General features: G+C 71.1%; 412 protein-coding genes, 6 tRNA genes and 1 other RNA gene. 174 read left to right on the forward strand and 245 right to left on the reverse strand.

Annotation, left to right across the window (positions count from 1 at the left end; translation table 11 throughout):
• The 6 genes from RWH43_RS09595 to RWH43_RS09620 form a co-directional block, all read right to left on the reverse strand.
• On the reverse strand, positions 1–2,617 hold a 2,617-nt coding region (locus tag RWH43_RS09595; RefSeq protein WP_316001346.1), incomplete at its 3' end, for a DNA polymerase III subunit gamma and tau.
• A gap of 209 nt (positions 2,618–2,826) precedes the next feature.
• Positions 2,827–5,364: a glycoside hydrolase family 65 protein gene (locus RWH43_RS09600; RefSeq protein ID WP_316001347.1), complete on the reverse strand. Its 2,538-nt coding sequence runs from the start codon at positions 5,362–5,364 to the stop codon at positions 2,827–2,829.
• Between the two features lie 73 nt (positions 5,365–5,437).
• Complete coding sequence (locus RWH43_RS09605; protein ID WP_316001348.1) at positions 5,438–6,172, reverse strand: HAD family hydrolase; 735 nt, start codon at positions 6,170–6,172, stop codon at positions 5,438–5,440.
• A 68-nt stretch (positions 6,173–6,240) separates the two neighbouring features.
• Positions 6,241–7,491, reverse strand: coding sequence for an acetate/propionate family kinase (locus RWH43_RS09610; protein ID WP_144832954.1), 1,251 nt, complete (start codon positions 7,489–7,491; stop codon positions 6,241–6,243).
• Entirely contained in the window at positions 7,488–9,632 is a 2,145-nt protein-coding gene (pta, locus tag RWH43_RS09615) for a phosphate acetyltransferase (RefSeq protein ID WP_316001349.1), read from the reverse strand. The genes RWH43_RS09610 and pta overlap by 4 nt, the downstream gene beginning before the upstream one ends.
• Positions 9,633–9,690: 58 nt before the next feature.
• Complete coding sequence (locus RWH43_RS09620) at positions 9,691–10,458, reverse strand: DeoR/GlpR family DNA-binding transcription regulator (RefSeq protein WP_316001350.1); 768 nt, start codon at positions 10,456–10,458, stop codon at positions 9,691–9,693.
• A 41-nt stretch (positions 10,459–10,499) separates the two neighbouring features.
• On the opposite strand from RWH43_RS09620, the gene RWH43_RS09625 reads away from it, so the two are divergent.
• Positions 10,500–11,168 carry an NUDIX domain-containing protein gene (locus RWH43_RS09625; protein WP_144832948.1) on the forward strand — a complete coding sequence of 223 codons (669 nt, stop codon included), beginning with the start codon at positions 10,500–10,502 and terminating at the stop codon, positions 11,166–11,168.
• A gap of 38 nt (positions 11,169–11,206) precedes the next feature.
• On the opposite strand, the gene ffs is transcribed toward RWH43_RS09625, so the two are convergent.
• Positions 11,207–11,303, reverse strand: an RNA gene (gene ffs, locus RWH43_RS09630) — signal recognition particle sRNA small type.
• A 108-nt stretch (positions 11,304–11,411) separates the two neighbouring features.
• Positions 11,412–12,341: an ROK family protein gene (locus tag RWH43_RS09635; protein WP_316001351.1), complete on the reverse strand. Its 930-nt coding sequence runs from the start codon at positions 12,339–12,341 to the stop codon at positions 11,412–11,414.
• Positions 12,342–12,498: 157 nt separating this feature from the next.
• On the opposite strand from RWH43_RS09635, the gene RWH43_RS09640 reads away from it, so the two are divergent.
• Genes RWH43_RS09640 through RWH43_RS09650 form a run of 3 tightly spaced genes read left to right on the forward strand, consistent with a single transcriptional unit; the run spans position 12,499 to position 17,085 of the window.
• Positions 12,499–13,542: an AAA family ATPase gene (locus RWH43_RS09640; protein WP_316001352.1), complete on the forward strand. Its 1,044-nt coding sequence runs from the start codon at positions 12,499–12,501 to the stop codon at positions 13,540–13,542.
• A gap of 8 nt (positions 13,543–13,550) precedes the next feature.
• Complete coding sequence (locus tag RWH43_RS09645; RefSeq protein ID WP_316001353.1) at positions 13,551–14,801, forward strand: DUF58 domain-containing protein; 1,251 nt, start codon at positions 13,551–13,553, stop codon at positions 14,799–14,801.
• Positions 14,791–17,085: a transglutaminase TgpA family protein gene (locus RWH43_RS09650; RefSeq protein WP_230705145.1), complete on the forward strand. Its 2,295-nt coding sequence runs from the start codon at positions 14,791–14,793 to the stop codon at positions 17,083–17,085. Before RWH43_RS09645 ends, RWH43_RS09650 begins: the two co-directional genes overlap by 11 nt.
• Before the next feature lie 42 nt (positions 17,086–17,127).
• On the opposite strand, the gene RWH43_RS09655 is transcribed toward RWH43_RS09650, so the two are convergent.
• The 4 genes from RWH43_RS09655 to RWH43_RS09670 form a co-directional block, all read right to left on the reverse strand.
• A tRNA-Ser gene (locus tag RWH43_RS09655) sits at positions 17,128–17,219 on the reverse strand.
• A gap of 66 nt (positions 17,220–17,285) precedes the next feature.
• Positions 17,286–18,212, reverse strand: a complete 927-nt coding sequence (locus RWH43_RS09660) for an acetamidase/formamidase family protein (RefSeq protein ID WP_154097408.1) — start codon at positions 18,210–18,212, stop codon at positions 17,286–17,288.
• Entirely contained in the window at positions 18,209–19,633 is a 1,425-nt protein-coding gene (locus RWH43_RS09665; protein WP_144832938.1) for an APC family permease, read from the reverse strand. Before RWH43_RS09665 ends, RWH43_RS09660 begins: the two co-directional genes overlap by 4 nt.
• A 34-nt stretch (positions 19,634–19,667) precedes the next feature.
• The gene (locus tag RWH43_RS09670) at positions 19,668–20,570 is read right to left on the reverse strand and encodes a proline iminopeptidase-family hydrolase (RefSeq protein ID WP_316001354.1); all 903 of its coding nucleotides are present in this window, start codon (positions 20,568–20,570) and stop codon (positions 19,668–19,670) included.
• Positions 20,571–20,648: 78 nt separating this feature from the next.
• On the opposite strand from RWH43_RS09670, the gene RWH43_RS09675 reads away from it, so the two are divergent.
• Positions 20,649–21,392, forward strand: coding sequence for a FadR/GntR family transcriptional regulator (locus RWH43_RS09675; RefSeq protein ID WP_316001355.1), 744 nt, complete (start codon positions 20,649–20,651; stop codon positions 21,390–21,392).
• 113 nt (positions 21,393–21,505) lie between these two features.
• Here RWH43_RS09675 and RWH43_RS09680 read toward each other — a convergent pair whose 3' ends face one another.
• Positions 21,506–22,084: a GNAT family N-acetyltransferase gene (locus RWH43_RS09680; RefSeq protein ID WP_316001356.1), complete on the reverse strand. Its 579-nt coding sequence runs from the start codon at positions 22,082–22,084 to the stop codon at positions 21,506–21,508.
• A complete protein-coding gene (locus RWH43_RS09685; RefSeq protein ID WP_316001357.1) occupies positions 22,081–22,452 on the reverse strand; it encodes a MerR family transcriptional regulator in 372 nt (123 codons plus the stop codon). Before RWH43_RS09685 ends, RWH43_RS09680 begins: the two co-directional genes overlap by 4 nt.
• Positions 22,453–22,571: 119 nt before the next feature.
• Between RWH43_RS09685 and RWH43_RS09690 the strand changes: the two genes are divergently transcribed.
• A complete protein-coding gene (locus RWH43_RS09690) occupies positions 22,572–24,065 on the forward strand; it encodes a SulP family inorganic anion transporter (RefSeq protein ID WP_230705141.1) in 1,494 nt (497 codons plus the stop codon).
• A 24-nt stretch (positions 24,066–24,089) separates the two neighbouring features.
• Here RWH43_RS09690 and RWH43_RS09695 read toward each other — a convergent pair whose 3' ends face one another.
• Entirely contained in the window at positions 24,090–25,025 is a 936-nt protein-coding gene (locus RWH43_RS09695) for an AraC family transcriptional regulator (protein ID WP_316001358.1), read from the reverse strand.
• Positions 25,026–25,328: 303 nt separating this feature from the next.
• Here RWH43_RS09695 and RWH43_RS09700 point away from each other — a divergent pair, with 303 nt between their 5' ends.
• Positions 25,329–25,670 carry a hypothetical protein gene (locus RWH43_RS09700; protein WP_144832927.1) on the forward strand — a complete coding sequence of 114 codons (342 nt, stop codon included), beginning with the start codon at positions 25,329–25,331 and terminating at the stop codon, positions 25,668–25,670.
• A gap of 54 nt (positions 25,671–25,724) precedes the next feature.
• Here RWH43_RS09700 and RWH43_RS09705 read toward each other — a convergent pair whose 3' ends face one another.
• Complete coding sequence (locus RWH43_RS09705; protein WP_144832925.1) at positions 25,725–26,177, reverse strand: MarR family transcriptional regulator; 453 nt, start codon at positions 26,175–26,177, stop codon at positions 25,725–25,727.
• A gap of 273 nt (positions 26,178–26,450) precedes the next feature.
• On the opposite strand from RWH43_RS09705, the gene RWH43_RS09710 reads away from it, so the two are divergent.
• The 5 genes from RWH43_RS09710 (at position 26,451) to RWH43_RS09730 (ending at position 31,029) form a co-directional block, all read left to right on the forward strand.
• The gene (locus tag RWH43_RS09710; protein ID WP_316001359.1) at positions 26,451–26,651 is read left to right on the forward strand and encodes a hypothetical protein; all 201 of its coding nucleotides are present in this window, start codon (positions 26,451–26,453) and stop codon (positions 26,649–26,651) included.
• Between the two features lie 198 nt (positions 26,652–26,849).
• Positions 26,850–28,046 (forward strand): glycosyltransferase, encoded by a 1,197-nt coding sequence (locus RWH43_RS09715; RefSeq protein ID WP_316001360.1) that lies wholly within the window; start codon positions 26,850–26,852, stop codon positions 28,044–28,046.
• Positions 28,047–28,125: 79 nt separating this feature from the next.
• A complete protein-coding gene (locus tag RWH43_RS09720) occupies positions 28,126–29,220 on the forward strand; it encodes a type III polyketide synthase (RefSeq protein WP_316001361.1) in 1,095 nt (364 codons plus the stop codon).
• Positions 29,221–29,258: 38 nt separating this feature from the next.
• The gene (locus RWH43_RS09725; RefSeq protein ID WP_251508976.1) at positions 29,259–29,924 is read left to right on the forward strand and encodes a methyltransferase domain-containing protein; all 666 of its coding nucleotides are present in this window, start codon (positions 29,259–29,261) and stop codon (positions 29,922–29,924) included.
• The gene (locus RWH43_RS09730; RefSeq protein WP_316001362.1) at positions 29,911–31,029 is read left to right on the forward strand and encodes an FAD-dependent oxidoreductase; all 1,119 of its coding nucleotides are present in this window, start codon (positions 29,911–29,913) and stop codon (positions 31,027–31,029) included. The genes RWH43_RS09725 and RWH43_RS09730 overlap by 14 nt, the downstream gene beginning before the upstream one ends.
• A gap of 10 nt (positions 31,030–31,039) precedes the next feature.
• Here the strand turns inward: RWH43_RS09730 and RWH43_RS09735 are convergent, their stop codons facing one another.
• A complete protein-coding gene (locus RWH43_RS09735) occupies positions 31,040–31,873 on the reverse strand; it encodes a UbiA family prenyltransferase (RefSeq protein ID WP_251508792.1) in 834 nt (277 codons plus the stop codon).
• A gap of 246 nt (positions 31,874–32,119) precedes the next feature.
• Between RWH43_RS09735 and RWH43_RS09740 the strand changes: the two genes are divergently transcribed.
• Complete coding sequence (locus RWH43_RS09740) at positions 32,120–33,010, forward strand: SDR family NAD(P)-dependent oxidoreductase (protein ID WP_316001363.1); 891 nt, start codon at positions 32,120–32,122, stop codon at positions 33,008–33,010.
• Positions 33,011–33,213: 203 nt separating this feature from the next.
• Complete coding sequence (locus tag RWH43_RS09745; RefSeq protein ID WP_144785786.1) at positions 33,214–33,669, forward strand: Hsp20/alpha crystallin family protein; 456 nt, start codon at positions 33,214–33,216, stop codon at positions 33,667–33,669.
• Positions 33,670–33,737: 68 nt separating this feature from the next.
• On the opposite strand, the gene RWH43_RS09750 is transcribed toward RWH43_RS09745, so the two are convergent.
• The gene (locus RWH43_RS09750) at positions 33,738–34,079 is read right to left on the reverse strand and encodes a sugar ABC transporter ATPase (RefSeq protein WP_154097400.1); all 342 of its coding nucleotides are present in this window, start codon (positions 34,077–34,079) and stop codon (positions 33,738–33,740) included.
• Positions 34,080–34,269: 190 nt separating this feature from the next.
• Here RWH43_RS09750 and RWH43_RS09755 point away from each other — a divergent pair, with 190 nt between their 5' ends.
• A complete protein-coding gene (locus tag RWH43_RS09755; protein WP_316001364.1) occupies positions 34,270–35,490 on the forward strand; it encodes an NAD(P)/FAD-dependent oxidoreductase in 1,221 nt (406 codons plus the stop codon).
• 114 nt (positions 35,491–35,604) lie between these two features.
• Complete coding sequence (locus RWH43_RS09760; RefSeq protein WP_144832908.1) at positions 35,605–36,057, forward strand: SRPBCC family protein; 453 nt, start codon at positions 35,605–35,607, stop codon at positions 36,055–36,057.
• A 65-nt stretch (positions 36,058–36,122) separates the two neighbouring features.
• Here RWH43_RS09760 and RWH43_RS09765 read toward each other — a convergent pair whose 3' ends face one another.
• Positions 36,123–37,115 carry an aldo/keto reductase gene (locus tag RWH43_RS09765; RefSeq protein WP_144832906.1) on the reverse strand — a complete coding sequence of 331 codons (993 nt, stop codon included), beginning with the start codon at positions 37,113–37,115 and terminating at the stop codon, positions 36,123–36,125.
• A gap of 151 nt (positions 37,116–37,266) precedes the next feature.
• Between RWH43_RS09765 and RWH43_RS09770 the strand changes: the two genes are divergently transcribed.
• Positions 37,267–37,734, forward strand: a complete 468-nt coding sequence (locus tag RWH43_RS09770) for a hypothetical protein (protein WP_154097398.1) — start codon at positions 37,267–37,269, stop codon at positions 37,732–37,734.
• A gap of 205 nt (positions 37,735–37,939) precedes the next feature.
• Here RWH43_RS09770 and RWH43_RS09775 read toward each other — a convergent pair whose 3' ends face one another.
• Both RWH43_RS09775 and RWH43_RS09780 read right to left on the reverse strand, forming a co-directional pair.
• Positions 37,940–39,268 carry a Cpe/LpqF family protein gene (locus RWH43_RS09775; RefSeq protein ID WP_316001365.1) on the reverse strand — a complete coding sequence of 443 codons (1,329 nt, stop codon included), beginning with the start codon at positions 39,266–39,268 and terminating at the stop codon, positions 37,940–37,942.
• A 96-nt stretch (positions 39,269–39,364) separates the two neighbouring features.
• Positions 39,365–39,766, reverse strand: coding sequence for a hypothetical protein (locus RWH43_RS09780; protein WP_316001366.1), 402 nt, complete (start codon positions 39,764–39,766; stop codon positions 39,365–39,367).
• A 151-nt stretch (positions 39,767–39,917) separates the two neighbouring features.
• Between RWH43_RS09780 and RWH43_RS09785 the strand changes: the two genes are divergently transcribed.
• Positions 39,918–40,937 (forward strand): epimerase, encoded by a 1,020-nt coding sequence (locus tag RWH43_RS09785; RefSeq protein ID WP_316001566.1) that lies wholly within the window; start codon positions 39,918–39,920, stop codon positions 40,935–40,937.
• Between the two features lie 61 nt (positions 40,938–40,998).
• Here the strand turns inward: RWH43_RS09785 and RWH43_RS09790 are convergent, their stop codons facing one another.
• Positions 40,999–41,157 carry a hypothetical protein gene (locus tag RWH43_RS09790; RefSeq protein WP_186325499.1) on the reverse strand — a complete coding sequence of 53 codons (159 nt, stop codon included), beginning with the start codon at positions 41,155–41,157 and terminating at the stop codon, positions 40,999–41,001.
• 142 nt (positions 41,158–41,299) lie between these two features.
• On the opposite strand from RWH43_RS09790, the gene RWH43_RS09795 reads away from it, so the two are divergent.
• Entirely contained in the window at positions 41,300–41,596 is a 297-nt protein-coding gene (locus tag RWH43_RS09795; protein ID WP_144832899.1) for a hypothetical protein, read from the forward strand.
• Between the two features lie 4 nt (positions 41,597–41,600).
• Here the strand turns inward: RWH43_RS09795 and RWH43_RS09800 are convergent, their stop codons facing one another.
• A complete protein-coding gene (locus RWH43_RS09800) occupies positions 41,601–42,530 on the reverse strand; it encodes a helix-turn-helix transcriptional regulator (RefSeq protein WP_316001367.1) in 930 nt (309 codons plus the stop codon).
• A gap of 88 nt (positions 42,531–42,618) precedes the next feature.
• Here RWH43_RS09800 and RWH43_RS09805 point away from each other — a divergent pair, with 88 nt between their 5' ends.
• On the forward strand, positions 42,619–43,083 hold the full coding sequence (locus tag RWH43_RS09805) for a GNAT family N-acetyltransferase (protein ID WP_144832895.1): 465 nt from the start codon (positions 42,619–42,621) through the stop codon (positions 43,081–43,083).
• Between the two features lie 622 nt (positions 43,084–43,705).
• Here RWH43_RS09805 and RWH43_RS09810 read toward each other — a convergent pair.
• The gene (locus RWH43_RS09810) at positions 43,706–44,599 is read right to left on the reverse strand and encodes an SDR family oxidoreductase (RefSeq protein ID WP_144785800.1); all 894 of its coding nucleotides are present in this window, start codon (positions 44,597–44,599) and stop codon (positions 43,706–43,708) included.
• 53 nt (positions 44,600–44,652) lie between these two features.
• Positions 44,653–46,461 (reverse strand): glycoside hydrolase family 15 protein, encoded by a 1,809-nt coding sequence (locus RWH43_RS09815; RefSeq protein ID WP_316001368.1) that lies wholly within the window; start codon positions 46,459–46,461, stop codon positions 44,653–44,655.
• A 169-nt stretch (positions 46,462–46,630) separates the two neighbouring features.
• On the opposite strand from RWH43_RS09815, the gene RWH43_RS09820 reads away from it, so the two are divergent.
• A complete protein-coding gene (locus RWH43_RS09820; RefSeq protein ID WP_144832893.1) occupies positions 46,631–47,191 on the forward strand; it encodes a Dps family protein in 561 nt (186 codons plus the stop codon).
• 81 nt (positions 47,192–47,272) lie between these two features.
• Here the strand turns inward: RWH43_RS09820 and RWH43_RS09825 are convergent, their stop codons facing one another.
• Positions 47,273–47,683 (reverse strand): response regulator, encoded by a 411-nt coding sequence (locus tag RWH43_RS09825; protein ID WP_316001369.1) that lies wholly within the window; start codon positions 47,681–47,683, stop codon positions 47,273–47,275.
• 211 nt (positions 47,684–47,894) lie between these two features.
• Here RWH43_RS09825 and RWH43_RS09830 point away from each other — a divergent pair, with 211 nt between their 5' ends.
• Entirely contained in the window at positions 47,895–48,809 is a 915-nt protein-coding gene (locus RWH43_RS09830) for a hypothetical protein (protein WP_316001370.1), read from the forward strand.
• On the opposite strand, the gene RWH43_RS09835 is transcribed toward RWH43_RS09830, so the two are convergent.
• Together RWH43_RS09835 and RWH43_RS09840 are read right to left on the reverse strand one after the other, a co-directional pair.
• Positions 48,806–51,337: a DEAD/DEAH box helicase gene (locus tag RWH43_RS09835; protein WP_316001371.1), complete on the reverse strand. Its 2,532-nt coding sequence runs from the start codon at positions 51,335–51,337 to the stop codon at positions 48,806–48,808. The genes RWH43_RS09830 and RWH43_RS09835 overlap by 4 nt on opposite strands.
• A 251-nt stretch (positions 51,338–51,588) precedes the next feature.
• Positions 51,589–52,443, reverse strand: a complete 855-nt coding sequence (locus RWH43_RS09840; protein ID WP_316001372.1) for a hypothetical protein — start codon at positions 52,441–52,443, stop codon at positions 51,589–51,591.
• A gap of 89 nt (positions 52,444–52,532) precedes the next feature.
• Between RWH43_RS09840 and RWH43_RS09845 the strand changes: the two genes are divergently transcribed.
• Both RWH43_RS09845 and RWH43_RS09850 read left to right on the forward strand, forming a co-directional pair.
• Positions 52,533–53,567, forward strand: coding sequence for an LLM class flavin-dependent oxidoreductase (locus RWH43_RS09845; RefSeq protein WP_154097391.1), 1,035 nt, complete (start codon positions 52,533–52,535; stop codon positions 53,565–53,567).
• A 71-nt stretch (positions 53,568–53,638) separates the two neighbouring features.
• The gene (locus RWH43_RS09850) at positions 53,639–54,109 is read left to right on the forward strand and encodes a GNAT family N-acetyltransferase (RefSeq protein ID WP_316001373.1); all 471 of its coding nucleotides are present in this window, start codon (positions 53,639–53,641) and stop codon (positions 54,107–54,109) included.
• A gap of 35 nt (positions 54,110–54,144) precedes the next feature.
• Here the strand turns inward: RWH43_RS09850 and RWH43_RS09855 are convergent, their stop codons facing one another.
• The gene (locus tag RWH43_RS09855) at positions 54,145–54,429 is read right to left on the reverse strand and encodes a hypothetical protein (RefSeq protein WP_154097389.1); all 285 of its coding nucleotides are present in this window, start codon (positions 54,427–54,429) and stop codon (positions 54,145–54,147) included.
• Between the two features lie 189 nt (positions 54,430–54,618).
• Between RWH43_RS09855 and RWH43_RS09860 the strand changes: the two genes are divergently transcribed.
• Positions 54,619–55,311 carry a DUF4440 domain-containing protein gene (locus tag RWH43_RS09860; RefSeq protein WP_316001374.1) on the forward strand — a complete coding sequence of 231 codons (693 nt, stop codon included), beginning with the start codon at positions 54,619–54,621 and terminating at the stop codon, positions 55,309–55,311.
• 2 nt (positions 55,312–55,313) lie between these two features.
• Here the strand turns inward: RWH43_RS09860 and yiaA are convergent, their stop codons facing one another.
• Positions 55,314–55,781, reverse strand: coding sequence for an inner membrane protein YiaA (gene yiaA / locus RWH43_RS09865; protein WP_154097388.1), 468 nt, complete (start codon positions 55,779–55,781; stop codon positions 55,314–55,316).
• Positions 55,782–55,919: 138 nt separating this feature from the next.
• A complete protein-coding gene (locus tag RWH43_RS09870) occupies positions 55,920–56,213 on the reverse strand; it encodes a hypothetical protein (RefSeq protein ID WP_316001375.1) in 294 nt (97 codons plus the stop codon).
• Between the two features lie 87 nt (positions 56,214–56,300).
• On the opposite strand from RWH43_RS09870, the gene RWH43_RS09875 reads away from it, so the two are divergent.
• Both RWH43_RS09875 and RWH43_RS09880 read left to right on the forward strand, forming a co-directional pair.
• Complete coding sequence (locus RWH43_RS09875; protein WP_316001376.1) at positions 56,301–57,593, forward strand: HNH endonuclease signature motif containing protein; 1,293 nt, start codon at positions 56,301–56,303, stop codon at positions 57,591–57,593.
• A gap of 156 nt (positions 57,594–57,749) precedes the next feature.
• On the forward strand, positions 57,750–58,736 hold the full coding sequence (locus RWH43_RS09880) for an NAD-dependent epimerase/dehydratase family protein (RefSeq protein WP_316001377.1): 987 nt from the start codon (positions 57,750–57,752) through the stop codon (positions 58,734–58,736).
• A gap of 13 nt (positions 58,737–58,749) precedes the next feature.
• Here RWH43_RS09880 and RWH43_RS09885 read toward each other — a convergent pair whose 3' ends face one another.
• A complete protein-coding gene (locus tag RWH43_RS09885; protein WP_144832829.1) occupies positions 58,750–59,316 on the reverse strand; it encodes a ribonuclease H family protein in 567 nt (188 codons plus the stop codon).
• 213 nt (positions 59,317–59,529) lie between these two features.
• Between RWH43_RS09885 and RWH43_RS09890 the strand changes: the two genes are divergently transcribed.
• The gene (locus RWH43_RS09890; protein ID WP_316001378.1) at positions 59,530–60,066 is read left to right on the forward strand and encodes a hypothetical protein; all 537 of its coding nucleotides are present in this window, start codon (positions 59,530–59,532) and stop codon (positions 60,064–60,066) included.
• Positions 60,067–60,096: 30 nt separating this feature from the next.
• Here the strand turns inward: RWH43_RS09890 and gnd are convergent, their stop codons facing one another.
• From gnd to RWH43_RS09910, 4 genes are all read right to left on the reverse strand, one after another.
• Positions 60,097–61,158 carry a phosphogluconate dehydrogenase (NAD(+)-dependent, decarboxylating) gene (gnd, locus tag RWH43_RS09895; RefSeq protein ID WP_316001379.1) on the reverse strand — a complete coding sequence of 354 codons (1,062 nt, stop codon included), beginning with the start codon at positions 61,156–61,158 and terminating at the stop codon, positions 60,097–60,099.
• Between the two features lie 85 nt (positions 61,159–61,243).
• Positions 61,244–61,744, reverse strand: coding sequence for a bifunctional nuclease family protein (locus RWH43_RS09900; protein ID WP_144832823.1), 501 nt, complete (start codon positions 61,742–61,744; stop codon positions 61,244–61,246).
• A 34-nt stretch (positions 61,745–61,778) separates the two neighbouring features.
• Positions 61,779–62,399 (reverse strand): response regulator, encoded by a 621-nt coding sequence (locus RWH43_RS09905; RefSeq protein ID WP_144832821.1) that lies wholly within the window; start codon positions 62,397–62,399, stop codon positions 61,779–61,781.
• The gene (locus RWH43_RS09910; protein ID WP_316001380.1) at positions 62,396–63,559 is read right to left on the reverse strand and encodes a sensor histidine kinase; all 1,164 of its coding nucleotides are present in this window, start codon (positions 63,557–63,559) and stop codon (positions 62,396–62,398) included. The genes RWH43_RS09905 and RWH43_RS09910 overlap by 4 nt, the downstream gene beginning before the upstream one ends.
• A 146-nt stretch (positions 63,560–63,705) precedes the next feature.
• On the opposite strand from RWH43_RS09910, the gene RWH43_RS09915 reads away from it, so the two are divergent.
• Both RWH43_RS09915 and RWH43_RS09920 read left to right on the forward strand, forming a co-directional pair.
• Positions 63,706–64,767: an FtsX-like permease family protein gene (locus tag RWH43_RS09915; protein ID WP_316001381.1), complete on the forward strand. Its 1,062-nt coding sequence runs from the start codon at positions 63,706–63,708 to the stop codon at positions 64,765–64,767.
• Complete coding sequence (locus RWH43_RS09920; RefSeq protein ID WP_144832817.1) at positions 64,764–65,459, forward strand: ABC transporter ATP-binding protein; 696 nt, start codon at positions 64,764–64,766, stop codon at positions 65,457–65,459. Before RWH43_RS09915 ends, RWH43_RS09920 begins: the two co-directional genes overlap by 4 nt.
• On the opposite strand, the gene RWH43_RS09925 is transcribed toward RWH43_RS09920, so the two are convergent.
• Positions 65,440–65,802 (reverse strand): hypothetical protein, encoded by a 363-nt coding sequence (locus RWH43_RS09925; RefSeq protein ID WP_316001382.1) that lies wholly within the window; start codon positions 65,800–65,802, stop codon positions 65,440–65,442. The two genes, RWH43_RS09920 and RWH43_RS09925, sit on opposite strands and share 20 nt — an antisense overlap.
• Positions 65,803–66,032: 230 nt before the next feature.
• Between RWH43_RS09925 and RWH43_RS09930 the strand changes: the two genes are divergently transcribed.
• Together RWH43_RS09930 and RWH43_RS09935 are read left to right on the forward strand one after the other, a co-directional pair.
• On the forward strand, positions 66,033–66,314 hold the full coding sequence (locus RWH43_RS09930) for a metal-sensitive transcriptional regulator (protein WP_316001383.1): 282 nt from the start codon (positions 66,033–66,035) through the stop codon (positions 66,312–66,314).
• A 10-nt stretch (positions 66,315–66,324) separates the two neighbouring features.
• Positions 66,325–66,654, forward strand: a complete 330-nt coding sequence (locus RWH43_RS09935) for a heavy-metal-associated domain-containing protein (RefSeq protein ID WP_144832813.1) — start codon at positions 66,325–66,327, stop codon at positions 66,652–66,654.
• 21 nt (positions 66,655–66,675) lie between these two features.
• Here RWH43_RS09935 and RWH43_RS09940 read toward each other — a convergent pair whose 3' ends face one another.
• Both RWH43_RS09940 and RWH43_RS09945 read right to left on the reverse strand, forming a co-directional pair.
• Positions 66,676–67,014 carry a hypothetical protein gene (locus RWH43_RS09940; protein ID WP_144832812.1) on the reverse strand — a complete coding sequence of 113 codons (339 nt, stop codon included), beginning with the start codon at positions 67,012–67,014 and terminating at the stop codon, positions 66,676–66,678.
• 98 nt (positions 67,015–67,112) lie between these two features.
• On the reverse strand, positions 67,113–67,658 hold the full coding sequence (locus RWH43_RS09945; protein WP_316001384.1) for a PadR family transcriptional regulator: 546 nt from the start codon (positions 67,656–67,658) through the stop codon (positions 67,113–67,115).
• A 156-nt stretch (positions 67,659–67,814) separates the two neighbouring features.
• On the opposite strand from RWH43_RS09945, the gene RWH43_RS09950 reads away from it, so the two are divergent.
• The 4 genes from RWH43_RS09950 to cydC are packed head-to-tail and all read left to right on the forward strand — an operon-like array spanning position 67,815 to position 73,826.
• Positions 67,815–69,254, forward strand: a complete 1,440-nt coding sequence (locus tag RWH43_RS09950; protein ID WP_154097377.1) for a cytochrome ubiquinol oxidase subunit I — start codon at positions 67,815–67,817, stop codon at positions 69,252–69,254.
• Positions 69,255–69,263: 9 nt separating this feature from the next.
• Positions 69,264–70,295, forward strand: coding sequence for a cytochrome d ubiquinol oxidase subunit II (gene cydB / locus RWH43_RS09955; protein ID WP_316001385.1), 1,032 nt, complete (start codon positions 69,264–69,266; stop codon positions 70,293–70,295).
• A gap of 10 nt (positions 70,296–70,305) precedes the next feature.
• Positions 70,306–72,144 (forward strand): thiol reductant ABC exporter subunit CydD, encoded by a 1,839-nt coding sequence (cydD, locus tag RWH43_RS09960; RefSeq protein WP_316001386.1) that lies wholly within the window; start codon positions 70,306–70,308, stop codon positions 72,142–72,144.
• The gene (gene cydC, locus RWH43_RS09965) at positions 72,141–73,826 is read left to right on the forward strand and encodes a thiol reductant ABC exporter subunit CydC (protein WP_316001387.1); all 1,686 of its coding nucleotides are present in this window, start codon (positions 72,141–72,143) and stop codon (positions 73,824–73,826) included. Before cydD ends, cydC begins: the two co-directional genes overlap by 4 nt.
• Position 73,827: 1 nt before the next feature.
• On the opposite strand, the gene RWH43_RS09970 is transcribed toward cydC, so the two are convergent.
• From RWH43_RS09970 to RWH43_RS09985, 4 genes are all read right to left on the reverse strand, one after another.
• Positions 73,828–74,856, reverse strand: a complete 1,029-nt coding sequence (locus tag RWH43_RS09970; RefSeq protein ID WP_316001388.1) for a sulfate/molybdate ABC transporter ATP-binding protein — start codon at positions 74,854–74,856, stop codon at positions 73,828–73,830.
• The gene (gene modB, locus RWH43_RS09975; RefSeq protein WP_144832801.1) at positions 74,853–75,632 is read right to left on the reverse strand and encodes a molybdate ABC transporter permease subunit; all 780 of its coding nucleotides are present in this window, start codon (positions 75,630–75,632) and stop codon (positions 74,853–74,855) included. The genes RWH43_RS09970 and modB overlap by 4 nt, the downstream gene beginning before the upstream one ends.
• Positions 75,629–76,402 carry a molybdate ABC transporter substrate-binding protein gene (gene modA / locus RWH43_RS09980; RefSeq protein WP_316001389.1) on the reverse strand — a complete coding sequence of 258 codons (774 nt, stop codon included), beginning with the start codon at positions 76,400–76,402 and terminating at the stop codon, positions 75,629–75,631. Before modA ends, modB begins: the two co-directional genes overlap by 4 nt.
• Positions 76,403–76,647: 245 nt before the next feature.
• Entirely contained in the window at positions 76,648–77,043 is a 396-nt protein-coding gene (locus tag RWH43_RS09985) for a TOBE domain-containing protein (protein WP_316001390.1), read from the reverse strand.
• Positions 77,044–77,152: 109 nt separating this feature from the next.
• Between RWH43_RS09985 and moaA the strand changes: the two genes are divergently transcribed.
• From moaA to RWH43_RS10015, 6 genes are all read left to right on the forward strand, one after another.
• The gene (moaA, locus tag RWH43_RS09990; protein WP_316001391.1) at positions 77,153–78,373 is read left to right on the forward strand and encodes a GTP 3',8-cyclase MoaA; all 1,221 of its coding nucleotides are present in this window, start codon (positions 77,153–77,155) and stop codon (positions 78,371–78,373) included.
• On the forward strand, positions 78,370–79,152 hold the full coding sequence (locus RWH43_RS09995) for a HesA/MoeB/ThiF family protein (RefSeq protein WP_316001392.1): 783 nt from the start codon (positions 78,370–78,372) through the stop codon (positions 79,150–79,152). The genes moaA and RWH43_RS09995 overlap by 4 nt, the downstream gene beginning before the upstream one ends.
• Before the next feature lie 14 nt (positions 79,153–79,166).
• Positions 79,167–80,390 (forward strand): molybdopterin molybdotransferase MoeA, encoded by a 1,224-nt coding sequence (locus RWH43_RS10000; RefSeq protein WP_316001393.1) that lies wholly within the window; start codon positions 79,167–79,169, stop codon positions 80,388–80,390.
• Positions 80,387–80,866 (forward strand): cyclic pyranopterin monophosphate synthase MoaC, encoded by a 480-nt coding sequence (gene moaC / locus RWH43_RS10005; protein WP_316001394.1) that lies wholly within the window; start codon positions 80,387–80,389, stop codon positions 80,864–80,866. Before RWH43_RS10000 ends, moaC begins: the two co-directional genes overlap by 4 nt.
• Positions 80,863–81,099, forward strand: a complete 237-nt coding sequence (locus RWH43_RS10010) for a MoaD/ThiS family protein (RefSeq protein WP_144832796.1) — start codon at positions 80,863–80,865, stop codon at positions 81,097–81,099. The genes moaC and RWH43_RS10010 overlap by 4 nt, the downstream gene beginning before the upstream one ends.
• A gap of 83 nt (positions 81,100–81,182) precedes the next feature.
• Positions 81,183–82,181, forward strand: coding sequence for an endonuclease/exonuclease/phosphatase family protein (locus RWH43_RS10015; protein ID WP_316001395.1), 999 nt, complete (start codon positions 81,183–81,185; stop codon positions 82,179–82,181).
• A gap of 16 nt (positions 82,182–82,197) precedes the next feature.
• Here the strand turns inward: RWH43_RS10015 and RWH43_RS10020 are convergent, their stop codons facing one another.
• From RWH43_RS10020 to RWH43_RS10030, 3 genes are read right to left on the reverse strand one after another with little or no spacing between them, the layout of a single operon-like run.
• The gene (locus RWH43_RS10020) at positions 82,198–82,626 is read right to left on the reverse strand and encodes a molybdenum cofactor biosynthesis protein MoaE (RefSeq protein WP_316001396.1); all 429 of its coding nucleotides are present in this window, start codon (positions 82,624–82,626) and stop codon (positions 82,198–82,200) included.
• Positions 82,623–83,105 (reverse strand): MogA/MoaB family molybdenum cofactor biosynthesis protein, encoded by a 483-nt coding sequence (locus RWH43_RS10025; protein WP_144832791.1) that lies wholly within the window; start codon positions 83,103–83,105, stop codon positions 82,623–82,625. Before RWH43_RS10025 ends, RWH43_RS10020 begins: the two co-directional genes overlap by 4 nt.
• 57 nt (positions 83,106–83,162) lie before the next feature.
• Positions 83,163–84,776 (reverse strand): SDR family oxidoreductase, encoded by a 1,614-nt coding sequence (locus tag RWH43_RS10030; protein ID WP_144832789.1) that lies wholly within the window; start codon positions 84,774–84,776, stop codon positions 83,163–83,165.
• Between the two features lie 141 nt (positions 84,777–84,917).
• Here RWH43_RS10030 and RWH43_RS10035 point away from each other — a divergent pair, with 141 nt between their 5' ends.
• The gene (locus RWH43_RS10035) at positions 84,918–86,387 is read left to right on the forward strand and encodes an MFS transporter (RefSeq protein WP_154097368.1); all 1,470 of its coding nucleotides are present in this window, start codon (positions 84,918–84,920) and stop codon (positions 86,385–86,387) included.
• 63 nt (positions 86,388–86,450) lie between these two features.
• Here the strand turns inward: RWH43_RS10035 and RWH43_RS10040 are convergent, their stop codons facing one another.
• The 3 genes from RWH43_RS10040 to RWH43_RS10050 form a co-directional block, all read right to left on the reverse strand.
• The gene (locus RWH43_RS10040; RefSeq protein ID WP_316001397.1) at positions 86,451–88,415 is read right to left on the reverse strand and encodes a helicase HerA-like domain-containing protein; all 1,965 of its coding nucleotides are present in this window, start codon (positions 88,413–88,415) and stop codon (positions 86,451–86,453) included.
• A gap of 10 nt (positions 88,416–88,425) precedes the next feature.
• Positions 88,426–89,124: a phosphatase PAP2 family protein gene (locus RWH43_RS10045; protein ID WP_144832784.1), complete on the reverse strand. Its 699-nt coding sequence runs from the start codon at positions 89,122–89,124 to the stop codon at positions 88,426–88,428.
• Positions 89,125–89,227: 103 nt separating this feature from the next.
• Positions 89,228–90,565 (reverse strand): multidrug effflux MFS transporter, encoded by a 1,338-nt coding sequence (locus RWH43_RS10050; RefSeq protein WP_186325494.1) that lies wholly within the window; start codon positions 90,563–90,565, stop codon positions 89,228–89,230.
• A gap of 229 nt (positions 90,566–90,794) precedes the next feature.
• Here RWH43_RS10050 and RWH43_RS10055 point away from each other — a divergent pair, with 229 nt between their 5' ends.
• Positions 90,795–91,502 (forward strand): thioredoxin-like domain-containing protein, encoded by a 708-nt coding sequence (locus tag RWH43_RS10055; RefSeq protein WP_144832782.1) that lies wholly within the window; start codon positions 90,795–90,797, stop codon positions 91,500–91,502.
• A complete protein-coding gene (locus tag RWH43_RS10060; protein ID WP_154097365.1) occupies positions 91,502–92,173 on the forward strand; it encodes a DUF305 domain-containing protein in 672 nt (223 codons plus the stop codon). Before RWH43_RS10055 ends, RWH43_RS10060 begins: the two co-directional genes overlap by 1 nt.
• Before the next feature lie 300 nt (positions 92,174–92,473).
• On the opposite strand, the gene RWH43_RS10065 is transcribed toward RWH43_RS10060, so the two are convergent.
• The 3 genes from RWH43_RS10065 to RWH43_RS10075 form a co-directional block, all read right to left on the reverse strand.
• Positions 92,474–93,451: a carbohydrate ABC transporter permease gene (locus RWH43_RS10065; RefSeq protein WP_144832779.1), complete on the reverse strand. Its 978-nt coding sequence runs from the start codon at positions 93,449–93,451 to the stop codon at positions 92,474–92,476.
• Entirely contained in the window at positions 93,448–94,800 is a 1,353-nt protein-coding gene (locus RWH43_RS10070) for a carbohydrate ABC transporter permease (RefSeq protein WP_373459193.1), read from the reverse strand. The genes RWH43_RS10065 and RWH43_RS10070 overlap by 4 nt, the downstream gene beginning before the upstream one ends.
• A gap of 124 nt (positions 94,801–94,924) precedes the next feature.
• Positions 94,925–96,259, reverse strand: coding sequence for an ABC transporter substrate-binding protein (locus tag RWH43_RS10075; protein WP_144832777.1), 1,335 nt, complete (start codon positions 96,257–96,259; stop codon positions 94,925–94,927).
• 237 nt (positions 96,260–96,496) lie between these two features.
• Here RWH43_RS10075 and RWH43_RS10080 point away from each other — a divergent pair, with 237 nt between their 5' ends.
• The gene (locus RWH43_RS10080) at positions 96,497–97,507 is read left to right on the forward strand and encodes a LacI family DNA-binding transcriptional regulator (RefSeq protein WP_144832775.1); all 1,011 of its coding nucleotides are present in this window, start codon (positions 96,497–96,499) and stop codon (positions 97,505–97,507) included.
• Between the two features lie 80 nt (positions 97,508–97,587).
• Here the strand turns inward: RWH43_RS10080 and RWH43_RS10085 are convergent, their stop codons facing one another.
• From RWH43_RS10085 to RWH43_RS10100, 4 genes are all read right to left on the reverse strand, one after another.
• On the reverse strand, positions 97,588–102,213 hold the full coding sequence (locus RWH43_RS10085; RefSeq protein WP_316001398.1) for an ExeM/NucH family extracellular endonuclease: 4,626 nt from the start codon (positions 102,211–102,213) through the stop codon (positions 97,588–97,590).
• A gap of 216 nt (positions 102,214–102,429) precedes the next feature.
• Complete coding sequence (rplL, locus tag RWH43_RS10090; RefSeq protein WP_058232706.1) at positions 102,430–102,816, reverse strand: 50S ribosomal protein L7/L12; 387 nt, start codon at positions 102,814–102,816, stop codon at positions 102,430–102,432.
• 39 nt (positions 102,817–102,855) lie between these two features.
• Positions 102,856–103,371: a 50S ribosomal protein L10 gene (rplJ, locus tag RWH43_RS10095; protein ID WP_094735742.1), complete on the reverse strand. Its 516-nt coding sequence runs from the start codon at positions 103,369–103,371 to the stop codon at positions 102,856–102,858.
• 251 nt (positions 103,372–103,622) lie between these two features.
• On the reverse strand, positions 103,623–104,024 hold the full coding sequence (locus RWH43_RS10100; RefSeq protein WP_144832771.1) for an SIP domain-containing protein: 402 nt from the start codon (positions 104,022–104,024) through the stop codon (positions 103,623–103,625).
• A gap of 102 nt (positions 104,025–104,126) precedes the next feature.
• On the opposite strand from RWH43_RS10100, the gene RWH43_RS10105 reads away from it, so the two are divergent.
• The 4 genes from RWH43_RS10105 (at position 104,127) to RWH43_RS10120 (ending at position 108,266) form a co-directional block, all read left to right on the forward strand.
• Positions 104,127–104,807, forward strand: a complete 681-nt coding sequence (locus RWH43_RS10105; RefSeq protein ID WP_144832769.1) for a YqaJ viral recombinase family protein — start codon at positions 104,127–104,129, stop codon at positions 104,805–104,807.
• A gap of 100 nt (positions 104,808–104,907) precedes the next feature.
• Positions 104,908–106,602, forward strand: coding sequence for an MDR family MFS transporter (locus RWH43_RS10110; protein ID WP_230705094.1), 1,695 nt, complete (start codon positions 104,908–104,910; stop codon positions 106,600–106,602).
• Positions 106,595–107,068, forward strand: coding sequence for a MarR family winged helix-turn-helix transcriptional regulator (locus RWH43_RS10115; RefSeq protein WP_144832766.1), 474 nt, complete (start codon positions 106,595–106,597; stop codon positions 107,066–107,068). Before RWH43_RS10110 ends, RWH43_RS10115 begins: the two co-directional genes overlap by 8 nt.
• A gap of 178 nt (positions 107,069–107,246) precedes the next feature.
• Entirely contained in the window at positions 107,247–108,266 is a 1,020-nt protein-coding gene (locus RWH43_RS10120; protein ID WP_154097362.1) for an NADP-dependent oxidoreductase, read from the forward strand.
• A 25-nt stretch (positions 108,267–108,291) separates the two neighbouring features.
• On the opposite strand, the gene RWH43_RS10125 is transcribed toward RWH43_RS10120, so the two are convergent.
• A complete protein-coding gene (locus RWH43_RS10125; RefSeq protein WP_144832762.1) occupies positions 108,292–109,179 on the reverse strand; it encodes a LysR family transcriptional regulator ArgP in 888 nt (295 codons plus the stop codon).
• A 28-nt stretch (positions 109,180–109,207) separates the two neighbouring features.
• On the opposite strand from RWH43_RS10125, the gene lysE reads away from it, so the two are divergent.
• Both lysE and RWH43_RS10135 read left to right on the forward strand, forming a co-directional pair.
• The gene (gene lysE, locus RWH43_RS10130) at positions 109,208–109,921 is read left to right on the forward strand and encodes an L-lysine exporter (RefSeq protein ID WP_144832760.1); all 714 of its coding nucleotides are present in this window, start codon (positions 109,208–109,210) and stop codon (positions 109,919–109,921) included.
• A 57-nt stretch (positions 109,922–109,978) separates the two neighbouring features.
• Positions 109,979–110,254, forward strand: coding sequence for an acylphosphatase (locus RWH43_RS10135; RefSeq protein WP_144832758.1), 276 nt, complete (start codon positions 109,979–109,981; stop codon positions 110,252–110,254).
• Here the strand turns inward: RWH43_RS10135 and RWH43_RS10140 are convergent.
• From RWH43_RS10140 to gabT, 14 genes are all read right to left on the reverse strand, one after another.
• Positions 110,251–111,294 carry an NAD(P)H-dependent flavin oxidoreductase gene (locus RWH43_RS10140; protein WP_316001399.1) on the reverse strand — a complete coding sequence of 348 codons (1,044 nt, stop codon included), beginning with the start codon at positions 111,292–111,294 and terminating at the stop codon, positions 110,251–110,253. The genes RWH43_RS10135 and RWH43_RS10140 overlap by 4 nt on opposite strands.
• Before the next feature lie 2 nt (positions 111,295–111,296).
• Complete coding sequence (locus RWH43_RS10145) at positions 111,297–112,073, reverse strand: amino acid ABC transporter ATP-binding protein (protein ID WP_154097361.1); 777 nt, start codon at positions 112,071–112,073, stop codon at positions 111,297–111,299.
• Positions 112,060–112,725 (reverse strand): amino acid ABC transporter permease, encoded by a 666-nt coding sequence (locus RWH43_RS10150; RefSeq protein WP_316001400.1) that lies wholly within the window; start codon positions 112,723–112,725, stop codon positions 112,060–112,062. The genes RWH43_RS10145 and RWH43_RS10150 overlap by 14 nt, the downstream gene beginning before the upstream one ends.
• A gap of 112 nt (positions 112,726–112,837) precedes the next feature.
• Positions 112,838–113,641 (reverse strand): amino acid ABC transporter substrate-binding protein, encoded by an 804-nt coding sequence (locus tag RWH43_RS10155; RefSeq protein WP_144833120.1) that lies wholly within the window; start codon positions 113,639–113,641, stop codon positions 112,838–112,840.
• A 201-nt stretch (positions 113,642–113,842) separates the two neighbouring features.
• On the reverse strand, positions 113,843–114,535 hold the full coding sequence (gene rplA, locus RWH43_RS10160) for a 50S ribosomal protein L1 (protein WP_144832750.1): 693 nt from the start codon (positions 114,533–114,535) through the stop codon (positions 113,843–113,845).
• An 11-nt stretch (positions 114,536–114,546) separates the two neighbouring features.
• Positions 114,547–114,978, reverse strand: coding sequence for a 50S ribosomal protein L11 (gene rplK / locus RWH43_RS10165; protein WP_013585556.1), 432 nt, complete (start codon positions 114,976–114,978; stop codon positions 114,547–114,549).
• Positions 114,979–115,207: 229 nt separating this feature from the next.
• Complete coding sequence (gene nusG, locus RWH43_RS10170) at positions 115,208–116,332, reverse strand: transcription termination/antitermination protein NusG (protein WP_144832748.1); 1,125 nt, start codon at positions 116,330–116,332, stop codon at positions 115,208–115,210.
• A 59-nt stretch (positions 116,333–116,391) separates the two neighbouring features.
• Entirely contained in the window at positions 116,392–116,667 is a 276-nt protein-coding gene (gene secE / locus RWH43_RS10175) for a preprotein translocase subunit SecE (protein WP_144832746.1), read from the reverse strand.
• Positions 116,668–116,709: 42 nt separating this feature from the next.
• A tRNA-Trp gene (locus RWH43_RS10180) sits at positions 116,710–116,782 on the reverse strand.
• Positions 116,783–117,023: 241 nt separating this feature from the next.
• Entirely contained in the window at positions 117,024–118,385 is a 1,362-nt protein-coding gene (locus RWH43_RS10185) for an NAD-dependent succinate-semialdehyde dehydrogenase (RefSeq protein WP_316001401.1), read from the reverse strand.
• Between the two features lie 22 nt (positions 118,386–118,407).
• On the reverse strand, positions 118,408–119,967 hold the full coding sequence (locus tag RWH43_RS10190; RefSeq protein WP_230705091.1) for an APC family permease: 1,560 nt from the start codon (positions 119,965–119,967) through the stop codon (positions 118,408–118,410).
• Positions 119,964–120,836: a universal stress protein gene (locus tag RWH43_RS10195; protein ID WP_316001402.1), complete on the reverse strand. Its 873-nt coding sequence runs from the start codon at positions 120,834–120,836 to the stop codon at positions 119,964–119,966. The genes RWH43_RS10190 and RWH43_RS10195 overlap by 4 nt, the downstream gene beginning before the upstream one ends.
• On the reverse strand, positions 120,833–122,293 hold the full coding sequence (locus tag RWH43_RS10200) for a flavin monoamine oxidase family protein (RefSeq protein ID WP_316001403.1): 1,461 nt from the start codon (positions 122,291–122,293) through the stop codon (positions 120,833–120,835). The genes RWH43_RS10195 and RWH43_RS10200 overlap by 4 nt, the downstream gene beginning before the upstream one ends.
• A gap of 91 nt (positions 122,294–122,384) precedes the next feature.
• A complete protein-coding gene (gene gabT, locus RWH43_RS10205) occupies positions 122,385–123,734 on the reverse strand; it encodes a 4-aminobutyrate--2-oxoglutarate transaminase (protein WP_316001404.1) in 1,350 nt (449 codons plus the stop codon).
• A 92-nt stretch (positions 123,735–123,826) separates the two neighbouring features.
• Between gabT and RWH43_RS10210 the strand changes: the two genes are divergently transcribed.
• Positions 123,827–125,362 carry a PucR family transcriptional regulator gene (locus RWH43_RS10210; RefSeq protein ID WP_316001405.1) on the forward strand — a complete coding sequence of 512 codons (1,536 nt, stop codon included), beginning with the start codon at positions 123,827–123,829 and terminating at the stop codon, positions 125,360–125,362.
• A 198-nt stretch (positions 125,363–125,560) separates the two neighbouring features.
• Here RWH43_RS10210 and RWH43_RS10215 read toward each other — a convergent pair whose 3' ends face one another.
• From RWH43_RS10215 to RWH43_RS10235, 5 genes are read right to left on the reverse strand one after another with little or no spacing between them, the layout of a single operon-like run.
• The gene (locus RWH43_RS10215; protein WP_316001406.1) at positions 125,561–126,688 is read right to left on the reverse strand and encodes a LacI family DNA-binding transcriptional regulator; all 1,128 of its coding nucleotides are present in this window, start codon (positions 126,686–126,688) and stop codon (positions 125,561–125,563) included.
• 8 nt (positions 126,689–126,696) lie between these two features.
• Positions 126,697–128,574: a glycoside hydrolase family 3 protein gene (locus RWH43_RS10220; RefSeq protein WP_316001407.1), complete on the reverse strand. Its 1,878-nt coding sequence runs from the start codon at positions 128,572–128,574 to the stop codon at positions 126,697–126,699.
• 49 nt (positions 128,575–128,623) lie between these two features.
• Complete coding sequence (locus tag RWH43_RS10225) at positions 128,624–129,523, reverse strand: carbohydrate ABC transporter permease (RefSeq protein WP_186325492.1); 900 nt, start codon at positions 129,521–129,523, stop codon at positions 128,624–128,626.
• A 14-nt stretch (positions 129,524–129,537) separates the two neighbouring features.
• Positions 129,538–130,485, reverse strand: a complete 948-nt coding sequence (locus RWH43_RS10230; RefSeq protein ID WP_230705087.1) for a carbohydrate ABC transporter permease — start codon at positions 130,483–130,485, stop codon at positions 129,538–129,540.
• Between the two features lie 4 nt (positions 130,486–130,489).
• Positions 130,490–131,752, reverse strand: coding sequence for an extracellular solute-binding protein (locus RWH43_RS10235; RefSeq protein ID WP_144832728.1), 1,263 nt, complete (start codon positions 131,750–131,752; stop codon positions 130,490–130,492).
• A gap of 625 nt (positions 131,753–132,377) precedes the next feature.
• Between RWH43_RS10235 and RWH43_RS10240 the strand changes: the two genes are divergently transcribed.
• Positions 132,378–133,199, forward strand: a complete 822-nt coding sequence (locus RWH43_RS10240; RefSeq protein WP_316001408.1) for a DUF559 domain-containing protein — start codon at positions 132,378–132,380, stop codon at positions 133,197–133,199.
• Positions 133,200–133,474: 275 nt separating this feature from the next.
• Here the strand turns inward: RWH43_RS10240 and RWH43_RS10245 are convergent, their stop codons facing one another.
• From RWH43_RS10245 to RWH43_RS10255, 3 genes are all read right to left on the reverse strand, one after another.
• The gene (locus tag RWH43_RS10245) at positions 133,475–134,080 is read right to left on the reverse strand and encodes a TetR/AcrR family transcriptional regulator (protein ID WP_154097353.1); all 606 of its coding nucleotides are present in this window, start codon (positions 134,078–134,080) and stop codon (positions 133,475–133,477) included.
• 70 nt (positions 134,081–134,150) lie between these two features.
• Positions 134,151–135,803: a glucoamylase family protein gene (locus RWH43_RS10250; RefSeq protein ID WP_316001409.1), complete on the reverse strand. Its 1,653-nt coding sequence runs from the start codon at positions 135,801–135,803 to the stop codon at positions 134,151–134,153.
• Positions 135,804–136,055: 252 nt separating this feature from the next.
• Positions 136,056–137,534, reverse strand: coding sequence for a helix-turn-helix domain-containing protein (locus RWH43_RS10255; protein ID WP_316001410.1), 1,479 nt, complete (start codon positions 137,532–137,534; stop codon positions 136,056–136,058).
• 129 nt (positions 137,535–137,663) lie between these two features.
• On the opposite strand from RWH43_RS10255, the gene aceA reads away from it, so the two are divergent.
• Both aceA and aceB read left to right on the forward strand, forming a co-directional pair.
• The gene (gene aceA / locus RWH43_RS10260) at positions 137,664–138,980 is read left to right on the forward strand and encodes an isocitrate lyase (RefSeq protein WP_316001411.1); all 1,317 of its coding nucleotides are present in this window, start codon (positions 137,664–137,666) and stop codon (positions 138,978–138,980) included.
• 357 nt (positions 138,981–139,337) lie between these two features.
• The gene (gene aceB / locus RWH43_RS10265) at positions 139,338–140,951 is read left to right on the forward strand and encodes a malate synthase A (protein WP_316001567.1); all 1,614 of its coding nucleotides are present in this window, start codon (positions 139,338–139,340) and stop codon (positions 140,949–140,951) included.
• Positions 140,952–141,007: 56 nt separating this feature from the next.
• Here the strand turns inward: aceB and RWH43_RS10270 are convergent, their stop codons facing one another.
• From RWH43_RS10270 to RWH43_RS10305, 8 genes are read right to left on the reverse strand one after another with little or no spacing between them, the layout of a single operon-like run.
• The gene (locus RWH43_RS10270; protein ID WP_316001412.1) at positions 141,008–142,357 is read right to left on the reverse strand and encodes an AMP-binding protein; all 1,350 of its coding nucleotides are present in this window, start codon (positions 142,355–142,357) and stop codon (positions 141,008–141,010) included.
• On the reverse strand, positions 142,350–142,958 hold the full coding sequence (locus RWH43_RS10275; protein ID WP_316001413.1) for a phosphohydrolase: 609 nt from the start codon (positions 142,956–142,958) through the stop codon (positions 142,350–142,352). The genes RWH43_RS10270 and RWH43_RS10275 overlap by 8 nt, the downstream gene beginning before the upstream one ends.
• Positions 142,951–144,768 carry a VWA domain-containing protein gene (locus RWH43_RS10280; RefSeq protein WP_316001414.1) on the reverse strand — a complete coding sequence of 606 codons (1,818 nt, stop codon included), beginning with the start codon at positions 144,766–144,768 and terminating at the stop codon, positions 142,951–142,953. The genes RWH43_RS10275 and RWH43_RS10280 overlap by 8 nt, the downstream gene beginning before the upstream one ends.
• Positions 144,765–145,406, reverse strand: a complete 642-nt coding sequence (locus RWH43_RS10285; protein WP_316001415.1) for a potassium transporter Kef — start codon at positions 145,404–145,406, stop codon at positions 144,765–144,767. Before RWH43_RS10285 ends, RWH43_RS10280 begins: the two co-directional genes overlap by 4 nt.
• A complete protein-coding gene (locus tag RWH43_RS10290; protein WP_316001416.1) occupies positions 145,403–146,974 on the reverse strand; it encodes an AAA family ATPase in 1,572 nt (523 codons plus the stop codon). Before RWH43_RS10290 ends, RWH43_RS10285 begins: the two co-directional genes overlap by 4 nt.
• A gap of 9 nt (positions 146,975–146,983) precedes the next feature.
• Entirely contained in the window at positions 146,984–148,054 is a 1,071-nt protein-coding gene (locus RWH43_RS10295; RefSeq protein ID WP_316001417.1) for an AAA family ATPase, read from the reverse strand.
• Positions 148,047–148,652 (reverse strand): nicotinamide riboside transporter PnuC, encoded by a 606-nt coding sequence (pnuC, locus tag RWH43_RS10300; RefSeq protein WP_316001418.1) that lies wholly within the window; start codon positions 148,650–148,652, stop codon positions 148,047–148,049. The genes RWH43_RS10295 and pnuC overlap by 8 nt, the downstream gene beginning before the upstream one ends.
• A gap of 25 nt (positions 148,653–148,677) precedes the next feature.
• Entirely contained in the window at positions 148,678–149,973 is a 1,296-nt protein-coding gene (locus RWH43_RS10305) for a chloride channel protein (RefSeq protein WP_316001419.1), read from the reverse strand.
• A gap of 79 nt (positions 149,974–150,052) precedes the next feature.
• Here RWH43_RS10305 and RWH43_RS10310 point away from each other — a divergent pair, with 79 nt between their 5' ends.
• On the forward strand, positions 150,053–151,252 hold the full coding sequence (locus RWH43_RS10310) for a pyridoxal phosphate-dependent aminotransferase (RefSeq protein WP_316001420.1): 1,200 nt from the start codon (positions 150,053–150,055) through the stop codon (positions 151,250–151,252).
• Between the two features lie 397 nt (positions 151,253–151,649).
• Here RWH43_RS10310 and RWH43_RS10315 read toward each other — a convergent pair whose 3' ends face one another.
• Genes RWH43_RS10315 through RWH43_RS10330 form a run of 4 tightly spaced genes read right to left on the reverse strand, consistent with a single transcriptional unit; the run spans position 151,650 to position 154,474 of the window.
• On the reverse strand, positions 151,650–152,786 hold the full coding sequence (locus tag RWH43_RS10315) for a UDP-N-acetylmuramate dehydrogenase (RefSeq protein WP_316001421.1): 1,137 nt from the start codon (positions 152,784–152,786) through the stop codon (positions 151,650–151,652).
• On the reverse strand, positions 152,786–153,190 hold the full coding sequence (locus tag RWH43_RS10320; RefSeq protein ID WP_144832701.1) for a MaoC/PaaZ C-terminal domain-containing protein: 405 nt from the start codon (positions 153,188–153,190) through the stop codon (positions 152,786–152,788). The genes RWH43_RS10315 and RWH43_RS10320 overlap by 1 nt, the downstream gene beginning before the upstream one ends.
• The gene (locus tag RWH43_RS10325) at positions 153,187–153,636 is read right to left on the reverse strand and encodes an FAS1-like dehydratase domain-containing protein (protein ID WP_144786051.1); all 450 of its coding nucleotides are present in this window, start codon (positions 153,634–153,636) and stop codon (positions 153,187–153,189) included. The genes RWH43_RS10320 and RWH43_RS10325 overlap by 4 nt, the downstream gene beginning before the upstream one ends.
• A 40-nt stretch (positions 153,637–153,676) precedes the next feature.
• Positions 153,677–154,474, reverse strand: coding sequence for a sulfite exporter TauE/SafE family protein (locus RWH43_RS10330; RefSeq protein WP_316001422.1), 798 nt, complete (start codon positions 154,472–154,474; stop codon positions 153,677–153,679).
• Positions 154,475–154,781: 307 nt separating this feature from the next.
• Between RWH43_RS10330 and RWH43_RS10335 the strand changes: the two genes are divergently transcribed.
• Positions 154,782–155,417: an NADPH-dependent F420 reductase gene (locus RWH43_RS10335; RefSeq protein WP_316001423.1), complete on the forward strand. Its 636-nt coding sequence runs from the start codon at positions 154,782–154,784 to the stop codon at positions 155,415–155,417.
• An 81-nt stretch (positions 155,418–155,498) separates the two neighbouring features.
• On the opposite strand, the gene RWH43_RS10340 is transcribed toward RWH43_RS10335, so the two are convergent.
• The 6 genes from RWH43_RS10340 to RWH43_RS10365 all read right to left on the reverse strand — a co-directional run bounded on the left by RWH43_RS10340 (position 155,499) and on the right by RWH43_RS10365 (position 160,143).
• The gene (locus RWH43_RS10340; protein WP_316001424.1) at positions 155,499–156,659 is read right to left on the reverse strand and encodes a cystathionine gamma-synthase; all 1,161 of its coding nucleotides are present in this window, start codon (positions 156,657–156,659) and stop codon (positions 155,499–155,501) included.
• Entirely contained in the window at positions 156,656–157,660 is a 1,005-nt protein-coding gene (locus tag RWH43_RS10345; protein ID WP_316001425.1) for a pyridoxal-phosphate dependent enzyme, read from the reverse strand. The genes RWH43_RS10340 and RWH43_RS10345 overlap by 4 nt, the downstream gene beginning before the upstream one ends.
• A gap of 126 nt (positions 157,661–157,786) precedes the next feature.
• Positions 157,787–158,635: an SDR family oxidoreductase gene (locus tag RWH43_RS10350; protein ID WP_316001426.1), complete on the reverse strand. Its 849-nt coding sequence runs from the start codon at positions 158,633–158,635 to the stop codon at positions 157,787–157,789.
• Between the two features lie 70 nt (positions 158,636–158,705).
• The gene (locus RWH43_RS10355; protein ID WP_316001427.1) at positions 158,706–159,026 is read right to left on the reverse strand and encodes a hypothetical protein; all 321 of its coding nucleotides are present in this window, start codon (positions 159,024–159,026) and stop codon (positions 158,706–158,708) included.
• On the reverse strand, positions 159,026–159,595 hold the full coding sequence (locus tag RWH43_RS10360; RefSeq protein WP_144832685.1) for an Asp23/Gls24 family envelope stress response protein: 570 nt from the start codon (positions 159,593–159,595) through the stop codon (positions 159,026–159,028). Before RWH43_RS10360 ends, RWH43_RS10355 begins: the two co-directional genes overlap by 1 nt.
• Before the next feature lie 5 nt (positions 159,596–159,600).
• On the reverse strand, positions 159,601–160,143 hold the full coding sequence (locus RWH43_RS10365; protein WP_316001428.1) for an RNA polymerase sigma factor: 543 nt from the start codon (positions 160,141–160,143) through the stop codon (positions 159,601–159,603).
• Positions 160,144–160,335: 192 nt separating this feature from the next.
• Here RWH43_RS10365 and RWH43_RS10370 point away from each other — a divergent pair, with 192 nt between their 5' ends.
• The 4 genes from RWH43_RS10370 (at position 160,336) to RWH43_RS10385 (ending at position 163,581) form a co-directional block, all read left to right on the forward strand.
• The gene (locus RWH43_RS10370; protein ID WP_144832679.1) at positions 160,336–161,178 is read left to right on the forward strand and encodes an NAD-dependent epimerase/dehydratase family protein; all 843 of its coding nucleotides are present in this window, start codon (positions 160,336–160,338) and stop codon (positions 161,176–161,178) included.
• A complete protein-coding gene (locus tag RWH43_RS10375) occupies positions 161,175–161,438 on the forward strand; it encodes a hypothetical protein (protein WP_144832676.1) in 264 nt (87 codons plus the stop codon). The genes RWH43_RS10370 and RWH43_RS10375 overlap by 4 nt, the downstream gene beginning before the upstream one ends.
• A 100-nt stretch (positions 161,439–161,538) precedes the next feature.
• Positions 161,539–162,948, forward strand: coding sequence for a dihydrolipoyl dehydrogenase family protein (locus RWH43_RS10380; protein WP_316001429.1), 1,410 nt, complete (start codon positions 161,539–161,541; stop codon positions 162,946–162,948).
• An 18-nt stretch (positions 162,949–162,966) separates the two neighbouring features.
• Complete coding sequence (locus RWH43_RS10385; protein ID WP_373459227.1) at positions 162,967–163,581, forward strand: TetR/AcrR family transcriptional regulator; 615 nt, start codon at positions 162,967–162,969, stop codon at positions 163,579–163,581.
• An 86-nt stretch (positions 163,582–163,667) separates the two neighbouring features.
• On the opposite strand, the gene RWH43_RS10390 is transcribed toward RWH43_RS10385, so the two are convergent.
• Positions 163,668–164,993, reverse strand: coding sequence for an MFS transporter (locus RWH43_RS10390; RefSeq protein ID WP_144832667.1), 1,326 nt, complete (start codon positions 164,991–164,993; stop codon positions 163,668–163,670).
• Between the two features lie 144 nt (positions 164,994–165,137).
• Here RWH43_RS10390 and RWH43_RS10395 point away from each other — a divergent pair, with 144 nt between their 5' ends.
• The 4 genes from RWH43_RS10395 to RWH43_RS10410 all read left to right on the forward strand — a co-directional run bounded on the left by RWH43_RS10395 (position 165,138) and on the right by RWH43_RS10410 (position 167,724).
• Positions 165,138–165,539 (forward strand): PaaI family thioesterase, encoded by a 402-nt coding sequence (locus RWH43_RS10395; RefSeq protein WP_316001430.1) that lies wholly within the window; start codon positions 165,138–165,140, stop codon positions 165,537–165,539.
• A gap of 307 nt (positions 165,540–165,846) precedes the next feature.
• Complete coding sequence (locus RWH43_RS10400) at positions 165,847–166,362, forward strand: RNA polymerase sigma factor (protein ID WP_316001431.1); 516 nt, start codon at positions 165,847–165,849, stop codon at positions 166,360–166,362.
• Entirely contained in the window at positions 166,349–167,344 is a 996-nt protein-coding gene (locus tag RWH43_RS10405; RefSeq protein ID WP_144832657.1) for a hypothetical protein, read from the forward strand. Before RWH43_RS10400 ends, RWH43_RS10405 begins: the two co-directional genes overlap by 14 nt.
• Positions 167,341–167,724, forward strand: a complete 384-nt coding sequence (locus RWH43_RS10410) for a hypothetical protein (RefSeq protein WP_144832654.1) — start codon at positions 167,341–167,343, stop codon at positions 167,722–167,724. The genes RWH43_RS10405 and RWH43_RS10410 overlap by 4 nt, the downstream gene beginning before the upstream one ends.
• 7 nt (positions 167,725–167,731) lie before the next feature.
• Here RWH43_RS10410 and RWH43_RS10415 read toward each other — a convergent pair whose 3' ends face one another.
• Positions 167,732–168,646: an aldo/keto reductase gene (locus tag RWH43_RS10415; RefSeq protein WP_316001432.1), complete on the reverse strand. Its 915-nt coding sequence runs from the start codon at positions 168,644–168,646 to the stop codon at positions 167,732–167,734.
• Positions 168,647–168,700: 54 nt separating this feature from the next.
• Between RWH43_RS10415 and RWH43_RS10420 the strand changes: the two genes are divergently transcribed.
• Positions 168,701–168,901, forward strand: a complete 201-nt coding sequence (locus RWH43_RS10420) for a TFIIB-type zinc ribbon-containing protein (protein WP_230705065.1) — start codon at positions 168,701–168,703, stop codon at positions 168,899–168,901.
• Between the two features lie 19 nt (positions 168,902–168,920).
• On the opposite strand, the gene RWH43_RS10425 is transcribed toward RWH43_RS10420, so the two are convergent.
• The 5 genes from RWH43_RS10425 to RWH43_RS10445 all read right to left on the reverse strand — a co-directional run bounded on the left by RWH43_RS10425 (position 168,921) and on the right by RWH43_RS10445 (position 173,931).
• A complete protein-coding gene (locus RWH43_RS10425; RefSeq protein ID WP_316001433.1) occupies positions 168,921–170,054 on the reverse strand; it encodes an adenosine deaminase family protein in 1,134 nt (377 codons plus the stop codon).
• Positions 170,055–170,167: 113 nt separating this feature from the next.
• Positions 170,168–171,244, reverse strand: a complete 1,077-nt coding sequence (locus RWH43_RS10430; protein ID WP_154097331.1) for an ABC transporter substrate-binding protein — start codon at positions 171,242–171,244, stop codon at positions 170,168–170,170.
• 85 nt (positions 171,245–171,329) lie between these two features.
• Positions 171,330–172,319 (reverse strand): ABC transporter ATP-binding protein, encoded by a 990-nt coding sequence (locus tag RWH43_RS10435; RefSeq protein ID WP_316001434.1) that lies wholly within the window; start codon positions 172,317–172,319, stop codon positions 171,330–171,332.
• Entirely contained in the window at positions 172,316–173,113 is a 798-nt protein-coding gene (locus tag RWH43_RS10440; RefSeq protein ID WP_144832639.1) for an ABC transporter permease, read from the reverse strand. Before RWH43_RS10440 ends, RWH43_RS10435 begins: the two co-directional genes overlap by 4 nt.
• Positions 173,110–173,931 (reverse strand): ABC transporter permease, encoded by an 822-nt coding sequence (locus RWH43_RS10445; RefSeq protein ID WP_144832636.1) that lies wholly within the window; start codon positions 173,929–173,931, stop codon positions 173,110–173,112. The genes RWH43_RS10440 and RWH43_RS10445 overlap by 4 nt, the downstream gene beginning before the upstream one ends.
• 199 nt (positions 173,932–174,130) lie before the next feature.
• On the opposite strand from RWH43_RS10445, the gene RWH43_RS10450 reads away from it, so the two are divergent.
• Positions 174,131–175,096: a LacI family DNA-binding transcriptional regulator gene (locus RWH43_RS10450; protein ID WP_144832632.1), complete on the forward strand. Its 966-nt coding sequence runs from the start codon at positions 174,131–174,133 to the stop codon at positions 175,094–175,096.
• 28 nt (positions 175,097–175,124) lie between these two features.
• On the opposite strand, the gene RWH43_RS10455 is transcribed toward RWH43_RS10450, so the two are convergent.
• The 6 genes from RWH43_RS10455 to RWH43_RS10480 all read right to left on the reverse strand — a co-directional run bounded on the left by RWH43_RS10455 (position 175,125) and on the right by RWH43_RS10480 (position 186,076).
• The gene (locus tag RWH43_RS10455) at positions 175,125–175,634 is read right to left on the reverse strand and encodes a hypothetical protein (protein ID WP_316001435.1); all 510 of its coding nucleotides are present in this window, start codon (positions 175,632–175,634) and stop codon (positions 175,125–175,127) included.
• An 82-nt stretch (positions 175,635–175,716) separates the two neighbouring features.
• Positions 175,717–179,169, reverse strand: coding sequence for an LPXTG cell wall anchor domain-containing protein (locus RWH43_RS10460; protein WP_316001436.1), 3,453 nt, complete (start codon positions 179,167–179,169; stop codon positions 175,717–175,719).
• A gap of 251 nt (positions 179,170–179,420) precedes the next feature.
• Complete coding sequence (locus RWH43_RS10465; protein ID WP_316001437.1) at positions 179,421–180,890, reverse strand: MFS transporter; 1,470 nt, start codon at positions 180,888–180,890, stop codon at positions 179,421–179,423.
• Between the two features lie 13 nt (positions 180,891–180,903).
• Positions 180,904–182,037: an adenosylhomocysteinase gene (locus tag RWH43_RS10470; RefSeq protein ID WP_316001438.1), complete on the reverse strand. Its 1,134-nt coding sequence runs from the start codon at positions 182,035–182,037 to the stop codon at positions 180,904–180,906.
• Between the two features lie 173 nt (positions 182,038–182,210).
• Positions 182,211–183,119, reverse strand: a complete 909-nt coding sequence (locus tag RWH43_RS10475; protein WP_316001439.1) for an aldose 1-epimerase family protein — start codon at positions 183,117–183,119, stop codon at positions 182,211–182,213.
• On the reverse strand, positions 183,116–186,076 hold the full coding sequence (locus tag RWH43_RS10480; RefSeq protein ID WP_316001440.1) for a DUF5107 domain-containing protein: 2,961 nt from the start codon (positions 186,074–186,076) through the stop codon (positions 183,116–183,118). The genes RWH43_RS10475 and RWH43_RS10480 overlap by 4 nt, the downstream gene beginning before the upstream one ends.
• Before the next feature lie 35 nt (positions 186,077–186,111).
• Between RWH43_RS10480 and RWH43_RS10485 the strand changes: the two genes are divergently transcribed.
• Positions 186,112–187,020 (forward strand): AraC family transcriptional regulator, encoded by a 909-nt coding sequence (locus RWH43_RS10485; RefSeq protein WP_230705053.1) that lies wholly within the window; start codon positions 186,112–186,114, stop codon positions 187,018–187,020.
• Positions 187,021–187,044: 24 nt separating this feature from the next.
• Here the strand turns inward: RWH43_RS10485 and RWH43_RS10490 are convergent, their stop codons facing one another.
• The 3 genes from RWH43_RS10490 to RWH43_RS10500 all read right to left on the reverse strand — a co-directional run bounded on the left by RWH43_RS10490 (position 187,045) and on the right by RWH43_RS10500 (position 190,716).
• Positions 187,045–188,076: an ABC transporter permease gene (locus RWH43_RS10490; RefSeq protein ID WP_316001441.1), complete on the reverse strand. Its 1,032-nt coding sequence runs from the start codon at positions 188,074–188,076 to the stop codon at positions 187,045–187,047.
• 26 nt (positions 188,077–188,102) lie between these two features.
• Positions 188,103–189,599, reverse strand: coding sequence for a sugar ABC transporter ATP-binding protein (locus tag RWH43_RS10495; protein WP_316001442.1), 1,497 nt, complete (start codon positions 189,597–189,599; stop codon positions 188,103–188,105).
• A 73-nt stretch (positions 189,600–189,672) separates the two neighbouring features.
• A complete protein-coding gene (locus tag RWH43_RS10500) occupies positions 189,673–190,716 on the reverse strand; it encodes a substrate-binding domain-containing protein (protein WP_222846089.1) in 1,044 nt (347 codons plus the stop codon).
• A gap of 263 nt (positions 190,717–190,979) precedes the next feature.
• Here RWH43_RS10500 and RWH43_RS10505 point away from each other — a divergent pair, with 263 nt between their 5' ends.
• Positions 190,980–192,362: a pyridoxal phosphate-dependent decarboxylase family protein gene (locus RWH43_RS10505; RefSeq protein ID WP_316001443.1), complete on the forward strand. Its 1,383-nt coding sequence runs from the start codon at positions 190,980–190,982 to the stop codon at positions 192,360–192,362.
• 235 nt (positions 192,363–192,597) lie between these two features.
• On the opposite strand, the gene RWH43_RS10510 is transcribed toward RWH43_RS10505, so the two are convergent.
• The 4 genes from RWH43_RS10510 to RWH43_RS10525 form a co-directional block, all read right to left on the reverse strand.
• A tRNA-Met gene (locus tag RWH43_RS10510) sits at positions 192,598–192,671 on the reverse strand.
• A gap of 34 nt (positions 192,672–192,705) precedes the next feature.
• A tRNA-Thr gene (locus RWH43_RS10515) sits at positions 192,706–192,777 on the reverse strand.
• Positions 192,778–192,844: 67 nt separating this feature from the next.
• Positions 192,845–194,218, reverse strand: coding sequence for a M23 family metallopeptidase (locus tag RWH43_RS10520; RefSeq protein WP_144832603.1), 1,374 nt, complete (start codon positions 194,216–194,218; stop codon positions 192,845–192,847).
• Positions 194,219–194,471: 253 nt separating this feature from the next.
• Positions 194,472–195,269: an inositol monophosphatase family protein gene (locus RWH43_RS10525; protein WP_144832600.1), complete on the reverse strand. Its 798-nt coding sequence runs from the start codon at positions 195,267–195,269 to the stop codon at positions 194,472–194,474.
• Positions 195,270–195,330: 61 nt separating this feature from the next.
• Between RWH43_RS10525 and RWH43_RS10530 the strand changes: the two genes are divergently transcribed.
• Positions 195,331–196,920: a phytoene desaturase family protein gene (locus RWH43_RS10530; RefSeq protein ID WP_316001444.1), complete on the forward strand. Its 1,590-nt coding sequence runs from the start codon at positions 195,331–195,333 to the stop codon at positions 196,918–196,920.
• On the opposite strand, the gene pdxR is transcribed toward RWH43_RS10530, so the two are convergent.
• Positions 196,917–198,326, reverse strand: coding sequence for a MocR-like pyridoxine biosynthesis transcription factor PdxR (gene pdxR / locus RWH43_RS10535; protein WP_316001445.1), 1,410 nt, complete (start codon positions 198,324–198,326; stop codon positions 196,917–196,919). The two genes, RWH43_RS10530 and pdxR, sit on opposite strands and share 4 nt — an antisense overlap.
• Positions 198,327–198,407: 81 nt before the next feature.
• Between pdxR and RWH43_RS10540 the strand changes: the two genes are divergently transcribed.
• Positions 198,408–199,082: a pyridoxamine 5'-phosphate oxidase family protein gene (locus RWH43_RS10540; protein ID WP_154097318.1), complete on the forward strand. Its 675-nt coding sequence runs from the start codon at positions 198,408–198,410 to the stop codon at positions 199,080–199,082.
• A 322-nt stretch (positions 199,083–199,404) separates the two neighbouring features.
• Here the strand turns inward: RWH43_RS10540 and RWH43_RS10545 are convergent, their stop codons facing one another.
• Entirely contained in the window at positions 199,405–202,860 is a 3,456-nt protein-coding gene (locus RWH43_RS10545; protein WP_316001446.1) for a bifunctional proline dehydrogenase/L-glutamate gamma-semialdehyde dehydrogenase, read from the reverse strand.
• Between the two features lie 99 nt (positions 202,861–202,959).
• On the opposite strand from RWH43_RS10545, the gene RWH43_RS10550 reads away from it, so the two are divergent.
• Entirely contained in the window at positions 202,960–203,847 is an 888-nt protein-coding gene (locus tag RWH43_RS10550; RefSeq protein ID WP_144832586.1) for a LysR family transcriptional regulator, read from the forward strand.
• A gap of 8 nt (positions 203,848–203,855) precedes the next feature.
• Here the strand turns inward: RWH43_RS10550 and aztD are convergent, their stop codons facing one another.
• The 4 genes from aztD to aztB are packed head-to-tail and all read right to left on the reverse strand — an operon-like array spanning position 203,856 to position 208,070.
• Positions 203,856–205,058, reverse strand: a complete 1,203-nt coding sequence (gene aztD / locus RWH43_RS10555) for a zinc metallochaperone AztD (protein WP_316001447.1) — start codon at positions 205,056–205,058, stop codon at positions 203,856–203,858.
• Positions 205,059–205,091: 33 nt separating this feature from the next.
• Positions 205,092–205,991, reverse strand: a complete 900-nt coding sequence (gene aztC / locus RWH43_RS10560) for a zinc ABC transporter substrate-binding protein AztC (RefSeq protein ID WP_316001448.1) — start codon at positions 205,989–205,991, stop codon at positions 205,092–205,094.
• A gap of 1 nt (position 205,992) precedes the next feature.
• Positions 205,993–207,201, reverse strand: a complete 1,209-nt coding sequence (locus RWH43_RS10565; protein ID WP_316001449.1) for an ABC transporter — start codon at positions 207,199–207,201, stop codon at positions 205,993–205,995.
• Positions 207,202–207,215: 14 nt separating this feature from the next.
• Positions 207,216–208,070: a zinc ABC transporter permease AztB gene (gene aztB / locus RWH43_RS10570; protein ID WP_316001450.1), complete on the reverse strand. Its 855-nt coding sequence runs from the start codon at positions 208,068–208,070 to the stop codon at positions 207,216–207,218.
• Between the two features lie 56 nt (positions 208,071–208,126).
• Here aztB and aztA point away from each other — a divergent pair, with 56 nt between their 5' ends.
• Positions 208,127–208,777 (forward strand): zinc ABC transporter ATP-binding protein AztA, encoded by a 651-nt coding sequence (gene aztA / locus RWH43_RS10575; RefSeq protein ID WP_316001451.1) that lies wholly within the window; start codon positions 208,127–208,129, stop codon positions 208,775–208,777.
• Here aztA and RWH43_RS10580 read toward each other — a convergent pair.
• Positions 208,749–209,177 carry a MarR family winged helix-turn-helix transcriptional regulator gene (locus RWH43_RS10580; RefSeq protein ID WP_144832567.1) on the reverse strand — a complete coding sequence of 143 codons (429 nt, stop codon included), beginning with the start codon at positions 209,175–209,177 and terminating at the stop codon, positions 208,749–208,751. The genes aztA and RWH43_RS10580 overlap by 29 nt on opposite strands.
• A 143-nt stretch (positions 209,178–209,320) precedes the next feature.
• On the opposite strand from RWH43_RS10580, the gene RWH43_RS10585 reads away from it, so the two are divergent.
• Positions 209,321–209,689, forward strand: coding sequence for a DUF7882 family protein (locus RWH43_RS10585; RefSeq protein WP_144832563.1), 369 nt, complete (start codon positions 209,321–209,323; stop codon positions 209,687–209,689).
• 91 nt (positions 209,690–209,780) lie between these two features.
• Positions 209,781–210,128, forward strand: coding sequence for a hypothetical protein (locus RWH43_RS10590; RefSeq protein WP_144832560.1), 348 nt, complete (start codon positions 209,781–209,783; stop codon positions 210,126–210,128).
• Between the two features lie 6 nt (positions 210,129–210,134).
• Here RWH43_RS10590 and RWH43_RS10595 read toward each other — a convergent pair whose 3' ends face one another.
• Positions 210,135–211,121: a helix-turn-helix transcriptional regulator gene (locus tag RWH43_RS10595; protein WP_316001452.1), complete on the reverse strand. Its 987-nt coding sequence runs from the start codon at positions 211,119–211,121 to the stop codon at positions 210,135–210,137.
• Between the two features lie 97 nt (positions 211,122–211,218).
• On the opposite strand from RWH43_RS10595, the gene RWH43_RS10600 reads away from it, so the two are divergent.
• Complete coding sequence (locus RWH43_RS10600) at positions 211,219–211,671, forward strand: VOC family protein (RefSeq protein ID WP_316001453.1); 453 nt, start codon at positions 211,219–211,221, stop codon at positions 211,669–211,671.
• A 64-nt stretch (positions 211,672–211,735) separates the two neighbouring features.
• On the opposite strand, the gene RWH43_RS10605 is transcribed toward RWH43_RS10600, so the two are convergent.
• The 3 genes from RWH43_RS10605 to RWH43_RS10615 all read right to left on the reverse strand — a co-directional run bounded on the left by RWH43_RS10605 (position 211,736) and on the right by RWH43_RS10615 (position 213,290).
• Positions 211,736–211,820: transfer RNA gene (locus RWH43_RS10605), tRNA-Tyr, on the reverse strand.
• Positions 211,821–211,911: 91 nt separating this feature from the next.
• Entirely contained in the window at positions 211,912–212,793 is an 882-nt protein-coding gene (locus tag RWH43_RS10610) for a PfkB family carbohydrate kinase (protein ID WP_316001454.1), read from the reverse strand.
• Positions 212,790–213,290, reverse strand: coding sequence for an FBP domain-containing protein (locus RWH43_RS10615; RefSeq protein WP_154097308.1), 501 nt, complete (start codon positions 213,288–213,290; stop codon positions 212,790–212,792). Before RWH43_RS10615 ends, RWH43_RS10610 begins: the two co-directional genes overlap by 4 nt.
• 95 nt (positions 213,291–213,385) lie before the next feature.
• On the opposite strand from RWH43_RS10615, the gene RWH43_RS10620 reads away from it, so the two are divergent.
• Positions 213,386–213,874, forward strand: a complete 489-nt coding sequence (locus RWH43_RS10620) for a YajQ family cyclic di-GMP-binding protein (protein ID WP_144832507.1) — start codon at positions 213,386–213,388, stop codon at positions 213,872–213,874.
• Here RWH43_RS10620 and RWH43_RS10625 read toward each other — a convergent pair.
• The gene (locus tag RWH43_RS10625; RefSeq protein ID WP_316001455.1) at positions 213,865–214,998 is read right to left on the reverse strand and encodes a tyrosine-type recombinase/integrase; all 1,134 of its coding nucleotides are present in this window, start codon (positions 214,996–214,998) and stop codon (positions 213,865–213,867) included. The genes RWH43_RS10620 and RWH43_RS10625 overlap by 10 nt on opposite strands.
• Complete coding sequence (locus RWH43_RS10630) at positions 214,973–215,509, reverse strand: hypothetical protein (protein ID WP_316001456.1); 537 nt, start codon at positions 215,507–215,509, stop codon at positions 214,973–214,975. Before RWH43_RS10630 ends, RWH43_RS10625 begins: the two co-directional genes overlap by 26 nt.
• Positions 215,510–215,631: 122 nt before the next feature.
• Here RWH43_RS10630 and RWH43_RS10635 point away from each other — a divergent pair, with 122 nt between their 5' ends.
• From RWH43_RS10635 to RWH43_RS10700, 14 genes are all read left to right on the forward strand, one after another.
• Entirely contained in the window at positions 215,632–215,808 is a 177-nt protein-coding gene (locus RWH43_RS10635; protein WP_316001457.1) for a helix-turn-helix transcriptional regulator, read from the forward strand.
• 83 nt (positions 215,809–215,891) lie between these two features.
• Positions 215,892–216,728 (forward strand): hypothetical protein, encoded by an 837-nt coding sequence (locus RWH43_RS10640; protein ID WP_316001458.1) that lies wholly within the window; start codon positions 215,892–215,894, stop codon positions 216,726–216,728.
• Between the two features lie 91 nt (positions 216,729–216,819).
• Positions 216,820–217,665, forward strand: a complete 846-nt coding sequence (locus tag RWH43_RS10645; RefSeq protein ID WP_316001459.1) for a hypothetical protein — start codon at positions 216,820–216,822, stop codon at positions 217,663–217,665.
• Positions 217,662–218,126 (forward strand): hypothetical protein, encoded by a 465-nt coding sequence (locus RWH43_RS10650; protein WP_316001460.1) that lies wholly within the window; start codon positions 217,662–217,664, stop codon positions 218,124–218,126. The genes RWH43_RS10645 and RWH43_RS10650 overlap by 4 nt, the downstream gene beginning before the upstream one ends.
• A gap of 15 nt (positions 218,127–218,141) precedes the next feature.
• Entirely contained in the window at positions 218,142–218,354 is a 213-nt protein-coding gene (locus RWH43_RS10655) for a hypothetical protein (RefSeq protein ID WP_316001461.1), read from the forward strand.
• A 463-nt stretch (positions 218,355–218,817) separates the two neighbouring features.
• Positions 218,818–219,669: a DUF7341 domain-containing protein gene (locus RWH43_RS10660; RefSeq protein ID WP_316001462.1), complete on the forward strand. Its 852-nt coding sequence runs from the start codon at positions 218,818–218,820 to the stop codon at positions 219,667–219,669.
• Positions 219,666–220,073: a helix-turn-helix domain-containing protein gene (locus tag RWH43_RS10665; RefSeq protein ID WP_316001463.1), complete on the forward strand. Its 408-nt coding sequence runs from the start codon at positions 219,666–219,668 to the stop codon at positions 220,071–220,073. The genes RWH43_RS10660 and RWH43_RS10665 overlap by 4 nt, the downstream gene beginning before the upstream one ends.
• Before the next feature lie 15 nt (positions 220,074–220,088).
• Entirely contained in the window at positions 220,089–221,105 is a 1,017-nt protein-coding gene (locus RWH43_RS10670) for a major capsid protein (protein ID WP_316001464.1), read from the forward strand.
• A gap of 21 nt (positions 221,106–221,126) precedes the next feature.
• Positions 221,127–222,017: a hypothetical protein gene (locus RWH43_RS10675; protein ID WP_316001465.1), complete on the forward strand. Its 891-nt coding sequence runs from the start codon at positions 221,127–221,129 to the stop codon at positions 222,015–222,017.
• Positions 222,014–222,286 (forward strand): hypothetical protein, encoded by a 273-nt coding sequence (locus RWH43_RS10680; RefSeq protein ID WP_316001466.1) that lies wholly within the window; start codon positions 222,014–222,016, stop codon positions 222,284–222,286. Before RWH43_RS10675 ends, RWH43_RS10680 begins: the two co-directional genes overlap by 4 nt.
• Before the next feature lie 261 nt (positions 222,287–222,547).
• Positions 222,548–222,712, forward strand: coding sequence for a hypothetical protein (locus tag RWH43_RS10685; protein WP_316001467.1), 165 nt, complete (start codon positions 222,548–222,550; stop codon positions 222,710–222,712).
• Complete coding sequence (locus RWH43_RS10690; protein WP_316001468.1) at positions 222,712–222,879, forward strand: hypothetical protein; 168 nt, start codon at positions 222,712–222,714, stop codon at positions 222,877–222,879. Before RWH43_RS10685 ends, RWH43_RS10690 begins: the two co-directional genes overlap by 1 nt.
• A gap of 100 nt (positions 222,880–222,979) precedes the next feature.
• Entirely contained in the window at positions 222,980–223,741 is a 762-nt protein-coding gene (locus RWH43_RS10695) for a RelA/SpoT domain-containing protein (RefSeq protein ID WP_316001469.1), read from the forward strand.
• Positions 223,741–223,986: a hypothetical protein gene (locus RWH43_RS10700; RefSeq protein ID WP_316001470.1), complete on the forward strand. Its 246-nt coding sequence runs from the start codon at positions 223,741–223,743 to the stop codon at positions 223,984–223,986. The genes RWH43_RS10695 and RWH43_RS10700 overlap by 1 nt, the downstream gene beginning before the upstream one ends.
• A gap of 72 nt (positions 223,987–224,058) precedes the next feature.
• Here RWH43_RS10700 and RWH43_RS10705 read toward each other — a convergent pair whose 3' ends face one another.
• Entirely contained in the window at positions 224,059–224,790 is a 732-nt protein-coding gene (locus RWH43_RS10705; protein ID WP_316001471.1) for a hypothetical protein, read from the reverse strand.
• An 85-nt stretch (positions 224,791–224,875) separates the two neighbouring features.
• On the opposite strand from RWH43_RS10705, the gene RWH43_RS10710 reads away from it, so the two are divergent.
• Both RWH43_RS10710 and RWH43_RS10715 read left to right on the forward strand, forming a co-directional pair.
• Complete coding sequence (locus RWH43_RS10710) at positions 224,876–225,355, forward strand: hypothetical protein (RefSeq protein WP_316001472.1); 480 nt, start codon at positions 224,876–224,878, stop codon at positions 225,353–225,355.
• 106 nt (positions 225,356–225,461) lie between these two features.
• Positions 225,462–225,692, forward strand: a complete 231-nt coding sequence (locus RWH43_RS10715; protein ID WP_316001473.1) for a helix-turn-helix domain-containing protein — start codon at positions 225,462–225,464, stop codon at positions 225,690–225,692.
• Positions 225,693–226,171: 479 nt separating this feature from the next.
• Here RWH43_RS10715 and RWH43_RS10720 read toward each other — a convergent pair whose 3' ends face one another.
• The 3 genes from RWH43_RS10720 to RWH43_RS10730 all read right to left on the reverse strand — a co-directional run bounded on the left by RWH43_RS10720 (position 226,172) and on the right by RWH43_RS10730 (position 227,198).
• On the reverse strand, positions 226,172–226,378 hold the full coding sequence (locus tag RWH43_RS10720; protein ID WP_316001474.1) for a hypothetical protein: 207 nt from the start codon (positions 226,376–226,378) through the stop codon (positions 226,172–226,174).
• A gap of 312 nt (positions 226,379–226,690) precedes the next feature.
• Positions 226,691–226,900: a hypothetical protein gene (locus tag RWH43_RS10725; protein WP_230705040.1), complete on the reverse strand. Its 210-nt coding sequence runs from the start codon at positions 226,898–226,900 to the stop codon at positions 226,691–226,693.
• Between the two features lie 103 nt (positions 226,901–227,003).
• The gene (locus RWH43_RS10730) at positions 227,004–227,198 is read right to left on the reverse strand and encodes a hypothetical protein (RefSeq protein WP_316001475.1); all 195 of its coding nucleotides are present in this window, start codon (positions 227,196–227,198) and stop codon (positions 227,004–227,006) included.
• Between the two features lie 96 nt (positions 227,199–227,294).
• Between RWH43_RS10730 and RWH43_RS10735 the strand changes: the two genes are divergently transcribed.
• Complete coding sequence (locus RWH43_RS10735) at positions 227,295–227,426, forward strand: hypothetical protein (RefSeq protein ID WP_262346270.1); 132 nt, start codon at positions 227,295–227,297, stop codon at positions 227,424–227,426.
• A gap of 448 nt (positions 227,427–227,874) precedes the next feature.
• Here the strand turns inward: RWH43_RS10735 and RWH43_RS10740 are convergent, their stop codons facing one another.
• Positions 227,875–228,099, reverse strand: coding sequence for a hypothetical protein (locus RWH43_RS10740; protein WP_316001476.1), 225 nt, complete (start codon positions 228,097–228,099; stop codon positions 227,875–227,877).
• Positions 228,100–228,341: 242 nt separating this feature from the next.
• Positions 228,342–228,932, reverse strand: coding sequence for a 2'-5' RNA ligase family protein (locus tag RWH43_RS10745; RefSeq protein ID WP_316001477.1), 591 nt, complete (start codon positions 228,930–228,932; stop codon positions 228,342–228,344).
• A 532-nt stretch (positions 228,933–229,464) separates the two neighbouring features.
• Here RWH43_RS10745 and RWH43_RS10750 point away from each other — a divergent pair.
• The 3 genes from RWH43_RS10750 (at position 229,465) to RWH43_RS10760 (ending at position 231,450) form a co-directional block, all read left to right on the forward strand.
• Complete coding sequence (locus RWH43_RS10750) at positions 229,465–230,586, forward strand: YihY/virulence factor BrkB family protein (protein WP_316001478.1); 1,122 nt, start codon at positions 229,465–229,467, stop codon at positions 230,584–230,586.
• 70 nt (positions 230,587–230,656) lie between these two features.
• Positions 230,657–231,298: a dihydrofolate reductase family protein gene (locus tag RWH43_RS10755; RefSeq protein WP_230705036.1), complete on the forward strand. Its 642-nt coding sequence runs from the start codon at positions 230,657–230,659 to the stop codon at positions 231,296–231,298.
• 14 nt (positions 231,299–231,312) lie between these two features.
• Positions 231,313–231,450, forward strand: coding sequence for a hypothetical protein (locus RWH43_RS10760; protein ID WP_187358461.1), 138 nt, complete (start codon positions 231,313–231,315; stop codon positions 231,448–231,450).
• A gap of 14 nt (positions 231,451–231,464) precedes the next feature.
• On the opposite strand, the gene RWH43_RS10765 is transcribed toward RWH43_RS10760, so the two are convergent.
• From RWH43_RS10765 to RWH43_RS10795, 7 genes are all read right to left on the reverse strand, one after another.
• On the reverse strand, positions 231,465–231,605 hold the full coding sequence (locus tag RWH43_RS10765) for a hypothetical protein (protein ID WP_176786349.1): 141 nt from the start codon (positions 231,603–231,605) through the stop codon (positions 231,465–231,467).
• Positions 231,606–231,652: 47 nt separating this feature from the next.
• Positions 231,653–233,356 (reverse strand): AMP-binding protein, encoded by a 1,704-nt coding sequence (locus RWH43_RS10770; protein WP_154097301.1) that lies wholly within the window; start codon positions 233,354–233,356, stop codon positions 231,653–231,655.
• Positions 233,357–233,376: 20 nt separating this feature from the next.
• Positions 233,377–234,339 (reverse strand): alpha/beta hydrolase, encoded by a 963-nt coding sequence (locus tag RWH43_RS10775; protein ID WP_144832499.1) that lies wholly within the window; start codon positions 234,337–234,339, stop codon positions 233,377–233,379.
• 199 nt (positions 234,340–234,538) lie between these two features.
• Positions 234,539–235,912, reverse strand: a complete 1,374-nt coding sequence (locus RWH43_RS10780) for an FAD-dependent oxidoreductase (protein WP_230705034.1) — start codon at positions 235,910–235,912, stop codon at positions 234,539–234,541.
• A gap of 39 nt (positions 235,913–235,951) precedes the next feature.
• The gene (locus tag RWH43_RS10785) at positions 235,952–237,013 is read right to left on the reverse strand and encodes a polyprenyl synthetase family protein (RefSeq protein ID WP_396652415.1); all 1,062 of its coding nucleotides are present in this window, start codon (positions 237,011–237,013) and stop codon (positions 235,952–235,954) included.
• Positions 237,014–237,077: 64 nt separating this feature from the next.
• Entirely contained in the window at positions 237,078–237,740 is a 663-nt protein-coding gene (locus RWH43_RS10790) for a class I SAM-dependent methyltransferase (protein ID WP_230705186.1), read from the reverse strand.
• 66 nt (positions 237,741–237,806) lie between these two features.
• Positions 237,807–238,370: a DUF402 domain-containing protein gene (locus RWH43_RS10795; RefSeq protein WP_144832490.1), complete on the reverse strand. Its 564-nt coding sequence runs from the start codon at positions 238,368–238,370 to the stop codon at positions 237,807–237,809.
• Positions 238,371–238,643: 273 nt separating this feature from the next.
• Here RWH43_RS10795 and RWH43_RS10800 point away from each other — a divergent pair, with 273 nt between their 5' ends.
• On the forward strand, positions 238,644–239,858 hold the full coding sequence (locus RWH43_RS10800; RefSeq protein WP_144833107.1) for an isochorismate synthase: 1,215 nt from the start codon (positions 238,644–238,646) through the stop codon (positions 239,856–239,858).
• A 1-nt stretch (position 239,859) separates the two neighbouring features.
• Here RWH43_RS10800 and RWH43_RS10805 read toward each other — a convergent pair whose 3' ends face one another.
• Genes RWH43_RS10805 through RWH43_RS10815 form a run of 3 tightly spaced genes read right to left on the reverse strand, consistent with a single transcriptional unit; the run spans position 239,860 to position 243,015 of the window.
• Positions 239,860–240,717, reverse strand: a complete 858-nt coding sequence (locus RWH43_RS10805) for a PPK2 family polyphosphate kinase (protein ID WP_316001479.1) — start codon at positions 240,715–240,717, stop codon at positions 239,860–239,862.
• 54 nt (positions 240,718–240,771) lie between these two features.
• Entirely contained in the window at positions 240,772–242,565 is a 1,794-nt protein-coding gene (gene menD, locus RWH43_RS10810; RefSeq protein WP_316001480.1) for a 2-succinyl-5-enolpyruvyl-6-hydroxy-3-cyclohexene-1-carboxylic-acid synthase, read from the reverse strand.
• A 3-nt stretch (positions 242,566–242,568) separates the two neighbouring features.
• Positions 242,569–243,015, reverse strand: coding sequence for a PLDc N-terminal domain-containing protein (locus RWH43_RS10815; RefSeq protein ID WP_144832481.1), 447 nt, complete (start codon positions 243,013–243,015; stop codon positions 242,569–242,571).
• Positions 243,016–243,122: 107 nt separating this feature from the next.
• On the opposite strand from RWH43_RS10815, the gene RWH43_RS10820 reads away from it, so the two are divergent.
• Together RWH43_RS10820 and RWH43_RS10825 are read left to right on the forward strand one after the other, a co-directional pair.
• On the forward strand, positions 243,123–243,440 hold the full coding sequence (locus RWH43_RS10820; RefSeq protein ID WP_144832479.1) for a DUF4229 domain-containing protein: 318 nt from the start codon (positions 243,123–243,125) through the stop codon (positions 243,438–243,440).
• Between the two features lie 272 nt (positions 243,441–243,712).
• Positions 243,713–245,221 (forward strand): RCC1 domain-containing protein, encoded by a 1,509-nt coding sequence (locus tag RWH43_RS10825; RefSeq protein WP_316001481.1) that lies wholly within the window; start codon positions 243,713–243,715, stop codon positions 245,219–245,221.
• 59 nt (positions 245,222–245,280) lie between these two features.
• On the opposite strand, the gene RWH43_RS10830 is transcribed toward RWH43_RS10825, so the two are convergent.
• From RWH43_RS10830 to RWH43_RS10840, 3 genes are read right to left on the reverse strand one after another with little or no spacing between them, the layout of a single operon-like run.
• The gene (locus RWH43_RS10830; protein ID WP_144832476.1) at positions 245,281–246,255 is read right to left on the reverse strand and encodes a 1,4-dihydroxy-2-naphthoate polyprenyltransferase; all 975 of its coding nucleotides are present in this window, start codon (positions 246,253–246,255) and stop codon (positions 245,281–245,283) included.
• 11 nt (positions 246,256–246,266) lie between these two features.
• Complete coding sequence (locus RWH43_RS10835; RefSeq protein ID WP_316001482.1) at positions 246,267–247,427, reverse strand: AMP-binding protein; 1,161 nt, start codon at positions 247,425–247,427, stop codon at positions 246,267–246,269.
• Positions 247,428–247,443: 16 nt separating this feature from the next.
• Positions 247,444–248,346, reverse strand: a complete 903-nt coding sequence (locus RWH43_RS10840; RefSeq protein ID WP_316001483.1) for a 1,4-dihydroxy-2-naphthoyl-CoA synthase — start codon at positions 248,344–248,346, stop codon at positions 247,444–247,446.
• Positions 248,347–248,534: 188 nt separating this feature from the next.
• Between RWH43_RS10840 and RWH43_RS10845 the strand changes: the two genes are divergently transcribed.
• Both RWH43_RS10845 and RWH43_RS10850 read left to right on the forward strand, forming a co-directional pair.
• Entirely contained in the window at positions 248,535–249,656 is a 1,122-nt protein-coding gene (locus RWH43_RS10845; RefSeq protein ID WP_144832467.1) for a Fic family protein, read from the forward strand.
• Between the two features lie 73 nt (positions 249,657–249,729).
• Positions 249,730–249,909 (forward strand): hypothetical protein, encoded by a 180-nt coding sequence (locus tag RWH43_RS10850; protein ID WP_144832464.1) that lies wholly within the window; start codon positions 249,730–249,732, stop codon positions 249,907–249,909.
• A gap of 40 nt (positions 249,910–249,949) precedes the next feature.
• Here RWH43_RS10850 and RWH43_RS10855 read toward each other — a convergent pair whose 3' ends face one another.
• A complete protein-coding gene (locus tag RWH43_RS10855) occupies positions 249,950–250,747 on the reverse strand; it encodes an LLM class F420-dependent oxidoreductase (RefSeq protein WP_230705030.1) in 798 nt (265 codons plus the stop codon).
• 93 nt (positions 250,748–250,840) lie between these two features.
• Between RWH43_RS10855 and RWH43_RS10860 the strand changes: the two genes are divergently transcribed.
• A complete protein-coding gene (locus RWH43_RS10860) occupies positions 250,841–251,020 on the forward strand; it encodes a hypothetical protein (RefSeq protein ID WP_230705029.1) in 180 nt (59 codons plus the stop codon).
• A 16-nt stretch (positions 251,021–251,036) separates the two neighbouring features.
• The gene (locus RWH43_RS10865) at positions 251,037–252,038 is read left to right on the forward strand and encodes an o-succinylbenzoate synthase (RefSeq protein ID WP_316001484.1); all 1,002 of its coding nucleotides are present in this window, start codon (positions 251,037–251,039) and stop codon (positions 252,036–252,038) included.
• Here RWH43_RS10865 and RWH43_RS10870 read toward each other — a convergent pair.
• Complete coding sequence (locus tag RWH43_RS10870; protein WP_144832451.1) at positions 252,025–252,651, reverse strand: TetR/AcrR family transcriptional regulator; 627 nt, start codon at positions 252,649–252,651, stop codon at positions 252,025–252,027. The two genes, RWH43_RS10865 and RWH43_RS10870, sit on opposite strands and share 14 nt — an antisense overlap.
• Before the next feature lie 118 nt (positions 252,652–252,769).
• Between RWH43_RS10870 and RWH43_RS10875 the strand changes: the two genes are divergently transcribed.
• Both RWH43_RS10875 and RWH43_RS10880 read left to right on the forward strand, forming a co-directional pair.
• Positions 252,770–255,658, forward strand: a complete 2,889-nt coding sequence (locus RWH43_RS10875; protein WP_316001485.1) for an MMPL family transporter — start codon at positions 252,770–252,772, stop codon at positions 255,656–255,658.
• A complete protein-coding gene (locus RWH43_RS10880; protein ID WP_316001486.1) occupies positions 255,655–257,739 on the forward strand; it encodes a YhgE/Pip family protein in 2,085 nt (694 codons plus the stop codon). The genes RWH43_RS10875 and RWH43_RS10880 overlap by 4 nt, the downstream gene beginning before the upstream one ends.
• A 513-nt stretch (positions 257,740–258,252) precedes the next feature.
• On the opposite strand, the gene ccsB is transcribed toward RWH43_RS10880, so the two are convergent.
• From ccsB to RWH43_RS10915, 7 genes are all read right to left on the reverse strand, one after another.
• Complete coding sequence (ccsB, locus tag RWH43_RS10885; RefSeq protein WP_316001487.1) at positions 258,253–259,263, reverse strand: c-type cytochrome biogenesis protein CcsB; 1,011 nt, start codon at positions 259,261–259,263, stop codon at positions 258,253–258,255.
• Positions 259,264–259,267: 4 nt separating this feature from the next.
• Positions 259,268–260,938, reverse strand: coding sequence for a cytochrome c biogenesis protein ResB (gene resB, locus RWH43_RS10890; RefSeq protein WP_316001488.1), 1,671 nt, complete (start codon positions 260,936–260,938; stop codon positions 259,268–259,270).
• A gap of 13 nt (positions 260,939–260,951) precedes the next feature.
• Complete coding sequence (locus RWH43_RS10895; protein WP_144832436.1) at positions 260,952–261,701, reverse strand: cytochrome c biogenesis CcdA family protein; 750 nt, start codon at positions 261,699–261,701, stop codon at positions 260,952–260,954.
• A complete protein-coding gene (locus tag RWH43_RS10900) occupies positions 261,698–262,303 on the reverse strand; it encodes a TlpA family protein disulfide reductase (RefSeq protein WP_154097293.1) in 606 nt (201 codons plus the stop codon). Before RWH43_RS10900 ends, RWH43_RS10895 begins: the two co-directional genes overlap by 4 nt.
• Positions 262,303–262,947: a histidine phosphatase family protein gene (locus RWH43_RS10905; RefSeq protein ID WP_154097292.1), complete on the reverse strand. Its 645-nt coding sequence runs from the start codon at positions 262,945–262,947 to the stop codon at positions 262,303–262,305. The genes RWH43_RS10900 and RWH43_RS10905 overlap by 1 nt, the downstream gene beginning before the upstream one ends.
• Before the next feature lie 76 nt (positions 262,948–263,023).
• Complete coding sequence (locus RWH43_RS10910; protein ID WP_144833105.1) at positions 263,024–263,704, reverse strand: DedA family protein; 681 nt, start codon at positions 263,702–263,704, stop codon at positions 263,024–263,026.
• 108 nt (positions 263,705–263,812) lie between these two features.
• Entirely contained in the window at positions 263,813–264,202 is a 390-nt protein-coding gene (locus RWH43_RS10915) for a DUF6264 family protein (protein ID WP_144832427.1), read from the reverse strand.
• A gap of 68 nt (positions 264,203–264,270) precedes the next feature.
• Here RWH43_RS10915 and RWH43_RS10920 point away from each other — a divergent pair, with 68 nt between their 5' ends.
• The 3 genes from RWH43_RS10920 to RWH43_RS10930 are packed head-to-tail and all read left to right on the forward strand — an operon-like array spanning position 264,271 to position 267,580.
• Entirely contained in the window at positions 264,271–265,035 is a 765-nt protein-coding gene (locus RWH43_RS10920; RefSeq protein ID WP_316001489.1) for a VOC family protein, read from the forward strand.
• On the forward strand, positions 265,032–266,288 hold the full coding sequence (locus RWH43_RS10925; RefSeq protein ID WP_316001490.1) for an adenosylhomocysteinase: 1,257 nt from the start codon (positions 265,032–265,034) through the stop codon (positions 266,286–266,288). Before RWH43_RS10920 ends, RWH43_RS10925 begins: the two co-directional genes overlap by 4 nt.
• Positions 266,285–267,580 (forward strand): amidohydrolase family protein, encoded by a 1,296-nt coding sequence (locus tag RWH43_RS10930; protein WP_316001491.1) that lies wholly within the window; start codon positions 266,285–266,287, stop codon positions 267,578–267,580. Before RWH43_RS10925 ends, RWH43_RS10930 begins: the two co-directional genes overlap by 4 nt.
• 81 nt (positions 267,581–267,661) lie before the next feature.
• Here the strand turns inward: RWH43_RS10930 and RWH43_RS10935 are convergent, their stop codons facing one another.
• Complete coding sequence (locus RWH43_RS10935; RefSeq protein WP_316001492.1) at positions 267,662–268,651, reverse strand: nucleoside hydrolase; 990 nt, start codon at positions 268,649–268,651, stop codon at positions 267,662–267,664.
• A gap of 179 nt (positions 268,652–268,830) precedes the next feature.
• Between RWH43_RS10935 and RWH43_RS10940 the strand changes: the two genes are divergently transcribed.
• From RWH43_RS10940 to RWH43_RS10960, 5 genes are all read left to right on the forward strand, one after another.
• A complete protein-coding gene (locus RWH43_RS10940; RefSeq protein ID WP_230705025.1) occupies positions 268,831–270,069 on the forward strand; it encodes a sugar ABC transporter substrate-binding protein in 1,239 nt (412 codons plus the stop codon).
• Complete coding sequence (locus RWH43_RS10945) at positions 270,066–271,010, forward strand: carbohydrate ABC transporter permease (protein WP_316001493.1); 945 nt, start codon at positions 270,066–270,068, stop codon at positions 271,008–271,010. The genes RWH43_RS10940 and RWH43_RS10945 overlap by 4 nt, the downstream gene beginning before the upstream one ends.
• Positions 271,007–271,885: a carbohydrate ABC transporter permease gene (locus tag RWH43_RS10950; RefSeq protein WP_144832409.1), complete on the forward strand. Its 879-nt coding sequence runs from the start codon at positions 271,007–271,009 to the stop codon at positions 271,883–271,885. The genes RWH43_RS10945 and RWH43_RS10950 overlap by 4 nt, the downstream gene beginning before the upstream one ends.
• Positions 271,886–271,938: 53 nt before the next feature.
• A complete protein-coding gene (aspS, locus tag RWH43_RS10955) occupies positions 271,939–273,279 on the forward strand; it encodes an aspartate--tRNA(Asn) ligase (RefSeq protein WP_316001494.1) in 1,341 nt (446 codons plus the stop codon).
• 73 nt (positions 273,280–273,352) lie between these two features.
• Complete coding sequence (locus RWH43_RS10960) at positions 273,353–274,444, forward strand: ABC transporter ATP-binding protein (protein ID WP_316001495.1); 1,092 nt, start codon at positions 273,353–273,355, stop codon at positions 274,442–274,444.
• Here RWH43_RS10960 and RWH43_RS10965 read toward each other — a convergent pair.
• The 6 genes from RWH43_RS10965 to RWH43_RS10990 all read right to left on the reverse strand — a co-directional run bounded on the left by RWH43_RS10965 (position 274,432) and on the right by RWH43_RS10990 (position 276,344).
• On the reverse strand, positions 274,432–274,734 hold the full coding sequence (locus RWH43_RS10965) for a Dabb family protein (RefSeq protein WP_144832400.1): 303 nt from the start codon (positions 274,732–274,734) through the stop codon (positions 274,432–274,434). The two genes, RWH43_RS10960 and RWH43_RS10965, sit on opposite strands and share 13 nt — an antisense overlap.
• Positions 274,731–275,009 carry a glutaredoxin family protein gene (locus RWH43_RS10970; RefSeq protein ID WP_316001496.1) on the reverse strand — a complete coding sequence of 93 codons (279 nt, stop codon included), beginning with the start codon at positions 275,007–275,009 and terminating at the stop codon, positions 274,731–274,733. Before RWH43_RS10970 ends, RWH43_RS10965 begins: the two co-directional genes overlap by 4 nt.
• Before the next feature lie 48 nt (positions 275,010–275,057).
• Positions 275,058–275,351: a rhodanese-like domain-containing protein gene (locus RWH43_RS10975; RefSeq protein ID WP_144832394.1), complete on the reverse strand. Its 294-nt coding sequence runs from the start codon at positions 275,349–275,351 to the stop codon at positions 275,058–275,060.
• A gap of 84 nt (positions 275,352–275,435) precedes the next feature.
• Positions 275,436–275,534: a 30S ribosomal protein bS22 gene (locus tag RWH43_RS10980; RefSeq protein WP_003792170.1), complete on the reverse strand. Its 99-nt coding sequence runs from the start codon at positions 275,532–275,534 to the stop codon at positions 275,436–275,438.
• An 83-nt stretch (positions 275,535–275,617) separates the two neighbouring features.
• Positions 275,618–275,809 (reverse strand): helix-turn-helix domain-containing protein, encoded by a 192-nt coding sequence (locus tag RWH43_RS10985; protein ID WP_144832390.1) that lies wholly within the window; start codon positions 275,807–275,809, stop codon positions 275,618–275,620.
• Between the two features lie 139 nt (positions 275,810–275,948).
• Positions 275,949–276,344 carry an ArsR/SmtB family transcription factor gene (locus tag RWH43_RS10990; RefSeq protein WP_144832387.1) on the reverse strand — a complete coding sequence of 132 codons (396 nt, stop codon included), beginning with the start codon at positions 276,342–276,344 and terminating at the stop codon, positions 275,949–275,951.
• A gap of 107 nt (positions 276,345–276,451) precedes the next feature.
• Between RWH43_RS10990 and RWH43_RS10995 the strand changes: the two genes are divergently transcribed.
• The gene (locus RWH43_RS10995; protein WP_230705185.1) at positions 276,452–277,855 is read left to right on the forward strand and encodes a TrkH family potassium uptake protein; all 1,404 of its coding nucleotides are present in this window, start codon (positions 276,452–276,454) and stop codon (positions 277,853–277,855) included.
• Positions 277,848–278,519: a potassium channel family protein gene (locus RWH43_RS11000; RefSeq protein WP_056224009.1), complete on the forward strand. Its 672-nt coding sequence runs from the start codon at positions 277,848–277,850 to the stop codon at positions 278,517–278,519. Before RWH43_RS10995 ends, RWH43_RS11000 begins: the two co-directional genes overlap by 8 nt.
• A 30-nt stretch (positions 278,520–278,549) precedes the next feature.
• On the opposite strand, the gene RWH43_RS11005 is transcribed toward RWH43_RS11000, so the two are convergent.
• A complete protein-coding gene (locus tag RWH43_RS11005) occupies positions 278,550–278,837 on the reverse strand; it encodes a DUF1905 domain-containing protein (RefSeq protein WP_144832381.1) in 288 nt (95 codons plus the stop codon).
• Positions 278,838–278,839: 2 nt separating this feature from the next.
• Positions 278,840–279,685 carry a pyrroline-5-carboxylate reductase gene (gene proC, locus RWH43_RS11010; RefSeq protein ID WP_144832378.1) on the reverse strand — a complete coding sequence of 282 codons (846 nt, stop codon included), beginning with the start codon at positions 279,683–279,685 and terminating at the stop codon, positions 278,840–278,842.
• Between the two features lie 120 nt (positions 279,686–279,805).
• Here proC and RWH43_RS11015 point away from each other — a divergent pair, with 120 nt between their 5' ends.
• Both RWH43_RS11015 and RWH43_RS11020 read left to right on the forward strand, forming a co-directional pair.
• Positions 279,806–280,918, forward strand: a complete 1,113-nt coding sequence (locus RWH43_RS11015; RefSeq protein ID WP_230705022.1) for an alpha/beta fold hydrolase — start codon at positions 279,806–279,808, stop codon at positions 280,916–280,918.
• Positions 280,919–280,960: 42 nt separating this feature from the next.
• On the forward strand, positions 280,961–281,890 hold the full coding sequence (locus RWH43_RS11020) for an LLM class F420-dependent oxidoreductase (RefSeq protein WP_154097286.1): 930 nt from the start codon (positions 280,961–280,963) through the stop codon (positions 281,888–281,890).
• On the opposite strand, the gene tadA is transcribed toward RWH43_RS11020, so the two are convergent.
• On the reverse strand, positions 281,879–282,340 hold the full coding sequence (gene tadA / locus RWH43_RS11025) for a tRNA adenosine(34) deaminase TadA (RefSeq protein WP_230705184.1): 462 nt from the start codon (positions 282,338–282,340) through the stop codon (positions 281,879–281,881). The two genes, RWH43_RS11020 and tadA, sit on opposite strands and share 12 nt — an antisense overlap.
• An 86-nt stretch (positions 282,341–282,426) precedes the next feature.
• Here tadA and upp point away from each other — a divergent pair, with 86 nt between their 5' ends.
• Positions 282,427–283,059, forward strand: coding sequence for a uracil phosphoribosyltransferase (gene upp, locus RWH43_RS11030; protein WP_076677423.1), 633 nt, complete (start codon positions 282,427–282,429; stop codon positions 283,057–283,059).
• A gap of 51 nt (positions 283,060–283,110) precedes the next feature.
• Here upp and RWH43_RS11035 read toward each other — a convergent pair whose 3' ends face one another.
• Positions 283,111–286,686: a TM0106 family RecB-like putative nuclease gene (locus RWH43_RS11035; protein WP_144832369.1), complete on the reverse strand. Its 3,576-nt coding sequence runs from the start codon at positions 286,684–286,686 to the stop codon at positions 283,111–283,113.
• Positions 286,687–286,795: 109 nt separating this feature from the next.
• Here RWH43_RS11035 and RWH43_RS11040 point away from each other — a divergent pair, with 109 nt between their 5' ends.
• Positions 286,796–288,856, forward strand: coding sequence for an NAD(+) synthase (locus RWH43_RS11040; protein WP_144832366.1), 2,061 nt, complete (start codon positions 286,796–286,798; stop codon positions 288,854–288,856).
• Positions 288,857–288,898: 42 nt separating this feature from the next.
• Here the strand turns inward: RWH43_RS11040 and RWH43_RS11045 are convergent, their stop codons facing one another.
• Entirely contained in the window at positions 288,899–289,396 is a 498-nt protein-coding gene (locus tag RWH43_RS11045) for a DUF427 domain-containing protein (protein WP_144832363.1), read from the reverse strand.
• Between the two features lie 99 nt (positions 289,397–289,495).
• On the opposite strand from RWH43_RS11045, the gene RWH43_RS11050 reads away from it, so the two are divergent.
• From RWH43_RS11050 to RWH43_RS11065, 4 genes are all read left to right on the forward strand, one after another.
• Positions 289,496–289,696 (forward strand): hypothetical protein, encoded by a 201-nt coding sequence (locus RWH43_RS11050; RefSeq protein ID WP_144832360.1) that lies wholly within the window; start codon positions 289,496–289,498, stop codon positions 289,694–289,696.
• Entirely contained in the window at positions 289,693–289,833 is a 141-nt protein-coding gene (locus RWH43_RS11055; RefSeq protein WP_316001497.1) for a hypothetical protein, read from the forward strand. Before RWH43_RS11050 ends, RWH43_RS11055 begins: the two co-directional genes overlap by 4 nt.
• A gap of 95 nt (positions 289,834–289,928) precedes the next feature.
• Positions 289,929–290,873 (forward strand): aldo/keto reductase, encoded by a 945-nt coding sequence (locus tag RWH43_RS11060; RefSeq protein ID WP_154097283.1) that lies wholly within the window; start codon positions 289,929–289,931, stop codon positions 290,871–290,873.
• Positions 290,874–290,963: 90 nt separating this feature from the next.
• A complete protein-coding gene (locus RWH43_RS11065) occupies positions 290,964–291,521 on the forward strand; it encodes a phosphorylase family protein (protein ID WP_154097282.1) in 558 nt (185 codons plus the stop codon).
• Here the strand turns inward: RWH43_RS11065 and RWH43_RS11070 are convergent.
• From RWH43_RS11070 to RWH43_RS11100, 7 genes are all read right to left on the reverse strand, one after another.
• Positions 291,518–293,032, reverse strand: coding sequence for an MFS transporter (locus tag RWH43_RS11070; RefSeq protein ID WP_230705019.1), 1,515 nt, complete (start codon positions 293,030–293,032; stop codon positions 291,518–291,520). The genes RWH43_RS11065 and RWH43_RS11070 overlap by 4 nt on opposite strands.
• Positions 293,033–293,135: 103 nt before the next feature.
• Positions 293,136–293,318: a hypothetical protein gene (locus RWH43_RS11075; protein WP_144832350.1), complete on the reverse strand. Its 183-nt coding sequence runs from the start codon at positions 293,316–293,318 to the stop codon at positions 293,136–293,138.
• Between the two features lie 34 nt (positions 293,319–293,352).
• On the reverse strand, positions 293,353–296,385 hold the full coding sequence (locus tag RWH43_RS11080; protein ID WP_316001498.1) for an AAA family ATPase: 3,033 nt from the start codon (positions 296,383–296,385) through the stop codon (positions 293,353–293,355).
• Positions 296,382–297,536 carry an exonuclease SbcCD subunit D gene (locus RWH43_RS11085; protein ID WP_316001499.1) on the reverse strand — a complete coding sequence of 385 codons (1,155 nt, stop codon included), beginning with the start codon at positions 297,534–297,536 and terminating at the stop codon, positions 296,382–296,384. Before RWH43_RS11085 ends, RWH43_RS11080 begins: the two co-directional genes overlap by 4 nt.
• A gap of 102 nt (positions 297,537–297,638) precedes the next feature.
• On the reverse strand, positions 297,639–297,956 hold the full coding sequence (locus tag RWH43_RS11090; RefSeq protein ID WP_144832342.1) for a hypothetical protein: 318 nt from the start codon (positions 297,954–297,956) through the stop codon (positions 297,639–297,641).
• Between the two features lies 1 nt (position 297,957).
• Positions 297,958–298,167 carry a hypothetical protein gene (locus RWH43_RS11095; RefSeq protein WP_154097279.1) on the reverse strand — a complete coding sequence of 70 codons (210 nt, stop codon included), beginning with the start codon at positions 298,165–298,167 and terminating at the stop codon, positions 297,958–297,960.
• Between the two features lie 96 nt (positions 298,168–298,263).
• The gene (locus RWH43_RS11100; protein ID WP_144832336.1) at positions 298,264–298,563 is read right to left on the reverse strand and encodes a GNAT family N-acetyltransferase; all 300 of its coding nucleotides are present in this window, start codon (positions 298,561–298,563) and stop codon (positions 298,264–298,266) included.
• A 438-nt stretch (positions 298,564–299,001) separates the two neighbouring features.
• Here RWH43_RS11100 and RWH43_RS11105 point away from each other — a divergent pair, with 438 nt between their 5' ends.
• From RWH43_RS11105 to RWH43_RS11115, 3 genes are all read left to right on the forward strand, one after another.
• Complete coding sequence (locus RWH43_RS11105; protein ID WP_144832334.1) at positions 299,002–299,739, forward strand: winged helix-turn-helix domain-containing protein; 738 nt, start codon at positions 299,002–299,004, stop codon at positions 299,737–299,739.
• A gap of 74 nt (positions 299,740–299,813) precedes the next feature.
• On the forward strand, positions 299,814–300,803 hold the full coding sequence (locus RWH43_RS11110; RefSeq protein WP_144832331.1) for a DNA-3-methyladenine glycosylase family protein: 990 nt from the start codon (positions 299,814–299,816) through the stop codon (positions 300,801–300,803).
• 42 nt (positions 300,804–300,845) lie between these two features.
• Positions 300,846–301,067: a hypothetical protein gene (locus tag RWH43_RS11115; RefSeq protein WP_230705013.1), complete on the forward strand. Its 222-nt coding sequence runs from the start codon at positions 300,846–300,848 to the stop codon at positions 301,065–301,067.
• Between the two features lie 11 nt (positions 301,068–301,078).
• On the opposite strand, the gene RWH43_RS11120 is transcribed toward RWH43_RS11115, so the two are convergent.
• The 4 genes from RWH43_RS11120 to RWH43_RS11135 form a co-directional block, all read right to left on the reverse strand.
• The gene (locus RWH43_RS11120) at positions 301,079–301,837 is read right to left on the reverse strand and encodes an iron ABC transporter ATP-binding protein (protein ID WP_316001500.1); all 759 of its coding nucleotides are present in this window, start codon (positions 301,835–301,837) and stop codon (positions 301,079–301,081) included.
• Positions 301,834–302,841, reverse strand: a complete 1,008-nt coding sequence (locus tag RWH43_RS11125) for an iron chelate uptake ABC transporter family permease subunit (RefSeq protein ID WP_307213738.1) — start codon at positions 302,839–302,841, stop codon at positions 301,834–301,836. Before RWH43_RS11125 ends, RWH43_RS11120 begins: the two co-directional genes overlap by 4 nt.
• Positions 302,834–303,799 carry an ABC transporter permease gene (locus RWH43_RS11130; RefSeq protein ID WP_144832320.1) on the reverse strand — a complete coding sequence of 322 codons (966 nt, stop codon included), beginning with the start codon at positions 303,797–303,799 and terminating at the stop codon, positions 302,834–302,836. The genes RWH43_RS11125 and RWH43_RS11130 overlap by 8 nt, the downstream gene beginning before the upstream one ends.
• A 69-nt stretch (positions 303,800–303,868) precedes the next feature.
• Positions 303,869–304,837 (reverse strand): siderophore ABC transporter substrate-binding protein, encoded by a 969-nt coding sequence (locus RWH43_RS11135; RefSeq protein WP_316001501.1) that lies wholly within the window; start codon positions 304,835–304,837, stop codon positions 303,869–303,871.
• Positions 304,838–304,919: 82 nt separating this feature from the next.
• On the opposite strand from RWH43_RS11135, the gene RWH43_RS11140 reads away from it, so the two are divergent.
• Entirely contained in the window at positions 304,920–305,705 is a 786-nt protein-coding gene (locus tag RWH43_RS11140; protein ID WP_154097273.1) for a siderophore-interacting protein, read from the forward strand.
• A 16-nt stretch (positions 305,706–305,721) separates the two neighbouring features.
• Here RWH43_RS11140 and RWH43_RS11145 read toward each other — a convergent pair whose 3' ends face one another.
• A complete protein-coding gene (locus RWH43_RS11145) occupies positions 305,722–307,482 on the reverse strand; it encodes a S16 family serine protease (RefSeq protein ID WP_316001502.1) in 1,761 nt (586 codons plus the stop codon).
• Entirely contained in the window at positions 307,479–308,444 is a 966-nt protein-coding gene (locus RWH43_RS11150) for a GNAT family N-acetyltransferase (RefSeq protein WP_316001503.1), read from the reverse strand. Before RWH43_RS11150 ends, RWH43_RS11145 begins: the two co-directional genes overlap by 4 nt.
• Before the next feature lie 94 nt (positions 308,445–308,538).
• Here RWH43_RS11150 and RWH43_RS11155 point away from each other — a divergent pair, with 94 nt between their 5' ends.
• A complete protein-coding gene (locus tag RWH43_RS11155; protein ID WP_144832308.1) occupies positions 308,539–308,829 on the forward strand; it encodes a DUF4287 domain-containing protein in 291 nt (96 codons plus the stop codon).
• Here RWH43_RS11155 and RWH43_RS11160 read toward each other — a convergent pair.
• On the reverse strand, positions 308,826–309,437 hold the full coding sequence (locus RWH43_RS11160; protein ID WP_316001504.1) for a MerR family transcriptional regulator: 612 nt from the start codon (positions 309,435–309,437) through the stop codon (positions 308,826–308,828). The genes RWH43_RS11155 and RWH43_RS11160 overlap by 4 nt on opposite strands.
• 70 nt (positions 309,438–309,507) lie before the next feature.
• Between RWH43_RS11160 and RWH43_RS11165 the strand changes: the two genes are divergently transcribed.
• Positions 309,508–310,008 (forward strand): DUF4188 domain-containing protein, encoded by a 501-nt coding sequence (locus tag RWH43_RS11165; protein ID WP_144832303.1) that lies wholly within the window; start codon positions 309,508–309,510, stop codon positions 310,006–310,008.
• A 4-nt stretch (positions 310,009–310,012) separates the two neighbouring features.
• A complete protein-coding gene (locus RWH43_RS11170) occupies positions 310,013–310,873 on the forward strand; it encodes a sulfurtransferase (protein ID WP_316001505.1) in 861 nt (286 codons plus the stop codon).
• Positions 310,874–311,117: 244 nt separating this feature from the next.
• Here the strand turns inward: RWH43_RS11170 and RWH43_RS11175 are convergent, their stop codons facing one another.
• Together RWH43_RS11175 and RWH43_RS11180 are read right to left on the reverse strand one after the other, a co-directional pair.
• Positions 311,118–312,443 carry a flavin monoamine oxidase family protein gene (locus tag RWH43_RS11175; protein ID WP_316001506.1) on the reverse strand — a complete coding sequence of 442 codons (1,326 nt, stop codon included), beginning with the start codon at positions 312,441–312,443 and terminating at the stop codon, positions 311,118–311,120.
• 108 nt (positions 312,444–312,551) lie between these two features.
• Positions 312,552–314,006, reverse strand: a complete 1,455-nt coding sequence (locus RWH43_RS11180) for an amino acid permease (protein ID WP_316001507.1) — start codon at positions 314,004–314,006, stop codon at positions 312,552–312,554.
• A 114-nt stretch (positions 314,007–314,120) separates the two neighbouring features.
• Here RWH43_RS11180 and RWH43_RS11185 point away from each other — a divergent pair, with 114 nt between their 5' ends.
• The gene (locus tag RWH43_RS11185; RefSeq protein ID WP_316001508.1) at positions 314,121–314,912 is read left to right on the forward strand and encodes an IclR family transcriptional regulator; all 792 of its coding nucleotides are present in this window, start codon (positions 314,121–314,123) and stop codon (positions 314,910–314,912) included.
• Here the strand turns inward: RWH43_RS11185 and RWH43_RS11190 are convergent.
• Together RWH43_RS11190 and RWH43_RS11195 are read right to left on the reverse strand one after the other, a co-directional pair.
• Positions 314,909–315,667 carry an IclR family transcriptional regulator domain-containing protein gene (locus RWH43_RS11190; RefSeq protein ID WP_316001509.1) on the reverse strand — a complete coding sequence of 253 codons (759 nt, stop codon included), beginning with the start codon at positions 315,665–315,667 and terminating at the stop codon, positions 314,909–314,911. The two genes, RWH43_RS11185 and RWH43_RS11190, sit on opposite strands and share 4 nt — an antisense overlap.
• Positions 315,667–317,136: an amino acid permease gene (locus RWH43_RS11195; protein ID WP_437127388.1), complete on the reverse strand. Its 1,470-nt coding sequence runs from the start codon at positions 317,134–317,136 to the stop codon at positions 315,667–315,669. The genes RWH43_RS11190 and RWH43_RS11195 overlap by 1 nt, the downstream gene beginning before the upstream one ends.
• 265 nt (positions 317,137–317,401) lie before the next feature.
• Here RWH43_RS11195 and RWH43_RS11200 point away from each other — a divergent pair, with 265 nt between their 5' ends.
• Together RWH43_RS11200 and RWH43_RS11205 are read left to right on the forward strand one after the other, a co-directional pair.
• The gene (locus RWH43_RS11200) at positions 317,402–318,457 is read left to right on the forward strand and encodes a homoserine dehydrogenase (protein WP_316001510.1); all 1,056 of its coding nucleotides are present in this window, start codon (positions 317,402–317,404) and stop codon (positions 318,455–318,457) included.
• Positions 318,454–319,845: an aldehyde dehydrogenase family protein gene (locus RWH43_RS11205; RefSeq protein WP_316001511.1), complete on the forward strand. Its 1,392-nt coding sequence runs from the start codon at positions 318,454–318,456 to the stop codon at positions 319,843–319,845. The genes RWH43_RS11200 and RWH43_RS11205 overlap by 4 nt, the downstream gene beginning before the upstream one ends.
• Positions 319,846–319,932: 87 nt before the next feature.
• Here RWH43_RS11205 and RWH43_RS11210 read toward each other — a convergent pair whose 3' ends face one another.
• Positions 319,933–320,376, reverse strand: coding sequence for an Lrp/AsnC family transcriptional regulator (locus RWH43_RS11210; protein WP_144832275.1), 444 nt, complete (start codon positions 320,374–320,376; stop codon positions 319,933–319,935).
• Positions 320,377–320,483: 107 nt separating this feature from the next.
• Here RWH43_RS11210 and RWH43_RS11215 point away from each other — a divergent pair, with 107 nt between their 5' ends.
• The gene (locus RWH43_RS11215) at positions 320,484–321,698 is read left to right on the forward strand and encodes a trans-sulfuration enzyme family protein (protein WP_316001512.1); all 1,215 of its coding nucleotides are present in this window, start codon (positions 320,484–320,486) and stop codon (positions 321,696–321,698) included.
• Positions 321,699–321,704: 6 nt separating this feature from the next.
• Here the strand turns inward: RWH43_RS11215 and RWH43_RS11220 are convergent, their stop codons facing one another.
• Both RWH43_RS11220 and RWH43_RS11225 read right to left on the reverse strand, forming a co-directional pair.
• Entirely contained in the window at positions 321,705–322,526 is an 822-nt protein-coding gene (locus tag RWH43_RS11220) for a Cof-type HAD-IIB family hydrolase (protein ID WP_316001513.1), read from the reverse strand.
• Between the two features lie 52 nt (positions 322,527–322,578).
• Positions 322,579–323,964, reverse strand: a complete 1,386-nt coding sequence (locus tag RWH43_RS11225; protein WP_144832269.1) for an HNH endonuclease signature motif containing protein — start codon at positions 323,962–323,964, stop codon at positions 322,579–322,581.
• A gap of 280 nt (positions 323,965–324,244) precedes the next feature.
• On the opposite strand from RWH43_RS11225, the gene RWH43_RS11230 reads away from it, so the two are divergent.
• Positions 324,245–324,862: a histidine phosphatase family protein gene (locus tag RWH43_RS11230; protein ID WP_144832266.1), complete on the forward strand. Its 618-nt coding sequence runs from the start codon at positions 324,245–324,247 to the stop codon at positions 324,860–324,862.
• A 6-nt stretch (positions 324,863–324,868) separates the two neighbouring features.
• Here RWH43_RS11230 and RWH43_RS11235 read toward each other — a convergent pair whose 3' ends face one another.
• The 4 genes from RWH43_RS11235 to RWH43_RS11250 are packed head-to-tail and all read right to left on the reverse strand — an operon-like array spanning position 324,869 to position 331,960.
• The gene (locus tag RWH43_RS11235) at positions 324,869–325,549 is read right to left on the reverse strand and encodes an ABC transporter ATP-binding protein (protein ID WP_144832263.1); all 681 of its coding nucleotides are present in this window, start codon (positions 325,547–325,549) and stop codon (positions 324,869–324,871) included.
• The gene (locus tag RWH43_RS11240; RefSeq protein ID WP_144832261.1) at positions 325,546–326,484 is read right to left on the reverse strand and encodes an ABC transporter ATP-binding protein; all 939 of its coding nucleotides are present in this window, start codon (positions 326,482–326,484) and stop codon (positions 325,546–325,548) included. The genes RWH43_RS11235 and RWH43_RS11240 overlap by 4 nt, the downstream gene beginning before the upstream one ends.
• Positions 326,481–329,039 (reverse strand): thioesterase domain-containing protein, encoded by a 2,559-nt coding sequence (locus RWH43_RS11245; RefSeq protein WP_316001514.1) that lies wholly within the window; start codon positions 329,037–329,039, stop codon positions 326,481–326,483. The genes RWH43_RS11240 and RWH43_RS11245 overlap by 4 nt, the downstream gene beginning before the upstream one ends.
• Positions 329,036–331,960, reverse strand: a complete 2,925-nt coding sequence (locus RWH43_RS11250; RefSeq protein WP_316001515.1) for a hypothetical protein — start codon at positions 331,958–331,960, stop codon at positions 329,036–329,038. Before RWH43_RS11250 ends, RWH43_RS11245 begins: the two co-directional genes overlap by 4 nt.
• Before the next feature lie 375 nt (positions 331,961–332,335).
• Here RWH43_RS11250 and RWH43_RS11255 point away from each other — a divergent pair, with 375 nt between their 5' ends.
• Positions 332,336–332,767 (forward strand): MarR family winged helix-turn-helix transcriptional regulator, encoded by a 432-nt coding sequence (locus RWH43_RS11255; RefSeq protein WP_144832253.1) that lies wholly within the window; start codon positions 332,336–332,338, stop codon positions 332,765–332,767.
• 14 nt (positions 332,768–332,781) lie between these two features.
• Here RWH43_RS11255 and RWH43_RS11260 read toward each other — a convergent pair whose 3' ends face one another.
• Positions 332,782–334,278: an L-serine ammonia-lyase, iron-sulfur-dependent, subunit alpha gene (locus RWH43_RS11260; protein ID WP_316001516.1), complete on the reverse strand. Its 1,497-nt coding sequence runs from the start codon at positions 334,276–334,278 to the stop codon at positions 332,782–332,784.
• 169 nt (positions 334,279–334,447) lie between these two features.
• Between RWH43_RS11260 and RWH43_RS11265 the strand changes: the two genes are divergently transcribed.
• Positions 334,448–334,520: transfer RNA gene (locus tag RWH43_RS11265), tRNA-Arg, on the forward strand.
• Positions 334,521–334,631: 111 nt separating this feature from the next.
• On the opposite strand, the gene RWH43_RS11270 is transcribed toward RWH43_RS11265, so the two are convergent.
• From RWH43_RS11270 to RWH43_RS11280, 3 genes are all read right to left on the reverse strand, one after another.
• Positions 334,632–334,838, reverse strand: coding sequence for a hypothetical protein (locus RWH43_RS11270; protein WP_154097259.1), 207 nt, complete (start codon positions 334,836–334,838; stop codon positions 334,632–334,634).
• 128 nt (positions 334,839–334,966) lie between these two features.
• On the reverse strand, positions 334,967–335,608 hold the full coding sequence (locus RWH43_RS11275) for an asparagine synthase (protein ID WP_230704997.1): 642 nt from the start codon (positions 335,606–335,608) through the stop codon (positions 334,967–334,969).
• A 43-nt stretch (positions 335,609–335,651) separates the two neighbouring features.
• Positions 335,652–336,080, reverse strand: a complete 429-nt coding sequence (locus RWH43_RS11280; RefSeq protein ID WP_144832244.1) for a YdeI/OmpD-associated family protein — start codon at positions 336,078–336,080, stop codon at positions 335,652–335,654.
• Between the two features lie 250 nt (positions 336,081–336,330).
• Between RWH43_RS11280 and RWH43_RS11285 the strand changes: the two genes are divergently transcribed.
• The 4 genes from RWH43_RS11285 to RWH43_RS11300 are packed head-to-tail and all read left to right on the forward strand — an operon-like array spanning position 336,331 to position 338,810.
• Positions 336,331–336,741, forward strand: coding sequence for a DUF4383 domain-containing protein (locus RWH43_RS11285; RefSeq protein ID WP_154097258.1), 411 nt, complete (start codon positions 336,331–336,333; stop codon positions 336,739–336,741).
• A gap of 2 nt (positions 336,742–336,743) precedes the next feature.
• Positions 336,744–337,274, forward strand: coding sequence for a hypothetical protein (locus RWH43_RS11290; RefSeq protein WP_144832239.1), 531 nt, complete (start codon positions 336,744–336,746; stop codon positions 337,272–337,274).
• 52 nt (positions 337,275–337,326) lie between these two features.
• Positions 337,327–338,259, forward strand: a complete 933-nt coding sequence (locus RWH43_RS11295; RefSeq protein ID WP_144832236.1) for an oxygenase MpaB family protein — start codon at positions 337,327–337,329, stop codon at positions 338,257–338,259.
• Positions 338,256–338,810, forward strand: coding sequence for a DnaJ family domain-containing protein (locus RWH43_RS11300; protein ID WP_144832232.1), 555 nt, complete (start codon positions 338,256–338,258; stop codon positions 338,808–338,810). Before RWH43_RS11295 ends, RWH43_RS11300 begins: the two co-directional genes overlap by 4 nt.
• 242 nt (positions 338,811–339,052) lie before the next feature.
• Here RWH43_RS11300 and RWH43_RS11305 read toward each other — a convergent pair whose 3' ends face one another.
• Genes RWH43_RS11305 through RWH43_RS11315 form a run of 3 tightly spaced genes read right to left on the reverse strand, consistent with a single transcriptional unit; the run spans position 339,053 to position 341,349 of the window.
• Positions 339,053–339,352, reverse strand: coding sequence for a hypothetical protein (locus RWH43_RS11305; protein ID WP_316001517.1), 300 nt, complete (start codon positions 339,350–339,352; stop codon positions 339,053–339,055).
• A 15-nt stretch (positions 339,353–339,367) separates the two neighbouring features.
• Positions 339,368–339,883: an aldolase/citrate lyase family protein gene (locus RWH43_RS11310; protein ID WP_316001518.1), complete on the reverse strand. Its 516-nt coding sequence runs from the start codon at positions 339,881–339,883 to the stop codon at positions 339,368–339,370.
• Positions 339,880–341,349, reverse strand: a complete 1,470-nt coding sequence (locus tag RWH43_RS11315) for a cation:dicarboxylate symporter family transporter (protein WP_316001519.1) — start codon at positions 341,347–341,349, stop codon at positions 339,880–339,882. The genes RWH43_RS11310 and RWH43_RS11315 overlap by 4 nt, the downstream gene beginning before the upstream one ends.
• 137 nt (positions 341,350–341,486) lie before the next feature.
• Here RWH43_RS11315 and RWH43_RS11320 point away from each other — a divergent pair, with 137 nt between their 5' ends.
• Positions 341,487–343,091 carry a sensor histidine kinase gene (locus RWH43_RS11320; protein ID WP_316001520.1) on the forward strand — a complete coding sequence of 535 codons (1,605 nt, stop codon included), beginning with the start codon at positions 341,487–341,489 and terminating at the stop codon, positions 343,089–343,091.
• Positions 343,088–343,771 carry a response regulator gene (locus RWH43_RS11325; RefSeq protein ID WP_316001521.1) on the forward strand — a complete coding sequence of 228 codons (684 nt, stop codon included), beginning with the start codon at positions 343,088–343,090 and terminating at the stop codon, positions 343,769–343,771. Before RWH43_RS11320 ends, RWH43_RS11325 begins: the two co-directional genes overlap by 4 nt.
• A 352-nt stretch (positions 343,772–344,123) precedes the next feature.
• On the opposite strand, the gene ald is transcribed toward RWH43_RS11325, so the two are convergent.
• The gene (ald, locus tag RWH43_RS11330; RefSeq protein ID WP_316001522.1) at positions 344,124–345,209 is read right to left on the reverse strand and encodes an alanine dehydrogenase; all 1,086 of its coding nucleotides are present in this window, start codon (positions 345,207–345,209) and stop codon (positions 344,124–344,126) included.
• Positions 345,210–345,364: 155 nt separating this feature from the next.
• On the opposite strand from ald, the gene RWH43_RS11335 reads away from it, so the two are divergent.
• Positions 345,365–345,838, forward strand: a complete 474-nt coding sequence (locus RWH43_RS11335) for an Lrp/AsnC family transcriptional regulator (protein WP_144785944.1) — start codon at positions 345,365–345,367, stop codon at positions 345,836–345,838.
• Positions 345,839–345,929: 91 nt separating this feature from the next.
• Here RWH43_RS11335 and mmuM read toward each other — a convergent pair whose 3' ends face one another.
• The 3 genes from mmuM to RWH43_RS11350 form a co-directional block, all read right to left on the reverse strand.
• Complete coding sequence (gene mmuM / locus RWH43_RS11340) at positions 345,930–346,784, reverse strand: homocysteine S-methyltransferase (protein WP_316001523.1); 855 nt, start codon at positions 346,782–346,784, stop codon at positions 345,930–345,932.
• Positions 346,781–347,287: a MarR family winged helix-turn-helix transcriptional regulator gene (locus RWH43_RS11345; protein WP_144832214.1), complete on the reverse strand. Its 507-nt coding sequence runs from the start codon at positions 347,285–347,287 to the stop codon at positions 346,781–346,783. The genes mmuM and RWH43_RS11345 overlap by 4 nt, the downstream gene beginning before the upstream one ends.
• A 175-nt stretch (positions 347,288–347,462) precedes the next feature.
• The gene (locus tag RWH43_RS11350; protein WP_316001524.1) at positions 347,463–348,464 is read right to left on the reverse strand and encodes a LacI family DNA-binding transcriptional regulator; all 1,002 of its coding nucleotides are present in this window, start codon (positions 348,462–348,464) and stop codon (positions 347,463–347,465) included.
• A 177-nt stretch (positions 348,465–348,641) separates the two neighbouring features.
• On the opposite strand from RWH43_RS11350, the gene RWH43_RS11355 reads away from it, so the two are divergent.
• Genes RWH43_RS11355 through RWH43_RS11370 form a run of 4 tightly spaced genes read left to right on the forward strand, consistent with a single transcriptional unit; the run spans position 348,642 to position 354,195 of the window.
• Positions 348,642–349,928: an extracellular solute-binding protein gene (locus tag RWH43_RS11355; protein WP_316001525.1), complete on the forward strand. Its 1,287-nt coding sequence runs from the start codon at positions 348,642–348,644 to the stop codon at positions 349,926–349,928.
• Positions 349,929–349,939: 11 nt separating this feature from the next.
• A complete protein-coding gene (locus RWH43_RS11360) occupies positions 349,940–350,953 on the forward strand; it encodes a carbohydrate ABC transporter permease (RefSeq protein WP_144832205.1) in 1,014 nt (337 codons plus the stop codon).
• Positions 350,950–351,834, forward strand: coding sequence for a carbohydrate ABC transporter permease (locus RWH43_RS11365; protein ID WP_316001526.1), 885 nt, complete (start codon positions 350,950–350,952; stop codon positions 351,832–351,834). Before RWH43_RS11360 ends, RWH43_RS11365 begins: the two co-directional genes overlap by 4 nt.
• Positions 351,835–351,840: 6 nt before the next feature.
• Positions 351,841–354,195, forward strand: coding sequence for a beta-xylosidase/alpha-l-arabinosidase (locus tag RWH43_RS11370; protein WP_316001527.1), 2,355 nt, complete (start codon positions 351,841–351,843; stop codon positions 354,193–354,195).
• A gap of 86 nt (positions 354,196–354,281) precedes the next feature.
• On the opposite strand, the gene RWH43_RS11375 is transcribed toward RWH43_RS11370, so the two are convergent.
• Complete coding sequence (locus RWH43_RS11375; RefSeq protein WP_056224106.1) at positions 354,282–355,064, reverse strand: alpha/beta fold hydrolase; 783 nt, start codon at positions 355,062–355,064, stop codon at positions 354,282–354,284.
• Between the two features lie 308 nt (positions 355,065–355,372).
• Positions 355,373–355,792, reverse strand: coding sequence for an amidohydrolase family protein (locus RWH43_RS11380; RefSeq protein WP_316001528.1), 420 nt, complete (start codon positions 355,790–355,792; stop codon positions 355,373–355,375).
• Between the two features lie 61 nt (positions 355,793–355,853).
• Between RWH43_RS11380 and RWH43_RS11385 the strand changes: the two genes are divergently transcribed.
• Together RWH43_RS11385 and RWH43_RS11390 are read left to right on the forward strand one after the other, a co-directional pair.
• Complete coding sequence (locus tag RWH43_RS11385) at positions 355,854–357,431, forward strand: deoxyguanosinetriphosphate triphosphohydrolase family protein (protein ID WP_316001529.1); 1,578 nt, start codon at positions 355,854–355,856, stop codon at positions 357,429–357,431.
• Positions 357,428–357,973 carry a hypothetical protein gene (locus RWH43_RS11390; protein WP_144832193.1) on the forward strand — a complete coding sequence of 182 codons (546 nt, stop codon included), beginning with the start codon at positions 357,428–357,430 and terminating at the stop codon, positions 357,971–357,973. Before RWH43_RS11385 ends, RWH43_RS11390 begins: the two co-directional genes overlap by 4 nt.
• Positions 357,974–358,033: 60 nt before the next feature.
• Here the strand turns inward: RWH43_RS11390 and RWH43_RS11395 are convergent, their stop codons facing one another.
• The 9 genes from RWH43_RS11395 to RWH43_RS11435 form a co-directional block, all read right to left on the reverse strand.
• Positions 358,034–359,101, reverse strand: a complete 1,068-nt coding sequence (locus RWH43_RS11395; RefSeq protein ID WP_316001530.1) for an SDR family oxidoreductase — start codon at positions 359,099–359,101, stop codon at positions 358,034–358,036.
• Between the two features lie 410 nt (positions 359,102–359,511).
• Positions 359,512–361,023 (reverse strand): L-arabinose isomerase, encoded by a 1,512-nt coding sequence (gene araA / locus RWH43_RS11400; RefSeq protein ID WP_251508536.1) that lies wholly within the window; start codon positions 361,021–361,023, stop codon positions 359,512–359,514.
• Positions 361,024–361,043: 20 nt separating this feature from the next.
• The gene (locus RWH43_RS11405) at positions 361,044–362,627 is read right to left on the reverse strand and encodes a xylulokinase (RefSeq protein ID WP_316001531.1); all 1,584 of its coding nucleotides are present in this window, start codon (positions 362,625–362,627) and stop codon (positions 361,044–361,046) included.
• Positions 362,624–363,340 carry an L-ribulose-5-phosphate 4-epimerase gene (locus RWH43_RS11410; protein WP_144785930.1) on the reverse strand — a complete coding sequence of 239 codons (717 nt, stop codon included), beginning with the start codon at positions 363,338–363,340 and terminating at the stop codon, positions 362,624–362,626. Before RWH43_RS11410 ends, RWH43_RS11405 begins: the two co-directional genes overlap by 4 nt.
• A 233-nt stretch (positions 363,341–363,573) precedes the next feature.
• Positions 363,574–364,542, reverse strand: coding sequence for a LacI family DNA-binding transcriptional regulator (locus tag RWH43_RS11415; protein WP_316001532.1), 969 nt, complete (start codon positions 364,540–364,542; stop codon positions 363,574–363,576).
• A gap of 135 nt (positions 364,543–364,677) precedes the next feature.
• Positions 364,678–365,244, reverse strand: coding sequence for an SIS domain-containing protein (locus tag RWH43_RS11420; protein ID WP_230704984.1), 567 nt, complete (start codon positions 365,242–365,244; stop codon positions 364,678–364,680).
• Positions 365,245–365,271: 27 nt separating this feature from the next.
• Positions 365,272–366,294: an ABC transporter permease gene (locus tag RWH43_RS11425; protein ID WP_230704983.1), complete on the reverse strand. Its 1,023-nt coding sequence runs from the start codon at positions 366,292–366,294 to the stop codon at positions 365,272–365,274.
• Positions 366,291–367,796: a sugar ABC transporter ATP-binding protein gene (locus tag RWH43_RS11430; RefSeq protein WP_316001533.1), complete on the reverse strand. Its 1,506-nt coding sequence runs from the start codon at positions 367,794–367,796 to the stop codon at positions 366,291–366,293. Before RWH43_RS11430 ends, RWH43_RS11425 begins: the two co-directional genes overlap by 4 nt.
• 32 nt (positions 367,797–367,828) lie before the next feature.
• Positions 367,829–368,899 (reverse strand): sugar ABC transporter substrate-binding protein, encoded by a 1,071-nt coding sequence (locus RWH43_RS11435; protein WP_230704981.1) that lies wholly within the window; start codon positions 368,897–368,899, stop codon positions 367,829–367,831.
• Positions 368,900–369,135: 236 nt separating this feature from the next.
• Here RWH43_RS11435 and RWH43_RS11440 point away from each other — a divergent pair, with 236 nt between their 5' ends.
• Positions 369,136–369,882, forward strand: a complete 747-nt coding sequence (locus tag RWH43_RS11440; protein WP_230704980.1) for a GntR family transcriptional regulator — start codon at positions 369,136–369,138, stop codon at positions 369,880–369,882.
• Between the two features lie 6 nt (positions 369,883–369,888).
• Here the strand turns inward: RWH43_RS11440 and RWH43_RS11445 are convergent, their stop codons facing one another.
• The 6 genes from RWH43_RS11445 to xylA form a co-directional block, all read right to left on the reverse strand.
• Positions 369,889–371,232 carry an FGGY family carbohydrate kinase gene (locus RWH43_RS11445; protein ID WP_316001534.1) on the reverse strand — a complete coding sequence of 448 codons (1,344 nt, stop codon included), beginning with the start codon at positions 371,230–371,232 and terminating at the stop codon, positions 369,889–369,891.
• 59 nt (positions 371,233–371,291) lie between these two features.
• Positions 371,292–372,743, reverse strand: a complete 1,452-nt coding sequence (locus RWH43_RS11450) for an FGGY family carbohydrate kinase (RefSeq protein WP_230704978.1) — start codon at positions 372,741–372,743, stop codon at positions 371,292–371,294.
• Positions 372,744–372,777: 34 nt separating this feature from the next.
• Entirely contained in the window at positions 372,778–374,214 is a 1,437-nt protein-coding gene (locus RWH43_RS11455) for an FGGY-family carbohydrate kinase (RefSeq protein ID WP_316001535.1), read from the reverse strand.
• Positions 374,215–374,219: 5 nt separating this feature from the next.
• A complete protein-coding gene (locus tag RWH43_RS11460) occupies positions 374,220–375,056 on the reverse strand; it encodes a class II fructose-bisphosphate aldolase (RefSeq protein ID WP_316001536.1) in 837 nt (278 codons plus the stop codon).
• 397 nt (positions 375,057–375,453) lie between these two features.
• Positions 375,454–376,845 carry a xylulokinase gene (xylB, locus tag RWH43_RS11465; RefSeq protein ID WP_316001537.1) on the reverse strand — a complete coding sequence of 464 codons (1,392 nt, stop codon included), beginning with the start codon at positions 376,843–376,845 and terminating at the stop codon, positions 375,454–375,456.
• Positions 376,846–377,102: 257 nt separating this feature from the next.
• On the reverse strand, positions 377,103–378,290 hold the full coding sequence (xylA, locus tag RWH43_RS11470) for a xylose isomerase (protein ID WP_316001538.1): 1,188 nt from the start codon (positions 378,288–378,290) through the stop codon (positions 377,103–377,105).
• A gap of 149 nt (positions 378,291–378,439) precedes the next feature.
• Here xylA and RWH43_RS11475 point away from each other — a divergent pair, with 149 nt between their 5' ends.
• Both RWH43_RS11475 and RWH43_RS11480 read left to right on the forward strand, forming a co-directional pair.
• Positions 378,440–378,643 carry a type II toxin-antitoxin system VapB family antitoxin gene (locus tag RWH43_RS11475; protein WP_316001539.1) on the forward strand — a complete coding sequence of 68 codons (204 nt, stop codon included), beginning with the start codon at positions 378,440–378,442 and terminating at the stop codon, positions 378,641–378,643.
• Entirely contained in the window at positions 378,640–379,053 is a 414-nt protein-coding gene (locus RWH43_RS11480; RefSeq protein WP_316001540.1) for a PIN domain-containing protein, read from the forward strand. Before RWH43_RS11475 ends, RWH43_RS11480 begins: the two co-directional genes overlap by 4 nt.
• Before the next feature lie 12 nt (positions 379,054–379,065).
• On the opposite strand, the gene RWH43_RS11485 is transcribed toward RWH43_RS11480, so the two are convergent.
• Together RWH43_RS11485 and RWH43_RS11490 are read right to left on the reverse strand one after the other, a co-directional pair.
• Positions 379,066–379,962, reverse strand: coding sequence for an esterase/lipase family protein (locus RWH43_RS11485; protein WP_316001541.1), 897 nt, complete (start codon positions 379,960–379,962; stop codon positions 379,066–379,068).
• A 94-nt stretch (positions 379,963–380,056) separates the two neighbouring features.
• Positions 380,057–380,542, reverse strand: coding sequence for a glutathione peroxidase (locus RWH43_RS11490; protein ID WP_316001542.1), 486 nt, complete (start codon positions 380,540–380,542; stop codon positions 380,057–380,059).
• 69 nt (positions 380,543–380,611) lie between these two features.
• Here RWH43_RS11490 and RWH43_RS11495 point away from each other — a divergent pair, with 69 nt between their 5' ends.
• Both RWH43_RS11495 and RWH43_RS11500 read left to right on the forward strand, forming a co-directional pair.
• Positions 380,612–381,772, forward strand: a complete 1,161-nt coding sequence (locus tag RWH43_RS11495; RefSeq protein WP_144832163.1) for an ROK family transcriptional regulator — start codon at positions 380,612–380,614, stop codon at positions 381,770–381,772.
• A gap of 88 nt (positions 381,773–381,860) precedes the next feature.
• A complete protein-coding gene (locus tag RWH43_RS11500) occupies positions 381,861–383,108 on the forward strand; it encodes a D-arabinono-1,4-lactone oxidase (protein WP_154097234.1) in 1,248 nt (415 codons plus the stop codon).
• Positions 383,109–383,422: 314 nt separating this feature from the next.
• Here RWH43_RS11500 and RWH43_RS11505 read toward each other — a convergent pair whose 3' ends face one another.
• The gene (locus RWH43_RS11505) at positions 383,423–384,151 is read right to left on the reverse strand and encodes an SDR family oxidoreductase (RefSeq protein ID WP_144785922.1); all 729 of its coding nucleotides are present in this window, start codon (positions 384,149–384,151) and stop codon (positions 383,423–383,425) included.
• Between the two features lie 237 nt (positions 384,152–384,388).
• Here RWH43_RS11505 and RWH43_RS11510 point away from each other — a divergent pair, with 237 nt between their 5' ends.
• The 5 genes from RWH43_RS11510 to RWH43_RS11530 all read left to right on the forward strand — a co-directional run bounded on the left by RWH43_RS11510 (position 384,389) and on the right by RWH43_RS11530 (position 389,854).
• Positions 384,389–385,087, forward strand: a complete 699-nt coding sequence (locus tag RWH43_RS11510) for a nucleoside/nucleotide kinase family protein (RefSeq protein ID WP_316001543.1) — start codon at positions 384,389–384,391, stop codon at positions 385,085–385,087.
• Complete coding sequence (locus RWH43_RS11515) at positions 385,084–385,860, forward strand: ATP-binding cassette domain-containing protein (protein ID WP_144785920.1); 777 nt, start codon at positions 385,084–385,086, stop codon at positions 385,858–385,860. Before RWH43_RS11510 ends, RWH43_RS11515 begins: the two co-directional genes overlap by 4 nt.
• The gene (locus RWH43_RS11520; RefSeq protein WP_144832152.1) at positions 385,857–386,942 is read left to right on the forward strand and encodes an ABC transporter permease; all 1,086 of its coding nucleotides are present in this window, start codon (positions 385,857–385,859) and stop codon (positions 386,940–386,942) included. The genes RWH43_RS11515 and RWH43_RS11520 overlap by 4 nt, the downstream gene beginning before the upstream one ends.
• Positions 386,943–387,017: 75 nt before the next feature.
• Positions 387,018–388,007, forward strand: a complete 990-nt coding sequence (locus RWH43_RS11525; protein ID WP_144832150.1) for an ABC transporter substrate-binding protein — start codon at positions 387,018–387,020, stop codon at positions 388,005–388,007.
• 383 nt (positions 388,008–388,390) lie between these two features.
• A complete protein-coding gene (locus RWH43_RS11530; protein WP_316001544.1) occupies positions 388,391–389,854 on the forward strand; it encodes a mannitol dehydrogenase family protein in 1,464 nt (487 codons plus the stop codon).
• Positions 389,855–390,058: 204 nt separating this feature from the next.
• Here RWH43_RS11530 and RWH43_RS11535 read toward each other — a convergent pair whose 3' ends face one another.
• From RWH43_RS11535 to RWH43_RS11565, 7 genes are all read right to left on the reverse strand, one after another.
• Positions 390,059–391,186 (reverse strand): alpha/beta hydrolase, encoded by a 1,128-nt coding sequence (locus tag RWH43_RS11535; RefSeq protein WP_154097230.1) that lies wholly within the window; start codon positions 391,184–391,186, stop codon positions 390,059–390,061.
• Entirely contained in the window at positions 391,183–392,109 is a 927-nt protein-coding gene (locus RWH43_RS11540) for a hypothetical protein (RefSeq protein WP_316001545.1), read from the reverse strand. Before RWH43_RS11540 ends, RWH43_RS11535 begins: the two co-directional genes overlap by 4 nt.
• On the reverse strand, positions 392,103–392,564 hold the full coding sequence (locus tag RWH43_RS11545) for a hypothetical protein (protein WP_316001546.1): 462 nt from the start codon (positions 392,562–392,564) through the stop codon (positions 392,103–392,105). The genes RWH43_RS11540 and RWH43_RS11545 overlap by 7 nt, the downstream gene beginning before the upstream one ends.
• Before the next feature lie 22 nt (positions 392,565–392,586).
• Positions 392,587–393,231 (reverse strand): helix-turn-helix domain-containing protein, encoded by a 645-nt coding sequence (locus RWH43_RS11550; protein ID WP_154097227.1) that lies wholly within the window; start codon positions 393,229–393,231, stop codon positions 392,587–392,589.
• A gap of 234 nt (positions 393,232–393,465) precedes the next feature.
• Complete coding sequence (locus RWH43_RS11555; RefSeq protein ID WP_144833095.1) at positions 393,466–394,437, reverse strand: LacI family DNA-binding transcriptional regulator; 972 nt, start codon at positions 394,435–394,437, stop codon at positions 393,466–393,468.
• A gap of 189 nt (positions 394,438–394,626) precedes the next feature.
• Positions 394,627–395,514, reverse strand: coding sequence for a hypothetical protein (locus tag RWH43_RS11560; protein WP_316001547.1), 888 nt, complete (start codon positions 395,512–395,514; stop codon positions 394,627–394,629).
• A 61-nt stretch (positions 395,515–395,575) separates the two neighbouring features.
• The gene (locus RWH43_RS11565) at positions 395,576–396,970 is read right to left on the reverse strand and encodes an FGGY-family carbohydrate kinase (RefSeq protein WP_154097226.1); all 1,395 of its coding nucleotides are present in this window, start codon (positions 396,968–396,970) and stop codon (positions 395,576–395,578) included.
• A gap of 56 nt (positions 396,971–397,026) precedes the next feature.
• Here RWH43_RS11565 and RWH43_RS11570 point away from each other — a divergent pair, with 56 nt between their 5' ends.
• Together RWH43_RS11570 and katG are read left to right on the forward strand one after the other, a co-directional pair.
• The gene (locus RWH43_RS11570) at positions 397,027–398,268 is read left to right on the forward strand and encodes an HAD-IA family hydrolase (protein WP_316001548.1); all 1,242 of its coding nucleotides are present in this window, start codon (positions 397,027–397,029) and stop codon (positions 398,266–398,268) included.
• A 243-nt stretch (positions 398,269–398,511) separates the two neighbouring features.
• Complete coding sequence (gene katG, locus RWH43_RS11575; RefSeq protein WP_316001549.1) at positions 398,512–400,824, forward strand: catalase/peroxidase HPI; 2,313 nt, start codon at positions 398,512–398,514, stop codon at positions 400,822–400,824.
• An 81-nt stretch (positions 400,825–400,905) separates the two neighbouring features.
• On the opposite strand, the gene RWH43_RS11580 is transcribed toward katG, so the two are convergent.
• From RWH43_RS11580 to RWH43_RS11625, 10 genes are all read right to left on the reverse strand, one after another.
• Positions 400,906–403,704, reverse strand: coding sequence for an FAD-binding and (Fe-S)-binding domain-containing protein (locus RWH43_RS11580; protein ID WP_316001550.1), 2,799 nt, complete (start codon positions 403,702–403,704; stop codon positions 400,906–400,908).
• Positions 403,701–404,699, reverse strand: a complete 999-nt coding sequence (locus tag RWH43_RS11585) for a PfkB family carbohydrate kinase (protein WP_316001551.1) — start codon at positions 404,697–404,699, stop codon at positions 403,701–403,703. The genes RWH43_RS11580 and RWH43_RS11585 overlap by 4 nt, the downstream gene beginning before the upstream one ends.
• Positions 404,696–405,523: a class II fructose-bisphosphate aldolase gene (locus RWH43_RS11590; RefSeq protein ID WP_230704965.1), complete on the reverse strand. Its 828-nt coding sequence runs from the start codon at positions 405,521–405,523 to the stop codon at positions 404,696–404,698. The genes RWH43_RS11585 and RWH43_RS11590 overlap by 4 nt, the downstream gene beginning before the upstream one ends.
• 323 nt (positions 405,524–405,846) lie before the next feature.
• Positions 405,847–406,836, reverse strand: a complete 990-nt coding sequence (locus RWH43_RS11595) for an ABC transporter substrate-binding protein (RefSeq protein WP_144832111.1) — start codon at positions 406,834–406,836, stop codon at positions 405,847–405,849.
• 43 nt (positions 406,837–406,879) lie between these two features.
• Entirely contained in the window at positions 406,880–407,962 is a 1,083-nt protein-coding gene (locus RWH43_RS11600) for an ABC transporter permease (RefSeq protein ID WP_144832108.1), read from the reverse strand.
• Positions 407,959–408,738 carry an ATP-binding cassette domain-containing protein gene (locus RWH43_RS11605; RefSeq protein WP_154097221.1) on the reverse strand — a complete coding sequence of 260 codons (780 nt, stop codon included), beginning with the start codon at positions 408,736–408,738 and terminating at the stop codon, positions 407,959–407,961. The genes RWH43_RS11600 and RWH43_RS11605 overlap by 4 nt, the downstream gene beginning before the upstream one ends.
• 2 nt (positions 408,739–408,740) lie before the next feature.
• Complete coding sequence (locus RWH43_RS11610; protein WP_316001552.1) at positions 408,741–410,192, reverse strand: FGGY-family carbohydrate kinase; 1,452 nt, start codon at positions 410,190–410,192, stop codon at positions 408,741–408,743.
• Positions 410,189–411,226, reverse strand: coding sequence for a class I mannose-6-phosphate isomerase (locus tag RWH43_RS11615; RefSeq protein WP_316001553.1), 1,038 nt, complete (start codon positions 411,224–411,226; stop codon positions 410,189–410,191). The genes RWH43_RS11610 and RWH43_RS11615 overlap by 4 nt, the downstream gene beginning before the upstream one ends.
• The gene (locus RWH43_RS11620; RefSeq protein ID WP_316001554.1) at positions 411,223–412,299 is read right to left on the reverse strand and encodes a LacI family DNA-binding transcriptional regulator; all 1,077 of its coding nucleotides are present in this window, start codon (positions 412,297–412,299) and stop codon (positions 411,223–411,225) included. The genes RWH43_RS11615 and RWH43_RS11620 overlap by 4 nt, the downstream gene beginning before the upstream one ends.
• 86 nt (positions 412,300–412,385) lie before the next feature.
• Positions 412,386–413,417: an aldose 1-epimerase family protein gene (locus tag RWH43_RS11625; RefSeq protein WP_316001555.1), complete on the reverse strand. Its 1,032-nt coding sequence runs from the start codon at positions 413,415–413,417 to the stop codon at positions 412,386–412,388.
• A gap of 95 nt (positions 413,418–413,512) precedes the next feature.
• Between RWH43_RS11625 and RWH43_RS11630 the strand changes: the two genes are divergently transcribed.
• From RWH43_RS11630 to RWH43_RS11645, 4 genes are all read left to right on the forward strand, one after another.
• Positions 413,513–414,367: a class I fructose-bisphosphate aldolase gene (locus tag RWH43_RS11630; protein WP_154097216.1), complete on the forward strand. Its 855-nt coding sequence runs from the start codon at positions 413,513–413,515 to the stop codon at positions 414,365–414,367.
• On the forward strand, positions 414,364–415,518 hold the full coding sequence (locus tag RWH43_RS11635; RefSeq protein WP_144832089.1) for a Gfo/Idh/MocA family protein: 1,155 nt from the start codon (positions 414,364–414,366) through the stop codon (positions 415,516–415,518). Before RWH43_RS11630 ends, RWH43_RS11635 begins: the two co-directional genes overlap by 4 nt.
• Before the next feature lie 113 nt (positions 415,519–415,631).
• A complete protein-coding gene (locus tag RWH43_RS11640; protein WP_154097215.1) occupies positions 415,632–416,627 on the forward strand; it encodes a LacI family DNA-binding transcriptional regulator in 996 nt (331 codons plus the stop codon).
• 136 nt (positions 416,628–416,763) lie between these two features.
• Positions 416,764–417,921, forward strand: a complete 1,158-nt coding sequence (locus RWH43_RS11645) for a nucleotidyltransferase family protein (RefSeq protein ID WP_316001556.1) — start codon at positions 416,764–416,766, stop codon at positions 417,919–417,921.
• Between the two features lie 18 nt (positions 417,922–417,939).
• Here RWH43_RS11645 and RWH43_RS11650 read toward each other — a convergent pair whose 3' ends face one another.
• Positions 417,940–419,280: an O-antigen ligase family protein gene (locus tag RWH43_RS11650; RefSeq protein WP_187358454.1), complete on the reverse strand. Its 1,341-nt coding sequence runs from the start codon at positions 419,278–419,280 to the stop codon at positions 417,940–417,942.
• Positions 419,281–419,311: 31 nt separating this feature from the next.
• On the opposite strand from RWH43_RS11650, the gene RWH43_RS11655 reads away from it, so the two are divergent.
• The 6 genes from RWH43_RS11655 (at position 419,312) to RWH43_RS11680 (ending at position 426,446) form a co-directional block, all read left to right on the forward strand.
• Positions 419,312–420,754 carry a lipopolysaccharide biosynthesis protein gene (locus tag RWH43_RS11655; RefSeq protein ID WP_316001557.1) on the forward strand — a complete coding sequence of 481 codons (1,443 nt, stop codon included), beginning with the start codon at positions 419,312–419,314 and terminating at the stop codon, positions 420,752–420,754.
• A gap of 43 nt (positions 420,755–420,797) precedes the next feature.
• Complete coding sequence (locus RWH43_RS11660) at positions 420,798–421,886, forward strand: glycosyltransferase family 4 protein (RefSeq protein ID WP_144832073.1); 1,089 nt, start codon at positions 420,798–420,800, stop codon at positions 421,884–421,886.
• A 61-nt stretch (positions 421,887–421,947) separates the two neighbouring features.
• A complete protein-coding gene (locus RWH43_RS11665) occupies positions 421,948–422,850 on the forward strand; it encodes an SDR family oxidoreductase (protein ID WP_144832070.1) in 903 nt (300 codons plus the stop codon).
• Between the two features lie 185 nt (positions 422,851–423,035).
• Positions 423,036–424,430, forward strand: coding sequence for an alpha/beta fold hydrolase (locus RWH43_RS11670; protein ID WP_144832067.1), 1,395 nt, complete (start codon positions 423,036–423,038; stop codon positions 424,428–424,430).
• Positions 424,427–425,980 carry a GMC family oxidoreductase gene (locus tag RWH43_RS11675; RefSeq protein ID WP_316001558.1) on the forward strand — a complete coding sequence of 518 codons (1,554 nt, stop codon included), beginning with the start codon at positions 424,427–424,429 and terminating at the stop codon, positions 425,978–425,980. The genes RWH43_RS11670 and RWH43_RS11675 overlap by 4 nt, the downstream gene beginning before the upstream one ends.
• 121 nt (positions 425,981–426,101) lie before the next feature.
• Complete coding sequence (locus tag RWH43_RS11680) at positions 426,102–426,446, forward strand: LysR family transcriptional regulator (protein ID WP_154097209.1); 345 nt, start codon at positions 426,102–426,104, stop codon at positions 426,444–426,446.
• Positions 426,447–426,503: 57 nt separating this feature from the next.
• Here the strand turns inward: RWH43_RS11680 and RWH43_RS11685 are convergent, their stop codons facing one another.
• The gene (locus RWH43_RS11685) at positions 426,504–428,150 is read right to left on the reverse strand and encodes an ABC-F family ATP-binding cassette domain-containing protein (RefSeq protein ID WP_316001559.1); all 1,647 of its coding nucleotides are present in this window, start codon (positions 428,148–428,150) and stop codon (positions 426,504–426,506) included.
• Positions 428,151–428,378 lie beyond the last annotated feature (228 nt).

Here is a 428,378-nt window from a genome sequence, read left to right on the forward strand (position 1 = left end):
GTCGCGTCGCCTGCGGGCCGGCGGGCGCCGGGCCGGCCGGTCCGCGCGGAGCGCCGCCCTGGCCGCCGGGGCCACCGCCCGACCCACCGGGGCCACCGGGCTGGTCGCCCTCGAGGCGGGCGAGGTACTTCACTCGGACCCCGAGCACGGCCTGGATCGCCTGCCGCAGGTCTTCGCTCGGGCCGCCCTCGGGCGTGCGGGTCTTGAACGCCGACAGATCGTTCGTCGTGCGGAACGCGAGGGTGAGCACGTCGTCGTCGTACGCGACGACAGTCGAGGTCGACACGATCAGCCATGAGGCACGGCTCGCCACCTCGAGCTGACCCAGCACCTCGGGCCACGCGTCTCGTACGTGCGCCAGGTCGATCGGGCCGACCGGGGTCGCCGGCGGCGTCGGGGCGGACGGCTCGAGCGGGAAGGCCTCGTCGGATGCGGGAGCTTCGCCGGGCGCGGGAGCCGCGTCGGCGGGCTCCGCCGCAGCGGCACTCTCGGCTGCCGCGTCGTTCTGGGCTGCCGCGTCGGGCGCGGGGGTCGCGTCGGGCGCGGGGGTCGCGTCGGGCGCGGGGGTCGCGTCGGGCGCGGGGGTCGCCGTCGGCTCAGCCGCCGCAGCGGGCTCGACGCGTTCCGAGGGCTCGGCTGTGCCGGTCGCCTCAGCGGGCGGGGCCGTGGACGCCGACTCGGGCTCCGACGCCGGCGCGGCTTTCGTCGTGGACTCGGGCTTCGCGACCGGTTCGGGCTTCGCGTCCGGCTCGGCCTCCGCGACGGAATCTGTTGCTGAAGTGCCTCCCGACGTCGAGACGGATGCCGCCGAGGGCGCTCTGTCGAAGGGGTGCGCCTCGTCGTCGTCGGGCATGGCGAGAGCCGGTTCGACGGCCGTCGCGGGCGAGGCCGCGCGGGTCGGTGCGGGTTCGTCGAACACGGAAGCGTCGCCGTCGTCGAACGGCGGCGGAGCGTCGTCGTCGGTGAAGGGCGGCGGGGCGTCATCGTCGGAGGGGGCGCTGCCGGCCGTCGCGGGGGCGGCGACGCGGTTCGTCGCGGGCGCGGGCGCGGGCCTCTCGGCATCCGCCGGCGTCGGCTCGGGGCGACCGGGAGCCGCGATCCGCGGGGCGGCGACGCCCGGAGACGCCACCGCGGGGGCTGCCCCGCCCGGCGACGCGATGCGGGGGGCGGCGACCCCAGGAGAGGCGATGCCGGGGGAAGCGACGGCCGGCGAGGCCACGGTCGGTGAGGCCACCGCCGGTGAAGCGATCTTCGGGGAGGCCACGGCCGGCGACGAGGCGCCGCCCGATGAGGTACCGGGCGACGCGATGCGCGGGGCCGCCGCGGGAGCGGACGACACCGCCGGCTGGGTCGACGGGGCGGCGATGTCGGCCGCGGGTGACGCGGGACGCCCCGTCGCGGGGGCGACCTGCGCGGGGGCTGCGACATGACCGCGCCCGGCTTCGATGTCGTGCGCCGTGGCGGGCGATCCGCCCTGAGCGACACCCGCGTGCGTGAGCACGCGCGCCACCAGCAACTCGAGCTGAAGACGGGGCGAGGTGGCGCCGGTCATCTCGTCGAGCGCGGCCACCACGAGGTCGGCCGTGCGGGACAGACGAGTGGTTCCGAAGGCGGTGGCCTGCCGCGACATGCGCTCGAGCTCGTCGTCGGGGACACCGCGCAGGACCGCGGAGGCGCCCGCACCCGTGGCCGCCACGATGATCAGGTCGCGCAGGCGCTCGAGCAGGTCGTCGACGAATCGGCGGGGATCTTGGCCGGTCTGCACGACACGGTCGACGGCGGCGAAGGCTCCTCCGCCGTCGTTCGCGGCGAAGGCGTCGACGACCTCGTCGAGCAGCTCGGAGTGCGTGTAGCCCAACAGCGAGACCGCGCGCTCGTAGCGCACGAGCACGTGGCCCGCGGGTTCGGTCGCCGAGCCTGTCGACGGGTCGCTGCCGGCGATGAGCTGGTCGAGCAGCGAGAGGGTGTCGCGGGGCGACCCGCCACCGGCGCGAACGACGAGGGGCAGCACGCCGGCTTCGACGCTCACGCCCTCGGTCTCGCAGAGCTCTTGGACGTACTCGAGCATCGCGGCGGGCGGAACCAGCCGGAACGGGTAGTGGTGCGTGCGCGAGCGGATGGTGCCGAGCACCTTCTCGGGCTCGGTGGTGGCGAAGATGAACTTCACGTGGGCCGGAGGCTCTTCGACCAGCTTGAGCAGGGCGTTGAAGCCCTGCTGCGTCACCATGTGCGCCTCATCGAGGATGAAGATCTTGAAGCGGTCGCGCGCGGGGGCGAAGATCGCGCGCTCGCGCAGGTCGCGGGCGTCGTCGACACCGTTGTGGCTCGCCGCGTCGATCTCGACCACGTCGAGCGACCCGCCGCCGCCGCGCCCCAGCTCGACGCAGCTGTCGCACGTGCCGCAGGGGGTGTCGGTGGGACCCGCCGCGCAGTTGAGGCAGCGCGCCAGAATGCGGGCCGAGGTGGTCTTTCCGCAGCCGCGCGGACCCGAGAACAAATACGCGTGACCCACGCGGTCGCTGCGCAGGGCGGTCATGAGCGGCTCGGTCACCTGCGACTGCCCGATCATCTCGCCGAACGCCTCGGGGCGGTATCGGCGGTACAGGGCTGTCGTCACTCCACCAGCCTACGGCGTACCTCCGACATCGCCTCCGCGCCCCCGACGATCGACCCTCGGACCGCGGGGAACGGCGGAGATTCCGGCGACGGAGGACGCGATCGCCCCCTGGCGTCCTCCCCTCCCCGATCCTCCTCCCGCGGGCGGAGAAGGCGCCCGCGAACGCCGAACGCGGCGACCCCCGCGGGGTGCCGCCGCGTTCGAGGAGCTCAGAAACCGCCGTCGAGTCCGACCGCGATGGGTGCCTCGTCGTCGCCGACGACCGGGATGGTCGCGGTGACGATCGGCACCGACGCCGACAGCAGCGTGCCGTCCTCGCGCACGGAGCCCTCGAGCTGGCGGATCGAGGGACGACCGGGCCGCACCGGCCCCTGTCCGTGCAGGGCCACGCGCACCGTCTCACCCGGCGCGACGGTGTAGTCCACCCCGCGCACGGCGAAGGTGACGGGGCCGCCCTCTCCCCCGGCGCGAAGGGCCAGCGCCGACGCGGTGAGGGTGATGTCGAGGCGCGTGCCGTGCCAGTGCAGCACGTACGACAGCTCGGGCCAGTCGGCGGGCAGACGCGGGTCGAAGGTCAGCAGACCGAAGTGGTCGCGCATGCCGCCGAAACCGCTGACGAGGGCCGTCCACACCCCACCGGCCGAGGCCACGTGCACGCCGTCAGAGGCGTTGTGATGCAGGTCGCCGAGGTCGACGAACGCGGCCTGACGGAAGTACTCCAAGGCGAGGTCCTGGTAGCCGACCTCCGCCGCGAGGATCGACTGCACGACCGCCGACAGCGTCGAGTCGCCCGTGGTCAGCGGGTCGTAGTACTCGAAGTCGGCGAGCTTCTCGGCATCCGTGAAGTGATTGCCCTGCAGGAACAGCGCGAGCACCACGTCGGCCTGCTTGAGCACCTGGTACCGGTAGATCACCAGTGGGTGGAAGTGCAGCAGCAGCGGACGCTGATCGGGCGGGGTGTTCTCGAGGTCCCAGATCTCGCGCTCGAGGAACACGGCGTCTTGGGGGTGGATGCCGAGGGCCTCGCTGAACGGGATGTGCATGGCCTCGGCGGCCTTGTCCCACCGCTCGGGCTCCGACGGGTCGAGGTTCATGCGATCGGCCATGTGCGCGTACGCGTCGGGATCACGGTCGGCGAGATCGCGGACCGTGCGCGCGGCGAAGCGCAGGTTGAACCGCGCCATGACGTTGGTGAACAGGTTGTCGTTGACGACGGTGGTGTACTCGTCGGGCCCGGTGACGCCGTGGATGTGGAAGGAGTCGCGCTCCCCGTCGTCGGAGCCGTCGCTCGAGCGCCAGAACCCCAGCGTCGCCCACAGGCGGGCCGTGTCGACGGCGATGTCGACGCCCTCACGGGCGAGGAACTCCTCGTCGCCGGTCGCCCGCACGTACTTCGCCAGCGCGTAGGCCACGTCGGCGTTGATGTGGTACTGCGCGGTGCCCGCGGCGTAGTAGGCCGAGGCCTCTTCGCCGTTGATGGTGCGCCACGGGAACAACGCCCCGGCCTCATTCAGCTGGTGCGCGCGTTTGCGGCCCGCGGGAAGCATGAGGTAGCGCATGCGCAGCGCGTTGCGGGCCCACAGCGGCGACGTGTACGCCAGGAACGGCAGCACGTAGACCTCGGTGTCCCAGAAGTAGTGCCCGCTGTAGCCGGAGCCCGTGACGCCCTTGGCCGGCACGCCCTGCCCGTCGGCGCGGGCGGCAGCCTGCGCGAGCTGGAAGAGGCACCAGCGCGTGGCCTGCTGCAGGTCGCCGTGACCGCCGATGCGCACGTCGGAGCGATCCCAGAAGTCGGCGTACCAGGCGATCTGCTTCTCGACGAGCCGGTCGACGCCCGTCTCGACCGCGCGATCGAGCGTGCGGCGGCAGCGGTCGAGCAGCTCACCCGTGGGAACGCCACGCGAGGTGTGGTAGCTCACGAGCTTGGTGATCGTGGTGGGGACGCCGGCACGGGCGTGCACCCGATAGACGTTCTTGGCGATGTCGGGCTCGATGAGCTGGCGCGAGGTGTACTCGTTCTCGGTCTCGACGAGGTGGTCGGCGATGACGGCGAGCGTCATGGCCGACTCGCTGACCTCGTAGCTGAGGGCCGAGCGGTCGCCGTCCTGCCAGTACTCGCGCGGCTGCAGCACGCGGTCGCTGAGCTTCTCGGTCTTGCGCGGGTCGAAACCGGACTGCTTCGATGCCATGGGCGAACCGCCGTAGATGCCCTCGCCGTCCTGACGGTTCAGCAGCTGGCTGCTCACGGTGACGGGGGCGTCGGCATCGAGCACGGTGACGGTCAGGCGCAGCACCGCGAGGTGCTTCTCGTCGAACGACACGAAGCGCTCGTCCTCGATGCGCACGCGCTTGCCCGAGGGCGTGACCCACAGGAGGTTGCGGCGCAGGATCCCCTGACGCATGTCGAGCACGCGCTCGTACTCCCGCACGTCGGCGACGTCGAGCGACAGCGGCTCGTCGTCGACGTAGACGCGCATGACCTTGGCATCCGGAGCGTTGATGATCGTCTGACCGACCTCGGCGAAACCGTAGGCCTGCTCGGCGTGACGGATCGGGAACGTCTCGTGGAACCCGTTGATGAACGTGCCCTGTTCGAGCGCGAACCGCCCCTCGATGGAGTTGCCGCGCAGTCCGAGGTAGCCGTTGCCGACCGCGAAGAGGGTCTCGGTGACCCCCACGTCGTCGAGCGAGAACTCGGTTTCTACGAGACGCCATTCGTCGATGGGGAAACGATCGCGATCGATCATCACGTGCCTTCCAGGGCGAGGGGGCATCCCGCGCGCCCGCGGTGAGTCGGGTGGGTCGCGTGCAGGCGACGGCTCAGTCTACGAAGGCCGCGAGGTCGTCGACGACCACGGTGGCCCCGGCGGAGGCGAGGTCGTCGGCCCCGACGCCGCGATCGACGCCGACCACGACCGCGTATCCGGCCGCGACGGCCGACTTCACGCCGCTCAGTGCGTCTTCGACGGCGACGGATCGGGCCGGGTCGACGCCCAGCATGCGCGCCGCCTCGGCGAACACGTCGGGTGCGGGCTTCGACGACAGGTGGTCGCGCTCGGCGACGACGCCGTTCATGACGACGGGGAAGCGATCGCGGATGCCGGCGGCGTCGAGCACCTCGACGGCGTTCTTCGAGCTCGACACGACAGCGATGGGGACCCCGGCCTTCTGGAGCACGTCGAGAAGGGCCACCGACCCCGGGTACGGCGCGATGCCCTCGCGGCGGAGGATCTCGGAGAAGACCACGTTCTTGCGGTTGCCGACTCCGCACACGGTGTCTTCGGAGGGGTCGTCGGAGGGATCGCCCCACGGCACCTCGACGTCGCGGCTGCGCAGCAGGCTCGCCACGCCGTCGTAGCGCTTCTTGCCGTCGACGTACTCGAAGTAGTCGCGGTCGGTGTAGGCCGGCTCGATCTTCCACGCGGCGAACAGCTCGTCGAACATCGTCTTCCACGCCCGCATGTGCACCTCGGCGGTGGGGGTCAGCACGCCGTCGAGATCGAACAGCACCCCGTCGAAGGTCGTCAGGTCGGGCAGATCGGCGGTGGGGGTCATGGGGAACTCCGGGTCGAAGAAGACGATCGCCCCAGCAGGGCGGGGTCAGCGTAGCGGGACGAGGTGTCTCAGCGGGTGACCGACAGGGTCTGCCGCGCGATCTCGAGCTCTTCGTCGGTGGGCACGACGAGCACCTCGACGCGCGAGGCGTCGGTGGAGATGCGCCGGATGCCGCGTCCGCGCGTCGCATTGCGCTCGGCGTCGATCTCGACCCCGGCGAACCCGAGAGTCGCCATGGCCTCGGCGCGCACGGCGGCGGCGTTCTCGCCCACCCCCGCGGTGAACGAGATGACGTCGACCCCGTCCAACTGCGCGAGGTACGCGCCCGCGTACGCGCGCAGGCGATGGATGTAGACGTCGAAGGCCAGGCGCGCCGCCGGGTCTCCCGCCTCGCGTCGCTGCTGGATGTCGCGCATGTCGGACACTCCCGCGATGCCGAGCAGGCCCGAGCGCTTGTTGAGCAGCGTGTCGAGATCGGCGGTCGACATCTCGGCGCGGCGCGCGAGCTGCAGCAGCACCGCCGGGTCGAGGTCGCCCGAGCGCGTGCCCATGACGAGCCCCTCGAGAGGCGTGAGGCCCATCGAGGTGTCGACCGAACGCCCGCCCTCGATCGCGGCGACCGAGGCGCCGTTGCCGAGGTGGAACACGATCTGCTTCAACTCGGTGAGCGGGCGACCCACGAAGGCGGCGGCTGCCTCGCTGACGAACTTGTGGCTCGTGCCGTGGAACCCGTAGCGGCGGATGCGGTGGGCCTCGGCGACCTCGCGGTCGATCGCGTACGTGTACGCCTCGGGAGCGAGCGACTGGTGGAAGGCCGTGTCGAACACGGCCACGTGCGGAACGTCGGGGAACGCCTTCTTCGCCGCGACGATCCCCGCGAGGTTCGCGGGATTGTGGAGAGGCGCCAGGACCGACAGCTCGTCGATGTTGATCTCGACGAGCGGCGTCACGACCGTGGGCGCGAAGAAGCGCGCACCGCCGTGCACGACACGGTGACCGACCGCGACCGGGGCGCGCTCGTCGAGCGAGGGCCCGTGCGCGGCGAAGGCGTCGAGCATGACGGCGAAGCCCGCGGTGTGGTCGGGGATCTCGCGCTCGATCGTGTAGGTGGCATCCGTCACCGTGGGCGCCGGAGCGTCGGGAGCGGAGAGGGCCGCGGCGGTGATGGTGTGGGTCGCCGTTCCCCCGGTCCCTGAGCCTGTCGAAGGGTCGCCGATGCGTTCGACGAGACCGGATGCCAGCACCCGCTCGTGCGCCATGTCGAGCAACTGGTACTTGAACGACGACGAACCGCTGTTGACGACGAGGACGACGCTCACTGGGTGCCCCCCTGGGCCTGGATCGCGGTGATCGCGATGGTGTTGACGATGTCGTCGACGAGGGCGCCGCGCGAGAGGTCGTTGATGGGCTTGTTCAGACCCTGCAGCACGGGGCCGATCGCGACGGCCCCGGCCGAGCGCTGCACGGCCTTGTAGGTGTTGTTGCCCGTGTTGAGGTCGGGGAAGACGAACACCGTCGCGCGACCGGCGACCTCGGAGTCGGGCATCTTGGCCCGGGCGACGGCCGCGTCGGCCGCGGCGTCGTACTGGATGGGTCCTTCGACGAGCAACTCGGGCGCGCGCTCGCGCACGAGGGCGGTCGCGGTGCGCACCTTCTCGACGTCGGCGCCCGTGCCGGACTCGCCCGTCGAGTACGACAGCATGGCCACGCGCGGCGCGATGCCGAACTGCTCTGCGGTGGCGGCCGACGACACGGCGATGTCGGCGAGCTGCTCGCTCGTGGGGTCGGGGATGACGGCGCAGTCGCCGTAGACGAGCACGCGGTCGGCGAGGGCCATGAGGAAGACGCTCGAGACGACCGAGACGCCGGGGGCGGTCTTGATGATCTCGAACGCGGGGCGGATCGTGTGCGCCGTGGTGTGAGCGGCGCCGGAGACCATTCCGTCGGCGAGGCCGAGGTGCACCATGAGCGTGCCGAAGTACGACACGTCGGTCACGGTGTCGGCGGCCTGCGCGAAGGTGACGCCCTTGTGCGCACGGAGCCGGGCGTACTCGGTCGCGAACTTGTCGACGTGCACGGCGTCGAAGGGGCTGAGCACCTCGGCGTCGCGGATGTCGATGCCGAGCTCGATCGCGCGCCCACGCACCTCGATCGGCTCGCCGAGGATCGTGAGGTCGGCGATGCCTCGCGAGAGCACGGTGGCCGCCGCCCGCAGCACGCGGTCGTCGTTGCCCTCGGGCAGCACGATGCGGCGCTTGTCGCTGCGGGCGCGGTCGACCAGGCCGTACTCGAACATGAGCGGGGTGACCACGCTCGGGCGGGCGACACCCAGCTCGCGCGTGAGGAGTTCGGTGTCGACGTGGCGCTCGAACAGGGCGAGGGCGGTGTCGTAGCGGTGCTGCGAGTCGGCGGCGAGGCGACCGCGCGTGTTCATGATGCGCACCGCGGTGTCGTAGGTGCCGAGGTCGGTCGCGATGATCGGCAGGGGCGAGCCGAGGCCGTCGATGAGGCGCACGATCGCATCGGGCAGCTCGAACCCGCCGTTCAGCACGATGCCGGCGAGAGAGGGGAAGGTGCCGGAGGCGTTGGCCAGCAGGGCGGCGATGAGCACCTCGCTGCGATCGGCGGGGATGACGACGACCGCGGACTCTTTGAGCCGTGGCAGGACGTTGACCATCGACATTCCCGCGACGACCACGTCGAGCACCTCGCGGGTCAGCAGCGCCGGGTCGCCCTTGATGAGCTCACCCTCGACGGAGCGCAGCACGCCGCGCACCGAGGGGGCGATGAGGAAGCGGTCTTCGGGGAGAGCCCAGACGGGCACGCTGCGGCGTTCGGCCGCGGTGCCGACGGGAAGAGCGTCGACGACCTGACGCACGGATGCCGTGATCTCGTCGAGGTGGTCGGGATCGGCGCGGTTGGCGATCACGGCGAACAGCGCCGCCCGCTCGTGCTGCAGTTCGGAGACGGCGAGCGAGGCGATCTGCCCGACCTCGTGCGGGGTGCGCGGGACCGACATGCCCAGCGTCTCGCTGTGGCCCTGCTGCGCACGACCGCCGAGCACGAGCAGCACGGGGGCGCCCAGGTTCGCCGCGATGCGGGCGTTGTAGGCCAGCTCGGCGGGGCTGCCGACGTCGGTGTAGTCGCTGCCGATGATGACGACCGCGTCGCACTGGGCCTCGACGGCCTTGTACCGCTCGACGATGCGGGCCAGAGCGGCGTCGGCGTCGTCGCGCACGTCGTCGTAGGTCACGCCCACGCAGTCGTCGTAGGCGAGGTCGACGCTGTCGTGATCGAGCAGCATCTCGAGCACGTAGTCGCGCTCGGCCGTCGATCGCGCGATGGGACGGAACACCCCCGCGCGCGGCGTGACGCGGCTGAGGGCGTCGAGGACGCCCAGAGCCACCGAGGATTTACCCGAATGACCTTCGGCCGACGTGATGTAGATGCTCTGCGTCACGGAGCCAGCCTATTGCGGGCCTCCGACACCGCTGCGGGGTTGCTTCGGCGTCGAGTGATCAGGAGGGGTCCACCGGCACGAGCCGGGCGCCGACCCTCCGGAGATCCGCGGCGAGCGCCGTGTCGGGGTCGAGGTCGAGGTCGGCGATGATCCCCGCGACCCCGTCGAGCGGCAGGATGCCGAAGCGCGAGGCCGCACCGAGCTTCTCCTCGCTCGCGAGGACGAACGTCTCCGACGCGCGGGCCGCGAGAGCGCGCTTCATGGCCGCCTCCTCGGCATCCCCCGTCGACAGCCCCGTTTCGGGGTGAACCCCCGTCACGCCTAGGAAGAAGAGGTCGGCGCTGACGTTCTGCGCCGCTTCCATCGCCGCGGCCCCGCAGGCCACCGCGGAGTGCTTGAAGAGGCGCCCGCCGAGGATGATGACCTCGGCGTCGTGGTCGAGGAGCGCGGCGGCGATCGTCGGCGAGTGGGTGATGATCGTGCCGCCGAACGAGCGCGGCAGCAGATCGACCATCGCCAGGGTCGTCGTGCCGCCGTCGAGCAGCACGGTGGAGTCGGGCTCGATGAGGGCGACCGCGGCGGCGGCCACGCGCTCTTTACTCCCCCGCGCGACCTCGCGACGAGCGGCGTAGTCGGCGACGGCGGGCGAGGCCGGGAGCGCCCCGCCGTAGACGCGGACGGCGAGGCCCGCGGCATCCAATTCTCGGAGGTCCCGGCGGATGCTGTCTTCGGAGAGACCCAGCTCGACGGCGATGTCCTTCACGACGAGACGGCCGTCGCGCCGGAGCCGGTCGAGCAGGGCGTCTTTCCGGGCGGCAGCGAGCATGGTCCACAGTGTTGCACGTTTCTGCACTATTGTTCCGAGTCATGACCGACCCTCGCCCCGGCACCACCGTCGCCGATCACCGCGGCCGCACCGGCCTGCACCTCACCGGCCGCGACCTCGACCGCAACCCGCGGGTGGAGGTCACCGACGTCGACCTCCTCGCGGCCGGCTGGCACGTGCTGCGGGCGACGACGTTCCGCTACCGCGGCGACGACGGCGAGTGGACGACCCTCACACGCGAGACCTACGACCGCGGCAACGGTGCGACGATCCTGCTGTACGACCCCGACCGGCGGACCGTGCTGCTCACCCGGCAGTTCCGCTACCCCGTCTACGTCAACGACCACCCCGACGGCATGCTCATCGAGACCGCCGCGGGCCTGCTCGACGACGACGACCCGGTCACCGCGATCCGTCGCGAGGCCGAGGAGGAGACGCGGGTGCGCGTCGATGAAATACAGCACGTGTTCGACGTCTACATGAGCCCGGGATCGGTCACCGAGCGCCTGCACTTCTTCGCCGCGGCCTACGACGGCGCCGACCGCGAGGGCGATCGCGGGGGCCTGGCCGAGGAGGACGAGGAGATCGAGATCCTCGAATACGACATCGATCTGGCGATGCAGATGATCCGGGACGGATCGATCCATGATGCCAAGACCATCATGCTGCTGCAGTGGGCGGTGCTCGACGGGCCCTTCGCCCGGCATTAAGGCGCGGTGTCGAGCCACAGAGTCGGGCATCGGGGAAAAGAAAAGACCCTCCGCGCACCCGGTAGAGCCTGGTTACCCTTGCTACGTTTCCGTCCTGGGGGAGTTGGCCGGGATACCGCCACGCGGAGAGCCGTCGACTAGCCTACCCGACTCATCGGCGTCTCCCCGCCGCGATCCAGCCGCGCGCATCCGTCGCCGGGATTCACCGCCGAAACCGGCCCCGCGACGACGGCACGCGGCGCCTCACGCCTGCAGCGCCAGCGCGGCCGCGCCCAGCAGCGGTCCGTCGCCGTCGAGTCCCGACCCCACGATGCGGCAGCGGCGCGCGTAGGCGTGCAGAGAGGCGGCCTGGGCCGCCGCGCGCACCTGATCGATGTAGTCGGGCGCGACCTGCGAGAACCCGCCGGCGATGGCCACGGCCTCGAGGTCGCACAGCGTGGCCGCGGCCGCGATCGCCTGCCCGACGGCGGTGGCCGAGCGGCGCACCGCGCGGACGGCGATGTCGTCACCCGCCGCGTGCGAGGCGGCGAGATCGAGCCCCGTCAGGCCCTCCCACCCCTGGGCGCGTGCCCACGCGACAGTGCCGGGTCCGGCCGCGACGGCTTCAAGGGTCGAGGCGACGACCTCGCCGTCGTCGATGGTGCGCACGAAGATCTGGCCGAGGTGTCCGGCATTGCCGCTGGCGCCCCGCACCGGCTCGCCGGCCAGGACGAAGCCGCCGCCCACGCCCGTCGACACCACGATGGCCATCGCGTCGTGGCAGCCGACCAGGGCTCCGCGCCAGTGCTCGGCGAGGGCGATGCAGGTGCCGTCCAGGGCCAGGTGGATCGGACCGTCGACGAGTCCGTCGAGCACCTCGTCGATCTGCAGGCCCGCGGCCAGGGGAAGGTTCAGCGGCGACACCGACCGCGACGGGAGGTCGACGGGACCGGCACTGCCCACCCCGATCGCTCCCACGCGGGCACCGGGCACCGCGGCGAGCGCGGCGACGGCGGCCTCGCGGACGTAGCGGGCGATCTGCGCACGGTCGGCCTCGCGCCCCGTCGGGCGCCGGGCCACGCTCGCACGCTCGACCTCTCCCTCGACGGACACGAGGGCCGCGTCGACCTTGGTCCCGCCGATGTCGACGGCGAGCACGTGAGTGAACGGGAGGGTGGTCGCGGTGTCGGGCATGGGGCTCCTCGGGCGGATCGACGCCCCCGATCCTAGGGGTGCAGCCGTGCGCCCCCTGTGCACCCGGCTCTTTCCGACCCGCCGCACCATGACGCGGGTTACGATCAGGTCACGGCGGCGAGGATGCGCCGCCGCCCTCCACGACATAAGGGATGCCATGGACGAGACGGTCACGCCCGAGGCGACCACGCGGACACGCCGCACCGACACGAGCCCGCGCCCGGGCGTCGACACCGGCCTGGACGCCGCGTCGTTCGCCCAGCTGACCGGCGACATCGTGGCATCCGTCTCCCGCGTGATCGACGGCAAGCCCGATGCCGTGCGCAGCGCCCTGATCGCGCTGCTCGCCGAGGGACACCTGCTGATCGAAGACGTTCCCGGCGTCGGCAAGACCATGCTCGCGCGGGCCCTGGCCGCCACGGTCGACGCCGACGTGCGGCGCATCCAGTTCACTCCCGACCTCCTTCCCGGTGACATCACGGGCGTGTCGGTGTTCAACCCGGTGCAGCGGCAGTTCGAGTTCACCCCCGGTGCCGTGTTCGCGAACATCGTGATCGCCGACGAGATCAACCGCTCCTCCCCCAAGACGCAGTCGTCGCTGCTGGAGGCGATGGAGGAGCGCCAGGTCACCGTCGACGGTCGGACCCACGTGCTCCCCTCGCCGTTCCTCGTCGTCGCGACGCAGAACCCCCTCGAGATGGAGGGCACCTACGCGCTGCCCGAGGCGCAGCGCGATCGCTTCCTGCTGCGCATCTCGATGGGGTATCCGGATGCCGCGGCCGAGGCGCTCATGCTGCGCCAGCGCGACAGCGTGAACCCGCTCGACGGACTGACCCCCGTGGTGACCGCGCGTCAGGTGACGGCGATGATCGCCTGGGCGCGCGGCGTGCACGTGGCGCCCGCTCTCGAGGAGTACGTCGTCGCCCTCGCTCAGGCGACCCGCAGCCATCCCGACATCCGCCTGGGGGCGAGCCCCCGCGCGACCCTGCAGCTCGTGCGCGCGGCGAAGGTGCGCGCGGCCCTCGACGGTCGCGCCTACGTCATCCCCGACGACATCACGGCGCTGCTGTCGCCGGTGTTCGCCCACCGTCTGATCGCCAACCGGTCGGCGGCCGGCGGTCGCGCCGGGGCCGCCGTGGTCGCCGACGCGCTCGATCGGATCGCCACGAGCGTCCGCGTGCCGCTCGCGCCGCGACCGTGAGGCCGGCCGTGCGGCGCTGGTGGCCGTTCACCGTCCGCGGCACCGGCGCGGTGCTGCTGGCCGTGGCCTCGTTCGTGATCGCCCAGCGCGCCGGCATCCCGGAACTGTTGTACTTCGCCTCGCTGCTGGCGGCGCTTCTCGCGGCCTCCGGCATCGCCCTGCTGCTCACGCGGGGCGCGGGCTCGGTGACGCGCACGATCACCCCGGAGGTGCCCGAGGTCGGCGCCCGCGCGAGCGTGCTCGTGCGCGCGGGTCTGCAGAGCGCGCTGCCGACGGGCCCCGGACGCTGGCGTGACGCGCTGCCGTCGGGTCTCTCGGGTCGGGCGGAGGGCGCTTCTCCCGGCCTCTCATCGACGCTCGCGGGCGCGGGCGGAGCGATCGAGGTGCGTTACGAGGTCGTCGGCACGTCGCGCGGCATCCATTCCCTCGGTCCGTTCGAGGTCACCACGACCGATCCCTTCGGCCTGGTCCGGCGGCGGCTCGCCCTCGGGCGCCCCACCCCCGTGACCGTGGGTCCGGCCGTGGTCGACCTCGCTCCCCTGCCCACCGCGTCGGGCGAGGCCGGCGGGTCGCGCCAGACGACGACGATGCAGTTGGGCCAGGGCGCCGACAACCTCGTCGCCCGGCCCTACGCCCCGGGCGATTCGATGCGGCGCATCCACTGGCGGGCGACGGCCCACCGCGACACCCTCATGGTGCGTCAGGAGGAGCAGGAGTCGTCTCCGGCCGCGACGGTCGTGCTCGACCGCGCGCTGTCGCGCTGGTCGCCGCTCGCCGCGCACGCGCCGGGCGCCGATGCGGCGTTCGAGACGGCAGTCAGCGCGTGCGTGTCGGTCATCGCACGTCTCGTGCACGAGGGCTACACCGTCGACGTCGTCGACAGCGACGGGGCCCTGCTCACGGATCCCGTCGAGGGCGGTGACGACGTCGACGCCCGCCGGACCGCGGCCGGTTTCGCAAGCCTGCGTGCGCGCCCCGACGACCCCTCGCACCGCATCGTGCCCGCCTCGGCCGGCGCGCTGCTGGGCCCGGTCGTGGTGGTCACCGGACGACTGGGGGCCGACGATCGTGCTTCGCTGGGGACCGTGGCGCGACATTCGGCGATGCCGGTGCTGATCGTCGTCGCGGACGAGGGTTTCGACACCGACCTCGACGGCCTGCGCGCCGGCGGATGGCGTGCGTCCCTCGTGCGGTCGGGCGGCGAGGTCGCCGCAGCGTGGGACGACGCCATGGAACAGGGGTACTCCCGTGTCGGCTGACCTCACGGTGCTGCGCACCCCGCGTCGACGTCGCGATGCGACGATGCTCACCCTGGGGCTGTTCGCGGCCATCGTCTCGGCGATGCTGCCGGTGTTCTCGGTCATCGCGCCGGGCCCGTGGGTCGCGGGCGCCGTCGTCGTGACGGCCGGGGTGCTGGGCGCGGGCCTGCTGGTGCGCATCGCCCGCCTGCCCGCGATCCTCGCCAGCGCCATCGAGCTCGGTGTGTGGGTCGTGCTGCTGACGGCGATCTTCGGTCGCACCACGGCGCTCCTCGGGCTCATCCCCACCCCCGCCACCTTCGCGAGCGTCCCGGGTCTGCTCTCGGGGGCGTCGGAGGAGATCCGCCTCGGTGTGGCCCCCGTCGAACCGGCCGTCGGCCTGGCGTTCCTGCTCGTGGGAGCGATCGGCGGACTCGCCCTGGTGCTGGATCACGTCGTGCTCACGGCCCGGATGCCGTTGCTCGCCGGCGTCGGTCTCGTCGCGGTCTCGTTGATCCCGACCATCGCGATCCCCTCCGACGTCGACATCGTCGCCTTCGTGCTGCTGGCGGCCTCTCTGCTGTTCCTCTTGCGCGTCGACACACGCGCTCGGGCGATCGCGGTGTCCGACCGCGACCCGGCCCCGCGTCGCCTGGGCGCCTCGTCGACCGCGCTCGGCGTGGCCGCCGTCGCCGTGATCGTCGCCGTGGTCGCCACCCCGCTGCTGCCCCAGCCGGGCCTGCGTTTCGCGACCGGCGGGACCGGCGGTATCGGGACGACCATCAACCCCAACCTCGAACTCGGCAACGACCTGCGCCAGCCGCGCGAGGTCGACGTGCTGACCGTGCGCACGACCGGGCCGACCGCCCCGTACCTGCGTGCCGTCACGCTCTCGCGCTTCGACGGCGCCGTGTGGGAACCCGACAGCTCCGACACGGTGCCCGTGCCCTCCGACGGGCCCGTGTTCGACCGCGTGGGCGTCGACCAGGACATCGCCCTGGCCGATTGGTCGACCACCGTCACCGTCGATCAGCTCGACAGCCCGTGGCTGCCCGTGCCCTACCCCGCCTCGACCGTCACGGGACTGTCGGGCGACTGGCTGGGCATGCCGCAGAACCGCACCGTCGTCACCCGCGCCGGCTCGACGCGCGACCAGGTGTACGAGGTGCAGGCGAACGTGCCCCGGCCGACCCTCGAGCAGATCCGCGCCCGTCAGGTCGGCAGCCCCGACCTCGACCCGGCGCTCACCTCGCTGCCCCCCGACGTCCCCGCCATCATCGGCGACACGGCTCGACAGGTGACGGCCGGCGCGAGCACGTCGTACGACGCGCTGATCGACCTGCAGACGTGGTTCCGCAGCAGCGCGTTCCGCTACTCCCTCGATGCGCCCGTCGAGGCGGGCTTCGACGGGGCGGGGATGGATGCCGTCGCCGACTTCCTGCAGGTGCGCGCGGGCTACTGCGTGCACTACGCCTCGGCGTTCGCGGTCATGGCGCGCTCGCTGGGCATGCCCTCGCGCATCGTGATCGGGTACCTGCCCGGCACGGCCTCGAGCATCCCGCAGCAGGGGGGCATCGAGTACACGGTCACCTCCAGCCAGCTGCACGCGTGGCCCGAGGTGTACTTCCAGGGCATCGGCTGGGTGCCCTTCGAGCCGACCAACAGCCTCGGCGTGCCCACGAACTTCGCCTCCAGCTCCACGACAGGGGGAGCCGCCCCCACGACCCCCGAAGAAGACGCGGCCGTTCCCTCGACGGCTCCGTCGCCGGCGGCGTCGTCGGCGGATCGCGGAGACACCGGGGCGGTGGAGGCCGGAGGCGCGGGCGTGGCCGCCCGCACCGGCACGGCGTGGATCCCCTCCGTCGTGATCGCACTCGCACTGCTGCTGCTGGCTGCCGCACCGTCGGTCGTGCGCACCGTCGTCCGGCGCCGTCGACTCGCCGCCGCACGGGCGGGAGACCCGGTGGCCGCGTGGACGGCGATGCGCGAAGACGCCGTCGATCTCGGCATCCCCTCCCCCGCGAGCGTGTCGCCGCGCGCCTACGCCACCCAACTCGTCGACGAGCACGGCGTGGACGCCGACGACGTCGATCTGCTCCGCGCAGCGCTCGAAGAGGTCAGCTACGCCGGAACGGAGCCGGATGCCGCGGCGGGACCCGCGCTCGCCGACGCGGTCGAGCGCATCCGCACGCAGTTGGCGTCGGGCGCCTCCCGCACGCGACGCCTCGTGGCACGGATCGCGCCGCGCTCCCTCCTCGTGCGACCGGGGGCCGAGGCCCCGGAGCGCGAGACCACCCCCGTCTGACGAGCGAAGAGCGCCACCCCCTGAGGGGTGACGCTCTTCGTGTGGCGGAAGTGACAGGATTTGAACCTGCGAGGCGAGTTACCCCGCCTACATGGATTCCAGCCATGCTCCTTAGGCCGCTCGGACACACTTCCAAGGGACGATCTTACACGGCGCTCCGGCCCCGCTCGAACCGCCACCGCGTCCGGGCCACCCCCCGGTCAGAGTACGCTCTTGGGCAGGCGGTGCAGCGTCACCGCCCCCACGGCGCGGAACGGATGCAGCGGATCGGGCGCTTCCGACCCCGTCGGTCCGCCCAGCTCGCTGTGCACGAGGGCGCTCATGACCGCGTACGCGTCCATCCGGTCCCAGCCGCGCTCGTCGACGAGGTGGTCGAAGACGTCTTCGTAGCCGCGCCGGACGCTCTCCTGCACGGGGTCGCCCAGGCCGACGAAGATCCACTCCTCGTCGGTCTCGACGCGGGGCGCGCGCAGAGCGGCATCCGGGATCAGATCGATCGAGACCACGGCCACGCCCGCCGCCTCGATCGCGACGAACGACGACTCGCCGCGGGCCATCACGGCGTGGATGTCGCCGATCGACAGCAGCGCCCCCTCGACCTCGACGGGCAGGTACACCGTGGCGCCCGGGGCGACGTCGGTGAGGTCCATGTTGCCGCCGAGCGCGGTCGTGGGCATGACGGTGGAGTTCTGCCCCGTCGCCGGCGCCGTGCCGATGCACCCGATCATCGGACGCGCGGGCACCACGTGCCGCCCGGTGAGGTGGACTCCCTCCGCGTCGATCGGGATGCGCCGGCTGACGACGTGGTCGGGCATGCGGTGCTGCAGCGCTCCGGCGCCGGGGAGGCTCTGCGACCAGCCGTAGTCTCCCAGGCGGATCTCGTGCACGTGCACCGCCAGGGCGTCGCCCGGCTTCGCCCCCTCGACGTACACGGGGCCCGTCACCGGGTTGATCGGCGCCTGGAGGGCAGCGAGATCGCCGTGGTCGTGTAGCTCGGCGTACACCGCGTCGTCGGTCTCGAACGCGATCCTCTCGCCGGTGCCGGGGCGGATGCGCAGCACCGGGGGCACCGAGGCGTCGTACCCCGGGCGACCGTGCTCCTTACCGAGCCGGTGCTCGACGGTCATCGGGACGCCACCTCTCCGCCGCCCTCGCCGGCGGTCGCCGTGGCGTGCTCGGGCAGGGGGCCGGTGGCCCCGCCGCTCTTGCGGGCGAAGATCACGTAGACGATCGCGCCGACGACCAGCCACAGGATGCCGCCGATCTTGGCGGTCATATCGGCGTTGAGCAGCACGTAGCCGATGATCAGGAAGCCGACCAGCGGCACCACGAGGTGGAGCAGGTAGTTCTTCGACTTCTTCTTGCCGAGGTAGTACGCCGCGACCGACACGTGCAGCAGCATGAAGCCGAGCAGGGCGCCGAAGTTCACCAGCGACGAGATGACGGCGATCTGACCGACGAAGAACAGCACCAGCACGAGCGAGATCGCGCTCACCAGCAGGATCGCCGCCATCGGCACCTGGCGCGAGGTGACCTTCGACAGGAAGGCGGGAAGGCGCCGGTCGCGGCTCATCGAATAGAGCAGGCGCGAGGTCGCCGCCTGGGCCGCGACCGCGTTGGCGATGCCGACCGCGATGACGTTGACCGCGAGGAAGGCGGTCGCCCACCCGCTGCCGGCGGCCTTGGCCACGAGCAGGAAGAAGGCGTTGTTGACCTCGTCGTCGCCGAAGGCGATCGTGCCGTTGGCGAGGGCGCTGGCGAACCAGGTCTGCGCGATGAAGAGCACCGCGACCACGAGCAGGGCGATGATCATGGCGCGACCGCCGGACTTCCGGTCACCCGTGGACTCCTCGGCCATCGTGGAGATGCCGTCGAAGCCGAGGAAGCTCAGCACCGCGATCGAGAGGGCGGTGGCGATGAGCGCGGGGTTGACCTTCTCGGCATCCCACAGCGGAGCCATGGTGAACTCCGCGCCGGGGATCGTGCCGGACGACAGGGCGACCATCGCGATCACGACGAAGATCACCACGAAGGCGAGCTGGATCGCGAGCATGACCCGGTTCGCGATCTTGATCGAGCCGATGCCGAGCACGTTGATGACGGTGTTGATGATGACGAACGAGACGGCCCAGATCCACTGCGGGACGTCGGGGAAGATGCCCGCCATCGACGAGGCCGCGAACACGTACAGCAGCGTCGGCACGAGCAGGTAGTCGAGCAGGATCGCCCAGCCCGCGAAGAAGCCCACCGTGGGGTGCAGACCGCGACCGACGTACGAGAAGACGGAGCCGGCGATCGGGAACGCCTTCGACATCTGCGCGTAGGCGAGGGCGGTGAAGATCATCGCGATCACGCCGGTGAGGTAGACCAGCGGCACCATGCCGCTCGCGGCGTTGAACACCACTCCGAAGATCGCCCACGGCGCGATGGGCACCATGAAGACGAGACCGTAGACCACGAGGTCGAAGGTGGACATGGAGCGCTTGAGCTCCTGCTTGTAGCCGAACGACTCCAGCGACTGCTGGGCCTCGGGGGCGGGGTGCGACATCGGGTCTCCTGGTTCGGGTGGGGTGGGGCGGGTGTCAGGGAAGGGGCGCGAGGAAGTCGGCGATGACCGTGCGGAAGGCGTCGGGCATCTCGAGGTGGGTGCAGTGGCTCGCTCCGGCGAACACGTGTGAGCGGGCGCCGGGGATGTGCGCGACGAAGGGCTCCCACGTCTCGGGGGTGGCCTCGTCGAACTCGCCGGCGACCACCAGCGTGGGCACGGCGACCTGGGGCAGGCGGTCGATGATCGTCCAGTCACGACCCGTGCCGACGACGTGGAACTCGTTCGGCCCGTTCATCGTGAAGTAGACCGTGGGGTCGGCGAGCATCTGCTGCTCGCTGTCGACGAAGTCCTGCGGCATCGGCGTGACGCGGCACACGTGGCGCTCGTAGAACACGCGGGTGGCCTCGGCGTACTCGGGGTCGTCGAGGGTGCCGGCGGCCTCGTGCCGGTCGAGGGCGTCGCGGGCGTCTTCGGGGAGTTCGGCGCGCAGTCGCGCCGCTCCCGCGAGCCAGAGGGCCATGGATGCCGGGGAGTTGCAGATCTCCAGGCTTCGCAGCCCCGCGGGCTGACGCACGGCGATCTCGGCGCCGAGCATGCCGCCCCACGACTGACCGAGCACGTGGTACTCGTCGAAGCCGAGCGCTTCGCGCAGGTTGTGGAACTCGTCGACGAACAGCTGCGGCACCCACTGGGAGGCCGGGGCGTCGGGGTGGTGGGAGCTCTTGCCGCACCCGATCTGGTCGTAGTGCACGACGGTGCGACCGGTCAGCTCCGCGAGGGCGTCGAGGTTCGAGACGTAGTTGTGCGCCATCCCGGGGCCCCCGTGGAGCACGAACAGCGGCGCGGCGCCGGTGGGCTCGGTCGGTTCGGTGAGGCGGGCCCAGGTGAAGCCGTCGCGGAAGGGAACGGTGATCTCGCGTTGCGTGGAGCGGTGCATGCAGTCATGGTGGACCCGTTAAAGGTGCGTTGGCAAACCTTTTCTGCGGAATTAACATGGGAGAAACGACGGGAGCCCATGGCCGACACCGACGACGCCTCCCTGGTGGAGCGCGTGACCGATCGATTGATCACCGCCGTGGCGGTGGGCGAGTTCCTCCCGGGCACCCGTCTTCCCGCCGAGCGCGACCTCTCTCCCCTCCTGGGCGTCGGACGCACCACGGTGCGCGCGGCCCTCGACGATCTGTCGACACGCGGCCTGATCGAACGGCGTCGCGGACGGAGCGGGGGCACGTTCGTCGCCGAAGACTGGCCCGCCTCGATCGTGGTCGGCGTCGACCGGTGGTTCGAGGAGCGATGGAGCGACCTCGTCGACGCGTGCACGGCGAGCTCGATGCTGCACTCCTCGCTCGCGCGCCTGGCCGCCGAACGGCGCACCGACGCCGACATCACCGCGATGCGGGGCCGCCTCGACGACTTCCACGCGGCGGAGTCGGGCGACCCGAAGCAGCGCGCCGACAGCCTGCTGCACCTCGCCATCATCGACGCCGCGCACAACACCGCGCTGCGCGACATCCTGCTCGAGCACGAGCGACACCTCTCGCTGTCGGCCCCGGCGCACCCGTGGGGCGACCGCGGAAGCCATCGCCGCATGGAGACGCGCGCCGCCCGCGAGCACGACGCGATCGTCGACGCGATCGTGCAGGCCACCCCCGACGAGGCCGCCGAGCTCGCGCGCCGACACGTGCAGATCGACCTCGAGCTGTTCACCGAGGCGCGGGAGTTCGCCCGTCGTCGCGCCGCCGAGGCCGCCGCCGGCTGAGCCCGCGCCCACACGCGTCCGCCTCACGCCACGATCACCGCGAGACTGCATCTCGCTGACACGTCCGTTGCAGACTGCGGCCGTTTCGTCGGCGAGATGCAGTTTCGGCGCGATCAGGCCTCGCGCAGACGCTCCTCGAGACCGGCGCGCACCGCGGGCCACTCGTCGCGCAGGATCGAGAAGTACAGCGTGTCGGCCACGCTGCCGTCGGGAGCGATGCGGTGCTGTCGCAGGCGCCCCTCGCGGGTGGCCCCGAGACGCTCGATGGCGCGCGCGCTGCGCTCGTTGTGGGCGTCGCACCGGAGCGCCACGCGATTGACCTCCCACGCCTCGAACGCGTGGGTGAGAAGCAGCATCTTCGCGGCGGGGTTGGTGCGACCGCCCTGGAACGCGCGGCCGTACCAGGTCGTCCCGATCTCGACCCGCCCCTGCGCGGGCACGTACTCGTAGAACGTCGTGGCGCCGCGGACCTCACCGGTCTCGGCATCCCGCACCGTGAAGGCGTACAGCCCCGGCGTCGCGCGCTGCTGCTCGACGCGCGCGGCGTAGGCCTCGACCGAGTCCGCCCAGGGCGTGGTCATGCGGCTCCACAGCTCCGGGTCGGTCAGCGGCCACGCCTCGCCCGCGTCGTCGGCTCGAGCGGGAGACAGGCGGATGCCGTGACCCTCGAGGACGATGTCGTGCGCGGTCATCGTGCCTCCAGTTGAGCGATGAATTCGTCGGCCGCGGCGACCTTGCGGCGGAGGTCCTCCCGCCGCTGGTGCGCCTCGTCGCGGATGTCGGCGAGCCGCGCGCGCAGCGCCTCGTCGGAAGGATCGACCTCGAGGCCGTCGACCACCGAGAGCAGCTCCCCCATCTGCTCGAGGGAGTAGCCGAGCGGCTTCATGCGGCGAATGAGGAGCAGGCGCGACTCGTCGTCGGCGGTGTAGAGACGGAAGCCACCCTCGGTGCGGGCCGAGGGACGCAGCAGACCGATCTCGTCGTAGTGACGGAGCGTGCGGATCGACAGCCCCGTCCGCTCGGCGAGCTCGCCGATCTGCATCGGTCGCACCTCGGTCATCGCATCCCCGATCCCGCAACCCTCTCGTTACGGTAGAGTCTAGTTCGTCGCGATCGCGACCCCCCCTATTCTTCCCCGCGCCGACGCGGGTCCCCTCCCCTACCTCCTGGAGACTCTCCATGACCTCTGCCCTCGCGCGCCCGCGCACCGAGCCCACCGTCCTGCAGGCCCTGCGCTCCCCCCGCCTGCTCACCCGCGAGGTGCTCGCCGGCCTCGTCGTCGCCATCGCCCTCATCCCCGAGGCGATCGCGTTCTCCATCATCGCCGGCGTCGACCCGCGCCTGGGCCTGTTCTCGTCGTTCGTCATGGCGGTCGCCATCTCGTTCCTTGGCGGACGCCCCGCGATGATCTCGGCCGCCACCGGGGCGATCGCCCTCGTCATCGCCCCCGTCGCCCGCGAGCACGGTGTCGACTACCTGCTCGCGACGGTAATCCTCGGCGGCCTCCTGCAGGTGATCCTCGGCCTGCTCGGGGTGGCCAAGCTCATGCGCTACATCCCGCGCAGCGTCATGGTCGGCTTCGTCAACGCGCTCGCGATCCTCATCTTCACGGCGCAGGTGCCCCAGCTGATCGGCGTGCCGTGGGCGGTCTATCCGATCGCCGCGGCGGGCCTTGCGATCATGTACCTGCTTCCGCGCCTGACCAAGGTCGTGCCCGCCCCGCTCGTGGCGATCGTGCTGCTGACCGGCGCCGTCGTCGTGTTCGGCATCTCGGTGCCGACCGTCGGCGACCAGGGCGCCCTTCCCGAGAGCCTTCCCGCGCTGCTCGTGCCCAACGTCCCGCTGACGGGCGAGACGCTGGCGATCATCTTCCCGTTCGCGATCGCCATGGCCATCGTCGGACTGCTCGAGTCGCTCATGACCGCGGCCCTGGTCGACGACATCACCGACACCCCCTCGTCGAAGACGCGCGAATCGCTCGGGCAGGGCGCCGCCAACGTGCTGTCGGGCCTGTTCGGCGGAATGGGCGGGTGCGCGATGATCGGCCAGACGATGATCAACGTCAAGGCGTCGGGGGCCCGCACGCGCATCTCGACCTTCCTCGCGGGCGTCTTCCTGCTGGTCCTCGTTCTGGCATTCGGCGATGTCGTCGCGATCATCCCGATGGCGGTGCTCGTGGCCGTCATGATCGTCGTCTCGGTCGCCACCTTCGACTGGCACAGCATCCGCCCCGCGACTCTGCGGCGGATGCCGGTGAGCGAGACCATCGTCATGGTGCTCACCGTCGCCGTGACGGTGTGGACGCACAACCTCGCCATCGGCGTCGGTGTCGGCGTGATCGCCGCCGCCGTGCTCTTCGCCCGCCGCGTCGCGAGCCTCACCCGCGTCACGCGTGAAGTCGGCGCCGACGTCGCCCGCTACACCGTGGAGGGCGAGCTGTTCTTCGCCTCGAGCAACGACCTCACCACGAAGTTCGCGTACCACGACGACCCCTCGCGAGTGGTCATCGACCTGTCGCGCTCGCACGTGTGGGACGCCTCGACGGTCGCCGCCCTCGACGCCGTGCGCACGAAGTACGCGCACGTGGGCACCACGGTCGAGCTGGTGGGCATGAACGACCACGCCTCGCGCTTCCACGACCGCCTCAGCGGAGAGCTCGGCGCGGGCCACTGACCCGGCGCGGGTGACCGCTTCGTGTCAGGAGCGCAACGTCGTGGAGGGCGTCTCTCCGAACTCGCCGCGGTACATCGCCGCGAACCGGCCGAGGTTCGAGAAACCCCAGCGCGCCGCGATCGCGGCCACGGTGTCGACCGACGGATCGGCGCTGCGCAGCTCGGCGCGCGCGGCGTCGAGACGCACCCGGCGCAGGTACTGCATGGGCGTGCGCCCCGTCGCGGCGCGGAAGGCGTACTGCAGCCCGCGGGGCGACAGGCGCGCCGCCTGGGCGATGTCGGCGAGCACCACGGGCTCCGCGGCGTGCGCTTCGACGTACGCCTTGGCGCGGCGCACGGGCGCGGGCAGCGGTCGCGAGGGTCGACCCGCCGCGAGGGCGTCGGTGAAGGTGGTCGGGAAGGCCAGGAGCGACGCCTCGAGCATGAGCGTGCGCGCCTGCTGCTCGATGAGCGGGGTGCGCTCGGGCGAGCGCAGCAGCACGTCGCGCGTGTACTCCCACGTGCGCGACCAGTAGCGCATGCGCTGTTCGCTCACCGGGGCGTAGCCCGTGGCGCGCACGCGCAGGGTTTCGTCACCCGAGAGACGGCGCGCGGCCTCGTCGAAGTCGGTGCGCGAGAACGAGACGGCGGTGCCGGCGATCCTCCCCGTGAAGGCGATCTCGAGAGGACGATCGACCACCATGAACGGCACGGCCGCGTCGATGCGCTCGCGACGATAAGTGGCCGAGACCCGCGGGCCGGCGATACGGCCGACGACGACCTGGTCGAGCGGGTCGGATTCGACCAGCATGGTGGAGCCGATCGTGTAGTCGCAGAACGCGAACCCCGGCTCGGATGCCGCGTGCCAGGTGAGCGCCGGCTGGATCGCCTCGGCTCGCGAGATGCGTGCACCGGGGACGACCGTCTGCCACAGGTGCTCGACGGTCTCGGCGTCTCGCGTCTCGATGTTCGTATGCTCCACGAAGTGTCCTCATTCGTCCGGGATCGACGGCGATAACCGGCGCGATAGCGCAGGTGAATGCGGGAACGCTCCCACGCAGTCGATACGACGAATGCGAATTCGCGGATGCCCCCCATCCGTCTTTCCACCGTATCTTTCCCGCGCGCATTCATGCGCATTTCGACTTGATCAGCCATAAAATGAAGCGCTCAATACAGAATGCGCATTCGCGTGAGTAGTCCTCGGCCAGCGGAGACGGGCCGCGCGCGAGGCCATAATGGGAGGGTGACGCCGCCCGGCGCCCCGCCCGCCGAAGGGACCCGCATGCCGTTCCGCACCATGACGACCCTGCAGACCTGGGTCGACGACTTCCGCGCAATGGGGTACGACCACGCGGAGATCCTGCGGGTGATCCCGCAAGACGGCGACGACGGCTCCGACACGGGTCTGATCGCCGCGCAGCTGCGCAGCGTGTCGACGACGTTCTTCATCTCCCCCGGCCCCGAACAGGGATCCACCGAGTGGGCCGTCACCTTCGAGCCGCGCGAAGACGCCGCACCGCTGCCCGCCGGACGCGTCATGGCGCTGTCTGGCGAACTCGCGACGCTCAGCGCTCTGTGCTCGTTCCTGCAGGCGCGCTCCGAAGCGTTCGTCGCACGCTCCTGACCCGACGCCTCGTCGGCGACGTGATCCGCGGGCGATCCGGACGGTCGCCGATGCTCAGCTGTCGGTGGCCCCGATGAGCTGATCGATAACGCTGGCCGCGATGGCGGCGTGGGCGGGGTCGAGATCGGCGACGGCCTTCTCGATGCCCGCGTCGAACGCGCGCAGGTGACGCCAGGGCTCGGCGTCGAGATCGACGGTCGCGGTGATGTGGTTGACGCGGCGATCCTCGTCGTCGAGGTCGCGGCGCACAGCGCCGCGCTGCACGAGGCGGTCGATGAGGGTCGTGACGCCCGCGGAGGTGATGCCCAGGTGGTCGCGCACGTGCGAGGGACGCGCTCCCGGGTTCTCGGCGACGAACATGAGGGCGCGCGCGTCGAGCTCGTTGAGCGAGAGGACGCGCCGCGCTTCCGCGGCCGCCGTGCGGCGGGCCTCGCCGTAAGCGAGCAGCGCGCGACTCAGGTCCGACCCCGGCGAGGGGGGCGTCGAAGCACCGGTAGACGTCTGCACGAGGCACGATCGTACTCACTGCAACCCAGAGCGCCGCCCGCTTGCGCCCGCGCGCCGTCATCGTGACACTCCGAGCCGACGCACACGCCACCCTTTCGCGAACGCCCCGCGGGTCGGCCCGGCGGCGAAGTACGCGGTTCCCGGCCGGGCATGCTCACCGTGTCACCGCTGTCAAGGGCGCGTCTCGCCGCGCATCGCGGGGTTAGGACTGAGGTCACGACCCCGTCGGGAGACGGGCATCCCCGTCGGGAGACGGGAGCGAGGAGAACGACCATGATCTACGGACAGCAGAGCGGACGGCAGACGGGCTCGGTGTGGAGCATCGCGATGACCGCCGCCATGGGCAACGGCATCGGCCCGCGCTCGATCGATGAGGCCCCCCAGCCGTCGGCGACGGCGCCCGCGACGAAGCGGTGGCCCTGGTCGCGCACGCACGAGGTCGGCGAGGCGAAGAAGGTCGCGCCCCCGGCGTGATCGACCGCCCCTTCACCCGACGCGTCGGTTCCTTCCCCCGGGAGCCGGCGCGTCGGCTCGTTCACGGGGGCGAACCGGGTCGTGTCCCGGCGTTCATGCGATGGTCTCGTGGACGTAACCCACCACTCGGGGTCGAGCCTTCAGCATGGGACGACCGCGTCCGCGGTGCCCCACCCCCGGCCCCGAAGGCGACTGACGATGACTCGACCCATCCGTGTGCTCTCGCTCTACGAGGGCTTCTTCGCCGGCGGGGCGCGCATCCTCCACTCCGACGTGGTCGCCGGCCTGTCGCAGGGCGGGGCGCAGCAGCACCGCGTGCTCTCGCTCACCTCCGCCGCGCGTCGCGACGCCTCGATGCAGTTCGCCCGCGACGACACGCGCTTCCGCCGCCTGCAGCAGGCGGGGGTCGTCATCGACACCTTCGACCGCATCGCGGGCGATCGTCCCCTCGCCCCCGAGGAGTTCACCGCGACCGAGCTCGCCCGGGCCGCCGCCCTGTTCACCGAGGCCGACGTCGTGCTCTCTCTGAAGGAGCAGCCGCTCAGCCTCGTCGTCGCGCTGGAGCGTGCAGGTCTGCTCCCCGGCCGCCCGATCGCCGCGTGCCTGCACCGCTCCGACCCGACGCACTCCGGCCCCGCTCTCGAGTGGTTGACGGATGCCGCGGGCAGCGGCGCCGTGACCGCCACGATCTCGTGCGCCGAATCGACCTCGCTCGCCTACGCGAACGCCGGTGTCGTCGCCCGCGAGGCGCGGGTGATCGACAACGGCATCGACACGCGACGCTTCCGCCCCGGCACGCGCGTGCAGCGCCGGCGCATCCGCGCGGGCCTCGGCATCCCCGACTCCGCCCCCGTCGTGCTGCTCGCCGCGCGGTTCGACGCGATGAAGGACCCCGGGCTCTTCCTCCGCGCGGTCGCCACGCACGCGCGTCGCGCGCCCGGAGCGCACTACGTCATGTGCGGCTCGGGCATGACGGCCGACAACCCCGCGTTCCGCGCCCTGCGGGCTGAGAGCGGAGTGGGCGAGTCGGTGAACCTGCACGCGCTCGGGCTGCGCGAGGACATGCCCGAGCTGTACCGGATCGCCGACATCGTCGCCCTCACGAGTGCCTTCGGCGAGGCCTCGCCCCTCTGTCTCGTCGAGGGGGCGGCATCCGGAGCCGTTCCCGTCACCACCGACGTCGGCGACGCCGCGCGCATGATCGACGGGTTCGGCCTCGTGACCGCCCGCGACGAGTCGTCGATCGTGGCGGCCTGGACCCACGCCCTCGCCCACCGGCCCGCCCTGCGCGCCGCGGCCGTCGCCGCCCGCGGGCGCCTCGACCGACGGCGCATGATCGACGACTACCGTGGAGCCATCGCGGGGTTGCTGTTGCCGGATCTGGTCGCCGCCTGAGGCGCTGGCACGAGAAGCCGCGCACGACAACCGGTCCCCGATCCGCGCCCGGTCGGGTGAAACCGTGTCAAGGTGAGGCATGACCGCCCGCATCGTGTCGATCGGCACGGCCCTGCCCGATACCCGTGTCTCCCAGACGACATTGCGCGACCTGTTCGCCGCGCAACCCGGGTTCGACCGCAAGAGTCAACGCCTCGTGGGCGCGGCGTTCGACGCGGCCGCCATCGACACCCGCCACGTCGTGCTGCCGCAGCTGGCGGGCACCGAGGTCGAGGGGCTCCCGGTGCGCGACGGCGACACCCTGCTCATGCCCCCGACCGGAGCGCGCAATGACGAGTACCGCCGCCGCGCGCCCGACCTCTTCGCCGCGGCCGCAGGTCGAGCGCTGTCGGGGTCGGGGTACGGGGCAAACGAGGTGACCCACGTCGTGACGGTGTCGTGCACCGGCATGTTCGCCCCCGGGCCCGACTACCACCTCGTGCGCGACCTCGGACTCTCGCCCACGGTCGAGCGCTACCACCTCGGCTTCATCGGCTGCGCGGCGGCGATCCCCGCCCTCCGCCTCGCCGCCCGCATCGTCGGCGACGACCCCGCGGCGGTCGTGCTCGTCGCGTGCTGCGAGCTGTGCTCCCTGCACTGGCAGACCTCCTCGCACCCCGACCAGATCGTCGCCGCCTCGGTGTTCGCCGACGGTGCGGGAGCGGCGGTCGTGGCATCCGGGAACTCCTCTCGAGACGGCCTCGACCTCGACGGATTCGCCACCCACGTGACCGACGACGGCGAGAAGGACATGGCCTGGACCGTCGGCGACTCGGGGTTCGAGATGACCCTGACCCCCGAGGTGCCCCGGATCATCGGGCGCGAGATCTCGGCCATCGCCGACGACGTACTGGGCGATCTCTCCGCCGTCGACGCGTGGGCCGTGCACCCGGGCGGGCGCAGCATCCTCGACCGCGTCGAGAACGCCCTGGGTCTGGATGCCGCCGCCCTCGCCCCCTCGCGCGAGGTGCTGCGCCGACACGGCAACATGTCGAGCGCGACGCTGCTGTTCATCCTGCGCGACCTGCTGGCCGATGCGGAGCGCGTCGAAGGCGACAGGGTGGCCGCCCTCGCGTTCGGGCCGGGGCTCACGGTGGAGGCGGCGCGGCTGACCATGCGCCGCACCGGCGCGTGAGCACGCTCGCCCGGCGCGACACCGCGCTGACCGAGTTGATGGACGACCCCGACTGCGACCCCCGGGCCCTCGCCGCGACGTATCGGCGGTTCGACGTGGTGAACCGTCTCGTCTCGGCGTGGGGGCACGTGTACCGCACGCGGGTGCGCCCCGAGCTGCGGGCCCTGGGCCGGCCGGCGCGCGTGCTCGATCTCGGATGCGGGGGCGGCGACGTCGTGGTGCGGCTCGCGGGGCTGGCCGCGCGAGACGGACTCGAGGTGGAGTGGGTCGGAGCCGACCCCGATCCGCGCGCCCTCGAGGCCGCGCGCGAGCGCGAACGATCCGGCGTGCGGTTCGTCGCGCAGGGGTCGGACGACCTGCTGGCCGCGGGCGAGAGGTTCGACCTCGTGATCTCGAACCACGTGCTGCACCATCTCGACGCCGACGGGCTGCGGCGCTTCGCCGACGACTCGCTCGCCCTCTCGCGCGGACGCGTGCTGCACGCCGACATCGCCCGCGGACGCCTCGCCTACGCCCTGTACGCCGCGGGGATCGCCCCTCTGGCCGCCGGCACCTTCCTGCGGGTCGACGGGCTGCGCTCGATCCGTCGGAGCTATCGCGCGCCCGAGCTGGCCGCGGCCCTCGGCTCGCCCTGGCAGGTGGAGACCCCCGCGCCGTTCCGGGTGCTCGCCGCGGCTCGAGGGCGGGCGGATGCCGATGACTGAGGTGCTCGTGGTCGGCGCCGGCCCCGTCGGGCTGGCGTTGGCCGCCGACCTGCGCGCGCGGGGCGTCGACGTGGCCCTCGTCGAACGTCGCACCGAAGTCGGAGCGGGCACGCGGGCGATCGGCATCCACTCCCCCGCCCTCGCCCTGCTCGAGGCCTCGGGGGCCACCCACGGGATCCTCGAGCGAGCGGTGCGGATCGCGCGCGGAGAGGCCCGAGCCGACGGACGGCTGCTCGCCGCGATCCGCTTCGATCGCCTGCGGGCGCGGCACCCGTACGTGGCGGCGCTGCCGCAATCCGACACGATCGAGGTGCTGACCGCCCTCGCCCCGCCCGTGCGGCGCGGGGTGACCGTGGAGTCGCTGCGGCAAGAGGCGGACGGCGTGCGGATCGGCATCGCGGGGGCCGACGACCTGCGCGCCAAGGTCGTGGTCGTGGCATCCGGATGGGCGGGACGCTCGCTCGTCTACCGCGACGGCGCCGTGCGCACCCACCACTACCCCGATCGCTACGTCATGGCCGACGTCACCGCGCCGGGCGGCCCGGTCGCCCGCGTGCACCTCGAGCGCGACGGCGTGGTCGAGTCGTTCCCCCTCCCCGACGGACGCAGGAGGCTCGTCGCGTGGGCCGGGCGGGAAGAGGTTCCGGATGCCGCGGCCTTCCTGCACCAGGCGGTGGCGCGCCGCACGGGGGTCGAGGTCGACACCACCGGGGCGTCGAGCTTCGGCGTGCGCCGCGCGGTGGCTCCCGCACTCCGTCGCGGCCGGGTGATCGTCGTCGGCGACGCCGCGCACGAGGTGAGCCCGATCGGCGGTCAGGGCATGAACCTCGGACTGCTCGACGCCCTGACGCTCGCCCCGCTGCTCGCCCCGTGGGCGCGCGGGGGCGACGGCGAAGGCGTCGACCGCTGGGAGCGCGACCGCCTCGCGTCGGCCCGGCACGCCGCGCGCCTCGCCTTCCTCAACACCCTGCTGGGCCGCGCCTCCGGTCCGCGGGCGCACGCGGCCCGTTCCGCAGCGCTCCGCACCGCCCTGCGCGGACCGGGTGGCGCGCTGTTCACCCGGGCCTACGCGATGCGCCTCGACCGGGCGGCATCCGGAACCTGAGGACCGGCTCCTAGGAGACGACGAGCTGCGCGGCCAGCAGCAGCGCCGCGAGCATCGTCAGCTGGAACACCGCGCGGCCCGGAGGCCGCACCAGCACGAGTACCGCGGTGACGACCGCGACCACCACGACGGCCGTGAAGAACACCGTCCCGACGGCATTCGCCCCGCCCGAAGGCCCGAGCAGCACCGCGAGTGCTCCGACCACGATCCCGGCCGCGGCGATCAGCACCGACGCGCGGGCACCGAGGCGGTGCGGCAGCCCGCGCACGCCGGTGCGGCGGTCGTCGTCGAGGTCGCGCACGACGTTGGTGAGGTGCACGGCGGCGCCCAGCGCGGCTCCCGCGAGCGCCGCCCACGGCGCAGCGAGCTCCGGGTCGGGGCCGGCGAGGGTCGCGAACGAGGGGAAGAGACCGAAGCTCAGCACGAACGGCACGATCGAGACCGGGGTCGACTTCAGCCCGGCGTTGTACGCCCAGGCCGAGGCGAGGGCGATCGCGTGCGCCGCGACGAGGGCAGCCCCCAGCGGCGCGGACAGCAGCACGGCGAGCACGAGGGCTCCGACGGCCACGGCCAGGGCGCGCTCGGGCGTGAGGGCTCCCCCCGCGATCGGCTTGTCGGTGCGCCCGACCGTGGCATCGCGAGCGCCGTCGATCGCGTCGTTCGACAGTCCGACCGAGACCTGCCCCGCGAACACCGCCACGACCAGCAGACCCAGGCGCCACGGCTCGAGCCCCGCGGCGATGCCCAGCGCGAGAGAGAGGACGGTCACGACGAGCGTCGGCCCGGGGTGGGTCGCGCCCCACAGGGCCCGCAGGGGCGACCTCGTGGTCGCGGCATCCGTCACGGGTCCGACGCTACCGCGCTGCGGCGGTCCGGTGGCCCGCGGCGGGGTCGCCGGGCACAACGGCGGGGATCCGGCGCGACGCGCCGCGGATCGGCATCCGGGAACGGCGTGTCCACCGGGCGGCCCGCCGGTGCGCACGGGCGTCGGCCGTCGGTACGTCAACCCCCGCGGCATCCGATCCCCTCCCGCCTACCGTCGCGAGCGCCGGGGCAGCAGCGTTCCGCAGAAGCCTCGAAGGAGACCCCGATGCCCCAGGTCGTCGTCATCACCGGAGGATCCCGCGGGATCGGCCGTGCCACCGCCCTGCGCTTCGCCCGCCAGGGGGCGCGTCTCGTGCTGGTGGCCCGAGACGAGGAGGCGCTCGCGTCCGCCGCCGCGGAATGCCGCGCTCGCGGGGCCGAGGTGCAGACCGCGTCGATCGACCTCGCTCTCGCCGACGGCCCGCAGCGCGCCGCCGACATCGCCCTCCTCCGGTTCGGACGCATCGACGTGTGGGTGGCCTCGGCATCCGTCTTCTCGTACGGGTCGATCGCCGACACCCCCGATGCCGTGCGCGACCGGGTCATCGAGACCAACCTCACCGGCCACATGCGCGCGGCGCGGGCGGTGCTCCCCCACTTCCTCGCCCGCGGCACCGGGACGATCGTCTTCGTCGGCTCGCTGTACGCGCAGGTGGCGGGCCCGTACGTCTCGTCGTACGTCGCCGCGAAGCACGGCCTGCTCGGATTCACGCGGTCGCTGCGGCAGGAGATGCTCGCGCACCGCGGCATCCGGGTGAAGATCGTGCTCCCGGCGAGCATCGACACCCCCATCTACCAGCGCGCCTCCAACTCGACGGGGCGCACGCCCTTCCCTCTGCCGCCGGTGGTGTCGGCCGACCGCGTCGCCCGGGCCGTCGTGCGGGTGACGCGCGGGCCCCGTCACGAGGTCGGCGTGGGAGCGGCGCAGTTCGTGACCCGCCCCCTGCAGTTCTTCGCGCCGCGCGTGTACGACCGTTTCATCCGCACGCTGCAGCACGCGCTGGGACTGCGGCGTCGCCCCGCGCCGACGACCACCGGAGCCGTCCTCGCTCCCCAGCACGATCCCGGTGCCGTGAGCGGGGGCTGGTCGCGGATCCCGCTGCGTCGCCCGCGCTGACCGTGTCGGGAAGGGCCACGAATGCCGACGCGCACGGGGCTCGCGTCAGGGCCGATGGGCTCGGCGAGGTGCGCCAATTTCGCATGCAGGGTCTTGGCACTCTCCTGTGCCGAGTGCTAATCTGATCGCAGTTGAGCCACATGGACTCAACTTCACAGAACATCGGGGATCCGAGTCCCGACCGATCGAAAAGGAGAACGACCATGGCCACCTACGACCCCTTCCGCGACCTCGACCGCCTCGCGTCGACGCTCCTCGACGCTCGCCGCGGCGGTGGTCCGCGACGGATGCCGATGGACCTCTACCGCGACGGCGACCACTACGTGCTCGCGGCGGACCTCCCCGGTGTCGACCCCGGCTCGGTCGACATCGACGTCGACGGCCAGCTGCTCACGATCCGCGCCGAGCGCACCCTCGGCTCGGGCGAGGGCGTCAAGTGGATCACGCGCGAGCGCGAGACGGCGTCGTTCGTCCGCCAGCTCAACCTCGGGCAGGGCATCGACACCGACGGCATCAGCGCGTCGTACCGCAACGGGGTGCTGAGCGTGACGATCCCGGTCAGCGAGAAGGCGAAGCCGCGCCGCATCGCCGTCTCGACCGACGAGCACGACGGTGTCATCGAGGCACACGAGAGCACGCCTCAGCTGATCGAGCAGTAGTCCGCACGCGACGATGCCCCGGCCCCCTCATCGAGGGTCGGGGCATCGTGCGGTGTTCGCGAGACGTCTCAGAGGTCTTCGGGAGCGAGGTCGCCCTGTCCCTCTTCGCCCAGCTCGACAACGCCCGGGTCCATACCCTGCGAGTCGGTGCCGGTGGACTCGGGGTGAATGTCCTCGAGCGGGATGTCGCTGTCGTCGGCGGGAATCTCGGCCGGGTCGGCACCCGTCGCGGTGGCAGGGTTGATGTCGTCGGGGTCGGCGCCCCCGTCGATGGCGGTCGTGGCGTCCCACTCCGCCTGGGCGGGGTCGAGCGTGGGATCGGGCTCGATGGAGGTGTCGCCGTCGCGCAGCGGCTGCACGCCCGCCATAGCCGCGTCGGAGGGGGTGGGGTCGATCGAGGCGTCGCTCATGAGAGGGTCCTTTCGTCGCAGACGCGAAGCCGCGGGTGGCGCGGCTCTCTCATCAAACGGGGCCGCGGTCATCGGCCGGTGCCCCTTGACAGGTCCCTGCGACCGTCGTCGCCGTCGTGAGCGGCACCTGTCAAGGTGCTGGCGGCGTCTACGCCGATGACGCACGGTGGGACGAACGAGAGGATCCCCCATGCCCGACCCCCGTTCCGCCGTGCCCGCCCGCGCGACCCCGCGCATCGTCGTGATCGGCGGCGGCAACGCCGGACTGTCGATCGCCGGGCGCCTGCACCGCGCCCGTCTCGGCGACATCACCGTGATCGAGCCGCGGGAACAGCACGTGTTCGCTCCCCTGCAGTCCCACATCGCCGGCGGCGCCGCCCGCGCCTCGGAGGCCGTCCGCCCCCAGGCCGACGTCATCCCGCCGGGGGTGAGGTGGCTGCGCGACGAGGCGTTCACGGTCGACCCCGACGCCCGACGCGTGCACCTGGTGTCGGGCGGTCGCATCGACTACGACCAACTCGTCGTGTGCGCGGGCCTCCGCATGGCGTGGGAGCAGGTTCCGGGCCTTCCCGAGGCGATGGCGGATGCCACGGGCATCTCGAACTACGACTACGACCTGGCGGCCAAGGCCTCGCCCGCGCTCCGTGACTTCCGCTCCGGCACCGTGGTCTTCACGCAGCCACCCGAGCCCGCGTCGTGCGGAGCCGCGGCGCAGAAGCCGATGTACCTCGCCTGCGACTGGTGGCGCTCGATCGGCGTGCGCGACGGCATCCGCGTCGTCTTCGTGTGCCCCGACCCCGTACCCTTCGGCATCCCCGCCATCGACCGCGAACTTCAGCGCAAACTCGACGAGTACGGCATCGAGGTGCACTACAGCCGGGAGCTTCGAGCGGTGGATGCCGCGGCACGGACGGTGACGATCGGCCACGGCGACGCCGAGGAGACGATCGCCTACGACCTGCTGCACGCCGTCCCTCCGCAGCGGGCGCCCGAGTGGATCGCCGGTAGCGGCCTGGCGGCCCCGGACGACCCGCACGGCTTCGTCGACGTCGACCCCGAGAAGTTCCAGCACACCCGGCATCCGGAGATCTGGGCCCTCGGCGATGCCGCGACCGTCGCCACGCGCCGCTCGGGCGGAGCGATCCGCCGCCAGGCCCAGGCGCTGGTGCAGAACATGACGGCCGTGCTGGCCGGGCGCGCGCCCACGGCGACCTACAACGGGTACAGCGTGGTGCCGTTCACGGTGTCGCGCGGCACCGTCGTGTTCGCGGAGTTCGACCGCCAGGGCCGGCTGCAGCCGAGCGTCCCGTTCTGGCGCTCGCTGTATCGCGAGCGCCGGCTCTCGTGGATCGCCGACCGCCGCGTGCTTCCGTGGGTCTACTGGCACCTGATCCTGCGCGGCCGCGCCTGACGCGTCTCCCCCGCGTATAGGCCACGAGGACCGATCCCTCAACCCCCGGGGTGCGGGCGGGTGGGCGCACGGAGACTGGGGGCAGCCCCGGAAGACACACAGGAAGAGGACACCATGGCCCAGGTCATCGAAACCATCGACGTCGACGTTCCCGTTCGCGTCGCCTACAACCAGTGGACGCAGTTCGAGGAGTTCCCCCACTTCATGAGCTTCGTGGAGTCCATCACGCAGAAGTCCGAGACCCTCACGCACTGGAAGGTCAAGATCGCCGGAGCCGAGCGCGAGTTCGACGCCGAGATCACCGAGCAGCACCCCGACGAGCGCGTCGCGTGGAACAGCGTGGGCGGCGACGAGAACCACGCCGGCGTCGTGACCTTCCACCGCCTGTCCGACACCGAGACGCGTGTCACGGTGCAGATCGACTGGGCCCCCACCGGCGTCCTCGAGAAGCTCGGTGCCGCCTTCGGCGCCGACGACCACTCGGTCAAGAAGGACCTCGACAACTTCAAGAAGTACATCGAATCGCGCGGCACCGAATCGGGCGCCTGGCGCGGCGACGTCAGCTGACGTCACCTTCCGAACGAAAGCCGGGCTCGTCCATACGGACGGGCCCGGCTTTCGTCATGTCGGTCTCACCACTGCGGGTGAATCTCCGCCCGCAGACGCCGGTCGTACACGTCGCGCACGAGGGTGTCGAAGGCCGCGAGGTCGAAGCCGCCGTCGATCAGGTCGGCCGCGGCGGCGTTCGCGGTGGCCTGCTGCACCGAGCGGGCCCCCGGGATCACCGAGGTGATGCCTTCGCGCGACGCGATCCAGGCCAGCGTCGCCGCGGGCAGCGTCACGCCCTCGGGCAGGGCGTTCTTGAGCTCGTCGGCGGCCGCCACTCCCTCGTCGAACGGCACGCCCGAGAAGGTCTCGCCCTTGTCGAACGCCTCGCCGTTGCGGTTGTACGTGCGGTGGTCGTCCTTGTCGAACGTGGTGTCGCGCGTGTACTTGCCCGACAGCAGACCGCTCGCCAGGGGCACGCGCGCGAGTACGGCCACGTTCTTCTCGGCCGCGAGCGGCAGCACCTCGTCGAGCGGCTTGAGGCGGAACGGGTTGAAGATGATCTGCAGGTTGGTCAGGTTCGGCCGCTGGAGGGCCGACAGGGCCTGGTCCATCGTCTCGACCGAGGCGCCGTACGCGGCGATGACGCCATCGCTCACGAGCTGGTCGAGGGCGTCCCAGGTCGCGTCGTCGTCGATGACCGCGGACGGCGGGCAGTGCAGCTGGACGAGGTCGAGGGTGTCGGTGCCGAGCAGGCGCCGCGAGCGGTCGAGCCAGCCGCGGAAGTTCTCGATCGTGTAGTTCTCGGGCACCTGGTCTTCACGGCGGCCCATCTTCGTCGCGACGGTGATGCCCGTGGCATCCGTGCTCCGAAGGAAGGTGCCGATGATCTCTTCGCTGCGGCCGTCGCCGTAGACGTCGGCGGTGTCGAAGAGCGTGACGCCGGCGTCGGCCGAGGCCGCGAGCACCGACAGGGCCTCGTCTTCGCTCACCCCGCCCCAGTCGGGGCCGAGCTGCCAGGTGCCGAGGCCGATCGCCGAGACCTCGCGGCCGGTACGAGAGAGGGGACGCTGCTGCATTGCGGTTCCTTTCGAAGCTGTTCCGAGCCTACCCACGGGCTCCGACATCGTCGGCCGCAGGCTCCGGATGCCGCGACCCGATGACGCGCAACCCCGGTCCACCCCGATGGATCGGCGCCTAGCGTGGCGGCACACCCACGGAAGGAACACCATGGACAACCCCGCCGACCACCTGCCCGGAACCGACGAGGAGAACCTCGTGCCCGAATCCGACGGTCTCGCCGCCGACGTGCCCGCCGGCGCCGCCGGTGCCGACACGGGGGCCGTGGGAGCCGCGCGCATCGACCCCGACGACGAAGCGCGTGTGCAGGGCGTCTCGAGCCAGAACGACCTGCCGGGGGTCGGCACGCGCAACGCCGACGGAGAGCGCGAACACGGCGGCGACGGGGGCTCGACCTCGCGTCACACCGAAGACATCGACAGCGCAAACGCGGACGCCGACCACACGGCCGACGAGTCGGCCGAGAAGACGCCGGCCTCGCCCGCGCCCGCCGATGACGGCCCCGAGCCGCACGTCGACGGCGACGACCCGATCGCGAAGTTCCAGCCGGGGGTCGGTCGCGATTCGGCGGCCTCGAGCCGCATCGCGCAGACGCTGCCCGACCCCGACCGGGCCTGACGAGCGCGGCGGGGGCGGCCGGGAGAGCCGGTCGCCCCGCCGCGCTCGGGGCGGCCCTTCGACAGGCTCAGGGACCTTCCACCGGCTCGGGGACCTTGCGGGTTCGGGGTCGCTTCGACAGGCTCAGGGACCCTCTGCGGGGTCAGGGACCTTCTGTGGGTTCGGGGCCCTTCGACAGGCTCAGGGACCTCAGACAGGATCGCGCTCAGTGCGCGAGGCGCAGGGCGTCTTCGGCGAGGTGGAAGAAGTCCCGCGTCGCGCCGGTGACCACCGCGGCATCCGTCGACGACATCATCAGCACCACGATCGCCTCGCCGTCGTCGTCGCGCACGAACCAGCTGCCGGTCACGACGCCCCGACTCGAACCGCCCTTGAAGGCCACGTAGGGCCAGGTGCCCACGTCGAGGCCCTGCCCGGGGTTCTCGCTCAGGATGCCGAGCACCTCGGCGTCGCCCGTCTGCTGCAGCGTTCGGTGCACCCCGGCGACATCAGCGGCCGAGGCGAACCAGTCGAAGCCGTCCTCCCACGCCGGCGCGACGACCGCCGCACCGTCGACCGCGAGCGGTGCCGCATCGATGCGGTCGAGCAGAGCACGCTTGCCCGCGACATCGGCGGCGGCCCACTCCTCGCGGAGCGCCGGATCCCCCCAGCCGAGGGTGAACAGCTCCTTCGTCGAGACGAACGGCACCAGCACCGCGGGGTCGGCATGTCCGCTGCGCGCGACCGCAGCCTCGACCCTCTCGCGGCCCAGTCGGCCGATCAACAGGTCGGTCGCGGTGTTGTCGCTGATGCGGATCATCGCCGAGGCGGCCTCGCGCACCGTCACCTCGGTGCCGGTCGGTTCGTCCTGCAACTCGCCGGAGGGGAGGCTGCGGTCGGCGTCGCCGAGCACGAGCACCTCGTCCCACGACAGGTCGCCGGATGCCACGGCATCCGCCACCGCGAGCAGCACGTACAGCTTGAACACCGACGCGAGCGGGGCCGATCGCGCGCTGTCGATGTCGAGCATCTCGTGGTCGCCGCGGAGCACCAGCGCGCTGACGTCGCCCGGCAGGGCGCGCAGGCGTTCCTCGACCTGGTCGAGCGAGGTCGAGGGCTCCCAGGGCGTGGCGGCCGGCCCGAAGATCATGCCGGTGATGCGGTCGTCCGCGTCGATCGAGAGGGTCAGGTCGAAGGGATCGCCCAGGCTCCCGGCGACGGTGGCGAGCGCCTGGGTGTCGGTGCCCTGGTAGGCGGTGACGGTGAAGGGAGCCGCGGGCCGGATCTGCCGATTGAGCAGCTCGGCGACCTGCTCCGCCGACACCTGCTTCTGGAAGTCCTCGTGGAGCACGCGGGCCCAGGTTCCGGGCGTCGCGTCCTCCTCGGCTTCGAGCTGGTCGAGAACCCACGTCATCCGCTCCCCCACCGCGGTGGAGGGGATGTCGACGGATGCCGCGCGACTCGCACGCGACTCGGGGGCCGCGCTCGTGCACGCGGCGAGCGCGGCGACGGCGAGGACGGACAGGGCGGCGGCGAAGCGACGGGCGAGAGTCACGGTGGTCCTTCCGGGGGGGGGGTGGGGATGCCTCCACGCTACGGATCTCTCACGCCCCGTCGCCTCCCCCTGTCGAGGGAGATCAGCCGCGCCCGATCACCGCCTCACGAACAGGAAGGCGGTCGCCGCCAGCACCACGAAGACGCCTCCGGCGATGCCGTAGGAGGTCCCGTTGGTCGTGCGCGTGACATCGGCCGAGCGCCCGACCTCGGGCAGAGCGGGCAGCGGGGTCTCGGCCCGAGCGCGCGTGGTTTCGACGATGAGCGCGGGCGCGGCGGAGGGCAGGCGCACGGCGGCGTACCCCCACTCGACGCTGAACTGGTTGAGGTTGACCGTGAACGAGGAGGCGTTGTTGCCGACCTCGAGGGCGGCTGCGAAGGCCGACACCGCCTGGGCGTCGGGCTTGAGCTTCGGGTCGCGATAGGGCGGCTCGACCAGGGCGTCGTACGCGACGGGGGCGGGAAGGGTGATCCAGCTGTCCTGCTCGTGGGCATTCACCGTTTCATCATGCCCATCGCATGGCACCTCTCGGTCGCGATGACGCGCACGGTCACGGCCTCACTAGCATCGACCCGGCGAGAGGATGCGGGAAACCATGATCGAAGCAGACGGTGCCGACGCTGAGACCGCGGCGCATGCGCACCGCGTGATGCCGGGCGAGGCGCCCGACCGGCCCCGCGTCGTGATCGCCGGGGCGGGCGGATTCGTGGGCGGAGCGCTCCGCGCGGCGTTCGCGGACGACGGCTACGAGGTGGTCACGGTCGGTCGGTCGGGGCCGATCGTCTGGGGCGACACCGCGGCCATCGCCCGCGCGGTCGACGGCGCCGCCGTGCTCGTGAACCTCGCCGGAAAGATCGTGTCGTGCCGGTACACCGACGCGAACCGCGACGAGATCCTGCGCTCGCGCGTCGACACGACGAGATCGTTGCACCGCGCCGTGAGCGCCGCCCGGCGACCACCCCGCGTGTGGATGAACGCCTCCACCGCGACGATCTACCGGCACGAGACCGAGAGCGGCAACGACGAGGTCGACGGCATCATCGGCGAGGGGTTCTCGGTGGATGTCGCCACGAGCTGGGAACGCGCGTTCTTCGACGGCGACCTCCCCGGCACCCGGAGGGTCGCCCTGCGCATGGCGATCGTGCTCGGCGACGGCCCCGCCACCCGCATGCTGTTCGCCCTGGCCCGCCTCGGACTCGGCGGGCCGCAGATCGACAGCTGGTGGTTCCCGCATCGCCGCTATCGCGGGATCGGCGCGCACCCCACGGGCCCGACCCTTTCGGGATGGCACCGGACCTCGGGCCGCCAGCGGTTCAGCTGGATCCACATCGACGACGTCGTGGGGTCGGTGCGGTTCCTCCGCGATCGCGAGGATCTCGCCGGTCCTGTCAACCTGTCGGCCCCGGAAGCGAGCGACAACCGCACGCTGATGCGCGAGCTGCGGCGCATCGCGCGTGCGCCGTTCGGTCTGCCCGCCTTCCGCTGGATGCTCGATCCCGCCATGGCCGTGCTGCGCAACGAGCCGGAGCTCGTGCTCAAGAGCCGCTGGGCCGTGCCGCGCGTCCTGCAGGAGGCCGGCTTCGCGTTCCGCCACGACAAGCTCGGACCCGCGCTCGAGGCCGTCGCGGCGCAGCACCCGCCGCGGGCGCGCGATCTCTTCACCGCCTGAACGAACGAACGCCGCCCGCCGCGACGAGTGTCGCGAGGGGCGGCGTGGTAGACGCGGAGCGTCAGGCCTTGCGGCGGATGAAGCGCATGAGGGCGGCGATCACACCGATGATCAGGATGATGATGCCGATCCACAGCAGGAACTTGACCGCCTCGACGAAGACGCCGAGGAACAGCAGCACGAGACCGACGATGACGAGGATGATGGCGAGAGCTGGCATGTCTCCACCCTGCCCGGCGTCCGCGATCCGGCCCACGCCCTTGACACCGTCGACGGCGCACGGCAGAACGCGTGTCAAGAGTCTCGGGCACGCGGCATCCGGGGACTACCGTCGATTCCACCACGACCCCGAGGAGGCGGCTATGGCTGATCACCACGTTCCCGGCCACGACGGCGACCACGCCGACGGACATGCGGGAGCACACGGCACCGGACCCGGCGAGGGCGAGTACACCGACGTGCAGTTGCCCGACGGCACCGCGGATCGCGGCAGCGCCGACCAGCCCGGCGAGTACGTCGACCGCGAGAACGCCGACGGCAGCGCCTCTCGTCCGCGTGCCGACGAGGCGGGCGCCTACACCGACGTGCAGCTGCCCAGCGGCGACCGAGACGACGAAGACGTGAGCGACCCCGGCGAGTACACCGACCGCGATCGCTGAGCGGTCAGCGTTCGAGCGTCGTGCGCGGCGAGACGCCGTAAGCCGCTCGGTACGCGGTGGCGAACACGGCGGGATCGCCGAAGCCCCATCGCGCCGCGACCTGCTCGGTGCTCGTCTCGTCGGCGTGCGCATCGAGCAGGTCGGCGTGCGCGGCGCTGAGGCGGGCGAGTTCGAGGTAGCCCTCGGGCGACTCGACGACCTGCCCGTTGGCGGCGAACGCGCGACGAAGCCCGTCGACCGAGGTGCCCGCGGCGCGAGCGGCGTCGTCGACCGTGACCGGCAGCGAGGCGTGATCGTCGATCCACGCGGCGGCGGCGTTGTAGATCGACGCCTGGGCCGCGGCCGACGCGCGACGCTCGCGCGGATCGCCGACCAACGCGAAGCTCTCGAGCGCCGCGACCGACAACGCGCGGTACACGTGCGCCCGCACGAGCGGTTCCGCGAGGACCGGCAGCTGCGTCAGGGCCCATCGCTGGGTCGCCAGCCAGTAGTCGCGCAGGCGCGGCGAGACGGGGTCGGTCCCGGCGAAGCGCACGGTGAGCTCGTCGTCACCGTAGATGGTGCACGCGGTCTGCGTCAGTCGTTCGGCATCGAACGAGACGACGTCGAGACGGCAGTGGTCGGCGAGGGCGCGCAACTCGTCGCCGGGTTGGATGACACCCGGAGCGACGCTGAACTCCCCGTCCCAGCGACCGATCCGCCAGGCGTACCCGGGCGTCGAGCTGCACACGTAGAAGCGGTCGGATTCGTAGGCCAGATCGACGCGGGAATCCCACTCGAGTCGTCGCAGTGCGAACGCGCCGTCGCCGACGAGACGCTCGGCGTAGACGGCGTCGTCGGCCTGCAGGTCGACGTGACCGTACTGTGCGCGCAGCCACGCATACGTCGCGGCGATGTCGTCCGTGCGGACCGAGGTGTCGTAGAAGTCATTCATGGTGCGAGATACCGTTCACCCGAATGACGCGGCACCGAAGCCCATGATAGTTAACCCGCAGCCTCACACCCCTCAGAAGGACACGACCATGGCCGACGCGCCCACCATCCGTCCGATCACCACTGACGACGCGGGAGAGGTGCTGACCATTCAACGCGCCGCCTTCGCGAGCGAGGCGCTCATCTACGGCGACCCCGACATGCCGCCGCTCACCCAGACGCTCGAAGAGCTGCGGGCGGAGCTCGTCGAGAACCTCGGGTGCGTCGCGGTCGACGCACACCGCATCGTCGGAGCCGTCCGCGCGCGCCGCGACGGGGAGCTGCTGCTGATCGGCCGCCTCGCGATCGCGCCCGACCAGCAGGGCGCGGGGCTCGGTTCGGCGCTGCTGGCGGCCGTCGAGCAGCGCGGCCGCGATGAAGGGGCGACGACCGCGGAACTCTTCACCGGCGGCCTCAGCGAGGCCAACCAGCGCCTGTACGAGCGCGAGGGCTATCACCGCACCGAAGAGACCGCCGACGGCGAGATCTTCTACCGCAAGCCGCTCACCGACTGACCTGCCGTAGCGAGATCCCTGAGCCCGTCGAAGGGACCGGAGGCTTCGACAGGCTCAGCCACCTACGCCCCGCCCCGCACCACCTGCCGGAGCGAGATCCCTGAGCCCGTCGAAGGGACCGGAGGCTTCGACGAGCTCAGCCACCTGCGCCCCGCCCCGCACCATCTGCCGGAGCGAGGTCCCTGAGCCTGTCGAAGGGACCGGAGGCTTCGACAGGCTCAGCCACCTGCGCCCCGCCCCGCACCACCTGCCGGAGCGAGGTCCCTGAGCCTGTCGAAGGGACTGGAGGCTTCGACAGGCTCAGCCACCAGCGCCCCGCTTCGCACCATCTGCCGGAGCGAGGTCCCTGAGCCTGTCGAAGGGACCGGAGGCTTCGACAGGCTCAGCCACCTGCGCCCCGCCCCGCACCACCTGCCGGAGCGAGGTCCCTGAGCCTGTCGAAGGGACCGGAGGCTTCGACAGGCTCAGCCACCTACGCCCCGCTTCGCACCATCTGCCGGAGCGAGGTCCCTGAGCCCGTCGAAGGGACCGGAGGCTTCGACAGGCTCAGCCACCTGCGCGCCGCGAACGACGGAGGGCCGCCGTCCGAACCCCGGACGACGGCCCTCTCTGCGCGCGACGCTTACGGCGTGGGCATGCCGCCGTTGACGTTGAGTGTTTCGCCGATCACGTAGCTCGACTCCGCCGAAGCGAGGTAGACGTACGCCGGGGCGAGCTCGGCCGGCTGGCCCATGCGACCGAGAGGGGTCTCCTCGCCGAACTCGTCGACCTTTTCGTCGGGCTGACCGTCGGTGACCTGGAGCGGGGTCCAGATGGGGCCGGGAGCCACGGCGTTGACGCGGATGCCCTTGGGGGCGAGCTGCTGACCGAGCGCCTTGGTGAAGGTGTTGATGGTCGCCTTGGTCGAGGCGTAGTCCACGAGGATCGGCGCCGGCGAGTAGGCCTGGATCGAGGTCGTGTTGATGATCGTCGAACCGGGCTTCAGGTGCGGCACGGCCTCTTTGCAGATCCAGAACATCGCGTAGACGTTGGTCTTGAACGTGTCGTCGAACTGCTCGTCGGTCAGGGTGGTGACGTCTTCGTTGAAGATCTGCTTGCCGCCGTTGTTGACGACGATGTCGAGGCCGCCGAGGCCCTCGACCGCTTCCTTCACGAGCGTGCGGGCGTACTCGCGCTCGCGCAGGTCGCCGGGGATCTGCACGACCGTGGCACCGGCTTCGCGGAGGATCCCGGCGATGCGGTCGGCATCCTCCTTCTCCTGCGGCAGGTACGACATCGCGACCGAGGCGCCCTCGCGGGCGAAGGCGATCGCGGTGGCGGCACCGATGCCCGAGTCGGCGCCCGTGATCAGGGCCTTGCGGCCCTTGAGGCGCTCGGTGCCGACGTAGGTGTCCTCACCCAACTTGGCCTTGGGCGTCAGCTCGGCGTCGAGGCCGGGCTCCTTCTGGTCCTGCGACTGCGGGTCGATGTCGGCGTACAGCTTCGACGGGTCGGTGAACGTGTACTGCGTGCTCATGGCGAGTCCTTTCAGGGGGGGTGGATGCCGGGACCGGAGGCCCCGGTGGAGGATCAGTGACCGCCGAGGTCGGCGGGGTCGACCACCTCGCGGATGACGAGGGCGGCGTTGATGAGGGCGAGATGGCTGAGTGCCTGCGGGAGGTTGCCCCAGAAGGCGCCGTCGTCTTCGGCGATCATCTCGGAGTACATCCCGACGTCGTTGCCCTGGGCGACGAGGGAATCCATGGCCTCGATCGCCTCGGCGTGCCGGCCGACGCAGGCCAGGGCGGTCGCCCGCCAGAAGGCGCACGCGACGAAGGTGTGCTCCTCCTGGTCCATGCCGGTGTAGCGGTAGACGAGGTGGTTCTCGGTCGTGAGGCGCTCGGTGATGGCATCCACCGTCATCGACATGCGCTCGCCCCGGTCGAAGCCCGTCGGAGCGTGCAGCAGCACCGAGGCGTCGAGGTCTTCGCTGCCGGGGGCGAGCGTGTAGGTCTGCAGGTCTTCCGACCAGCAGTGCTCCCCGACCCAGTGATGGATGCGGTCACGCTCGGCGCGCCAGCGGTCGCCGTTGTCGGGGATGTGGCCGCCGGTGGCGAGCCACTGCGCATCGTCGAGCGCCTTCCAGCAGCCCATCTTCGACGAGGTGTAATGCCGCAGCTCGGGGAGCTCCCACATGCCCGAATCCTCGAGACGCCACAGGTCGCACGTGCGGTCGGCGACGTCGGCGAGCAGACGCCCGGTCTGGATGTCGAGGCGGTTGCCGGCCTCGACGTAGGTGCGACAGAGGGCGATGAGGTCGCCGTAGACGCCGAGCTGCAGCTGCCCCTGCGCGGGGTTGCCGGTGACGACGGGCTGGTTGCCGTTCCATCCCGGCACCTGGTGCTTCTCGAGCCCGATCTCGGCGTCGCCGTCGAGGGTGTACATCACCTGTACTTCGGGGCCGTTCTTGCGGATCGTGCGCAGCAGCCACGAGATCGCGGCGTGCGTCTCTTCGCGCAGGCCGAAACCGACCCAGGCGTGCGCGGTGTAGGCGAGGTCGCGCACCCAGGCGTAGCGGTAGTCCCAGTTCTTCCCCCCACGCGGGTTCTCGGGCAGCGACGTCGTCGCCGCGGCCGCGATCGCACCGGTCGGGCTGAACAGCAGGAGCTTGAGGGCGAGGGCGCTGCGCTGCACGTCGTCGGCCCAGGGACCGTCGTACGAGAACTCGTCCGACCACATCTCCCAGCCGCCGATGGTGCGGTCGATCCCGCGGTCGACGTTCTGTGCGTCGGGGACGCGCAAGGGCTCCCCCTCGGTCGCGGCGATCACCAGCAGGTGACGCGACCCCTTCTCGGTCGTGAAACCGCCGTCGATGCTCTCGTTCCCGGCATCCGGATCGCCGTGAAGACCGTGCTCGTGACCCGTCACTGCGAGCGACACGTGGCCGATGCGCATGATCGAAAAGCCGTCGATGCGCTCTGTCCAGGGGGCGGCGGAGCGCAGCATGGTGCCGGGCTGCACGCACCAAGCGAACTCGACCTCGCCCTTCACGCCGTCGACGCGGCGGGCGAGTTCCGCCCACGGCAGGCGACCGGCGATGCCGGTGACCATCGCGTCGGTGACCGTGGCGACCCCGGTGTCGGTCGTGAACGTCGTCTCGAGCACGTTCGTGCGCGGGATGTAACGACGGGTGACGGTGTACTCCCCGACCGGGGCGAGCTCGATGCAGCCGCCGGACGACTCGTCGACGAGGCGCGCGAACACGGGCCGCGAGTGGATGTTGGGCAGCGGCAACCAGTCGACCGAGCCGTCGAGGCCGATCAGGGCGACCGTGCGGCCATCGCCGATCGCGGCGTAGTCGCGAAGGGGGCGAGAGGGCGAGGGCGGATGCAATGGCACGACTCTCACGCTAGGAACGCGGCGGCGGCACGGAGCCGGGGTTGTCGATCCCCGGGTGAACGGCTAGAGGCGATCGGCGGTACCCCGGCTTCGCAACCCCCGCAACCCCCGCTGCGAGTGCGTGCGTCGCGCCTAGCGTCGATATCGACCGTGAGTGAAAGGAACGCGCATGTCCACTACCACCAAGGACGCCCCCACCAAGAACCGTCGTCGCCCCGCGCGCGGAGGCAGCGGTCCCGAGACTACCGACGAGCAGAACGCCGAGAAGGGCTTCCAGGCGTCGGAGAAGCTGACCGACTCGCTGCAGGCCGTGCTCGTCGACCTGATCGAGCTGTCGATCCAGGGAAAGCAGGCCCACTGGAACGTCGTCGGCAAGAACTTCCGCGACACGCACCTGCAGCTCGATGAGATCATCGACGCCGCGCGTGAGTTCAGCGACGAGGTCGCCGAGCGCATGCGCGCTCTGCACGCCCTGCCCGACGGCCGCAGCGACACCATCGCCGAGACCACCACCCTGCCGGAGTTCCCCCAGGGCGAGGTCGACACGTCGGAGGTCATCGACCTCATCACCCAGCGTCTCGACGCGACGGTCGGCACCGTCCGCGAGGTGCACGACGACGTCGACGACGAAGACCCCACGAGCGCCGACATCCTGCACGGTGTGCTCGAGCGCCTCGAGCAGCTGTCGTGGATGGTCAGCGCCGAGAACCGCGTCGCCCGCAAGTCGTAACACACGCAGAAGACACCGGATGCCGGGGCCTCGGGGCCTCGGCATCCGTCGTTCGTGCGCGGGTTCCCGCGGCTTCGCCGCTCACCCGCGCGCGATGAGGAACGGCGGGTGGGGGCCCTCGAGGCGGGCCACCGTCGTTCGGATCTCGGCGAGGGATTCACTCACGGCGATGAAGCGCGCGCCCACGGCGACGAAGCGCTCGTCCGTGCGCGCTTCGAAGCGCGCGAGGTCGAGCTTGAGGCCGACGAGGGATTCGTCATGGATTGCGGAACGGGCATCGGCCCGGTCCATGCGCTCGTCCATCCGATCGAAGCGCGCGTCCATCCGGTCGAAGCGCGCGTCCATCTGGTCGAAGCGTGCGCCGACTTCGGCGAAGCGCGCGTCGGTGCGGTGTTCGACACGACCGAGCATCCACTTCGTGCCCCCGAGGATGGTCGCCGAACCGGTGACGAGCAATCCGATCGCTGTCGACAGTAGGGGGATCGTCTCCATGGCCCGGTCCTTTCACGATGAGATGCCCCGACTGTAGATCACGGTGCGGGCTGCCCGCGGGCAGCTGTCGTGAGACTGTGCACGAATTCACCCGATCGCCCACTGTGGAGAAGGCCGCCGCCGCGCGTGCCAGGTGGCGGCGACGGCTCGGCGACACGATGCGCCCGCGTCGCTCCGATAGCGTCGGAGCATCGACCGAGACGGGGGCCTCATGGACGACGACACCGACCTGCGCCGACGAACGGGCACTGCGTGGTTCGTGCTGCTGGGGGCGGCGGGCGGCGTGGCGGGTCTGCTGCCCTGGTTGCTGACCGGGCCGTTCCTGCCGCTGCAGAACCTGGGCGAGGGGCAGGATCCCGCGAAGGTCGGGCCCTTCGTGATGCTGCCCTACAGTCAGTACGCGATCACGACGATCATCGTGCTGCTCGTCGTCGGGGGCGTCTTCGCCGGGATCATCGCCCGCGCGCGCCGGTCGCGTCCGGGCCTGGCCCGATCATTCGCCGCGCTGGGCGGGCTCGTGATCGTTCAGGTCGTCGCGATCGTGCAGACGGCGGCGACCACCCGCTCGGTACTGCAGCAACGCGACGAGTCGGTGCTCTACCTGGTGCTGCTGACGGCCGTGGCCGTGCTGGCCGCGCTCACGGCGTGGGTCGCCTGCGTCCTCCTCGCCGCCGCGCCGCGCGCCGGCGCGGGTCTCGGCCTGGTGGTCGGGGCCGCGGCGGGGGGATCGTGGCTCGCGACGTTCCTCTTCCCGTTGTTCTCGTACACCTCTCCGTTCGAGGCCCTGCTGCCGGTGCTGCCGTACGTCTCCCCGGTTCTCGTCGGCCTTGCGATCGTCTGGACGGGTGTCTCGACCATCGGGCGGGTGCTGACGGGCCTCGTGGGACTCGTGCTGGTGTGGCTGGTCCCGGCTCTGACGACGGCGCTGTCCTCGGCCGCGGGGACGCGAGTGCTCGCCCGTGATCTGCCGGGTATGGCCGATTTCGGTGCGCGCGTCTTCGTCTCGGCATCCACCATGCCGGAGATCATCGTGCCGCCACTGGTGACGACCGTGGTGGTCGCCGTGGTCGGTCTGGTGCTCCGCCGCGTCGTCGGTCGGCGCCCCACCGGGGGAACCGCGGGTTAGAGGCGGATCACCTCGGTGACGCGTACGATCGCCGTGCCCTCCTCCTCGGAGGCGGCGAGGTCGACCTCGGCGCGGATGCGCCAGTCGTGGTCGCCGGCGGGGTCGTCGATGATCTGCTCGACGCGCCAGACGCCGTCCGCAGCCGACGACTCGTCGATGACGACGAGGGCCGAGGAGCGCGCCGCTCCCCCGGTGCCGATCTCGTCGTGCTCGTCGAAGTAGGCGTCGAGTGATGCGGGCCAGTCGACGTCGGGGTCGAGTTCGACGAGCTCGTCGTCGCGTTGGAGAGCGGCCAGCTGCACGCGGCGGAACATCTCGTTGCGCACGAGCACGCCGAACGCGCGCCGGTTGGTGAGGATCGACGGCGGAGCGGGCGGAACCACCGGAGCCGTGGGATCGTCGGCCGGGTTGATCAGCTGCTCCCACTCGTCGACGAGACTCGAGTCGACCTGACGCACGACCTCGCCGAGCCACGCGATGAGATCGAGCAGGTCGGGGGTCTGCGCATCGACCGGAACCGTCTGGCGGATCGCGCGGAACGCGTCGCTCAGGTACCGCAGCACGAGACCCTCGCTGCGGGCGAGCTGATACAGCGAGACGTACTCGCCGAACGAGCAGGCGCGTTCGTACATGTCGCGCACGACCGACTTGGGCGACAGCTCGAAGTCGCGGATCCACGGCTGGCTCGAGGCGAACACCTCGTACGCCTGCGCGAGCAGCTCGTCGAGGGGCTTCGGCCAGGTGATCTCCTCGAGCAGCTCCATGCGCTCGTCGTACTCGATGCCCTCGCGCTTCATCGCCGCCACGGCTTCGCCGCGCGCGCGGAACTGCTGCTGCGACAGGATCGGGCGCGGGTCGTCGAGGGTCGACTCGATGACGCTGACGACGTCGAGCGCGTAGTGCCCCGTGCCCACCGACGACGCCGCCGGCACGGCATCCGGACCCCTCCCGAGCTCGACCTCGGGGTCAAGCATCTCGATCGCGGCGAGCGCGAACGGCGAGAGGGGTTGGTTGAGCGCGAAGTTCGGCTGCAGATCGACGGTGAGGTGGATGCCGTCGGCATCTGCCTCGACGACACCGGCCTGCACGAGGGTGCGGAAGATCGCGAGGGCTCGACGCGCGAGTTCGTACTGGCGGGCGCGCGACTCGTGGTTGTCGAAGACGAGCGAGCGGACGTTGCCGAACACGTCGCCCCCGCGGGCGATGACGTTGATGAGCATCGCGGCGCTCAGCTTCATCTGCGGCTGCAGCGGCTCGGGCTCGGCGGCGACGAGGCGGTCGTAGCTCTGCTCGGTCCAGTTGACGAAGCCCTGCGGCGCCTTCTTGCGCACGATCTTCTTCTGTTTCTTGAGGTCGTCGCCGGCCTTGAGGATCTGCGCGGCGTTCTCGATCTCGTGGTCGGGCGCCATGACGACGACGGTTCCGGCGGTGTCGTAGCCCGCGCGGCCCGCGCGACCGGCGATCTGGTGGAACTCGCGCGCCGAGAGCTGGCGCATGCGCGTGCCGTCGTACTTGGTCAGCGCGGTCATGAGCACGGTGCGGATCGGCACGTTGATGCCGACGCCCAGGGTGTCGGTGCCGCAGATCACGCGCAGAAGACCGCGCTGGGCGAGTGTCTCGACCAGGCGGCGGTAGCGCGGCAGCATGCCGGCGTGGTGCACGCCGATGCCCGCGCGCACGTAGCGCGAGAGCGTCTTGCCGAAGCCGGTCGTGAAGCGGAAGCCGCCGATCGCCTCGGCGATCTCGTCGCGCTGCTCGCGACCGATGATGCGGATCGACGACAGCGCCTGGGCGCGCTCCATCGCCGCGGCCTGCGAGAAGTGCACGACGTAGATCGGCGCCTGCTTCGTGTCGAGCAGCTCCTGCACCGTCTCGTGCACGGGCGTGCGCGCGTACTCGAAGTGCAGCGGCACGGGGCGCTCGACGCCTGTCACCCGCGCGGTGGGCCGGCCGGTGCGACGCGAGAGGTCGTCGGCGATCTCGGTGACATCTCCCAGGGTGGCCGACATGAGGATGAACTGCGCGCGGGTCAGCAGCAGCAGCGGCACCTGCCAGGCCCAGCCGCGGTCGGCCTCGCCGTAGTAGTGGAACTCGTCCATCACGACCTGGTCGACGTTCGCGTCGGCCCCTTGCCGCAGGGCGAGATTCGCGAGGATCTCCGCGGTGCAGCAGATGATCGGAGCGTCGGAGTTGACCGACGAATCGCCCGTGACCATGCCGACGTTCTCGGCGCCGAAGATGTCGACGAGGGCGAAGAACTTCTCGCTCACGAGGGCCTTGATCGGCGCGGTGTAATACGTGCGCCCGCCGCGGGAGAGGGCGGCGGCGTGCGCGGCGACCGCCACCAGCGACTTGCCCGTGCCGGTCGGGGTCGACAGGATCACGTTCGCGCCCGAGACGATCTCGATGATCGCCTCGTCCTGCGCGGGGTAAAGCGTGAGCCCTCGCGAGCCCGCCCACTCGACGAAGCCCAGGTACGCGGCATCCGCATCGGCGCCGACGGGAACGTGCTCGAGAAGGGGGGTCACTCCCCCAGCCTCTCATCCGCGCCCTTCGACAGGCTCAGGGACCACCCTTCGACAGGCTCAGGGACCGCCCTTCGACAGGCTCAGGGACCACTGCGCACGAGGTGGCTGAGCCTGTCGAAGCCACCGGAACCACGCGAGGCGACTGAGCTTGCCGAAGCCTCAAGGACCGCCCTTCGACAGGCTCAAGGACCGCCCTTCGACAGGCTCAGGGACCGCCCTTCGACAGGCTCAGGGACCGCCCTTCGACAGGCTCAGGGACCGCCCTGGATGCCGCCTGCCGCGACCGCGGGTCGGTCCTCTCCGTCGCGGTCCGCGAAGACCCCGACGTTCTCTCCGTCGAAGACGAACTGCACGCTCGTGCCGAGGGGGAACCGCTCGACGAAGGCCTCGGGCATGCCGTCGGCGACGACGAACTGCACGGTCGCGGGGAACACTCCCGCGCCGCACCCGCCGTAGACGAAGTTGCCGCGGAAGCCGCGCGAACCACCCTGGTCGACCTCGTCGGTGTCGAGGAGGTACAGGCAGGGGCTGCGGTTCTCGCTCGCGTCGATCTGCACGTACCCGGCGAAGGCGGTCACGCCGAAGTAGTCGCGGTAGCCGCGGGAGTCGAGTCCGCGGTCGCCGAAGATCGAGGGGACCGTGGCCGCGGGATCGGGCACGAGCACGTCGACCTGCGACGCCCCCGTCGCCGTCGACACCGGAACGAGCGCCACCCCCGACGCTGTGGCGGCGCTCGCGAGGGCGGTGACCGCCGCCAGAGAGATCGCCCACGCCCAGAAGCTGCGCTTCGACCGCACGAGCGGGCGGCGCTCGCGGGGCGTCTCGTCGTCGCGACCTGCGTCATCGTCGGACGGCGTCTCGTCGGTGCTCGCGACCTCGAGGGGGCGGGAGGTTCCGGATGCCGCGGCGGCGGCGTCGACGGCAGGCCGGGGCGGCAGCGGGGGCGGGTCGACCGGGGTCGGAGCCGAGGTCGCGCGAGCCCGTCGCTCCTGCTCCTCGAGCTGTGCGAGCCGCTGCTGGGCTGCGGGGTCATCGGCGATGTCGGCGTCGGGTCCGTACGCCCGTGCGCGCAGGAGCTGCAACTCCTGGAGCACGTCATCGTCCATGCTCTGAATGGTTCCACACCTGGACGCCCTCGGGGCCGATCGCGGTATATGCGCGGGAATAGACCGAGGAGTGTGATGTTGTATCCGACATGCGCTCCTTCGGCACACTCTCCTTCGGCCACTACGGGCCCCTCGGCGGTGGGCGTCAACTGACCGCCGGCGACTCGATGCTCCAGGCGATCGATCTCGCCCAGGGCATGGACGACCTCGGGGTCAACGGCGTCTCGTTCCGCGTTCACCACTTCGCCCGCCAGCAGGCCGCCCCCATGCCCCTGCTTGCCGCGATCGCCGCCCGCACCTCGCGCATCGAGGTCGGCACCGGCGTGATCGACATGCGGTACGAGAACCCGCTCATGCTCGCCGAGGAGGCGGCATCCGTCGACCTCATCAGCGGCAATCGACTCGCCCTCGGCGTGAGCCGTGGCTCACCCGAGTCGGTCGTGCGCGGCTACGAGGCGTTCGGCTACACGGGCTCGCAAGACCCGCGCGGCGGCGACATCGCCCGCGAGCACTTCGACCTGTTCCTGCGCGCGATCGACGGCGAGGGTCTCGCCGAGCGCGACCCGCACAGCCCCTTCGGCGGCGGCACCGGCCTGCAGCGCATCGAGCCGCACTCCCCCGGTCTGCGTCAGCGCATCTGGTGGGGTGCCGGCACCACCGCGACCGCCGAGTGGGCGGGACGCCTGGGCGTCAACCTCATGTCGTCGACGCTGCTCACCGAGGCCGACGGCACGCCGTTCGACATCCTGCAGGCGCAGCAGCTCGACGCCTTCCGCGCCGCGTGGCGCGAGGCCGGACACCCGGGTGAGCCCCGCACCTCGGTCAGTCGCAGCATCTTCCCGATCGTCACGGCCGAAGACGAGATGTACTTCGGCGGTTCGGCCGGCAGCGACCAGATCGGCGTGATCGACGGCATGCGCTCGACGTTCGGCAAGACCTACGCCGCACCTCCCGAGGTGCTCGTGGAGCAGCTGCAGAACGACGCCGCCGTCATGAGCGCCGACACGCTCATGCTCACGATCCCTTCGCAGATGGGCGTCGACTTCAACCTGCGCCTGGTGGAGAACTTCGCGAAGCACGTCGCCCCTGCCCTCGGCTGGCAGTCGACTCTCGCCACCGCCTGATTCGCGAGTGCCCGAACGGGCCCCGATGCCGATTCCCCGGCATCCGGGCCCGTTCCGTCTACGGTGGGGCGGTGAGCGTCCTCATCCGCACCGCCCGGTTCCCGCGCGACGGTGAGTCCGTCTCGATGCTCGTCGGCGACTACCTCCGGCGCACCGAGTCCGAGAAGGCCGAGCACGGACTCGTCGACGCGGATGCCGCGATGCCCGCCCGCTACGCGCGCGAGATCGACGATCCGGCCGACGTCTTCACCGACCGTCGCGTGCTCATCGCCGCGGTCGACGATGAGGACTGCGGCGTCGTGGTGATCGCGCGCTCAGCCGAGGGAGGCGAGATCTCCCGCTTCTGGACGACCCCGGCCGCCCGCGGTCGCGGCGTCGGTTCAGCGCTGCTGGCCGCCGCCGTCGACGGTGCGCCGCGACCGGTGCGGCTGTCCGTGTGGAGATGGCGCGAGCCCGCGCTGTCGCTGTACGCGCGCGCCGGGTTCGAGGTCGTGCCCTCGTGGGACGAGCGGCCCGACCTGGTCTGCCTCGAGCTGCGGTGATCCGAGCGGCGCCGATCAACGCGCCGCGGCGGGGATTACCGGTAGCCCGTCAGCCCGTGCGAACGCGCGATGGTCTGCGACACGAGGTACTCACCCCACGCCACGGCATACGCGCCGAGCGAGGCCCACACCCACCCCGAGGGCAGGGCGCCCGCGAGACCGAGCAGAGCCGCCACCGTGAGGGCGACCACGACGACGAGCACCGGCACCGTGGCACGGGCACCGACCGTGGCCCCGTCGCTCCGCCAGATGACGAGCAGCGCCCCGGCCGTGGCGACCAGCAGGATCACCGGCGTGAACCAGGGCCCCAGGGCGCCCATGGTGATCGCGGCGCCGATCCCGGCGATCGCGAGGGAGGCGGTGCGCAGGGCGCGGATCCTCGTCGAGGAGGGCGAAGCGGCGATGGGGGTCTCCTTCGGGTGCGCGCGAGTCGGTGACGCGACTCGGCGGTTCCAGGGTACCGACGCCGCGATACGACTCTGCTGGGCGTTCCTGCCTACGGTGGGCTCGTGGGCATTTCCCTGACGCGCCTCGACGCGGCCGATCCCGACGACCGCTCTCCTTCGCGCGGGCCTGAAGTCACGCTCTCCGGCGAGCTGCGCTGCGCCGACGCGGCCGAGGCGGAACGCGTGCGCGCCCACCTCGACGAGCACGTCGCGCTGACTCGCGCCGAGCCCGGATGCCTGTCGTTCGAGGTCACTCCCACCGCTGACGAGCTGGTGTGGCGGGTGGCGGAGCGCTTCGTCGACGAGGCCTCATTCGACGCCCACCAGCGTCGGGTCGCCGCGAGCACCTGGGGGCGGGAGACCGCCGGGATCGAGCGGTCGTACGTGATCCGCGGGCGGGTTCGGGATGACGAGGCCCTCGTCGCCGCGGCCTGGGCAGCCGAGCAGCACCTGCTGGATCCGTCTGTGCGCTCCGACCCGCAGGAGGCGGGCCGACTGCTCGATCCCTCGTTCATGGAGTTCGGTCAGTCCGGCCGCCGCTGGACGCGCGACGAGATCGTGGCCGCGCTGCAGAACGAGCCGGGCACCGACCCCGCCCCCTCGCTGAGCGAGAGGGAGCACCGAGTGCTCGGACCCGACACGGTGCTGCTGACGTACCTGCTGCGGTTCGAAGATCGCGTCAGCCGCCGGTCGTCCCTCTGGCGGTGCGACCCCGCACCGCGGTGCCTGTTCCACCAGGGGACGCCGGTCGGCTGAGCTCACCCCATCGTCGGGTAGGTCGTGTGCTCCTTCGGCGCGGGCTCGGGGTGCACGGAGCGGAATGCGGCGAGGTCGCGCACGTTCTTCTGCACGGCAACGACGGCGAACAGGCTCATCGCGAATCCGATGCCGTAGAAGCCCTTCTCCGACAGCAGCAGCTCGGCGTTCCACAAGCCGACGGCCATGAGCGTGAGCGCGACGAGCAGCATGCTCCACGCGACGCCGAGGTATGCGCCGGTGACCGGGATCTCTTCCGCACGGTCGCGCACGGCCTTCTGCACCGAGATCGCGGCGAACAGCCCGAGCAGGAAGACCGAGAGGTAGAAGCCCTTCTCGGCCAGCGTCATGTGCGCGTTGTACAGGCCGATGAAATACACCGAGGCGCCGAGCCCGAGTGCCACCCAGGAGGCCCCCACGAAGGCTCCGGTCGGCCGACCGAGCACCTGCGGTGTGTGCGTGTCCGTCATCTTTCCCACCCCTTCGTCGATCCCCGTGCGGGGATATATGCCGTGGCGGAGAAACTAGCGGAGGTCGTATGTCGAAAGTGAGATACGCGGCTCGGATGTGGACGATCTACGGATGCCGAGGCCTGGGGAGAAGCCTCGTCAGGGGTGGCCGACGGGCTTCTGCCTGCCCGCGTCGCGGCCGTGCTCGCGCTCGAAGGCGACGATGGCACCTCTCGCCCTGACCAGCATGACGATGCTTCCGGCCAGCAGGACCGCCCAGAGGACGACAACGATCCACCGCCAGCCGGCGGTGCCATCGGACTCGACGAGGGGCACGATCTGGAACATCAGATTGAGCGCCGATACCGCGATGGCGGCGATCGGGTACGCCAGACCGCGCGAGAGGGTCATGCGTCGCTGGATGAGGGACGGGGCCTGCGGCTGGTCGGGCACGTCTCTTCCGATCGTGCTGATCGGTTCGCGCGGAAGCCCTTGCCGACGTCCCGAGCCGATGTCGGAGGTCGGTGGGAGCATGTTTACATGAACAGCCGCCCCGTCACCGACGACGCGGACGAGCTCGCGCTCGACGAGATCGTCGAGGCGTTGGTGCGGGTCGACGCGTCGATCGCGAAGCTCGAGGCGGAGCGAGCGCGGCTGCTCGGCCGGGCGTTCGCCATCGCTACGGCGCGGACCGCGCACTCGCCCGCGGCCGTGCAGGAGCGCGAGCTCGCGCTGCGGTCGGTGGCGGCCGAGATCGGCGCAGCACTCCGGTGGCACGACCGCACGGCGCAGCGCCGCCTGTCCGAGGCGGCGAGCCTGGTCGACGACTTCCCCGCCACCGTGGAGGCACTGGCCGAGGCGCGCATCACGGCGCGGCACACCGAGGTCGTCCGCGAGAGCGGTGCGTGCCTCGTCGACGAGCCGAGCCGACGGCAGTACGAGCGTCGAGTGCTCGCACGGGCCGAACGCGACACCGTCGCCGGCACTCGCGCGTTCGCCCGCGCCGTGGTCGAGGAGCTGCAGCCCCGCTCGATCGACGAGCGCCACGACGAGGCCGTCCAGCGGCGCCGTGTGTGGGTCGAAGACGACGTCGACGGCATGGCGCAGCTCGGGGTGATCGACAGCGCCGCCAAGATCCGGGCGATGTTCGACCGCCTCACGCGCCAGGCCCGCGCGGTGCGCCAGGTCGCGCACCTCGCGGGCGACGACGGTGGGGTCGACGACACGAGATCGATCGATCAGACCCGCGCCGACCTGCTGTGCGACCTCGTCCTGGGCGGCCGGCCCGTCGTCGATCCGACCCAGGCGCACCTCCCCGGGGGGCTCGGGGCGATCCGTGCCGAGGTCTCGGTCGTCATTCCGGTGCTCACCGCCGTCGGCGCGAGCGAGCGGGCGGCGGTGCTCGACGGATGCACTCCCGTCGACGCCGACACGGCGCGCGAGCTCATGGCCGGGGCACCCGGGTGGGAACGCCTGCTCACCGATCCCGTGACCGGTGTCGCCCTCGCCGTCGACCGCTACCGGCCGACGCCCGCGATGCGTCGCTTCGTGCGCATCCGCGACGTGCACTGTCGATTCCCCGGATGCCGCCAGCCCGCCCGACGCTGCGAGATCGACCACAACCTGGACCACGCGAAGGGCGGCGCGACGCACCTTTGCAACCTCGCCTGCCTGTGCAAGCGCCATCACGTGCTCAAGACCGAGACCGCGTGGACAGCCGAGCAGCAGCCCGACGGGAGCATCGTGTGGACCAGCCCGTTGGGTCGTCGCACCACTGACCCGCCGGAGCGGCGAGTCACCTTCGCGCCCGACCCCGACCCGCCGCCGTTCTGACGTGCGACGGCCCCTCCGGCTGGCCCGTTTCTGCCCGACTCAGCGGCCCCCTCACGCGGCGGCGCATCCGCGCGAACACCCGCTCGCCAGCACCCTCGCCTCCGCCACGCGCGAACACCCTCGCGTCCGCCACGCGACGGTGGTTGGCTGGCCGGCATGCGACGCGTCCTCATCCTCGGCGGAACAGCGTGGCTGGGCCGTGCCATCGCCGCTCATGCCCTCGCGCACGGCGCCGAGGTCACGTGCCTCGCCCGCGGCGACTCCGGCGACCCCGCGCCGGGTGCGCGGCTCGTGCGCGCCGACCGCGACGAGCCCCACGCTTACGCCGACGTGCGGCACGACTGGGACGAGGTCGTCGAGCTCTCGTGGGACGCCGGGTTCGTGGCATCCGCCCTCGATGCCCTGGCCGACCGCGCCGCGCACTGGACGCTCGTGTCGAGCGTCTCGGTGTACGCCCACTCCGACGTCCCCTTCGCCGACGAAAGCGCCGATCTCGTCGAGCCGCGGGATCTGACGGCGTATCCGGATGCCAAGGTGCACGCCGAACGGCTCACCGCGGCGCGACTGCCCGATCGGGCTCTGCTCGCCCGGGCTGGACTGATCGTCGGTCCGGGCGACCCGAGCGACCGCTACGGTTACTGGCCGGCTCGGTTCGCCCGCGGAGGCCGCGTGCTCGTGCCCGCGCCCGCCGGTCGGCACGTGCAGGGCATCGACGTCGACGACCTCGCCGCGTGGATCGAGCTCGCCGGGCGCACGGGGGTGACGGGGCCGATCAACGCGGTCGGCGAAGAGCTGCCGCTCGCCGCGGTGCTCGCCGCCGCTCGCGACGCCGCCGGGGGCGACACCGCCCGGGGGCACGCCGATGCGCCGGTCAGCGAGAGCGTGCCGCTCGACGACGACACCCTCTCGGCGCGCGGGGTGCAGTACTGGGCCGGGCCGCGGTCGCTGCCGTTGTGGCTCCCCGCCGAGGCGCGGGGCTTCTCGCGGCGCAGCGACGCCGCCTTCGTGGCATCCGGGGGTCGTCGACGACCGCTCGCCGAGACGATGCGTCGCACGCTCGACGACGAACGCGCGCGCGGAATCGATCGCCCGAGACGCGCCGGACTGACCCCCGCAGAAGAGGCCGAGGTGCTCGCGGGCTAGCGCTGCGCGCGGGTCAGCGACCGTTGCGATCCGCTGCCGACCGCGGCGGGGCCGAGGCCACCTCGAGTCGGTCGAGGCCGCGCAACGACGTCCAGATCAGTTCTTCGCCCTTCGCGGCGTGCTGCGAGGCCCGCACCGCGCGCTCGTCGGCCCACGAGTTCAGCACGTGGCCGGAGTGTCCGCGCACGTGCTCGAGCACCACGTCGGGGAGCCCCGCGGCCCGACGGGCGTCGCGCGCGGCGATGAGCGCCTCGAGGATGCCCTGGTTGGCGACCGGCTTCTTCGCACTCGTGACCCAGCCGCGGCGGCGGTGGCCGTCCATCCACTTCGAGTACGTGTCGATGGCGTACTTCGAGTCGGCCTGCACGACGAGTTCGCGCACGTCGGGGTGGTCGGTGATCGCATGCAGGAGACCCAGCAGTTCGCCGATGTTGTTCGTGCCCTCGGGGATCGAGCCCGCGGCCCAGTGCCCGTCTTCGCCGACCCACGCCCAGCCCGCCGGCCCCGGATTGCCCTTGCAGGCGCCGTCGGTGGCGACGACGTAGCGGTCGGAGGGCGCGGTCGCGGAGGAACTGCTCATCCCTCTAGTCTCCCCTGCCCGAGGGAGCGCCTTCACCCGTGGGATCCGGCCCGCATGGTGAGCACCCCATCACACGCGTGCGAAACGGCGGGTGAACGCGAGAGGGGCTCGCCGGGACGACGGGCGACGGCGCGCTCTGTGCGCCGCGCGCCCGTGTGAATCTGGCGCGACCCGCTCTCGCGTCTTGCGCACCCCTCGAGAAAGCGTCCCGCCATGTCGACGTCGTCCCCCGCCCCGACCCGCGCCCGCCTCCACCCCGCCGCGGTCGTCGCGCTCGCGACGGGTGGGGTGATCATCCTCGGCGCCATCGCGTTCCTCGTGTGGCTGCTGACGGCAGGACAGACGACGCCCAACGCCGCCGCGACCGACAAGCTCGTGCAATGGGAGCAGGTCTTCGAGACCTACCGCGACGCGAACAGCGGCCTGCCCGACGTCGCCGCCGGCGGTTACTGCCTCGGCACCGGCTTCCCGGTCGGCGCGGGAGGCACCCCCAACTGCCGCGACTACGACGGCAACACCTTCTACACCGAAGAGGCCAGCGCCCCGCTGATGCAGGCGCTGGCGACGACCGGTCCCCTCCCCGAGGGGGTTTCGGCGCCCGTGCGCGGCACGGTCGGGCCCTACGCGATCGTCGACGACGCCGGCATCCACCTGCTCACCGCCGAAGACGGCACGTGCGAGGCCCCCGCCGTCGAGGTGTGGAACGACGGCGGGGGCCTCTTCATCTGTCAGATCCTGCTCGAGCGCTGACGCCGCCCCGACCCGCGCCGGGGCCGCTCGTCAGTCGCGACCGCTCTCGGCCTTCTTCTGGCCGGCTTCGAGCACGTCGCCCGCGGGCAGCTCCTGGTGGCCGCCGAACTGCAGACGCATCGCCGAGAGCACCTGGTTGGCGAAGTGGTCCTCACCGCGCGAGGCGAAACGCTCGAACAGCGACGCCGCCAGCACGGGCACGGGCACGCCGGTGTCGACGGCGGCCTTCACCGTCCATCGGCCCTCACCCGAGTCCGACACGCGACCGGCGAGGCCGTCGAGCGTGGGGTTCTGCGAGAGGGCGGCGGCGGTGAGGTCGAGCAGCCACGACGAGATGACCGACCCGCGGCGCCAGAGCTCCGTGACCCGCGCGGTGTCGATGTCGAACTGGTAGAACTCGGGCTCCTCCAGCGGGGCGACCTCGGCGGAGTGCTCGCCCTGGTGCAGGCCCGCGTCGGCGCTGTTGAGCACGTTCAGTCCCTCGGCGAGCGCGGCCATGATGCCGTACTCGATGCCGTTGTGCACCATCTTCACGAAGTGTCCCGAGCCCGACGGACCGCAGTGCAGGTAGCCGCGCTCCTCGGTCGAGTAGTCGCCGGTGCGGCCGGGTGTGCGCTCGACCTCGCCGGGGCCCGGGGCGATCGTGCGCAGCACCGGCTCGAGGTGGGCGACGGCTTCGTCGTGGCCGCCGACCATGAGGCAGTAGCCGCGCTCGAGACCGAAGACCCCGCCGCTGGTGCCGACGTCGACGTAGTGGAGGCCGCTGTCGTCGAGCTTCTTCGCGCGGCGCACGTCGTCGCGGTAGTTGGAGTTGCCGCCGTCGATGATGATGTCGCCCGGCTCGAGCACCGTGGCCACCTCGTCGACGACTGTGCCGGTGAGGCCGGCGGGGATCATGAGCCAGATCGCGCGCGGCTTCTCGAGCTTCGAGGCCAGGTCGGCGATGCTGGTCGCTCCCGTGGCCCCTTCGGCCACGAGGGCCTGCACGGCGTCCTGGTTCACGTCGAACACGACGCAGTCGTGACCGTCTCTCATGAGCCTGCGGACGATGTTGGCGCCCATTCGTCCGAGTCCGACCATGGCGAGTTGCATTGGTACCCCGTTCGTCGTGGATCACGGCCGCCGCGAGCGGCCCCTCCGCGAGTCTAGGAGCGCCCGAGGGCCCCGGGCATCGGTGCTAGCCCTGGAAATCCTCGGGATCGACGTCGTCGAGGAAGCGACGGAACTCCTCGACCCGGTCCTCGTCGGCCGCGGCCTCGAGCTCGACCGCCTCGTCGGGAACCCCGGCCTCGGCGAAGACCGCCTCGGCCACGAGGATCGCCGCATCGGCGCGGGCGGCAAGGGCGATGGCATCCGAGGGTCGCGCGTCGAAGGTGCGGGGGCCGACCGGGGTGTTCAGCACGACCCGCGCGTGGAACGTGCCCTCGTCGAGGTGCGTCACCTCGACCCGGTCGACCGAGGCCGACAGCTCGCCGAGCATCGCGGTCATCAGGTCGTGCGCGAGCGGCCGCGGCGACCCCGAGCCCTCGATCGCGACCAGGATCGACATCGCCTCCTGCGGACCGATCCACACCGGCAGGACGCGGTCGCCGTGGCTCTCGACGTCGACGGGCTTGAGCAGGATCACGTGCTGCTGGGCGGGATCGAGCGCCACCCCGACCACGCGCACCCGGATCATGGGGCCCATCGTACGGGCACGCGGTGGTCGGTCGTCAGCGCAGGATGCCGAGCGATCGGGCCGCCGACACCGCCGCGGTGCGGGAGGTCACGCCGAGCTTGGAGAAGACGTGCGCGAGGTGCGACTTCACCGTGGCGTCGGTGATGTGCAGGCGCCGCGCGACGTCGGCGTTCGACGCCCCGCGCGACACGAGGCGCAGCACCTCGATCTCGCGGACCGACAGCGTCACCCGCGGTTCGCGCAGGCGCGCGAGCAGGCGCCCCGCGATGGCCGGGGCCAGGGCGCTCTGCCCGGCAGCGGCGGCGCGCACGCCGGCGAGCAGCTCGTGCGGCGGCGCGTCTTTGAGCAGGTATCCGCTGGCGCCCGCCTCGACCGCGCCCAGGATGTCGCCGTCGGTGTCGTAGTTGGTCAGCACCAGCACGTAGGGCGGGGCGGCGAGCGCACGCACGCGGCGGGTGGCGTCGGCTCCCGCGGCCCGGTCGCCGAACTGCAGGTCCATCAACACGAGTTCCGGGGCGAGGTCGGCGGCGAGCGCGACCGCCTCGTCGGGGGTCGAGGCCTCGCCCACCACGGCGATGTCGGGCTCGGCGTCGAGCAGGGCCCGGACCCCGGCGCGCACGACGGGGTGATCGTCGGCGATGACGACGCGGATCACGACGCCCCCACCGGCAGGGTCACGGTGAGAGTCGTGCCAGCGCGAGGGGCACTGTCGACCTGGATGCGCCCGTCGAGCTGGTCGACCCGCTCGCGCATGGCGCGCAGCCCGAAGGAATCGGTGGCGGATGCCGTGGACTCCGCCCGCTCGATATCGAACCCCATGCCGTCGTCGGTCACGGTCAGCCGTACGCCCTCTTGGACGGACGCCAGCAGGATGCCGACGCGGTGGGCCCGCGCGTGCTGTCCGACGTTCGCGAGCGCCCCCTGCGCGATGCGCAGCAGAGCGGTCTGCGCGTCCATCGGCAGCGACACCTCCGCATCGAGGTCGAGGTCGACCTCCACGCCCTCTCGGCTCCCCCACCCGGCGGCGAGGCGTTCGAGCGCCGACGCGAGCCCGCGATCGAGGCTCGGGGGCGCCAGCTCCCGGATGAACCGACGGGTCTCGGCCAGGCCGTCGGCCGCGGTCTGGCGCGCGAGGCGCACGTGGACGATGCCGGGGCCCGTGGCATCCGCCCGCTCCGCCGCGTGCAGCAGCATCTGGATGCTCGACAGCCCCTGCGCGACGGTGTCGTGCAGTTCGCGGGCGAGGCGCGAACGCTCGGCGAGGGTGCCCTGCTCGCGTTCGGCGGCGGCGAGGCGGTCGCGGGTGGCCAACAGCTCGGCCATCAGGGCCTCGCGCTCGGCCGCCCGCTTCTCGAGCGCCGAGTAGCCCAGTCCGATCAGCAGGGCCACCCCGGCGCCCACGATCGGTCCCACGACGCCCCCGACGCTCAGACCGCCGTGCACCGCGAACGCCACGATGGTCAGCGCCGTAATCAGCACCACGGCGATCGGTCCCACCCCTCGCGGCAACAGGTGCAGGTACAGGAAGAACAGCGGGAAGACGAGATAGGCCGCCTCGGGCACCAGCCACACCAGCGCCGCCCACACGAGCGTCAGCGCCACGATCCACACGATGCCCCACGCGCGGCGTCGCGTCCGGGCGACGACGAGGCCCGAGAGATAGACGAGACCGAGGACAACGGCGAGCACCAGCGCCACGAGGGAGCCGTTCGTCACGAGCACTCGCACCACGACCAGCGCGAGCAGCCCGCAGAACAGAACGTGCAGGCCGACGCGCAGGCCCGCGAAGACGGGGGCGAGGGTGCGGTGCGGCATGTCGGTGTCCAGGCTACGGAAGCCGCGCCCCCGACGGATCATCCGAAAGGTGGAGAGCGGGTTCGCCCGTTGCCCCGATGACGCGGACGCGTCCGCTGACCACGCTGGAGGGGTACCGGTGAGATCCGCCGGCGGAAGGAGGCGACGTGTACGTCGCATGGCGCGATCTGCGGTTCGCCCGCGGGCGGTTCGCCCTCATCGGGGCGGTCGTCGCCCTCATCACCCTCTTGGTCGGCTTTCTCTCCGGCCTGACCGGCGGTCTCGCCGCGCAGAACGTCTCGGCGGTGCTCGCTCTGCCCGGCGACCGGCTCGTGCTGCAGCCCACCGCCGACGCCGCGGCCACGTTCGCCGAGTCGGCGATCGACGACTCCACCGTCGCCGCGTGGCGGGCGGCACCGGGCGTTGAGAGCGTCACCGCGGTCGGCATCTCGCAGGCGCGAGCGGAGGGCCCCGGCGGCTCGGCGGGAGTCGCCCTGTTCGGGCTCGACTCCCCCGCGTTCGGCGTGAGCGCGGCGGGCGTCGACGAGGTGGGCCTGTCCTCTGCCGCGGCAACGGCCCTCGGAGCCGGGGTCGGCGACACCGTCACCCTCGCCGGAGCCGCCTTCCGCGTGTCGTCAATCGGCGCCGACCTGTCGTACAGCCACACCCCGGTACTCGCCCTGACTCCCGGGGCGTGGCGCGCCCTCGACGAGCGGCTCGGCGGCACGGGCGCGGCGACCGTGCTGGCCGTCACCGGCACCCCCGCGTGGGATGAGGTCGCCGGCGAGACCGGCACCACGGCATCCGCCCCGTTCTCGAGCCTCACGGCGCTGCCCACGTTCCGCTCCGAGATCGGCTCGCTCGCGCTCATGATCGCGATGCTGTTCGGCGTCTCGGCACTGGTGGTGGGGGCGTTCTTCACCGTGTGGAGCATGCAGCGCGCCGGCGACGTCGCCGTGCTGAAGGCGCTCGGTGCCAGCACCCCGGCCCTCGTGCGCGACGCCCTGGGGCAGGCCCTGGTCGTGCTGGTGCTCGGCGTCGGCGTCGGGATCGGCTTGACCGCCCTGCTCGGAGCGCTGGCCGGGGGCGCGTTGCCGTTCGTGCTGAACCCCCTGACCACCCTCGCGCCCGCCGCCATCATGATCGCGCTCGGCCTCGCCGGCGCGGCCGTGTCGCTGCGCACCGTCACCTCGTCCGACCCTCTCACTGCTCTGGGGAGCACCCGATGATCCTGCTCGACGACGTCACCCTCACCTACCCCGACGGCGACGCCCGCGTCACCGCGGTCGACCGCGTCACCCTCGAGGGGCGGTCCGGGGTGCTCACCGGCATCACCGGCCCGTCGGGCTCGGGCAAATCGAGCCTGCTCGCGCTGGCGGCGACCCTCGTGCGGCCCGACTCCGGCCGCGTGATGATCGCGGGAACGGATGCCACGCGGCTAAGTCGCTCGCAGGCCACGACGCTGCGCCGCGAGAGCATCGGCATCGTGTTCCAGCAGCCGCAGTTGCTCCCCGCCCTCACCGCGCGGGAGCAGCTGCGGGTGATGGCAGAGCTCGGCGGCTCCGGTCGGCGCGAGCGTCGCGCCCTCGTCCGCGGTCGCGTCGACGAGCTGCTGGATGCCGTGGGGCTCGCCGCCGTCGCCGATCGCCGCCCGGCGCAGCTATCGGGCGGGCAACGTCAACGCGTGGCGATCGCCCGTGCCCTCGTGCACGAGCCCTCGGTGCTGCTGGTCGACGAACCCACCAGCGCCCTCGACACCGCACGCGGAGCCGAGATCATGGGCCTGCTTGCGCGGCTGACGCACGAGCGGCAGACGGCCACCCTGCTCGTCACGCACGACCTCGTGCACCGCGAGGTGCTCGACGAGACCGTGGAGGTGGTCGACGGGCGCGCGGCGCTGGTCACCACCCGAACGCGTTGAACCAGTCGCGTCGGTGATCCGCTTCGGCGCGCGACTCGTCGCCTCGCCACGAGTCGTGCGCCGACAGCGTGCCCTCAACGGTCAGTTCGACGAACGCCCAGCAGACGGGGCAGACAGCCCGACCGTCGGGGAAGCCGTCGTCGAGTGTCGGCGCGGGTTCAGCCTCGGTCCCCGCTCCGCTACACGCGGGCGGGTCGGCCTGGAGGTCGTTCCACAGCAGGCGTCCGCCTTTGCGGTGGTGCAGCCCGCGGTGGCCATTCTCACGGGTGCAGATCTCGCCGTTTCTTCGACTGAGGCAGAGTCTCCGGGCGGCGCCCGGGAGTGCCGCCAGCGTTCTCGTCATCCTTCGATTGTCTCCGCTGCGAGCGCAGCGGGGGCATCGCCGGGATGCGAACGGGGCGATGGGGGCCGGTGGGGAAGGGCTCGGTGGTCATCGCAGACCACCACCGGTACGACGAGCGAACATGTCGACCTCCTGATGATTCGACGATCCGTCAGGAGACGCCTCCGGCCGAGGGGGTTGACAGGACGGGAGACGGTGCTAGTCATACCCCTCGGGGGTATGCTGGGACCATGCACGGATACGAGGGCCACAAGGACGACCTGCTCAAGCGCCTCCGCCGCGCCGAGGGCCAGGTGCGCGGCATCGCCCGCATGGTCGACGACGACAAGTACTGCATCGACATCCTCACCCAGGTGTCGGCCGTGACCAAGGCCCTCGAGAACGTCGCCCTCTCACTGCTCGACGACCACCTCTCGCACTGCGTCGCCGAAGCGGCCGCTCAGAGCGGACCCGTCGCCGAAGAGAAGCTCAAAGAAGCCAACCAGGCGATCGCCCGCCTGGTCCGATCGTAAGGAGTCCCCCATGACAGAGCAGCGCATCGAACTCGGCCTCAGCGCCTCCACCCCGACCTCGGGCGGCTGCGGCGACGCGTGCGGCTGCGGCCATGGCGCCGCGGCATCCGCACCCTCTTCCCGCCCCGCGACCGACGAACTCCGCGTCGAGGGCATGACCTGCGACCACTGCGTGCGCGCGGTGACCGAGGAGCTCAGCGCCCTCGACGGCGTCGAGGTCCTCGACGTCGAGCTGCACGTCGGAGGCGCCTCGATCGTGCGCATCGCCTCCACCGGTGCGGCCGACGAGACCGCCCTCGCGGGTGCGATCGACGAGGCGGGCTACACGCTCGCCCGGTGAGACCGGCTCGGCGAACCGCGGTCAGGCGCCGCGGCGCACGAGCACGTCGACGGCCGCGTGGAACGTGAGGTGCTGCGACACCTCCACCGCGCGGTCGTAGCGCGTACCGCCAAGGGCGACGAAGACCGCCCCGACCACTTCGACGTATCCGACGATGTATCCGCCGCGGGCGACCTCGTACAGATCGAGGTCGATGCGCGTCCACGGGATCTCGGTGATCGTCTCGAGCGCGGACGACGCGACCGGCGACGGGGAGATCACGGTCGGGGTCGTCGGTGCGGAGAGAGCGGCGAGCTTCGCGGCGGCGCGAGCGGCGGCTTTCAGAGAACCCGAGCGACTGAGCGGTGCTTCCATGACCATGTGAGAACTCCTTGGGTCGTTCGGGTTCTCTCACAGTGCGCCGCAGACCCCGGGCCCGCGCCGGGGTTGACGGATCCGACGATCAGCGTTACCCGCGATCAGACCGCGGAACGGGCCGGTCGACCGCGCCGCGGACGCTCCTCCGACAACCCGAACGGCTCGGCTCCGACCGTGAGCTGCTCCACCTCGTCGAGCCAGCGCAGGTCGGCCTCGAGCCGCGCCCGCCGCGCCGCGCGCACGATGGCCGCCGGCACGGCATCCGCCCCCTCCTCGTCGACCCGCGCGAGCGCCGCGCGCACGGCCGCACGCTGAGCCGACAGGATGCCGTCGACGTCGGCGCCCGGCAGAGTGACGGCGAGGGCGATCTTCAGCGCCACCTCGTCGCGCCCCTCGGCCAGCGACGCACCGGCGAGCCAGGACCGCGCGTCGTCGCGACCGGCGGCGGTGGGCTGCCAGAGCACGTGGGCCTCGTCGTCGACGCCGATGCTCTCGATCAGCCCGTCGCGCTCGAGGCGCTCGAGCGTCGTGTACACCTGGCCGACGTTCACGCGGACCCCCGTGCGCCGCTCGTACTCGGCCCGCAGCTGCGAGCCGTAGCAGGCGCCGCGATCGAGGATCGCGAGCAGGCTCTGACGCACCGACATGCGGCCTCCGGACGGGTTCGGGAAAAGACTTGCTCGGTAAGCCCCAATCTAGACCGGCGGAGGTGGTTCGACGCCGAATCACCGCCCTTCGGCGCTCCGACGGCGCGGCGTATCATGTGGTCTGACCACATAATACGGTTCGATCGGAGGCTCCTGATGGAGTGGCTCGACCCCCTCGCCCTCGCCCGCTGGCAGTTCGGGTTGACGACGCTGTACCACTTCCTCTTCGTGCCCCTGACGCTGGGGATGTCGCTCATCGTGGCGATCTTCCAGACCGTCTGGTACCGCACGGGAGACGTGCGGTGGCTGCACATCACGCGCTTCTTCGGGAAGATCTTCCTGATCAACTTCGCGATGGGCGTGGTCACCGGCATCGTGCAGGAGTTCCAGTTCGGCATGAACTGGTCGGCCTACTCCCGCTTCGTCGGCGACGTCTTCGGCGCCCCGCTCGCCTTCGAGGGCCTGCTCGCGTTCTTCCTCGAGGCGACCTTCATCGGCCTGTGGATCTTCGGGTGGGACAAACTCCCCCGCCTCGCGCACCTCGCGAGCATCTGGATGGCCGGTATCGGCGCCACCCTCTCGGCGTACTTCATCATCGCCGCGAACGCGTTCATGCAGAACCCGGTGGGTTATCAGATGTCGGCCGACGGCCACCGCGCCGAGCTCGTCGACTTCTGGGCGATGCTCACCAACCCCGTGGCCCTCGCCGCCTTCCCGCACACGATCTTCGCCGGCTGGATGTTCGCGGCCATGGTCGTCGTCGCCGTCTCGGCCTGGCACATGGCGCGCGGACGCAACACCGACATGATGCGCAAGACGCTGCGCTTCGGACTGTGGGGCACGCTCGTGTCGTTCGTGCTCGTCGCGATCGTCGGCGACCAGCTGAGCCTGGTGATGGTCGCGACCCAGCCCATGAAGATGGCGGCGGCCGAAGCGACCTTCAACACCGTCTGCGGGCAGGACGCCTCGTTCTCGATCTTCACGCTCGGCACCCCCGACGGAACCAGCGAGCTGTTCAGCATCCGCGTGCCGTTCCTGCTCAGCATCCTGTCGACGCACTCGCTCGACGGCTGCGTCGAGGGCATCAACGACCTCAACACCCTCTACAGCCAGCAGATGTTCCCGCAGTTCGCCGACCAGGTCGACGGCAACTTCGCCCCCGTGCTGTGGGTCACCTACTGGGCGTTCCGCTGGATGATCGCCCTCGGCGGCATCGCGGCGCTCGTCAGCGTCGTGGGCCTGTGGGTCACCCGCAAGAACGCCAAGCGCCCCGTCGCCGGCTGGATGTGGCGCATCGCGATCTGGGCCGCTCCCCTGCCCATGCTCGCGAGCCTCGTCGGATGGGTGTTCACCGAGATGGGCCGTCAGCCCTGGATCGTGTTCGGCCTCATGCTCACGCAGGACGGCGTCTCGCCGAGCGTGCCGGGCTGGAGCGTGCTGATCTCTCTCGTCGCCTTCACCCTCGTCTACCTCACTCTCGCGATCGTCGAGTTCGGTCTCATCGTCAAGTTCGCGCAGAAGGGCCCCGAGCCCCTGCCGGATCCGGATGCCGTGCACGACGACTCCATCGAGAACACCCCCACCACGGTCTACTAGGAGCAGGAAATGGATCTCGCGCAGCTCTGGTTCTGGATCGTCGCCTTCCTCTTCGTCGGCTACTTCGTGCTCGACGGGTTCGACTTCGGCGTCGGCATGTCGCTCCCCTTCCTCGGCAAGGACGACATCGCCCGTCGGCAGATCATCAACACCATCGGTCCCGTGTGGGACCTCAACGAGACGTGGGTCATCGTGGCCGGAGCCGCGCTGTTCGCGTCGTTCCCCGAGTGGTACGCGACGCTGTTCAGCGGGTTCTACCTGCCGCTGCTGGCGATCCTGCTGGCTCTGATCGCCCGCGGCGTCTCCTTCGAATACCGCCACCAGCGCGATTCGCTCAAATGGAAGCGCTCGTTCGACCGCATGATCGTCATCGGCTCGGCCGTGCCCGCGTTCCTCTGGGGAGTCGCGTTCGCGAACATCGTGCAGGGCGTGCCGCTGGATGCCGACCACGAGTACGCCGGCACCGTGCTGACGCTGCTCAACCCGTACGGCATCCTGGGCGGTCTCACCACCCTGAGCCTGTTCTTCCTGCACGGCGTCTACTTCGTGGCCCTCAAGACCGACGGGCAGGTGCGCGCCGACGCACGGGCGCTCGCGAAGAAGGCGGGCCTGCTGACGATCGCGCTGGCCGCACTCTTCCTCGTCTGGACGATCATCAACGCCGCGAACGCCGAGGCGCCCCTGCTGCTCGGTGTCGTCGCCCTCGCCGGGGTCGCCGCCCTCACCCTCATCGGGTCGTGGGTCGCGAACCTGCGCGATCGGGAGGGAACCGCCTTCACCCTCGGGGCCGTCACGATCGTCGCCGCCGTCGCCGCGCTCTTCTTCGCGCTGTTCCCCAACGTCATGCCCTCGACCCTCGCGGGGGGCGCGAGCCTGACGATCGACAACGCCTCGAGCACCGACTACACGCTCACGATCATGAGCTGGGCGGCACTGATCTTCCTGCCGCTGATCCTGGCCTACCAGGGGTGGACCTACTGGGTGTTCCGCAAGCGCGTGACCCGCGCCCGCATCGAGAAGGCCGCGCTCGTCGCGCACTGAGACCCCCGCCATGAAACCCGTCGACCCCCGCCTGCTGCGGTACGCGACCGCGTCGCGGAGCTTCTTCGCCGTGACCGCGGCGATCGTGCTCGCGCAGGCGGGGGTCATCGTGGGCTTCGCCTGGGCGCTCACGAGCGCGCTCGTCGGGGTGATCGAGGGGCGCACGCTGAGCGAGGTGTGGGGTTTCGTGGGAATGGCGGCCGCACTCGTGGTGCTGCGCGGAGCGCTGATCGCCGCCTCCGAGCGGGTGTCGGCCCGCGGCGCCGCGGCCGCCTCGCTGCAGCTGCGCGACGCCCTCGTCTCGGCCGTGACGCGCCTCGGCCCGCGGTGGCTCGGCGCCCGCAATGCCGCCGGCCTCGCCGTGACCGCGGGGCACGGTCTCGAGGCGCTGGACGCGTACTTCGGCCGCTACCTGCCGCAGCTGGTGGCCACCGCGATCACCATGCCGATCCTCATCGGCACCATGACCCTCGCCGACCCGCTGTCGGGGCTCATCGTCGTGCTGACGATCCCCCTCATCCCGGTGTTCATGGTGCTCATCGGCCTCGCCACCCGCGGCGTGCAGCAGAGGCAGTACCGCACGCTCGGCCGCCTCGCCGCGCGCTTCGCCGACACCGTCGAGGGGCTCGGCACGCTGAAGGCCTTCGGACGCCAGCACCGCGCGGCCGACTCCATCGAGACCATCACGCGCGACTACAAGCGCGAGACGATGACGGTGCTGCGCGTGTCGTTCCTGTCGGGGTTCGCGCTGGAGTTCCTGGCCTCGATCTCGGTCGCGATCGTCGCGGTGACCATCGGCTTCCGCCTGCTCGCCGGCGATCTCTCGCTGCTCGTGGGGCTGTTCGTGCTGCTGCTGGCCCCCGAGGCCTACCTGCCGCTGCGTCAGGTGGGCGTGCAGTTCCACGCAGCCTCCGAGGGAGTCGCCGCGACCGAGGAGATCTTCGACGCCCTCGACGCCGCGCGCTCCGCGCGGGAAGGACAGACACCGGATGCCGCGCCCTCGACGCTCGGATCGACGGTGGCCCTCGACGGCGTGCGGGTGCATCGCGAGGGTCACGCCCTGCCGACGGTCTCGCTCTCGGCGGGTCCGGGCGAGGTGGTGCTGATCGCGGGACCGAGCGGCGTGGGCAAGTCGTCGCTGATCGCCGCTCTGCTCGGCTACGCGGAGCACGACGGCCGGGTGCTCGTCGACGGGGTCGCCGTGCCGCACGCCCGCGCCGTCGTCGCCTGGGCGGGCCAGCGTCCGGGACTCGTGTCGGGCACCGTCGCCGAGAACGTCGCGCTCGGCTCCCCCGCCGATCCCGCCGAGATCGCTGCCGCCCTGGCCGACGCGAGGGCGGCCGACATCGCTCCCGGTACGCCGCTCGGCGCGGGCGGCGCGGGTCTGTCGGGCGGCGAGGCGCAGCGCGTCGCCGTCGCGCGCGCCCTGTACCGCAGCCGGGTCGTCGGAGCAGCGGTGCTCGTGCTCGACGAGCCCTCGAGCGCTCTGGATGCCGACACCGAGGCGCACCTGTGGGCCACGCTGCGCCGCGAAGCCGATGCCGGCCGGGGCGTGCTCCTGGTCTCGCACCGCCGGTCCGCCCGCGCGATCGCGGATCGGGTGATCGAGCTCTCGCCCCCGCGCGACGCAGCCCGACAGGTCCCTGAGCCGCCCCCCGAGGTCCCTGAGCCTGTCGAAGGGACCGGAAACCCGCGCCCCCAGCCGACCACCGCGGTCCCCGAGCCGCCCCCCGAGGTCCCTGAGCCGCCCCCCGAGGTCCCTGAGCCGACCCCCGAGGTCCCTGAGCCTGTCGAAGGGACCGGGACCGTCCACAAACTCACCTCGCTCCATCCGGAGGTGCGCTCATGAACGACCGCGTCCGCGGCATCCTGCGCTCGGCCCTGCCGACCCCGCGCCGCCTCGCACCCGCCCTCCTGTCGGGCTTCGGTTCGGCGGCGAGCGCCGTCGCGCTGATCGCGGCGAGCGCGTGGCTCATCACGCGGGCGGCCGAGCAGCCCCTCGTGATGTACCTCTCGGTCGCCGTCGTCGGGGTGCGCGCGTTCGCGCTGTCGCGCGGGGTGTTCCGCTATCTCGAGCGCCTCACCGGTCACGACGCGGCGCTGCACCAGCTCGCCGGGGTCCGCGCCGACCTCGTGCGCGATCTCGTGGCCCTCGCCCCCGACGGACTCGCCCGCTCGCGCCGCGGCGGTCTGCTTTCGAGCGTGGTCGACGATGTCGAAGAACTGCAGAACCTTCCCCTGCGCGTGGTGCTGCCGCTGGTGACCGCGGGAGTCACGGCCCTCGCCGCCGTCGTCTTCACCGCGTTCGTGTCGTGGCCGGCCGCTCTCGTGCTGCTGCTGTGCCTCGCGCTGGCCTTCGCGGTCGCCGTCGCCGTGGGCTGGGCCGCCGGAGCCCGGGCGGAACGCTCGATCGCCCCCTTGCGCGCCGCCGTCGCCGACGCGGTGCACGACCTGCTCGCGAACCTCGACGTGCTCACGGCCTACGAGGCTCTCGATTCCGCGCGCGAGCGCGTCCGGCACGCCGATGCGGCGCTACGCCGGGCGATCGTGCGGCGCGGCGGCGCGCAGGGCCTCACCGCGGGGGCGGTGTCGGTGCTGGCGGGTGTCGCCTCGCTCCTCGTTCTGATCGTCGCGGCGTCGGGGGTCACCGCCGGCACGCTCTCCGGCCCCGGCCTGGCGGTCGTCGTGCTGCTGCCGATGGCCGTGTTCGACGTGTTCGGCCCGGTGCCCCTCGCCCTCGCGTCGTGGCGGCAGGTGCGCGCCGCGGTCGAACGCCTCGCCGAGGCCGTGCCCGACACCGTTCCCGCGGGCCTGCCGCGCGACGAGTCGACCCCGACCGGCGTGGCCCCGGCGCTCGGCGCGGGCCTCGAGCTGCACGGCATCCGCGCGCACTGGCCCGCAAGGGCCGAGACCGACGGCGACGCCGGCCGGCTCACCAACGTCTCGCTGCGCGTGGCACCCGGCGAGACCGTGCTCGTGACGGGTCCCAGCGGCGCGGGCAAGACGACCCTCGCGCACGTGCTCGCGCGCTTCCTCGATTACGAGGGGTCGTTCCGCCTCGGCGGCGTCGAGGCGCGGGAGCTGTCGGGCGACGACCTGCGACAGACGATCGGCCTGATCGACCAGGCGCCGTACCTGTTCGACGAGTCGGTCCGCCAGAACCTCCTGTTCGCGCGCGACACCGCGACCGACGACGATCTGTGGGATGTGCTCGCCCGGGTCGGTCTGGCCGAGTGGGCTCGCGAGCGCGGCGGTCTCGACGCCCGCGTGGGCGACCGTGGCGGCCTCGTCTCCGGCGGGCAGGCGCAGCGCCTCGCCCTCGCCCGTGCGCTGCTGCGCGACTTCCCGGTGCTCGTGCTCGACGAGCCGACCGCGGGCGTCGACCCCGCGGCATCCGATGCCCTTCTTCTCGATCTGCTCGGTGCGGTCGGGCGCGAACGCGCCGTGGTGCTGGTCTCGCACGTCGAGGTGCCCGAGGGCCTGGTCGACCGCGAGGTGCGGCTCGAGGGCGGGCGGGTCGTCGGCGTCTGAGTCAGGATGCCGGCGCGAATCGCACCCGCGCGGGATCGATGCTCCAGCGCACCACGTCGCCCGGGCGCAGGCCCGCCGCCTCGGCCGGTGAGACCTCGGCCACGACCTCGTCGGTGAGCACGCGCACGCCCGACGGCGTCGGTTCGAGGGCGACCACCGTCGCCGCCCGCCCCTCGCCGAGGCGCACGTCGCTCGCGCGGAAGAGCGCGGCCAGGGCCGTCCCGTCGACGGGCGCAGCATCCGCCGACTCGAGCCGCAGGTCGCCCCGCTGCCAGGCGCCGCCCCGCGCCTCGCCGATGAGCCGCTCGAGACCGGCGATCTTCGCCGCCACCTCCGTCGCCGGTGCCGACAGCACCTCGCGCACCGACCCCTGCTGCGTGATGCGGCCCCGCTCGACGATCACGAGCCGATCCGCCAGGGCCGCCGCGTCGACCGCGTCGTGCGTCACGGCCACCGTCGTCACCCCGGCGAGGCGCTCGCGCAGCATCGCGCGGATCTCCGATGCCGTGACGGCGTCGAGGGCGACCAGGGGCTCGTCGAGCAGCACGACCCGGGGCTCGGCGGCGAGCGCGCGGGCCACCGCGACGCGCTGCTGCTCTCCGCCCGACAGCTCGTCGGGGCGGCGATCCCCGGCGCCGGGGAGCCCCACGCGCGCGATCCACTCGTCGGCGGCGGCACGGGCGACGGATGCCGCGACCCCGGCCGAGCGCGGACCGAAGGCGACGTTCTCGCGTGCGGTGAGATGCGGGAACAGCCGGGCGTCCTGACCGAGCAGCACGATCCCGCGCTGCATCGGAGCCGTCCGCAGGCGCGGCGCACGGTCGAGGACGCGCCCGTCGACCGAGATCTCCCCGTCGTCGAGCGGGGTGAGACCCGCGAGCGCGCCGAGCAGCGTCGACTTGCCTGCTCCGCTGCGCCCCATCACGGCGACGGTCTCGCCGGGGGCGACGTCAAGGGCGATGTCGACGGCGAAGTCGCGTCGGCGCACGACGACGCGAGCGCTGAGCGCGGCGGCATCCGGGATCGTCATCGCCCCACCCCCGGGCGCCATCCGCGCACGAGCAGCAGCACGGCGACCGCCGTGACGAGCAGCAGCAGCGACAGCGCCACTGCGGTGCCCTGCGACACCCCCGCGCCGTTGAACGCGGTGTAGATCGCGAGCGGCATCGTCTGCGTGACGCCCGGGCGGTTGCCGGCGAACAGGGCCGTCGCGCCGAACTCGCCGATCGCGCGGGCGAAGCACAGCACGACCCCCGCCACGATTCCGGGCGCCGCCAACGGCAGGGTGATGCGCCGCAGGATCGTGGCGCGCGACGCCCCGAGAGACGCGGCGGTGCGCTCGAACCCCACCCCGGTGCTGCGCAGGGCGCCCTCGACGGCGAGCACCAGGAAGGGCAGGGCGACGAACACCTGCGCGAGCACGACGGCGGGCGTCGTGAACGGCAATCCCAGCGCGCCGAGGGGGCCGGTACGCCCGAACAGGTACAGCAGCGCCACGCCGCCGACCATGGGCGGCAGCACGAGCGGCACGGTCACGAGGGCCCGCAGCACCGCGGCCGTGCGCGCGGGACTGCGCGCGATCAGCAGAGCCAGAGGGATGCCGACGACCGCGCACACCGCGGTCGCCACCACCCCCGTTCCGAGCGACAGGCCGAGGGCAGACAGCGCGGCGGGCGAGGTGACGTCGCTCCACAGCGTCGCCCACTGCACGCGTGCGACGAGGGCGGTCAGCGGAACGAGCAGGAACAGCAGTCCGATCCCGGCGGGCACGACCAGCCAGCGAGGAACGAAGCCGCCGCCGGTCACGGAGCCCGGAATCCCGCGTCGGAGAGGATCTTCTGCCCGTCGTCCGACAGCACGAAGGCGGTGAAGGCCGCGGCCGCCTCGGGGTTCGGTGCGTCGGTGAGAGTGGCGATCGGGTAGGTGTTGACCACCGTGTCGGCGCCGTCGGGCACGATCGCCTCGACGTCGCCGTTGCCCTTCGCGTCGGTCGCGTACACGAGTCCCGCGTCGGCCTCGCCGGCGGCGACCTTGGTCAGCACGGCGGTGACGTTCTGCTCGCTGCTCGCCGGAGTGACCGCGACCCCGGCGTTCGACAGCAGCGTCTGCGAGGCGGCACCGCACGGCACCTCGGCGGCGCACAGCACCGTCGTGACCCGCGCGAGGTCGGCGAGCGTCGCGACCTTTCCGGGGTTGCCCGCCGGCACGGCGATCACGAGCGTGTTGCCCGCGAACGGCTGCGGGTCGGAAGCCAGGTCGGCGACCTTGGCCATGTTCTTCTCGTCGGCCGAGGCGAACACGTCGGCGGGGGCACCTTCGCCGATCTGCGTCGCGAGCGTGCTCGACCCGTCGTAGACCGCGCTCACCGTGATTCCGGGGTGGGCGGCCTCGAACGCCGTCGCGATCTCGTCGAACGAACGCTGCAGCGAGGCGGCCGCGTACACCTCGACCGTTCCGGTGAGGGAATCGGCGGATGCGGAGGGGGCCGGGTCCGCGGCCGGACTCGCGGACGCGCAGCCCGAGGCGAGAACGGCGACCGCGCCGAGGATGGTCAGAAGGCGGAGGGAGCGACGCATGGGGTCCTTTCGGCGACCCGGCGGCTCGCTTGTCTACGATTATTCCGCATTCGCGGAGTTCGACGGCCATTCCCTCCCGATTATGCCGCGAAACTGCATCCCGCTGACAACTGCGCGTCAGCCTGACGTTGACTTGTCAGCCAGATGCAGTCTCGCGTGCGGCAAGCGGCCGAGCGGGCGCGGCAAGCGGCCGAGCGGGCGCGGCGAGCGGCCGAGCGGGTCAAGAGCGGGCCGAGCTGCGCGCGTCAGCTGCGCGGCTTCTCGACCGTGACGACCGTCGCCTTCACCGACGCGACGGCCAGCGACCCCGGCTCGAGCGCCAGCTCGCACGCCGCCTCGGCCGACATCAGCGACACCACCCGGTGCGGCCCGCACTGCAGGTCGACCTGCGCCATCACGCCGTCGACCTGCACGCGCGTGACGAGCCCGACGAAGCGATTGCGCGCGCTCGAGGCAACCTTGGTGGGGTCATCGGGCTCGGCGGCGAGCGCCACGGCCCGCTCCGCGAGAGCGGCCCCGGGGATCTCCACCGGCGTCGCGCCCGTGGTCGGCAGCAGCCCCAGGTCGATCCAGCGGCGCACGGTGTCGTCGCTGACGCCCAGCAGGCCCGCCGCCTGCGCGATGCGGAAGGTGTTCGTCATGCGACGACCGTACCGCCCGCGGTGGCCGGGACGCCCGGCGAGAGCGGCCCGCCGTGGCGGCATCCCGGCTCACCGCCCGACCCCACCGGGACTGACCTAGGCTCGACCCATGGATGCCGAGCACGCGACCCCGACGCGACGGCCGGTGGCCGTGGCCCTCGGCGCGACCGTGACGTCATCGGGGGCCACCGCGCTCCCCTCGACCGGCGCCGCCTCTCCGGCATCGGGCGCAACCGCCCTCCCGGCGACCGGCGCCCCCTCTCCGGCATGGGGCGCAACCGCCCTCGCCGCGACCGGAGCCCCGCAGGACGGCGGCCTGCTCGACCGCTTCGGCCGCGTCGCGACCGACCTGCGCGTTTCGGTCATCGACAAGTGCAACCTGCGCTGCACCTACTGCATGCCGGCCGACGGGATGCCGTGGCTCCCCCAGACGCAGCTGATGTCGACCGACGAGATCCGCCGCATCGTGCGCGTCGCGGTGCAGTCCCTCGGCGCGGAGGAACTGCGGATCACGGGCGGCGAGCCCCTGGTGCGCAAAGACCTCGAGTTCATCATCGCCGGCATCCGCGAAGACAACCCCGACCTGCCGATCTCGATGACCACGAACGCCGTGGGCCTCGATCGCCGCGCCCAGGCTCTGAAGGACGCGGGCCTCACCCGCCTCAACGTCTCGCTCGACACCCTGCACCCCGAGACCTTCGCCGAGCTCACGCGCCGCCCGCACCTCGACAAGGTGCTCGCGGGGCTCCAGGCCGCGCGCGCCGCCGGCCTCGGCCCCATCAAGATCAACGCGGTGCTCTTGCGCGGCGTCAACGACACCGAGATCGTCTCGCTCGTCGACTGGGCCGTGACGAACGGCTTCGAGATGCGCTTCATCGAAGACATGCCCCTCGACGGAGACCGGTCGTGGATGGCGACGAACGTCATCGCCGCGCGCGACATCCGCGCCGAGATCGAGACGGCGTTCTCGCTCACCCCCGATCCGCGCGGTCGCGGCGCCGCCCCCGCCGAGCGGTGGGAGGTCCGCCGCCCCGGGGAAACGGCCGTCGCCGGACACATCGGCATCATCTCCTCGGTCACCGAACCCTTCTGCGCTGCCTGCACGCGTACCCGCGTCACCGCCGACGGCAAGGTGCGCTCGTGCCTCTTCTCGCACGAAGAGACCGACCTCCTCTCGACCCTTCGTGCGGGCGCCGACGACGCCGGCATCGCGCAGGTCTGGCGGGAGGCCATGTGGGCCAAGCCCCGCGCCCACGGCTCCGACCGCGTGGGACTCGCGCGCCCCGACTTCGTGCAGCCCGAGCGCACGATGAGCGCGATCGGCGGATGAAGCCGCTGGTCGAGCCGGTGGCCTCGCTCGCCCCGGAAGAACTCATCCGCACCGCTCGTCACGCCGTGCTCGCCGCGATCGGCGAGGAGGGCCAGCGCCGCCTCGCGGCAGCGCGCATCGCCGTCGTCGGAGCCGGCGGTCTCGGCTCCCCCGTGCTGCTCGCACTGGCCGCGGCCGGAGTCGGCGAGCTCGTCATCATCGACGACGACACCGTCGAGCGCACCAACCTGCAGCGCCAGCTCGCGCACCGCATCACCGACATCGGCACCGCCAAGACGGCCTCCGCCGCGCGCGCCGTGCGTGACCTGTCGCCCCTCACCGTCGTCCATGAACGAACGGTACGACTGACCTCCGACAATGCCTCCGAGCTCTTCGCGGGCGCGCATCTCGTCATCGACGGCAGCGACACCTTCGACACGCGCGAGGCCGTCGCCGCCGCGACCGAGGGCCTCGGCATCCCCCTCGTCTGGGGCGCCGTGCAGGAGTGGGCCGCGCAGGTGACCGTGTTCTGGTCGGCCCCGCCCGAGGGGCACGCGCCCGTCGTGCTCGACGACCTCTTCCCGACGGGCTCGGCGGGCGAACCACCCACGTGTGCCCAGGTCGGCGTGCTCGGATCGCTGTGCGTGCAGGTCGGCGGGATGTTGGCCACCGAGGCGATCAAGCTCGTCACCGGCGCGGGCGACCCCCTGCTCGGCCGGCTCGTCGTGATCGATGCGCTGCGCGCCCGCCACGACGTGATCCCGCTCTCCCCCGCCGCCCGCCCCGCCGTTTCGTCCTGACCCCGGAGGCCCCGATGACCCCGCTGCTCACCGTCGAGGAGCACCGCGTCCGCGTGCTCGACGCCGTCTCGGTCCTGCCCGTCGAGACCGTGCGCCTCGCCGATGCGGCCGGCCGCACACTGGCCGCCCCCGTGCGCGCCGCTCACGACCTGCCCGGCTTCGACAACTCCTCCATGGATGGTTTCGCGGTCCGCTTCGCCGACGTCGAGGGGGCGGATGCCGCGAACCCGGTGACCCTGCGCGTCGTCGCCGATCTGCCCGCCGGGTCGTCCGACGACCCGTCGTTCGGCGCGGGCGAGGCGGTGCGCATCATGACGGGCGCGCCGGTCCCCGCCGACGCCGACGCGATCGTTCCGTTCGAAGACACCGCGGGAGGCCTCGCCGACTCCCTGGGCACCGTCGAGGTGCGGCGCGCGCCCGCGGCATCCGGAGCCTTCATCCGCCGCCGCGGCGGCGACACCCGCGCGGGCGACATCGTCCTGTCGGCCGGGGAGCGCCTGGGACCGTTCGCGCTGGCCGCGGCCGCCGCGGCGGGGGTGGCCGAGCTCGAGGTACACCGCCGCCCGCGGGTCGCCGTCGTGTCGACCGGCAGCGAGCTCGTCGCCCCCGGCGTGGTGCCGGGGCGCGGCCAGACCCCCGACTCCAACTCGACGCTCCTGACCGGCCTGGTCGCCGACGCCGACGCCGACGTGACGGTCATCTCGTCGCTGCGAGACGACGCGAACGCGATCCACGCCCTGCTCGAGCACGCGGGCGACGTCGACGTGATCGTCTTCAGCGGGGGCGTGAGCGCGGGAGCCTACGAGCCCGTGCGCCAGGCCCTCGAGGGGCGCATCGCCTTCGAGAAGGTCGCGATGCAGCCCGGCAAGCCGCAGGCCTTCGGCGCGCTCGACGACGGTCGGCTCGTCTTCGGCCTGCCCGGCAACCCGGTGAGCGTCGCGGTGTCGTTCGAGGTGTTCGTGCGCCCCGCCCTTCTGGCCCTGCAGGGCCGCACCGTGATCGGTCGGCGGATCGCCCGGCTCACGGCATCCGAGTCCTGGACCACCCCGCCCGGCCGCCGCCAGTACCTCCCCGCGGTGATCGACCTCGTCGTCGGCACCGTGCGCCCCGCCACGGCGGGCGGATCGGGCTCGCACCTCGCCGCCTCTCTCGCGCGCGCCGAGGCGTTCGCGATCGTCCCCGCCGAGGTGTCCACCGTGTCGGTGGGCGACCCGCTCGATGTCATGCTGATTCCATGACCTTCACCCATCTGGACGCCGCGGGCCACGCCCGCATGGTCGACGTCACCCTCAAGCAGCCCACCGTCCGCACCGCCACGGCGCGTGGCTTCGTGCGCTGCGCCCCCGAGGTGGTCGCCGCCCTCCGCGACGGCACGGCCCCCAAGGGCGATGTGCTCGCGGTGGCCCGCATCGCCGGCATCCAGGCCGCGAAGTCCACTCCCGCCCTCCTCCCCCTCGCGCACGTGATCGGGGTGCACCGCGCCTCGGTCGACCTCGCGATCACCGACCAGGGCGTCGAGATCGAAGCCACCGTCGGCACCGCCGACCGCACCGGCGTCGAGATGGAGGCCCTCACGAGCGTCTCGGTCGCCGCCCTCGCGATCGTCGACATGGTGAAGGGCATGGACAAGGGCATGGTCATCGAGAACGTGCGCATCGTGTCGAAGACCGGCGGCAAGTCGGGCGACTGGATGCGTCCCGGAGAAGACGCATGAGCGTCCGCGTGCGCTACTTCGCCGCTGCGGCGGAGGCGGCGGGAACGGATGCCGAGGACCGCGCCGAACCGTCTCTGACGGCCCTGCGCGAGGCCGTCGTCGCCGACCACCCGGCTCTGGGCGAGATCCTGGATCGTTGCGCCGTGCTCGTCGACGGCACCCGTCACGACGACGACGTCCCGCTCGCGGGGGTCACGCACGTCGACGTGCTTCCGCCCTTCGCCGGCGGCTGAGCCCGGGCTCGCGCACTCCCTCACCCGCCCGCCGCCACCCTTCCTCGCAGGGAAGCGGCATCGCACCCTGTTTTACTGGCCGCATGTCGACCGCCCGCCGCACGGCCTTCTTCGTCACGCTCGTCCTCGGCTCGGCCCTCGCCGTGCTCGCGGTCTGGCCGCAGCTCGTCGGCGCGCAACGGCTGCAGGTGTTCGCGCAGCTGATCCCGTTCCGTGGACCTGTCGCGCTGGCCTTCGCCGTGCTCGCAGCCGTCGCCGCGCTCGTCGCCGTGCTCCGACGTCGGTGGGCCGTGTCCGCGGCGCTCGCGATCGTTCTCGCGGCAGCAGCCGTCGGCAACGGCGCGGTGCTGCTGAGTCGCGGCTTCGGCGGCTCGATCGCCGACGGCGAGGTCGTCGTGGCCGCGTGGAACACCTACGGGGGCGGTGCCTCACCCGACGGCATCGCGCGGCTGGTGCGCGAGACGGGCGCCGACGTGGTCGTCCTCCCCGAGACCGATGCCGTGGCGGCGGCGACCGTCGTCGACCTCCTGGCCGGCGACGGCATCGGCATGACCGCAACCACCCGAGAAGCCGACCCGGGCGACGACCCCATTCCGACCTCGCTCCTGCTCTCCACGTCGATGGGGCCGTACGCCCTCGACGCGTCGGCGGGCTCGACGCCGGGAGTGCCGAGCGGCGTGTACCGCCCCGTCGGCGGTGACGGGCCGACGATCGTCGCCGCGCATCCGCTGCCGCCGTTGCCGCTGATCATGACGGAGTGGACGGAGGGGATGGACTGGGTCGCGGCGCAGTGCACGGGCCCCGATGTCATCCTCGCCGGCGACCTCAACTCGACTCTCGACCACCTCGCGGGCCTCGGCGAGGGTGAGGCGACGGTCGGCGGATGCCGGGATGCCGCCGCCGACGCGGGAGCGGCCGCGCTCGGCACGTGGCCCGTGCGCCTGCCGACGGGTCTCGCCGCGCCGATCGACCACGTGCTGGTCGGGTCGGCGTGGGAGGTGCGCTCCTTCGAGGTCCGCACCGGTTTCGACGACGCCGGGAGCGACCACCGCCCGATCGTGGCGACGCTGTCGCGCCGGTGAGCGGCGCGGAGCGAACCTAGCCGCCCAGGCCCTTCCACTCCGTCGTCCCGTCGGCCTCGACCTGTCGTTTCCACACGGGCAGGTCGGTCTTGATCGTCTCGATCACGGTGCGGCACACCTCGAACGCCTCGGCGCGATGACCGGATGCCACGGCGATGACGACGGCGGCCTCCCCCACGCCCAACCGGCCCACGCGGTGGCTGACCGCGACGATCGCGTCGGTGCCGGCGGTCGCGCTCTCGGCGATGCGCTGCAGCGCCTGCTCGGCGTCGGGGTGCGCGCTGTACTCGAGCGCGACGACCTGACCCGTGGCGTCGGGGTCGATGTCGCGCACGCGCCCGACGAAGGCTGTGACGGCGCCCGACGAGGAGTCCTCGACGGCGTCGAGGTGCGCGTCGAGATCGAGAGGCGTCTCGGACAGGCGGGCGATGCGGACGGCGCTCATGCGTGGTCTCCTCCGGAGAGCTGGTCGAGCACGTGAGGGGCGAGCTCGGCGATGACGGCGATCCCGGATGCCACGGCGCGGGTCGACCCGGGCAGGTTGACGATCAGGGCGCCGGGGTCGGCGATCCCCGCGAGGCCCCGCGAGATGACGGCCATCGGGGTGTCCGCGAGGCCCCGCCGACGCAACTCCTCGGCGATGCCGGGGATCTCGCGGTCGAGGACGCGTGCCGTGCCCTCGGGCGTGCGGTCGGTGGGGGCGATGCCCGTGCCGCCGGTCGTGACGATGAGCCCCGGTCCCGCCGCGACGAGTGCGCGCAGCGCCGTCTCGACGCTGTCGGCGCCATCGGGCACGACGACCGCGTCGTCGCAGGCGAACCCCGCCTCGCGCAGCAGTGACACCGCGAGGGGTCCTCCGCGGTCTTCGCGCAGCCCTGCGGCCGAGCGGTCGGAGACGGTGAGGACGCGAGCGTGATGAGGCACGCGGCTCAGCCTACGGGCGCGACACGAGAGCGGGGCAGGCCTGCGGCCAGGCGAAGCTCACGACGAGGGGGCCGCGGTCGTCTCGACCTCGGCGATCTCGGGCGCGATGCGCCCCGCCTTCGCCTTCGGCTCGAGGTCTTCGCGCTGCACGTGTTCGGCGGCGGCGGTGATGCGCCGGGCCATGCCGCTGAAGATCAGGCCGTGGAACGGCAGCACCGACAGCCAGTAGAGCCGCCCGGCGAGCCCGGTCGGGAAGAACAGGGCGCGCTGGTCGAACCGCGCCCCCTCGCCCTCGGGGGTGGCCCGCAGCTCGAGCCAGGCCCCGCCCGGCACCTTCATCTCGGCGCGCAGACGGAGCAGGTGACCGGGCTCGATCGCTTCGACGCGCCAGAAGTCGAGGGCATCGCCCACGGTGACCACCGAGCGGCTGCGCCGGCCGCGGGCGAGGCCCACGCCACCGACGAGGCGGTCCATCCAGCCGCGGATCGCCCACAGCAGCGGCGAGGAGTACCAGCCGTTCTCGCCGCCGATCCCCTCGATCACCGACCACAGCTGCGCCGAGCTCGCCGTCGTCGTCATGGTGCGGATGTCGGTGTACACCAGGCGCCCCGACCACTCCGGGTCGCTGGGCAGCGGGTCGCTCGGGGCACCCGACACCTCGGAATCCTGCCAGCTGGTCTCGATCGCGTCGTCGTTCACGCGTCCCAGCGCGCGGCGCACGGCCTCGCGGTACGGCATGAGCCCGCCCTCGGGGCGCGGCACGAGATCGTCGATCGCGCGGTCCTTGACCACGCAGTCGTTCTGCAGCGACTCGACGAGAGGGCGCGCGATCGCCTTGGGGATCGGGGTGACGAGGTTGACCCAGTGCGAGGCGAGGCGCGGGGTGAGCACCGGCAGCGATGCGATCGCGCGCTGCGGCAGCCCCGCCTCCATGGCGTAACCGTTCATCATCTGGCCGTAGCGCAGCACGTCGGGGCCGCCGATGTCGGCCGCGCGGTTGACGTTGGGGGCGACGCGGGCAGCGCCGAGGAGGTAGTGCAGTACGTCGCGCACGGCGATCGGCTGGATGTGGTTGCGCACCCACTTGGGCGCGGGCATGTAGGGCAGCACGTCGGTGAGGTGGCGCACCATCTCGAACGAGGCCGAGCCCGAGCCGATCACGACGCCCGCCTGCAGCACGAGGGTGGGCACGCCGCTGCGCAGCAGGATCTGCCCCACCTCGACGCGCGAGCGCAGGTGGGCCGAGAGCGTGGCGTCATCGGGGTGGAGCCCCCCGAGATACACGATGCGCGAGACCGATGCCGCCGAGGCCGCGTCGGCGACGGTCTGGGCCGCGACCCGGTCGGTGGCCTCGAAGTCGCGGGCGCTGCCCATGGAGTGGATGAGGTAGTAGAGCACGTCGACGCCGTCGACCGCGGCGCGCACGGCGTCGACGTCGGTCGCGTCGCCCGCGGCGGTCTCGACGTCGTCTCCCCACGGGAAGGCGCCGACACGTCGCGGATCGCGCGCGAGCACCCTGACCCGGTAGCCCGCCGAGAGCAGCCGCGGCACGAGCCGCCCGCCCAGATAGCCCGTGGCCCCGAGGACCAGCGCGAGGGGTGCAGACCCGTCGGATCGCGGCTGCGCGACCAGGGCTGGTTCGCGGCCGGTGGGGGCGGAGAGCTCGCTCATGCCGGTCACGGTACGCCGCCCCTCCGACATCGCCGGGGGCTTGACCTCCGGCGGAGAAGTCTGCGGATCCGTGGACTAGCAAACCGCCGGGCGCAACGCCTGGACTGGAAACGCGAGCGCGATGGGGGTAACGGTAGAAGGATGAACGAGAAATCCCCCTCGGCATCCGGAGCCCCCCGGCTCGAGGTCGACGACGTCATCGTCGTCGACACCAAGCGCGTCCGCACCGCCATCGGCGGCACCGTCGTCGGCAACTTCATGGAGTGGTTCGACTTCGGCATCTACGGCTACCTCGCCGTGACGCTGACCGCGGTCTTCGCCTCCGACGTCCCCGCCCCGTGGGGCCTGCTGGTCACCCTCCTCGGTTTCGCGATCTCGTTCCTGGTCCGCCCGTTCGGCGGGTTCGTGCTCGGCCCCCTCGGCGATCGCATCGGCCGGCAGAAGGTGCTGTTCCTGACGATGGCCATGATGGCCTCGGCGACCGCGCTGATCGGCCTCCTGCCCACCTCCGCCCAGATCGGGCTCTGGGCGATCATCCCGCTCTACCTGCTGAAGATGATCCAGGGCTTCTCCACCGGCGGCGAGTACGCCGGAGCCACGACCTACGTGTCGGAGTTCTCCCCCGACAAGCGCCGCGGCTTCTGGTCGTCATGGCTCGACGTCGGTTCGTACGTCGGCTTCGCCGCGGGCGCCTCGGCCGTCGCGATCACCACCGCGATCACCACGTCGATCTCGGGCGAGAACGCGATGATCGACTACGGCTGGCGCATCCCGTTCCTGCTCGCCATCCCGCTCGGCATCGTGGCGATCTACTTCCGCCTGCGCATCCCCGAGACGCCCGCCTTCGAGCAGGGCGGATCGACCGAGATCGACGCGAGCGACCCGATGGCCCGGCAGGGCCTCGTCGGCATCGTCCGCCACCACTGGAAGGCGCTGCTGATCGGCATCGCTCTCGTGGCAGCGACCAATACCGCCGGCTACGCCCTCACGAGCTACATGCCGACCTACCTCGAGAAGGAGGTCGGCGTCTCGAACATCACGGCGGCGGTGGCGACGGTTCCCGTGCTGCTGGTGATGTCGGCCGCGCTCCCCCTCATCGGGCGGTTGAGCGACCGCATCGGCCGCAAGCCCGTGTATGCGATCGCCGCGGGCTCGGCCCTGGTGCTGCTGGTGCCGGCGTTCCTCATCATGCAGATCGGCGAGCTGTGGGCCGTCATGATCGCGCTGTGCCTCGCGGCCGTGCCGGTGGCGTTCTACGTCGCGATCTCGGCATCCGCTCTTCCGGCGCTCTTCCCCACGGCCTCGCGCTTCGGAGCGATGGCCGTGGCTTACAACATCGCCGTCTCGCTCTTCGGCGGCACGACCCCGTTGTTCAGTCAGGCGCTGATCGACCTCACCGGCAACACCCTGATGCCGGCGTTCTACATCATGTTCTTCGCCGCGCTCGGACTCGTCGCGCTCCTGGCGATGAGCGAGACCGCCAAGCGTCCGCTCCTCGGGTCGCTGCCCACGGTCGAAACGCCGGCCGAGGCCGAGGCCCTCGTCGAGGGGCAGGACGAAGACCCCTTCCTCGACACCTCGACCATGCCGCTGGCGATCCGCCGCTCGTAGCGGTGACGTGAAGGGGGCGGATGCCGAACACCTCGGCATCCGCCCCCTTCCACGTTCTCGGGGTCAGCGCCGTCGGCTGTTGCCGAACAGGCCGCGGATGACGCCGTTCACGATGCTCTTCGTGGCCCCGCGACCCAGCAGGCCGTCGAGCCCCGAGGCGGGTGTGCTCGTGCGGCTGCGCGGAGCGGCCGTCGACTTCAGGATGCGGTCGTACTCCCGCTGGGCCTTCTTCTGCGCCTCGGCGTTGGCTTTGTCGATCGCGGCCTTCTGCTTGGCGTATTCGGCGGCGTCGGCGGCCTCCTTCTTCGCCCGCTCGTCCGCTTCGCGCGCCTCGGTCGCCGCCTGCATGCGCGCACCGAGGATCTCGCGCGCCGACTCGCGGTCGATGGGCGTGCCGTAGGTCGAGAAGAGGGCGGATGCCGTCACGGTCGCGGCCATCGTCTCGGCGGCGATCGGCGACATCGAGGCGCGGGGCGCGAAGATGCGCGTCCACGCGACAGGGGTGGGTGCCCCCCGCTCGCTCATCACCGTGATGATGGCCTCACCCGTGCCGAGCTCCTGCAGCACCCGCTCGAGGTCGTAGCCCGAGTCGGGGTAGGTGCGCACGGAGGCGCGCAGCGCGGTGGCGTCGTCGGGGGTGAAGGCGCGTAGCGCGTGCTGCACCCGCGAGCCGAGCTGGGCGAGCACGTCTCCCGGCACGTCCTTCGGGGTCTGCGTGACGAAGAAGACGCCCACGCCCTTCGAGCGGATGAGCCGCACGGTCTGCGTGATCGCCTCGAGGAACGCCTTCGACGCGTCACGGAACAGCAGGTGCGCCTCGTCGAAGAAGAACACGAGCTTCGGTTTGTCGACATCGCCCACCTCGGGCAGCACCTCGTAGAGCTCCGCCAACAGGTACATGAGGAACGTCGAGTACAGCTCGGGGCGGGCGGCGACGTTCGGCACCTCGAGCAGGCTCACGATGCCCGCGCCCGAGGCGTCGGTGCGCAGGAAGATCGAGACGTCGAGCTCGGGCTCGCCGAAGAAGGTCTCGGCCCCGGCGGCCGAGAACGCGACGAGCTCGCGCAGGATCACGCCCGCGGTCGCCGCCGACAAGCCGCCGATGCCCTTCAGCTCGGCCTTGCCCTCGTCTCCGGTGAGGAAGGTGAGCACCGCCCGCAGGTCGGACAGGTCGACGAGGGCGAGCCCCTTCTGATCGGCGTAGTGGAACACGAGCCCCAGGCTCGACTCCTGCGTCGCGTTGAGTCCGAGCACGCGGCTGAGCAGCAGCGGACCGAAGCCCGACACCGTGGCGCGCACGGGGATGCCCGAACCCACATCGTCACCGAGCGCGAAGAACTCCACGGGGAACGCCCGCGCCGACCAGTTCTGGCCCAGGGCGGCGGTGCGCGCGGAGAGCTTCTCGCTGGGCGTCCCCGCGGCGGCCAGGCCCGACAGGTCACCCTTGATGTCGGCGGCGAACACCGGAACGCCGTTCTCCGAGAGCTGTTCGGCGAGCAGCTGCAGGGTGCGCGTCTTGCCCGTGCCGGTGGCGCCGGCGACGAGGCCGTGGCGGTTCGTCATGGCCAGCGGAATGCGCACGGGCACGGCGGGCACCGGTCCCCCGTTCACGAGCACGCCGAGATCGAGCGCTGCGCCGGTTCCGGCGTACCCGGCGGCGATGCCCGCGACCTGCGCTTCGGTGAGAGGCGCGTCGGGGGCGGGGGTTCCGGATGCCGCGGGGTGTGCGGGAGCGGCGGGGGTTGCGGGAGCGGCGGGGGTTGCGGGAGCGGCGGGGGCTGCGGGGGTCGCGGACTCGACCTCACCGCCGGGCGCCGGCGTCTGTTCGGCGGCCGGGGTCGCGGCATCCGGCGACGGCGTCCCCGACGCGGATCGGGCCCGTGCGGCGGCGGCTTCGGCCGCGGCGAGTTCCGCCCGCGCCCGCGCGAGCCTCACTTCTGCTTCGGCGGCCTCCGCCTCGGCGCGAAGACGCGCCAGCTCGGCATCGGCTGAGGTCGGATCGGAGGGCACGGCACCGGGCTCGCTCATGCGCGTCAGCCTACGACGAGGTCGCGGCCTCGGCATCCGCCTTGCGCGCGCGTCTGATGGCCAGTCGGTCCTCGTCGCGGGCACGCAGGCGGGAGAACGCCGCGGCCAGGATCAGCGCGGCCCCGGCGCCGACCAGGGCGCCGCCCACGGTGTCGGAGAGCCAGTGCGCGTGCAGGTACGTGCGGCTGAACGCCATGAGCACGACCCACGCGACGCCGACGATGCGCACCCAGACCTTCGGGAAGAGCACCGCCGCCACCACGGCGATCGTCGCGGCGTTGGCCGCGTGCCCCGAGGGGAACGAGCCGAAGTCGCTGAGGATGAGGATGTCTTCCGGGCGCGCGCGCCCGAACGTGTGCTTGAGCGCCTGCACGAGCAGCGCACTGCCGACCGAGGCGCTCAAGAAGTACAGCGCCGACCATCGTCGTCGCGAGAAGAACAGCGCGGCCGCGCCCAGCACCGGCACGATCAGCACCGCGGTGAGGTGGCCGCCGACGGTGTCCATGAAGATCGCGAAGACGTACACCGGCTGCGACGGAGCCGAGGCGAAGAGCTGGTTCCACCACGTGTCGATCGCGAAGGGGCTGGGGCCGCGGAAGAACACCCACGCGCCCAGACCGCACGCCAGAGCGACGAGCACGATGCCGACGGTGGCGCGGAAGCGCTGCGGGCGCGTGTCGAGCACGTCCTGAGTCGCTGTGGCATCCATCGCCTCATGATGCCGGGTCGGCGCCACCGAGGGAATGGCCCCCGTCAGCGCGGGGCGTGCAGGGGCCGTTCTGCTACTGTGTGCGCTCCCACGGGTGCGAGGGTCACGGCGCGAGACGCTCGACGGTGCGCGGGCGCACCAGCAGCCACAGCGAGAGCACGCCGATGACCGCGCAGCCCAGCATGACCGAGGCCATGGTCGTGGCGGTGATGCCCGAGCCGACCGACAGCAGTCCGACCAGCGGCGAGATGACGCCGGCGATGCCGAAGTTCGCCGCACCGATGATCGACTGCGCCGTGCCGGCGGCCTTGCCGTGACGATCGAGGGCCAGCACCTGGGCGCAGGGGAAGGTGAACCCGCACGCGGTCATGAAGAAGAACAGCGGGATGATCGTGCCCCAGAGTCCGAGCCCGAGCTGGTCGGTCAGCACGATAGCCCCACCGGCGACCACGAGCACCGCCGTCGAGACGGCCAGCACCCACTGCGGCCCGAAGCGCGCCGCCAGACGCGAGGCGATCTGCACGCCCACGACGACGCCGATCGAGTTGGCCGCGAACAGCACGCCGTACTGCTGGGCGTTGAAGCCGTACGACACCTGGAACAGGAACGACGACGCCGACAGGTACGAGAACAGGCCCGAGAAGGTCATCGCGCCGATGACGAGCACGCCGATGAAGACGCGGTCGCGGAAGACGCTGCCGTAGCGCTGCCACACGGTGGTCGAGCCGGGGCCCCCACGACGGGCGGCCGGAAGCGTCTCGGGGATGAACAGGATGGCCGAGACCAGCATGACCGCACCGTAGACGGCGAGCACCACGAAGATGCCGCGCCACGGCATGACCAGCAGCAGAGCGGAGCCGGCGAGCGGGGCGAGCACCGGGGCGACGCCCGACACCATCGCCATACGCGAGAGCATCACGACGAGGCGCTTGCCGCCGAACAGGTCGCGGATGATCGCCGCGGCGACGACGCCGCCCGCAGCGGCTCCGGCACCCATGAGCACGCGCGCGATCGAGAGGGTCTCGAGCGTCGGGGCGAGAGCGGCGAACACGCTCGCGACGACGTGCAGGGCGGTCACCGACAGCAGCGGCACGCGGCGGCCGACCTTGTCGCTGAGGGGCCCGACGATCAGCTGACCGAGCGCGAAGCCGATCATCGTGCCGGTCAGCGTGAGCTGGATCGCGGCCGCGGTGGTCTGGAAGTCGGCCTCGAGGGTGGGGAACGCCGGCAGGTACAGGTCGATCGTGAAGGGCCCGAGGGCCGTCAGCGCACCGAGAACGATGATGTAGAGCAGGCGGCGCGACGACGGGATCGCGTCTCCCGGGTGCAGCACGATCGGCGCGGTGGCGGGGTTCTTGCCGAGCGCGCGGATGGCGCCGGTGTGCGTCTGCGCGGAGCGGGAGTCGGAGGAGACGACGGGAACGGAAGCAGTATCGAGCACGGGGGTTCGTTTCGCAGCATGGACAGCCCGAACGGGTCGGGCTGAGAAAGTTTGGGGGGAATATCGAACCTCGAATCGATTCGACTTCGTTCATACTAGCGCGCAGACCCCCTGCGCCACCATCCGGGCTCGCGGGTTCCTCCCAGGCCGTCAGCTCATTCACCCGAATAAAATGGACCCGTCGGCGGCTGCCGATGCGTCCCGCCCACCAGAGAGACGAACACAGCGCATGACCTCTTCCTCCGACAAACGTGCCAGCGGAAACCCGGCCAAACAGGCGCAGATCGACCTCACCGTGAAGCAGCAGCGCGAGCAGAAGCGCCAGGAGAAGCTCGCGGAGTACCAGAAGCAGGTCGCGAAGCGGAAGCGCGGGAAGCTCGTGTGGTGGGTCGTCGGTTCGACCGCGGCCCTCGTGGTGATCGGCCTGGTCGTCGCCTCGTTCGCGTTCGCCCCCGCTCCCCCCACCAGCTACCAGGCGGGCAACAGCACCGGCCGCGAGATCGACGGCGTGCAGACGTTCGAGAACCGCTCCGATCACGTGCAGGGCACCGTCACCTACGAGCAGACCCCGCCCGCGGGTGGCCCCCACAACCCGATCTGGCTGAACTGCGGTGTCTACACCGAGCCCCAGCAGAACGAGAACGCGGTGCACTCCATGGAGCACGGCGCCGTCTGGATCACCTACGACCCCGAGCGGGTCGACGCAGCCGGCATCGACGCCCTCAAGGCCGTCATGCCCTCGAGCTACGCCCTGCTCTCGCCCTACCCCGGCATGGACACCCCCGTCGCGGTCAGCGCGTGGAACCACCAGCTGAAGGTCGACGACCCGTCCGACCCGCGCATCTCGGAATTCTTCACGGAGTTCTGGCGCAGCCAGAACGCCCCCGAGCCGAACGCCGCGTGCTCCGGTGGAGTGAACGGCCCGGGCCGGGCCTGATGACCGACGACACCCCGGTCGCGCGCCCCGCCGTCCGGTGGGCCGTCGTCGCACTGGTCGTCGTGGCGATCGTGGCCGTGGCGTTCGCGATCGGACGCTTCACCGCGTTCGGCGCGACCGCCGCGCCCGCGCATCCCTCCGACACGTCGGCGGATGCCGGCTTCGCACGCGACATGCAGGTGCACCACACGCAGGCGGTGCTCATGGCGATGGAGATCTACCGCAAGACCTCCGACGACGAGCTGCGCAGCCTCTCGTACGACATCGCCACCGCCCAGTCGGGCCAGCGCGGCGAGATGTACGGGTGGCTCGTCGAATGGGGGCTCCCCCAGTCGTCGTCGCAGCCGCTCATGACGTGGATGGAGAAGTCGGGCGAGCACAGCCACGGCGACACCGCCACGCTCACCGAGCAGCAGCTGCTCGATGAGATGGGCATGGCGACCGACGCGCAGCTCGACGAGCTCCGCAGCGCCGAAGGTCAGCCCGCCGACTGCCTGTTCCTGCAGCTCATGATCCGCCACCACGAGGGCGCGATCCCCATGGCGCAGGCCGTCATCGAGCTCGGCAGCGATCCCCGCGTCAAAGAGGTCGCCGGCGCGATCGTCACCGGCCAGTCGGCCGAGCTCGACGCGATGCGCGACATCCAGTCGCGCCTGGGCTGCAGCGCCTGACCGCCCGGCGCGACGCGCGCCGCGATCCGGACCGCCCGCGCCCCGCGGCATCCGCCCCACCCCACCCGTGAACGCGATCCGCTCGCGTCGACGGTCTCTCCTCGCGTCTTTGCGGGCGGATGCCGTTCATGCACGCGCCCCCGGCCGATATCCCCCGCCACCCGGGCACCTCGCCACCCGGCGCACCTCGCCAGCCGGCGCACCCCGCCACCCGGCGCACCTCGCCACCCACCGACCGCCGGGAACGACGAAGGGGCGCGACACCCGTGCGGATGCCGCGCCCCTTCGGTCGTGACGGGCTCAGCCCTTCGTCGCTCCGGCCAGCAGGCCGCGCACGAAGAAGCGCTGCAGCAGGAAGAACACGATCAGCGGCACGAGGATCGAGATGAACGTGCCCGCGGACTGCAGGAACCACTGGTCGCCCCAGGTGCCCGACAGCGAGTTGAGCGATTGCGTCAACGGCAGAGACGACGATGGCGCGAAGATCGTCGCCACCAGCAGGTCGTTCCACACCCAGATGAACTCCAGCACCGCGAACGACGCGAGCGCGGGGGCCGCGAGCGGGAGGATCAGGCGGAAGAAGATCTGCCCGTGACCGGCCCCGTCGACGCGCGCGGCCTCGATGACCTCGGCCGGGATCTCGGCGATGAAGTTGTGCAGCAGGAAGATCGCCAGCGGCATCGCGAAGATCACGTGCGCGATCCACACGGTGGCGAAGCTGTGCTCCACCCCGCGCAGGTCGAAGCCCGGGAAGATCGTGACCTCGTTGATCGTCAGCCCGCGCGAGAACAGGCTCAGCAGCGGCACGAGGGCCATCTGCAGCGGCACGATCTGCAGCGCGAAGATGAAGATGAAGAAGAAGTTGCGGCCCTTGAAGTCGATCCAGGCGAAGGCGTACGCGATGAGCGAGGCGACCGCGAGGGCGAAGAGCACGACCGGGATCGTGATCGCCAGCGAGTTCAGGAACGACTGCGCCAGCGTCAGGGCGGTTCCGCCCGAGGTCAGCGCGAGCCGGTAGTTGTCCAGCGTGAACGCCGGGTCGACGAACACGGTCCACCAACCGGTGGACTGCGTGTCGGAACCCGGACGGAACGACGTGATGAACAGGCCGAACGTCGGGATCGTCCAGAAGAAGGCGATCACGATCGCCGCGATCGTCGCGCCCTTCGAGGTGAGGCGCTTGCGCGCCATCGCCTCGTGCTTGCGCGTGTCGCGGGCGACCTGGCGGGCCGAGCGGTTGTCGGTGGTGGGCTCGATCACCACGGTGGAGGTGGTCATCGCACTTCCCTCTGCTTCCGGATCTGGCGCACGTTGAAGATGATCAGCGGCAACACGAAGATGAACAGCACCACGGCCAGCGCAGCGGAGTGCCCGTAGCTCTGGAATCGCTGCTGCTGGTTGACCATCTCGAAGGCGAGGACGGTCGAGTCGTTACGTCCACCGGTCATGACGGCGACGATGTCGTAGATCTTCAGCGCACCGATCGCGATGGTGGTCAGCACGACGATGAGCGACGAGCGGATGCCGGGGACGGTGACGTTGATGAAGCGCTCCCAGGCGCTCGCGCCGTCGAGCTCGGCGGCCTCGTTCTGCTCTGGCGGAACGGCCTTGATGGCCGCGGACAGGATCACCATGGCCAGACCCGTCTGGCTCCAGATGAAGACCACGACCAGCAGAAGGGTGTTCACCAGCGGCGCCGCCGACAGCCACGAGATCGGCTGACCGCCGAAGGCCGTGACGATCGCGTTCAAGACGCCGAGCTGGTCGCCCTGGCGGAAGTCGTAGACGAACTTCCAGATGATTCCGGCGCCGACGAACGAGATCGCGAACGGCATGAAGATGAGGACCTTGAGGTACTTCTCGCCCGCGGCCCGGTCGATGAAGACGGCGTACGCGAGACCGATCGCGGTGGCGATGGTCGGGGCCAGCAGCACCCAGATGAGGGTGTTGATGACCGACCAGAAGCCCTCGGGGTTCGTGAAGGTCCAGATGTAGTTCTCGAAGCCGACGAAGTTGTCGCCCGTCTTGTCGAAGAACGACTGGAAGAACGTGGTGATGGCCGGGTAGACCAGGCCGATCAGCAGGAGGATCGCCGCGGGTGCGGCGAAGAGGATGAGCTGGAACAGGTAGCCGGCGCCCTGGCGTGAGCGGTAGTCGGCGTAGAAGAGGATCGCGCCCAGGATGACAGCGATGCCGAGCACGTAGACGACGGCGTTCTGGTAGGGCCGCAGCAGCATGAAGGCCAGCACCGGGATCGCGAAGCACGCGATGAGGCGGAGCCAGAAGTATCCCTTGCCCGCGCGCGGCGCGTACTCGATGAGCAGCAGCAGGAGGGCGACCACCACGCCGAACACGACGATGACGAGCGGGATCTGCACGAGGGGGCTCAGGCCGCCCAGCCAGATGAAGAAGCTGTTGAGGGAGAAGCCGAGGGTGGTCGGCTTGGTGTCGGCGGGAGCGCGCGTCACCATGAACAGGAAGAGCGCCACCGCGAGGATGAGGCCCACGAGGACCACGATCGTCGTGGTCCGTCTCGTGGCGGCGGTGCCGCGCGATGCACGGGCCTCTCTGCCACGCGGCGGTGGCGACGCCGCCGGCGTCGTCTCCGCGTTCTTGATGTCGGTCATGACGTCCCTCCCGAACACGCCTTCGTGCTCATCGATGAGTGCCCGTTAGCAACAGGGCGGATGAGAAGTATGGACCCGGTGGGCCGCCCGCGTCGCGGACGGCCCACCGGTTGATCTTCCAGGGTCAGTTGTCGTAACCGGCCTGAATGTCGCTCAGCACCTGGTCGGTGGGCGTGCCGTCGATCCAGCTGACCATGCCCTTCCAGAACGAGCCCGAGCCGACGGTGGCCGGCATGAGGTCGGACGCGTCGAAGCGGAGCGTGGTGTTCGGGTCCTGCAGCGTCTTCATCGCCTCGGTGAGGAACTCGCTGGAGGCGAGCGACGGGTCGGCGCCCTTGTTCGCGGAGATGACGCCGCCGAGCTTCACGCGAGCGTTGGCGAAGTCGGGGGTCGACATGAACTCGGCGACCTTCTGGACGGCCTCGTTGTCGGAGAACGTCGCGACGAACTCGCCGCCACCCTCGACGGCCAGCTCGCCCTCCTTGACGCCCGGGAGCAGGAACGCGTAGACGTCGCCGTCGGGGGCGATCGTCGGGGTCGCGCCGGCCGCGGTCTTCACCGTGAGGAAGTTGGCCGAGAGGAACGACGCCTGGTGCGTCATCGGGCAGCTGCCGTCGGCGACCTTCGCGGCCACGTCGGCGAACGCCGTCGAGTTGATGCTCTTGACGTCACCGAAACCGGCGTTGACGTACGACGGGTTGAGCAGGATGTTGCCGACCGCGTCGAAGGCTTCCTTGATCTGGGGGTCGGTGAACTTGACCTCGTTGGCGACCCACTGGTCGTAGACGTCGGGGCCGGACTGGCGCAGGACCATGTCCTCGATCCAGTCGGTGCCCGGCCAGCCCGACGCGGCGTCGGAGGCGAAGCCGGCGCACCACGGGGCGGCGCCGGTCTTCTGCTGGATGGTCTGCGTCAGGGTCATGAGCTCGTCGAACGTCTTGGGAACCTCGACGCCCCACTCCTTGAACTTCGCCGGCGAGTACCAGACGTAGCCCTTGAGGTTGGCGAGCATCGGGGCGGCGTAGAACTCGCCGTCCTGGGTGCCGTAAGACTTCCAGTCCTCGCCCCAGTACTCGTCGACGTTCTTCGACACGGTGTCGGACGCCTTCTGGACGTCTCCGGTGCCGATGAGGGTCTTGAGCAGACCGGGCTGCGGGACGATCGCGATGTCGGGGGCGTCGCCACCGGACACCTTCGTGACGATGTTGCCCTCGAAGCTCTTGTCGCCGGTGTAGACGACCTTGATGCCGGTGTCCTTGGTGAACTGCTCGAAGCTCTGGTTCAGCGCGTCGGCCTCGGTACCGGTGATGCCGCCGGAGATGCGGACGGTCGTGTCGCCTCCCGAGCCGCTGCCGGTGCCGCCGCTGCTGTCACCTTCGGCGCAGCCTGCGAGGGCGATCGCTCCGACCGCCAGCAGCCCGACGGGAGCCAGCAGGCGATACCGCTGTGACATACCCATGTGATCTCTCCTCTTTGAGTTCAGTGGTGCATCGGAACCTGTCAGGAACCGATTCCAGGCAACCGTAGATGCAATCCCGAAGAGTTGCAACCGGTCCCACATCACGAACCGATAACTCCCGAAAACACGCGGGATCTCGGCCTGGATCCGACGCGAAACCGGTTCCAGTTCGGGTCGATCTCGGATACGCTACTTCGACGTCGACACGGACGTCGACCACGGGAAGAAAGATCACGCATGAGCGGAATCGCCGATGTGGCACGCCTCGCCGGGGTGTCGAAATCGACCGCGAGCCGTGCTCTCACGGGCGGCGGCTACGTCTCCGACAGCACGCGCCGACGCGTCGCGGACGCCGCGGAATCCCTCGGCTACGTGCCCTCGACGAGCGCGGTGAGCCTAGCCACCGGGCGCACGCGCACCATCGCCCTGATCGTGCCGAAGGTCAACCGCTGGTACTTCGGATCCATCGTCGAGGGCGTCGAACGCACCCTCATCCCCCTCGGCTACGACGTGACCCTGTACGTCGCGGAGCCCGGGTCGGACGACCGCGAGACGCTGTACTCGACCTATCTCGCGAGAAAGCGCTTCGACGGCATCATCGCCGCGGCCCTCGAGCCCGACGACGCCGATCTCGAGCGTCTCGCCAACATCGGCAAACCCGTCGTCAGCATCGGCAACCCGCTGACGGGCGTCCCCACCCTCGGCCTCGACAACGTCGCGATCACGCGCAACATCACCGAGCACCTGATCGCGCTCGGCCACACCGACATCGCCTTCGTCGGCAGCACCCCCTCGACCGACGCACCCGCGAAAGACGTCGACGAACGCTCGATCGGCTACCGCAACACCATGAACGATCACGGCCTGGCCGTGCGCATCCGCAGCGTGCCGGCGACGCTCACCATCACCGACGCGTACGCGGCGGCGGTGTCGTTCCTCGCCGACACGGCGACGCGTCCCACCGGGGTGGTCGCCGCGTGCGACGAGGTCGCGATCGGCGTCATCATCGCCGCGCGCAGGATGGGCATCTCGGTACCGACCGAATTGAGCGTGGTCGGCATCGACGGTCACGACTACGCCGAGATGTTCTCGCTCACCACCGTTGAGCAGTTCCCCGAGGCCCAGGGCGTCGAGGCCACCCGCCTGCTGCTGTCGATGATCGAGGGCACCAGCCAGCCGCCGTGGCGCACGCCCGCCGAGACCCGTCTCGTGGTGCGCGCCTCCACCGCTCCCCCGCGACCGGCCTGAGCCACCCCGGCCGCGCGACCGGCCGGGAACGACGAAGACCCCGGATGCCGCGGCATCCGGGGTCTTCGTGCGACTCGAGGTCAGTCGGCGTTGCGCGTCGCGCGTCGGCGGACGACGAGGCCGAGACCCAGCAGAGCGAGCGCGGCGAGCACGCCGGCACCCATCCAGGCGGTGTCGGTACCGGTGAGTGGCAGCGCGCCGGGCTGTCCCGGGGTTCCCGGACCGGCGGGCTGCCCCGGCTCGCCGGGTGTGCCGGGCTGTACCGGAGTGCCCGGGTCGACCGCGGCGTCCGTCACCCGCACGGGCACCGTCGCCGTCGTGCCCGTCGCGGTGGTGAGGACCACCTCGAGGGACTCGCGGGCGTCGGCCGGCACGGTCACCGACACCTGAGCCGCGCCGTCGACCACGGGCACCGTGACCGGGGCCGCGGAGCCGACGGTCACCGTGAGCTCCGTGGTGAGGGGGCTGCCCAGCGAGGTCAGGTCGAGCTTCGAGACGCCGAAGCTGATCTGGCCCCCGCGCTGCACCTCGGCCGGAGCCCCCGTCACCTGCACCGCGCGAGCGGCGAAGTCGGGCGTGAGCCCCGGGTTGGCCTGCAGGTAGGCGATCCAGCCATCGCGGTCGATGAGACCCGAGTCGCGCGTGTCGGCACCCTCGGTGAAGACCGAGAAGGCGTCACCGCCCTGCAGCAGGAAGCTGAACGTGCCCACCCGGTACTCGGCCTCGGGAGTGACGGCTGCCCCGTCGATCCAGATGCCCGTGATGCGCTCGCCCGCGGGGAGCGACGCGTCGTAGGTGTAGCGGACGTTCTCGGACACCCCGAGCGCGAGCGTCGCGGCGCGGCCGGCCTCGTCGCCCCACTGCTGCTCGAGCAGGCGGCGCAACTGGTCGCCGGTCAGCGTCGTCGTGCCGAGGTTGTTCACGAACGGCAGGACCGCGTTGGCCTCGGCGAACGTGATCACTCCGTCGTCGCCCCGCAGCAGCTCGGCGCGCAGCCCACCCGGGTTCACCAGGGCGATGTCGGCACCGCCGCGGTCGGGGTCGGCCAGCGTCGTGCGCAGCGCATCGGCGACCAGGCCGCCCAACGCCGAGGCGCTCGAGCGGTCGTCGCGCGTGCCACCGGTGTAGACGCCGTCGACGTAGGCGCCGCCGGTGAACGCGGTGGTGATGTCGGCCGTCACCGAACCGACCGGCTGCGAACCGACGCGGTCGGCCTCGGCCAGGGCGGCGTCGACGATGGCGTCGACCTCGGCGACCCGCGGATAGGTCGCGATCAGCTCGGCGTCCAGCGCCGCGCTGTTCTCGGCGGTCTTCTCGGGGTCGTCCTCGACGGCCTCGGCCGCCAGACGGGGGACGTTGCGGGCGGTGTGACCGACGACCTCGCCGCTCTCGCGGTCGACGTCCAGGACCACCTGGCCGATGTTCGCGCCGTAGCTGCCGGTCTGGAGGATCGGACGCGTGCCCTCACCACCGGGGATCGGTGCCTCCCACACGTACTCCTCGTGGGTGTGACCGGTGAAGATCGCATCCACATCGGCATCCGTCTCCGTCACGATCCGCGCGAAGGCGCCGCCCTCGGCGACGGCCTTCTCGAGGGTCTCGCCCGCCGACGCGCTCGCGCTGGCACCCTCGTGGTACTCGGCGACGATGACGTCGACCTGGTCGCGGATCTCGCCGACCACGCGGTTGACCTCGGCCACCGGTTCGCGGAACTCGACGCCTTCGATGCCGCTCGGGGTGACGAGCGACGCCGTCTCCTCGGTGACGGCGCCGATCACGCCGACGCGCAGACCGTCGACCTCGAGGATCTCGTAGCCGGGGAGCATCGGCTGACCGTCGCGGTAGACGTTCGCGCCGAGGTACTCGAAGTCGGCGAGGTCGGAGACGCGCCCGAGCAGGTCGTCGGCGCCCTTGTCGAACTCGTGGTTTCCGACTCCGGATGCCGCGAGATCGAGCGCGTTCAGCACGTCGATCGTCGGCTTGTCACCGGCGTTCGACGACGCGAACAGCGAGGCGCCGATGTTGTCACCGTTGGAGAGGAACAGCGTCTTGTCGTCGCCGCCCTCCGCGCGCAGCTGCTCGATCGTGCCCGCGAACTTCACGGTGTTGGCGTCGATGCGCCCGTGGAAGTCGTTGATGTTGAGCAGGTTGAGCTCGGTGGTCGACGACAGGTCGACCCCCACGACGACGGGGTCATGGTCGCTGGAGCGGTAGGGCGAGGCGTCGTAGAAGTTCAGCGCGTTGTAGTTGTAGCGGCTGTACTCCAGGGCGAGGGCCTCGACGGCGTTGATGTTCCACACGTCGACGCCGGTCACGAGGTCGCGCGCCGAGGGCGACGCGAGCACGTGGTCGAGCGACCCGGACTGCCCGCTGAACGAGTACGAGTACTTGCCCGTGCCCGCCTCCAGCGGCTCGTAGCCGAACGAGCGCAGCGTCTCGATCGGGTCCTCCTGCGTGTAGGAGTTGAAGTCTCCGAGCAGGAACACCTCGTCGGTGCCGACCTGCGCGGAGCGCTCCTGCGCGAAGGCGCCGAGCGCTTCGGCCTGACGCACGCGGTCGCCGTTGAACGCGCCCTGCACGCCGTTGGCGTTGTCGCCGGTGGCGGCGGGGCGGCTGTCGCCCTTCGACTTGAAGTGGTTGACGATCGCGAGCATCTTCGCGCCCTCGTCGTCGACCGGCGCGAAGGCCTGGGCGAGCGGCTGGCGGGCGTTGGCGAACGCCGGGTCGTCGAGGATGACGCTGTCGCCCACCGTGGTCACGACGGCCTTCTTGTAGATGAAGGCCGTGCGGATGACGTCCTCCGACGCAGGCACGGCGGCGGGCGAGGGCACGAAGGCCCACTCCTCGGCTCCGAGGGCGTCGTTGAGGGCGTCGACCAGCGTCGACAGTGCGTCGTCGCGGTCCTTGCCGAACTGGGCCGAGTTCTCGATCTCCTCGAGCGAGACGACGTCGGCGCCCAGACCGTTGATCGCAGCGACGATCTTCGCCTGCTGACGCTCGAGGTTCTCGGCGTTCGCGGCACCGCGAGGACCGGGCGCGGGGCACGTGTCGGCCGTGACGGGGTTGCCGTCGCGGTCGTCGTAGGTCGAGGTGCACCCGACGCTCTCGGCGGTGGTGGTGAAGTAGTTCAGCACGTTGAAGCTCGAGATCTTCACGCTGCCGCCGACCGGCTCGGGAGCCGAGGTGCGGGTGTTCGCGAAGGTCGCGGGCTGCACCGTCGAGGCGTTGTCGACCGTGAGCTGCTGGGTCGGCTGGAACTTCCACGCGTTGTTGCGGTAATCGAGGATGACCGGCTGCGTGAACGTCACCGGAGCACCCACGCGCACCGGGTCGGTGAGCGAGACGTAGGGCAGCGGAATGCCCTTGTTCGCATCGTTCAGGAAGTTGATCGACGCCCCGTCGTCGAGCACCACGGCCCGAGCGTTGTTGTCGGCGACCGCCGCCACGTACTCGGGGGTCGCGGGACGAGCGACGTCGGTGGGGGTGCGCAGCGGCGTGGTCCCGGCGGCGAGACCGACCTCGGCGTACTGGTTGGTGCTGTACGAGTTGGTGACGGTGAAGTCGCCCTGAGGCGCCAGCAGCATCCCCTCGAAGCGCTCGCGCTCCTCGTCGGTCTGGGGCCAGCCGATCTCGGCCGGCGACACGGCGTCGGCGTCCTCGGTCAGGATGCTGACCGCAGCGGCATCCGCGGTGATCTGGGTCTGGCCGGAGAACTCGCCCGCCGTCCCGGTCACCTCGACGTAGTCGCCCTGCGCGACGAGCGCCGTCGCGGCCGAGCCGTAGACGAAGATCGCGTCGGATGCCGTGTGGGTCGCGGCGTCGACCGCTCCGCCGGTCCCCGGGGTCTGCAGGAAGAAACCGTTGTACCCGCCCGTGGGGTATGCGGCGGTGACGATGCCGCGGGTCGTGACGGTCGTGCCGTCGAGTGGGGTCGTGGCGCCCGTGCCCTGGATCTCGCGGATGGGCGTGACGACGTCGGGAGCCGGAGCCGAGGGCTCTTCGGTCGGCTCGGGGTCAGGCTCGGGTTCGGGGGCGGGGGTTCCGCCGGCGGAACCCTGGGGCGTGACCGTCGTGGCGTTGGTGAAGTCGGCGGAGTTGTCGTCGGTGTCGACGAAACCCGAACGCACGAGCGAGTTGGGCACGGAGTTGCCCCCGTCGACCGTCGCCGCCGCCGTCTCGAAGCCGACCGCCGAGCCGTAGCCGACGAAGTCGACCACGCGGTCGTCGTCGACCGAGCCGGCGGGAAGGGCGAGCGACTCCGCCACATCGGCGAGGAACAGCTGGCCGTTCGTCCCCGAGGGGTTCAGGCCCGTGCTCGTGAGGTCGACGGCGGGCAGGGCCGCGCCAGTGGCGCCGTTGCCGGGGAGGGCGATGAGGTAGTAGCCGCCAGCGGCGATCGAGCCGGTCAGGCTCTGCGTGTTCGCACCGGTCGGGGCGCTCTCGCTGGAGGCCGAGCGGTACTGCAGCGACCACCCGCTCAGGTCTTGCGCGGTGTCGCCGGCGTTGTAGAGCTCGACGAACTTCTGCGAGAACGGAGCGTTCGCGCTCCCGCCCTTCAGGTAGGCCTCGTTAATCACCACCCGGGGGCCGTCGGCCGCGAAGGCGGGGAGCGGGACGAGGGCGGAACCGAGCAGAGCCGCGCCGAGGGCGGCACTCAGGACGGTCGTGAAACGGCGTGCGGGCACGCGCGACACATCGGAAAGCATGGGTCTCCAGATAACGACGAACGTGGGAACGACGTCGCGTGGGGGGATCGACGGGGGTTCTCAACGACCGTAAACGATCCGCATACCCTTTTCCCAGACTCACAGGTTTCGTTTGCGTGAACTCCGTCCGAGGCTCCGACCGGGAACGACGAAGCCCCGGATGCCGTGGCATCCGGGGCTTCGTGTGAATCGCGTTACCGCGACCGTGAAGCGTTATTACTTCAGGGTCACCGTGGCGCCGGCGGCCTCGAGAGCCTCCTTGGCCTTGTCGGCGGTCTCCTTGTTCGCGCCCTCGAGCACGGCCTTGGGAGCACCATCGACGACGGCCTTGGCCTCGCCGAGGCCGAGCGAGGTGAGCTCGCGGACGACCTTGATGACCTGGATCTTCTTGTCACCGGCGGCCTCGAGGACGACGTCGAACGAGTCCTTCTCCTCGACCTCTTCGGCGGGGGCAGCGCCACCGGCGGCGGGGCCGGCAACGGCCACGGGGGCGGCAGCGGTGACGTCGAAGGTCTCCTCGAACGCCTTGACGAACTCGGAGAGCTCGATGAGGGTGAGCTCCTTGAACGCGTCGAGCAGCTCTTCGGTGCTGAGCTTAGCCATGTTGTATCTCCTTGATCGGGTTAATCATCCGGGGCCGGGTCAGGCCGCGGTGTCCTGCTTCTCGCGCAGCGCGTCGACCGTGCGAACGGCCTTCGACGGAAGCGCCTGGAAGACGTATGCCGCCTTGGTCATCGTCGCCTTCATCGCGCCGGCGAGCTTCGCCAGCAGGACTTCACGGCTTTCGAGATCGGCGAGCTTGTTGACCTCATCCGCGGTCAGAGCGGCGCCATCGAAGTAGCCGCCCTTCACCACGAGCTGAGGGTTAGCCTTGGCGAAGGCACGCAGGCTCTTCGCGACGGCGACAGGGTCACCGTGCACGAACGCGATGGCAGACGGGCCCTTGAGCTCGTCGTCCAGTCCCGTGACCCCCGCGTTAGCCGCGGCGATCTTGGTCAGCGTGTTCTTCACCACGGCGTAATCCGCGTCCTGACGGATGTCGTTGCGCAGCTGCTTGAGCTGGGCAACCGTCAGACCGCGGTACTCGGTCAGCAGAACGGCGGTCGAGCTCTCGAAGTTCTTCGTGAGCTCGGCGACCGATGCATCCTTCTGCGCCATGGCCACTCCTTGTGTGAACGAGGCGCTCCGCGATGGCGGGGCGCCGGCCGAAGACACCGGGGTCCGGACAAAAAAGAAGAGCTCCGGCGCAAGGCACGGAGCTCGATTCCCGAAGGAGAGTTCGTACACCTGCGTTGGTCCCCTGCTTTTCAGCAGACGCTTCGATCGGAATGCGAGCACTCCGATAACCGACGGTCTTTGGCTTGCCCCCACTGTACCCGATCCCCCGGGCCTGCGCCAATCCGCCTGCGTCAGGAGACGCGGGGTTCGGGCAGCAGAGCGCGGGTCATGCGCACGATGCGCGACGGAGTGCGCGCACCGAGCCACACGGTGCACATCGGCGCGTCGCCGCACGCCCACTCCGCGCACCACGCGTGGATCGCCTGCGCGAGCCGCTCGCCGCGCGGACGCAGTTCGCCGTCGATCGTGCGGTCGAGCCAGCTGACACGCCCGTCCCCCGCGTCGACGACGCCGACCTCGGCGGCGCCGCACACCTCGACGACGACGGTCAGGTGCACGGCGGGCGAGAGCGCGGCCGCGATCCGACGCATCTCGGCGACGTTCTGCGCGTCTCCCCCGAGCAGCACGGCGCCCTCGATGTCGCACCAGCGCCCGCCGTCGGGGCGCTTCGCGGCGTGATCTTCGGCGGGCATGCAGACAACTTAGGGCACCCTTACCTGCGGCACAAGACCCCGGATGCCGACGCGCCGCGCCTCGCATGCGCTCCACGGGCGAGCGGGGTTAGGGTCGAACGCATGTCCCCCGAGCTCGTCGCATCGCGCAGCGCCGACCTCGACGCCCGGATCGTCGCGGACTCGCGTGATCGCGTCGCCTGGATCCGCGCGCGCAGCCGGGGCATCACCGCGACCGACGTCGCGACGCTGACGAGCCACAACGCCATCGCGCGAGCGGCGGATGCCAAGCTCATGGGCTCGAACTTCTCGGGCAACGCCTTCACGGCGCACGGTCGTCGTCGCGAGCCCGAGATCGCCGCGTGGGTGGCGGCGACCCACGGCATCCGCCCCTCCTCCGCGCTCTACCACGCGGTCGTCGAGAAGCGTCACCTCGCCACCCCCGACGGCGTGGTCGTCGACGGCGAGGGCCGCATCGTGCTCGCCGAGATCAAGACGACCAACAAGGCGTGGCGCTCGATCCCCAAGACCTACATGCGTCAGATCTGGTGGCAGCAGCACGTGCTCGGCGCCGAGCGCACCCTCGTCGCCTGGGAGCAGCACGACGGCTTCGTCCCCCTGCACGACGAACCGCGGTGCCAGTGGATCGACCGCGACGAGCGCGAGATCTCCAAACTGGTGGGTCTCGCCACCTCCCTCATCGACGAGCTCTACCGCCGCACGATGGAGGCGCGTCAGCCGCGTCCCGAGCCGGTCCGCCCCGAGCCCACGGAGAGGTACCGCGCTCTCGCGCTCCTCGATTAATAGTTGACGGAAGTCAAGCAATAGGCGTATCGTTGACATCAGTCAACTAATCGCGCCATCGTCGTCGCGGCATCCGTCCCCCCTTTCGTGGAGCTCCCGCATGACAACCTCTTCCCCCGAGGCGCCCGCACAGCGGCGCGTCCTCCCGGCCCTCATCGGCCTGCTGCTCGGCACGTTCGTGTCGATGCTCGCCTCGACCGTCGTCTCGACGTCGCTGCCGGTCATCGTCCACGACCTGTCGGGCGACCAGAACGCCTACACCTGGGTCATCACCGCGACCCTGCTCACCACCGCGATCTCGACCCCGATCTGGGGCAAGCTCGCCGACCTGTTCAACCGCAAGGTGCTCATCCAGATCGCGATCGCGATCTTCGTGCTCGCCACCGCGGCCGCCGGGTTCTCGCAGAACACCGACATGCTGATCGGCTTCCGCGCGGTGCAGGGCCTCGGTGCCGGCGGTCTCGCCGCCCTCAGCCAGGTGATCATGGCCGACATCATCAGCCCGCGCGAGCGCGGCCGGTACATGGGCCTCTTCGGCGCCGTGATGGCCGTCGCCACCGTCGGCGGCCCCCTGCTCGGCGGTGTCATCACCGACGCCTTCGGATGGCGCTGGAACTTCTTCGTCGCCCTCCCCTTCGCCGTCGCCGCCCTGCTGATCCAGCAGCGCACGCTGCACCTCCCCGCCCGCCCGACGCGCAAGGTCAAGATCGACTACCTCGGCATCGTGCTGCTCTCGGCCGCCGTCTCGCTGCTGCTCGTCTGGGTGACCAACGCCGGCAGCACTTTCGAGTGGGCCAGCACCGAGACCTTCCTGATGGTCGGCGGCGCGGTGCTCGCGGCGATCCTGTTCGTCGTCGTCGAGCTGCGCTCGTCGGAGCCCCTCGTGCCGCTGACGCTGTTCCGCGACGCCACCTTCACCCTCGCCACGATCGCCTCGATCGCGACCGGCCTGGCGATGTTCGGCACCTCGGTGTTCCTCAGCCAGTACATGCAGATGGCCCGTGGCGCCACGCCCACCGAGGCCGGCGTCATGACCATCCCGATGATCGGCGGCCTGCTGGTCTCGTCGATCGTCGTCGGTGCGCTCATCTCGCGCTTCGGTCACTGGAAGCCGTTCCTCATCACCGGCGGCGTGCTGCTGATCGCGGGGACGTTCCTGCTGTCGACGATCCACTACGACACCAACTTCGCGCTCGTGTCGCTGTACATGGCCCTGCTCGGTGCCGGTGTCGGCATGACGATGCAGAACCTCGTGCTCGTCGTGCAGAACACCGCCAACCCCAGCCAGATGGGTGCGGCCAGCTCGGGAGTCACGTTCTTCCGCAGCCTCGGCGGCACGATCGGCGTCTCGGTCATGGGTGCGGCCCTGGCGAGCATGGCGACGAGCCTGTTCACCGACCGCGCGGCCGACCTGCAGGCCGCGATCATGGGCCTGGGCGAGAAGGGCGCCGCCGTCGCCCAGACGCTGCAGTCGGGAGCCATCCCCCAGGTGTCGACCCTGCCCGAGAGCGTGCGCGTGATCGTCGAGGACATCTACGCCCAGTCGATCGCCCACTCGTTCCTCATCGCGGTGCCCGTGGCGATCGTGAGCCTCATCGCGATCGTGTTCCTGCCGAACCGTCCCCTCACCCGCATGACGACGACGGAGCGCGTCGCCGCGAGCGAAGCCGACCTCGCCACGGTCTCGGTCCCCGAGGCGATGGCGACGCTCTCGGCCACGGGAACGATCCCGACTCAGGATGCCGCCTCCCCGCGCCGCGCACGTCGTGACGCCGGGATGGGAGAGGATGTCTGACGTGAAGAGCGAAACGGACGACGAGCGCCGCGAGGCCGTACAGGCCCTGGAATCGTCGTTCTCGGAGCTCATGACCGTGTTCCGCCGCTTCGTCTCCGAAGCGGCGGAACGCGTGAGCCCGGGGATGCTGCCGGCGACGTTCAAGGCCCTCTCGGTCGTCAGCCGCTTCGGACCGCTCACCCTCTCGGCCCTGGCCGAGCGCCTCGCCGCCGACAAGGGATTCCTCAGTCGCGGGATCAGCGAGCTCGAGGATCTCGGACTCGTCACCCGCACGCCCGACCCGAACGATCGTCGTTCGCGCCTGATCGCCGTCACCGAGCTCGGGCACACCCGCTTGGCCGATGCCCGCGCCCCGCACGAGAGCCGCCTCTACGACGCCATCGCCGATTGGACCATCGGCGACATCCGTCACCTCTCGACGCTGCTGCACGCCCTCGCCGTCGGCGAAGTCCCCTCGCGCGACTGACCGGCAGCGGGGGCCGACCGCGGAGGGCATCGGGCGATCCCGGATGCCGTGGATCCCGGCCCTCGACGGGCTTCGCGACACGGTGACCGACGCGTAACACCGGCGAGACAATGGCGCGATTGACTGGGCGGACCGCAGCGAAGTCGCTGCGTAGCGACGTCACGAGAGAGAGCGCCCGATGAGATTCCGATCGACGCGTCCCGAGGCCGCCCTCCAGCCCGCCCCCGCGCTGCCCGAGACGATGCGAGCGGTGGTGTTCGATGCCCCCGGTTCCGCCGAGGTGCTCCGGGTCGCCGACGTCGCGGTCCCCACTCCGGTGCTCAGCGAGGTCCTCGTGCGGGTGATCGCCGCTGGCGTCAACCCGATCGACGCGAAGACCCGCGCGGGACGCGGCATGTCGGCTGCCATCGACGCGTGGCCGGCCGTGCCGGGGTTCGACGTGAGCGGCGTGGTGGTGCGCACCCCCTTCGACGCGCACCCGTTCCCCGTCGGCACCGAGGTGTACGGCATGGCCGCCTTCCCCCGCACCCCCGGGACCTCGGCCGAGTACGCCGTCGTTCCCACGCTTTCGCTCGCCCGCAAGCCCGCCTCGCTCTCGCACGTCGAGGCCGCCGCCGTCCCCCTGGCCGCGCTGACCGCCTGGGGACTCGTCGTCGAGACGGCCCTCGCGCACCAGGGGCAGCGCATCCTCATCCACGCCGGCAGTGGCGGGGTGGGGCACTTCGCCGTGCAGTTCGCCGCCTACTTCGGCGCGCACGTCATCGCGACCGGCTCGACGCGCAACCTCGAATGGCTCCGCGAGCTCGGAGCCGCCGAGGTCGTCGACTACACCGCGACGCGCTTCGAAGACGTCGTCCACGACGTCGACGTGGTCATCGACCTCATCGGCGACGTCTCCGACGACACCGGCACGCGCTCCCTCGAGGTGCTGCGCCCCGGGGGCCTGCTCATCGAGGTGCCGACCGGCGCATGGCCGGGCTTCCGCGAGGCGGCCGCGGCCCGCGGCATCCGTTCGACGGACTACAAGACGATCCCCGACGGCGGCGCCCTGGCGACCATCGCCCGCCTGCTCGATTCGGGTGCGGTGCGGGTCTACGTCGAGCACGTGTTCGACCTCGCCGATGCCGCCGACGCGCACGTCGAACTCGAGCGCGGGCACACGCGCGGCAAGATCGTCCTCTGCGTCAGCGACGACTGACCGGCGGATGCCGCGGAGCCGGGGGTCACCCGGCTGCGAGCATCCGCCGCCCCTCGCCGACGATCTCGTCGGCCACCTCGTCGAGCAAGGGAGAGGTGAGGTTCCACTGCTGCCAGAACAGGGGCACGTCGACCGGATCGGCACCGAGCCGCACCAGGCGACCCTGGGCGAGCCCCTCGGCGGACTGGAATCCGGGGAGAAGCCCCCACCCGAGCCCGAGCCCGACCGCTGCGGCGAAGTCCTGCGAGGCGGGCACGCGGTGCCGCGGAGGATCCGCCGGCGAGACCCCGCGCCGCAGGAGCCACTGCGTCTGCAGGTCGTCTCGTCGGTCGAAGTCGACGATCGGCGCCACCGCGAGCGCGTCGGCGTCGACCCCCCGAGCGAACCACCGCTCGGCGAACCCCACGGTCGCCACCGCTTCGTAGCGCAGCACCCCGAGTGAGCGCACCCGGCACCCGGCCACCGGGGTCTCGCGCGAGGTGACGGCGGCCATGACCGTGCCGCTCTCGAGAAGCCCGGCCGTGAAGTCCTGGTCGTCGCGGTGCAGGTCGAACACCACCGCGCGGCGCGCCGCCACGCGCGCCAGCGGGGGCAGGAACCACGTCGCGAGCGAGTCCGCGTTGACGGCGAGGGCGACGGATGCCACCGAGCCCTCCTCCGCGCCCAGGGCGGCCAGGGCGTCGTGTTCGAGCAGGGCGAGCTGGCGGGCGAGGCGCACCACGGCGTCGCCGGCCTCGGTCGTGCGTACGGGCTTGGACCGCACGAGCACGACGCGTCCGAGTTGGTCCTCAAGCGCGCGCAGCCGCTGGCTCACCGCCGACGGGGTGATGTGCAGGCGTCGGGCGGCGGCGTCAAGGGTGCCCTCGTCGACGACGGCGGCGAGGGTGCGAGCGAGATCGAGCGGGACCGGCATGAAGCGATGCTAATGGTTCATCAGAATAATGAGTTGTTCTTTTCTTCTGGGCGACCGTAGCGTCGTCGTCGTGCTCCCCTCCGTCTTCGCCGGTCTCGGCCTCGGCCTGTCGCTCATCGTCGCCATCGGCGCCCAGAACCTCTTCGTGCTGCGCCAGGGCATCCGGCGCGAGCACCTGCTCGCCGTGGTCGCGGTGTGCGCTCTGTCCGATGCGATCCTCATCGTGCTCGGCGTCTCGGGCGTCGGGCTCGTGCTGCAGGCCGTGCCGTGGCTGCTCATTGTCGTGCGCTGGGCGGGGGCGGCGTTCCTCGTGGGGTACGGCGTGCTGGCCGCGCGGCGCGCCCTACGGCCGAGCGGCGAAACCCTGCGGGTCGACGGGGGCGCGGCATCCGCCCCCTCCCCCCGCGCCGGAGACGCCGGCGGTACCGCCGTGCGCACGCGCCCGGCCCGGACCACGCTGGCCGCCGCCCTCGCGACGTGCCTCGCCCTGACGTGGCTGAACCCGCACGTGTACCTCGACACGGTGTTCCTGTTGGGCTCGGTCGCCTCGACCCACGGCGACGATCGATGGGCCTTCGCTCTGGGCGCCTGTGTGGCGAGCGTGCTGTGGTTCACCTCGCTCGGCTTCGGCGCCCGCTGGCTCGGGCGGTGGCTCGACACCCCGCGCGCGTGGCGCATCCTCGACGCGGTGATCGCCGTGGTGATGTTCGCGATCGCGATCTCGCTCGTCCTGCCGCACTGAGCGGCGATTCGCCGGCCGCGGGGCATCCGCGGCCCACGAGACGACGAGAATGGACCCATGCGCACGGCGACGATCACGGTGAACGGACGCGTGCAGGGTGTGGGGTTCCGCTACGCACTGCACGACGAGGCGCAACGGCTCGGGCTGCGCGGATGGGTGCGCAACCGCCGCGACGGCTCGGTCGAGGCGCAGGTGGCGGGCGATCCCGACGCCGTCGAAGCCCTCATCGCCTGGGCGCACGAGGGTCCGTCGACGGCCCGCGTCGACGACGTCGATGTGATCGAGGGCACCACCGATCCCGGCGACGGGTTCGAGATCCGCGCGACCGCCTAGAGCGGAAGACCCGCCCGCAGCTCGGCGAGAACGTCGGCGGCATCATCCAGACGCGCGAGGCCCGCAGCCTGGCCCAGCCACAGCGACAGCAACTCGGCGTCGCCGCTCGCCGCGGCGGCCTGACGGAACACTCCCGTGAGCCAGTTCTGCGCCGGGAAGGGCGCGATCTCGCCGGACTCCTCGAACGCCCGCACCGCGTCGTTGGGCACTCCGCGCGCGAGCCGACCGCTCATCGCCGTCGTCAGAACGGTGGTGGTGTCGGATGCCGAGGCGATCGCCTCACGATGCGCCCGCGTCGCCGCCGACTGCCTCGTGCGCAGGAACGCGGTGCCGACCTGCACGCCCTCGGCCCCCAGGGCGAAGGCCGCGGCGACACCCCGACGATCGGCGATGCCCCCCGCCGCGATCACCGGCACCCCCACGGCGTCGACGACCTGGGGCACGAGGGCGAACGTGCCGACGAGCGAAGCCGAGGCGTCGCGCAGGAACGAGACCCGGTGACCACCCGCCTCCATTCCGGTCGCCACGATCGCGTCGACACCCGCGGCATCGAGCGCGCGGGCCTCGTCCACCGACGTGGCCGTTCCGATCACGCGGATGCCGAGCTCTCGTGCGGTCGCGAGGGTCGCGGCATCCGGAACGCCGAACACGACGCTCAGCACGTCGGGGCGCGCGTCGAAGACGGCCTCGAGCTGCTCGGCCACGGGCGGGATGAAGGCGCGCGGCGCCTCGGGGCGGGAGATGCCTGCGCGCGCGAAGAGGTCGCCCGCGGCGTCGACGTAGCGCTGCAGGTCGACGTCGTCGGGGGTGACCTCGTCGCCCCGCGGCATCCACAGGTTGACGGCGATCGTCTTGTCGGTCGCCGCGCGCAGAGCAGGGACGGTGTCGCGGATGCGCTCGGCCGCGTAGCCGTAGAGGCCGAACGATCCGAGCCCGCCCGCCTCGCTGACCGCGGCCGTCAGCCCCACCGACGACAGGCCGCCGAACGGGCCGAGTACGATCGGCACCTCGACGCCGAGCACCTCCCGCAGACGCGACATGATCAGTCCATCGGTCGCAGGAGTCGGTCGAGGAAGCGCTTGGTGCGCTCCATCTTGGGCTGACGCAGGATCTCGGACGGAGTGCCGCGCTCGACGATCACTCCCCCGTCGAAGAAGAGCACCTCGTCGGCGACTTCACGGGCGAAACCGAGCTCGTGCGTCACGATGACCATCGTCCAGCCCTCGGCCGCGAGTTCGCGGAGTACCGTCAGCACCTCGCCCACGAGTTCGGGGTCGAGGGCACTGGTGGGCTCGTCGAAGAGCAGCAGCTGCGGCTGCAGCGCGAGGGCGCGCACGATGCCGACGCGCTGCTGCTGTCCGCCGGAAAGCTCGGAGGGATACGCGTCGCGCTTCTCGGCGAGGCCGAAGCGGGTCAGCAGAGTGTCGGCGCGGGCGATGGCCTCGGCCTTCGCGACGCCGTGCGCCTGCGTCGGCCCCTCGATGACGTTCTGCAGCACCGTCAGGTGCGGGAACAGGTTGTGGTGCTGGAAGACCATCGCCGACTTGTCGCGCAGCGCCGTGCGGTCGGCCTTCGACACCTTGCCACCGAACTCGACCACCGGACCCTGATCGAACGCCACGACGCCGGCATCCGGGGTCTCGAGTCCGTTCAGGCAGCGCAGCACCGTCGTCTTGCCCGACCCCGACGGACCGATCAGCACGAGCACGTCACCGCGGCGCACCTCGAGATCGACGCCGTCGAGCACGCGGTTCGTTCCGAAACTCTTCTGCAGCCCGGTCGCTGCGAGCAGCGGGGCGGACGGTTCAGTGGGCGACATGGCGGTCCAGCCTCTTCTCGAGGGCGTTCTGCCCGAACGACAGCACTAGGCAGAACAGCCAGTAGATCAACGCCGCCTCGAGGTAGACGGCCATGAATTCGTACGAGAACGCCGCGATGTTCTGCGCCTGGCGGAAGAGCTCCGTGACGAGGATCAGCGACGCGAGCGAACTGTCCTTCACCAGCGAGATGAAGGTGTTCGACAGCGGCGGCACCGACACCCGGGCCGCCTGCGGGAGGATGATGCGGGTCAGCGTCTTGGTCGGCGACAGGCCGACGGTGTGCGCGGCCTCCCACTGCCCGCGGGGGACGGAGAGGATCGCGGCGCGGATGATCTCGGCCGCGTAGCCGCCGACGTTCAGCGAGAAGGCGATGACCGCCGCCGGGAACGGATCGATCGTGAGCCCCAGCGACGGCAGGCCGAAGAAGATCACGAACAGCTGCACGAGCAACGGCGTCCCGCGGATGACCGAGATGTAGAACCGGGCGATGCCCGACAGCACGAGGTTGCGAGACAGGCGCATGAGCGCCATCAGCAGGGCGAGCACGAGACCGATCGCGAACGAGGCCAGCGACAGCGGAACGGTGCCGGTGAACCCGGCCAGCAGCATTGGCCAGAACGATTCGACCAGGAGCGACCAGACGTCGTTCATGGGCTTCCTTCCTCGCGCGGGCGCGGATCACCCGCGGCGGACGCCGCAGCGGATCATCCGCCGTCCACGCTACGGGTGGGTGGCGGATGATCCGCGGGGCTTTACATCGGGCTTACTGGGTGACGTCTGCGCCGAAGTACTTCTCGCTGATCTGCGCGAGAGTGCCGTCGGTACGAAGCTCGTCGAGGGCGCCGTCCACGGCATCCGCCAGCTTGTCCTGACCCTTCTTGAACGCGAACGCGCTCTCGGAGGTGTCGTCGGTCTGCGCGGCGATCTTCAGGCCCGTGGGGCTGTTCGTCTTCTCGTAGTCGAGGTAGGTGAGCTGGTCGTTGACCGTGGCGTCGACCCGGCCCTGCTTGAGCAGCGCGACGGCCTGCGCCCAGCCCTCGACGGCTTCGACCTGGGCACCGCTCGAGGTCGCGAGCTCGTACCAGTTGCTGGTGAGCGACTGCGCGGTGGTCTTGCCCGACAGGTCGGCGAAGCTCGAGATGCCGTTCTCGTCTTCGGTGGTGACGATCACGCCACGCGACACCGTGTACGGCGAGCTGAAGTCGTACTTCGCCTGACGGTCGGGGTTGATCGAGACCTGGTTGGCGATGACGTCGAAGCGACCCGCATCGAGGCCCGCGAAGATCGCGTCCCACTGGGTCTCCTGGAACTTCACCTGCAGGCCGAGCTTGTCGGCGACGGCCTTGGCGATCTCGACGTCGAAGCCCGTGAGCTCGCCGGCGCCCTCGTGGTACGAGAACGGGCGGTAGGTGCCCTCGGTGGCGACGGTCAGCGTGCCGCCCGAGACCAGACCGAGGTCGGCGCCCGCGGCGGGATCGGTCGTGGAGGAGCCGCCGCTGCAGGCGGTCAGCGCGAGGGCGCTCAGGCCCAGGGTGGCGGCGAGGACGGTCAGACGGCGACGGGGCATAGCTGTTCCAGACATGTGTGATGTGGGGGGGGTGGCGCGGTGCGGCGCCGGACGTGGTCGGTGCGCGAGCGCACCCTCCAGCAGAACACGCCGCGGCAGCGGAGTCTTCCCGGATGACGCTGTATTGCACGATCGTGCACGCGCCGGCAACGCAGAAGCCCCGCCGCGCAAGGCGCGACGGGGCTTCCGAAGTGACGGATGTCACATGATGGAGTTGACGTCCAGCGGGATGCCGGGGCCGAACGTGGTCGACACGGCGCCCTTCTGGATGTAACGGCCCTTCGAGCTCGACGGCTTGAGGCGGACGATCTCCTCGAGAGCGGCGGCGAGGTTCTCGTCGAGCTGCTCAGCGGTGAACGATGCCTTGCCCACGACGAAGTGCACGTTGGCGTGCTTGTCGACGCGGAACTCGATCTTTCCGCCCTTGATCTCCTCGACGGCCTTGGCCGGGTTGGGGGTCACGGTGCCGGTCTTGGGGTTCGGCATGAGGCCGCGGGGTCCGAGGACCTTACCGAGGCGACCGACCTGGCCCATGAGCTCGGGCGTGGCGACGGCCGCGTCGAACGCGGTGTAACCGCCGGCGACCTTCTCGATGAGCTCGGTGCCACCGACCTCGTCGGCGCCGGCGGCGAGAGCCGCCTCGGCCGCGGGGCCGTTGGCGAAGACGATGACGCGCGCGGTCTTACCCGTGCCGTGGGGCAGGATGACCGTGCCGCGAACCATCTGGTCGGCCTTACGGGGGTCGACCGCGAGCTTCAGCGCGACCTCGACGGTCGAGTCGAACTTCTTCGAGCCGGTCTCCTTCGCGAGGGCGACGGCCTCGGTCGGGGTGTAGAACGTGTCGGCCGCGATCTTCTCAGCAGCGGCGCGGAATGCCTTGGACTTGGTAGCCATTGTTATCTCCCTCAGTCCTCGACCGTGATGCCCATGGAACGGGCGGTGCCGGCGATGATCTTCGAGGCGGCCTCGATGTCGTTCGCGTTCAGGTCGGGCTGCTTCGTGGTGGCGATCTCGCGGACCTGGTCCTTGGTGAGCTTGCCCACCTTGACCGTGTGGGGCGTCGACGAGCCCTTGGCGAGACCGGCGGCCTTCTTGATGAGCTCTGCGGCGGGGGGCGTCTTCAGGATGAACGTGAAGCTGCGGTCCTCGTAGACGGTGATCTCGACGGGGATGACGTTGCCGCGCTGGGCCTCGGTCGCCGCGTTGTACGCCTTGCAGAACTCCATGATGTTGACGCCGTGCTGACCGAGCGCCGGACCGATGGGGGGCGCGGGGTTGGCCGCACCCGCCTTGATCTGGAGCTTGATCAGGCCGGTCACCTTCTTCTTGGGTGCCATATCCTTTTCCTCTCTCGAGCGGGGCCGTGGCGGCTCCCTCTCTCCCGCACACCCGGCGGATTCCGGGCAGCGGTCGTCGCGCGCTGACGCACGCAACCTGCCCATCATACGCGACGTGACGCCCGTCGGCATCCCACCCTCCCGACGCAAGGAGAGCGGCGCCCGCCGGGAACGGCGAACGCCCCGCCGGACGAGCCGGGCGGGGCGTTCGCGAAGACGCGGGTGGGCGTCAGACCATCTTGGTGACCTGGTCGAACGACAGCTCGACCGGGGTCTCGCGCTCGAAGAGCGACACCAGCACCGTGAGCTTGCCGCTCTCGGGCTTGATCTCGCTGATCGTGCCGGGAAGACCCGCGAACGAGCCCTCCTTGATCGTGATCGTCTCGCCGGTCTCGAAGTCGACCTCGGCGGGGATGACGCGCTGCGCGGTCGGAGCACCCTTGACGGCGCCGCCCTTCGCGGGAGCGGACTCCTTGACCTCGACGAGGCTCTTCAGCATGTTGAAGGCCTCTTCGAAGCGCAGCGGCGTGGGGTTGTGGGCGTTGCCCACGAAGCCCGTGACACCGGGGGTGTGACGCACGACCGACCAGGTGTCTTCATTGAGGTCCATGCGCACCAGCACGTAGCCGGGGATGCGCACGCGGTTGACCATCTTGCGCTGGCCGTTCTTGATCTCGACGACGTCCTCCATGGGGACCTCGACCTGGTAGATGTCGTCCTCGACCTCGAGCGTCGACTTGCGCTGCTCGATGTTGGCCTTCACCTTGCGCTCGAAACCGGCGTAGGAGTGGATGACGAACCACTTGCCGGGGAGCGACCGCAGCTCGGCGCGGAACGCCTCGTACGGGTCGGCGTCTTCGTCGGTCTCTTCGGCGTCGACATCGGTCGCGGCGTCGGCCGGCGACTCGGACGCCTCGGCCTCGTCGACGACGGATGCCGCGGCGGAGACCTCGTCGACGAAGTCCTCGTCGAGCACGGGCGCGTCGGGCTCGCCGTTGATGTCGGGACCGTCGTAGGGGGTGACCTCGTCGGCGGCCTCGGCGGCCTCTTCGGCCTGTTCCTCGGCGAGGGCGTCGGTGAGCACCTCGGCGGCGGCCTCGGCCTCGCTGGTCTCGTCGATCTCGAGAGCGTCGTTCACGATCGCGTCCGCCTCCGGGTCGGTGATGTCGATGTCGCCGAGGTCGGCGTCGTCGGTGTCGGTCTCGTCGTCGACGACGTGCACGGCGGAGTGCTCGGCCGAGTCGGAGGCGCGCTCCTGCGATTCGAGCACGTTGCCTTCTTGGGCCTCGTCGTCCTCGCTGGACTGCTCGGCTGCCGTCGCCCAGTCGGCGTCGTCGACATATCTTTCAGACACTGTGATCTCTTCCGTTCAGAGGCGGCCGCTCCAGGCGCCGCGCGTCCGTCCAGACGCGGTCAGGCGCCGGCGGTACCGGGGACGCCGAAGACGGCGGTGGTGATCCACACGAACAGCACGTCGAGGCCGTAGACGATCGCCATCATGACGACGACGAACCCGAGGACGACGGCGGTGAACTTCAGGAGCTCCTGCCGCGTCGGCGTGACGACCTTGCGCAGTTCTGCGAAGACCTGACGAATGAAGAGAGCGATCCGCGCGAAGAAGTTCAGCTTCTTCTCGCGGGGCGCGCCGCGGTCTGCGACGATCTCGCCCTTCGCCTCTTCCTGCGTCATCGAACCACCTAGGTCTGTCTGTGTGCCAGCGTGCGCTGTGCGCAGGGCGGACAGGAATCGAACCTGCAACCTGCGGTTTTGGAGACCGCTGCTCTGCCAATTGAGCTACCGCCCTAAGATCCCGACGGGATCCAGGATTCGAAACCGACATGCGTTCCGCCTGGAATCTCTCGGGGAGGGATGCCGCGTGCCCGGGGGCACGGCGAAAGAATGCAGATTTCGACTGCACTCCCCAGTCTATGTCATGAGGTCGGACCTGGCGAACCGAGCCGGCCCCACCGGGCATGTCGCGGAGCGCGCCGCACCCCTCGGTCGGAGCGCATGAGAGCGCGCGGACCGAGGGGTGCGGTGGGGGGTCACGCCGAGCGGATGAGCTTCTTGTTGACGAACTCGTCGGCCGCCAGCAGGCCCATCTCTCGCGAGGTGCCGCTGCGCTTGACGCCGCCGAAGGGCAGCTCCGGCGAGTCGGCGAGCACGAGGTTGACGTAGACCATGCCGGCCTCGATCTTGTCGGCGATGCGCTGGGCCTGCTCGGCATCCGTGGTGAACACGTACGAGCCCAGGCCGTAGCCCGTGTCGTTGGCCAGGGCCACCGCCTCGTCTTCACCCGAGACCCGGTAGACCACGCCCACGGGGCCGAAGAACTCCTCGCCGTAGGCGTCCATGTCCTTGGTCACCCCGGTGAGGACGGTGCCGGGGTAGAACGCCCCGTCGCGCTTTCCGCCGACCTCGACGGTGGCGCCCTGCGCCTGCGCGCGCTGCACCTGCTCGTCGAGCCGCTCGGCCGCGGTCAGCGACGAGAGGGGCCCGAGCACCGTGTCGTCGGCGAACGGGTCGCCCACCTTGGCCTCGCCGAGGGCGGCGGTGAACTTCGACAGGAAGCCCTCGTACAGGTCGTCGGCGACGATGAAGCGCTTGGCCGCGTTGCACGACTGTCCGTTGTTGTCGAGGCGCGCGTCGACGGCCGCCTGCACCGCGGCGTCGAGGTCGTCGGTGGACAGCAGGATGAACGGGTCGGACCCGCCGAGCTCGAGCGCGACCTTCTTGAGGTTGCGGCCGGCGATCTCGGCGACCGCGGCACCCGCGCGCTCCGAGCCGGTGACCGAGACGCCCTGCACGCGACGATCGGCGATGATGGTCGCCGCCTGGTCGTTGGTGGCGCGGATGTTGACGTAGGCACCCTCGGGGAGCCCGGCGTCGCGGTAGATCGCCTCAAGCGCCTCGGCCGACTCGGGGCACTGCGGCGCGTGCTTGAGGAGGATCGTGTTGCCCACCGCCAGGTTCGGCGCCGCGAAACGGGCGACCTGGTAGTACGGGAAGTTCCACGGCATGATGCCCAGCAGCACGCCCAGCGGGGAGCGGCGGATCACGGCGGTGCCCTCGGCCAGGATGTCGAGCGGGGTGTCGCCGGTGATCTTGTCGATGTTGTCGGCGTAGTACTCGGTGATGTCGGCCGCGAAGTCGACCTCGCCCAGGGCGGCCTCGAGGGGCTTGCCCATCTCGCGCACGATGATGGCCGCGAGCTCGTCGCGGCGCTCGCGGTGCAGCTCGGCGACGCGGCGGATGGCCGTGGCGCGCTCGGCCGGGGCGGTCGCCGCCCACACGCGGTAGCCCTCGTGGGCGGAGGCGATGGCCTCTCCGACCCCGGAGTCGCTCAGCGTGTCGTACTCGGCGAGGGTCTCGCCGGTGGCGGGATTGACGACGGCGTAGTCGCTCATGGTGCTCCTTTTCGTTTCGTTGTCAGGTCGTGCGGCGACGGCGGGCGCTGGCGGGCGCCTCGCGTCCCAGGGTCTCACCGCGGAAGAAGCCGGGGCTTTTCACGCGCTGGGCGATCATGAGGACGATCCCCACCACGATGATGACCACCGTGATGACGAAGACCAGGCCCACTCCCCCGATCTCGGAGCCCGAGCCGTAGTCGGGGCTCGCGCTGTCGATCAGCGTGGTGACGAAGAGCACCGCGAGGATCACTCCGCCCACGAGCGGGGCGAGCAGCGTCAGCAGCACGTTGCGCACCGAGTCGAACCACTGCTTGCGGAAGTACCAGACGCACGCGAAGGCCGTGAGGCCGTAGTAGAAGCAGATCATCGCGCCGAGGGCCGTGATGGTGTCGGTGAGCACGTTCTCGCTGAGCACGCGCATGACGGCGTAGAACACGGATGCCACGATGGCCGACACGATGGTGGCGTAGCCGGGCGTGAAGAAGCGCGGGCTGACCTTCGCGAACTTCGCCGGCAGGGCGTCGTAGTGCGCCATCGCGAGCAGCGTGCGGGCGGGTCCGACGAAGGTCGCCTGCAGCGACGACGCGGAGCTGGTGAGCACCGCGAGCGAGACGAGGAAGGCGAGGGGGCCGAGGATCGGTCCCGACAGGTGGAAGAAGACGTTCTCCTGGATGTCTTCGTTGCCCAGTCCCAGTTCGCCCGTGCCGTTGCCGGCGAACATCAGCAGCGCGACGGCGATGAAGAGGTACAGCGCCACGATCAGGAACACCGTGACGGTGGCCGCGCGACCGGGGGTCTTGTCGGGATCCTTCGTCTCCTCGTTCATCGTGAGGATGACGTCCCACCCCCAGAAGATGAAGATCGACAGCGAGAGCCCGGCGGCGAACGCGCTGAACGAGTCGACCTCGAACGGGTTGAACCACGACAGCTGCACGGGGCTCGCGTCGAAGGCGTTGCCGTTCGTCATCTCGACGACCGCCGCCCCGGCGAACACCAGCAGCACGAGGATCTGGAAGCCGACGAGGCCGTACTGCAGACGCTGGGTGGTCTGCAGGTCGCGGTACGACACGATCGTGGCCAGCAGCATGAACAGCAGGCACACCGCGATGTTGATCGGCACGACCCGCGTGAGCTCGGCGATCTCGGCGTTGCCGCTGATCTGCGCGAGCAGAAGGAACAGGAAGTCCACCGCGATGCCGGCGAGGTTCGACAGCACGATCACGGTCGCAGCGATCAGACCCCACCCGGCCATCCAGCCGACCCAGGGCCCGAAGGCGCGGGCCGCCCAGGTGAACGAGGTGCCGGCATCCGGCAGCCGGGAATTCAATTCGCGATAGCCGAGGGCCACCAGCAGCATCGGGATGAACCCGACGAGGATGATCGCGGGCACCTGGAACCCGACGGCCGAGACCGTCGGACCGAGGGCCCCGGTGAGGGTGTAGGCGGGGGCGATGGTCGAGATGCCGATGACGACGGCGCCGACCATGCCGATCGAGCCGACCCGGAGTCCCTTGTTGGAGATGCCGGTGGTGACGGCGCTGTCGGGTGCGGGGCTCGCCTCGTTGCGAGAAGTGGTCATGAGGAGGTCTCCGAGGTGCGGGGCACCACGATCATGGGAACGGGCAGGGCGCGGAGGATCCGCCCTGCGGTGGAGCCGAGGAACAGCCGGCGCGGCTGGGCCAGGCGGCTGGACCCCACGAGGGCGACTTCGCCCGGCATCCAGTCGATGCGCGACACGGCGTCTTCGATATCGGAGCCCGCGCCGACGACGGCCTCGGCCTCGATCTCGGCCGGGAGGGCCGTACGGACCGACTCGAGCACGCTCTCGGCGTGCGCCTGACCGGTCAGCCGGGTCAGCGACGCGTCGACGCGCCCCGGCAGGTCGACCCCCGCGAGCGAGAGGAGTCGCAGCGGAGCGTTCGCCCGACGGGAGACGGATGCCGCGGTGTCGAGCAGCACGTCGGCTCCGGGGCGGGTGCCGATCGCGGCGGTGATGCGCGGGAGCCCCACGGCGGGATTGACGTCGCGCGCACCCTCGGGCGCCAGGGCGACGGGGACGGGAGCGGAATGCACGAGCTCTTCGGCCGTCGTGCCGAGGCGGTGCCGGCCGCGCGGCCCTCCCCCGCCGGTGCCGACGACGATCACGGCCGCCCCGAACTCCTCCGCCGCCGAGACCAGTCCGTCGGAGACGGACGACGCGAAACGCACGTGCCCCCGGATGCCGGGATACGGCGCCAGCGCCTCGCGCAGCCAGCCGCGCGCGGTGTCCTGCACGAGACGCTCGTAACCGGCATCCGTCGGGATCGAGACGTTGTTCTCGGCCGAGGGCAGCACGACCACGACGTGGACGGAGGTGTCGAGCGCGGCACCCAGCCGCGCCCCGAGGGCGAGGGCGTCGGCGCCCGCATCGGTCGCCGTGTAGCCGACGACGACGCGGTCGCCGCTCATCCGCGCGTCCGCTCGAGGATCTCGTCGGCGGCGCGATGACCCTGACGGATCGCTCCGTCGACGTGCTGGTAGCCCGCGCCGGCCATGTCGCTGCAGGCGAGGTGGATCGCGCCGACGGGCTCGCGCAGGTCGGCGCCGTAGCGGTGCAGACCGCCCATGTCGAAGCTCGCGGCGTAGGCGCCGCGCGTCCACTCCTCGGTGCCCCAGTCGCTCTCGTAGTAGACGACGGGGTTCTTCGCCTCGGTGCCGTAGTAGTGCGACAGCGACTCGAGGATGCGCTCGCGGCGCTCCTCGGCGCTGAGACGGAAGACGTCGTCGGCGTTCTGGTCGGACACGAAGCCGACCAGGGTGCCGCGCTCGTCGCCGTGGTTGGTGTTGTCGTAGGCCTCGTGCACGAGCTCGTAGGGGCTGAACGCGGTGCCCGACAGGCCCTTGTCACGCCAGAACGGCGTCTCGTAGACGGCGTGCACCTTGATGACGAAGCCCATCGAGATGTGCTGGTGCATCTGGTGCTGCACGCGCGGTAGCGGGGGCTCGAACGAGATGCGCGAGTAGAGCACGGGCGCGAGCGCCAGCACGGCGAAGCGGGCACGCACCGTGACGCCGTCGGCGATCACCGTGACCCCGTCGGTCGAGGACTTCGCCGCATCGACGCGGGCGGTCAGCGCGCGCAGGTCGGCGACGCGCTGCCCCGTGGCCGCGTCGGCGGGGCTCGCGGGGGTCGCCGATGCGGCACCCCAGACGATGCGGCGCACGGGCTGGTTGAGGATCACGTCGTCGCCGAGGCGCTCGGCGAGCAGCTCGGGAACCTGCTGGAGGCCACCGGCGACGCGCTTGTCGAGGATGAAGTCGGCGTCGACGAGGTTCGAGTACGAGCCGGCGGAGGCCGCCATGAGCAGCGACTGCAACAGCGAGAAGGTGTGCGTGGGCTTGGTGAGCATCGCCGAACCGGTCGCGAAGGCCAGGTTGCGCACGGCCTCGTCGTCGTCGGTCTGCTCGCGCAGCCACGCGTCCCACGAGATCTTGTCCCACTCGGCGGCGTTCGGGTGCTCCCACGGCTTGTCGGGGTCGATCTCGGCGACCATCCCGTCGAGACGGGCGGTGATGTCGTCGATCACCTTCTCGGTCTCGGGCGCGACGGGGAACATCTCGCCTGTGAAACGCTTGGCGTCGCCGTCGGGACCGACGTAGACGCTGTCGCCCTCGCGGTAGCGGCTGTAGGTCTCGAGCCCCAGGTCGGCGACGGTGTCGATGAGCGCCGTCTGGTCGGGCGAGACCCACTGGCCGCCGAGCTCGAGCATCGCGCCGTCGACCACGTCGGTCCACAGGCGCCCGCCGACGCGGTCGCGCGCCTCGAGCACGACGACCGACAGTCCGGCCGTGCGCAGGTCGTTGGCGGCGGTCAGGCCGGCGGCGCCGGCTCCGATGACGACCACGTCTCGGGTGATCTCGTCCATGAAAGCGTCCTTAGGTTTGTCGTTCGAAGTCGGAGAGTGTGGCCCCGACGGCGGCGGGCTCTCGGGTCTTCCGCCGCCGTCGGGACGCCTGTCAGCTGCGCGCGAGGGCCGCGGCGACGACGTCGAGGCCCTCGGTGAGCAGGTCGTCGCCGATCGACAGCGGGGGCAGGAACCGGATGACGTTGCCGTACGTACCGCAGGTGAGCACGATCACGCCTTCGGCGATCGCCGCCTTGGCGACGGCCGAGGTGAGGGCGGCGTCGGGGGCGCCGGTGGCGGGGTCGACGAACTCGGCGGCGATCATCGCGCCGTGGCCGCGGACGTCGCCGATGCGCGGGTCGCTCTGCTGCATCTCGCGGAGGCGGCCGAGCAGCAGCTCGCCGATCTCGCGGGCGCGCCCGACGAACCCTTCGTTCTCGAAGGCGTCGATCGAGGCCAGGGCGGCGGCGCAGGCGATGGGGTTTCCGCCGTAGGTGCCGCCGAGGCCGCCGGTGTGCGTGGCGTCCATGATCTCGGCGCGGCCCGTGACCGCCGCCAGCGGCAGACCGCCGGCGATGCCCTTGGCCGTGGTGACGAGGTCGGGGACGATGCCGAAGTGCTCGCTGGCGAACATTGCGCCGGTGCGGGCGAAGCCCGACTGCACCTCGTCGGCGATGAAGACCACGCCGTTGTCGCGGCACCAGTCGACGATCGCGTTGAGGAAGCCGTCGGCGGGGACGATGAACCCGCCCTCGCCCTGGATGGGCTCGATGATGACCGCGGCGAGGTTCTCGGCGCCGACCTGCTTCTCGATGAGCGAGATGGCCTTGGCCGCGGCATCCGGTCCCGAGAGCCCGTCACGGAACGGGTACGACAGCGGAGCGCGGTAGACCTCGGCGGCGAAGGGGCCGAAGCCGCTCTTGTACGGCATGTTCTTCGCCGTCAGCGCCATCGTGAGGTTGGTGCGGCCGTGGTACGCGTGGTCGAAGGCGACGACCGCCTGACGACCGGTGAACTTGCGGGCGATCTTGACGGCGTTCTCGACCGCCTCGGCGCCCGAGTTGAACAGCGCGCTCTTCTTCGCGTGGTCGCCGGGGGTGAGGCGGTTCAGCGCCTCGGCGACGGACACGTACGAGTCGTAGGGCGAGATCATGAAGCACGTGTGCGTGAAGGCGGCCACCTGCTCCTGCACGGCCTTCACGACCGCGGGGTGGGCGTTGCCGACGCTGGTGACGGCGATGCCCGAGCCGAGGTCGATGAGCGAGTTGCCGTCGGCGTCGACGACGACTCCCCCGCCGGCCGCGACGGCCTGGATGGGCACGGTGTGGCCGACTCCGGATGCCACGGCGGCGGCCTTGCGCTCGAGGAGCTCCTGCGAGCGCGGGCCGGGGATGGCGGTGACGAGGCGGCGCTCCTGCGGAAGGGTCGGACCGCCGACGAGGGGAAGGGTGTCGAGGCTCATGGCGGCGATGCTACGGACGCCGCCACGGAGCCCGCACTCTCCTGCCTGTACAGTCGCAAGCGCCCTCATATACGTCTCGTACAGGAGAATCCATGGCCGACAGCGCCGTCGCCCCGCCGAGCCTGCGCGCCCTGCTCGCCCGCACCGACCTGCACCTGCGCCTGGTCGTCGACGAAGCCGAGCTGCCCGCCGGCAGCATCGACCGGGCCGTGCGGTGGGTGCACTCCAGCGACCTCGCCGATCCGACGCCGTTCCTCAGCGAGGGGCTCGTGCTGCTGACCACGGGCACGCAGTTCGCCGACGCCGCCCCGACCGACTACGACTCCTACGTCGGACGCCTGCTGGCGCGCGGGGTGCGCGGACTGGGCTTCGGCACTGAGGTCGTGCGCGAGGGCATTCCGGCGGGACTGTCGGCGGCGTGCCTGGCCGGCGGGATGCCGCTGTTCGAGGTGCCCTACCGCACCCCCTTCATCGCGGTGGCCCGCGCCGGCGCCGAGGCCATCGCCGCGGAGTCGTACGCGCGGCGCAGCTGGTCGCTGTCGGCCCAGCGCGCCGTCTCGCTCGCGGCCCTCCGCCCCGACGGCCTGTCGGCGACCCTCGCCGAACTGTCGCGGCAGCTGGACTGCTGGGTCGGCCTGTTCGACGCGGCCGGCACGCTCAGCACCGAGCACCCTCCGGCGCGACTCTCCTCCCCCGCCCTCGACGCCGTCGGAGCCGAGGTCACCACGATGCTCCGCCGGGGAACGCGCGCCGCGTCGACCGTGCGCCCGGACGACACCTCGGTGAGCCTGCAGACCCTCGGCCGCGGCGGGCACCTGCGCGGAGTGCTCGCGCTCGCGGCCGACGACCTCGACCACGAGGCGCGCAGCGTCGTGACCGCCGTTGTCGCGATGGCCGCCCTCGCCCTCGAGCAGCAGGACGGCCTCGGCCGGGCCATCGGCACCTTCCGGGCCGGGCTCGTGCAGTCGCTCGCGACCGACGATCCCGCGCTGGCCCGGCGCGCGGGCCGCGACCTGTTCGGCCCGCTGCCGGCCGCGCCGGTCGTGGTGGCGCTGACGCCCGCGGCATCCGCCCGCTCCACCGCCCTCGCCGAGTGGCTCGAGCTGCGCGCACAGGAGCGCCGCGGCGAGGTGTTCTTCGGCCGCGGCGACGACGGCCTCGTCATCGTCGTGCCCGCCGGCGCGCGCGACACGCTGGCCGAGGTCGCCGACCGGTTCGAGATCGTCGTCGGGTGCTCGGCACCCACCGGCTACGACGCCTTCTCGGCCGCCCTGACCCAGGCGCGCACCGCGCGCGACCGGCTGGCCACGCCCGGCGTCGCCGACTTCGCCGACACCGCGCGGGCGGGTCTTCTCGCCGCCCTCGGCTCCGAGGCCGCGCGCACCGTCGCCGCCGGCGCACTGGTTCCGCTGCGGACCTACGACGAGGCGCAGGGCTCGGCGCTGCTCGAGACCCTGGATGCCTGGCTCGCCCACGACTGCTCGCACGAGGCGACCGCTCAGGCCCTCGGCATCCACCGTCACACCGTGCGCGCCCGCGTCGCCCAGGCCGAGCGCGTGCTCGACCGCGACCTGTCGTCGTTCGGCGCGCGCGCCGAGCTGTGGGCGGCACTGCGGCTGGCGGAGTAGGCCGGGCCGCGGGCGCCGTCGTGCGGACGGGACGCCCGACACGCGCTGCCGCGGGCGCCGTCGTGCGGAGGTGACGCCCGACACGCGCTGCCGCGGGCGCCGTCGTGCGGACGGGACGCCCGACACGCCGGATGCCGGTGCCCCTGGCCCGGCGCGTCGCCCGCCGGATCCGCACGACGGCGCAGCCCCCGCGCCCGCTCAGCACCCGCAGCTGCGGCGCACCACGACCCTGGCCTCGAAGACGACGTCGAACGCGCCACCGGACGGAGCGGCACCCGCGGTTCCGGCGAGGATGCGGGCCGCCGCGCGCCCCATCGCCTCCATCGGCTGACGCACGGTGGTCAGGGCCGGAGTCGTCAGGCGCGAGCCGAGGGTGCCGTCGAAGCCGGTGACCACCACGTCGTCGGGCACGCGCAAGCCCTCGGCCTCGAGGGCGTCGAGCAAGGCGAACGCGTGCTGATCCGACGCGCAGACGAAGGCCTGCGGCATCCGCCCCGCCGCGATCAGCGCGCGCACCTGCGGCACGAGGTCGTCGGCGCCCCGGACGGTGGCATCCACGACGCCCGGGCGAGACCGGATGCCGCGATCCTGCAGTTCCGCGAGCATCGCGTCGTGACGCTCGACCACGTCGGCCGCCTCCGGCCGCCCCACGAACGCGAGATCGGTCGCGGCATGCTCGTCGATGAGATGCGACACGAGGGCGCGCATGCCGCCGGCATTGTCGACGCGCACACGGTGATGCGCGTCATCGGCGGGAGCCGTGCTGAACAGCACGATGGGGATCGACGGCGAGTGCCGGGCGAGCGTCGGAGCGGTCTGCGGCGACGGGAAGATGGCGAGCCCGTCGACGCGCCCCACGGTGTCGGCGACCGACACGTCGGTGTCGGACCCGCTGCTGAGCATCACGGGCCGCCCAAGCGCCCAGCACTCGAGCTCGAAGCCGCGCTGCACCTCGTCGACGTACAGGGGGAAGGCTCGAGGGTCGCTCAGCACCTCGTCGTCGGTGTCGTCCCAGCCGATGGGCGACCCGGTGTCGAGCCGCGGCGACTTCAAGCCGCTGAGCGGCCGTGCGAGCGGATCAGGGCGCTCCAGCAACAGGTCGAACGCGTGCAGGCCGAGAATCCCCGTGCGACCGCGCGCGAGGCCGCGGGCGGCCGCACTGGGGGCGTACCCGAGACGTCGCGCGGCATCGAGCACGCGTTCGCGCGTCGCGTCGCTGAGCTTGTCGGGTCGGCGGAACGCGAACGACACCGACGCGATCGAGACGTTCGCCTCTTGCGCGACGTCGTACACGGTCGGTCGACGCGTCGCCTGTCCCTCCGCCATCGGCCGCTTTACCCCCTCTGCCCCGCAGTCACCAGCGCGTCCGTGAGCTCCAGCCCATGGTGCACGGGGAAGACGGGATCGCCGGTGTCCGACGGTACATCCTCGCGGGAGGAACGCACGGCATCCATCGATCGGGGGATCTCGATAGGCAGGCGACCGCGCGGCAGCACGCGCCCGGTCAGCGCATCGAGCACGGCGCGCGCCGAGCTGCCGTAGTCGGCCACGATCGCCGCCGCGTGGCCCACGAACGGGGTGAGGATCGCCGGGCGGTCGAGGTTCACGACGATGACCAGCGGGCAGGATGCCGCGATCTGATTCAGGCGGTAGACCAGGCCGGGCGCGAACTCGAGCGAGCCCTGGTGGAACCACGCCTCGAGGAACAGGTCGTCGCGCGGGTCGAACGGCGCCCCGATGCGCACGATCGCCAGATCGGCCTGCGACGGGTCGGTGACGACCTCGCCCAGTTCCGCCACGTCGTCGGCCCGGAACCCCTCGGCGTACACGGCACCGACCGAGCGCAGCGGAAGAACGGGGCGGCCGTCGCGCTCCTCGTTGACGAGCACCGTCAGCGAGCGCGCCTGCGCCTCCTCGCCGAGGGCGCGGAATTCCGGGTTGCCGACGATGCGCTCGGCGGCATCGACGTCGACGTAGGGGTCGTCGAAGAGGCCGAGCTCGAACTTCACGCGCAGCAGGCGGCGCACCGATTCGTCGATGCGCTGCTCGGACACCCGGCCCGCGCGGACGAGCTCGAGGAGCATCTCGACGCACTCCTCCCCTCCGAACTGGTCGGAGCCGGCATCGAGGATCTTCTCCATACGCTCGACGGCGGTGAGGTGCTCGACACCCCAGGCGCGGGCAGGCAGCACCTGATCGCCCACGTGGTTGTCGTTGACGAGCTCCCAGTCGGTGACGACGACACCGTCGTAGCCGAGCTGCTCGCGCAGCAGGCCCGTCACGATCTGCCGGTTGTAGCCGAAGCCGACCTCCTCGATCGCTTCGCCGTCGACCTCGAGGCCGATCGGCATGCCGTAGTACGGCATCATCGCGGCGGTGCCGCGGCGGATCGCCTCGCGGAACGGCTCGAGGTGGTAGTCGAACATCCCGCCCGGGTACACCTGCTCGCGGCCGTAGGGGAAGTGCGCGTCCTCACCATCCTGCTGCGGCCCTCCGCCGGGGAAGTGCTTGGTCGTGCAGGCGACGCTGTCGGGCCCCAGCTTCTCGCCCTGGAACCCCCGCAGGTACGCCGCGGTGAACTCCGTCACGCGCGCGGCATCCTGCCCCAGGGTCTGCGCCTGCCGCCCCCACCGGGGCTCGGTGGCCAGATCGATCTGCGGGTGCAAGGCTGCCCGGATCCCCACGGCGACGTACTCCCGGCGCGCCACCTCGGCGAACCGGCGCACCGTCTCGACGTCGTCGAGGGCGGCGAGTCCCAGCCCCTCCGGCCACTGCGAGAAGGGACCCGCCGAGAACGCGACACCCGTGTTCTCGACGAAGGCGTGCCGCGGGTCGGTGCTGATGGTGACCGGGATGCCGTGCGGCGTCGACTCGGCCAGCGCCTGCAGGTTGTTGTTCCAGGTCGCCGCCTGACGGGCCGTGCGGATCGCGTGCACGTTGAAGTGGTTCATGTTCTTGTGCACGACCACCGTGGTCGTGGGCGACTTCGAGATCTTGCCCGGCGCCTCGAGCACCTCGCCGTCGTCGCCGACCTCGATGACGGTCTGGAACATCAGACCGACCTTCTCTTCGAGGCTCAGACGCCCCACGAGATCTTCGGTGCGTTCGTCGGCGCTCCGGCGCGGGTCTTCATAGGGGTCCATCACGCCGTTGCCGTTCAGGTCGCGGAAACGCGTCCCGTCGGGGGCGGTGGAGAAGCGGGGGGAGGTCATGGGGTCCTTTCGAGGGCTCGGGTCTCGTGCGGGGCGCGTGGCCGTCGCGTCACTTGAGACCGGTCGAGGCGATGCCCTGGATGAAGTAGCGCTGCAGGAAGACGAACAGCAGGATGATGGGCGCGATCACCAGCACCGACCCCGCCAGCAGCAGGCCGTAGTCCGTCGCGTTCTGGCCCGTCGAATACAACGACAGCGCCACGGGCAAGGTGTACTTCGCCTCGGTCTGGGCCGCCACCAACGGCCAGAGGAAGTTGTTCCACGAAGCGAGGAAGGTCAGGATGCCGAGGGTCGCCAGCGGCGGGCCGCAGAGGGGCATCACGATGCGGGCGAAGATGCGCAGCTCCCCCGCCCCGTCGATGCGCGCGGCCTCGAGCAGCGGGTCGGGGATGCCGAGCATGAACTGCCGCATGAGGAAGACACCCAGCGGCGTCGTCACGAACGGCAGGATCAGCGCCGCGTAGCTGTCGACGAGACCGAGCGACGACACCATCACGAACAGCGGCACGAAGGTGACCACGCCGGGCACCATCAGCGTCACCATCACGACGATGAACAGCGCCTTCTTGCCCGGGAAGTCCATCTTCGCGAGCGCGTAGCCGACCATCGAGCAGAAGACGAGATTGCCCGCCACCGTCAGCACCGCGACGAGGAAGCTGTTGCCGAAGAACTGCCCGAAGTTCAGTTGCCCGAACCAGGCGGCGAAGTTCTCCCAGGTGAACTGCTGGGGCCACCAGGTCGGCGGGCGCTGCAGGATCTCGCGCTGGGTCTTCACCGAGCCCAGCAGCATCCACGCGAACGGCAGCACCCAGACGAGCAGGCCGACCACCAAGACGACGGAGGTGAGCAGACGACCGGGGGTCATCCGGTCGGCCGGACGACGTCGACGACGGGGCGCCTCGGTCGTCTCGACGACGGCGGCCGGAGCCGCGGGAGTGGTGAGGGTCATGACGGCTCCTGACGTCAGTCCTGCGAGCGCAGCAGGCGGAACTGCACGAGGCTGAGCAGCGCGATGGCCAGGAACAGCAGGTAGCTGGCCGCGGAGGCCGTGCCGTACTGCCCGAAGCCGAACTGCTTGAACGTGTAATAGGCCACCGAGAGGGTGGAATTGAGCGGACCGCCCTGCGTCATCACGAAGGCCTCCTCGAAGAACTGGAGGAACCCGACCGAGATGAGCACCGCGCCCAGCAGCAGGGTGGGGCGCAGCAGCGGAAGCGTCACCGAGGTCAGACGCCGCCACGACGAGGCGCCGTCCATGAGGGCGGCCTCCTTGACGTCGGTGGGGATCGCCTGGAGTCCGGCGAGGAAGATCACCATCAGCGTGCCGACGTTTCGCCACACCGCCATCGCGATGAGCGACGGCAAGGCCGTCGAGGTGTCGTTGAGCCAATCGGGCCCCTGGATGCCGATGATCGCCAGAGCTGAATTGAGAAGCCCCTCGGGCTGCAGGATGTAGCGCCAGACGACGGCCACGGCCACGATGCTCGTCACGACGGGGGCGTAGAAGCCCACGCGGAGCACCGAGACGATCCGGCCCTTGCTGGCGTTCAGGGCGAGCGCAAGAGCCAGGGCGAGCGCCATCGTGACCGGGATGCCGACGATCACGAACGTCGCCGTCACCCCGAGGGAGGTGAGGAAGACGGGGTCGGAGAGGACGCCGGCGTACTGCTCGAGCCCGACGAAGTTCACCGCGAAGGGCGAACGGATGTCCCGCGAACGGAAGTCGGTGAACGACATGGCGAAGGACCCGACGATCGGCACCACCATGAACACCGCGAAGACCGCGACGAACGGCAGGGCGAAGCCCCACGCGACCCATCCCTGGCGCCGGCGGCGGTTCGACACCCCGCCGGCGCGGGCGCGACCGGGGGCCGGAGCCCGCCCGGTCGCACCCACGACTGCCTGCGTCATGATCTCAGCCCAGACCCAGCTGGTCGGCGGTGGCCTGGAGTTCCTTCAGACCATCGGCCGGGGACTGCTGACCGAGACGGATCTTCTCGAGCATGGCGTCACCGGCGGCGGCCACCTGCACCCAGGTCGTCGTCGCGGGCACCGACTTGGCCGTCTCGAGCTGCGTGCCGAAGGCGGCGAGGGTCGACGACGACGCCAGCGCATCGTCCTTCCACGCGTCCTGCACGGCGGGCAGGTCTCCGGTCGCGGCGTACCACGACGCCTGCGTTTCGGGCTCGGTCAGCCACTGCACGAGCTTCCACGCAGTGGCCGCATTGTCGGAATCGTCGAAGACCGCGAGGTTCGCGCCGCCGCTGAACGAGGTCGACGACTCCTTCGTGGGCAGGACCGCGGTGGTGAACTTGTCGCTGAAGCCCTCGCCGCCCAGTTCTTCGAGCTGTCCGATCAGGAACGGTCCGTCGATGAGCATCGGGGTCGAGCCCGCCACGAAGTCCGCCTCCTGCGCGCCGGCCGAGCGATCGGCGGCGGGGTTCGCGACGCCGTCGGTGTAGAACGACTGGTAGTACTCGTAGGCCTCGACGGCCTCCGGGGTGTCCAAGGTCCACTCCGACCCGTTCTCGAGCGCGACGCCGTTCGACCACGGCATCCAGAGATTGCCCTGGAAAGAGTCGTTGCCCGCCGGGAGCCGCATGCCGTATTGCGCGCCGCCCTTCGACTGCATGTCGGCGGCCATCTGCTTCAGCTCGTCCCACGTGGTGGGGGCCTGGTTCCAGCCGGCCTGGGCGGCGATGTCGGTGCGGTAGTACAACACGCGGGTGTCGACGTACCAGGGAACACCGGTCGCGCGGTCGTCGATCATGGTCGAGTCGAGCGCACCGGGGAAGATGCCGTCGGTCGACAGGTCGGTCGGAACGGTCTGGAGCGCGTCGCCGAAGTCGGCCATCCACGTCGAGCCGACCATCGCGAGGTCGGGGGTGTTGCCGCCCGCGATCGCCGTCTGGAACTTGCTGTACGCGGCATCCCACGGCACGGGAGTGACGTCGACGGTCACACCGGGGTTGGCTTCTTCGAACTGCTTCACGAACTCGGGCAGGGCCTCGCCCTCAGCACCCATCGCCCACATCGTGAGCGTGCCCTCGGCCTTCGCGTCGCCGATCGTCGAGGCCTCAGCGGCACCGGAACCGGTGTCAGAGGCGCGTCCGCAGCCCGTCAAGGCGATCGCGGCGACCGCGACGACGGCCACGGCGCTCCATCGGGTGATCTTCATCGTGTTCCTCCTCGAACCTGGGCGACCGTCGTCGGTCGCCTCCTGCACGTCGTGGTCAGTTTATGCGCATAACCTGGATAACCGCAAGGCGCGAGTCCCGCGGCTGTGGACGCCCGGCTGTGCGTGCGGAGGTCACTCCGGGCGTGCCGTCGTGCGGATGCGAGCCTCGACGCGCCGCGGGTGCGCGGATCCCTCCGCGCGTGCCGTCCTGCGGATGCGAGCCTCGACGCGCCGTGTGCCCGCCCCTCCCGCCCGGCGTGTCTCTCGCGGCATCCGCAGGACGGCGAGGCGCCGCGGCGCCCGGACAATCCGGCCCGCGTCAGCCGGTAGGCCCGACCGCGGCATCCGTCGGGCCCGACCGCGGCATCGCCCGCCGGCGACTCGCACGTCGCGGGCGCGCCGTCCTGCGGACGAGAACCCCGACACGCCGGATCGCGCGATCCTCGGACGGCGTGTCTCCGCCGCGGTCCGCACGACGGCATCCCCTGACCACATCCCCTGACCACATCGACACCGGACGAGCCGCGTAGGTGCGGCTGATCCACAGGACAAGATCCTCGGAGTTCGTCCACAGACAGCGGCATCCACCCCGCGCGCTCTCGCCGCCTCGCGACACAGTGGCCGCATGTGTTCCGCTGGCAGCCGCATCCGTCGCCGTCTCGACCTCTACCGCGATGGATGGTCGCGCGCCCGAGTGGACCGCGCGGTGGCGTCCGGAACTCTGGTGCGCCTCCGGCGTGGGATCTACGCGGATGCCGACACCTGCACGCCCCGTCGGACCGCGGCGCAGCACGGAGGGGCACTCGCCTGCGTGACAGCGGCGCGGCACCTCGGTCTCTGGGTGCTCACCCCCTCCGGCGACCAGCACGTCGGACTGACCCACGACGGTCACGGACTCGCCCACGCGGCGTGCGCGTGCGTCGAGCACTGGGATCAGGACCGAACCGACCGGTTCGCGACACCCGGCGTCATCCGCATCCTGCGCCAGATCCTGCTGTGCCGCGGTGTCGAGGAGTTCTTCGTCGCCGTCGAATCCGCGTTGCACCTGCGAGCGATTGCGGCAACCGATATCCCCCGGCTCGCCTCAGGCCTGTCGGCTGACGCGCGGCGTGCACTGCAGTTCGCCCGTGACGACGCGGAGAGCGGACTCGAGTCGCTTCTGCGTTGGCGGCTCCGCCATCTGAACCTCGACGTGCGCACACAGGTGTCGGTCTACTCGGTGGGCAGAGTCGATCTCCTCGTCGGAGACGCCCTCATCATCGAGGTGGACGGGGTCGAAAATCACGGCGGAGCCGACCACCGCCACAAGGATCTGCGTCGCGACGCTCGAGCCGCCGCGTGGGGATTCGTCACCCTCCGTTTCGACTACGCCCTCGTGGTTCACGACTGGCCGACCGTCGAGGCCGCCATCCTCGGCCTCCTGACGAGAGGCCTCCACCGGCGCTGAGGCCTCCGCCCCACCCGGGTTTCCCTGTCATTCCTTCCGCCGTCCTGCGGACCACACCCCCGACACGCCGTCCGGCCACCCCACCCACACGGCGTGTCACGTCTCTAATCCGCACGACGGCGAACCACCCCCGACACACCCACACACCACCGTCCTGCGGACCACACCCCCGACACGCCGTCCGGCCACCCCACCCACACGGCGTGTCACGTCTCTAATCCGCACGACGGCGGACCGAATCGGGCGGATGCCGCGAGCGCGGCGACCCGAGGGCGTCAGCCGCGCGGCTCGAGGTAGCCCCGCACGAACTCGGAGAACAGGGCCGACATGTCGACCGATTCGTCGAGGAGCCACTGCTGCTGCAGGCCGTCCATGACCGCGCTCAACAGGCGCGCCGCGCGCTCGGGATCGACGTCGGCGCGCACCTCGCCCGCTGCCTGGCCGGCGCGCAGCAGGTCGGCCGCGGTCTCGGCGCTGCGGCGGTAGCGCTCGGCGAACGCCGCGTGCGAGGGGTGCCCCGGGTCGCTCGCCTCGGCGACCACCAGCGTGTACAGCGAGGTCAGGCCGCGGGTCGTGGCGTTGTGGGCGACGACCTTGCGCATCTGCTCGACGAGCGTGTGCTCGCGGGGGTCTCCCGCCGCTGCTCGCACGCGCTCGTCGCGCTGCCGCAACACCTCGGCGAACAGTTCCTCCTTCGACGAGAAGTGGTGCATCACGCCGGCCGGGGTCAGCCCGACCCGCGTCGCGACCTCGCGCAGCGACCCCGCCGTCACACCCGACCGCCCGAAGACGACGACCGCCTCGTCGACGATCCGCTGCCGGGTCTGCTGACCCTTGGAGTAGCTCCCGCGGCGAGCGCGCGGTGCGGTGGCGTCGGTCATCGGCATCCTCTCCCCCGGGCGCGACGATGCCCGGCACCCCACGGGAACCGGGCATCGAGCGATCGAGACGTCAGCGGCGCGAAGTGCCCCACGACGATCCGAAGACCTGCTGTTCGATGGCGGGCCGGAGGTTCTGCTCCATCCTGTCATCGACCATGTAGTCCTTCAGGCTGTCGCCGGTGAGGGCATTTCCGATCGCGGCCATGATCATCGACTGGTCGAGCGACAGGTAGCGTTCGGCGATCGTTCCACTGCCGACCGCGACGGCGTCGTAGAAGCCACCGGGCCCATAGGCGCCCATCTTCTCGAGGCCGCGCAGGTTCTTCAGCACGCCCTGGCGGTCGTAGGGCAGCGCCAGGAACGACGCGTGCGGGGTGACGACGCCGTCGCCGAACGTCGGATCGGGGTTGGTGCCCTCGCTGCAGCCGGGGCGATCGACGTCGACGTCGGTCTTCTCGGCATCCGAGGTGTATCCGTCGGAGCGCATGCCGGCGATGTCGACGCCGTACTCGGCGTACCCTCCGAACGGGTTGCTCGCCGGCGAGAAGCCCCATGAGCCGTAGCCGGCCTCATCGAGACCGTGACGCTTCTGGATCTCGACCGTGATCGGGTGGTTCACCGCCCACGACGTCGGACCCCATTCGGTCTCGGGAATGAGCAGGTCGGGCATGAGGGCCTCGAACATGCTGCCGCCCCAGCTCGGCACGAACGACATGCCGTCGTACGAGTAGACGCCCTCGTAGACGTCGACGCCGTCGTAGGTGCGCGTCTCGCCGGTGGGCAGTTGCTCCTGCCAGGCCCAGTCGCAGCCCGCGGGCATCGTGCGGTGCGTGCCGTAGAGACCGGATGCCGGGATCGAGCCCTCGGAGATGCCGAGGTAGGTCGCGATGCGGCTCTCGCTGACGGTCGTGTCGTAGTGGTGGCAGGTGTAGAACGCCTGCTCGCCGCTGCCGTTGTACATGAGGGCCTCGACGGCGCAGCCGTCTCCGGGAGGGGCCTCCCAGAAGCCGCCGCGGTTGGTGCCCGCGGGGAGGTTCGCGGCCCCGGCGGAGTCGAAGAAGGCCGAGAAGTCCATCGAGTGGTACAGCGCATCGGCGCGGTCGGCGAGGGTGGGCTCGGCCTCGCGCACGATGCGCAGCGCCGCTGCCAACCATCCGTTGTCGACGGTACTGAGGAACGGGTGGATGACCTCGCCCGAGGTCGGGAAGATCTCGAGCTTCGCGCCGGTGTCGGGCGCGTACCAGTTGTAGTACATGCCACTGCCGTCGTTGCGGTCCATGGTCTCGAGCGTCGACACGGTGGCGGTCAGTCGCTCGCGCGCCTCGTCGGCGTCGATGATCCCGAGGTCGCGCGCGGTGACGGTCGACCAGAGGTAGCCGCCGATGTTGGTCGGCGAGGTGTATCCGGATGCCGTGGCGGCCTCGAGCGCTCCGCCGATGTTGTCGTCGGGCAGGCCGGTGTTCGCGTGGGCCATCGCCGCCATCGACTCCCAGGTGTCCGCGGCGTAGCGCTGAAGGTCGCGGGCTCCGGGACCGGCGTGCGGAGGCGGCCCCGCGTGCGCCGGCGGCCCCGCGTGCGGCGGGGGTCCCGCGTGCGGCGGGGGTCCCGCGTGCGGGGGCGGACCGGGCTGTCCGGGCGGGGCGGCGAAGGCGGGAGATGCCGCGGCGAGACCGCCCACGACGAGTCCGACGATCGCGGTGGATGCCGCGAGGGTGTGCTTCATGACTGGCTCTCCTCATCGAAAGCGCTCCGGGGGGACGGAGCTCACGTGGGAGATACCTTACACGTGTCAGGTTTTCGATCAACCCCCGCCCGCCGTCCCGCGGATGCGGGAGCCGACACGCCGAGTTCGCGGCATCCGGAATCGGCGGGTCACACCCGGCATCCGCACGACGGCGCTGGTCGGCGCCCGCACGACGGCGCCGAGTCCGCACTCCGGCGCCGGACCCGGCCTCCGCACGACGGCCCCGTCCCCTCACCCGCGCGGGGCGTGCGCCTCGAGGAACTCGTACATCTCGGTCGTGTCCACGCCGGGGAACGCCCCGGTCGGCAGGGTCGCCAGCAGGGTGCGGGGCGTGCGCACGTTGGGCCAGGCCTGCCCGCGCCACGCGTTCTCCAACGAGGCCGGAGCACGGCGGCAGCACGTCTCGACGGCGTGCCGCGACACCCCGCGGTTGGGGGTGTCGCGTCCCCGGAACCACTTCGTGTCGTCGAAGCGCACGCCCACGCTCACCGAGTGCGCGCCCTCGCTGGACTGCTCCACGCGGGCGGTGCACCAGTAGGTTCCGTTGCCGGTGTCGGTGTACTGGTAGTACGGGTTGAAGCGGTCGTCCTCGTCGAAGACCACGCGGCTCGTCCAGCGCCGGCAGCACATCTGTCCCTCGATCGACCCGAGGCGGTCGGTGGGGAAGTTCACGTCGTCGTTCTCGTAAGCCTTCGTGATGGTGCCCGACTCGTGCACCTTCAAGAAGTGCACCGGGATGCCGAGGTGCACGGTCGCCAGATTGGTGAAGCGGTGCGCGGCCGTCTCGTACGACACCGAGTAGGCGTCGCGCAGGTCTTCGATGCTGATCGTGCGCCGCTCCTTCGCCTCACGGAGGGCGGGCACGACGTGCGCCTCGGGCATGAGCAGGGCCCCGGTGAGGTAGTTCGTCTCGACGCGCTGGCGCAGGAACTCGTCGTAGCTCGTCGGCTCGCCGTGGCCGAGCATGCGGCTCGACAGTGCCTGCAGCACCGCCGCGCGGGGGTCGCCCTTCGCGACCTTCGTCGACAGGTACAGCCGGCCGTTCTTCACGTCGGCGATGCTCCGGGTCGACGAGGGCAGGTCGGGCACGTAGTGCAGCGTGAAGCCGAGGTGCGCGGCGATGTCGCTCGCCCCGCGCTGGGTGAGGGGACCGCCGGGGTGCTCGATCGCGGAGAGGATCCCGGATGCCGTGCGCTCGAGGTCGGGGAAGTGGTTGTCCTGCGTGCGCATGAGCCGGCGCAGCGCCACGTTGGCCCGCCGCGCCTCTTCGGGTGTCGCGGAGCGCTCCTCACGGAGCCTCTCGATCTCGCCCTGCAGCGCGAGCATCGCCGAGAGCACCTCGTCGGGCATTGACCGGCCGACGCGGAACGGCTCGATGCCGAGCGCCTGGAAGGTCTGCCCGCGCATCGCGCGCTCGACCGAGATCTCGAGCGCGGCGCGCGCGTCGAGGGGCTCGGCGTCGAGGATCTGCTCGAGCTTGCACTCCAGCGCCCGCGCGATCGCCTGCAGCAGCGTGAGCTTGGGCTCGCGTCGACCGTTCTCGATCATCGACATCTGGCTCGGTGCGCGACCGACCGCCGCGGCGAGCTCGTCGAGCGTGAGGCCGCGCGCGGTGCGCAGCTGGCGGATGCGTCGGCCGATGGTGAGGGTGTCCACCTCGTCATCGTCGAACGGGAGGGATGCCGAAGAAGCAGAGACGCCGGTGTCCATACGTCATGTTCTCACCAGATCAGAAGATCGCGCGATCTTCACACGCAAAATGCACTTCGAGGGGGTTGTTCTTCGCCGACAGTGGTCTCCACGGGGCACCGCAGCCCCGGCATCCGAAGGAGAACGCTCATGACGATCCAGGCCACCCCCGCCCAGCAGCCCCTGCGCCCCGGCGACCAGACCGAGACCGCCGACGAGATCCGCGCCGCGTGGGAGAACGATCCCCGCTGGGACGGCATCGAGCGCACGTACTCGGCCGACGACGTCGTGCGCCTCCGCGGCAGCGTCCGCGAAGAGTCGACCCTCGCCCGTCGGGGGGCCGAGAACCTCTGGAACCTCATCCACACCGAGGAGTACGTCCGCGCCCTCGGCGCCTACACCGGCGGCCAGGCCGTGCAGCAGGTGCGCGCGGGGCTGAAGGCCATCTACCTGAGCGGGTGGCAGGTCGCCGCCGACGGCAACCTCGCGGGGCAGACCTACCCCGACCAGAGCCTCTACCCCGCCAACAGCGTGCCCGCGGTGGTGCGTCGCATCAACAACGCGCTGCTGCGGCAGGACCAGATCGAGCGCGCCGAGGGCGAGATCACGCAGGACTGGCTCGCCCCGATCGTCGCCGACGCCGAGGCCGGGTTCGGCGGTCCGCTCAACGCCTACGAACTGGCCCAGTCGCTGATTTTGGCCGGAGCCGCCGGCATCCACTGGGAAGACCAGCTCGCAAGCGAGAAGAAGTGCGGCCACCTCGGCGGCAAGGTGCTCGTGCCGATCCAGCAGCACATCCGCACCCTCAACGCCGCGCGCCTGGCCGCCGACGTCGCGGGGGTGCCGACCGTCATCATCGCCCGCACCGACGCCCTGGCCGCCGACCTGCTCACCAGCGACGTCGACCCGCGCGACGCGGAGTTCCTCACCGGCGAGCGCACGAGCGAAGGCTTCTACCGCGTGCGCCCGGGCCTCGACTCGGTCATCGCCCGCGGCCTCGCCTTCGCGCCCTACGCCGACCTCCTCTGGGTCGAGACGGGCGAGCCCGACATCGAGCTCGCGCGCCGCTTCGCCGAGGCGATCCACGCCCGCTACCCGGGCAAGAAGCTCGCCTACAACTGCTCGCCGAGCTTCAACTGGAAGCGCCACCTCGACGACGAGCAGATCGCCACGTTCCAGGCCGACCTGGCCGCTCTCGGCTACGCCTTCCAGTTCATCACGCTGGCCGGCTTCCACGCCGTGAACCACTCGATGTTCGACCTCGCTCGCGGGTACGCCGAGCGCGCCATGAGCGCGTACGTCGAGCTGCAGGAGGCCGAGTTCGCCGCCGAAGCGAACGGGTACACCGCCACGCGCCACCAGCGCGAAGCGGGCACCGGCTACTTCGACGTCGTCTCGACAGCGCTCAACCCCGACAGCGCCACGCTCGCCCTGGCCGGCTCCACCGAGACCGCGCAGTTCCACTGAGCCCTCGCCCGCTCCCACCCACCCCTCGTCCCACTTTTCGCAAACCATGTCCCACTTTCGGCTGCCTGGGCCACCCCCAGGCCGCCATTTTCGGGACATGGTCCCCGATGCCCGGCCCGGCGCGCACCCCGCGCCGCCGGGCACCCCGCCCACCCCTCGTCCCACTTTTCGCGAACCATGTCCCACTTTCGGCTGCCTGGGCCACCCCCAGGCCGCCATTTTCGGGACATGGTCCGAGAAGCGGACGCGCCACAGAAAGCCACGATCATGACCCTCATCGACACCTCTCCCCCGCCCACCACCGCGACATCGCCGACTTCGACGACCGCCACCGGCACGAACGCCGAAGGGCACCGGATGCCGAGCACCCCGGCATCCGCCCCGCACCTTCGTCTCGAGCGGCCCCTGCACGGGCGCGACGGCGAGATCCTCACGCCCGCGGCCCTCGCCTTCGTCACCGAGCTGCACGACCGCTTCGCCCGGCGTCGGCACGACCGCCTCGCCGCTCGCCTGCGCCGCCGCTTCGAGATCGGCACGGGCGACGACCCGCACTTCCGCGCCGACACCGCGCACATCCGCGACGACCCGTCGTGGCGGGTGGCGGGCGCCGGCCCGGGCCTGGAGGACCGCCGCGTCGAGATCACCGGCCCCACCGACCCGAAGATGACGATCAACGCGCTCAACTCCGGCGCGCGGGTGTGGCTCGCCGACCAGGAAGACGCGACGAGCCCCACCTGGAGCAACGTCATCGGCGGGCAGCTGTCGCTGTTCGACGCCATCCGCGGGCAGCTGTCGTTCACGAGCCCCGAGGGCAAGCGCTACGAGGTCACCGCCGAGCGCACCCCCACGATCGTGATGCGTCCGCGCGGCTGGCACCTGCCCGAGAAGCACGTGAGCTTCATCGATCGCGCGGGGCGCGAGCTGCCGGCATCCGGATCGCTCATCGACTACGGGCTGTACGTCTTCCACAACGCGCACGCCCTGATCGCGGCGGGCCGGGGACCGTACTTCTACCTGCCGAAGATCGAGTCGGCCGAAGAGGCACGGCTCTGGGACGACGTGTTCTCGTTCACCGAGGAGCGCCTGGGCCTGGCCCACGGCACGATCCGCGCGACCGTGCTGATCGAGACGCTGCCCGCGGCGTTCGAGATGGAGGAGATCCTCTTCGCCCTGCGCGACCACTGCGCGGGCCTGAACGCCGGACGGTGGGACTACATCTTCTCGATCATCAAGACCTACCGCGGCCGGGGCGCCCGCTTCGTGCTCCCCGACCGCAGCGAGGTTACGATGACGGTGCCGTTCATGCGGGCCTACACCGAACTGCTCGTGCAGACGTGCCACAAGCGCGGCGCCTACGCGATCGGCGGCATGAGCGCCTTCATCCCCAACCGTCGTCGTCCCGAGGTCACCGAGGCGGCGTTCGAGAAGGTGGCCGCCGACAAGCGGCGCGAGGCCGGCGACGGCTTCGACGGCACGTGGGTGGCCCACCCCGACCTCATCCCGGTGGCGCGCGCCGAGTTCGACGCGGTGCTCGGCGACGAGCCGAACCAGCTCGGGCGCACCCGCGACGAGGTGGCTGTCGACCCCGCCGACCTGCTCGACGTGCGCATCGGCCTGCCGGTGACCACGGCGGGGGTGCGGGGCAACGTCTCGGTGGCGATCCGCTACATCGAGGCGTGGCTGCGGGGCCTGGGCGCTGTCGCGATCGACGACCTGATGGAAGACGCCGCGACCGCGGAGATCTCGCGCTCGCAGATCTGGCAGTGGATCCACCAGGATCACTCCACCGCCGAGGGCATCGCCATCACCCGCGGCTTCGTCGAGGAGCTGATGACCGAGGTGCTCGCCGACGCTCCCCGGTTCGAGGGCGACCGCTTCGACGACGCCGCCGCGGTGTTCCGCGAGGTGGCGCTGCGCGAGGAGTTCCCCGCGTTCCTCACCCTGCCGGCGTACGCGAAGTACCTGGACTGACTCACCGGATGCCGAGGGGCCGGGGCCACGAGCACCGGCCCCTCGGCATCCGGACGTCAGCGCGCGGCGGACCGGAAGCGTCGGGGTTTGCCCTCGCCGAGGTCGCCGAGACGCTCGACGCGCTCGAGCTGGACGGGCTGATCGAGCAGGGCCCGCAGCGCCGCCTCGATCGCCGTTCCGTCGCCTCCGGCGATCCGCACCTCGAGCCCGCCGTCCGCTCTCTGCTCCACCGTCCAGCCGTGCGCGCCGTGGCTCTGCAGCTGCTGCGTGAGATCGACCGACGGCACGCGCGCCCCCGCGGCGCTGATGAAGTCGGTGTGCTCGCGCCCCTCGAGGTCGGCGATGCCGACGCCTCCGCCGGGGAGGTCGACGAGCCGGCCGAAGTCGCCGGTGCGGTACCGCACGAGAGGCAGCAGGGGGTTCTCGCCCGCGGTCACCGTGATCTCGCCCATCGCGCCGTCGACGACCGGCTCGCCCGCGGCGTCGAGCACCTCGACGTGCACGCGCCGGTCGAGCACGCGGAACGGTCCGTCGTCGGTGCGCACCGCGATCGGCCGGGTCTCGTGCAGGCCGTACACGTCGAACACGGGGCACGAGAACGCGGCCTCGAGCTCCGCGCGCAGCGGCGCCGACAGCGCCATCGCCCCCGAGAACAGGGCCAGCGGGCGCACGACGGCCCGCAGCTCGGGGGTCAGCAACTCGGACAGGCTCGTGGGGTTTCCCGAGATCACCTGCGGATCAGCGTCACGCACGAACGTCGAGCGATCGGATGCCGCCCGCCAGGCGCCCCGATCGAGGTTGACCCGCGCCATGGCGCGCTGGGCGAAGCCGCTGACGATCGACACGTACGTGAAGGCCTGGCGCTGCTGCAGCACCCACATGAGCGCGAGCCGCTCGGCATCCGGTTCCCAGTCCACTCCCGCCTCGTGCACCAGGCGGACGAGCAGGTGGAAGCCGCGCGCCACCTCCTCGACGTCGTCGGGAATGACGAGGGCCGCCCCCGTCGACCCCGAGCTCGTGCCGTGCAGCATGCGGTCGAGGTCGGCGTCGAGGGGAACGAACGCCGAGATGTCGGCGACGAGATCGGCACGCCCGATCAGAGGGAAATCCTCGAGGGTCCGAAGCCCTGTCATCCGACGGTAGAACGGCAGCGCGCGGGCGCCGGCGAGGTGCTCGTCGAGCCACCCGTCGAGCGGCAGCGGCGTGCGCGCGCGGTCGACGGCTTCGGCCGAGAGGCGATCCCCCGTGGCGTGCACCCACGCGGGGGCCGCGGGGTGCGTGCGCCAACGCTGCAGCCGCGCGGCGCCGTCGGCGTCGAGGGTCGGCCAGCGCTCGGCATCCGTCAGCACCGCCGCCGACCCCGGTCGGTACTCGCCGAGCGCGAGCGGGTCGTCGGGGTCACTCACTCGAGTACCTCGCGGCGGCCTCCCGAGCCCGCGCCTCGGCCAGGCGGCGGGCGATCTCCTCGCGGTGTCGGTAGGCGGCGTAGGCCTCGGCGAGCGCGGCGTTCCGGCGCAACGAGTCGCGCGCGTCGAGGAGGGCGCGTGCGGTCTCGCGGTCTTCGCCGGTCGGCAGGAAGCCCGCCCACAGCAGGAAGATGCGCGCCGCCTCTTCCCGCCGCTCGGCGTCGGCGAGCCAGTCGCGCGGATCCACCACGGGCGCGAGGCGCAGCGCCAGGGCGTCGATCGCGCGCGTCACATCGCCGCCCGCCAGTGACGGGACGAACGGCTGCACGAGGTCTTCGCTCGCCACCACCCACAGACCGATCGCCGCGCCCGTGCGCACCCGCGCGTCGTCGGCATGATCGACGGATGCCAGGGGGCGGCCCAGCACGTCACCGGCGAGCGCGCGCAGCGAGACGTCGTCGTCGAGGAACGGCCGCGGCACGCTCGACAGGCGCGCGGCGATCTCGTCGACCCCGGGGCCGGGCCGGGCGCTCGCCCACGCCGTGTTCTCGGGCGGCGCGATCGCCGACCACGCGCTCAGCAGATCGTCCGCCTCAGCCACCGAGCGCCTCCGCCAGTTGGGCGCACACCGCGGGTGCGTCCTCCATCCGTTCGATGTAGATCACGTCGTATCCCGCCCGCAGCGCCGGCTCCGCGACCCGGTGCTGTCGATCGAGCACGACGAGGGTCGCCGTGCTGAGCGTCTCGCGCACCCGGGACGCGACATCGGCGCGAGCGGGGTCGCCGTCGCCGAAGAGCGAGGTCAGCCCGTCGTCGGAGAGCACGACGAGGTGACGGCAGTGCGCGGCATCCGGAGTCCCCCGTCCGGCGTACCTCTTGTCGAGCAGGTCGAGGGGGAACGTCGTGCCGCCGGCGAAGAAGTGGGCGAGGTCGGCGATCGTGCGGGCGGGGTCGCGGGAGTACTCCTCGTGGCCGGCGACCTGGCCGGGCCCCGAGAAGCTGGTCACCCGGACCCGCCCCCCTCCGCGCAGCACCGACAGGGCGAGGATCGTGCCCGCGAGCACGGCGGGCGAGCCCGTCTGCGGCTGCGGCATCGAGCCCGAGCTGTCGATGTAGAGGTCGAGATCGATGCTCGACGACACCGGCGGCGGATCATCGACCAGGTACGAGCGCCGCAGCGTCGTCACCCCCGGGACGACGACCCCGCCCGCCTGCAACGTCGCGGGCCAGTCGAGGTCGGCGAGGTCGTCACCGGTCTCCCAGCTCTCGAACGGCCCCGGAAGATCGGCCGAGACCGCGCGCGGCAACCGTTGGGTGAACGGACGCACCCACCGCGTCGCCTCGGCGCGGTACCAGGCCGCGATCACGGCAGCCGGGTCGGCGTCGGCGTACAGCTCGAGAGTTTGCGCGATTCCGAGGGCCTGCCCCGTGGTCGAGCCCTTCGCCACCGACGCGGCCGCGGCCCCTGCGGAGGAGGGGACGGCGCCGCTCAATCGCCGGTCCGACAGCACCCGGCCGAGCTCCGAGGGGGTCGGGGCGGCGGTGTCGGCCGCGCAGGTGCCGCCGGGGAGCGCGCCCGCGCCGTCGGTGCGCGGGTCGATGAGGTACGGCGCCACCACGACGCCGAAGCGCAGGGCCCCGGCCACGGCATCGCCCGCGAAGGTGCGCACGAGCGAGGCGAGCACGTCGGCGTCGAGCGCAGGACGCGTGACCGTCGCCTCGGCCAGTTCGTCGGACACGCGCTCGGCGGCCTTCCGCGCCTGCCGCAGCGCCTTCTCGGCGGCGCGATGCTCCGCGGCGATGCGCGTCCACGGCAGTTCCTGCTTCTGCTTCGGCGGGCGTCGGTCGGGCGCTGGCGGCTCGGGGTCGCAGAGGGTTCCGCCCGGCAGGTTCCACAGCAGCTCGTAGGTGCGCAGGTAGACCCACCACAGCGGGCTCGGCGACGAGCGCGACGCGCGGTACAGCTCCCGCGACAACCGCACGATGCCGGGCTCGCCCGCGCCGTCGCGCCGTCGCTGCAGGATGGCGACGCGCGCGTTGACGAGCAGGTCGGTCCACAGGTTCGACATCAGCGCGAGATCCGCGTCGCGCAGGGCGGGAGCACCCGCGGCCTGCAGGGCCCGGGCCATCTGATGGCGGATCTTCAGCGCGTCCAGGCGCGTGCTGGGGGCGAGCACGTGGTGCCCGAGCTCGTGCGCGAACACGCTCTCCATCTCGTCGGCTCCCCCGAGCCGCGCGACCATGACCGGGTCGACCGTGACCACCGGCGGAAAGGTGAACCACGCGGGAGCGCCCTGCCCCTCGCCCGCGCCGGGAGCCATGCGCGCCTCCTGCAGCCTCACGCCCCACAGTCGCTGCGCCGCCTCCCACGCCGCCAGGTCGCCGCCGACCGGCGCGGTCGTCGTGCTCACGCGGGCCCCGCGACGTGGATCCACGCCAGGTACGAGTCGGCGAAGGTGAGGACGGATGCCGCGCCCGCGGCGCCCGGCTCGGGCTCGTCGTCGAGCGGGCTCAGGTGCGACCCCCACACGTCGGCGTCGATGCGCCACCACCGCTCCCCGGTGCGCACGGCGAACGCGCCGTCGGCGTCGAGCGGTCGACCGTCGGCCGGCGGCGCCGTCCACGCCCCGCCGAGGCCGCGGAAACCCCCGACCGCGCAGACGTAGCCGTTGGCCTCGCGGCGGCCCGGCCACCAGTACCGGTCAGCGCGCTGCCGGTCGACGAAGGCGCCGAGGTCAGCGGCATCCATCCCCAGGGCGGCCGCCGCGGCCACCCCGGCACCCGTCGACCGCACCGAGTCGATGCTGCGCAGGGCGTCGTCGCGCAGGCCGAGCGCCCCGGCCCGCCAGCCCGCGATGCCCGCGAGGGCGACGGGGTCGATGCCCTCGGCGGCCGCGCGTCCCGCGGCGAACGACACCGCGAACCTCTCGGCCGAGCCGCCCGCCGCCGCGACGTTGCGCCCCGCCAGCGCCAGGTCGAGCCCCTCGACCGGCACCGGAGTACCCACCGGCGGGGTGTGATCGGCGAGGTGGCCGGGGCGTCGGATCACGAACGCCCCTCGAGCCAGCGCAGGTAAGCGGTGTAGCGCTGGTGCAGGTACTTGAGCGCCATGAGGTCGTCGAAGTCGCGCCCGTAGAGCTTGCCGGTGCCCGCGACCGTGCGCAGGCGCGCCTCGATCTGGGTGAGGCGGCGACCGGCCTCCACCGTCCCGACGCCGTCGAGGCCCGCCTCGAGCTGCGCGAGCAGGTCGCCGACGGGATCGTCGGTCCCGCGACCGAGGGCGTCGAACTGCCGGCACGACTCGGCGAACAGGTCGGCCAGCCAGCTCATCACGTCGGTGCTCAGCTCGCGCTCGGCGCCCACGTCGAAGCGCGGATGCGTGGGGTTGGGCAGCAGCTTGCCGCGCAGCACGAACGGCAGCATCGCGCCCACGTCGGCGACCGACACGGCGTCGCGGCCGCGGAACCAGGCGACGGCCTTGGCGTACACGATGAGGGTCTGCAGCGCCCGGACCGACAGGCCGTTGAGGGTCTGCGCGCCCAGGTCGGTCATGAGGTCGGCCCCGGAGTTCGCCTCGATCACCTCGGCGACCCGGCCACCCGCCGTGGTCACCGTGTCCTTCGTGCGGTACTCGAACCGGCGCCCACCGCCCTGCACGAATTCGAAGTGGCCGAGGAAGAACTCCAGTCGCCGCCGCACCTCGGCCGGCACGGGCACGGCACGGATCGCCGCGCGCATCGCCGACTGCTCGTCGGGGCCGAACACGAGCTCGGCGGGCACGTGCTCCTCGGGCTTCTCGCCCGCTTCGACGCGCGCGACGAGCTCATCGAGGAAGCGGCTGTTGAAGCCCGCCGCGGGCACAGTGACGTCCATGCGGTCGCGCAGCGCCTGGATGACGGGGAAGGTGCCCCCGCCCGCGTCGTCGTTGGCAGTGAAGAACCAGCTCTCCACGCCCGAGGCCGGGGCCGTGCGACGCATCTGATCGTGGCTCTCGACGTAGCCCTCGGCCACCATCGTCAGCAGGGCCGACTGGGTCTTGGTGGGGATGCGGTTGTACTCGTCGACGATCTTGACCGGACACGACAGCCACTCGCGCCACGCGATGCCGATCTCGGCCAGGCTCGACGCGTTCACCAGATCGCGCGGCAGCGGGATGCCGACGAGGTCGCTGATCGACAGCTGCGGCTGCCCCTGCTGCACACCGCGCCGCACCTCCTCGGGCGTCGAGCCGGCGAGAACTCCCATCAGCACTGCGACCGTGGTCTTGCCGCGACCCGGGCCGCCGATGAGCAGGCACTTGCCACCCACCGCGAAGCTCAGCAGCGGCAGCAGCACGTTCGAGGAGTACGACGGTTCGTTCGGCAGCGTGAGCTCGGCACCGGCATCGCCCAACTCGAACGCGAGCGGGCGCCCCGACGAGAACTCCACGTCGTAGTACGGCGAGATCACCGCGCGGTTGACGATCCAGTAGTACGTCTGCCGCAGCTTCTCGTCGAGCGGCGGCGCGGCCGGGGCGGGCGCCTCGCGGAAGAGGTCGGCCGCGGTGAGCGGGGCGACCCCGTCCGCGGCGTTCGACGTCGTGGGTGACTCGGAGAGCTTGTGCCAGCGGTCGGCCATCGCGCCAGCCTAACGGCCGGCCCGGCGGCGCAGTTCCTCCTGCTCGGCGAGCGGCCGACCCTCCAGCGGAGCGGTGAACGACGTCGCCCGCGCCATCGCGTCGCGGACCGCGGGCAGGGCCTGAGCGAGCCGTTCGGCGACCGACCCGCGCACCTCGAGCCAGGGTACGGGCTGCGCAGCCAGCACCTCGCGGAAGCGCTCCTGCATGTCGGCGCGGATGTGCTCGCCGTCTCGCATGCCGTCCTGCACGAAAGGGATCTCATCGCCGGTCAGCACGTACAGCGCGGGCGGATGGGCGGCGGCCCGGGCGTGCAGGCGATCGGCGACGAACCCGACGTACCGCTCGTGCCAGAGGGCCGTCGCCAGCACGTCGGTGTCGCACACGAGCACCGGGGTGGGAACCCGCCGCAGCGCCTCGTCCTCCCAGGCGATCTGCCGATCGACGACGAGGTCGAACTCGTCGCTGCGCCAGAGCGCGTCGAGCCCGCCCTCGCGCGTCTCGCTCAGCTCGCGTCCGTACTCCGGCACCCACAGCGTGCCGAGCTCGGCGGCGAGCGCCTCGGCCAGGGTGGTCGAGCCGGTCGACTCGGCGCCCAGCACGACGACGCGTGCGGCGAGGTCGGCCCGTGTGACGGGCGACAGTTCCGACCAGTGCGCGGCGAGATCCGCGCGGATCGCCGTGCCCGAGACGGGGTTGATCACGCGACCGGGGTCGACCTGCACCCACTCGGCCCCCAGGCGCCGCGCGAGCTCTGCGCCGTAGTCGTCGGAGGTGAACACCACGTCGGCGGGCTCGTCGAGCAGTCCCGCGATGATCGCGGTGTGCGCGTCCCACGCGGTCTCGGAGGCGAAGTCGACGGGGGTGTCGTCGACGAGATCGACCACGCGCACGCTCGGGTGCCCCTCGCGGATCCAGGCGACCCTGCGCTCGAGCGGGATGTTCTCGACGGATGCCGCGATCACCTCGACCGTGACGCGGTCGCAGGCCCGCGCCGCGGAGCGAATCAGATGAGCGTGCCCGGCGTGGAAGGGGTAGAACTTGCCGACCACCACGCCGTGACGGAACCGCCGCTCAGACACGCGCGTCCGCGGGCACGGCGGCGGGGCTCTCGCGCATGACCCGGGTCCACCCCCGCCACCCGCCGATGCACAGCACGACGAACAGGGCGTAGAGCGCGGCGATGATCCACAGACCGGTCGCGATCGACAGGCCGACGAACGCGACGTCGACCGCGATCCACACGCCCCAGTTCTCGATCCACTTGCGATTGAGCATGTACTGGGCGACGAGGCTGGCCGAGGTGGTCGCGGCATCCGCCACCGCCACCTGGGAGTCGGTGAACGTCGCCAGCACCCACGTCAGCACGGCGGTGCCGACGATCGCCACGGCGATCAACCAGGGCACCGCTCGGCGCGGTGTGCGGGCCACGTATCCACGGTCGTGCTCGACGCCGCGCGTCCACCGGATCCACCCGTGCACGCCCAGCACGAGGTAGACCAGTTGCAGCGCGGCCGAGGCGTAGAGGCCCGCGGGGACGAACACCGCGAGGAAGACGACGTTGTTGGCGATGCCGATCGGATAGGTCCACACGTTGCGCCGCGCGGCGAGCACCACGCACGCGGCACCCGTCGCGAACCCCAGGATCTGCATCCACTCGGCCAAGATCCACTCGATCACCCGTCGAGCCTAGGGGCCGGCGACGCTACGGTCGTGCGGGGTCGATCGGCGCGAACGGGCGCAGGCTCTCGCGCGAGGTGAGCTTGGAGGCCACGAGCGACCCGGCCACGGCGAGGAAGATCGGCAGCAGCAGCGTGAACCCGGTGTTCGTGAACTCGATGATGAGCGCGATCGCCGTGAAGGGGGCGCGCATGTTCGAGGCGAGGAACGCGGATGCCGCGACGATCGCGAGCGCCGTGCCGTCGGCACCGGGCCACACGAACGCCCAGCCGGCCGCAGCGGCCGCACCGAGCGCGGCACCGATCGCGACCGACGGCTGCAGCGTGCCACCGATCGCCCCCGAGCCGAGCGACACGGTCGTCGCGACGTACTTCAGCACGGCGAGCGCGATGAGCAGCAGGGCCGGCTGCGACAGGTCGAAGCCGGCGGTGGCGAGAGCCCGACCGTTGCCGAGGATGAGCGGGAACGCGGCGCCGAGCGCGCCGACCGCGGTGAAGGTCAGGGGCAGGACGACCAGCAGCTTCCACCCCTGGGGACGGAAGCGCGACAGCTTCTTCGTGATCGTCGCGAAGCTCGTGGCACCCCATCCCATGAGGGGTCCGATGAGCACTGCCGCGACGATCAGCGAGGCGTTCACCTCGAGCGATCCCACCGTGTACAGCGAGCCGTCGCCGACGAGAGGGCGTGCGACGAGCGTCGCGACGGCGCTGACGGTCAGGGCGACCACGGCCGCTCCCACGCTGAACTGCGCGAGCAGGATCTCGACGGCGAAGAGCGCACCGGCCAGGGGGACGTTGTAGACCGCGGCGAGACCCGCACCTGCGGCTGACGCGATCAGGATGCGGCGCCACCGGGGGTCGAGGCCGAACCACCGCACGATCTTCGATCCGGCCATGGCCGACAGCTCGCGCGGGGCGACCTCCTTGCCGATCGAGGCGCCCATCGCGACCGACCCCACCTGGAGGACCGTGTCGACGAGGGTCTCCCACCACGGCATCCGGGCCCCGTGGACCCCCTGCTCGACCGTGGCGAGCGTGCGGCCGAAGCGGCGCAGCAGGTACCACCCGACGGCGGCGACCACACCGGCCCCGCCGACGGTGACGATGGGCAGCCACCACACCGACGGGTACGCCAGACCATCGAGGAACGGACCCTCTTCGTGCCCCCACACGAGGTGCTCGAGGCTGTGCACGATCCACACCAGCAGCAGCACCGCGAGGCCCGTGGCGACTCCGGTGATGAGGGTGGCGATACCGAGGCGGAGGAGCGTTGCCAATCCCCCGCGGCGGGAGCGCACGGGAGAGGCGGGAGCGGCGGTCACCCGGCCACGCTAGTGGAGCCGTGTTTCGGAGTCGTCACGGCCCTCGGCTCGGGCGGGCGCGAACAGTAGGCTCGGAACCGTGACTTCCCGCGCCCCGCTCTCCCGCAAGCTGTCCGCCATCGCCGAGTCCGCGACCCTCAAGGTCGACGCCAAGGCCAAGGCCCTCCAGGCCGCCGGCCGACCGGTCATCTCGTACGCGGCCGGCGAGCCCGACTTCGCCACGCCCTCGTTCATCGTGGCTGCCGCAGCGAAGGCGCTGCAAGACCCGAAGAACTACCGCTACACCCCCGCCGCCGGCCTCCCCGTGCTGCGCGAGGCGATCGCCGCCAAGACCCTCCGCGACTCGGGCCTCGAGGTCGCGCCCTCGCAGGTCATCGTGACCAACGGCGGCAAGCAGTCGGTGTACCAGGCGTTCCAGACGGTGGTGAACCCCGGCGACGAGGTGCTGCTGCCCGCCCCGTACTGGACCACCTACCCCGAGGCGATCGCCCTCGCCGACGGCACGCCCGTCGAGGTGTTCGCCGGCGCCGACCAGGACTACAAGGTCACCGTCGCCCAGCTCGAGGCCGCGCGCACCGACAAGACCACGGTGCTGGTGTTCGTCTCGCCCTCGAACCCCACCGGATCGGTCTACACGCCCGAAGAGACCGCCGAGATCGGTCGCTGGGCCCTCGAGCACGGCATCTGGGTCATCACCGACGAGATCTACCAGAACCTCACCTACGAGGGCGTCAAGGCCGTCTCGATCGTCGAGGCCGTGCCCGAGCTCGCCGGTCAGACCATCCTCGTCAACGGCGTGGCCAAGACCTACGCCATGACCGGATGGCGCGTGGGCTGGATGGTGGGACCGGCGGATGCCATGAAGCTCGCCGGCAACCTGCAGTCGCACTTGTCGAGCAACGTCAACAACGTCGCGCAGCTCGCCGCCGCCGCAGCGCTCAACGGACCCCAGGACGAGGCGGAGCAGTTCCGCCTCGCCTTCGACCGCCGTCGTCAGCTGATCGTGTCGGAGCTGTCGAAGATCGACGGTGTCGAGGTGCCCAACCCGCTGGGCGCGTTCTACGTCTACCCCGACGTGCAGGGCCTGCTGAACCGCACCTGGGGCGGCGTCACGCCCACCACCTCGCTCGAGCTCGCCGACCTCATCCTCGAGCAGGCCGAGGTCGCCGTCGTGCCCGGCGAGGCCTTCGGCCCGAGCGGATACCTGCGCCTGTCGTACGCCCTCGGCGACGACCAGCTGCTCGAGGGCATCCAGCGCCTGCAGCGCCTGTTCGCCTGACCTTCCACGTCCGTCGGGGCGGTCGCCGGGATTCCGGTGGCCGCCCCGCGGTCGTTCCCGGCGGTCGCCCGCGACCGTCATGCGGACGCCACGGCCGACACGCCGACCCACGGCATCCTCGACCGGCGTGTCGACGCCCGCATCCGCAGGACGGCACCGCGGCCCGCGCGCGAGCGCCCGCGACCGCCGTGCGGACGACACGGCCGACACGCCGTTCCATGGCACTCACAATCGGCGTGTCGACGCCCGCATCCGCAGGACGGCACCGCGACTCGCGCGCGAGCGCCCGCGACCGTCGTGCGGACGTCACGGCCGACACGCCGACCCACGGCATCCTCGACCGGCGTGTCGACGCCCGCATCCGCAGGACGGCACGCGGATGCCGGAACGGGCGCGTCTACAGCTCGACGTTGACCAGCACCGGCTCGGGCTGCAGCAGCAGGCCGAACTCCGCCTGCACGCGGCTCTGCACGAAGCGGGCGAGCTCGGCGATCTCCGCCGCGGTCGCCTCCCCGCGGTTGGTCAGGGCGAGCGTGTGCTTGGTCGAGAGCCCGGCGCGTGAGCGCGGAAAGCGGAAGCCGCGCGACAGACCGGCGTTCTCGATGAGCCAGGCCGCGCTCACCTTGACCTGCCGCGACACCACGGGGGGCGGGGGCAGGATGCCGTCGAACGCGGCGAGCGGAATGATCGTCACCGGATCGAGCACCGGCGTCAGAGGCCACTTCGGGCACTCGGCCGGGAGGGTGCGGGCGAAGGCCTCCGAGACGATCGCGTTCTGGAAGAACGAGCCCGCGCTCCAGGTGTCGGGGTCTTCGGCGTCGAGCACCATGCCCTTGCGGGCGCGGGTGGCGAGCACGTGCTCGCGGATCCACCGCAGCGACACCGCCTGGCCCGGTTCGAGACCGAGCGCTCCGCGCAGCTGGTCGCCCGCGATAGGTCGCCTCTCGGCACCGACGCGCTCGAGCTCGAGCGTCACCGACACGATCACCCCGGGCCGCTCGGGCTCCGACCCGTAGTGGTGCTTGAGCACCGAGGTGCGGAAGCCGAGTCCGAGATCGGATGCCGAGACGGTCGAGACCTCGCCCGTGGTGGCATCCAGCAGCTCGACCTCGACGAGGGTCTGCACGATTTCCTGGCCGTAGGCTCCGACGTTCTGCACGGGGGCGGCGCCGACGGTGCCGGGGATGCCCGACATCGCCTCGATGCCGGCGAACCCGCGCGCCACCGTTTCAGCGACCAGGGCGTCCCAGTCGTGCCCGGCCTGCACGCGCAGCCGCACCGTGCCCTCGTGCGAGCCCGGCAGTTCTTCGATGCCCGAGGTGCGGATGCGCACGACGGTGCCCTCGAACGGCTCGTCGCCGACGAACAGGTTCGAGCCGCCGCCGAGCACGAACCACGGCTCGCCCTCGGCCCAGACCTCGCGCAGGGTCGCGACGAGTTCGTCGGCCGATCGCGCCTCGATCAGGCGCGCGGGCGCACCACCGGTGCGCAGCGTGGTGAGCTGCGCGAGCGGAACGGATTCGACGTCGGGCATCAACCGAGCCGCACCCGCACCTGCGCCTTGCCGAGGACCGTGGTCTCGGCGAACGTGACGGTCAGGTCGATGCGGGCGGTCTCGTCGTCGACGGCTCCGACCTTCGCGCTGACGTGCAGGTCGGCCCCGGTCTCGGGGTCGACGACCACCGGGCGGGTGAAGCGCACGCCGTACTCGACGATGCGTCCGCTGTCGCCCAGGGCTTCGGCCAGCGTGCCGACGGCGATGCCCATCGTGAGCATTCCGTGTGCGAGGACGCCCGGGAGCCCGACGGCCGCGGCGACGTCGTCGCGGTAGTGGATGGGGTTGAAGTCGCCCGAGGCGCCGGCGTACCGCACGAGCGACTCACGGGTGAGGTGGACGGAGCGTTCGGCGACGACCTCGCCGACGGTGAACGGGCTCATGCGCCGGCCTCCCCTGCGAGCAAGACGCTCGTCGTCGTGACGACGTGGGCGCCGTCGGCATCCACGATCTCGGCCTCGCTCGTGATCATCGCGTTGCCGCCCATGGTGCGGATGCCGGTGACCGAGAGCGTCGCGACGAGCTCGTCGCCTGCGACGATGGGCCGCGTGTAGCGGAACCGCTGCTCGGCGTGCACGAGGCGCGACAGCTCGATTCCGGAGTCGGGGTCGCCGAGCAGCTGCTGCAGCGTGAGGTCTTGCACGACCATCGCGAAGGTCGGCGGGGCCACCACATCGGCGTATCCCAAGGCGCGCGCGGCCTCGGGGTCGGTGTGCTGCGGCGCGTCGGCGAAGACGGCGCGGGCGAACTCGCGCACCTTCTCTCGTCCGACCAGGTAGGGGGCGGTCGGCGCGAAGGCACGACCGACGAGTTCGGGGTTCACGGGCACCCGCTCAGTCTATCGAGCGGGGTCGCGCCGCCGCGGGGAGTCAGTGCTGGTGGCGCCCGCGCACGGCCTTGACCGCCATCTGCGAGGCGATGAAGACGAGGAAGATCGCGAACAGCACGTTGCCCACGAACGGGTCGACGAACTTCGCGATCAGGGCTCCCACCGGGGTGGTGAGGCACGCCGCGACGCCGATGAACAGGGCTGCGCGCACGTCGACGTTGGAGCGGCGCAGGTTGCCGACCGTGCCCGAGATCGCCGTGGGGATCATCATGAGCAGCGACGTGCCCTTGGCGATGAGGTCGCTCGTGCCGAACAGCAGCAGCAGGGCGGGGACGACGATGATGCCGCCGCCGACGCCGAGCAGGCCCGCCAGGGTCCCGGTGATGACACCCAGCAGCGCGAGGCCCGGTCCGGTGATCCAGGTGAGCTCGAGTTCCGCGTCGCGCGAGGGGATCACGAAGAACAGACTCACCATCACCACGACGAGGAAGGCCACGAACGCCCAGCGCAGGGCGGTCTGCGACAGCTTGGGCAGCAGCCACGTGCCGATCTGCGCGCCGACGACGGCGAAGGCGGCCAGGATCAGCGCGGGGAGCCACGCGACGTGCCCGTCGATGGCGTAGGTGATGACACCGACGGATGCCGTGGGGACGATCGCGGCGAGGGAGGTTCCGGCCCCGAGACGCTGATCGAAGCCGAGCAGCAGCACGAGCAGGGGCACGATGACCGTGCCGCCACCCACGCCGAACAATCCGGACATGAGACCGGCGAGGAGGCCGACGCCGATGCAGACGAGATACAGGCGGGCGGAGCGCGTGGGGCGGGTCTCGAAGGTCACGCCGACAAGTCTTCCACCGTCCGAGCGCAGCGCGGACGCGGTGACTCTCCCGGAAAAGAAAGCGGCCCCCGGTGGTCCGAAGCCGCGTCCACCGGGGGCCGTCGCCCTCACAGGTCAAGCAGGACGGTGACCCGAACACCGGACTGCGACCACTCGCGTGAGGGTGCGACAGCAATGACGATATGACCCCCGGCATCCGGGTCACGACCCATTGACTAAAGTATCTAGGACTGCTAGTTATTTAAGTTGCTGAAGGTTTGGTACCGCTCCCGGGAATGCGTCATCGGATGCCGCGGTTCACCCCTGCATGACGACTGTAGGAATCATCGGAGCAGGCAACATCGGTTCGGCCCTGGCGAAGGGCTTCACGGGTCTCGGTTACGACGTGGTGATCGCCAACTCACGGGGCCCCGAGACGCTGAGCGACCTCGTCGCCTCGGTGGGTGAGCGCGCCCGCGCCTCCACGGCGCAGGAGGCCGCGGAGGCCGGAGACATCGTCGTGGTGACGGTGCCGCTGAAGGCGATCGACGCCGTTCCCGTCGCCCCGCTCGTGGGCAAGACGGTGCTCGACACGAACAACTACTACTTCGAGCGCGACGGCCACATCGCCGAGCTCGACGACAAGAAGACCACCACGTCGCAGATGCTTCAGGAGCACCTGCCCGAATCGACCGTGGTGAAGGCCTTCAACCACATCCCGGCCGCCGACATCACGACCGACGGCTCCCCCGCCGGCGCGGAGAACCGTCGGGCCCTGGCGACCTCGAGCGAGTCCGACGAAGCCGTCGCCCTGGTGACGCGCATCTACGACGAGTTCGGCTTCGACACCGTCAACGTCGGACCGCTGAGCGAGAGCTGGCGCGTCGAGCGCGACCAGCCCGCCTACGTGGTGCGCCAGAACCGCGACGAGCTCGAGAAGAACCTGGCCCGCGCCGAGCGCTGACCCGCACCCCTCAGGCAGACGAACGAACCCGGCCCCCGCTTCTGGCGGGAGGCCGGGTTCGTCGTCTGAGGTCGCGGGGCGTCAGAGCGCGGCGAGGGCCTGATCCACGTCGGCGACCAGGTCGTCGACCGACTCGATGCCGACCGACAGACGCACGATCGTCTCGGGCACCGCGAGCTCCGTGCCGCGGACGGAGGCGTGCGTCATGGCATCCGGGTAGTTCACGAGCGACTCCACGCCACCGAGCGACTCGGCGAGGGTGAACAGGCGGGTCGACTCCGCGAAGCGGCGGGCCGCCGCGCCGTCGGCCAGCTCCAGCGACACGATGCCGCCGAACCCGCTCATCTGCCGTGCCGCCAGCTCGTGACCGGGGTGCGAGGGCAGGCCCGGGTAGTACACCTTCGCGACGCGGTCGTGGGCGAGCAGGTGCTCGGCCACCGCCTGCGCGTTGGAGCTGTGCCGCTGCATGCGCACCGCGAGGGTCTTGATGCCGCGCGTGGTCAGGTAGGCGTCGAACGGTCCCGACACCGCGCCCGCGGCGAACTGCAGGAACTGCACCTTCTCGGCGAGGTCGGCGTCGGCGAACGCCAGCGCGCCACCCACGACGTCGCTGTGGCCGCCCAGGTACTTCGTCGCCGAGTGCACCACGACGTCGGCGCCGAGCGACAGCGGCCGCTGCAGAGCCGGCGAGGCGAAGGTGTTGTCCACCACGACGAGGGCGCCCGCGGCGTGGCCGAGGGCGGCGAGGCCGGCGATGTCGGTGATGCGCAGCATCGGGTTGCTCGGCGTCTCGACCCAGACCATGCGCGGCGCGCGCTCCTCGATGGCGGATGCCACGGCGTCCAGGTCGCTCATGTCGACCACGCGCAGCTTGACGCCCCAGGGGCCGAGCACCCGGGCCAGCAGGCGATAGGTGCCGCCGTACACGTCGTTGCCGAGCAGCACCTCGTCGCCGGGCACGAGGGCGGCGCGCAGCAGCGCGTCTTCACCGGCCAGGCCCGACGCGAACGACAGGGCGCGCGCACCACCCTCGAGAGCCGCGATCTGCGTCTCGAGAGCCGTCCGGGTCGGGTTGCCGCTGCGGCCGTACTCGTACCCGCCTCGAAGGCCGCCGATGCCGTCCTGGGCGTAGGTCGTCGAGACGTGGATCGGCGGGATGACCGCGCCGGTGGCCTCATCGGGCTCTTGACCTGCGTGGACGGCGAGGCTGTCGAAACCGCGGGCGGCGTCGTGGGTGCTCATGCGGAGTGCTCCTGGGTGGGGGTGGGAAGAACGGATGCCGCGGCAGACACGTCGTAGCCGCGCGCGGTCATCCAGTCGTCGTCGAAGATCTTGCTGAGGTAGCCGCGGCCGTGATCGGGCAGAACCACGACGACCACGGCATCCGCCGGCAGCTCCCGCGCGACGCGCAGCGCGCCGACGACGGCCATTCCGCTGGAGCCGCCGACGAGCAACCCCTCCTCGCGGGCGAGGCGTCGGGTCATCGCGAACGACTCCGCATCGGAGACGCGCTCGTAGCCGTCGACGAGGGTGGGGTCGAAGGCCGCCGGCCAGAAGTCCTCGCCGACGCCCTCGACGTCGTAGCCGTGGATGTCGTCGCCCGAGTAGATCGAGCCCTCGGGGTCGACCCCGACGATGCGCACCGACGAGCCGGCGACCTCGCGGAGGTATCGGCCGGTGCCGGTGATCGTGCCGCCCGTGCCGACGCCGGCGACGAAATGCGTGAGCCGCCCCTCGGTGTCGCGCCAGATCTCGGGACCGGTGGTCTCGTAGTGGCTGCGCGGGCCGTTCGGATTGGCGTACTGGTTGGGCTTGAAGGCCCCGGGGATCTCGCGCACCAGGCGGTCGGAGACGCTGTAGTACGAGTTCGGGTCGTGGGGCTCGACGTTCGTGGGGGTCACCACGACCTCCGCGCCGTAGGCCCGCAGCACCGCGCGCTTGTCTTCGGCGACCTTGTCGGGCACGACGAAGACGCAGCGGTACCCGCGCTGCTGCGCGATGAGGGCGAGGCCGACGCCGGTGTTGCCGCTAGTGGGCTCGACGATCACGCCGCCCGGCTGCAGCAGGCCGTCGCGCTCCGCGGCATCGACGATGTTCGCGGCGATGCGGTCTTTGGCGGATCCGCCGGGGTTGAAGTACTCGATCTTCGCGAGCACCGTGGCGGCGATGCCGTCGGTGACGCGCGAGAGGCGGACGAGGGGGGTGTTGCCGACGAGGTCGGCGACGCTCTGGGCGTAACGCACGGTGGGGTCCTGTGGGATCGGTGCGCCGGGACGGCGCGGCTGACGGGGTCGTCGAAAGAGAACGCGAAGGCGTTCAGCGACAACAGCGACAGGTCAGCACGCGGTCAGCATACCCGAGCCGGCGGTTCATGACACGGCGCCGAGAAACTCGTCGAAACTCTGCGCCGGTCGCCCCGTCAGCGTCTCGACATCGGACGACACCGCCGCGAGATCTCCGCTGGCGATGGCGGTGTAGGTGCTGACCCACGCGTCGACCTGCCAGCGCGGCGCGCCGTAGCCCGCGCGCGAGGCGTAGGCCTCGTCGACGGTCTCGTCGTGGAAGCGCACGGGGTTGCCGCGGACGGCCGAGATCTTCTCGGCCACCTCGGCCAGGGTCAGCGCCTCGGGGCCGGTGAGGTCGTAGGCGGTGCCGGCGTGGGCGGCCGGGTCGAGGAGCACCGACACCGCGGTCGCGGCGACGTCGGAGCGCGAGACGAGCGAGCAGCGTCCCTTGCCGGCGGGGCCGCGGATCACCCCGTCGTCGCCGGCGAAGAGCTCCATCATGTCCATGTAGAAGTTGTCGCGCAGGAACGTCCACGACATGCCCGACGCCCGGATGATCTCCTCCGTGGCGGCGTGGTCGCGCCCGAGCGTGAACACCGCGTCGGGCGCCGCCGCGAGGAACGAGGTGTAGACGATCGAGCGCACCCCTGCCGAGGCCGCGGCCTCGACGAAGGTGCGGTGGTGCTCCACGCGGTCCGACGTCTCCGAGGCCGACACCATGAACAACGTCTCGACGCCCTCGAGGGCCGCGCGCGCGGCATCCGCATCGGAGTAGCGGGCGACGTGCACGTCGGCGTCGGGCAGGTCGGGGGCGCGCGTCGCGTCGCGCACGATCAGACGCTGACGGATGCCGCGGGCGGCGAGGTCGCGCGCGACCCGCCCTCCGACGGAGCCGGTGGAACCGGTGACGGCGATGACGGGCGGCGTGGACATGCGGCCTCCGGGGACGAGGGGACGGTGATCCCAGCGTAAGCCGCCGCGCCCCGGTCGGGCCCGGATCCGGTCAGGAGGCGGGAGCGACCAGTCGCGACACGCGCACGCGCACCGACGCGGGCACGTCGTCTCCCCCGGCGGCGCGAGCCGCGGCAGCCACCGACGCCGCGACCTCCGCCGCGTCGTCGTCGAGCGACACCCCGATGCAGACGGTGATGGCCCGAACCCCACCGGCCTCGTCGACCGCGGCGAGCGACCCCTCGACGTCGGTGACGTGCTCGAAGGCTCGAGCAACGACGGGGCGCGCCGAATAGCACTCGCGCACGCCCTGCACCGCCGTCACCGCCAGGTCGATGCGCGGAGCGAGTTCCGCTGCGCTGATGCCCGTCATCACTCTTCCCCCTCGTCGATGTGCACGTCGCCCACGGTGACGTCCACCCGTCCGACCCGCAGGTCGCCCTGCCTGTCGATGGCCGAACGGATGCCGTCGCGCATCTCGTCGACGGCGTCGGTCATCGCGCGACCGAACCGCACGCTCACCGTGACGGTGACATCCAGCGGAGCATCGGGCTCGGGCTGGTCGAGGCGCACGCGTCCGACCAGCACTCCCTCGATGCGGTCGCCGACCGTGCGGATGAGCTCGTAGAGCGCACCCTCCGTCACGACCAGTTCGGTTCCGTCGTCGGTGCGCGCCAGGGGGATGTCGCGGCCGGCTCGGAATTCGCGCATGACCTCGCGCATGATGCTGTCGTACCAGGACTCGGCGATCGGTTCGCTCGCCTGTTCGTCGACGATCTCGCGCGACAGTCGTCCCATGCGCTCCATCGACGCCAGGATTGCCTGGCACTCGGCATTGCGCTCGATCGCGGGGATGCGGGGGGTGCGTCCGCGGTCGAGGTACGCGGAGAGGTCTTCGAGGGAGTAGCCCGACCCCCCGATGTCGTCGTCGTGCTCGCTCATCCGGGTCACCTCCACTCCTGCATTCGTTCCAACACGGTCTTGCGGGCCCGAGCCAGTCGACCGCGCACGGTCGCCGCGGATTCTCCGACCTCGACGGCGATCTCGTCGTAGCTGTGGCCGCCGACCTCGCGCAGCACCCACACCACGCGGAGGTCTTCGGGAAGCTCGGCCAGCACCCTCTTCAACGCATCCATCTGCGACGACGCCACGACCGAGCGCTCCGGATCGTCGCGGCCGGACACCATCTCCTCTTCGATCTCCTCCGAGATCTTCCGGGAGCGCAGACGATCGGTCGCTTTGCGCGACACGATCGTCGTGAGCCAGCTTCGCACCTTCTCGGGTTCGGTGAGATCGGGCAGACGCCGCCACGCCGTGATCAGGGCCTCCTGCACGCAGTCGTCGGCGTCGGCGCGCGAGCCGGTCAAGCGCGTGGCGAAAGCCACTAGAAAAGGAGCGTGCCTTCGCACCAGCACGCCGAAGGCGAGGTGGTCGCCATCGGCCGCGCGCGATGCGAGGAACGCATCGGTGGCGGAGGACAGAGAGGGCATTGCGGTTCCTGTCGGTGCGGTTTCGGGATCGGGCCGTGGGCATAGCGAAACACCCCGAGCCGAAAGGGGTGCGACATCTTGACGAACGCGTCGCCGCGTGGCAGGGGCGCCGGGGCCGCCCGTCAACCCGCGGGTCGATGTCGAAGGGCGCCGCTATCGTCGTCGCCACCCCAACATCCCCGGAGGACTCCCATGCGCATCGCCCTCACCGGTTCATCCGGCAAGCTCGGCACCGTCGTCGCCCGCGAACTGCGCGCGGCCGGTCACGACGTCATCGGCCTCGACGTCCGCGGCGAGCGCGGCCCCGGCTTCGTCCAGGTCGAGCTCACCGACTACGGCCAGGTGATCGACGCCCTCGCCGGCGTGAACGACCAGCACGACGGTTTCGACGCGCTCGTGCACCTCGGGGCGATCCCGGCCCCCGGCATCCGCTCCGACGTCGCGACCTTCCACAACAACATGACGAGCACCTTCAACGTGTTCTGGGCGGCCGTGCGACTCGGCATCCGCAAGGTCGTCTACGCCTCGAGCGAGACGGTGCTCGGTCTGCCCTTCGATGTCCCGCCGCCCTACATCCCCGTCGACGAGGAGTATCCGCCGCGCCCCGAGTCGGTGTACTCGCTGGTCAAGACGCTCGAAGAGCGCATGGCGGTCGAGCTGGTGCGCTGGCACCCCGATCTCTCGATCACGGCGCTGCGCTTCTCGAACGTCATGGTGCCCGAGGACTACGCCGAATTCCCGTTCGACGACGACGCCCGCACGCGCAAGTGGAACCTGTGGGGCTACATCGACGCCCGCGACGGCGCCCAGGCGATCGAGCGTGCGCTCGAGACCGCGCCGGTCGGGTTCGACACGTTCATCATCGCGGCGGCCGACACCGTCATGACCCGGTCGAACGCCGACCTCGTGGCCGAGGTGTTCCCCGCCGTCGAGACGCGCGGCGACCTCGACGACACCCGCACGCTGCTGTCGATCGACAAGGCCCGCCGACTGCTCGGCTACGACCCGCAGCACTCGTGGCGGGACGAACGATGAGCGAGAACGCCTCCGACGAACCCGTCATCCCGCTGCCCACCGCCCAAGAGAAGGAAGTCAGTTTCCTCGCGCGCAGCGGAGCGGTGGTGACCCTCCGCCTCATCGACACGGGCCGGTTCGAGCTCAAGCTCGACACCCGCGGCGACTACACCGCCGAGCTGCGCTACGACGGAGAGACCTTCGAGGTGAGTCCCGCACCGGGCGTGCATGCGCTGGGTGGAAAGGGCCTCACCGCGACCGAGCTGTACGAGGGGTTCTGACGACGTTCTCTGACGAGGATTCCGGCCACGGGCGCAAGCCCGTGCGCCCCGTCGCCCCCGAGCGATTGACTGGGGTCCTCGACCCGCCCGGAGGATCACCGTGAACCACGACGCCGACACCTACGACATCGCCGTGATCGGGGCCGGGCCCGCGGGCACCGCCGCGGCCCTGCGCGCCGCCGAGCTCGGCGCCTCGGTGGTGGTGCTCGAGGCCGGACGCGTCGGCGGCACGTGCGTCAACACCGGCTGCGTCCCGACGCGCGTGCTCGCCAAGGCCGCGCGCCTGATGCGCGAGACGCGCTCCGCCGACGACTACGGCATCGTCGTGAACGAACCGCGCATCGATTGGGCCGCTGTCGTGAATCGCGTCCACGAGCGGGTGGATGCCGTGCGCTCCATCAAGCGCGAGGCCGAGCGTTTCGCCGCAGCCGGCGTCGACCTGGTGCACGAGGGTCGCGCGCGCTTCGCGGACGATCACACCCTGGTCCTCGACAGCGGACGCCGGATCCGCGCGGAGTCGATCCTGGTGTGCGTCGGCGGTCACTCGCGGCGTCTGCCGATCCCGGGCGCCGAGCTGGCGACCGTGCCCGAAGACGTGCTGTCGCTCACCGCGCTCCCCCGCCGCGTCGCCGTCATCGGCGCCGGCAACACCGGAGCGCAGCTGGTGACGGTGTTCCGTTCGTTCGGGTCGGAGGTCACCCTGCTCGACGTCGCGCCGCGTGTGCTCATGGCATCCGACGCCCGCATCTCCGAGGTCATCGCGTCGTCGTTCCGCGCGAACGGTGTCGACGTGCGCACCGGCATCGACACGGTCGAGAACCTCGAGCAGTCCTCCGACGGAGCCGTCACGCTCGCATGGAGGGCGGGCGGTGGCACCCGCACGACCGAGGTCGACGTAGTGATCATGGCCACCGGCTGGCCCGCCGATGTCGACGACCTCGGTCTCGAGAACGCCGGGGTCGAGGTCGTGCGCTCGGCGATCCCCGTCGACCGGTACTTCCGCACGATGGTCCCGCACATCCTCGCAGTCGGCGACGCCAACGGACGCGACATGCTCGTGCAGGCCGCGCAGTTCGAGGGCGAGGCGGCGGCCGAGAACGCGGTGCTCGGGGCTAACAGGCGAACGCCGCACCACCTGCTCCCCGCGGGTGGATTCACCGACCCCGACTACGCGGGCGTGGGCCTCACCGAAGAGCAGGCGCGCGACCGCGATCCCTCGTGCGTGGTCGCGACCGTGCGCTTCGCCGACCTCGACCGAGCCGTGATCGACGACCGCGAGAACGGCTTCCTCATGCTCATCGCCGACCGCCGCCGCGAGCTCGTGCTCGGCGCCCATGCGGTGGGCGAGAACGCGGTCGAGGTCATCCAGTCGGTGACCACGGCGATGGCCGCGGGGATCGACGTGGCGACCCTCGCGGGGGTGCGCTTCGCGTATCCGACCTACAGCGCGGTCATCGGCAACGCGGCGCGTGCGCTGCTGCGCGCGGACTCCCCCGCCCTGCTGGAGTGACACACTGACATCGTGAGCATCGCCGATTCCGCCACGACCTCGGGCGCCCCCGCGCGCCGCGGGCGGCCCGGATACGACCGCGAGGGCCTGCTGGCCGTCGCCGTGCAGTTGTTCAACGAGCAGGGCTACGACGCCACGAGCGTGGCCGACCTCGCCAAGCGTCTCGGACTGACCAAGTCGGCGCTGTACCACCACTTCTCCTCGAAGGAGGAGCTGCTCGCGGTCGCGCTCGAGGCGGCCCTGGGCGGCCTCGAAGCCGTGCTCGACGAGCCCGGCGCGCGCGAGGGTGCGGCATCCGACCGCCTGCGTCACGTGCTCACCGGCGCGACCGACGTGCTGGTGGCGCAGCTGCCCGCCGTCACGCTTCTGCTGCGGGTGCGCGGCAACAGCGCCGTGGAGCAGGCCGCGCTCGAGCGGCGGCGCGTCTTCGATCACCGCGTCACCGGACTCGTCGCCGAAGCCCAGGCCGAGGGCAGCGTGCGCGACGACGTCGACGCCGCCGTCGCCGCCCGCCTGCTGTTCGGCATGATCAACTCGGTCGTCGAGTGGTACCGCCCCGGGGGCAGCGTCGACGGCGACCGCCTCGGGGCCGACATCGTGCGCATCGCCCTCGACGGCCTGCGCACCGCCTGACCCGGCGCCCTCGCCTCGCGCGTGCTCCCACGACACCACGAAGGGGCCCCGCGCCGTGCGCAGGGGCCCCTCCTCGGCATCCGGGATCACGCCCGCAGATCGACGCCCTTCGGCTCCGTGATGAGCGAGACGGCGCCGAGCGAGATGAGCGCGGCGATCGCGATGTACACGCCGATCGTCCACGAGGCGCCGGTCGAGCGCAGCAGGGCCTCGGCGATCATCGGGGCGAAGGCTCCGCCCATGATCGCGCCGAGCGCGTAGCCGATCGAGACGCCCGAGTACCGCACGTTCGCGGGGAACATCTCGGCGTACAGCGCGGCCTGCGGTCCGTACGACAGGCCGAGGCCGAGCGTCATCACGAACAGCGCGACGAAGTACCAGACGATGTTCGCGGTGTCGATGAGGAACCACATCGGCACGGCCCACACGGCCAGCAGCAGGTAGCCGAGCTGGAAGGTGCGCACGCGTCCGAGACGGTCCGAGAGCCGGCCGCCCCACAGGGTGAAGCCGAGCCAGCCGAAGGATGCCAGGGTCGTGGCCAGCAGCACGGTGGGGCGATCCATGCCCAACGCCGTGACGGAGTACGTCGCGAAGAACGCGATGAGCAGGTAGCCCGCGGCGTTGTTGCCGATGAAGACGAACGCCGTCAGGGCGACCTGGCGCCAGTTCTTGCGGAACAGCTGACCGAGAGGGGCCGACGACTCCTTGCGGCGGCGCACGAGGTCTTCGAACACGGGGCTCTCCTCCACCGCGCGGCGGATGACGTATCCGACGACGATGAGCACGATCGAGAAGAGGAACGGCACGCGCCAGCCCCACGCGAGGAAGGCCTCGGCCGACATCGACGAGGTGAGGATCCACAGCGTCGCGGTGGCGAGGATCATGCCGACCGGCACCCCGATCTGCGGGTACGCGCCGAAGTAGCCGCGGCGGTTGACAGGGGCGTGCTCGACCGAGAGCAGGGCCGCACCGCCCCACTCGCCACCGGCCGAGAAGCCCTGCAGCACGCGCAGGAGGATGAGCAGGATGGGGGCGGCCACGCCGATCGCGGCGTAGGTCGGGAGCACGCCGATGAGGGCCGTCGAGACGCCCATCATGATGAGCGTGAGCACGAGCATCTTCTTGCGGCCGAGGCGGTCGCCGAGCCATCCGGCCACGACGGCGCCGAGCGGGCGGAAGAGGAACGAGATGCCGATCGTCGCGAACGACAGCACCTGGGCGATGGCCGGATCGGTCTGGGCGAGAGGGGCGAGGAACAGCGGCGCGAGCACGAGCCCCGCCGCCTGGGCGTAGATGAAGAAGTCGTACCACTCGATAGAGGTGCCCACGAGGGTGCCGGCGAGCACGCGCCGTTCCTCTCGCGAGATACCTGCGGTGGCACGGGTGGATGCCGGGGCGTGGGTGGTGGCCATGAGAACTCCGTCGTTCTGTGGGCAGGGCGGTGGATCTCGATCGGATCTGTTACCGACCGAGCGTTCAGTAATAGTGTCAGAGCCGGACGCGCTCGACAAGAGCGCACGAGTCGGCTGCGCACGAGCGCGGCGGAAGGAGCAGTCATGCCGGTGTGGAGCATCGTCCCCGGAGCCCTCGACGAGCGTCTCGGCATCACCGTCACCGAGCAGTCGGCCGACCGGGTCGCGGCCTCGATGCCGGTGGAGGGCAACACGCAGTCGCTCGGGCGCCTGCACGGCGGGGCGACCGCCGCCCTCGCCGAGGCAGTCGGCTCGTGGGCGGCCATGATCCACGCGTCGGGCTACGGCAAGGTCTGCGTCGGGGTCGACCTCAACATCACGCACCACCGCGGGGCAGGTGACGGGCGGATCCACGCCGTCGCCACGGCGGCGCACCGAGGTCGACGTCTCGCGACGTACGACGTCCACGTCACCGACGACGACGGCAGGCCGATCGCGACGGCCCGCATCACGAACCTGCTCGTCGACCCGGACGCGAAGCCCTAGCCGGACGGCGCAGTCGACGCCGGGCAAGGCGTCGCGACTCTGACATCCTGGAACGCATGACGGGTATCCGAGGGGTTGCGCCACCCCCATGCGGCGCAACCCCTCGCCCGTCGTCGTCAGACCCGAACATCGGACGACGGGCATGCGGGTGCCCTCTCGAAGCCGGAGACGGCACCCACCCCCACCAGTGCTGTGTCACCCCCGCCGCATTCCTTACACCGGGGTCGAAAAGTTTTTTCCGCGGCTCCGCCGTAAGGTTCACCGCCCTGGCGACACAGCCCGGGTACGAGCACGAGGAAAGACGGCGGTGACGGACGACGCGGGCTTCGTGGCGCTCTTCCGTGAGCACTACAACGCGGTCAGACGGTTCATCGAGCGACGCGTGTCGGATCGCGAGGCCGCCGACGACCTCACGATGGAGTGCTTCGAGATCGCGTGGCGCAAGCGGGATCCGCGAGAGCCGTTCGGATTGCCGTGGCTGTACCGCACGGCACGCAACCTCATCGCGAACGAGTACCGACGACGAGACAGGGAGGGGGCACTGTGGACGCACATCGAAGACCAGGTGCGCACTCTCTCGAGCTCGTCGGAGGGCGAGATGATCGAACGTCTGGTCGACGCGATCCGCGAGCTCTCCGAACGCGAGCGGGAGATCCTCTGGCTCACGTACTGGGAGGAGCTCTCGGCGGCCGAGGTGGGGATCGTCGTCGGCGCCAGTGCGGGGACCGTCTGGACCCGGTTGAACCGCGTGCGGGCGAAACTCCGGCCCTTGCTCGAGGGGACCACCGTCTCGGCGGAGGAGGTGTTCGATGACCGACGATGATCTGACCCGCGCCCTGCAGCGCCTCGATCCGGCGCGCACCCCCCTCGACGCCCCGATCCCGCTCGACGCCGAACGTCGAGCCCGTGCCTTCGCCGCGTCCGCGCAGAACACGCGCCGCCGACCGGCCTTCGTGACGTGGGGCTCCGCCGCCGCGGTCGTCGTCCTCGTGCTGGCGATCGTGACCGGAGTCCTGTGGATGCCGAGTTCGCCGGCATCCGCCCTCACTCCCCAACCTCTGGCGTTCACCGTGATCTCCGACGACGCCTCGCAGGTGATCGCGCAGGCGCGGCAACGCCTGACCGACGGCACCGGACCCGCCGAGCCCGAGCGCCGCTCGCTCTCTCTCGGCTGGTACTTCAGCGGGTCGCCCGACGAGGCCGAAGCGACGGTGTTCCGCCGCGAGTGGGTCGACGTCCGGTGGAACGCCGACCTGTCCGGTTCGGTCGTGACGACCGCCGCCGAGGCGACGAACGCGGCGGGAGACACGGTCCCGGCCGGAGAACCGACGCCGGGCACCGTCGTGGGCGACCTGACGTTCGTGCAGAACCAGTTCGCGCCCCTCTCCCCCACCCCACCCGAGCCGACGGTCGACGCGATGCGGGCACTGGTGCTCACCTCGACGGGCGCCGGCGATCAGTTGACGGCGGGCGATGCGATGCTCGGGGCGCGCGCCCTGCTCGGCGAGTGGACGCTCACCGGTCCGCAGCAGGCAGCCCTGCTCGAGGTCGTCGGCCAGGCCCCCGGACTCCGCGTGGTCGGAACGGCCTTCGACCGCCTCGGCCGCCCGGTCGTCGGTCTCGCCGCGGTGCCGTCGGGGCTGACCACGTCGGAGTCGACTCTGTTGCTCTCGGCCGACACGGGGCGCATCGTCGGGTTCGAATCCGCGCTCCTCGCCGACAGCGACACTCTGAAGCTCCCCGCGGGATCCATCACCGATTACACCCTCTGGGATGTCCTTGACAGGAAGGCGGACACCGAATGACCAGCACCGACCAGCTGCACCCCGACATCGCCGCGGCCCTCCGCGAGATCCCGGGCGGCGTCGTCATCGACTCCCATCACGCCGAATGGCCCGAGCTGGGCATGACCATGGACGTCCCCTCCGGCACCGAGCGCGCGGTCGGAAGCTGCGCCGACGGCAACGTCTGCGCCTTCAGCGGATCGAGCCTCTCGGGCACGCGCGTGTCGTTCTCGACGTGCGGCACCTACTCCCCCGGCATCACCGTGCGCTCGATCGCCGACGCGCGATCCTCCGGTTACGTCCAGGCGCGTTCGTCGTCGGGCGCGGTGCTGGCCACGGCGATCGCGACCTCGTGGGCGAACGTCTCGGGCACCGTCGCGACGCTGAACTGCGTGCCCTGAGCGCAGCTCACCGCCAGGGGCGCTCCGACCGCCGGCGCCAGTAGTCGTCGGGATCGGTCGCGAGCTCGTCCGGGGCCGCGACGGGGCCCGCCTGCACCCCGCGGCGCAGGTGCGCGGCCGTCGTCGCTCCGCTGAGCACGATGTCGGCCCAGGGCTGCGCTCGTGCGGCGCCGAGGGCGAACACGTCGGGCGAGAGTCCGGATGCCAGGCGGTCGAGGCGGCTGCCCGACTCGGCGTGCGCGAGCTCGCCGTTGGCGAGAGCCTCTTTCACCACCACTGTCCAGCCGTCGTCGTGGGCCGTCTGCAGGGCCGGCGCGACCGAGGTCTCGAGCAGGTTCCACGTCGACTGCACCACCGAGAAGGGGTGCTCATCGACCGCGAGGGCGGCGTGGATCAGCTCGCCCTGGTGCGGCCCGCTCGTCGACAGGCCGACGCGGACGCCGCGGTCGCGCAGGGCGCGCAGCCGGTCGAGCAGGACGGCATCCGACAGCGCGGGACTGTCGGGGGTCACCGAGTGGATGAGGGAGAAGTCCGGAGCCGAGCCCAGCGCCGCGAGCGTCTCGGGCCACTGCCGGTCGAACATGGCGACCGAGTGCTCTTTGCGCTCGTGCACCGCGGCATCCATCCGCCATTCACCGACGTAGGCGTAGCCCCACTTCGAACCGATCGTCAGCGCGGCGCGACGCTCCGGATGCCGTGCGAGCCACGACCCGAGGAACTCCTCCGCGCGCCCGTACGAGCGGGCCGCGTCGACGTAGCGGATGCCGAGAGCCCACGCCTCGTCGAGCAGCGCGTGCGCACGGTCGCGCAACGCCTCGATCGAGCGCGAGGCCGGATCGCCGAGATCCTCGTCGCGGGCCGTGGTGATGTAGGCGGGGCGGCCGACGGCGGCGAGGCCGAGACCGAGGCGGGCGACGTGCATGCTCCGACGCTAGCGGCGGGGAACACGACACGACAGCGCGCGGTTGCACCCGCCATGACCTTGCGCGACCCGTACACCGACGACCGGCAGCCGATCTGCCCGGCGTGCGGGGTGACGATGCATCCTCTGCTCGACGAGCAGGTCACCGCCGACGAGTGCCGCGAGTGCGGCTTCCAGGTCGACTGGGCGGCACCGGATGCCGCGCGGCCCGACGACGATCGCGGCTACCGCGACCGCTGGGCCGACGAGAGTTGAGGCCCCGACCCCCGCGGCGTCAGCGTCCCGACGCGGGCGCCACCAGGTCGAACTCGGCGTCGAGCGCCGCGATCTCCGCTTCGGCCGCGGCGACCGCACGGGCACGCTCCGCGGCGGGAAGCCACGACGCCTCGAACGAGGCGACGGCCATGCGGCGCACCTGGTCGGCGGTGGCGCCGATCTGCTCAGAGACGATGCGGTACTCGGATGCCAACGTGGTGGGGAACATGCCGGGGTCGTCGGAGCACGGGATGACGTTGAGGCCCGCGTCGAGCATCGCCGAGATCGACGCGCGTCGCCACGGACGCCACGACCGGCGCGAGGTGGTGGAGGCGACGGTGAAGGCGACCTGCTGATCGCGTAGCCGCGCGACGACCTCGTCGTCTTCGAGCACGTAGTAGCCGTGGTCGATGCGGTCGCAGCCCAGCTCGTCGAGACACGTGATCGTGTTGACGGCGGTGGGGGCGTGCTCCGACGAGTGGGCCGTGCGGCCGAGGCCCGCCTCGCCCGCGAGCCGGTACGCGTCGACGAAGCGCTCGGGGGGACCTGCGGTCTCGAGGTTGTCGAGGCCGATGCCGGCGACGTAGGGGTGCGGGTTGTCGACGACGCGGCGCACGACCTCGAGGGCTTCGTCGCCGCTACGGCTGCGGTCGATGCCCTGGATCATGAGCCCCGTCATACCGAAGTCGCGCTCGGCACGGCGGATTCCCTCGGCGTAGGCCTCGACCGCGCCCGAGTAGCCGAGCGAGGCGAGATGCGGCGGGAGCGCGTCGAAGAAGAGCTCGAGGTGACGGGTACCGCTGAGGCGGTGGGCGTCTTCGAAGGCCTCGTAGACGATGCGGGTCAGATCGTCGGCGTCGCGCAGCACCTCGACCACCCAGTTCGACACCTGGAACAGCGAGTACGACACGGCGGGCTCATCGGCGCCGCGCTCCTGAGGCACCGGGATGCGGGTGTGCCGGTACAGGGCGGGATCCGGCGGCAGCGAGTTGATGTCGGCGAAGATGCGCTCGGGGTCGGCCGGCAGGGCGAGCGACTCCCGTCGCGCCAGCTCGGCGAACGTCGCGGGGCGCACCGTGCCGATGAGGTGGCAGTGCAGATCGGCCTTGGGCAGGCGGTGGAGGTACGCGGCGGGCAGGGGCTGTGCGGACATGGTGGAGCCGTTCGTGCGTGGTGGAGCGGAGGGGACCCGGCCACCGAGCGGGGGGATCTCGGTGGCCGGGCGGGCGGTCGCCCGGCGTGGGGCACGGACGACCGGTCGGGGGGTCAGCGCGAGGTGACCTCACGGGCGAAACGTTCGACCCACTGACCGCGGTTGGGGAGGATCTCCGCCGGGTCGAGCGTCGAGTAGCCGGCGGCGACCGGGTCGGCGGCGATGTCGCCGACGACGGCGGTGATCTCGGCGGGGATCTCGGCGTCGAGGGCGACGGGCAGGTCGCCGACGATCTTGGCCGACTGGCTCTGGGCCTCGGTGGAGAGCAGGTAGTCGACGAAGGCGTAGGCGCCCTCGACGTTCGGCGCACCCGCGGGGATCATGGCGCGGTTGGTCGCCATGTAGCGGCCCTCGGTCGGCGCCGTCCACGCGACCGGCTCACCCGAGGCGATCAGCGTGGTCGCGAACCCGCTGAGCGCGTCGGCGGCGACGATCTCGCCCTGCGTGAGCAGGTTGGTCACCTCGGTCGACGACGAGTAGAACTGCAGGATGCCGGGGGCCCAGCCGCCGATGGTCGAGTAGGCCGTGTCGATGTCGAACGGGCCGCTGCCGAACGCGTCGGCGACGCCCGAGACGGCGAGCTGACCGGCGGTGACCGAGATGTCGGGGAACGCCAGGCGACCGCTGAGGGCGGGGTCGGCGTAGAGCGACCAGTCGGCGGCCTGCGCCGCGGTGACCTCGCCGGTGTTGTAGATGGTGCCGTTCAGCTGGTAGCTGTACGCGGGGCCGTCGAAGCCCTCCTCGACGGCGAAGTCGGCGATGTTCGCCAGGTTGGGCACGTTCGACTCGTCGAACGACTGGAACAGGTCTTTCTCCTGTCCGGATGCCGCGAAGGTGTCGGAGATCAGCATCACGTCGATGCCGGGATCCCCAGCGGCCAGCTGCAGCTGCGACAGACGGTCGGCGTTGCTGCCGGTCTCGACCTCGACCTTGATCCCGGTCTTCTCAGTGAAGGGGTCGATGACGGCCTTCTGGAACTCCTCGACGCCGAACGGGAAGGTGCTGACGACGATGGTGTCGCTCGCCGCGGCATCGCCGCCGCCGGAGGAGCCGGAGCATCCCGTGGCGATGAGCGCGGTGGCGGCGAAGACGGACGAGGCCGCGAGGATGCGGCGGGGGGTGCGGTTCATGCGGTGTCCTCTCGAACGGCGGGCGGGGCCGGCCGACGTGTGCGGTGGGGCGGGGCGGGTGGAGCAGGCAGGGGAAGCGCGCGGGTCAGGCCGCGAGCCGGATGAGTCGCGCGGCGGGTGCCGACACGGTGACGCTCTGGCCCGGGCGGGCCGTGACGTCTTCGTCGCGGACGTCGGCGACGAGGCGGACCGTCTCTCCGGCGCGGTCGACGGTCTCGACGGTGACGAGGCGGTCGACGCCGCGGTACGCCACGTCGGTGACGACGCCGTCGATCGAGAGTCCGGATGCCGCCGACGCACCGAGTGTCAGGTGCTCGGGCCTCACGGTGGTGAGCGACCCGTCGGCATCCGTCACGAAGTTCTCGTAGCCCAGGAACTCGGCGACGAACCGGTTGGCCGGAGCGCCGAACACCTCGGAGGGAGCGCCCTCCTGCATGATGCGGCCGGCGCGCATGAGCACCATGCGGTCGGACATCTCGAGGGCTTCGTCCTGATCGTGGGTGACGAGCACGACGGTGAGGCCGGTCTCGGCCTGGATGCGACGGATCTCGGCGCGCATCTGCACGCGCAGGCGGGCGTCGAGGTTCGACAGGGGCTCATCGAGCAGCAGCAGGGTCGGGCGGATGGCGATCGCGCGGGCGAGGGCGACACGCTGCTGCTGCCCGCCCGAGAGCTTCTTGGGCCGGCTCGCGGCGAGGTGCCCGAGCCCCACGAGGTCGAGGGCCTCGGCGACCCGGCGTTTGCGTTCGGTCGGGGCGACCTTGCGCAGCTTCAGGCCGTAGCCGACGTTCTCGGCCACGCTCATGTGCGGGAACAGCGCGTACGACTGGAACACCATGCCGAGGCCGCGCTTCTCGGGAGGCAGGCGCGTGGCATCCGTTCCCGCGATCATGATGCGCCCGGAGGTGGGCTGCGTGTAGCCGGCGAGCATGCGCAGCGACGTGGTCTTGCCGCACCCGCTCGGGCCGAGCAGCGTCGTGAGCTTGCCCATGGGGATGGCGAGGTCGATGTCGTCGACGGTGGTGAAGTCGCCGAAGCGCTGGGTGACCCCGACGAATTCTGCTGCAGTGGTCATCGGTTGATCCCTCCGAAGATGCGGGCGAAGCCGACCGTGCGTTCGGCGATGACGGCCACGACGACCGTGCCCGCGAGGATGATGGTGCTGGTCGCCGCGACCATGGGGTCGTAGCTCTGCTGCACGTAGTCGAGCATCGTGACCGGGAGCGTGCGGAAGTCGCGGCTCTGGAGCAGCAGCGACAGCGGCACGTTGTTGAACGAGGTGACGAAGCTCAGCAGCCCGGCGGAGAAGATGCCGGGGCGCAGCAGCGGCAGGGTCACGGTGAAGAAGGTGCGCACCGGCGAGGCGCCGAGGCCGCGGGCGGCTTCTTCGACACCGGGGTCGGCGAGCGCGAGCGAGGCACCCGTCACGCGCACCGCGTACGGGAGCATCAGCACCGTGTGACCGATCAGCAGCACGGGGAAGTTGTCGAGACGCAGACCGATGATCAGCTGCTGGTAGAGCGCCAGGCCGACGACCAGCTCGGGCACGATCAGCGGCGACAGGAACAACCCCTCGACGATGCCCTTGCCGGGAAGACGGCCGCGATGGATCGCCAGGGTCACCGGCACGCCGATCACCAGTGCGAGCAGCGTTGCGAGCAGGGCGAGCTCGAGGCTCGACACCAGGGCCGACAGGAACGGGTCGTACGAGAAGGCGGCTTCGAACCAGCGCAGCGAGAAACCCTCGGGCGGGAACTTCAGCGAGCGACCGGCGGTGAACGCGGTGGCGACCACGAAGAGGATCGGAACGATCATCACGATGTAGCCGGCGACGGCGAGCGAGGCCGCGACGGGACGCGAGGTCTTCACGAGGTGGCCCCCCGTCGTCCGACGACGGCCGACAGCCCCGACACCGCGAAGACCAGGACGGTCATGATGATCGCGGTCGCGCTGGCGGCGGCCCAGTCGATGCTGACGCTCGAGTACGAGTAGAGCTGCGTCGACAGCATGCGCTGGCTCGACCCGCCCAGAAGGTACGGCGTCGTGTAGGCGGTGACGCTCCCGGCGAAGACCAGAGTCGCCGCCACCACCATGCCGGGAGCCGACAGCGGCACGACGATTCCCCAGAAGGTGCGGGTGCGACCGGCGCCGAGTCCGCGGGCGGCGTCGTCGAGGCCCGGGTCGACCTGGGCGACGGCGGAGTAGCACGAGATCACCGCGAGCGGGAGGAAGAGCTGCGTGAGGCCGAGCACGATCGCCAGCTCCGTGTAGAGCAGCTGGGGCGCCTTCTCGACGAGCCCGAGCCCGACGAGCAGTTGTCCGACCGCGCCGTTCGAGCCCAGCAGCACGAGCCAACCGAAGGTGCGCACGACGTTGCTGAGCAGCAGCGGGAAGATCGCGAGGGCGAGCAGCACGCCCGCCCAGCGGGAGGTCGAGCGGGCCAGCAGGTACGCGATCGGGAAGCCGAGCACGATGCAGACGATCGTGACGATGAGCCCGAGGCCGACGGTGCGTCCGATGATCGCGAGGTCGTAGGGGTCGGTCAGCATGCGGCCGAGGCGCTCGAAGATGTCGAGCGCGCTGACTCCGGGAGGTGCGAAGAGCATCGCCACCGAGGGGACGAGGAACCCCACCAGCAGCAGCGCCAGCCCCGGCAGGGCGAGCAGTCCGGTACGGCGTGACAGCACGGGCGGACTCCGTTCGTGAGGGGGTTTGCAACCGGTTGCGCAACCGGTTGTTACCACCGTAGGGCGCTCGCGAGCCGAAATGCGACCCCTCGTGTAAACAGCGTGTAAAACGCCGTCCCGCCGCCAACGCAACCGGTTGTCACGGCTCAGTAGGATGATCGGACTGTGCGCGAGGCTCGCGTCAGCGGAAGGGGAATCCGTGACGACGCTCGCCGACGTCGCCGCTCTGGCCGGTGTGGCCAAGTCGACGGCATCCCGGGCGCTCGGGCGCCCCGATCTCGTCGCCCCCGAGACGGTCGCGCGCGTTCGCGCCGCCGCGGTGCAGCTCGGGTTCGTTCCGAATCGCGCGGCCAGTCACCTCGCCCGTGGCGACAGCGGCATCGTCGCCCTCGTCGTGCCGACCCTCGACAACGCCTTCTTCACGCCCATCATCGCCGGGGCGCAGGCCCGCGCTCGCGCATCCGACCTGCAGCTCACCGTCGCGGTGCACCCGCTCGACGACGCCGACGACATCGTGGACCTGGGGCGCCTCATGCGTCAGGTCGACGGATGCATCCTGGTCGCCCCGCGCGCGCCCGACGTTGTCGTGCGCGAGGTGGGCGCCTTCGGCCCGACAGTGCTCGTCGACAGGGAGGTCGCGGGAATGACCTCGCTCGTCGCCGACACCGCGCGCGCCTTCGCCGACCTCGCCGCGCGCTTCGCGGACGACGGGCACCGGGCGATCGCCTACCTGGGCGGTCCGGAGGGATCGTGGCAGGATGCGCAGCGGAGCGCGGCGATCGACCGGGCGGTCGGCGACCGCGTCGCGCTGACCCGACTGGGACCCTTCCCCGCGACCTTCGCGGCCGGGGTCGGTGCGGCCGATGCGGTGGTGACCTCGGGCGCGACCGCCGTGGTGCCCTATGCGACGTCGATCGGGCTGGGACTCGTCTTCGCGCTGAGGGCGCGGGGAGTCTCGTCACCCGGCGAGATCGTCGTGAGTGCCGAGCGCCTGGTCGCCGAGGCCATCGGGGCCGACGAGGTGCCGGCGATCGACGTGGACGGCGACGAGCTGGGCCGCGAGGCGATGGCCGCGCTCGTCGATCTGCTCGCCACCGGCGCCGACGCCGGCGAACGACGCCGCCTCGACGTGGCGGTGCACTGGCCCGAGACCACCCCGGTCTGACGCATCCCGGGCCGGTGCGGGTCGCCGCTCAGACGAAGTCGGCCGTCGCCGCCTGAGCGATCGTCCGCTCGCGCACTTCGTGCTCGTACAGCACCGACGCCTGGTTGACCCCGACCGGTCGTCGCACGAGTTCGCCCACGCGCCGTCGCACGAGCTCGGCCGGGGTGTCGGCGGCGACGACGAGCACCGTCACGTCGACATCCGCTCCGCGCTCGCACGCGAAGCGCTGCAGCAGCGAGAACGCCCACCGCTGCAGCCGGTGATGTATGCGCACCGGGAGCGGGAGGGGCGCCTGCACCACGGCGACGACGTGCGGCCCGGCGGCGCCGGTGCCCCACACGGCGAGTTCGGCGGTGTGCAGCAGGGCGATCCACTCCGCCCGGCTCGTCACCACGGTCGCATCGACCCCCACGACGGTGACCGAGCGGTCCGTCGGCAGGGACCGTTCGAGCGGGGGCACGGCGGATGCCGCCAGGCACCGCAACCGGGTTCCGATGAGGATGACACCGTCGAGCGACGACGGCGAGGGCGTATCCATGTCTCCTGATTTTGAGATAACGCACGTCCGCCCGGTCGAGACGCCGGCAGGGCGAGCTCGACCGGGCGGACCGGCATCGTCGTCAGATCTTCCGAGCGACCGGATCGACGCCCTGACGACGGCGACGGATCACCACGGCGAGCGCCCCGGCACCGAGCAGACCCGCACCCGCCACGAGCAACGCCCAGACCTCTGCGGTACCCGTGCGCGCGAGCTGGTCGCCGGTCGGCTGCGCGGCGGGCGCAGGGTTTCCGCTCGCCCCGCCGCCCGTGCTCGCGGGGGCACCCGACGAGGGCGAGCCGCCGGCGTCGCCGGATCCGGGCGCGTCGGCCACCGTGAACGACAGCGGCTCGGAAGCCGACGCCGACGCGGTGTCGGTGCGGTCGAACACCGCCTTCACGACGTACGTCCCGGCCGGCAATCCGTCCGGAACGTCCAGCTGAGCGCTGCCGTCGACGAGCGTGGCCGAGGCGAGGACGCGCTCCGTCTGGTCGAAATCGGTCGCGGCCGGCACGACCACCAGGTGCACCGTGCCCTCGCTCGCGCCGTCGACGGTCGCCGTGAAGCGTAACGCGCCGCCCGCGGTGAGCGTCGAACCGCCGTCGAGCGTGACGGTGGTCGAGGTGGGAGTCAGCACCGCGATGTCGACGTCCAGCAGCCGACCCGAGCCTTCGCCCTCCGCCTCGGCGGCCCGCACACCCCGCGCGGCGTCCGCCGGGATCTTGACCTCGACCGTCGCCGTTCCGCTGGCGTCCGCGACGACCGAGGCGATCTCCTCGCCCGCGAGGGTGAAGCGGACGGTCTCACCGGCGCGGAAACCCGACCCGGTGAGGGTGACGGAGCCGCCCGGGGCGACCTCCGTCTCAGACGCGGAGAGCCGGCCCGGGGTGAGCGCGGCCGCGAGCTCCGCGCAGGCATCCCCCTGCACTCCGACCGGGGCGAGCTCGGGGCTGTCACCCGTCACGCCGTCGTCCTCCCGCACGGAGAGCCGTCCGAACGCGTCCGCCCCCATCACGGCATCCGTCGAGTTCGTCGCACTGATGACGAACGACGAGGTGGGGGTGGCCGACGCGGTGTCGTTGCCGACGATGGGGACGGTCACGGTTTTGCAGATCTCCCCTGGGGCGAAGACGACCTTTTGCGAGGCCGACGACACGACACCGTTGCCCAGCACGCTGAACCACGCGGTCACCGTCGCCGAGTCGGCGTGATTCAGCGCCACCGCCACCTGCGCGGTACTCGGGCCGTCCGTCTCCTCCACGATCGTCGACCCGACGCCCACCGTGGTCCGCTTGCGGACGTCCGCGGCGATGCTGGTCGGGGTGTCGAAAGCAAGGTCGGAGAGGTAGAGCCCACCCGCCCCGGTGCCGTCGGCGCCGACCGCGGCCGAGAAGCGCACCTCGCGGACGTCGGTGAGGTCGACCCCCAGGTCGGAGAGCGGGATCGTCACCTGCTGCAGCACGAACTTGTTCAGCACGGCTTGAGACCCGCCCGGCATGCGGTTGACGGCGAGTGGGTTGATGTCCGACACGGCGCGGCTGAAGACGCGGCCGGAACCGTCGACGACGCTGACCACGACATCGGTGCCCGAGGTAACCGTGCGGTCGGGGGCCATCTTCACCGTGAGCTGCGACCGCTTCGACACGTCGCGCGAGCCCGGCGGCAGCGACACCCGCAGTTCCCCGGTGCTCGGGGTCGCCGGATCGGTCCCGCCGCTCCACACGAACCGCGTGACGGGCGTGGCCTCGACGTTCAACCCGAACCGCGCCGGCGTCCAGTGCGGCACGCGAGCCGACCCGATGTCGCGGGTGGTGCAGTACGGCATGGCCGGCGGGATCGACGACGACGTCTCAGCGTTCGCACACACCTGGGCGGAGGCCGCACCGGTGGTGCGCACCAGGGTGCTCGGCGAGGCGAAGTCGGTCACCAGACTCGTCGCCGACCCGGGCTGCGCCGCCATGACGCGCACGTCCGCGAAGGCGGTACGCGGCGTCGACGGCGTGGTCGACCCGTCGAACAGCGACTGGAACTGCTTCTCGTGCCCCATCGTCATGCGGAAGAAGCCCGTCATGTACGACACGCCCACCTGGTACTGATCGGCGGCGGTGAGTCGGGTGGAGTCGGTCGTCGAGCAGCTCGAGGTGAGGTCTTTCGTGCTCCAGTCGTCGCCGGTCGCGTAGGGGTACTTCCCGGGCGTCCAGACGGAGTTGAAGAAGTTGTGGTTCGCCCCCATCACCCACACCGCCGACCGCAGCACGTCGTCGCCGAAGGCGTGACGCGAGTCGTCCACGAAGTGCTGGCCCTGTTGATTGACCACGTCGCCGTCGCAGTAGGGCAGCACCACGCTCATCGGAACGTCGGGAACGGTCATACGGCCGAAGTCGACGGGCGCCAGGGGCAGAACGGCGGTGATGCCGAACGGCTGGGCCCGCGCCGCGTTCAGGGTGACCGCCGCGGTCACGCCCTCACCGCCTCGAGAGTGCCCCATGATCCCGACGTCGTCCAGGTCGAAGCGGCCGGCGAGGCTCGCGGCAGTCACCCCCGCCGCCGCGGTCGCCGGTGCGTCCGAGCGGATGGTGGCGTAGGCGAGCGCCTGATCGAGCGTGCGCGTCACGGTGGTCGACGACCCCTGCGCGTCGGGCCAGCTCACGTCGTTGTACGAGACGGGTCGACCGGCGTCGACGGCCGCGAGCATGTCGAGGGTGTCGAGCACGAGCTGCCCGCGTGCGCGCGCGCCGAAGTCGAGGGCGAACGGGTTGTCGTTGGCGTTGATCGCGTTCGCGGCGATCGACACGACGTTGTAGCCGTGCGAGGCCAGGGCGCGCCCGGTCCCCTCGTAGCCCTGGTACGACCGCACGTTCACCTGGCTGGGGTCGCACGGCCAGCGCAGGGTGTTCGCCGTTCCGGTCGCGCACCAGGCGTGGCGGCCGTGCAGCAGGATCACGGTGGGGCGTTCACCCGGGGCGTCGGTGAGGTACATCTTGCCGGTCATCTCGCCCCGGATGCCGCCGATGCCCTGCAGCGCGATGGCGCGGTCGCCGAAGTCGTACTCCACCTCGGTCACGGAGTTCGGCCCCGGGTCGGCGGGGTCGTCCGCCCCGGAGAACGTCGTCGTCCGCGGGGCGGCCTGCTCGTCGTCGGTGCGGGAGGAGATCTTCGCGGTCGGGTCCTCCGCCGCCTTGTCTCCTCCGCCGGAGGCCCAGCCCTTCTCGACGTCGTGCGCGGAGACGACGCGGGAGTCGGAGGTGGACACCGACAGGGTGAGCCCGTCGGCCGACTCGGTCGCGAGACCGATCGTCTCGCCGTCGACGAGAAGGGTCGGCGCGTCGCTCACGATGGGGAGCGGCTCGTCGAGTTCGTAGCTGACCAGGTAACCGCCCGGCGCGGAGGTGATGGACCAGTCGTCGCCGGAGGCGAGAACGCCTCCGGGCGGGGCGGCTGTTGCCGCGGGGGCGAGGCTGAGGACGAGCGCGGACGTCAGGACGGTCGCCGAGAGGGCGGACCAGCGTGCGCGCGAGGACGCGAGTGATCGCATGAGGCTCCGATGCGGGTCGAGTGCGGGATTCGGGTGGCGCATCGCACCGATCGGTCGGTACGCCCCGTCAGGGTAGGGTCCGACCCGACGCCGTCCGGGGCCCGCTGCACTCCCGCGGACGCCACCACCGAGACGCGGCGGGAGCCGCTTCACCGCCCGGCAACGCGGCGAAACAGGGGAATCACCTCGGAACCCACCCCTGACGCGCACGAGAGCGTTCCGCCCGAGCGCGGCGAAGGGCTCCCGGCCGCCTACCGCTCGCGGTGGCGGCGCACCTCGATCGCGCTGAGCAGCATCGCCGCGCCCGAGAACACCACCGACACCGCGAGGGCGAGGGTGAGCGCGTCGGCGAAGGGAACGGCATCCGGTGCCGGATCACCCGGACCGCCCGCACGGGCCGCGGCCCCGACGGCGAGCACGAAGCTCGTGCCCAGCACGGTCTGGCCGATCGACGATCCCACGCGCTGCGCGGTCTGCACGACGCCCCCGGCGACCCCGCCGCGTCGGGGGTCGACGTCGGCGAGGGTCAGCGTCTGGTTGGGCGTGACGATCGCGCCGCCCGCGACGCCGAGCACGAACAGCGGCACGCACAGGCGCAGGATCACGGTGACCGGATCGGTCGCGTCGGCCGCCGTCTGCACCAGCACGCCGAGGATCACCGTGACGGTCGTGAAGACCGCGACCGCGCCCACGAGCAGCGGGCGCCCCACCCGCGAGACGAATCGACCGGCGACGGGTGCGCCGACCACCGATCCGATCGCGTACGCCGTGACGCCGAGGCCCGACTGCAGCGCGGTGAAGCCGAGTCCGTCCTGGTAGTACAGCGCGAGCACGAGGGGGATGCCGGTGTTGCTGCAGAAGAAGACAATCGCGAACACGACGCCCGTGACGAACGAGCGCACGCGGAACAGGCGCAGGTCGAGAAGGGGCCCGGCATCCGCCCTCGTCAGACGCGCCTCGTGCCGCACGAGCCCGAACAGGAAGACCGCCGCCGGAATCAGCAGGAGCAGCATGAGCGGGCCCCCGCCCTGACCGGTCTCGACGATCGGGAACAGCAGACACAGCACGCCGGCGCCCAGCAGCACCGCCCCGAGCACGTCGACGCGCTGACCGGATGCCGCGGCCACGGGCTCGTCGGCGGGAACCCACCGTCGGGCGAGCAGCACCGCGGCGACACCGACCGGCACGTTGATGAAGAACACCAGGCGCCAGCCGATCTCCGTTCCGCCCGCCGAGATCAGCAGCCCCGCGATCACCGGGCCGAGGGCGGTGCCCGCGCCGACCGTGAGCCCCAGGCGCCCGAAGGCCCGGCCCCGCTCCCACGCCGGGAACGCGTTCTGGATGAAGCCCGAGACCTGCGGCCCCATCATGCCGCCGAACAGCCCCTGCACCACCCGCGCCGCGATCAGCAGGCCCGCGTTCGGTGCGAGACCGACCGCGGCGCTCGCGATCACGAACCCGAGCACGGCGATCGTGAAGATGCGCCGCCGCCCCCACCCGTCACCCAGTCGTCCGCCGATCACCGGCACGAGCGCGAAGGCGAGCACGTACCCCGTCACGATCCACTGGAGTTCGCTGGCATCCGCCCCGGTCGAGCGCCCGATCGACGGCAGGGCGACGTTGGTCACGCTGACGTCGAGCAGGGCGGCGAACTGCCCCATCAGCATGACCGAGAGCGCACGCCATCGACGCGGGTCGGGAGCGGGGGCGGATGCCGTCACGAGGCGCCGCGACTCAGTTCGCCGTGCGCAGACGCAGGAAGGCCTCGGCGATCCCTCGGTCCACGGCATCCGGAACGGGGTGCACCCCGGTGGCGACCTCGCCCCGCGCGACGGCGGCCAACGAGCGCGCCTGCAGCGTCAGCCCGAGGTCCATCGCCTCGATCGGGTTGCCGAGCCCCGCGACGAGGTTGACCATGTTGGTGTCGGCGATCACGTGCACCGCGCGGTCGCCGGGCACGGCGTAGGTCGCGTGGAATCCCTCGGTGGCGACGGGCCGGCCGAGCGCGGCCAGATCCATCTCCCACGGGTGATGACCGACCCCGGCGATGATGACGCCGTGCGGGAGGTGCGCGATCTGCGCGGCCCCGAGCACCCCGGGTGCCCCGGTGGCGAGGAAGACGAACCGGGCCTGCGCGAGCGCCTCGTCGAGCCCGGCGACGGTGAACCCCTCGAGCGACGCCTCGAGGGCGCGGTAGGGATCTGTGTCGACCACCGTCACGACGGCACCCAGCTGGCGCAGGGTGTGCGCGGTCCCCCGCCCGCACGGACCGAACCCGATGACCGTCGCCCGCGAGCCGGGGATCATGAGGTTCGTCGCGTTCATGAACGCCTGCACCACCGACTGGCCGACGCCGAAGCGGTTCTCGACCAAGAGCTTCAGCGGACTGTCGTTGATGACGACGATCGGATGCCGCACCTCGTGCTCGCGACGGCGCAGGACGATGCCGCCGGTCGTCGTCTCTTCGGTCCCGCCGCACAGGTGCGGGGCGGGGTGACCGTCGAGCACGCCGCGGAACAGGTCGCCGCCGTTGTCGAGGATGAGGTGCGGGTCGCTCGCGAGCACCGCGGCGACGCGCGGGGCGTCGTCGTCGCGGGCGGCGTGCACGGTGACACCGCGATCCCGCAGGTCGGCGACGGTGTCTTCGCGGGTGGTCCCGGGCGAACCGGTGAGCGAGACCTGTGCTCCGGCCTCGACGAGCAGGCGCACGAGCACCGCCGTCTTCGGCTCGATGTGCAGGCACATCGCGATGCGCAGGCCGTCGAACACCGGCGCGAGCTCGCGGACGGCTTCGCGGGTGAGGGGCATGTGCGCGTCGGCCCAGTCGAGGCCGGGCGCGGGAGGGGTGGGGTAGGTACGGGTGGTCATGGCGATCCGATCAGTGAGGGGTGGCGAAGAACGACACCCGCGTCACTGATAGAGCTCGGACCGGTAGGAGTGGTCGCCGAAGATCGGGGCGGGGTGGGACCCGCCGCCGTGACCCGCGGCGATCGACATGCGCTGAGCCTATGCCCGCGAGCGAAGGGGGAGGGCTTCGGAGCTCAGAGAGCGCGAAGCTCCCACCACAGCGACGTCGACTGACCGGGCTCGAGCAGGCGCAGATTCACCCCGGAGCGGAGGGCGTCGGGTGGACAGGTCGACGGTTCGACGGCCACCGCGTGCCGGTACTCCCCCGCGGGTCCGTGGTCGGCGGTGTAGACCTGCAGCCAGGGCGAGCTGCCGTCGACCCGCAGCTCGACGCCCGTCCCGTCGGCCGGATCGACGAGAGAGACCCGGACGAGCCCCTCGTCGTCCTGTCGCAGCGCGGTCAGGGCGTTGTTGACGACGCGCGCCCCGATCGGCTGAGCGCGGCGGAGGTCGAACGGCGTTCCCTCGACCGGCACCCGACCGATGGGCAGCATCCTGTCGTCCGACACCATCATCACCTCGTCGGCGGGGACCGTGAGGACCCACCGGTCGATCGCCGACGGCACCGCAGGACCTGCGACCAGGGAGGGGTGCGCTCCGAGCCCGACGGGGGCGCGCTCCTCCGACTCGTTCGTCGCGGTGATCCGTTGCTCGACGCCCTCCTCGGACACGACGATCGAGACCTCGAGTCGCACCCGCCAGGGGTAGCCCGAGGGGCGATCGATCACCGTGCTCAGCACGGCGGATCGATCGGTCCGCGCGGCGACGTCGAACAGCGTTCGCGTCACGAGGCCGTGCACGGCCGTCCGGGTCGTCGGTTCGGTGATCCCCAGCTCGTGCGTCCGTCCGTCGAACTCGTAACGACCGTCCGCCGTCCGGTTCGGCCACGGCGCGAGCACCGCTCCCCTCATCGACGGGTCGAACCCCGGCGGCCGCTCGGCGATGAGGTTGCGACCCCGACGTCGCGCGGAGCGCAGCGCGGCGCCGAACGGGGTGACGACGGCCTCGTAGTGCCCCGCCGTCAGAACGACGTCGTCGATCATCCCCTCTCGTCCTCGCGGTGGAACAGCAGCAGCTCGGGCAGGCTCGTCGCGAAGTAGTCGGTGACCCCGTCGTCGCGGACGGCGGCGGGAGCGACGTAGCGCGGGCGCGCCTCGCCCAGAGACGGCGGCGGGTCGGCGGGCGCGAGACCGAGCGCGGCGTTGGTCTGGTCCCACGCGGCCAGCGCGCGCCCCTCGCCCCCTTCCCACGGGTGGAAGGCCCGACCGAGCAGGATGCCGCGTGCCTCCCCCGCACGTCCCTCGGAGGTCAGCAGCGTGACGTATTCGATGGTGAGGTCGTCGCGGGTCAGCACGACCTCGCGCCGTTCGTCGAGCACGGCGAGACGATCGGCCGTCGAGTGCCCCAGCTTGGCCGCCAGCTGATCGCGTTCGAAGAGCAGCCGCGCGTCGTCGGGGGCGGTCCGCGTCGCCTCCTCGTAGAGGTTCCACGCCGCGTCGTCGTCGCGGGCGACGGTGAACTCCGCGATCGCGGCGTTGCGCAGCAGCACCACGTCGCGAAGGCCCCGCTCCATCGCCTCGCGCCACCGCGCCAAGGCGTCCTCGCGCCGTCCTTGCCCGTAGAGCAGGTTGCCGAGCAGGAAGCGGGCGACAGCGTCGGAGTCGTCCGCGGCGATCGCGGCGCCGAGGGCGTCGAATGCCGCGAGTCCGTGCGGGAACGCCCACGTCAGATCACTGTCGCGCGCCGCCGATCGCGCCGCGGCGGCCGCATCGACCTCGCCCCGCTCCTGGAGAGCGGCCGCGGCGAGATAGTGCGCGAGGGGGATGACGTTCCCCGCCGCACAGACCGGGAGGCCCGTGACCCGGGCGAGGAGCCCGAGAGCGTCGTCCACCTCACCGAGATGGAGGAGGTCGAGGGCGGTGTCGAGCAGCAGACCGGGGTCGTCCGCACCGGGCGCGCCCGAGAGGTGCCGCGCGGTGGGGTTCAGGGGTTCGACCGCGAGCACCTCGCGCAGGACGAGGTCGGCCTCGGTCGCCCCCTCCGCGCGGCGCAGGAGCACGGCCCGCAGCACCTCGCGACGACTGTCGTACGCTGCGACCCCGTCGAGCGAATCGAGAACCCGCAGGGCCGCCCGGATGCGACCCCGGCGCGCGAGCGACGCCCCCAGCTCGAAGCCGGCGGCCGCCGCCCACGTGCCGTCCCATCCGGCCTTTCCGAAGGCGCGCTCCGCGTCGATGGGCCGCCCCAGTCGCTGCAGGATGAGCCCCCCGAGGTAGAAGGCCTCGGCATCCGTCGGGTTCGCGTTGCGGCGCGTGAGCCGGCTCAGGGCGGTCTCGACGTGGCGGAGCGCCTCGGCGTACTCGCCCGAGCGGTATCGCGCGTCGCCCAGCGCGAGGTTGACGCGCACGTCGCCGGGATCGCGGTCGAGGGCCGCTTCCCAGTACGGGAGCGGAGAGCGCGTCGGGTGCCGGAACTGGCTCAGGTGCAGACCCGTGAGGTACAGCTCCTCCACGGTGTCGATCTGCGCGGGGAGCGGGGGTTCGTCGGCCACCCACGGTTCGGCGTCGTCGACCACCGAGGGCGTCCACCGCACGAGGCTCGCCCCGCCCGCGGAGCGCAGCTCGACCTCGAGCGCTCCCTCGACAGGCCCCTCCCACACGATCTCGTCGACGGTTCCCGGATGCAGATCCGCCCGCCGCTCCGCCACGACACGGCCGTCCACGACGATGCGCATCACCGCCGCCGGCCGAGGCGACGTCACGGCGAAGACCGCCCGCACCCCCTCGGAGCGATCGACGTGCACCGCGGCGTCGGGGGTCGCCTGATGGGCGGGTCCCAGGGCGGGGATCGGATACCAGTACTGCGAGAACGTCTTCGTCTCGCCCGGCAGGAGCCAGCTGAAATCCGGTTGATTGTCGGTGTAGACGCCCGCCATCAACTCCACGTACGGACCGTCTTCGTCGGTCAACTGCGCATCCCAGGCGTGGCCGAAGGGAGCGTCTCCCCACGTCCACTGCTTCTTTCCGGGTGAGATGCGGCGCTCCGCCCAGTGGACGAAGCCCGCCCCCGCGCCATGGTCGTACCCGCCGAAGAAGTCGTCCTCCGAGTCGACGATCATGTACGAGGTCGGCACGGGGATGTTCCGGTAGAAGTCGATGCGGTCGGCCGCCGGGACCGCCTCGGGCGCGGCCGCGGCGAGCGCGGCGTAGTCGACACCGTAGTAAGGCCGGTCCGCGCGGGGGAACGCCGTCAGAGCACGACGCGCGTGATCGGCGACGTAGCGCACGTCCTCGGGGAAGAACGACTGGTAGTCGTCGTTGACCCGAGCGGCGACGTTCGCCCACCAGAGGAAGGTCTGACGCTCGCTCGTGCGGTTGTGCAGGCGCACCGCGACCTCCACGACCGTGCTGCCGGGGCGGATCCGCACGCCGTGCTGCGCGGCCATGCGCGTGAAGGGGTCGTGGTCAGCGCACCATACGGTGACCGAGCCGTCGTCACCGTGCTCGATCGACGTCTCGACGGGCAGGTGGGTCGCCGGTCGATGGTGCTGCGGCCAGTTGAACTCGACACCGCCGCTGACCCACGGGCCGGCGAGGCCGACGAGGGCGGGCTTGATGACGTTGTTGCGATAGAAGAAGTCGTAGTCGGTGGTCTTGTCGTAGGCCACGTGGATGCGACCGCCGAGCTCGGGGAGGACCACGAGACGGAGGTACTCGTTCTCCAGATGCACGGCCTGCCACTGCCGCGCCCGCGGCTCGTCCGACACCCGCTCGATGAACGGCAGCGGATAGACCTTGCCGCTCGAGCCCTGGTACACGCGATGGTCGAGGAACATCGGGTACGCACTGGGCTCGTGGGCGTCGTACGTGCGGATGGTGAGCGGCTCGTCCCACGCGATCGCCCGCCCCTCGGCCAGCTCGTCGCGCAGGGCGCTCGGGGCGTCGGGGAGCTCTATCTCGGCCGGCCCGGGCGCGGTGGAGGTCTCGGGGTGCATGGTCATCGGACGCCTCCTCGGCGAGCAATAGGGTGTTCCACATGAGTGAGTCGGGGCCGATCGCCCTTGCGCCGGAGGGCGACGACGTCTCGGGACTGATGGAGGGTTTCGCGAACCAGCGCTTGTGCGTGGTGCCGCGTCCCCTCGTCGAAGAGGCCATCGGTCGCGCCGGGACGCGGCAGCTCCTCGTCACCGACGCGGGCTACTTCCCCCGCGCGCGGCGCCATCGCCGCCGGCGGGCGCACGGCACGTCGGAGACGATCGTGATCCTCTGCGTCGCGGGCAGCGGCACGGTGACCGTGGACGGCCAGAGCTTCGCCCTCGACGCCTCCGGGTGCGCGATCATCCCGCCCTACGTCAGCCACCACTACGCGGCGTCCGACACGGATCCGTGGACGATCTGGTGGATGCACGTCCGCGGTGCCGACGTGGCCGACCTGATCGGTTCGGTGCTCCGCGCGCAACAGCCGGTCGTGGTGCTGAAGTCGGTGGACCGCATCGCCGCGCTGTTCGACGAGCTCGTCGAGACGATGGAGCAGCGGCCCTCGCCGATCCACCTGCTCGCGGCATCCGGAATCGCCTGGCACCTGCTGACGCGACTCGCCGCCGACAGCCGGCTCCCCGCGACCGGCTCGCCCCTGGAGCGCGCCATGCGCTACCTCGAGGCCCGCGTGGAAGGTGCCATCTCGGTGCCGGAGCTGGCCGCCATCGTGGGCGTCTCCCCCTCGCATCTGAGCGCGCTGTTCCACCAGGCCACCGGCGGCGGACCGGGTGCCTTCCACACATCGCTGCGCATGAGCCGGGCCCGGACCCTGCTCGACACCACGACGATGCCCATCGCCGACGTGGCGGTGGCGGTGGGGTACGCGGACCCGCTGTACTTCTCGCGTCATTTCCGGCGCATGCACGGCGTCAACCCCTCCACCTATCGTTCGCAGCACAAGGGATAGATCGGGACTCGGCATCCGTCGGCGTCAGCCGGGGATCCCGATGCGACGCTCGCCGGAGCGGAGCTGCTGGATGACCACGGCGATCACGAGCAGCGTGCCCTGCGCGACGTTCTGCCAGAACGTGTTCACGCCCAGCAGCGTCATGCCGTTGGTGAGCACGCCGAGCAGGATCACCGCGAGGATCGTTCCGGCGATCGCGCCCTTGCCGCCCTTGAGCGCGGCACCGCCGAGGGCGGCGGCCGTGATCGCCTGCAGCTCGAGCCCCTCGGAGCCGGAGATCGGCTGACCCGAGCCGGTTCGGGCGGTGATGAGCACGCCGGCGATGGCCGCGACGGCGCCGGTCACCATGTAGACCCCGATGATGTACCGGTTGATGTTGATGCCGGCGAGGCGGGCGGCGATGTTGTTGCCGCCCACCGCGTAGATGTTGCGACCGATGGTCGTGTACCGCAGCACGAGGTGGGCGACGACCGCGACGATGACCAGCACCCAGATGAGCGTCGGCACGCCGAGCACCGCTCCGCGGGCGAGGAACACGAAGAACGGGTCGGCCCCGGTGTAGCCCTGCGCGCGACCGTCCGAGATCAGCTGGGCGACGCCCTTGAACGCCGCGAGGGTCGCGAGGGTCGCGATCACGGGGTTCACGCGGCCGAACACGATGATGCAGCCGTTCACGAGACCGCAGACCACGCCGATGGCGACCGCGCCGACCACCCCGACCAGAGCGGACGACGTGGCGGTGAACAGCATCGCCGAGGTCACCGAGGTGAGTCCCGCGATCGATCCGACCGAGATGTCGAGCGCGCCGAGGATGATCACGATCGTCTGCACGACCGCCAGCAGGCCCACGATGGCGACCGCCGTTCCGATCACGCGGAGGTTCGCGATGGTGAAGAAGAGCGGATTCTGTATGCCGATGACGGCGACGACCAACGCGATGGCGATGATCAGCGAGATGTTCTGCACGCCGACCGTCGCGACGAAGCGCTTGGCCGGGGAGACGGTGGGCGTCTCGGGTGCGTCCGCGCGAGCCGGCGCGAGGGGGGCGGTAGACACGGAGGGGTCCCTTCGGGGTGAGGAGGTCATGCGGAGATGTCGTTCATCGCGAGGGCGAGGATGCGCTCCTCGGTGGCGTCTTTGCGGTCCAGTTCGCCGGAGATGCGCCCGTCGGACATGACGTAGATGCGATCGGAGACACCGAGGATCTCGGGGAGCTCGCTCGAGACGACGATGACGGCGACACCCTGGTGGGCGAGTTCGTCGATGATCGCGTAGATCTCCGACTTCGCCCCGACGTCGATGCCGCGGGTGGGTTCGTCGAGCAGAAGCAGTCGGGGCTTCGTCGCGAGCCACCGTGCGAGCACGACCTTCTGCTGGTTGCCGCCCGACAGGTTGCCCACCAGCTGCTCGGAGGAGGGGGTGCGGATCCGCAGCCTCTGGATGTACTCCTGGGCGAGCGCGCGTTCGGCACGACCGCGCACGAAGATCCAGCGGGCGAGAGACTTCAGCACGACCAGGGCCGCGTTGTCGCGCACCGACCTCTGCAGGAGCAGGGCCTCGGCCTTCCGCTCCTCGGGCGCGAAGCCGATGCCGGCGCGGATGCTGTCGGAGGGTTGGCGGATGCTACGGACCTCGCCCGAGACGACGATTCGGCCCGCGGTCGCGGGGTAGTCGCCCGCGATGGTCTTCATGAGCTCGCTGCGGCCGGCGCCGACGAGGCCGGCGACCCCGACGACCTCTCCGGCCCGCACGGTGAGATCGACGTCGGTGACGTGCTCGTTGCCGACGCCGATGAGCTCGAGCACCGTCTCGCCCAGGGCGGCACGGTCGCGGTGGAAGAACTTCTCGAGGTCGCGGCCCACCATCATGCGCACGAGGTCGTCGTGATCGGTCTCCGAGACCCGCTTGGTCCCGACGAAGGCGCCGTCGCGCAGCACCGTGATCCTGTCGGCGAGTTGAAAGATCTCGGCCATGCGATGGGACACGTACGCCACCGCCACGCCGTCGTCCTGGAGCTGTCGGATGAGGGAGAAGAGCAGCGCCACTTCCTCGTCGCCGAGTGAGGAGGTGGGCTCGTCGAAGCAGATGATGCGCGGGCGGCTGACGACCGCACGCATGATCTCCACGAGCTGCCTCTGCGCGGGCGAGAGGTCGGAGCCGAGGGCGTCGGCGCGCAGGGCCCGATCGAACCCCCAGCGGCGCAGCTCCGTGCGCGTGCGCTCGATGAGGGCGCGTCGGTTGAAGCCGACTCCCCCGAGGTCGCCGACGAAGATGTTCTCGGCGACGGAGACCGCGGCGATGATCTCCGGTTCCTGGGCGATGACGCGCAGGCCCGCTCGTCGCGCGTCCGAGGGGTCGGAGAACTCGACGGGCCTCCCGTCGATCTCGAGGCTGCCGCCGTCGGGACGGTAGTCGCCGTTCAGGATCTTGAGCAGGGTGGACTTCCCCGCACCGTTCTCCCCCATGAGCGCGGTGACCTCTCCCGACCGCAGCTCCACTTCCACTCCCCGGAGGGCATGGACCGGGCCGAAGTTCTTCGAGATCCCCGCCGCGCGCAGCGCGATGCTTTCCTGACTCACCGTCGTCCTCTTCTCACGTCGTCGTGGCACCGGTGATGGAGGCGGCGCTCCGCCGCCTCCATCCGTCGTCGGGTCAGGTGCAGACGACGCCCTTGGCTTCCCAGTTGCTCGCGTCGACGATCTCGGTGTTGGCGATCGACTGGGGCGGCAGGGCGGTGCCGTTGCGCAGCAGGTCGATCATCGAGTTCGCGGCGGCCTTGCCGACCTCGACGCCCGAGATGAACAGCGCGGCCTTGTTGCCCGTCTGCTGACCGGCTTTCCAGTCCTTGCAGGTCAGGTAGGCGCCCAGGCCGACGCCGATGATGTTGTCGGCGGCGACGCCCGAGTTCTGCAGGGCCGTCACCACGCCCGTCTCGCTCTCGTCGTTGCAGCCCCACACGACCCAGTTGGTCACTCCGGCGTTCGCCGTGATGACGGCGCCGGCCTTGTCCTGCGCGTCGGTCGCCGAGTTGTCGGTGCCGACGTCGATCACCTCGGGGCCGTCGGAGATCGCCTCGGTGAAGGCGCTCTTCGCGCCGTCGACGCGCTGCTGGCAAACGGTGAGGTCCTGCTTGTATGCCGACAGGATGCGGGTGTTCGCCGCGGTCCATCCGGCTTCCTCGTACAGCCGGGCGGCTTCGGCCCCGACCTTCTCGCCCATCGAGGTCCCGTCGAAGCCCGAGAACGGCGCAGCGTTGCCCGCGGCGTCTTCGATCGTGTCGTCGGCCGCCATGATCGGAATGCCGGCGTCCTTCGCCAGCTGGATGACCTGGGGGCCGATCTGCTGGTCGGGGACGACGATGATGATCCCGTCCACCTGCTGGGCGATCGCCGCCTCCACCTCGGAGATGGCCTTGTTCGAGTCGGTGCCGAGGTCGACGGCGTTGATCGTGACGTCCCCCGCCGCCTGCGCGGCCTCCTTGGCGCCGTTCGCCTCGTCGATGAAGTACTGCTGATCGCCCTGCTTCTGCAGGAAGGCGATCGTGAGGGGGCCGTCCTTCGGGCCGGCGGCGGCGCCCGAGTCGGGTGACGCGGTCTCCATGCCCGAGCTGCAGGCGGTCACGGCGGCCAGGGCCAGGACGGCGATGGCCGCTCCGACCATCCGGGTCGCGCTCGTGCGAACTGTCTTCTTCGTCATCCGCGTTCCTTATCTCCATTGATCGCCGGTCGCGCGACCGGGCGGGATGTTCCTCGCTCACGCTACTGGGGCCCAGGCGCGTGATCAGAGGACGATCGCCCACCCGACATGGACGATTCGACGATCGGAAGGATCCCCGCGCTGCAGCATTCCCCGAAGCGGCGCCGCGGCCGACGCGGTCCGCGATCGCCGGGCACGCGCAGCGGTCGCTACGCTCCTTCTGTCGATCATGCGATCGGCGCCCCCACACCCGGAGAACCCCGATGACCAACAGCACTCCCGGCCGCATGCACGAGGTCACCGACGAGACGCGCGCGATCGTCGACATGGTGCTCGACTACTCCCGCACCCGCCTGCTGTCGGAGGACACCCCTCTCGACAAGCCCCTCCCCGCCGCCGAGCTCACACGTTTGGCAGGTCGCACGATCGACGAGGCCGGCATCGGCGCGCGCAAGGCCCTCGGGGTGTTCGAGCACGTGCTGGCGCCGGCCTGCATCACGACCGACGACCCGCGGTACCTGTCGTTCATCCCGAGCGCGCCGACGAAGGCGGCGGCCGCGTTCGACCTCGTCGTGTCGGCGAGCGCCCTGTACGGCGGATCGTGGCTCGAGGGTGCGGGCGCGGTGCACGCCGAGAACGAGGTGCTGCGCTGGCTCGCCGCCGAGTTCGGCCTGCCCGCCGGAGCGGGCGGGGTGTTCGTGCAGGGCGGCACCCTCGGCAACCTGTCGGCGCTCGTCGCAGCGCGCGAGGCCGCTCGGGATCGATTCGCGGATGCCGGCACGCCGCGCCCCGACGCGTGGCGCGTGGTCTGCAGCGTCGAGGCGCACTCCTCGATCGCCTCGGCCGCGCGGGTGATGGACGTCGAGGTCGTCGGCGTGCCCGTGGGCGAAGACGGCGTGCTGCGCGGCGATGCCGTGCGCGCGGCCCTCGACGAGTACGGCGAGAGCGTCTTCGCCGTCGTCGCGACGGCCGGCTCGACCAACTTCGGCATCGTCGACGACATCGCCGACATCGCCCTCGCCATCGAGGGGACCGACGCGTGGCTGCACGTCGACGGCGCCTACGGCCTGACGGGCATGCTGTCGCCCCGCGCCCGGCACCGCTTCGCCGGGGTGGAGCACGCCGACTCCCTCGTCGTCGACCCGCACAAGTGGCTCTTCGCGCCGTTCGACGCGTGCGCCCTGATCTACCGCGACCCCGAGCTCGGTCGCCGCGCGCACACGCAGCACGCCGAGTACCTCGACACCCTCACCGAGACGAGCGACTGGAGCCCGTCCGACTTCGCCGCGCACCTGACCCGCCGCGCGCGCGGACTCCCCCTCTGGTTCTCGCTCGCCACCTACGGCGCCGCCGTGTACCGCGAAGCCATCACGGCCGCCATCGACCTCGCCGAACGCATCGCCGACGAGATCGAGCGCCGCCCCGAGGTCGCGCTGGTGCGACGCCCGCAACTCGGCGTCGTCGTCTTCGAGCGCGTGGGATGGGACAAGCCCGACTACGACCGCTGGTCGGCCCGCCTGCTCGACGACCAGCACGCGTTCGTCACGCCGTCGAGCCACGCGGGCCGCGTCAACGCGCGCTTCGCGATCCTCAACCCGCGCACGACCTTCGACGACCTGGTCGGGATCCTCGACACGATGGTCTGAGGCCGGGCCCGGCGCCGCGCGGGCAGGGCGGGAGCACACGACCGCGGGGATCATCGACCGTTCGCCGCCGCCACACGTCATACCGCGCGCACAACCGCGGGGATCATCAACGACACGCCGCCACGCGGCGACCGCGGCGGCGTGTCCGGCGAACATCCCGCGGTTGTGTCCGCGACCGACGCCCGAGCACGCGCCAAGGCAACGAAAAAGCCCCGGGCGACCGGGGCTTCATCCGTAGCGGGAGCGGGGCTTGAACCCGCGACCTCACGATTATGAGTCGTGCGCTCTCACCAACTGAGCTACCCCGCCGCACGGCATCCGGTATTCAGAAGTGGATGCCTTGAGCCCCGAGTCAGGATTGAACTGACGACCCCTTCCTTACCATGGAAGTGCTCTGCCACTGAGCTATCGGGGCGTACCCGGATCGCTCCGGGCAACTAGAAGAGAATATCAGATCGCGACACTCTCACACGAATCGAGGGTCACCCTCCGGCGTGCTGACGCAGCCACGCGATCGGGTCGATCGGCGTGGTGCCGTTCTGCAGGATCTCGACGTGGGTGTGCGCACCGAACGAGCGTCCGGTGTTCCCGGTGCGGCCGAGGAACTGGCCCACGTGCACCTTCTCGCCCTGCGTGACCTGGAGCGAGCCGTACTGCATGTGGCCGTAGCGGCTCGAGACGAGCTGTCCGTCGATCTCGTGGTCGATCAGCACGGTGACGCCGAAGGCGCCGCCCTGCTCGGTGGCGATGCGCACGGTGCCGTCGGCGATGGCCTGCACGGGCGAGCCTTCACCGGGGACGAAGTCGGCGCCCTCGTGGAAGCCGCCGTCGCGCATGCCGAAGCCGTACGAGATCGACACACCCACGGCGAAGGGCCACTGGATGGGCGCCGTCGGGTCGTTGGTGTAGAAGTCGGAGGGCCGCGTGATGCCCGAGTCGAGCGCCATCTTGGTGTAGGTGGTGGCGGAGTATCCGTCATCGGCACGGTCGACCGCGGCCGACTGCGCCTGGGCGGGCGCGACGTAGGCCTGGATGTCGTTCGCACCGGATGCCGCGACGTCGCCGGCGACGGCGAGACGCGTGGTCGCGACCTCGGGGGCGGCGACGTTGTCGGTGCCGGCCGCCGACGCGAGAGCGCTGACCGGCATGGTCATGCCGACGGTGAGCAGACCCACGACGCCCATGACGCCGACCGAGAACGAGGTCGCGGCGATGCGACGGGCGGTGCGGCGCGAGCGGGGAGCCGCAGCGGCGGGGAGGCCCTCCGACACCGGCTCGGCGGCCGGGGCGACCGGCGCGGCCTGCTGAGTGGGGGTCTCGCCGGTGAAGGCGAACAGGCGGGCCGCCGAAGCGAATTCGTCGGCGACGTCGTCGGCGGGGGCCGAGACGGAGGCCGCGACCTCGGGCTCAGCGGCATCCGGAGTCTCGACGGGCTCGGAGTCGGCGACCGAAGCGTCGACGGCGGAGTCGATGATCACGGCGTCGGCGACGGGGCGACGGCGCGAGCGGCGCGAGACGGGGAGCGTGATCGGCGAGGTCGGGAGGCTGACCGGCGTGGTCGCGGCGTCGCTGTCGGCGCTCTGCAGGATCACGGCGACGTCATCGGAGCGGTGCTCCTCGACGACGGTGACCTCGAGCGCATCGGCGGGATCCGCTTTCTCGACGAGGGCGTCGGACGCGGGGAGGGTCGGCTCGATCGTGGCGGCGATCACCGTCTCGACGACGGCGGCGGCGACGGCCTCGACCATCGCGGGCTGGCTCGCGGACTCGGCGTCGACGGGGGCCGGGTCGGCCGCCTTCTGGTCGGCGGAGGCCGGGGCGTCGAGGGTGGCGACGCTCGCTGCCCGGCGACGCATCTCGGCTCGAGTGAGCCGGGGTTCTGCATCGGGGGCGCTGGCGGGGAGGGGGCGACGAGACCGTCGGGTGACGGCGGGCTCAGTCTCGGAGGCTTCAGACGGCAACGCGGAAGGGGCTCTCGTGTCGTGTCGCAGGCGCGACGGCTTCGGGCTTCGGGGCTTGACCATCTCCGCAGGTTCGGGTTGCGGAAGATAACGAACTGGTAAACACCCTACCCCGACGGGTCTGTGAATGCCATGAAAGGTGCCCGACTCACCTCGCGTAATCGAGCAGCGGCTCGAGGCGACCGAAGAATCCGGGCCCTGCCGCGATGACCATGCCGTTGCCGGGACGCCCGCCCGGCGCGCCACCGACCGTGCCGCCGGCCTCTTCGACCAGCAGGGCGCCCGCCGCGTGGTCCCACGGGTGGGTGCCGCGCTCGTAGTACGCGTCGACCCGCCCTGCGGCCACCGAGGCCAGATCGAGCGAGGCCGCACCGATGCGGCGCACGTCGCGCGCGATCGGCATGACGCGCGACAACTGGGCCAGGGCGGGTCCGTGCGTCTCGGGGTCGTAGCCGAAGCCGGTCGCGACGAGACCACCGGCGGGTCCGACCTCGCTGACCGACAGGCGCTGGTCGCCGAGCCACGCTCCCCCGCCGCGCGACGCGGTGAAGAGCTCCCCCGTGACCGGGTTGAAGACGGCCCCGGCGAGCGCCGTCCACGACGCGGTCTCGGCCGTGCCCTCGACCGCGGCGATGCTGACCGCCCATGCGGGGATGCCGTAGGCGTAGTTGACGGTGCCGTCGATCGGGTCGACGACCCACGTGATGCCGCTCGTGCCCTTCTCGGCGCCCGACTCCTCGCCGAAGAACCCGTCGTCGGGCCGCTCGCGCGCGAGCTCCGCACGGATGAACGCCTCGACCTCGCGGTCGGCGGCGGTGACGATGTCGGCGGCGGCCGATTTGGTGGCGGCGACCGTCACCCCCTCCCGGCGGCGACGGTGGGCCAGTTCGCCGGCCTCCCGGGCGATACGCGTGGCGAGCTCGAGCAGATCCGCGGGTGAGGTCATGGCATCCACGCTACTGCGCCACCCCCTCGGCCGATTTCTTCGCCGTCGTTAGCGTGGGCTCATGACCGCCTCGGATTCTCGCCAGTACGACGTCGTCATCGTGGGGGGCGGGCACAACGCCCTGGTCTCCGCGGCCTATCTCGCGCGCGCCGGGCGCCGCGTGGCGGTGATCGAGAGGGCGGATGCCGTGGGCGGAGCCGCCGTGTCGGAGAGACCGTGGCGCGGAGTCGACGCCCGCCTGTCGCGCTACTCGTACCTCGTGAGCCTGCTGCCGCAGCAGATCATCGACGACCTCGGCCTGCAGATCACCTTGAAGCGCCGCCGGTACTCGTCGTACACGCCCGACCCGGCGGACCCCTCGCGCGGGATCCTCGTCGACACCCACGACGCCGAGGCCACGGCCGCGTCGTTCACGCGGACGCTGGGCACCGACGGTGCCGCCGAGGCCGAACGCTTCTCGGCCTTCGGCGAGCGCCTGGCGCCCCTCGGCCGCGCGGTCTTCCCGACCATGACCGAGCCCCTGCCCACCGCGGACGAGGTGCGCGAGCGCCTCTGCGACGACGAGCTGTGGGAGGCCCTCACGAGCCGCCCCCTCGGCGACCTCCTGCGCCGGTCGCTGCAGAGCGACCTCGTACGCGGCATCGCCCTCACCGACGGCCTCATCGGCACCTTCTCGACGTCGGACGACCCCTCGCTCGCGCAGAACCGGTGCTTCCTCTACCACGTGATCGGCGGAGGGACGGGCGACTGGGACGTCCCCGTCGGCGGCATGGGCGCCGTGACCGCCGAGCTCGAACGCGCCGCCCGCTCATCCGGTGTCGAGATCTTCACCGGCGTCGAGGTGGTCTCGATCAGCCCCGACGGCGAGGTGCACACCATGACCGACCGCTCCGAGGTCTTCCGCGGCGACCTCGTGCTCAGCGGGGTCGGACGCGCGGTGCTCGACGGCCTGCTCGCGGCCGGTGGCTCCGCCACGATCGGCGGCGACGAGCCCGAGGGAGCGCAGGTCAAGGTGAACATGCTCCTCTCGCGCCTGCCGCGCCTGCGCGACGAATCGGTGACGCCGGAGGAGGCGTTCTCGGGCACGTTCCACGTCAACGAGACCATGACACAGCTCGATGCCGCCTACGCCGCGGCATCCGGAGGCCTCGTCCCCGACCCGCTGCCCGTCGAGATCTACTGTCACTCGCTGACCGACCCGTCGATCCTCGGCGAGGAGCTGCAGGCGTCGGGGGCGCAGACGCTCACGATGTTCGGCCTGCAGGTGCCGCACCGCCTGCTCGACGACACCGACCCCGTCGCCGCGGGAGCGCGCCTGCTGGCCGCGGCGCAGGCCTCGCTCGACTCCGTGCTGGCCGAGCCGCTGCGCGACTGCATCCACCGCGCCCCCGACGGACGCCTGTGCATCGAGGCGCGCACGACGACCGACCTCGAGCGCGCGCTCAACATGGCCGGCGGCGACATCTTCCACGGGGCGCTGTCGTGGCCGTGGCTCGAGGCGCCCGCCTCGACCCCGGCCGAGCGGTGGGGCGTCGCGACCCCTCACCCGCGGGTGCTGATGTGCGGTTCGAGCGCCCAGCGCGGCGGCGCGGTGAGCGGCATCGGCGGGCAGAACGCGGCGATGGCGGCGCTGGAGATGCTCGGCGGCTAGCTCGTCGCCGCACGGGCGGTCGCGATGATCGTCTCGACCGCCCTCATCAGAGCGGGAGTCGAGGGCTCGGCGTACCCGAACACCAGGCCCGGCGGCAGCTCGGTCTCGGTTCCCGGCACCGCGTATCCCGCGAGGGGCGCCACCACGATGCCGCGGGCCGCGAGCGCTGCGACCACGCGGGTTTCCGCCTCGCGCGCGGAGCCGGGCAGCAGGACGACGGCGTGCAATCCCCCGTCGGTGGCCGTGAGCGTCACGCCTTCGACACCGGCGAACGCCTCGAGCATCAGCCGGCGCCGGTGGCGGTAGTCGCGGCGGCGCCGGGCGGTGTGGCGAGCGAGGGCTCCGTCGCCGAGGTACAGGGCCAGCGCCTGCTGCTGCACCTGCGAGACGGACGGATCGAGGTCGGCGCGCGCGGCGGCGAGGCGTTCGCGCCACGCCCCGGTCGCCACGATCCACCCGCAGCGCAGGGCCGGGGTGAGCACCTTCGACAGCGAACCGATCAGCACCACGTTCGCGGGATCGAGCAGGTGCAAGGGCGGCAGCGGCACGCGGCCGTGGGGGAACTCGCTGTCGTAGTCGTCTTCGACGACGACGGCTCCCGTGCGGGCCGCCCACGCGAGCAGACGGGCCCGGGCCGCGGCATCCAGCCGACTGCCGAGAGGGTAGTGGTGGTGCGGGGTGACGATCATCGCGTCGAGGTCGTCGCGCGCCTCGATGTCGTCGAGGTCGAGACCCGCGCCGAGTCGCACCGCGATCGGCACCGCCTCGACGCCCACGCGGCCGAGTAGATGCCGCACGCGGGGGTACCCGGGGTTCTCGATGCCGACCCGGAGCCGCGCCCCGCGGGGTTCGAGGGCGAGCACGGTGAGCAGCATCGCATCGCTCGTCCCCGCCGTCACGATGACATCGTCGGGGGCGACGTCGAGCCCGCGCGTGCGGCCGAGGTGCGCGGCGATCTGACGGCGCAGGGCGGGCTCGCCGAGCACGTCGGCCACGTCGGCGGCGACCTCGAGCGCACTCGCGCGTCGCCATGCCGAGCGCCACGCGGCGTCGACGATTCCCGCCGTCCCGGGCCGCCCCGGACGCAGGTCGATCACGGCCGGGGCGGGCCCGGGTGCGGCGGCGGCGACGGCCGGAAGAGACCGCGACTCCGAGGGACGCACGATCTCGGCGACGACGGTGCCGCCGCCGGGCCGGGCCGTCAGGTACCCCTCCCCCGTGAGGATCTCGTAGGCCGAGACCACCGTGCCGCGAGCGAGCCCCAGGTCGGCGGCGAGCGCCCGCGTCGAGGGGACGGCCTGGCCGCTGGTCACCCGACCAGCGAGGATCGACGCGCGCAGGCCGTGGGCGAGCTGCTCGTGCAGGGGCGCGGGGGCGCCACGGTCCAGGATGCCGACGTCGATCACGCGACGATTCTGCCACTGGTCCATTCGATCGGCGCAGAACCGGACTACGCACTGGGCCATCGGCTGCCCTGCAATGGGGACATGACCGATCTCCCGCTCACCACCCTGACGCGCGTCCGCCGTGGGGCCCACCACCAGCGCACCGACCGCGCCGCCCTGTACGACGTGATCGACACCGCCCTGTACGCCACCCTCGCGATCGTTCGCGACGACCGCCCGGTGGCCCTCCCGGTGGGCATCGGTCGCGACGGCGACGATCTTCTCGTGCACGGATCGACCGGCAGCGACTTCTTCCGCCGCATCGCCGAGGGAGCCCCGGTGAGCCTGACGATCACGCACCTGATGGGCCTGAAGTACGCCCGCTCGCTGTTCGACAGCTCGATGCGCTACCGCTGCGCGGTCGTGCACGCCGTGGCATCCGTCGTCCCTCCCGAAGAGAAGGAGGCGGCCCTGCTCACCCTGTCGGAACACCTCATGCCGGGGCGCAGCGAAGACGTGCGACCCATGACCGCGCGCGAGATCGCCGCGACCCTGGTGCTGCGCATCCCGCTGGCCGAGGCGAGCGTGAAAGACAACGCGGGCTCGCTCGTCGAGGTCGACGACGACGGCGAGGATCGCTCCGTGTGGGCCGGGATGCTGCCGCTGCGGGTCGTCGCCGGCGACCCCGTCACCTCACCGCAGACGGTGGCGGGCACGCCGGTGCCGGAGTCGGTCCGCCGGGCCGCGCGCCGCGTCGCGGCCTCGGGCACGGCCTGAGCCCCTCGGGCCCCGCCGTCCTGCGGATGCGGGGCCCGACACGCCGCGGCCCCGCGCCCTGGGGCGGCGTGTCGCCCGCGGCATCCGCACGACGGCGGTCCCGTGCAGGGGACGACGACACGTCCCCGACGACTCCAGTCGAAAAGGCCCCACCCCGTCGGGGACGACCGTCGTGCGGACGCCAGCCCCGACACGCCGCGGCCCCGCGCCCTGGGCCGGCGTGTCGCCCGCGGCATCCGCACGACGGCAGTCCGGCACCGGTCCGCCACGGAAACGACGGACGGGGCCGCCCCCGAAGGTGCAGCCCCGTCCGCCGAGGTCGTCAGCCGACCAGCGGCGGCACCTCGTAACGGCGCGGCGTGCCGAAGCGGTGCGCCGTGATCGACACGGCCTGCTCGCGCAGGAACGGCAGCAGTTCGACGTGCCCGGCGCGGGTGACCTCGCCGACGTACACGGCCACCGAGGGCGAGCCGTTCGTCGCCTCGGCCACCGCCACGGGCGATCCGCCGAGCAGACGGATACGGGCACCGGTGCGGGCCAGACGTGCGGCGCGGCGGCCCCAGTCGGCGGCGTCCTCGACCGAGGCCCGAACGCCCACGCCCTCGAGCCACGCGCGCACGGCGGGTGAGAGCTCGCGCGCCGAGCTGACCGTCACCGTCGAGCGGGCGCGGACGCCCGCCGCGACCACGCGCACCAGCGCGGCCTCCGAGGCGTCTTCGAGGCGCACGGTCACGGGCACCGCGGCGTAGCGCAGCACGTTCTGCTCCGACTCCAGGCCGGTCACGTCGCGGGCCAGCGAGAACTCTTCGGCCCATGCGGCGGCGTCGCTCGAGAGGGCGGATGCCACCCACTCGCGGTCGGCCGCGGGCACGGCGGCCAGCGCCGGGGCGGCGAGGGCGTCGGGCGTGCGGGGCGCCGAGGTCTCGGCATCCGCCCACGTTCCGAACCCGTAGAGGTAGTGCGGTCCGCCGGCCTTGGTGCCCGCGCCGACGGCCGACTTCTTCCATCCGCCGAACGGCTGACGCTGCACGATCGCGCCGGTGGTGCCACGGTTGACGTAGACGTTGCCCGCCTCGATGCGCGAGAGCCACCGCTGGATCTCGGCCTCGTCCAGCGCGTGCAGACCCGAGGTGAGGCCGTATTCGATCGCGTTGACGATCTCGATCGCCTCGTCGAGCGTCTCGGCGGTCATGATGCCGAGCACGGGCCCGAAGTACTCGGTGCGGTGGAACTCGCTGCCGGGCTGCACCCCCTCACGGATGCCGGGGCGCCACAGCGACCCCTCGTCGTCGAGCTTGCGCGGCTCGACTACCCAGCGTTGGCCGGGCTCGAGGCTCGTGAGGGCCTTCAGCAGCTTGCCGTTCGCGGGCTCGATGAGGGGTCCGATGCGGGAGGCCTCGTCCCACGGCAGGCCGACCTCGAGGGAGGTGACGGCGTCGACGAGCTGGTCGCGGAAGCGGCGCGAGCGCGCCACAGATCCGACGAGCACGACGAGGGATGCCGCGGAGCACTTCTGTCCGGCGTGGCCGAAGGCCGACATCGCGACGTCCTTCGCCGCGAGGTCGAGGTCGGCGCTCGGGGTGACGATCACGGCGTTCTTGCCGCTCGTCTCGGCCAGCAGCGGCAGGTCGGGGCGGAAGGAGCGGAACAGCTCGGCCGTCTCGTACGCTCCGGTGAGCACGACGCGCTCGACGGCGGGGTGGGTGAGCAGCTGGCGACCGAGGTCGTTCTCCGACACCTGCACGAGCTTCAGCACCTCGCGCGGGACGCCGGCCTCCCACAGCGCCTCCACCATGACGGCGCCCGAGCGCTCGGCCAGGCCCGCGGGCTTGATGACCACGGCCGAGCCTGCGGCGAGGGCGGCGAGGGTCGAGCCCGCGGGGATCGCGACGGGGAAGTTCCACGGCGGGGTGACGACGGTGACGCCGACCGGGGTGAAGGTCGCGCCGTCGACGGTCTCGAGCGTGCGCGCCTGCTCGGCGTAGTAGTGGGCGAAGTCGATCGCCTCCGACACCTCGGGGTCGCTCTGCTCGATGACCTTGCCGCACTCGGCGCCCATGACCTCGAGCAGGTCGGCGCGGTGCTTCTCGAGGGCGTCGCCCGCGCGGTGCAGGATCTCGGCGCGCGTGGCGGCTCCGAGCTCGCGCCAGCCCGCGGCGGCTGTCGCGGCGTCCTCGATCAGCGCGTTCAGCGCGGCCTCGTCGGTGATCGTGTGGTCGGCGATGGTCTGCGCGCCGAGGGTCGACTCCTCCATGCGAGCGACGATCGCCCGCGACCAGTCACGGTTGGCCTCGATCGCCGGGTCGGAGTCGGGGGTGTTGCGGAAGCCGTGCGTGGGGGCGGAAGCGGCCTCGGCCGAGCGGTTCTGCACGCGGTTCGAGGCGGGCACGCCCTCGGGCATGTCGGCGAGCGAAGCGAGGAAGCGGTCGCGCTCGCGCGCGAACAGCGCCTCGTGGGTGTCGAGGTCGAACACCGCCGACATGAAGTTCTCGCTCGACGCGCCCTCTTCGAGGCGGCGGATCAGGTAGGCGATCGCGACGTCGAACTCCTGCGGGTGCACCACGGGGGTGTAGAGCAGGATCGAGCCGACCGTGCGACGCACGACGGCCTGCTGCGCGGTCGCCATGCCGAGGAGCATCTCGACGTCGATGCCGCCGGTCACCCCGCGGCGCTCGGCGAGTAGCCAGGCGAGGGCGACGTCGAAGAGGTTGTGCCCGGCGACGCCGATGCGCACGTGGGCGGTGTGCTCGGGGCGCAGCGCGTAGTCGAGCACGGCCTTGTACGAGGCGTCGGTGGCCTGCTTCGAGGGCCAGGTGGCAAGCGGCCAGTCGTGCACATCGGCATCCACCCGCTCCATCGGCAGGTTCGCGCCCTTGACCACGCGCACCTTGATGTGGGCTCCCCCGGATGCCACGCGCGCGGCGGTCCACTCCTGCAGGCGGATCATCGCGGCGAGCGCGTCGGGCAGGTAGGCCTGCAGCACGATGCCGGCCTCGACGCCGTGGAACTCGGGCTCCGACAGCAGCGTCTCGAAGACGGCGAGGGTGAGGTCGAGGTCTTTGAACTCCTCCATGTCGAGGTTGAGGAAGGTCCCCGTCTCCTTCGCCACGCGGTACAGGGGGCGGAGAGCGGCGACCGCGTCGGCGACGGCGGCGTCGAAGGCCCACGGCGTGTGCGGGGCGACGGTGGACGACACCTTGATCGAGACGTAGTCGACGTCGTCGCGCGAGAGCAGCTTGCGGGTGCCGGCCAGGCGGCGCGCGGCCTCTTTCTTGCCGAGGATCGCCTCGCCGAGCAGGTTCACGTTGAGACGGATGCCGTCTCCCCGGCCCCGGATCGAGGTGATGGCCTCGCCGAGCTTGCGGTCGGTGGCGTCGACGATGAGGTGGCGCACCATCGAGCGCAGCGCCGTGCGGGCCGCGGGCACGACCACCTGCGGCAGGATCGGCGCGGCGAAGGCGCCGAGGCGGATCGCGGCCTTGAGGTGCAGCGGCAGGAAGCCCGGGATGAGCGGGGTGAGCGCGGCGAGGTTGCGCGCGGCGACGCGCACGTCTTCGGGGCGTACGACGCCGTCGACGAAGCCGACGGTGAAGTCGAGGCCGTGCGGGTCGCGGAGGACTCCGGCGAGGCGCTGGGCGGCGGCGTCGACGGGCTCGTCGCGGCTCTCGGCGAGCCAGCGGCGCACGAGGGCGATCACCTCGTCGGCGAGCTCGTGCGGAGAGACGAGTGCGGCGGGGGTGGTGCCGGACGTGGTGTCGGGGACATCGGTGAGCGACATGGCGATCCTTCCTCGGATGCTCTCAGCATGGGGCTCGCGTCCGTTCGAGAAAAGCGATGATTCCTGACGCATACTGTTCGATGAAGTCGAAGGGATGCCATGTTCGATCTGCGCCGTCTGCGCCTGCTGCACGAGCTGTCGGTGCGGGGCACCCTCGCGGCCGTCGCGGAGGCGCTCGCCTACAGCCCGTCGACCATCTCGCAGCAGCTCGCACTGCTCGAGAAAGAGGCTGGCGTCCCCCTGCTCGAGCCCGACGGGCGCCGCGTGCGCCTCACCGCGCAGGGCGCCGCCCTCGCCGCCCACGCCGCGCGCATGCTTGCGGCCGACGAGGCCGCGCGCGCCGAGCTCGAGCGCATGCGGCCCTCCCTCGCCCCGGTGCGCCTGGCCGTGATGCAGTCCGCCGCGCACGGCCTCCTCCCCCGGGCCCTCGATGCCCTCGCCGAGAGCGAGCCGCAGCTGCGCGTCGAGGTCGCCGAGCTCGCCCCCGAGGAGGGCCTGTTCGAGGTCGCTGCGCGTGGCTTCGACCTCGCCGTCGCCGAGCAGTACCCCGGGCACACGCGTGAGCACCGCGAAGGCCTCGAACGCGGACTCCTGGGGCGCGACGCCATCCGCCTCGCCGTCGCGCACGACGACCCCGCGCAGCACCTCGAAGACCTCCGCGAGCGCGCGTGGGTCATGGAACCGGTGGGAACCGCCGCCCGACAGTGGGCCACGCAGCAATGCCGGGCCGCCGGGTTCGAGCCCGACGTGCGGTTCGAGATGGCCGACCTCACCGCTCACGCCCGGCTCGTGGCATCCGGTCATGCTGTGGGGATGATCCCCGACCTCGTCTTCGCGGGCGAGGCCCCGCCCGTGCGGCTCGTGGGTCTTCCCGGCCAGCCGCGGCGCGAGGTGTTCACGGCCGTGCGCCGCGGAACCGCCGACCGCCCCGGCGTACGCGCGGTGCGCGCGGCACTGCAGGTGGCGTACGACCGGGGCGGCCGGTAGGGGCGCGTTTACTTCGTCAGCGCGATCTCGTTCGGCGTCTGCTCGAGCGTCGCGCTCTTCACGATCTCGCAGGTGGTGAGGTCGACCGCGTGCACGGCGTTCTTCGCCGGCTCGGTCACGTAGGCGAGGTCACCCGAGACCTTGATCGCGGGGTGGGCGTCCTGCCATTCGACCGGGCCCTCCCACGGATCGATCACGGGGAACGCGTCGGTGAACTCCCCCGTCGCGGGGTCGAGCACGTGGATCGCCCCGTCGGATGCCAGGACGTAGGCGAGATCACCGGGACCCCGGGCCACGTCGCGGAAGGTGTACTCCGCCCCCGCGGGCATGTCGACCACGCTCTGGGTCTTCGCCGCGGTGTCGATCAGCGCGAGGCGGTGCAGCAGGTAGCCCTCGGCGTCGCGGTCGTCCTTGTAGTCGCCGACGATGAGCGCACTGTTCTCGCTCACGTACGCATTGCCCATGCGGCCGTAGGGCTGGTCGGGGGCGGTGAGCTTCGTGAAGGTGCCGCCGTCGTAGACGAGGGCGCCGTTCTCGCAGCCGAACACAACGACCTCGTCCTTGGCGGTGCCCTCGCCGTGCACGCCGGGGCAGTCGCTGCTCTCGGCGATGGGGGCACCGGAGGCGTCCTTCGCCACCACGCCGTTGCGGCCGTCGGCGTTGCCCACGGTGGTGAGGAAGGTGCCGTCGGTCAGAACGATCGACACTCCGTGGTGCGCCTCGACGCCCGGGATGGTCTCGACTTCGGGGAGGGAGTCGGTGGATGCCAAGAGCGCATCGGTGTCGAAGATGGTCGAGTCGCTCGTGCCGTCGGCGTACAGCACCGTCTTTCCGCCGTGGGTGACGACGTGGCCGGGCTTCGCCGCCTCGAACACCAGGTCGGTCAGCTCGGGGGCGGTCGTCGAGGTGCCGGCATCCAGCACCTGGAAACCCGCGCTCGTGGTGACCATGACGTGCCGTTCGTCGCCGGCCGGGTTCAGGCGGGTGAATTCCTCCGAGGGGAGGTCGGCGACGGTCTCGAGGGTGTCGCCGTCGAGCACCAGGATGCCGCCGGGGTACGACAGGGCGACGCGGGTGGCGGTGTCGGTCGCGGGGCTCGACGCCGGGGCCGCCGACCCGGGGCCGGTTCCGCCGGCGCACGCCGACAGGGTGACGGTCGCGCCGATCGCGAGGGCGACCAGGCCCGCGCGGGGCAGGGAGAAGCTGCGCATTCGTGTCTCTTTCTTCAGGTGGGGTGGGTCTCGTCAGGGTGAGAGCCCGGTGGCGATGCGCTCCGTGTTGACGCGCATCATGGTCAGGTAGTCGGGGGCGTCGCCGCTCGCGTCGGTCAGCGATTCGGTGAACAGCTCGGTCACGACGACGTCGCGGTCGGCCTCGTCGGCGAGGGCCCGCATGAGGCGGTCGGGCGAGGAGCTCTCGGCGAACACCGTCGGCACGCCCGCCTCGTCGATCGCCGCCACGAGGTCGGCGAGGTCGCTCGCGCTGGGCGCGGCGAGGGTCGTCCCTCCCGGGATCACCGCTCCGACGAGGCGGAAGTCGAAGCGCTCGGCGAGGTAGCCGAACACGTGGTGGTTGGTGACGAGGGCGCGTCTGTCCGCCGGGATCGTCGCGAACGTCGCAGTCATGTCGGCATCCAGGGCCTCCAGCTGCGCGCGGTAGTCGGCGGACCGCGCGGTGACGGCCGGGTCGCCGAGCTTCTCGAGGGCCGGGGTGAGCCGGTCGACGACGGCGATCATCTGCGCGGGGTCGGTCCAGAAATGCGGGTCCTCGGCTCCTTCGGCATCCGTCGACGTATACGGCAGCACGCGTACGGCATCCCCGGCCACGACCGTCTCGACTCCGGCGGCCGCAGCGGCGTCGAGGTGCTGCTGCAGTCCCTCCTCGAGCCCGAGCCCGTTGGTCACGAGCAGGTCGGCCGAGCGCATCCGCGCCGCTTCGGCCGCGGAGATCTCGAACGAATGCGGGTCGCTCCCGGGGCGCATCAGGGTCAGCACCTCGATGTCGTCGCCGACCAGCTGCGAGACGACGTCGCCGAGGATGTTCGTCGACACGACGACGAGAGGGCGGTCGGATGCCGTGCCCCCGGCGCATCCGGCGAGGATCAGGGCGACGGCGGAGAGGGCCGCGACGGCGAAGCGGCGCACCTCAGCGCCCCGTCTCGGCGACGAAGAGCGGGGTCAGCGACGGCGTGAACTCCCGCGCGATGCGGGCGTCGTCGGCGAAGTCGATCTCCCACAGGCGACCCTCGGCGGGTCCGTTCAGGTAGGCCCGCTGCTGGTCGGCGACGAGCGACACGGGCTCGCCCGCGGCGAGGCTCGCGCCCACCAGCGCCGGCGTCTGCGCCCGCAGCTCCCCCGTTGCGCCGTCGAGCACGAGCACGCGCCCGTCGGCGGTGAGGGCGAGGAGGTTCTGCGCCCTGTCGTCGACCGCGGTCGCCTGCACGACCGCCTCCGGGGTCGGCACGAGCGTCCACGACCGCTCCCGGGTGTCGAGCATCCACACGCCCGCTTCGCCCGCGACGGCGGCGACCGTCGGCCGGCCCTCGCGATTCGCGAAGGCGATGGCGCGCGGCGCGGTCGCGGCAGCGGGGTAGGGGATGCGTTCGACGACGGGGACGGCATCGGCGACCGTCACCAGCAGCGCCCCGTCGCGGCATCCGATCACCGCTCCGACTCGGGTGGTGATCGTGCCGCTCGGCTCGACGCACGGAGTGGTCGCCCCGATCTCCGTGCCGTCGGCGGCGTGCAAAGTCACCTCGTCACCCGCGGCGACCGCGGCGAACGTCCCGGCCGGCACGACCATGCCCGCTCCGGCCGCGCGCTCGAGACGGAACAGCTCGACGATCTCACCCGCCGACAGCGTCTCGGTGTCGAGCAGCACCGCCTCGCCGGAACCGGGGAAGAACACACCCGTGCCGCCGGTGGTCGAGGAGTTCGAGGTCGCGACCGTGGCGACCCCCTCCCCCGCGACCTCGCCCACCACGCGAGCGGGCGCGCGGTAGTAGTGGAAGTGGTCGACGTGATCCCACGTCCACACTCCGCTGTCGGCGATCGAGAGCCCTTCGGCATCCGCGGCGAACAGGTAGCGGCCGTCGGAGTGCAACCTCTCCGGCGCACGCACCCGTCCGAGCTCGGCGGTGGTCTCGTCGAGCAGGTCGAGGTGCGACACGTGTCCGTCGGGGTCGATGGTGGTCAGACCGAGAGCGGGCTCGGCGAGTTCGGACGCGCCGGCGATCGCTCCGTGCGTGTCGACCGGTTCGGCGGCGGGGCCGTCGACGGGGGCCGCGCAGCCGGTCAGGGTGAGCGCGCCGAAGAGGCCGACGGCGGTGAGGCGTCGGGAGAAGAGGTGGGGCATGGGGGCTTTCCGGATCAGGCGGATGAAAGAACAGGGGATGCCGTGCGGCGGCGCACCGCCACGATGACGCCGCGGAGGGCCCACGACAGCCCCGCGGCGACGATCGCGGTGGCGGCGATGGTGGCGCCGGCGGCGGTGGCCGCGTGCCACGACACGACGAGGCCCGCGGCGACGGCGGCCGTGCCGATGGCCGCGGCGAGCACCATGGTCGATACGAGGCGGGTCGTCCACTGCCGCGCGGCAACGGCGGGAGCGACGAGCAGTCCCACCACGAGCAGCGACCCGACCGCCTGGTACGAGGCGACCACGGCGAGGGTGACCAGGCCGACCAACACGGTCTGGGCGAGTCGCGGTGCGAGGCCCAGCACGCGTGCGACGCGTTCGTCGACGGCGAGCGCGACCAGCGACCGGTGGGCCAGGGTCGCCGATCCCACGCCCACCGCAACCGCGATCGCGAGCACGACGAGGTCGTCGACGCCGATCGCCAGGATGTCGCCGAAGAGGATCGCCGTGGCATCCGTCGCGAAGCTCCCGGCGTGCGAGATGACGATGACGCCGAGAGCGAGCATGCCGACGAACAGCAAGCCGATGCTCGTGTCGTACGAGAGCTTCGCGCGCCTGCGAAGCGCGCCGATGCCGAGGCTCATAGCGACGGCGCTCGCCGCGGCGCCCACCAGCACGGGCAGTCCGAGAACGGTGGCCACAGCCACGCCGGGCAGCATCCCGTGGGCGAGCGCCTCGCCGAGGAACGCCATCCCCCGCACGACCACCCAGGTGCCGGCGACGGCGCACAGGATCGCCACGAGCGTGCCGCCGAGCATCGCCCGCTGGACGAACTCCAGCGCGAACGGATCGGTGAGCGAGGTCATGGTGCTCGACCGTAGCGTTAAGTGAGAACGATTATCAAACTCATATAATGGATGCCATGACCCCCCAGGCCCTGATCGGCACAGACCTCCGCGCCGACTACGGCGGCATCGCCGCACTCGCCGAGGTCGACGTGGAGATTCCCGAGGCCGCCCTCACCGTGATCGTCGGACCCAACGGAGCGGGCAAGTCGACGCTGCTCGAGATCCTCGCGGGAGCGCGTCCGCCGGCATCCGGAATCGTCGACGCCGGACCCCGCTCGCGAGCCTTCGTCCCCCAGCGCGCGGCCATCGCCGACGACCTCCCCCTCACCGTGCGCGACGTGGTCGCCGTGGGCGCCTGGGGCGGCGCCGGACTGCTCGGACGGGTCACCGGCGCGCACCGTCGGGCGGTGGATGCCGCGATGCTCAGGCTCGACATCGCGGATCTCGCTCGGCTCCCGTTCTCGAGCCTGTCGGGCGGCCAGCGCCAGCGCGTCATGCTCGCCCAGGGCCTGGCGCGCACCGCCGACATCCTGCTGCTCGACGAGCCGACGACGGGGCTCGACGCCGCCAGCGCGGCTCTGAACCACACGGCGATCGCCGACGAGGTCGAGCGCGGGGTCGCCGTGGTTTGCGTCAGCCATGACGACAGACTGATCTCGTCAGCGAATCAGGTGATCCGCGTCGAGGCAGGGCGACTCAGGCGCGAGAACGAACACGCTCGGTGATGCGACGCAGCAGTTCAGCCGCCGCCCGCGCGCTCTCGACCGGCTCCGCGGCCACGGCGCGTTCCACCTGACGGGGGAAGCTGCGCAACGCGGACCACGGCTCGGCCTCGAGATCGATCTGCAGGTAGATGTGGTTGACGCGGCGATCTTCGGCGTCGAGTTCGCGGCGCAAGAGACCGCGGCCGATGAGCCGATCGACGAGGGTCGTGACCCCCGCGGCCGTCACACCGAGGTGACCGCGCAGATTCGAGGGGCGGATACCGGGTTCTTCGCCGATGCACCGGAGGGCCTCGGCCTCGAGCTCGCTCACGCCGAGGTCGATCCGCGCTTTCGCGATGCTCTCGTCGCGCACCGCGACGTATTCGTCCAGCGCCTGCATCAGCACAGAGGTGTGTGCCACTGTCACCACCTCCTCGGCGTAGCCCGGCCGGCCACAACCCCACCTTAGTGAAGATCTCGAATATTTTGCGAAGTTAATTAATCCGGTTAAATTTCTGGTACCTTAGTGATTAGCCCGACCGACCCCGACTGAAGGAGATCGTCATGGCAAAGCTTTACTACGGTTCTGACACCGCTCCCATCGCCCTGCCCGACCGTCTGATGGGTTACATCAAGGTCATCGCGTCGACGAAACTCCGTCGCGGAGAATCGTTCACGCTGACGTGGACCGGCACCGCCGAGGAGCCCGGTCGCTCGACCATCTGGCTGCAGCCGGCCATCCCCCTGCGCTTCGTCTTCGACTCGGTCGAGCCGGAGCAGCTCGTGGGCGACTACCTCCGCAGCCTCGCCGACCAGGCCAACGCCGCGTCGGGTCTGGTCATCGACACCCGCACGTGGGAGTCGGCCGAAGAAGCGACCCGCACTCCGGTGCGCTCCGCGCGCCCCGTCGGCCGCTCGGTCCGCGCCGCCTGATAGCACGAATGACGCCCGCTCGCCCGAAAGGCGCAGCGGGCTTCATACTGGTCGGACGCGTGACGCTCACGCGCCTGGATCGGAGACGCCCGTGCCCGTACGCACGCTGATCGACATGGCCCTTCTCGACGCGTGGCTCGCGGAGTTCCGGGCGATGGGCTACCTCACCGGCAGCGACATCCGCGTTCTCGAGCGTGACGACGAGACCGACCCCGACACCGGGCTCATCGTCGTCGACCTGACCGAGGCGAAGACGGTTACCTATCTTCAGCCGATCGCCGGCGGCGACGGCAGCTGGAAGGCGACGATGGAAGCCCGCGAGGCCACCATCGAGCTCGGCTGCGTCGAACTGGTCAACCTCGGCAACGAGCTCAACGTGCTCGGCGCCCTCGTCTCCTTCCTCGAGACGAAGTCGAAGGCACTGCTCGCGGCGAGCTGAGCGCGGTCACGGCGCCGACGACACCGTCGTCGCCCGATACCGTTCGGCGACCGTCTCGAAGGCCGCCGCCAGTTCGAGCGGGCCCACCACCTGCATCGCGGTTTCGAACCGACCGAACGATGCCGCCAACGACCCCCACGACCACGATCCCGACTCGAGGGCGCAGCGCCCCTCGTCGACCACGGTCACGGTTCCGTCCCCCGCGAACGGCAGCACCTCGTGCGCCGGGAGGTCGAGGATCACGGTGCCGCGGCAGGGCCACTCGTTCACGTCCGACCCCTTGAAGCGCGCGGAGACGAATTCTTCGACGTCGCCACCGGGCACGGCGCGCGGGGTGAATTGTGGTCCGTTCGGCGTGCGCGGCCGGACGCGGTCGACGCTGTAGAGACGCCAGTCCTCGCGATCGAGATCCCATCCGAGCAGGTACCACCGACCGTTCGAGGCCACGACGCGCACGGGCTCGCAGCGACGCGCAGGCCCGAAGGCAGGGCCGTCGTCCACGGCGTCGCGGGGCGGATAGTCGAACCGCAGCACCTCGTGCGCGCGGGTCGCCTGCGCCAGGGTGACGAGCACGTCGAGCGAGAGCGGCATGGGCGCTGCGTCACCCGCGCCCCGGACCGTCGTGACCTTCAACGCGTCGAGGCGGCGACGCAGACGCTCCGGCATCACCTGCCGGATCGTCCCCAGCGCTCTGCTCGCGGCTTCCTCGATGCCGGCACCGATCGCGGGGAGGGTCTGCAGGGCGAGGGCCACCGCCACCGTCTGATCGTCGTCGAACAGCAGGGGCGGCAGGTCGTCGCCGGGCCCGAGGCGATATCCCCCGTCGGGGCCCATCGTCGCCTGGATCGCGTATCCCATCTCGCGCAGCCGTTCAATGTCGCGTCGCACCGTCCGATCGCTCGTGCCGAGCCGCACGGCCAGGAGCGAGCCGGGCCAGTCGCGCCGGGTCTGCAGCAGCGACAGCAGGGTGAGCAGTCGGGCGGTGGTGGTCATGCGGTTCACGCTACGCGGGGTATAGGACAGAAACGCGCCTACACGGGTGCGACTCTTCCTGTATCGGGCCACCCGGGCCCACTCGGACAGGAGCATCATGACCATTCAGACGACCACGCACCTCAACTTCCGTGGCGATGCCCGCGCGGCGCTGGAGTTCTACCAGAGCGTCTTCGGCGGGCACCTCGTCGTCAACACCTACGCCGACTTCGTCATGCCGGCCGAGGTCCCGGGCTCCGACAAGGTCGTCTTCGGCCTCGTCGCCGCCGAGAACGGCTTCCGCGTGATGGGCTACGACGTCCCGGGCCTGACCGACGGACCGATCGTCGGCGGCGGCTCCACCCGTCGCGAGAACGGCACGACCGTCACCGACCAGGCGGTGTTCGTCTCCCTCAGCGCGGACACGCTCGAAGAGCTGCAGGGCCACTGGGACGCCCTCGCCGTCGGCGCCGTCGTGGTCGAGCCGCTGGCCGCCTCGGCGTGGAGTGCCGGCTTCGGCATGCTCACCGATCGCTTCGGCGTGACGTGGAGCATCAGCGTCTCCGCCTGAGCCGAAAGCGATTCCCTCGGGAACGAGAAAAGGGCACCCGATCCGGGTGCCCTTTTCTTCGTGGTGGTGGCGAGTGAGGGATTCGAACCCCCGAATGCAATGCAGTCTGATTTACAGTCAGATCCCTTTGGCCGCTTGGGTAACTCGCCAGGTGCGCACCCGTCCGGCTTGTTCAGTCGACCGGAGGCGCGATAGACCACTCTACTATCCCGCGGGCGATGCTCGAAACCATCGCCACCGTCACTCCGGCGTGCGCAGCAGAGCACCCTCGTGGCGGCAGGTCGCGGCCGCGACGTCCATGGCGCGCGAGAGCACGGCATCCCACTCCCCCGCATCCGCGGGCAGCCGGTCGCGCACGAGCGCGGCCGTGGTGGCGAGCACGGCGTCGCCGCCGCCCATGGTGTCGACGATGCGGCCGGGAAGGTCGGAGATGCCCCGCAAAACGGTCGTCTCCCCCGCGTCGATCGCGGCCCCGCCGGCGCCGTAGGTCGCCAGCACGGCCTCGACGCCGAGGCCGACGAGCTTCTTCCGCAGGTCGTCGAGCGGTGCGTCGTAGAGCAGCTGCGCATCGTCTTCGCCGACCTTGACGAGAAGGGCTCCGGATGCCGCCTTCTCGAACCCGCGCACGAACTCGGCGCGGTCGCGCAGCATGCCGCTGCGGGGGTTGGGGTCGATCGCAAGCGGGGTCGAGACGGATGCCGTGGCCTCCACCAGCAGCGCGGTCTGATCCGCGTCGTCGAAGGGGAAGCAGCTCACCACGACCATGGGAGCAGCGGCGATCGCCGTGCGCTCGGCTTCGCCGTAGGCAACCCGGCGGTTCTGCGCCGCCTCGTTGAAGACGTAGACGGGCTCACCCTGCGGCGAGCGCGTGCTCACCGCGCGCGACGAGCCGTGCTCCGCGGGACTCGCGAGCAGCTCGACGTCGTACTCGGCGAGAAAGGCGCGGATCTGCTCCCCCGCCGCATCGTCGCCGACCATCGCGATGAGTGCGGCCGGAACGCCGAGCCGCGAAAGGCCCACGGCGACGTTGAGGGCGGCCCCGCCGACGAACTCGCGCACGCCGGCGTCGTCGCGGATCTCGTCGATCAGCGCGTCCCCGATGACGACGACCCGACCGCTCACCGCGAGACCTCGGCGGCGTCGAGCACGCGCGCGACGAACTCTTCGGTACGGCGCTTGGCGCCGTCGATCTTGCGGTCGACGCTCGCGCGGATCTCGCTGGGCGCGAGAGGCGCGGCGAGGCGCACGGTCTCGTGGCACGACATGTCGGCGCAGATGTAGGTGCCGACGGTGTCGCCGTGCTCGCCGGCGGTGCCCGCCTTGCGCGCGGTGAACAGCGAGACCTGGTCTCCGGGCTGCATCGTGTGGCAGAGGTTGCACATCGCCGAGCGCGCCCGCGACTGCCCGTCGGCCGCGCGCAGCACGATCGCAGCGGGCTCACCCTCGTGCTCGGCGACGATGTAGCCGCGCCCGCGGGTGCGAGGGTCGCGCCACGCGAGGAAGTCCAGGTGGTCCCAGTCGGTCAACACGAAGTCGTGGGGCAGGCTCATGACCCGCAGTTCCTCGGGTGCGGCGTTGACGAACGCGTCGCGGACCTCGTCTTCGGTGAGTGCTCGCATGGGATCCGAGTCTACGAGCGCACGGGCCACCCGGGGCGGGCACGACCGCGATGTCCAGGGGGTGCGCGAGCGAACCTCCCGAATAGAATCGAGCCATGGCTGATTCTTCGTTCGACATCGTCTCCAAGATCGACCGGCAGGAAGCCGACAACGCGCTCAACCAGGCGCACAAAGAGGTCGAGCAGCGCTACGACTTCAAGGGCACCGACGCCTCCATCGCCTGGAGCGGCGACTCGATCGTCATCAAGGCGAACTCCGAAGAGCGCGCGAACGCCGTGCTCGACGTATTCCAGACCAAGCTCATCAAGCGCGGAATCTCGCTGAAGAGCCTCGATGCGGGCGAGCCCGTGCCGAGCGGCAAGGAATACCGCATCACCTCGACTCTCAAAGAGGGCATCTCGCAAGAAGACGCCAAGAAGGTGAACAAGATCATCCGCGACGAGGGACCCAAGGGCGTCAAGTCGCAGATCCAGGGCGACGAGCTGCGCGTGCAGTCGAAGTCGCGCGACGACCTGCAGGAAGTGCAGCGCATCCTCAAGGCCGCCGACCTCGACGTCGACCTGCAGTTCACGAACTACCGGTAAGCACCCCCGCTGACCTGGGGTTTTCCCTCCACGGTCCGCACAGAGTCCGCAAGAGCGGCGATCGAGGCCATATGGTCCGCGGTCGCCGCTCTCGTCTTGTCCTCCGCAGACGGCCACAGGTGCGAGTAGACGTTGAGCGTGATCGACGGCTGAGAGTGCCCCAAAGCCCGCTGCACGGTCACCACATCGCACCCCGACGCGATCAAGTTCGACGCGAACGTGTGCCGCAGCGTGTGCAACGTCACCGACGCCGGCAGCCCCACGCGGCCGCGGATGCCGCGCCACACTTCGCCGGCATTGTTCCGCTGGTACAGGTCACCCCGCGGGGTGCGAAACAGCTGCTCATCCGCAGCGGTGATCGACTCCGCCGCCACGTGCGCCGACAGCGACGACATCAACGCCCCCGGCACGAACACCGACCGCTCACTGCCGTACTTCGGAGCCACCAGCTCCGCGCTCGCGATAGACGAGCCCTGCACCTGACGACGCACACTTACCGACCGCCCAAGGAAGTTGACGTCCCCCAGCTGCAACCCCGCAGCCTCCCCCAACCGCAGCCCCGCGAACAGACAGACCTCCACGAACGGCCGAAACGCGCCAGACGCCTCCAGGACGGCCGCAGACTGCTCCAACGTCAGAACATCCATGGATGCCTCAGAACGGCGCACACGCGGCGGCCTCGCGCTCGCCGCAGGGCTCTTGGCGATGACCTGATCGAGCACAGCGGCCCGGAACGCCATTTGCACGTAATTCAACCGGGTCCGAACCGTCGACGCCGCCAGGCCCCGTTTGGTCTCGCCGGCCACCCACGCCTGCACGTCCGAGGGCTTGACCTGCCCCATCTGCCGACGACGCCACGGCACACTCCGCAAAGCCGTTTCAGCAGCTATCACCGTGCCGGCGGCCCACGCCTGACGCGCGATCCATGCGTCAATCCACGCATCCCACAGCTCCACACCGGCGCGCGGATCCACGTACATGCCAGTGACCACCGTGGCCGTGACCTCATCTAACCACCGCTGCGCGTCGATCTTGCGCTCGAAATGCCGCGCGTGCTCCCGCCCGTCACCGTCGCGATAGCGAGCCCGCCACGCCCCATCAGGCCTCTTCCGAATGCTCGCCATCTGCGCCTCCAACGTGCTCCTGCATCATCACGAGGTAGCTGCTCAACCAGCCGTCACCAACTCCTTCGAGGGGTGGCGCGCTCTCGTAGTAGGACAACATGCCGTCCACTGCCAGCTCCCCAGCGGTCACCCCAAGTAGGCGCTGCGCTTGCGTTCGATGCTTGCCCTCGTCCTGGTGAACATCGAGCATCACCGCTAGCAGCTGCTGCGCCGTACAAAACTGCTCCGCAACCGTTGTGAGCTGCTCCGCGAGAGTGCCGGCAACCTCAAGACGACGCCCGATAGAGGCATCCATCTTGGAGCCAAAAAAGCCCTCGACCTGCGTCCCGAGGATCTCCGCAGCTGCAGCCGCCTCTGTAACCCGTAGAGGCCTGTCACCCTTTTCGATCGCCCACACCGTCGCCTGAGACCACTTGAAGCCGCGATGTCGCATCTGCTCTGCGAGAAACCCCTGACTCACCCCGCCTCGCAACGCCGCGAGGTTCTCCCCTACTTCTCGATCTTCCAACACGGCTGACAACCTCTCCGGCCCCACACACACAGTCAAATTCAGTCAATTCTAGTGCCAGGTTGACTAGAACTGTGCAATACTCGCTTTCCTGGTCGCAGCACCACTAGAAATCAGGAGCGCAGATGGACAAGTTGATGACCGTGCGAGAGGCGGCCGTGCCGCTCGGCACCACAGAGAAGGGCCTGCGATGGATGATCTACGCCGGAACGGCCCCGAAGTCAGCGTTGGTCGGCGGCCGCCGCCGGATGTTCAGAGAGAGCGACATCCAGGCATGGATCGACGCGCAGTTCAAGGACTGATCCCCGCGGCACTCGCCGCAGACACGAAAAAGGCCGCCGCGGTAGCCCCCGCGACGGCCCGGAACCTACGAGAGGTACTAACCATGACAGAGACTACCCCCACCCTGCCCGTCGTGCCCAGCGCGGCCGCTGTGCACTCCCGCCTGCGCCATCTGTTCACCCCTGAACGGCGCATCGATGACGAAGCGGCCGGCATTATCTTGCCGATCGCGCTCGCCGCGGGCGACCCGCTCGCGATCGACTTGGACCAGGTGCGCGAGTACCCGATCGACGGCGACGGCGAACGTGGCGAAGAGGTCCGGTGGGTTTGCCACATCTACGACCTGATCACGGGTGACCGCCTGCTCAGCAGCGCTCTCCCCGACGGGTGGATGAGCGAACACCTGGCCCACGTCCCTGATGACGTCTTCCGCACCTGGCAGGTAGCACGCCCCAACCAGTGGCTAGTGACCGACCGCTACCTGCTCATCAGCGGCGGAGATTGGTGGCAGCTCGAAGACGCACCGTCCGGCATGCTCCGCTACCAGTCCCTCTCCGCGGCCATGCGGGCCAACGAAAGCACGTTCCAGGAAGAGCAACAGCGCTGGGCGACAGCATCCGCGGCCGCCGTCGAGAAGCTGCGGCCGAGCTGGGCCGCCGACGTCGAATACCTCGGCGACGGGGACACATGCGAAGGGTTCGTCTTCCAGCACCAGATCGGCGCCGTCACCATCGTCCAGGGATACTTCCTCCACCCTGACGGAACGGTGACCGCCGAGAACGCCGAGCCCCTCATCGACGTCTCCGAAAAGCTCGAGGGCCTCTCCCTCAGCGCCGCTACCGGCGTCGCCCTCGCGCTCCAAACCGCAATCCGCCACCTCGAGCGAGAGGCCACAAAGAACACGCCCAAGAGCACGCACCCGACCCCGCCGGCCGCGTGACCCCACCCCCCAGCCCCGTGGCCCGACGAAACCCCCACTCGCCGGGCCACAGGCGCGCCCATACGCGCTCGCCGCGGGATTGGAGGTGACGATGGGTGCCCGCCTCAACCTCGCCGCCTACCGGTTTGCAGAGGCCGCGCAGCTGCACGACCAACCGACCCGGCTACTCGGATACATGGCCAGCGTCGCGCTCGACAACGACGCGGAGCCCGTCTACTACGCAGGCGCAGAGGCCAGCGCCCGAGCCCTCGGCAAAGACCCCGCCACATCGGCACGACTTGTGGCCAAGGTCATCGCCACGCTCATCAAGGCAGGAGCAATTGAGAACCGATCAGCTGGGCGCCGCGGAGCCTATGCCGTGTATCGGCTCACGTTCCCTGTCGCTGACGAGACACCAGAAAGCATGTCCGCCACAGGCACCCAAACGGTAGAAAGCGTGCCACTGAGCGGCACCCAAACCGAACAGTTAGGTAGCCACTCACAGGCACCCTTGCCGGAGATAGCTAGCCACTCACGTGCACAAAGGGTGCCACTGACAGGTCAACAGGGTGCCAGTGACAGGCACCCCGAGGAGGAAGAGGAGAAAAAGGAGGAGGGTCGCGTGCGCGCGCACGAGGCCGACGCCGGCTACACGCTCGACACTCCCCCCGAGCCCCCTCCCCCCGATTCACCGTTCTGCATCCACCACCCGGACGGCACCCGCGACCCCTGCTACGCATGCGGCCAAGCCCGCCAGGCCTACGTCGCAGTACACGGCAAGACACCCCGACAACCGCGCTCGCCGCGGACAGCCTCAGCGCCCCAGCTCATCCAGGTCAACGGCCGCGCCGTGTGCATAGACGGAAAACACAAGCTCACCGCAGACGGGCGCAGCTGCGTCCATTGCCAGATACACGAAGACGACCTAGCCGCACTCACAGAAAGCGCGATCGCATGACCGATCCCAGCTACCCCCTCACCGCAGCACTCATCGAGTCGCTCACGCACATCGACCACACCGACACCGACGTCGCCCACCCATGGCTTGTCATCAACGCATCCGGGCTTACCCCTGACCTCGAAGCCGCACTCGCGCAGCGCTTCACCCTCATCGCAGACCACGACGCGCTGGCGGCCCGAGAGCTCACGAAGCGAGACGTGCCCCCGACCTACCTCCGCATAGCTGGCACGTCTGAGGCGAACACGTCAGGACAGATCACCACCGATCCCCGAGCGCGAAGCATGGCGACAGGACGCACTCACATAGCCGGGGTTCACCACGCGCTCATTGACGATGACACCGCGTGCCACAGAGGACTCACCGTCGCCAAAACCGCATCCGCAGGTGTGTACCCCGTCACCTGCAAGCCCTGCCTAGCCGCGCTCGCCGCCGCGCCCCGAGACACCGCCCGCAACTGAGGAGACACGCACCGCATGAGCATCGAGCCCTCCACTCCCGACACCCTCACCGACGCGCCGCCCCCACCGCCGACCTACGACTGCCGGAAGGGCGACCCCCGACGACCAGGTGCACGACACAAGGTCATCACCGCCGACAGCATCTGCGTGCTGTGTGGCACACAGGGAGTCATCGACGCCCGCCACATGCCCGCGCAGCCGTTCAACCCCACCCCGACGCTCCTGTGACCGACGAACTAGCCGCACTCACCCGCGCCACCCTCGACCGCCGCCCCGGATGCCTAGACGACGAGCGCTACACCGCAGACACCCTCACCGACCTCGACCACAAAGCCATGGCCACCACGTGCCGCGCCTGCCCGCTCCTGATCCTCTGCAACGCCTACGCCGCCACCCACAACCCACCCGCCGGATTCTGGGCGGGTCAGGCCTACAACCGCCGCACACACCCCGACGCGGAGGGGGGCCGCAACCTTGAGGCCCCTGTGGATAACCCACCAACCGCGCCCGAAACCCTTAGTCCGAACACCGGACCAGGGGTCACCTGCATCATGTGCGGCGACCCATTCACCCCCGCCAAGCCACAGATCAACACGTGCTCCCCTGAGTGCAAGCGAGCTCGCCGCCGCGAAATCAACAAAGACTCCTACGCCAACACAGGACGCGCCACCCGGCGGAACAGGAAGACCGCGTGAACCTCGAACCCGAACACTCCGACACCATCCGCACCCTCGTACGCCCCGACATCCTCCTCAACCGCATCCGCACAGCCGTCCGTACCCTCACCGTCACCACCTACGCCGACCTCACCGGCATCGACACCCGCGCTCGCCGCATCACCCGCCAACCCCTCATCACCGAGCTCCGCGAAGCCACACGCCCCAGCACCGGCCGCACCGTGGCCGGCGCTGGCGACGGCCGACCCATCCCCCTCAACGTCGGCGCCTACGAGCTGCTCCGCACCATCGAAGCCCGCATCGCCGCGGACTACGAGTCAGCCACCGACGAAACCCCCGCCGGCACCGCAGAACAGCTCCTAGCCGACTGGTACGAGACCTTTGCCACCGCCCACGCCATGGGCGAAACCAACCTCGCCCAGCTCGAGAAATACGCCGCCCGCGTCACCGGCTGGGCCACTGCAATCTCCGACCTCTTCGACCCACCCCGCACCCGCGAATACCCCCTCTGCCCCGCATGCGGCTACACCCACACCATCCGCAGAGACGCGAACGGCAAAGCCCAGATCAAGTGCCTCACCCTCCGCCACTACACAGACGGCCGCGCGATCGCCGCCTGCGCGCACTGCGACGCCCGCTGGGAAGGGCTCATCGTCCCCGACCGAACCGGAGACAGCGTGCACGGCATCCACGTTTCCGAGGAGATCCGCGAGCTCCACATCGCGATCGAAGACAACATCGCCCAATACGGACCCGTCACCATCATTCGCCTCGCCCCACCCCGCATCGACGACACCGACGACGACACCGACCCCGGAGACACCACCCCGCAACCGGACGCGCTCGCCGGAGGCACCGCCCCATGAGCGACGACAACGGCCGCCGGCACCCCGGACTCATCGCCGGCATTCACGTGCTGCTCCCCGGCTCCGTCGTCGTCCGGCTGCTCAAAGTCATCGACCGCGGATCGATGACCTCCGATCCCGTCCTCGCCCAGTGGCTCCCCTCCCTCGTCGCCGTCGCACAACGCTGGCACTTCGCAGTTGAGAGTTCCGACCTCCGCACTCCCGCTATTCCGACGACGGAACCGGCCCCATCGTCGGAATGGGTAACCGTCGCACAAGCCGCGGCCCTGCTCGACCTAGGCGAACGCCGCGTCCTCGCACTCATCCACACCGGCACCCTGCCCGCCACAAAACGCGGCCGGGTGTGGTGGATACAGCGAACAGAGGTCGAACTACTCATCGAAAACCGCCGCATCCACGGCTAAGTGAACGGAGGGGCCATGGCCCTTTGGACAGACATCATCGACCCCGCCCAGCTCACCGGCTACGCGCGGGCCGCATTCGAAGACTACGAAGAGAACAAGGGCACCCTCGCCCGGTGGCTCCCCAACCGAGAAGTCGCAGACATCTCCGTCCGATTCATCAAGGGCCAGACCGGCCTCATCCCCGAAGCCAAGTACCGCGCCTACGACGCCGCCCCCAACATCGGCAAGAGCCGCGGCGGCCAGCGAGTCATCCTCGAACTCCCCGCCCTCTCCGAAACGCAGATCGTCAGCGAGTACGACCAGATCCGCAACCGCAACTCCAGCGACGCAGCACTCGAAAAGTCCATCTTCAACACCACCCGCCGCGTCGTCCACGCCATCGCAGACCGCGCCGAACGCCTCCGCGGCATCGTCCTCAACAGCGGCCGCGCCACCATCCCCGAGCTCGCCAGCGACGACAACTTCGGCCGCTCCCCCTCCAACGACGTCACCGCCCCCGTCCTGTGGGCAGACCCCGACGTCGACCGCATCGGTTTCCTCGAATTCCTCGTCGACCAGTACCGCGACGTCAACGGCGTCGACCCCGGCAGCATCCTCATGCCCGCCCCCGTCTACAAGGCCCTCGCCGCCGGTAAGCAGTTCAAAACGCAGCTGCTCAACGGCATCAGCCGGCCGCCCGCATTCGACGACGTGAAAGCGATCATCGACGGCGTAGGCCTCCCGCCCCTGTACCGCTACGACCGCCGCACCGGCTCCGGCCGCGTCCTCGACAGCCGCAAACTCATGCTGCTCCCCGCCCCCGTCGACGCGAACGACTGGGAAGGCACCGAGCTCGGCGCAACCTTCTGGGGACAGACCCTCACCGCCACCGACGAACGCTACGACCTCGACGCCGAAGAGATGCCCGGCATCGTCACCGGCGTCTACCGCGCCGAGAAGCCCCCGCTCATCGCAGAAGTCACCGGCGACTCCATCAACCTGCCCGTCCTCGCCAACGCCGATCTGTCGCTCTCCGCGACCGTGCTCGCCTGAACCGACTGGGAGGTCGATCAAATGCGCAGCAACATCGAAACCGCAGCACTCGCCCACGTACAGGGAGCCACAGACCCCGACACCGCGCCCGCTCGATACCAAAACCTGGTCAACGAGCTCGCCGACCGCATGGACGAACGATCGGCCTCCCACACCTACACCGCAGCGCTCGCCGCGGGAACACTCGACGACATCCTCGCCGCGGCGATCGCCCTCGACACAGAGAACACGATGGTCGGCGTTCACAACACCGTGCTGGCCGACCTTCGATCGCGAGCGTCAGGCTCCCAGAAGGGCGGCAACCGCACGCTCACGGCGGGAGCCGTGGCACCGGCACTCACGTACCTCCACGGCGTGCTCAGCGACCTCATGCAGCGCGTGCGCGAGCTCGGGGACACCGTGCCCGATACGGCCGAAGAGGCGATCGCTGAGGGACGCGTGCAGCAGTGGCAGCATGGAGAGGCGCTGTGCGACGAGTACGCCGAGATTCGACGCGTTCAGCGGCATCTGTCCCTCACCCTGGTAGATCGCGACGAGGCCCCCGACACGGCTGCTCTGTCGATGTCCGGCTACCTCCGGGACGCTCTCGACACTGAGGACGCCTGGCGCGAAGCTCGCACCATCGCGGCCAACCGCGAGGCGCGGATGCCCGAGGACGAAGCGCACGGCAAGTGGCTGGCCAAGATGCGGCGTCTCCCCTGGCGACGGCCCCAGTCGGCCACGTTCGCCAGCGACGACCGCTACGGCTACCTCCTGTGGATCGCCACCCGCGCCAATCCCTACGTCCCCACGATCGCCAAACTCATCGACGCACACGCCCGTAACCTCCTCATCCTCGACCGCCCCAGCGACAGCTTCCGCCTGGCCGAAGTCACCAACGCTCTCGCCTCCTACCGGAAGGACAACCGGTGACCGGACCGAAGGACTGGCATGTCGAAGCCCCCGAGCAGCAGTCCCGCTTCGCGCGCCTCTGCCTCGCGAAGATTGAGAGCGACGGACTACAAGCCGTCTCTGTCTTCGACGAGCTGATGAGCGACCCGCGCGGCGAACGCACCGCGACGCAAGCGCTGCTGCAGACGTTCGTCGACGCGATGGTCGACACGTGGTCACAGATGGGCGCGCTTGAGTCCGCAGCCGTAGCCCTGCGCGCCGGCCTGCTGGACATGGAGACGGATCAGTGACCGTTGCCACCCGCGCGACCAGTGAGGCCGTCAGCGCGTCTCTCAGGGCTCCCGAGAGGCCTCAGGGGGTGGGGGGATGCCCCCAAGGGCGACCAGTCGCCCGGACCGTCGGGGAGGTGGCTTCGATGCGCGCCGGAATCAAAAACTTCGCGCCAGGGGCACCCAACCCCCGCCATCCCAGCGCCTGCGCGACCACGCACGCTCAAAAAGCCCCGCACGGAAGCAGCATTTGCACCGCGCCCACCTCGAACGGAGTAGCCCATGGCTGACGCACCGCCGCCCCTGAACATCACCTACCACGACACCGCGGCAAGTGTGCGTGCGTCCTGGTCGTCTCTCTGCCTCAACGGGGGCTACAACCTGTACGTCGACGCGAGCGGAAACCTTCACGCCCACCGCCTCGGCGTCGACGCAGGAGCGCTCTAGTGGCCAACGAAGGTCTCGGCGTCACCTACCACGACGATCCCGAAGATGTGTATCGAACGTGGCAGAGGCTCACCCGCAACGGCGGGTACCGCTTGCTGATCGACTCAGATGGCAACATCCACGCCCTCGCCCTGCGGGCCAACACGATGCCCTTCTGGGGGACATAACGAGCGAGCTGGAACGCGCACCACCCCACAATGCCAGGGCACCTACGGTCATTGCGGTGCCTGACGTCCCAGGTCACGGTCTTTCGGTACGCTCGCCAACGTGCCTGAGTACCGCGAGATGCCAAAGGTCAGCAAGAGCGAAATCAACCGCTGCGGAGACTACCTCGCGCGTCTGCACCGCCTCCGGGCGCTCGACGACTCGACGGGGTACGACGAGGCTTACGACGCCGATCAGATGGCGTACGCGACACAGCTCGTCGATGACTTTCGCGCCGCACACCAGAAACCTTTGAGCATCACGTCCGTGGGGCTTCGTCAGTTCGTGAACACGACCTTGGGCACCACGCCCGTTGTGTCACAGCGCTTGAAGCGGCTGCCTCGTATCGTGCGCAAGCTCGCGAACATGGGGAGCAGCAACCTCGCACGCCTGGAAGACATCGGTGGTACTCGCGCCGTCGTGCCAGGCCTGAGGGAGCAAGAAGCCCTATGCGCTCACATCGAGCGCCGCTGGGGTCACTCGATCAGGCGCACCAGAGACTACGTGGACGATCCGAAGGCGACCGGGTATCGAGCTCGGCACTACGTGATCGAGAAGGAAGGACGGCGCGTCGAGATTCAGGTGCGCACTCGCCGGCAGCAGGTGTGGGCCAACCGGATCGAACAGACTGACTCCCGCCTCGGAACCTCTCTCAAAGACGGGAAGGGTGCGCAATCCCTCCTGGAGTACTTCACAGCTATGGGCGCTATGCTCTACTTTCAAGAGACGAACACCACACCAACCCCTGAACTGGCCCAGCAACTGCAAGCCGCAGAAAACGCCGTCGTCAGTGAGGGGTTCTTCGTCCGTAGAGGGGAAAGCTAATGGCTACCGTTCATTTTCTTCTCGCGTATAGCCACTCCGAGCAGCGGCTCCTTGAGCAGCACGAGTTCACCGACTCCAAGCGCGCTACTAAGGCCTACGCGGAAGCCGAAGCGGCTCACGCAGGAGACTCGAACTACGAGATTGTCCTGATTGGTTCGGACAGCATCCAGACCATCATGAAGACGCACGGGCACTACTTCTCGCACGAGCGTGACGACATGCTTGCGGACCTGTCTTTTTCCTGACCCACGACGAGAGACGGCCCCCGCACACCACGGGGGCCGTCTCTCGTTTCCGCACTCGGTCCAGCGCGGCGATCAGAGGCTGTCGGCCTCGAGCGCCCGACGTATCCTCAGCTCCCAGATCCTGCCGTAGGCGGCATCTGGAAACTCCTCTGCTGACCGCTCGTCCAGGCTCTGGAAGGTGGCGAGAAGTGATGGGTGCTGATCTGGTTCTCGCCACCAGAGCCGGATGGCCTCTTCGAGCTGCCAACGTGCTCGGTGCATGACTGTGGGGGCGGGGTCTTCTGCTGCCTTGTCTGCGGCGGCCTGCGAGATCAACATCGACATACGAAGCAGCTGCATGAGCGGCACCATGTGAGGATGCCCATCGGCCTCTAGCTCCCTGCCTAGAGTCCAGCCGGTTAGGTAGGCCGTCTCGTCATTGCTGAACGTTCGCGGGCGCTCGCCCTCTCGAACGGCTAGCCAGTGCATAAATAGCGCACGCGATGATTCCTGGTGCCATCCCGTGATGCGGTACCCCGCGCGGCGGCGGGAGTCGACGGTGGCCCGTGCGAGGCCCTCCTTGTGGCGCTCCTGCTCTGCGCTGATCGCTCGTGCGGCCAGCCTGTTGGATTCTCGCGCCACACGCGTGGCGTGCACCGATGTGACCACGGCCACCACAACCGCGGCCAGTGTGGCTAGGGACGCGACAATCGTCACCACCAGCAGAATCCAGTCGTACGTGTCTCGATCGGAAAGGGCACGAGCGACATGCTCAAGCTGACACGAAACTGACTGCGGCGCGGTAGGGCAAGCGGGTTCGTCCACATCGTCAACCTAACGCGGTGGGCCCCTCAGCGCAGACACCCGGCGGCGCCCATCAGCAAGGCCCGCCCGCATGTAACGTGGGGCCATGAGTGTCCGCAACGTAGACCGGTACAACGGCGACTGGATGCAGCGACGGTGGGCTGACCTGAACGGCCTCACCACGACTTCCCACCCCGTCGACCTGGCGCATCCCCTCATGGCGCTCGTCGACGCCCGACGCACCGCCTTCAAATCAGCGGCGCGCTCACTAGATTCCGACCCCTTTCACAACAGGTCCTTCTACCGCGCCCCCGGACAACGACTGGTGAGCGTCATGGTCACCGCTCCCTACCTCGACGCCGCCGCTCGCTCGTACGGAAACCTCGCCGGCTTGAACGACACCGCGCACCGCATCGCCCGCACCTTCGAGCTGTACGTGCGAGTGGGACACCCCGCAGACACCATCCATCTCAGCCGGTGGCCTGATGAGCCGACCGTGCCCATCGTGTTCTGGAACCCAGCGCGAATCAAACTGCTCCTGCCCACCCCCGCCGACCCGTACCCGGCCATCGCAGCCGAAGGGTGAACGCAACAACGGCTGCGAACGACGATGGCCCCGGTATCCGGGAGCTACCGTTCGCGCTGCAGCTCGTGCTCCCGAAATCTGTTGCTCGCGTAGGTAGCCTTGTGGGGTGACCGACGACGCCCTAGACGCTCTGTTCGCTGATGCGCCGGACACGCTCAGCCCGACCGACATCTCGAAGAAGCTGCGCGTCACCACGCGCACCGTCTACTCCTGGCTCAAGGAGGGCACTATCCGCGGCTACCAGATCGGATCGACCTGGTTCATCATGAAGGCCGACCTCATCGAGCACCTACGCGCCGGGACAAACAAGTCTCACGGCGATTCGCAACCGGGGTAGGGGCGAAGGGGCGAGACCTCAGTGGACCGCTGTCAGCGCGGCGCGCACGCCCCCACGCGGCGCCGTAGGGGGTGGGGCGATGCCCCCTCAGTGCACACCCCTTCGGAACGCCGGGGAGGTGGCTCCCCCTCCAAGCGGGTTCAAGAGTTTCGTAGAGCTCGCCGCAGTCCGCAAAAAGTCCGCAGCATGCTCCATTCGAGGCAAGTGACCACAATCAAGCACAACCAAATAAGTCCCGGTCAGAGATATTTTTCTAACATGCACAATCATGTACTGTCATTGCTTACCGATTCACGAACTACCGCTGATCCTCGCCGCAGAACGGGCGTGCCCCGCCCGTGGTCTGCGAGAAGTCATCGCGAGCGGCGATCGCGGCCGAACGGGCCCGCGGTCGCCGCTCTCGTCTTGTCCGTCGCGGGTGGTCGCGCTCGAGCAGGGCCCCGCGGTCGCCTCGCCGTCGACCGAGACTCGCGAGCCAGTCAGGCTCTCTTCTTGACCGGCTTGGACAGGAAGATCGCCAGCAGCAAGAGAACGACGCCGACAGCGAGTACGAGCCAGCCCCAGCCCTGCCCCAGAACCCCGGCGACGAGCCCGGTCAGCAGAGCGGCGCCGGCGAGAATCCACATGGTGACCGCTGCGGATCGACGCATCAGTTCCATGTCGGGAGCGAAGGTGTCATCGGTCAACGCGACCTCCCGCAGCGATCGCATTTCTCGAGTCACTCGCCTTCAGCGCCGACCACGCGGCGCTGAAGCACGCTACCCCGCCGCCGGCACACCCGATCACCGACGCGATCGTTCCGAAGCGGAATGACCCGCTCACAACCATGAACACGACGCCGGCTACCGCGGCCACCAGGGCGAGGATCCCCAGGATCAGTACCGCCCACCACAGGCCACGTCGCGGTCGCGCGTCTACGCTCATGCGCCCAACGTACCCGCGGAGGTTCGCCTAGCGCCGTGGGCTTGCGCGTCAGCCTCCGACACCCGTGCAGCGCGTCACTCCTGCGCCGCTACCCGCTTCCGCCGACGAATGGCGGTCAGCTGCTGGATGCAGTTACCGATGAGGGCGACGCAGACGGTCAGGAAGAACCATGCGTACCCCCTCGCGTCATTCGAAGCGAGCACGGCGACGCAAATCACCGCTCCCAGCGCGAGAACCGGCAGCGCCCACCACCACAACGCCTCCGATCCGAGCACACGCTTCACTGGCCCGACACTACTGCGCCGGGTCGGCCTGAGCGGACGGTCGACACTGAGAGAGAAAACCCCATGGCATCGAATACCGATTCCGCCCCTGACGCCGCCGGTGTCAGAGCACCGACGACAGCCACTTCGCGGCGCCCATCGCGAATAGGGAACCCCCGCCACAGCCCATCAGAACCACTAGCCACCAGCGTCCGCTGTTCTGCGGGACTCCGCCGCGGTCACGGAATACAGCGACGAGTATCAGTGCACCGACGAACGAGAACAGTCCGGTCGCCATCAGGCCGACGTACAGCTGCATGCCGCTGATCGTATCCGCGGAGCCCGCGGAACCAGGAGCGCCGCCAACGTCGGCGCTCGTCGTACTTGAAATCACGTCGACGCTATGTTGGCCAGCATGGTGCGCAACCCGCTTCTCCCCTTCAGCATCTACGAAATCGCGGGCGCGGCCGCCGTGATCGTCATTGCCGCGCTGATTACCGCGCTCGTCATCACCCTCGTCCTGCGCCGCAAGTCCCGCGGCAAATGAGTGACATCTCTGGCACACAGCTGCGACGTCGGCCATGAACGGCCGGCGATGGGCAGTCGCAATCCTGGTCGGCGCCGTCGTGGTCGTGGGGCTGACGTTCGCGATCCAGTCGGCTGTCGTCGGAACGTTTTCGTGGAGGGCCCTCGGTCTGGTGGTGATCGGAACCCTTGCCGGGGTGTTCCTCTGGAAACAGCAGAAGCCGCGAGGCGGCGACGAGTAAGTCCCTCCCTACCCGTCGCTACGTCGGCCGCGGCGACGAACACGGATCAGCTGGCCGATGCAGACGGCCGCGAGCAGCGCATTGCCCATCAGACCCAGTGCCGGCGCGGGCCCAGGCCCGTCGACAACGAGAGAGACGATGTGGCCCGACGCATACAGCGCCATGCACAGAAGCAGCACCGCCCAGAACCAGGACCTGTTGCCAACTTTCTCCAACCACTCCACGGCGTCAGTCCCTGTTCTTCATCCGCTGCAACCCCCAAATGAACCACGCCACATCCATCAGCAAAAGGACACTCGCCCCGACGATGAGCGGAATTATCGGCTTTTCCATGGTCGCCGCGAGTATCAGCACGGCCGCGATCGCAACCGCTGATACGCCATGCAGGACCGTCGACCGCACGAGAGTCCGCCTGCGCCGGTCAGCGTCGGGCGGCTGAGTGATGTCCCGCATGCTCGCATCGTAGGCCCCAGCGTCAACCATCACCTGCACCACGGAATGCGACTCGACAGACTGACCCAGCACGGAGAGGGGCCCAGCGTCGGGGAACACCCGCTGCGCTCAGACACAGGGCGCAGCGCCCGGATGGGGGGCGCCGATCTGCGGCCAGTCCCGTCGGCAACGCTGCGGCGTCACCACCGGAGGGTTTTTCGCCTCCCCTCCGACGGCCATTCCAAGCTACCTAGACCCGACTTTCATTGCCGCAACGGCAAAGTGTCGATGTGTTCTCCGTCGCCGTCGTACCAGACGAAGTCGACGGAGAAGACAAGCTCACACGGACGCGATGGAACCTCACGTCTACTCGCCTCCAGCTGCTCGGCCCAGGCCCGCTCGTCGAGCGAACGCGCGTATGCAAGTGACAGGTGAAAGATCCACTCTTCGAGCGGAAGTTCTCCAATGCGGCGAAAATCGGTCGCATCAAGGACCTCGGTCAGCCTCCGGTAGGCGCCCGTCAACGAGCTCGTCCGCTCGAGACGGGCGACCAGCACCTGAAACGGCGGCGGGAACCCGTCGATCGCGTCGACACTCAACTCGATCGGCGGTTGCGAGCTGGCCCAGGAGGCGACGAATTCCCTGAGGACGTGCACGCGCTCCGGCTCGAAGAAACCGCGAAGCGTGACGTGCCCCGTGTTCGGGTGTGGCGTCCCATCCGGAAGCCGCGCCAAGACCGTGGACTGCTCGCTCCTGTAAAGGGCGGCCACAGACTCGTCCGGGCGCAGGACCACATACTGCTGGCCTTGGAGCGACTCCAACTGCACGGGTTCCGTCATGTACGGGGTGGACATCTGGCGCCTCCGGTCTCGCAAGTTAGCCGACGTTACCTGCCGCAACCACCTCATGTGTTGCTTGTTTCAGACGTCGCCCCACAAACCAGGGGCCGCCTCTGTCGGCTAGCCGATGGCCGCCTGCCTTGAACTGCCAGCACGGGCCGAGCTCAGGCAGCACTTGGGGGCTGGGGGTGTGGAGTACTGCCGCCAGTGGGTGGGGGCCGAAGCCGCCGGAGCTCGATCAGGATCAGCTGTTTCACCTCGAATTCAGACCTGCTCATACGCGCGACATGAGTCTTCAGGCTCGCCGGGACCTCCCACACCTCGTTCCGCTGCCGCGCGACGCCCCCATCCAGCCCACCGCGGGCAAGGGCACGCGCGTCGCGGCGACCCGAGCAGAGGGTCGACATCCCCCGTGCCCGGGGCGTTACCGCCGGTAGCCCCATCCCGGCAAGGGGCAGACGCGAAACGGCATCCGGCCCGCAGACCCCCGGAGCGGCCGCGAACGACGCGGAGCGCAGAAACACGGGGCATCCCCGCGGGAGTCGAGATGGCCAAGCACACCCTGGAGCGGGACACCCGCACTGACGCCGACGATCCCGAAGACGGCCGCAAGCCCGATTCACCCACCGACCTGCACGAGCGCTTGTGGAAGTACGTGCTGCGCAAGACGCTGCGCGAGTTCAGTGCCGATCAGTGCACCGACGCCGCAGCCGCCCTCGTCTACTACGCCGTGCTCGCGCTGTTTCCGGCGCTGCTCGCGATCTTCTCGATCCTCGGCGTCGTCGGCCAGGGCGATGCCGCAGCGGAGGCCGTCATCGGCATCGTCCACGACGTCGCGCCCAGCGCCGCCGACACGCTGGCCGGCCCCATCGAGCAGATCGCCGGTTCACCGGCCGCCGGGTTCGCCCTCATCAGCGGAACGGTCCTCGCTCTGTGGTCCGCCTCCGGGTACGTCGGAGCTTTCAGCCGCGCGATGAACCGCATCTACGAGATCGACGAAGGTCGACCGTTCTGGAAGCTGCGCCCGATGCAGCTGGTCGTGACCCTGACCGCCGTCGTCGCCCTCGTGCTCGTCGCCCTCGGACTCGTGATCAGCGGCCCGGTCACGACCGCGATCGGCGAGGCGCTCGGACTCGGCGAGGGTGTGCAGGTCGCCTGGGACGTCGCGAAATGGCCGGTCATGCTCCTGGTCACCGTCTTCCTCGTGGCGGTGCTCTACTACGCCACCCCGAACGCCAAGCAGCCGAAGTTCCGGTGGCTGAGTCTCGGCGCGATCATCGCCATCGTGGTGCTGGCCGCCGCCACCGCCGGATTCGGCTTCTACGTCGCGAACTTCTCGAACTACGACCGCACCTACGGCTCACTCGCCGGCGTGATCGTCTTCCTGCTGTGGCTGTGGATCGCCAATCTCGCACTCCTCTTCGGCGCCGAGTTCGACGCGGAGCTCGAGCGGGGTCGTCAGCTCCAGGCCGGAATGGCCGCGGCGACCGACATCCAGCTTCCGCCCCGCGACACCCGCCAGAGTGACAAGCGGGAGAAGAAGGAAGAGGCCGACATCGCCGAGGGCCGCCGCATCCGTCGAGACGCCGGTCGCGACGAGGCCCCCGAGGCCGTCGAGCGCCCCGCGCCCCAGCGTCGCCGACGCTGGTGGCAGCTGCGGCGCAAGTGAGGGCGCGCGGCTAGCATCGTCTGCGAACGCGCACCTCGGTTGCGCCTCCCCACCACCTTTGGAGCACGCCATGGCCGTCCGCGTCGATCTGAACATCTCGCTCGATGGCGTCGCGATGCCCGCCGACCCCACCCCCGAGAACCCGATGGGCGAGGACTGGGGCCGGCTCGTCGCCGACTACATGGCGACGAAGACGTTCCGCGAGCGCGTCTTCCGCGACACCTCCGGCGCGGGCACGACCGGCGTCGACGACCGCTACGCCGCGGCGTACTTCGAGGGCATCGGCGCCGAGGTGATGGGCGCGGCGATGTTCGGCCTGCACTCCTTCCCCGACGACCCCGACTGGCGCGGCTGGTGGGGTGACGAGCCTCCCTTCGAAGTGCCGGTGATCGTGCTGACGCACCGCGAGCGCGCACCCCTCTCCTTCGCCAACGGCACGCGCTTCGAGTTCTCGTCGGAGAGCATCACGGATGCCGTGGCCCGGGCGACCGATCTCGCGAACGGCGCGGACGTGCGGGTGGGCGGTGGCCTGTCGACGGTGCGGTCCGCGCTGGCTGCGGGTCTCGTCGACCGTCTGCACGTCGCCGTCCGCCCCGTGATCCTGGGGCGCGGCGGCCGCCTCTGGGACGACCTGCGCAACCTCGACGAGTGCTACACCGTCACCTCGGAGGTCGCCGAGAGCGGCGTCGTGCACGTCACCTTCGCGCGGTGAGCGCGGAGACCCCGATGGATCAGCCCCTCAACCCGCTCATGTGCCCCACGTGCGGCGACCCCCTGCGGTTCGAGATCCTCGACGATGAGCGGTTCCTCGTCGCGTGGTCGTGCGTCAACTGCGGACTGATCCGCACGACCGAGCCGGTGTGAGTCGCGGGGGCCTGTCAGCCCTCGATGCCGTTGATCATCTGGGTGATCTCGCGCTCGGTCTCGCGACCGATGTTGCGCTCCTCCATCAGCGAGGGCATGTCGCTGTCGTCGTCGACGGAAGGGTTCTCGAACGGCTGCTTCTGATCCTTTTCCATGGATCGATGCTCACACGCGGAAACGGCGACCGCGAGGGGCTTGCGCGTCAGCGATCGCCCCGCAGCGCGGCATCCGTCCACTCCACGCAGTCGACCTCTCCGCGGAACACCGCCTCTTCGCGCTGACGCAGTTCGACGCGGCGGATCTTGCCCGAGATCGTCTTCGGCAGCTCGAAGAACTCGACGCGGCGCACGCGCTGGAACGGGGCGAGCCGCTCGCGCGCGAAGCGCAGGATGTCGAGGGCGACCTCCTCGCCCGCCTCGTGACCGCCGGCGAGCACGATGTACGCCTTTGGCACGGCGAGGCGCAGCTCGTCGGGTGCGGGAACGACCGCGGCCTCCATGACCGCCGGGTGCTCGATCAGCACGCTCTCGAGCTCGAACGGACTGATCTTGTAGTCCGACGCCTTGAAGACGTCGTCGGTGCGGCCGATGTAGGTGATGCTGCCCGTCTCATCACGTCGCGCGACGTCGCCGGTGTGAAAGAGCCCGTCGGCGAACGCCTCGGCGTTGCGCTCGGGGTCGCCCACGTACCCGGTCATGAGGTTGACGGGTCGCTCGGCGAGGTCGATGCAGATCTCGCCCTCGTCGGTGCGCTCGCCCGTCACCGGGTCGACGAGCACGACCGGGCATCCGGGCAGCGGCCGCCCCATCGAGCCCGGCACGAGGTCGGCGCCGGGGGTGTTCGCGACGACCGCGGTCATCTCGGTCTGCCCGTACCCGTCGCGGATGTCGAGGCCCCACGCGCGCTGCACCGAGGCGATCACCTCGGGATTGAGCGGCTCGCCCGCCGACACGACCTCGCGCAGCGACCCGCGACGCCCGGTCAGATCGGCCTGGATGAGCATGCGCCACACTGTCGGCGGCGCGCAGAAGGTGGTGACGCGGTCGTTCTCGAGCTCCGTGAGCAGGCGCTCCGCCGAGAAACGCGAGTAGTTGAGGGCGAGCACCGTCGCCCCGGCGATCCACGGGGCGAAGAACAGGCTCCACGCGTGCTTGGCCCACCCGGGCGAACTGATGGCGAGGTGCACGTCGCCGGGCTGCAGCCCCAGCCAGTACATCGTCGTGAGGTGGCCCACCGGGTAAGACGAGTGCGTGTGCTCGACGAGCTTGGGCTTCGAGGTGGTTCCCGAGGTGAAGTAGAGCAGCAGGCGCTCGTCGGCGGTGGTGCCCGGATGCCGAGCGGGCTCCGCCTCGATGGCGAAGGCGTCCGAGTAGGTCGCCCACCCCGCGTGCGAACCGCCCACGACGATGCGACCGAGACCCTCGGGCAGGTCGTCGAACTTCTCGGCATCCGTCGCTCCGACGACGACATGGCGGATCTCGGCGCGCGCGATGCGGTCGGCGAGGTCGACCGAGCCGAGCGCCGTCGTGGTCGGGGCGATGACGCCGCCGAGCTTCATGATGCCGAGCATCGCCTCCCACAGCTCGACCTGGTTGTCGAGCATGAGCAGCACGGTCTCGCCGCGGCGGACGCCCCGCGTCTCGAGCCACGCGGCGACCTGGTCGGAGCGCCGCGCGAGCTCGTCGAACGTGCGCTCGTGGTGCGTGCCGTCGTCGTCGACGACGATGAGCGCCGTGTCGCCGTTGCCGCGGGCCATCGGGTCGAACCAGTCGATCGCCCAGTTGAACGACCCCTCGAACTGCGGCCACGAGAAGTCCGCGGCGGCGGCGGGGTTGGAGCGGACGGCGAGGAGGTGGTCGCGAGCGGCGCGGTAGTGCTCGGTCGCGGACGCGGCGGTGGGGGTCATGGAGCTCCTTCGAACGCGTTCTACGCTAGACCTCTCATGCCGGCATCGAGCGCGTCGAAGGCCCGAGCCCTGGCATCCGGAGCCGACAGGAAGACGTCGTGCAGGGCCCCGTCGATGCGCGTGATGGTGACGGTGCTCGAGATGCGGGTGGCGGCGCGGGCGATGTCGTCGACGACGAGCACCGAGTCGGTCGCGCGCATCGCGTCGTTCCACGACAGGGCCGGGGTCGAACGCGCCGAGAGAAGCACGAGCGCCGGGCAGCCGACGTCGACTCCGGATGCCACCCGCGCGTGCCCCGCGATGATCGCGGCGAGCCAGCCGGGGTGGGTCGGGAAGCCCTGCGCCGGGCGCCACCCCTCGGGGCTGTCGGGGAGAGTGCCGAGATCGCGCTGGGCGCGCGTGTAGAAGCCGAGGTCGACCACCGGATGAGTGCCGAGCGGGTCGAAGCGGGCGCGCGCCTGCACGATCGGCGCCAGGGCCTGGCGCGCGAGCGGGCCGAGCTGCAGTTCGAGCCACGGGCTGTTCAGCACGAGAGCGTCGGCGACGCCCGGATGCCGCGCGGCCCAGAGTGTGAGGGTGAGGCCGCCCGTGCTGTGGCCGAGGAGCACGAGGCGTCGCCCCTCGGCGGACGTGCCCATGACCTCGAGCGCAGCCGCGATATCGGCGTCGTACACGTCGAGGGCGGCGACGTAGCCCGGCGCCTGGCCGGGCCGCAGACTCCGGCCGTACTTGCGCAGGTCGAGGGCGTGGAAGCGCGCCCCGCGGTCGGTGAAGAAACGCGCGAGGTCGGTTTGGAAGAAGTAGTCCGACCAGCCGTGCACGTACAGCACGTCGACCTCGCGCAGGGCGCCGAACAGCCGGGCGCCGGCATGGGGACGGGAGCGGACGAGGGTGGCGACGACCTCGCCCTCGGCATCGCTGCCCAGCGGCAGCGTCTGCTGCTCGAACCCGTCGCCGAGAATGTCCGGTCGCCACTCCCCCATCGCCCCAGCCTACGACGGGCGTTTTCCTGAGGCACCGGCCCGGCTTGCCCGTGCCCAACTCCGGATGTCTCGCGTCGAACGGGCCCGCGCAGCCGGTTCAAGGGGGTGCACCGGCCGAATCTCCGGAGTTCGGTACCGCCGCCCGCGCGAGAAGAGCCGCCCGCGTCGACATGACGTGGCGGCTCTTCAGCGGGGAGGATTACTCGCCGCGCGAGATCTTGATCATCTCGTCGCGCGGCACGACCTTGATGCGCGCGCGCTCGTGCGGGGCACCGAGGGCGACCTCGTGCTCGTCGAGGCGGTGCCAGCCGTCGAGGTCGGTCCAGCGCACGCCACGCTCCTCGAGCAGAGCCGGAATGGCGTCCTCCTCGGGGTGCTCGGGGCGCCACCACTCGGCCTGGTCGTTGATGACGTGGCGCACCGTCTCCATGGCATCCGACTTGGTGTGCCCAATGAGACCGACGGGGCCGCGCTTGATCCAGCCGGTCGCGTACAGACCCGGCATCCGCGAGTTCGAGTCGGCCGAGAGCACCTGGCCCTCGTGGTTGGGGATGACGCCGTGACGCTCGTCGAAGGGGATGTCCTTCAGAGGAGAGCCGAAGTAGCCGACGGCGCGGTAGATCGCCTGGATCGCGACCTCGCGGATCTCGCCGGTGCCGACGACCCCGCCCTCGGCGTCGGGCTTCGTGCGCTCGTACCGGAAGGCGGAGACCCGGCCCTCGTCGTCGGTGACGACCTCGAGCGGCTTCGCCCAGAAGTGCAGGTGCAGGCGACGCGACGCCTCGCCCCCGGCGTTGTTCACGCCCGGGCGGGTGCGCCACTGCTGCAGCACGCGGTCGATGACCTTGACCTGCTTGTTGGTCTCGATCGCGGTCTTCGAGGCCTCGTCGTAGTCGAAGTCCTCGTCGTAGACGACCATGTCGACGTCGCGCAGCTCGCCGAGCTCGCGCAGCTCGAGCGGAGTGAACTTCACCTGGGCGGGACCGCGACGACCGAAGACATGCACGTCGGTGATCGGCGAGGCCTTGAGCCCCTGGTACACGTTGTCGGGCACCTCGGTGGGCAGCAGGTCGTCGGCGTGCTTGGCCAGCATGCGGGTCACGTCGAGGGCGACGTTGCCGTTGCCGATCACGGCGACCGACTCGGCCTCGAGCGGCCACTCGCGCGGCACGTCGGGGTGGCCGTCGAACCAGCTGACGAAGTCGGCGGCGCCGTAGGAGCCCTTCGCGTCGATGCCGGGGATGTCGAGGTCGGCGTCGCGGATCGCGCCGGTCGAGAAGATGACCGCGTTGTAGTGCTTCTTGAGGTCGTCGAGGGTGATGTCCTCGCCGAAGCGCACGTTGCCGAAGATGCGGATGTCGCCGCGGTCGAGCACTTCGCGCAGGGCCGTGACGACACCCTTGATGCGCGGGTGGTCGGGGGCGACGCCGTAGCGGACGAGACCGTAGGGCGCGGGCAGCTGCTCGAACAGGTCGATGGAGACGTCGAACTGACGCTCGGACTTCAGCAGGATGTCGGCGGCGTAGATACCGGCGGGGCCGGCTCCGACGATGGCGAGGCGCAGCTTCGTCATGGGTTCCTCTCGATCGCGATCGGGGGGGGGTGGAAAGGGTCAGGCCGAGCGGTCGGCCACGGCGCGGGCGAAGCGCGTCAGCGCCTCGCGCACGGCGCCGTCGGGAAGCGGCGCAAGGGCGTCGATCGCCTCTTGCGACCACTGGTGCGCGAGGCTCAGGGTCTCGTGCGTGGTCTCGTGGTCGCGCAGCTCGGCGAGCGGCGCGTCGAGGATCGACGGGTCGGCGCCGGCGGCGATGCGCTCCTGCCCCTCGTCGATGCGCGCGCGCAGATCGGCGGATGCCGTGTCGGAGCGGTGACCGAGAAGCAGGTAGGGCATGGTCGGAACGCCCGCGCGCAGGTCGGTGCCGGGCACCTTGCCCGTCTCGGACGGGTCGGGCGAGAGGTCGATCACGTCGTCGAGCAGCTGGAAGGCGACGCCCGCCTTCTCGCCGAAGACGACCATCGGCTCTTCGAACTCCTCGGGAGCCCCCGAGTAGATGACACCCGACTGCGCGGCCGCGGCGATCAGCGAACCGGTCTTGTCGGCGAGCACCTTGAGGTAGAAGTCGACGGGCTCGTCGCCCTCCTGCGGGCCCACGGTCTCGTGCATCTGCCCGAGCACGAGGCGCTCGAAGGTGTCGGCCTGCAGCTGGATCGCGCGCTCTCCGCGGCGGGCCATCAGCTGGCTCGCGCGGGCGAAGAGCAGGTCGCCGGTGAGGATGGCGATGTTGTTGCCCCAGACCGTCTGCGCGCTGGGGACGCCGCGGCGCTTGTCGGCGCCGTCCATGACGTCGTCGTGGTAGAGCGAACCGAGGTGCGTGAGCTCGAGCGCCGTGGCGACCTCGACGACCTCTTTCGTCGTGCCCTGACCGAGCTGCGCGGTGAGGATCGCGAGCATGGGCCGCACGCGCTTGCCGCCAGCCTCGTAGAGGTAGCGGGCGGTGACGTCGGCGAGCTTGTCGGCGCTGCGCACCTCGCCCTCGAGCTCGCTCTCGACCCGGGCGAGCCCCGCCTCGACGGTGCTGAGGAGGGTGCGCGAACGCAGGCCTGCGAAGATGCGGTCGCTCAGGCCCATCTTGCCGGACAGGCGCGAGCCTGCCGCGTGCGGTCTCGGGGTCACGGTTTCAGCCTATCCTGGCGCGGTCGCGGGCCGTCGCGGGTATCTTGACGGCTTGACAGTGGGCTCAGACGCCCGGGTTGATCCCGCGGTGCAGGGCCACGATGCCGAACGTGAGGTTACGGTAGGCCACCTCGTCCCATCCCGCGTCGCGCATCCACTGCGCGAGCGTCGGCTGGTTCGGCCAGTCGCGGATCGACTCGTTGAGGTAGTCGTAGGCCTCGGCGTTCGAGCTCACGGCCTTGGCCACGACGGGCAGCACCCGGCCGTTGTAGAAGCGGTACAGGCTGTTGAAGGCGCGCGACTGCGGGTGCGAGAACTCGCACACGACGATGCGCCCGCCGGGGCGGGTGACGCGGCGGAGTTCCCGCAGCGCGCGACGGGGGTCGTTGACGTTGCGCAGACCGAACGACATCGTCACCGCGTCGAACTCGCCGTCGGCGAACGGCAGGTCGGTGGCATCCGCCTGCACGAACTCGAGGTTCGGGACGTCGCCGTGGCGGCGTCGCCCCTCGGCGATCATGCCCTTGGAGAAGTCGGCCGCGACCACATGAGCCCCGCTCGGCACGAACGCCATCGACGAGGTGCCGGTGCCCGCGGCGAGGTCGAGGATGCGCTCCCCCCGCTGCGGCGCGACGGCGCGCAGGGTCGCGACGCGCCAGAAGCGGTCGTTGCCGAGGCTCAGCACCGAGTTGGTGCGGTCGTAGGCTGCCGCCACCTGGTCGAACATGCCGCTGACGCGCTGCGGGTCTTTACCGAGGTCGGCGCGGTTGGGGTCGCTGCTCACCCGTCGAGTCTAGGCGGGCTCCACCGCGTCGTCGCCGGGGCTTGCCAGAGCCGCGAGCCGGTGCAGCCACGGCCCGGTGACCTCGTCGTTGAACGGCGCCTCGCGCTCGCGCACGCGGCGCTCGAGGTCGCTCGCGGTGGCGTCGAGGTGCTGCACGATGTCGCTGGGGTAGCCGTAGCGCACGCGGTGCTCGTCCCACTCGTCGCGGTCGTCGATCCACGTGCCCCGCTCGTCGGTACGGCGCACCACGTCGAGGTCCATGTCGATGCCGCGGGGCACCCCGTCGTCGTGCCAGCGGATGTCCCACGCCAGGTCGATGTACACCGCGACCGGGTGGGGGTCGGCGTTGTGCGTGAACGCCCAGTCGCCGCTCGCGGGCACGAGGGTCACGTTGGGCTGACGGCACACGAACTCCGCGCCCGGGCGGGCGCTGCGCCACCCGACCTGCTGGCCGAACCACTCGCCCCAGGCGTCGGAGCCGAGGTACACGCTGTCCTGCACCCAGTGCGGGGAGCCGTCCCATTTGCGCCACTCGAACATCAGCCGGGTGCCGGGTGCGGGTCGAGGATTCATGTTCGGAGTCTAAAACGCGCTCCGACGGGGGTCGGCGCATCCCCATCCCGACACAACGCAGGAATTCCACGGCCCTCCCGTCTCCGGGGAGCAGCGTGGGCCGGCCGACGGCGCGATCTCCTGCGTCGTGCACGCCCCGTCGCCTCGACGCCGTAGCATCCGGATGCCGTGCACCTCCGGGCCGGCGAGTGCGGGTCTACGCTGGCAGGCGTGCTGGAACCCGCGGATGACGTCGTGCCGCGCCTGCGCGTGGTCACGCGCGAGCTGCCCCCCATGGACGACGTGCTCGCCTACACCACCCCTTACGACCCGCTGTTCTGGAGCCGTCGCGGGGAGTCGCTCGCGGCCTTCGGCGACCTGCTGACCCTGCGCTACACGGGCGCGCAGCCGGGCGATGCCACGATCTCGGAGCGCTGGCGCGCGATCGCCGCGGCCGCCGAGGTCGACGATCCGGTGCAGCTGCCCGGTTCGGGTCTGGTGGCGTTCGGATCGTTCGTCTTCGACCCCGAGTCCGAGCGCGAGAACGTGCTGCGCGTGCCCGGCATGATCGTCGGCCGCCATAGCGGACGGGCGTGGGTCACGCGGCTCGCCTTCGATGACACCCCCGACGAGCCCGAGCCCGAGCTGCCTCCGCGCTCGCCCTTCGGTCCGCACTGGTCGGCGACGCTGGGCCCGGGCCGCCAGACGGCGGAGAAGTATCAGGATGCCGTGCGCCAGGCGATCGAGGCGATCGGCCGGCGCGAGGTGGGAAAGGTCGTGCTCGCCCGCGACATCACGGGCACGATCCCGGCGGGTTCCGACCTGCGCCGGCTCGTGCGGTCGCTGCTCGAGGGCTATCCCGACTGCTGGGTCTTCGCGGTCGACGGACTCATCGGGGCGAGCCCCGAGACGCTGGTGACGGTGTCGAACGGGACGGTCTCGGCGCGGGTGCTCGCGGGGACGGTCGCGCGCGGCGGCGACGCCGACGCCGACGTGGCGGCGGCCATCGGCCTCACCCGCAGCACCAAAGACCAGGACGAGCACCGCTTCGCCGTGCAGAGCGTGCTCAAGGCGCTCGGTCCGCACACCTCGTCGCTCGCGGCCGAGGATCAGCCGTTCACGCTGAAGCTGCCGAACGTGTGGCATCTCGCCACCGACGTCGAGGGCGTGCTGAGCGAAGACGCCTCTTCACTCGACCTGCTCGGGGTGCTCCACCCCACGGCCGCGGTGGCGGGCACCCCGACTCCGGCGGCGATGGACGTCATCCGCCGCCTCGAGCCCTTCGACCGGGGCCGCTACGCCGGCGCGGTCGGGTGGACGGCCGCCTCGGGCGACGGCGAGTGGGCGATCGCGCTGCGCTGTGCGCAGATCGACCGGTCCGCCCCCTCCTCGCCGACCGCACCGATCACGGCCTACGCTGGCGCCGGGATCGTGGCCGACAGCGTGCCCGAGTCGGAGCTGCTCGAGACGCGGGTGAAGTTCCGCCCCATCGTCGAGGCGCTCGCCTGAGTCACGACGCGGCGAGCCGCTTCTTCTCCGCCTCGACGTCGTAGTCGGCCGCGGGCCACTGCGGGTTGATCTGCTCGAGGGCGTCGATGAGCAGGCGCTGCACCGCGAGGCGGGCGTACCACTTGCGATCGGCGGGAACCACGTGCCAGGGCGCCAGGGGCGTCGACGTGCGCTCGATCGCCACCTGGTAGGCGTCCATGTACGAGTCCCACAGTTCGCGCTCGTCGACGTCGCCCGGGTTGTACTTCCAGTGCTTGTCGGGGCGGTCGAGCCGTTCGGCGAGGCGCTCGCGCTGCTCGTCCTTCGAGATGTGCAGCATGACCTTGACCACGCGGATGCCCATCTCGGCGGCCTGCGCCTCGAACGCCACGATCGCGCCGTAGCGCCGCTCGATCTCGTCGGCGGGGGCGAGCGAGCGCACCCGGCCGATGAGCACGTCCTCGTAGTGCGAGCGGTCGAAAACGCCGATACGCCCGGCATCCGGGAGCCTCTTCTCGATGCGCCAGAGGAAGTCGTGCGCGAGCTCTTCGGCGGTCGGCTTCTTGAACGAGGCGAGCTCCACCCCCTGCGGGTCGACGGCCCCCACGACGTGACGGACGATGCCGCCCTTGCCCGCGGTGTCCATCGCCTGCAGCACGAGCAGCACCGATCCGGTCGCCGTGCCCGCGACGCTCTGCGCGAAGAGGCGCTCCTGCAGAGCCTCGAGCGGGGCGCGACCGGCCTCGAGGTCCGCCTTCCCGTCGTCCTTGTCGCCGTCGTATCCCGGGGTCGAACGGGGGTCGACGTCGGCGAGGCGGAACCCGGGCTCGACGCTCAGGGCGGCGGCGGCGGGCGTGGACCAGCGGTTCTTCGAGCTCATGGGGTCATGCTGCCGCGGCATCCGGGATCATCGCCACCCGTTGACGGAGCGGACTCAGCGCGGAAGGGGGACCTCGATCAGCTGCCGACCACCGATGGGGGCGGTGAGCACCTGGTCGAGCGCGACGCGCGTGGTGCAACGGTGGTACTCCCAGCCGAACGCGAGGGCGAGCTGCTCGAGGCGTGCGGTGTGCGGGGTGTACTGCACGCGCGTCATGGCGTCGTCGCCTGCGACCGAGGCGACCTCGAGTCCGTCGAAGATCGTGCCGCCGCCGTCGTTGCCGACCACGACCTGCAGGCGCGGCTCGTGCTCGCCGGGGGGAAGCATCAGCGCGCCCATGTCGTGGAGGAAGGCGAGATCGCCGAGCAGCAGACGGGTGACGCCGGGCCGATCGTCGACCTGGCTCGCGAGGGCGATCCCGGTCGCGGTCGCGATGGTGCCGTCGATGCCCGCAAGCCCCCGGTTGGAGTGCACGGCGACCTTCTTGCCGCCCAGCAGTTCGTCGGCCACGCGCACGATGCGCGACGACCCGAAGACGAGCCGGTCGTGCGGCCAGCTCGCGCGCCAGAGGGCGTCGACGAGAGCGGCGCGATCGACGGGGGCGCGCATGACCTCGACCTCGGCGTTCAAGGCGCCCAGACGCTCGTGCGGCACGGCCGAGGCGAGGCCGTCGGCGTCGGGGGCGGGCGGAGACAGATCCACCAGGTGCGCGCGCGAGGCGCGCATCCACGCCCCGAGCCACTCGCGATCGGGGGCCCCGTCGCCCACGCGCACCGCGTCGACCGCGACCGTCGACCCGTTGAGGTTGATGGGTTCACCCGGTCCGCGCACGGCGAGCACCTCGGCGTCGTCGCGCATGAGCAGACGCGTCACCTGGCGGCTGAGGGTGGGCCGACCGAACACCACGACGCGTTCGATGCGTCCGCCGAGCTCGGGGTCGTCGAGCAGCGCGCGGTAGCCGTGCACGATCTGGCGGCCGAAACGCGCGCCGCTGACGATCTCCGCGACCAACGGGAAGCCGCCGTCGTGGGCGAACTGCTCGGCGGCCGCTCCGGCGTCGGCGCCGGCGACGACGATCGTGCGCAGCCCGAGTTCGACGGGGTGCGGGCCTTCGGCGTCGGGCGCGACATCGGCTTCACCGATGCCCCCGCCGCCCTGGTACAGGGCACCGGATCCGTCGTCCTCGCCGGACTCGTCGGCCGCGACGGCTTCGGCGATGATCCCGGATGCCGCCCGCTCCGCCAGCCATGACGGAGACGCCCCCGCGAGGGGTTCGCGGAAGGGGACATTCAGGTGCACGGGCCCGGCCGCGCGGGAGCCCTCGCCGAGGGCCGCCGCGAGCGTGTCGGCGGCGACCGCGTCGAGGGCGATGCTCTGCTCGCTCGACCCGTCGTCGTCGACGAGCTCGGGCACGGCCAGATCGGCCTCGAAGCGCACGGCGGACCGGAAGAGACCGGGCTGACGGGTGGTCTGGTTGGCCCCGACGCCGCGGAGCTCAGGCGGGCGATCGGCGGTGAGCAGCACGAGCGGCACCCCCGCGTGGTGGGCCTCCAGCACGGCGGGCACCAGGTTGGCCACCGCGGTGCCCGAGGTGCAGACGACCGCGGCGGGGATCCCGGTCTCACGGCCGATGCCGAGGGCGGTGAAGCCGGCGACGCGTTCGTCGATGCGCACGTGCAGCTCGATCAGGCCGGCGCGCTCGAGGTCGGCGGCGACGAGGGCCAGGGCCTGCGAGCGCGAGCCCGGGCTGACCACGACGTGGCGCACGCCACGCGAGACGAGACCGGCGAGCAGGGCCGCCGCGGCATCGGTGGCGGGCGCGGCGGAACGCACGGTGTCGCAGACCACGGTTCAGCCGACGGCGCCGCGCTGACCGCGGGTGTCGTCGTCGCCGGTTCCGGGGGTGCCGGGGGCTCCGGAGCCCTTCTCGGGCGTCTCGCCCTGACCGGTCGCCTTCTGGGGCGGAGCCGGGTCGTCGGCCTCGGAGTCGAGCTGCGCCAGCTCCTCTTCGAGACGGCGGATGCGCTCGTCCTGCTCGGCACGGGCCGAGGCGGTCATGCGGCCGAGGAACTCGGGGTCGTCGTCGGGGGCACGTCGCACCACGGTGTTCGTCGCACGTCCGCGGCCGATCAGGAACCAGAGGATGCCGCCGAGGACGGGGAGCAGGATGACGATCGCCAACCACGCGGGCTTGTTCACACCGCGGTGGCGGGACGGATTCTGCACGGCGCAATCCACGATCGTGTAGACCCAGAAGACGGTCGCCACGAGCGCCAAGATGAGAAGCAACCGTGCCATGACCCGAGTCTACGTGCGTCGGCTGGACAGCGGCCCGGAGTCGGCGGTCCACTTCACCGTCGAACCACCCGGACTCGGGCGCCGACCCTCCGCCGTAGAATCGGAGGATGCGTGCTCGTTCGGCCCTCGTCTACACGGTCCTGCGACTCCTCGCATTCCTCGTGCCCCTCGGCATCCTGCTGCTGTTCCCGGTGTTCCAGGAACTGCCGTGGCTCGCGGCGATCTTCGCCGCCCTGATCGGCTTCAGCCTGTCGCTGCTGTTCCTGCGCCGCCCGCTCGACAAGGTCACCGGGGGTCTCGCTGAGCGTCGCGCCCAGCGCACCGCCACGGGCCGCCGCTCCGGAGCCGAGAGCGACGCCGACGCCGAGGACGCGGTCGTCGACGCGGCCCGCCCCGACGACGAGCCTCGCGCCGACCTCCGCTGAGCTTCAGCCCGCCACGAACGCCCAGAACAGCAGGGCGCTGGCCCGGCGGTCAACCGCGGGCGATCCTGCGGGTGAATGCTCCGATGAGCATGCGGGTCCTGACCGGGCCTTCCGAGCCGCGTCGAATCAAGCGAGTCGGGTGCGAGCTCCCCGGCACGCCCGCGGTGCCGGCAGGAGAGGCCGCATTCGTCGATGATCGAATGCACACATGCGCCCGACGCGGCGCCGCCGATCATTCCCGGTCGGCGACTTTCCCGCCGGAATGGATCCTCATGCTCGAAACCGACACGACCGCAGCACCGTCTTCGTCGCGCGGCGACATCGCACGGCGTACCGTCCTGACCACCGCAGCGTGGGCGGTGCCTGCCGTCGCGCTGACGACAGCCTCGCCCGCATTCGCGGTGTCCGGGGCACGTCTGACGTCGATCTCCGTGCCGAACAATTGCGTGCCCGCCGCAGGGGCCACGACCGTGACGGTGACCGTCGCGAATGACTCGGGTGCGCCGGTGGCGAGTCAGACCGTGTCGTTCGCCGGCCCTTCCGGCGCGGTGTTCTCGCCGACGACCACGACGACGGACTCCTCCGGCACAGCCACGACCTCCTTCGACCTGAACAAGCGTTGGGCTTCTCCCGGGTCGACAACGACGATCACCGCGACGGTGAACGGGGCCAGCCAGTCGGCGACCCCTACGGTGCTGGGTGCGAACGCCCTGGTCTTCGGGCAGAACCACACCTCGACCCCCACGCAGATCGAGCTGGTCTTCCCCTCGCCGATCGTGACGATGACCAGCGGCATCGACCTCAGCACCGAGGGGAGCACGTTCTTCGCCCTCGCTCTTCTGCAGAACGGCACCGTGTGGGCGAAGGGATCGAACCAGTACGGCCAGCTCGGCGACGGGACGACGACGAACCGGTCCACATGGGCACAGATCTCCGGTCTCTCCAGCGTGACCCAGATCGCTGCAGGGCAGCAGACGGTGGTCGCCCTGCAGTCGGATGGCACCGTGTGGAACTGGGGAAAGATCAGTCGTAACGGAGGGCCCGTCGACGTGTCGCGGCCCGTTCAGGTGTCGGGGCTGTCGGGAGTCACGCAGATCGCCGTCGCGCCCGGCCTTCAGGCGCAGTACCCTGCGGCGTCCTTCGCTCTTCTCAGCGACGGCTCGGTCAAGGCGTGGGGCACCAACACGAACGGTATGACGGGGACGGACGCAGGATCGAACAACCCCTGGACGCCGACGCAGGTGACCGGACTGACGTCGGGCGTGAAGAGTATCGGCGCGGGTGGCGTCCACGGAGGAGCGGTGCTCTCCGACGGGTCGGTACGAACGTGGGGATGGAACCGGAATGGACAGCTCGCCGACGGCTCCACGACGGACCGAGAAGGTCCCGTATCGGCTCAGGGGCTGACGACGAGTGCCACCCTCTTCGCCGGCGGCTTCTTCTGCTCATTCGCCGCCCAAGCGGACGGCTCACTTCGAAGCACCGGCGCGGGAACGTACAACGCGCGCTCCGGGCCGAGTCTCACGTTCCAGGGAGTTCCCGAGCTGACCTCGGGGGTATCCCGCGTCTCCCTCAACTGCGATGCCGGTTATGCGCTCATGAACGACGGAAGCGTCCGCACGTGGGGGAACAACAACAACGGCCAATTGGGTGACGGGACGACCACTTCCCGGAGCACTCCGACAGCACTCACGACAATCCCCTCCGGCGTTACGGTCACGGGGTTCGCCGATAACGGCAAGAGCGCGCGCACGATGTATCTCATCACCGGCACGAGCTGAGGACGGCGTCGAAACGGGCCGCGTGAGCTTCCGCTCCGCGGCCCGTTTCGGTGCCCTCTTCAGCCCGCCACGAACGCCCAGAACAGCAGAGCGCCGTACGCGACCGAGGTGAAGCTCGTGACCTGCAGCGCGGTGATCAGCTCGCGCGGGGTCCGGTAGGTCCAGACGATGAGGATCGCCGCAAGTCCGCCCAACAGCGCGATGAGCGTGAGCCACGCGACCGGGTAGAACACGGCGAGAAACACCGCGATCCCGAACGGAATCAGCACGAACAGCGTGAAGAGCACCTGCGTCGCGCGGCGCCCGATGAGCACCGACAGCGTGCGCTTTCCCGCGAGGCGATCCTGGTCGATGTCGCGCAGGTTGTTGGCGAGCAGCACCGCGCAGGCGAGGAGTCCCGCGGCCACCGCCCCGAACCAGGCCTCCTGCGGGAGCGACAGCACCTGCAGCCAGGTCGTGCCGAGGGTGGCAACCAGGCCGAAGAAGACGAAGACGAAGATCTCGCCCATCGCGTTGTAGCCGTAGGGGCGCTTTCCGCCGGTGTAGAACCACGCCGCGACGATGCACAGCGCTCCGACGAGGATGAGCCACCACTGACCCGTGCGGATCACGAGGGCGAGACCGATGACCGCGGCGAGCGCGAAGAACCCCAGCGCGACGACGAGCACCGTCCGCGGTTTCGCCTTCTTGCCCCCGGTCAGGCGTCCCGGGCCCACGCGCACGTCGTCGGTGCCGCGGATGCCGTCGGAGTAGTCGTTGGCGTAGTTGACGCCGATCTGCAGCGCGAAGGCGACGGCGAGGCACGCGAGGGCGATCACCCAATGCAGCTGATCGTCGACCAGCGTCGCAGCGCCCGTCCCGATCAGCACCGGGGTGATGGCCAGCGGCAACGTGCGCAGGCGAGCGGCGGCGATCCAGTCGCGCGCGGTCGCTTTGGCGACGGCCTGCGGAGCGCCGCTCTTCGGCTTCTGCGGATTGCCGCCGGGATGACGCTTCTTGGCGGTGTTCGAACGCTTACGAGAGGGAGCTGCCACGGAGGGTCATCCTAATCCCGCGCGCCGGTCGCGCCGGTCTCGGCCAGTCGCCGCAGGGCCGCACGGTCGGGCTTTCCGGAGGTGAGAGTCGGCAGTTCGTCGACCGCGATGACCCGTGCCGGACGAGCCGGCGCGCCCACCGCCTCGCCGACCGCCCGGCGCACGCGTTCGAGCACCTCGCTCTCGTCGACGACGGAGAGCCCGGGGATCACCACGGCGGATCCCTGGCCCCAGGTGGCATCCGGGATCGGAACCACCACGGCGGATTCGAGACCCCGGATGCCGCGCACCGCGGCCTCCACGCGATCGAGCGACACGTTGACCCCGCCCGAGACGATGACGTTGTCGAGGCGTCCCGTCACCTGCAGCACCCCGTCGACGATCTCTCCCCCGTCGCCGGTGCGGTACCAGCGGGTGCCGTCGGCCTCGACGGGGAAGACGGAGGCCGTGCGCGCCGGGTCGTCGAGATAGCCATCGGCGAGCGTGGGGCCCGACAACTGCACCTCGCCCGCGACGATGCGCATGCCGACGCCGTCGAGCGGGACGCCGTCGTAGACGCACCCGCCGCTGGTCTCGCTCGAGCCGTAGGTGCGCACGATCCGCGCCCCGACCTCTGCGGCGCGCTCCCGCACCGCGGGGGCGAGCGCCTGGCCACCGATGAGGATCGCCTCGAACGACCGCAGCGCCTGGGCGACCGTGTCGTCATGCTCGGCGGCGTCGAGCAACCGCTGCAGTTGGGCGGGGACGAGTGAGGTGTAGGTCGGAACCCGCGCACCGTCGAGGTGCGAGGCCATGCCGAGGGCCGCCGCCGCGAACGGCTCGGCGCGGAAGGGCCCCGCCACCACGGCGGGCTCGCGATCGGCGAGCAGCGCGCGCACGATCACCTGCACCCCCGCGACGTAGTTCGCCGGCACCGCGAGCAGCCAGGCCCCCTCGCCGAGGCGCGCGGCCGTGGCGTACGCGCTGCTGATCAGGGCGTTGCGCGAAATCACCACCGACTTCGGCACGCCCGTCGAACCCGACGTGGTCACCACCGCGGCCGTGCCCGCGGGGGCTTCGCGCGGCGCCGCGTCTCCCCCGAGGGCAACGGCGGGACCTGCGCCGAGCACGGCTGAGCGCAGCGCGCGGAGCACGTCGCGGGGATCCCCGGATGCCGGCGGCTCGAGCCTCACGCGTGCGACCCGGTGCTCAGTAGTGCCACGGCACGTCGGACCAGTCGGGGTCGCGCTTCTCGAGGAACGAGTCACGCCCCTCGGCCGCTTCGTCGGTGCCGTACGCCAGGCGCGTGGCTTCTCCGGCGAACAGCTGCTGGCCCACGAGTCCGTCGTCGACCGCGTTGAAGGCGTACTTCAGCATGCGGATCGCGGTGGGCGACTTCGTCAGGATCGTGCGCGACATCGAGAGGGCTTCGCGCTCGAGCTCGGCGTGCGGCACGACGCGGTTGACCGCGCCCATCTCGTACGCGCGCTCGGCCGAGTACTCCTCGGCGAGGAAGAAGATCTCACGGGCGAACTTCTGGCCGATCTGCCGCGCGAAGTAGGCCGAGCCGTAGCCGGCGTCGAACGAGCCGACATCGGCATCCGTCTGCTTGAAACGACCGTGCTCGGCGCTCGCGATCGACAGGTCGCACACGACGTTGAGCGAGTGCCCGCCGCCGGCCGCCCAGCCCGGGACGACGGCGATGACGACCTTCGGCATGAAGCGGATCAACCGCTGCACCTCGAGGATGTGCAGGCGACCCGCGCGACCCGGATCGTGCACCGTGGTCTCGTCGGTGGAGTACTTGTAGCCGTCGCGACCGCGGATGCGCTGGTCGCCGCCGGAGCAGAACGCCCAGCCGCCGTCTTTCGGACTCGGGCCGTTGCCGGTGAGCAGCACGACGCCGATGCGGTGGTCCTGCCGCGCGATGTCGAGGGCGCGGTACAGCTCGTCGACCGTGTGCGGGCGGAAGGCGTTGCGCACCTCGGGTCGATCGAAAGCGATGCGCGCGACCCGGCCGTCGTGCGTGACGTGGGCGGTGATGTCGGTGTAGTCCTCGGCGCCGGGCGCCAAGGTCCATTCCGCGGGGTCGAAGAGCTCGGAGACGGTCACCCGTTCAGCCTACGCGCGGGCGTTCCACGCACCGGCGGCACGCAACTCGAGCGCGGCGTCCCGAGCAAGTTCTTTGCAGCTCGCATGCAAATTGTGCGAAGGTAGTAACGCGAGAATTTCACTTAGATACGGCCCATTTTGTCTTCGAGACGCAAATAGTTCTCTCCGCTACCGCAAACAGGAGCAGCGTGCCAGGCAAGTACACCATCCCGAGACTCGATTTCGGCTCCGATCTCGTCGCGACGCTGTTCGAGATCGAGAGACTGCGCGCGGACATCGGAACGGGCGACACGCCTTACGACACGTACGTCGAGCTGCACCGCCTCTTCGATTTTGTGATGAGCGTGGTGTCGGCTCGTATCGAGGGTAATCACACCACCGTCTACGAGGCCATTGAACGGACCGACTCTCAGTCGGATCCCCAGCGCGAGATCACGAACATCGCCGCGGCGGTGCGCTTCATCGATGAGCTCGACGCGCACACTCCACTGACCCACGCCCTCGTGCGGGAACTCCACCAGCGCGTCGTTGCTGATCTCGTCCGTGAGGGCGACCCCACTCCCGGCGCGTACCGCGATGTCGAGGTCGGGATCGTCGAGTCGGACCACAGGCCTCCCAGCTGGGTCACGGTTCACGCGGAGATGAGCGCCCTCCTCGACTTCGCCAACGAGGATCGTCCGCTGCACGAGCAGATGCTCCAGATCGCCATCGCCCACCACCGCTTCGTGTGGATTCACCCTTTCCGCAACGGGAACGGGCGCGTCTCACGCCTCTTCACCTACGCGATGCTGCGCAAGACCGTCTTCGCGACGCGGGGTTACAGCGCGCTCAATCCGACCGCGGTGTTCGGGAACGACCGGGACTCGTACATCTCGGCGCTCGAGGCCGCCGACGACCTCTCGGACGTCGGCACGATCGCGTGGGCGGAGTACTTCGTCACGGGCATCCGCGATGACATCGCGAGGCTCGTGGACTTGCAACAGCATGCGTTCGTCATCGATCAGGTCGTCGCCCCGGCTCTCGATGGTCTCCGACGGGACGGGTTGGTATCGAGCCAGGAGCATGATGCGCTGCGCATCGCGCTGGAACGGGGCGTCATCAAGTCGGGTGATCTGGAAGACGTCGTCCCGGGCTCTCCCTCATATCGCTCACGGTTCATACGAGGACTACGGGAACGACACTTTCTCCAGCAAGCGGAGGAGGGCCCGCGCTTCTACAGACTGTCCTTGGCTCGAGGCCCCATCGCTCTTCGGCTCATCCGTCGGCTCGATGTATTGGGATACCTCCCCCGAATGCTCGCCGACGACTGACGCCGAGGCACGTTGTGCTCGACGTGTCCGTCCGCCGTCGGTAACCTGGACGACCCCGACGATCGGAGTCAGCATGACGAAGAAGGTGTCGATCCTGGGCCGCATCCGCGAATACTTCGTCGGAGCGCCCTCGCATGACCAGTCCGAAGACGCACGCCGCTCGATGAACCACCAGAGCGAGACCGCGTACTACGCCGGCGAAGCCGCGAAGACCTGGACGGGCACGTCCGGCGGCGCGCAGTTCAAACCGTGAGCCGCTGCGGCGCCCCGAGGAGATCGGGGCGCCGCATCGCTCACGCGTTCTTGCTGTCGCGCCAGCGCAGCCAGCGCTCGACGAGCGAGTAGTCCCACTCGGGGCCCGAGAAGCCGAGCGTGAAAAGGCGGGTCCCGGCGTCGAAGAGGGCGTCGGCCACGTCTTCGTCGCGGTCCTTGAGCTCGTTCGAGACGACCAGGCCCGACAGGTCGCGCTGCTCGGTCTCGGCCCAGCGCTCGATGACCTCGAACTTGTGCGGCAGCTCGTCGGGAGTGACGAAGCTGTGCCAAATGTCGGCGTGACGCGCGACCATGCGCAGCGTCTTCTGCTCGCCCTTGCCGCCGATCATCACGGGGATCTTGCGGGTGGGGGCGGGGTTGAGCTTGCCCCAGCGGTCGACGACACGGTCGAGGTCGGCGGCGAGCGCGTTCAGCCTGGAACCGGCCGTGCCGAAGTCGTAGCCGTACTCGTCGTAGTCGCGCTGGAACCAGCCCGAACCCGTACCGAAGATGAAGCGGCCGGTGTCGCCGCCCTTCTTGCTGATGTGGTCGACGGTACGGGCCATGTCGGCCTGCAGGTCGGCGTTGCGGTAGCTGTTGCAGTTGACGAGGGCGCCGAACTCGACGCGCTCGGTCTGCTCGGCCCAGGCCGACAGCATCGTCCACGCCTCGAAGTGCTCGCCGTCGGGGTCTCCGTAGAGCGGGAAGAAATGGTCCCAGTTGAACAGGACGTCGACGCCCATCTCTTCGAGACGGAAGACGGCGTCGCGGATGTCGGAGTACTGCACGTGCTGCGGCTGGATCTGCACACCGAGCCGGACGGGGGTATCGAAGAGCATGGCGTCAGCCTATGCCCGCCCTCCGACACCGGGGCGGGTGGATTCCCCGCGCCGAGGCACGTACCGTGGAGAGGCCAGACGATCGGAGTCATCATGACGAAGAAGATGTCGAGGCTCGCGCGAGTGCGCGATTACCTGTTCGGCCCGCGACGCACGCACGAGCAGTCGGAGGCCGCGAAGGAGTCGCTCGAGTCGACCCCCGACCTGTCCTCGTACACGGTTGAACGTCAGACGTTCTGGTTCGGCGGGTTCGGCGGCGGCGGACCGCGCTGAGCGGCAGGATGAGGGCATGAGCACCGTCGCCCTCCCCCCTCTCGCCGACGTCCTCGCGACGGCGCGGGTCGTCGCCCTCCCCCTGGCCGCGCGGTTCCGCGGAGTCGAGACGCGCGAAGCCCTCGTCTTCGAGGGTCCCGAGGGCTGGACGGAGTTCTCGCCCTTCGTCGAGTACGCCGACGCCGAGGCCGCGACCTGGCTGGCGGGGGCGATCGACTACGGATGGCGCGCATCGCCGGCACCCGTGCGCGACGCGGTCGGGGTGAACGCCACGATGCCCGCCGTCGCGGCATCCGAGGTCGCGCGGATCCTCGCGAGGTTCGACGGATGCCGCACGGTCAAGGTCAAGGTCGCCGAGCCCGGTCAGCACCTCGCCGATGACGTCGCACGGGTGCGTGCGGTGCGCGAGGCGCTGGGCCCCGAGGGCCGCGTGCGGGTCGATGCGAACGCGGCGTGGACCGTCGACGAGGCCGAGCGCGCGGTGCACGCGCTCGCGGAGTTCGACCTCGAGTACGTGGAACAGCCCTGCACCGAGGTCGACGAGCTCGCGCAGCTGCGCGAGCGCATTGCCTACCTCGACATCCCGATCGCCGCCGACGAGAGCGTGCGCAAGGCGGCCGACCCCCTGCGGGTCGCGCGCTCGGGCGCAGCCGATCTGCTGGTCGTCAAGGCGCAGCCGCTGGGCGGAGTGCACGCCGCGCGCGAGATCGTGGCGCAGGCGGGGCTTCCGGTGGTCGTCTCGAGCGCCCTCGACACCTCGATCGGCCTGTCGATGGGGGTCGCGCTCGCGGCATCGCTGCCCGAGCTCGACTACGACTGCGGTCTCGCGACCGCCTCGCTCTTCACCGCCGACGTGGTGGCGTCTCCGCTGCGCGCCGCGGGCGGATTCCTGTCGCTCGAGCGACCGCGACCGACCGGCGCCGAGCTCGACCGGGTCGCCGCGGCAGACGATCGCCGCGACTGGTGGATCGAGCGCCTGCGTCGCTGCTACGCGCTGCTCGAGGTCACTCGAGGATGAGGCGCACGAGCTGTTCGAGCCGGGCGCCGAGGGCGGCGCGCGTGGCCGCGGGAGTCTGACGCGTCATCAGCGCCGTCTCGGCCGTCGACACCCACGCCGACAGCAGTAGCTCGGTCGCCGTCTCGGCCGAGACCCGCAGCGACAGCCCGCGCACCTGCGCGATGTCGGTGACCAATTGGGTGACGCTCTCGCCCAGGGCCCGGTTGAGGGCGAGGTAGGCCTCGGCGAACTCGGGGTTGCGCAGTGCCTGCACGCGGATCTCCGCGCCCAGCAGCACGTCGAGCCGGTCGTCGCCGGTCACCTCGAGCACCTGCTGCACGAGCTGCAACACCTCTCCCGTGGCATCCAGCCCCCGATCCTCGATCGAGGTGACCCGCTCGCGCACGGCGGCGACGGTGGTCTCGGCCGACCGGGCGCAGAGGGCGAGGAACAGCTCCTCCTTCGAGCCGAAGTTCGAGTAGAAGGCTCCGCGCGTGAATCCGGCGCGCTCGCAGATGGCCTCGACCGATGCGGCCTCGATGCCGATCTCGGCGAACATCTCGGCGGCGGCGTCCATCAGGCGCGTGCGCGTGTTCTCGCGACGGCGTGACGGCGCGGGGGCGGTGTCGGTCATCCGCGTCCTCCTGTTTCTGGGGGGAGATTCAGCTTCGAGCCTTCCCCCGACGACTACGATACATTGATGTATCCGATACGGTGATGTATCGACCCGTTCACCGATCGTGGGAGCCGCCGTGTCGACATTCCTGTACACCCTGGGTCGCTGGTCGTTCCGTCACCCCTGGCGCGTGCTGAGCGCCTGGTTGCTCATCCTCGTGCTCGCCGGCGGCGGCGTCGCCCTGCTCGCGAAGGGCACCGACAACACCTTCACCATCCCCGGCACCGAGTCGCAGGCCGGCCTCGAGATGCTCGGACGCACCTTCCCCCAGGTCAGCGGCGCGAGCGCCGAGATCATCGTCGTCTCGGCCGACGGCGCGAAGGTGACCGACCCCGAGTACCGGAGCGCCATCCAGAAGACGACGGGCGACATCTCCGACCTCGACTTCGTCGAGGCCGTCACCGACCCCTATGACTCCCAGATCTCGGGCGGCATCTCCGACGACGACCGCGCCGCGATCGTGCGCATCCAGTTCTCGGGCGAGGCGACGGCGGTCCCCCCGGCGACCGAAGACGGACTGCGCGAGGCCGCCACCGCTCTCGGCGACGCCCTGCCCAGCGGCTCGCAGGCCGTGCTCGGTGGGCAGCTGTTCGCTACCGAGATCCCCGGCGCCTCGATCACCGAGGCGCTCGGCGTGGTCATCGCCGCCCTCGTACTCATGGTGACGTTCCGCTCGTTCCTCGTGGCCGGGATGCCGCTGGCCACCGCGATCCTGGGCGTGGCGCTCTCGATCGGACTCATCTTCATCGCGACCGGCTTCGCGACCGTGTCGTCGACGACTCCGCTGCTGGCGGTGATGCTGGGCCTGGCGGTCGGCATCGACTACGCGCTGTTCATCGTCTCTCGACATCAAGATCAGACACGGGCCGGCATGGACCCCGAGGAATCCACCGCCCGCGCGGTCGGCACCGCCGGCTCCGCGGTCGTCTTCGCCGGCATCACGGTGCTCATCGCCCTCATCGGCCTGGGCTTCGCCGGCATCCCCTTCCTCACCACGATGGGCATCGCCGCCTCGGTCGCCGTCGCGATCGCCGTGTGCGTCGGCCTCACGCTCACGCCCGCGTTCCTCGGCTTCGCCGGACACCGCGTCGTCGGCTGGGGCTACAAGAAGCAGAAGAAGCGTTCGCGCACGGCCTCCGCCGAAGACGACGCCGCGGCTGCGGAAGAGGCCGCCGCCGAGAGCCTGCGCCGCGCCTCCACGGCGGCCGTGCGCGCCCAGCGCAACGGGCCCGCCAAGCGCTGGGTCGGCCTTGTCACCCGGCATCCGGTCATCACCACCGTCGCCGTCGTCGGCCTGCTGGGCGTCACCGCCATCCCGGCGGCCTCGCTCGCCCTCACGCTCCCCAACGCCGGACAGCTGCCGAAGGGCGACGAGGCGCGCGTCGCCTACGAGCTGACCGACGAGTACTTCGGCCCCGGCGCCAACGGTCCGCTCATCATGACCGGCACGATCGTCACCTCCGACGACCCGCTCACCCTGATGAAGGACATCGGCGACGAGATCGCCAAGATCCCGGGCGTCGCCGAGGTGGCCCTCGCCACCCCGAACGCCACCGCCGACACCGGCATCGTGCAGATCGTGCCCGAGACCGCGCCCGACGACCCGCGCACCGCCGACCTCGTGCGCGAGCTGCGCGCGGCCGAGCCCCGCCTGTACGACGAGTTCGGCGTGCACCTGCTCGTCACCGGCTACACCGCCGTCACCATCGATATCTCCGACCAGCTCGGCGCCGCCCTGCTGCCGTTCGGGCTGTTCGTGGTGGGGCTGTCGCTCGTGCTGCTGATGATCGTGTTCCGCTCGATCTGGGTGCCGCTGACCGCCGCCGGCGGATACCTGCTGTCGGTCGCCGCCTCGTTCGGCGTCGTCGCCGCGGTGTTCGAGTGGGGCTGGTTCGCCGATGCCCTGCACGTGGCCAAGGTCGGACCCATCATCAGCTTCATGCCCATCGTCGTGATGGGCGTGCTGTTCGGCCTCGCGATGGACTACCAGGTGTTCCTCGTCTCGCGCATGCGCGAGGACTACGTGCACGCCAAGCGCGAGGGTCGCACCCCCCGTGAGGTCGCGCTCGGTGCCGTCCGCAGCGGTTTCGTGGGCTCGGCCCGCGTGGTCGTGGCTGCCGCCGTGATCATGTTCGCGGTCTTCGTCGCGTTCGTGCCCGAGGGCGACTCGAGCCTCAAGCCCATCGCGCTGGGCCTCGCCGTCGGCGTCGCGGTCGACGCGTTCCTCGTGCGCATGACCCTCGTGCCCGCGATCCTCGCCCTGCTCGGCGCGAAGGCCTGGTGGATGCCGCGCTGGCTCGACCGGATCCTGCCCAAGCTCGACGTCGAGGGCGAAGCCGTCGAGCGCGAGGTGCACCTGGCCGACTGGCCGTCGGGCGCGCCGGTCGCGATCGCGGCCGAAGACTTGCAGACGATCGTGGCGACGGATGCCGAGGAGCCGGTGTTCCGCGACGTCGCGGTGCGACTGCCGTACGGCGGCACGCTGCTGGTCACCGGCGAGACGCGCACCACCCGCACGCTGCTGCTGACCTTGGCCGGGCGTCTGTCGAAGATCGAGGGGCGCCTGCGCGTCGACGGGCTCCTCGTGCCCGAGCGAGCGGGAGCCGTGCGCGCCCGCGTCGGCGTCGCCCTGCTCGACGACCCGATCACGGCGCGCTCCGACGTCGCCGAGGCCGTCGCCCGCGGAACCCGCATCGTCGTGATCTCCGACGTCGACCGGCTCGACGACGACACCCGCGACGACGTCGCCGAGGTGCTGCGCCTCGCCGCGACCGAGGCCCGCGAGCGCAGCGGCGACGACGACTCCCCGTTCACGCTCATCGTCTCGGCCCGCGACGAACGGCGGGCCCTCGCCCTGCTGTCCGCCGCCCAGCGGCCCGACGTGACGTCGCTCCCCCTCGCGACGCCGCGCCGCCCCCGCCCCGAACCCGAAACCTTCGCCGATCTCTCCGAGGTGTTCGCATGACTCTCCCCGTCGAGCGCTCCCGCTCGCGCCGCCCCGTCACCTGGCTGACCCTCATCGGCGTGCTCCTGCTGCCCGCGGTGATCGGCGGCATCCTGGTCGGCGCCCTCTACAACCCCACCGACCGCCTCGAGAACATCACGGCCGCGATCGTCAACGACGACAAGGCCGTCGAGCTCAACGGGCAGCTGGTCCCCCTCGGGCGCCAGCTCACCGGCGGCCTGGTCAAGGGCGCCGACGACCAGCCGAGCAACATCGACTGGGTCATCTCGAACGGCGACGACGCGGCCGCGGGCCTGGCCGACGGCACCTACACCGCCGTCGTCACGATCCCCGAGAACTTCACCGCCGCCTCGCTCTCGACCCGCCCCGGAGAGACGCCCGAGAAGGCGACCATCGGCGTGCAGACGGCGCCCGACGCCCGCGTGGTCGACGGCGCGATCACTGCGCAACTGGCATCCACCGCCTCCTCCGTCTTCGGCAGCACGCTGTCGTCGCAGTACCTCAAGAACGTGTTCCTCGGCTTCACCAGCCTCAGCGACCAGCTCGGCACGGCGGCGAGCGGAGCACACCAGCTCGCCGACGGCGCCTCGCAGGCCGCCACCGGCGCGGGGAGCCTGCGCGACGGCCTCGGGCAACTCTCGAGCGGAGCCTCGCAGCTCGCCGACGGCGCCGGCCAGCTCGCCGCGGGCACCGGGCCCCTCGCCGACGGTGCCGGCCAGCTCGCCACGGGAGCCACCGCCCTCGCCGGCGGAACGCGCGATGCCGCCGCCGGAGTCGACAAGCTAGCGAGCGGAGCCGACGGCATCGCCGCGGGCAACCAGCAGCTCGCGACGCAGATCAACGGCCTCGCCGACCAGATCCCACCCGGCTTCGCCGACGACGCCGCCGCGCTGTCGAAGGCCGCGCCGCAGGTCAACCAGGCGCTCGTCGACGCCGCCGCCGCCCTGCAGAAGGCCGCCGAGGAGTGCACCGGCACACCCGAGCAGTGCCAGGCCCTGCGCACCGCCGCCGCCGAGGCGAAGAAGGCGCTCCCCCAGGCCACCGAGACGGTCACGAAGATCGGCGACCTCGCCGGTCAAGCGTCTCAGCTGCCCGCCGGCATCCGCGCGATCGCCGCCGCCAACCAGCAGCTCGCCGACGGCGCGACCGGCCTCGCCGGAGGAGCGCGCGAAGCGGCATCCGGACTCACCACCATCGCGGGCGGCATCGACGGCCTCTCCGCCGGGGCGACGAAGATCGCCGACGGCACGCGACAGCTCGGCACCGGAGCGGCCGCCCTCAGCTCGGGCGCCTCGCAGGTGGCATCCGGGATCTCCGGCGCCGAGACCGGAGCCGCCCAGCTCACCGACGGCGTGCGCCAGGTCGCGACCGGAACGGGCTCGCTCGCCGACGGTCTCGACAAGGCCGTCGCGCAGCTGCCGACCTACACCGACGCCCAAGCGACGAACCTCGCCGACGTCGTGGCCGATCCCGTCTCGGCGACCGGGGCCAGCGACTCGCTGTTCGGCCTCGCCGCGGTCCCGCTGCTGGCCATGGCCGTGCTGTGGTTCGGCGGGCTGGCGTCGTTCGTGGCGTTCCAGGCCGTGTCGGCACGCGCGCTGACCAGCCGTCGCCCCTCGGCGCTGGTCGCCCTGCGCGGGTTCGCGCCCGCCGCGCTCGTCGGCGCGGTGCAGGGCCTGCTGGTCGCCGGCGTCGTGCAGATCGCGGCGAAGTACGACTGGGGCGACTGGGCGCTGTTCGCCCTCGTCTGCGTCGCCGCAGGCATCGCGTTCGCCGCTGTGCACCAGGCCCTCGTCGCCCTCTTCGGCGGAGCGGGCCGTTGGATCGCCGCCGTCATCGGCGCCCTCGCGCTCGGGGCGAGCATCGTCTCGACCGTGCCGCCGGCCCTGGCCGCCGCCGCCTCGCTGCTGCCCACCGCCCCCGCCTACGACGCGATGCTCGGCGCCCTGTCGTCGTCGGGCGGCGTGGCCGCGGGCGTGGCCGGATTCGTGGTGTGGGCAGTGCTGTCGCTGCTGGTGACCACGCTGGTGGTGGTGCGCCGCCGCACGACGACGACCCGCGCCGCCGCCCAGCCGGTCTGATCTCGGCGCGGCGCGGGCCGCCCGGCGCGTCGCGCCGCGCCGGGCTCACGTCGAGTCGCCTCGCGTCGCGCGTGCGGCGCAGGGATGCCGCGCCGGAAAGCCTGTTGAGCGTCCAAAACACGCCGCATGCGATCTGTGGACACGGCATGTCCTGGACACTCAGTGGGGGGTCTGCGGGACTCAGACGGCTCCTCCACACGGCGCGGATTCGCCGGGCGGCTGTGGGTCGCCACCGACGCACGACGAGATGCGGCGTGTTTCGGACACTCAACAGTCGGGGAGCCCGGCGCTCCAGCGGAGCGCTCGTTGAGTGTCCAGGAAACGCCGCAACGTGTGACGAGATGCGGCGTGTTTAGGACGCTCAACAGGTGGTGAGCCCGGCACCCGCGCTCGACCCGCGCCGCGCAACACCCCGCACACGCGCAACACTCCGCACACGCGAGACGCCCCGCACACGCGAGAGGGCCCGCCCGGCGCGATGCCGGACGGGCCCTCGAGCACGAAGGCCGCGCGTCAGGTCGTCAGGCCGCTGTACGCGTGCAGGCCCTTGAAGAAGACGTTGACGATCGTGAAGTTGAACAGCACCGCGGTGAAGCCGATGATCGACAACCACGCCGAGCGCGTGCCGCGCCAGCCGCGGGTCGCGCGGGCGTGGATGTATCCGGCGTAGAGCACCCAGATGACGAAGGTCCAGACTTCCTTGGTGTCGAAGCCCCAGAAGCGACCCCACGCGTCGTTGGCCCAGATGGATCCGGCGATGAGAGTGAAGGTCCAGAAGATGAAGCCGACGATCGCGAAGCGGTAGGCCAGCGACTCGAGCGCCTCGGCGTTCGGCACGGTGCGCAAGAAGCTGCGCTTCGGCTCGGCATCCACCGGGGCGTCGACGAGCTTGCGCTCCCGACGGGTCTGGATGAGCTGCACGACCGACAACCCGAACGCGAGGGCGAACAGGGCGGTCGCGAGGCTCGCGACGAACACGTGCACGACGAGCCACACCGACTTCAGCGGGTCGGCGAGGGGCACGACGTCGACGTGGAACGCCAGGGTCGCTCCACCGAGCAGCAGCACGGCCAGGCCGGTCATCAACGAGCCGAGGAAGCGCAGGTCGTAGCGGGTCAGCACGGCCAGGTACACCGCGATGATCAGCAGCAGGCCCGTCATGGCGAACTCGTACATGTTCGACCACGGCACGCGCTCGGCGGCGATGCCGCGCAGCACGGTCGCGACCAGGTGGAACACGAAGCCGAGCGCCGTCAGCACCGTCCCCAGTCGCGCCCAGAGGTACCGCGGCTTGGACGGAGCGGGGGCGGATGCCGATGACCCGGCCGATGCGGAGATGACTCCTCCGCCGCCCGCGGTCACGAGCTCGCGAGCCACGACCTCGTCTTTCGCCTTGAGCGCGAGGTCGCTGCGCCGAGCGAGGTCGATGGCGTAGGCGATGAACGCCAGCACGTAGATGGTGACCGCCGTCCACACCAGGAGGAGGGAGATCTCATCGAGGAGAAGCGGGTCGGTTCCGGTCATGGTGTCAGTCTACTTTTCCGGTGTCGGGGTGGGTCGAAGAAACAACGGCGCCGTGCTTGTCTGCGAGCTGGTCGACGGCGGAGGCCAGCGTCGGGTCTTCACCGCGCGCGAGGCCGGCGTACTCGACGAGCACGGTGTCGCCCTTCGGGGTCGCCTTGACCCACATGCGCCGGCGCGGCACGAACAGCGCCGCGAGCAGTCCGAACAGCGCGAGCAGCGCGAAGCCGAGCACCCAGGGACCGGCGAGGTCGCGGTGGATCGACAGCGAGGCGAAGCGCTTGACCGACTGCTCGTAGCCCGTGGCGCCCGCGGGGGCCTCGTTCTCGAACGTGATGGTGCCGAGGCCGTTGGGCAGGTCTTCGGTCTGGCCGGGCATGAGCTGCAGCGCCGGGGTGCCGCTGTCGCCGCCGGCGATCTGGGTCATCTTCGAGGGGTCGAGGGTGTACACCGAGCGCGGGGTGCCGTCGTCGATGCCGAGGTCGCCCTCGTACACGCGCAGCGTCAGCGTCGGGTACTCGAGGCCGCCATAGGTGGAGGTCAGCGCTCCGGAGTCGAGCACGTCCATCGTCGGGTAGAAGAACCCGAGCAGACCGAGCTGTTGCGGCAGGCCGTCGGCGACCTTGATGACGCCGAGCGAGGTCATGTTGGCGTCCTGCGGCAGGAAGGCGATCGAGTCGTGGAAGACCTCTTTGCCGTCGGCGTCGCGGATGGTCACGGTCGGCGCGTAGCCGTTGCCGAGCAGGTAGACGCGGTCGCCCTGCACGTCGAGCGGGTGGTTGACGCGCACCTCGCCGTCCTGCGCGTCTTGCCCGGGGGCCTGGGTGGTCACGTGGGCGATGAAGTCGCCGGCCTGGCCCGAGCCGGGCTGGCCGGGCGGCACGTAGCTGACGTCGAACTTGTCGAGCGTGAGCGAGTAGGGCGTCAGGGTGTCGCCGCCGACGAAGCGGCCCGGGTTGAACGAGGAGTAGTCGAGCAGGCTGTTGGCGAACGCCTGGCCCTCGACGAGCACGCGCTGGCCCGTGTAGGTGAATCCGCCGCCGACGCCGACGGCCACGAGCACGCCCACGAGGGCGGCGTGGAAGACGAGGTTCCCGGTCTCACGCAGGTATCCGCGCTCGGCCGACACCGAGAAGGTGCCCCGACCGTCGTAGCGCGCGACGCGGTAGCCGCTCTTGCGCAGCTGCGCGGCGGCGCTCTCGACGGCGGCTGCCGCCGCGGCATCCGCATCTCCCTCCACCGAGAACGAACGCTCGCGGTGGTCGTCGAGGCGCGACAGGCGGGCGGGCGTGCGCGGGGGCTGCGAGCGCAGCGCCTTCCAGTGGTGCTTGGTGCGCGGCAGCACGCAGCCGATCAGCGAAATGAATAGCAGCAGGTAGATGGCCGAGAACCACGGCGAGCTGTACACGTCGAACAGGCTGAGCTTGTCGAGCACCGGCGCGAGGTCGGGGTTGTCGGTGAAGTACTGCGTGACGCCGTTCGGGTCGGCGGTGCGCTGCGGCACGAGCGAGCCGGGGACGGCGGCGATCGCGAGCAGGAGCAGCAGCACCAGCGCGGTGCGCATGCTGGTCAGCTGGCGCCATCCCCAGCGCAGCCATCCGACGGCACCGAGGCGCGGCTGGGTGATCTCCTCGCCGTCGCCGTCGGCGTGGTCGGACGGACGCAGCGGGTCGGTCATGGTGTTCCCTCGATCAGAGCGGGAGCTGGACACTGCCGATCACCCCCTGCAACACGGACATCCACTGACCCCAGAGGCCGGTCACCATCAGCAGACCGAGCACGATGAGCAGAGATCCGCCGATCAGGTTGACGACGCGGATGTGTTTGCGCACGAACGACACCGACTTCGTCGCCCACCCGAGGCCGAGGGCCAGGAGGACGAACGGGATGCCGAGACCCAGCGAGTACGCGAGGCCGAGCAGCGCCGCGCGCCCGGGGTCGCCGAGGTTGTACGACACCGACAGGATCGCGGTCAGCGTCGGGCCGATGCAGGGCGTCCACCCGATGCCGAGGGCGATGCCCAGCAGCGGGGCGCCGATCAGCCCGAGGTTCGCGCGCGACTGCATGCGCACCGACCTCTGCGCGAGGCCGAACAGGCCGATGAACACGAGGCCCATGAGGATGATGACGACGCCCATCACGCGCGTGATGATGTCGGCGTACTCGATGAAGAAGCGTCCGAGCGTGCCGCCCAGCACGTTGATGGCCATGAAGACGACGGTGAAGCCGGCGATGAACAGCAGGGTTCCGCCGAGCAGTCGCCCGCGACCGGGGGCGGATGCCGACGAACCGCGCGGCGCGACGGCACCGCCGATGTAGCCGAGGTAGCCCGGCACGAGCGGCAGCACGCAAGGGGACAGGAACGAGATGAGACCCGCGGCGAGCGCGATGGGTACGGCCACCCAGAGGGCTCCGTCGAAGACGAGGGCGCCCGGGTTCACGCGTTCTCCGCGACCAGCGTGCGCACGATCGCCTCGAGGATCGAGGCCTCGGGCAGTTCGCCGACGATGCGCGCGGCGACGCGGCCCTGCTTGTCGAGCACGAGCGTCGTGGGGGTGGCGTTCAGCGGGGTCGCCTTGTTGAACGCGAGCTTGAGCTGGGCGTCGCCGACGGCCATGGCGCTCGAGTACGACACCCCGTGATCGCGCGCGAACGACAGCGCGGTGGCGGGCTGGTCGTAGGTGTTGATGCCGAGGAACGACACGTCCTGACCCTGGAACGTCTGGTAGGCCTGCTCGAGGCGCGGGGCCTCGATGATGCACGGGCCGCACGTGGCGTACCAGAAGTTGACCACGAGCACCTTGCCGGCGAAGTCGGAGCTCGACACCGCGGATCCGTTGTCGAGGGTGCCCTCGAACGAGATCGGGTCGGTGCGGTTCTCGGGCGCGATCTCGGTGGTCTGGAACCCGTTGGCGGCGATGTAGCCCTTGTTGTCGCCCGCGCGGTACTGGTCGGCCAGCGGGTCGGCGGTGCAGGCGGACAGCCCCACGATCAGGGCCGCCGCGGCGGCGAGGGCTCCGGCGGCGGTGCGGATTCGGCGCATCAAACTGCTCCTACGTCGACGGCTCCGGCCGTTGCGGCCGGCTCGGCGTACGCCACCTCGACCCAGCGCTTCGAGCCGTCGGCGCCGTCTCGCCGTTCGAAGCTCGTCACGCTCGACAGCGCGCAGCGGCGCTTGCGGGGGTCGTGGCGGGTGGGCTGGTGGGACAGGGCGAGGTGCGTGACCCAGATGGGCAGCTGGTGCGAGACCACGACGACGTCACCGCCGTCGACCCGCTCCCACGCGTCGGCCATGGCGGCGGTCATGCGCGCCACGATGTTCTCGTAGGGCTCACCCCAGCTCGGCACGGCGGGGCGGCTCAGGTGCCGCCAGTTGAGCGGGTTCGCGAGCGCCTGCTTCATGCGCCGCCCCTCGAACACGTTCGTGGGCTCGATGACCCGATCGTCGATGAACGGCTCGATGCCGAACAGCTCGACGAAGGGCTCCGCCGACTCGCGGGTGCGCTGCAGGGGCGAGACGACGAGAGCCGACACGGGCCGCTCGAGGCCGTGCACGTACTCCGCGGCCTGGCGGGCCATCCGGCGCCCGTCGACGCTCAGGCCGAAGCCGGGGAGCCGACCGTAGAGCACGCGACGGGGGTTGTGAACCTCTCCGTGGCGCACGAGATGGAGGCGGTCGGCGGGCACGAGCCCAGTCTACGGGCGGGTTCTGTGGTCTGACTGAGTCCGGATGCCGGTTGCCTCGACGTGGAGATAACCCCGTTCAGGCGTCTTTCCGGGCCGCCAGGAGCGAGCGCACTCGCGAGTACAGGAACCACGCGACGCCGATGCCGACGGCGGCGATGACGACGTACTGCAGGATCGAGGCGTACTCCTCGACGATGTGCCAGTTCTCGCCCAGCAGGTAACCCGCCAGCACGAAGATCGTGTTCCAGACCAGGCTGCCCGCGCCGGTGAGCAGGCCGAAGCGCCACATCGGCATCTTGGCCACGCCCGCGGGGATCGAGATGAGGCTGCGGAAGATCGGGATCATGCGCCCGAAGAAGACCGCCTTGCCGCCGTGCCGCTCGAACCACGCGACGGTGCGGTCGACGTCTTCGGGGTGCAGCAGCGGCATCTTGGCCGCGAACGCCCGCAGGCGCGCGGCGCCGAGCCAGCGACCGAGACCGTAGAGCATGAACGCGCCGACGACCGAGCCGAGAGTGGTCCACAGCAGCGCCTCGAAGAGCGTGAACGATCCGCGGCTGGCCGTCAGGCCCGCCATCGGGAGCACGACCTCGCTGGGCAGCGGGGGGAAGAGGTTCTCGAGCGCGATCGCCACGCCGGCACCGACCGGGCCGATGACCTCCATCAGCGAGACGGTCCAGTCGGCCAGCGAGGTGAGCCACGACTGACCCTCGGGCGAGCCGGAGGTCGATCTGACGGGGGTCAGGGTGAGGGTCATGTCGGTCATCGGGTGCCTTCGCGCTCGGTGATCGGCCGCCCGTGCGGGCGCCCAGTGCAAGGCTACGGGCCCGTCACCGCGCGTTCCTGGGGGTTGCCCCCGAGCGGTTCAGGATGCCGAGACCCCGGCGCCGACGAGGGCGGCGGCGACGAACCACACGGCGACCATGGCCACGGCCGCCACCAGCGGCACCCAGAAGGCGAGGCGATGGCGCACGAGGCGGATGATCGCGACGATCACGCCGATGAGGAGGACGACCCACGGCGAGACCACGGCGATCCAGAACCCGGCGTTCATGAGGTCGGTGTCGCAGGCGGCGCCGCTGCAGGCATCGGAGGCGAAGGCGAGCAGCACCCCCGCGTAGGAGGCACCGAGCGCCAGCAGGGGCAGCAGCACCAGCAGCGCGATCGTGATGGCGACGTCCCACGGTCGTCCCGCGCGGGGCCGCGGTTCGGGGCTCAGCGTGCGGAACGACTCCGGGGGGAGCGAGTACGTCACGAGCGACATCTTAGGGACGCGGCGTCGTGAATTCGCGCCGAACCGGGTTCGCGCCCTACGTTCGAGCCGTGTCGTCCACTCATCCCGCTCCACCCCACGGGCTCGCCGACGCTCTGCCCGCCACCCGCCGCCTGCTCGCGGCGCCCTCCCCCTCCGCCCGCCCCCTCTCGTACGGCGGCTGCCTTCCCGCGCTCTCCCCGGGCTGGCGCTCCGCCCTGCGCGATGAGCTGGGCCTCGAGGTCGCGTACGACGAGAACGCGGTCGATCCGCTCTCGTCGCGCGTGTTCGACGTCGTGTACAGCCGTCTCCGCGCGGAGCAGGTGGTGCTGGCCCTCTCGGCCCGCACGAACCTCACCCTCGCCGGCAGCACGGTCCGCATCGTCGGCGACTCCTCCCTCGCCACCGCGTTGACGGCGCTTCTCCGCCGCCTCGGCGCGAGCGTCGTGCGCTCCACGGACGACCCCGTGGAGCGGCTGACCGCGACTCTCGACGGCGTGCGCGTCGAGGACGTGGCGGCGGCGACGTCGGGCTCCACCCACTCCGCGATCCTCACCGGCGTCGGATACGACGCCCTCGGCATCGACGACGTCGCGGAGCTCGTGGCCGACGCCTCACCGCGGCCGGCCGACGCCTCCCCCGCTCCCTCGCCGCGCCCCTTCGTGCGCACGACCTCGAAAGGATCGCTCGTCGAGATGCCCTCTCCCCTGCCCGTCGACGGCGCCGCGCCCACGAGCGCGCAGCGGCGCATCCTCGACGCGCTGATCGCGGCTCTGGTCGTCGACGGCGGCCCCGACGATCCCCGCGGCGTCTACGCCCGGGCGGTGACCCCGTGACCGGCCGCATCGCCGACGCCTCGCTGTGGCGTGCGGGCCTCGACCGCATCGAGTGGGCGCGCGCGCACATGCCCGTCACCTCGGCCCTCGCCGCACGTCTCGCGAGCGAGGGGACGGTCGCCGGCATCCGGATCGGGGTGTCCGACGTGCTCGAGCCGAAGACCGCCACCGTCGCGCTCGCCCTCGCCGAGGCCGGCGCCGAGGTGACCGTCACCTCCGCGGGCCGCAACACCGACGACGCCGTCGCCGCCGCCCTCGCGCACGCGGGTCTCCCCGTGTACGCCCGGGCCGACGCCGAGCGCGCCGATGACCGGGCGAACGCCCTCGCCCTGATCGATCACCGGCCGCAGGTGATCGTCGACGACGGCGCCTCGACCATCCGCCTCGCCCACCTCGAGCGTCCCGACGTGGTCGCCGAGATGCGCGGAGCGACCGAGCAGACCACCTCGGGGGTCCGGCCGCTGCGCCGCATGCAGGCCGACGGCGCGCTGCGCATCCCGGTCGTCGCCGCGAACGACGCCCGCTCGAAGTCGCTGTTCGACAACATGCACGGGACCGGCCAGTCGGTCGTGTTCGCCGTCGCCGACGTGGCCGACCGATCGCTGCGCGGGGCCACGGTCGTCGTGGTCGGCTACGGGCGCGTCGGCACGGGGATCGCGCAGCACTGCGCGGCCCTCGGCGCGCGCGTCGTGGTGACCGAGACCGACGCGGTGGCGGCCCTGCAGGCGGCGTTCGCGGGGTACGAGGTGCGCCCGCTCACCGAGGCCGTGCGCCGCGCCGACATCGTCATCTCGGCCACCGGCATCCGGCACACGATCGACGTCGCCCATCTCGACGCGCTGCCCGACGGGGCGATCGTCGCCGTCGGCGGCGGCGTGGGGCAGGAGATCGCGCTCGACGCCGCTCGCGCCGCGGGGGCCGTCGAGATCTCGCGCGACGCCGCGGTGTCGGTGCTGCGGATGCCGAGCGGCACCCGGGTGCGCGTGCTCGACGACGGCAACTGCCTCAACGTCAGCGCGGCCGAGGGCAACCCGGTCGAGATCATGGACCTGTCGTTCGGCGTGCAGCTCGCCTCGGTCGCGCACCTTTTGGTCACCCCCGATCTCGCCCCGGGCGTGCACGACCTGCCGCGCGCGGCCGACGACGAGGTGGCGGCGATCGCGCTCGGCTCTTTCGGGGGCGCCCTCGACGTGCCCTCGGCGGCGCAGACGGCGTTCCTCGCGGCGTGGAACCCCGAGGACGGCGACGAGTGAGCGTCGAGGTCCACCGGGCGCCGGTCGTCCTCTCGGCCGGGCGCCCTGCTCTCGTCGACGGGGCGGTGGCCGTGGCCGGGGGCCGCATCGTCGCGGTGGGCACCGCCGACGAGGTGCTGGCCGCGCTCGACTCGGCGGCGACCCGCGTCCACGAGCACCGCGGCGCCCTCACCCCGGGGCTCGTCAACGCCCACACGCACCTGCAGTACACCGACATGGCCGAGGTCGGCAGTGCCCAGCACGCCGGCTTCGAGTCGTGGATGAGCGCCTTCATGGCGCTGTACCCCCTGCCCCGCGACTGGAGCGCCTCGGCTGCCGCCGGTGCGGCCCTCGCTCTGCGTTCGGGGACGACCTCGGTCGCCGAGATCGTGACGGATGCCGCGGCCGGGAGCGCCGTGCACGACGCGGGTCTGCACGGCGTGGCGTTCTGGGAGGTCCTCGGCTACACCGATCGCACGTGGGCGGAGGGAGGAGAGGAGCGCGTACGGGCCCAGCTCTCGGCGCTCCCCTCGCCGCCCGCGACGGGTCTGTCGCCCCACGCGGTCTACTCCCTCGACACCGGGGTGATCCGCGAGCTCTCGCGCCTGTCCGCCGAGCTCGGCGTGCGCCAGCACATCCACGCCGCGGAGTCGGCGTGGGAGGACGCGTACGTGCGCTCGGGCACCGGCGACCTCGCCGAGCGCTGGCGCGCCAACGGCCGCGGCGAGTTCGCGCTGCTGCAGGGCGGAGGGGTGGGCACGGGGGTCATCCGCTACCTCGACGGCCTGGGCGCGTTGAGTCCGACGACCCATCTCGCGCACGGCATCTACGTCGACGCCGACGATCGCGCCCTGCTCCGCACACGCGGCGTCAGCGTCGCGCTCTGCCCGCGCTCCAATCGGGTGATCGGCCTCGACGCGCCGCCCGTGGCGGCCTACCTCCGCGAGGGCAACGCGATCGCCGTCGGCACCGACTCGCTGTCGTCGTCGCCGAGCCTGTCGATCTGGCACGACGTCGCCGCGCTCCACGACATCGCCCGCGACCAGGGCTACGCCGACGACGACCTGCACGAGCGCGTGTTCGCCGCGGCCACCGCGGGCGGCGCGCACGCCCTGGGTCTCGACGACACCGGCGTGCTGCGTCCCGACGCGCGGGCCGACCTGGCGGTGTTCGGCGTGTCGAGCACCGATCCCCGCGACGCGCTCGTCGAGCTCGTCGAATCGGGTCCGGGCGAGGCGTCACTGACCGTCGTCGGCGGAGAGATCCGCTGGGCGGGCCTCGCCGCGCACGAACGGGCCACCGCCCGGGTTTGAGCGCCGCGACCGGAGGATGCCCGTCGACACGGCATCCGGAATCCGCTCCGACGGGAGGTTCCGGATGCCGCGTCGCCGGCGTCAGGCGCGCGGAGCCGGTCCGCTCGAGAGTGCGTCGACGAACAGGCGCAGGAACGCCGTGCGATCGAACGAGGTCACCGCGCGGACGGTCGACCCCTCGGGCGTCCCCCACACCAGCGGCAGTCCGTCGGCGGTGAGGGCGATGCGGGTCGCGAGCGAACCGCCGTACGGCGTGTAGTCGACGGGCCCCTCGATCCAGCCCGTGACGATCTCGGGGCGGTGCAGCACGACCGTGGCCAGGCCGTCGTGGGCGGACGAGATCCGCCGGCCCCACTTGTACTGGTAGAAGTCGTTGTAGGCGTCGAGCACCTCGCCGGCGAAGCTCGCCCAGGGCGTGCCCTTCCCGCGCAGCACCGCGAGCACGTGCTCGTCGAGGATCGCGGTCGCCGTGACGTTGACGCCCACCATGACGACGTTGCCGGCATTGCGCGCCCCGAAGACGATCTCGGCGGCGCGGCGATCGTTCGCCGTGTTGGCGTCGGTCAGCGTGGCGCCGCCCGGCGCGGGGTACGGACCCGCCCCGCCCATGATGACGACCGAGCGGTACTTCAGGAACAGATCGGGGTCGCGTTCGAGCGCGCGGGCGATGTTGGTCAGGGGACCGAGCGGGTGCAGGTCGACCTCGCCCGGGCTCTCCGCCGCGATGCGCACGATGGCGTCGACCGCGCTCTCGTCCTCGACGCGCAGCTCCGCCCGCTCGAAGCGGTCGCCCAGCCCGTCGGTGCCGTGCACGAAGTCGGCGATCGACGCCTCGCCCTCCAGCGGCGCGGCCTCGCCCAGGTGCAGCGGAATGTCCTCGCGGCCGGCCAGGCGCAGCACCGTGCGGACGTTGCGGGCCGAATCCTCAACGGGCGTGTTGCCGTAGATCGTCGTGATCGCCTCGATCTCGACGTCGGGCTGCGCCAGCAGGTACATGAGCGAGTGGGCGTCGTCGAGGCCGGTGTCGGTGTCGACGACGACGCGGCGGACGGAGGAGGGGACGGATGCCATGCACTCACCCTGCCAACTCGGCGGCGGCGACACGGCGTGGTGTTACATCGCGTGACACGTCTGTTCCCTGTTCGTCACGTCAACACTCCACAGTGGGGGGTGATGCGGGCGGCACCGGCCCGCACCCTCCTCAGCACAGGTCGAACGACGCCCCCAACGTCGTCGGGAACGGACACACCATGGCTTCCTCGTCTCAGCGGCTGCGACGTCTCGCGCTGCCCGCGGTCGGTCTGACCGCCGCCCTCGCCCTCACTGCCTGCGCGGGCGGCCAGGCCGCCCCCGTGTCCAGCGACGGATTCCAGGGCGTCCAGCTCACGGTCTGGAACAACATCGACTTCGAGCCGTACCAGAGCCTGCAGAAGGGCTACTTCGAGTCGTGCGCCGCCGACCTCGGCATCACGGTCGACGTGCAGACGCAGTCGGGCGACTACACCACGAAGCTCCTGCAAGCGGCCGGTGCCAAGGCGCTGCCCGACGTCGCGATCCTCTCCACCGACACGCAGCTGCCGCAGCTCGCCTCGCAGGGGGTCCTCGCCGATCTCAGCCAGTACGACGTCACCACCGACGGCCTCGCCGACAGCGCCGCCGACCTCGGCCGCTACGACGGCACCCTGTACGGCCTGCCCGTGCAGGTCGAGGACTACGCGATCTTCTACAACAAGGCCGCGTTCGCGGCGGCGGGTGTGCCCGAGACCGCCCCGAAGACCTTCGACGACCTGGTGTCGCTCGCGGGTTCGCTCACCACCGGCTCGCAGAAGGGCATCGTGCTGCCGGGCATCGGCGGCGACGGCTCGACGCCGGTCTACTTCCTGCCGTTCCTGCTCTCCGCGGGCGGCGACCCCGCCGACCCGACCGGCGCCGGCGCCGTCGAGGCGGTCGACCTCTACAAGAACCTCGTGGGCAACGGCTCGCTGTCAACCGAGTTCGTCAACTGGGGCTGGGAGTCCATCGACCAGTGGACCTCGGGTGCCGCGGCGATGACGGTCTCGGGTCCGTGGAACCTCGTCGACACCTCGATCCCCTTCGAGTGGGGCACCTTCCCGTTCCCGACCGCGAAGAGCGGCGAGTCGCCCAAGGTGAACCTGCTCGGCTACGCCTACGGCGTCGCCGCCAACGCCGACGCGCAGAAGGAGGCCGCCGCCGCGGCCCTCGTGAAGTGCCGCGCCTCGGAGGAGAACCAGATCGACACCGCCGTTCAGGGCGGCTACATCCCCGCGCTCAAGAGCGCGCAGGACGCCTTCGTCGAGAAGGTCCCCGCGGCCGCCCCGTTCGTCGACGCGGTCGACGGCGCCTACAACTCCGCACAGCTGGGCACCGAGTGGAACACGCTGCAGCAGGAGTACGTCGACGCGATCCAGAGCGCGACGGTCGGCGGGCAGACCGCCCAGGCCGCACTGGAGCAGGCCAGCGGCAAGTGACGGCCCACACCATCTCGACCGGCCGGTCGGGGGCACCCGCCCCCGGCCGGTTCCGGCGTTCTCTGGCCGCCCGCCGGCGGGGCGAGCTGTGGGGGTTCCTGACCCCCGCGCTGGTCTTCTTCGTCGTGTTCTTCCTGTTCCCGCTCGGGTACGGCGTCTACATGAGCACGACGAACTTCACCACCGGCACCTTCATCACGGGGCGCGCGCCCTTCGTGGGCACGGCGAACTTCGAGGCCGTGCTGGCCGAGCCCATCACCTTCCGCGCACTCGCGAACACCCTCACCATCACGCTCGTCTCGGTCGCCGTCGAGCTGGTGCTCGGCCTGCTGCTCGCCCTGCTGTTCGCCCGCACCTTCCCGGGCAGCCGGTGGCTGCCGACGCTCATCCTTCTTCCGTGGCTGCTGCCGGCCGTGGTCGTCGCCACGGTGTGGAAGTCGCTGCTGGCCGGTGACGGCCCCATCAACGACGTGCTCGGTGCACTCGGCCTGCCCGTCCAGGCGTGGCTCGCGAATCCGGCGACCGCGCTGCCGTCGGTCATCGTCGTGGCCGTCTGGGCGAGCCTCCCCTACTGGGCGACGATCCTCGGCGCCGCCCTCAAGCAGGTCCCCGCCGAACAGCTCGAAGCCGCCCAGCTCGACGGCGCCGGCGCGTGGCGGAGACTGATCGCGATCGTGCTGCCGACCATCTGGCCCGTCGTCTCCGTTCTCGTCGTGATGAGCGTGGTCTACACCCTGCTGATCGTCGACCTCGTGCTCGTTCTCACCGCGGGCGGCCCCGCCAACAGCACCGTGACCCTGGGCCTGCTCTCCTACCGGCAGGCGTTCCAGCAGTTCCAGTTCGGTCTGGGCGGCGCGTACGGAATGCTCCTGCTGGGGATCAGCGTGGTGTTCGCGATCGTCTACACCGTGATGTCGATGCGTCGGGAGCGCGAAGAATGACCGCCACCCTACCCTCCGCGCCCGCCGTGGTCGCCCCGGCATCCGCCCCTCCCGTCGCGCGACGTCGCCGGCGCCGCGGATGGATGTGGACCCTCGTCACCATCGCCGTGCTGGTGGTCTACCTCTTCCCCGTGTACTGGATGGTCTCCGCCTCGCTGCAGCCCTCCGCCAACTCGGCGGACACGCAGTGGTTCCCCACGGCGCCCGGCCTCGGGGGATACGAGAAGGCGCTCGACGACGCGGGCATCGGCGGCCTCCGCGTCACCACCCTCGTTTCGCTCGGCTCGGTGCTGGTCACCCTGCTGGTGTCGATCCCGGCGGCCTACGCGCTCAGCCGGCTGCGCTCGCGGGCGGTGAGCATCGCGCTCATCCTGCTGCTGCTGGCGCAGATGATCCCGAGCGTGGTGCTGGCCACCTCGTTCTACGCGATGTTCAACTCGTGGGGACTGCTCAACACCTTCATCGGCCTGATCCTGGCGAACTCGACCGCGGGCGTCCCCTTCGCCGTCATCGTCATGCGCGCGTTCATGCTGCGCCTCGACACCGAGGTGCTCGAGGCCGCGACCGTCGACGGACTCGGGCCGTTCGGAACGCTCTGGCGCATCGTCGTGCCCCTCTCGCGCAACGCGATCGTGACAGCGGGCGTCTTCGCGTTCCTCTTCAGCTGGGGCGATCTGCTGTTCGGTCTGACCCTGGTCAATCGCAACGAGATGTACCCGATGTCGGTGCTGATCCTCGCGCTGTCGAACTCCAACCTGAACACGTGGGCGGCCACGATGGCGGCCTCGCTCATCGCGAGCCTGCCCGCGCTCGTGGTGATCCTCGCCGCGCAGCGGCACGTCAAGGCCGGCCTCACCGCCGGCGCCGGGCGCTGAGGCGTGGGCGGGGTCGTGAGCCCGGGCCGCGCCCGCACGTAGACTGGTCGACCGTGAGCGAACGCGTCCTGGTCAACCAGTTGAAGTCCCTGCCCGCCGGCCCCGTCGAGGTGTCGGGATGGGTCGAAACCGTGCGCGATCAGAAGAAGGTGCAGTTCGTCGTCCTGCGTGACGAGACCGGCGCCGTGCAGCTGGTCAACCCCGCGACGCGTCCCTCAGAGGAGGCCGTCGACCAGGATGCCGCCGCTCTCGCCCTCACCGAGACGATCGGCGCCCTCTCGACGGGCACGTTCCTGACCGTGCGCGGCGAGCTCAAGCACGACGAGCGCGTGAAGCTCGGCGGCGTCGAGATCAAGGTGGGCGAGCTCGTGATCGCGGCCGCCGCGAACCCCGAGACCCCCATCGCGGCCGACAGCAGCCCCGACAAGCGCATGGACTGGCGCTTCATCGACCTGCGTCAGCGTCGCAACAACCTCATCTTCCGCGTGCAGACCACGCTCGAGCACGCCATGCGCACCTACTGGGTCGAGCGCGACTACATCGAGGTGCACTCCCCCAAGCTGATGGCCTCGCCCTCCGAGTCCAACGCCGAGCTGTTCGAGGTCCCCTACTTCGAAGACAAGACGGCCTACCTCGCGCAGAGCCCGCAGTTCTTCAAGCAGATGGCCCAGGTCGCCGGCTTCGGCAAGATCTTCGAGATCGCCCCCGCGTTCCGCGCCGACCCCTCGTTCACGAGCCGCCACGCCACCGAGTTCACCTCGATCGACGCCGAGATCAGCTGGATCGACTCGCACGAAGATGTCGCGCGTATGCAAGAGGAGCTCATCGCGACCGCGTTCCAGGCGGTCGCCGACAAGCACGGCACCGAGATCCAGGAGCTCTTCGGCATCGAGGTGCAGGTTCCCGCCCTCCCGTTCCCGCGTATCCCCCTCGCCGAGGCGCGCGAGATCGTCGCCGCGCGCGGCTACGACATCCCCCGCACCGACGGCGACCTCGACCCCGAGGGCGAGCGTCAGATCGCGGCGCACGTGGCCGAGACCTTCGGTCACCAGTTCGTCTTCATCACCGACTACCACCCCGAGATCCGCGCTTTCTACCACATGCGCGACGAGGAGACCGGGCTCACCAAGTCGTACGACCTGCTGTTCAACGGCGTCGAGATCACCACGGGCGCCCAGCGCGAGCACCGCGTCGAGGTGCTGATCGAGCAGGCCAAGGAGAAGGGTCTCGACCCCGAGCACCTCGACTTCTACCTCGACTTCTTCCGCTTCGGCGCCCCGCCGCACGGCGGATTCGGCATGGGACTCGCGCGCGTGCTCATGCTCATGCTGGGCGAGTCGTCGATCCGCGAGGTCACGTACCTCTTCCGCGGACCGACGCGTCTCGCCCCGTAAGGTTCGAGCGAGCGACGCCCGGGGTTCACCCCCCGGGCGTTCTGCTGTCATCCGCGGTTTCTAGCGTGCGTTCATGGTCGCTGTCATCCCCGTGGATCCTTCGTCGACCGCGGATGCCGCGCCCGGTCCGGGCTGGACGATCACGCTGAGCGGAGTGCGCCGCGAGCGAGCGGGCTCGGTCATCCTCAGCGACGTCGATCTCGAGGTGGGTCCGGGGCGCATCGTGGCGCTCGTCGGTGCGTCGGGCTGCGGCGCGTCGACACTGCTGCGCCTGGTCACCGGGGCCGAGCGTCCGGATGCCGGCACCGTCACCGTCGACGAACGGTCGGGGGCGGCTGCTCCCCGGGTCGCCGAGGTGCGCGATCGCACGAGCGTCGCCCGTTTCGGTCGCGTCCGTGCGGCCATCGTGAGCGCGGCCCGCCAGGCGGGGGCTCCGGATGCCGAGCGCGAAGCCGATCGCCTGTGCGCGCTCGTGGGTCTGAGCTCGACCGCGAAGCCGGTGAGCCGACTGAGCCACGGTGACCGTCAGCGGTGGGCCGTGGCGCGCGCCCTCGCCTCGCGACCGCGCGCCCTCGTGCTCGACGATGCCCTCGCGGCGCTGCACACCACCGCCCGGGCCGAGCTGCGCGATCGACTCGCCCGCGAACTGCGCGAACGCGGCGTCACGACGCTGTGGGTGACGCGCGACACCACGGAGGCGGCGGCCGTGGCCGACGATCTCGTCGTCATGGCGCAAGGGCGCGTCGTGGCATCCGGATGCCCCGACGAGGTCTTCGCACGGGTCGGCGACGCCGCCGTGGCCGAGGTGCTCGGTCCGGTCAGCGCGGTGCCCGGGATCGTCGAGGGCGTGGTCGTCGAGGTCTGGGGCCAGCACCTTCCGCTCGCCGCGGCCGCGCACGACGGGCACTGCGAGGTCGTCGTCCGTCCCGAGCACGTCGTGCTCGTGGGGCCGGACGCCCCCGGCGTCGACGCGGTCGTCGAAGAGACGACGTTCCTGGGCAGCGTGCGTCGCTCGACGGTGCTCACCGCCGACGGCAGCCGCGTGGTCGTCGAACACGCTCCCGAGCGACGGCTCGACGATCACGATGCGGTGCGCATCGCCCTCGCCGCGGTGCCCGCGACGGTGAAACCGCTCGACGCGAGCGGACCGCGTCAGGCCGGGTAGTCGACCGAGGAGCGCTCGGCGACCACGGAGCGGATGAATCCCGCGGCCTCCTGATGCGCGGGGTGCACCTGGTAGCGCTCGAGAGCCTCGACGTCGGCGAACTCGCTGACGAGCGCGACGTCCCAGTTGGACTGCGGGTAGGCGACGTTGCGGCCGACCTCGATGTGGTCGATCTCGGTCACGACGCCCTTCAGGGCGAGCAGTCGCTCGGCGATCTGCTCGGCGTGCAGCGCACGCGTGTCGGCGTCGTCCGCCGCGAGCTTCCAGAGGACGATGTGACGGATGCTCACGCGGAGGCTCCTTCGGAGTCGGCCGCCAGGAGGGCGGCACGCAGACGGTCGGCCGACACGCGCCAGTGCGCGTGCAGCTCGCCGTCGATGAGGACGACGGGGATCTTCTCCCACCACGTCGAGAACAGCTCGGTGTCATCGGCGATCGAGGCCTGCTCGATCGTGATGCGGTCGGCCACCTCGGCGGGGAGGTCGTCGACGACGGACTCGACGATCTGCTCGGCGACATCGCAGAGATGGCAGTCGGGCTTGCCGATGAGCGTGAGGGTGGTCACGCCGTCCATCCTATGAGGCGCATGCGAGCCGGGGCGGAGCCCACGACGTCAGGACTCGACGTCGTAGCCCGCCGCGATCCAGTCGCCCGTGCCGCCCTCGACGTTGGTGGCGTCGTGGCCGCGCGCCGTGAGGGCCTCGACGACGCGCGCCGAGCGCCCGCCCGCCTGGCAGATCACGTCGAACGGCTCGCCCGGCAGTTCGTCGAGGTGTTCGCCGATCGTCGACATCGGCAGGTTCACGGCACCGGGCACGTGGCCCGCCGCGAACTCGTGCTCCTCGCGCACGTCGATGAGGGGACGCTCGCGCCCCGCGTGCAGATCGTGGACGGAGATGGACTGCATGGCTTCCTCCGAAAGAGAACGAACGGGCACGGCGGATACACGAAGCGCCCGTCGCTTCGGACAGGCGCTCGGTGTGGTGGCCGCTTACTTCTTGTTGCGGCGCTGGTGACGAGTCTTGCGAAGCAGCTTGCGGTGCTTCTTCTTCGCCATGCGCTTACGGCGCTTCTTGATGACAGAACCCACGGAAAACCTCACTAAGTCGGGGTCTGGGTGCCGATGTCGGCGCCCGGGAACACTAGGCGTTTGGAAAAAAGCCTCGGATCAGTCTAGCCGACGTCGGACACCGGTCGTTGCACAGCCTCCACGACCGCCGACTCGGGCACGCGATAGCTGCGTCCGAAGCGCACAGCGGGCAGTTCTCCGGCGTGGACGAGGCGATAGACCGTCATCTTCGACACGCGCATGAGATCGGCCACCTCAGCGACCGTCAGAAACCGCACGTCGGGCAGCTCGGCCATCGTTCACCTCATATTCCGGGTGAACTCACCCTCCTGATGCTGACCCACACTCTAGGGTCTGCGTGCAACGGCTGTAAACCTATGGGCACGCTGTGACGAAAGTGCAACGTGGGACGCCGGGAGCCGGCATCCGGAGCGATCATCTGCCCGGGAGTTTGCGCAGCGCCGTCGAGAACGAGTGCTTGACCGACGCCGCGGCCCGACCCACCACTTCGGCGGCGTGCATCGCCGACTCCGGAAGAGCCGGTTCGTTCTCTTCGTCGATGGAGAAGAAGGGCACGAGCCAGTCGTCCACCTCGTCGAGGGGAGCGACGGCCAGGCTGTAATAGCGGTGCTGGCCCTCTTCGCGCACCGACACCAGCTCCGCCTCGCGCAGCACCTTGAGGTGCTTCGAGACGGTCGGCTGGCTGACCCCCAGCGATGCCACGATCTGCGAGACGCTCGTGCCCCGCTCACCGCCGGTCGCCCGGTCGAGAAGCAACTGAAGGATGTCGCGACGCGTTCCGTCAGCGATCACGTCGAAGATGTCCGCCATGGCATCAGATTAGCGGCGCCCCGGCCGGAGTACCATGATTCGGGTTCGGACACCGGAGGGAGCGGCGCATGGCGGCGACGCCGAACGAGGTTCGACTGTCGACGCGGATGCGTCGCATCGCCTACGAGGCATGGGATCGTCTGCGCAATCTGACGACGGCATCCCCCGCGCGATTCGCGGTCCTGGTGTTCGTGACACTGATCGCTCTGTTCACCGCGCTGTTCTCGCTTCCCGCGGCATCCGCCACCGGTCAGCGCATCGCGTTCGCCGACGCGCTGTTCACCGCGGTGTCGACGATCTGCGTCACCGGCCTGTCGACGCTGAACATGTACTCCGACTTCTCCCCCCTCGGTCGGGCCATCACCTACATCGGCGTCAACGTCGGAGCGCTCGGCGTGCTGACCCTCGCGTCGATCCTCGGCCTGGTGATCTCGAAGCGACTGGGACTGCGCGCCAAACTGATCGCCGCGGGCGACAGCAACCCTCTGCGCGCGCACGGCGGACCGGTGAACGAGGGTCAGACCGTTCGTCTCGGCGAGGTCGGACAACTGCTGCGCACCGTCGCCCTGTCGACGCTGGTGATCGAGGCCGTGCTGACGGTGCTGATCTACCCGTCGCTGATCATCGGCGGCATCAACCCCCTCGTCGCGCTGTGGGAAGCGCCCTATTACGCGGCGATGGCCTTCACGAATACGGGCTTCATCCCCAACGCCGACGGGCTCACGCCGTTCGCGCAGGACTACTACCTGCTCACCGTGCTGATGGCGGGCGTCTTCCTCGGCTCGATCGGCTTCCCCGTCATCTTCACGCTCTGGCGGCACTACTGGCGCTTCCGTCTGTGGTCTCTGCACGCCAAGCTCACGATCATCACGACGGTCATCCTGTTCTTCGCCGGAGCGGGCGTCATACTCCTGCTGGAATACGACAACCCGCTCACATTCGGCAGCATGGATGCGTGGGACACGACGTTCCAGGCGTTCTTCCTCTCGGCCATGACGCGCTCGGGCGGATTCAGCGTGATCAACATCGGCGACCTCAACGGCGCCACCCTGATCGTCGGGTCGATGCTCATGTTCGTGGGCGGCGGATCGGCGTCCACCGCCGGCGGCATCAAGGTCACCACCCTCGCCGTCCTGGCCCTCGCCGTCTTCTCCGAGGCGAAGGGGCGCCCCTCGGTGCAGGCGTTCGGGCGCCGCATCCCCAGCGACGTCCAGCGCGTGGCGCTGTCGGTCGTCGCGTGGGGGGCGACGATCGTCGCCGTCTCGACCGTCACCATCAGCCGCATCACCGACGCCCCCATCGAGTACGTACTCTTCGACGTCGTCTCGGGCTTCGCCACCGTGGGCCTGTCGACGGGACTCACCGCCGAGCTCCCCGACCCCGGGGTCTACGTGATGGCGGCCACGATGTTCATGGGGCGCATTGGTACAGTGACACTCGCCGCGGCCGTGGCTGCTTCGTCCCGGTCGCAGCTGTACGCGCTCCCCGTGGAAAGGCCCATCGTTGGTTGAACGCATCCGCAGTGACGCCCCCGTCCTCGTGATCGGCCTCGGGCGCTTCGGCGCCGCGTGCGCGGGTGAACTCGACCGGCTCGACCGCGAGGTGCTCGCCGTCGACGGCAACCTCGAGCTCGTGCAGAAGTGGTCGGAGCGCGTCACCCACGCCGTCCAAGCCGACGCGCGCAACATCGACGCCCTGCGCCAGATCGGCGCCCAGGACTTCCAGGTCGCCGTGGTCGCGGTCGGTTCGCTCATCGAGGCGTCCGTGCTGATCACCGCCAACCTCGTCGACCTCAAGGTCCCGCAGATCTGGGCGAAGGCGGTGTCGCAGTCGCACGGCAAGATCCTCGCCCGCGTCGGCGCGAACCACGTGATCTACCCCGAGGCCGAGGCCGGAGAGCGCGTCGCGCACCTCGTCAGCGGCCGCATGCTCGACTTCATCCGCTTCGACGACGACTTCGTGCTGGCCAAGATGTACCCGCCCAAACTCGTGCGCGGGGTGGGCCTGAACGAGTCGGGCGTCCGCTCGAAGTACAACGTCACGGTGGTCGGAGTGAAGAGCCCGGGCCGCCCGTTCCGCTACGCGGAGGCCAACACCGTGGTGACCAACCACGACCTCATCATCGTGTCGGGGACGAACAGCGACATCGAGCGCTTCGCGTCGCTCGACCGCTGAGCGTCCCCACCCGTCGCCGCCGCCTCGGGCTCAGGCGTCGATGTCGAGCGCGAGGTCGACCTCGTCGTCGACGCCGAGCCCCTCGGCATCCTGCAGCGCCTTCTTGATCGGAACGACGTACCCGCCGTCCTTCGGCCAGAGCGAGGTGGTCACGGTCGTGCCGCCGATGGTGACGGATGCCGGGATCATGCCCCAGCCGTAGGTGACGAGGGACGCGACTTCGGCGATCATCGCGGCCTCGGCCGGCGGCACCGAGACGAAGTGGTACGGCGCCGGACCGCGCCAATACCAGATCGTTCCGGTGAACCGCAGGCGCACGGTCAGCTCCCCGCGGCCAGTTCCTTCGCGCGGGCCAGGGCGGCCTCGGCGGCGGTGGTGAAAGTCGAGGCGAGGTCGGCGTCCTGCAGCACCGCGACGGCGCGTTCGGTCGTGCCCTTCGGGCTCGTGACGCGACGGCGCAGCTCGGCCGGCTCGTCGTCGGAGGCCGCCATGAGGGCGGCGGCGCCGATGAAGGTCTGCTCCGCGAGCAGGCGGGCCTGGTCGTGGTCGAAGCCCATCCGTTCGGCCGACGCGGTGAACTGCTCGGCGAGCAGGAAGACGTAGGCGGGGCCCGACCCCGAGATGGTGGACAGCGCGTCGATCTGCGACTCGGGCACCTCGACGACCGCTCCGACGGTCTCGAACAGGGCCCGCACGACCGCGACGTCGTCGGCCGACGCCGAGGCTCCCGCCGCGAGGCCCGTGACGCCCTTGCCCACGAGCGACGGGGTGTTCGGCATCGAGCGGATGACGGCGACGTCCGTGCCGAGGTGGCGCGCGAACGTGTCGAGTGTCACACCGGCCGCCAGGCTCACCACGACGGCGCCCGGCCGCAGGTGCGGGGCGATCTCATCGAGCAGATCGGGCACCATCGCGGGCTTCACCCCGACCAGGACGATGTCGGCGGATGCCGCGGCCTCGGTGTTGCCGGTCGGACGCGCTTCGAGGGCGACGCTGGTCACGCCCTCGAGGTCGGCGAGCTCTGCGGCCTTCGCGATCGAGCGATTGGTGGCCGTCACGCCGCCCTCCGCGAGTCCCGACGCGACGAGGCCGTGCAGGATCGCCCCGCCCATGGACCCGGCTCCGAGGATCGCGATCGGGGGCAGCGAGAGGGTGGCATCCGTCATGCGCCCAGTCTACGAAGACCCCTCGCGACGCGGGGCACGCCGGGTGCGACCACAGGGGTCGCGCGTTAGAGTCGGGAAGCGGTGTACCGCGGCACCGGCGAGCGATACGGAGGACCCTGGATGACTCTCTTCGACGGCATCAGCGCGCGCCTGGTCGAGACCGACCGGCTGGGTGTCAACGTGCTCGAGCGCACGGGCGACGACCCGGCGACGACGCCCGATCACACGGTCGTGTTCGTCCACGGCAACGTCTCGTCGTCGCTGTTCTGGCAGGAGATCATGCAGGACCTGCCGAGCGACCTGCGCGTGCTCGCCGTCGACCTGCGCGGGTTCGGACGCACCGAACACACGCCCCTCGACGCCACCCGCGGCGTGCGCGACTTCAGCGACGACCTGTTCGCCACGCTGCAGGCCCTCGACATCCCCGAGGCGCACCTCGTCGGCTGGTCGATGGGAGGCGGGGTCGTGATGCAGTTCGCCCTCGACCACCCGGTGCGCTCGCTGACCCTGCAGGCCCCCGTGTCGCCCTACGGCTTCGGCGGCACCCGTCGTGACGGCTCACGCCTGAATGACGAAGACGCCGGGACCGGCGCGGGCGCGGCCAACGCCGACTTCATCCAGCGTCTGATCGACCACGACACCACCGCCGACGCCCCCACCTCGCCCCGGTCGGTCTTCCGGGCGGGTTACGTCGCGCCCGGCTACGAGAGCGAGCACGAAGACGTGTGGGTCGAGTCGATGCTGACCACCTCGACCGCGGGCGGCAACTACCCGGGCGACTCGGTCCCGACCGCGACGTGGCCCGGCTTCGCCCCGGGGACCACCGGGGTGCTCAACAGCTTGGTGCCGAAGTACTTCGACGTCTCGGGCATCGTCGATCTCTCGCCCAAGCCCCCGATCCTGTGGATCCACGGGACGGCGGATGCCATCGTGTCCGACGAATCGTTCTACGACCTCAACCACCTCGGCGCCCTCGGCGTCGTACCGGGCTGGCCCGGGGCGGAGGTCGCCCCCGCGCAGCCGATGGTCTCGCAGACGCGCGACGTGCTCGCGGCGTATCAGGAGAAGGGCGGCGAGGTCACCGAGGTCGAGATCGAGGGGGCCGGTCATTCGGTGCACCTCGAGCGTCCCGCGCAGTTCCGTCGCGCGCTGCTGACGCACATCGGCTACGTCGGCCGGCCCGCCGACCCCGCACCGCCGACCGAGGCGATCATCCTGCGCTCCGCCGACTGACCTCTCCCCCGCCCCGCCCCACACCGCCCCCTGGAGCTGACCGTGGAATACTGCCTGTTCACCGAGCCCCAGCAGGGCTTCTCGTACGACGACCAGCTGGCCTTCGCGCAGTCCGCGGAGCGCCACGGCCTCGACGGGTTCTTCCGCTCCGACCACTACCTGCGCATGGGAGAGGGCGACCCCCGTCCCGGCCCCACCGACGCGTGGACGACGCTCGCCGGCCTCGCCCGCGAGACCTCGCGCATCCGCCTCGGCACTCTCGTGTCGTCGGTGACGTACCGGGTTCCCTCGATCCTCGCGATCCAGGTCGCACAGGTCGACGCCATGTCGGGCGGTCGCGCCGAGCTGGGCCTCGGTACCGGATGGTTCGAGCGCGAGCACGAGGCCTACGGCATCCCGTTCCCGCCCAAGCGCTTCGATCTGCTCGAAGAACAGCTGCAGGTCGTGACGGGGCTCTGGCAGACCCCGGATGCCGAGACCTTCAGCTTCGACGGCGAGCACTACCGGCTCGACCGGGCGCCGGCGTTGCCGAAGCCCGTGCAGTCGCGCGTGCCGGTCATCGTCGGCGGCGGCGGCCCCAAGCGCACCCCCGCGTTGGCCGCGCGGTACGCGACCGAGTTCAACATCGGCTTCGTCGCCGAAGACGTGGTGGCGGAGAAGTTCCGCGTGGTGCGGCAGGCGTGCGAGAGCATCGGGCGCGACCCCGAGACCCTCCAGCTCTCGGTGGCCCTGCCCACGATCGTTGGCGCCGACGACACCGAGATCGAGCGCCGCGTCGCCGCGATCGGACAGACGCGCGCGCAGTTCGACAACGGTGCCAACCTCATCGGCTCCCCCGCGCAGATCGCCGAGAAGGTCGAGCGCCTGCGGGCTCTGGGTGCGTCGCGCGTGTACTTCCAGCTGCTCGACCTGCGCGACGTCGAGCACGCCGACCTCGTGGGCGCGGAGCTGCTGCCGCTGCTACCGCGCTGACGAGGCCGCGTCGTCCGAGCCGCGACGGTCGCGGAAGAAGGCCTGGAGCTGAGCGGTGGCGTGCTCCTCGTGGACACCGCCGACCACCTCGACGCGGTGCGGCAGACGCCGGTCGCGCAGAAGGTCGTACATCGACCCGGCGGCTCCCGCCTTGGCATCCCACGCCCCGAACACCACGCGCGGGACGCGCGCCTGCAGGATCGCGCCCGCGCACATCACGCACGGCTCGAGGGTGACGACGAGCGTGCAGCCGGCAAGGTGCCACGATCCGAGGCGCGTCGCCGCCTGCCGAAGCGCGACCACCTCGGCGTGCGCCGTGGGATCGTGCGTGACCTCGCGGAGGTTGCGCCCTTCGCCGATGACCTCGCCAGCGGCATCCAGCACCACCGCCCCCACCGGCACGTCGTCGTCGCTCGCGGCGGCGTCGGCGAGCGCGAGAGCCCGACGCATCGCGTCGAGGTCGCGGGCGGTCGAGATCACAGAAGCTCCAAGAACGGGGGCTGAGCCGCGCGGGTGAAGAGGTTAGCCTTGAGCCTATGCGTGTCCACGTCGCCGACCACCCGCTCATCACCCACAAGCTGACGGTGCTGCGTGACGTGCAGACGTCGTCGCCGGTGTTCCGTCAGCTCACCGAAGAGCTCGTGACGCTCCTCGCGTACGAAGCCACCCGCAACGTCCGCGTCGACCCGATCGAGATCCAGACCCCTGTCACCACGACCATGGGCGTGAAGATCAGCGAGCCCCGCCCGATCGTCGTCCCGATCCTGCGCGCCGGACTCGGCATGCTCGAGGGCATGGTCAAGCTGCTCCCCACGGCCGAGGTCGGATTCCTCGGCATGGTGCGCGACGAAGAGACCTTCGAGCCGACGACGTACGCCGAGCGCCTGCCCGACGACCTCAGCGACCGCCAGTGCTTCGTGCTCGACCCGATGCTCGCCACCGGCGGCTCGCTCGGCGCGGCCATCAAATTCCTCTTCGCACGCGGCGCGCAGGACGTGACCGCGATCTGCCTGCTCGGCGCTCCCGAGGGTGTCGCGGCGATCGAGAAGCAGGTCGAGGGCCACGACGTCACCCTCGTGCTGGGCGCCGTCGACGAGCGCCTCAACGAGAAGGGCTACATCGTGCCCGGTCTCGGTGACGCCGGCGACCGCCTCTACGGCACCGCCTGAGGTTCAGGCGCGCCGGGCCTGCCCGGTGCGCCCTGATCGCGGCGTCGCCGGTCAGTCGGCCTCGGCCACGAGACGCGCGAACGCGCTGAGGCGCGCGACGCCCTCGGGGGTGCGCGGGAGATCGTCGAGCAACGCGGGCGAGTAGACGACGTACGCCGCCTGCATCGCGCGCGAGACCGCGACGTTGATGCGGTTGCGCAGAAGCAGGAACTCGAGTCCGCGCGGGGCCTCGCGCCCCGACGACGCCGCCAACGTGAGGATGGCGACGACGGCCTCCTTGCCCTGGAACCGGTCGACGGTGCCGACCGGTACGTCGGCGAGTCCCGCGGCCAGGAGGGCTTCTTCGACCGCGACCTGCTGGGCGTTGTAGGGCGTGATCACGATGATGTCGTCGGTGCGCAGGGGACGCGGCTCGTGCACCGTCGCGGTGTCTCCGGGTCCGCCTTCAGCGCCCGTCCAGACACGGCCGACGAGCCCGCCCACGATGCGCGCGACCTCGGCCGCCTCCTCGGACGAGAAGGTCGAGTTTCCGCGATGGCGAACGGGCACGACGTGCACGCCCGGCTCGACACCTTCGAGATGACGAAGAGCTGTCGAGGGGTGCGCCTCGAGGCGACCCTCGTACGACAAGCGCGAGACCGGTCCGGCGACGGCCGGGTGCATGCGACGGGTGCGGGCGAGGAAGTAGCCGAGCTCGGCGGGCACGACCTCGGCGCCGTCGATGATCCAGCCGAGGGCGGACGTGTCCACCGGCTCGGGGTGGGTGCCCTGACTCACCTGCGGCAGCTGCTGGGGATCGCCGAGCAGAAGCAGTCGCTGCGCGGCGAGAGAGACCGCGATGGTCGAGGCGAGCGAGAACTGCCCCGCCTCGTCGATGACGAGCAGGTCGAGGCTGCCGCGCGGGATGCGCGTCTCGTGGCTGAAGTCCCACGCGGTGCCACCGACGACGAAGCCGGTTTCGGCGTTCTCCGCGGTGAACGCCGAAACCCCGTTCTTCGGCAGCACCGTGAACGCGTGAGGCGCGGTCGGGTCTTTGGGGGCCTTCCCGACGCGCGACGCGGGGACGCCGGCGACGATCACCTGGTCGAGCATGTGCTCGATGGTCGCGTGCGATTGCGCCACGACGCCGATGCGGTAGCCGCGCTCCGCGACGAGGCGGGCGATGACGTGCGACCCCACGTAGGTCTTGCCGGTACCGGGAGGGCCCTGCACCGCGAGGTAGCTGTGGTCGAGGTCGGCGACGCTCCGCGCGATGGCAGCGACTTCATCGTCTCCGTCGCCGCCGTCCACGGCCGTGACGGGAGCGAGACTGCCCGACCGCGTGCGCGGCGGAATGCGGCGGAGGATGTCGGCCGCCGGACCGTCGGGGATGCGAGGGAGAGCGGCGAGCACCTCGTCGGCCCACGCGTCGATCGCCTTCTGCTGGTTCCCCGCGCGCGGCGGCGCCGGTGGCGTCAGCGCGAGGGGGAGATCGTCCCACGTCACGCCGTCTGCGGCGGTCTCTTCGACGATGGCCCCGTCATCGAGCACCTCGCGCACCGTCACGCGCCGCGCACCGTGGATCCACCGCGGGCGGGTGTCGAGGGGGAACGGCGCCGGGAGGTCGTAGACCGCGAAGGGGTCGGAGTCGACGCTCAGGCGGGTGCCCGGGGCGACGTCTCCGCGCAGCTCGACGAGGCGGCGCTCCGATCCGCGCCCCGACTCGGGGAAGTGCCAGTCGGCGACGACCCGTGAGCGCGACGCGTCGACCACGACCACGTCGCGCGTCTCTTCCCACACCGACACCGGCTCGCGCAGACGCAGGAAGTGGGTGGCCCAGTAGGTCTTCTCTTCACGCGGGTAGTAGTCGATCGCGGCCGCCGCGAGGCGGAGCGCCTGGGCGTCGGCGGAGTGTTCGTCGGTCTCGGCCGCGCTCGCGGCCCAGCGCTGCAGAGCGGTCGCCCGCGGAGAGGGTTCGTACGTCTGCTCGTCGGGCTCTGCTCCCCGGGCGGGGACGGCGCCCGCCTCGCGCGCCCGGTCGACCAGCCAGTCGCGCAGGCGGCGCGTCGAGACGCAGTCGTAGCGGTTGTAGTCGGCGAGGTCGTCGAGCACGCGCTGCGCGCCGGCGGCGTCGCCGTCTGCCGCGAGGGCCCGCGCCTCGACGTACTTCACGATCGAGTCGTCGCCGCGCTGCACGTCGCTCGTGCGCACCTCGTCGCCCATGTAGAGCGGCTCGAGCTTCTTGATCGAATACGAGCGCGATCCGACGCGCAGGGCGCGCCGCACGACCGGGTAGAGGTCGACGAAGACGCCGTCGCGCAGCAGCCGGTCGACATCGGCCTCGCGCACGCCGTAGCGCGCCGCCATGGTCAGCAGGTGCGTGGGCTCGTAGGGCGCGTAGTGGTAGATGTGCATGTCGGGGTACTGCTGCCGACGCAGGGCCACCATGTCGAGGAACCGCTCGAGGGCGAGGCGCTCCTCGTCGAAGGTGTGGGCCCACAGCTCGCCGTAGACCTCTCGTGTGTCGACCCACCCGAACAGGTAGTCGATGCCCCACTGCACGCCCGCGCCCTCGGTGTACAGCGGGTCGCCCTCGAAATCGAAGAACAGGTCGCCGTGGTCGGGACGCGGCAGCACGCCGAGGGACTTCGGCGCCACCACCTCGAACGTCGGCACCGCGGGGGCGCTGTCGGCGGTGTCCGTCGCTGCGGGGTCACCGGGGACGCCGGCGGGGCTGGTGAGCTGCAGTCGCGCCTGCGTCCGCAACGAGGCGAACGTGTCGCCGCTCATCGCCGTCGGCGGCTCGGTGGCCGCGGCGAGGTCGTCGATGGTGCGGATGCCGCCCGCGCGCAGGCGATCGCGCTGCACCGGCCGCATGCCGGCGACCACGAGCAGGTCGCGATGGGCGACGACCTCGAGCTCGCAGGTGGCGCAGCGGCCACACGCGATGACGTCAAGGTCTCCGCGCGGGTCTCCCCACGCGATGACCGGGCCCGCGAGGCCGAGCTCGACGCGACGGTCGGCGATGAGGGCGTGCAGGCGCGCGCGCCTCAGCGCGAACACCGGCAGAAGGTCGTCGACGCGGTGCGTGCTGGTCGTGCCGTCGCCGAGCAGGAGCTGCACCTCGTCGGCGCGCGCGACGCCCAGGCGGTCGAGCTGATCGACGTAGGCCGCGAGCTGCATGAGCGCGGTCACCCGCGCCCGGCGGGCGAGCTTGGTGTCTTGCACGAGCCACCGGCGCGGCGCGCCGGACCCGTCGGCGGGCTCGCGCACGAGGAAGTCGGCGAAGCCCACGAACTCGTCGGTCGCGAACGCCGCCTGGTAGACGACCTCGGCGCTCGGGTCCGCCAGCGCGGCGTCGGTGAGGCGGACGGCCTCGGCGAGCGCCTCGGCATCGGACGAGCGGGCCGCCGGGATCTCGCGCACCGCGTCGCCGAGACGCCGGCGGTACTCCTCGAGCACCCGCTGCTCGTGCGCGGTGCCGAGCCGCGCGGCGCGCTCGAGGGTCGCGTCTTCGGGGTCGTCGACCGGGGCGATGCGGCCGATCTTCGCGTCGATGGCGCGCAGCCACGCGAACTCGCACTCCGCCGCCGCCTTGAGGTCGCTGGCGCTCCAGACGATCCGCGCGTCTTGCTCGATGTACCGCATGGTCGTCAACGCTAATCGGGACCACCGACATCGGTCGTCGCCCGTCCACAGCCGGGGTCCGATCGCCAAGGGTGGCCACGGTGTCGGAGGCTCCTGCCAGACTGGAGCGGTGATCACCGATCTGCCGTTCGAGAGCGTCTACCGTCACGGATTCGCGCGCGTGGCGGCGTGCACGATCCCCGTCGCCGTCGCCGACCCCGCGACGAACGCCGATGCCGTGCTGAGCGCCGCGCGGGAGTGCGACGCGGACGGCGTCGCGGTCGCGGTGTTCCCCGAGCTGTGCCTGAGCGGCTACGCGATCGATGACCTCGTCATGCAGGATCCCCTGCTCGACGCGGTCGAGACGGCGCTGGAGCGTCTCGTCGCGGCATCCGCCGATCTGCTTCCCGTCCTGCTGGTCGGCGCTCCCCTGCGGCACGGCAATCGCCTGTTCAACTGCGCCGTGGTCGTGCACCGGGGCCGCGTGCTGGGCGTCGCCCCCAAGTCGTACCTGCCGACGTACCGGGAGTTCTACGAGCACCGCTGGTACGCCCGCGGCGACGACCAGGCGGGGGGCGAGATCCGCGTCGCCGGCGAGACGGTCCCGTTCGGTCCCGACCTGCTCTTCGCCGCCACCGACGTCCCCGGTCTGACCGTGCACGCCGAGGTGTGCGAAGACGTGTGGGTGCCGATCCCCCCGTCGTCGAGCGCGGCCCTCGCCGGAGCCACCGTGCTCGCCAACCTCTCGGGCAGCCCCATCACGATCGGTCGCGCCGACGATCGGTCGATCCTGTCGCAGTCCCAGTCGATGCGCTGCCTCGCCGCCTACGTGTACGCCGCCGCCGGCCAGGGCGAGTCGACGAACGACGTCTCGTGGGACGGGCAGACGATGATCTACGAGGGCGGGCGGCTGCTCGCCACCACCGAGCGCTTCCCCGACGGTCCGCGCCGCAGCGTCGCCGATGTCGACCTCGATCGGTTGCGGCAGGACCGCCTGCGTCAGGGCACCTTCGACGACAATCGCCGCACGGTCGACCCGCACTTCCGGACCGTGACGTTCGAGCTCGCCCCGCCCGCGGGTGACCTCGGCCTGCGGCGCGCGCTCGACCGCTTCCCGTTCGTCCCCGACGACCCCGCCCGGTTGGCGCAGGACTGCTACGAGGCGTTCAACATCCAGGTGTCGGGCCTCGTGCAGCGCCTGCAGGCGATCGGCTCGCCGAAGCCGGTGCTCGGCGTCAGCGGCGGGCTGGACTCCACGCATGCGCTGCTGGTGATCGCGCGGGCCATGGACCGCATGGGCCGCCCCCGCAGCGACATCCTCGCCTACACGCTCCCCGGCTTCGCCACGAGCGCGAAGACCAAGGGCAACGCGATCGCCCTCGCCGAGGCCGTGGGCGCGACGATCGAAGAGATCGACATCCGCCCCGCGGCATCCGAGATGCTCTCGCGCATGGGTCACCCGTTCGCGGCCGGCGAGCCCGTGCACGACGTCACGTTCGAGAACGTGCAGGCGGGTCTGCGCACCGACTACCTCTTCCGCCTCGCCAACATGAAGGGCGGGATCGTCATCGGAACGGGCGACCTGTCCGAGATCGCGCTCGGCTGGTCCACCTACGGCGTGGGCGACCAGATGAGCCACTACTCGGTCAACCCCGGCGTCCCCAAGACGCTGATCCAGCACGTCATCCGGTGGGTCATCTCGGCCGGCGAGCTGAGCGACGCGACCGTCGACGTGCTGCAAGACGTGCTCGACACCGAGATCAGCCCCGAGCTCGTGCCGGCCGGCCAAGACGGCCGCATGCAGTCGACCGAAGACCGCATCGGCCCGTACAACCTGCACGACTTCTCGCTCTACCACGTCATGCGGTACGGCTTCCGGCCGTCGAAGATCGCGTTCCTCGCGGCGCACGCCTGGGGCGATCCGGATGCCGGGTCCTGGCCCGCCGGCTATCCCGAGGGCGAGCGTCCGTCGTACGACCTCGACACCGTGGCGAAATGGCTCGAGGTGTTCCTGCAGCGGTTCTTCGGGTTCGCGCAGTTCAAGCGCTCGGCGATCCCCAACGGTCCGAAGGTCTCCCCCGCCGGGTCGCTGTCACCGCGCGGAGACTGGCGCGCACCGTCGGACGGCAACGCCCGCGCGTGGATCGCCGAGTTGCACGCGGCGGTGCCGGGGGCTTTCGACCGCGCCTGAGGCGTGGCATCCGGTGTCCCTTCTCCCCAAGAGGGAGCGGGGTCACCAGCCCATGGAGCCCGGCACGCCCTTGAACGGACCCGCGAGGTCGGCGGTCACCCACCCGCCGTAGAACCCGCCCGGCTGGGGCTCGACCGTCTCGCCCGCGAGCACGACGCGATCCATCGGGCCGGCGTACAGTGCCACGCGGTCTTCGAGCGCCTCGTAGCCCGGCATGGGGTGCGGGTAGTTCCAGGCCGCACGCGGAGCGACCGCTCCCCCACCGCCGTGGACATCGAAGTACCGCGCGCCGCCCTTGAACTCGCAGAACGACGCTCCCTCGCCCAGTGTGAGCGCACCACCGAAGGCCGAGATGGGCAGGTAGTACACCGGAGGGTGACTCGTCTCGAGCACGCGCACCACGTCGTCGGTGTCGACGATGCGGGTGCCGCCGAAGTCGATCTGCACGCGTTTGTCGACCCGCTCCACCCGGGGCGGGCGGGGGTAGTCCCACACGGATTCCTGGCCGGGGCGGACGGGGTCGGGAGCGGGGCGCGACATAGGCCCACGCTACGCCGCGCGGGGCCGTTGCGGGGCGTTCCCCCGAGACGGAATCGGGGGGACAGTCGCTTTTCGGTAGCCTGAGCAGAAGGGGGAATCGTGAGCGAACAGAAGGTGACGTCGGGTGAAGGCCGGCGCTATCGCGTGTACCAGGTGGCCGGGCTCGTGCTCGGCGTGCTGTTCGTTGCTCTCGGCGTCGCCGCGTTCTTCGCCGGCGGCGGACCCGTCATCGCCACCATCGCCGTCCTCGGAGGTCTCGCCGTGCTCATCGTCTCGATCATCATGATGGTGCGCTCGTGAGCGCCCCCGACGGCGGCAGCGGCGACGGCAAGAAGAAGTACCCCCCGGGAACGGTCGTCATCTGGATCGCCGGCGCGGGCGTGGGCGTGTGGCTGTTGATCAGCGGCCTCATCGGCATCCTCTCGGGCGGCAACTGACCGCGCGTTCCGTGCCGCTCGCGGCGCGTTGCGGGAATGCACGCCGAGCGTCACCGTTGACCACAGGGCCAGCGAACCTCGACGGAAAGGGCATCATGACCCGCATTGGACGCAGCGACCTCGACATCCTCCCCCTCTCGCTCGGGGGCAACGTCTTCGGCTGGACCGCCGACCGCGACACCTCGTTCGCGGTGCTCGACGCCTTCCACGCGGGCGGAGGCGATTTCATCGACACCGCCGACGCGTACAGCGCCTGGGTTCCCGGCAACTCCGGAGGCGAGAGCGAGACGCTCATCGGCGAGTGGCTCGCCTCGCGCAAGCCCGCGAACGTCGTCGTGGCCACCAAGGTCAGCCAGCACCCGGAGTTCCGCGGCCTGTCGGCCTCGAACGTGCGCGCCGCGGCCGAGGCATCGCTGAAGCGCCTCGGTGTCGACGCGATCGACCTCTACTACGCCCACTTCGACGACGCCGAGACACCGCTCGAAGAGACGGTGGCCGCCTTCGCCGACCTCGTCACCGACGGCCTCGTGCGCTACGTCGCCGTGTCGAACTACACCGCCGAGCGCATCCGCGAGTGGATCTCGCTGGCCGAGGCGGCCGGGGCCGATCTGCCCGTGGCGATCCAGCCGCACTACAACCTCGTGCACCGCACGCAGGTCGAGAGCGAGATCGTGCCCGTCGCCGAGCAGTACGGGATGTCGCTCGTGCCCTACTACGCCCTGGCGAGCGGCTTCCTGACCGGCAAGTACCGGTCGTCGGATGCCGCCGGGTCGTCGCCGCGCGCCGAAGGGGCGGCGAAGCTCGCCACCCCCGCGGGTCTCGCCCTCATCGACGCACTCGAGGAGGTCGGTGACGCGCACGGCGCCTCGATCGCCTCGACGGCACTCGCCTGGCTGCGCGCGCAGCCCACGGTCGCCGCCCCCATCGCCAGCGCCTCGAAGGTCGAGCAGGTCGCCGACCTTCTCGCGAGCACGTCCCTGGAGTTGACCGCCGACGAGGTGGCCCGTCTGTCGGAGGCTTCCGCGCCCGCTCAGGGCTGACATCGACCCGGCCGAGCCCCGCTCGAGGGGCTCGGCCGGTTCCGGTCCCGGAGGTCGGTGAGCGCTTCACCGATCGGGGACAATGGCAGGGTGAAGCTTCTCGTCGCCGCCCATGCCTCCGAACTCGTCGCCTTCGAAGACGACATCCCCGGTTTCGAGCGTCTGCTCACGGGAGTCGGCAAGATCCCGGCGGCCTACGCCCTCACGCGGGCTCTCGCGACCGGCGAGTACGACGAGATCATCGTGGTGGGCACCGCCGGAGCCATCGACGACGAGGTCGAGGGCGGTATCTACGACATCGCGGGAGCGATCCAGCACGATGTGAAGGGCCTCGACGGCACCTTCGGCGAGCACGTCTCGCTGCCCACCCGTGTGGACACCGGGGTCGAGGGCGTGGTCATCGCGACCGGTGACCACTTCGTCGACGACGCGGAGGCCGTGCGCCTCATCCGCGGTCTCGGCGCCAGCCTGGTCGACATGGAGACCTACGCCCTGATCTGGGTCGCGCAGCAGTTCGAGGTGCCGGTCCAGGTTCTCCGCGCCGTGTCGGACCGCGCCCAGGACGGCGCCACCGAGCTGTGGGACGACGTCGTCGAGCGCTGCAGCCACGAGCTGCGCGCGGAGTTCCGCACCCGCTACGGCGTCTAGTCGTCGCTGCCGAACGGCGTCTGCGAACCCGAGCGGGCGCGGCCGGCGAGATCGGCGACGCCCACGATGAGTGCGAGGCCCAGGAAGACGCCGACCGTGATCATCCCCGACGCGTAGGCGTCGTGGTACAGCACGGCCTGATCGTCGACGCTCCCCTGCTCGCGGTAGACCGTGGCGTAGAACAACGCGAGGGCGATCGCGGTTCCGACCGCGGTTCCGATGCGCTGCCCCAGCTGTCCGACCGAGCCCGCGACGCCGCCGCTCTTGACCGGGATCTCGGCCAGCGTGAGCGTCTGGTTCGGCGAGATGACGAGACCGCCGGCGAACCCGCCGAAGGCCATGACCGCGGCCATCGCCCACGGCGTCCACTCGGGTGCCGTGAAGAGCGCGACAAGCACGAGGGCGCCCGCGGTGACGACCATGCCGAGGATGCCCCAGACCACCAGGGGGCGTCCGAATCGGGTGACGAGATTGCCGCCGATCCACGAGCTGCCGGCCGAGGCCACCGCGAAACCGATGGTCACCATTCCGGCGAAGACCGGAGCGAGCCCGAGTCCGCCCTGGAGGAACAAGGTGCCGAGCAGGAACATCGCGGGCACGGCGGAGAAGTAGGCCGTCGAGATCAGCACGCCGTTGCGGTACGACGACAGCGAGAAGATCGAGAACGGCATGAGCGGCATGTGGCCCCGCTCGGCGTACCGGCGCTCCCAGAACACGAACGCCGCGGCGAACACGACGGATGCCACGAGGAACCACCACCGGTTCGGGTCATCGTCGGGGCTGCCGGTGGTGAACAGGAACGGCCACATGAGGGCGAGGATCGTCAGAGCGAACAGCACCACCCCGACCGGGTCGAGATCGAGCCGACGATGCGACTTCGTCCGGGTGTCGGGGAGCAGCCACGCCGCGAGGGCGATCACGATCGCCACGAGGGGGATGTTGATCCAGAAGATCAGGCGCCAGCCGTCGGTGTCGCCGCCCAGGGCGATCAGCAGGCCGCCGAGGGTGGGACCGAACGCGGTGGCGATTCCGATCGTGGCTCCGAACAAGCCGAAGGCGCGACCGCGCTCTTTGCCCTGGAACAGCTGCTGCACGAGCCCCAGCACCTGCGGCATCTGAATGCCGGCCGCCACCCCCTGCAACAGGCGCGCGACCAGCAGCACCGTCGTGTTCGGCGCCAGCGCGCACGCGAGGCTCGTGACGAGGAAGAGCGACAGCCCCACCAGGAAGAGCATGCGGCGCGAGCGCAGGTCGCCGAGCCGACCGGCGGGGACCAGCACGAGGCCGAACGTCAGGATGTACCCCGACACGACGAGCTGCAGCTCGGTCGGCCCGGCGTTCAGCGCCGCCTCGATGGAGGGCAGCGCGACGTTGACCTTCGTCAGGTCGAGGATCGTGAGAGCGGCCACCGCCACGGCCACCCAGTACGCCCGCCACCGATGCCGCGGCGACAGGACGATGTCGCGTGTCGGGGGGTGGGCGGAGTCCGTGGGTGCAGGCGGTTGAGACATCGATGCCGACGCTACTCCCGACCTCCCGCACCGGGTTCGGGCTTGCATCCGACGCGAGCGCCGCTACCGGGAGACACGAGGGGACCGGCCCCGGCGCCCGCGCTCAGTCGACGTCGCGACGCGCGAACACCGCCCGCAGCACGAAGAACACGATCACGGCGACGACGGCCACGGCCACGAGCCGGAACACGAAGGCGAGGAGCGAGAAGAGGATGTTCACCAGGACCCACGCGATGATGACGGCCACGACGACGCCGACGATGGTCCAGATGGTGCTCTTGCGCATGTTTTCAGCGTAGTCGGCCGCGTCACCACCTCGCTCACCCGGTCGGCGCCACGGCCCCCTGCCGGATGACGCTCTGCCCGCGCGGGGTCGCGGCGACGTGCAGCTGGGCGGGGAGCTGATCTTTCATCGACGCGACGTGGCTGATGATCCCCACGGTGCGTCCGCCCTGGCGGAGTTCGTCGAGGGTGCGCATCGCGAGCTCGAGCGTGTCGTCGTCGAGGGAGCCGAAGCCCTCGTCGATGAAGAGCGTGTCGAGGCGGATGCCGCCCGCACGGGCTGTGACGACCTCGGCGAGGCCGAGAGCGAGGGCGAGGGAGGTGAGGAAGGTCTCGCCGCCCGACAACGACTGCGGGGGTCGGAACTGGCCGGTGAAGGCGTCCATCACCTCGATGCCGAGGCCGCTGGCCGCGCCGCGCGCCGCGAGGGCGTCGGTGTGCTGCAGACGGTATCGGCCCGCCGACATGTGCTCGAGGCGCAGGTTGGCCGCGGCCACGATCTCTTCGAGTTCGGCGGCGAGCACGAAGGTCTCGAGGGTCATCCGGCGCGTGTTGGGCGCCCGACCGGCCATGGTGTCCGCCAGTCGCGCCACCACGGCGTGCTCGTCGGAGAGCGCCGCGATGTGGCCCTGCGCCTCGTCGGCTCGATGGGCGATCCCACGCAGGCGATCAGCCAGCGCTTGCGCGGTCGCGTGGCCGGCTGCGGCGGTCTGCAGGCGCGCCCGCGCCTCGGACACGGCGGCGGCGAACGGTGCCGGATCGACCGGCTCGTCTGCGTCGTCGACCAGTTCGAGCTCGAGCTCGAGCAGACGTTGCTTCGCGGCGGTCACCGCGGCATCGTGCTCGGCGACGGTGGCGTCGAGGCGCTGTCGCTCGGCGGGGGTGCGCCGGGCGGCGGTGACGGCGTCGACGTCGGCGAACGGGCTCGCGCCGACGAGTCGGTCGAGGGCCTCGTCTGCGACGCGGGCCGCGTCGTCGGCCGCACGGAGCTGAGCGCGGGCATCGCGGAGCTCGCGGACGGCGGCGCGACGCGCGCGCAGGTCGTCTCGACGCGCGGAGACCGAGGCGAACTCTCCGCGGGCCTCGCCCACGGCGGCGCTCACGACGTCGACGCGGTGGGCGAGGAGGGCCGCCTCTTGACGCACCGTTGCGAGCTCATCCACGAGGGTCTCGATGCGTGCCGCGATCTCGCGATCGAGGTCGGCGCAGCGGCGGCGCTCGGTCTGCACGACATCTCTCTCGAAGACATCCGCCTCGGCTGCGGCCAGCGCCGCCTCTGCGTCGTCGAGTCGCGCGGAAAGCGTCTGCACGTCGTCACCCCCGGCGCGAGCTGAGGCCAGGGCGTGCTCGTCGCGCGCGATGCGCGCGGCGTCGGCGGCGAGGCGATCGGCGGCCGCCGCGGTGTTCTTGCGGTCTTCTGCCGCCGCGATCTGGTCGTCGGTGACGGGCTCGCCGTCGCCGACCGCGGGACGGGGGTGCTCGGTCGAACCGCACACCGCGCAGGGTCGCCCGTCGACCAACTCATGGGCGAGCTCCGCCGCCGCGCCGGCGAGGCGCGCGCGCAGCAGGGTCGTCCACGCTTCGACGGCCTGCTGCAGCTCATCGGCGCGGACCAGCGAGGTGAGGTCGGCGTGCTCGCGTTCGTTGAGCAGACGGTCGGCCTGCCGCGCCGCCTCGAGACGCCGGCGGGTGTCGTCGCGGGTCGCGAGGGCGGCTTCTCGACGCGCCGCCGCACCCTCGAGCCGACCGAGTCGCTCGTCGAGGTCGCGAAGCACCTCGGGCACCTCGGCGCGGCCGTCGACCAGGGTGGAATGCTCCGCTTCAAGGGTGACGACGCGCGCCGCGGACGCGGCGCGTTCGGCCTCGAGCCGTTCCAGCTCGACCTCCGCCGCGCGGGCCTCTTCGGCGCGGGAGAGCAGACCGGTGAGCGCGTCGTCGCGGGCGCGGAGAGCGTCATCGTCGTCGTCCGCCGGCTCTTCGCCGATCGAGCGGACGACCTCGATCGCGGCGGCGGATCGCACCCGAGCGGCTTCGGCGGTCGTTCGCGCCGACGCCGCGGCGTCCAGCGGCGCGCCCAGGGCCTCGGCCTCGGCTGCCTCCGCCGCCTCCCGACGGGCGCGATCGACGGCGTCAGCGACCTCGTCGAGCGCGGCGAGACGATCTCTCATCCGCAGTCTCTCGACCTGTCGATCGTGCAAGGCCGTCGCGGCGCGCTCCGCGGTGAGAGCGCCGTCGAGGCGCTGATCGCTCTCGTCGCGCTCACGCGCGAGGGTGTCGACCCGGTAGTCGGCGCGCTCGACGGCCCGGACGAGGCGGGAGAGGCGGTCGGTGACGCCGAGACCGGCGAGGCCCTCGACAGCGGTGGGTGCAGAGTCGCCCTCGGTCACCGCGGCCTCATCGAGGTCCGCTGCGAGCCGTTCGGCCTCATCGAGGAGAGTGGCGACCTCGACCCCCTCGTTCGCGAGGCGCTCGGCAGCCCGCTTGCGGCGATCATCGACCTCGGCCGCGTACTGCTCGAAGGTGCGCGTGCCGAAGAGCGTGCGCAACAGGCTGAGGCGTTCGTCGTTCTTGGCCAGCAGGAAGCGCGCGAAGCGGTTCTGCGCGAGCAGGATGACCTGCAGGAACTGCTGCTGGGTCAGCCCCAGGATCTCGTCGAGGCGGGCGGCGACGTCGACCGGTCGCGCGGCGACGCCCGTCCATCCCTCGGGCGCCAGTACCTCGAGCACCGCCCGGTGGGGTTCTCGGGTGGTGCCGCCGCCGCGGCGCTTCGGCCGCTCGAACTCGGGCGATCGCGTCAGACGCCAGCGGTCGCCTTCGGCGCCGAACTCCAACGTCACGCGCGTGGGGTCGTCGGGTTCGCAGTGGTCGCTGCGCAGCCGGCGCTCCCCGCCGTCGTAGCGGGGGACGCCGCCGTAGAGCGCGTAACAGACGCCGTCGAGGATGCTCGACTTGCCGGCACCGGTACGCCCCGTGATCAGGAAGATGCCGTCGGCCGCGAACGCGTCGAAGTCGACCTCTTGCGTCTCGAGGAACGGGCCGAAGCCCTCGAGTTCGAGCCGGTGGAGCTTCATTTCGCGGCCTCCGCCACCGAGCGGGAGTCGAGGACGTCGCGGATCAGCTCGCGCTCGGCGTCGGATGCTCCCTCTCCTTCTCTGACGTGCGCGAGGAAGGCCTCGATGATCTCGCCGTCGTCGCGGGCGGCGCGCACGCGCGCGCTGTAGGCGACGCCGTCATCGGCGCGGACACCGGCAGGCTGGTGCACCACCGTCGCGCACCAGGGGAAGCGCGCCTGGAGACGGCGCATGGGATCGGGTTGGGGTGTCGCGTCGGTGTACTCGGCGCGCACCCAGTGCTTGTCGTGTCCGTCGAAACGGGGATCGACGAGCAGGTCGTCGAGCGACCCGCGGAGGGTGACGAGAGGGCGCGGGACGGGCAGGTCGATCCAGCGCACCGACGCCAGCCCCGTGGCGTCGAGGTCGACGAGCCACGACCCCCGGGGCTTGCCCTCTTCGGAGAAGCTGTAGTGCAGGGGCGCCCCCGCGTACCGCACGCGCTCGGACAGCTGCTGGCGGCCGTGGATGTGCCCGAGCGCGACATAGTCGGGTCCGTCGAACGCCGGGAGCGGGACCACGTCGAGTCCACCCTGACGGATCTCGCGCTCGACCCCCGGGGTGGCGTCGACACCGGCGGCGAAGCAGTGCGCCGCGACCACCGAGCGCCCCCCTCGCCGAGCGAGGTCGGAGCGGACGAGGTCGAGCGCGTGCTGCATGGTCTGCGCCTGGCTGCGCAGCTCGACCCCCTCCCAGAGATGACGCACGATGGCCGGCTCGAGGTAGGGGATGCCGTAGAAGTGGACTGGTCCGTGCTCGTCGTCGATCGAGACGGGGGTGCCCACCGATAAGGGGTCGGTGACCACCGCGATCTCGGAGCGCAGCAGGGCGGACTGGAACCCGAGTCGTGCGGCCGAATCGTGGTTGCCGCTGGTGACCACGACGCGCGCGCCCTCGTCGGCGAGAGCGGCCAGCGTCTGCGACAGCAGCGGATAGCACGCCGCCGAGGGAGCGGCCGAGTCGAACACGTCGCCCGCGACGATGACCACGTCGACCTGATTCTCGCGCACCTGGGCGACGAGCGCCTCGAGCACCCCGCTCAACGCGTCGAGCGTCGAGAACCCGTGGAAGGAGCGCCCGATGTGCCAGTCGGAAGTGTGGAGGATCCGCATGCTCACACGGTACGTCGGACCTCCGACATCGGCTCGCAGCGACCCCCGCACATGCGGATGCCCCGCCTCCGTGAGGGAGTGCGGGGCATCCGAGCGAGCGTGTCAGGCGCCGGCGACCTCCGCCGCGAGGGCGCGGATGCGGTCGTCACCGAGGTCGAGACCGACGTCGGCGAACCGCTGGCGCAGCACGTCGGCGATGCGCTCCTGGCTCTTGTCGCCCACATCGGCGCGGGTCTGCACGACCACGCCCGCGATGCGCGCCTCGTCGTCGGTGGGATGGGTGTCCATCGCCGGCTCGGACTGCTCGTCCGGTCGGGCGATCTTGCGGTCGGCGTGCACCGCACCGCCGACGGAGTCGGCTGCGCCCGCACCGCCGTCGGAAGCGTCCGTGGGCTCGGGGGCCCGGGTTGCATCGGTCATGTCAGTCCTCCGTGCTCATGTCGGGGTCGATGCCCTGACTGGCGGCATCGCCCTCGATGGGGTCCGAGGGAGCGGCGTCGTTGAGACGGGACGATCCCTTCGCGCTGTCGTTGCGCTCCGCGGTCTCGCCGTCGGCGACGGCACCGCTCTCCCACCCTCCGGGCGGGTCCGCGTCGATGACTCCCTCGGGAAGGTCGCGTTCGTTGTTCATGACACCCCTTTCCAGAGCTTCAGCTTCGCGAACGACCGCCCGCATCGGGCAGGGGTTGACGACCGCACCGAGGCGGACATAGGCGCCAGGAGCTGCTCAGGAGGCCGAACGTCGATGGAGCAGGCCCGCGCGCTCGGGGTGCGCTTCGAACCACTCCCCCACGTACCAGCACACGGGGAGGATCTCGCGGTCGCCCGCCGCCTCGATCGCGTCGACGGCGCGCTCGGTGATGACACCCGCGTAGCCGTGACCGCGGAAAGTGGGAATGGTGAACGCGCGCGTCAGGGCGACCGTGCGCCCGTCGTCGCGGTAGTCGAGCACCGAGACCAGGTCGTCTCCCCGGTGGAGGGTGTACCGCGAGGCGGTCTTGTCGTCGGCGAACTGCAGATCTGACATGCGGGAAGGCTACGCCTCCCGGAAACATCGTCGGGCGGATGCCGCAAAGTGCACGGTGCACACCGAGCTCAGGCCACGCCGGCTGAGCATGATGCGCACCGGGATCCCGGTCGACGCGATTTGACGCACGAGGACTCGGTGGGTCATAATCCCCCCATGACTGTCAACGCGCGTTCTCTGTCCGCCCGGGAGGCGAACGGGACTGCCGGCATGATGATGCCCGGCCGCGTTGTCATGTGTTGTCGAATGTGCCGCTAACAGCGACCCTCGCCCGGACGACCCTCGCGCTTCTGAACGCCGACGTCGTCCCCCGGTCCACGGATCCGCGCGTCGATCACGCGCATCCGCATGCCGCGCTCCGGCCCTTCGGCCCCCACCTCCCGTCGAACCCCGCTCCGTGACGATGCCCGGGTTCACACACCCAAGGACTTCCTCCTCATGTCGCTTACCGCTGTTCTCGACCGCCCCGTGACCACCACCGTCTCGCCCCGCGCCGCTCGCCCCGCCGCTCCGGGCCCCGCCGCCCCCGTGGCGCCGGCCGCCGCGGCCCCCGCCCGCCCGACCGGCCCGGCGACCACCTCCCCCCGCGGCTTCGCCCTCTACGTGGGCATCGACGAGGCCAAGGCCGCCGCCGCGGGCGTGAGCCTCGGCACCCTGGTCGAGGCCCTCCGCCGCACGCTCGGCGAGCTGGCCCCCGCAGCCGAGACGTACGCCACCGTGGCCCTCGCCCCCGCGGGTGCCGGTGGCCGCGACGTCGACGTCGTGCGCCTCGCCCTGCACGAGCCCTCGGCGGTCGCTCGCACCAAGGACGAGCCCGCCGAGGAGGATCGCGCGCCCGGCGGCGTGGTCGTCGACATCTCGCGCAAGCGCGTGCTCATCGACGGCGAGTCGGCGGCCTTCACGTTCAAGGAGTTCGAGCTGCTGCAGTACCTGGTGCTGCGCGAGGGGCGCACGATCGAGCGCACCGAGCTCGTGGCATCCCTCTGGGAGGGCTCGACCGACGAGGACGCCCCCGGCGAGCGCACGATCGACGTGCACGTGCGTCGCCTGCGCGCGAAGCTCGGCGTCTACGAAGACATCGTGCGCACGGTGCGCGGGGTCGGCTACCGCTTCGACCGTCACGCCGACGTGTCGATCCGCTACGGACACGGCACGCCGTCGCCCGACCGCTTCTGACCCTCCCGACCGGTCCTCACCCTCTCCGCGACGCCGGATGCCGCGATGTCGGTGCTCCGACGTAGGGTGTCGGCATGAGGTCGACCGGGGTCCGCGCGCATCACGCGTCACGCGAGCTCGCCGCCCCCGCGGGACGCCCGATCGAGTCGGAGTACCGCCCGGCGGGTCCGGTCGACATCGGCCGAGCCGTCGCGGCGCAACGCCATGGCGCGAACGATCCCACCTACTCCGCCTCGCAGCCGTTGTCGGCCGGGGGCGTAGTGTGGCGCGTGAGCCGCACCCCTCTCGGCGTCGCCACCCTCGCCCTGCGCCTGCGCGTCGGCGGTACGGTCACGGCGGCTGCCTGGGGTCCGGGCGCCGAGTGGGCACTCGACCAGCTGCCCGCCCTGTGCGGACGCGACGACGACCTCGACGGATTCGACGCGTCGCGGCATCCGTCGGTCGCCGAATGGCATCGCCGTCACCCCGATCTGCGCATCGGTCGCACCGACCTCGTCTTCGACGCGCTCGTGAGCGCCGTCATGGAGCAGAAAGTCACCAGCATGCAGGCCTTCTCGGCCTGGCGCAGCATCGTCACCTGGTTCGGCGAGCGGGCGCCCGGTCCGACTCCGCGACCGATGTTCGCTCCTCCCGACATCGAGGGATGGCGGCACGTTCCGTCGTGGGCGTGGCATCGCGCCGGCCTCGAACCGCCGCAGTCGCGCACGATCGTCGAGACGGCCCGTCGCGGCGCATCGGTCGTCCGCGCGGCGGAGGCGGCCGTCGACGGCGAAGCCCGCGATCGCGTGTTCATCAGCCTCAAGGGCGTGGGCATCTGGACGAGTGCCGAGACGCGGATCCGCGCGTTCGGTGATCCGGATGCCGTGAGCGTCGGCGACTACCACCTCGCCCACCAGGTGGGCTTCGCATTGACGGGTCACCGCACCGATGACGACGGCATGCTCGAGCTTCTCGAGCCCTTCGCGGGGCACCGGCAGCGCGTGATCCGTCTCATCTACGCGGGCTCCGCCCTCGAGCCCCGCCGCGGACCCCGCCTGCACCCCGAGGACCACCGCGATCGCTGAGGCGCCCGCGACATCGGCGGCGGCCCGCCCTAGGCTGACCGCATGACGCAACCCGATACCGGCTGGCCGCGCGGACGCACCTACTGGGTGCTGGGCAGTGTCGTGCTCTTCGGGCTCGGCGCCGTGTTCGGTCTCGTCTGGCAGAACATCTGGCTGGGCCTGATCATCGCCGCGGCCGTCTCGGTCGGATGGCTCATCGCCTACGAGTCGAGCCGGGGCCGCAACGTCGGCGTGAACGATCCCGACAACGGCATCCAGCTCTGAGACGTCAGGTCTCAGCGGTAGTACACCGCGAGCGGGTACGCGCCGTCACGGCGCACCTCGACGGGGGTGCCAAACACCTGCTCCAAGACCGCGGGGGTCATCAGATCGGCCGGCGTTCCGATGTGCACGACCCGACCCTCCGACAGCGCGATGATGCGGTCGGCGTAGGCGGCCGCGAAGTTGATGTCGTGCACGACGATCACGATGGTCTTGCCCAGTTCGTCGGCTGCTCGGCGGAGCTGGCCCATCATGGCGACCGCGTGCTTCATGTCGAGGTTGTTCAACGGCTCGTCGAGCAGGATGTAGTCGGTGTCCTGCGCGAGGACCATCGCGACGTACGCCCGTTGACGCTGACCGCCCGACAGCTGATCGAGGTAGCGGCCCGCCAGCGGCGTGAGGTCGAGGAACGCGAGGGCCTCGTCGACCTTCTCGTGGTCGAGGGCGGTGAGCCTGCCCTGCGAGTGCGGGAAGCGGCCGAAGCCGACCAGGTCGCGCACCATGAGCCGGGTGACGAAGTGGTTCTCTTGGCGCAGGATCGAGACGATTCGGGCGAGCTCGCGGCCGGGAGTCGATGTCACGTCGTGACCGGCGACGGTGACGCGACCGGTCGTCGCCGTCGCGAGTCGGCCGACGATGGTCAGAAGGGTCGATTTGCCTGCCCCGTTCGGCCCGACGAGGGCCGTGACGCCGCCCGCCGGGATGTCGAGCGTGACGGGGCCGAGCACGGTGAGATCGCCGTAGGTCATGGTGACGTCGGTGAGAGAGATCACAGGCTCCCCTTCCGGAGGAGGTAGACGAGGAAGAACAGGCCTCCGGCGAACTCGATGATGATCGAGAGCATGCCCGCGGCGTAGAAGACATGGCGCAGCACGAAGTACCCCACCAGCAGGGTCGCCATGCCGAGCAGCACCGCGAAGGGGAGCACCACGCGATGCTGCGACGATCCGGAGAGTTGGTAGGCGAGGGTCGCGACGATGAAGCCGAAGAAGGTCATCGGACCCACCATCGTCGTGGACACCGAGATGAGCACGGCGACGAGCACGAGCACGCCGATCACCTCGCGACGGTAGGCCAGGCCCAGGTTGAGGGAGGTCTCGCGACCGAGGGCGAGCACGTCGAGCCGATGACGCGCGCGCCACACGAGCAGGAGCACACCGGCGACGACCAGGGCACCCCAGGGGAGGTAGTCGGGGTCGGAGTTCGACAGGTTGCCGAACAGACGAGCCGAGAGGATGTCGAAGTCGCTCGGCGTCAGTAGTCGCTGCATTACGGTCGAGAGCGAGCCGAAGCCGACGCCGAGCACCACGCCGACCAGCAGCATGATGTGCAGGTTGCCGCGCCGACCGGCGAACAGCCAGCCGTACAACAGGGTGGCGAACCCCACCATCAGCACGCTCTGCACCACGACTTTGAGCAGGCCGTCGGTCGCCGAGAGGGCGGCGCTGCCGAAGAAGAACACGAGAGCGGTCTGCATCACGACGTAGAGCGCATCGAAGCCCATGATCGACGGCGTCAGAATGCGGTTGGCCGTGGCCGTGTGGAACAGCACGGTCGCCACCGCCTGGCAGCAGGCCACCAGCGCGATGGTCGCCACGCTCACGACGCGGAGGTTCACCGCGATACCGAAGCCCCGCGAACCGGGGGCGCCCGGAACATCCCAGGTCAGGACGCCGACGGCTGCGATCACGACGACGAGAGCCAGGATGCCGAAGCGCCAGGCGATCCGTGGACGGCGCGGGCGGGCGGGGGCGATCGTCGCCAGGGTGTCAGGCACGGGCGCGCATCCTCAGCAGCAAGGTGATGAACACGGCGGCGCCGACCACGCCGAGGATCATCGAGACGGGGACCTCGAACGGCATCCGGATGATCCGTCCGACGATGTCGCACACCACCACGATCGCGACTCCACCCAGACATACCCAGGGAAGGTTGGTGCGGGCGTTGTCTCCGCGCCACATCGATACGAGGTTCGGCACGACGAGACCGAGGAACGGCAGAAACCCCACCACGACGGTGGTCACCCCCGTGGCGACCGCGACGAGACCGGTGCCGATGAGCAGCACGCGGGTGTGATCCAGGCCTACCGAGGTGGAGATGTCGCGACCGAGGCCGGCGACGGTGATGCGGTCGGCGTAGAGGAACACAAGGAGGACCACGAGCGCGACGATCCACAGCACCTCGTACCGCCCGCGGACGATCGAGGTGAAACTGCCCATGAACCATGTGCCGAGCATCTGCAGGGAGTTGGTCGAGACGGCCAGGTACGTGGTGAAGGCCGAGACGACGGCGCCGAGCATGATGCCGATGAGGGGCACGACGAGTGAGGACCGGAGCGAGATCCGCTGCAGGATGCCGATGAACACCATGGTGCCGACGAAGGCGGCGATCGAGGCCGCGACCATGCGCACCCACAGGGGTGCCGCCGGCACGAGCAACACCGTGACGAGCAGCCCGAGCGCCGCCCACTCGGTCGTGCCCGTCGTCGACGGTTCGACGAAGCGGTTCTGGGTGAGCAGCTGCATGATCAGGCCCGACACGGCCATGGCGCAGCCGGCGAGGACGAGCGCGACCGTGCGAGGCACGCGCGAGATGAAGAACATCTCGCCGCCGAAGTCGTCGGCGGCGAGATCGTAGGCGCCGACGAACAGCGAGAGCACGACGAGCGCGGCCACCCCAGCCAGGGCGAGAGGCAACGCGATGCGCGCGCGGAGGCGAACAGGTGAGGAGGTCATGGCATCCGTCCTGAGCCGCTCGTGTGAGGGTCGGCGGATCCGACCCCCACACGAGCGGGTACAGCCGGGTCAGGACGCGAAAGCCTCGGCGGCCGAGCGGTACAGCTTCGTGTAGGCCTGGATGCCCTCGTCGAGGTAGAAGCTCGCGTCGAGGTAGACGATCTGGTCTTTCTGCACGGCGGGGACGTTCTTCAGCGCCTCGGCGTTCTCGACCAGTTCCTTCGCCGAGACGTACCCGTCCTCGCCGAACATCGCGTCGCGGTCGAGCACGAACAACCACTCGGGGTTCGCAGCGGCGATCGCCTCGACGCTGATGTCGTCACCGTGCGACGCGTCTTCGGCCGAGCGCTCGAGGGCGGGTGTGAGTCCGAGCGTCGGGAAGAGCGTTCCGACTCCGCGGCCCTCACCGGGGGCCGCGTAGGCGATCTTGCCGCCCGAGGTGATGAGGCCCATCACCGTCTGCGACGGGTCGTAGGCCTCACGGGCGTCGGAGATCGCGGCATCCAGATCGGAGGAGAGCTGCGCGGCCTCGTCTTCCTTGTCGAAGACCTGACCCAGGATCGCGGTCTGCCGCTTCAGCTCGGCGGCGTGGTCTTCGCCGTCGCGCGGGCTCGTCTCGATGATCGCCGGCTGGATCTGCCTCAACTGGTCGTAGATCTCGCGGAAGCGGTAGCCGCCCACGATCAGGTCGGGCTCGCTCGCGACGACGGCCTCGATGTCGGGCTCGCGATGCAGGCCCACGTCGAGCACATCGTCGCCACCGGAGAGCGAGGGCCAGAGGTCGTACATGAGGGGCTTCGGAGCGGCGACGAGCGTCACTCCCCAGTCGCTGAGCGTCTGGAACGTCGTGTTGTCGAGGGCGACGACCCGCTCGGGGGCGACCCGAACCTCGATCGATCCGTGGTTGTCGTCCACGGTCACCGTGGACGCGCCTGCGGCCTGGTCGGCGGGGGCGGATGCCGCAGAGGCGCAGCCGGCGAGGGCGAGAGCGGCCGTGAGCGAAGCGACGGCGAGGGGACGGAACAGGCGTGAACTCATGCGGATCTCTCCAGTGCTGTATGTGCAGGACGACCCGATCGAGGTCTCAGCCGGGTCGAGAAGTTAGGTTAGCCTTTCCTTTGTGAAGAAGTCGAACCCGACCCCCGGAGCCCGCCTCGAACCCCGCCGACACGAGCTGGTCTTCCGCTCGGCGGCCCTCTCCCGGCGCACCTACCTCACACCCGCCTTCGTCCGTCTCCGACTGGAGGGCGACGATCTGCGCGGGTTCGACTCCCCCGGCGCCGACGATCACATCCGGGTGTTCTTCCCGTCGGAGCCGACGGCGGGAACCGATGACCTCCGGTCGGCGCCGAACCGCGAGTACACCCCCGTGTCGTGGGATGCCGTCGACGGGTGGCTCGACATCGACGTCGCGCTGCACCGCGACGGCGTCGGCAGCCGGTGGGCCGAGACCGCGCTGATCGGCGACGCGGTGGGCGTCGGCGGTCCGCGCGGCTCGATGGTGCTCGAAGGCCGTCCCGACGCCTGGCTTCTGGCCGGCGACGAGACCGCCGTGCCCGCGATCCGGCGCTTCGCCGCGGCGATGGACGACGATGCGGTCGGGCGCATCGCGATCGAAGTCCCCGACGCCGCGCACGACCTTCCCGTGGCCGCTCCCCCCGGTGTCGAGGTGGTGCAGCTGCACCGCGGAAATCGCGAGGCCGGCAGCGAGCTGACCGACTGGCTCGACGCCCTCGACGTCGAGGAGCGGCCCGACGGATGCGTGTTCGGCTTCGTCGCCGCGGAGCAGTCGGTCGTGCGCGCCGGACGCGCCCTCCTTCTCGAACGCTGGACCGGCGACCCCGCGGCGACGATCGTGAAGGGCTATTGGAAGCGCGGCACCGCCGAGTATCACGCCCCGCACTGAGGCGCGGGCCGTGGGGTCAGTCGCGCTGCACGCCGCCCACGAAGGCGAGCACGCGAGCGCGGAGGAACGGCGAGATGAACGCCGTGAACGCCCCCGGCGCGAGCGTCGCCGATGCCCGCGCCGCGGCATCCGCCGCCGCCGCCCGTACGAGGGGCACCTCGGCGCCGGTCCCGGTGAGCGCATCGACGGCCCGCACGACGTATTCGTCACCCACGGCGATGCGCTGGGCGATCGCGTCGGCGGGGTCGACACCCTGAGGAACCGCCACCGCCTGGCTCGCCAGGAGCGGAGTGATGCTGCGGTCGTAGCTCGTTGCGGCGACCGCCAGTGCGACCCACTCGCCGCTCTCGTCGGCGCGCGACGAGAGCGTCTCGCGCGCCTCTTCGAGAGCCCGCAGCCGCACAGCGGCGGGGTCATCGGCCGCGGGCGTCTCGTCGGCGCCGCCGTCGTACGCGTCGTCGGCGGCGATCGCGGCACGGCGCAGCAGCGAGGCGAGACCGTCGAGGTCGGCGTCTGCGGCGACGGGGCCGGCGTCACCCAGAGATGCGCGCACGTCGTCGATCGTCCGGGCGCGGGCGAGGGACGCGGATGCCAGCGACGCGGCGATCCGCCCCGCCTCGAGCTGAGCGTCGTCGGCGTCGGCGGCGAAGATCGATCGGGCGAACGAGGCGAGCGCCCAGGCCTCCGCGGCGGCGCCCGTCGTCGCCAGGAGGGCGTCGGCGCCGTCGAGCGTCGTCGGCGTCTCGCCGGCCAGAGCGGTGAGCAGGGCATCGGAGTCCGCGAGGACGGCGGACGCCTGCGCGGAGGCCTCGACCGCGGAGAGGGCGGACCCGCGCGCGGCCGCGGCGTCGTCTGCGGCCGAGAGGGCCGTCGCGAATGCGCCCGCGGTCTCGCCCGCCGCGCTCAGCTCTCGCGCCCGTTGCACCCCCGCGCGCACCCGATCCGCGAGGTCGCCGTCGAGCCCCTGCACCGCGGCGGCGGCCGCCGTCAGAGCGTCGTCGGTGGGCCCGTCCAACGCCCCGTCTGTCAGCCCGTCGGCGTCCGCACGCGGTGAGGGGAGGGCGTCGGGTGACGCGGCGGGGGTGGGGAAGGCCGCCTCGGGCAGATCCTCCCCCGTCATCACGGCGTAGGCGCCCGCGATGTCGGCCACCTCGGTGATCGTCATGCCCCCGGTCGCTGCGAGCTGATCGAGGTCGACCGGCGCCCCCGTGGCATCCGCCGCCACACGTTGCCCCGCGGGGACGAGGATCGTGTCGATCCCTCCCGCCTCGATCGCCGCCGAGACCTGCTCCGGCAGCCCCGCGACGGGACTCACGATGCCGAGCGGCGTCACCCCGCCCGCGAGAGCGACGCCGGGCTGCACCTCGGTGCCGTAGTACAGCGCGAGCACGCCGACCGCGGTCACGGCTCCCGCGGACGGGGTGGCGAGGCGTGCGTCGAAGCCGAAGGTGTAGGCGGTGTCGGGGCGGGCGCCGGTGAGCAGTGTCGCGGCGGTGACGGCCGTCCACGTCGCCGACTGGGTGACCGGGTCGACGCCGCTGACGTCGTTCTCGGTGATGTCGATGCTGAGGTCGCCGCCGTCGGCGGACGCGGCGGTGATGCGCTGCGAGGTCAGTCCGCCCTTGGAACCGCTGGCGTAGAGCACGGGCACCGTCACCTCCGAGCCCTCGAAGGTGCCGTCGGAACCCGTGCCGAAGCCGAGCGAGAACTTCAGGTCGCAACCGGCGAGCGCAAGCACGCCGACCAGCACGAGGGCGATCCCGGCGCGACGTCTCACGGACCCTCCGCGACGAACAACGAGCACTCGGCGTCGTAGTACTCACGGGTCGTGCCGACCGGCCGCATCCCGATGCGCTCGGCGACGGCCTTCGACGCCTCGTTCGCCGGGTTCGTCACCGCGACGACACGACGGATGCCGCGCTGGTGGGCGAGCGTCAGCACCGCTTCGGCCGCCTCTGTGGCGGAGCCCGCACCCCACGCGTCGGGGTGGAAGTGCCACCCGATCTCGACGTCGTTCTCGCGGCCGTCGCCCGCGTCGCGCGACCACGGGATGCGCTTGAGCAGCACCGAGCCGAGGCGGCGACCTTCGCGCGTCGTGACGGCCCGGACCCCGAGCACGCCCTCGGCGAGCCCCGCCCAGCGATCGAGCAGCGCGTCGACCTCACCCGGGTCGGCCATGACGCGACCGTCGCCGAGGAATCGACGCACCTCCGGCCGGCGGTACATGTCGTACAGGAACGCGCGGTCGTCGTCGGAGCGCGTCCACTCCCGCAGGATCAGGTTCGGCGTCTCGAGTCGTGTGCGGCGCATGGGGACGTGCGGGATGCCGTCTTCGGCGAACGGAGCCCCCGACACGACGAAACCGAAGCGGCCGTACCACTCGGCGAGATGCGCCTGGGCGTCGAGCAGGATGGGCACCCCGGGCGCCTCGACCTCGAGCTGCCCAACGGCCGCGCGCATGAGGTCGGCGGCGATCCCGCGGCCGCGGGCGTGCGGGGCCGTGGCGACCCGACCGATGCGGGTGTTCGCCGGCTCCCGCAGGAGGCGGAGTGTCGCGAGCACGTCGTCGCCGTCCTGCGCCCACATGAGCTCGGCTCCCGGCTCGATGTCGCGACCGTCGATCTCGGGGTACGCGGCAATCTGCTCGACGACGAACACGGTGACGCGCATCCAGAGGATGCGGTACAGCGTGAGGGGGGCGATGTCGGCGACGGGCGCGCGGTGCACGGTGACGGCCATCCTTCGACCGTACCCGGGCCCGGCCCGGTGGCCTGCCGCCCGGCAACGGGCGACGCGGTGAACCGATGTCGGAGCAGACCGCTAGCCTCCGGTCATGTCCTTCCAGTCCTACCTCGACAACATCGAGACCAAGACGGGTCTCACCCCACGGCAGTTCATCGCCCTTGCCGAAGAGCGCGGTTTCGGACCGGGCACCAAGGCGACCCCGATCCTCGAGTGGTTGAAAGACGACTACGACCTCGGGCGCGGCCACGGCATGGCCCTCGTGCACGTGATCACGAAGGGCCCGCAGATCGACGACACGCACGTCGGTCGCGGCGGGTCGCACGGCGACAAGAGCGACACGCTCTGGCTCGACGGAGCGGCGTCGAACCCGAACCCCTAACCTCTCGCCGAGAAGCGTCGCGACGCGGCGACCTGCTCCGCGACCCGCCTCAGCGCGAGGACGAGAGGCTCGACCAGGGCCGTCCCCAGCACGACGTAACGCACGGCATCGTCCATCGACGTCTCGGGTGTCGCGGCGAGCTCGGCGTCGCCGATCGCGCCGAGATGGACGAGGTAGGCGTCCATCACTGACGGGGGCACCGTGAACCCCGCGCGATCGAGCGTCGCGAGGGCATGCGCGACGGCACGGAGCTGGTCGGGGAAGCAATCGAGGGGTGAGCCGCCCATGCGTTCCAGCAGGGCGGTGGCCGCGGACAGGTCGAGGTCGCCGTCGACCACCGGGGTCACGGCGGCGTTGGCGGCACCGAGCAGGTCATAGGGATTCTCGGGCGGTTCTTCGAGCACCCCGATCACCTTGCGCACCCCCGCGATCCCCACGCCGGCGTCAACGAGCGCGCGAATGACGCCGAGGCGCTGCACGTGCGGGATGCCGTAGCTCGCCTGCGTCGGCGAGGTGCGCTCCCCCTCGGGCAGCAGCCTCTCGCGCAGGTAGTACTTGATGGTGGCGACGGGCACTCCGCTCTCCGCCGACAATTCCGAGATCCGCACTGCTCACCCCTTGACTCGATAGCTTTACTATCTAACACTGGATAGTGACACTATCGAGTGAGGACGAGCCATGGCATCCATCAATCCGGGACGAATGACCCACCGCTGGGACGGCGAACTCGTCGTCTTCCACATCGGAATGACGATCAACAAATGGTGGCGGCCCGATCAGTGGATGCCACTGATGAGCGACATGCCCAAGATGCTGCGCGAACTGAGCACCGACCCCGACTCCGGACTGCTGGGCTTCACGATGCTGCTCGGCGCCCGCGGTCCGTACCTCGTGCAGTACTGGTCGTCGCTCGACAAGCTCTACACCTACGCCTCGGCGCCGACCCAGGAGCACCGCCCGGCGTGGACGCGCTTCAACAAGCGGGCGCGCACGGTGCCCGGGGCGGTCGGCATCTGGCACGAGACGCACGTGGTCGAGCGCGCCGAGACGATCTACGTCGCGACCCCGCCGATGGGCCTGCCGCGCGCGACCGAGACCGTGCCCATCGCCTCGCGACACGACCGGGCCCGCGCGCGCGTGGCCGACGGCCGAACACGTGGCCCAGAGACGACAGACTGAGGGCATGGCTGCGATCCTCACCACCGCCGAAGAACTGCACGACGCCCTGGCCGCCGGCCGATACGCCGACGGCGGGCCCGTCCGCGTGCTCGACGTGCGCTGGCGACTGGACCGCCCCGACGGGCGGCCCGACCACCGTGCCGGGCACATCCCGGGCGCGCAGTACGTCGACCTCGACCACGACCTCGCCGCCCACGGCGCGCCGGCCGAGGGCCGGCATCCGCTCCCCCCGATCGAGGCGCTGCAGCAGACCGCCCGCCGGTGGGGAATCGACGAGGGCGACACCGTCGTCGTGCACGACGACCTGAAGAACATGTCGAGCGCTCGGGCCTGGTGGCTGCTGCGCGCGGCCGGGGTCGCCGACGTGCGCCTGCTCGACGGGGCACTGACCGCGTGGGTCGAGGCCGGGTTCGCCCTCGAGGAGGGGGATGCCGCGGCCCCCGCGCCCGGCTCGATCTCACTGGCCTACGGCGCGATGCCCACCCTCGCGCTCGACCAGGTCGCGTCGTTCGCCGACGACGGGCTGCTGCTGGATGCCCGGGCCGGGGAACGTTATCGCGGCGAGGTCGAACCCATCGATCCGCGCGCCGGCCACGTGCCCGGCGCCGTGAGCGCCCCGACCACCGAGAACGTCGGTGACGACGGACGCTTCCGCTCGCCCGACGAGCTGCGTTCGCGATTCCGGATGCTGGGAGCCGAGGACGGCATGAGCGTCGGCGTCTACTGCGGGTCGGGCGTGACGGCCGCGCACCAGGCGGTCGCCCTCACGCTCGCGGGCTTCGAGCCGCGGGTCTTCGCCGGGTCGTGGAGCCAGTGGTCGAACCACCCGGAGCTGCCCGTCGCGACGGGGCCGGAGCCGCGCTGAGGCTCCGTCGTTGGTGGCTGAGGCGCCGTCGCGGGTGGCTGAGCCTGTCGAAGCCACGAGCACCCGCGATGGCCCCGGTCCCTTCGACAGGCTCAGGGACCTCGGTGAGGCTCAGGGACCTCAGTGAAGCTCAGGGACCTCAGTGAAGCTCAGGGCCCTTCGACAGGCTCAGGGACCTCGGTGAGGCTCAGGGACCTCGGTGAAGCTCAGGGCCCTTCGACAGGCTCAGGGACGTTCTGGGCAGTCACGCCCAGAGTTCGCTGATGAGGATCTCGCGACCGAGCACGTTCTGCGCGGCGCGGTGCCCCGACAGCATCGCACCGGGGACGGTCGCGGGATCGTCTCCCCACGTCGCCTCGCCCGCGAGGTGCAGCGCTCCGCCGGCGAGCGGCTCGGCGAGGTCGTTGTGGTCGGCGCCGATGGATCCGGGCAGCATGTAGGCGTACGACCCGCGGGAGAACGGGTCGTCCTGCCAGCGGGTGACGAGGGCGCTCGTCGGCGCGGGCACGGCGTCGCCGTACAGGCGCCTCAGTTGAGCGAGGGTCGAGGCGACGATCTCGTCGTCGCTCCACCCGCGGGTGGCGACCGCCGCGGGCCCGGCCGCGAAGGTGAGCAGAGCGGGCTCGTCGTGCAGGCGGCCGAGGTCGTACCAGGAGTGCCACCACTCGCCCTCGTCGCCGAGCTGACGGATGCCGTAGACCCCGTCCTCCCAGAAACGCTCGGCGAAGCGCAGCACGACCTTCTCGAACGCGTTCATGCGCAGCAGATCGAGCGCACGCCGATGCCCGGCCGGAAGCGCGGGCTCGAACACGACGTCTCCCGCGTGCAGGACGCCGACGGGGACGGTGACGACCGCCCGCGCCGCGGAGAACGTCCCCCTGTCGGTCTCGACCTCGACACCACCGTCGTTCCATCGCACGCGTGACACGACGTGCTGGAACCGCACGTCGAGGCCCGCCGCGAGATGGCGTGCCAGCTCGTCGTAGCCCTCGGGGAAGACGACCTCGTCGCCGTCGACCGTGTCGTCGTCGAGCCCGTGGGCGCCGAGTCCGTGCATGCCGATGCCGTACTGCTCCTGCGCGCGGCGGTCGTTGTACTCGCGCACGCGCTCGGTTCGCTCGTCGTCCCAGCCCTGCTGCTGAAGCGCCTGCTCCACGACCCCGCCGTAGGTGGCGTCGGGGGCCGCGGTGGCGATGATGTCGACGAGGGCGGCGTTGAGGGCGCGGATGTCATCGGCGTATTGCCGGACCTCGGCGCGATCGAGTCGACGCCCCTCGGCGTCGAAGTACGTCAGCGGGCGGGAGTCGGCCTGATATCCACCGACCGTGAATTCCACCATCGGCATGCCGAAGGCGCGCGCCGCCGCGGCGACCGGGCTGTCGGTGATGCCGTGGATCCACGAGGCGCCGCGGTCGGTGACGTGACCCCCGGTGCGGTCGGTGAAGACCCGGCCGCCGACGCGGTCGCGCGCCTCGAGCACCACGACCCGGTGTCCGGCCTGTGCGAGCAGCCGGGCAGCCGTCAGGCCGGAGATCCCGGCCCCGACGACGAGGGTGTCGAGCTGGTCCATGTGTCCTCCGCGTGCTCGTGGTTCCGAGACGCTATCGAGGACGGCGGGCTCGCGGCATCCGCCACTCCGGCGCGCACGCGCCGATGCACTGGACGCGGTGTACAGCGATCAGGCGACCGGGGCCTCCTCGTCACGACGCTCGGGGACCCGTCCCTTGCGGCCGTAACGCAGCCAGAAGTACAGGTAGCAGAGTCCCACGAAGGGGATGCCGAACCACAGGGCCGCGACCTGGTTGGGGTCGAAGGCGATCGCCACGATCGACGCGGTCAGCAGCACGAAGGCGAGGATCGGCACGAGCGGGTACATCGGCGTGCGGTAGGCGAGGGTGGAGAGGTCTCCTCCCGCGCGCAGGAACTGGCGCCGGTGGAAGAACTGCGCGGCCACGATGGCCATCCACACCGCCACGGCCGCGAACCCGGCGATCGACACGAGCACGATGTACACCGTCTCGGCGGCGACGACGCTGGTGATCAGCGAGACGAGGCCGATCGCGAGACTGACCAGCAGGGCCACCATCGGGATGCCGCGGCGCGTGAGCTTCGTGAAGGCGCGGGGCGCGTATCCCTCCTCGGCGAGGGAGAAGAGCATGCGCGCGCACGAGTACAGGCCGCTGTTGCCGACCGAGAGCAGGGCGGTGATGACGACGAAGTTCATGATGTCGGCGGCGTACGGGACCCCGACGATGTCGAAGACCTCGACGAAGGGGCTCTCGCTGACGCCGGCCCTGTCGTACGGCAGGAGCGCGGCGATCACGACGATCGAGCCGACGAACAGCACGAGCAGACGGAGCACCGTCGAGCGCAGCGCGCGGGGGATGTTGCGGGCGGGGTCCTTCGTCTCACCGGCGGCGACACCGACGATCTCGGCCCCGCTGAAGGCGTAGAAGACCGCGAGCGAGGTGATGAGCACCCCGCCGAGACCCGCGGGCAGAAGCCCCTCGGGCGTGACGAAGTTGCTCAGCAGCACCGCCTCGTGCGGCTCGGACGAGAGAGGCGTGAAGCCGAAGATCGCCATGCCGCCCAGCACGATGAGGGCGACGATCGCGAGCACCTTGATGAGGGCGAACCAGAACTCGGTCTCGCCGAAGACGCGCGCCGAGATGGCGTTGAGGGTGAACAGCACCGCGGCGAAGACCACGCACCACACCCAGACGTCGACGTTCGGGAACCACCTCTGCATGAGGATCCCGGATGCCGTGAACTCCGACCCCAGCGCGACGACCCAGCACAGCCAGTACAGCCACGCCGTGGCGAAGCCGGTCGCCGGTCCCATGGTGCGCGCGGCGTAGATGTGGATCGAGCCCGAGACGGGGTAGGTCACCGCGAGCTCGCCGAGGCACACCATGACGAGCCACACGACGAAGGCCCCGAGCAGGTACGCGAGCACGGCTCCGAGCGGCCCCGCCTGGGCGATCGTGTACCCCGAGCTGAGGAAGAGGCCCGACCCGATGACGCCACCGAGGGCGATCATGACCAGGTGGCGGGCGTTCATGGCACGGCGGAGGCTCCGCTCTGGCTGAGGGATCGCCGTCTCGGGAGCGGACGAACCGGTGGGACGACTCATGGGGGGGGCTCGCAATCATGATCGAGCCCGGAGCCGTCGAGGCGTCCGGGCGACGCAGAAACAGTAGTCGATGTGCACGCGGAGCGGCACGCGGCCGCTCGCTACGCTGGGGTCATGACGCTCGCCGACGGCACCTCCGACGACGACGCCGACGCGACGTCGACCGTGAGCCGGGCCTTCGACGTGGTCGCGAGCCTGGCGAGTCTCACCCGCACGCGCTCCGGGGCCTCGGTCACCGACGTCGCCCGCGACCTGGGGCGCGACCGCTCGCACGTCTCGCGCACCCTCACCGCCCTCGCGGCCCAAGACGTCGTCGTGCGCGACGAGCAGCGCCGGTACCGCCTCTCGTGGGCGTGGTACACCGCCGCGGAAGACCTCGTCGACCGGCGCCTGCGTGCGGAGGGCATCGAGGTGCTCGACGAACTGGCACTGTCGACGGGCGAAGCGGTGTTCCTCGGCGTGCTGCGCGGAGACACCACCGTCACCGTCGTCGAGAGCATTCCCGCCTCGTCTCGCATGGTCGGAACGTGGATCGGCCGCGCCTACCCCGCCTTCTGCAGCGACGCCGGACAGGCGGTGCTGTGGGACGCCGACGACGACGAGGTGCGCGCCGTGCTCGCCGCGACCCGCTTCGAGGCCGCCGGGCCCCAGGCGCCGCGCGACGTCGAGGACTTCCTGCAGCGTCTGCGCGCCGCGCGCGAGCGCGGCTACGCCATCGTCGACGAGGAGGCCGAGGCGGGGTTGTACTCCGTGGCCGCGCCGGTGTGGGACTTCCGCGGAGAGGTCATCGCCGCGGTCCAGGTCGTCGGTGCGCGCACCGCCCTCGAGCCCCGCACCGGCGAGATCGCCGACGCCTGCAGCGCGGCCGCACGCTCCCTCTCGGAGCGCCTCGGCGGCATCCGCTAGTCGGTCGCGCCCGCGGCGAGCGCGCTGAGGCGTGCGGCACTGTCGGCGAGAAGGGCGGCGATGCGCCGCATCTGCGCCGCACCCGTGGGAGGACCGCTCACCGACACCGCCGCGACGATCCCGTCGGCCCCGCGCACGGGCAGCGCATGATCGGTGACCCCGGCCACGTACTCCTCGTGGGCGGTCACGATCCCGCGCTCGCGGTCGCGCCGCAGCAGGGCGTCGACGTCGTTGACGGAGCGCGCGGCTCCCGGGCCGCCCACGCCCACGAACTGCGCGTCGGCGAGGAGCGCGCCGAGGTCGTCGCGCGAGTGATCCCAGAGCAGGGCGCGCCCCGCCCCGGTGCACCAGATCGGCGCGACGGCGGAGGGACGCAGAGTCCCCTCGCCGTTCGCCTCCACCCCCTCGATGCGCAGCAGCAGGGCGCGCTGGCCGTCGGCGGCGACGACGCGCGCGGTCATTCCGAGCTGGGCGGCCATCGTGCGTAGGTGTACGCGGGCCGAGCGGAGCCACGGCTCGTGCCGGGCGGCCGACGCGCGGAGGAACGCCGGGCCCGCGCGCAGAGCCGAGGCCGCGTCGCGCTCGACGAAGTCGAGGCGCCGCAGCTCCTGCGTCACGCGCGAAGCCCTGCTGCGTTCGACGCCCGCCGCCTCCGCGAGCCGCGCGAGCGCGAGGCCCGGGCGACCCGAGCGCTCGCGTTCGACGGCCGCGGTGAGCAGCGACAGTCCCTGCGTCAGCGAGGCGGGCGCGGTCATCAGCGTCTTTCGGTCGAGGGCGTCTCGGTGGGGGTGGCTCCTCGACGACCGTACCGCCACCGGAAGAACAGGTAGCACGCCACCACGAACGGGATGCCGAAGTACAGCGCCGCGACCTGGTTCGGGTCGAACGCGATCGCCACGATCGAGGCCAGCAGTAGCACGAAGGCGAGGATCGGCACGACCGGGTAGAACGGGGCGTGATAGGCGAGCGTCTTCACGTCGCCGCCGCCGCGGACGAAGGCCCGTCGGTGGAAGAAGTGCGCCGCGACGATCGACATCCACACCGCCACGACGGCGAAGCCCGCGATCGAGACGAGCACGAGGTAGACGGTCTCGGCCGCGATCACGCTCGACACCAGCGACACCAGGCCGATGGCCATGCTGACGCTGAGGGCGACGATCGGGATGCCGCGACGGGTGAGCTTCGCGAACGATCGCGGGGCGTGCCCCTCCTCGGCGAGGGAGAAGAGCATGCGGGCGCACGAGAACAGGCCGCTGTTGCCGGCCGAGAGGAGCGCGGTGATGATGACGAAGTTCATGATGTCGCCGGCGAAGGGGACGCCCACGTACTGGAAGACGTCGACGAACGGGCTCGAGGTCAGCCCCGCCTGCTCGTAGGGGAGGATCGCGGCGATGACGGTGATGGAGCCGACGAAGAGCACCAGCAGACGCAGCACGGTCGAGCGCAGAGCCTTCGGGATGTTGCGCGCGGGGTCTTTCGTCTCACCCGCCGCGACTCCGATGAGCTCGGAGCCGCTGAAGGCGTAGAACACCGCGAGCGAGGTCATGAGCACGCCCGCGACGCCGGTGGGGAACAGACCGTCGGGGGTGACGAAGTTGCTGAAGAGCACGGCGCCGGGGTGCTCGCTCGACAGCGGGGTGAAACCGAAGACGGCGGCGGTGCCGAGAACGATGAGCGCCACGATCGCGACGACCTTGATGAGCGAGAACCAGAACTCCGTCTCGCCGAACACTCGTGCCGAGATCGCGTTGAGCCCGAACAGCACGCCCGCGAACACGAGGCACCACACCCACACCGGCACGCCGGGGAACCACCTCTGCATGAGGATGCCGGCGGCGGTGAACTCCGAGCCGAGGGCGACGACCCAGCAGAGCCAGTACAGCCAGGCCGTCGTGAACCCGGTCGCGGGGTTGATCGCCCGCGCCGCGTAGATGTGGAACGCCCCCGACACCGGGTAGGCGACGGCGAGCTCGCCCAGGCACGCCATGACCAGGTACACCACGAACGCGCCGATCAGGTAGGCGATCACCGCGCCGAGGGGCCCGGCCTGGTTGATCGTGTAGCCGGAACTGAGGAACAGCCCCGACCCGATCACGCCGCCCAGCGCGATCATCACGAGGTGGCGGGCATCCATGGAGCGCTGCAGGCGGCGCAGCGGCACCTGCGTGGCGACCGTCTGCGGCAGGGAGTTGGGCAGGGTGGCGGGGTCGGTGGATCTGGTCATGGCTTCTCGCATTCGAAGAGGAGGGAGCGGATCGCAGTTCGTGCTGGATGAACACTGCACCGTGTTCATTTCGCACATGTTTCCACGGACCTTAGCGTGCACCCCACCCCCGCTCAAGAGCCGGCGACGCATTCGCGACGAACGGACGATCCGTCCGCGACACCGACGCAACGGCATCCGCCAGCGCCCGAACGACAGGGGCGCGGTGCCGTGACGTCGTCGCACGATCGTCACAGTCCCTTCCGCACCCCTCCCGAGGAGCACCATGAACCGTCACGATCTCGCCCTCATCGGCTTCGGCGGCGTCAACCGCGCGCTGGCCGACCTCATCCGCACCCGCGGAGACGAGCTGGCCGAAGAACTCGGCTTCGCCCTGCGCGTGGTCGCCATCACCGACCTGCGCCTCGGCTCGCTCGTGCAGGACGAGGGCATCGACCTCGACGCGGTGTTCGCGCTCGGAGCCGACGACATCTTCGCCGCATGGCCCGGGGGCGCGGCCGCCCCGCGCAACGCCGAGGTCATCCGCGAGACGAGCGCCGACATCGTCGTGGAGGCGACCTTCACCAACCCCCACGACGGAGAGCCCGGCGTCTCGCACGTGCGCCTCGCGCTCGAGGCCGGCAAGAGCGTCACCACCACCAACAAGGGTCCCGTCGCCCTCGCCGGCACCGAGCTGAACGCCGTCGCCGCCGCCCACGGCGTGCACTTCGCGTACGAAGGGTCGGTCGTCAGCGGCACCCCGTTGCTGCGCTTCGCGGCATCTACCCTGCAGGGACTGCGCATCGACGCCGTGCGCGGCATCCTCAACGGCACGAGCAACTACGTGCTCGGGCAGATGGAAGCGGGAATGGACCTGGCCACCGCCGTCGCCGAAGCGCAGACCCTCGGATACGCCGAGGCCGACCCCTCGGCCGACATCGAGGGGTCCGACGTGCGCCTGAAGGTCGTGATCCTCGCCAACGAGGTGCTGGGCGCCCGCATCACCCCCGCCGACGTCTCCTGCACCGGCATCACCGACCTCACGCCCGCCGATATCGCGGATGCCGCGGCCCGGGGTCTGCGCTTCAAGCTCATCGGCTCGGCCGAGCGTCGCGCCGACGGTTCGATCGACGCCCGCGTGGAGCCCATGGCCCTTCCTCTCACCCACCCCCTCGCCGGCATCAGCGGGCCGACCAACGCGGTGTCGTTCGACACCGACCTGCTCGGAACCGTCACGGTCAGCGGCCCCGGCGCCGGCCGCGTGGAGACCGCGTACGCCCTGCTGTCGGACATCATCGAGATCGACGCCCGCGTCTCGCGCACCGCCGAGGCGAAGCGATGACGATCGCGGCCCCCTCCTCGTCGCTCGAGGTGCGCAACCCCTTCGACGACACCGTCGTCGGGCACGTCGCCCTCACTCCCGTCGACGATGTGCCCGCGGTCCTCGCCCGGGCCCGCGTCGGCGCGGAGCTCTCACGCGGACTCTCGCGCTTCGCCCGTCACGGCGTCCTCGAGCGCGCGGCCGCCCTGCTGCGCGAGCGCTCCGACGCCGCGAGCGCCCTGATCGTGCGCGAGGCCGGCAAGACGATCCGGCAGGCCCGCAAAGAGGTGCGCCGCGCGGTGACGACCCTGTCGCTGTCGGCCGAGACCGCCCGCTCGGCGACGGGCGAGGTCATCCCGTTCGACGCGTTCGAGGGATCGGAGAACCGCAAGGGATGGTTCACCCGCGAGCCGCTGGGCATCGTTGTGGCCATCACGCCCTACAACGACGCCCTCAACCTCGTCGCGCACAAGCTCGGCCCGGCCCTCGCCGGCGGCAACGCCGTGGTGCTGAAGCCGTCGCCGTACACCCCGCTCATGGCCGAGTTCCTCGTCGGCATCCTGATCGAGGCGGGCCTTCCCGATGAGATCGTGACCGTCGTGCACGGTGATCGCGAGGTCGCCGCAGCACTCGTCGCCGCGCGCGAGGTGCGCATGGTGTCGTTCACCGGCGGCTTCGCCACGGGCGAGGCCATCGCGCGCGGAGCGGGGCTGAAGCGCCTCGCGATGGAACTCGGCGGCAACGCGCCGGTGATCGTCTTCGACGACGCCGATGTGCCGCAGGCCGTGGAGGCGTGCGTGTCGGGGGCGTTCTGGGCCGCCGGGCAGAACTGCGTGGGAGCTCAGCGCATCCTCGTGCAGCGCGGGATCTTCGAGGCCTTCCGCGCGCTGTTCGTCGACGCGGCGGCGGCCCTGCGCGCGGGCGACCCCGCCGACGAAGCCACCGACGTGGGGCCCGTGATCACGCCCGCCGCCGCGCTGACCGCCCAGCGCGTGGTCGATGACGCGGTGCGCGCCGGCGCCCGCGTGCTCGTGGGGCACCGCCTCGAGGGGTCGGTCTACTCCCCCACCGTCGTCGAGGGCGTGCCGCTGTCGTGCGAGCTGTGGGCCGACGAGGCCTTCGCCCCCGTGGTCGTGCTCGCCCCGTTCGACGACGAAGACGATGCCGTCGCCCAGGCGAACGACATCGAGTACGCGTTGCACGCCGGCACCTTCACCCGCGACCTGGGGCGCGCGCTGCGCGTCGCCGATCGCCTCGAAGCCGGGGGCGTGATGATCAACGACTCCTCCGATTACCGCGTCGACAGCATGCCGTTCGGCGGAGCCAAGTTCGGGAGCATGGGTCGCGAAGGAGTCCGCTTCGCTTACGAGGAGATGACCCAGCCCAAGGTCGTGTGCATCAACGCATGATCGACGGATGCCGCGGCTCCCGCCACGAGAGGGGGCCGCGGCATCCGCACGCCCGTCGGTCGCGCCCCGCCGGTCACACGCCGGCGATCACGCCCTGTCGATCACCCGGGTGAGCGAGACCGACGTCACGGTGTCGGAGACCTCGGGGAGGGCGGCGATGCGCTCCCAGATCTGCCCGATCCTCTCCATCGATTCGGCGCGGATCGTCACGAGCAGGTCGAACTGCCCCGAGAGGATGTCGCACTGCACGACCTCGGGGATGCGCGTCAGCTCGGTGATCACCCCGGCCCCGCGCATGCGGTCGGCGCGGTAGACCAGCACGATCGCGGTCACACGGCCGTCGTCGACGCGGGGGCGCGCGAGCGTGTACCCGGCGATCAGGCCGTCGCGCTCCATCCGTTCCATGCGCTGCTTCACGGCGTTGCGTGAGAGGTGCACACGCGCGGCGAGCGTGACGAGCGGGATGCGGGCGTCGGCCTGCAGTTCGGTGAGGATCCGCTCGTCGACGGCATCCGTCCGCGGTCGGACCATGGTTCTCCCTGTGTGCATATAGAGCACTATGCGATGCTCATATTGCACGTTAGGGTAGCCGAGAACATCGCCGGCGTCACGCGCCGAGACGCAGAAAGGACCGCGACATGACGACCCGTCCCGATCGCACCCTCGCCGACAGCCTGTCCGACGCGAGCCTCGCCGTCCACGGCGGCATCGAGCTCGACAGCACGAAGGCCCTGCGCACACCCCTCGTCATGGCGAACTCCTTCGCCCTGCCCGACGATCCGAGCGAGATCAGCTGGTCGGCCACGGCCCCCGGCCTCTACACCCGCAACACCGGCGTCAATCAGCTCGCCCTCGAGCGCAAACTCGCGGCCCTCGAGCACGGCGAAGACGCCGTGGCCCTGGCATCCGGAGTCGCCGCCCTCCACGCCGTGTTCTTCACGCACGTGCGCGCGGGCGACCACGTCGTGGTCAGCGACGTCGTCTACGAAGCGACCTGGCGCCTGTGGACCGAGCTGCTCCCCCGCCGATACGGCATCGAGGCGACCTTCGTCGACGTGACGGATCCGGATGCCGTTCGCCAGGCGATGCGGCCCGAGACGGTGCTCGTGTGCGTCGAGGCCATCGCCAACCCGACCACCAAGGTCGCCGACATCGCCCTCCTCGCCGAGATCGCCCACGCCGGCGGGGCGATCCTCATGGTCGACTCGACCTTCACGCCTCCCCCGTTCTATCGCCCGCTCGCCGACGGCGCCGACCTCGTCGTGCACTCGCTCACCAAGTTCATCAACGGTCACGGCGACGCGATGGGCGGCGCGGTCATCGGGCGCACCGACCTCATCGAGCCGATCAAGGCCGACGCCATGGTCGACGTGGGCGGGATCATCTCGCCGTTCAACGCGTGGATGATCCAGCGCGGCTCGGTGACCCTGCCGCTGCGCCTGCGCCAGCACTTCGCCTCGGCGGCCCGTGTCGCCGCGTTCCTCGACGCCGATCCGCGGGTCGCGTTCGTGGCCTACCCCGGCCTCGCCTCGCACCCGCAGCACGAGCTCGCGGCCCGACAGTTCGGGGGCGACGGCTTCAGCGGAAGCTTCGGCGGCATGATGGCCTTCGCCCTCGACGGCGACCCCGACCTGCAGAACCGCTTCGTCGCGCAGCTGCGTCTCATCACCTCGGGCTTCTCGCTCGGGCACGACGACAGCCTCATCGTGCACACCGCCGCCGAGGGACCGCGCACCGCGACGTACCCCGAGGAGTTCCGCCGCTACGGCCACCTGCGCCTGTCGGTCGGCCTCGAAGACGCCGACGACCTGCTCGCCGATCTCGCGGCCGCGCTCGACGCGGTGACCCGCTGAATCTCGTCAGCCCTCGGGGCCGAATTCGGGGAACAGCGCCTCGATCGTCGTGACCACGCCGTGGTCGAGGTGCGAGGGCGCGCGGTGCCGCGCACGCGCCACCACCTCGGGATGGGCGTTGTCCATCGCGAACGACCAGTCCGCGGCATCCATCATCTCGAGGTCGTTCAGGTAGTCGCCGAAGGCCGCCGTCTGCGCCGGCGCGACTCCGAGGGCGTTCTGCAGGCTCCGGAGCGCCGTGCCCTTGTCGACGCCGGGCTGCATGATGTCGACCCAGTGACGCGCCGACACGACGACGCGGAGCGTGTCGGTGAGGTCGTCGAGAGCGGGCCCGACGCTGTGCTCGGCGATCGCGAAGTCGTACACGGCGATCTTCAGCACGTCGTCGTCGGCGGCGAGCAGGTCGTCGACCGTCTCGAGAGCGGCGTAGTACGCCTCGGCGTTCGTGCGGAAGGCGGCGTCCGCCCGCTCGATGTAGGCGGAGCGCTTGCCGCACAGCACGACCCCGAGGTCGTAGCCCTGCGCGATCAGCGCGCGCAACCGCAGGATGACCCGCTCGATCTCGTCACGGGAGAAGACCGCGGATGCCACCTCGACACCCTCGCGCACGACGTACGCGCCGTTCTCGGCGATGAAGGTCATGCCGTCGGCCGCCGCGCCGAACTCGCGTCGCAGCGCCGCCAGCTGCCGGCCGGACGCGGGGACGAACGAGACGTCGCGAGCCGCGAGGCGCGGGAGCACGTCCCACAGCCCCGCGGGGACCTTGCCGTCTCCGTCGAGGAGGGTGCCGTCCATGTCGACGGCGATCAGGCGGATGTCGTGAGGCACGGTTCATTCTTTCAGGCGAAGGTGAACGGCGAGGCTCAGCCCTGTCGTTCCCTCAGAACGGTGCCGCCTCGTCTTCCGGCGGCGACGGATCATCCGGGAGGAACCGCACCGCCGGCGAGTACGGCAGAGGCTCGTCGGCGTAGACCCGACCGGACGGAGAGGTCCACTCGAGCACCCCGCCGGCGCGCTGTCGGACCTTCCAGCGGGTGAACTGCTTCTGCGAGTGATGTCGCTGGCACAGATGGGCGAGGTTCGCGACGTCGGTCGTGCCGCCCAGAGCCCAGTCGACGGTGTGATCGACCTCGCATCGAACAGCGGGGACCACGCACCCGGGCCACCGGCACCGGCGATCGCGGGCACGGAGGTGCCGGTCGATCGCCGCGGTGCGCTGGTACGTGTCGGTCATCAGGACAGCGCCGGTGACGGGGTGGGTGATCACGCGATCCCACGGCATCGACGTCGCCTCGGCGATGCGGCGAGCCGTGTCGATGTCGATCGGTCCGTGCCCGACGAGCTCGGCGGGATCGAGGCCCTCTTCCCCCGGCCGCACCACCGACAGAGCGGGGACGACCACTTGCACGCGCGCGCGGATCGCCCCGAGCGCCCCCGGTCCGTCGCCCGAGACCGTGGGGTCGGAGACCGGAGCGGCGGCGAGCAGCAGGTCGGCGAGGATGTCGGCGCGCAACTGCGCGGTGGTGCGTTCATCGGTCGTGGCCGCGGATGCGCCGGTGGCTGCCGTCACGGCATCCGGACCCGTCACGCCCGGGGTCGCGAGGGCGCCCCCACTGCGCGCGTCGATCACCACCCTGCTCTGCTGGGTCAGCCGGTCGTAGATTCCGACGGCCAGCACCGTGGGGAGGGTCGCGATGAGGTCGGACATGCCGTCGACACCGGGGACCACTCGCACACAGCGCGTCTCGCGACCTCGCTGATGCCGCTCGGTGAGCGTCGTCGGCTGCAGCTTCTCGGCCACGGCGGCGAGGCGCGAGCGCAGGCGCCCCGGGCTCAGTCGCGGCGCGAGCCCCACCGCGAGGGCGTCGAACTCGGTGCGGCGCTCTTCGGGGAGTGCGGCGCCGATGTCGGCGATCGCCCGCACGTGCGCCCGCGTGAGCGCCCCCTCACCCCAAGCCTGGAGGGTGGCCGGGAAGTCGTCGACCATCAGCATCGCGCGCCCGATGTGCGCCTGCACCGTGCGGTCGGAGAGGCGCTGCGCCGCTGCGACCTCCGACGCGATCTCGCGCAGCGCCATATCGGCCGCGCGCACCGACGTTCGCTCTGCGTTCGCGTCGACGCCGAACTGCCCGAGCGCCGCGTAGGCGCGGGTACGCCGAGCCTCTGCCGCCGCGAAAGCCGCATCGGCGGCGAGCGCCTCGGCCACGAGCGCGTGACGGGTGCGTGGCCCGTCTGGCGGGGGCGTCGAGGGCGTCTCGGGTGGCATGTCTGCATGCTAACGAGGACCTCCGACATCGCCCCGCGGAGCCGGGGCCGGGGGGCACCGGCCGCCGAAACCTATGAATAACGAAAGTGTCACGGACACATCTTCCCTTCCGTTATCTCACCGTTATAGAGTGCTCGCACGGTAGTTGTTTTGCTGTGGCAGCTACCGACATGTGATTGCAGGACACTCTGGTGCAGGAAAGGGCCGGTCGGGAATCTCCCGACCGGCCCTTCGTCCGTCTCGGGATGCCGACAGGCCCGCGGCGCGGAAGGATGGACGGGTGAAGGATGAAGAGCTGACCGAACCCGACGGGCGCATCGTGCTCGTGCGCCACGGCGAGACGGCGTGGAGCCGCTCCGGCAAGCACACGGGACTCACCGACATTCCGCTCACCGAGACCGGTGCCTACAAGGCCGAGCTCGCCGGCACCCTGCTGGCCACCCGCCGCTACGACCTCGTGCTCACGAGTCCCCTGCAGCGCGCGGTCGAGACCGCCGCCCGAGCGGGCTATCCGGATGCCCAGCCCGAGAAGCGCCTCGTCGAATGGGACTACGGCGCATACGAGGGCCTCACGACCCCCGAGATCATCGAGCAGCTCGGCCATCCCTGGACCATCTGGGACGGCACGCCCGCCGGCGAGACGCCGGGCGAGTCCGTCGCGCAGGTCACGGCACGGGCCGAAGCGCTGCTCTCCGAGCTGCGCCCCCGCGTGCGCGCCGGCCAGCAGGTGCTGCTGTTCTCGCACGGGCACTTCCTCCGCGCCCTCGCGGGAACCTGGCTCGGCCTGACCGCAGCGGGCGGTCGCTATTTCGTGCTCGGCACCTCCGCGGTCAGCGAGCTCGGCTTCGAGCACGGCACCGAGGTCATCACGCAGTGGAACCACGTGCGGGGCCGCTGAGACCGGTCAGGCGCGCACCCTCCCGTCGTGGATCTCGACGACCCGGTCGGCGCGGTCCGCGACGATCGCATCGTGCGACGCGATGAGGGCGGCCATCCCGTCGCGGCGCACGTGCTCGATCACGAGCGAGATGACGGATGCCGCCGTGCCACTGTCGAGTTGCGCCGTGGGCTCGTCGGCGACGAGCACCCGCGGCCGGTGCACGAGAGCGCGCGCCACCGCGACGCGCTGCTGCTGACCGCCCGACAACTCCTCGGGCCGCTGAGCGGCATGGTCACCGAGGCCGACCGCATCGATCATCTCCGCCACCCGCGCCCGTCGCTCGCGCGCTCCCGCCTCGCGCAGCCGCAGAGGGAGCTCGACGTTCTCGGCCGCGGTGAGGAACGGAACCAGCGCGAACTCCTGGTCGACGTAACCCATCACCTCGCGGCGGAGGCGCGCGGCATCCGCCTCCCCCGCCCCCGTCACCCGAACATCGCCGATCCACGCCTCCCCCGCGTCGGGCTCGTCGAGGCCCGCCGCGAGGGTCAGCAACGTCGTCTTCCCCGACCCCGACGGGCCCCGCAGCACGACGAACTCGCCGGCTGCGACGGAGAGCGACGCGTCGGAGAGGGCGGTCGTGCGCGCAGCCCCGCGTCCGAAGAAGCGGGTGAGACCCGCGACCCTGATCATGTCGTCTCCACTCATCGGCGCCGGCTCCTTCTGGTCGCGGGCGGCGGGCCCGCGGCATCCGACCCTTCCGCCGCCGCCGCAGAACCCTCCGTCGTCTCGGCGGGCTGCACGCGGATGTGATCGCTCTCGAGCTGCAACCGCACGCGGTCGCGCATGCCGAGCCTGTCGATGTGCTCGCGCGGAAGCTGCAGACGGCCGGCGCGATCGAGCACGGCGTACTCCCGGGCATCTCTGCCGGGTCCGGCCTCATCGCGCCACACCTCCACCGAGGTCCGTCCGTCCCGGATGCCGACGGTTCTGCGCACGTGATCGGCGACGCCGGAGTCGTGGGTCACGATCAGCACCGTCACACCCGAGCGCTCGTTCACGGCCCGCATCGCCGCGAGCACCTGCGCGGAGCTGGCATCGTCGAGCTCTCCGGTGGGCTCGTCGGCGAACAGCACACGGCACCCGTTGGCCAGGCCCAGCGCGATCGCCGCCCTCTGTCGCTCGCTTCCGGTGACCTGGCCCGGCCGTCGGTCGGCGACGCCCGCCACGTCGAGCATCGACAGCATCTCCGCCGCACGAGCCGGCCGCTCGCGGCGCGGGATGCGCCCCACCGACAACGTGAGGTCGAGATTCTCGGCGATCGTCAGGCCCGGAAGGAAGTTGCGGGCCGTCTGCTGCCACACGAATCCCGCCACCGTGCGACGGTATTCCGCCCGCTGGCGCGGGGTCAGCGCGAGCAGGTCGCGACCAGCCACGTGGACGCGCCCCGCGCTCGCGACATCGAGGGCCGACAGGATCGACAGCAGCGTCGACTTGCCCGACCCCGACGCGCCAACGATCGCGGTGAGTTCGCCTCTCTCGACCCGCAGGTTCAGCCCCTGCAGGGCTTGCACCTCGACGCCCGCTCCGCGGTAGATCCTCACCAGATCGACGCATTCGATCTCGACCGAGCTCTCCGTCATGTGCCCCGCTCCTCTCCCTCATCGCGGCGCGCGCGGCGCCGCCTGCCCGCGATCGCGGCCGTGGTCGTCGATGCGGCAGCGATCACCCCGACGATCAGCGCGGACGCGGCCGCCGGCGCCACGACGCTGGCGATCGACAGCGGTGCGGCGATACCCAGGCGGTCGGCGAGACCACCCGCCCCCGCGACGACCACGACGCCGACCCACCCGACGCCCCAGCCGACGATGGCGGCGACCGTCGCCAACGGCACCGCCTCGACCGCGACCACGCCGTGCACCCGGCCCGCGCCCAACGCCGACAGCACAGCGCGCGTGCGCCGCCGCTCGGGCGCTGCTGCGGCTTCCGTGATGACCGAGAGGGCGAGCGCGGTGAGAACTGCGAGAGCGGCGGCCCCCGCAAGGAGCCCCAGGATCGTCGCCGCCGTGGGCGCGGCCAGACGCTGGGCCGTCGCGGACGCCACATCGACCACCTCGAGCCCGGGATCCGCGTCGCGCAGGCGCGAAGCGACGAGCCCCGGAGGCGAGTCGGGCATCACGGTGATGACGAGGCACGACGCCCCGACGGGAGCGGCGAGAGCCTCCGCCGCGCGATCGTCGAGCAGCACCCACGAGTCCGCGAACGAAGGCAGGACGTCGTCGTCGACGACGGCTGCACCCGACACCTCTCGACCCCCGACCGCCAACGTCCCCTCGAGCAGTTCCGCCGCAGAGCGCGACATCACCGCCGGCACGGGATCGGTGTCGCCGAGCTCGGGGACGGGGGGCGCGACGCGGTGCAGGTCGACGGTCGATGCGGAGAGCACGGTGACGGGCCGCAGTCGTCCATCCCCCGTCACCGGGATGCCGTCGAGCCGGCGCACCCGCGCGACGGCGGCGACGCCGTCGACCGAGGCCGCCTCTCGGCTCGTCGCGGCGAGGGAGGCATCGTCGCCGCACGCACGCACGTCGGCACCGACGCTGCGGAAGGCCGCGGCGGAGATGCCGTCGCCGGTCAGCTGCGCCAGCCCGAGGGAGAGGGTCGCGGTGGCCACGGCAATCGTCACGCCGGTGATCTGCAGGGCGCGCCCGCCCCCTCGCGCCAGTCGGGACAACGCGAGAGCGACGCCGAGGGAACGGCCGCGCGACGCGACCCCGGCGAGGGGACTCACCAGCGGGCCGAGCACCCGAGCGAGCACGAGCCCCGCGGAGACCGCCACCAGCAGAACGCTGAGGCTGAGCAACGGGTCCACGCCCGCGGCGGGAACCCCGCGTCCGAGCAGGAGCGAGAGTGAGACGAGGGCGACGGCGACCACGACCCCGTCCCTCGCGACCCGCACCACCGACGGCACCCGCGTCGGCCGCACCGCCTGGCGCGCGCACATCGCCGCCAGCGCCGCCACCCCGGCCACGACCACGAAGACGAGGCCGAGCCCGGTGGCCACGGCATCCGGAAGCGTCGACCGAGGCGTCAGGGCGACCGCCAGCGCCCACCCCGCTACCCCTCCGACAGTCGCCGCGAGCGACGCCTCGACGGCCCCGCATGCCATGACGCGCCCGGTCGCCGCACCACGCGCCGAGACGAGCCGACGCTCCCCCGCGCGGCGGCGCTCGGCGGCGGTGACGGCGAGGGCGCATAGAAGGATCGCGGCGCCGAGGGGCGCGGCGACGAGGAGGGCCGTGAGGGCGACGAGCGCGTCCTGCGCGGTCCGCACCCGATCGAGCAGGGCGGACAGTCGCGTCGAGACCGTCACGGGATAGCCGCTCGCCAGGGTGGTCCCCTGCGCGGAGGTCTTGTTCGCCGCCTGTTCGAGGCCGTCGACATCGCCTGATCGCAGGCCCTGTGCACGCACGGGGAGCGTCGCGACCAGCTGAGCGCGAGCGAGCTGAGGGCCGAGCGTCGCGATCGACCCCGGGTCGACGTACGCCCCGACCGTGACGAGGTCATCGGTGGCGCTCACGCGGGACGAGACCGCCCGATGGAAGACGTCCTGCGCCGACGGACCGCCCTCCGCGTCGGCGATCAGTGCCGTCACGGCGAAGGATCCGTCGGGACCCTGCCACACGGTGCCGACGCTCGCGCCGGCCCGGGCCGCGACCGACTGCTCGAGGGCGATCTCGACCGGTGCACCGAAGGCGGCAGGTCGCGGGGCCGTTCCCTCGATGATCGACCACTGCCCCTGGTACTCGGGCGCCGTACCCACGCGGATGCGAAGGAGCGAGCCATCGACGGCGACCGCCGTGACATCGGGGAACGACAGGATCCACGCCGCCTCCCCCAGAGCCGACCGCAGCGGCTCATCGACGGTCGCGGGATACCGCGCGAGGGTGGTGGCCACGTCGTCGACGGTGTCGGCGCCCAACGCGAAGTCGTCGAGGTCGGCGCTCAACACGACACTCGCCGCGGCGACCGCCTCCGCGTCGCCCTCCGGCGCGAGGGCCGCCGCCAGTCGCGCGTCGGCGACCGTGTCGAGCACGCGCGGAACGGCGACTCCGGATGCCACGAGCACGGCGACCGTGATCGACACGAGCGCCAGGGCGAATCGATGCGGTGCGATCGTGCGCCACCACCGCCTCATCGTTCGCCTCCGTCCGTGGAGATGTCGTCGCGCATCGCGAAACAGACGGCGACGGCCAGTGCGACGAGCACGGCGAGAGCGACGACACCGCCCGCGCGCACGGGATCGATCACGACGTCCACATCGACCGCTCGCGGGAGGGCACCGGTGATCACGACGGGGAGGAGAACCATCGCCGCCACCGCCGTCGCCACGACGGCGACCAGGGATCCCGCCGCGACCGCGGCGGCGGCCTCCGTCACGCGCAGGCGCCGGCGCACTGCCCGTGCGACACCGATCGCGCGCAGGGACGACGCTTCATCGCGCCTCGATCGACGCGTGACGAGGGCGATCGCGGCGAGCCCCGCGACCGCGAGGGCGGCGAAGCCCGCGGCACCCGTCCAGAGCAACGTCGGCACCTTCGACAGCACGACGTACCCGTCGTCGGCGGTGGTGCCCGCGATCCGCGATCCGTCGGGCAGCACCGCGGCGACGGCCTCGGGATCGGCACCCGGCGAGATCCAGGCGCCCTCCGCTCCCGGGAGTGCCGTGGCGGTGCGCAGACGCGACGACAGCGCCGTCCCGACGTCGACGAAGACGGCCGAGTCGAGGGGCGCCCCGGGGATGACCGGAACGACCGCGGCGACGCGGGCCGGCCGCGATTCGGCACCGGGCGCGAGCGCGAGGGGAAGAGTGTCTCCCTCCGTCACGCCGGAGGCCGCGGCGAACGCCTGCGAAACGACGGCGGAGGCCGTCGATGCGACCGGCACGAACCGCACCCGGGTGATCGCACTGCCGACGGAGACCTCGGCGGGACCCGCCGCGGTCTGCATGTCGATCGCCTCGCCGCTGATGTCGACGGGCATCACCGCCGCGCCCAGGTCGAGCAGCGCCCCGTCGACGCTCACGCCGTCGATGGCGACCAGGGCTCCAAATTCATCCCCTGTCGATACGGCGACCTCGACCGCCGCCAGCCGCCACGCCCCGCCCGGGCCGGCGGAGACGGCGGGGATCGCGAATGCCCCGTCGCTTCCGGCCCCCACGGAGGTGACCCGCCCCCACGCGTCCACGAGAACGACCGCGGCGGCCTGAGCCGTGGCATCCGTCGCCCGTACCTGCACCGTCAGGTCCTGGGCGTCCTCGGGGAGGAGAGGGCCGGGAGCGTCGGAGCGTGCGCCCTCGGCAAGACGATCGCGGTCGGGGACCGCGGGATCGGCGAGGGCGGCGACCGCGGCCGGCGACGCGATCACGAGCGAGGCCGAACGCGCGGCGATCGAGGTGTTCGCCGTCCACACGGGCGCGACCCCCGCGACCGACTCGACACCCGCGACGCGGTCGAGCACCGCGGGCGTCAGCTCGTCGCCGTCGCCCGCGACGCGCAGGTCCGTTCCCTCCTGGGCGGCGAGGGCGGTGCGATACCCCGCGTCCCACGTCGACTGGTACACCGCGGCGAACCCGAGCTGCGCGACAGCGACCCCCACGACGGCGACGGTCGCGGCGAGGGCGAACGGACGCCGCGCCGCGCCCATCGCGGAGAGGAACGCGGTGGCGCTGCCTCGGGCGGCACGACGCTCGCGAAGCCGCTGCGTCAGCAGCAACGGGGCGGCCGTCGCGACGAGGACGGCGGCGGGCAGCAGCGCTGCCGGGGCGGCGACGGCGACGGGGTCGGGCGAGAGGCCGCCGCGACCGTCGCCCGAGGTCGAGCCGAGCGTGAGCGCGCGCCAGGTCGTGAAGCCCGCGAGGAGGAGGACGACGGATGCCGCGACCCCGGCACTCCACCGGCGCGAGGGTGATGCCGCCCCCTCCGCGCGGCTGAGGACGCCCACGTCGCGGGTGGCGAGGACGGCCACGAGCACCGCCGGAGCCGCGGCCCCCACCGCGGTGGCACCGGTGATCCACGGGACCATGGCGACGGACGGCGTGAGCACGACGGCGACCGTCACCGCACCGACGATCGCACCGACGACGCCGGGTACGAGCGCTCGCACCGACTCGGCGGCGACGATGCGCGTCAGCGGTTGCCCCCGCGCCCAGCGGGTCCGCCGCTCGGCGGCTGCGGAGCCCACCAGCAGAGCGGCGAACAGGGTCGTCACCGCGAGCGAGGCGAGAGCGACGGTCGCCAGCGAAACGGGCGCGGCCGCGTTCAGCACCGCGGCGCGGGCCGACGCGATCTGCGCCGTCGGGACGAGGGCCCCGGCGGTCTCGATGTCCGCGGCTTCCACCCCTTCCGCCGCCAGGGCGTCCGGCAGCGCTCGCCACCCCGCGCTCACCGCGTGCAACGTCGCGAGGTCGAGGCGCGCGGCGTCGGGGCGCAGCGTCCAATGCACCTCGCGCGTCAGACCGTCCGCGGTGGCCACGGCGTCCACGACCTCCGCCGACACTGCGACGGGGCCCTCTCCCCCGCCCGCGGCGAAGGCCGCTCGCACGCCGAACCATCGATCCGCCGCCGCGCGCGACGACGACCACAATCCCGTGACCTGCACCGTGCGGCCGCCGAGGTCGAAGGTGTCGCCGATCTCGACATCCAGCGTCTCTGCGACAGTGGAGCCGAGGGCGGCCTCGCTGGCGGTGGCGGGCCATCGTCCGGCTTCGAGGGGCAAGGCGGGGCCGTCGATACTCGCGAGATACGCGCGCCCCGCCCCGGCGTCGAGGAGCCCGGCGGTCTCCGTCCTCTCGATCGAGAGGTCGGCACCGTCGGGCATGACGCGGGCGATCGTGCGACGCACCAGTTCGTCCTGAGCGACGGGGTCTCCGGATGCCGGGAGCGCGAGGTCGAGGCCGGTCTCGGCTCCCGATCGAGCGGCGACGACGCCGCGCGCCCCGGCGTCACCGGCCTGCTCGGTCAGGGCGGGCACGAGCACCGCGAGCGCCGTCGTCACCGCGGCGACGAGGGCGACCATGCCACCGAAGACGACGCGCGACGAAGAGGGCAGCAGGCGCACGGGATCCCTAAGCGATGAGGATGAGGCGAATCTACTCCTCGCCCTCGGTCCGCCGAGCACCGCGGAGGGCAACGCGCCGACGTCGGCCGGAATACGCAGAGCCGTCGCGCCCGGCATCAGGAACCGAGTCCCGGCCCGCTCGTCGGAAATCGATCACAAGAACATAACGAGCCCCTCTTCCCCTCCGTTACCTCACCGTTATAGAGTGCTCGCACGGTAGTTGTTTTGCTGTGGCAGCTACCGACATGTGATTGCAGGACACTCTTGGTGCAGGGACAAGGGCCGGTCGGAAGCCTCTCCGACCGGCCCTTACTCTGTGCGCCGCGCCGAGGTCGAGAGAGCGGTCCCGCCGGGCCGCTCCCCTACGCTGAACCTATGACCGATCGTCGTCTCGCCGTGCAGGCCTGGGAGAGTCTCTTCCGCGCCCAGCACGAGGTGTTCGACGACATCCGCACCGACTTCGACGGCACCGAACTCACGCAGGCTGAGTACGACGTGCTGCTCACCGTCACCCGCGCCCCGCGCATGACGGCACGCCTGCGCGAGGTCACGGGCAACATGCTGATCAGCCAGCCGAGCGTCTCGCGACTGGTCGAGCGGATGGTCGCGCGCGGCCTCGTGACCAAGTGCGCCGACCCGGAAGACGGGCGAGGGTCCCTGGTGACGGCCACCGAAGAGGGAGCGGTCATCTTCCGTCGCATCGCCGCTTCGCACGCCCGCTCCATCGCCGAGCGCATGGCGCGCCTGAGCGACGCAGAACTCGCGCAACTGCACGCCCTCACCGCGAAGCTGCGCGACGACGCCTGAGCCGCCGCTCCCGCTCAGCACTCGATGACGTTGACCGCGAGGCCGCCCTCGCTCGTCTCCTTGTACTTCGTCGACATGTCGATACCGGTCTGACGCATCGTCTCGACCACCGTGTCGAGAGACACGTAGTGACTGCCGTCGCCGCGCAGGGCGAGACGTGCGGCCGTGACCGCCGTCGACGCCGCGATCGCGTTGCGCTCGATGCACGGGATCTGCACGAGCCCGCCGACCGGGTCGCACGTGAGGCCCAGGTGGTGCTCCATCGCGATCTCGGCCGCGTTCTCGATCTGCCGGTTGGTGCCGCCCATCACGGCGGTCAGTCCACCCGCGGCCATCGCACACGCGGATCCGACCTCGGCCTGGCATCCACCCTCGGCCCCCGAGATCGAGGCGTTGGCCTTGAAGAGGGAGCCAAGCGCCGTCGCCGTCAGCAGAAATCGCCGGATGCCGCGACGGCGATTGGCTTCTGCGACATCGTCGTCGTCCCACGCCGACACCTCGCCGCGCGTGACCGCGTGACCGTCGTAGCCCAGCAGGGCGCTGCCGACGAGCTCGCCGTAAGGGGTGACCGCATTGCCCTGGCCGAGTCCGGAGTCAGCCAGGAATCGCCACCAGTACATGGCCACGGCGGGCAGGATGCCGGCGGCGCCGTTGGTCGGGGCGGTCACCACCCGTCCGCCCGCGGCGTTCTCTTCATTGACGGCCAGCGCGAAGGCGCCGAGCCACTCGCCCGGCAGCTCGCGGTGCCCCTCGGCCTGGATCTCCTCGAGCTGGCCGCGGATGACCGCGGCGCGACGCTTCACCTTGAGCATGCCCGGCAGCACACCGTCGTTCGCGAGTCCGGCGTTCACGCACGCCGCCATGGCATCCCAGATGCGATCGAGGCCGGCCGCGACCTCCTCGTCGCTGCGGAGCGCGGTCTCGTTGAGACGAGCCGCTTCGGCGATCGTAATCCCGCGCTCGTCGCACAGCGCGAGCAGTGTCGCCGCGTCGTCGAACGCGAGCGGCATCGGCTCGGCCGCCACGCGCGCGGGTTCTCCCTCGCGGCGGATGAAGCCTCCACCGACCGAGTAGTACGTGTCCTCCGCGATCACCGCGCCATCGCCGTCGCGCGCGACGAGGGTCATGGCGTTCGGGTGACCGGGCAACCGCGTTCGCGGCTCGAAGACCACGTCGCTCTTCGCGAAGGCGATCTCGCGCCGACCGGCGAGGAGGAGCGGCTGCCCCTCGGGCCAATCCGACCAGGCCCGCCGCACGGCATCCGGATCCACGCTCTCGGGCTCGAGGCCCTGCAGGCCCGCGACGACCGCGTCGGGGGTGCCGTGCCCGATACCGGTGGCGCCGAGCGAGCCGTACAGGGCGCACGAGACGGATGCCACCTTCTCGAGGGCGCCGTCGCCCTCGAGTCGAGCGGCGAAATCGACAGCGGCCCTCATGGGGCCGACGGTGTGGGAGCTCGAGGGTCCGATCCCGATGGAGAACAGCTCGAACGCGGAGGTGTATGCGCTCATCCCGCCAGCGTACGTCGCCCCTCCGCCCCGGCGCAGTCACCGCGCAGACACCCTGGCGTCACCGCTGCGCCACGCCCGGGATGCAGGGTGTGCGGAGCCGATTAGACGTGCCACAGGGTCCCGGCTATGCTGGACCACGGCCTGCGCGCCGTTTCGCGCGGAGGCCCTAGCGCCCGTAGCTCAATGGATAGAGCATCTGACTACGGATCAGAAGGTTAGGGGTTCGAGTCCCTTCGGGCGCACACTGTGTTGAGACAGTGACAAGCCCCGGCCGTGAGGAAACTCCGGCCGGGGCTTTTTCCGTCTCCGGATGCCGAGCCCTCCGCGTCCCGCGTGGTCGCGGTGGTGCCGGGTCAGGCCGAGGCTTCACGCCGGTGCGCGGCCTCGGTCGCCGCCGAGTGCAGCTGCAGGATCGCCATCGCCTCGTGCAGCGATCCGAGCGGGGCCTCGATGTCGTCGTAGTGGTGCACGAAGCCGGCCGCGTCGCGGGCGCTCACCGACACGAGCGCATATCCCTCTCGGGCCACGCGGGGCTTTCGTCCGAAGCGTCGCTGCGCCATGGCATCCACCTTCCGTCGGCGCCGACGCTACTCGGGGCTCGCACGTGCGCCCGCGCACCGCGCCGCACGCGGGTGAGACTCGGCCGCATGAGCGAAGGCACCCGTGTCAGTTCACGCGAGAGGACCCCTCAGCGCGCCGCGGACTTCTTCTTCTTGCCGCCCTTGCCGCCACCGGTCGTCGGTGCGACCTCGTCGGCGGGCTCTGCCTCATCGGCCGCGGCCTTCTCTTTCGCGCGGCGCTTGGCCTGGGAGGCGAGGCGGGCGAGGTCGACCATGCGCAGGGCGTCCATACGGGCCTTGCGCATCTGGGCGTACTCCGGATCGGCGTCGGCGGTCATGCCCTCGACGTCGAGCCGCTTGCTGAGGTTCGCCTCGACATCGCCCCACGCCGCGATCCGGGCGTCGGCGACGAGCTTGGCGAGGCGCTCGGGGTCGGCGGCGAGAGCACGCAGCTCTTTCGCGACGCCACGGGACTGCTTCGCCCGGCGGCGGAGGTTGCGGGTGTCGCGATCGCGGTAGTCATGGGTGCCCGACGAGTCGGAGAACCGTCCCCACGCACGCTTGCGCTGGTGGGTGACGCGCTCGGCCGCCTGGTCCTGCTCATCGGCGAGGGCGGCGAGCGTCTCGCGGGCGAAGTCGGCGAAGACCTCGCCGTCGAACTGCCCCCCGCGGGCGATCGTCTCGACCAGGATCCGATTGCGCACGGTCAGACGTGCCGCGGCCGTCGCAATCGACAGCCCCTCGGCGATGGCCTCTTTCGTACGCCCCACGGGACCTCCCGCTCCAGGCTATCGCCCGGGGCGCGCGGATCGCTCAGGCGAGTTTCGACACGATCGTCTCGACGCGACGCGAGCGGGTGTCGGCGGCCTTCGCGGACTCCACGTTCGTCACGTGCGCCTTGCGCGCGCTGGGCGAGAGCGCGTCGAACGCGTCACGTCTCCCCACCTCGGCGAGCGCGGTGGCCAGATCGTCGGGAACCTCGACGGTGCGCGGCGCCGTGTCGAGCGCGAGCTCCACCGTGATCGCATCGCCACCCGCCAGACCGGTCGCCTTGCGCTTGTCGGCGGAGAACGGGATGAGCGAGCGCCCGCCCATCGCCCCCACAGTGCTGGTGTAGGTGTAGCCGTTCACATCGACGGTCACGGCAGGGCGCTTGCCCCCGCCCAGAGCCTCCAGCACCTCGGGCGGCACCTCGATGCCGGTGTTGTTGCCCATCTGAAGCAGTGTGGTCTCGAACCGCATGCGATGAGTGTCCCAGATCGCTCGCTACGTGAACACCCCGCGAAATGCAATCCCCTCGGGCGGACTGGTACCCCTGCCTATCGTCGGATCTGTTGCGGAGGGCCTCGGAGAGTACTCGGGGGCCTTCTGTCGTTTCCGGGCATAGTGCATTGCGTGCTGCGAAAGCAAAGGGCAATCCGATTCGAAGTGTTCCTCCGAAGATGTGGTGAAGCGACCGGACGGTCGCTGCCAACACTCTGGGAGGTTCATCATGAGCTCGTCACCCAACCGCATCGTCGCGACCGTCTTCGGTGCCGTTTACCTGCTGGTCGGTCTTCTCGGCTTCGCCGTCACCGGCGGCGTCGGTTTCATCGCGACGCAGGGCAATCTGCTCCTCGGCATCTTCGAGGTCAACCCGCTGCACAACATCGCCCACCTGCTCATCGGTGCGGCCCTGCTGATCGCGGGCCTGGCCAACGCACGTGCCGCGAAGGGCGTCAACACCACCGTCGGCGCCGTGTACCTGCTGCTCGGTATCGTCGGGTTCTTCCTGACCGGTACCGCGGCGAACATCCTTGCGCTGAACGTGCCCGACCACTTCCTCCACCTCGCCAGTGCCGTCGTGCTGCTGGGTGTCGGACTCGGCACCGAGCGCAACGTCCCGCGCACGGCTGCGGTCTGATCATGACCGCCGCGACCTTCGTGCGGTCGTGGCCCTCCGTATCCGCGTGGGGGGCCGGCCTCATCACCGCCGCCCTCGGCGCGGGTGCGATCGTCCGTTCCGATTCCGGGGCCGTCGCCGACGGCCTCGGGATCGGGGCGGTCGTCTTGGGACTCGCCGCTCTCGCCTGGGGCGGCGCGGTCCTCTCCACCGGCCGTCTCGTGTTTCCGCGCCTCGCTCTGGGCGGCGCGATCGCCTCGCTGCTCGTGGTGTCGGCACTGATGTTCCTCACGCCCGCGCACACGAGCATCCTCGGCGTCGCCGCCGCGTGCGTGCTGCTCGTCGTCGTGGGCGCCACGGTCGCCGTGCACCTGCGCCGTCTGCGCGATGGAGCACCCGCAGACCGTGCGGCGAAGCCGATGAGCGTCGTCGGGCTGCTCGTCGCGGCCGCCGTGCTCTCGGTCATCGTCACCCCGGCTCTCGGAGCCACTCAGGACGCCGTGCTCATGCGCGACGACGGCACCGTTCCTGTGATCTCGCACGAAGGTCACTGACGACCTCGGTCGATCCCGCGCCCGCCCGCTCAGACGGTGGCACGCTGGAGAGGTGACCGACGCGACCTACCCCTCCGCTCCCGGCTGGATCCAGTCGCTGCGGGGCAAGATCCTCGTCGCTCTGGCGGGCGACCCGACCGGGATGGCACCGTACGTCCGCGCCATCGCCGACGGGGACGACACCGGCTACTTCGCCGAGAACGGCCCCGCGTGGACCGTGCACGCCGGCATGGGGACTCTCGTCGCCGGCATCCGGGCTCTGCTCCTGCAAGCACTGCACCCGGGAGCGCTCGCGGGGGTGCACGACTGGTCGCGCTATCGCGAAGACCCCATCGGTCGCCTCACCGGTACGGTGCGCTGGGTCATCACCCTCACCTACGGGAGTACGACGCAGGCGGATGCCGAGACCCGACGCGTCGGTCGATTCCACCAACGGGTGAAGGGCGAATACCGGGCGGGTGACGGCACTGAGCGCGGCTACACGGCGGAGGCGGCCGACCTCGTGAGGTGGGTGCACCTGGCCTTCACCGACGCGTTCCTCGCCGGACACGAGGTCTCACGCAAACCGATTCCCGGCGGACCCGACGCCTACGTCGCCGACTGGGCGACGGCGGGGCGCCTGATGCGGGTGGTCGATCCGCCCCTCACGCGCGACGCCCTGCGCGCCGAGATCGACGGCTTCGCCGACCGCCGCGAGCTGCGCGGTGACGAGCGCGTGGCCGACGTCGTGCGCTTCCTGCGCAAGCCGCCGTTCCCCGGCCTCATGGGTCTGTCGTACCGCGTGCTGTTCGCCGCGGCCGTCGCGACGATCCCCCGCCGCTACCGCAAGATGCTCGGCGTGCGACGCTGGCCCCTGCCCGTGCTGACCCTCACCCGCCTCGTGCTGCGGATCACCGAGCGCGCGCTCGGCTCGGGGCCCCGCGCCCAAGACATGGCACGTGAACGCCTGCGCCGGTTGGAGCGCGAACAGCGGGAGGCGGCGTGAGCGAAGACCCCCGGCAGGAGGCCGAACGCTACCGACTCGACCGCCGTCTGCGCGAGGCGGGGCTCGAACCCGAAGCGGAGCCCGAGGCACCGGCCCGCGGCTCGACGGCTGCGGAGCGTGCCGCCTTCGTCGAGACCTCGATCCAGCAGGCGATCCGTCGCGGCGAGTTCGACGATCTGCCCGGGGCGGGCAAGCCCCTGCCCGACCTGGGGGCGTCGCACGACCCGAACTGGTGGATCCGGCGCAAGATCGAGACCGAGCAGCTCTCGGGTCTCGGTCCCCCGGCCCTGACGCTGCGGGTCGAGTACGCCGAACGGGCGGAGCGGATGGATGCCATCGCGCGCGAGCCCGACGTGCGGGAAGCCCTCGAGGACTTCAACCGCCGCGTCATCGAGGCGCGGCGTCAGCTGCAGGGCGGGCCGCCCGTGGTCACCCCGACCGTCGACGTCGAGGCCGAGCTCGCGGCGTGGGGCGAGAGACGCCGCGCCCGCGAGGCCGCGGCCGCGGTGGAGGCGCCGGCTCCGCGTCGGAGGTGGTTCCGGAGGCGGTAGGGGCGTCCTTCGCGAGGTGGCTGAGCTGGTCGAAGCCGCCGGTTTGGAGCGGTCCCTTCGACAGGCTGAGGGACCTTGCGCTGGGCGGTCCCTTCGACAGGCTCAGGGACCTCGCGCTCAGGCGGTCCCTTCGACAGGCTGAGGGACCTTGCGCTGGGCGGTCCCTTCGACAGGCTCAGGGACCTCGCGGTCAGGCGGTCCCTTCGACGGGCTCAGGGACCTTGCGCGGGGTGATCGCTCGGTCAGAGGGCGGCGAGGGCCTCGGCGCGCGCGATGAGGGCGCGGGCCCGCGCGAGCGTCGGGGCGTACGAGCCGTCGACCGGACCGTCGGGAGTCGCCGTCAGCAGGGCGCGGGCGCGCTCCACCTCGTCGGGCGCGGGCGTGAAGCCGGCATGGGCGCCGGACACGGCGGCATCCTGGAGCGCCAAGGTGCCCGTGAAACCCATCGCGACCGCGTGCCGAGCCGCGTCGAGCGCCTGGTCGATCGGACCGCAGGGGCCGTCGATCGGGCCGGCGATGCCCGCCGCGGCGGAAGCGACCACGAGCTGGGCGCGCGGCTACGACAGCGCGATGCGGTCCGCCGCCATGCCGGTGTCGCGACGGAAATCACCGGTGCCGAAAGCGAGACGTCGGGTCGCGGGGTGCGCGGCGATCGCGGGGGCGGCCAGAAGAGCCGCGGCGGACTCGACCATCGCGACGATCGGCGTGCCCGCCGGAAGCGAGGCCGCGACGTGACCGACGTCGGCGGGGCCGGCGCACATCGCCAGGACGACCCCGGCGAGACGGTCGTCGAGCTCGCGTCCGAGAGCGAGATCAGCCTGCCCGTCTCGGGTGCCGGCGGCGCTGATGCGCAGCCAGACGGGAACCTCGGCGGCCGCGCGGCGCGCACGATCGCGACCCTCGTCCTTGCGTCCGGAGGGAAGGCCGTCTTCGAGATCGAGCACGAGAACATCGGCCGCGGTGTCGAGGCCGCCCGCGAGGGGCGAGCGAAGCATCCAGGTGCGGGCGAGGTCCGCGCGCGCGGGGGCGGGGGCGGCCGAAGCCGCCCCCGCCGGGGTGTGCGCAAGGCTCACGAGCGGCTCCGAGCCGACTCCTCCGCCTCCGCCTGGACGCGGAAGGCGTTGAGCGTCGAGGTGTCGACGGCACCGACGGGGCCGGCGCCGACCGCCACGGAGGCGTCCTGCTTGGCATCCGCCGCCTCGTTCACGGCCGCACCGTGCGAGCCGCCGTGACCGTCGCCGGTGAGCATCGTCTCGTCGAACGGGAGGTTGCCGGCGAGCACTTCGCGGACGCGCTGGCCGTCGTACTCCTTGGTCCAGACGCCGATGAGCATCGTGGCCACCGCGTTGCCGGTGAAGTTGGTGACGGCGCGGGCCTCCGACATGAAGCGGTCGATGCCGACGATGACACCGACGCCGTCCACCAGGTCGGGGCGGTAGGCCGACAGTCCACCGGCGAGGGTGGCGAGACCGGCTCCGGTGACACCGGCGGCGCCCTTCGAGGCGATGATCATGAAGATCATGAGCCCGATCTGCTCGCCGAGCGACATGGGCGAGCCCATCGCGGTGGCGATGAACAGCGAGGCCATCGTCAGGTAGATCGCGGTGCCGTCGAGGTTGAACGAGTACCCGGTCGGGACGGTGATGCCGACCACCGGCTTCGAGACGCCGAGGTGCTCCATCTTGGCGATGAGGCGGGGCAGAGCAGCCTCCGACGACGAGGTGCCGACGATCAGCAGGTACTCGCGGCCCAGGTACTTCATGAGCGTGAAGATGTTCACGCGGGTCACGACGTACAGCATCACACCGAGCACGAGCGTGATGAACAGGAAGCACGTCAGGTAGAACGCGCCCATCAGGATGCCGAGGCTGATCACGGCCTGGAAGCCGGTCTTGCCGACGACCGCGGCGATCGCACCGAAGGCGCCGATCGGAGCGAGCCACAGGATCATGCCGAGGATGCGGAAGACGAGCACCTGGAAGTTGCGGATGCCCTCGACCATGCGCGCTCCGCGCTCGCCCATGCCCTGCAGAGCGAAGCCGACGAGGAGGGCGATGAACAGCACCTGGAGGATGCTGCCGCCGGTGAATGCCGAGAAGAACGTCGTGGGAATGATGCCCAGAATGAAGTCCTGCGTGGTGGTGGCCTCGGCCGGGGCTTCGTACGTCGCTCCCGAGATGTTGAGACCCTCACCGGGGTGGATGATGTTGCCGACGACCAGGCCGATGATCAGTGCGAACGACGACATCACCAGGAAGTAGACCATCGCCAGGCCGCCGATCTTGCCGACCGTGGAGGCCTTGGCGATCGAGCCGATGCCCACGACGATCGTGCAGAAGATCACCGGGGCGATCATCATCTTGATCAGCGAGACGAAGCCCTTGCCGACCGGCTCGAGTGCCGTGGCGAAGGCCGGGGCCATGAGACCGACGATGATGCCGGCCACGACGGCGACGATCACGGCGATGTAGAGCCAGTGGTTGCGGTCGATCTTCTTACGGGGGCGACCATCCCGAGTGGTGCGGAGTGAGAGAGCCATCAGCGCCTTTCCCCTCTTCCTAACGTCATTGTTTTTCCCGACGAAGCCGTCGGCGAATGACTTGACTGTGGTCGAGCGCGGACGCATCCACGATTTGTGGTCGTATTGTTCACGACAGCGCGAGGAAGGGCGGTGACATGCGATTGAGCGTGGGAGGACGCCTGGCATTGGTGTCGCTCGGCGTCGTCGTTCTCGTCGCCGGCGTGCTCGCGGCGCTGCTGTCGCTGCAGCTCAGCGACTCCGGTCAGCGCGAGGCCGAGAAGGTGACGCGGTCGGTCGCCGAGACGCTCGCGCACGAGCCCGATGTCGCGGTGCTCGCGGCCGCCCGCGACTCCGACACCCTGCAGCCGATGGTCGAGCAGATCCTTGCCGAGGCCGACCTGTCGTTCGTCACGATCATGACGCCCGACGGCACCCGCATCACCCATCGCAACCGGTCGGAGATCGGTGAGCCGTACCTGGGCTCGCGCGAAGAAGCCCTCGCCGGGAACACGTTCACCGAGGTGTACGAAGGCACCCTCGGTCCCTCGGTCCGCACGATCGCTCCCATCCGCGTCGACGGCGGCGAGAACGGCGACATCATCGCGCTGGTCTCGGTGGGCGTCACCCTCGGCGCCGTGCAGCAGGACATCGCGGCGCGCGCACCGCTCATCGTCCTGGCATCCGCCGCCATCGTCGGCATGGGCGTGCTCGGGGCGCTGTACGTGCGCCGCAGCGCCCGTCGCGTGACCGGGTCGTACACGCCGGGCGAGCTGTCGCGGCTCGTCGAGAGCTACGAGACCGTACTGCACTCGCTGCGCGAGGGGCTCGTCGTGACCGACCGTGCCGGACGCATCGTGCTGTACAACGACGAGGCGGCCGACCTGTTGGGGCTGCCCCCGGCCACGAGCGGGCAGGTGTCTCTCGACCCCCGCGAGGTCGAGATGGACGCCGGGCTCGCCGATGCCATCGCGACCGGGCGCCGCATGGTCGAAGAGACCGTCGTGAACGGCGACCGCGTGCTGCTGGTCAACCAGGAGGAAGCGCGGGACCTCAGCGGCCGACGCGCTCCCGAGCGCGGGCGCGTGATGACCCTGCGCGATCGATCGGAGCTGCAGGCCCTGCTGGGCGAGCTCGAGGGCGTGCGCACGCTCAGCGACACCTTGCGCTCGCAGACGCACGAGCACGGCAACCGCCTGCACGCCCTGCTCGCTCTGCTCGAACTCGGCCGCGTCGACGAAGCCCGACGATTGATCGTCGCGTCGACCGGAGAGCGTCAGGACCTCGCAGACCGCCTCGTCTCGGACGACGACGACGCCGTGGTCGTCGCCCTGCTGCTCGGCAAGCTCGACGAAGCCGCCGAACGCGGAGTGCGCCTCGACATCGATGTGGCCGAGCCCACCCCGACGCTGCCGCTGGTCGCCGCCGAGGCCGTGACGGTCGTCGGCAACCTCGTCGACAACGCACTGGATGCCGCGGCGACGGGCCCCGAGCCGCGATGGGTGCGTGCGACGCTGCGCGAGAACGGCGCCGACGTGATCGTCGAGGTCGTCGACAGCGGAGCGGGGTTCGACCCGAGACTCGACGACCCGTTCGCCTTCGGCGCCTCGACCAAGACCGCGCTCGCCCCGGGCGGGCGCGGCGTGGGACTCGCGCTCGTGCGCGACATCGTCGCCGCCCGGGGAGGCACTCTGCAGGTGACCGCTCAGCCCACCACGGTGCGAGTCTTCCTCCCCGCGGTGGCCGAGGCGGTGGCACCGTGATCCGCGTGCTCGTCGTCGACGACGATGCCCTCGCCCTCGAGCTGCACAGCGCCTACGTCGGCCGCGTGCCGGGGTTCGAGGTCGTCGGTCAGGCCGCCGGAGCCCGCGCGGCGCTCACCGCGATCACCGACCCGGATCGCTCGATCGATCTCGTGCTGCTCGACATGACCATGCCCGACGGCACCGGACTCGACGTCGCCCGGCGCGTGCGCGCGATAGGTTCGGGCGTCGACATCATCGCGGTGACCGCGGTGCGCGACGCCGCCACCGTGCGGGCGGCGGTGTCGATCGGGGTCGTGCAGTACCTCATCAAGCCGTTCGCGTTCGCCGCGTTCCGCGAGCGCCTCGAGGCGTACCGCGCGTACGTCGAGGGACTGAATCGCGCCGCCGGCGATGCGACGCAGTCGGAGGTCGATGCCCTGCTCGGGTCGCTCCGCACGGTCGCCGCCCCCACCTTGCCGAAGGGGCTCAGCGACGAGACGTTGCGGGCCGTCGCCGCGCGCGTGCGCACCGCCGCCGGAGCGGTGTCGTCGACCGAGGTCGGCGAGAGCGAAGGCATGTCGCGGGTCACCGCCCGGCGGTACCTCGAACACCTCGCCGACGCCGGGCGCGTGCGCCGCGAACCCCGGTACGGCGGCCAGGGCCGCCCCGAGATCACCTACGCCTGGGTGCGCGGCTGAGCCCCGCGAGGTCCCCGAGCCACGCGAGGTCCCTGAGCCACGCGAGGTCCCTGAGTCACGCGAGGTCCCTGAGCCACGCGAGGTCCCTGAGCCACGCGAGATCCCTGAGCCACGCGAGGTCCCTGAGCCTGTCGAAGGGACCAGAACCCACAGCCACCTCGCGCAACCCAGGTCCCTGAGCCTGTCGAAGGGACCGCAACCCGCAGCCCCCTCGCGCAACCCAGGTCCCTGAGCCTGTCGAAGGGACCGCAACCCGCAGCCCCCTCGCGCAACCCAGGTCCCTGAGCCTGTCGAAGGGACCGGAACCCGCGGCAACCCCGGTGACTTCGACAAGCTCAGCCACCTCTGCGGATCAGAGGTCGAAAGCCGCGCGGACGCCCTCGTTCACGACCACCCCGGCGCGCACGTTCAGGCCCTTGGCGAGGGCAGGATCGGCGGATGCCGCTGCCTCCCAGCCCTGCTCGGCGATGCGCGTGATGTACGGCAGGGTGGCGTTCGACAGAGCCCGGGTCGAGGTGTGCGGCACCGCGCCGGGCATGTTCGCCACGCAGTAGTACAGCGCCTCGTGCACGCGGAAGGTGGGTGCGTCGTGCGTGGTCGGGCGCGAGCCCTCGAAGCAGCCGCCCTGGTCGATCGCGATGTCGACGAGCACCGCGCCGGGCTTCATCGCGGCGACCATGTCGTCGGTGACGAGCTTGGGGGCGGCGGCGCCGGGGATGAGCACCGAGCCGATCACGAGGTCGGCGTCGGACAGCTGCTCGGCGATCTCGAGACGGGTCGAGGCGCGGGTCTCGATCGCGCCGCCGAAGCGCTCCTCGAGCTGGCGGAGCTTGGGCAGCGAGATGTCGATCACCGTGACGCGGGCACCGAGTCCGAGGGCGTTGGCCGCGGCGTGCTCGCCCGCGACGCCGCCGCCGATCACGACGACCTTGGCCCGCGGGGTACCGGGCACGCCGCCGGGGAGCAGACCGCGCCCGCCCGAGGCGCGCAGCAGGTGGTGGGCGCCCTCGATGATCGACAGGCGCCCGGCCACCTCGCTCATGGGGGCCAGCAGCGGCAGCGCCCGATCGGCGGTCTGCACGGTTTCGTACGCCACGGCCGTGGTGCCCGCACCCATGAGGGCGTCGGTCAGCGGTCGGTCGGCGGCGAGGTGCAGGTAGGTGAAGAGCGTGAGGTCGCGGCGCAGGAAGCCGTACTCGGGGGCGATGGGCTCCTTCACCTTGACGAGCAGTTCGGCACGCGCCCAGGTCTCTTCGGCGGTGTCGACGATCTCGGCACCGGCCGCACGGTACTGCTCGTCGGAGAAGCCGCTGCCCTCACCCGCACCCGCCTGCACGAAGACCTCGTGACCGCGATGGACGAGCGAATCGACCCCCGCGGGCGTCATGGCGACGCGGTTCTCATTGTTCTTGATCTCGGTGGGCACGGACACGCGCATGGGTTCCTCCTCGAGCGGATGAGCGTTGCCGAGAGGATCGCAGAAAAGAGTGTTTCCGTGGTGTTTCCGCGCAGATCCTTCGGCTACAGCCGTTCGTGCAGGGATATCATCGGCGAAACGACTCCCGCCGGGGTCGCCGACGCGAAGGATCTACGGTGGCCGACGACGACCTGCACCCCCTCGACGCGCGCATCATCGAACTGCTGTCGGCCGACGCACGCATGACGAACGCCGCCCTCGCCGACGAGCTCGGGGTCGCGGCATCCACCGCCCATGCGCGCTTACGGGGCCTCGTCGACCGCGGGCTCATCACCGGGTTCCACGCAGCCGTCGACCAGAGCCGCCTCGGCCGCGGGCTGCAGGCGATCGTCGGGGTCACCCTGCGCCCGGGGCAGCGGCAGGAAAGCATCCGCGCGTTCGCTCACGAGATCCGCCGCCACCCCGACGTGATCCAGCTGTTCTTCCTCGGCGGCGCCGACGACTTCCTCGTGCACATCGCCGTCGACGATTCGTCGGCCGTGCGCCGCTTCGTCGTCGACCACCTCTCGGCTCGGCACAGCGTCGCCTCGACGCGCACGAGCATCATCTTCGAGTACCACCGCAACGCCCTGGCCGCGGACTTCGACTGAGCCCGCCCCCGCGTGAGGGGTCACGATCGGTCGCCGGAAGCCTCTCGAAGCGACACTTCGTGACCCCTCACGCAGACGGTGGAGGGCCCGCTCAGCGCACCGCGGCCGCGATCGCGGCGATGTCGGCGGGCCTCGACCGGCAGCATCCGCCCACCAGACGCGCGCCGGCGGCGACCCACGCGGGAGCGTCGTCGGCGAGCGGGGCAGCTCCGCCGTGCCAGGTGCGCGTCGCGGCCTCCCACGTCTCGCCCGTGTTGGGGTAGACCACCAGCGGCAGGTCGGGCGCATCCGCGAGGGCGGGCAGCACCGAGCCGGGGGCGCAGCAGTTGACCCCCACTGCGACGACTCCCGGGGCGGATGCCGCTTCGCGCAGTGCCGCGGCGAGCGCTCCGCGTCCCGCGAAACCGGTGCTGTCGGCCGAAAGGCTGACGAAGGCCGGCATGTCGAGCGCGGCGAGCTCGAGCGCGAGGGCCTCCACCTCGAGCGGCGAGGGGATCGTCTCGATCGCCAGGACGTCGGCCCCGGCATCCGCGAGAACGTGCAAGCGTCGGCGGTGGGCATCGCGCAGCTCGGCGAGGGTCAGCCCGTACGCGCCGGTGTACTCGCTGCCGTCGGCGCGGAGCGCTCCGACTGGACCGACGGATGCCGCGACCACCGCCGCGCCGGCGTCGCGCGCCGCGGTCACCGAGCGGCGCAGCAACGCCTCGACCTCGGCATCCGGGATCTCTCCCCCGAAACCGATCTGGTACGACGCGGTGATCACGACCTCGGCGCCCGCGGTGACGAATTCGGCGTGTGCGGCGCGCACCTCGTCGGGGTCGTCGCGCAGCACGCGCGCCGACCACAGGTCGCTCGTGACGTCGTTGCCGCGCGTCTCGAGCAGAGTGCCGAGACCGCCGTCGAGGACGACGGGGCGCTGGGTCAGAGCGGTGGCGAAGTCGGTCACGCCTCGTGCGTCTCGCCGGCCGCCAGCACGCGCAGCGCGCTCGCGAGCAGCGCCTGGTCTTGGCGGCTGACATCGCGCAGGGCCTCGGCCTCGAGACGGACGAGCTCGGTCATCGCGGCGTCCACGCGCTCGATGCCCTCGGCGGTGATCGCGACGAGGATGGCCCGACCGTCGGAGGGATTGGGACGTCGGTGCACGAGGCCGCGCTCGGCGAGCTTGTCGAGGCGGTTGGTCATGGCGGCGCTGCCGATCATGGTGGCCGTGATGAGGCGCGTGGCGCTCAGCTCGGTGCCCGCGCGGCGGAGCACCGCGAGCACGTCGAACTCCCACACGGCGATGCCGGCGCTCGCGAAGGCCTTGGCGCGCAGCTTCGACAGGTGGAAGGCCGCGCGGCGCAGGCGCGACATCACATCGAGGGGCGTCAGGTCGACCTCGGGCAGCAGCTGCGACCAGGCGTCGATGAGGAGGTCGACCTCGTCGTCTTTACTGCTCGCGGTAGGCATTCTTCGACGGTACCGGAGCCGCGGGGTGTCGCGGCGCGCCTTGCGGGCTCGTCGGCGCTCTCGCCGGGGCGACGACAGGCCGCTGAGCGCCCAGAACACCCGGACGATCTCGACACTCACGCAAGTGGTGAGGGCAGGGGCACCGGATGCCGGGGCACCGGCCGCACGCCCCGCTTCAGCGCTCGCGCGGCGGCGCCGTCGTCCCGCGCGCGACCAGACGCGTCGGAAGCTCGACGTGCGTGGCCGGCAGCTCCTCACCGGCGAGCAGCGCCAGCACGATGCGCACGGCTTCAGCGCCCAAGCGCTTCATGGGTTGGCGCACCGTCGTGAGAGCGGGTTGGGCGCGGGCGGCCTCGGGCACGTCGTCGAAGCCGACCACCGAGAGGTCGTCGGGCACGCGGAGACCACGTTCGCCGGCGACCTCGACGATCGACAGGGCCGAGAGGTCGTTCGCCGCGAATACCGCGGTGGGCGGGTCGGGCAATGCGAGCATCGCGTGCGCAGCCTCGCGGGCGACGTCGTGCTCGTACCGTCCGTCGCCCACGAGCGCGGGATCGAACGGGATGCCGGCGGCCGCGAGCCCCGCGCGGTATCCCGATGCGCGGGCCACCGCCGAACGCAGATCGGGGCGACCGGCGATGAAACCGATGCGGCGGTGGCCGAGCTGCATGAGGTAGTGCACCGCCTGCTGAGCTCCGGTGAAGCTGTCGGATTCGACGGTCGGCACGTCGCCGCGTCCGGTGTGCGGATCGATCGCGACGATCGGCACGTCGCTCGAGACGTTGACCACCGTGGGGGTGACGATGATCGCCGCGTCGATGAGCGTTCCGCTGAGCCGACTCAGGGAGCGGCGCTCCCAGCCCTCGCCGTCGCGACGGGCTCCGGTGTACGCGAGCAGGTCGTAACCGGTGTCGGACAGGGCCCCCGCGACACCCTTGAGGATCTCCGCCGAGAACGGCTCGATGTCGGCCACCAGCACACCGATCACTCCCGTGCGGCGCGAGCGCATGCTGCTGGCCACGAGGCTCGACTCGTAGCCGAGGGTCTTCACCGCGTCGAGCACGCGGCCCACGGTCTCGGGCGAGACGCCGTAACGGCCGTTCACGGCCTTCGACACCGTGGCCACCGAGACCCCGGCCGCCGCGGCGACGTCGTGGATGGTGGTTCGCCTCGTCATGGCATCCGACCCTAGCGTGGAAATCATTTTCGAAAACGTTTGACGACGAAGCGGGCTACAGGCGACACTGCTGACACCTCGGCGGGCAGCAGACCCCGAGAAGCGCACGAACGGCAGAGCAGCCGCACACACCGACGCGCCCCGCGGCGCACCTCGACGAAGAGAAACGGGCATCACATGAACACGCGCAAGATCCTCGCCGGAGCGGCCCTCGCCGTCGCCGGCACCCTCGCGCTCGGCGGTTGCGCCGCAGGCGGCGGCAGCGGCCAGAACGCCGACGGCAGCGTCACCCTGACGCTCTGGCACAACTCCACGACCGGCGACGGCAAGAAGTACTGGGAAGACATCGCGGCCGCGTTCGAGGCGGCGAACCCGGGCGTCACCGTCGAGATCCAGGCCGTGCAGAACGAGGAGATGGACGGCAAGCTCCAGACCGCCCTGAACTCGGGCGACGCGCCCGACCTGTTCATGGCCCGCGGCGGCGGCAAGCTCGCCGACATCGTCACCGCCGGCCAGGCGATGGACCTGACCGACAAGATCTCGGCTGACGCGAAGACAGCCCTCGGCTCGTCGCTGTCGGCGTTCGTGATCGACGGCAAGAACTACGGCATGCCGGTCGCCGTGCTGCCCTCCGGCATCTTCACCTCGCAAGATCTGCTCACGGCCGCCGGTGTCACCTCGGCGCCGACGACCATCGACGAGCTCGAGGCGGCCAACGCCAAGATCAAGGCGACCGGGGTGGCCCCGATCGCCGTCGGCGCCAAGGACGCCTGGCCCGCCGCCCACTGGTACTACAACTTCGCGCTGCGCGCCTGCTCGAAGGACGTGCTCGACTCCGCCGCCGCGAGCCGCAGCTTCGACGACCCGTGCTGGCTGAAGGCCGGTGAAGACCTGCAGTCGTTCCTCGCGACGCAGCCCTTCAACGACGGCTTCCTCACCACCGCGGCCCAGCAGGGCGCCGGTTCGTCGGCGGGTCTCCTGGCCAACCACCAGGCCGCCATGGAACTCATGGGCGCCTGGGACCCGGGCGTGATTGCCTCGCTCACCCCCGACGAGCAGCCCCTGGCGGACCTCGGCTGGTTCCCCTTCCCCGAGGTCTCGGGCGGCGACGGCGAGCCCGGCGCCATGATGGGCGGCGTCGACGGCTACTCGTGCTGGGTCAACGCTCCCGCGCAGTGCACCGACTTTCTGAACTTCCTCGTGAACAAGGAGAACCAGGAGGCCTACGCGAAGGCCTTCCAGACCCTCCCCGCCTCGAGCGAGGCTGAGGGAGCGGTGACGACGCCGGCGCTGAAGTCGGTGCTCGAGGCCTACTCGAAGGCGCCCTACGTCTCGGTGTGGCTCGACACCCTCTACGGCCAGAACGTCGGCAACGCACTGAACGTCGCCGTCGTCGACATGTTCGCCGGCAAGGGTTCGCCGCAGGGCATCGTCGACGCCGTGAACGCCGCCGCGTCCCGCTGAGGACACCGCTCATGACGACGCAGCTCGCCGCTTCGGCGACCGACGCCGGGTCTCGCCGCCCGGCCGGGGAGGGTGCGCACCGCACCCCCTCGGCCGGGCGGCCGCCCGCGCGGCGGCGGCTCGAGAACTGGCGCATCCGCGGCGAACTCGCGATCCTCCTGGGCCCCGCCCTGGTGGTGTTCGTGTCGTTCGTCATCCTCCCCGTCGCCCTGGCCGCGTACTACGGCTTCTACAAGTGGTCGGGCTTCGGCACTCCCGTCGACTTCGTCGGCATCCGCAACTACGTCACGATCCTCACCGATCCCGCGTTCCACGAGGCGCTCGGCCACAACGCCTTCATCGTGATCGGCTCGCTCGTGCTGCAGGGGCCGCTCGCCCTCGGGCTCGCGCTGCTGCTGAACCGCAAGATGCGGGCGCAGTCGCTCATCCGCGTGCTCATCTTCGTGCCGTACGTCATCTCCGAGGTCGTCGTCGGTCTCGGCTGGGGCCTCATGCTGCAGTCGGGCGGCGCGCTCAACGGGGCGCTCGAGAAGATCGGGCTCGGCGCCCTCCGCGCCGATTGGATCTCCGACCCGGCGTTGGCGATCTGGACGCTGCTGATCATCATCACGTGGAAGTACATCGGCTTCGCGGTGATCCTCTTCCTCGCCGGACTCCAGGGCATCCCCGAAGAGCTCAGCGAGGCCGCCGCGATCGACGGCGCCTCGTACTGGCAGATCCAGCGCCACATCGTGCTGCCGCTGATGGGTCCGACGATCCGCATCTGGGCGTTCCTGTCGATCATCGGCTCGCTGCAGTTGTTCGACCTCGTCTGGATCATCTGGGGCCAGTACGTCGCCTCGACCGCCGGCACCTCGACCATGGCCACCTACATGGTCGCCAACGGCCGCAACGCGGGCAGCTTCGGCTACGGCAGCGCCGTGGCCGTGGTGATGTTCCTCATCTCGCTCGCCGTCGCGCTCATCTACCAGCGTTTCGTGCTGCGGCGCGACACCGCCGGCGCCCTCACCGGAGGTTCCGAATGACCGCCACCGCCACCCTCGTGGCCCCCAAGGCCCCGCGCTCGACGCTGCGCTCCCCCGCCGGGGCGAAGCGCTCCACCTCGGTGCTCGTCGGCTTCGTCGCCCTGCTGCTGATCGGCATGATGCTGGCCCCGGTGGTCTACGTCATCCTCGGCGGCTTCCGCTCGAACGCCGAGATCACCGTCGACCCGGCCGGCTTCCCGACCACCTGGAACTGGCAGAACTACGCCGATGTGCTCGCCAGCCCCATCTTCTGGGGCCAGGTCGGCAACTCCGCGATCGCGGCGATCGCCACCACGGTCTTCGTCGTCGCCCTCGGCCTGATGGCCGCGTACGCCCTGGCGCGCTACCGCTTCCGCGGACGCGGCGCGGTCTTCGCGCTGTTCACCGCCGGCCTGATGTTCCCGATGACGGTCGCCATCACCCCGCTGTACATCCTCGTGCGCAACCTCGGCCTGATGAACTCACTCGCGGGCGTCATCGTGCCGCAGATCGCCTTCGCCCTGCCGCTGACGATCATCATCCTGTCGCCCTTCCTCGCGGCCATCCCGAAAGAGCTGCAGGAAGCCGCCTCGATCGACGGGCTCGGCCGCCTCGGGTTCTTCTGGCGCATGGTGCTGCCTCTCGCCGTCCCCGCGGTGGTGACCGTCGGCATCCTGGCCTTCGTCAACAGCTGGAACTCGTACATGCTGCCGCTGTTCATCCTCAACAACGAGGCCGCCTTCACGCTGCCTCTCGGAACGCAGGCGTTCGCCTCCCAGTACTCCGTCGACACCGCGCGCGTGCTCGCATTCACCTCGCTGTCGATGATCCCCGCTCTGCTGTTCTTCAGCGTGTTTGAGCGTCGGATCGTCGGCGGCCTCACCGGCGCCGTGAAGGGCTGACCCATCATGACCATCCACAACACCGACGTCGGCGCTGCCCTCGCCAGCGGGGTGTCCCCTCGCGTGCAGGCGCTCGTGGCCGAGATGACCCTCGACGAGAAGCTCGCGCAGCTCGTGGGGTACTGGGTCGACCAGGGCGATGAGGTCGTCGCCCCGCTCTCGGGCGAGAAGGTCACCACCACCGCCCATGCGGATGCCACCGTGCACGGCCTCGGCCACCTCACCCGCGTCTACGGCACCCGGCCGGTCGACCCGGTCGAGCGCGCCGAGTGGCTCTGGGGCGAGCAGCGGCGACTCCAGGCCGAGACGCGCCTGGGCATCCCCGCCCTCGTGCATGAGGAATGCCTCACGGGCTTCGCGGCCTGGCAGGCGGCGACCTTTCCGACGCCCCTCGCCTGGGGCGCGTCGTTTGATCCGGATGCCGTGGAAGCCATGGCATCCGCGATCGGTCGCTCGATGCGCGACCTCGGGGTGCACCAGGGCCTCTCGCCCGTGCTCGACGTCGTGCGCGACGCCCGGTGGGGACGCGTCGACGAGTGCATCGCCGAAGACCCGTACGTGGTCGGCACGATCGGCACGGCCTACGTGCGCGGACTTCAAGACTCGGGGGTGCACGCCACGCTGAAGCACTTCGCGGGGTACTCCGCCTCGCGGGCCGGGCGCAATCACGCGCCCGTGTCGGCCGGACGCCGCGAGCTGCAGGACGTGTTCCTGCCGCCGTTCGAGATGGCCGTGCGCGACGGCGGCGCACGCAGCGTCATGAACTCGTACACCGAGATCGACGGCGTGCCGGTGGCCTCTTCGCACGAGCTGCTGACCGATCTCCTGCGGCGGCAGTGGGGCTTCGACGGCACCGTCGTGTCGGACTACTTCGCGGTGGAGTTCCTCCGCTCGATGCACGGGATCGCCGCCGACCGCGGCGAGGCCGCTCAGCTCGCGCTCGAGGCGGGCATCGATGTCGAGCTCCCCGGCCCCGACGCCTATCCGTTCCTGGCCGAGCGGGTGGCATCCGGTGCTCTTCCCGAAGCCGTCGTCGACCGCGCCGTCGCGCGCGTGCTCGCCGAGAAGGAAGACCTCGGGCTGCTGGATGCCGACTTCTCCGCACCCCCGCAGCACATAGACCTCGACGACGCCGGGCATCGCGCCCTCGCGCGTCGACTCGCCGAGGAATCGGCCGTGCTGCTGCGAAACGACGGCGTCCTCCCCCTCGCCGCCGGAACGCGGATCGCCGTCATCGGACCGAACGGCGACAGCGCCGAGGCGCTGATGGGCTGCTATTCGTTCGCCAACCACGTGCTCGCGCACCACCCCGGAACCCCGATGGGCTTCGAGATCCCGACGGTCCGCGAGGCGCTCGCCGGGCGGTTCGGCGAGGTCACGTATACCCGCGGGTGCGAGGTGGAGGGGACGGACCTCTCGGGTCTGGAGGCCGCGGTGTCCGCCGCCCGCGACGCCGAGGTCGCGATCGTCGTCGTCGGCGACCGGTCCGGACTCTTCGGCCGTGGAACGGTCGGCGAGGGCAACGACGCCGACTCCCTCGAGCTGCCCGGCGTGCAGCGACAGCTCGTCGAGGCTGTCATCGCGACCGGCACGCCCGTCGTGCTCGTGCTGCTGACCGGTCGACCCTATGCCCTGGGCTGGGCGCTCGACGTCGCCGCGGGACCGGCAGCGGTGCTGCAGGCGTTCTTCCCCGGCGAGGAGGGCGGGCCCGCGCTGGCCGCGCTGCTCGCCGGAGACGCCACCCCCTCGGGGCGTCTGCCCGTCTCGCTCCCCCGCTCCGCCGGTGCGCAGCCCTACTCCTACCTCCACCCCCTGCTGGGCGGGCCGTCAGGCGTCACGAGCACCGACCCCACCCCCGTGCGCCCGTTCGGATTCGGGTTGTCGTACACGACCTTCGAGAGGGGGGAGCTACGGGTGGACGGAGTCACGGCGACCCACGCGCGCCGCGACGCCGGTGTGCCGGCATCCGGAATCTCCGCCGAGGCGCGCGCCGGCGATGCGTTCACCGTCTCGGCCCGCGTAACGAACACCGGAGCCGTGTGCGGCGCCGACGTCGTGCAGATCTACGCGCATCGTGCTGTTGCGACCGTCACGCGCCCCGTCGCGCAGCTCGTGGCGTACGCGCGTGTGGAACTCGATCCCGGCGAGAGCGCCGACGTGCGCTTCACCGTGCCCGCATCGCGTCTTGCCTACAGCGATCGTGCGCTGCGACGTGTGGTCGAGGCGGGCGAGGTGGAGCTACGGCTCGGGCCGTCGTGCGCGGCGGTCGACGAGTCGGTGACGCTGCGGATCACCGGGCCGGCGTACGAGCTGGGCATCGATGACGCGCGGATCGTCGAGGTGGACGTGCGGAGGGGGTGAGGCCGGGTTCGGCGCGAAACGGAGCACGACGTTTCGCGCCGAACCCGGAAACCCGGCTGCCGGTGACGGTCGCGCAGTCCTCTGTATCAGCTGGTGCGGTCGAGGATGAGTTGCGTCGCTTCGCGGGGGGCGTCCCATTGCGGGAAATGGCCGCACCGTTCGAACCAGTGGAGCGAGGCGTCGGGGAACAGTCGCGTGGCGCGATCGGCCTGTTTCGGCACCGTCACGAGGTCGCGCCGACCCCACCCGATGGTGACCCGGCCGGGTGCCGTGCCTGCGGGGGCGCCCTGTTGCAGCGGGCCTTTCGTGAGGGCGTCCATGGCGTCTCCGACCGAGGGGGAATCGGCCAGTCCGCGCACGTCCGCCAGCACGGTTTCCCGCGAAAGAGCCCAGGGTCGCGTTGACAGCTGCGCCAGGAGCAGCGTCCGCCCGACGGGGTTGCCGAGCAGGGCCGGCAGCGTGCCGCGCAATGCTCGGACCAGCGCGATCGACGGCCGCAGCGTGGCGGCGAAGACGGCACGCTCACGGGGACTCCAGAAGCCGCCGGGGTCCAACGCCACGGTGTCTGCGCCGACTCCCCTCCGCGCGAGCTCGAGCACGATTCGGCCGCCCATCGACTGCCCGACGGTGGAGACCCCATCCAGCCCCTGCTCGCGGATGAAGTCCGCGACGGAGTCGGTCAACGTGGCGATGGAAACGTCACCGGACAGCGGCGGTGTCTGACCGAACCCCGGCAGATCGACGGCGATGACCTCACGGTGCCGGGCCAGGTCGTCGAGGATCGGGGCCCAGGATCGCCAGCCCGCGCCCAAGCCGTGCACCAGCAGCAGCGGGCTGCCCGTCCCTCGTCGAATATGGTTCAGCGTCACACTGGCAACGTTAAGCCGGGCGCCTTCTCGAATACACGGCGGCCCGGATGATTGCGGCGGTCGGCACGGAGGCGTATAAGCGGGGAGTGCGCGAGCCGATGAAGCTCCGAGATGCGCTCGATCATGCTCGCGTCACGGCCGGCGCACAGCGCGTGGTCGACGTCGAGGTGCGGCGAGGCTGACTCTCGACGCAGCGGAGAACCACCGCTCGAACGTCCAGAACACCCGGACGGATTCTCGGGCCCTCCGGGTGTTCTGGACTCTGGACCGGCCCCGGGCGGGGCGGGGACCTCAGCCGGCGGGACCGCTCAGGACGTCGACGGCGGCGGCGGAACCGACCACGTCCTCGATGATCGTGCCCCGTACGGCCACGGCAGGCAGGTCGTCGGGGGCGGGGCGAAAAGGTCGCCCTGGAAGACGGTGAAGCTTGCGCTGCGCCCGGGGGCGATCGCCCTCTCGTCCACCCCGGCAGTCCGCGCCGCAGAGAGCGTGTACGCCGTGAGGACCTCTGCCCGTGTCAGCCGCTGCGACGGCACCACCGCGCCTATATCGACCGCGCCCACCCGCCGTCGCATCTCAGCGATCGCGATGATCTCCCGCGGGTCGAAGGGCCCGATGGGCCAGTCGGAACCGATGGCCACGATGGTTCCGGCGTCGAGGAGATCTTCGAGTGCGACAGTGCGGGCGAGTCGAAATGTAACACCGGCGATCGCGGTCGTCTCCGGCACTGCCGACGACCCGGCGCCGCGTTAGCGTTGACCCACGCCATCGACGCCGCGAGAGGACCGGATGACGCTGCACGACGAGACCACGCCCCCGGATGCCGCCGCGCTCGCGCACCCCGTCTCCGGCGGGGCCGCCGCGGGCTCGCGCCACGCGCGCGCCGTCGGCAACCTCGCCTCGCGCGTCTACCCCGACGGGGACGACGCCCGGGCCGATCCGTGGTCGATCGACCTCGAGCGCATCCAGTTCTCGCCGTACTTCTCGCGACTCTCGGCCGTGACGCAGGTCGTCTCGCCGTCGATGGGCGGGGCCCCGGTGCACAACCGCCTTACCCACACGCTCAAGGTCAGCGCGATCGCCCGTGTCGTCGCGCTGCAGCTGAACACCCGCTCACGCCAGGCCGGAGAGGGCGACGTCTGCAACGCCACCGTCGTCGAGGCCGCGGCCTACGCGCACGACCTCGGGCACCCGCCGTTCGGCCACCTCGGCGAGACCACCCTCGACAGGCTCGCCCGCGACGAGCTGGGCCTCGCCGACGGATTCGAGGGCAACGCGCAGACCTACCGCATCCTCACCGCGCTCGACGTGGTCGAGAACGCCCCGCGCGGACTCAATCTCACGGCCGCCGTCCGTGCCGCCTCGGCCAAGTACCCGTGGGCTCCGTCGGTCGGCGCGGCCGACATCGAGCGGATCGGCCCGCCCCGTGGCATCCGCCGCTCCCCCGACGGCGCGTACCGCGTGCACAAGTACTCCGCGTACGACATCGACCTCGACGACCTCGCCGAAGCGCGTCAGGGCGTCGATGCCGAGCCACTGCGCCAGAGCATCGAGGGCGCGGTGATGGACCTCGCCGACGACATCGCCTACTCGGTGCACGACGTCGACGACTTCTATCGCGCCGGCATCCTCGACCACGCCCCGATCGCGGCGGAGTTCCGCGGCTGGCTCGACGACGTGCTCGAGTGGCGTTCGCGCGACGATGCCGAGGTGCGCGCCGAGCTCGCCCCCGGGGCCGGTCTCGAGCGCCTGCGCCGCAAGATGCGTCGCGACGACCCCTGGATCGCCGACGATGAGGCCTTCCTCGCCGCGGTCAGCGACGTGGATGCCGAGATGGTCACCGACCTGCTCGCGCGCCCGTTCGACGGGTCGCTGACGGCCGAGCGCCGGCTTGCCGGGTTCACGGATCGGTGGATCCGCCGCTTCCAGGAGTCGGCGCGTCTGCGTCCCCTCGACACTCCCCGCGCCGGGCCCGTCGTGCTCTCGCCCTGGGCCTGGCACCACGTCGAGGTGTTGAAATTCGTGCACAAACGGTTCGTGCTCAGCCGCCCCGACCTGGCGATCCAGCAACGCGGCATGAGCCGCATCCTCGCCCGATCGGTGCGCGCGCTCGGTGAGTGGCTCGACGACGACCTCGACCGCGCCCGCACGCCGCGACGCCTGCGTGAGCTCATCGCGCTGGCCCGCGAGCAGTACGCGCAGCTGCCCGCCGAGCGCCGCCCGACGGATGCCGAGGCCGAGACCCTCGCGCGCTCCCGCGGCATCGTCGACTACGTCGCGTCGCTGACCGACGCGCAGGCCTTCGCCCTGTCGGAGGCGATCTCGGGTCGCGCCGACCGCCTGTGGGCGCTGGGGCAGCGGCTGTGACCGAGATGCACGCGGAGAAGGTGCTCTTCGACCGACCACTGCATGTGCACTACGGCTTCATCTGGCTGCATCCCGAGGAACGCTTCGGTGAGATCGTTTCGGGCAGCCCGTTCGCCGGACAGCAGAACGGGCTCTGCGGCGCAGCGATTCCGGGGCTCCTGGATCTGCGGACGGGGCTGCACACCGGCGCCGTTCCCGTACGCGTCGTGCTGGTCGACAGTGAGCCCCCGCTCAGTGAAGCGGAGGACGTCGTCGAGGTGTCCTTCCGCCCCGACCAGCGGGTGTTGTGGTTCGGGGGTTTCGACGACGGCGACGAGATCACGCTCCCGGTCATGTCGTACCGTGCACGGTGGTCGGCGACCGCGATGGATGCCGGCCGTGACGCCGACACCGTCCTCGAAGAGGAGGCCGCGCCCGACCGCTACGAACTCTGCTTCTGGCCGGATGCCGACACTCGCCCCGACCAGATCGTGCGGCTCGGGAGCAAGACCGCCGCGTACTGGCACAGCACGACGACGACCACCGACGACCCTGAGAGCTGACGGCACCTGCAACCACGGGTCGCCACGGCCAGCTCGGGACCGTGGGTCAGCGTCTGTGGCTCAGGGGATGAGGCGCGCCGCGCGGTACCGCCCGAAGAGCTTCGTGAACGAGTCGCGCGTGCGGTGATGCTCGGTGAACCCCGCGAGGCGGCTCTTCGACATGTCGGTCATGACCTCGATGTCGCGCCCGAGATCGGCATCGGTGTGCCACCACGAGGCGACGCGCGTGATGCCGGGTTCGACGAGTCCGTGCTGCTCGACGATCTCGGCCCACACCGGCGCCGAATCGGCCATCTGCTGTTCGAACGGGCGCGGGGCGGTGTCGAATCCCTCCGCCTCGACACCGAGGTCTGCCGCGATGCGCGGCCACATCCAGCGCCACCGGAAGACGTCGCCGTTCGCGGTGTTGAACGCCTCATCCGCGCCCTCGGGGTGCGTGGCCGCCCAGACCATCTGGCTGGCCAGCAGGTCGGCATCAGTGACGTCGGTGAGGCCGTTCCACTGGGTCTCGCTGCCCGGGAAGACGAGCGGCCGGCCCGTGTGACGGCTGATCGCGGCGGCGACGGCGATCGTGAGCCCCATGTTCATCGCGTTGCCGACGGCATGGCCGAGAACCGTGTGCGAACGGTGCACCGACCACGTGAAGCCCTGACGGCGGGCGGCCGCGAAGAGCTCGTCCTCCTGCGCGTAGTAGAAGTTGTCGACGTCGAGTCGCGGCTCGTCCTCGTGGAACGGGGTGTCGGGCATCTCGCCCTGGCCGTACGCCTCGAAGGGTCCGAGGTAGTGCTTCAACCCGGTCATCAGGGCGACGTGACGCACCGGTGCGTCGGAGAGCGCCGCGAGCAGGTCACGGACCATGCCGCCGTTGACGGCGATGTTCTCGGCCTCGGTGTCCTGCCGCGACCACGCCGTGAAGAACACGTGCGTGACGGGCAGGTCGCCCAGCGCCCCGCGCAGCGACTCGGGCGAGCGCAGGTCGGCCGACCGCCACTCGACACCCGGACGCTCCGCACCCGGCCGACGGGAAAGGCCGGTCACCGCCCATCCCTCGTCGGACAGTCGGTCGATCAGCGCGCCGCCGGCGATACCGGTCGCGCCGACCACGAGGGCGTGTGCGGATGCAGTCAAAACGGGGGTCCCATCGATCGAGGTGAACGAACGGCAACCGTGCAAGGTCGAAGCGTATTCCTCGGCCGGGCTTCGGCCCGGCGCCGACGACAGGTCCCCCAGCGCACCGGACGCCCCCGCACCCATGTCCCGAAAAGTGCGGGCTGAACACCCCGCGAACCGCACAATCTGGGACACACCCCGACCGAAATGGGGACACGCACCCCCCGCATCCACGTCCCGAGAGATGCAGGCCGAACCAGACGAAAACGTGCCCCGGACCCTCGGCGGCCCACCGCCGCCCCGGGTCCGGGGCACGATCCGCTCGTCGAGGCGAGAGAGGCCTCGTCGGGCGGCAGCGCGTCTCGAGAGAGCGGGACGCGCGCGTACCGCGTCGCCCCGGGGCAGTGCGGCTCCCGGGGCGACGGGTCTTACAGGCCCTGGGCCAGGCGGTAGTACGCCTGGTTCCAGCGCAGTTCGCTCTGGAAACCGCGGACCGTGGTGTCGTCGTCGATCACGACGAGCTCGGTCTTGGCGATCTCCGCGAAGTCGCGGAACACCTCGATGCCCACGGCCGTCGTCATGACGGTGTGGTGGGCGGCGCCGGCGGCGAGCCAGCAGCCGGCCGAGGTCGCGAAGTCGGGCGCGGGCTTCCACACCGCGCGGCCCACGGGGAGCTTCGGCAGGTCGGGCGCGTCGACGTTCTCGACGACGTTGGCCACCAGGCGGAAGCGGTCGCGCATGTCGCTCATCGCGACGACCAGCGCGGGGCCCGCGTCGGCGGTGAAGACCAGGCGCACCGGGTCGTCCTTGCCGCCGATGCCGAGCTCGTGGATCTCGAGGCGCGGCTTCTTCGTCGTCAGCGAGGGCGAGACCTCGAGCATGTGCGCCCCGAGGATCCGCTCATTGCCGGGGACGAGGTCGTAGGTGTAGTCCTCCATGAGCGAGGCGCCGCCGGGCAGGCCCGCGCCCATGACGTTGGCGACGCGCACGAGGATCGCGGTCTTCCAGTCGCCCTCGGCGCCGAAGCCGTAGCCCTCGGCCATCAGGCGCTGCACCGCGAGACCGGGCAGCTGCTTCAGCGCGCCGAGGTCTTCGAACGAGGTGGTGAAGGCGCCGAAGCCGCCCTCCTCAAGGAACGAACGCAGGCCCAGCTCGATCGCCGCGCCGTCGCGCAGCGACTGGTGACGTGCGCCGCCGGGGAGCAGGTCGTCGACCACGTCGTAGCTGTCGACGTACTCCTGCACGAGGGCGTCGATGTCGGCATCCGATGCCTTCTCCACAGCCTCGACCAGCTCGTTCACGCCCCAGGTGTTGACCTGCACGCCGAAGCGCAGCTCGGCCTCGGTCTTGTCGCCCTCGGTGACGGCGACGTAGCGCATGTTGTCGCCGAAGCGCGCGAGCTTGAGGGTACGGGCGGCGGTCCAGCCGGCGGCAGCGCGCTCCCAGTCCTCGATCTGCTGGCGCACGACCGGGTTCGACACGTGGCCGACGACCGTCTTGCGAGAGACGCCGAGGCGCGTCTGGATGTACCCGAACTCGCGGTCGCCGTGGGCGGCCTGGTTGAGGTTCATGAAGTCGAAGTCGATGTCGTTCCACGGCAGCTCGACATTGGCCTGCGTGTGCAGGTGCAGCAGCGGCTTCTGCAGGGCGTCGAGGCCGGCGATCCACATCTTCGCGGGGCTGAAGGTGTGCATCCACGCGATGACGCCGATGACGTCGTCGCGACCGTTGATCTCGAGCGCCATGCGGCGGATGCTGTCGGAGTCTTTCAGCACGGGCTTCCAGACGACCTTCACCGGCAGGCCGTTGAGGCCCTCGACGACGGCCTGCGACTGTTCGGCGACCTGCGTGAGCGTCTCTTCGCCGTAGAGGTTCTGGCTTCCGGTGACGAACCAGACCTCGTAGCCGTCGAGGTCGTTCTTGAGGGGAGTGCGGGTCATGACTGTTCCTTTTCGGGTGATCAGAGGGATGCCACGGCGGCGGCCTCGACGGCGAGGCCTGCGCGGTAACGGTCGAGGTAGGTCGAGAAGCCGGCGACGTTGGCGGGCTCGGGGACGGCGGTGACGATCGGGGCGGTGGCGAACACCGTCTCGCGCAGCCACGTGTCGAGGTCGCGGCCGGAGTCGTCGGCGACGTACGCCGCGAGCACGGCCATGCCCCACGCCCCGCCCTCCGACGCCGTCTCGGCGACCGCGACGGGGGCGTCGAGGGCGGCGGCGAGGAAGCGCTGGGCGACGCCCGCCGTGCGGAACATGCCGCCGTGGGCGTACATCTTGTCGAGCTGCACGCCCTCGCCGTGGAGTACGTCCATGCCGAGCGCCAGGGTGCCGAACACGCCGTAGAGCTGCGCGCGCATGAAGTTCGGCAGCGTCAGGCGGCTGTCGGGGGTGCGCACGACCAGCGGTCGGCCCTCGTCGAGACCCGCGATGGGCTCGCCCGCGAGGTGGTTGTAGGCGAGCAGTCCGCCGGCGTCGGCCTCGCCGTTCAGCGCCGCCTCGAACAGCGCCGCGTAGGTGGCATCCGGGGTCACCGGGGTGCCGGCGGCGGCGGCGAACGCGGTGAACATGTTCGCCCACGCGGCCAGCTCGCTCGCACCGTTGTTGCAGTGCACCATCGCGACCGCATCACCCGCCGGCGTCGTGACGAGATCGAGCTCGTGGTGCACCTCGGTGAGCGGGCGTTCGAGCACGACCATCGCGAAGATGCTCGTGCCGGCGCTGACGTTTCCGGTGCGGGGAGCCACGGCGCAGGTCGCGACCATGCCGGTGCCCGCGTCGCCCTCGGGGGGAGCGAACGGGATGCCGGGGCGCAGGGTCCCGCTCGGGTCGAGCAGCGTCGCGCCCTCGTCGGTCAGCGCGCCGGCGGCGGTGCCGGCCACGAGCACGCGCGGCAGCAGGTCGTTCAGCGCGGGCACGCGACCTGCGGCGAGCGCGTCGTAGCGCGCGACGAGCTCGGCGTCGTAGTCGCGGGTGGCGGAGTCGATGGGGAACATGCCCGAGGCATCGCCCACGCCGAGCACCTTCTCGCCGGTGAGCTTCCCGTGCACGTACCCGGCGAGGGTGGTGAGGAAGCGGATCTCGGGCACGTGGGGCTCGGCGTCGACGACGGCCTGATGCAGGTGCGCGATCGACCAGCGGAGCGGAATGTTCACGCCCAGCAGCTCGGTGAGCTCGGCGGCGGCGACACCGGTGTTGGTGTTGCGCCACGTGCGGAAGGGCGCGAGCAGCTCGCCGTCGGCGTCGAACGCGAGGTAGCCGTGCATCATCGCCGAGACACCCATCGCGGCGTAGCGCTCGGGCGCGACGCCGAAGCGCTGCTGCACGTCGGCGATCAGTGCCGCGTAGGCGGACTGCAGGCCCGACCACACGGCATCCAGCGAGTAGGTCCACAGCTTGTCGGCGTAGACGTTCTCCCACTCGTGGGAGCCGGTGGCGAGCACCTGGGCGTCGGGGCCGATCAGGCACGCCTTGATGCGGGTGGAGCCGAGCTCGATCCCGAGGCTGGCGCGGCCTTCTTCGAGCAGTGCAGTGATCTGCGCGTTCATCGGCGGTCGTCCGTGCTCTGTCCGTAGACGTTCTGGTAGCGGTTGTAGAGGGCGTCGATCTTGTCCTGCGGGATCGGGATGAGCGGACCCGCCTCGCGCGCGATGTGCACGGTGCGGGCGACGTCTTCGAGCATGACGGCGGCCTTCACGGCGTCCTTCGCGTTCGTGCCGATCGTGAAGGGGCCGTGGTTCTGCATGATCACGCCGCGCGAGCGGTGTCCGCGCAGGGTCTCGACGATGCCGCGGCCGATCGAGTCGTCGCCGATGATGGCGAAGGGACCGACGGGGATCGGGCCGCCGAACTCGTCTGCCATCGCGGTGATGACGCAGGGGATCTCTTCGCCGCGGGCGGCCCAGGCGACGCCGTAGGTGGAGTGCGTGTGCACGACCCCGCCGACCTCGGGCATGTTCCGGTACACGTAGGCGTGCGCCGCGGTGTCGCTCGAGGGGCTGCGCTCAGAGCCGGGGGTGCCGGGGATCGCGTTGCCGTCGAGGTCGCAGAGGATCATGTTCTCGGGGGCCAGGTCGTCGTACGAGACGCCCGAGGGCTTGATGACGAACAGGTCGGCGCCGGGAACGCGGCCCGAGACGTTGCCGCCGGTCCAGACGATGAGGTTGTAGCGCACGAGCTCGGCGTGCAGTTTCGCGACGTCGGCGCGGACGGCGTCGATCGCCTCCTGCACCTCGGGTGCGAACGTGGCGGCAGCGGACACGCGTGTCTCCTTCGACGGGGTCGGGTGGGGCCGGGTTCGATGTTACCGGTAACATCGCGTCTTGGCGAGGGGCGGATGTCGGCGGCCGGGCTGACCCCGAGAGCAGCCGTGCAGCGACGTCGGTGCAGAACTCCGGAGATCCGCGCCGCCGGTTCCGGTCGAACGCCGAGGTCGCCGGGCTGAGGAAGCCGCGCCGGCGAGTTCTTCCGGAGTTCGGCCCGGGGGCCGACCGCTCAGCGCGGCGAGGCCGTCGACGCGCGAACCACCAGCACCGGTTCGGCCGGGGGCGCCGACGACTCGCCCATCACGGCCGCGACCGCGTGCGCGGCCTCGCCTTCGACGTCGAGGCGCACGGTCGTGAGCGCGGGGGTGTAGAACGCGGCATCCGGGTTGTCATCGAATCCCGCGATCGAGACATCGGCCGGCACCGCGAGCCCCCGGGCGGTGAGCCCCCCGATGAGACCGAGAGCCATCTGGTCGTTGGCGACGGCGACGGCCGTGACCCCCTCGCGCACGCGGGCGGCGACGGCCTCGGAGAGCGCGAAGCCGGATGCCGCGCTCCAGTCGCCCTCCGCGCGATCGACAAGCTCGAGGTCGAGGCGGGCGACGGCGTCTGCGACCCCCGCCGTGCGGGCGAGGGATTCGCGCCAGTCGGAGGGACCGGCGACCTCGATGATCCGACGGTGTCCGAGGTCGGTGAGGTGTTCGACGACGAGCGCGGCCGCGTCGCGCTGGCGGGCCCCGGATTCGCCGTACAGCGGCACGATCGGCACGTCGAAACCGTCGAGGGCGGTGGCGCCGTGGGCGGCGACCAGCACGATGCCGTCGACCCCCTGATCGAGCAGGTGGCGCACCGCGGCGTCGATGTCGGCCGGGTCGTCGGAGTCGGTGTATGCGGTCGAGATCCACCGTCCCCGGGCCCGCGCGGCCCGTTCGAGGGCGGCGATGCCGGCCGCGGGTCCGTGCAGGACAGCGTCGGATGCCACGACCCCGACCGTGCGCGTGAGGCTCGTGCCCAGCGCACGGGCGGCGTTGTTGACCCGATAGTCGAGGGTGGCCACCGCGTCGAGCACGCGCTCGCGGGTCGCTTCGCGGATGCCCGGATACCCGTTGAGCACGCGAGAGACGGTCTGCGTCGAGACCCCCGCGGCGGCGGCGACCTCGCGCACGCCGATGCGCTTGCCCCCGACCTCGCCGCTCATGGTGACTCACAGTAGCGGGGGACGCACCTCCTCCGAGCGGGGCGGGGTGCGAGAGCCGACACGTGAAGGTCACCCCGCCCCCCGAACAGCCGAATGCCCCGGTCCTGTGGGGTGGACCGGGACATTCGGGGCCGGTCACTCGAAGTTGCGGTGGCGGGCGACGAGGTCGTGGAACTTCGCTCCCGTGCGACGCACGAGCATGAGGTAAAGCACGTCCCAGAAGATCCAGAGCGACTGCTCGAACAGGCTCCCCATCGCCTGAATCGTAGGCACGAGGCCGCTGGGGTCTTCGGCGCCGTAGGTGTGGGCCGGGACTGTGAGGACGATATCGGCGAGCTGAGCGGTCAGGCCGTCCGGCACGGCAGTGGCGACCAAGAGCGTCGCCCCGGTCTTCTTCACCTGTTCGGCGATGTAGTGCAGGTGCGGGATGTTCGCCGGCCCCGAGGGCATGATGAACAGATCGTCCGCGGTCACGGCGGGGGTGGTGTCGTCCCATCCCCAGTGCACGGTCTTGCCGAAGTGCGTCAGCCGCATCGCGAAGGCCTTGGAGCCGAGTCCCTCCCGCCCGATCCCGAGCACGAAGATGCGCTGGTGCGTCTCCAGGGCGTCGAGGGCGGCCCCGAGATTCTGCTCCGGGACGCGGCTGAACACCTCCCCGAGCTCCGCGACGACGGTCGAGCTGATCTCCTGGAATTCCGACATGAACGGTCCTTTCTTTCGTCCGCGGGGTCAGTGCGTGTTCGTCCGGCCGCCCCAGCGACCGACGAGCAGGGCGAGGAGGATGACCGCGCCGTAGACGGCGTTGATCCAGAAGGTGGGCACGCCGGCCAGGGTCAGGACGTTCGTCAGAGTACCCAGCAGCAGCACGCCCAGGAGCGCGCCGACGATCCGACCCTGTCCGCCGTTGAGCTGCACGCCGCCGATGACGGCCGCGGCCAGGGCGCTGAAGATGAGGTTGTCGCCCATGCCGCTGGTGACCGACGCGAGACGCCCGGCGAGCATGAGACCGGCGAAGGCGGCGAGCGCGCTGGCCACGACGAACGCGGTGATGAGCACGGCGTCCACCCGGATGCCGGCGGCCCGGGCCGCGTCGGCGTTCCCGCCGATCGCGTAGAGCGCACGACCCCAGGCGGTGTAGCGCAGCACGAGGGCGGCGACGAGGAACAGGATGCCGGTGATCCAGATTGCGGCGGGGATGCCGACCCAGCGAGCCGAGCCCACGTAGCGGAAGGCCTCGGGGAGGCCGGCGAGGGTCTTCCCCTGGCTGACGCCGAGCGTGATGCCGCGCAAGAGGATCAGCATCGCCAACGTCACGATGAAGGGATCGAGTTTGACCTTCACCACGAGGAAGCCGTTGATCAACCCGATCACGACACCGATCGCCAGGGTGACGAGGATCGCGAAACCGGGACCGATCTCGGATCCGAGTCCGCCCGTCACCGCGGGCACCATCAGCCATGCGGCGACCATCGGGGCGAGGCCCACGGTCGACTCCAGCGAGATGTCGAGCTTGCCGGTGATGAGGATGAACGTCAGACCGATGACGACGATCCCGAGCTCGGCGGACTGACGCAGGATCAGCGTGAGGTTGGCGGCGGAGAGGAACGCGGGGCTGACGACGGCTCCGACGATCGCGACGATGATGAGGCCCGGCAGGACGCTCAGCTCGCGCACGTTCTTCACGACGGAGCGCACCACGGGGTTCGGGGCGCTGACGGGGGTTCTGACGACGGTGGTTCGCACGGTGTTCACTCCAGGCCTTCGATGGCTCGAACGATGTCTTCTTCGGTGGGGTCGGCGAGTTCGGACGAGATCCGTCCCTCGCGCATGATCAGGACGCGGGGGCTGACGAGCAGCTCCTCGACGTCGTCGGAGATGAGGATGACCGCGACACCGTCGGCGAGGGCTCGCAGCATCAGGGCGTAGATGGCGTCCTTCGCCGCGATGTCGACACCCGCGGTGGGCGAGATGAGCACCAGCACACGCGGGGATCGCGCGAGGGCGCGGGCGAGCACGACCTTCTGCTGGTTCCCCCCGCTCAGTCCGGACACGGCGAGGCGAGGGTCCGGCGGGACGAGGGCCACGTCGTCGATAAGCGTCCGCGACATCTCGGTCTGCGCGCGCGGCGAGAAGAAGCCCCGCGGCGCCAGCTGGTCCATGACGCCCATCGTCATGTTCTCGGCAACGCTCAGCTGCGGGACGTAGCCGTCCTTGTGCCGGTCGGCCGGGACGAATCCGATGCCGGCCCGCTGACTCGCCTTCACGTCTCCCGTGCGGATGGGCTCCCCGGCGACGATGATCTCTCCGCCGCCGAGGGACCGGAGTCCCGCGATGGCCTCGCCGACCGAGTACTTACCCGACCCGCCCACGCCGCCGATGGCGATCAGCTCGCCCGGGGCGACCGAGAGGCTGACGTCCGTGAACGCCCCCTCGCGATCCGTGGCGCCGCGCAGCTGCACGGCGGGTCGTGCGTCGAGGGCCGGGGCGGCGTTCTCGGCGCGGTGCCGACGCTGCTCCTGGCCGGCGAGGAGCGCGTCGACGAGGTCGTCGGAGCGGATCTCGCCACCCACGCGCGACCAGAGCAGTTTGCCGTCGCGCAGGACGGTTGCCGAATCGCAGATCGCGGTGACCTCCCGGAGGAAGTGGGAGACGAAGACGAAGGTGACGCCGGCCTCCTGCAGTTCCTGCACCTTATCGAACAGCCGCCGGATGGCCGCGCCCTCGAGCTGGACCGTGGGCTCGTCGAGCAGAACGATGCGTGTGCCCGCCTCGAGCGCCTTCGCGATCGTGAGCATCTGGCGCTCCTCGATCGGGGCGTCCGCGAGCAGCAGCTTGGGGTCGAGACGGATGTTCCACGCGTCGAGGATCCGCTCGGCCTCGGACTGCATCTTCGTCCACGACACGCGCGCTCCCGTGGTGGGCAGACGCCCCGCGAAGAGGTTCTCCGCGATGGTGAGGTTCGCGAAGACCGAGGGCCGCTGGTAGACGCAGGCGACACGCTGCTGCCAGGCTTTCGGATCGGATGCCGGGGGAGCGGCCTCCCCGAAGAAGCTCACCGTCCCGGTGTCGGGCGTCTCGAGGCCCGTGATCATGCGCAACAGGGTGGACTTGCCCGCGCCGTTGCGTCCGATCAGGCCGTGGACCTGGCCGGGGAGGATCGAGACGGAGACGTCTTGGAGGGCCTTGGTCGCACCATAGGTCTTGCTCACGCCGTCGATGCGGATGGCAGGCACGGTGGTCGTAAGGGTGGTCATGACGTCTCCGTCTCGCTGGGGTGATGGCCGGATTACTTGCTGACGCCGAACGCGTCGAGGGCGAACTGCTTGTTGCCCCAGAGGTTCGGGTCCTCGACGTTGTCCTTGGTCACGACGGGCGTGGGCAGCAGGTCGACGAGGTTGCCGTTACGCTCCTCGATCGTGCTGCCGTGATCGGTCGCCCCCGCCTGGAACGTCTCGCCCTTGATGGCGCGGGTGAGGTAGTCGACGCCGTAGTCGATGTAGTCGGTCATGGGCTGGGCGACGGCGGCATCCAGCCATCCGTCGCGGATCGCGTTCATCGCCATCGGGCTGGCGTCGACCGAGACCTGCACGATGTGGCCCGACTGCCCCGCGGGCACGAGCTTGCCGGCCGACTGGAGCGTGTCGAGGATCGTCGGGAAGAAGGTGGCGTCGCTCTGGTTGTAGATGCCCGCGACGTTGCCGTACTGGTTCAGCGCGGTCTCGATTCCGGATGCCGCCTTCGCGGGGTCCCACTCGGTGGCGACGTTCACGAGCTTGACGCCCGGGTACTTCGACGCCATGCAGTCGTTGAACCCGTTCGTGCGGTCGCGACCGTTCGAGGTGACCGGGTCGCCGTCGAGGGTGACGACGACAGCGTCGGCGGCGACGCGCTTGCCCATCTCCTCGCAGGCGAGCTCGCCCATCTGCACGTTGTCGGCGCGCACGATCATGGCGATCTTGCCGGAGGCGGGAGCTTCGTCGATGGCGACGATCGGAACGCTCGAGTCGTTGGCGTACTCGATGGCCGGGACGATCGCGTCGGCGTCGCCGACCGAGATGACCAGGCCCTTGGCGCCCTTGTTGATGAGCGTCTGGATGTCGGTGATCTGCTGTGCGGCGTCGCGGTCGGCGTTGGTCGCCGGGATGGTGGCGTAGCCGAGCTCGGCGAAGCGCTCCATGGAGCCGACGTTCTCGGCGTTCTGGAACGGGTCGGTGTGCGGCTGCGAGTAGCTCAGCGGGGTGTCGGCCGGCTCGCCGGCGCCGGAGCCGGCGTCGCCGGATGCACCTCCCGCGCATCCGGCGAGCAGCAGCGCGCCGGCGCCGAGGAGGGCGAGTCCGGTGATGGGTGAAGTTCGCATGCGTACTTCCTCTCTGAAGTGCAGAAGCCTCTGGGGTAGATGGCGGTTTCGCTGTACAGGGCCGAAGCCCTGCCCGTATCGTACGTCTTGTACGTACAGAATGTACAGCGCGAATCGAAAGATGCAAACGACGAAAGGTCGGGGGTTCGCGGGATCGGGTATCCGCACCGTCTGTACAGTCAGAACCAAACGTACGACGAAGGCGCGACGATGCGCACGACGACGAGGAGGATCACGTGGTGCACACGATCGAACGGGTCTCCCCCGTGCCGTACTACGAGCAGCTCTACGAGATCCTGCGCGAGCAGATCGCTCAGGGCGAGATCGCCGAAGAGGAACGACTGCCGAGCGAACTGGAGCTGTGCCGTGAGTTCGGACTCTCGCGGGCGACGGTGCGGCAGACATTGACCAAGCTCGAGAACGACGGCTACGCGCACCGCATCCCCCGCCGCGGGGTGTTCGCGAGCATCCCCGGTCAAACGGCGGGGTGGACCGTCCAGGAAGGGTTCCTCGAATCGCAGCTGCGGCACGGACGGACCGGCATCACGACCACCGTCGTGCACACGGGCTACGTCACCCCCGAGACCCACGTCACGGATGCCCTGCGCGTCGACCCCGACACCGAGGTGTTCGCGCTGGAGCGCGTCCGCGCGCTCGACGGACGCCGGGCCATGTACAGCACGAACTGGTTCCCCCGCGACGTGGCACGGACGATCGCGAGCGAATCGGGCGTGCTCGATGGCTCGGCCTCGCTCAACAGCCACCTCCGATCAGCGGGCTTCATCAGCAGTGGCGCGCAGCGGGTCATCCACGCCCTCGCCTCACCGGACGCGGTCGCCGCTCACCTCGACGTCGAACCGGGCCACCCCGTGCTGCGCGTGCGCTCCTCGTCGTGGGCGGCCGATGGAACACGGTTCGATTACTACGAGACGTGGGTGCTCACCGACGTCATCCCCCTCGAGGTCAGCGTTTCGGCCAGCTGACCGGGCTCATCCCAGCATCCCGCTGACGAAACCCCCGAGCGCGTCGACCGGGTCGGGGGTCCACCCCCGCGCGGTCGCCGCCAACAGGGCGGCCCCCACGGCCGTGACCTCCGGCTCGAGGACCGGCACCGCCGGGGCACCGTTGACAGCGGCCTTCAGCGCGATCCACCCGGGAGAGCGCACCCACCCCCCGGCCATACGGACCTCGGCCACCCCGCCGACATCGTGACGCACCGCGTCCACCGCGTCGCGGCCGGCCACGGCGAGCGCCCCCAGCACCGCGGAAGCACGGGCCCGAGGATCTGCCGGAGCATCGACGGCGTACGACGGCTGCCCCCCGCCCCGCTGCCCCGGAACGAACCAGCCCGACTCCCACACCGGGAGCGGCTCGGCCCGTCCGATCAAGAGGTGCCTGATCGCGCGGGCCACCTCGGCATCGCGCGAGGCCCACTGCACGTTGCGCGCCAGTTCCTCCACACGCAGCAGAGTGCTGCCGCTGGCACGGATACCGGGAGCGACATCCACGTGGTCGTCACCCCGCACCCGCGAAGAGGCCGACTGCGCGACCACCACCTCGGCCGTGCCCATCGAATCCAGCACGGCGCCCGGGACCATCAACTGCACGCCCCACCCTCCGATCGGGTGATCGTGGCCGCCCGCCACGGCGATGGCATCCGAGGTCACGACCCCCGCCGCGCGGAGCGCCGGCGACACGATCTCCCCGACCACGTCCCCGGTCGCGACGACGGGCGGAAGAAGACGCTCGTCGCCGAGGGTCAGAGTCACACGGTCGTGGGCCCAGGCGCGCTCACCGCTGCGCCACGCGGCCGTGCGCGGCGCCAGCGTGTCGCTGAGGAAGGCGCGGCCCGTCCAGGAGACGGACGGAAGATCGGTGAGGGCGATCCATGCGGCGGCGCGATCGGCGCCCGCCTGCGCGCGAGCCCACCTCCAGCCGACGAGCGAGCGAACCGGGTCGGTGTCGACGTCGAAGGTGTCGTCGCCGACCAGCTCGGGGCGCAGAGCGTCGAAGACGGCGTGACGGCGCGGGTCGAACCACGCCAGCGCGGGGGTGAGCGGGCGCAGCCCGGCATCCACGAGCACGCCGTCCTCCCCGATGCCGGCGACGCACAGGGCGTGGATCACGCGGCTGTCGCCGCAGACTTCGACGACCATGTCCTCGATCGCGAGCACCAGGGCGGCCGCGTCGACGGCGAGGTCGGTTCCGGCACGGCGGGTGGGACGGCTGGCTCGAGCGACGACCGCCCCGTCGGCGGTGACCGCCACGACCTTGGTGTTGGTGCTGCCGACGTCGATGCCCACCGCGACGGGGAGGCGTGCGCGCAGGGTCACCGTCGATTCCTCCCGGGGGTCGAGGACGAGCGCCCTCCCCTCGACCTTAGCGGCGTCGATCAGACGCGCGCGGGCGCGGGGGCGGGTGCACTCGCGAGGTGGCCGAGGGCGATCTGCGCGTCGTGGTGCTGCCTGACGATCTGGGGCGCGGGGGGCGCGGGGGCGACGGGCGACGTCTCCACCGACCAGAGGGGGAAGGAGCCGGTGAGCGCGGCCGCCGCCTGCATCGCGGCGCCCTTCGCGACGTACTCGTCCGCGGTCGGCACGCCCAGGGGAAGGTCCACGAGCTCTGCCAGCACGCGCTGCACGGCCGGGTTCTTCGCCGCACCGCCGATGACGAGCAGCCGCCGGGAGTGCACCCCGCACGCCGCGAGCGCGTCGAGCATCGCGACCTGGCTCGCCACCGTTCCCTCGACGATCGCACGCGCCATGTTCGCTCGCGTGAAGTTCGACAGACTGGCACCGAGCAGCGCCGCCCGCGCGTGTGGAAGGTCGGGCGTGCGCTCGCCCTCGAAGTACGGCAGCAGCGTCAGCCCCTCCGCCCCGGGTGAGGCGGTCAGCGCCAGCTCGGCGAGTTCATCGTGCGTGCACCCCAGCAGCTCCGCGCCGACCTGCAGGTTCCGCGCCGCATTGAGGGTCGCGACGATGGGGAGATGATCACCGGTGGCGTCGGCGTAGCTGCAGACGTAGCCCGCGTAGTCGTGGACCGGAGAGGACGTCCTCGCATAGACAACACCCGACGTGCCCAGGCTGAGTACGGCGTCACCCTCTTCGAGTCCGAGCGCGAGGGCTGCGGCGGCGTTATCTCCGCTGCCGACCCCGATCGGAAGGCCCGCGGGGATGCCGGGAAGTCCCGCGGCCGTGACTCCGGCCCGGTCCAGGGGGCCGAGGATGACGGGCAGCACGACCGGTCGACCGAACGCGTGAACGAGGAGATCGGGGGTGTACTCCCCCGTCTCGCCCGACCAGTACCCGGTCCCCGACGCCTCCGACCTGTCCGTGACGAGGTTGTCGACCCCGCCCGTCCCGGGGCCGAAACCGCGCAGGCGCCACGTGAGCCAGTCGTGCACGACCGCGATGGCCGCGGTGCGGGCCGCGGCATCCGGGAACTCGTCCCGCAGCCAGCGCGCCTTGACCACCGTGTCCGAGAGCGTGAGGGGCAGGCCGGTGCGCCGGATCCAGGTGTCGCGGCCGAGCTCGGCGTTCAGCGCGACCATGTGCGGGTGCGAGCCCACGTCGTTCCAGAGCGGGGAGGCCGCGACGGGCGTGCCTGTCTCGTCGAGGAAGATCGGCGTGTGCTGCTGACCGCTCACCGACACCGCGAGCACGTCGTGCAGTCCTCCGGCCGCGCGCACGGCCTCGAGGAGCGCGTTCCACCACACCTCGGGGTCGACGATCGTCTCGACCGGGTGGGAAGCGGATCCCTCGCGGATGCAGACCCCCGTGTCGAGATCGCGCACGGTGACCTTGCAACTCTGCGTGGACGAGTCGATACCTGCGACGAGCCTCATCGCTGCGCCTTTCGTTCGGAGGACGCTGCCGCGCTCACGCCGGCATCGCCTTGAGGTGTTCCCACCGGGCCGCGGTGGCCGCAGCCCACTGCCGCAGCCGCCGGTGGCGTTCCGCGTCGGGAGAGACGTCATGCGGGAGGGAGGTCTCCCACGGCCGCCGGACCCCGTGCGCGAGCGCCTGCGCTCCGCGGGAGACGACCTCGTCGACCCCGGCGACGCTGACGGGAACCCCGAGCAGGTCGGCCTTGAGCTGCACCCAGAGGGGATTGGATGCCGCCGGCCCGATGACCTTCACGCGGTCCAGTTCGCTGCCGAAGAGGCCCCAGACGTCCGCAAACTGGCGGACGAGTCCGAGTAAGCAGCCGAACACGAGCTCGAGCGCGGTCGTGTCGGTGCCCACCCCGGCGATGGCGCCTCGCGCGGTCGCATCTTTCTCGGGGGGCGGACTGCCACGGAAGCGCGGCAGCACCAAGGGGATCCGATCGAGATCGAGCCGCCCGGAGAGATAGGTGACATGCGCCTGGTCGATGAGCGCCCGCGCATCCGCCTCCTCGACGGCGAGGAGCGTACGCAGCGTCGCGAAGGCCGATCCGCCCGTCGGGATCGACGCGAACAGCGTGTAGAGCTCCCCGTCGCAGGCGAGACCGCCCGCGATCTTGGTCGCCGCGGTCGCGGCATCCGTTCGGGGTTCATCCAGGAGCGTGAGGATGCCCTCCGTGGTCCCGGTGGAATCCAGCATCTCGCCCGGCTGCAGGTCGGCGCCGACGCCCCCGACCATGTGGTCGTGACCGGCGACGTGGACGGTCACCTCATCGAGACCCCAGGCACGGGAGACGGCGGGGTCCATCGCGACGCCGTGAGACGCCGGCCGCAGGGGCGGGAAGACCGCCGGATCGACGCCGAAGAGGGCGCAGACCTCGCGCGAAGGGCGCCGCTCGCGCAGGTCGAGGGCCATCGTGCGACTCGCGAGCGAGGGCTCGGACCAGCGGCGCCCGGTCAGATGCGCGGCGACGAACTCCGACACGTTGAGCCAGAGGGCGTCCGCGCTGTCGGAGTGGGCCAGCGCCCAGGCCACCTTCGACAGCGCGTAATTCGCATTGACGGGCAAGCCGGTTACGGCGTACACGCGTTCCCGATGGGCGGGGGTGATGTCGCGCAACAGGGCGGCGCCACGCTGATCGTGCCAGAGGATCATGGGCGAACGCAGCGAGAGGTCGGGGCCGACGAGCCCCCCCGATTCCCCCACGCCCGCGAGCGCGATCCGCTGCACCGATCGACGCAGCGCCGGATCGAGGTCCGCCACGAAATCGCGCACGGCATCCAGCAACGCCTCGACGTCGTAGACCTCGCCGATCCCGTCGCCGACGGTGGGGGTCGCGACGCGGCGAGAGACGAGCAGGGCGCCGTCGCCGTCGAACACGCACAGCTTGACGCTCGTGGTGCCGATGTCGACCGTGATCGTGGGGGTCATGCGCGTCAGAGGGAAGGGTTGAGCATGCGGATACGACGCTCGACGACCTCGGAGATCGCCGCCACCGCGTCGAGGGAAACCCGGATGAGGGAGTTCTCGTTCGGGTTCGCGGCGTACGCCTCGCCGAAGCTGCGGATCATGGCGTTGCGCAGATCGCTCGCGACGTTGACCTTGACCACACCGAAGTCCGCCAAGCGGCCGAGCTGCTCCTCGGGCAGCCCCGAGCCGCCGTGGATCACGAGGGGAACGGAACTCGCCGCGCGGACGCGCTCGAGGAGATCGAAATCGATGCGCGCGTTCGGCGCATACCCGTGCACGTTGCCCACCGACACCGCGAGCATGTCGCAGCCGACGGCCGCGGCGAAGTCGGACACCTGTGCGGGGTCTGTCGTGCTGGCGAACTCGGGGGCGACATCGTCCTCCTTGCCGCCGATACTGCCGAGTTCCGCCTCGAGCGCGATCGAGGCACCGCACATGCGCCGCGCCGTCGCCGAGATCGCGGTGTTCTCCGCAAGAGGTTCCTCGGAGGCATCGATCATGATCGAGGTGAAATCGGCGGCCAGAGCCGCTTCGACGGCCGCGAGCGACTTGCCGTGGTCGAGGTGCAGGGCGACCGGCACGGTCGTGTCCGCCAGGCGCCGCGCGACCATGTCGTACACGTACTCGTAGCCGGAAAGCTTCACGTTCGTCGGAGCGACCTGGATGAAGGTCGGCACACCGACCTTCTCGACAGCATCGATGATGCCCATGGTCGTCTCGATGTTCGTGGTGTTGAACGCCCCCGCCACGAGCCCACGGGCCGTGCAGTGCTGGATGACGTCGTGTCCGCTGACCAAAGGCATGGGCAGTCCCTCCGTTGTGGTGACGGAGGCGGGACGGCGAGGCGTCCCGGGTCGATCCGTCCGCGGTCCCTTCCGCGTTGGATGTCAGCGTAGTGCGCAACGTCCATATCGTCCAGTCTGTACGTACAACATGGACGACGGTGATCGACCGACGCTCGAGGATGCGACCGACGACCGATCACACGCACCGGGGACGGAGCGCAACGCGCGCGGAGGAAGAGGCGGAGCCCGCCGCTGTCGCGACCCCTGCGCGGCGGACGGATGCGCGGGCGCACGGCGATCGAATCGGGGGGGGGAGCCGCTCCGGGGGAGCGCTCCCGCAGAGAGTCCGCCGACGCCCCCCTTACAAGACGCCGACGGACCCGCCTCTACTTTGGCCTATGAGTGCGCTGTGTCACTACTCCGTCGCGCGCAGAGCCGCCACCACGTCGTACCGCTCGCGGATCTCGGGGCGGTGGTCGGGCTCGACGGCCCGCGTGGTCGATACGGTCCACTCGACCGGTCCGCCGACGAGCACGCCCGCCGCCTGACGGGCCGCGCCGAGCGCGACGTACTCACCTGCGGCCGGGACGACGATCTCGGCGTCGAACACCTGCGCGGCGATGCGGGCGACGCCCTCGTTCGCGGCGGCACCGCCGATCAGCAGCACGCGGCGCACCTCGACACCCTGCGCCTGGATCGCCTCGAGCCCGACGGCGAGCCCGCTCAGCATGCCCTCGATGGCGGCGCGCGCGAAATTCGGGCGGTTCGTGGATGCCAGGGTCAGGCCGGTCAGCGAGGCCTGCGCGTGCGGCAGGTTGGGCGTGCGCTCGCCCTCGAACCACGGCACGAGCACCACGCCGCCGGCACCGGGCTCGGCCTCGAGGGCCAGGGCCCCGAGCTCGTCGTGGGACACGCCGAGGAGCCCCGCGAAGGCGTCGAGCACCCGGGCGGCGTTGAGGGTGGCCACCAGGGGCAGGAAGCGCCCCGTGGCGTCGGCGAAGCCGGCCACCGCGCCCGTCGCATCGCGGGCCGGGGTGTCGGTGACGGCGAACACGGTGCCCGAGGTGCCGAGCGAGACGACCACGTCGCCCACGCCCGCGCCGAGGCCGAGCGCCGCGCCGGCGTTGTCTCCCGCCCCGGGGCCGACGAGGGCGCCGCCGGGCAGCGTCCCCGCGCTCTCCCACGGACCGAGCACGCGCGGCAGCACGGCATCGTGCCCGAGGGCGCGTCGGAATAGGTCGAGGTCGTAGCCGTCGGCGCCCCAGTACGCGGTGCCCGAGGCGTCGGACCGGTCGGTGACGAGCTCCTCGAGAACGGCGTTGCCCGGGCCGAATCCGCGCAGACGCCAGGTCAGCCAATCGTGGGGCAGGGCCACGGCGGCGACGCGCGCGGCGTTGTCCGGCTCGGCGTCGCGCAACCATCGAAGCTTGGTGCCGGTGAACGAGGCGACCGGCACGGCACCCGTCCGCTCGGCGAACGCCTCAGCGCCCACCTCGTCGATGAGGTCGCGCGCGGCCTGCGCCGACCGGGTGTCGTTCCAGAGCAGGGCGTCGCGGATGACGGCCCCCTCGGCGTCGAGCACGACCATGCCGTGCTGCTGACCCGCGATCGACACCGCGGCGACATCGTCGAGACCGCCGGCCTGGGCGATGGCATCCTGAAGCGCTTTCCACCACGCCTCGGGATCGACCGACGTGCCGGCGGGGTGCGACGCGCGCCCCTCGCGCACGACCTTCCCGGTCTCGGCGTCGACGACGACGACCTTGCACGACTGCGTCGACGAGTCGACTCCCATGACGAGCGCCATGCTCTGCCCTTCTGTCCGCCGCGCCTCCGTCGGCGCGGTCCGAGTTGTCTGTGTTGCGGGGTGCGGCCCCGTGGCGCCGAGGCCCCCGTCTCGCCCCGCCCTCTTGAGTGTCCAAAACACCCGGAGACTTTTCGAATTCGTCCGGGTGTTTCGGACACTCAGCGTACGGGCGGGATGCCGAGCGGGATGCGCGACTCGACCGCAGCGGAAGTACCGCGAAGGGGCCCGGATGCCGCGGCATCCGGACCCCTTCCGACTCAGCGCGCGCCGAGCAGGTGCTCGGTGGCGAGCTGCTGCAGGCGGACGAAGCCGAAGCCCTTGCCGCCGAGGTACGCGTCGGTGTCGAAGTCCTCGTAGGCCGAGCGGTCGGCGAGGAAGTCGTCGTAGGTCTCGCCCTCGTTCAGCGTCGGCTGCGCGAGCTCGGCGACCTTGGCGGCCTCGAGAGCTGCCTGCACCTCGGGGTCGGCGCGGAAGGCCGCGGCGCGCTCCTTGAGCAGCAGGTAGGTGTTCATGTTGGCCGACACGGAGTCCCAGACACCGGTCTCGTCCTCGGTGCGCGAGGGCTTGTAGTCGAAGTGACGGGGGCCGTCGTACGCGGGCACGCCGCCGGGGCCGCCGTTCTCGAGCAGGTCGACGAGCGCGAAGGCGTTGTGCAGATCGCCGTGGCCGAACACGAGGTCCTGGTCGTACTTGATGCCGCGCTGACCGTTGAGGTCGATGTGGAAGAGCTTGCCGTGGTACAGCGCCTGGGCGATGCCCGCGGCGAAGTTCAGGCCCGCCATCTGCTCGTGGCCGACCTCGGGGTTCAGGCCCACCAGCTCGGGGCGCTCGAGCGAGTCGATGAACGCGATCGCGTGTCCGAGCGTGGGCAGCAGGATGTCGCCGCGGGGCTCGTTGGGCTTGGGCTCGATGGCGAAGCGGATGTCGTAGCCCTTGTCGGTGACGTAGTCGCCGAGCAGGTTGACGGCCTCGCGGTAGCGCTCGAGCGCCTGGCGGATGTCCTTCGCGGAGTCGTACTCGGCCCCCTCACGGCCGCCCCACATGACGAAGGTCTTCGCACCGAGCTCGGCGGCGAGGTCGAGGTTGCGCAGCACCTTGCGCAGCGCGAAACGACGCACCTGGCGGTCGTTCGAGGTGAATCCGCCGTCCTTGAAGACGGGGGCGGAGAAGAGGTTGGTGGTTACCATCGGCGTGACGATGCCGGTGTCGCTCATCGCGCCCTTGAGGCGGTCGATCTGCTTCTGACGCTCGGCGTCGGTGGAGCCGAAGGCGAAGAGGTCGTCGTCGTGGAAGGTCAGGCCGTAGGCGCCGAGCTCGGCGAGCTTCTCGACGACGTGCACGACGTCGAGGGGCTGACGTGTGGGGCCGCCGAAGGGGTCGGTGCCGTTGTAGCCGACGGTCCAGAGACCGAACGAGAACTTGTCGTCGCGGGTGGGGGTGGGCATTCCTGCTCCTTCGCATGGACGCACGAGCGCGCGGTGGCGCGCAACGGGTTTGTTGGTGCTCACAACATATATCCCGGATGCCGCGGCGTCCACCCCCTCTGTCTACATCGGCCGACATATACTGAGATATATAACGAAGGGGGCCTGCCATGGCACTGACCAGCGTCGACCTCGATCCACGACTCATCGAACGCGCGCGGATCCTCACCGGAGCACCCTCGAATCGCGCGGTCCTCGACCTCGCCCTCCGCCGTCTCATCGCTTCCCAGCAGAAGGACGCGATGATCGCCGGAATTGCCGGACTGACGGACCTCGAGGCCGGGCTCGATTCGCCTGTCGCCTCGACGTCGTGACCGACTACCTCGTCGACAACTCGGTCTGGGCGCGCTTGGCCTCAGGCGACCCGGCCATCCGCGATCGGCTCGAACGCATCGCGCGATCGCCTTCCGACCTTTTCGTGACGTGCCCGCCGCAGGTGGTGGAGTTCTGCCACAGCGCACGCTCGCCCGAGGAACGCGCGCACTACCGCGCGCAGATCTCGCTGGGATTCCCTCTCGAACGGGCACCGGACGAGACGCTCGCCGTCGGCATCCAGTCCGCACTCTGGAACGCCGGCCTCGTGCGTGCCGCGGGCACCGTCGACATCCTGATCGCGGCGTACGCCATCGCGAACGACGCGACGGTCCTGAGTTCTGATCACGACTTCGCTCACATCGCCGCGGTGAGCGATCTGGCGTACGAATACGTCGCGCCGACGAACTGAGTCCCGCTCGGATCACCGCCGGAGAGCGGCGTCGACCATGTCGAAGACCTGCGGATCCCACGTCAGCGCGCGCTCCCACGGCAGGCCGAACCCGTCGGCGAAGAAGATGCTGTGCACGTGGTCGGGGAAGGAGTGCCGATCGATGCGAGGAACGACGGCCGCCGGCACATCGTCGGCCCGACCGCTGCGCAACGACACGAGCCCGTCGTGCGGCCAGAGCTGCGCCGGCTCGGTGGCGGCGGCGAAGTACCCCGCCCCGATCGCCGTGACCGCCACGTCGTCGAGCACTCCGGCCTGCGCCTCGTTCCAGGTGCGGAGGAACCGCCGCGACACCTGCTCGGCCGCCCCTTGCGAGTTCGCCGCCGCATAGGCACGCGCCTGGTCGAGGATCGTCGTGGTCGCCGGGTCGCCGTGCGCGTCGGCATCCGTGATGTCGCCCGCGACGGCGTCGCCGAGCACCGCGCCGTCCCAGGGCGTGCCGAGGGTCACGAGGTGGTCCACCCGCGGGGCCGCCCCGGCCAGCTCGCGGATCGCCGCGCGCGAGAACAGACCGCCCATGGAGTGCGCGACGAGATCGACACTCGAAACGGCGTACTCGACGGAGAGCCAGCGGACGAATGCGGCGAGCGCCACGCCCGCGTGGTCGACAGCGCCGACGGCGTTGATCGTCAGCTCGGCGGGCAGCACGACCGGGACGTCGCCGAAGCCCTGCCACCCGGCATCCGCTTCGACCGTCCCCGCACCGATGCGGGCCGGAGCGGTGAAGACCTGCCGCCCGGCCGCACGGTGGTGCTCGCGGAGGGCGGTCAGCGTGTTGCCCGCCGCGAGCCCCGACCCGGCACCCCGGTCGGTGTCGGTGAACGGGGTGACGGCAGCGCCGCCGGAGACGAGAACGACGGCATCGGCCACGGCAACTCCTCAGAGGGTCGGATGCCGCTCAGATTAGGGCACACCCCCGACATCGCGGGGACACCCGCGCGCCTGGCTGAGGGGGGGGGGGGGATCAGGCCGGGAGCGCGTCCTCGATCGCGGCGACGACCTCGGCGGCGTCGGGCAGCGTCCGCGGGCTGAAGCGGGTCGCCCGACCATCGGGGGCGACGACGAACTTCTCGAAGTTCCACGAGATGCGGCCGGTCTTGCCCTCGGCATCCGGAGTCGTCGTGAGCTCCTTGTACAGGGGGTGGGCGCTGCGCCCGTTGATCTTGACCTTCTCCGACATCGGGAAGGTCACGCCCCACGTCGCCGAGCAGTACTCGGCGATCTTGTCCTCGTCGCTGAGCTCCTGCAGGAACTGGTTGCTGGGGAAGCCGATCACCGTGAAACCGCGGTCGGCGTACTTCTTGTGCAGCGCCTCGAGCGCCTCGTACTGCGGGGCGAGGCCGCATCGCGAGGCGACGTTCACCACGAGGGCGGCCTTGCCGTCGGTCAGCTCGCCGAAGGTCGTCTGCTCGCCGCGGATGGTCGTGATGGGGATGCCGGAAAGGTCCATGCTCCGATCCTGGCACCGCGCGGTTGTGGTCGGGGTGGGAATCGGCCCCGCCCGTGGCACAGTGGTCGGATGGTCACCGCGGGCAGCCGGGGCGACGGCATGCGCCGCGCCAATCTGGCCCTCGTGCTGCGCACCGTGCACCGTGAGGGACCGCGCTCGCGCGCCGCGCTGACCGAGGCGACGGGCCTGAACCGCTCGACCATCGCCGACCTCGTGGGCGAATTGCAGCGCGCGGGACTCGTCGTCGAACGGGCGTCCGAGGCGCAGGGCCGCGTCGGCCGCCCCTCCCCCATCGTCGAGCCCGACCCGCGCGTCGTCGCCGTCGCCGTGAACCCCGAGGTCGACGCCCTCGACATCGCAGCGGTCGCCCTGGACGGGTCGATCATCGCGCGCGAACGCCTCGATCAGTCGACGCTGCTCACGCCCGAGCGCACGGCCGAGCTCGTCGGCATCCGCCTCGATTCCTGGCGCCGCGGGCCGCTCGCCGACTCCCGCCTCGTGGGCGTGGGGGTCGCCGTCCCCGGTCCGGTGCGCGCATCCGACGGGCTCGTACGCGAAGCCCCGCACCTCGGGTGGATCGACGCCGCCCTCGCCGGTCTGATGACGGATGCCACGGGCCTGCCCACCCACGTCGCCAACGACGCGGCGCTGGGCGCCGTGGCCGAGCACCTGTTCGGGGCCGCGCGCGGAGCGCACGACGTCGTCTACCTCAACGGCGGCGCGAGCGGTATCGGCGGGGCGGTGATCGTCGGCGGGATGCCGCTGGGCGGGGCGGGCGGCTACGCCGGGGAGTTCGGGCAGAACAGGCCCGGCATCGCCGATCCCGACGACCGTCGCGCGCCCGAGGGGGTACTCGAAGACGAGGTCAGCCGGTCGCTGCTGCTGAGAGCGCTCGGCATCGAGGGCGCTGACGACGCGGCCCTCGCAGCGGCGCTCACCCGCAGCACCGATGCGGCGGTGCGGGCCGAGACCGATCGACAGCGCCGGATCCTCGCCACCGCCCTCGCCAACGCCGCGAACGTGATGAACCCCGCAGTCATCGTGCTGGGCGGGTTTCTCGCGATCCTCGGCGACCTCGACCTGCCCGGTCTCGACGCCGCGGTGCGCGCGCAGACCATCCCCGCCTGCGCGGAGGGTCTGCGCCTGGCCGCCGCCGAGCTCGGCGAGAACCGTCTACTGGTGGGCGCGGCCGAGGCCGTGTTCGAGGCCGCGCTCTTCCCGGCCCGCTGAGCGCGGAACACCTCCCGAAACCCTCCACCCGCGCCCCCATGTCGGAGGTCCGGGGCAGGATGGGTGAGCGACGACGCGAGGAGAACCGATGATCGAGACACGTTCCGCCGGGGCCACCTGGTCGGGCAACCATCAGTACCGTGCCCGCGAGGTGCTGCTGCCGACCGGGCCCGACGAATTGGCCGAGGTCGTGGCATCCGCCGATCATCTGCGCGTGCAGGCGACCCGCCACACGTTCAACGACGTCGCCGACAGCGAGTCCACCCTCGTGTCGCTCGAGAAGATGCCCACGCGCATCGACATCTCCGGTGACCGGGCGCGTGTCGAGGGGCTCCTGACCTTCGCTCAGCTGGCTCCCGTGCTCGAAGCCGAGGGCCGCGCGCTGCACAACCTCGGGTCACTCCCCCACATCTCCGTGGCCGGCGCGACGGCGACCGGCACCCACGGTTCAGGCGTTCGCAACGGCAATCTCTCGAGCGCCGTGACGGGCGTCGAGCTGATGGATGCCGAGGGCCGCACGCACCGCATCGACGAAGCCCACCCGTGGTTCGGCGCCGCCGCGCTCAGCATCGGCGCCCTGGGCGTGGTGACGGCCCTCGAGCTGCGCACCGAACCGACCTACGCCGTCACGCAGCAGGCGTACACCGGAGTCGCTTGGGCCGACATCATCGCCGACCCGATCGCCGTGCTCGGCGGCTCGCGCAGCGTCAGCATCTTCACGACCTGGGGAGACCCCGCGCACGACCTGGTCTGGGCCAAGAGCGACACGGGGTCTCCGACGTGGGTCGAAGAGCTCGGCGGCACCGCCGTCGGCGATGACATCCACCTCGGCAGCATCCGCACCGTCGACAACACGACGCCGCGCGGAACCTCCGGCCCATGGCACACGCGCCTGCCGCACTTCCGCGCTGACGCCCTCCCCAGCGACGGCGACGAGATCCAGTCGGAGTACTTCGTTCCGCTGAGCTCGGCGGCCGAGGCCCTCGCGGCCGTCCGCGAGATCGCCCCGGGCTTCGCCGAGCACCTCCTGGTGACCGAGCTGCGCACGGTCGCCGCCGACGAGCTGTGGCTGAGCCCCGCGTATCAGCGCGACGTCCTCGCGATCCACTTCACGTGGCGCAACGACACCGCGGGGGTGCTGTCGGCCCTTCCGCACGTCGAGGCAGCCCTCGCGCCGTTCGACGCGCGGCCGCACTGGGGCAAGGCGTTCACCATGCCCGGCGAGCGGATCCTCGCGACGCTGGCACGCGCGCACGATTTCGCCGCGGTCGCCCGCGAGGCCGACCCCCGCGGCGTCTTCCGCAACGCCTACCTGCGGCGCATCTTCGGCGACTGATCAGCCCCATTCAGGTCCCTGAGCGTCATCCAGGTCCCTGAGCCTCACCCAGGTCCCTGAGCCTCGCCCAGGTCCCTGAGCCTGTCGAAGGGACCGGAACCCCCGCCCCACCCAGGTCCCTCAGCGTCACCCAGGTCCCTGAGCCTGTCGAAGGGACCGGAACCCCCGCCCCACCCAGGTCCCTGAGCCTCACCCAGGTCCCTGAGCCTCACCCAGGTCCCTGAGCCTGTCGAAGGGACCGGAACCCGCGTGCCGCCAACACTTCACCACGAGACGACGCCGCCCACCGCGGCGCCGCCTCACGGCATCCGGGATCAGCGGCTGGAGTAGCCGCCGTCGATGGGGAGCGAGACGCCCGAGATCATTCCCGCGCCGTCGCCGAGCAGGAACACGATCGGGGCCGCGATGTCGTCTTCGGTGGCCCACTTGTGCAGCGGCATGGCCTCGAGGAAGGGGCCCTCGATGTCGGGACGCCCCCAGTACCAGGCCGACATCGGGGTCATGACGACCGTGGGGTTCACGCTGTTGACGCGGATGCCGTAGCCGCCGAGCTCGAGGGCGGAGACCCGCGTGATGTTGTCGAGGGCGGCCTTCGACGATCCGTACGAGATGTGACCCGAGAGGGCGACGAGGCTCGCCTGGCTCGAGACGTTGACGATCGCCCCGCCCTTGCCGACGCGGATCATCTCGCGCGAGGCGTACTTGGTGACCAGCAGCGAGCCGCGGGCGTTGATGCGCATGACCTTGTCGAAGACGTCGATGTCGGTGTCCATCGGGGTCGCGATCTCGCCGCCCCAGCCGCCGCAGTTGACGACGCCGTAGATGTCGCGACCCTCGATGGCCGCGCGGATCTCGTCTTCGGATTCGAGGTCGAACACGACGGGCTCCGCACCGGTCTCGGCGCTGATCGCGGCGACGCTGTCGGCGTCGCGACCGGCGGCGAGGACCGTCGCGCCGGCGGCGACGAGGTGACGAACGGTCGCCCCGCCGATGCCGCCACCGGCTCCGGTGACGAGGATGGTGCGGTCGGTGAATTCGGTCATGGGTGGGCTCTTTCACGGGTCCGGGAGTCGAGGACGACGGCAGTGTCGTCGGGGCCCATGATAACCACAGAATCACGCGGATGACTTCGGTGTCATGACGAATTGATCACGGACCTTGACACCGGTGTCACGGTGGGCTTACCGTAACCGGAGTTCGACCGGTGGACACCCCCGCCGGACCCGCTTCATCGACGCAGCACTCCGCCGTGGTGCGTCGCCCGGAAGGACCACACCGCTGTGACCCACACCTCGGAGAACGACGCGACGACCGCCGCCGCGACCGTGCACCTCGACGATCTCGTCGCCCGTGCCCGGCAGCTCGCGGCGTCGGGCGAACGACGCATCCTGGGCGTGGCCGGCACCCCCGGCGCGGGCAAGTCGACAGTGAGCGACGCCCTGCTCGCTGCCCTCGGCGACGACGCGGTGCTCGTGGGCATGGACGGCTTCCACCTCGCCAACGAAGAACTCGTGCGACTCGGTCGTCGCGACCGCAAGGGGGCTCCCGACACCTTCGACGTCGAGGGCTACATCGCCCTGCTCGATCGCATCCGCGCCGGACACGAGGTCTACGCCCCCCGCTTCGACCGCACCCTCGAGGAGTCCATCGGCTCAGCGGTGCTCGTCCCCGCGGGAGTTCCGCTCGTCATCACCGAGGGCAACTACCTGCTCCACGACGAGTTCGGGTGGGATGCCGTCGCCTCCCGCCTCGACGAGGTGTGGTTCCTCGACATCGACTCGCACGCGCGCCGCGAGCGCCTCGTCGCGCGCCGCCTCTCCCACGACCACCCCTACGACGAAGCCGTCGCCTGGGTCCGCGAGGTCGACGAGCGCAACGCCCTCGTCGTCGAGCGCGGGCGCGAGCGCGCCGACCTCGTCGTCACCGTCTCCGACGCCGCCGCCGGCGGCGTCGGCCACCACGAAGGAGCTTCTTCATGAGCACCACCACGGCCACGCCCGTGCTGCAGGCGCGGGGTCTCTCGCGCCAGTTCGGGTCCGTCCGCGCCCTGCACAACGTCGACTTCGAGGTCTATCCCGGGGAAGTGACCGCCCTCATCGGCGACAACGGCGCCGGCAAGTCGACCCTCGTGAAGGCCCTCTCGGGCAATCTCGCGGTCGACGAGGGCGAGATCCTCTTCGACGGCAAGCCCATCGACATGTCGAACCCCCAGGTCGCCTCCGGCCTCGGCATCGAGACGGTCTACCAGGACCTCGCGCTCGCCCCGCACCTCGACCCGGTGCAGAACATGTACCTCGGCCGCGAGATCCGCCGCCCGGGCCTCGCCGGCGCGCTCGGCTTCATGAAGACCAAGGACATGGCGAAGGCCTCCCGCGACGCGTTCGACGAACTCGGCGCCACCGTCCGCAGCCTCACCTCCCCCGTCGGCGAGATGTCCGGCGGCCAGCGCCAGGCGATCGCGATCGCCCGCGCGGTGCACTGGGCCTCACGAGTGGTGTTCCTCGACGAACCGACCGCTGCGCTCGGCGTGCGTCAGACCAAGAACGTGCTCGAAACCATCCGGCGCGTGCGCGACAAGGGCATCGCCGTGGTCTTCATCTCGCACTCGATGCCCCACGTCATCGACGTGTCGGACCGTATCCAGGTCCTGCGCCTGGGCACCCGCGTCGCCAACATCAACGCCAAAGACACCTCCATGGAAGAGCTCGTCGGACTCATGACCGGCGCCGTCACGAAGGACGACCAGAAGTGAGCACCAAGACTCCTCCCACCGAGACCGTCGCCATCGGCACGTTCGACGACAACCAGAAGGTCAACCCGTTCCGCGCGGTGCTGCGCACCCAGGCGTTCCAGATCCTCCTGGTGCTGCTCGCGATCATCATCGTCTTCAGCATCATCGCGCCCGAGTCCTTCGCGCAGTGGTCGAACTTCCGCCTGATCATCCAGAACGCCTCGATCCTCGCGGTGCTCGCGGTCGGCATGACCTACGTGATCATCACCGCCGGCATCGACCTCTCGGTCGGCTCCGTCCTCGTCTTCTCGGGCGTCGTATCGGCGCTGACGATGCGCGCCCTCGGCGGCGAAGGCTGGGGCGTCGCCACCGTCGGCATCATCGTCGCCGTCCTGAGCGGCGTGTGCTGGGGGCTTCTGAACGGCTTCCTCATCGCGAAGGCCAAGATCCCGCCGCTCATCGTCACGCTGGGCTCGCTCGGCATGGCGCTCGGCCTCGCGCAGATCCTCACCGGTGGCGTCGACGTGCGCGACGTGCCCACCGTGCTGACCGTCTCGATCGGCTACGGCAACGTCTTCGGCACCGTCCCGATCATCAGCGTCATCGCGCTCGTGGTCGTCGTGATCGGCGCGATCGTGCTGCACTACACGAAGTTCGGCCTCTACACGCTGGCCGTCGGATCGAGCGAGATCGCCGCCCGCCGGGTCGGTGTGAAGGTCGACGCGCAGCTGATCAAGATCTACACGATCTCCGGCGCCCTGGCCGGGCTCGGCGGCATCCTGTCGCTCTCGCAGTTCTCGACCACCGCGATCGCGGGGCAGTCGCAGACCAACCTGAACGTGATCGCGGCCGTCGTGATCGGCGGCACTTCGCTCTTCGGCGGCGTCGGCACGATCATGGGCACCGTCGTGGGCCTGTTCATCCCCGCGGTGCTGCAGAACGGCTTCGTCATCACGGGCGTGCAGCCCTTCTGGCAGCAGGTCGCGGTGGGCGCGGTGCTGATCACGGCGGTCTACGTCGACCAGGTGCGCCGCACCGCCGCCACCCGCGGCAACTCGCAGGGCCTCTGGCGCAAATTCCTCAGCGGAGGTCGGCGCGGCTGAGCCGCGGCGGCATCCATTCCCTCTCCATCCCTTACCAACCCGACAGCAGTACTCGAAACAAGAACGGTGATCACAATGAAGTGGAACAACAAGGCGACCGCGCTGGCGGTCTTCGGTGTGGCGGCGACCCTCACCCTCGCGGGCTGCTCGGGCGGCTCGGCGTCGGGCGGCGCGTCCGGCGGATCCGACGGCGGCTACAAGATCGCGTTCGTGCAGGGCGTCGCCGGAGATGAGTTCTACATCTCCATGCAGTGCGGCATCCAGGCCGAGGCAGAGAAGGAAGGCGCGACCGTCACCACGCAGGGCCCCGAGAAGTTCGACCCGACCCTGCAGAAGCCCATCGTCGACGCCGTCGTCGCCTCCAAGCCCGACGCGCTGCTGATCGCCCCCACCGACGTGTCCGCCATGCAGGCGCCCATCGCGGCGGCCGAGGCCGCCGGCATCAAGGTGGTCCTCGTCGACACGACGCTGGAAGACCCCTCCGGCGCGGTCTCGCAGATCTCCTCCGACAACAACGGCGGCGGCGCCGCGGCGTTCGAGGCGATCCAGAAGGCCAACCCCAACGGCGGTAAGGTGCTCGTCGTCTCGACCGACCCGGGTGTGTCGACGACCGACGCGCGTGCCCAGGGCTTCGAAGACGCCGTCGCCAAGGACAGCAAGTTCAGCTCCGTGGGCGTGCAGTACTCGCACAACGAGCCCTCCACCGCCGCCGAGATCGTCACCGCGGCCCTGCAGAAGGACCCCGACATCGTCGGCATCTTCGCCGCCAACCTGTTCGCCGCCGAGGGCTCCGCCACGGGTGTGCAGCAGGCCGGCAAGCAGGGTCAGGTCACGATCGTCGGCTTCGACGCTGGTCCCGCGCAGGTGAAGGCCCTCGAGGCCGGCACCGTGCAGGCCCTCGTCGCGCAGGAGCCCGCCACCATCGGCCAGGACGGCGTGCAGCAGGCCATCGCCGCCCTCAAGGGCGAGCCCACCGAAGCCAAGATCCAGACCGGCTTCACCATCCTCACCAAGGACAACATCGACACCGACGGCAAGGACGCGGTGTACAAGTCCAGCTGCTGACGTTCGATCCCGGATGCCGGGATCCGGAGCGACTGCCCGGGTCCCGGCATCCGCCCCTCTCCTCTCGGTTTGGGGCGGGTTTCGTTGTTCGGGGCGAGAAAATCCCGCCCCGAACGACGGAATCCGCCCCGAACCCGCCCACCCCTCCCGCCACACCAGGTCCCTGAGCCTGTCGAAGGGCCGGGACCCACCGGGCTCCCGCAACACCAGGTCCCTGAGCCTGTCGAAGGGACCGGGACCACCAGCCCCCGGACTCGCGCAACCCCAGGTCCCTGAGCTTGTCGAAGGGCCCGGGACCACCTGCCCCTCCCGCGCGGAGGCTTCGACAGGCTCAGCCACCGGACTCGCTCACCCGCCCCTCTCCACGAACCACGGAGCCCCGCATGACCGACCTCACCGCCGCCGCCCTCCCCTCCCTCGCGGCGAACGTCTCCGTTCCGACGTACGACAGGTCGGCCGTGCGCTCGCGCATCGTGCACTTCGGTGTGGGCGGCTTCCACCGGGCGCACGAGGCCATGTACCTCGACCGCCTGCTCGAAGCCGGCCACACCGAGTGGGGCCTGTGCGGGGTCGGGGTCTTGTCGTTCGACGCGGCCATGCGCGATGCCCTCGCCGCGCAAGACGACCTCTACACCCTCGTCACCACCGCCCCCGACGGCACCTCCGCGGCGCGCGTCGTGGGCTCGATCATCGAGTACCTCTTCGTGCCCGACGACCCCGAGGCGGTCGTCGCCAAGCTCGCCGACCCCGACACCGCGATCGTCTCGCTCACCATCACCGAGGGCGGTTACGGCATCGACGACGCCACCGGCGACTACGCCCCGCGCGACGAGGCGACCCTGGCCGACCTCGACGGAGCGACCCCTCCGCGCAGCGTCATGGGCCTGCTCACCGAGGCTCTCCGCCGACGCCGGGATGCCGGCATCCCGGCCTTCACCGTCATGTCGTGCGACAACATCCAGGGCAACGGACACGTCGCCCGCGCCGCCCTGCTCGGTTTCGCCGAGCGGCGCGACGCCGCGCTGTCGGGCTGGATCGCCGAGAACGTGTCGTTCCCGAACTCGATGGTCGACCGCATCACCCCCGTCACCACCGACGAGACGCGCGACGCGATCGCCTCGGAGTTCGGCATCCGCGACCGTTGGCCGGTGCGCAGCGAGTCGTTCGAGCAGTGGGTGCTCGAAGACGCCTTCCCCGCCGGCCGTCCGCCGTTCGACGAAGTCGGGGTGCAGCTCGTCGACGACGTCGAGCCCTACGAACTGATGAAGCTGCGCCTGCTCAACGCCTCGCACCAGGCGATGAGCTACCTCGGCATCCTCTCGGGCACGCACTACGTGCACGAGGTGTGCACCGACCCGCTGTTCATCGACTTCCTGCAGGGCTACATGCACGACGAGGCGATCCCCACGCTGCGTGCGGTTCCGGGGATCGACCTCGACGCGTACTGCGACCAGCTCATCGCCCGTTTCGGCAGCGAGGCGATCCGCGACACCCTCGCGCGTCAGGTCGTCGACGGCTCGGATCGCCTGCCGAAGTTCCTGCTGCCCGTCGTGCGCGAGCAGCTCGCCTCGGGCGGACGCATCGACCACGCGGCCCTCGTGCTCGCGGGCTGGAGCGTCTTCCTCGAGGGGCGGACCGAGTCGGGCGAGCAGACCCCGGCCGTCGACAGTCGTCTCGACGAGCTGCGCGCGATCGTCGCGGACGATCCCGCAAGACTGCTCGACTACGCGCCGGTCTTCGGCGACCTCGGGCAGAACCCGCGCTTGCGCGAGGCCTACCTGGCGGCGCGCGCGTCGCTGGCCGCGCGCGGCGCCCGTGGCGCGATCGCCGAAGTCAACGGCGCGTGAGTCCCGCGAACGCAGGTGGCTGAGCCTGTCGGAGCTATCGGCCCCCGCTCCTTGCCGGTCCCTTCGACAGGCTCAGGGACCTTCGACAGGCTCAGGCACCTTCGACAGGCTCAGGCACCTTCGACAAGCCCAGGGACCTTCGACAAGCCCAGGGACCTCCGACAGGCTCAGGGACCTTCGACAAGCTCAGCGACCCTCGTCCCCTCAGAGACGCCGCAACCACCCGGCGATCCCGTCGTGGAAGCGCTCGGTCTCCTGGTTGGCCTCGTTGCAGTGTCCGGTGGCGTCGAACGCCAGGAGCTCGGCATCCGGATGCCGTTCGACGTAGGCGACCGACCCCGAGAACGGCACCACCGGGTCGACCCTGCTGTGCACGATGAGGGTCGGGATGCCGGGACCCGGGCGCTGCGGTCCGACCCAGGTCAGCGCGCGGGCGTCGACGGCTTCGACGAGGCCGAGCGCACGGGCACCCACGGGGCTGCCGAGCACGCGCATCGAGGCGGCCGCCACGGTGCGCGGCAGGTGAGCGGATGCCACGGCATTCTCGACGATGCGCGTCCAGTCCAGCGCCGGGGCGACGAGCACGAGCCCGACGAGGGCGTCGCGATGGGCCGACTGCTCCGCCGCGAGCATCGCGATGGTGCCGCCCATCGACCAGGCCACGAGCACGATCTCGCGTGCCCCGCGTTCCACCGCGTAGGCGATGGCGTCGTCGACGTCGCGCCACTCGCGCGTGCCGAGCGTCGAGGGCAGGGTGTCGGCGGGGGCGCACTCCTCGTCGCCGGCATACGACACGACGAGCGACGTCCACCCGGCGTCGACGGTCGCCGGAGCCGACCGCAGCGCACCGTTGCGGCTCGAGCGCAGGCCGTGCACGTGGATGGTCCACCGCCCGTCGGCCGTGGCCTCGTCGCCGATCTCCCACGCCTCGGCCACCCCGCCGCGGCGGAGCGGAATCGACACGTGCCGTGTGGGACCGACGTCTTCGGGGGCGCCGATGTTCTGCGAGGTCCACGCGGCGATCACCTCGCCGTCAGCGAGACCCGAGGGACGTTCGAGCACCGTGCGCACCACGCGGTCGCCGTCGGTGCGGACCACCTCGCCGACCCTCAGGTGCGACCCGTCGTCGAGCCGCAGACCGTAGGTGCCCGGCTGCAGACTGTCGGCCGTGGCGGGGACCGAGACGGTGTCGCCCTTGATCAGGGCGGGCGAGAACACCTTCGGTGCGCGCGGTGCGATCAGCCTCCGCGCGACGTACCCGGCGAGGGCGGTGTGCGCGAGGGCGACCGTCGCGGCGGTCGCACCGGCGCCGATGGCGAGCGAACGAATCATGAGCGAGCTCCCGAGGTCTGACGGGTGAGGTGGGCGTCGACGTCGTCGAGCAGGGCGCGCTGATCGGCCGCGAGCGGCGTCGAGGTGGCGATGGCGGCGTCTTCGATCGCGACCCGCAGAGCGTGCAGACGCGTGTCGGCGACCGCATCGGCGGCGAGCCCCGGCGGCATGGTGACACCGCGTTCACGAGCGACCTCGTCGACACGCGCGAGCAACGTCTCGCCACGTCGGTGGATCGCGGTGGTGGTCCTCGAGGCCACGAAGATCCCGATGACGAACGAGACGACACCGAGGTAGAACAGCGGGTCGAACAGGGCGCTGACGACGGCGTTCGGGGCGAAGAAGCGCGTGAGGGTCAGATCGACGATCTCGCTGACGCATCCCGCCACGATCCCCACGGCACCGAGGCGGAAGAACACCCGCGTGCGCGTCAGCGACACCCTCGCCGACGCGCAGAGCAGCGCCCCGACGAAGGCGATCCCGGCCATGTGCACCACGCCGTAGAACCAGGCGCCGGTCGAGGTGGCTGCGGCCTCTTCCAAGAAAAAGAACGACGACGCGGTCCTGTCGGGCATGGCGGCGAAGAAGACGACGATGAACACGACGCCGAGCACGATCGGCACACGCCACCGCAGGGTGCGCACGCGGGCGGTCACCGGGGCGGTGCCCGCCTGCACGCCGAGCCACAGCGCGACCATCGTGAGCACGTTCTGCACCAGCTTCAGCACGTTCGTGCCCCCGAGTGCACCGTCGAGCACCTCGAGCGGCGCCACCGTGCCCTGGGTGAGCAGCGCCACCACCCCGACCGCGGCGGCGAGCCACGCGATGCGTGCCCGCGGCTGCTGCCACGCGACCCGCGCTCGCAGCACCACCACGAGGAGCAACCCCGCGAGCGCCGCATCGATGAGCAGCACCGTCACCATGACGACTCGGCCACCCTCGGCGAGGCGTACAGCAGACGCGCGATGCGGTGAGCGACGTGCTCCGCGACAAGTTCCGCCTCGTATTCCGGAGTCGTGAGGCCGGGAGCGGCGTGGGGCGACGCCGCGGAGCGCTCGTGCAGCGCTCCCGAGCAGTGCGCGTCATCGAGAAGATGCCCCAGTTCGTGCGAGGCGGCGAACTGGCTGTAGACGGTGGCATCCGAGGCCCGCACGTGGATGCTGCCCTCGCGCCGATCGGCGAAATACGCCAGGAAGCCGGTCATCATGCCCCAGTGCGCCGTGTCGCCCTCGGGCACGATGGTCAAGCGGATCTCGAGGGCCTTCTCGACCGCCGCGACGACGTCGTCGAAGGTCATCCCCGGGGTCAGTGCGGCGCGGCGGAACGCCGCGTCTCCGCGCTCACGCACGCGAGTGAGGATCTCGTCCGACTCGTTCACGACCGTTCCCCCTTGCGTCCGCTCACGTCGCGGGCGGCCTGCCGCGCAGCGAGCGGGCGATGGCGCGCAACGCGTCGGGGGACATCTCGCCGAGGGCCCGGAACTGAATGCTGCTGGCCCCGGCCTCGCGCATCGCCTCGCGCAGTTCGAGCTCCGCCTCGGTGCGATCGGTGACCGTCTCGTCGGTGTAGTCGGTGAGGTATTCGGCCGGCACGTCCGCCCATTCGGTGACGGCGCGCAGCACTTCTTCGTCGAGCACGACCGTGTTGGTCGTCGCGGCGAGCAGCGCCCGCGCGCTCTCGGCCAGGGCCGGGTCGATGCCGTCGAGAACGGCGAGGAGATCCGACTCTCGTGAGCCGTGGCTCGCGATGAGACGTCGCACGCGTTCGGCGATCGGACCCGCCGGTACGCGCATCTCGATGCGGGGCGCGGCAGCCGGGTTGGCGAGCTCTTCGGGGCTCACTCCGAGGGCCGCGGCGAGCGCCTCGATGTCGTTCGTGTTGTAGGGCAGAGAGAAGCCGGCGCGCGACTGGTAGTAGCTCTTCGTCATGCCGGCGCGCGTCAGCAGCTCGCCCACCGTGAGGCCCTTGGCCTGACGGAGGCGATCCACATTCGCCACCACTCGGCGGGAGTACCGCGAGGGCGGTCCGACAGCGCCGCGACCCACGTGTCGATCCTAGACGTCACCCTTCGGCACGTCAGGGGTTGTATTTACGAACATGCATTGGATGCTATTTACGAGTCGCTGTGCTTGGATGGAAATCACCGTGAGCAGGGCGGCCGTGGGGGACCCCCGCTCGCGCAGATCGGATGCGCCATGCGCTCCGGTCGTCGGCAGCGGGTGCGGCGCCGTTGGGGGGCGCCGCGCTCGCTCGCCTCCGCTGCGCGTGCACCGCGACGATCAGAGTCCGCAGGACTCCCGCTCGACGAGTGAGACGTCGATGACGGTCACCTCGTCGAGCCCCAGGCCCGCGTCGGGCTCGAGGCGTGCGAACACCCGCTCGGCGGCGAGCGCGCCGATGCGGCGCGGGTCCTGGTCGATGACGGTGACCGAGGGGGTCAGAGTGTCGGCCATCGGGAAGTCGCCGAACCCGACGAAGGGCATCGGGGCGCCGCGCAGCACGTGGGCGAGCGCCATCGACGAGCGCGCGTTGGCCGAGAACAGGGCCGTGGGCGGTTCGGCCAGGGCGCGGAGGTCTTCGAGGGCGGATGCCGCGGACCCACGGTCCGACACCTGCGAGACGACCAGCTGTTCGTCGATCTCGATCCCGGCCTCGGTGAGCGCGCGGCGCCAGCCGTCGATGCGCTTGGTCTCGGTCGACAGGTGCACCCGGTCGCCGAGGTAGGCGATGCGCCGGTGGCCGTGCGAGACGAGGTGGCTCGTCGCCAGGTGGGCACCGGCCTCGTCGTTCTCGGTGAAGGTGTCGGTGTGCAGACCCGCCGGGGCGCGGTCGACGAAGACGATGGGGGTGTGCCCGCGCCAGCGCTCGAGCCACGAGTGGTCGGTCCCCACGGGGGCGATCACCAGCCCCGTCAACTGTCGACCGAGCAGCGATTCGAGCGCCGGCCTCTCGTCATCCGGGTCTTCGCCGAGGCTCGTCACGAGCGTCGAGAGGCCGTGGCTGCGCGCGGTGTCTTCGACGGCACGCGCGATCGCGGCGAAGAACGGGTCGACGACGTCGGGGACGGCCACGCCGATCACCGAGGCGCGCCCCGCGCGGAAGGTGGTCGCGAGTGCGTTGGGCACGTAGTTCAGCTCGCGCATCGCGGTTTCGACCAGCGCGCGCGTGTCGGGGAGCACATGGGGGTCGTCGTTGAACACGCGCGACACGGTCTTGGTGCTGACGCCCGCGCGCAGGGCGACATCGCGCATGGTCGTCACGAGGCACCTCCGAGGTGAATGGGCGGGACGGGGTCGAATCGCCACCCTATCCGCCGGTCTGCGTGCCCCCGTGTCGGCGCGGCCTCGCGCGTCGAGGGGCACCCCGCCCGCGCGGCGGCGCACCGACCCTCCCCCGCGTGCACCCGCGGAGGGATCGACCGCCGCGCGGGCGAGGTCATCTCAGCGCCCGTCGACGGCGTCGGCGAGCTCGCGCAGACGCGGCAGGGCACGACCCGAGAGCAGCTCCTCGCGACGAGCGGCGTCGATCGAGAGGCTGTCCTTCCAGAGCGATCGACCGGCCATGGCACCCGAGGCGCCGTTCGCGACGGCGGTGCGCACCTGCTCGATGAAGGTCTCGTGGTCAACGCCGGCCGACAGCACGGCCCACGGCACGCCCTGGGCGACCTCGGTCACACGGGCGCTCGCCTCGGCGGAGCCGGGGTACTGGAGCTTGAGGATCTTCGAGCCGCACGCCACGGCGAGCGCGGCCCCGTCGACGACCAGGTCGGCGAACTTCGCCTTGTACTCCTCGTCGCTCTCGTCCTCGAGCTGGTAGGTCAGCAGCTCGACGATGAGCAGCAGTCCCTCGTCCTCGCACGCCTGCACCAGGTCGCGGATCTCCTGCGCGACGCGGGAGTCGGCATCCTGCTTGTCGGGGCGGGTGTAGTACAGCATCTTGGCGACGGTTCCGCCCATGTCGCGCACCGTGCGAGGGGTGACACCCGGCACGAAGCGGGTGTACTTCAGGCCGTCGACGGTCTCGAAGCCCGAGGCGTCCAGGCCCACGACGAGCCCGGTGTCGCGGTCGAGCACACCGTCGTCGACGATCTGGGGCAGCGCGACCTCGGGGTCGAGCAGGATGGCCGGTGCGTGGTTGGCGAGGTGGCGCACGAGGTCGGCCTTCACCTCGGCGAGCTCTTCGCGCGAGATCGCGTCGGAGCCGTTCGGGGCGTCCTTGATGGCGGCTTTCATGCCGTTGCGCTGGTCGGCGGCGACGATGAGCATGTGCCCCTCGGGGGTGCTGATCGACTGGAGCGCGCGGCGCTCGAGCGTGGTGAGTTCGTTCATGATCTCTCTTCTCTGGGGTCTGTTCGCGCGTCCGATCGGGACGGGCGCGGCGGGTGGGAAGTCAGGAGGGGACGGATGCCGAGACGAGGCGCCGCGCCATGTCGGCGGCTCCCCACGCGACGTCCTGCTCACGGGTGGACAGGGACGGATCGGGAAGCACTTCGGCGCGCGCGCGGCGGACGCTCGCCATGCCCGCCCAGCCGCCGGTGAGGGTGGAGCGGGTCGCCGGCGCGACCTCGCGGTCCATGGCCTCGATAAGGGCGGCGACCTCGTCGTTGCTGTGCCGGAGCACCGCACCGAAGATCTCCGCGGGTGACGCCTCGGTGTGCAGGGTCAGGCGCAGCACGCCGTCGTCGTTGCGCGCACCGGTGACCTCGATCGCGCCGGCGGGGAGCTCTCCCTCGTACGGCAGAGCCATGACGGCGGCGTCGAGGGCGTCGCGCCCGGCGCGGTCGCTGATGCCCGCGGCGTGCAGGGCGCGCCGCAGCAGCAGGCCGGTCTTCACTCCGGCGACGAGCACGTGCTTGCCGGGGACGACGTGACGCACCTCGTTGATGAGGGCGTCGGCCAGACGCTGCCGCGCCGCGAAGCCGAGGGGTTCGTCGAGAACGCGCAGCAGCACCTCGGCGGTGCCGAGCGAGACGTGGTAGCCGTCGGCGTCGAGCGTGCCGTTGGCCTGCGCGGCGACGAGGTGGTCGTGGCCGGCGACGGTGAGCGCGGCGCCCGCGAGTCGCGGGCCGAAGGCGTCGGATGCCGTGCCCCAGGGCAGACCGCCTCCGCGCAGCGGCGGCAGCAGGTCGGCGTCGACGCCGAGTGCGTCGAGCATCGCGGGCCAGGCGGCGCCGGAGTCCTGGTCGATGAGGCCCGTGCGCGAGGCGAGCGAGAGCTCGAGGGCGACGTCGCCGCCGAGGGCCGCGACGACGAACTCGGGCAGGTCGAGCCAGCGCAGGCCCGCGAGCGAGGTGCCCTGGTCGCGCAGCCAGGCGAGCTTCGCGACGCTCACCTGCGCGCCGAGCGGCAGGCCCGTGCGTCCGGCGAACTCGGTGCGCACGGCATCCGGGAAGACCGCGATCTGCTCCCACCCGCGCGGATCGAACCACGCGAAGCCGGGGGCGACGGCGCGACCGTCGGCGTCGATGAGGATCCCGGTCTCACCCATGCCCGCGACGGCCAGCGAGGCCAGCGGCTCGGGCGTGAGCGGCGCGAGCTGGGCGTCGACGAGTCCGACGAGCGCGCGGACGGCGGCGAGCAGGTCGTCGGCGTCGATGTCGGTCGTTCCGCCCTCGCCCACGCGCCACGGGGTGGGCACCTGGGCGCTGGCGATCTCGGTGCCGTGGTCGTCGATGACGAGCATCTTCACGCCCGTGCTGCCGAGGTCGATCCCCCCGTGCAGGCGCAGAGCCGCAGCGGCGGGAACATCAGCGGGGGCGGATGCCGTGACACCGGTGTCTTGCATGAGCGGCCGTCCTTTCCGGAACTTCTTCGAGTCCCGGAATTTCAAGCATGACACCGGTGACTTGCTACGTCTATGGTGGGGGTATGCCGTCGCCGTGTCAAATACCCGATTCGCTCGCCGTCGTCGTCGCCGGACCCGCCGGCAGCGGCAAGAGCACCCTGGGCCGCGCGATCGCCGCCGAGCTCGGTGCTGCGCTCGTCGACCTCGACAGCGTGACGACTCCCCTGCTCGACGCCCTCCCCGCCGATGCGCTGGGCGGCCACTGGCTCACCTCGCCTTTCGCGGCCGAGATCCGAGCCGGCCGGTACGCGGCACTGCGTGCGACGGCGGCCGACGTGCTCTCCACCGCGGGCCGCGTCGTCGTGGTGGCACCCTTCAGCGCCGAACTCGCCGGGGGCGACGAGTGGCAGGCGCTGCGCGATGCGTTCTTCCCCACCGCGCCCGTCGTCGTGCACGTCGACGGAGACCCGTCCGTGCTGGCCTCCCGTCGCGCCGATCGTGCCGCCGCCCGCGACGCGCACCGCCCCGACACCCCCGCCGTCGCCCCGGCGATCGAAGTGCTCGGCGTCGACGCCGAGCTCTCGACCGCGCAGCAGCTCGCGCGCGTGCTGCCCGCACTCGGCATCCGGCGTCCGGTGCCCGCTGACGCCGAGATCTTCTCCCGCGAGTTCGACGCCGTGCTCTTCGACCTCGACGGCACGCTCGTCGACTCCACGGCATCCGTCGTGCGCTCCTGGCGTCGCTTCGCCGAGCACTTCGAGGTGTCGATGGAGGCGCTGCACGCCAACCACGGCCAGCCCGCACGCACCCTCGTGGGGGTACTGCTCCCCGCCGATCGCCACGCGGAGGCCCTCGCGCACGTCACCGACCTCGAGGTGACCGATGCCGTGGGCCTGCAGCCCATCCGCGGGGCCGACGTCTTCTTCGACGCCGTCCCGGCCGAGCGCCGCGCGATCGTCACCTCGGGATCCGTGCCGATCGCCACGGCCCGCCTGGCCGCGGCCGGCTACGCGAAGCCGGCGGTGTTCGTGACCGTCGACGACGTGGTCAACGGCAAGCCCGACCCCGAGCCGTTCCTGCTGGCGGCCGAGCGGCTCGGTTTCTCGCCGGACCGCTGCCTCGTCGTCGAAGACGCCCCCGCCGGCATCGCCGCCGCCCGCGCCGCCGGCTGCGCGGTGATCGCCCTCACCGGCACGACCGCCGAAGAGGAACTGACGGCCGACCTCGTCGTCGACGGGCTGGATGCCGTGCGGCTCGAGGTCACGGCATCCGGCGCGCTCCGGCTCGCCCCGGCCTGATCACGCGACCGCCACGACGACGCCCGAGCCGAGCTCAGCGGACACAAGCCGCACAGTTTAGGACCATCGACGCATCGGCTGAGTGTTCTCTCTCGTCCGTAGCGCGCCCACCGGACGCTGCTTACTCTGGGCTCAATCGCGCATCTTCAGGCTCTTGATCGGACAGAGTGAGCGGCCGCCGCCTCGTGTCGCACCCGAACTCGACGAAGTTGCTCTCCCCCCTCGAGACCAGAAAGAGCACCCATGAGTTCGGATGACAGGACCAATACCTGCAGCTACCACATGGCCGGCGATCTCCCGGCCGGCGGCGATCACCTCGGCGGCACCTTCGGCCAGGCGCCGAGCCTCGACGGCTGGTATCCGCAGCGGTTGAAGGTCGAGCTGCTGCACCGCAACGGCGTCGCCGCCGACCCGCTCGGTGCCGACTTCGACTACGCGGCGGCGTTCGCCACGATCGATCTCGACGCGCTCAAGGCCGACATCAAAGAACTGCTCACCACCTCGGTCGACTGGTGGCCGGCGGATTACGGCAACTACGGCCCGCAGATGATCCGCATGGCCTGGCACGCCGCGGGCACGTACCGCATCGCCGACGGACGCGGCGGGGCGGGAACCGCGATGCAGCGATTCGCACCGATCGGCAGCTGGTGGGACAACGGCAACACCGACAAATCCCGCCGTCTGCTGCAGCCGATCAAGCACAAGTACGGCAACGCGCTGTCGTGGGCCGACCTCATGGTGTTGACCGGCAACTGCTCGCTCGAGTTGATGGGACTGCCGACCTACGGCTTCGCCGGAGGACGACTCGATGCGTGGGAGCCCGACGACGGCACCTGGTGGGGCCCCGAGGTCTGGAACCCGCACAACGTTCAGAGCCCCGACGAGATGGTCAGTCGTGACGAACGCTGGCACGGCGAGAACGGCGACGCGGACTACGACCTGCAGAGCCCCTTGGCCGCCTCGCACCAGGCCCTGATCTACGTCAACCCCGAGGGACCGTACGCCAACGGCGACCCGATGGGCTCGGCGCGCGACATCCGCATCACCTTCACCCGCATGGCGATGAACGATGAGGAGACCGTCGCGCTGATCGCCGGCGGCCACGCGTTCGGCAAGAGCCACGGCCAGGTACCCGCGTCGAAGATCGGCCCCTCGCCCGAGCTGGCGCCGATCGAGTCGATGGGTCTCGGATGGCACAACCCGGTGGGCAGCGGCAACGCCGAGAACACCTCGACCAACGGCATCGAGGGCAGCTGGACCCCGAACCCGATCCAGTGGGACAACACCTACCTCGAGAACCTGTTCGCGTTCGACTGGGAGCAGACGAAGAGCCCGGCCGGCGCCCTGCAGTGGACTCCCACCGACCCGAACGCGCCGAAGACCCCCGACGCGCACGTGCCCGGGCAGATGAACCCGCTGATGATGATGACCTCGGACATCGCCCTGAAGGTCGACCCGGCGTACCGGGCCGTGTGCGAACGCTTCCTGGCCGACTTCGACCTCTTCACGCTGGCGTTCTCGAAGGCCTGGTACAAGCTCACGCATCGCGACATGGGCCCGAAGCACCGCTACCTCGGACCCGAGGTCACCATCGCCGACGACCTGCTCTGGCAGGATCCCCTGCCCGACGCCGAGGGAACCGCCCTCGACGAAGCGGATGTGGCGAGCCTCAAAGAGGCCGTCATCGCGACGGGGGCGTCCGTGTCCGACCTCGTCTACACGGCCTATGCCGCCGCGTCGACCTATCGCGACAGCGACAAGCGCGGCGGTGCGAACGGTGGCCGTCTCGCCCTCTCGCCCCAGAAGGACTGGGCGATCAACCGCCGCACCATCCCGGTGATCGACGCGCTGCGGTCGGTGCAAGCGGAGTTCGCCGCGTCGTCGGGCGGGCGGCAGGTGTCGCTTGCCGACCTCATCGTGCTCGCCGGCACGGCCGCCGTGGAGCGGGCGGCGCGGGCGGCGGGCTCCGACGTCGACGTCGCGTTCACCCCGGGTCGCGTCGACACGACGCAGGAACTCACCGACATCGAGATGTTCGAGTGGCTCCGGCCCGTGGCGGACGGCTTCCGCAACTTCGTGTCGGAGCGATTCGACCAGTTCGCGCCCGGCGTCGCCCCCGAGGCGGCGTTCCTCGACAAGGCGAACCTCTTCACGCTCACCGCACCCGAGTGGACCGTCCTGACCGCAGGCCTGCGCGTCCTCGGCGCGAACTGGGACGGGTCCGATACAGGTGTCTTCACGGAACGCGTCGGCGTCCTGACGACGGATTTCTTCGTCAACCTGACCGACACGGATCTGGTCTGGACGGAAGACGACGACACCGCGTCGACCTTCACCGGCCGCGTCCAGGCGACCGGTGAGGCACGCTGGCGGGCCTCGAGGAACGACCTCGTGTTCGGCTCGAACGCGCAGCTGCGCTCGATCGCCGACGCCTACGCCGGCACCGACGGACAGGAGAGATTCGTCCGCGACTTCGCCCAGGTGTGGTCGAAGGTCATGATGCTGGACCGCTACGACGTCAAGGGCCACCGGCGCTACGGCGTGATGGCTGCCTGACCGGCGCAGCACCTCCTCAGATGGTCACCCCCTCTCGCGACCGAGAGGGGGCGACCACCTGTTTCGGGACCCGCTGCGCTGCTACCGCGTCGCGCGCTCCAGCAGCTCCAGCACGTGCACGTACGTCTCGCCCGTCGCCTTCGTCATGCCCAGCTCGCAGGTGCGGTTGCACGACGCGAAGGCATCGGCACCGAGCCCGGCGACCTCGGCCGCCTCGGGGGCCGTGGCCGCCTCGGTGAGTTCCGGATGCAGCATGCCCCGGTCCCCCGCGTAGGCGCAGCAGCCCCACGCGTCGGGCACGCGCACCTCGGCCGCCACGGCCTCGCCCAGCGCGCGCAGGGCAGGGTCGATGCCCAGCTGCGTCGACGAGCACGTCGGGTGCAGAGCCAGCAGCTCGGCCACCGGCGTGGGCTCGAGGTGCGGAAGCAGAGCGGATGCCGCGAAGGCCACGGCATCCACCACCCTCACTCCCTCGTCGCGTAGCGTCGCCGCGAAGCCCTCGGTGCAGCTGGAGGCGTCGCACACCACCGGCAGCTCGCCCCCGCGGGAGGCCGCGGCCACCGCCGCCCGGACGCGGGCCGACATCGTCGCGTGGCCCTTCGCGTACCCCTTCGACGACCACGGCGTGCCGCAGCACAGCGCATCGATCCCCTCGGGCACGATCGCCGAGACCCCCGCCCGCTCGAGCAGCCGCGCGAACGCCTCGGTCGCGCCGATGCCGTCGGAGGAGGCGGGTCCGAACATGCTCCCGACGCACGCCGGCAGGAACACCGCGCTCGGCTCGACCCCCACGGCGCCGACCACCCGACCCAAGGCCTTCCGCGACGCTCCGCCGCCGGGCAGCTCGTCCGCGTAGCGGGGCATCGTGTCGGTGCCGAGCACCGCGCGCGCGGCATCCGTCACCGCCCGCACCGCCGGCGTGGGCAGCACGGAGGCGACCGAGAGGGCCGCAGACCCCGCACGCGTCACCGCGCCCCACCCCGTCGCCGCAGCCGACCAGCCGGCGGCGAGCACGGGGTTGGCGTCCTCGCGGCGGAAGCGCTTCATGAGCGTGCCGGTGTTGATGCGCACGGGGCACGCCGTCTGGCACATGCCGTCGACCGCGCAGGTCTGCACGCCGTCGTAGTCGTAGTCCTTCTCGAGCTCCGCGACGAGCGCTCCGTCACCGCGCTCGCGAGCGGCGGTCGACGCGCGCCGCACGACGATGCGCTGGCGCGGGGTGAGGGTGAGCGAGCGGCTCGGGCACACCGGCTCGCAGTATCCGCACTCCACGCAGCGGTCGGCCTCGGGCTCGATCGACACCGGCGTCTTGAGGTTTCGCATGTGCGCGGCCGGGTCGTCGTCGATGATGACACCCGGGTTCAGGATGCCGCGGGGGTCGAGCAGGCGCTTGAGCCGCACCATCACGTCGTACAGCTCGTCGCCGTACTGCCGCCGCACGTAGGGCGCCATCGCGCGACCAGTGCCGTGCTCGGCCTTGAGGTTGCCACCCGCGTCGAGCACGAGGTCGACCATCGCGTCGGTGAACCCCTCGAAGCGGCCGAGGGCCTTCGCGCCCTCGAACCGGTCGGTGAGCATGAAGTGGATGTTGCCGTCTTTGGCGTGACCGAAGATCACACTGTCGGCGTAGCCGTAGCGCGCGAACAGCTCCTGGAGCCCCCCGCAGGTGTCGGCGAGGCGTTCGACGGGCACGACCACGTCTTCGAGCAGGGCCGTGGTGCCGCTCGGGCGGGCGCCGGCGACCGAGGCGTAGAGGCCCTTGCGGAAGGTCCACGCGGCCGCGCGGTCGGCGGCGTCGCTCGAGAAGACCGCGGGGGTGCGCAGGTCCTGCTCCCCCAGCACGTGCGATCCACTCTCGGCGAGCGCGCGCAGGGTCTCGAGGTCGTCGGCGTGATACTCCACGAGCAACGCCGCCTGGGTCGTCGCGTCGAAGCCGTGGATCGCGGCGGGAGTCCCGGCCAGACGCTGGCCGACGCGGAGCGAGGTGGCATCCATCAGCTCCAGGGTCGCCGCGCCCGTCGCGACCAGCGCGGGAAGAGACCGCGTGGCGGCGTCGAGCGTCGGGAACACCGCGAGGGTCGTGGCGATCGCGGGTCGGATCGGCACGGTGCGGAAGGTCGCCTCGGCGACGAACGCGAGCGTCCCCTCCGAGCCGACGACCAGGTGGGCGAGCAGGGCGGCGGGGGTGTCGAAGTCGACGAAGGCGTTGAGGGCGTAGCCCATGGTGTTCTTCATGGCGAACTGCCGCTCGATGAGCGCGACGCTCGCAGGGTCCGACACCACCCGCTCGCGCAGCCGCATGAGCTCGTCGACGAGCGCGGGCTCGCGCTGGGCGAGCAGCCGATCGGCGTCGGGGTCGGCGGTGTCGACGACGGTTCCGGATGCCAGTACCAGCACGACCGATTCGAGGGTGCGGTACGAGTTCTCGACCGTTCCGCACGCCATGCCGCTGGAGTTGTTGGCGACGACTCCGCCGATGGTGCACGCGGCCTCGCTCGCGGGATCGGGGCCGAGGCGGTGCCCGTGCCGCAGGAGCCGCGCGTTGACCTGGCGCACGGTGGCCCCCGGCTGCGCGCGCACGCGCCGGCCGCCGTCGAGCACGTCGATGCGCCCGAATCCCTGCCGCACATCGACCAGCAGGCCCGACCCGGCCGACTGCCCCGACAGGCTCGTGCCCCCGGAGCGGAAGGTCACGGGCGTGCCCGACGCCGTCGCCGCGCGCATCACGGCGCCGACCTCGGCGGCATCCGACGCGATCACGACCGCCTCGGGCGTCAGCAGGTAGTGCGAGGCGTCGTTGGCGTACGCGACCCGGTCGATGGCGCGCGTGCGCACACGGGACGGATCACCGACGGCGGCGAGCACGGGCGCGAGATTCATGCGGCGTCCTCCGGGGTGAGCGGGCGATCGAGCTCCGGCGAGGTCTCGACGAGAGCCCGGATGCCGAGCGGCGGCCCCGCCACGAGCGTCGACGCGTGCGCGACGGCGTGGGCGCCCCACTCGGCGGCCGACGCGGCCGCGACGGCGAGCGGGTCGGCGCCGGAAGCGTTCGCCGCGGGAGCACGCGTGAGGCCGAGGAGGAAACCGGCGAGAGCGGCATCGCCGGCCCCCGCGGTGTTGGCGACGTACGGGGCCTCGGCGCGGGCGAAGACCGCGCGCTCGGCCGTGACGGCGAGCAGCCCGTCTCCGCCCAAGCTGGCCACGACGGTCTCGACGCCGCGGCCGATGATCTCGCGTGCGGCATCGACGACCTCGCCGAGAGTCGCGAGAGGGCGACCGACGGCTGCGGCGAGCTCCTCCGCGTTCGGGGTGAGCAGGTCGATACCGACGGGGTCGGCCAGCAGCGCGGCGAGGGCCGCGCCGCTGGTGTCGACGGCGAAACGCACTCCGCGCTCGGCGGCCCCCGCGCGCACGGCGGCGAGATCGACGAGGGCACCGGTTCCGGCGAGCTCGGGAAGGCTCCCCGACAGCACGAGCCACGACGCGGCGCAGCGGTCGAGCTCTCCGAGCGTCAGCGACACCGTGGCCTCCCAGGCCTCCGGCGACAGCGGCGGAGTCGGGGCGTTGACCTTGGTCGTCGCCCCGTCGGCGTCGATGATCGAGGTGTTCACGCGCGTCGCGCCGGGTACCTCGACGATGCGCAGCAGGGGCGCGGTCAGACCGCAGCGCGCGAACCGCACGTCGTCGGCGCCGAGCACCACCACGGCGGAGGCGTCCGCACCTCCGGCTGCGAGCGCGGCCGCGACGTTGACGCCCTTGCCGCTCACCTCGCGGGTGTAGCTGTCGGCGCGCGCGAAGGCCCCGCGGCGGAGCGTTCCGACCCGATACGTGGCGTCGATGGCGCCGGCGGCGGTCAGGGTGACGATGCCGCTCATGCGGCGCGTCCCGTCACGACGCCGAGCAGCCGTTCGACCTCGGCGGCGACCGCCGCGCGACCGGGAGCCAGCCAGCGGCGCGGGTCGATGGCATCCGGATCCCGCTCGAGTTCGGCGCGCACCGCCGAGGTGAGCACCTGGTTGAGGTGCGTGCCGATGTTGATCTTGCGCATGCCCGCGCGCACCGCTGCGTCGATGCCGGCGTCGGCGACACCGCTCGAGCCGTGCAGCACGAGGGGCACGGGGAGTTCGGCGGCGAGTCGGGCGATCAGTTCCCCGTCGAGGGTGGCACTGCGCTCGCGCATCGCGTGCTCGCTGCCCACCGCCACCGCGAGGGCGTCGACGCGCGTCTCGCTTACGAAGCGCACGGCCTCGGCGACGTCGGTGCGCACCCCGGGGGCGTGAGCGCCCTTGCCGCCGATCTCGCCGAGCTCGGCCTCGATCCATCCGCCCGCCGCGTGCACGCGTTCGGCGACGGCGGCGGTGCGCGCGAGGTTCTCGGCGTCGGTCAGGTGAGCGGCGTCGAACATGACCGAACGGATGCCGACCGCCAGGGCCTCGTCGACGAGGGGCTCGTCGGTGGCGTGGTCGAGGTGCACCACGACGCCTACCCGTGCCGTTTCGGCCAGCCGGAGGGCGGCGGAGGCGGCGGGGGCCAGACCGCCGTGGAAGGCGATGGCGTTCTGCGAGAGCTGCAGGATCACGCCGGTGCCGGCGGTCTCGGCTCCGGTCACGATCGCCTCGGCGACCTCGAGGGTGATGAAGTTGAAGGCCCCGACCGCGCGGTGCGCGGCGAGCAGGGCGGGCATGTCGGCCAGCGGCACGGCGGTGTCTCTCTTGTCGGGGCGGGTGTTGCGCGAGCCCGGTGGCTGAGCCTGTCGAAGCCCCCGGGAGGGAGTGCGGGTGTTGCGCGAGCCCGGTGGCTGAGCCTGTCGAAGCCCCCGGGCGGGAGGGCGGGGTGTTGCGCGAGCCCGGTGGCTGAGCCGTCGAAGCCTCCGGGCGGGAGGGGCGGGTGGTCCCGGCCCTTCGACAAGCTCAGGGACCTGGCGTTGCGCGAGCCCGGTGGCTGAGCCTGTCGAAGCCTCCGGGCGGGAGGGGCGGATGCCGAGACCCCGCGCAACGGCGAGATCCCGGCATCCGGAATCGATCAGCAGGACGACTTGTACACCGCGTCCTTGCCGTCGGTGTCGATGTTGTCCTTGGTGAGGATGGTGAAGCCGGTCTGGATCTTGGCTTCGGTCGCCTCGCCCTTCAGCGCCGCGATGGCCTGCTGCACGCCGTCTTCGCCGATGGTGGCGGGCTCCTGCGCGACGAGCGCCTGAACCGTTCCGGCCTGCAGGGCCTTGACCTGGGCGGGGCCCGCGTCGAAGCCGACGATGGTGACGGCGCCCTGCTTGCCGGCCTGCTGCACGCCGGTGGCCGAGCCCTCGGCGGCGAACAGGTTGGCGGCGAAGATGCCCACGATGTCGGGGTCCTTCTGCAACGCGGCGGTGACGATCTCGGCGGCGGTGGAGGGCTCGTTGTGCGAGTACTGCACACCGACCGACGAGAACTTCGAGTCCTTCGCGACGGCGTCTTCGAAGCCCTTCGCGCGGGCGTCGGTGGTGGAGATGCCGGGGTCAACCGAGACCACGAGCACCTTGCCGCCGTTGGGGTTGGCATCCTGGATGGCCTTGAACGCGGCAGCCCCGCCGCCTTCGTTGTCGGAGGAGATCTGCGAGACCGCACCGGAGGGGTCTTCCAGCGTCGTGTCGACGAGGACCACCTTGATGCCGGCGGCCTCGGCCGCCGCGATGGGCGCCTGCATGGCCGACACGTCGGTGGGGGCGATCAGCAGCGCGTCGGGCTTGGAGGCGACGACGGCGTCGACGATGGGCTTCTGCAGGGTCGGGTCGAACTTCTCGGGGCCCTGCGTGGTGACGGTGGCCCCCTCCTTCTCGGCCTCGGCCTGGATGCCGCACTGCATGGAGATGTAAAACTCATCTCCGGCGACGCCCTGCACGAACGCGATCTTGTAACCGCCGTCCGACCCGCCCGACGCGCCGCCGGACGAGGAGCCGCCGGAGCACCCGGCGAGGACGAGGGTGGCTGCGGCGCCGAGGGTGGCGAACGCGAGAACCTTCTTGTTCCACTGCATTGTGATTGCCTGTTCTCTCTTGATTGGTGTCGGATGCCGGGCCTCAGCCGCGGCGTCCTCCGCTGACGAACTTCCGCCAGAGGCTCTGGGTGTTGCCGCGGGTCGCGGCGGTGCGGCGCACCTGGTCGACGTAGACGGCGGTGATCAGCACCGCGCCGACAGCGACCTGCTGCCAGAAGGGCTGCACGCCGGTGATGACGAAGCCGTTCTGCAGGACGGCCGGGATGAAGAGGCCGACCACGGTTCCGAAGATCGTGCCGACCCCGCCGAAGAGCGAGGTGCCGCCGATGACCACGGCCGCGATCACGTTCAGGTTGGTCTGCGACTGCCCCGCGATCGCGGTGGTCGAGAACTGCGAGAGGGCCAGGATGCCGGCGAGCCCGGCGAGCGCTCCCGACAGCGTGTAGACCGAGATGAGGTGACGGTCGACCTTGACGCCGACGCGGCGGGCGGCGAGCTCGCTGGAGCCGACGGCGTAGGTGTAGAGGCCGAACTTGGTGAAGTGCAGCACGATCGCCCCGATGACGACGACGACGAGCGCGATGACGCTGATGATGGGCAGCGACCCGAACACGTTGCCGTAACCGATCGAGACGGTCAGCACGGTGGGGACGTCGCGGATGTCGACGCCGCCGGTGAGGATCTGCGCGAGCCCCAGAGCCATGCCGAGCGAGCCCAGCGTGACGATGAGCGGCGGGATCTTGGCCTTCGCGATGAGGAAGCCGTTGAGCAGGCCCCAGCACACGCCGCTGAGGATCGACACGATGATGCCGACGGTCGCCACTCCCCAGCCTTCGCCGCCGAGGGCGCGCATCGTCAGGGCCGACACGACGCCCGAGAACACCAGCACCGAGCCGACCGAGAGGTCGATGCCCGAGGTGATGATGATGTAGGTCATGCCGACGCCCAGGACCGCGAGGATCGAGGCGTTCTGGATGATGAGGCGGAAGTTCGACCACTGCGCGAACGAGTCCGGCGCCAGCGCGCTGAAGATCAGCACGATGACGATGAGGATGATGAGGATCTGGAAGGCCTGCGCCTTGAGCAGCCCCAGGAAGAAGTTGGGCTTGGTGTCCTCGAACGTGCCGATGGCGACGGTCTCGGTGGGAGGGGTCTTGGTGCTCATTTGGAGTCGTCCTTCGTGACGGCGCCGGTCATGAGCCCGACGAGTTCTTCCATGGAGGTGTTCTTCGCGTCGACGTTGGCCACGCGGGTGCCCAGGCGCAGCACCTGGATGCGGTCGCAGACCTCCATCACGTGCGGCATGGAGTGCGAGATGAGCACGACGGCGATGCCCTTGTCGCGCACGCGGCGGATCGTCTCGAGCACGTTCTTGGTCTGACGCACGCCGAGAGCGGCCGTGGGCTCGTCGAGGAAGACGAGGCGACCGGCCCAGTGCACGGCGCGGGCGATCGCGATCGCCTGGCGCTGACCGCCCGACATCTCGCCCACGGGCGACGACAGCGATCGCACCGTCGCGCCGAGCTCGTCGAACGCGGCCCGTGAGGCGACGGCCATCTCCTTGGTCTTCATGAAGCCCAGGGCACCGGCGAGGCCGGGGCGGCGGATCTCGCGGCCGAGGTACATGTTCTGCACCGGGTCGAGGTGAGGGGCGAGCGCGAGGTCCTGATAGACCGTCTCGATCCCGAGCGACGACGCCACCTGCGGGTTCGACATCTCGATGGGCTTGCCGTCGAAGAGAATCTCGCCCTCGTCGACCGCGAGATTGCCCGAGAGGGCCTTCACGAGCGTCGACTTGCCGGCGCCGTTGTCGCCGATGAGGGCCGTCACTTCTCCGGGGTAGACCTCGAAGTCGACGTTGTGGAGGGCGCGGACGGATCCGAACTGACGTGACAGGCCACGGGCCTGCAGCACCGGGACGGTCGTGCTGACTGACGACATCGTCAGCTCCTTTCAGGGGTGGGGGTGAGAGAGGCGAGCACGGCGGAACGGTGCTCCGCCGGGTCGAGCGATGACGAGAGGAAGGTGTTCGCGACGTCGGCGAAGGATCCGGATGCCGTGGCCGCGGCGGACCGCGCGGCGAAGGCGGCGAAGAGCGCGGCGCCGTAGGCCGTGCCCTCGTCGTGGGTCGAGACGGTGACCTCGGGCAGCAGCGCGGAGCGCGAGCGCACCACCGACGCCATCGACGACCAGCCGCCGGTCAGCACCGTGGAGGTGGGGGGTGCGACCTCGCGGTCCATCACCGCCATCAGCTCGGCCAGCATGTCGTTGCCGTGGCGCAGGCTCGCCGCGAACAGGTCGGCGGGGCTCAGCCCGTCGCTCTGCGCGACGATCTTCAGCACACCGTCGTCGTTGCGCGCCCCCGATACGGCGAGACCGGCGTCCGAGACGGTGCCGAGCACGGGCAGCGCCATCGCCTCGTCGTCGATGCGCGTGCGCCCCACGGCATCCGTGATGCCGAGCAGCTGCAGCACGCGCCGCATGAGCAGGCCCGACTTCGTGCCCGCCAGCAGCACGTACTTGCCGGGGATGACGTGGCGCACGCAGTTGATGCCGGCGTGGGCGAGGCGCTCGCGCGCGTCGAAGGGCAGGGTGTCGTCGAGCACGCGCACGAGCGCCTCGGCGGTGCCCATCGAGTCGTAGAGCTGGCCGGTGTGCGTGGCCCCGACGGCGACCGCCGAGACGAGGTGGTCGTGTCCGGCGACGGTCAGGGCCGCACCGCGGAAGCCCGCGGGCATGTCGGGATCGGTGAGGGTGCCGACCGGTTCTCCCGCGCTGACGAGGGTGCCGAGAATGCCCTCGTCGACGCCGAGCACGTCGAGCGCCGCCTGCCACGGGGTGCTGTCGTCCTGGTCGATCAGCCCGGTGCGCGAGACGAGCGAGTACTCCGCGACGCGAGGTCCGCCGAGCGCGTGCACGACGAACTCGGGGACGTTCAGGAACGTGGTGCCCGCGAGCGAGATGCCCTGCTCGCGCAGGTGCAGCAGTTTGGCGATGGATGCCAGCGGCCCGACCGGCAGTCCGGTGCGGCCGGGGAACTCGGCGCGGAAGGACTCGGGGGTCGACATGATCTGCGCCGCCCCGCGCGGGTCGAACCACGCCATGATCGGCGCGAGCGCGGAGCCCTGCTCATCGAGCAGCACCCCCGCCTCGGCCATGCCCGAGACCCCGAGCGCGACGACGCGGTAGCCCTCGTCGAGGCGCGCGTCGGCCTCGGCGGCGAGGTCGCGCACGACGGCGATCGCCTCGGCCGCGGTCATCTCGGCCCGACCGTGGTCGAGGTTGGTCCACGGCGAGCGGCGGCTGACGACGAGCACCTGGCGCCCCTCGGGGGTGGCGACCAGCAGCTTTGTGCTGGTCGAGCCCATGTCGATCCCGACGACGTACTCGCTCATCGCACGTCACCGCCGCGGAGGGTTCCGGGCCAGCCGGCGCCGGGGGCAGCGACGAGGATCTCGGCCCCGCCCGTGAGGCGCCATGCGCCGAAGGCGTGCGGCACGGCGTAGACCTGTCCGCGCTCGACGTCGACGCTGCCGGCGTCCGACACCAGGGCGCCCGCTCCCTCGCGCACCAGCACGACCGCGAAGCCGGCCGCGTGCGCCACCGTGTCTCCCGCAGCGTCGAAGAGGCGGAAGTAGGGGTCGGCGGCATCCGGCAGCAGAGAACGGAAGGCGGGTCCCGCCGGGGTCGTGCCGGAGGTGCCGACCAGGGCGTCGAGCGCGTCGGCGTCGAGCTTCTCAGTCGAGACGGCGGGCATGACGGCGTCGAAGCCGAGCTCGAGGTGCGATTCCTCGCGCGTCGAGGTCGTCACCGACCACTCCAGCAGGATCGAGAAGTCGGTGGGTTCCTGCACCTCGGCGACGAAGATGCCCCCGTCGATGGCGTGCACGGTGCCGGCGGGCACGAGCACCCCCATGCCGGGGCGCACGACGACGCGGTTCATGTGGGCGAGCATCCACTCGCTGTCCTGGGCGTCGCGGCGGCGGTCGAGCTCGTCGCGGTCGACGCTCTCGTTCCATCCGACGTACACGGCGCAGTCGTCCTCGGTCTCGAGCACGTACCAGGCCTCGGTCTTGCCGTAGGGGCAGTCCAGGTGCGACGAGGCGAATCCGCGGTCGGGGTGCACGTGAACGGGGAGGCGCTGCCGCGCGTCGAGGAGCTTGACCAGGATGCCGAGGTCTGCGGCATCCCGTCCGCTGCGCGCTCCCACCCAGGCGGCGCGATCGGCGGTCACGAGGTCGCGCAGGAACTCTCCGCCGTCGGTGACGGCCAGGCCGATCTCGTCGGAGCCGAAGCGCGAGACGGTGGAGCCGAGCCACTCCTCGGGCTGACGGTCGGTCTCGGGCACGATGCCGCGGAGGGCGGCGATGCGGTCGCCCCCGCGGTAGAAGTGCTGCACGGGATTGGGGGGCAGCAGGACGGGCTTCATCGCGTCGCTCCGATCGGGTCGAGGGGGAAGGAGGGGGTGACCTCACCCGATCCACGCGGGACCAGACGGGTGGGGACGACGGTTCGGGTGGGCTCCGCGTCAGGGTGCACCGCGAGTTCGCGCAGGCGATGGAAGGCCGCGGCGCCCATGAGACGCGGGTCGTGGTCGACGTAGGTGATTCCGGGCTCGAACACCTCGGCGAGGGTGAAGTCGCCGAACGAGACGAGCGCCGGCATCCGCAGGCCGCGGGCGCGGATCGCCTGCACCGTGCCGATCGCGGCGAGGCTGGTGGCGCACAGCAGGGCGGTGGGCGCGTCGGCACGTTCGAGCAGCCGTGAGGCCTCGGCCGCCTCGCCCGCCTGAAAGCGCTCGTGCGTGACGACGAGCGAGGGGTCGAACGGCACGCCCGCCGCTTCGAGGGCCGAACGGTAGCCGGCCAGGCGGTCGCTGACGGTGGGGTACGGCACGTCTTCGCCCATGAAGGCCACGCGGCGGTGTCCGTGCGAGAGGAGTGCCGCGGTCGCCTCGGCCGCCGCTCCGAAGTCGTCGATGACGACCGCGTCGATGCCCGAACGCGAGCGGTCGACGGTGACGACGGGGAAGCGGGTGCGCAGCCCCGCGAGGGTGGCCGCCCCCACCTCGACGGGGGCGACGACGAGACCGGCCAGGCGGTGGCCGGTCAGGCGTTCGAGCTGCGTGCGCTCGCGGGCCGCGTCGTAGCCGGTGCTGGCGAAGATGACGCTGAGCCCCTCGGCGACCGCGAGCTCTTCGACCACGCTGACGAAGGCGGCGAAGAACGGGTCGCTGATCGCGTCGATGAGGATGCCGATCGTGTCGGCCGCCTGGCGTTTGAGCTCGCGGGCGCTGCGGTCGGGCACGAAGCCGAGGTCGCGTACGGTCCGCATGACCTTGTCGCGGGTGACGGGGAGGACCCCGGTCTCGGCGTTGATGACGCGGGAGACGGTCTTGGGGCTCACGCCCGCGGCGATCGCGACGTCGATGAGGCGAGCGCGCGGACGGGCCGGCGCGGCCTCGGCGACCGCTGCGGCGGCCACCAGTTCATCGTGCGTCATCGCATCCTCGACATCGTTGTCATTTCGGGGCGGATCCCTCGGGTGGGTTCCGATGGAGTCATCCTGGGGCTCCTCGGACAACGTTGTCAAGTCTCGGATCGATCACGGATGACATCGATGTCGAGACCGAGCCCCCACGACGAGCCGGGGGCGAGCGCCCGCAGGAGCCCCGCCTCGCGCGCCGCGCCGCGGCCGTGGATCGTCGCCGCCGTCGCCGGCTCGACACCGAGGACGAGACCGTCATCCTGCGCCACGCGCCACTGGAACATCGCCGGCAGCGCCGTCGTGTCGAAGGAGATCCGGATGCCGAGCCCCGACGCCGCGACCACCTCGGCGCTTACGCGACGATCGCTCGGCAGCTCGTGCCGGAACACCTGTTCGGGGTAGTCCGCGACGGGTGCGGGGAACTCCGCCCAGCCCTCGATCCCCGCCTCGGCGGCCGCATCGCGGGGCACCACGCGCTCCGCGGGAGACCGCAGCACGGTGCCGGCGTCGACCAGCGGCCAGCCGAGGTTCACGTGGTACAGCACCATCGGCTCCACCGGGCGCGACCCGCGGTTGACGATCTCGTCGCGCAACTCGATCCGCCCCTCGCCCAGCGGCACGCGCAGGCACCGCCGCAGCTCCAGGTGCGCACCGAGCACCGTCGCCTCGGTCACGGTCGCCTCGATCACCACGGCATCCGCCTGCACCTCCGCCCGGGTGACGGATGCCGACAGCCCGCTGTACCGCCCGTGCTGCGGATGCTCCCCCTCGGCGTCGGCCGACGGCGGGCCGAACGACAGCAGACCGCACGTGGTCACGAGTCCCCCGCCGAACGCCGCCCCGAAGCCCGCCGTCCCCGGCCGCGGCCACCCGGTCGGCGACATCCAGGCCAACGGCACACCGCGGTGACGCACCTGCCCGAGGTCGAGCCCGCGGTCGGGCAGCAGCTCGATGTCGAGGTCGCCCGCGATCACGCGCAGACGCCGGGTTCCGGCATCGGGTCCGTCACTGCGCACCGAGGCCTCCACCGCCGCGATCTGCGCCGAGAAGCCCGCGCGCCCGAGCGCTTCGTCGATCGATCGTCCGTACAGCTCACCCATGAGCCCCGCCTTCCTCGCCGTTGCGACGCTCACGCTATCAATGTTTGACAACGTTGTCTTGCTCCCCGCATACTGACCGTCGAGCGCAGAGCCGCGCCCCGACACGACGCTTCGGAGACCCACACCCCATGTCGAAACCCCGCCTCAATCGCCTCTTCAACGCCCGATCCGGTCGCGCGTTCGACGTCGCCGTCGACCACGGCGCGTTCCACGAGTACAACTTCCTCACCGGCATCGAAGACATGGCGAAGACCGTCGCGACGCTCGTCGACGCCGGCCCCGACGCCGTGCAGCTCACCCTCGGCCAGGCCCCGTTGCTGCAGGCGTTCCCCGGCAAGCAGAAGCCCGGGCTCGTGCTGCGCACCGACATCGCCAACGTCTACGGCGACCCGCTCGAGATGCCGCTGCACAGCATCCACGTTCCGGATGCCATCGAGGTCGCCGTGCGTCTCGACGCGGTGGCCGTATGCGTCAACCTCCTCGACCTCCCCGGCGAACCGCAGGTGCGCGAGCAGTGCATCCGCTCGATCCTGGCACTGCGCACCGACGCCGAGAAGTACGGGATGCCGCTCATGATCGAGCCGCTCGTCATGCAGACCAAGCCCGGCTCGGGCGGGTACGGGGTCGACGGCGACACCGCCAAAGTCATCACCCTCGTGCGCCAGGCGCGCGAGCTCGGAGCCGACCTCATCAAGGCCGACCCCACCGACGACATCACCGAGTACCACCGGGTCATCCAGGCCGCGGGCGACACCCCGCTGCTGGTCCGCGGCGGCGGGCGCGTCGACGACCGCACGCTGCTCGAGCGCACCCAGGCCGTCCTCGAGCAGGGCGCGCGCGGCATCGTCTACGGACGCAACGTCATCCAGCACCACGACCCGGCCGGCATCACCGCCGCCCTGATGGCCGTCGTGCACGACGACGCCTCGGTCGACGACGCCCTCGCCCTCATCGGCGCCCCCGCGGAAGGAGACCGCGCATGACCGGCAAGAAGATCGGCGTCGGCATCATCGGCGGCGGCCTCATGGGCCGCGAGATCGCGGCGGCGCTGCGACGCTGGCCCGCCCTCATCGACCACCCGGCCGAGCCCGAGCTCGTCGCCGTCTGCGACATCAACCCGGCGGCGTTGGAGTTCTTCGAGCGCATCGACACGGTGCAGCTGACCACGACCGACCATCACGAACTGCTCGCCGATCCCCGCGTCGACGTCGTCTACATCGCGGTGCGCCACGACCTGCACGAGCGTCTCTACGTCGACACCGTGCGCGCGGGCAAGGCGCTGCTGGCCGAGAAGCCGTTCGGCATCGACCGCGCCGCCGCCGACGCGGTCGTGGCCGCAATCGAGGAGAACCCGCAGTCGTTCGTGCGCGTCTCGAGCGAGATGCCGTTCTTCCCCGGCGCCCAGTGGGCCGTCGACTACGTGCGGGCGGGCGGCCTCGGCCGCATCGTCGAGGCGAAGTGCACCTTCCTGCACTCCAGCGACATCGACGTGAACAAGCCCCTCAACTGGAAGCGGCAGAAGCAGTTCTGCGGCGACGCGGGGGTTCTCAACGACCTCGGCATGCACACGTGGCACGTGCCGCTGCGCCTGGGATGGGCGCCCGAGAAGGTCGTCGGCATCCTGCAGGACATCGTCACCGAGCGCCCCGGCCCCGACGGGTCGCCGCAGCCCTGCGACACGTGGGACAACGCCGTGATCCACTCGTGGTCGCGCCACGAGGGCGCCCCGTTCCCCCTCACCACCGAGACCAAGCGCATCGCGCCGGGTCAGAAGAACACGTGGGAGTTCGAGGCGATCGGCATGTCGGGCGGGGTGCGCTTCAGCACCAAGAACCCCAAGAAGGTCGAGGTGTTCGCCTTCGTCGACGTGCCCGGCGTGGGCCGCGAGCAGAGCTGGCAGAGCGTGGATGCCGGGAGCCAGTCCGTCTGGCCCACGGTGACCGGCCCCAACTTCGAGTCGGGCTTCTCCGACGCCATCCTCCAGATGTGGGCGGCCTTCCTGGCCGAGTACCTGGGCGAGCTGGGCGACGGCTTCGGCTGCGTGCGTCCCGAAGAGGCCGCGCTCACGCACCGCCTGTTCGCCGCCGCGATCGCCTCGCACGAGACGGGCGCACTGGTCGCTCCCGAGGCCTGATCGCGCGACGTGAGGGCCCGGACGCGCCACCGGGCCCCACGTCACCGGTCGAAGACGGCCCCACTCCCTATGCTCGGAGGATGCCGTCGCTTCACGGCAGTCCGAGGAGACGCATGCGCAAGACCGGCCGGCCCACGATGATCGACGTCGCCGCCGACGCCGGCGTCAGCCTGAAGACGGTCTCGCGGGTCGTGAACGGAGAGTCGGGTGTCGACCCGGCGATGATCGAACGCGTGCGCGCGTCGGTCGCGCGACTCGGATACCACCGCAACTCCCTCGCCGCGAGCCTGCGCTCCGGCAACCGCGACACGATCGGCTTCATCGCCGCCGACCTGTCGAACACGTTCTACATGGCCGTCGCCGCAGCGGTCTCCCAGGTCGCCACCCGCGAGCGCATGCACGTGGTGATGGCTTCGAGCGAAGAAGACGCCGACCTCGAGCGCACTCTCGCCCTCGACATGTGCCAACGCCAGGTGGGCGGTCTCATCGTGGTCCCCACCGCGGCCGACCACTCCTACCTCGCCCGTGAGGTCGAGCTCGGAACGCCGGTGGTCTTCCTCGACCGCCCCGGCAGCGGCATCCCGGCCGACGCGATCCTGCTCGACAACCGCGGCGGGGCGCGCGACGCCGTGGCCGAACTGCTCGCGGCGGGTCACCGCCGCATCGCCGTGCTGCTCGACGCGCCCTCCATCTACACGATGGCCGAACGCCGTGAGGGTGTGCGCGACGCCTTCGCCGCAGCGGGGCGTGCGCTCGATCCCGCCCTCGTCGTCGAGGGGCTGCACACCCCCGCCGACGCGCGTGACGCGATGGAGCGCCTGCTCGACTCCGCCGACCCGCCCACCGCGGTGTTCGGCACCAACAACCGCCTCACCATCGGTGCGCTCGAGACGATCCTGCCGCGCGGTGCCGACGTCGCCATCGCCGGGTTCGACGACTTCGAGCTGTCGCGCCTGTTGCCCCGCCGCATCCGCCTCGTCGATTACGACGTCGCCGATCTGGGCGCCCGCGCGACCGAGACCCTCCTCGCCCGGGGCGCCGACCCGGCCACCGGCTCGCACACGCAGCTGGTTCCCACGCGCCTCGTCGATCGCGGGGGCGTGCGCTGATCCGCGCCCCCTTCGAAGGGTGACCTGCGGGGTGAAGTAGACCGGGCCTCGCCCCGGGCGTCGCCCTCGCGTGCCGCACCGCGCCGCGTACCCCCGCAGACTGGGGGCTCCCACCACCGACGCAGGAGCACGCACAATGGGCGATTCCCCTCCCCCCTCCGGGGTCTGGACGCCCGTGGCCCTCGGAGCGCTCGACGTGCGCTCCGACGACACGGCGCCCGGTGGTCCCGAAGTGCTCCTCGCCCCGGTCGTCCCCGGCGATGCCTTCTGCCTGGTCGGCGACGGGGCGGCGCTGTGGCGGCGCCTGGTCGCGCAGGGCTCCGTGCACCACGCCGACCTCTCCGCCGACGAACGCGAGCTCATCGATCGCATGAGAGACCTGCACATCGTCGACGCCGACCCCCGCCACCCGTGGGCGGTCACCCACCTCCCCCGCCCCACGCTGTCGTCGCCCACCCACGAACTCGTCTACGCCGTCACCGCTCGTGTCGCCGAGTCGCACGGCATCCGGTGCGTCTTCATCAAGGGCCCGGCGCTGAAGAGCCAGGGGCTGCGCGAGCGGGAGCACTCGGGCGACGTCGACGTGTGGTGCGACCCCGACCGCTGGGACGATCTCGCTGCGGCGCTCGAGCCCTGGGGGTGGACCCGAGAACCCGACCCGTGGCGCGGAACTCCTGTGCACCACACCGCCACGATGACCCCCGCCCGCTGGGGCTGCGAGATCGACGTGCACCGCCGCCTGCCGGGCCTGACGAGAGGCGACAGCGACGCGTTCGCCGCCCTCACCGCCCGCACCTCCGCCGTCCGCTACGCCGGGGTGGAGGTGCGGGTGCCCGACGTCGCCGCGCACGCCGTGCTCGCCGCCGTCCACGCCGTGCGGCCCGAGATCGGTGCGGGTCCCCGCTCGGAACGCGCCTCCGCGCTCGCGACGACGATGCTCGCCGCCGCGCCTACCACCCTCGACAGCGCCGTCGCGCTCGGCGCGGTCGAGGTGTTGCGCACCGAGATCGCCGCGGTCACGCAGACCCCCCTCCCGCCGCGCGACGGAGCCCGACCGCACGATTGGGAGTGGCGAGGTCGCCCCGACCGACTCCGCGCCTACTGGACGGCCCTGCAGACCTTGCCGCCGCTGCTGCGCCTGCGCGTGGGGCTGCGCCTGATCTGGCCCGACGACGACGTCGCGCTCGCCTCCGAACGACGCGCCGGGCGCCCCGTCACCACGGCCGCGGCCGCGAGGCGGAGCCGCCTGACCCGCGGCGTGCGGGAGTGGCTCGGGCGCTCGTCGCGCCGCTGAGCCCCGACCCCGCCCGCGTCAGCGGCGCATCGCGCGAAGGGCCGAGCGCGACATCGCCTCGCGCGGCATCGACGCGATCGCCTGGGCGAGCTGCGTGCGGTCGTCGCGGTCGATCCAGTGCCGGGCGGCCAGCACGAACAGCGGCAGCACCGTCGACGACGACAGCGGCCCCCATCCGAGCATCCCGAACGGCGTCTCGGTGACGCCGATGACGACCAGACCGAGCACGAACGCGACGCCCACCGCCTGCTGCCGTCGATCGGTGTCGCGCAGGCTCGAGACGAACGCCACTACGATGACGGCGGCCCAGGCGGCCAGGGTGACGGCGCCGCCCATCACGAGCGTGGTCAGCACCAGGTTGTGGCCGTGACTCGCGGCGCTCGAGAGCGCGTTCGACAGCATCGCGTAGTTGTCGGCGTACCAGTGGGCGCCGAGGCCGAAGAGCCAATGGCCGCCCAACTCCTCGCGGTTGAACATCCAGATGGCGCCGCGGAACGTGTAGGCCTCGGGATCGGTCTCGGTGAAGGGCACGCGCACGCAGGTGATGCACGCCGCGATGAGTCCCACCACGGCGGCGACGCGGAAGGCGGGCTGCGGCAGCACACGCGACAGCGCGATGACGGCGAGCACGACCACGGCCCCGGCGAGCGCGGTGCGCGACGAGGTGAGCACCAGGGCCCACGCGATCACCCCGATCAGCGGCCACCGCACCCACCACCGACGTGCGGTGAAGGCGAACGGCAGGGCGAGCGCCAGGAACATGCCGAACACGTTCGCGTTCGAGAAGATGCCCGACAGCAGCGACGTTCCGGTGAGCGACTTCTCGAAGGTCTCGGAACCGCCCGAGATGAACACCTTCGCGGGGTCGAGGTACGACAGGGCGATCGCCGCCGCAGCGACCAGGGCACCCAGGTATCCCAGGATGCCGAGATCCCTCGGTTTCACCCGCGCTATCACCAGCAGGGTGCCCACGGCGGAGGTGATGAGCAGGCCCAGCGTGGGCTCCCGCCCGTGCACGAGCTCGTTCGCCGCGAGCACCAGACCCGGCGCGACGACCAGCAGCAGGCTCTCGCCCGTGACCTTCGAGAACAGCAGCATGAGCAAGAGCAGTCCCACCGCGAGGATCGGCACCGCGATGCTCAGCGCGTCGACGAGCGCCACCACCAGCGGGTTCGAGGCGGTCTTGCCCTCTTTATAGTGCTGGCGGTCGATGAGGGCCGTTTCGACGACGGCCGGCACGACCGAATACGCCCAGACGACGATGACCGCCGTCCAGCGCAGCGCCCGCGAGTTCACCCACCCCTTCTCGGGCCTGCCGGGGGCGCGACCGAGGGTCGCGGGGCTGGTTAGCGTGCTCACGGCCGACACAGTACAACTCGAGGAGCTCCCCGTGATCCCCACCGATGTCACCGCTCCTCGCCGAGGGGCGGCGCTGCTGCTCCTCGGCGCCCAGTGGGGTCGGTACGTCGCACAGATCCTCGGCATCGTCGTCCTCGCCCGACTGGTCGGGCCGGCCGACTTCGGCATCGTCGCCCTGGCGGCCTCGGTCGCGGGACTCGCGGCGGTGCTCGGTGACTTCGGTCTGAGCATGGCGGCCCTTCGTGCTCCGACACTCTCCGATGCGCAGCGGACGAACCTGTTCTGGATGAACACCGGCATCGGTCTCGCGGCGACGGGCGTGGTGCTGGCGGTGGCCCAGCCGTTCGCGGCCGCCTTCGACGATCCGCGCCTGGTCGCGGTCATGTGCCTGTTGGCGCCGGCGTTCGCGCTCCGCTCGGCGAGCGCGCAGCTGCGCGTCGAGCTCAACAGATCGGGACGGTACGGACGTCTCGCGGCGAGCGAGCTCTGCGGCGACCTGTCGGGTCTGGTCGGAGCCGTCGTCCTCGCGCTCCTCGGCGGCGGGTATCTCGCCCTCGCCCTGCAGGGCACGATCGCGGCGGGCGTCACCCTCGTGCTGTCGCTGATCCTCACGCCGTGGCGTCCCGGGCTGCCGCGGCGCGGAGCCGCGATGGGCCCGCTGCTGACCTTCGGCGGCAACACCTTCCTGGTGCACGTGCTGAACTACGCCGCGACCAACGTGGGCACGGTGTCGGTCGCGCGGGTGGCGAGCGATCAGGTGATCGGTTTGTTCAACAGGGCGACCCAGCTGGTGAACCTCCCGATCGATCAGCTCATCACTCCGCTCACGCGGGTGGTCATCCCCGGTCTCGCGGATGCCGAGCACACCGCCGAACTGCAGCGCCGGCTCGTGCGCCACCAGACGCTGCTCTGCTACCCGACGCTCGCATACCTCAGCCTCTTCGTCGCCACCGCGTATCCCGCGCTCGACCTCGTCCTCGGCTCCGCGTGGACCGGCGCCGCGCCGTTCGTCCCCATCCTGGCGGCCGGGGCGCTGTTCCAGATCCTCGGCTACCCGCAGTACTGGGCCTTCGTGTCGACGGGGCGATCCGGGCTGCTGCTGTTCTCGGAGATCAGCGGACGCGTGGCGACGATCGCGCTCGCCGTGGTCGTCGCCCCGGTCGGGCCGGCCGCGGTGGCCGGCGCCATCGCGCTCGGGCAGTTCCTGCTGTGGGGCGTCGCCGCGGTGTTCTTCCTCCCCCGCACGGGCGTCTCGTCGGCGGCCCTCCTGCGCGCGGCGATCCGGCCGATCGTCGTCTTCGCCGTGGCCCTGGTGGCAGGCCTCGCCATCTCGACGCTCGTTTTCACCTCCCTCCCCTCGCTCCCCCGCCTGCTCGGCGTCGGTGGCGTCTGGGTCATCGTCGTGATCGCACTGCTGCTGGCGATGTGCCGACGCGACCTTCGCGTATTCGGGGGCTTCATCCGACGCCGCTGAGGGGACTCCCGCCGGCTCGACCACTCGTCGGGAAGGCCTCGAGATGACCATCGTGAACGCCCGGTTCCTGACCCAGGGGACCACGGGGATCCAACGCTTCGCCACCGAGATCACGCGCGAGCTCCTCGGCATCCGCGACGACATCACTCTCGCCGTCCCCGCGGGCGACGTCGACGACGCGGGGCTCGACCCCTCGCGCATCCAGACGGTCGGGCGCTTCACGGGTCACGCGTGGGAGCAGATCGACCTCCCGCGCTTCGCGCGGCGTCGCGGCGAGATGCTGCTGAACCTCACGAGCACGGGCCCCATGTGGCACCGCCCGCAGATCTCCACGCTGCACGACATCACATGGATCCGTCACCCCGACAGCTTCAGCCGTCGCTTCCGGGCCCTCTATTCGGTCGTGATTCCCCGCGTCGTCGCGCACAGCGAGCGCATGATCACCGTGAGCGAGTTCTCCCGCGGCGAGATCTCGCGGCGGTTCGGCGTGCCCGCCGATCATTTCGCCGTCGTCCCCAACAGCGCGCAGAACATCCTCGCGCTGGCGCCCATGCCGTCGACGCCCTCGAGCCGCCCGTACCTGCTGGCCGTCTCCTCGCCCAACCGGCACAAGAACGTCGCCCGCATGCTCGACGCGTTCGCGGTCTTCGCCCGGACGCACCCCGAGGTCGAACTCCGCGTCGTGGGAAGCCAGACCAACAGCTTCGCGCGGCAGCAGTTCGACACCGCCGATGCGCGGGTGCGCTTCCTCGGCCGGGTCGACGACGCCGAACTCGCCGGCCTGTACCGCGGAGCGCTCGCCTTCGTGTTCCCCTCGCTCTACGAGGGCTTCGGCATCCCGCCGATCGAGGCGCAGATGTGCGGCTGCCCCGTCATCGCGGCGCGTGCCGCCTCGCTCCCCGAGGTACTCGGCGACTCCGCGCTGTACGTCGATCCGCTCGACGTCGACGACATCGCCGCGGCCATGTCCCGTGTCGCCGACGACGACGGCATCCGCGCGCGGCTGATCTCCGCCGGTGAGCTCAACGCCCGACGCTTCTCGTGGCGGGAGTCCGCGCAGAAGGTCAGCGATCTGCTCGACGAGCACTCCGGCATCCGCCCCACCCGCTTGCGCGGTGCGGCGCTCCGATAGCTCGACCGTCGCGCCCGTCAAGGGCGGTGTCCGCGCGGCGGATGCTGCCTAACGTCGGGGCATGACCAACGATCGCGACCAGCTGACCTTCGACAACCCCGTCACCCGCTACGCCCGCGTCGAACCGCCCATCCAGCACCAGCCCGAGCCCGGCGTCCAGGCCGACATGACTCCGGTCCCCGATCTGGGCGAGAAGACCTACCGCGGTCTCGGCCGTCTGGTCGGCCGCAAGGCGCTCATCACCGGCGGCGACTCCGGCATCGGCGGAGCCGTGGCCATCGCCTTCGCGCGCGAAGGGGCCGATGTGGCCATCGTGCACCTGCCCGACGAGCAGCGCGACGCCGACCACGTGCTCGACCAGGTTCGGGATGCCGGCCGCACCGGCGTCTCGATCGCCACCGACATCACCGACCCGGCCGCGTGCCGCGAGCTGGTCGAACGTGCGGCCGAGGCTCTCGGCGGCCTCGACATCGTGGTCAACAACGCGGGCAAGCAGGTGATGGTCGACAAGGTCGACGACCTGTCGGACGAGCAGTTCGAACTCACGTTCCGCACGAACGTCTTCGCGCCCTTCTGGATCACGAAGGCGGCGCTCGCGCACCTGCCCGCGGGCGGCACGATCATCAACACCGCGTCGCTCGAGGCCTACGTCCCCGCGCCCGACCGGCTCGACTACGCCGCCACCAAGGCCGCGATCAACAATCTGTCGAAGGGCCTCGCTCAGCAGCTCGCGTCACGCGGCATCCGGGTCAACGTCGTCGCCCCCGGACCCACGTGGTCGGCGCTGCAGGTGAGCCAGGGCGTCTCCGACGACCAGATGGAGCACTTCGACGACGAGAGCACCTACCAGCGGGCCGGCCAGCCCGCCGAGATCGCGCCCGCGTTCGTCTTCCTCGCCTCGGCCGAGTCGAGCTACGTCTCGGGCGAGACGCTGAACGTCAACGGCGGCATGGTCACGCCCTGAGGTCCGCTCCGACGCCCCGGCCCGCCTCGCGCGGCCGGGGCGTCCGTGCGCGCTCCCACGCCCGGCGCCGTCGCCGCACGGCCCTCCCGAGCCCGACCCTCGACGACGCGGCCCGGGCGCTTGCGCAAAACCCGTCGATCCGCAAGCGACCCGTGTCGGGTGGGCGGGTGAGGGAGCGTGAGTGCATGCCCACCGACACCGCTCCCGCCCCCGGCGGGGCGCCCCTCACCCTGTACATGCTCCACGCGCTGGGCGCGAGCGCCGGCTCGTTCGACCGCCTCGCCGACGAGCTCGCGGGGGTCGTGCACGTCGTCGGCATCGATCTCCCCGGCTTCGGCTCCGCCGCGAGCGCTCCCGACGCCACCGTCGACGAGACCGTCGACCATGTCATCCACCGCCTCGCCGCACACGCGCGGGGGCCGTGGATGCTCGGCGGACACAGCATGGGCGGCAAGATCGCCGCTCTCGTGGCCTCCCGCGTCCTGCGCGGCGATGCGCCCCTCTTCGGACTGCGGGGCATGGTGCTCATGGCCCCGTCCCCGCCCCGCCCCGAGCCCATGGACGAGGAACGCCGGGCGCTCATGCTCTCGTGGGTCGACGACGGCGCGATCTCCGAGGCGGATGCCGAGACCTTCATCGACCAGAACACCGCCGAGCCGCTCGACGCCGGGGCGCAGTCGCTCGCCCTCGCCGACCTGCGTCGCACCTCCCCCACGGCGTGGCGCGCCTGGCTCGAGACCGGCAGCCGGGTGGACGCGACGGCTGCGGTCGGCACGCTCGATGTGCCCGCCCTCGTGATCGCCGGCGCCGACGACGCCGACCTCGGAGCCTCCGCGCAGCCCGAGCTCCTGGCATCCGTCTACCCCCGGGCGCACTTCGTGACGCTCGAGGCCACCGGACACATGATCCCCCTCGAGCGGCACCTCGACGCGGCAGCGGCCATCTCGCGCTTCGTCGCCGAAGAGGTCGGCGTCGGTCCGGTCGTCCCCGACGAGTGGGTCGAGCTCATCCGCAGCGAGCGGGTCGACGCGCGCGTGCGCGGTGCCCTCGCCCGTCGCGCGCTCCCCGACGACCACGGCTACGCCCCCGCGGTGCTCGACATGGCGCAGCTGACGCTCCTTCGTGAGATCGCCGACCTCGTCGTCCCGCAGGAGGGGCCGGCCATCGACATCGCCGCCCGCGTCGACGCCCAGTTGGCGCGCGGCGAGGGCGACGGGTGGCGCAACGCCGACCTGCCCGGCGACCCCGAGGCATACCGTCGCGGGCTCGACACGCTGGCTGCCGCCTGGCCCACCGATCCGTCGGAGCGCAGCGACCGTCTGAAAGCCGCCATCGAGGGCGACTCCGACCTCGACGGCCCCCTCGACGCCGCCCAGCTGAAGGCGTGGCTCGAAGACGCGCGCAACGACCTCGTGCGCCAGTGGCTCGCCCACCCCGCGAGCATGGCGCGCGTCGGCTACGACGGGTTCGCCACCGGCGGCCGCCCCATGCGGGGGTACGTCGAGCTGCGTCTTGGGCGCCGCGAAGACTGGGAGCCGGCGAACGTCGGCGGCACGATCGCGACGGGAGACGCGGCATGAACCTCGAAGCGATGCGCACCTTCACCGACGACGAGATCGTCGACGTGGTGGTGATCGGAACCGGAGCCGGCGGAGCGCCCCTGACCGCCGAGCTCGCGCGCAAGGGACTCACCGTCGTCGCGCTCGAGGCCGGACGGCACTTCTCGCTCGACGACCTCACGCCCGACGAGACCGAGGCCGTCGAGATCAACTGGATGTCGGAGCGCCTCAGCGGCGGAGACGACCCGACCGCGTTCGGCCCCAACAACAGTGGGCGCGGCGTGGGCGGCTCGATGCTGCACTGGGGCGCGTTCACCCCTCGTCCCGACCGACGCGACCTCGCCCTGAAGACCGAATCGGGCGTCGGCCGCGACTGGCCCATCGACCCCGATGAACTGCTGTCGTACGTCGAGCGCGTCGAGGGCGACATCGGCGTCTCGGGGCCGTCCCCCTACCCCTGGGATCCGAGTCGCAGCTACGCATACGCCCCGGCGAAGCGCAACGCTCCCGCGAATCTCGTGGCCAAGGGCTGCGACGCCCTCGGTGTGCGCTGGGCCGACGCGCCGGCCGCCGTGCTCACCCGCGCCCGGCTGCAGGACCACCACGGCGAGCGCGGGGCGTGCGTCAACTGCGGCGAGTGCCACCAGGGATGCCGGGTGGATGCCAAGGCGTCCACCGCCAACACGTACCTGGCCGCGGCCGTGGCATCCGGTGCCGAGATCCGCAGCGAGGCGATGGTGCACGGTATCGAGCTCGACGCCCGCGGCCTCGTCGAGGCCGTCGTCTACCGCAAGGGCGGCGTCGATCGTCGTCAGCGGTGCCGCGCCCTCGTGCTCGCCGGCGGCGGTGTCGAGACGCCGCGCCTGCTGCTGCACACCGGCCTCGCCAACGACAGCGGCCAGGTGGGCCGCAACTTCCTCGCGCACGGTGCGACGCAGGTGTGGGGCCGGTTCGACGAGCCGGTGCGCGGGCATCGCGGATACCCGTCGTCGCTCATCAGCGAAGACATGATGCGCCCGGCCGACGCCGACTTCGCCGGCGGCTACCTCGTGCAGAGTCTCGGGGTCATGCCGTTGACGTTCTCGACCACCCTCGTGCGCGGCGGAGGCCTCTGGGGTCCCGAGCTCATGCAGCGTCTCGATCAGGCGAGGTTCATGGCCGGCATCGGTATCAACGCCGACTGCCTGCCCTCCGACGACAACCGCCTCGAGCTGGTCGACGAACTCGACGAGTTCGGTATCCCGCGCGCACGGGTCACGTTCACCGCCGGCGACAACGAGAAGGCGATCGACAAGCACGCGACGGCGTTCATGCTGCGCGTGATGGAGGCCGCCGGAGCGCGCGAGACAATGGTCCTCGCCCGCACCGCGCACACGATCGGCACGTGCCGCATGTCCGACGACCCGTCCGACGGCGTGGTCGACGCCGACGGCCGGTCGCACGAGATCCCGAACCTGTGGATCTGCGACAACTCGGTCTTCCCCTCGGCGATCGCCGCCAACCCCGCGCTGACGATCATGGCCCTGTCGCTGCGCACGGCCGATCGCTTCCTCGCCTCCGCCGCCGCCTGACCCCCGGTCACTCGGCCGGGCACACCCGTCGAGCGTCCACGGCTCTCCGTTCGAAGCCCCTCGAGCGCGGCGTGTCGTGGACGCTCAACGCGATGCCGCTCGACACGGGAGAATGGATGCCATGAAGCTCGAGCACCTCGTCCGGTTCGCCGCCCTCGCTGAGGAGCTGCATTTCCCGCGCGCGGCCGAGAAGCTGCGCATCCCCCTCGCCTCGTTGTACACGACCGTCGACAAGCTCGAAGAGGAGGTGGGGCAGCCGCTCATCTCGCGAACCCCGCCGACCCAGCTCACCCCGGCCGGCCGGCTGCTCCTCGAGGAGGCGCACCACCGCATCGCCGACGCTCCTCCCGCCGCGCCCCGGCAGAAGGCCCCCGGCGGCGGTAAGGCGAAGGCCAGCAAGGGCAAGGGCCGCGCACCGATCGTGAAGGGCGAGCCGAAGCCCTACAAGAAGCGCCAGGGCCGCTGACCCCGCCCCTTCCCCCGGAGGAACGCCCGCTTGTCGCGTTCCCGCGCGTGAAAGCGCTTATGCCTGGAGTTCGGTGACCCGACCGGCCTCGACCCGCCAGCGGCGGTCGGTCTGCACCGCGGCGAGCATGCGCCGATCGTGCGTGACGAGCAGCAGCGTGCCGGTGTACGACTCCAACGCCTGCTCGAGCTGCTCGATCGCCGGCAGGTCGAGGTGGTTGGTGGGCTCGTCGAGCACGAGCACGTTGACGCCCCGCGCCTGCAGCAGCGCCAGTCCGGCGCGCGTGCGCTCCCCCGGAGACAACTCGTCGACCGGGCGGGTGACGTGATCGGCCTTGAGCCCGAACTTCGCCAGCAGCGTGCGCACCTCGCCCGCGTTCATCTCGGGGACGAATCCCTCGAAGGTCTCGGCCAGCGGACGCCCGCCGACCAGCAGCGATCGCGCCTGGTCGATCTCGCCGATCGCCACGCTCGAGCCCAGCGACGCCGATCCCTCGTCGGGGCTCTGACGGCCCAGGATGCCGCGCAGCAGCGTCGACTTCCCGGCGCCGTTCGGCCCGATGATGCCGATGCGCTCCCCCGCGTTGACCTGCAGCGAGACCGGCCCGAGCGTGAAGTCGCCCTGGCGGAAGACCGCGCCCGACAGCGTCGACACGACCGAGCTGGAGCGCGGTGCCGAGCCGATCGTGAACTCGAGCTGCCACTCCTTGCGCGGCTCCTCGACCTCATCGAGGCGCGCGATGCGGCTCTCCATCTGACGCACCTTCTGCGCCTGCTTCTCGCTCGACTCCGTCGCCGCCTTGCGGCGGATCTTGTCGTTGTCGGGTGACTTCTTCATCGCGTTGCGCACACCCTGACTCGACCACTCGCGCTGCGTGCGGGCGCGCGAGACGAGATCGGCCTTCGTGTCGGCGTACTCCTCGTACTTCTCCCGCGCGTGACGGCGCAGGGTCGCGCGTTCCTCGAGGTAGGCGTCGTAGCCGCCTCCGTAGACGCGGTGGGAGTTCTGCGCGAGGTCGAGCTCGAGCACCCGGGTCACCGAGCGGGCGAGGAACTCGCGGTCGTGACTGACCAGGACGACCCCGCCACGGAGTCCCTTCACGAAGGTCTCGAGCCGCTCGAGTCCGTCGAGGTCCAGGTCGTTGGTCGGCTCGTCGAGGAGCGCGATGTCGAAGCGTGAGAGCAGCAGAGCCGCCAGCCCGACGCGCGCCGCCTGGCCTCCGGAGAGGCCGGTCATCTCGGCATCCGGTCCCACCTCCAGGCCCAGGTCGGCGAGCACGATCGGCATCCGCTCGTCGAGGTCGGCCGCGCCGCTCGCGAGCCAGCGCTCGAGGGCCGTGGCGTAGGCGTCGTCGGCGCCCACGATCGAGGCGTCGCCGAGGGCCGCCGCCGTGGCATCCATCTCCCTCGTCGCCTCCGCGCACCCGGTGCGGCGGGCGATGTACTGCGCGACGGTCTCGCCCGCGACGCGCTCGTGCTCCTGCGGGAGCCAGCCGACGAACGCATCGCTCGGCGCGAGGCTGATCGATCCGCCCTGCGGCTCGTCGACGCCGGCGAGCAGACGCAGCAGCGTGGACTTTCCCGCGCCGTTCGCCCCGACCACGCCGATCACGTCGCCCGGCGCGACGGTGAGGTCGACGCCGTCGAAGAGCGTGCGGTGTCCGTGGCCCCCGGCGAGGCCCTGCGCGACGAGGGTGGCGGTCATCCCTCTAGTGTCTCAGGCCGCCCCGCCCCCGACCCGCACCCCCCGAGGCCCCTGAGCCTGTCGAAGGGACCGGACACACCCAGGTCCCCGAGCCCGTCGAAGGGACCGGACACACCCAGGTCCCCGAGCCCGTCGAAGGACCCGGACACACCCAGGTCCCCGAGCCCGTCGAAGGACCCGGACACACCCAGGTCCCCGAGCCCGTCGAAGGACCCGGACACACCCAGG

It is taken from the genome of Microbacterium algihabitans (assembly GCF_032464975.1).
Lineage (GTDB): Bacteria > Actinomycetota > Actinomycetes > Actinomycetales > Microbacteriaceae > Microbacterium > Microbacterium algihabitans.

What these genes read in the sequence shown, in the direction of transcription:
- RWH43_RS10730 (WP_316001475.1), bottom strand. Translation starts at nt 227,198, where the DNA reads ATGCAGCTGTACGTCGGCCTGATGGCGACCGGACTGTTCTCGTTCGTC.
- RWH43_RS10235 (WP_144832728.1), bottom strand. Translation starts at nt 131,752, where the DNA reads ATGAAGATCACCCGATGGAGCGCCGTGGCCGTCGTCGCGGTCGCCGCG.
- RWH43_RS09950 (WP_154097377.1), top strand. Translation starts at nt 67,815, where the DNA reads ATGGAGTGGCTCGACCCCCTCGCCCTCGCCCGCTGGCAGTTCGGGTTG.
- RWH43_RS10320 (WP_144832701.1), bottom strand. Translation starts at nt 153,190, where the DNA reads ATGAGCCCGTTCACCGTCGGCGAGGTCGTCGCCGAACGCTCCGTCCAC.
- RWH43_RS11180 (WP_316001507.1), bottom strand. Translation starts at nt 314,006, where the DNA reads ATGAGTCGTCCCACCGGTTCGTCCGCTCCCGAGACGGCGATCCCTCAG.
- RWH43_RS10100 (WP_144832771.1), bottom strand. Translation starts at nt 104,024, where the DNA reads ATGCCCGCCGAAGATCACGCCGCGAAGCGCCCCGACGGCGGGCGCTGG.
- RWH43_RS10355 (WP_316001427.1), bottom strand. Translation starts at nt 159,026, where the DNA reads ATGACGGGCATCAGCGCAGCGGAACTCGCTCCGCGCATCGACCTGGCG.
- RWH43_RS10600 (WP_316001453.1), top strand. Translation starts at nt 211,219, where the DNA reads ATGACCATTCAGACGACCACGCACCTCAACTTCCGTGGCGATGCCCGC.
- RWH43_RS11170 (WP_316001505.1), top strand. Translation starts at nt 310,013, where the DNA reads ATGGCTGCGATCCTCACCACCGCCGAAGAACTGCACGACGCCCTGGCC.
- RWH43_RS10035 (WP_154097368.1), top strand. Translation starts at nt 84,918, where the DNA reads ATGAACGAGAAATCCCCCTCGGCATCCGGAGCCCCCCGGCTCGAGGTC.
- RWH43_RS10350 (WP_316001426.1), bottom strand. Translation starts at nt 158,635, where the DNA reads ATGTCCACGCCGCCCGTCATCGCCGTCACCGGTTCCACCGGCTCCGTC.
- RWH43_RS10395 (WP_316001430.1), top strand. Translation starts at nt 165,138, where the DNA reads ATGCCGGTGTGGAGCATCGTCCCCGGAGCCCTCGACGAGCGTCTCGGC.
- RWH43_RS10940 (WP_230705025.1), top strand. Translation starts at nt 268,831, where the DNA reads ATGGCTTCCTCGTCTCAGCGGCTGCGACGTCTCGCGCTGCCCGCGGTC.
- RWH43_RS11110 (WP_144832331.1), top strand. Translation starts at nt 299,814, where the DNA reads ATGAGGTCGACCGGGGTCCGCGCGCATCACGCGTCACGCGAGCTCGCC.
- RWH43_RS10215 (WP_316001406.1), bottom strand. Translation starts at nt 126,688, where the DNA reads ATGGCGGAGGGACAGGCGACGCGTCGACCGACCGTGTACGACGTCGCG.
- rplA (WP_144832750.1), bottom strand. Translation starts at nt 114,535, where the DNA reads ATGGCTACCAAGTCCAAGGCATTCCGCGCCGCTGCTGAGAAGATCGCG.
- RWH43_RS10710 (WP_316001472.1), top strand. Translation starts at nt 224,876, where the DNA reads ATGAGTGTCCGCAACGTAGACCGGTACAACGGCGACTGGATGCAGCGA.
- RWH43_RS11355 (WP_316001525.1), top strand. Translation starts at nt 348,642, where the DNA reads ATGAACACGCGCAAGATCCTCGCCGGAGCGGCCCTCGCCGTCGCCGGC.
- RWH43_RS09910 (WP_316001380.1), bottom strand. Translation starts at nt 63,559, where the DNA reads ATGCCGCACCGCACCCTCGCCCCCGTCTTCGCGGGCCTGCGCGTCGGC.
- RWH43_RS10410 (WP_144832654.1), top strand. Translation starts at nt 167,341, where the DNA reads ATGACCAGCACCGACCAGCTGCACCCCGACATCGCCGCGGCCCTCCGC.
- RWH43_RS11585 (WP_316001551.1), bottom strand. Translation starts at nt 404,699, where the DNA reads ATGAGCGGCATCGTCACCCTGACCGCCGCCGGCGCCATCGACGCCACG.
- RWH43_RS11360 (WP_144832205.1), top strand. Translation starts at nt 349,940, where the DNA reads ATGACGACGCAGCTCGCCGCTTCGGCGACCGACGCCGGGTCTCGCCGC.
- RWH43_RS09930 (WP_316001383.1), top strand. Translation starts at nt 66,033, where the DNA reads ATGCACGGATACGAGGGCCACAAGGACGACCTGCTCAAGCGCCTCCGC.
- aztB (WP_316001450.1), bottom strand. Translation starts at nt 208,070, where the DNA reads ATGACCTCGCTCACCGATCCGTTCGCGCTGGAGTTCGTCCAGCGGGCG.
- RWH43_RS09890 (WP_316001378.1), top strand. Translation starts at nt 59,530, where the DNA reads ATGTCGACGTCGTCCCCCGCCCCGACCCGCGCCCGCCTCCACCCCGCC.
- RWH43_RS10190 (WP_230705091.1), bottom strand. Translation starts at nt 119,967, where the DNA reads ATGACCACTTCTCGCAACGAGGCGAGCCCCGCACCCGACAGCGCCGTC.
- RWH43_RS10045 (WP_144832784.1), bottom strand. Translation starts at nt 89,124, where the DNA reads ATGGATGCCACAGCGACTCAGGACGTGCTCGACACGCGCCCGCAGCGC.
- RWH43_RS10055 (WP_144832782.1), top strand. Translation starts at nt 90,795, where the DNA reads ATGACCTCTTCCTCCGACAAACGTGCCAGCGGAAACCCGGCCAAACAG.
- RWH43_RS10800 (WP_144833107.1), top strand. Translation starts at nt 238,644, where the DNA reads ATGGACGACGTGCTCGCCTACACCACCCCTTACGACCCGCTGTTCTGG.
- RWH43_RS10670 (WP_316001464.1), top strand. Translation starts at nt 220,089, where the DNA reads ATGGCCCTTTGGACAGACATCATCGACCCCGCCCAGCTCACCGGCTAC.
- RWH43_RS10315 (WP_316001421.1), bottom strand. Translation starts at nt 152,786, where the DNA reads ATGCCCGACGTCGAATCCGTTCCGCTCGCGCAGCTCACCACGCTGCGC.
- RWH43_RS10365 (WP_316001428.1), bottom strand. Translation starts at nt 160,143, where the DNA reads ATGCCCTCTCTGTCCTCCGCCACCGATGCGTTCCTCGCATCGCGCGCG.
- RWH43_RS10155 (WP_144833120.1), bottom strand. Translation starts at nt 113,641, where the DNA reads ATGCCCCGTCGCCGTCTGACCGTCCTCGCCGCCACCCTGGGCCTGAGC.
- RWH43_RS11085 (WP_316001499.1), bottom strand. Translation starts at nt 297,536, where the DNA reads ATGCGGATCCTCCACACTTCCGACTGGCACATCGGGCGCTCCTTCCAC.
- modA (WP_316001389.1), bottom strand. Translation starts at nt 76,402, where the DNA reads ATGCGTCGCTCCCTCCGCCTTCTGACCATCCTCGGCGCGGTCGCCGTT.
- RWH43_RS10360 (WP_144832685.1), bottom strand. Translation starts at nt 159,595, where the DNA reads ATGAGCGAGCACGACGACGACATCGGGGGGTCGGGCTACTCCCTCGAA.
- RWH43_RS10500 (WP_222846089.1), bottom strand. Translation starts at nt 190,716, where the DNA reads ATGACGAAGAAGACAGTTCGCACGAGCGCGACCCGGATGGTCGGAGCG.
- RWH43_RS11430 (WP_316001533.1), bottom strand. Translation starts at nt 367,796, where the DNA reads ATGACCACCCTTACGACCACCGTGCCTGCCATCCGCATCGACGGCGTG.
- RWH43_RS11500 (WP_154097234.1), top strand. Translation starts at nt 381,861, where the DNA reads ATGATCGAGACACGTTCCGCCGGGGCCACCTGGTCGGGCAACCATCAG.
- RWH43_RS11640 (WP_154097215.1), top strand. Translation starts at nt 415,632, where the DNA reads ATGCGCAAGACCGGCCGGCCCACGATGATCGACGTCGCCGCCGACGCC.
- RWH43_RS10455 (WP_316001435.1), bottom strand. Translation starts at nt 175,634, where the DNA reads ATGGATACGCCCTCGCCGTCGTCGCTCGACGGTGTCATCCTCATCGGA.
- RWH43_RS09600 (WP_316001347.1), bottom strand. Translation starts at nt 5,364, where the DNA reads ATGATCGATCGCGATCGTTTCCCCATCGACGAATGGCGTCTCGTAGAA.
- RWH43_RS11115 (WP_230705013.1), top strand. Translation starts at nt 300,846, where the DNA reads ATGACGCAACCCGATACCGGCTGGCCGCGCGGACGCACCTACTGGGTG.
- RWH43_RS09770 (WP_154097398.1), top strand. Translation starts at nt 37,267, where the DNA reads ATGGACAACCCCGCCGACCACCTGCCCGGAACCGACGAGGAGAACCTC.
- RWH43_RS09785 (WP_316001566.1), top strand. Translation starts at nt 39,918, where the DNA reads ATGCCGGGCGAGGCGCCCGACCGGCCCCGCGTCGTGATCGCCGGGGCG.
- secE (WP_144832746.1), bottom strand. Translation starts at nt 116,667, where the DNA reads ATGACGCAGGAAGAGGCGAAGGGCGAGATCGTCGCAGACCGCGGCGCG.
- RWH43_RS10640 (WP_316001458.1), top strand. Translation starts at nt 215,892, where the DNA reads ATGACAGAGACTACCCCCACCCTGCCCGTCGTGCCCAGCGCGGCCGCT.
- RWH43_RS10245 (WP_154097353.1), bottom strand. Translation starts at nt 134,080, where the DNA reads ATGACCGACGCCACCGCACCGCGCGCTCGCCGCGGGAGCTACTCCAAG.
- gabT (WP_316001404.1), bottom strand. Translation starts at nt 123,734, where the DNA reads ATGAGCCTCGACACCCTTCCCCTCGTCGGCGGTCCGACCCTTCCGCAG.
- RWH43_RS11530 (WP_316001544.1), top strand. Translation starts at nt 388,391, where the DNA reads ATGACCGACCTCACCGCCGCCGCCCTCCCCTCCCTCGCGGCGAACGTC.
- RWH43_RS10735 (WP_262346270.1), top strand. Translation starts at nt 227,295, where the DNA reads ATGGTGCGCAACCCGCTTCTCCCCTTCAGCATCTACGAAATCGCGGGC.
- RWH43_RS11460 (WP_316001536.1), bottom strand. Translation starts at nt 375,056, where the DNA reads ATGCCTTTGGTCAGCGGACACGACGTCATCCAGCACTGCACGGCCCGT.
- resB (WP_316001488.1), bottom strand. Translation starts at nt 260,938, where the DNA reads ATGACCGACCCGCTGCGTCCGTCCGACCACGCCGACGGCGACGGCGAG.
- RWH43_RS09660 (WP_154097408.1), bottom strand. Translation starts at nt 18,212, where the DNA reads ATGACCGTCGAGCACCGGCTCGGTAAGGAGCACGGTCGCCCGGGGTAC.
- RWH43_RS10040 (WP_316001397.1), bottom strand. Translation starts at nt 88,415, where the DNA reads ATGAGCGAGCCCGGTGCCGTGCCCTCCGATCCGACCTCAGCCGATGCC.
- RWH43_RS11615 (WP_316001553.1), bottom strand. Translation starts at nt 411,226, where the DNA reads ATGAAGCCCGTCCTGCTGCCCCCCAATCCCGTGCAGCACTTCTACCGC.
- RWH43_RS10010 (WP_144832796.1), top strand. Translation starts at nt 80,863, where the DNA reads ATGAGCGTCCGCGTGCGCTACTTCGCCGCTGCGGCGGAGGCGGCGGGA.
- RWH43_RS10060 (WP_154097365.1), top strand. Translation starts at nt 91,502, where the DNA reads ATGACCGACGACACCCCGGTCGCGCGCCCCGCCGTCCGGTGGGCCGTC.
- rplK (WP_013585556.1), bottom strand. Translation starts at nt 114,978, where the DNA reads ATGGCACCCAAGAAGAAGGTGACCGGCCTGATCAAGCTCCAGATCAAG.
- RWH43_RS10200 (WP_316001403.1), bottom strand. Translation starts at nt 122,293, where the DNA reads ATGGACGAGATCACCCGAGACGTGGTCGTCATCGGAGCCGGCGCCGCC.
- RWH43_RS10550 (WP_144832586.1), top strand. Translation starts at nt 202,960, where the DNA reads ATGTTCGATCTGCGCCGTCTGCGCCTGCTGCACGAGCTGTCGGTGCGG.
- aztD (WP_316001447.1), bottom strand. Translation starts at nt 205,058, where the DNA reads ATGCGCAGCTTCTCCCTGCCCCGCGCGGGCCTGGTCGCCCTCGCGATC.
- RWH43_RS09640 (WP_316001352.1), top strand. Translation starts at nt 12,499, where the DNA reads ATGGACGAGACGGTCACGCCCGAGGCGACCACGCGGACACGCCGCACC.
- RWH43_RS11635 (WP_144832089.1), top strand. Translation starts at nt 414,364, where the DNA reads ATGACCGGCAAGAAGATCGGCGTCGGCATCATCGGCGGCGGCCTCATG.
- RWH43_RS09820 (WP_144832893.1), top strand. Translation starts at nt 46,631, where the DNA reads ATGTCCACTACCACCAAGGACGCCCCCACCAAGAACCGTCGTCGCCCC.
- cydD (WP_316001386.1), top strand. Translation starts at nt 70,306, where the DNA reads ATGAAACCCGTCGACCCCCGCCTGCTGCGGTACGCGACCGCGTCGCGG.
- RWH43_RS09720 (WP_316001361.1), top strand. Translation starts at nt 28,126, where the DNA reads ATGACCGCCCGCATCGTGTCGATCGGCACGGCCCTGCCCGATACCCGT.
- RWH43_RS09840 (WP_316001372.1), bottom strand. Translation starts at nt 52,443, where the DNA reads ATGGACGATGACGTGCTCCAGGAGTTGCAGCTCCTGCGCGCACGGGCG.
- RWH43_RS10145 (WP_154097361.1), bottom strand. Translation starts at nt 112,073, where the DNA reads ATGTCGCCCACTGAACCGTCCGCCCCGCTGCTCGCAGCGACCGGGCTG.
- RWH43_RS10615 (WP_154097308.1), bottom strand. Translation starts at nt 213,290, where the DNA reads ATGCGAGCACTCACCGAAGACGAGGTCCGCGACGCGTTCGTCAACGCC.
- RWH43_RS10700 (WP_316001470.1), top strand. Translation starts at nt 223,741, where the DNA reads ATGGCTACCGTTCATTTTCTTCTCGCGTATAGCCACTCCGAGCAGCGG.
- RWH43_RS10900 (WP_154097293.1), bottom strand. Translation starts at nt 262,303, where the DNA reads ATGCGCCGAATCCGCACCGCCGCCGGAGCCCTCGCCGCCGCGGCGGCC.
- lysE (WP_144832760.1), top strand. Translation starts at nt 109,208, where the DNA reads ATGAGTTGTTCTTTTCTTCTGGGCGACCGTAGCGTCGTCGTCGTGCTC.
- RWH43_RS11665 (WP_144832070.1), top strand. Translation starts at nt 421,948, where the DNA reads ATGACCAACGATCGCGACCAGCTGACCTTCGACAACCCCGTCACCCGC.
- RWH43_RS11535 (WP_154097230.1), bottom strand. Translation starts at nt 391,186, where the DNA reads ATGATTCGTTCGCTCGCCATCGGCGCCGGTGCGACCGCCGCGACGGTC.
- RWH43_RS10985 (WP_144832390.1), bottom strand. Translation starts at nt 275,809, where the DNA reads ATGGCCGAGCTGCCCGACGTGCGGTTTCTGACGGTCGCTGAGGTGGCC.
- RWH43_RS11070 (WP_230705019.1), bottom strand. Translation starts at nt 293,032, where the DNA reads ATGTCTCAACCGCCTGCACCCACGGACTCCGCCCACCCCCCGACACGC.
- RWH43_RS10540 (WP_154097318.1), top strand. Translation starts at nt 198,408, where the DNA reads ATGACCGATCTCCCGCTCACCACCCTGACGCGCGTCCGCCGTGGGGCC.
- ccsB (WP_316001487.1), bottom strand. Translation starts at nt 259,263, where the DNA reads ATGACCGGAACCGACCCGCTTCTCCTCGATGAGATCTCCCTCCTCCTG.
- RWH43_RS09925 (WP_316001382.1), bottom strand. Translation starts at nt 65,802, where the DNA reads ATGACGAGAACGCTGGCGGCACTCCCGGGCGCCGCCCGGAGACTCTGC.
- RWH43_RS10645 (WP_316001459.1), top strand. Translation starts at nt 216,820, where the DNA reads ATGGGTGCCCGCCTCAACCTCGCCGCCTACCGGTTTGCAGAGGCCGCG.
- RWH43_RS10150 (WP_316001400.1), bottom strand. Translation starts at nt 112,725, where the DNA reads ATGAACGACGTCTGGTCGCTCCTGGTCGAATCGTTCTGGCCAATGCTG.
- RWH43_RS10995 (WP_230705185.1), top strand. Translation starts at nt 276,452, where the DNA reads ATGCGTCGCATCGCCTACGAGGCATGGGATCGTCTGCGCAATCTGACG.
- RWH43_RS11580 (WP_316001550.1), bottom strand. Translation starts at nt 403,704, where the DNA reads ATGAATCTCGCGCCCGTGCTCGCCGCCGTCGGTGATCCGTCCCGTGTG.
- RWH43_RS11080 (WP_316001498.1), bottom strand. Translation starts at nt 296,385, where the DNA reads ATGAAGCTCCACCGGCTCGAACTCGAGGGCTTCGGCCCGTTCCTCGAG.
- RWH43_RS10960 (WP_316001495.1), top strand. Translation starts at nt 273,353, where the DNA reads ATGGTCGCTGTCATCCCCGTGGATCCTTCGTCGACCGCGGATGCCGCG.
- RWH43_RS09730 (WP_316001362.1), top strand. Translation starts at nt 29,911, where the DNA reads ATGCCGATGACTGAGGTGCTCGTGGTCGGCGCCGGCCCCGTCGGGCTG.
- RWH43_RS10860 (WP_230705029.1), top strand. Translation starts at nt 250,841, where the DNA reads ATGACGAAGAAGATGTCGAGGCTCGCGCGAGTGCGCGATTACCTGTTC.
- RWH43_RS10335 (WP_316001423.1), top strand. Translation starts at nt 154,782, where the DNA reads ATGACGACTGTAGGAATCATCGGAGCAGGCAACATCGGTTCGGCCCTG.
- RWH43_RS11660 (WP_144832073.1), top strand. Translation starts at nt 420,798, where the DNA reads ATGACCATCGTGAACGCCCGGTTCCTGACCCAGGGGACCACGGGGATC.
- RWH43_RS09765 (WP_144832906.1), bottom strand. Translation starts at nt 37,115, where the DNA reads ATGCAGCAGCGTCCCCTCTCTCGTACCGGCCGCGAGGTCTCGGCGATC.
- RWH43_RS10765 (WP_176786349.1), bottom strand. Translation starts at nt 231,605, where the DNA reads ATGGAAAAGGATCAGAAGCAGCCGTTCGAGAACCCTTCCGTCGACGAC.
- RWH43_RS09605 (WP_316001348.1), bottom strand. Translation starts at nt 6,172, where the DNA reads ATGACCCCCACCGCCGATCTGCCCGACCTGACGACCTTCGACGGGGTG.
- RWH43_RS09700 (WP_144832927.1), top strand. Translation starts at nt 25,329, where the DNA reads ATGCCGTTCCGCACCATGACGACCCTGCAGACCTGGGTCGACGACTTC.
- yiaA (WP_154097388.1), bottom strand. Translation starts at nt 55,781, where the DNA reads ATGACGGACACGCACACACCGCAGGTGCTCGGTCGGCCGACCGGAGCC.
- RWH43_RS10935 (WP_316001492.1), bottom strand. Translation starts at nt 268,651, where the DNA reads ATGGCATCCGTCCCCTCCTCCGTCCGCCGCGTCGTCGTCGACACCGAC.
- RWH43_RS11670 (WP_144832067.1), top strand. Translation starts at nt 423,036, where the DNA reads ATGCCCACCGACACCGCTCCCGCCCCCGGCGGGGCGCCCCTCACCCTG.
- RWH43_RS10340 (WP_316001424.1), bottom strand. Translation starts at nt 156,659, where the DNA reads ATGAGCACCCACGACGCCGCCCGCGGTTTCGACAGCCTCGCCGTCCAC.
- RWH43_RS11475 (WP_316001539.1), top strand. Translation starts at nt 378,440, where the DNA reads ATGGCACTGACCAGCGTCGACCTCGATCCACGACTCATCGAACGCGCG.
- RWH43_RS11620 (WP_316001554.1), bottom strand. Translation starts at nt 412,299, where the DNA reads ATGACGCACGATGAACTGGTGGCCGCCGCAGCGGTCGCCGAGGCCGCG.
- RWH43_RS09680 (WP_316001356.1), bottom strand. Translation starts at nt 22,084, where the DNA reads ATGACCGCGCACGACATCGTCCTCGAGGGTCACGGCATCCGCCTGTCT.
- RWH43_RS09935 (WP_144832813.1), top strand. Translation starts at nt 66,325, where the DNA reads ATGACAGAGCAGCGCATCGAACTCGGCCTCAGCGCCTCCACCCCGACC.
- ald (WP_316001522.1), bottom strand. Translation starts at nt 345,209, where the DNA reads ATGCGCGTGTCCGTGCCCACCGAGATCAAGAACAATGAGAACCGCGTC.
- RWH43_RS10775 (WP_144832499.1), bottom strand. Translation starts at nt 234,339, where the DNA reads ATGGGGGAGTGGCGACCGGACATTCTCGGCGACGGGTTCGAGCAGCAG.
- RWH43_RS09620 (WP_316001350.1), bottom strand. Translation starts at nt 10,458, where the DNA reads ATGCTCGCTGCCGCCCGGAAAGACGCCCTGCTCGACCGGCTCCGGCGC.
- RWH43_RS11605 (WP_154097221.1), bottom strand. Translation starts at nt 408,738, where the DNA reads ATGTCGTCAGTCAGCACGACCGTCCCGGTGCTGCAGGCCCGTGGCCTG.
- xylB (WP_316001537.1), bottom strand. Translation starts at nt 376,845, where the DNA reads ATGGCGCTCGTCATGGGAGTCGACTCGTCGACGCAGTCGTGCAAGGTC.
- moaA (WP_316001391.1), top strand. Translation starts at nt 77,153, where the DNA reads ATGGATGCCGAGCACGCGACCCCGACGCGACGGCCGGTGGCCGTGGCC.
- RWH43_RS11420 (WP_230704984.1), bottom strand. Translation starts at nt 365,244, where the DNA reads ATGTCGGAATTCCAGGAGATCAGCTCGACCGTCGTCGCGGAGCTCGGG.
- katG (WP_316001549.1), top strand. Translation starts at nt 398,512, where the DNA reads ATGAGTTCGGATGACAGGACCAATACCTGCAGCTACCACATGGCCGGC.
- RWH43_RS10595 (WP_316001452.1), bottom strand. Translation starts at nt 211,121, where the DNA reads ATGACCACCACCGCCCGACTGCTCACCCTGCTGTCGCTGCTGCAGACC.
- RWH43_RS09855 (WP_154097389.1), bottom strand. Translation starts at nt 54,429, where the DNA reads ATGGGCGCCCTGGGGCCCTGGTTCACGCCGGTGATCCTGCTGGTCGCC.
- RWH43_RS11680 (WP_154097209.1), top strand. Translation starts at nt 426,102, where the DNA reads ATGAAGCTCGAGCACCTCGTCCGGTTCGCCGCCCTCGCTGAGGAGCTG.
- aztA (WP_316001451.1), top strand. Translation starts at nt 208,127, where the DNA reads ATGACCCCCCAGGCCCTGATCGGCACAGACCTCCGCGCCGACTACGGC.
- RWH43_RS11105 (WP_144832334.1), top strand. Translation starts at nt 299,002, where the DNA reads ATGTCGCTTACCGCTGTTCTCGACCGCCCCGTGACCACCACCGTCTCG.
- RWH43_RS10520 (WP_144832603.1), bottom strand. Translation starts at nt 194,218, where the DNA reads ATGCGTCGCCGGGCAGCGAGCGTCGCCACCCTCGACGCCCCGGCCTCC.
- RWH43_RS10290 (WP_316001416.1), bottom strand. Translation starts at nt 146,974, where the DNA reads ATGGCCGACCGCTGGCACAAGCTCTCCGAGTCACCCACGACGTCGAAC.
- RWH43_RS11075 (WP_144832350.1), bottom strand. Translation starts at nt 293,318, where the DNA reads ATGCGCAAGAGCACCATCTGGACCATCGTCGGCGTCGTCGTGGCCGTC.
- RWH43_RS11285 (WP_154097258.1), top strand. Translation starts at nt 336,331, where the DNA reads ATGAGCTCGTCACCCAACCGCATCGTCGCGACCGTCTTCGGTGCCGTT.
- RWH43_RS09830 (WP_316001370.1), top strand. Translation starts at nt 47,895, where the DNA reads ATGGACGACGACACCGACCTGCGCCGACGAACGGGCACTGCGTGGTTC.
- RWH43_RS11045 (WP_144832363.1), bottom strand. Translation starts at nt 289,396, where the DNA reads ATGTCGCGCCCCGCTCCCGACCCCGTCCGCCCCGGCCAGGAATCCGTG.
- RWH43_RS11200 (WP_316001510.1), top strand. Translation starts at nt 317,402, where the DNA reads ATGAACCGTCACGATCTCGCCCTCATCGGCTTCGGCGGCGTCAACCGC.
- RWH43_RS10240 (WP_316001408.1), top strand. Translation starts at nt 132,378, where the DNA reads ATGTGTTCCGCTGGCAGCCGCATCCGTCGCCGTCTCGACCTCTACCGC.
- RWH43_RS10255 (WP_316001410.1), bottom strand. Translation starts at nt 137,534, where the DNA reads ATGGACACCGGCGTCTCTGCTTCTTCGGCATCCCTCCCGTTCGACGAT.
- RWH43_RS10805 (WP_316001479.1), bottom strand. Translation starts at nt 240,717, where the DNA reads ATGAGCTCGAAGAACCGCTGGTCCACGCCCGCCGCCGCCGCCCTGAGC.
- RWH43_RS10000 (WP_316001393.1), top strand. Translation starts at nt 79,167, where the DNA reads ATGACCCCGCTGCTCACCGTCGAGGAGCACCGCGTCCGCGTGCTCGAC.
- RWH43_RS10015 (WP_316001395.1), top strand. Translation starts at nt 81,183, where the DNA reads ATGTCGACCGCCCGCCGCACGGCCTTCTTCGTCACGCTCGTCCTCGGC.
- RWH43_RS10405 (WP_144832657.1), top strand. Translation starts at nt 166,349, where the DNA reads ATGACCGACGATGATCTGACCCGCGCCCTGCAGCGCCTCGATCCGGCG.
- RWH43_RS11645 (WP_316001556.1), top strand. Translation starts at nt 416,764, where the DNA reads ATGGGCGATTCCCCTCCCCCCTCCGGGGTCTGGACGCCCGTGGCCCTC.
- RWH43_RS10685 (WP_316001467.1), top strand. Translation starts at nt 222,548, where the DNA reads ATGGCTGACGCACCGCCGCCCCTGAACATCACCTACCACGACACCGCG.
- RWH43_RS10125 (WP_144832762.1), bottom strand. Translation starts at nt 109,179, where the DNA reads ATGCCGGTCCCGCTCGATCTCGCTCGCACCCTCGCCGCCGTCGTCGAC.
- RWH43_RS09670 (WP_316001354.1), bottom strand. Translation starts at nt 20,570, where the DNA reads ATGCACCGCTCCACGCAACGCGAGATCACCGTTCCCTTCCGCGACGGC.
- RWH43_RS11370 (WP_316001527.1), top strand. Translation starts at nt 351,841, where the DNA reads ATGACCATCCACAACACCGACGTCGGCGCTGCCCTCGCCAGCGGGGTG.
- RWH43_RS09790 (WP_186325499.1), bottom strand. Translation starts at nt 41,157, where the DNA reads ATGCCAGCTCTCGCCATCATCCTCGTCATCGTCGGTCTCGTGCTGCTG.
- RWH43_RS09745 (WP_144785786.1), top strand. Translation starts at nt 33,214, where the DNA reads ATGGCCACCTACGACCCCTTCCGCGACCTCGACCGCCTCGCGTCGACG.
- RWH43_RS09675 (WP_316001355.1), top strand. Translation starts at nt 20,649, where the DNA reads ATGGCCGACACCGACGACGCCTCCCTGGTGGAGCGCGTGACCGATCGA.
- RWH43_RS11225 (WP_144832269.1), bottom strand. Translation starts at nt 323,964, where the DNA reads ATGCCACCCGAGACGCCCTCGACGCCCCCGCCAGACGGGCCACGCACC.
- RWH43_RS10220 (WP_316001407.1), bottom strand. Translation starts at nt 128,574, where the DNA reads ATGACCTCCCCCCGCTTCTCCACCGCCCCCGACGGGACGCGTTTCCGC.
- RWH43_RS11455 (WP_316001535.1), bottom strand. Translation starts at nt 374,214, where the DNA reads ATGACCCCCACGATCACGGTCGACATCGGCACCACGAGCGTCAAGCTG.
- RWH43_RS10770 (WP_154097301.1), bottom strand. Translation starts at nt 233,356, where the DNA reads ATGACCCCCACCGCCGCGTCCGCGACCGAGCACTACCGCGCCGCTCGC.
- RWH43_RS10210 (WP_316001405.1), top strand. Translation starts at nt 123,827, where the DNA reads ATGGCCGACAGCGCCGTCGCCCCGCCGAGCCTGCGCGCCCTGCTCGCC.
- RWH43_RS11490 (WP_316001542.1), bottom strand. Translation starts at nt 380,542, where the DNA reads ATGGACCTTTCCGGCATCCCCATCACGACCATCCGCGGCGAGCAGACG.
- RWH43_RS11555 (WP_144833095.1), bottom strand. Translation starts at nt 394,437, where the DNA reads ATGCGCGATGTCGCCCTGCGCGCGGGCGTCAGCACCAAGACCGTGTCG.
- RWH43_RS09845 (WP_154097391.1), top strand. Translation starts at nt 52,533, where the DNA reads ATGCGCTCCTTCGGCACACTCTCCTTCGGCCACTACGGGCCCCTCGGC.
- RWH43_RS10470 (WP_316001438.1), bottom strand. Translation starts at nt 182,037, where the DNA reads ATGACCACCCGTACCTACCCCACCCCTCCCGCGCCCGGCCTCGACTGG.
- RWH43_RS11685 (WP_316001559.1), bottom strand. Translation starts at nt 428,150, where the DNA reads ATGACCGCCACCCTCGTCGCGCAGGGCCTCGCCGGGGGCCACGGACAC.
- RWH43_RS10435 (WP_316001434.1), bottom strand. Translation starts at nt 172,319, where the DNA reads ATGACCACTGCAGCAGAATTCGTCGGGGTCACCCAGCGCTTCGGCGAC.
- RWH43_RS10655 (WP_316001461.1), top strand. Translation starts at nt 218,142, where the DNA reads ATGAGCATCGAGCCCTCCACTCCCGACACCCTCACCGACGCGCCGCCC.
- RWH43_RS11280 (WP_144832244.1), bottom strand. Translation starts at nt 336,080, where the DNA reads ATGCGGTTCGAGACCACACTGCTTCAGATGGGCAACAACACCGGCATC.
- RWH43_RS10585 (WP_144832563.1), top strand. Translation starts at nt 209,321, where the DNA reads ATGGCAAAGCTTTACTACGGTTCTGACACCGCTCCCATCGCCCTGCCC.
- RWH43_RS10475 (WP_316001439.1), bottom strand. Translation starts at nt 183,119, where the DNA reads ATGATCGACGACGTCGTTCTGACGGCGGGGCACTACGAGGCCGTCGTC.
- RWH43_RS10370 (WP_144832679.1), top strand. Translation starts at nt 160,336, where the DNA reads ATGCGCATCGCCCTCACCGGTTCATCCGGCAAGCTCGGCACCGTCGTC.
- RWH43_RS09625 (WP_144832948.1), top strand. Translation starts at nt 10,500, where the DNA reads ATGACCGACCCTCGCCCCGGCACCACCGTCGCCGATCACCGCGGCCGC.
- RWH43_RS10075 (WP_144832777.1), bottom strand. Translation starts at nt 96,259, where the DNA reads ATGGGTATGTCACAGCGGTATCGCCTGCTGGCTCCCGTCGGGCTGCTG.
- RWH43_RS11130 (WP_144832320.1), bottom strand. Translation starts at nt 303,799, where the DNA reads ATGACCTCCTCACCTGTTCGCCTCCGCGCGCGCATCGCGTTGCCTCTC.
- RWH43_RS10485 (WP_230705053.1), top strand. Translation starts at nt 186,112, where the DNA reads ATGAGTGAGTCGGGGCCGATCGCCCTTGCGCCGGAGGGCGACGACGTC.
- RWH43_RS10565 (WP_316001449.1), bottom strand. Translation starts at nt 207,201, where the DNA reads ATGCCCCACCTCTTCTCCCGACGCCTCACCGCCGTCGGCCTCTTCGGC.
- RWH43_RS09940 (WP_144832812.1), bottom strand. Translation starts at nt 67,014, where the DNA reads ATGGTCATGGAAGCACCGCTCAGTCGCTCGGGTTCTCTGAAAGCCGCC.
- RWH43_RS11385 (WP_316001529.1), top strand. Translation starts at nt 355,854, where the DNA reads ATGACGCTGCACGACGAGACCACGCCCCCGGATGCCGCCGCGCTCGCG.
- RWH43_RS09985 (WP_316001390.1), bottom strand. Translation starts at nt 77,043, where the DNA reads ATGACGAACACCTTCCGCATCGCGCAGGCGGCGGGCCTGCTGGGCGTC.
- RWH43_RS09800 (WP_316001367.1), bottom strand. Translation starts at nt 42,530, where the DNA reads ATGAATGACTTCTACGACACCTCGGTCCGCACGGACGACATCGCCGCG.
- RWH43_RS09715 (WP_316001360.1), top strand. Translation starts at nt 26,850, where the DNA reads ATGACTCGACCCATCCGTGTGCTCTCGCTCTACGAGGGCTTCTTCGCC.
- RWH43_RS09685 (WP_316001357.1), bottom strand. Translation starts at nt 22,452, where the DNA reads ATGACCGAGGTGCGACCGATGCAGATCGGCGAGCTCGCCGAGCGGACG.
- RWH43_RS10620 (WP_144832507.1), top strand. Translation starts at nt 213,386, where the DNA reads ATGGCTGATTCTTCGTTCGACATCGTCTCCAAGATCGACCGGCAGGAA.
- RWH43_RS10950 (WP_144832409.1), top strand. Translation starts at nt 271,007, where the DNA reads ATGACCGCCACCCTACCCTCCGCGCCCGCCGTGGTCGCCCCGGCATCC.
- RWH43_RS11195 (WP_437127388.1), bottom strand. Translation starts at nt 317,136, where the DNA reads ATGACCAGATCCACCGACCCCGCCACCCTGCCCAACTCCCTGCCGCAG.
- RWH43_RS11255 (WP_144832253.1), top strand. Translation starts at nt 332,336, where the DNA reads ATGACCGATCGTCGTCTCGCCGTGCAGGCCTGGGAGAGTCTCTTCCGC.
- RWH43_RS09755 (WP_316001364.1), top strand. Translation starts at nt 34,270, where the DNA reads ATGCCCGACCCCCGTTCCGCCGTGCCCGCCCGCGCGACCCCGCGCATC.
- RWH43_RS10855 (WP_230705030.1), bottom strand. Translation starts at nt 250,747, where the DNA reads ATGCTCTTCGATACCCCCGTCCGGCTCGGTGTGCAGATCCAGCCGCAG.
- RWH43_RS10745 (WP_316001477.1), bottom strand. Translation starts at nt 228,932, where the DNA reads ATGTCCACCCCGTACATGACGGAACCCGTGCAGTTGGAGTCGCTCCAA.
- RWH43_RS11205 (WP_316001511.1), top strand. Translation starts at nt 318,454, where the DNA reads ATGACGATCGCGGCCCCCTCCTCGTCGCTCGAGGTGCGCAACCCCTTC.
- RWH43_RS10825 (WP_316001481.1), top strand. Translation starts at nt 243,713, where the DNA reads ATGCTCGAAACCGACACGACCGCAGCACCGTCTTCGTCGCGCGGCGAC.
- RWH43_RS11245 (WP_316001514.1), bottom strand. Translation starts at nt 329,039, where the DNA reads ATGAGGCGGTGGTGGCGCACGATCGCACCGCATCGATTCGCCCTGGCG.
- RWH43_RS11210 (WP_144832275.1), bottom strand. Translation starts at nt 320,376, where the DNA reads ATGGTCCGACCGCGGACGGATGCCGTCGACGAGCGGATCCTCACCGAA.
- RWH43_RS11100 (WP_144832336.1), bottom strand. Translation starts at nt 298,563, where the DNA reads ATGTCAGATCTGCAGTTCGCCGACGACAAGACCGCCTCGCGGTACACC.
- RWH43_RS11290 (WP_144832239.1), top strand. Translation starts at nt 336,744, where the DNA reads ATGACCGCCGCGACCTTCGTGCGGTCGTGGCCCTCCGTATCCGCGTGG.
- RWH43_RS11015 (WP_230705022.1), top strand. Translation starts at nt 279,806, where the DNA reads ATGACTCTCTTCGACGGCATCAGCGCGCGCCTGGTCGAGACCGACCGG.
- RWH43_RS11350 (WP_316001524.1), bottom strand. Translation starts at nt 348,464, where the DNA reads ATGACGAGGCGAACCACCATCCACGACGTCGCCGCGGCGGCCGGGGTC.
- RWH43_RS09635 (WP_316001351.1), bottom strand. Translation starts at nt 12,341, where the DNA reads ATGCCCGACACCGCGACCACCCTCCCGTTCACTCACGTGCTCGCCGTC.
- RWH43_RS11675 (WP_316001558.1), top strand. Translation starts at nt 424,427, where the DNA reads ATGAACCTCGAAGCGATGCGCACCTTCACCGACGACGAGATCGTCGAC.
- RWH43_RS11135 (WP_316001501.1), bottom strand. Translation starts at nt 304,837, where the DNA reads ATGAGTTCACGCCTGTTCCGTCCCCTCGCCGTCGCTTCGCTCACGGCC.
- RWH43_RS10780 (WP_230705034.1), bottom strand. Translation starts at nt 235,912, where the DNA reads ATGACGAAGCTGCGCCTCGCCATCGTCGGAGCCGGCCCCGCCGGTATC.
- RWH43_RS09805 (WP_144832895.1), top strand. Translation starts at nt 42,619, where the DNA reads ATGGCCGACGCGCCCACCATCCGTCCGATCACCACTGACGACGCGGGA.
- RWH43_RS09945 (WP_316001384.1), bottom strand. Translation starts at nt 67,658, where the DNA reads ATGTCGGTGCGTCAGAGCCTGCTCGCGATCCTCGATCGCGGCGCCTGC.
- RWH43_RS11515 (WP_144785920.1), top strand. Translation starts at nt 385,084, where the DNA reads ATGAGCACCACCACGGCCACGCCCGTGCTGCAGGCGCGGGGTCTCTCG.
- RWH43_RS09725 (WP_251508976.1), top strand. Translation starts at nt 29,259, where the DNA reads ATGGACGACCCCGACTGCGACCCCCGGGCCCTCGCCGCGACGTATCGG.
- RWH43_RS10085 (WP_316001398.1), bottom strand. Translation starts at nt 102,213, where the DNA reads ATGCTTTCCGATGTGTCGCGCGTGCCCGCACGCCGTTTCACGACCGTC.
- RWH43_RS11035 (WP_144832369.1), bottom strand. Translation starts at nt 286,686, where the DNA reads ATGCGGTACATCGAGCAAGACGCGCGGATCGTCTGGAGCGCCAGCGAC.
- RWH43_RS09970 (WP_316001388.1), bottom strand. Translation starts at nt 74,856, where the DNA reads ATGACGATCCCGGATGCCGCCGCGCTCAGCGCTCGCGTCGTCGTGCGC.
- RWH43_RS10530 (WP_316001444.1), top strand. Translation starts at nt 195,331, where the DNA reads ATGACCGCCTCGGATTCTCGCCAGTACGACGTCGTCATCGTGGGGGGC.
- RWH43_RS10030 (WP_144832789.1), bottom strand. Translation starts at nt 84,776, where the DNA reads ATGAGCGAGCTCTCCGCCCCCACCGGCCGCGAACCAGCCCTGGTCGCG.
- RWH43_RS10740 (WP_316001476.1), bottom strand. Translation starts at nt 228,099, where the DNA reads ATGCGGGACATCACTCAGCCGCCCGACGCTGACCGGCGCAGGCGGACT.
- RWH43_RS11415 (WP_316001532.1), bottom strand. Translation starts at nt 364,542, where the DNA reads ATGAGCGGCGAGGTCGGGGGCAAGCGCATCGGCGTGCGCGAGGTCGCC.
- RWH43_RS11315 (WP_316001519.1), bottom strand. Translation starts at nt 341,349, where the DNA reads ATGGCTCTCTCACTCCGCACCACTCGGGATGGTCGCCCCCGTAAGAAG.
- RWH43_RS10135 (WP_144832758.1), top strand. Translation starts at nt 109,979, where the DNA reads ATGCGCACGGCGACGATCACGGTGAACGGACGCGTGCAGGGTGTGGGG.
- gnd (WP_316001379.1), bottom strand. Translation starts at nt 61,158, where the DNA reads ATGCAACTCGCCATGGTCGGACTCGGACGAATGGGCGCCAACATCGTC.
- RWH43_RS10230 (WP_230705087.1), bottom strand. Translation starts at nt 130,485, where the DNA reads ATGACGCAGGCAGTCGTGGGTGCGACCGGGCGGGCTCCGGCCCCCGGT.
- upp (WP_076677423.1), top strand. Translation starts at nt 282,427, where the DNA reads ATGCGTGTCCACGTCGCCGACCACCCGCTCATCACCCACAAGCTGACG.
- RWH43_RS09690 (WP_230705141.1), top strand. Translation starts at nt 22,572, where the DNA reads ATGACCTCTGCCCTCGCGCGCCCGCGCACCGAGCCCACCGTCCTGCAG.
- xylA (WP_316001538.1), bottom strand. Translation starts at nt 378,290, where the DNA reads ATGCCCACCCCCACCCGCGACGACAAGTTCTCGTTCGGTCTCTGGACC.
- RWH43_RS11155 (WP_144832308.1), top strand. Translation starts at nt 308,539, where the DNA reads ATGTCCTTCCAGTCCTACCTCGACAACATCGAGACCAAGACGGGTCTC.
- moaC (WP_316001394.1), top strand. Translation starts at nt 80,387, where the DNA reads ATGACCTTCACCCATCTGGACGCCGCGGGCCACGCCCGCATGGTCGAC.
- RWH43_RS11365 (WP_316001526.1), top strand. Translation starts at nt 350,950, where the DNA reads ATGACCGCCACCGCCACCCTCGTGGCCCCCAAGGCCCCGCGCTCGACG.
- RWH43_RS11595 (WP_144832111.1), bottom strand. Translation starts at nt 406,836, where the DNA reads ATGCAGTGGAACAAGAAGGTTCTCGCGTTCGCCACCCTCGGCGCCGCA.
- RWH43_RS11095 (WP_154097279.1), bottom strand. Translation starts at nt 298,167, where the DNA reads ATGAACAACGAACGCGACCTTCCCGAGGGAGTCATCGACGCGGACCCG.
- RWH43_RS10110 (WP_230705094.1), top strand. Translation starts at nt 104,908, where the DNA reads ATGACAACCTCTTCCCCCGAGGCGCCCGCACAGCGGCGCGTCCTCCCG.
- RWH43_RS09760 (WP_144832908.1), top strand. Translation starts at nt 35,605, where the DNA reads ATGGCCCAGGTCATCGAAACCATCGACGTCGACGTTCCCGTTCGCGTC.
- RWH43_RS10430 (WP_154097331.1), bottom strand. Translation starts at nt 171,244, where the DNA reads ATGAACCGCACCCCCCGCCGCATCCTCGCGGCCTCGTCCGTCTTCGCC.
- RWH43_RS10755 (WP_230705036.1), top strand. Translation starts at nt 230,657, where the DNA reads ATGGCCGTCCGCGTCGATCTGAACATCTCGCTCGATGGCGTCGCGATG.
- RWH43_RS10065 (WP_144832779.1), bottom strand. Translation starts at nt 93,451, where the DNA reads ATGACCACCTCCACCGTGGTGATCGAGCCCACCACCGACAACCGCTCG.
- RWH43_RS11405 (WP_316001531.1), bottom strand. Translation starts at nt 362,627, where the DNA reads ATGAACGCGCAGATCACTGCACTGCTCGAAGAAGGCCGCGCCAGCCTC.
- RWH43_RS09665 (WP_144832938.1), bottom strand. Translation starts at nt 19,633, where the DNA reads ATGTCGCACCCCGCCCCCGAGGCCCAGCAGTCGCTGGAGTCGTTCGGC.
- RWH43_RS10080 (WP_144832775.1), top strand. Translation starts at nt 96,497, where the DNA reads ATGAGCGGAATCGCCGATGTGGCACGCCTCGCCGGGGTGTCGAAATCG.
- RWH43_RS11090 (WP_144832342.1), bottom strand. Translation starts at nt 297,956, where the DNA reads ATGACCGATGCAACCCGGGCCCCCGAGCCCACGGACGCTTCCGACGGC.
- RWH43_RS10505 (WP_316001443.1), top strand. Translation starts at nt 190,980, where the DNA reads ATGACCAACAGCACTCCCGGCCGCATGCACGAGGTCACCGACGAGACG.
- RWH43_RS11185 (WP_316001508.1), top strand. Translation starts at nt 314,121, where the DNA reads ATGACGCTCGCCGACGGCACCTCCGACGACGACGCCGACGCGACGTCG.
- RWH43_RS11175 (WP_316001506.1), bottom strand. Translation starts at nt 312,443, where the DNA reads ATGGACCAGCTCGACACCCTCGTCGTCGGGGCCGGGATCTCCGGCCTG.
- RWH43_RS10910 (WP_144833105.1), bottom strand. Translation starts at nt 263,704, where the DNA reads ATGACCCTCACCCTGACCCCCGTCAGATCGACCTCCGGCTCGCCCGAG.
- RWH43_RS11610 (WP_316001552.1), bottom strand. Translation starts at nt 410,192, where the DNA reads ATGAGCGAGTACGTCGTCGGGATCGACATGGGCTCGACCAGCACAAAG.
- rplL (WP_058232706.1), bottom strand. Translation starts at nt 102,816, where the DNA reads ATGGCTAAGCTCAGCACCGAAGAGCTGCTCGACGCGTTCAAGGAGCTC.
- RWH43_RS11165 (WP_144832303.1), top strand. Translation starts at nt 309,508, where the DNA reads ATGGCATCCATCAATCCGGGACGAATGACCCACCGCTGGGACGGCGAA.
- RWH43_RS10880 (WP_316001486.1), top strand. Translation starts at nt 255,655, where the DNA reads ATGACTCTCCCCGTCGAGCGCTCCCGCTCGCGCCGCCCCGTCACCTGG.
- RWH43_RS11060 (WP_154097283.1), top strand. Translation starts at nt 289,929, where the DNA reads ATGACCCGCATTGGACGCAGCGACCTCGACATCCTCCCCCTCTCGCTC.
- RWH43_RS11150 (WP_316001503.1), bottom strand. Translation starts at nt 308,444, where the DNA reads ATGGCCGTCACCGTGCACCGCGCGCCCGTCGCCGACATCGCCCCCCTC.
- RWH43_RS10460 (WP_316001436.1), bottom strand. Translation starts at nt 179,169, where the DNA reads ATGCGATCACTCGCGTCCTCGCGCGCACGCTGGTCCGCCCTCTCGGCG.
- RWH43_RS10820 (WP_144832479.1), top strand. Translation starts at nt 243,123, where the DNA reads ATGCGTGCTCGTTCGGCCCTCGTCTACACGGTCCTGCGACTCCTCGCA.
- RWH43_RS11525 (WP_144832150.1), top strand. Translation starts at nt 387,018, where the DNA reads ATGAAGTGGAACAACAAGGCGACCGCGCTGGCGGTCTTCGGTGTGGCG.
- RWH43_RS10815 (WP_144832481.1), bottom strand. Translation starts at nt 243,015, where the DNA reads ATGGCACGGTTGCTTCTCATCTTGGCGCTCGTGGCGACCGTCTTCTGG.
- RWH43_RS09920 (WP_144832817.1), top strand. Translation starts at nt 64,764, where the DNA reads ATGATCCTGCTCGACGACGTCACCCTCACCTACCCCGACGGCGACGCC.
- RWH43_RS11565 (WP_154097226.1), bottom strand. Translation starts at nt 396,970, where the DNA reads ATGCAAGACACCGGTGTCACGGCATCCGCCCCCGCTGATGTTCCCGCC.
- RWH43_RS10635 (WP_316001457.1), top strand. Translation starts at nt 215,632, where the DNA reads ATGGACAAGTTGATGACCGTGCGAGAGGCGGCCGTGCCGCTCGGCACC.
- RWH43_RS10480 (WP_316001440.1), bottom strand. Translation starts at nt 186,076, where the DNA reads ATGACCATGCACCCCGAGACCTCCACCGCGCCCGGGCCGGCCGAGATA.
- RWH43_RS09750 (WP_154097400.1), bottom strand. Translation starts at nt 34,079, where the DNA reads ATGAGCGACGCCTCGATCGACCCCACCCCCTCCGACGCGGCTATGGCG.
- RWH43_RS11270 (WP_154097259.1), bottom strand. Translation starts at nt 334,838, where the DNA reads ATGGCGCAGCGACGCTTCGGACGAAAGCCCCGCGTGGCCCGAGAGGGA.
- RWH43_RS10425 (WP_316001433.1), bottom strand. Translation starts at nt 170,054, where the DNA reads ATGTCCGCACAGCCCCTGCCCGCCGCGTACCTCCACCGCCTGCCCAAG.
- RWH43_RS09810 (WP_144785800.1), bottom strand. Translation starts at nt 44,599, where the DNA reads ATGAGCACGCAGTACACGTTCACCGACCCGTCGAAGCTGTACGCCGAC.
- RWH43_RS11215 (WP_316001512.1), top strand. Translation starts at nt 320,484, where the DNA reads ATGACGACCCGTCCCGATCGCACCCTCGCCGACAGCCTGTCCGACGCG.
- RWH43_RS10865 (WP_316001484.1), top strand. Translation starts at nt 251,037, where the DNA reads ATGAGCACCGTCGCCCTCCCCCCTCTCGCCGACGTCCTCGCGACGGCG.
- aceA (WP_316001411.1), top strand. Translation starts at nt 137,664, where the DNA reads ATGACGATCCAGGCCACCCCCGCCCAGCAGCCCCTGCGCCCCGGCGAC.
- tadA (WP_230705184.1), bottom strand. Translation starts at nt 282,340, where the DNA reads ATGCGTCGGGCTCTCGCGCTCGCCGACGCCGCCGCGAGCGACGACGAC.
- RWH43_RS09885 (WP_144832829.1), bottom strand. Translation starts at nt 59,316, where the DNA reads ATGAGCAGTTCCTCCGCGACCGCGCCCTCCGACCGCTACGTCGTCGCC.
- RWH43_RS11240 (WP_144832261.1), bottom strand. Translation starts at nt 326,484, where the DNA reads ATGACGGAGAGCTCGGTCGAGATCGAATGCGTCGATCTGGTGAGGATC.
- RWH43_RS09880 (WP_316001377.1), top strand. Translation starts at nt 57,750, where the DNA reads ATGCGACGCGTCCTCATCCTCGGCGGAACAGCGTGGCTGGGCCGTGCC.
- RWH43_RS10020 (WP_316001396.1), bottom strand. Translation starts at nt 82,626, where the DNA reads ATGAGCGCCGTCCGCATCGCCCGCCTGTCCGAGACGCCTCTCGATCTC.
- RWH43_RS10795 (WP_144832490.1), bottom strand. Translation starts at nt 238,370, where the DNA reads ATGAATCCTCGACCCGCACCCGGCACCCGGCTGATGTTCGAGTGGCGC.
- RWH43_RS11600 (WP_144832108.1), bottom strand. Translation starts at nt 407,962, where the DNA reads ATGAGCACCAAGACCCCTCCCACCGAGACCGTCGCCATCGGCACGTTC.
- RWH43_RS09825 (WP_316001369.1), bottom strand. Translation starts at nt 47,683, where the DNA reads ATGGAGACGATCCCCCTACTGTCGACAGCGATCGGATTGCTCGTCACC.
- araA (WP_251508536.1), bottom strand. Translation starts at nt 361,023, where the DNA reads ATGACCCGCACTCCCCTCAAGAACGACCTCGACGGCTACGAGGTCTGG.
- RWH43_RS09710 (WP_316001359.1), top strand. Translation starts at nt 26,451, where the DNA reads ATGATCTACGGACAGCAGAGCGGACGGCAGACGGGCTCGGTGTGGAGC.
- aceB (WP_316001567.1), top strand. Translation starts at nt 139,338, where the DNA reads ATGCCGAGCACCCCGGCATCCGCCCCGCACCTTCGTCTCGAGCGGCCC.
- proC (WP_144832378.1), bottom strand. Translation starts at nt 279,685, where the DNA reads ATGACGGATGCCACCCTCTCGCTGCCCCCGATCGCGATCCTCGGAGCC.
- RWH43_RS11260 (WP_316001516.1), bottom strand. Translation starts at nt 334,278, where the DNA reads ATGAGCGCATACACCTCCGCGTTCGAGCTGTTCTCCATCGGGATCGGA.
- RWH43_RS10185 (WP_316001401.1), bottom strand. Translation starts at nt 118,385, where the DNA reads ATGAGCGACTACGCCGTCGTCAATCCCGCCACCGGCGAGACCCTCGCC.
- RWH43_RS10140 (WP_316001399.1), bottom strand. Translation starts at nt 111,294, where the DNA reads ATGTCGCGTCTGCGGGAGGTGCTCGGCGTCGAGGTGCCGATCGTACTC.
- cydB (WP_316001385.1), top strand. Translation starts at nt 69,264, where the DNA reads ATGGATCTCGCGCAGCTCTGGTTCTGGATCGTCGCCTTCCTCTTCGTC.
- RWH43_RS10625 (WP_316001455.1), bottom strand. Translation starts at nt 214,998, where the DNA reads ATGGCGAGCATTCGGAAGAGGCCTGATGGGGCGTGGCGGGCTCGCTAT.
- RWH43_RS10070 (WP_373459193.1), bottom strand. Translation starts at nt 94,800, where the DNA reads ATGACCGACATCAAGAACGCGGAGACGACGCCGGCGGCGTCGCCACCG.
- RWH43_RS11435 (WP_230704981.1), bottom strand. Translation starts at nt 368,899, where the DNA reads ATGCGAACTTCACCCATCACCGGACTCGCCCTCCTCGGCGCCGGCGCG.
- RWH43_RS11540 (WP_316001545.1), bottom strand. Translation starts at nt 392,109, where the DNA reads ATGGTGACGGTGCTGCTCATCGATGCGGCGCTCGCGGGGTTGCTCCTC.
- RWH43_RS11450 (WP_230704978.1), bottom strand. Translation starts at nt 372,743, where the DNA reads ATGAGGCTCGTCGCAGGTATCGACTCGTCCACGCAGAGTTGCAAGGTC.
- RWH43_RS10195 (WP_316001402.1), bottom strand. Translation starts at nt 120,836, where the DNA reads ATGAGCGGCGACCGCGTCGTCGTCGGCTACACGGCGACCGATGCGGGC.
- RWH43_RS10850 (WP_144832464.1), top strand. Translation starts at nt 249,730, where the DNA reads ATGACGAAGAAGGTGTCGATCCTGGGCCGCATCCGCGAATACTTCGTC.
- rplJ (WP_094735742.1), bottom strand. Translation starts at nt 103,371, where the DNA reads ATGGCGCAGAAGGATGCATCGGTCGCCGAGCTCACGAAGAACTTCGAG.
- RWH43_RS10225 (WP_186325492.1), bottom strand. Translation starts at nt 129,523, where the DNA reads ATGACCCTCACCACTCCCGCGGCTCCGGCCGCCGTCGTCGAGACGACC.
- RWH43_RS10390 (WP_144832667.1), bottom strand. Translation starts at nt 164,993, where the DNA reads ATGGCCACCACCCACGCCCCGGCATCCACCCGTGCCACCGCAGGTATC.
- RWH43_RS10420 (WP_230705065.1), top strand. Translation starts at nt 168,701, where the DNA reads ATGACCTTGCGCGACCCGTACACCGACGACCGGCAGCCGATCTGCCCG.
- RWH43_RS10120 (WP_154097362.1), top strand. Translation starts at nt 107,247, where the DNA reads ATGAGATTCCGATCGACGCGTCCCGAGGCCGCCCTCCAGCCCGCCCCC.
- RWH43_RS10250 (WP_316001409.1), bottom strand. Translation starts at nt 135,803, where the DNA reads ATGAAGCACACCCTCGCGGCATCCACCGCGATCGTCGGACTCGTCGTG.
- RWH43_RS10105 (WP_144832769.1), top strand. Translation starts at nt 104,127, where the DNA reads ATGTCCCCCGAGCTCGTCGCATCGCGCAGCGCCGACCTCGACGCCCGG.
- cydC (WP_316001387.1), top strand. Translation starts at nt 72,141, where the DNA reads ATGAACGACCGCGTCCGCGGCATCCTGCGCTCGGCCCTGCCGACCCCG.
- RWH43_RS09875 (WP_316001376.1), top strand. Translation starts at nt 56,301, where the DNA reads ATGAACAGCCGCCCCGTCACCGACGACGCGGACGAGCTCGCGCTCGAC.
- RWH43_RS10115 (WP_144832766.1), top strand. Translation starts at nt 106,595, where the DNA reads ATGTCTGACGTGAAGAGCGAAACGGACGACGAGCGCCGCGAGGCCGTA.
- RWH43_RS11235 (WP_144832263.1), bottom strand. Translation starts at nt 325,549, where the DNA reads ATGAGTGGAGACGACATGATCAGGGTCGCGGGTCTCACCCGCTTCTTC.
- RWH43_RS10650 (WP_316001460.1), top strand. Translation starts at nt 217,662, where the DNA reads ATGACCGATCCCAGCTACCCCCTCACCGCAGCACTCATCGAGTCGCTC.
- RWH43_RS09740 (WP_316001363.1), top strand. Translation starts at nt 32,120, where the DNA reads ATGCCCCAGGTCGTCGTCATCACCGGAGGATCCCGCGGGATCGGCCGT.
- RWH43_RS10375 (WP_144832676.1), top strand. Translation starts at nt 161,175, where the DNA reads ATGAGCGAGAACGCCTCCGACGAACCCGTCATCCCGCTGCCCACCGCC.
- RWH43_RS10525 (WP_144832600.1), bottom strand. Translation starts at nt 195,269, where the DNA reads ATGACCTCACCCGCGGATCTGCTCGAGCTCGCCACGCGTATCGCCCGG.
- RWH43_RS11630 (WP_154097216.1), top strand. Translation starts at nt 413,513, where the DNA reads ATGTCGAAACCCCGCCTCAATCGCCTCTTCAACGCCCGATCCGGTCGC.
- RWH43_RS10750 (WP_316001478.1), top strand. Translation starts at nt 229,465, where the DNA reads ATGGCCAAGCACACCCTGGAGCGGGACACCCGCACTGACGCCGACGAT.
- RWH43_RS09795 (WP_144832899.1), top strand. Translation starts at nt 41,300, where the DNA reads ATGGCTGATCACCACGTTCCCGGCCACGACGGCGACCACGCCGACGGA.
- RWH43_RS11190 (WP_316001509.1), bottom strand. Translation starts at nt 315,667, where the DNA reads ATGACCGCGCCCGCCTCGCTGACGCAGGGACTGTCGCTGCTCACCGCG.
- RWH43_RS11495 (WP_144832163.1), top strand. Translation starts at nt 380,612, where the DNA reads ATGGTCACCGCGGGCAGCCGGGGCGACGGCATGCGCCGCGCCAATCTG.
- RWH43_RS10975 (WP_144832394.1), bottom strand. Translation starts at nt 275,351, where the DNA reads ATGCAGTCCATCTCCGTCCACGATCTGCACGCGGGGCGCGAGCGTCCC.
- RWH43_RS10990 (WP_144832387.1), bottom strand. Translation starts at nt 276,344, where the DNA reads ATGGCGGACATCTTCGACGTGATCGCTGACGGAACGCGTCGCGACATC.
- RWH43_RS10790 (WP_230705186.1), bottom strand. Translation starts at nt 237,740, where the DNA reads ATGTTCGACCAGGTGGCGGCAGCCTACGACCGCACCAACTCGGTGCTG.
- RWH43_RS10545 (WP_316001446.1), bottom strand. Translation starts at nt 202,860, where the DNA reads ATGTCGCTCACCGATGTCCCCGACACCACGTCCGGCACCACCCCCGCC.
- RWH43_RS11345 (WP_144832214.1), bottom strand. Translation starts at nt 347,287, where the DNA reads ATGCCTACCGCGAGCAGTAAAGACGACGAGGTCGACCTCCTCATCGAC.
- RWH43_RS10675 (WP_316001465.1), top strand. Translation starts at nt 221,127, where the DNA reads ATGCGCAGCAACATCGAAACCGCAGCACTCGCCCACGTACAGGGAGCC.
- RWH43_RS09995 (WP_316001392.1), top strand. Translation starts at nt 78,370, where the DNA reads ATGAAGCCGCTGGTCGAGCCGGTGGCCTCGCTCGCCCCGGAAGAACTC.
- RWH43_RS11505 (WP_144785922.1), bottom strand. Translation starts at nt 384,151, where the DNA reads ATGACCGAATTCACCGACCGCACCATCCTCGTCACCGGAGCCGGTGGC.
- RWH43_RS10760 (WP_187358461.1), top strand. Translation starts at nt 231,313, where the DNA reads ATGGATCAGCCCCTCAACCCGCTCATGTGCCCCACGTGCGGCGACCCC.
- RWH43_RS10665 (WP_316001463.1), top strand. Translation starts at nt 219,666, where the DNA reads ATGAGCGACGACAACGGCCGCCGGCACCCCGGACTCATCGCCGGCATT.
- RWH43_RS10415 (WP_316001432.1), bottom strand. Translation starts at nt 168,646, where the DNA reads ATGCACGTCGCCCGCCTCGGTCTCGGCCTCGCCGCCGTCGGCCGCCCC.
- RWH43_RS11320 (WP_316001520.1), top strand. Translation starts at nt 341,487, where the DNA reads ATGCGATTGAGCGTGGGAGGACGCCTGGCATTGGTGTCGCTCGGCGTC.
- RWH43_RS09900 (WP_144832823.1), bottom strand. Translation starts at nt 61,744, where the DNA reads ATGATCCGGGTGCGCGTGGTCGGGGTGGCGCTCGATCCCGCCCAGCAG.
- RWH43_RS11560 (WP_316001547.1), bottom strand. Translation starts at nt 395,514, where the DNA reads ATGAACGAACTCACCACGCTCGAGCGCCGCGCGCTCCAGTCGATCAGC.
- RWH43_RS10870 (WP_144832451.1), bottom strand. Translation starts at nt 252,651, where the DNA reads ATGACCGACACCGCCCCCGCGCCGTCACGCCGTCGCGAGAACACGCGC.